The following is a 461,373-nucleotide window of genomic DNA, read 5'->3' on the forward strand; positions in this document are numbered from 1 at the left end:
AGCAGCCTAGTCGCATCCAGTTCTTTTACTGCCTCGGCAGCACTTCTGAAATTACAGCCAAAGCTGGATTCATTTCCCATGGACCACATAATAATGCATGGATGATTCCTGTCCCGCTTTACCATGCGCACGCTTCTGTCCACATAAGCCTCCTTCCAGGACGGGTCATTTGTAATCCAGTCATACCTCTCTACCCATTCAAATCCATGACATTCTAAATCTGCTTCATCAATTACATAGAGCCCATATTCATCGCATAAATCATATAGAAATCCATTGGCTGGATAGTGGGAACAGCGCAGTGCATTGATATTATGCTGTTTCATAAGAAGGATATCTGCTTCCATCTGTTCCTGTGTGACACAGCGCCCTTCTTTGGGATGGAAATCATGATGATTTACACCATTTAACAGAATCACCTGATTATTTACCATAAAGTTATTATCTTTTATTTCAACCTTGCGAAATCCAACACGCACCACGATATTTTGATTCCCCACAGATACTGTTAAATCATATAAATCTGGGGTTTCTGCCGTCCAAAGATCAGCACCGGAAATTAACTCCTTTACGTGTGCTTTGCCCTCTTTTGCCTGAAAGGTTCCGCTGGTAACTGCCTTTCCAGCCCTTTCTAATCTCCATGTACCATCACATGTTTCCTGCTTTGTGGTTATCTCTGCTCTTAAGATCCCATTTATATAAGAGCTGTCCAAATCTCCATCCACGGTACAATCAATAATACCGTCTTTCGGTTCATTGATTAATTCCACATCCCGATAAATACCGGAAAGCCACCACATATCCTGGTCTTCCAAATACGTTCCATCCGACCATTTATAGACCCGTACTGTAATGTCATTTTCCCCTTCCTGAATATAAGCAGTAATATCGAATTCACTTGGAAGACGGCTGACCTTGCTGTATCCTGCATGTGTTCCATTGATCCATACATCAAATGCACTGTCCACACCGTGAAATTTTAATATAGTATCATTCTGAACCCACTCCCTGTTGATGTGGACTGTTTTTTTATAAATTCCAGTGGGATTTTCTGAAGGTACAAAAGGCGGATTGATCGGAAACAAATATAATACATCCGTATAGTGCATCCGGTCATATCCTCTTAACTGCCACACAGAAGGCACATCAATCATATCCCAGTCTGTTTCTGTTCCTTTATTCATAAATCCTTCCGGGGACAATTCCGGCGCTTCCAAATAGAGGAATCTCCACTCTCCATTTAAATTAATTCTGGAAGCAGAATCTTTATAAAATTCTGTACGGGCTTCCCTTCTTCCAATATGTCCCAGGGCCTGGTCTTCCCATCTCTTTTTTGTTCGCCTTATCATCTTTGTTTCTCCTCTATGTGTTTGTGCCTACAAATATATAGCCGGGAAGAAAACAGTGCATCGATGCACATGAAATACTTAACCCGGCCGCTCTTTCTATTTAATAGAACCACTTGTCCCTTCTACAATATACTTTTGCGCAAAAATAAATATAATAATTGGCGGGATAATCATAATGATTGTAATACAAAGCATAGGAATAATCCGTGTGCTGTGAACTCCCTTAAAGGTTGCAAGACCTAAAGCAAGTGTATATTTACTTCTGTCGTGAAGGAAAATCAATGGTCCAAGATAATCATTCCACACCGTAATCATATTTAAGACGCCTACCAGAATGAGGGAAGGCTTTAAGATCGGCATGAAAATCTTCCAATAAATCTGAAATGCATTGGCACCGTCAATTCGCGCTGCCTCTTCAAAGTCCCTCGGAACCCCCATTAAGAATTGCCTCATTAAGAAAATATAGTAGGCAGAACCAAACCATGCCGGCACAACCAGCGGTTTTAATGTATTAATCCAGCCAAATAAATTAAATTCCATATATTGAGGAATCATGGTAACATCCCATGGAATCATCATAGTTGAAAGCAAAATCATAAATAACAGGCTTTTTCCTTTAAATTCAAACCTTGCAAAGCCATAGGCCACCAAGGAACAGGAAAGGATCTGCCCGGCAGTCGTCATAACCGTAATGATAATTGAATTTTTTAAGTATGTACCAAAGGGCTGTGATTCCCATGCATTTTTAAAGTTTTCAAACAGCCATTTGGAAGGGAATAGCCGGGGCGGATAGGCAATGGCTTCTGCTTCCGTCTTAAAGGCAGTAAAAAACATATAAATAAAAGGTGCAAGAAAGTAAACTGCAACAACAGTCAGAAGAGTATAGATAATTACTTTTGACTTCATGGACATTTTCATTATTTTTTACCTCCCCTTTTCTTCTTTCCATTCTTTGCTTCCGTTTCATAGAATACCCATGTAGAAGAAGACTTAAAGATTAAAGCCGTCAGAACTAATATAATAATAAACATCACCCATGCATTGGCGCTTGCATAACCCAGCTTATGGTGCTTAAACGCATTGTTATAGGTATAAAGCCCATAGAAATAGGTTGATTTTAACGGTCCGCCCCCGGTCAGCAGCATGACCAGCGTCACCTGCTGGAAAGAACTGATAACAGAAGTAATTAAATTGAACAAAATGGTAGGTGTAATAATCGGCAGCGTTATACTGAAAAACTGTCTTGCCGGACTGGCTCCGTCTAAAGATGATGCTTCATATAAATCAATTGATATGTTCTTAATATCTGTGTAAAAAATAAGCATCATCGTTCCTACACCAAAAGCACTGGCTAAAATAACTGCAAGCAGTGCCCAGGCAGGGTCTACCAGCCACCTGGGGCCTTTAATCCCCAGTAAGGATAATAAATAATTCAATACGCCATAGTCCCCATTTAAAATCCAGCCCCATATTATCGATACCGCAACACCGGAAATAACTGCCGGTATATAGAAAATCGTACGGTACATTTTTACGCCGTTTACCGGCTGTGTGATTAGCATAGCAAGGAACAGCGCAATCGCCATATTAAGCGGTACAAAAATCGCTGCATATTTCAAGCTGATTGTCAGGGACTTCCAGAACTGAGTATCTTTTGTAAACATCTCAGTATAATTGCCGAACCCCTTAAATACCGGATCAGACGTCAATGGCCAGTCAAAAAAGCTCATGCCCAGGGACAGAATAAGCGGTCCGATTGTAAATACTAAAAACCCAATAATCCACGGAGTAATGAAGAAATATGGAGTTGCATTCCTTATAAACTTTTTTTGCTTCATAGCGTTTCTCCCATTAAGCTGATTCTTTTTCGTAGCCCCTTAGAGGAATCTGGCTATCTGGCGGCGATTCAACAGACAGCCAGATTCTTCTTTCCTATTTTGTTTTACTGCTGTGCCGCACTGTTCAATACTTCCGGTACGCTCTGAAGAGAACTTGGATTAAATAATTCTTCAAAGGATAAGGACAGGTTTTCTGATAATTCAGACCACTCTTTCATGATAAAGCTTGCAGAAGTATAACCTTTGCTTTGTTCAAGCATTAAGTAGAATGGTGCATATTCCGGCTGATCCATAATCTTTTCAGATTCTACAACACTGCTAAGTACCGGTAATTCCAGTCCAATACGCGCTTTATTGGATTCCTCATTGGTCCAGAATTTCACAAATTCCCATGCCGCTTCTTTATTCTTGCTGTCTTTTGAAATGGAGATACCGGAAGAACTTAAAATACTGACAGAATCTTTTCCTGCACTGGCAAAAGCAGGAATCGCAACAACGCCGTAGTTTAAACCATCTTCTTTCAGGGAATTAATGGACCACGCACCATAAACATACATTGCTACTGCTCCGGAACGGAATTCATCGGTTCCGCTTTTTTCCGTTGCAACTGCATATCCGTCTTTCTCCATATCCTGGAACATCTGAAATACTTCCTCTGATTCTTTGGAATTAATATTTCCCTCCAGCTTACCCTCATTGTCACAATACGCTGCTCCATTGCTCCATAAGTACATCTCAAAATCATATGGATCCGGCTTCATCGGGAATGCAAAGCCTTTTGCAGAAGTTTTTTCAGATATGGTCTTTGCCGCTTGCTGCAGATCATCCCATGTCCAATCATTGGTCGGCTCAGGAATTCCTGCCTCCTGGAATAAATCCTTATTATAGAACAAGGTGTGTGTCGTAAATCCGATCGGAATACCATATATCTGTCCAGCCATGGAATTGTAATTCCATAAGGTATCATAGAAATTAGCTTTATATGCTTCCCCTTCTTTTTCAATGAAGCTATCCAGCGGTTCTAACCCCTGATAATACGCCGGGTAATTCCACATATACATCACATCGGGTGTATCCCCGGATCCCATGCCTGCGCTGATTTTTGTATCAAAATCTTTTCCATAGGCTTCCAGAGCTACTTCAATGTCTTCATGTGCCGCATTAAACTTATCCACCAGTTCCTGCTGGCGGTCTACATCTTCTGCCACATCCCAGGATGCAAAACGGATTTTAGTTTTTCCGCCTTTTGCTGTATCCTGATTCGTTTTACTCCCGCCGCATCCACTTAATACAGTTACGACTGTCAGAGATAACATACATAATGCTGCCAACTTTCTTTTCATAAAAATACCTCCTCTTTTTTCGATAAAATCATTATATAATTTACTAAGTAATTTTTCAATGTTTTTAGTTGAATCCTCGTATTTTCTTCTATTTTTAACATTTTTCTTATACATTATTTGTGCACAATTACCTATTTTTATAATTAACACTTACCGTTTTAATTTTTTAAAAATAATGGACCAGTAAAACTTTACCTTATTTTACTAATACTTATAGGCAAGGCTCTAAACTTTCTTCATATAGTTATGGTATGGGCAATGAATGTTCTGGGGCTTGTGATTATGTCCTAACGGAATGATACAACAGCCGAATAACGAGAATTACTTAATGGTACCAAATCCAAATTCGTGTGCTTTTTAGTATAAGAATTTATTGTGGATTTGGCATAGCAAAGTACTATTTGGATTTTTCCAGAAAAGATTTAGGTTAATGGGATTTGAAAAGAATTAACAGACCATACAGAATTGTACGAAAAGTGCAGTTAAGAATTTTTTGCAATGGTAAATTAGATAATGGCAGTTATAAACGAATGAATGCCGCTTTCACATAGAGATAAACTAAAAATATTTATAAAAGGCAAAGGCAGAAGCTATTTGGCATATCCTGCCGCTTCAAATGCCTTTGCCTTTCTGAATGTTCCTTAATACTTCTTTATTGGATATGAGCTAAAGAAAGTAACTTCTCATTATACAATCGATTTACTGGTTCTCCATTGCGCTGGCATCGATTTCCGTATAACCCTCCAGATCCGGTGCTGTGACCTCAACAGCCTGACCGGGATTGTTGTAGGTGGAATCCGTATCCATAACCATAGCTATCGTCTCACCCTGAGTATTCATTTCAAGGGACATCTTGATCTTTGAGTTTGTAAAATACCCTTCCTTATTGACCGTTGCTTCACCGCTTGCTTCTTTGATGGTGTAAGTTACGCCTTCCATATTGGTTCCTAGCTGTCCCATCATATCCTGTACATAGGCATCCATCTTTTCAGCATCAACCGTAAAGGTAAGGATCTGGTTATCTCCATCCTTCTTTGCCGTGATCTCCTTAAGATAAGAAGAATTTACGCTTGCACCCTCTGTGCTCTGCTTGACCTGTTTCATCATGGCATCTAAATCCATGGCGTATTTTACCTTCTGGCCCATGGAATCCATATAATAATATCCGTTCTCATAATACATGAGTATATCCAGATTCTGGCCCATAAGTGAAGTGGTCCCCTTCGCCTGATATCTCATGTTCTCGGTGTTAATGTCCGCCATCTTCATATCAAGATCCATTTTGATATCTGTGGTTTCCTCTCCCTGGGTCATCTGCATGTTAACCACTGAGGTCACATCCATGGATGTCAGCTCCGACGTTTTTTTCGAGGCCTCATCATAAATAACCTTTGGATCCTTTTCCCCCTTGCAGGCAGTCAATGACAGGGCCGTAGCAACAGCAAGAAAAAGCATTAAATATTTTTTCATATCTTCCTCCTTTAATTATGTGTTTTTATCACGCATTATAAGTATACTATACTGCACCGTTATTTCATATCTAAGTTTTTCTTAAATATCTCTTTATTGTTCCCAATTAAGCCAAAATATATAAAAACGCCGGTATTCCGGCCCGACTTTCTTAAAAGTCTGAACCAGAACACCGGCGTTTCCCGCCAACTTCCTATAATCTCTTTAAGAGTTCCTCCCTTTCCTTCTCATATCCAGGTTTTCCAAGGAGTGCGAACATATTCTTTTTATAGCTTTCCACTCCCGGCTGGTTAAACGGATTTACGCCCAAAATATATCCGCTGATGCCGCATGCATATTCAAAGAAGTAGAACAGCTGTCCCAGGCTGTACTCATCCTGTCCGGGAATCCTTACCATAAGATTTGGCACGTTTCCGTCGGTATGAGCCAGAATGGTTCCGTTCATAGCACTCTTATTTACAAAATCAACGCTCTTTCCTGCAAGATAGTTCATACCATCGGTATCAACTGCTTCTTCCTTGAGGAGGATTTCCGCGGATGATTCCTCAACATCCAGCACGGTTTCAAACATAATTCTGGCCCCATCCTGAATAAACTGTCCCATAGAGTGCAAGTCTGTGGTCAAATCCACTGCGGCCGGAAAGATCCCTCTTTGATCTTTTCCTTCACTTTCTCCAAATAACTGCTTCCACCACTCGGAAACATAATGAAGGCTTGGCTCATAGTTTGCCACGATCTCCACCGTTTTCCCTTTCCGAAGCAGGATATTGCGCACAGCCGCATACTGAAGGGCGCCGTTTGACTCATAGGGCGCTTCCAGGGCTTCCATCCTGGCCGCCTCCGCACCTTCCATTAATTTATCAATATCAGCGCCGGATACTGCAATCGGAAGAAGGCCGACTGCTGTAAGCACTGAGAAACGTCCCCCTACATCATCCGGAACCACGAAAGATTCATAGCCTTCCTCGTCAGCCAGATTCTTCAGAGCACCCCTTGCCTTATCCGTAGTGGCATAAATCCTTTTATTTGCCTCCTCACGGCCATATTTCTCAATCAGCATATCCTTAAATACCCGGAAAGCGATTGCCGGCTCTGTGGTGGTTCCTGATTTCGATATAATATTAACGGAGAAATCCTTTCCTTCCAGCACATCCTTTAAATCATGGATGTATTTGCTGCTGATGCTGTTTCCAACGAAATAAATCTCCGGAGTTTTACGTTTTCCTTTTGGCAATACATTGTAAAAGCTGTGGGATAAAAATTCTATGGCTGCCCTGGCTCCAAGATAGGAACCGCCGATACCGATGACCAGCAGAACATCCGAATCATTTTGAATTTTCTCTGCTGCCATCTTTATTCTCTGGAATTCTTCCTTGTCATAATCTACCGGAAGATCGATCCAACCTAAGAAATCACTGCCTGCACCAGACTTGTCCATCAGCACATTCTTTGCACACATTGCTGTGGCCTTCATATTCTCCATTTCCTCTGCTGATACAAATCCTGCTGCCCTGGAATAATCAAAAATTACATTTCCCATTGCTAATATTCTCCTTTTCCTTCTATTCTCGCAAAGGCAGCGAGCCGAAGCCAAGCTCTCCTGACCTTGGCAACTGCCTGCGGGGCCAAATAGCCCTTCGCTTGCTATGGGTTATTTGACTTCAGGTTTCTGATCCCCTGCTTAGGAAAATTATACCACAGAATAGTTCTGAATGCGACATGATTTTCTTCCCGCCTTCCAAACGTTCATGTTAAATATTCCTGGAGAATTTCACCGATCAGCTTTAACTCATCAGGACTCAGGTCCTTTAACCAGTCCTCCCCCTGCCTGCCGCCCCGTTCTCTTTCCCTGCTGGCGGCAATCTGTTCCAGGCTCCGTTTTAAGTAATCCACATCCCTCCTGGAGTTCTTAAGGTCTGGCTGCGCCTGGCTTTCCGTTCTTTCGGGCACCTGCTCCGGGGCTTCAGAAAACACATCCATGGACTGTTTCTGGGTTCGGCTCCTTAAAGGTTTTTCTAAGGTCCCATTTCTTTGCCTTGCGCTTCTCCTGTCTGCCTTCTTGTCCTGCTCCGGCTCGACTTCTACTCCTCCCTTTGGTGACTGGGAATAAATGGATCTTATATTTTCACGGGTTTCCATATGAGGCCCCGACATTGCCTGTGAATCCTCTCTTTCCATATCCAACCGGTAAATCAACGTATTCTCCAGATAATTGTCCAGAGCCGCAAACAACTGCTGCCGCTTCTCCACAATTCCTGCGCCGTGGTCTACCAGAATCGTAAGCAGTCCGGCCATGATACCTGCAGAGCCATACAAGACTATGTAATATGAATCGGCTCGGAACCAGTAGGATGCAAATGCCGCCGCACCTCCTGCCAGAAAGCACCAGAGTGTCATTTGGTTGGAAAATATATTCCAGCCGTGGAGTGTTACTCCCATATATTTAAAATCATACATCTGCCGTTCCAGATACGGCTTTACCTTTGGGATTCCCTGGTTTATCTGGTACGTGTTTTCCGTCTTCTGTTTAAATGCCCGAAGACTTTTGTTTTTAGTCAATGTAAGGTTATCTGATTCTTTGATCAATCTTTTGTAGAGGTTACGTGTCAGCCATCTGGTGACAATGCCGATGCCGCACAGGGCTGCCAGTACGAATAGCGCCTTGCCTGTCTGTAAAAATTCCAGCATAATTATAACTCCCCTTTCTTTCCGGTTTCGACCGGTGATAGGTTTATTATAATCACCCAATTTCGCTTTGGGAAGATGAGAGAGCCTAGAATCGTTCGTCAAATCCTGTCAGGATTCGATTCTTAACCTAATATGAATACCGTTCAGCTATGGCTAAAATAAGGTTCACAGAATGCTTAACCGCCTTCTCCTCAAACTCGCTATAGTCCATGTTTGCGCTGTCATCCGCCTTATCTGAAATGGCTCTGATGATGAGAAAAGGGATGTGGTTTAAGTACGCTGCCTGTGCGATCGCAGCCCCTTCCATTTCTGTACAATATCCCCCAAAGGTATCCCCTATCCACTGTTTTTTAACCTTATCAGAAATAAACTGGTCCCCTGAAACTACCCTTCCGACGAAAACTTCAATCTCAGGATTGACCTTCCTGCAGCACTCTTCAGCCAGATTCCGAAGCCTTTCATCTGCTTGAAAGGCAAATTCCTTCATCTGTGGAATCTGCCCTGCAGGGTATCCAAAGCCAGTAGCATCCATATCATGATGGACCGTATCTGTGGACAGCACCACATCTCCGATGTTGATTTCATTCTTTAAAGAGCCGGCGATTCCGGTATTGATGACCGCAGTCACATGGTAATGGTCGGCCAGAATCTGAGTACAGATCGCCGCGTTTACCTTGCCAATGCCAGAGCGAACCACTACCGCTTCCTTTCCTTTTAAGATTCCTCTATAAAAATCCATTGCAGCGATGGTCTCTACCGTAACATCCTCCATGGCTTTTTTTACTTCTGCCACCTCTACATCCATGGCCCCGATGATTCCTAACATAATTGTTCTCCTTTCCATTCATGCCCTGGTTTTCCGGACATAATAAGTACACTGCTACCTATTATAACAGTTTGTATTAAATTTGTCAGGAAAAACACATGGGAAATTCACTGGATTTCTTTGGACTTAGGGGCTGATCCTCCTATGAATCGCAGTTTGGGATGTCTGAATAACTGCGGCTTGCAAAGAGCTATTGACATCCTTGCCCGGATTTCCTATAATTTTATAATCTGCTATGATGAAATTTTACAAATTGGAGGAATTTAAGTTGAAATATAAAACACGCGGCGTTTGTTCGCAGGAAATCAATTTTGAAGTAGAAGATAACAAACTGGTTAAAGTTCAGTTTGTAGGGGGCTGCTCCGGCAACACCCAGGGCGTGTCCCGGCTGGTGGAAGGCATGGATGTAGACGAAGCAATCAAAAGGCTGGAAGGGATCCAGTGCGGCTTCAGACCCACCTCCTGCCCGGATCAGCTTGCACAGGCATTAAAAAATTATAAAGAAACTCTGTCCTAAGGCTAAAATTTTACACACGTATTTACAAGATAATTCTGTAATGCTAGAATATCATTAACGGAATTCCTGCTCTTATAAAGAAAATATGATGGGGGGATTACATGACAGAAGAAAGCAAGGGGCCAAAACCGCGGCGAATACAAAAAACAGATTTAAAGACACAGGTAGAAATAGAACTTCTGCATTTTATCAAACAGATGGACCTTTCGGTGAATAACAAGCTTCCGAGAGAGGAAGAGCTGTCCAGAATGCTTGGTGTCAGCCGCATCACGCTACGAAGTGTCCTGGACGACCTGTCTGCCAAGGGAATGATATTCCGAAGACATGGAAGAGGGACCTTTATTAATAACAGCTTTTTTGAAATGAAGGCCAGCTTTAATCCTGTCATGCATTTTGTGGACATGATAACCAACAGCGGCTATAAACCCAGAGTGGAAATGATTGACCACGGGATCATCAAAGCAGACAGGGATGTGGCCGGCCACCTTGAAATTACAGAAGGCAGTCTGGTCCTTATTTGTGATAAGATATTCTATGCTGATAAACAAATCTGCGCCGTCACAAGGGATTACATCCCATACTCCTATCTTAATGGAGTGGATATGAAAGAGCTTGACAGCTTTGTTAATTCTGTGTTTTACTTCATGTTTAAGGCCACCGGGAAGAAGCTGGAATGGGATAAAGTAGAACTGAATGCAGTATACAGCAAGGACGTGGAACTATTAAACGGACTTATGGAACGCTTTGGCATCCCACCAAAAGCATTTCTTCTTTTAAAGGGAATTAATTATGATGAAGATGGTACAGCCGCTGTATATGCCTGGGAGTATGTGGACACCACCATATTAAAATACAGTCAAATACGTAAGAGGCTTCTTCACTATGAGGAAATATAAGATATACAGCAGATACATAATAAACGCCCCGGAATGAAGGATTGGAAACACTCTTATTCCGGGTCACTTTATTTTTATTCTTAAGGCTGATATCCAGGGCCTTTCTTTTCATCCTGCGATTAAAAACTATTCGTGTATAACGTCATACTGCCATTCGATTGACGTAGTGGACTAAGTATGATATTCTTATTTTATGCCCCTATGGGTATAAGGAGGTGGAAGAATGCGCCAGTGTATGGATGCAGATAATCTACATCGTCGGTTAAATAAAATCATGGGTCAAATTAAGGCGATCGATAAAATGATCGATGAGGACATATCATGTGAGGATATACTTATTCAGGTCAATGCGGCCAAAGGTGCTTTGCATAAGGTTGGACAAGTAATTCTGGAAGGACATTTGAATCATTGTGTAAAAGAAGGAATCGAGCACGGGGATGCCGATAAAACAATAGCAGAATTTGCAAAGGCTATAGAGCACTTTTCCCGTATGAGCTAAAAAAATTTATATTTGACAATCAGCAACCGAAATTCGGTTGCTTTTTTATTGACAAGAGTATACCCATAGGGGTATACTCTTGTTGTGTGTACGTATACCCCCATAAGTATATAAGGAGTGATGTAGTTGTTAACATTTTTTAAAGATAGCGAAAGACGGACGATTCTGTTTCTCTGCCTTTCGGCTATTTCATTAACCGTCAGTTTCTTTGACATAGGATCTTTGCCTGTCAATGCGGCATGGGTTGCCATCTTGCTTTGCGGCATTCCCATCGTGAAGGGTGCAATTGGCGGGCTTGTTACAAAGTTTGATATTAAGGCAGATGTGTTGGTGTCCATTGCCCTCATTGCTTCAATTTTAATTGGTGAAATATTTGCGGCAGGCGAGGTTGCCTTTATTATGACAATCGGTGCATTTTTAGAAGAACGGACGGTTGCCAAGGCTCGGGCAGGAATTGAAAAACTGGTCCATTTAACACCTGCCACGGCAAGGATTATTTTAAGCGGCGAAGAAATCATCATCCCCGCCGAGCGGGTCAAGGTTGACGATACCATTCGCGTATTAGCAGGTGAAACAATCCCTGTGGACGGGATCATTATGAAAGGTCAAACTTCCGTTGACCAGTCCGTAATGACAGGGGAATCTCTCCCTGTGGACAAAGGCGAAGGCGATGAGGTAAAGAGCGGAACCGTCAATCAGTTTGGAACCTTCGACATGAAAGCGCAAAAGGTTGGGGAAGATAGCTCACTGCAGCGCATGATTCACCTTGTAGAGTCAGCGGACGCTGGAAAGGCCAGGATTGTTGGAATAGCTGACCGATGGGCTACATGGATTGTCGTTATCGCCCTTGCTGCTGCCGCAATTACGTGGTTTGTTACAGGGGAGATTATCCGCAGTGTTACCATTTTAGTTGTTTTTTGCCCTTGCGCGTTGGTGCTGGCCACCCCCACCGCAATCATGGCAGGTATTGGAAATGCTACAAAATACGGGATTCTTGTCAGTCAGGGAGATGCGCTGGAACGATTGGCTAAAGTTACACGTATCGCCTTTGACAAAACCGGTACGCTTACATATGGCAAACCATCTGTAGTAAAGGTTCAAAGCTGCTCTGATGGAATGAACGATGAACAATTATTTCAGCTTGCCGCGACTTCGGAGTTAAGGTCAGAGCATCCGCTGGGAAAGGCGATTGTTGCAAGTTATAAAGGAACCTACAGGAAGCTGCCGGCTGATCCAGATTCGTTTCAGCTTTTGGCAGGGCGCGGTGTTTCTGTCCTGATAGACGGACATCCGTTTTTTACCGGAAATGATGCTCTTGTCAGGGATAATGGCCTCACCGTTCCTGGAGGCTTGATCGAAAGTGCGGATTACCTTAAATCAGAGGGAAGCACCATCATCTATGTTATGGATCAAGAGAATGTGTTTGGTCTGATTGCACTCTCCGATACGATTCGTCCAGATGCTGCCGAGGTTGTAAAGGATATCGCAGCCACTGGTGTAAATACCGTTTTGCTTACAGGTGATTCACCGCAAGCCGCTGATCATATGGCAAGAATTGCGGGAATAAGTGACATACAATCCAATTGCCTGCCGGAAGATAAGCTGAACGCAATCAGACGATATGAGGAGAGCGGAGAGCCTGTCTGCATGGTTGGCGACGGTATCAATGATGCACCCGCGTTAAAGGCTGCCCAGGTCGGTATCGCAATGGGCAGCATTGGAAGCGATATTGCAATCGAAGCGGCAGATATTGCCCTTGTAGGAGATGATATACGGGAAATCCCGCACCTGCTGATGTTATCCAAGAAAACCATGCGCACCATCAACATAAACCTTGCTGCATCCATGATACTTAATTTTGCCGCAATCACACTGGCAATTACCGGAATACTAAGTCCCGTGGCAGGCGCTCTTGTTCATAATGTAGGTTCTGTTGCAGTTATTATCAATTCGTCATTACTTTTGAAATGGAGGGAAAAATAGTGAAAGAATTAATTTTATTTGCTCTTTTTTTAACTGTAGGTTTAGGTGTGCTGATTGCAGGAATCGTGTACATGCGTAAGGAAAAGCACGACCCTGAATCCGTTAAGTTATATCGTGTAATATCCATCATAGGAGCAGTCATAACGGCAGGCTCTGTATTATTTCGGTCAATTGTATAAATATAAAGCCATTGCTCAGGAAAAGTTGAAAAATATTGAAAAAACAGGATGCACCGATAACGGTACATCCTGTTTTACCTATCTCTATGCTGCCTACAGTATATTTATGGCTGCCACTTGGCGTAGCCATATATCATAATAAAAATGCTCACCACAAGAAGTACATTCCCAGAGAATATGTATAACGGATTCTCAGCCAGACAAGCCATAAATGATCCGATTCCCATAATGATCGTTCCCACCAGGGCGCTTAATTTATATCTGTCCATATAACTCCCTCCTTTTACGCTTCTTCTGCAAGATCGCCGGCTACCTGCTTATTGGTTACAGCCATCAATATCGTATAAATAATAGCTCCCAGGATTATTCCGTTCAGCGACGGAAGTCCGAAGGGAATGATGTATACAGCCCCGATACAAGCAGCCCAGGTGATCCAGGGAACCGGATTCCATTTACGGAAGGAAGCTTTGTCAAATTCCTCGTACTGTCCCTTGTGAACCAGAAAATAGTCAGCAAGGATAATACCGGATAATGGCGGAACAACTGTTCCAAGTATATTTAAGAAGCTGAACAGGAAGCCTACCTCATATGGCCTTGTAAGAGTTGCAATCGCAGACAGCGCCAAAAGAATTCCCAGCATTTTCTTTCTCTCCATCTTAAATGCATTAGACAGATTTAAGGAGGTTGAGTAAAGGTTTGCCGCATTGGTTGTAAAAATGTTGGTGGTCATAAGAATCAAACTTGGTATAACCAGCCCAAAGCCTAAGAGAATAACAGTCAAGTCACTATTCTGCATGGCAATGGCAGCAATCGCGCCGCAGATGATCATAAGGATGTTACCGCCTAAAAGGCCTGTAAGGGTGGCAGATATGGCTGTCTTTGTATCTTTGGCATAACGCATGATATCTGCAATACAGGTAGCTGTAGAAAGCACCCATGTGCCGATAACAGCTGTAATTCCTGAGAACAGAGGTATATTCGTACTTGGTACGTAGGAAAACAGAGCCTCTGCACCGCCCATAACACCCAGGGAACGGATGGCAGTGGCGATGGACAGGAATACGATTGCCGGGATCGCAATGTATCCTAAAATAGCTATTGCCTGTATGCCGAACATAGCGAAAATTCCCATGACAATGGCACTGGCTGCCATACAGAATCCTTCACCTACCCAGCCAAAATGGAATACCTGGGCTACAAAGTGTCCGTAAGTAGCTGCCTGAATGGTATACCAGCCAAAATTAACTACCGGTACAAAAATTGATGCAGCCTTGGAACCGCTGGAACCAAAACTATAACGGGTGAGCAGGGCAAAAGTAAGCCCTGTCTTGCAGGCAATAATACTGATTAATACAGCAATAATGCTTAAGAAAATATTTCCCCCCAACGTGGCAATGATAATCCCCTTAAAATTCAGTCCGGCAGCCAGACCCCCTCCTGCCATCATACTGGTGATGACAAAAACAAATCCTGTCCAGATAATTGTAAGGCTGAAATAACTTTTCCTCTCGCTTAAAGGCACGGCGCAGCGGGAATATTCAGTGTCAGCTTGTTGACTTTTATTTTTCTGTTCCATCTCGAAACCCTCCTGATGATCAATTAATTATTCCAATACCCTTTATGGACCTCCGCTATCTCTTCTACCAGTTCTGGAAATGGTCCAACTACTTCAATTTTCTTCTGACCCCTTGCAAATACTTCACGGCAAGGTAAGTCAAACGTAGGATTCTGAGGATCCGCGCCTGTATGCGCCAGCAGATCTTTCTCAGTCATACCGTACACTACCCGACCGATTCCGGCCCAGTAAATAGCCCCTGCACACATGGCACATGGCTCTGCTGTTGTATAAAGCGTGCAGTCCCCTAGAAAATCCTTGGAATATAATTGAGATGCTCTCTCAGCTACCTGTGTCTCAGCATGACCTGTGCATTTCCCCTCTGTAATCTCAACATTAGGCTGCTCCAGAAGAATGCTTCCATCCTTCCCTGCAAGAATCGCACCAAAAGGGGTGTTGCCTGCTTCCCTTGACTGGCGGGATATCTCCGCGCAGCGCTTTAAGTTTTTCACGTCAATTTCGTAGTCCATTTTATGCCTCCTGTCGTATAAGGTAATACCTTATATCTTGTTTATGATAGTAATTTAACATATATTGGGAGTGTTGTAAATAACAAAAACGCTAAATAATACAAAATTATGTTGTGCAAATTAACCGAATCTGTTCCTTATATATTCTCCTAAGAAATGTAAAAAACGTTGCAGAATGCCTTGACGATTTCGTCATTCCGCAACGTTTTACCTATTATTATTCTTCTCCAAACACGGCTTTATAATCGGCTTGGAATTTAGCAATCCCCTGAGTGGTAAGCGGGTGATTTACCATCTGTTCCAATACCTTGTATGGAACAGTTGCAATATCAGCACCAGCTTTGGCGCAATCTATTACATGAATTGGATTGCGGACGCTGGCAGCAATGATTTCGGTTGTTATCTGATGTCTTTTAAAAATCTCCGTTATTTCTTCAATGAGAATAATACCTTTCATGGAAATGTCATCAAGACGCCCTAAAAATGGCGAAACATAGGAAGCTCCTGCACGAGCGGCCAAAATAGCCTGTGCTGCCGAAAATACCAGTGTTACATTGGTCTTTATACCTTCTACATTTAATACCTTGACGGCTTTCAGTCCCTCTGTTGTCATCGGTATTTTAACAACCATATTGGGATGGATTGCTGCGATTTCCCTGCCTTCCAGTATCATCCCTTTCGCATCTACGGTAGTCGCTTTCACTTCTCCACTAATAGGCCCTTCCACCATCGCTGTGATTTCCATAATAACCTCATTAAAATCCCTTCCCTCTTTTGCAATCAGGGACGGATTGGTAGTCACTCCGCAGATGATTCCCATTTCATTGGCTTTCCTGATTTCTTCAGTATTGGCCGTATCAATATAAAATTTCATACTATGATTCTCCTTAACTTCCTAGGCCAGACTCCTTATCTTAACGATCTGCCCTTCATCCAGCTCTAAAATATCACTGTTATTCATAGATGTATTAGAATCTTCAATTAAAATCATTTTAGTATCCTTCTGGGTGATGGTATTATGCCACAAGGTTGCCGGAATGTTATATACCTTATCAGGCTGCATGTTGACGACACCAAATTCCAGACCTTCTTTTGATTCATTGGCATAAATAAGAGTGCATGCTCCCTCCACAAGTACAAAGAGCTCATCCGTATTGTTATGCCTCTCCAGGCAGTCAATTCCTGTGACATCATTGGCCGGTTTCCAGTTTTTAATGCCAACGGTCCATTTTTCATTCTCAAATACTCTCTGCATTCCTTCGCCCGCAAACTCGTAAACGGCGATATTCATGATTTTATCCTCCCATTAACCCAGTATATTTCTGCAGGCTTCCGCCACATGTCCGGCGGTGAGTCCATAAGCTTCAAAAAGTTCTTCCGGCTTTCCGGATTTACCAAACTTATCCTGTATTCCCAATGACGCAAATCTGGCGCCAATATGTCCGGCCAGAACCTCTGCTACCGCTGACCCAAGCCCGCCGATCACAGAATGTTCCTCTATGGTCACAATACCTCTGCAGGTTTCATTCATTTTTAAAATAATGTCTTTATCAATCGGTTTGATGGTATGCATATTTACGACCGCTGCATGAATGCCTTCCTTCTCAAGCTCTTCGGCTGCCTTTAATGCCTCAGGGATCATCAGACCGCAGGATATGATGCAGACATCATTCCCTTCTTTCATAACATTGGCCTTTCCCGGTATAAACGGCGTCTCCGCAGTTGTAATATCCTTGCAGACCGGTCTTGCCACCCGAATGTATACCGGACCGTTTATTTCAGCTGCAGCCATCACGGCTTTCTCCGTTTCTGCCGGATCACAGGGTACAAAGATTGTCATATGCGGCATTTCCCTCATAAGAGCAATGTCTTCAAAAGACTGGTGGCTTCCGCCGTCTTCTCCCACGGAAAGGCCGGAATGGGAAAAACCGAATTTCACATTTGCATTGGTATAACAGATGGAATTACGGATCTGCTCATAAGCCCGTCCTGCACCAAATAATGCGAAGGTACTGGCAAAGGGTATGTATCCGGTATTTGCAAAACTTGCAGCAGCACACATCATATTTGCTTCTGCAATTCCCATATTATAGAAACGCTCCGGATACTTTTCCTGAAACATACAGGTCTGGGTGGCATGTGCCAGATCTGCATCCAACACCACTACCTTTTCATTCTCCGCACCTAATTTTACAAGAGATTCTCCATAAGCAACTCTCAGTGACTTTCCCATTACTCTACCTCCTGCTCTTTCATTGCCTGGGCAAATTCCTCTGCATTCATTGGTCTTCCGTGCCAGCCAGACTGGTCTTCCATAAAGGAAACTCCTTTTCCCTTTATGGTATTACAGCAGATAAACTTCGGCTTCCCCCTTACCGGCGCTTTTAAGGCGGCTGTTATGGCAGAGATATCATGTCCATCCACTTCAAAGCAATCAAATCCAAAAGCTTCATACTTTTTCACAATGTCTCCCAGGCTCATGACTTCTGCATTGCAGCCGTCAATCTGCAGCTTGTTATAATCCAGCAGAAACGTGAGATTATCAAGCTTATAATGAGCCGCAGCCATGGCTGCCTCCCAAACAAGCCCTTCCTGACATTCTCCATCTCCAAGGACTGCATATACATGATAGGATTCGCCTCCATGTTTGGCAGCCAGAGCCAGGCCCATTGCCAGAGATGCCCCCTGGCCTAAAGAACCGGTGTTCATATCAATTCCCGGAGTCTTTGTACAATCGGGATGTCCCTGCAGGTGGCTGTCAATCTGTCTTAAGCCCGCCAAATCCTCCTTGGGAAAATACCCCAGATCCGCCAGTACCGCATACAATGCAGGGCATGCATGGCCTTTGCTCAATACCAGACGATCCCTGTCCGGCTTATCCGGATCCTTTGGATCCACATTCATCACTTCATAATATAGTGCCATCAGCATCTCAACACAGGATAAAGATCCTCCCGGATGCCCGGACTGACAGGCAAATAACATTTTAAGAATTTCAGCCCTCAGTTCTTTCGCTTTCTTATTGTACTGCATTTATTTTCCTCCTTATATATAACTCAGCCTTTTACAGCTCCTGCTGTTAACCCTTCCACTAACCTCTTCTGTGCAAAAAAGAACATGATGCATACCGGTATAATGGTTATGATGCCCCCTGCTGTCAGCAAATCCCACTGAACCCCTAATTGTCCGATCAGGCTTTTTAAGGCTACCGGGATAGTACGCGTCTCTGTATTGGTAAACATTACAGCAAATGTATATTCATTCCATGATGTCATAAAAATATAAACCCCTGTGGCTACCAGACAAGGTCCAAGTATGGGAAGAATGATCTTCACAAAAGCAACGCCCCGATTGCAGCCATCTACCAGGGCTGCTTCTTCAAGTGACATGGGAAGGTCATTTAAGAACCCTAACAGCAGCCATACGGAAAACGGGATGGTAAAGGTGGTATAAGATAATACAAGGGAAGCAGGCGTGAACAAGAGTCCCATCTTGCGCATAATGGAATACAGCGGAATCAGCAGCAATACCGTGGGAAACATATTGTTGCAGAGGAACGTACACATGAGTAGCTTTCTGCCGGCAAACTGGTATCTGGAAAAGGCGTAAGCCGCAAGTGTGGATGCAGTTAAGGATACAAGAGTTGTTGCTGCTGCCACCACAAAGCTGTTCTTTATAGCTGCCAGGAAATTAACCGTAGTGGTAAAAAGCTTCCGGTAGGATTCAAAGGTAATGGATTTAGGTAAGTAGGTAACAACCATACCGTACAACTCATCCTGGGGCTTCAAGGATGTGACAAGTGTCCAATAGAATGGGAACAAAATAAAGATAAGCATCGCAATCAGCGGCAGATACACACACAGAATCCGTTTTATATCAGGTTGTTTCTTCATCCTTTACTCCTCCCCTTTAAAGTTCATTTTTAAGTACGGGATTGCAGCAAACAAAAGCAGTACTGCCAGTAATAACGCCATTGCAGATGCATACCCCAGATTCAGTGCATTTCCCTTATTGAATATATAAACGCTGAGCGTCTGTGTCGAATAAGCCGGCCCGCCTTCCGTCATGTTAAAAATCACATCCACCGAATTAGCAACCCAGATGACACGAAGCAGCGCCGTAACAAAGATCGTATTCTTAATGGAGGGAATGGTTATATAAAATAGTTTCTGCCACGCCGCTGCTCCGTCTATGCTGGAAGCTTCATATATTTCCGAGGAGACGCCCTGCAGAGCTGCCAGTAGCATAAGTGCAAAAAACGGTATTCCCTGCCAGATGATGGTCACGATGATACTGGGAAATGCGGTCGACACCTGAGAGAGAAACGGAATTTTATCCGAAATAACATGAAGCTTTAAAAGCAGATCATTCAAAACTCCAAAGTTTCCGTCATAAATCCATCTCCACATCAACCCGATCAAGACTCCAGGCGTAACCCAGGGTATCATACTGACCGCTCTCACCATTCCCCTTCCGAAAAACTCCTGATTTAAGAGGAGGGCCAGAATGAATCCGAACAAAAACTGAAAACCAACTCCGCATACCACCCATAAAATAGTTCGAACAAGAGCTCCCCAGAACAGCGGGTCCTTAAAAGCGGAGGCATAATTGGTCAGCCCACGAAACGCAATCTCTTTCGGTCTTCGAAGATCATAGTTCTGAAAGCTCATAAGAATTGCATTCATTACCGGTATAAACACCACACACAGAATGATAATCACTGCTGGAGCCACTAGTACATACGGCCAAAAGGTCCGTTTTTTAACCATCGATAATTCTCCCTCCCAACCGGAAGGGGCCGCCTTTTTTGCAGCCCCCTCATTATTCGATTCCTTATTGATATAATCCGGCCTGCAACGTCTTCATGCACTCCTCAGCAGATATGCCTCCAGTCAGTGCCTGAGAAACCGTATTGGGCCACAGCGTGGAAATCCATTCTGTAGTCGTATCAAGAATCGGAATGATACCCGCAAACTTCTGTCCATCAATAGAGGCTTTCATAAAGCGGTTATTCTGGAAAAAGTCAGTCTCCTGGACACTCTTACTTACCGGAACATTTCCAGTTCCCTCACACCACATTTTCTGGCCTTCTCCTGCTGCCAGATAGGATACCCATTCAAAGGCTGCCTCTTTGTTTTCACAGGATTCAAATATAACCGTCTCTGTGTCTCCCATTGATGTCCATTGACCCTTACCTGCCGGGAACGCGAATGCCGATACATCATCTCCCAGCAGCTTTTCCATATCCTTGCTGGATCCTGTATGATGAATGGTCATAGCCGTCAGCCCTGACTGGAAATTGGCAATAATCTCACTGAATCCGTCACTGGTTGCTGTGGGAGGCACATAGCCTTTATTATAAATATCAATGAAATCCTGCATGCCCTGTACCGCCTCAGGTGTTGTTAAGTCCTCAAAGCTGCCTCCCCGTCCATATACAAAGCTGCCCCATGGCTCCTGGCCGCCTTTTGCACCTCTCATGCCAAAGCCATATACGTCGGTCTTACCATCCCCATTGGTATCCATGGTGCACTTTTCTATAGCCTGTAAGAATTCTTCATAGGTCTTTGGTACCTCTATCCCTGCCTGTTTAAAGATGGAGGGCCTGTAATATACATACAGAACCTGAATATTCCATGGCATTACATAGATTCGCTCCATGTCTCCGGCCTTTTTCATAATTTCATAAATGTTATCATCAATTTCAGCTTTTTTGTCCCACACATCAATCATTGGTGTTAAGTCAGCCAGCAGATCGTTGTTTACAAATAACGGCGTGGAGGTAAGCTTCCATGTGGCGCAGTCAATATCTCCGCCTCCCATCTTAGCGTTAAACAGATTCTCTGAATATGCGCCTCCATCCCATGGGCTTTCTTCTCCCAAGACGGTAATTCCCTTACCGTTTTCCTCATTAAACTTCTTGATAATATCCTGCATGAGCTGGGAATAATCCGTATTATCGGCCCAATAGCGAAATTTTATGGTACATGGTTTTATCTCCCCGGAAGGAGCCTGTCCTTCCTTTGCCGATGTGGTCTGTGTACCTGCTGCCGTGGTTTGTTCACTTGTTGTTGTGGTCTCCGTACCTGCCGCCGTGGCCTCTTTACTGCCTGAAGAACAGCCTGCCATCGCTCCCCCGGCCATAAGAACTGCCAGAACCACTGCCATTGTTTTCTTTCCAATCAATCCTTTTTTCATTTTTTCCCTTCCCTTTCCCTTACATCATTTAGTGTTTCCCATACATGCCGTTCGGCAAGAAATTTGGCTTCCATATAATTGCCGTCAGCAATTGCTTTATAAATACCTTTATGGCTTCGTTTTGCCCTTTTGAAGCTCTCCAGGTCATTATGGGTTTCTACGTGGCTCCGCCGGATGGATTCATTGATTATGGGGACCACCCGAATAAGCACTTCATTATGGGTGCATTCTGCTACAGCCGTATGGAACTGAACATCCATCTCTGCCGTAGCGGTGCTGTTGATCTGAATCTGGTCCATCTCCGCTACCAGTCTCTCAAGATTCTTAATATCCTGAGGTGTAGCCCTTTGTACCGCAAGTCCCGCAATCTGAGGTTCAATTAACATCCGGGTTTCAAACAGATTCTGAATAAGATACTTCTGATCCGTAAAATGCAGCCCAAGGGGATCCTCCCCGATCCCTGTTCCAGCACTGACAAAGGTTCCGCTCCCCTGGCGGATGACAACAACATTTTCAGCCCTTAAATACTTCATGGCTTCTCTCAATGTAGAACGGCTAACCCCAAAAAACTCTGACAGTTCCTTCTCCGTAGGCAACCGGTCTCCTGGCTTCATCTCCCTTTGGATAATCATGGTTTTTACCTTTTGAGCTGTAGCCATGGGGAGAACATCTATATTCTGCATCTTATCTATACTCCTTCTCATACCTCCGCCTTTCCATAAATCAATTTGTATAAATTGCACACAAATACATCATTACGCTTTATCCATTTGGTTATTATTAGCTTTCATCTGTCCTAATGTTAGCATAACATATGATGTATGTAAATAGAATTTTTATATATATTTGAATTATTATCATAAAATCACAATTTGTCATCTATTGTTTTGTACATTTATTACAAATACTCAGTACAATTCATCATACCTTTCATATGTTTAACATACCAATTGGTATGTTGTTTCTGATTTCGTACATAAACAACATAAAGTAAAACTGCCAAAAGTCTTATACTTAGACGTCTATTTATAATATAATTCTTTCATGATAATAGGGATTACATGACCGAGAAAAACAAGGATCCTAATCTACGGTGTATAAAATAAAATCTAAAAACACCAGAGGAAACAGAACTGCTGTTTTTTATAAACAAATGGTTCTATCGGTGAATCACAGCGTCGGAGAGGACATCAAAAAAGTCCCGGAATGAAGGCTCTTAAAGCTTTCATTCCGGGACTCTTTGCTTTTCTTCCTATGATAGGGATTCCATAGTTACATATCTTTTTTTGATCCATTCTTTATCTTACACGAAATAATTTATAAGCATACCAGCAATTGTATAATTCATCTGCATTATCCATAGCGCTTCCTTAATTGATTGGAATTATACACAGCTTTCCTGTAATTCATACTGTCTCTCCACCATAATAAGGAAACTAATTCTTCCCTGCATCCATCAGCTTACAATATGTAACACCTACGATTGTAGAAATTAATGTTGCCAACAAAGCCGGCCCCACCACAGCCATTGGATTGGGACTGCCGTACTGGCTTCTGTAGGCGATCATATTAACCGGAATTAACTGCAGGGATGAAATGTTAATGATAAGAAACGTACACATTTCATTATTTGCAGTACCTTCCGGAAATGCCTTTGCCACATACTTCCCGGTAACTTCTCCCTTTCTCCGCTTCTCTTCCAGTTCCTTTAAGGACTCCATGGCCTTAAGTCCTGCCGGGGTAGCCGCCCACCCAAGCCCCAGGATATTAGCGATGATATTCGTAGAGATGTATTCAAGCGACGGATGTTCAACCGGTATCCGTGGAAAAAGGAAACGAAGTATGGGACTCATTTTCTGTGACATCCGTTCAATCAGACCGGATTTCCGCCCGACCTCCATAATTCCGCTCCAGAAAGACATGATTCCCAGCATGGTGATGCACAACATAACAGCATCTTTTGCAGAGGTTAAAGCCCCATCTGTCACACCATTTAAATTCCCGTGGAATGCCCCCCAAAGGACTCCAACCAGCATCATAAAGGCCCATAAATAATTAAGCATTGCTTTTTCCTCTTTTTAACTTCTTTCAATTCTTTCTTAATCCATCTTATTCCCGCCAAAATAGCCTTATGTGTTTTCCCTGTTACAAATTCAGAGCAAAATACCGCAAAGCAACTGACAGTTCGTTGCTCTGCGGTATATGCAGGTCCTATATTTACATTTTCCGGTTTTAAACACTCCCGGATCTTTCCTTAATCCAATTACGCATGATCCCTGTCATTTGTAAGATTCAGCTTGTCCAGAACAAAGAACATCAGGCCCATCAGCATACCTACTACACATGCAAGTACCATACCTGATAACTGAATGCTTCCAAACTTTACGGCAACTCCGGAAAGTCCTGTTACAAAGATAACGGAGGTCATGGCCATATTTCTGGATCTTCCGTAATCTACCTGTGCATCAACCAGAATACGAATGCCTGAGGCTCCGATCATTCCATACAGTAAGAAGGAAATTCCGCCGATTACCGGCCCTGGAATTGTATTGATTAATGTCGTCATCTTTCCGATAAAAGAACAGGCAACAGAAAGTACTGCCGCTCCCCCGATTACATAAACGCTGTATACCTTTGTCATAGCCATAACACCGATATTTTCCCCATATGTGGTGGTGGGTACAGAACCAACAAGACCGGAAAGTGTGGTTGATATATAATCTCCCAGCAGAGAGCGATGTAGCCCGGGATCCTTTATCAAATCTCTATTTACTATTTTACTGGTTACGATCTGATGGCCGATATGTTCTGAAGTAACGACCAGTAGCACTGGCAGAATAATGACAATTGCTTCCCATTTAAACTTCGGTGCTGCAAAATTAGGCAAGGACAACCATGCTGCGGTGCCGACCTCACTAAAATCTACAACACCACATAAAAGTGCTGCCACATATCCTACAATAATTGCAACCAGAATCGGGATAACAGATAAGAATTTTCTGAATACCACAGAACCAAGTACCGCAGTCAGCAGAGTTACCAGAAATACAATGACATTCCTCATATCAATCATTTCATCCTTCAGGCCTGCATTGGCTGCTGCTGTTCCAGCAAGCTCAAGTCCAATCAGTGCCACAACCGGCCCCATAGCCGCCGGAGGAAGAACGATATCAATCCAGTCTGAACCGAATTTATAAATGATCAGTGCCAGAACACAACCGCAAAGCCCCACGGCAACAAACCCGCCCAGGGCATAATTATAGCCCCATTTGCTGATAACAATTCCTGCCGGTGCCAGGAATGCAAAACTGGAGCCAAGGTATGCCGGTGCTTTTCCCTTTGTTATGAAAATAAAAAATAATGTTCCCATTCCATTCATGAACAGTACAACTGCCGGGTTGATCCCAAATATAAAAGGAACCAGGACCGATGCCCCGAACATTGCGAACATATGCTGGATACTTAAAGGCACCAGCAACTTAAATGGCACTTTCTCTTCCACCTGAATGATTTTCTTGCTTTCCATACAGCTCTCCATTTCTCTCTTAGTCTTCTTAAAATTTTTTATCTTTCCCATTATAGCACTACCTCTATTTTCACGCAACCACTTAAAATTGGAGATTTTTTCTAATTTACAATAGACTTCAACTTATGAATGAGTCTTATCTGCCTGAACTCCGGAAAAAAGGCTGCGGCCCCCGGTTTCTTCAAACCGGCAGCTTTGCAGCCCCTTTTAATCAAATATCCCAGTCTTCAAAGTCAAGCAAGCTGAACCCTGGCTCATTGCTCTTATGAGAATCAATTCTCACCAACCAGATCTTTCATAACCTCTTCTACCGTTTCTATCCGTGTTGCAAGATGAGCCTTGCTGCCGCAAAAGACAAGCCCTTCTCCGGTCCGCCCTTCTGCGGAATTCACCAAAGCCTTCGTAATACAATAAGGAATGGTCTTCCTGTCGCATTTATCCAAACATTGATAGCAATGCTCCAGACGGAAAGGAGTATCTCCCACGGTCTTTAAAAAAGGATTCTTAATAGCCCTTCCCGGCATTCCCACCGGGCTTTTGGTAATAGCGATATCTTCTTTCTTTGCATGAAGATAGGCCTGCTTAAACGCTTCCGGTGCATCGCATTCCTCGGTGGTCACAAACCGGGTCGCCACCTGGACGCCGTCGGCTCCAAGGGAGAGCTGGTGCATAACATCCTCATGGGAATAAATGCCTCCCGCGGTCACGACCGGGATCACCTTATTATACTTATCTCCATATTCCTTGACCAACCGGATAATACCTTTTACTTCTTCTTCATATTCCGCCTGCTTATAGGTGCTGTCCACATCCTCTGTATCCACCCCAAGGTTCACCAGGTCCTCTCTGGAAAATCCCAGGTGTCCTCCTGCCAGTGGCCCTTCCACTACTACAAGGTCAGGCGCCTGATGGTATTTACGGTCCCACATCTTGCAAATAACCATAGCAGACTTTACCGTTGATACAATGGGCGCTATTTTGGTTTTTAACGCGACACCGGCTTCTTCCGCTGCCTCTGCCACATATTCCGGCAGGCTCACAGGAAGCCCGGCTCCGGATATGATAAGATCCGCTCCCGCCTTTACCGCTTTTTTCACATAGCTGGCATAACTTTTCGTGGCAACCATAATGTTAAACCCAATGATGCCCTCCGGCGCGATTTCTCTTGCCTTTTTCATTTCCTGTCCAATGGCCCGCAAATTTGCTTCCAATGGATTCGCCTTAAAATCCGGCTCCCGAAAACCAATCTGAGCCGTAGAAATGATTCCGATCCCTCCGGCCTTTGCCACTGCTCCGGCTAAAGAAGAAAGACTGATTCCTACTCCCATACCGCCCTGGATCACCGGATGGTTTGCTACCAGTTCTCCTATTATCAAAGGTTTTAATGTTCCCATTACATTCTCCTAAATCTTTCATATCTTTGATCTGCAAGTTCTTCCTTTGTCATGGTAAGTGAAATGGCAAAAAATTCTTCCATGGCCTTATCCATTTCTTCTGCAATTCGGTCAAGATTATCTGCGCAAGCCGGTTCTTCTTCTGAGATCACCCGTTCTATGAGACCTAACTCCATTAAATCCCTGGCCGTAATCTTCATGACCCTGGCCGCATCATTTGCCTTTTTGCTGTCTTTATATAAAATCGAAGCAAATCCCTCGGGAGAGAGGATAGAATAAATGGAATTCTCCATCATCCAGACTTCATTTCCAACCGCCATGGCGAGAGCACCGCCGCTGCCGCCCTCTCCTATTACGATGGAAAGAACCGGCACGGTTAAATCTGCCATTTCAAATAAATTTCTGGCGATGGCCTCTCCCTGCCCCCGTTCCTCGGCCTCCAGGCCGCAGAAGGCTCCCGGCGTATCCACAAAGCAGATGACCGGACGGCCAAAGGCTTCCGCCTGTTTCATCAGACGCAGAGCCTTCCGGTATCCATCGGGTGATGGCATTCCAAAATTACGCCTGATGTTATCCTTTGTATTCTTCCCCTTTTCCTGTCCGATGACCGTAACAGGTATTCCATGAAAGGAAGCGATCCCGCCAATAATTGCCCCGTCATCTTTATAATAACGATCCCCGGCAAACTCCATGAAATCATCAAACAGTGCATGAATGTAATCCGATGCCACCGGCCGGTCCGAGCTTCTGGATAGCAATACGGTATCCCAGGCGCTCCTTTTATTCCTTTTCAACCGGAGAACCTTCTTTTTTCCACCATTTGATTCCGCTTTTGTACGGTTATCCACAGGAAGGCTCTGACCATGATGGGAATTGTGGAGCCTTAAAATATTTGACAAGGTTTCCTTCATCTCTTCCCTGGGTACGATCTTATCAATGAAGCCATGTTCAAGCAAAAATTCCGCTCTCTGAAATCCTTCCGGCAGTTTCTGTCCTATGGTCTGTTCAATTACCCGGGGACCTGCAAATCCGATCAGAGCGAACGGCTCTGCCAGAATGATGTCGCCCAGCATGGCAAAACTGGCCGTCACCCCGCCTGTGGTAGGGTCTGTAAGAACACTGACATAAAGTTGGCCTGCCTTGTGATGGCGCTTTAAAGCTGCCGAAGTCTTTGCCATCTGCATGAGTGAAACGATCCCCTCCTGCATTCTGGCTCCGCCTGAACATGCAAATATGATCACCGGAAGCTTCTCCTTCGTCGCCCGCTCTACGGCTCTTGCAATCTTCTCCCCCATCACATGGCCCATACTGCTCATGATGAAACGGGCATCGCAGACTCCGATCACTGCCTTTTGGCCGTTCATTTCACAGCAGCCGGTGACAATGGCTTCGGAAAGCCCGGTTTTTTCCCTGGCTGCCGCGACCTTCTTATCATAGCCCGGAAAATCAAGGGGATTTTTAAACTCCATCTCCTTATCCCATTCTTCGAAGGTCCCCTCATCCGCTACCATTTCAATCCTCTGGTAAGCATGAAGGCGGAAATATCCTTTGCATTTTGGGCAGATGAAATGATTGCTTCTCACATCCTCCACATATATGGGCTGGCAGCATTTATTACACTTCCTCCACAGCCCTTCCGGAATGCCCGGTTCCTCTGCTTTTTCAGGAGCCTTGTATTTGCTGTCTATTAATGTATAGGTTTTCTTAAACATGCTTTTTAACATAAGATTGCTCCTTTACCTGCCTACCGGACATAATCCGGAAAATATTTGGGGATAAAATCCGTATCCACATCTCCATCCCGGTAAGCTTCATGACTCAGGATATCAAACTGAAAATCAACATTTGTCTCAATCCCCTCGATGATCAGTTCTCCCAGAGCGCTTCTCATCTTTAAGATGGCTTCCTCCCGGTCTTTGCCGTGGACGATCATCTTCATTAACATGGAATCATAATTGGCCGGAACCTTATATTCATTGTAAATGTGTGTGTCTATGCGTACTCCATTGCCTCCGGGCACATGCACATTTTTTATAAGGCCCGGACAGGGCATGAAGTTTTTCGCTGGATTTTCTGCATTGACTCTGCATTCAATGGCATGACCTGTAATGGCCACATCCTCCTGCCTTACACTTAATGGCTCACCTGCTGCGATTCGGATCTGTTCCTTGATTAAATCCAGGCCGGTTACCATTTCCGTCACCGGATGCTCCACCTGGATTCGGGTGTTCATTTCCATAAAATAAAAATTCTTATGTTTATCCAAAAGGAACTCAATGGTTCCTGCATTCTCATAGTGAACAGCCTTGGCCGCGCGGACCGCAATCTCTCCCATGCGGTTCCTTAATTCCTCAGAGATAGCTGCTGACGGGGATTCTTCAAGCACCTTTTGATGGCGTCTTTGAATGGAACAGTCGCGTTCCCCCAGATGCACTACATTTCCAAACTTATCCGCCATAATCTGAAATTCTATGTGCCTTGGCTTCTCAATATATTTTTCAATATACATGGTATCATCGGAAAATCCCTTTACGGACTCCATCTGGGCATTCTTAAAATTAGCCTCAAAATCCTCCAGGCTTCTGGATATCCTCATACCTTTCCCCCCGCCGCCTGAGGAAGCTTTAATCATAACAGGAAAACCGATCCTTTCCGCCATAGCCTTCGCCTCTTTTACCTGACGGACCGCTTCCTTTCCGCCTGGGATCACAGGGACTCCTGCTTCTATCATGGTCTTTCTGGCCTCGGATTTATTCCCCATCTTCCCTATTACTGCTGCAGAAGGGCCGATAAAGGTAATGTTACACTTTTCACAAAGTTCTGCAAATCTAGCATTTTCCGATAGAAAGCCAAAACCCGGATGAATGGCATCCGCTTTCATGGCTACCGTGGCCGTGAGGATCCTCTCCATGTTTAAATAGCTCTGGGTCGAGGGGGCCGGGCCAATGCAGATCGCCTCGTCGGCTAATAAGGTATGAAGACTCTCCCTGTCCGCCTCTGAATAAACAGCAACCGTTTTAATTCCCATTTCCCTGCAGGCCCTGATGATACGTACCGCGATCTCTCCGCGGTTGGCAATTAAAATCTTATCAAACATGAGCCCCACCTATCCAATCATAAATGTCAGTTCCGCACTGGCGGCCAACTTCCCGTCTACGGTTGCGGTGGCCTTTCCCACACCCACAGGACCTTTGCGCTTAATGATCTCACATTCCAGCTTAAGCCTATCTCCCGGAATGACCTTGTGTTTGAATTTTGCCTTGTCAATACCACCAAAATATCCGATTTTCCCTTTATTTTCTTCCATGCTTAACATTGCAACTGAACCTACCTGTGCCAGGGCCTCTATGATCAGGACTCCTGGCATTACCGGCTCTGCCGGAAAATGTCCCTGAAAAAAAGGTTCATTATAAGACACGCATTTATATCCAACCGCTCTCACTCCAGGCTCAAACTCCTCGATGCAGTCCACCAGTAAAAATGGATGTCTGTGAGGAATGATCTCCTGAATCTCCTTAATACCTAACATCATACGCCCTCCTGCTTTTAAAAGAGAGGCCCAGCCTCTGGGCCTCTCTTAGATTTCACAACTGCCTACCGGATACGGAACAGAGGCTGACCGTACTCCACCACATCTTCGTTACCTATTAAAATGGCTTCCACCACGCCATCGAATTCGCACTCAATCTCATTCATCAGCTTCATGGCTTCGATGATTCCTAAGACCTGCCCCTTCTTTACCGGATCTCCCACCTTTACAAATGGCTCACTTTCAGGAGACGACGCATTATAAAAGGTTCCCACCAAAGGAGAGGACACAAGCTTATCCGAACAGATATCATTTCCTTCCGCCTCCACAGGTTTCCCGGCTGAAGTGACTGGCGGAACCGACTGCTGGGCGAAAACACCTGCTGCCGCTTCTGTTTGGACAACAGGACTTCCGGATATTGTCACGATTTCTCTTTCTTTTTCTTTCTTAATGGAAAGCGTTAAGTCTCCCTCTTCCATTCTAAAGCTGGTTAGGTCATTTTCTTTCACAGCCTGCATCAGCCTGATCATATCATTAATCTCCATAGACTGCCTCCTATTGTTCAAACTTCTTCACAAGAATGCTGGCATTATGTCCGCCGAATCCAAGGGAATTACTGATGGCATATGTCACATCACAGGCAACACCTTCCCCTTTGGTATAATCCAGGTCACAGCCTTCTCCCTCTTCTAAAAGGCCGGCAGTTGCATGAACAAAGCCATCCCGGATGGATTTTACACAGGCAATGAATTCGATCCCTCCTGCAGCACCTAAGAGATGGCCCACCATGGACTTGGTGGAGCTGATCTTTACATCTTTTGCATGGTCGCCTAAGGCAGTCTTAATGGCCAAGGTCTCAAACAGGTCATTGTGGTGAGTGCTGGTACCATGGGCATTCACATAATCAATTTTCTCAGGAGCAATTCCCGCGTCCTTAATAGCCTCGGTCATGGCTCTTGCCGCACCGCTTCCATCCTCAGCAGGAGATGTGATGTGGTATGCGTCACAGGTTGAACCGTAACCAACCACTTCACCGTAAATGACCGCATTTCTTGAGAGCGCGTGCTCAAGCTCTTCTAAAATAACAACGCCTGCTCCTTCTCCCATGACAAAGCCGCTTCTGTCTTTATCAAATGGGATGGATGCACGAAGGGGATCATCAGCAGTCGTAAGTGCCGTAAGTGCCGTGAATCCTGCCACGCCGATCGGGGTGATGCTGGCTTCAGCTCCTCCCGCCACCATGACATCCGCCTCTCCGTACTGAATGGAACGGAAAGCTTCCCCAATGGAATGGGTTCCGGTGGCACAGGCAGTTACCACATTGATGCACTTTCCTTTTAATCCGAACTGGATTCCCACATTTCCGGCCGCCATATTGGATATCATTAAGGGAACCAGAAGAGGATTTACCCTGCCCGGTCCTCTTTCCAGAAGCTTTTTATTCTCCCTCTCCAGGGCTTGTAAGCTTCCGATTCCTGAACCAACGCTTACGCCCACCCGGTAAGGGTCTTCCTTTTCCATGTCAATGCCTGATGTCTCCAGGGCTTCCTTTGATGCTGCCACGGCAAACTGGGCAAAACGTTCCATACGTTTTGCTGCCTTTACATCCATATAATCCTTTGGATCAAAATCCTTTACCTCGGCAGCCAGTTTTGCTTTATAATCCGTTGTATCAAACTGGGTGATCGGCCCGATCCCCACCTTATTTTCCTTTAAGCCATTCCAAAAGCTCTCTACATCTTTCCCGATGGGGGTAATGGCGCCCATACCGGTTACTACCACTCTTCTCTTCATACCATCTCTCCTCACTTACATAGCCATGCCGCCATCCACACTGATCACCTGACCAGTGATGTACCCAGCTTCCTCTGATGCCAAAAATGCTGCCACACCGGCAATATCTTCTACTGCTCCAAAACGTTTCATCGGGATCTGTTCTAAGGATGCTGCCTTTACGGATTCCGGCAGAACCTCTGTCATAGCCGTATGGATAAATCCGGGGGCTATTGCATTTACTGTAATCCCTCTGCTTGCAGCCTCTCTGGCAAAAGACTTGGTGATACCGATAACACCAGCCTTAGCTGCACAGTAATTTGCCTGCCCGGCATTGCCTAACACGCCGGAAACAGAAGAAATATTTATGATCCTTCCGCTCTTTTGCTTGATCATCTGGCGGGCAACATGCTTCATGCAGTTGAATACACCCTTTAAATTGGTATTGATCACCGCATCAAAATCTTCCTCAGACATCTTCATCAGCAGATTATCCCGTGTGATCCCTGCATTGTTCACAAGAATATCCAGCTTTCCGTATTTCTTTATTACACCTTCTAATAATACGCCCACGCTTTCATATTCCGCTACATTACACTGAACAGCTTCTGCCTTACCGCCCTTTTCTTCGATCTCCTTCACTACTTCCATGGCCTGGGAATCAGAACCATTATAATTAATAATCACGGTTGCTCCCTGGTCTGCCAGCTTTACGGCAATTGCCCTTCCGATTCCTTTGGCGGCTCCGGTCACCACTGCTATCTTACCATCTAACATGTTCTTTTCCTCCTACATCCTTAAAAGGGAGTTCGATTCACCTTTAGGAAAAATTGATCAGTTTCTCCATATCTTCCAGCTTCTCTATATTAAAGACTCTTGCGTCCTTCGTAATCTTCTTAATGAATCCGGCCAATGTCTTACCCGGCCCGATTTCGATAAAGGTATCCACACCGTCTGCCACCATGGTTTCCACACTCTGCTGCCACCGCACGGAAGAATACACCTGCTCTTTAAGCAAAGGCTTTACCATATCACTGGCTGTTACATACTGGGCTGTCACATTCGCCACGTAGGGAATCTGAGGGGTTTTTAATTCCACGCCCTTAAGCACCTCTCCCAATTTCTCCCCCGCACCGGTGAGCATGGAGGAATGGAAAGGTCCGCTTACATTTAACATCAGCGCCCGTTTTGCACCTGCTGCCAGAAGCTTTTCATTTGCCGCTTCCACAGCCTCTTTTTTACCTGATATCACAATCTGCCCCGGACAGTTGTAATTTGCGATCTGGACTCCCTCCATATCGCTTAATACTTCTTCAATCTTTAAGGCATCCAATGCCAGAATAGCTGCCATGGCTCCGATCCCATTAGGAACCGCTTCCTGCATGAGGATTCCCCTCTGCCTGACTGTCCGAATGGCATCAGCATCGCTCATGACACCTGCAGCCGCAAGCGCACAGTATTCTCCCAGGCTTAAACCGGCAGATACCTGCGGTCTTATGCCCTTTTCTGCTTCCAGCACCCGCATCATGGCAATGCTGGTGGTTACCATGGCTGCCTGAGTATATTCCGTAATATCCAGCCGGTCATTCTTTTCAAAGCAAAGCTCCGGTAGGTCAAAACCAAGCAGGCTGGAAGCCATATCATATGTTTCTTTTCCAATCTTTGTCTGCTCATAAAAATCCTGGCCCATACCACAGTACTGCGCACCCTGGCCTGGGAAAATAAATGCAATCTTGCTCATGATAATAAACTCCTTTTTAACAGCCAAGCAATCGTTCTGCCTGTTCCATCATCTCATCAATCATTTCTTTGCAGGTCTGTTCCCTGGAAATCATACCTGCAATCTGTCCGGCCATAACTGTGCCGTTTGTGATATCCCCCTCCTGAACCGCTTTTCTAAGAGTTCCAAGAGTCATATATTCCAATTCTTCAAAGGATTTGCCTTCCTGCTCCAGTCTTGCATACTCCCTGGTCATCTGGTTTCTCAAAGACCTTACGGGATGGCCATGGCTGCGTCCGGTTACTGCCGAATCAATATCCTTAGCCTTAATAATCCGCTGCTTGTAGTTTTCATGGACAATGGATTCCTCTGCAACTACAAACCTGGTTCCGATCTGGACAGCCTCTGCTCCCAGCATGAATGCTGCAGCGATTCCCCGTCCGTCTCCGATGCCGCCGGCAGCGATCACTGGTATGGATACTGCATCCACTATCTGGGGAACTAGCGTCATGGTCGTCTGTTCACCGATATGGCCGCCGGATTCACATCCTTCTGCCACTACTGCATCTGCGCCGTATTTCTCCATTCTCTTTGCCAGTGCCACGGAAGCCACCACCGGAATCACCTTAATTCCTGCTGCCTTCCACATATCCATATATTTTTCCGGGTTTCCGGCTCCGGTGGTCACCACCTTAATGCCTTCTTCCACCACTACTTTTGCCACATCCTCTGCATGAGGGCTTAACAGCATGACATTGACGCCAATGGTTTTTCCTGTCAGCTCCTTTGCCTTGCGGATCTCCGCACGTACCACCTCGCCAGGAGCATTTGCCCCGCCGATGAGGCCTAAACCTCCGGCTTCCGATACGGCCGCCGCCAGATGATGCTCAGCCACCCAGGCCATACCGCCCTGGATAATCGGATGTTCCACTCCCAAAAGTTCGGTAATTCTGGTTTTCATTACGCTTCCACGCCCTTCGCTTTTAAATAGTCCATAACCTGCTGAACCGTAGTCAGTTTCTCTAAATCCTCAGATGGAATCTCTACAGAATACTCATCCTCAAGAGCCATAACAAGCTCAAACAAATCCAGAGAATCTGCTCCTAAGTCTTCTTTGAAGGAGGATTCAGCGGTAATTTTACTTGCCTCCACGTTTAACTGCTCTGCGATAATTTCCTGCATTTTCTCTAACATCATTCAATCTCCTCTTTCATTTTCATTTTCATTTTTATTATTTTTATTCTATTACTTTGAGTTTCAAAGTATTAGTTGAAATCATTACCACTCCAAAAGAGTGGCTCCCCAGGTTAATCCTGCTCCAAAGCCGGCGAGTACGAGTTTATCTCCCCGCTGTAACTTTCCTTCCCGGTTCATCTCATCCAAAAGGATTGGTATGGTCGCTCCTGATGTATTTCCAAACCGTTCCAGATTGGTAGGAAACTTTTCCATAGGTATCTTCAACCGCTTTGCGATGGATTCAAAAATCCGGTAATTTGCCTGATGCAGAATAAAATATTTAATTTCTTCCATGTCGGTTCCGCTTTCTTCCACTACCTGTTTGATGGACTCCGGCACGGTTTTGACTGCAAATTTGAACACTTCCTGGCCGTCCATGGTCATATATCCAAGCTCCGGCTTCTTTCCTGTGAGGAAGTTACCTGTGGTCCTTCCTCCGCATTCCAGAGCGTTTCCCCTGGTGCCATCCGCTCCCATGGTCATGTGAAGGATCCCCTTTTCTTCTGCCCGGACGACAGCCGCTCCGGCTCCATCCCCGAACAGAACGCAGGTGCTTCTGTCATTCCAGTCAATAAGCTTACTTAAGGTATCCGCCCCGATCACCAGCCCGGTCCGGTAGATTCCGGCCTTAAAAAATGCGTGAACCGTATTTAGGGCATAAACAAATCCGGAGCATGCCGCACTTAGATCAAAGGCAGCGGCCCTGCTAGCTCCGATTGCCGCCTGCACCTCACAGGCGCCGCTGGGGAAACAGCAGTCCGCAGAAGAAGTGGCTAAAATGATGATATCCAGTTCATCTGCCGATACACCGGCATTGATAAGCGCCTCTTTTGCAGCCTGTATGGCCAGATCCGAGGTACCCGACTCCGCCGATGCAATCCGCCTTTCCTTAATTCCGGTCCTGGTTCTTATCCACTCATCACTGGTATCCACAACCCCTGCCAGATCATCATTGGTTACCACTTGCTCCGGGACAGCTGAACCTGTTCCTATTATTCTTGTTGTCATAAATTCCCCCATCCATGTCTCCCACCTCTCATTTCCTTTTCACTGTCCATGATTCCTGAACAGGTTTCACCCGCTTTACCGGATGCAAAGGTTTGCCTGCAAGACGTTTAGAGCTAGCGGGATCCATTCCGCGTTGGATTGTTTTATATATCAAATATTTTGAATATCAAAGTAATTTTATAAAATGATACGCAGATTGTCAAGAGAAATTTTACAATTCATGGTTTAACAGGTACTGATAAACCTCTCTCTTGCTGATCCCCCTGTCCTTTGCCACCATGCGCATTGCTTCTTTCCGGTCTATCCCCTGACTTACGTAAAGCTCCATGTGTTCCTCCATGGACATCTCCCGGGAAGCCATGGATCTTTCCTCTATTTTCTCCCTGATGCTCTTTCCTTCTATGACGATGACACACTCGCCCTTTGGATCTTCCTCTTCATAAGCCATTAAGGCTTCTAAAAAGGTTGTCCGAAACGCTGTTTCAAATCGTTTCGTGAGCTCCCTGCAAATGGTGATCCTCCGATCTCCTAAAGCCTCGTAAAGCTCCTTTAAGGTTCTGACAAGCCGGTGAGGCGCTTCGTAAATGATCATGGTCCTGGTCTCTTCCTTAAGCTCCTCTAAAATCCACTGTTTCTCCTTCTTGTCAGTGGGCAAAAACGCTTCAAAGGAAAATCGTCTGGTACCAAGGCCTGAAAGAGTGAGAGCCGTAATACAGGCCGCCGGTCCGGGAAGAGAAGTCAGCTCAATCCCTGCCTCATAGCACTGCTTTACCAGTTCCTCCCCAGGATCTGAGATACCCGGCGTCCCAGCATCCGTGATTAAGGCAATCTGAACTCCTTGTTTCATCTGCTCCACCAGGTACCTGGCTTTTTCCACCTTATTATATTCATGGTAGCTTGTCATGGGTGTCTTTATATCAAAATGATTTAAAAGCTTGATGCTGTGGCGGGTATCTTCCGCCGCTATCAAATCCACTTCCTTTAACGTATTTAATACCCTCAGGGTAATATCATCAAGATTCCCTATGGGCGTTGCACACAAAAATAACTTTCCTTTATTCTCTTCCAATTTTCCTGCTCCCAGCCGTTTCCTCTTTTTCGTTATCAATACCCGTAAATGGTATAGATCTCATCCGTATACACACCTGGTTCTTTATATACAATAACAGGGGCCTCCACCTTGATCATGGATTTTCCTCCCCTCACAGCTTCAATGAGAACCATGTTGGCTTCCCTGTCCACATAGGGATGAACCATCTTCATCCGCTTTGGCTCCAATCCGCAGCCTTTTAAAGCCGTTATAATCTCAACCAGCCGGTGAGGCCGGTGTACCATATAAAACCTCCCGCCAGGACGCAAAAGCTTTGCCGCTTCTCTTGTTATATCATGAAGGGTGCATAACACCTCGTGACGGGCTATGGCCTTTGGCAGCTCCGGATTCTTAAGGCCGTGTGAATCGTTCATATACGGGGGATTAGAGGTCACTACGTCAAAGGAAGCCGCGCCAAATAAACGGCTGGCTTCCTTTATATCTCCCGTTACTATGGAAATTTTTTCTTCCAGATGATTTAAGGCCACGCTCCTACTGGCCATTTCCGCCATCTCTTCCTGAATCTCCAGCCCGGTATAATGAAGTCCCTGGTTTTTAGCCTCCAAAAGGAGGGGGATGATCCCGGTGCCTGTCCCTAAATCTACCGCCTTTTCCCCCTGCTTTACCAGCGCAAATCCGGAAAGAAGGACCGCATCCATACCAAAGCAGAACCCATCCCGGTTCTGTATGATCTGATATCCGTTTCTCTGCAGATCATCTATACGTTCATTTTCTTTTAAATCAATTGTCATCTAACTTAGACTTTCCTTCTTTCTTTTCAAGAGCCTCTAATGCTTTTAACTCCTCATCCGTTACCTGGGCCTTCTCCCGACGGCGTCTGGGTTTAAATTTCAGCTGATCCACCCGGTATTCCCGGATTTCTTTTTCATCCTTAATGGTAACAACCACCTTTACCAGCTGCCTTAAAACGCTTACGGAATGAACCTCACCCTTAAGTCCGTCATCCGTTGTCACAAAATCGCCTACGTTGGGAAGCTTGCTGTTAAGCTCTTCATAGGTTTCCTCTTCATTCTTTAAGCAGCACATCAGTCTTCCGCAGACACCGGATATCTTGGTGGGATTTAAGGATAGATTCTGCTCTTTTGCCATCTTAATGGATACAGGTATGAATTCTGAAAGGTAGGAATTGCAGCATAAGGTTCTTCCACAGATGCCGATCCCTCCCACGATCTTTGTCTCATCCCGGACCCCTACCTGTCGAAGCTCGATCCTGGTCTTAAAAACAGAAGCCAGATCCTTAACAAGCTCCCTGAAATCGATTCTTCCGTCCGCAGTAAAATAAAACAGCACCTTATTATTGTCAAAGGTATATTCCGCATCAATCAGCTTCATCTGAAGACCGTGCTTTCTGATCTTCTCTTTGCAGATCTTAAATGCTTCCTTTTCCTTTTCATGATTTCTTTTTTCCACTTCATCGTCAGCCTTGGTCGCCATGCGGATCACCGGCTTTAAGGGCTGAACTACTTTATCGTCTTCCACTTCCCGGCATCCAAGAACAACGTAACCATATTCTACTCCCCGGGCAGTTTCCACAATTACATGATCCCCGGTCCGTACCTCCAGGCTCATGGGATCAAAGTAATAAATTTTTCCTGCGTTTCGGAACCGAACACCTATTACCTTTATCATAAATTAATTCTCCTTCATAACAAGCAGCATGAGCTCCATAGCCAGTTCCATATTGACATTGGCATCCAAACGGATCCTGGCCTTGTCAATGGCCTTTAAAATCATCTCAATGCCATCATAAGCACTGGCAGCGCTCATCTCTTTCATTGTATTGTATTCTTCCCTGAAAACCAGAAGATTAATATCCTGAGTCACCTTATACATTAAGACATCCCGGTACCATAACTGCATAAAATCAAGGCAGTCATAAATATCCAGATTTTCATCCTTCATCTTCTTAATATAAAAAAGCAGCTCCACAATATCCATATCCTTGATGTGCTTCAACATATGGATCAATTCCTTATACATTACCTGAAACTCCTCAGAAGAAGCCAGATGAATCGCCCTTCCAAGATTCCCTCTGGCAAATGCTGCATAAATCTCCGCTTTGCTCTCTGCAATTCCCAAAGACCCAGTTAAATAGGATTTTACCACTTTATCCTGCAAAGGCTTAAGCTTTAACTGCACACATCTGGAAAGAATGGTGGGAAGAAATGCCTCCTGATTGGTCGTAAGCAGCATAATAACTGCATAAGAGGGAGGTTCTTCGATCGTCTTTAGCAGGGCGTTCTGGGCCTGGACCGTCATCTTTTCCGCTTCATCCACAATGTAAATCTTATAGTAACTGCTATAAGGGCGTATCATAATGGTGTCGTTTATCTGTTCCCTGATATCGTCAACGCCAATGCTTCCTGACTTCTCATGGGTCAGATATAGCAGATCCGGATGATTTTCGCTCATGACCTGCTTGCATGCATGGCACTGCATACATGGCTCACTCTTTCCCTTTTCACAGAGAAGGGTCATTGCAAATGCATTGGCCAGGGACTTACGCCCCATCCCCGCTTCCCCTGTCAAAATGTAAGCATGGGAAACATGATTTGATTCAATGGCTTTTTGCAAATGTTCTTTGATTCTCTCATGGCCGATGATATCCTTAAATCCTGGCATAGAGGCACCCCCTGTCACTGTTATCTAACCCGTCCTCCCTGTCTCTGAAAACGGAAAAACGAATTTAACTAATTATAACATAGAACGTTTATCACCACAAGAAAGAAGTATTGGCAAATCCTTTCTCATTTCCCGCGTTTCTGCACATTTTCAATCAATATTTTTCAGCACATAAACTTTTTAAGTTGAGATTATAAACCCAGTGAAGTATACTGAGAAGAGAAGGTATTTGTATCGGAATTAAAACAATAGGGGATGATTTCAATTTTAGGAATAATTATAGCAGACGACGAAAAGAAAATCTGCCGGCTTTTAGAATATTTGATCGACTGGGATGAAATAGGGGTAAAGCTTTTAGGGGTTGCTTATGATGGCATTTCTGCGTATCAATTGATTCAGGAAAAGAAACCTGACGTTCTGCTTACGGATATCAGAATGCCGGGTATGGATGGCCTCCAGCTGATTGAAGAGGCCAAGAAGCAGAATGCTTCTCTTAAATGCATTATCATAAGCGGCTATAAGGACTTTCAATATGCACAACAGGGAATCCGGTACGGAGTACGGGATTATTTGCTGAAGCCAATTAATCAGGAAGATCTGACCCGTACGCTAAAAAAACTGGTCAAAGAAACCTTGGAGCAGAAAAGCAGCCAGGAAGTCCAGATGCACTTAGAAGAAACCATAAGAAACTATTCCGGTGAGTTTAAACGTGTATTTTTAAAAATAGTATTGGAGCAAAAACCGGAGGAAAGACCTGAGTCCGTATTAAAAGAAGTCCGGAAAATCAATCCGTCCCGGGTTGCCAGCACGGGCGGCCGGTGTCTGGTTGTGAAGCCCGATATTGAGTATAAGGATTTTACAAAAGACGCCTATCAGCTTTTAATTGATAAAACGATTGAGATCCTGCAGGTCGAATTTGATTCTGAAGAAGGAGATTTAACGATTGAGGCATCCGAAGAAGGAATATTTTTAATACTGTTCCATGAACCTTCTGATAAGGAAGAACTGATCAAAGCCTTAAATCATGTTAAGGACCGGGTCATGGGACTTCAGGATCTATTTCCAAAGATATACTTTTCAGCAATCATCACGGAGCAGGTGGATACAGACGAAGAACTGATCAGGCAGATACAGTACAGCCGGATCGCCATGTACAACCGGCTCCTTACGGATGCCAATACGGTATCGAAATTAAATGCGCCTGCTGCCGGATCAGAAGAAAAGAGCTCCTTAACCGCAGAGATTACAAGGCTGTTAAAAGACCGACCGGAATCCTTTGAACCGGAAGAAATAAAAAACTGCTTAAATGATGCAAAACGAATCATGCAAACAGCAAAAAACATCTCCGGTATTGACATTAAAATGGAGCTGCTCCGGCTGGCCCACAATTATCTGGACTGGTTTGAACTTCTTGATGTATCTCTGGACAAAAGCGGAAAAGCTGCTTACTTCTCTGAAATGTATGAGCATTGCATCAGTCTTGACCAGGCTTTTGAGCTCCTGGAGGAAACCCTTACAAAAGCCTTGCTTGAAGTTCTGAGCCATTTAAAAAGCAGAGAGATAAAGCCGGTTGCTTATGCTAAGCATTATATAGAAAAAAACAAGGGCGTTCAAATAAAGCTGGAAGAGCTGGCAAAAAATGCCGGTTTCAGCTATACCTATTTTTCATACCTTTTTAAAAAAGAAACAGGAAAAACACTGACCGAATATATACAGATGGTAAGAATAGAGACTGCCAAAAAGCTTCTGGTAGAGAAAGAGCGGAACATAAGTGAAGTAGCGGAACTGGTTGGTTACAGTGATATCAAATTTTTTACCAAACAGTTTAAAAAGGCGCTGGGCGTCTCTCCCAATGAATACCGCAAAATGTTTCTGGAGCGCTGAAAAGTGGAGGAGATCATTTGAAAAAACAATGGTTAAAAAAACGGATTCTGATCTGGATAAGAGCCATGATTTCATGGAGCTGTCTTGCCCTGATCCTGTTATTTCTGATTCTGCTTAAACCGGAACTGACGGAATCCATTCTATATACAGTTATCGCATGGAGTATGCTGTTTTCCTTTTTCCTTATGCTTGCTATAGGTAAAGTCATGATTTTAGAACCCTTACGGACCATCCGGAAAAAAATAGAGCTTTTCAACGATGGAATCATTTTTACCGAAATATTTAAAAATCTGGAAGGAATCTCACCGGATACAGATGCCCTGCTTTTAAAGGTACACACCATCCTGGACAAGGATAAAATAATGGAAAATGCCAAACAGCAGGCAAGATACTTAGCCCTTCAAAATCAGATCAATCCTCATTTCCTCTATAATGTACTGGAATCCATACGTTCCGATGCGATTATGGCGGGAGTCCCGGAAATCGGAAAGATCACAGAAGCCCTTGCTGTATTCTTCCGCTATACAACTTCAAAAATGGAGAGTCTCAGCACCCTTCAGGAAGAGTTAAACAATGTAGAAAATTATTTTTTAATCCAGAAATACCGCTTTGATGATAAGCTGGAATTAAAAATCAAATTACCCCGGAATGATGAAGAAATATTAAAAACCCGGATCCCCAAGCTTACACTCCAGCCAATCGTGGAAAATGCCATTAAACACGGATTGGAGCCTAAGGTTTCAGGGGGAACCATTGTCATTGACATAGAGCATAGTGAAACCGTACTTTATCTTTCCGTGGTTGATGACGGGATCGGCATTGAAGAAACAAGGCTTGGCTGCCTCAATGAAAAGCTTTCCCGAATGGATGCCAATGACACTTCCGCCAATGAAGGAGGAAAGGGAGGAATTGCACTCATAAATGTAAATTCCAGAATCCGCCTTCTCATGGGTGACGAATATGGCATCCACATCTTAAGCACTCCTAGAATCGGAACCGAAGTATGTCTCACACTTCCTTATATGTTTGAGCAGACAGAAGGGATTGGATGATGAAAAAAGAAGTGATCCGTTATGAAAACATACACTGTTCCATGGATGGCCAGGCTTATTTAAATGGTCTCTTCTTTCGGGCATTTGAGGGGGAAATCTGCTGTGTCATCGTCAACAATACCATTGAAAAAGAATATTTCCTTCAGCTTCTATATGGAAACTTAAAACCGGGCTACGGCTGGTCCTATTATAAAGGGGAAAAAATAGTATCTTCCAAAATTCAGGAGCAGATGTTAAAGCAAACTGCATTTATCGGCCGCAACAAAGGAATCTTTTCTGAGCTGAGTGTCGCTGAGAACATTTTCGTGGCCAGCGGCAGGGTCCCCTTCTGGAGGCGGGTAAATCCTCTCTGCAGACACGCTCCGAAACTTCTTATGGATTGGGATATTTCCATTCCCCTGCTTGCGAAAGCCCACATGCTGGACCCCGGCATGCAGAAACAGGCCGAATTAATGCGCGCTTATGTCTCCGGATGTAGTCTGGCCGTTATAACGGATATTGAAATGATCATGACAGAAGAGCAGCTCAAAAATTTCTTTGCTCTGGTGACAAAGTTAAAAGAACGGGGGATGACGTTCCTCTACATTGTAAACAGCTCCACCAAATTATACAGATATGCTGATGAAATAACGATTATCAAAAACGGCAGAACCATCGGCCATATGAATCGGGAAGATTTCTCCAAATTTCAGACCTATATGAAATTGTTTGAAAAGACCAGAAAAAACACCTTAAAAAGAAATGACCTGTTACAAAAACAGATTGATAAAAAAACGGTTTTGGAATTCCAAAATGTAAAGCTGCCCGACCTTCCCGCATTAAACCTATCGTTAAATGCTGGAGAGGTCCTTAACATATTGGACCTGGATTCTGCAGAATGCAGAAATATCCTTCCAATTCTGCAGGGAGAATGTAGATTTGAAGCAGGTAAAATATTATTAAATGGAAAAGAATATTCCTTCCAATCCGTTCACCAGTCCATCCGGGATGGCATCGCCTTCATTGAAGCAAGGCCAATGGAAGAAATGCTGTTTGCCGATATGACCGTTCTGGACCAAATGACGTTCATGATACAGCAAAATAAAAAAAAGTTCTTTCTGAGAAAAAAATACAGAAAGATGACCCGGTACCTGTTGGATGGAATATTCAATGAAGAGGAATTGATGATGAAAACATACACGGTCAGTGATGAATGCAAACTAAAGCTTTTATATTACCGCTGGATTTTTGTACGGCCGCAGATCCTGGTATGCATAAAACCATTTTCTTCCGTTGATTTTCAAATGCGTCAGATCACCATCAATCTGTTAAAAGAAGTTTTGAAGTCAGGAATCTCTGTAATCATCATTACGAATCAGATTGCAGAAGCTTACACCATGGAAGGAAAGAATATTACCTTTCACAATGGGGCCATTGCAATGGATTAACTCTTTTCATTGAAAGTTTGTTGTATACTTTAACCATAAAAAAGTCTTATTTTTATTATTAATAAGGCTTTTTTTATTGTAAAAAGTCCATTTTCGAAAAATACACCCCCATTTAGCACAAAATATACCATTGTTTCATCCTCTTTTTACTGTTAAAATAACAAACACATATCATTCATTGAAACTATCAAAACGATTGAGAGTAGGAAGGGAGATTAAAATTAATGAAAAGAAAGATTTTATCCATGCTGTTAGTATCTGCCATACTTGCATCCGTGACTGGCTGCGGGGAACAAAAGACTGTTTCACAGCCAACTGCAACAGAAAAAACCGCCTCTGGGGATATCACCATTGGCGTTATTCTGAAAACACTTTCCAGTGAATACTGGGGTTATGTTGCGGCAGGTGTTCAAGCGGCCTCAAAAGATTTAGGGGTTAAGGTTGATCTGCAGGGTCCGGCCTCTGAAACAGCGTATGATGAACAGAACAATATGATCGAAACCATGCTCTCCGGCGGTGTAGATGCATTTGTCATCTCCCCCCTTCAATCAGACTCCGTAGCAAGCGTAATCGGAGATGTTAAAATTCCTGTTATAACCGTAGACACTGATGCGGAAATACCAGGAAAAGTCTCCTTCGTAGGAACCGGTAACGACAACGCAGCTTACCAGGGCGGTCTATTTGCAGCTAAAAAAGCCGGAAAAGGTGCAAAAGCTGCTATCATCGGCGGCGTTGAAGGCAATGCCACCAGCGATGCACGTCAGGCAGGATATACCAAAGCTTTAGAAGAGAATGGTGTAGAAGTTGTTTCCATACAGTATGCCCAGTCCAATCCGGATACCGCTGCAAATGTAATGGAAAATATTATAACTGCTCAGAACGGAGATATTCAGATCGTATGCTGCCATAACGATGATACAGCTGCAGGCGCATCCAATGCGGTAAAACAGCTTGGTTTAAAGGATGTAATTATCGTTGGCTTCGACGGCAACCAAAGCGGTGTTCAGAATATCATTGACGGCAACATCACTGCCACCTGCGCACAGGCTGCTTATACAATGGGCTATCAGGCGGTTGAAACAGCCCTTAAAGCCATAAAAGGAGAGACCGTTGAAACATTCGTAGATACGGGCTGTGAAGTCATTACAGCAGATAATGCAGAAGAATACTTAACAACACTGAAAGGCTACCTGAAATAATCCATTTGAATATGTACAGAAAGGTTTGTTGGCATTATGAGTAATTATTTGGTTGAGCTGAAAGGTGTAACAAAACGCTTCCCTGGTGTGGTAGCAATGCGAAACATGTCATTACAAATCAGACCTGGAGAGATCCACGGTCTGATCGGTGAAAACGGCGCCGGAAAATCCACTCTGATCAAGGTTCTGACCGGTGTACATATACCGGAAGAAGGCACCATTTATATAGAAGGAAACAAAGTTTCATTTAAGAATCCAAATGAAGCTGCAACTGCCGGTATTGCCTGTGTATATCAAGAATTAAATATTGTTAAACTCCTATCTGTCACAGACAATATTTTTATTAACAAAGCAATAAAAAAGAAAGGCAGCCCGTTTCTGGATTATGCCAAAATGCATGAAATAGCCCATGAAGTTATGCTTTCCCTGGGTCAGGACATAGCTGTAAAAAAAGAATGCGGTTCCTATGGTATGGGAATCCAGCAAATGGTGGAAATCGCAAAAGCAGTCCTGATCGATGCAAAACTCATCATCATGGATGAACCTACATCCAGCCTTGGGGAAAAGGAAGTGGAACAGTTAATGAAAACAGTTCGTTCCTTAAAGGAAAAAGGCATTGCAATTTTGTTCGTCTCCCATAAGCTGGAGGAGCTCTTTGAGCTTTGTGACCGCGTTACAGTCATGCGGGATGGAGAACACATCCTTACAAAAAATACGGAGGAATTGGATAATGATTCTCTGATCACAGCCATGGTAGGCAGAACATTGGATAATCAATACCCGAAAATTGAAGCGGAGACCGGTACGGAAGCCCTCCGTGTAGAGCATTTAAATTCCGCAGGTGTCTTAAGGGATGTAAGCTTTCATGCAAACCATGGAGAAATCCTCGGTTTTGCCGGTTTAGTAGGCGCCGGCAGAACCGAAACATTCCGGGCTGTATTCGGTGCTGATCCATATGACAGTGGAGATATTTATGTAAACGGGGATAAAGTGTCCATAAAGTCTCCAAAGGCCGGTATCCGCTGCGGGATGGCATTTTTAACAGAAGACCGCAAAGGGCAGGGACTTGTTCTTTCCCAATCAGTCCGAACAAACCTGATCTTAAGTAATATGAGACGCTGTACGAAAGGTCTGTTCTTTAATGAGAAACAGATTGATCAGCTGGCCGAAGAAAATATCAGCGACTTGAAAATAAAAACTCCCACTGCCGATGAGGTGGTGGGACAGCTGTCAGGCGGCAATCAGCAAAAAGTAGTCATCGGGAAATGGATCAATACAAACGCGGATATCTATATATTTGATGAACCGACCAGAGGAATTGACGTAGGTGCAAAGGTCGAAGTTTATAACATCATGAACCGTCTGGTCCGTGCGGGAAAATGTGTTATCATGATTTCTTCCGAATTACCAGAGATCATAGGAATGAGTGACCGGGTAATCGTCATGAGGGAAGGAAAAATCATGGGTGAACTTTCGAGAAAAACAGATGTACTGAATCAGGAAATAATCATGAAAGCGGCTTGGGGAGGCGAAATTCGATGAAGACAAAAAAAATGAAAGATATATTAGGAAAGGTGGCTCCTTTACTGGCCTTGGTTCTTTTATTCATTGTTTTAGCACTGGCAACTGATAAATTTTTTACACTCAACAATATGATGAATATTCTAAGACAAACGGCTGTTAACGGGCTGATCTCCGCAGCCATGCTGGTGGTACTGATTACGGCAGGCATCGACTTATCCGTTGGTGCAAATGCAATCCTGTGTGCATGTATGATGGGTATGCTGAAAACATCCTTCGGCATTACAAACTCTTTGGTATTAATCCTGGTCTGTATCATAACTGGAATTTCCGTTGGATTCTTAAACGGCATCCTGCTCACAAAAATGCATCTTCCCCATCCTTTCGTTTCAACCCTGGGTATGAAAAATGTATTGTGCGGACTGGCACTGCTGGTGGTCTCAACAAAGACAATCTCCGACTTTCCGGCTGCTGTTACATTTTTAGGTTCCAGCAACTTATTTAAAGTATCCGGCGGATTCTCCGGGATCCCCCTGTGCTTTATCATTTTAATATTAATCTATATCGTATATCATTTCTTTTTAAATAAAACTGCTCTTGGAAGAATGATTTACTGCGTAGGCGGTAATCCGGAAGCTGCCCGGCTTTCCGGAATCAATTCCGATAATATACTGATTTTTGTTTACAGCTTATCCGGATTTATGTGCTCCATTGCCGCTCTCGTTATAGTCGGACGCTCCGCTGTTGCCAATCCTTCTGCCGCCATATCACCATATGATACGGATGCCATTGCGGCTTGCATTATTGGCGGTGCCTCCTTTATGGGAGGAAAAGGAACCATCTGGGGAACTTTAATCGGAGCCCTGATGATTTCTACCATTCGAAATGGTTTAACACTCTTAAATACCTCCAGTTCCGTACAATATATTGTTATCGGCCTGGTTATCATTGCCGCTGTATTTATTGATGTAACAAGAACACGTATGGAAGCAAAGGCTAAACGGCTTGCAGCTAAATAAAAGTTTAACTAAAATAAGCATGAAAGGCGCTATGGGATTCCATATCTCTTTCATGCTTATTTTAACCTCATCAAGTAAGTCCCCCACTTCACCCCCGGAAAGGCATAAGTGGGGGACTTATTTGTGCCCCATAAACCGGGGAATGCCATCTCAGATGGGGTACAAGCCCCTTCTGACTAGCTGCGATAGGCAGCTATAAGGTTATGCCCGGTGAGGCGGGTTACGCTGTGAACAAGTAGCGAAACAGATTGCGAATATCCGCTTGACCCATTATATCTCTGCAGTCACAGCTTTTACAATCTCATCCAGGCACGATTCCAGCTCCTGGTTGCAGAATCTCTTATGAATTCCACATCTAAGGAGATTCTCTTCTTTAAAATCCTCTTCATCCGCCAGAAACCTTCTGCAAAGCTCCTTATATTTAGGTGTATTCTGACCCTTCTCCCGTTTAATCGCTCTCAAAAGCCGGTCTCCATCCTCAACCTCGATATAAATAGGAAATAACCTGTCCTCTCCAAAATAAGCCCTTGTTTTTTCATAAGATTCCAGGGTTCCGATCATCAAATATCCATTGTTCCCAACTAAATTAATCTGGCCGTCATCAACAGTAAAATAACTCCACGGACCATAAACAGTTTCATAAGTTCTCTCCTCAATGAGCCTGTGTTCTTTTCGGAATTCCTCCAGCTTATCTCTGGTAGTAAAATAATATTCCACCCCATCTTTTTCACCATCCCGAATCGGTCTGGTGGTATATAAAACAACTTTCTTTAATTGGGGAAGCTTCTTTAAAAGCCTTTTATAAACTGTATCTTTTCCGGAAGCACTTTTTCCCATTACATAGAATATTTTGCCCATATTATCTGCTCCATTTTTTATCCTATCTTTTATTTATCTTTTATTTATCTCTTTATTTAATTTCTTATTTCATTTTTTTATCTTATTTTATTTATCTTACATTTATTCCAGCTTCATCGACCACAAAAAGCTCTCTGGATTCCTCATCTTCCATCCCCTGCACCGCAAGGCCAAGCTCTTTATACTTCATAATCAGATCAATAGATTCCTTTTTTAAAACCTCTCCTGGTACAACGATGGGTATACCCGGGGGATACACATAAACAAATTCTGCTGATATCAAATCCTCTCCATCAGGAATTGCAATCCTGCGCCTTGGTTCATCCATAGCCTGAGCAATGGTCATCCGACTTTCCGGTACTCTCTCCAGCCCCTGATATAAGCGATTCTCATCTTCACAGCCGTTCTCCTCAGAAAGTCCGGAATCGATTTGAACCAGAGCTTTGTACAGCCGTTCAAGACCTTCCTGCGCATCAGCCAGAGTCGTAATGGCAGTCACATAGTCTGAACCGCACATCTCCATTTCCAGATGAAATTCCTTTCTCAGTCTGTCATCCAGCCAAGATCCCGATTTTCCTGTACCTCTTGTGGATACAATGATCTTTGAAAGGTCCATGTCATAGATTCCATTCAGCCCCTTCTCCTGAACCGTAAGAAGCCTTAAGTGTTTCATACCAGACAAAGTATTTCGGACTTCTCCTATTTTACCGGAAAAGAGCTTCATCTGCTCCTGCCCTTCGGCGGCCATATACCGTATACAACCCTCAATCCCTGCCATCAGCACGTAGGAGGGGCTGCTGGTCTGATACATATGCACATAGCGATCCAATCTCCCCATATCTACATACCCCTCCTTTACGTGCATAACAGCTGTCTGAGTAAAGGATGGAAGAGTCTTATGAAGGCTTTGAATCACCACATCCGCTCCAAGTTCTAAAGCTGAAACCGGAAATCCTCCATCTCTTCCAAAGGAAAAGTGTGCTCCATGGGCCTCATCCACAATGAGAGGCAGGCGGAATTTATGAACTACATCCGCTATGGCCTTAATATCAGATACAATCCCATCATAAGTTGGGGAGACAATAAACACCGCTTGAATCTTCCCATGACTCATCAACATTTCTTCAATTTTTTCCGGAATTAATCCACCTTGAATACCGAATTCAGGTATTATTTGTGGATAAATATATTCCACACTTAACTGATTGAGGAAAACTCCATAAAACGCTGACTTATGGCAGTTTCTGCTCATAAGAATAGTTCCACCCCTTGATACGGAACCACTAATAGCACTAAGTATCCCGCTGCTGCTTCCATTAACAAGATAATACGTTCTGTTACTACCGTAAACCCTGGAAGCCCATTCCATAGATTCCTTTAAAATTCCTTCCGGATGGTGCAGATTATCAAAACCATGGATCTCCGTTATATCTATGGAAAAAGGATTTGGAAAATCAGCTGCAAATAATCCATGATACTGCCTTTTATGTCCCGGCATATGAAAAGGATAAAAATCTGATTCTCCATATTCCATTAACTTCTTTAATAAATTCGGTGTATCATTCATAGTATGAACCGCCTTTCGTCTGCATAAACCACTGGGCTCATTCCCTGTTTTTTACATTTTTCTTCATAATTCAACTCTTTTAGTATAGCATCCTTATCCTCTCTTTACAATTTTTTCTCACAGCGCTATAATATAATTTTGGAAATGAAAAAGGAGATGGTTATATCATGAGATTAATCGAATTTAAGATGGAGCGTCCCGGTCTGGTTAAAGCCGGAGATGAAGTTCAGATCATAGAAAGGGAGGGAACCAGCAGCTATAGCTATATCATAGACCCTGCAGTGGCCATGTCCGGCTGTTACGTGGGACGAGACCGGATCAAATCTGATCACGGCATTGTAAAAGAAATAAAACACAATGACCGGGGATATTATGTGATTGTGGAATTTGATGAATAATCATAGCAAATAAAAAGCCCTGAAACATTTCTGTTTCAAGGCTTGTCATGAGACACCGGGGACTCGAACCCCGGACAACTTGATTAAAAGTCAAGTGCTCTACCACCTGAGCTAGTATCCCATATGCCCAAAGCCGGAATCGAACCAGCGACACGAGGATTTTCAGTCCTCTGCTCTACCAACTGAGCTATCTGGGCCTATGTACTTTCATTCGTACACGTTTTTGAAAAATTAGTCAAAAAAAATTGCGGGGGCAGGATTTGAACCTGCGACCTTCGGGTTATGAGCCCGACGAGCTTCCAGACTGCTCCACCCCGCGTTATTCAATTATAGTATATGCAGTGATTAAGATTTTAATCACTAAATGGATGGAGATGGATTCGAACCATCGAAGCGTGTCGCAACAGATTTACAGTCTGCCCCCTTTGGCCACTCGGGAACCCATCCATATTTTATTAAAGTGATGCAAGCCGATGATCGGACTCGAACCGATAACCTGCTGATTACAAATCAGCTGCTCTGCCAATTGAGCCACATCGGCACAAATCTTCTCATGCGTGTTGCTATGCATACTGAATGGGACCTATAGGGCTCGAACCTATGACCCTCTGCTTGTAAGGCAGATGCTCTCCCAGCTGAGCTAAGATCCCATATACAAAATTCAGTTATCAAACGACCCGGATGGGATTCGAACCCACGACCTCCGCCGTGACAGGGCGGCGCTCTAACCAGCTGAGCCACCAGGCCAAACCTTTTTGAAGGCTGTTGCATATACCCTCAAAACCACACATTGCTACATATCTATCTTCATCCGTTCTTTCCTCTTACCTAAACCAACCTGGTTAAGCCCTCGACCTATTAGTGACAGTCAGCTACACATGTTGCCATGCTTCCACCTCTGCCCTATCTACCTCGTCGTCTTCAAGGGGTCTTACTCTTGCGATGGGATATCTCATCTTGAGGGGGGCTTCACGCTTAGATGCCTTCAGCGTTTATCCCTTCCCGACTTGGCTACTCTGCCATGGCCTTGATAGCCAACAGATACACCAGAGGTCAGTCCATCCCGGTCCTCTCGTACTAAGGACAGCTCCTCTCAAATATCCTACGCCCACGCCGGATAGGGACCGAACTGTCTCACGACGTTCTGAACCCAGCTCGCGTACCGCTTTAATGGGCGAACAGCCCAACCCTTGGGACCTACTACAGCCCCAGGATGCGATGAGCCGACATCGAGGTGCCAAACCACTCCGTCGATGTGAACTCTTGGGAGTGATAAGCCTGTTATCCCCAGGGTAGCTTTTATCCGTTGAGCGATGGCAATCCCACTTTATACCACCGGATCACTAAGTCCTAGTTTCCTACCTGCTCCACCCGTCGGTGTCGCAGTCAAGCTCCCTTATGCCTTTGCACTCTTCGAATGGTTTCCGTCCATTCTGAGGGAACCTTTGAGCGCCTCCGATACCCTTTCGGAGGCGACCGCCCCAGTCAAACTCCCCGCCTGACATTGTCCCCCAGCCAGGTCATGGCTGCAGGTTAGAAATCCAATACCGCAAGGGTGGTATCCCAACATCGGCTCTGATAAGACTGGCGTCCTATCTTCACTGCCTCCCACCTATCCTGTACATGCAGTACCGAATCCCAGTATCAAGCTGGAGTAAAGCTCCATGGGGTCTTTCCGTCCTGGCGCAGGTAACCAGCATCTTCACTGGTACTTCAATTTCACCGGGTGCATTGTTGAGACAGCGCTCAAATCATTACGCCTTTCGTGCGGGTCGGAACTTACCCGACAAGGAATTTCGCTACCTTAGGACCGTTATAGTTACGGCCGCCGTTTACTGGGGCTTAAATTCAGAGCTTCGCGTTGCCGCTAACCCCTCCTCGTAACCTTCCAGCACCGGGCAGGCGTCAGCCCATATACCTCACCTTTCGGTTTTGCATAGACCTGTGTTTTTGCTAAACAGTTGCTTGAGCCTATTCTCTGCGGCCTGGTTTCCCAGGCACCCCTTATCCCGAAGTTACGGGGTCATTTTGCCGAGTTCCTTAACAATGCTTCTCCCGCCGGCCTTAGGATTCTCTCCTCATCCACCTGTGTCGGTTTACGGTACGGGCACATATCACACAATAGCGGCTTTTCTTGACAGCCCCTACGAAGACTTCCCTACTTGTGTTCGGTACGCGTCACACCTTCCTGTTGCTGGGTGGATTTGCCATTCCAGCCAGTCCAGTGCTTGCCCCGGTCTTTTCATTCCCGGGTTCTTCTTCGGTTCTGTGTCCCCACAGTTCTGATGATATGCGGTACAGGAATTTCAACCTGTTGTCCATCGACTACGTCTTTCGACCTCGCCTTAGGCCCCGACTTACCCAGAGCAGATCAGCTTTACTCTGGAAACCTTAGATATTCGGCCTGGAGGATTCTCACCTCCATCTCGCTACTCATTCCGGCATTCTCTCTTCTTAACACTCCACATCTCCTTACGGTAATGCTTCTGTGCGTTAAGAATGCTCCTCTACCAATGTATCTTACGATACATTCCACAGCTTCGGTGTCGTGTTTTAGCCCCGGACATTTTCGGCGCAGGACCTCTCGACTAGTGAGCTATTACGCACTCTTTGAATGTGTGGCTGCTTCTAAGCCAACATCCTAGTTGTCTGTGAAATCCCACATCCTTTTCCACTTAACACGCACTTTGGGACCTTAGCTGGTGGTCTGGGCTCTTTCCCTTTTGACTACCCAACTTATCTCGTGCAGTCTGACTCCCGTACATCATCTGGCCGGCATTCGGAGTTTGATATTCTTTGGTAAGCTTTGACGCCCCCTAGGAAATTCAGTGCTCTACCTCCGGCAGACTAATACGAGGCTAGCCCTAAAGCTATTTCGAGGAGAACCAGCTATCTCCGGGTTCGATTGGAATTTCTCCCCTACCCACACCTCATCGCCACCCTTTTCAACGGATGTGCGTTCGGTCCTCCATTTCCTTTTACGGAAACTTCAACCTGGACATGGGTAGATCACCCGGTTTCGGGTCTACCTTTACTGACTTAACGCCCTATTAAGACTTGGTTTCCCTTCGGCTCCGCACCTTAAGTGCTTAACCTTGCCAGTAACGGTAACTCGCCGGACCGTTCTACAAAAAGTACGCGGTTCCACCTTTAACGTGGTTCCACAGCTTGTAAACACAGGGTTTCAGGTTCTCTTTCACTCCCCTCCCGGGGTCCTTTTCACCTTTCCTTCACAGTACTATGCGCTATCGGTCACTAAGTAGTATTTAGCCTTGGGGGGTGGTCCCCCCGAATTCCCACAAGGTTTCTCGTGTCTCGTGGTACTTTGGATCCTGCTCGCTGACTATTGCTTTCCCATACAAGGCTTTCACTTTCTATGGCCGGTCTTTCCAGGACCGTTCTGGTAACAAATCGTCTCACTTATTGCAGTCCATAACCCCAGTATGCACGCATACTGGTTTAGGCTCCTTCCATTTCGCTCGCCGCTACTTTGGAAATCGAGTTTTCTTTCTTTTCCTCCGGGTACTTAGATGTTTCAGTTCCCCGGGTTCCCGACGTATGGCTATGGATTCACCATACGACAACTGAGGTTTGCTCAGCTGGGTTTCCCCATTCAGATATCTCCGGATCAAAGGATATTTGCTCCTCCCCGAAGCTTTTCGCAGCTTATCACGTCTTTCATCGGCTCTTAGTGCCAAGGCATCCACCCTGCGCTCTTATTAGCTTAACCAATTCGATGTTCACCTGCGGGTGCGGGCTACTAATCTAAGATACATAGCGTTGTATCTCTGGTCTTAGGTTTGTTATTTCACCGTACGTTACGGTTACTTTAACGAGTTTTGTTTGGTTACATCTTGCGATGTAACACCTCGGATGTCTTGATTATGTTTTTATACTTTGACATATAAAAACTAATCTAGATATATTTCAATATGTGGTTTTCAAGGTACATACAAGACGTCATCAGAAACATTAAATGCTTTCCTTTGGCATCATCTGACTGAAGTTTATCAGTCATTCGCTTGCTCGATGGACTCGAACCCACGAATCACTGGTAAAAACCAGCTATATAAAACAGCACTGCCCTGCTGAATCAGGTTAACACATTCTTTAACACAGGCTTCGCTTTTCCCTCCGCCCATTGGAACATGTCCGTTCTATATAAAACACTCATTTGAGTGATTTTTTTAAGTAATCTGGCACCCACCTGCTCTCCCATGCCGTCTCCAGCATAGTACCATCGGCCGCTTAAGTCTTAACCATCGTGTTCGGGATGGGAACGGGTGTCTCCCCTAAGCGCATCGGCACCAGAAATTTCGTGTCTTACTAGTAATGCGTGCACAACGGAATGGAAATGTGTGTTGAAAGCTTGCTTTCATAAGCACATTTGTATTCTGTTGTATAAGCGGCGCAGCCGCGACCGGGCGAACTTGTTCGCAAGGTTACACATTACGGAACTTTGAAACATAAGACTCAACAGTATATAAAACCCTTACTTCTTCTTCCTTAGAAAGGAGGTGATCCAGCCGCACCTTCCGATACGGCTACCTTGTTACGACTTCACCCCAGTTATCAGTCCCGCCTTCGGCAGCTCCCTCCTTACGGTTGGGTCACTGACTTCGGGCGTTACCAACTCCCATGGTGTGACGGGCGGTGTGTACAAGACCCGGGAACGTATTCACCGCGGCATTCTGATCCGCGATTACTAGCGATTCCAGCTTCATGTAGTCGAGTTGCAGACTACAATCCGAACTGAGACGTTATTTTTGGGGTTTGCTCCAGATCGCTCCTTTGCCTCCCTTTGTTTACGCCATTGTAGCACGTGTGTAGCCCAAATCATAAGGGGCATGATGATTTGACGTCATCCCCACCTTCCTCCAGGTTATCCCTGGCAGTCTCCCCAGAGTGCCCAACTTGACTTGCTGGCTACTAAGGATAAGGGTTGCGCTCGTTGCGGGACTTAACCCAACATCTCACGACACGAGCTGACGACAACCATGCACCACCTGTCTGGAATGCCCCGAAGGGAAGGGATCGTTACATCCCGGTCATTCCGATGTCAAGACTTGGTAAGGTTCTTCGCGTTGCTTCGAATTAAACCACATGCTCCACCGCTTGTGCGGGTCCCCGTCAATTCCTTTGAGTTTCATTCTTGCGAACGTACTCCCCAGGTGGAATACTTATTGCGTTAGCGGCGGCACCGAAGAGCTTTGCTCCCCAACACCTAGTATTCATCGTTTACGGCGTGGACTACCAGGGTATCTAATCCTGTTTGCTCCCCACGCTTTCGAGCCTCAACGTCAGTTACAGTCCAGTAAGCCGCCTTCGCCACTGGTGTTCCTCCTAATATCTACGCATTTCACCGCTACACTAGGAATTCCACTTACCTCTCCTGCACTCTAGCACCACAGTTTCCAAAGCAGTCCCGGGGTTGAGCCCCGGGCTTTCACTCCAGACTTGCAGTGCCGTCTACGCTCCCTTTACACCCAGTAAATCCGGATAACGCTTGCCCCCTACGTATTACCGCGGCTGCTGGCACGTAGTTAGCCGGGGCTTCTTAGTCAGGTACCGTCATTTTCTTCCCTGCTGATAGAGCTTTACATACCGAAATACTTCTTCACTCACGCGGCGTCGCTGGATCAGGGTTTCCCCCATTGTCCAATATTCCCCACTGCTGCCTCCCGTAGGAGTTTGGGCCGTGTCTCAGTCCCAATGTGGCCGGTCACCCTCTCAGGTCGGCTACTGATCGTCGGCTTGGTGGGCCGTTACCTCACCAACTACCTAATCAGACGCGGGTCCATCTCATACCACCGGAGTTTTTCACACCGTACCATGCGGCACTGTGTGCTTATGCGGTATTAGCAGTCGTTTCCAACTGTTATCCCCCTGTATGAGGCAGGTTACCCACGCGTTACTCACCCGTCCGCCGCTCAGTCAATTTCAATTCCGTCCGAAAACTTCCTTGAAATCGCTTCGCTCGACTTGCATGTGTTAAGCACGCCGCCAGCGTTCATCCTGAGCCAGGATCGAACTCTCAAATTAAATGGTGTTCAATCCGGGGTCAAAATCAACTAACTAGCTAATTTATTTCCCGTTTTACTTGTTGTTTGGTTCGTATACAATTGCTTGTATTCGTTCTGAAATTTTCTCATTCAAAGCCATCAAACATGGCTTGTTTTATTAGAATTTTCAGGGTTTTACATACTGTTCAATCTTCTGTTTTCAAGGTGCTTCGTGTTGTCCTGCTTTCTTAACAGCAACTCATTTATTCTATCACAGCGTTTCTGTTCTGTCAACACTTTTTTTATTTTTATTTTTTCACTGCTTTTCGACAGCTGGTATATAGTAACACATCTTTATTTCTATGTCAACTACTTTTTTCACTGCCTTGAAGTAAAAAATAATCACTTGGAAATGAGCGGAGAAAGAGGGATTTGAACCCTCGCGCCGGTTGCCCGACCTACACCCTTAGCAGGGGCGCCTCTTCGGCCTCTTGAGTATTTCTCCGTAGTTCATAATTTCCATATGATTGGTCTTTCAAGTAAAAACTTTTCCAGACGCATTGACAATTATACAAGATATAATTCGACTTGTCAACCTATTTTTTGATTTATTTCTTCCTGTATTTTGTCATGTACCATTTCCGCTATCTGGATGGTTTTCATCTTCTGATAATCTTCCGCATAAAGCGGCTTTAAGAAGCAAACCTGCACGGTTTGTTTTCTGGAAGAGTTCTCATCAAAGGGTTTGAAACAATCAATCAGTGCAACCGGCACGATGGGACATTTGGCATTTACGGCGCTTTTAAAAGTTCCTCCCTTAAATGCCAGCAGCTTATTTCCTTCACGGCTACGGGTTCCCTCTGGGAAGATTGCAAAGTTCTTTCCCATTTTTACCTTTTCCGCCATCTTAGTTATGATTTCCATAGAAGCCCTGATGTCCTGGCGGTCTATGGAAAAGCCATCTAATGCCTTGATTACCTGCTTTACTAAAATAAGTCTGGCGGCTTCTTTTTTTACAACTACACTAAAAGGTTGGGGGCAGGCTTCCATAAGAGCCAGTACATCAAACAATCCCTGATGGTTGGGAAACAGGATAAAACCATTTTCAGCGGGCAGATTCTCAACTCCCTGAACCTCAACCTTAATGCGCCCTGTTTTATTTACCGTTTTCACTACATGACGGAGATAATCATAGCGCTGCTCATCGGTATGAGTATCCTTCGGAAGGCCCATCTTCCATATACGGTAAAACCATACAGGAACACGAAAAAGATTTCTTACTACCATATAGAAGATACGATTCATATTTTTAATCCTCCCTGTATCTTTCTATGGCTGTTTCATATAAATTGTTTCCTTTGCTGTCTATGACAACTATCACTGGGAAGTCTTTGATTTCCAGACGCCTTATAGCCTCTGTTCCTAAATCTTCATAAGCAATTACTTCAGAGGAAAGGATGCATTTAGAAAGAAGAGCTCCGGCTCCTCCCACCGCTGCAAAATAAACGGACTCGTTTCTTACAATGGCCTCTATGACTTCTTTGCTTCTTTTCCCCTTTCCGATCATTCCTCCCATTCCCATATCCAGAAGAAGGGGCGTGTACTTATCCATGCGGCTGGCTGTGGTCGGTCCGGCGGAACCGATGGGGCGTCCTTCCCTGGCTGGGGATGGTCCCATATAATAAATCATATTTCCTTCTATATCAAAGGGAAGACTTCCCTTTTGGTCCAAAGCTTCTTTCATTCTTTTATGAGCGGCATCCCGTGCAGTATAAATGGTCCCAGTCAGATAAACGTAATCTCCTGCACTTAAGTTCTTTGCATCTTCCCTGCTGATCGGTACCTTTATGTGATGATCCATGGTCTCCTCCATTCTTTGCTCCAATCATTATATGACCCTGTGTGCATGTCTGTTTACATGACAACAGATGTTAACTGCCACAGGCAGCCCAGCTATGTGAGTCGGATAGGTTTCAATATTTACGGCCAGGGCGGTGATCCTTCCCCCCAGACCTCCAGGCCCGATTCCAAGCTTGTTGATTTTCTCAAGCATCTCAGATTCTAAGTCTTTTACATAGGGAATAGAGGATCGTTTCTCAATATCCCTGGTCAATGCCTGCTTGGCTAACTGGGCACATTTTTCAAACGTTCCGCCAATTCCTACTCCAACCACCATGGGAGGACATGCATTTGGTCCGGCTTCCTTAACTGCGTTTAATATGGAATCCTTGATCCCTTCCAATCCATCCGAGGGCTTTAACATGAATATGCGGCTCATGTTTTCACTTCCAAACCCTTTGGGAGCAACTGTTATATCTATCTGATCTCCGCTCACAACTTCATAATGGATGACTGCAGGGGTATTATCTTTTGTATTTATCCGCTCCACCGGCTCCACCACAGACTTTCTTAAATACCCTTCTATATACCCTTCTCTTACTCCCTGATTGATTGCATCGGTAAGGTTTCCGCCTTCTATATGTACGTCCTGTCCTATCCTTACAAATATAACTGCCATCCCAGTGTCCTGGCAAATGGGGATCATATCTTCTCCCGCTATCTTTAAGTTCTCCTTCAGCTGGCAGAGCACCTGTCTGCCGAGGGGTGAGGTTTCTTCATCCACTGCCTTAAGAAATACCTTCTCCATATCACTTGACAGCACATGGTTGGCTTCTATGCACATTTCTTTTACGTTATTCGTTATTTCTTCAATTTTAACCGTTCTGATCATACATTCCTCCAGATTTGCAGGCACCTTTGTTTTATTTCATCATAAATGATTCTTATTGCGAAATCAAGTTTAAACACAAAATAAGACAGGGAATGCTTTAATTATCATTCCCTGCCTTATTTAAAAGAAGTTTTACTGAAAGGTTCAGCCAACAGCTGATTTTCTTTCATAGAGAAAATCATGCTTTAGAATCATGACGATTCCTGATTAGTTTTTCCTGAATATCTTTTATAGTGATCTCTTCCATTCTTCTTCTGCAAAGTTCATTTAAATCCCCATAAATTTCATCCATGACTCCTGACATACCAGAAGCAATCATACAAGGGGTATCTACATTACCGGATTTCCAGGAAGAGGATACAAAGGTAACATCCAAAGCATCACAAATGCTTCTTAAATTTACTTCTGAGGAATCTTTGCCAAAATGATAGCCGCCCTCCAGCCCTTCCTTCGTTGTGATTATTCCGGCTTTTTTTAATTTTGCCATCACCTTTCTTACCCGGGCAGGATTGGTGCATACATTGGAAGCCAGTTCCTCACTGGAAATGGTGACCTTCCTCTGGTTTAAATAAACTACTCCATGAACCGCTACTGCAAACTCACTTGTCATACGAATCCCCTATTTCATAGATATAATTTTCTTAGCGAAGTCAAACATAGTGCCGACGATGCTTAGAAAATCAGCCGTTCGATGTACCACTTGGCGAATCGAACTTCCTTGATCTGTAATTGATATAGTTTCAGTTTATATTTTATCAATTTGGAGGATCATTGTCAAGCGTACTTCCTTACCTTCATGGAATTCAGCGGTCTTGGGATAATCCAATGTTTGCTATCAGATCTTTCAACTGCTCAATCGCCTGGTTTTCATCATCTCCAGTGGCTGTTATTGTTACCCGTTCTTTCTGTCTGACTGCTAATCTCATAATAGCAAGAGGATTTTTTAGATCGGCTTCCATCTCTTCTTTTTTTAATAAGATATGAGAGATAAACTTTTTAGCTGCTGCAGCCATATCTGCTGCCGGCCTGGCATGAATCCCCATAGCATCCTGAACTACAAATTCAAACTGCTTCACAAAGCACCTCCTGTTAAGCCAGATCCTCACCGCCCGATGCAATCACTTTTTTCATCCATGCATAACTGTCCTTTTTAATTCTTTTTCCTGTTCCATTTCCATAATCGTCATAATCTACATAAATAAAACCATAACGTTTGCTCATCTCACAGGAAGAGCAGGAAATAATATCGATCGGCCCCCATGCATAATAGCCTCTTAGATCTACCCCGTCGCGAATGGCTTCCTTCATCTGCTCAATATGGGCCCGGAGATAGTTCACTCTGTAAGAATCATGAATTTCTCCATTTTCCACTTCATCGTAGTATCCCACTCCATTTTCGGTTATATAAATAGGCTTTTGATATCTGTCATAAAATTCATTTAATAAGATCCTGAGTCCAATAGGATCGATGGTCCATCCCCACGGATTTGCCGGCAGCTGCTTATTCCTGTATGCCTCATTTCCATTCTCATAACTCTCCTTTGAACATATCTGAGTATAATAATAGGAAAATGAGAAAAAGTCAGCCGTATTTTTTAAATCCTCTTCATCACTGTCTTCAAATGTAAGCTTAATATTCCAATCCTCAAAGAAACGGTATGCATAGCCGGGATAATATCCCCGGAGCAATACATCAGCAAAAAAATACTCCATCTGATTGTGTTTCAATGTTGCCAACACATCCTCGGACTTGCATGTGGCAGCATACTCCGGCCCGCCGCACAGCATCATGCCGATCTGCATTTCAGGATGTTTTTCATGTGCATATTTTGTGGCCCTGGCACATGCCACCATCTCATGATGGACTGCCTGATATTTTGCAGAACGGAGATCATCAACCGTGTCTTCCGCGACTCCAAGGTGATTAAAGGACTCATGGCCGATCAAATTAATTTGATTGACAATAATCCAGTACTTTACCTTACCTGCATACCGGTCGAATACGGTTCTGCAATACTTTACGAAAAAATCAATGGTCTCTCTGGAATACCAGCCTTTATATGCAGTGGTTAAGTGAAGAGGCATCTCATAATGAGAAATGGTGATCATTGGCTCCATGCCATTTTTAATGATCTCATCAAATAACTTATCATAAAATTCAAGCCCCTTCTCATTTGGCTGACCATCATCTCCGTTTGGATATATTCTTGCCCAGTTAATGGAAGTTCTGAATGTTTTTAATCCCAGATCAGCCAGCATTTTTAAATCCTCAGGATAGGTATGGTAAAAATCAATGCCTCTCCTTTTGGGGAAATTTTTATCATTGCTTTGTAAGGCTTCTTCTATATACGATCTGGTTATTTCCCCATTGGAACGCTTTTCAATGGGAAGATCTTTTTGAAACTCGTTAATATCTGCCAGGCATAGGCCTTTGCCGTCCAGGTCAAAAGCACCTTCCAGCTGATTTGCCGCTACCGCACCTCCCCACATAAAGTTTGATGGGAAACCTTTTGGTACTTTATTCATGATGTTCTCCCTTCCTTCCCGATTTTATGAATTTATTCCTGATTTTCCAGGCGTTTCAAACGCTTTTCCCAGCTTTCAAAGATTTTGATCATTTGCTTTGCAATATTGATTTCACTGTATATGGTCATTAATGTATCCTGTGCATGGGCGAAAATCAATGAATACTCTGTTTTTTCTCCTCTTGTTTCTCCCTGAATGGCATCTGTCTGGATCCGGTGTGCCTCAGTAATCTTTTTCTGCGCGTCCTTCATTTTTTCATTGGCTAAAATAAAATCCTGATCGGCAATGGCTGTTAATGCTTCTTTGCACAGTAAACGTGCATCTCCCGCATTCATAATGATGCTCATTGCAGATTCTAGTGTTTTTTCATCCATGTTTAATCACCCTTCTTATTACTTATTTCTTTTCCTCAGCTTTTTTCTCTGCTTCTGTCTCCTGGTTGTCATAGATACGGAAAAAAGGATACCATATGACAGTTGAGATCAATGCACAGACAGCCATTAAAATAACACCTTTGATACTTCCTGTTGTCAGCCATGTGGAAATAGGAAATGGACAATACCACATATCAAACACCCTGGTAGGAATCGGTGCAAATGGAATTACTTTTGTAAAAATCCAGACTACCGTAGGAAGTATAATACCCATCAGCCACATGGGAATCATCATAATTGGATTCCATGCAATGCATCCGAATACGACCGGCTCGTTAATATTAAAAATTGCAGGTACGAAACAGGCACGTCCGAGTGCTCTCAATTTATTGCTCTTTGCAAATATGAGCATAATTACTAACGGCAATGTACAGCCGATTCCGCCGATCCATAAATAAGCAGAGTATACCGTGGGATCAGTGACCAGGTTTAGTGTCTCATGGGTAGCAGTTCCGGCCGCTGCCATGGTAACATTGGCGGTAATAGCCATGAGCATTGCCGGTTTGTAAACCGGGGTAAGAACCCAGCTTGAAATTCCCAGGGAATATAAAAAACAAACAAGCAAAAGAGATAGTACAAATCCCCAAGGAGTCTGCATAACATTGGAGATTGGCATAAATATTGAAAGTAAGATATTATAAAGATCAATCCCAAGCAGATCTACTAAAATCCATAGAGAACAAACGATGATTCCAGCCGGCAGCATTAAATCAAACCAGGCCCTAACAAAATCAGGTATAACGGAATCCTCTTTAAAAAATGAGAACTTTCCGAAGATCCCCATAATAAAACCTGTAAAAGCACCTGCAGTAATCGCTACAAACATACCTCCGGCTCCTAAAGATGCATGCTGGAACCCAGCTTGCCCATCCTTTATCACCTGAGGTGAAATAATAATTAAAAATGCTACTACACCGGAAAGCGCTGCAATAATTCTCTGTCTGCGCAAACGCTTTTTTTCCATTAAGTTAAATGGTATTAAAAATGCCACAAATAATGATAACAGCCCCATTGTCCAGCCAAACGGAGTCCAGAAATTTGGCCACCACTCCCAGCCAAAGACTTCTCCGGGGACTGTTAAAAAGCAGAATATTGATCCCAACAAAATAAATGGAAGCACCTGCATAATAGAATCTTTTAAAGTAGTAACCCATACATTATTATTAATTTTGTTCATCTTTGGTGCGAAACTATGCTCTAACCAATGAATTAACTGTTTCATCCTTCTCCTCCTCCTTATTCACTCAGCCCATTTCACTCAGCAAATGCTCCAACGCCATATCCCCATTTAATGTGGAATAATACTCCGGCTTCATTAAGATGACCTTAACAGTCTTTCCACCTGTATATTCCTCTATTTCATCCATGATATAAGCCAGGTGAGGTCCTACCATAAGGGCATCAATTTCATCAATATAGTTCTCGATTTCACTTTCTCCTCTGGCCTTAATATTAATCTCCATTTTTTTGGCCGCCGCTGCCTTTCTTATATTAGCTGCCATAAATCCGGAGCTTGCACCAGAACCGCAAACCAGTAATACATTTAACATAAATAAAATCCTCCTTTATCTGTATAATAAGATTTATGAGATCATGAAAACATCATTTTGCTCTCACAATGTATTTGATGTATTCATTATGACTTTTTTCAACTAATAATTCCACCAGACATTTGCACATGGAGCGTGCAAAACTTTGGTGGAAAAATCCTTTCCAGACTCTTATAATAGACAGAAGGAGGATTTTACTATGGGGCCAAAACTATTAAAATTGATTCGTATCTTGCTGATGCACACAAATGAAATGACTGCTTCTGCTTTAGCTGCTGAAATGGGGGTATCGGAGCGAAGTATAAAAAATTATATTTCAGAAATCAATGACAACCATCCTCAGACCATCCTCTCTTCCAGGAAGGGATATGCTATAAAAGCAGAGGCCGGAAGAAAAATATTAAATGACTCCGGCACTCACATCCCCCAGTCTTCCCAGGAAAGAATGGTTTATATTATCAACCTTCTGATCAAACAGGAAGCCGGCATTGACGCATACGACTTGTGTGATTCCATATATATCAGCTATTCCACACTAAAAAATGAACTGGGAGCTGTAAAAAAGAAGCTGAGCCAGTTTGATTTAAAGCTTTTGAATCAAAAGGACAATTTGTCCATTGATGGACTGGAAAAGAACAAACGCCGTTTGCTCAGTTCTATTCTATACGATGAGTCCAACATTAACTTTGTAAGTTTAAAAACAATTCAGCATGTTTTTCCTGATATTGAAATTGAATATATAAAAAATACATTGCTGAATATTTTTGATAAATATCAATATTTTGTTAACGACTATTCTCTGATCAATATTGTACTGCATATTACCATAGCCATTGACAGAATCAAAAATCACAATATCAATACTCAGGATGTTCAGGAACTGGCTCAGATACGGCATCATGAATATGAACTGGCAAGCCAGGTCACAAAAGAATTGGAAAATCATTTTCATATCACATATAGTGAGGCGGAAATATATGAACTTGCCCTGCTGCTGATTTCAAGAGCTACCACCATTGATTATAAAAGCATAACCACTGCAAATCTGGAGGACTTTATCGGCAAGGAATGCTTTGACCTGGTGGAGGAGATGATTCAGTCTGTGAATGCTTATTATTATATTGATCTATCGGAGCCTGAATTTCTGATTCGCTTTGCCATTCATATTAGAAATTTACTTCAAAGATCGAAGAACCAGCAGTTTTCAAAAAATCCTTTAACAGAAGAAATTAAAACATCCTGTCCTTTAATTTATGATGTATCCGTATATTTATCCGGAATCATCAAAGACCGCACGGGGATCATCATAAATGATGACGAAATTGCTTATATCACTTTTCACCTGGGGAGCACCCTGGAAGCACAAAAAAGTCTTAATAAAAAAGTAACTGCTATATTATACTGCCCTAACTATTATGATTTAAATATACGTCTGACAGATACCATCAATCAGCACTTTTCCTGTGAAATGCTGATAACCAACATCATAACGGATGATACGGCTTTAGAACAGGTTCCTAAATGCGATTTTATAATGTCTACGGTTCCTCTTCATAGCTTTTATGGGGTGGACATCGTTCATATCGGAATGTTTTTTACGGACAAGGATATTTCTGTGATCAGAAATAAAATTATATCCGTAAGAATCAATAAAAGGAAAGCGACCTTTAAAAATTATTTGGAGCTTCTGATTATCCCTGAATTCTTTGAAAGAAGAAATGACTTAAACACAGAGGGGGATGCAATCGAATATCTGGCCAGTAAAATGCATCGGTTAGGTTATGTTGATGAGACATTCCGGGAAGATATCTACACACGTGAAAAACTTTCATCTACTGCATTTCATGACTTTGCAATCCCTCATGCAATGAAAATGCATGCAGAAAAAACCGGGCTGAATATTTTGATATCAGATTCTCCTGTCTCATGGAACGGCAAGCCTGTTTACCTGATCATCATGATGTGTTTTAACAAGAATGACCGATATATTTTTAATGAAATCTTTGAGCCTCTCACCATGATGCTCACGGACAGGGAATTTATTAAGAAACTGATTCAGGTCAAAGACCATGAAACCTTCATCCAAATGCTGACTGATAACCTGGAAGTGACCTTCTAGTACAGAACTTTACAGCTGCATACAAAAAAAGTTGTCCTGGCTCTTTAAGCTGGACAACTTTTTTATGCAGTTTTAAATTATTTTTCCTTTATCCGGACAATGGCATTCTTTATTACTTTATCTTCCATCTCTAAAATGGTATAAAGATTCTTTTCATCCTCCAGCTCCAAAGGAAGCTGTGATTTCTTTGGTATAAAACCAAGTATTTCGATCAGATATCCTGACAAGGTATCACAGGAGCTTTCAATTTCTTCATGAAGCACATCATCCAAATCATACAGGGATATACTTCCTGCCGCTTTATATACATTAGGTTCCACTTCTATCAGCTCCGGTTCCCAATCATCATATTCATCAGGGATATCCCCTACAATTTCCTCAATCAAATCCTCCATGGTGATAAGACCGGAAACTCCTCCGTACTCATCCACCAGGATGGCCATTTTAGTTTTACTTTTTTTCATTTCCAGAAATAAATCATCTGTCTTTTTATTTTCCGGTATAAAATAAGGCTTCTGCATGATGGTTCGGATATCAATACCCGCCTGATCATACTTATTCATTTCTATGATAAAATCCTTCATGGATAAAATACCGATAATATTATCAATTTCTTCTTCATAAACTGGAATTCTGGAATGTCTGCTGTCCAGTATCTCATTAAGGACAAGTTCCATGGGATTTTTGATATCCACTGCCACCATATCCTGTCTGGGGGTCATGATTTCTCTGGCTCTTTTATCATCAAAGAGAAATATAGAAGTAATCATTTCCTCTTCGATTTTATTGAACACTCCGCTTTCCCGACCCAGTTGGAGCATAGATCGAATTTCTTCTTCTGAAATTTCTTCCTCCAGATTATCCGTTTTCATGCCAAGAAGCTTTAAGATTCCATTGGTTGACATAGAAAGCAGCCTTATGAACGGAGCCATGACTTTTGATACGAAGTAAATAGGACGTACAGCGAATAAGCTGAACCATTCCGCCTTTTGCAATGCAATCCGTTTCGGTACCAGTTCTCCGAATACCAGGTTAAAGTAAGACAGGATAATGGTTACTGTCACCATGGCAATACTACGGCTGTAGGGGATTCCCAAAGCCAGCATCTTTCCACCAAGTATCTGTGAAATTCCTGTTGCAGCGGATGCACTGGAAAAGAACCCGGCAAAGGTTATAGCTACCTGGATGGTTGAAAGAAAGCCGGTTGAATCTTCAGAAAGCTTTTGAATCAAAGCTGCCTTCTTATTTCCGCTGTCAGCCAGCATCCGGATCCTGTTTTTGTTGACTGATACAACAGCCATTTCCGCTCCCGCGAAGAATGCATTCATTAAGGTTAAAGCAATTAATAATAAAATCTGTGCGGCTATCTGCGCCGCGCCTGGGTCACTGTCCAAGCTGGTATTCCTCCTTTTTTTAGGACACATTTTGTCCATGCAGAATCTTCCTGCTAAATTTCAATAAGGAAAAGACTTTGAATGCAGTAAAATTATTATTTCTGCATTCAAAGTCTTTTACTGAATTATTGATGGTAAACATTATAATATAAAAAATTAAATATTACAATATCATTCGTGTTAAAATTTTATTCCTCTTCAGGAACCTCATCCGTTTCGGTGATTTCTTCCAGAATCACTTCATCCTGGATATCCAATTCTTCCAGGCCTTCTCCGTCGGACTTGCTTCCGTCATCCCGTACCTTGGCAATGCTGGCAACTTTGATATCAGAATCCTGATCAATGTTCATTAACTTCACTCCTGATGTATTTCTGCCTATCACAGAGATATCATTGACAGAAATACGGATCACGATACCTTCGGTTGTGATCAGAAGGAGATCATGGTCATCCTCAACCAGCTTGGCTCCTACGATATCACCAGTCTTCTCTGTGATCTTATAACACAGAACGCCCTTTCCGCCTCTTCTTTGAGGAGTAAATTCTTCAATAGGAGTACGCTTGCCCATACCGTTAGCAGATACGATCAAAAGCTTTGGACCCTGGGACTCCTTCTGCATGCCAACGACCTGGTCATCATTATTAAGCTTCATACCGATAACACCAATGGATACACGTCCTGTGATACGGACATCCTTTTCATGGAACCGGATGCACTGGCCCTTTTTTGTTACCAGGAAAATATCCTTTGTATCGTCGGTTGCTTTAACCTCAATCAGTTCATCATTTTCCCGAAGGACAATGGCCTGAAGGCCGTTCTTACGGACATTGGCGTATTCCCTCATAGGTGTTTTCTTTACCATTCCGTTTTTGGTTGCCATGAAGAGGAACTTGTCATCGTCGTATTCTTTCATGGGGATGATAGCTGTAATGCTTTCTCCTGGAAGCATCTGCAGAAGGTTCACAATTGCAGTTCCTCTGGATGTTCTGCTTCCTTCCGGAATCATATAGGTCTTTAACCGGTAAACACGGCCTGTATTAGTAAAGAACATCAGGTAATGATGGGTTGTTGTCATCATCAGGTCTTCGATGTAATCCTGGTCAATGGTCTGCATTCCCTTGATTCCCCTGCCGCCCCGGTTCTGGTTCTTGAAGTTGTCAATAGACATCCTCTTAATATATCCCAGTTTTGTCATGGCGACGATGGTGTTTTCATCGGGAATCAAGTCTTCCATGGACATATCGTATTCATCAAAGCCGATGGAGGTTCTTCTGTCATCTCCGAACTTTGCGGAAATGATGGATATTTCCTCCTTGATCACTGCTAAAAGCTTTTTCTCATCGGCAAGGATGGCCTTTAACTCTGCAATCCTTGCTTCCAGTTCCCTGAATTCATTCTCAAGCTTTTCTCTTTCCAGACCGGTAAGAGCTCTCAAACGCATATCCACAATTGCCTGAGACTGGACATCGCTTAAGCCGAAACGGCTCATGAGTTCTGCCTTGGCTGCCTGGACATTTGCCGAACCGCGGATAATCCTGATGACTTCTTCAATATTATCCAGGGCAATGAGCAAGCCTTGCAATATGTGGGCTCTTTCTTCTGCTTTATTTAAATCGTAACGGATTCTTCTGGTAACAACTTCCTTCTGATGATCCAGATAATAATTTAACATCTGAAGGATGTTTAACACTTTTGGTTCCAGAACACCGGAACTATTTTTAACAAGTGCAATCATGATCACACCAAAGGTATCCTGAAGCTGGGTATGTTTGATCAGCTGATTAAGTATTACATTGGCATTCGCATCCCGGCGGAGCTCAACACAGATCCTCATACCGGAACGGTCGGACTCATCCCGTAAGTCAGTAATGCCGTCTATCTTTTTATCCTTCACCAATTCTGCAATTTTTTCAATGAGGCGGGCTTTATTAACCATGTATGGAAGCTCGGTTACAATGATCCGGCTTTTTCCGTTTGCCATAGCCTCAATATCGCTGACAGCCCTGACACGGATTTTTCCTCTACCAGTGCGGTATGCTTCTTCAATTCCCCGTTTTCCGAGGATGGTTGCTCCGGTTGGAAAGTCAGGTCCTTTGATGATTTCCAGGATTTCTTCCATGGTGGTTTCTCTGTTTTCTTCCACCTGATTGTCAATAATATGAACGACCGCATTGATGACCTCTCTTAAGTTGTGAGGTGGGATGTTGGTAGCCATACCAACAGCAATGCCTGAGGTACCATTTACCAGAAGATTGGGATAACGGGCCGGAAGGACATCCGGTTCCCTCTCTGTCTCGTCAAAGTTGGGGCTGTAATCAACGGTATCTTTGTTGATATCCGCAAGCATCTCCATGGAAATCTTACTTAAGCGGGCTTCCGTATATCGCATGGCAGCCGCGCCGTCTCCATCCACGGAACCGAAGTTTCCATGACCATCCACCAACGGATATCTGGTAGACCACTCCTGTGCCAAATTCACCAGCGCTCCGTAAATGGAGCTGTCGCCATGAGGATGGTATTTACCCATGGTATCACCGACGATACGGGCACATTTACGGTGTGGTTTATCCGGACCGTTGTTGAGCTCGATCATGGAATACAGAACTCTACGCTGAACCGGTTTTAAACCGTCTCTTACATCAGGCAGGGCTCTGGAAACAATGACGCTCATGGCATAATCGATATACGATTTTTCCATGGTCTTTTTTAGGTCCACATTATGAACTTTATCAAAGATATTTGGTTCCATTTTATTTCCTCCAATTAAACATCAAGATTCTGTACATATTTGGCGTTGGCTTCGATAAATTCACGTCTTGGCTCTACCTGATCGCCCATTAAGGTGGTAAAGGTTAAATCCATTTCGGATGTGGTGTCCTCATTCATGATAACACGCAGAAGAACTCTTCGTTCCGGGTCCATGGTGGTTTCCCAAAGCTGTTCTGCGTCCATCTCTCCAAGACCTTTATAACGCTGGATCTTATTGTTGTTGTCACGACCGATTTCCTTTAAGATGGAATTAAGTTCATCATCGCTGTAGGCATACCATACCTTTTTATTTTTTTCCACCTTGTATAAAGGAGGCTGTGCCAGATATACATAGCCCTCCCGGATAAGCTCCGGCATGAAGCGGTATAAAAAGGTGAGCAACAAGGTGCTGATATGGGCACCATCCACGTCGGCATCGGTCATGATGATAATTTTATGATACCTTAATTTACTTAAGTCAAAGTCCTCATGGATTCCTGATCCAAAGGCGGTAATCATGGCCCTTATTTCCGCATTGGCATAAATCCTGTCAAGCCTTGCCTTCTCCACATTAAGGATTTTTCCTCGCAGGGGAAGGATGGCCTGAGTGTTTCTGGAACGGGCCGTTTTTGCAGAGCCTCCGGCACTGTCTCCCTCTACGATGTAGATCTCGCAATTTTCCGGATTTTTATCGGAACAGTCCGCAAGCTTTCCAGGAAGTGCCATCCCCTCAAGGGCGGTCTTTCTCCTGGTCAAATCCCTGGCCTTTCTGGCTGCGGCTCTTGCCCGCTGGGCAAGGATTGATTTGTCGCATATAGTTTTTGAAAGGCTTGGATTCTGTTCTAAATAATAGGTGAACTGTTCCCTTAAGAGGTTATCCACCGCTCCCCTTGCCTCACTGTTTCCTAATTTCTGCTTTGTCTGGCCCTCAAACTGAGGCTCCTCGATCTTAACGCTTATAATAGCTGTCAGACCTTCTCTGATATCCTCACCGGATAAGTTGGTTTCATTTTCCTTTAACAGCCTGTTCTTTCTGGCATAATCATTTAAGGTGGTAGTCAGGGCACTCTTAAAGCCTGCCAGATGGGTTCCGCCCTCTGGAGTATTGATGTTATTGACAAAGCTGTAGATATTCTCAGTGTAGGAATCATTGTGCTGCATGGCTACCTCAACATAGACGCCATCCTTTGTTCCTTCACAATAAAACACCTGATCATAGAGAGGGGTTTTTCCCTTGTTCAAATAGGTGATAAACTCCTTGATGCCCCCTTCATAATGGAACACGTGCTCCCGTTTATCTTCTCTCTCATCTTTCAGGATAATCTTTAAGTTTTTGGTTAAAAATGCGGTTTCACGGAGACGGATCTTTAAAGTATCATAATCATAGACCGTTTCCTCAAAAATATCATCATCGGGAAGGAAGGTAACCTTTGTTCCATGCTCATCCGGGCCGCAATCTCCTATGACCTTTAATGGATACATGGTCTTTCCCTTTTCATAACGCTGTTTATAGATCTTTCCATCCTGGCGGATTTCCACTTCAAGCCACTGGGAAAGAGCATTTACTACAGAAGCGCCCACGCCGTGAAGACCACCGGAAACCTTATATCCCCCGCCGCCGAATTTGCCGCCGGCATGTAGGATGGTAAAGGCCACCTCTACCGCCGGAATCCCGGCCTTTTTCTGGATACCTACGGGGATCCCTCGTCCGTCATCCACGACTGTAATGGAATTGTCAGGATGGACAATCACCTCTATGCTGTCGCAATATCCTGCCAGAGCCTCATCCACCGCATTGTCCACGATCTCGTAAACCAGATGATGAAGTCCCCTTGTGGATGTACTGCCGATATACATACCAGGTCTTTTTCTTACTGCTTCAAGACCCTCTAATATCTGGATTTGATCTGCACCATATTCTTGACTCATATTTGCACGCTTCCTCCTGAATTAATTTTCACTTCCTACGGTACCGCTTACCACCCTGAATATTTTATCAACGGGAAACCGGTTTCTTACAAATTCTTCCAGTCCCGTACAGGTGATCACGGTCTGTATATGATTGATTCCTGCAAGTAATTGATTTTGTCTGCTGCTGTCCAGCTCTGATAATACGTCATCCAGTAAAAGGATGGGATAATCATATACTGTTTTTTCTACCAGTTCTATTTCTGCAAGCTTTAAGGACAAAGCCGCTGTCCTCTGCTGTCCCTGGGAACCAAACCGGCGAATGTCGATTCCGTTGATGATGAAACTTAAATCATCCCGGTGGGGTCCGGTAAGCGTAGTTTTCTGCTTGATATCCTGCTGCCTGCTTCGCCTTATGACATCTTCAAACACATCCGCCTCTACATTTGGCTCATAAAGGATTCGCAGAGTTTCCTTTTCCCCGGAAAGCTTCCGGTGGATGGGTCCTATGATTCCATCCAGCTGTTCTATAAATGCTTTCCGGTAACCTATCATTTCCTTCCCATATTGGACCAGCTGCATGTCCCATATGTCCAGGGTTTCTTCATAATCAGGCCGGAAAGCCATATCTTTTAACAGTTTATTGCGCTGCGTCACGATCCGGTTATACTGCACAAGGGAATGGACGTAAAGCTTGTTTAGTTGACATAATTCCAAATCAACGAACCGGCGTCTTTCGGCAGGCCCGTTTTTTATGAGATTTAAGTCCTCTGGAGAAAAAAATACAACGTTGACGATTCCAAACAACTCACTGGCCTTCCTTATGGGAACGCCATTTACTGCCACGCCTTTGGCTTTATTCCTCTTCAAATGCATGTCAATCCGGTATGGAATATCTTTCTTTCTGATGTTTAGCTTGATATGCGACTCATCCCTGTCAAATTGTATGATTTCCTTATCCTTGCTCCCTCTGTGGGATTTTGTCGTAGCACAGACATAGATTGCTTCTAAGACATTTGTTTTCCCCTGGGCATTGTCCCCATAGAGTATATTGGTTCCATGACTGAAATCCATATGTAATTCATCATAGTTGCGGTAATTCTTAAGCTCTATCGATTCAATGATCATGGATGGTGTTATTTCCTCCTATTGTCCATTCCTTTTGGACATAAAGGTATGGGCATTACTCGATTTTAATGGTATTACCATCAAAAGTGACTACGTCTCCGGCTCTTAATTTCTTTCCTCTCTGGTATTCTACCTGGCCATTGACCTGCACAAGACCATCCTCAATGACAAATTTTGCATCAACCCCTGATCCAACCATACCGGCTGCCTTTAAGGCCTGTCCCAGCTTGATGTATTCATCCCTTAACTTGATTGTCTCCATAGATTCCTCTCTATTGCCCATTTTCGGGCATAAATGGTTGTTCCCATCTTTCCTTTGCCTATACGGACAGTTTAAACAGCTGCCGCATTGAAGTTGACAGGAAGGATCAGGTAAATATATTTGCCCTCTTCATCCCGGATAAAGCAGGGGGATTTGGGATTCAGCATGTAAATGGTTACTTCTTCGTCGTCAATAATTCTTAAGGCATCGATCAGGAACTTTGGATTAAAGCCGATCATGATGTCACTTCCTGTTTTATGAATCGGAACCTGGGCATTCATGGAGCCAAAGCTGGAATTCATCTTAAGCTGCATTTCCTGATCTTCGATATTCATGATCAGGGGCTTTTTATCATTTTCCCTTACCAGGATGGTTGCCCGGTCAAGACAGTCCAAAAGCTCTCTTTTATTAACAGCGGTCTTTGTCTCATAATCGCTTGATAGCATCTGATCAATCCGGAAATATTCTCCTTCAATTAAACGGGAAACAACGATGGTATCATCAAATTCGAATAAAATGTGGTTGGTACTGAAGAATATAAGCACTTCCTTTTCATTGTCTCCGCCAAGAATCTTGCTGACTTCATTTAGAGTCTTGCCAGGAACGATGACTTTTATATCATGATAAGTATCTTTTAATTCAATATTTCGGATAGATATCCTGTGACCATCCAGAGAAACCACCTTTAACTGGTTCCCGGATACCTGGAAAAGCTCTCCGGTCATCATTTTATTACTGTCATTGGGAGCAATGGAGAAAATAGTCTGGCGGATCACTTCCTTTAATGAGAACTGGGAAAGGCAGATATAATGATCCCGTTCAATATACGGAAGATAAGCAAATTCCTCCCCATCCCGTCCCTGGATATGGAATACGGAGTTTTCACAGGAAATAGTGGTGGTAAGCTTTTCATCACTTTCAATGGTAACAAGGGAATCTCCTGCAGAAGAGAGTTTTCTTACGATCTCTGAAAGCAGCTTTGCCTCAAGGGCGATTTTTCCTCTTTCCTGGATGGTTCCTTCTACCTTTGTTTCTATTCCCAGCTCCATGTCATTGGCGGTCAGTTTGATCTCTGATCCGCTGGCATCGATGAAGATGCATTCCAGGATGGACATGGTTGTTTTACTGGGAACTGCTTTCAGTACAATGTTAATGCCGTTTAGGATCGCATCCTGTTTAAATGTCAGTTTCATAATTGTTGATAACTCCTTTGCTCTAGAAATTGCAATAAATAGATGGATGATATAGTTAAATTCCGTCGTATTAGTAGTAGGGGCTGTGGGTTTGTGTATAAGCCTTGATAACCTATATAAAGGTTGATGTTTCCATGTTCATAACAGTGTGAATAACGTCCACAAAATCGAAGGAAAACTTTAAGGTTATCCACAAGTAGATGAGAAACGATTTAAGGCTCTTAATTGTCCACAGGGTATTAACACCTAATACACACCTTATTGTGGACTAATCTTCTTTTTAAGAATTTCAATGGTGTTATTTAAAGTATCGTTTTTGTTTATCTCTGCGGTAATTTTTTCTATCCCATGGATGATGGTGGTATGGTCCCTTCCTCCCAGGTATTTTCCAATCATCTGCAAGGGGGTTCCAACCATGTCACGGCAGAGGTACATAACGATCTGACGTGGATAAACGATTTCTTTGTTCCTTTTCTGGGAAGAGATATCAAGAGGAGTAATGCCGTAATGATCTGCAACAACCTGTATGACAAGTTCCGGTGTAACTTCCCGCTTGTCATTAGGGGATATAATGTCCTTTAATGCTTCTTCCGCCAGTTCTACGGTGATCTCCTTATTATCAAGGCGGGAGAGGGCCACGATTTTTGTCAGGGCGCCTTCCAGTTCCCGGATGTTGGATTTGATGTTGGTTGCTATGTATTTAATGACTTCATTGTCAATGTTATAGCCTTCCATTTCTTCCTTTTTCCTGAGGATGGCCATTCGGGTCTCATAATCAGGGGACTGTATGTCCACGGTTAAGCCCCATTCAAACCGGGAACGGAGCCGTTCCTCTAAGGTTTCGATTTCCTTAGGCGGTTTATCAGAGGAAATGATAATCTGCTTTTTAGCCTCGTATAAGGCGTTGAAGGTATGGAAGAATTCCTCCTGGGTACTTTCCTTACCAATGATAAACTGGATATCATCGATCAGCAGAACGTCATTGTTTCTGTATTTCTCACGGAATTCAGTAGGAGAGAAGTTGTTTTTATTACGGATCGCATCGATCAGCTCATTGGTGAATTTCTCACTGGTCACGTAGAGAACCTTTGCAGCCGGATTATTCTTTAAGATAAAATGGCCGATGGAATGCATTAAGTGAGTTTTTCCAAGACCCACGCCTCCATATATGAACAGAGGATTATAAATTTCACCTGGGGATTCTGCAACAGCCAAAGAGGCGGCATGAGCCAGGTTATTGTTGGCACCTACCACAAAGGTATCGAAGGTGTATTTCGGATTTAAATTTGCGGTAATGATTGCCGACTGGCTGACCAGATTTATGGTATTGGTAATAAGAGTGTTGCCAGCAGGGGCGGACGCGGCCTCTTTTGGAAGTTGATTTTCCACAACAAAATCAACGCTACACTCAAATCCAGTCACTTCTTCTATGGTGATCTTTAGAAGAAACCCGTATTTTTTGCGGATGTATCCCAAGAATTCCACATCCGGTACCGTGACGATGACTTTTTCGCCGTTTACAGAATAAACTTTTAGCGGAAGAAGCCAAGTTTTAAAAGACACGTCCGTAATTTCGTGTTCTTCTTTTAAATTAAATAAGATATCATCCCATTTTTCCTTTAACTTTTCTAACATTGTAAGTCTCCTACATTTATAAAAATGCAAATATGCGCATTTACCCAATCTACAGTTCATTCTATACTATTTTGAAACAATTTTCAATGATAATAGAAAAAAATTGTGGATAAGTGTGTGCAGAGGATGTGTATTGCATGTGAATGATGTGTTGATAATCATCCAGAGAGAGAGTTGTCCACAAAAAAGGGATATTTGGTAAGTTCTGTTATTCACATCCCGGGAACGTGGAAATTATATGGGCTGAAAGGACAGGCCTGTGAATAAAACAACAATTATCAAGATAATATCCAGAGAGTTTTCCACAAGTTATCCCCATAATGTTGATAAGTTTATGTAAATTAACAAAATGGACGAAAATTTCCTGACGTGGATTGACGGATAAAAGCTTTCTATAATATAATGCACATGTAACCAGATGCATTGTATCTTTATAAAAGAACAGTAGCACAGGAGGTAAAAAAATGAATATTGAGAACAAAACCCGTAGCCTGGTACTGGCAGCCGTATTTGTTGCCATTATCATCATCATGGCGTTTACGCCCTTTGGGTACATTCCCCTGGGATTTATGAACGCCACGATCATTCATGTTCCGGTCATAATTGGAGCCATTATTCTTGGACCAAAATATGGCGGATGTTTGGGAATGGTATTCGGACTGACCAGTCTGTGGAAAAATACCTACATGCCCAATCCCACTTCCTTTGTATTTTCTCCTTTTATTAAAGTAGGAGAGTACGGGGGGAATATAGGAAGCCTGATCATTTGTATGATTCCCAGGATTCTTGTAGGAATCGTAGCCTATTATGTGTTCCGGGCGGTATTAAAAGCTTTGGGTGAAAAAAGCGGAAAGAGGACCATCGCTTTGGCGGCCGCAGGAGTTGCAGGATCATTAACCAATACTTTATTGGTAATGAATCTGATTTACTTATTTTTCGGAAAAGAATATGGACAGGCGGCAAGGGGACTGACGGAAGGAATCTATTCCGTAATTATTGGAATTATATGCATCAACGGAATTCCGGAGGCCATTGTGGCGGGAATACTTACTGTGGCGGTCTCACAGGCATTATTTAAGGCTATGAAAGGATAAACACTAATAAAAAATGAGCCAACGCTCCATGTATTTTGTGGAGCATTGGCTTTTACTATTATATTGTGACTTATAAAAATGTTTTTATTTGTCTGATATCTGCATGTGTATTAAATTGTTTTAAATCCAATAGTTTCCCATTTATATCTGTAATGATCTTTAAGTCTTTTCCGGCTTCAAAAATTTTTTTACCGTCAACAAAGGCTTCTGACTGGAAGCCTGAATTTTTTATTTTAAATACATGTTTTCCCCATATCTGCTCATAGAGACTTTCGTGTCCTCCTGTTGTTCCCCAGTAAATCTTATCATGTTCCATATGAATCCCATACATACGGGCTGCATATTCCATGACGGAAAGCATGGCAGGGCCATAGGAATCTTGCATTCCTTCTAAGGATTCTAAAGAGGGTTTTCCGGTGAAAGGATCATACTGCTGTACAAAAATGCATGTTTCTCCGATTGCGCCAAACAGTTTTTCTCCCAGATATGGGATCAGATGATCATAGCCATAATTTTCAAGAGCACGGATCGCGCGCTGATACGTGAGCGCCTCCGATTGGCCGCTCCAGTCGTTGGTGGTGATATTTCGAAATAGAGGATCATTTACCGCAATGGATGGAAGCGGCATATAAGTCCAGAATTCTTCCGGATTCAGTAAGTGCCGTGTAATAAAATGGTCGGCCATGTGCTGGGTCAGGCTGTTCCAGTGCATGGCTCTTAAATTGTTATGGGTCATAATATTCATGACATTGTGATGCCGGTCCCGGTCAAAGCAGGCACCTTTTTCTTCATCCCACAGATAATTTTCTATTTTTTTCTGAACGGATAATGCTTTTTTTAACCAGAATTCAGCCTTATTTTCATTTCCCTGTATTCTGCAAATTTTAGAAAGAGTTTCCCTTGAGGAATATGAAAAGCTCATAATATCCATGGAGGCCATGGGAACGATCCGGCAGTTTTTAGGGGGAACTTCTTTACTCCAGGAATCCGGTGCATCCCCGTACCGGAGGGCATGATCTTCTCCGGTATCGTATTTACACCAGCTTTCCAGACAGCCATCCCCATCAGAATCTCTTACATTCCATAAATAAGTGTCAAATTGTTCTAATGTAATATAAAGAAGATTTAAATATTCCGGGTCTTTTCCTATTAAATAATACATGTTAAGAGCTGAAGAGGGAAAGCAGAATCCCTGAAATTTATTGAACTGGGGGGTGATTTTTCCATCTATAAAAGCAATGCTTCCAGGTAATCGGCCATCCTCCCGTTGATGTTCCATGAACAAAAGATGGTTATTCAGTCCGGCTTCCATATTCCTTTTTGCGTACATTTCTCCGCCCATGGGTTGGGTTTCCAGCCATATTTTTTCGTAGCCTCCGCCTTCGATCAGTACAAGCCTGGTATCGAAACGTTTCAAATTATTTAATGTTTTTTTTTCGGCGGAATCCATGAGCTTTTGCAAAAGTTCATAAGAAGTCTGAAATGATACACTTGTTTGTATATTCACATTTTGCCTCCAAAGGTCAGGTGTGAGGTGTTATTGAAACAGGAGAAGCCAAGCGGTTTCTCCTGTTGATTAAGTTTTATTATTTTATGATAAGCCTTTGTATAAGATCAAAAAGATCTGCAGCACCCTGGTCTACGGTTGTACTGCCATAGGCAACGTTCTGTCCAATGAGATGTAATTCATTTATGAATTCCTGATCATTTGGCAAATTTGGACCCTGAGGAATGGAACGGTCACTGATTGCGTCATAAATTGCATAGACAGCTGCATCAATTGGTGTGGACTTACCGGAGATTGCTTCACGCACAACAGGAGAGCAGGGAATCCCCCGGTTCGTGCCAAGAATCTCACCGGCTTCAGGGCTTGACACAAAGTAATTAATAAAAAGGGCCGCTGCTTCCGCATTCGGGCTGTTCTTGTTGATTCCAAGATACTGGCTCATCTGGATCGCGTATGCTTTTTCACCGCCTGCGGGAAGTGTGGTCGCTCCCAGTTGGTCAGTCATCGCCGCCTGATAGCCGGCTACCTGATTGCTCCATATCATTCCGATTGCAGCTTTTCCTGCGACCAGGGCAGAACTGTCAGCGCCTGTTTCAGCATAGGTTGCGGTTGTATCTGCATCTGGTATCAAGCCTTCTTCCCGTAAACCGGCCCATAGCTGAATCCACTTATTTGAAGTCTCCAATGTCATATAGCTTTTGCCGCCCTGGTCAGAGGTCCATAATGGAGTTCCTTCCTGTTGGCAGTAGTAGCTAAAGTAGTTGGCTTGATTGGTACTGTTATCAACAAAGGGGAACACGCCATCCGGAAGCTTAGATTTTAATTCCTTTCCGTAGGCAATCAGTTCATCCCAGGTTAAATTGTAATCGGGGACGGAAGCGCCAACGGATTCGATCAATGTTTTGTTATAGGCGAGAACAAGCGTATTGGTCCCAAGGCTGACAGCATAAAGATTTCCATCCTGGGTACCGGCATTAAGGGCTACCTGGTCAAACTGCCCTGCAGTATTGATCACAAGCTGTTTCCCGAGAAAGTCGTTAAGAGGAGTGAGATACTGTATGTAATCCGGATAATTGCCCCCGAACTGGATCAGATCAGGAGCATTATTACCCTGAAGCTGGGTATCAATGATCTGGAAGTGATCGGCAGTACCACCATTCGGTTCACCTGTAACTTTGATATCGGGATAGGCGGCCATGAACCGTTCTATCACCTGATTGGTGAGGGAAGCCCGTTCATCGTTGCCCCACCAGCTAAAGCGCAGTTCAGCCGCTCCACCGGTATATGGGGGAAGGCCGTTTGTATCTGCCGGTTCACTTACCGCCTTTTGTGATTCTGTGGCTGCCGCAGTGGCCGCCGCTTCTGTTGTTTGCTGAACGGCCTTGGAACTGCAACCCCATAAGGAAAGGACTGTGCAGGCGGCTAACAGCAGTTGAATCGATTTTTTCATAGGATTCTCCTTTTCATGTTATTTTTATTGGAACTGGCATCAACCCTTGATTCCGGATGTAGCGATGCCCTGAACAAAATATTTTTGAAGGGAAAAGAATAAAATAAAGCTCGGCAGCATGGCCAGAGTGGACATGGCCAGTGCACCGCCCCAGTTTGATACGGCTCCCGCATCGCCTACAAAGGTTCTTAAGGCACGGGATACTGTGTAGCTTTCCGGAGACGTAAGGTAAAGAAGGTGATTGAAAAAATCGTCCCATGTCCAGAGGAAAGTAAAGAGTGCGGTAGTAACCATTGCCGGTCCTGCAAGAGGTATAACGATCCTGAAGAAGATACCTATCTTTCCGCAGCCGTCAATGATGGCGGCTTCATCCAGATCTTTTGGCAGTCCTCTTATAAACTGAACCAGCAGAAATACAAAAAATGCGTCAGTTGCTAAAAATTTGGGAACCAGAAGCGGCAGGTAAGTTCCGACCCAGCCGAAGGTGTTAAAAAGGATATAGCGGGGAACCAATGTAACATGTGCCGGGAGCATAAGAGTTATCATCATAATACCGAACCAGAAGTTTTTTCCGAAAAATTTAAGCCTTCCGAAAGCATAAGCCGCCATCGTACATGAAATTAAGTTTGCAGCCACTGCTGTTATGCACAAAAGCATGGAGTTTAAGAAAAATTTACCGAAAGAAATGCCGGCATATCCCTTCCAGCCGCTGATATAATTATTAGTGGTAATTGCTTTGGGAATCAGACCCGTGTCACTGAATATCATATTGTTAGGCTTAAAAGAACTGACGACCATCCAGATGACCGGATAAAGCATGGTAATTCCCAGTGTTATGATAAAAATATGTGTCAGTATGATATGAAGTTGTCTTCTTGCTTTCATAATTATTCTCCGTTTCCGTAGGAGACCCAAAGTTTTGACGACCCAAATATGACTGCCGTAAATGAACCGATAATAATCAGAAGTACCCACGCCATTGCACAGGCGTAACCCATTTCATGGTAAGTCCATCCTTGAAGATATAAATGCAGTGTATAAAAAAGCGTTGAGTTTAAGACGCCTCCTTTGCCGCCGCCGATGATGTATGCCTGAGTAAATGTCTGGAATGCCGAAATCATTTGCATGACAAGATTAAAAAGTATGACCGGCGTAAGAGATGGGATTGTTATTGAAAAAAACTGCTGGACTTTGCTGGCACCATCTACACTGGCTGCCTCATAGTAATCCATAGGAATCTGTTTTAAACCGGCCAGAAAGATAATCATGGATGAACCGAACTGCCATACCGTAAGCAGCACCAGAGTTCCCAGTGCATATTTGGGATTGGTGATCCAGCCTGGCAGATTCGTAAATCCAATGGATGAGAGAAGTCCGTTTATCAAACCTTCCTTTTCAAACAGCTTTCTCCACAAAACAGCTATGGCCACTGAACCGCCCAGCAGGGTGGGAATGTAATATACGGCACGGTAAAAAGATACGAAACGCAGTTTCTGATTCATCAGTACAGCCACAAGCAATGCGAAAATCAGCTTTAAGGGAACCGATGTGAATACATAGGTAAATGTTACTGATAATGATTTTAAATAGTATGGGTCGACCCTCATAATTTTGCCTGAACCTGCCGTAAAATCAGTGATGCCGAATAATGAACCAAACATTCTTATGTAATTTCCGAAGTCGATCCACTGGGCCGAATCAGGCTTTGTGAAATCGTAATCCGTAAAACTCATACGGAGCGACATGAACATAGGATAAACGGTCAATCCCAGAATACCTATGAGCCAGGGAAGCAGGAACATATAAGGGATAAAATTGTCCTGCCAGATTTTTTTCATCTTTTTCAATCCATCTAACCTCCTTTTTATGAAAAGATGTTTAAATTATACAATAATTAAATGATTAATTAGTTTTGTATGTACATATTTTACTATTAATAAAGAAATATCTCAATATCTACAGGGCAAAGCGCCAATACATCAAAAAATCCTCCTAATTTTCACTAAATTGACTGGACTTAAGTGGTTTTCCTGGATTTTCTGTATTGAAGAGGGGACATTCCTACGTATTTTTTGAAAACGCGGTCAAAGTAAGAAAGTCTTTCATAGCCTAATTTTTTGGATATGTCTTCAATGGACAGGGAATCATCTAAGATTAAGTTTCTGGCATGGTCGATTTTCTGAAGGTTAATAAATTCATTTACGGTAAAATTGGTGACTTCTTTAAAAATACGGCTTAAATAGCTTTTATCAAGATAAAATATACCTGCCAGATCTTCCAGGCCATAGATCTCAGAATAATGCTCCATGATATAATACATAATTTCCTTTACCTTAACATACCGCATCATTTTACCGCCCAGGGTATGATATTCATCCTGTCTGGTGCCTGCACCGTTTAAAATCATTATGATGATGGAAAAAAGCAGCTCTTTCACTTTTGCGGAAGCATAAGGTTTTTCTGCCTTCAAAACATCTTCCATTTTACGGAGCTTTTTTTCAATCATCTCCTGTTGCCTGGAATTCATTTGGAGAACGCCATGGAAATCATTGAAAAATCCCCTTAAGTCTAATTCCATGGTGTTACCTGCAGAAATCAACCATGTTTCTTCAATTTCTATTAATATCCGCTCGTGGTATTTTCCGCCGATCACATTGGTAAAAGGAATTCTCTTTTTATCAATAAAGGATAAGGTACCTTTTGACATCTTGAAGCTTTTATTGTTTGTATAGAAAAAGCGCTCTCCATCCAGGATATAATAAATCTGATATTCATTTTTATAAAATCCAATGGTTTCATCCAGATCACAGTCCCTGGATACGTGGCTGATTCCGATTCCATCGCATTTTCCTGCAAAAATTACTTCTTTCATAGTTCCTCTTTTCTGCCCATGGTTAATAGACAAAGCTTGTTCCGCTTTTTAAGGTGTAAAGGTATGTTGTAGAGTATTACATTTTCCTAACCCAAAGGGTATCGCATGTTTCTTCCAGTTTGTAAAAAACAGGATGCTCCTTTAAATGTTCATTCGGGGTATGCAGGGTAAGATAAAGTTCATCGGATAAGTTCTTAAATATCATTCCGTGACCTCCGTCTTTTTCAAACAGGAGTCTGTCATCCTGGGTCCAATTTCCTGTAATATCACCATTGTCGGAATAAGCCAGAGCCTCTGTATATCCTTCCTTTCCAAAGCTGGACCAGAGAAGGATTAAGCGGCCGCTTTTTGTCCGGTAGAGGAACGGGCCATCCGTTACATAATTTGTACCTGGTCTTTTATTTTTTACAGGAAGCACCCAGCCCTTTGCTTCAGAAGCGTGAAAAAGCAATATGGGTTCGGATACCGCCTTCTTTAGATCCTGGCTTAGCTCTACAGCACAGATGGAACCATCCGAAATCTGGACCCATTCATGGACAAAAACCATAAAGGGTTTTCCTTGCGAGTTTACATAAAATGTTCCATCAATGCATTCCCAGTCTTTTGGTGTGATCTGTTTTTCACTGTGCGGGATAAATGGACCTAAGGGATGATCTGCTTTCAAAATTGCAGTTCCTCCAAGGGATTGACTGTCTTTAAAGGTTGCGAACATATAATAGGAACCATTATGTTTATGGACCTCAGGAGCCCAGCAATTTAAATCGGCCCAAAAGTCTTCCGGCTTATGGAATACTTCGTAAGGCCCATTCCAGTTTTCTAAGTCATCGCTGATGTAACAGTCAAATCCTGTGGCAGATGTCCAGCATGTTAAAGCCCTTGTCCCATACATGTAATATTTCCCCTCGTCTACCAGTATAAAGGGGTCCCTGATATTGATTTTTTCAAGATTCATTGGCTAACCGTCCTTTCTAAAGCGCATTTTCACCCATATCTATCCATATATCAAATAGAAATATATTCCAATTTTATTATACTGTATAAATAGATTGATTAGTAGATTGAAAACGGACGTAATCGGATTTTCCCGTTATATGGGCAGGAGTGTCTGATATGCATCAGATCCGGTATCTGGAATGCCGCAAAAAAACGCCGGGGCAGTGTCGGTTTTAAATGAAAAAATACATTTTTCCCTTGACTAACCATCTTTTGTTCTATATAATTGAAACGATGTTTAATTAAGATAGTCTCAATATGTTTCATCATATTGCCTATGATAAACTATTGTAACAAGAGGAGGTGTCCGTAGATTATGAAGATGACGTTTCAGCCAAAGAAGAGACAGAGATCCAAAGTTCATGGTTTCAGAGCCAGAATGAGCACTCCAGGCGGAAGAAAAGTTTTAGCTGCCAGAAGAGCAAAAGGAAGAGCAAAATTATCAGCTTAATGGACCAGGCCGCAAGTAATTGTGGCCTTTTCTTTTCTCAAATTCCTGGGAAACAGGAAAATACCTTTCAGGTATACCTTTTTGTCCAAAAAGCGTGGACAGGAGATAGGAAAAAGTTTCATGAAACATTTTAATTCAATTAAGAAAAGCCGGGATTTTCAAGAAGTTTATCAAACCGGAAGATCCCTTGCCAACAGACTTCTTGTAATGTATGTTAGAAAAACGGACAGGCCTGAGACCAGAATCGGCATATCCGTCAGCAGGAAGGTAGGAAACAGCGTTGTAAGGCATCGCATAACCAGATTAATCAGAGAGAGTTTCAGGCTTCATGAGGAAATGGTAGAGGCAGGATTAGACATCGTAGTCGTTGTAAGATCAGCGGCAAAGGAAGAAAATTACAAAACAATCGAAAGTGCATATCTGCACTTGTGCGGACTTCATAACATTTTAAAAAAAGAATCGAAGTGATCTTATGATTAAGAAAGTCATGATTTTGTTGATCAGAGGGTATCAGAAGTTTCTTTCTCCTCTGAAAATAAGAACTCACTGCATTTACACGCCTACGTGTTCTCAATACGCCATTGAGGCGCTTACAAAGTATGGTGTGTTAAAAGGTACATTTTTGGCTTGCAAGAGGATACTTCGGTGTAATCCATTTGCAAAAGGCGGTTATGATCCAGTTCCGTAACAGATGAGGAGGTAGTTCATTGGAATTCTTAGTATTGACTAAGGTAGGAGGCATCTTGGGGCCGTTTGCGACCGTTCTGGGTATTATCATGGATTGGCTGTTTAAGCTGACCAGTACGTTTGGAATCCAGAATATTGGTTTGTGTATTATTTTATTTACTCTTGTAACAAAACTTCTTATGTTTCCGCTGACCTTAAAGCAGCAGAAATCATCAAAACTAATGAGCGTTATGCAGCCGGAAATTTCGGCGATTCAAGCAAAATATAAAGGAAAAACCGACCAGGAATCCATGAGAAGGCAGAACGTGGAAGTTCAGGCGGTTTATGAAAAATATGGAACTTCCATGACGGGCGGCTGTGTGCAGCTTGTCATCCAGATGCCCATTCTTTTCGCCCTGTATCAGGTTATCTACCATATTCCTGCCTATGTACAGAGCGTTAAAACGGTATTTGAGAATGTAGTGACAGCTGTAAATTCCCTTGGGGTGGATCATGTAGGGCTGCTGACACAGTTTGCCACAGACAATAAAATCAATGTATCAAGAATCGGAAGCCTTACAACAAGCAATGGGATGGTGGATTTCTTATATCAGTTAAATCCCAGCCAATGGAATTCTTTGCAGGAATTATTTCCTACCATTAAGGATACCATTGCTGTCAATGCAGCCCAGATTTCCCATATGAATTCCTTCCTGGGAATCAATCTGTCATCTACACCATCCAGCTTACTGTTTCCGCCAGGAGGCGGCTTCCATTTCAGTCTTGCTATTCTCATTCCGATTTTGGCAGGTCTCAGCCAGTGGTTCAGTACCAAGCTGATGACAGTAAACCAGCCTCAAAATGGAAATGATGAGGGCAATGCCATGGCTCAGTCCATGAAGAGCATGAATACGGTCATGCCGCTTATGTCTGTGTTTTTCTGCTTCACCTTTGCATCCGGTATTGGTATTTACTGGATTGCCTCCAGTGTGTTCCAGATCATCCAGCAGGTTGCGGTAAACCGCCATTTAAACTCAATTGATATGGATGAAATGATTAAGAGGAATGTTGAGAAGGCTAATAAAAAGCGTGCAAAGAAGGGGCTTCCTCCTCAGCATGTTGCCCAGAATGCTACCGCCAATTTAAAAAATCTCCAGGCTGCCAATGAAAAAGTGGAAGCTGAGAGTAATGCTAAAGCTGAGAAGACCAGGGAGCAGGTTAAGGCTTCCAACGATTATTATAACAGCGGAGCTTCAAATCCGGGCAGCATTGCATCAAAGGCGAGGATGGTCGAGAAGTACAACGAAAAGCACAGTAAATAGGAGGGTGACCTATGGATATGATTACAGTTTCAGCAAAAACCGTTGATGAAGCGATTACAAAGGCATTAATCGAATTAGGAACAACCAGTGATAAGCTGGAGTACGAGATTGTTGATAAGGGCAGTAATGGTATTCTGGGATTTATCGGTTCAAAGCCGGCTGTCATCCGTGCAAAAAAGAAAGAAACCATGGAAGATAAGGCTATGACCTTTCTATCCGATATGTTCGGCGCTATGAATTTAGGTGTCCATATGGAAGCTTCTTATCTGGAAAAGGAAAAAGAACTTTCCATTAACATGTCGGGAGACGACATGGGAATTTTAATAGGCAAAAGAGGACAGACCCTGGATTCCCTGCAATATCTGGTTAGCCTTGTTATTAATAAGGAAAACGAAGATTACATCAGGGTGAAACTTGATACGGAAAATTACAGGGAGCGGAGAAAGGAAACTCTGGAGACTCTTGCAAAAAATATCGCTTATAAAGTGAAGCGGACAAGACGTTCGGTTTCTTTAGAACCGATGAATCCTTATGAAAGAAGGATTATCCATTCCGCACTTCAAAATGACAAGTTTGTTGTTACCAGAAGTGAGGGAGAGGAACCATTCAGACATGTTGTTATTTCCTTAAAGAAGGATTATTCCAAAAAAGAACGGAATCAGGAAAAAGAGAGATAGGTAAATAGACAAATAACTATGAGGGGTTGGGGCTGTCGGAAGGCACCTCACCCCTTTTCTTAAACTGGAAGTTATTTAGGTGATTGAATATGAAAATGAATACAATAGCGGCTATCGCCACAGCCATGTCCAGTTCCGGTATCGGGATTATCAGGATAAGCGGCGAAGAGTCATTTCAGATTATAGATCGGATTTTTAAAGGAAAAGGAAAAAACGAGAAGAAGCTTTCAGAGGAGCCGTCACATACCATCCATTACGGTTATATCTTTGATGGGGATGAGGTTATCGATGAAGTTCTGGTTCTGATTATGAGAGGGCCAAGAAGCTTTACGGCAGAGGATACGGTTGAGATAGACTGCCATGGAGGAGTTCTTGTAACGAAGAGAATATTAGAAACCGTGTTAAAGTACGGTGCCATACCTGCGGAGCCTGGGGAATTTACCAAGAGGGCATTTTTAAATGGCAGAGTGGATCTATCCCAGGCAGAGGCTGTAATTGATGTGATCAATGCGAAAAATAATTATGCTTTAAAGTCCTCTGTCAGCCAGTTGGAGGGGGCTGTTTCTAAGAAAATAAAGGATATGAGGGATAAAATTATTTATCATATTGCTTTTATAGAATCAGCGCTTGATGATCCGGAACACATTTCTCTGGATGGGTACCAGGAGCGTCTTTTGCAGGCAATCAGGCCATTAAAAGAGGAACTGAATCTTCTAATTAGGTCAGCCGATAATGGAAGGGTTCTGTCAGAAGGCATTGAGACTGTTATTTTAGGAAAGCCAAATGCAGGAAAGTCCTCTCTTTTAAATGTTTTGGTTGGAGAGGAGCGGGCAATTGTCACAGATATTGCAGGAACTACCAGGGATACATTAAAGGAGCAGATCAGGCTGGAGGACTTAAGCCTTAATATCATTGATACGGCAGGAATCCGGAATACGGAGGATGTGGTTGAAAAGATTGGTGTTGAGAAGGCTAGAAGTGCAGCCAAGGAAGCGGATCTGATCATTTATGTGGTGGATGGGTCCTGTCCTCTTGATGAAAATGATAAGGAGATTTTAGAGTTTATAGAAGACCGGAAGGCAGTGGTCCTTTTAAATAAGACGGATCTCATTCCTGTTGTTACAGAGGACATGCTTAAAAAGAGAACCGGACATCGGGTGATTCCCATTTCCGCAAAGGAACGTCTGGGGATCGGGAATCTGGAAGATGAGATAAAGGCAATGTTCTATCAGGGTGAGATTGATTTTAATGATCAGGTTTATATTACGAATGTAAGGCATAAGAATGCACTTTTGGAAGCGCATAAGAGTCTTTCTATGGTGGAGCGGAGCGTGGAAGAGGAAATGCCGGAGGATTTTTATTCCATTGATTTAATGGATGCTTATGAACAGTTGGGAACCATCCTGGGAGAGTCGGTGGGAGATGATCTGGTTCAGGAGATATTCCGTAAGTTCTGTATGGGTAAGTAAAAAATATGCAGGGAATGTCTATTATGGAAGCAGGCCTTGCGGGTATTCTATATAAATACAGAAGGTATGGTAATAGATACGAAAGGAGAATGAAATGCAGCATTTAGAAGAGGCTTATGATGTCGTCATAGTCGGCGCAGGCCATGCCGGCTGTGAGGCGGCCCTTGCCTGTGCAAGGCTGGGCCTTGAGACAATTATGTTTACAGTCAGCGTGGACAGCATAGCGCTGATGCCATGTAACCCTAATATCGGCGGAAGCTCCAAAGGCCATCTGGTAAGGGAGCTTGATGCTTTAGGCGGTGAAATGGGTAAAAATATTGATAAAACGTTTATACAATCCAAAATGCTAAATCAGTCAAAAGGACCGGCAGTCCATTCCTTAAGGGCTCAGGCAGACAAACAGGAGTACTCCAGATCCATGAGAATGACCCTGGAAAATACGGATCATTTGACCATAAGGCAGGCGGAGGTTTCTGAAATAATGGTAGAGGATGGAACCCTCACAGGTGTCAAGACCTTTTCCGGGGCAGTATACCGCTGTAAAGCGGCCATACTGGCTACGGGAACCTATTTAAAAGCAAGGTGCATCTATGGCGATGTAAGCGAGTATACAGGCCCTAACGGCCTTAAGGCAGCCAATCATCTGACGGATTCCCTAAAGGAGCATGGAATCGAGATGCTGCGTTTTAAGACGGGTACACCTGCCAGAGTGGATAAGAAAAGCATTGATTTTTCCAGGATGGAAGAGCAGCTGGGAGATGAGAAAGTAGTGCCCTTTTCCTTTTCTACTGATAAGGAAACGTTACAAAAGGAACAGATATCCTGCTGGCTTACTTACACCAATGAAAAGACCCATGAGATCATTCGGGAAAATTTAGACCGTTCTCCTTTGTATTCAGGCGCCATCGAAGGCACTGGACCAAGATATTGCCCATCCATAGAGGATAAGGTAGTAAAATTCCCGGATAAGGACCGCCATCAGGTCTTTGTAGAGCCGGAGGGTCTTTATACTAATGAAATGTACTTAGGCGGCATGTCTAGTTCTCTGCCTGAGGATGTTCAGTATGCCATGTACCGGACAGTTCCTGGGTTAGAGAAGGTGAAAATCGTCAGAAATGCCTATGCCATTGAATATGACTGCATCAATTCCATACAGCTTAAATCAACCTTGGAAACTCTGCCAATCAACGGATTGTATTGCGGCGGACAGTTTAACGGAAGTTCCGGATATGAGGAAGCGGCAGTCCAGGGATTTATGGCCGGTGTAAATGCAGCCATGAAAATACTGGGGAGAGAGCAGATCGTGCTGGATCGCTCCCAGGCTTATATCGGGGTTCTGATTGACGATCTTGTTACAAAGGAAAATCATGAGCCGTACCGTATGATGACTTCAAGGGCAGAATACAGGCTGTTGCTGCGTCAGGACAATGCAGATATCCGTCTAATGGGAATTGGCCATGACATTGGGTTAATCAGTGATGAACAGTATGAGAAGCTGCTTTTAAAGGAACGGATGATTGAGGAAGAAATCAGGCGTTTGGAAACCACTAATATAGGAGCATCCAAAGAAGTACAGGAATTCCTTGAGGAAAACGGAAGTACTCCTTTAAAGACCGGTACAACCCTGGCTGAGCTGGTGAGACGACCTGAACTTGATTATATTATGTTAACTAAAATAGATAAGAACAGGACTGCTCTTTCTGACGATGTGATAGAACAGGTCAATATTAATATTAAATACGATGGATATATCCGCAGACAGAGACAGCAGGTAATTCAGTATAAAAAGCTGGAGAATAAAAAGCTGGATGTGGAATTTGAATATTCCACGGTTAAGGGGCTTCGAAGAGAGGCCATCCAGAAACTGAATCTATATAAGCCCATGTCCATTGGACAGGCATCCAGAATATCCGGTGTGTCTCCGGCAGATATATCTGTTTTGCTTGTTTTTCTGGAACAGCTTCGTTATCAGAAGAGCCTGGAAAAGAAAGAATGAGGAATTTTATATGACAGAAGCATTTGAAGAAAGTCTCCGGAAAGAATTGAATTTATTATCTATTGAATTAAAAGAAAATCAAATAAATCAATTTTATGATTATTTTCAATTATTAGTAGAGTGGAATAAATTTATGAATTTAACTGCAATTACAGAAATGGATGAAGTGATTACAAAACATTTCGTGGATAGCTTATCCCTGATAAAAGCAGTAGAGGAGATTGAAACAAAAGATTATAGGATCATTGACGTGGGAACGGGAGCTGGATTTCCTGGAATACCCTTAAAGATCGCATTTCCTGAATTAAGGATAACATTAATGGATTCCTTGAATAAAAGGATAAATTTTTTAAATGAAGGGATCAGTCGTTTGGGTCTTGAAAAAATAGAAGCCATCCACGGGAGAGCGGAAGACCTGGGAAGAGATCCTCTTCATCGGGAGCAGTATGATCTCTGCGTTTCCAGAGCAGTTGCTAATCTTAGCACATTATCTGAATACTGCATGCCTTTTGCAAAGGTTGGAGGGTATTTTATTCCATATAAGTCCGGAAAGATAGAGGAAGAGCTGGGAGCGGCAAAGCATGCCATATTTTTATTAGGTGGAAGTGTAAAAGAAGTAAACACCTTTTTATTGCCAGGAACTGACGTGGAACGATCATTGGTTAAAATAGCCAAGAATAATGGCACCTCTAAGAAATATCCAAGAAAAGCAGGTTTACCATCAAAGGAACCGTTAAAATAAAATGTTTCACGTGAAACATCCAAGAGTATTATTTCTGCATAGATGCAGTGGATGTTTCACGTGAAACATTATTTTTATTCCATTAGTTATACAAAGAACATCTGAATGGCACGATATAGTTCAGATGGATTTTCTAATTGAGGAAGGTATTTGGAGTTACTAACCAGAGAACTTTCAATGGCAGGATTATATATCTGATATTCCCGAATCATCTCGTTGATATTTTCCATTTCATATCCCCCTATGATATAGATGCTATGATTGATTTTCTTTAAGGCATTAACAATGTTGCATTTAGTATAATTACATCTTACACTGGCATATAAGGATTTGGGAGAATCGCCCAGATGGGCTGATTCATAATAAGCATCAACCAGTGAGGTATTAACGGAATAAGGATTACAAAAATTATTGGAAAATTCCTCCATAATTGCCTGTTTGCTGGTAGCAATGTGATAGAGCAGTGTCCCTAATATAGGCAAGTCCAAAATAAATTTATAAACTCTTCCGTGCTTGTTTGGAATCTGGCTGCATGTCAGTAAGGAATCAGGATTAATCAACATGATCTGATTAAATAATTCCGGCGACTGATTACAGGCCATAACAGCAAGGGGTGAGGAGGAGCCGGATGCAATGACATTGGTACGATGTCCAATTTCTGATTTGATAAAGTCAGAGATCAACTGAACATAAAGATAATTGGTATAAGTCAGATCCGGTTTTTCAGAGCGTCCACATCCAAGAAGATCTAACGTATATACGGTATACTCTTCTTTTAAATGATTTACCATCTGATTCCATTCATATCCGCTGGAACAAGCCGTTAGATCATGAATGAGTAAGAGCGGCTTTCCTGTTCCAGTTTTAGTATAATGAATATTGCCAAAGCGCCATTTATAGCAAAGGGATTTTGAATCAGATAATATGTTTTTGGAGGTGGCGGAATATTTAATACATTTATTAATGACAGCAGTGGTGACAGCTGTACTGGCTGATAAAATAAGCAAGGTCAATAATTTGTTCTTTGTTTTCATACTTTACCTCCTGAAATAGGTTAATCTTTTCTTATTATAATATAATCAATATGGACTTACAACGTCTAACATATTAATTTATTCTTAAAACTTGGAAAAACATAACAAATATGTGCAATAAGACTGGTAAAATGTTTCACGTGAAACATTTTTTATAAATTATAGATTTTTTTTACAGGAAACCATAGGAAAAAAAAATAAAGTATGCTATACTCTACATTGAACTGTAATTTCCGAATGTTGTAACAGGAAAAGGTTGAAAAAGAACATCTTTCAACCTTTCATTTATGAATAACGCGCCCCGCTTTACCGGGCACAGTGCACCTTGCTTTAACGGGTGTTAACTGGATAAATAAGCACATCCGATCGGTTCATTAGGAGGCAAAATTAAAAATGGGAAGAATCATTGCGATAGCAAACCAGAAGGGCGGAGTTGGTAAAACGACTACCGCGATTAATTTATCTGCTTGTCTGGCGGAATCAAGACAGCGGGTATTGGCTGTGGATTTTGATCCACAGGGAAACGAGACCAGCGGACTGGGAATCGAAAAAAGTTCCATTGAGCGAACGGTATACGATCTACTGGTAGGAGAGTGTGAAATTGAAGAATGTTTGATTACCAATGTTCAGGAAAACTTGGATCTACTTCCTTCTAATGTGGATTTAGCGGGAGCGGAAATCGAATTATTGGAAATTGAGAACAAGGAAACACTCCTCAAAACATATCTTGAAAAAATCAAGAATCACTATGATTTTATTATCATAGATTGTCCTCCGTCATTGAATCTATTGACAATTAATGCCTTAACAGCTGCAAACACCGTATTGGTACCAATTCAATGTGAATATTACGCGTTAGAGGGCTTAAGCCAGGTACTGAAAACGGTAAATCTGGTAAAAAAGAAACTGAATCCTGCTCTTGAAATGGAAGGTGTGGTTTTTACCATGTATGATGCCAGGACAAATCTGTCTCTGGAGGTTGTTGAGAGCGTTAAAAATAATTTAAACCAGAATATCTATAAAACCATTATACCCAGAAATGTCAGATTGGCAGAGGCTCCCAGCCATGGAATGCCGATTAATTTATATGATTCCAGATCAGCGGGAGCGGAGAGCTACCGGTTGCTGGCGGCAGAAGTAATAAGCAGAGGAGAAGAGATATAATTATGGCAAAGAGAACGGGTTTAGGAAAAGGTCTTGGAGCAATTTTCGGAGATGAAGTAATGGAGTCTGCGGCAGAGGAACAGGAAAAGAAAAATCATCCAAAACCGGAGCAGACTAACACAAAAGCAGAAAAAGAGGAAGCGGAAATCGGAAAAGAGATGTTCCTTAAATTATCTTCCATTGAACCAAACCATAATCAGCCTAGAATGGAATTTCGGGAGGAATCCCTCATGGAATTGGCGGAATCCATGAAAGAGTATGGTGTTTTACAGCCGCTTTTAGTACAGAAAAAAGGGGATTTCTATGAAATCATCGCTGGTGAACGCAGATGGAGGGCAGCAAAACTGGCAGGTTTGAAAGAAGTACCTGTGGTAATACGGGAATATACGAAGCAGCAGTCAATGGAAATTGCATTGATTGAAAATGTTCAGAGAGAAGATCTAAATCCCATTGAGGAAGCTAAGGCTTATCAAAAGCTAATGCAGGAATTTGGATTAAAGCAGGAAGAGATCGCAGCGCGGGTGGCCAAAAACAGAGTAACAATAACCAACAGCATGCGTTTATTAAAGCTGGAGAAAAGAGTCCAGGATATGCTTATTCAAAACCAGATCACAGGTGGACATGCCAGGGCGCTTCTGGCTGTTGATGATCCAGAATTGCAATTTCAGATTGCAGGAAGAATCGTCGCTGAAAATCTCAGCGTCCGTGAGGTGGAAAAACTTGTTAAATCCATATCAAAGAAAAAGGAACCAAAAGAAAAAAAGGAAGAGGATGAGAGCATTTTCCTGATTTTCAGAGAACTGGAAGACCGGATGAAAACTGCTATGGGAACCAAGGTAAGCATCAATCGGAAAGACAGTAATAAAGGAAGAGTGGAAATAGAGTACTATTCTGAGGCAGAATTGGAAAGAATAGTAGAGTTGATAGAATCCATAAGATAACATCATGGAAGCGAGGACGAAAGAATGGACAACAGTATATTAAATCAGTTGCCGGTTGACCCTGCTTTTTTAATCATTGGATTAGCTGTAATTACCATGATATTACTGATCGTTGTAATCATATGTCTGGTTCAGATGAGAAAGCTGTATCGCAGATACGACTATTTTATGAGGGGGAAGGATGCAGAAACCCTGGAAGAGATAATTATGGAGCAGATGGAAGATATTGCGGAATTAAAAGCAGAAGACCGCGCAAATAAGGATTCTCTTCGAAATACCAATAAGAATTACAGAAGTGCTCTTCAGAAATTCGGACTTGTAAAATACAATGCGTTTAAAGGCATGGGCGGAAACTTAAGTTTTGCAATGGCAATCCTCGATTATACAAATTCCGGTTTTGTTTTGAATTCTGTTCATAGCCGGGAAGGGTGCTATGTTTACATCAAGGAAGTGGAAAGAGGAGAAACAGATGTTTTGCTTGGAAGCGAAGAAAAGGATGCTTTGGAGCAGGCATTGGGATATCATTCATAAAAAAACCAGGTACGGCAAAAGCTGTACCTGGTTTTTTGTAAATTTAGGTTTACAATAATTCTATAAAGGATTATTATCGGATGGATATAATATCTGTCTCATTTCCATATGGCGTTCCTCTGTAAGGGCTGCTCCGATGGCGGTACCGTATTCTGCCTGATCCGGTATAATGAAATGGACCTGGAACATTGTCTCAAGAGATTGAAAGATGCCTTTGCACTGAGGGAATTTTGCAAGATTCCCAGTCATGACAAAATTGTTGATGTTGCTGTTTAAGGAAGATAAAATAGCAGATTTTCCAATCACCTGAAGTACCATATTAATGATTCCTGCAGCGATATCCTCGTCTGATACAAGGTTGCGTACCTTGCCGAAATTAGAGGCTGTGGCAGAAAGAGGAAGGCCTGGAAGGGGCTTTTTTGAGATATCCTGTATCTGTAGGTCAATGTTGCTTATATTTCCCCTGCTTGCCAGCTCCATGATCTGAGTGATATCCTGGGTTTTTAGAAGAAGGCTTGAAAGGCCGAGGATGGTTCCGCCTCCAATTCCGATTCCTCCGGTATGGACAATTTTATCTCCGTTTACCTGGACAAGAGAGGTTCCTGTTCCCATGCTCACGACGATTAAGTCATTTAATCCCGTAAAGTATTGTCCTCCCAGACCGTTGCAGGTGAACTCGTCTACCTTATAAGTAGGAATTCCATATAAAGGCTGGTCTACGTATGCGCTGCCAACCCCTGTGATCATAATCTTTTCAATTTCATTCAACTGGATGTTGTTTTCATAGATGAATTTTCCAAGTGCTCCAAACAGAGATGCAATTGGGTTATCAGCTTTAACAAAAGTAGGAATTTTTAATTTATTATTTTGAAATCCTACAATTTTAGTGGTACTTCCTCCAAGATCAATTCCAATTGTAATTTTCATAATTTTTAAATCCTCTTATTCTTATATATAAAAAATATAATCGTACCTATAAAAAAGTTATACTTAAGGTAACATAATAATATTACGCCTCAGATAACCTTGCCGTTCAAGGCTTACTATATCATACATGATGCGCATTGCCAAGTTTTTAAATCCGTCCAAAGTCCTTATTTCATTCTTTTTTCTCAGAGTAAACCAGGAAATAAATGCTCAGAATATAACTTATCAGAAAACGCTTTTCAGATTTCTGATAAAAGGCAGTGTTTTACTGCCGTGCATCCGATTGTAAAAACTTTTTTGTTTTTACAATATAAAATATATGAGCTTGCAGTGCAGGGGAAGATAAAAGGACTACTTTATAGCTGTCCATCTATTATCAGGTGTGTTTTTTGTTTCCGACAGCATGTTTTATAAGAAAAAGAGCAGAGTGCTCAGGAGAGATATTATGTTAAAGTCAAAATAGAAGATTTGAATAAAAATTAGCTTGAACCTTGTATTTTTTTGTAAAATATAACATTGACAAAAAAATAACAATGGCATATAATGAAGTTACGATAGATCGTTAAAAAAATATCGATATAAAAATATCTATATAACAATTTAACCTATTTAAAAATTGGAGGAAAATCATGATGGCAAAGAAAGAAGAACAGGTAAGAATTCCTGATATCATTGATAGTGTAGATGCCCTGATTGCAAAGATGGAAGCCATGAGAGAGGCTCAGAGAGTATTTGCTTCCTTCACCCAGGAACAGGTGGATAAGATCTTTTATGAAGCAGCAAGCGCTGCCAATAAGTTAAGAATTCCTCTGGCAAAAATGGCTGTAGAAGAAACCGGCATGGGTGTTGTGGAAGATAAGGTCATTAAGAACAACTATGCTGCAGAATATATTTTTAACACATATAAGGACACCAAGACCTGCGGTGTGATCGAAGAAGATAAGGCATATGGCATTAAGAAAATAGCAGAGCCGATTGGTCTGGTTGCGGCAGTTATCCCTACCACAAACCCAACTTCAACTGCTATCTTTAAGACACTGATCAGCTTAAAGACCAGAAATGCTATCATGATTTCCCCTCATCCCCGTGCAAAGAATTCTACCATTGCGGCTGCAAAGGTGGTTCTTGATGCAGCTGTCAAAGCCGGCGCACCGGAAGGGATCATAGGATGGATCGACGTTCCTTCTCTGGAACTGACCAATGAGGTCATGAGAAGCGCAGATATCATTCTGGCAACCGGCGGCCCTGGAATGGTGAAGGCTGCATATTCATCCGGTAAACCAGCCCTTGGGGTCGGCGCAGGCAATACCCCTGTAATTATTGATGATACGGCAGATATTAAGATGGCAGTCAGCTCCATCATTCATTCCAAGACCTTTGATAATGGCATGATCTGTGCTTCCGAACAGTCTGTAACGGTACTTGAACCTATCTATGATGCAGTTAAAAAAGAGTTTGCAGCAAGAGGATGCTATTTCCTGAAGGAAGATGAACTGAATAAAGTTCGTAAGACCATTATTATCAACGGAGCTTTAAATGCCAAGATCGTAGGCCAGAAAGCCCACACCATTGCAAAGCTTGCAGGCGTGGAAGTTCCTGAATCCGCAAAAATCCTGATCGGTGAAGTTGAGAGCGTTAATATTGAAGAAGAATTTGCACATGAGAAGCTGTCACCGGTTCTGGCTATGTATAAGGCTAAAACCTTTGATGAAGCCATTGAGAAGGCAGAACAGCTGGTTGCTGACGGCGGTTACGGACATACCTCTTCTCTCTATATCAATGTAAATGAAAAAGAGAAAATGGATAAGCATGCAGCGGCTATGAAGACCTGCCGTATACTTGTGAATACCCCATCTTCTCACGGCGGTATCGGCGATATTTACAACTTCAAGCTTCAGCCATCCCTGACTCTGGGCTGTGGTTCCTGGGGCGGAAACTCTGTTTCTGAAAACGTTGGGGTAAAGCATTTGCTGAATATTAAGACCGTTGCTGAGAGGAGAGAGAACATGCTGTGGTTCAGAAATCCGGAAAAGGTTTACTTTAAAAAAGGTTGTATGCCTGTCGCGCTTAGCGAATTAAAGGATGTATATAACAAAAAGAGAGCATTCATAGTAACAGACTCCTTCCTTTACATGAACGGTTATACCAAACCGATTACAGATAAATTAGATGAAATGGGCATTGTTTATACCGTATTCTCTGATGTCCAGCCAGACCCGACCCTTGCAAATGCCCAGGCAGGAGCAGCGGCTATGAAGGCATTCCAGCCGGATACCATTATCGCCTTAGGTGGTGGTTCAGCCATGGACGCAGCTAAGATCATGTGGGTAATGTATGAGCATCCTGAGGTGGATTTCCAGGATATGGCCATGCGCTTTATGGATATCCGTAAGAGAGTCTATACATTCCCTAAGATGGGTGAAAAGGCTTACTTCGTAGCAATCCCAACTTCTTCCGGTACTGGTTCTGAGGTAACCTCTTTTGCGGTTATTACGGATCAGGAAACAGGGGTGAAATATCCGCTTGCAGACTATGAATTAATGCCGAATATGGCTATCGTTGATGCAGACAATATGATGAGCCAGCCTAAGGGCCTTACAAGTGCTTCTGGTATTGACGTTATGACTCATGCATTGGAGGCTTATGCTTCTATCATGGCTTCTGATTATACCGATGGTCTTGCACTTAAATCAATGAAAAATGTATTTAACTATCTGCCTATCGCATACAATGACGGAACCAATGTAGAGGCCAGATGTAAGATGGCAGATGCTTCCTGCATGGCCGGTATGGCATTTAATAACGCATTCTTAGGTGTTTGCCATTCCATGGCTCATAAATTAGGAGCTTATCATCACCTTCCACATGGTGTAGCAAATGCCTTACTGATCACCTTGGTTATGGAATTCAATGCTTGTGAAGTTCCAACGAAGATGGGAACCTTCCCACAGTATGAGTATCCTCATACCCTTGCTAGATATGCAGAGTGTGCACGTTTCTGTGGTATCGAAGGTAAGGATGATGCAGATCTGCTTAAGAAATTCATTGTTAAGATTGAAGAATTAAAGAAGGCAGTAGGAATTAAGGCAACCATTAAGGAATACGGAATAGATGAGAAGCACTTCCTGGAGACTCTGGATGAAATGGTTGAGAATGCATTTGACGACCAGTGTACAGGTGCAAACCCGAGATATCCTCTTATGAGTGAAATCAAGGAAATGTATTTAAAGGCTTACTATGGTAAATAAGTTTCAATAGGTGGCAAAAGGCCGTACCCGAATTTCGGGGCGGCCTTTTGATTTTTTATTTTATGACCTTTCCATTTTTGAAAAGAAGAATCATTTCATGGGTCAGGCTTAAATTAGTGAAATCATCAGGGATATCCTCAGGAGCCATCCAGTCGGCTGTGGATAATTCTGTTTCATCCAGGCGGACCTGTGGAGAACCATCCAGCTCAGCCCAGTATCCGACTAAAATGGAATCGCTGAATCCCCATGGCTGGTTTTTATAATAGCGGATATTTTTGACCCGGAGCCCTACTTCCTCCATCACTTCCCGGTTTACCGTTTCTTCCAGGGTTTCTCCGAATTCTGTATAACCTGCAATCAGGGCGTACCGGGTATATTCCCTTCCGGCATACTTAGTCAGCAGAAGCTTTCCGTTGTACGTGACAGCAACAATGACGGCTGGAGCAATCTTTGGGTAAACGGTATTGCCGCAGGAGGAACAGACCATGGATCTTTCTTTTTTACTTTTCATCATAGGAGAGCCACAGCAGCCGCAGAACCGGTTGGAGCCGTAAAACCGGTGCAGCTGTCCTGCGGAAATAGCCGCAAAGGACACCCACATAGGCTTTAGATCCCTTATGATGCCTGTTTCATAAAAGTTAAGTGAATCTGTTTCTGTCAGGGTAACTGCTGTTTCATCTATAAGAAAAAAATCCATATGGTCAATGGAAAAAAGATAGTCAGAGCAGGACATGGCATCCTTGCTCTGGCTTTTTAAATCTTCAAACTGAGGGATTCTTTTGGAAGTCCTGTGATTAAGAAGGAGACTGCCATCCTGGAAATAAAGAAAATAACTGTCCATGCCAGGTGTTTTTATATGAAATTCGTTATGGAAAACATGGGGGAAAATATCCTGAATCATCTGTGAGTAACACCGTTCAGTAAGCCGAATGGAAACTGAACTTCCTTTCTGAATATTTGTGTTGGGGCATTGTAACTATTTTAAGTTTCAAAAGGTTTCCTGTCAAGACATAAGGAAATGTTAACGCTGAAAAGCCGGCGCTTTTATAGGCGCCGGCCGGTCAGGAATCTTTTTCATTACCGTGATACAGCTTTTCGAATAGGAATTCCGGTGATAACAGCAATAACTGTAAGTATAATGTCCTTTGGAACAAATGCCACTATGGAATAGGAAAATACGGCTGATACCGACATATCTCCGGATAATGCAGCCCATTGAAGGCCTCCGATGGCTTCATCAATGAGAGTTCCAAGAATCGGAAGGAGAAATATAAGGATTGTGTTTAGAAGCTTGCTGCCGGTTTTCGGCCTGATGCCGCAGAGGAGTACCATAATAAGCCAGCCCCATTTGTATCCCCCCGTAAGATCCAGCAAGAATTGGATGCCTCCCCGGAAGTTTGAAAAGACCGGCAGGCCTACAGCGCCTAAGAGGATGTAAATCAGAGTTGCTAAAAAGCCTAGTTTCCATCCTAACACGGTTCCTATAAGTGCCACTCCAAAGATCTGGATGGTTATGGGAACACCTGTTGGCATAGGGATAGATAATTGGGATATTACGGCAAGAACAGCCGCGAACATCCCGGCCAGGACCAGTTCCTTTGTGGTTATCCGATTTGCGGATGAGCTCTTTGTTTGAAACGATTTTGCTGTATTCATAAGATCATGCTCCCTTATCTGGTATAAAATTCTATTGGCATGGTAACACATGCTGGATCAATTGTCAACCATTAATTAATTATAGGTTAACAATTAAAAACGGTTACAAGAATTTTTTTTCAAAACTAAGATAATATAACCAAATTGTAACCAACGGTCTATATACTGAATAAATAGAAAATACAGCTTTTGGCTTATCTATAGATTTTAACATGAAGATAGAAATAAATTAGGAGGATAAAGTATGAATGGTGCAGTGAAAAAAGTGCATCGCTTAAAAAGGGTAATTGCCTGGTTGCTGACAGCTGCGATTGTTTCCGGAAATATATCACAGCTTACAGTTACTACTGCATATGCCTCTGAGACTGCAGAGCGAAGAAGTGAATCTTTCTTCAATGCAGGGAAAGCATCTCCGTCGGAAGCAACTCTATCGGAAGCAACACCGTCTGAAGCGGCAAGGATTATTGACGTCCAAGTCACTCAGTCAGCCATTGAAAAGGTTCTTAAAAAGGATTTTGACAGAAGACCGGAATTAAAGGAAGATCTGATTCCTTTTGAAGGGGATCAAAAGGATCTGGTCATAGAAAAATTATATGAAGAACTTGAAGGAAAGACTCTGGTACTCCAGAAAAAGATTGGAAAAGCCATGTATCTTGTGGTGGTATCCGATACCCTGGAGGGAGAACCATTTTTCGAAGCCGATGAATCCGAGCGGATCAGGCAGGAACTATTCCTCAAGAATATTCAGATTATTGGTGTCAACGGTTATAAAGACCGGGATTGTGAATTCAGGCTGCGGATCATTGGCGATGATTTTATGATCACAGACGCCCAGATGGAAGAATTTGCAGTGATAGGGGAACGTTCAAAAACTTCCGAACAGCCATCCTCAACCGGGAAACAATCCGGAGGGAGTTCCCAGAGTACCGGGACCAAGGAAACAGCTGCTGTAACAGAGGAAGAGACCAAGGCTCAGGAGACGGATCCGGAAGAAACCGAGATCCAGGAAACCGAGGTTAAGGAAAACAGTGAGGCTGATAAGAATGTTTCGGAGACGGCTGAAGAAACACAAAGCAAGACAGAGGATGGGAAAGAGTCTAAAGCGGAAGAGCATTCCAGGGAAGCAACAGAAAAATCAGAGAATACAGTCAAGGAGGAGGATTCCAATTTTGAAGGATCCGGGGAAGATTTGTCTGTAAGCAGCCTGAGCATTAAAGGATTCTCCGTATCAAGGCATGATGTCCCTGTGCTTTTCAGTACTGAAAATACACCGGCAACAGCTTCTGAAGCAGATATTGATGATTCCGTCAATAATGATGCTGAACTTGTTTCTGTAGGGGATACGAAGATCCTGTCTGAAGAGGAACGGGCAGCCCTGATGGGAACAGATATGGCCACTTTAAATGGAGAGGAAAAGAAGATAAATTTATTATCATTTCTCAGCCAGCCATCCTTTGGTATGGTAGTTCACAGCTATGGAATGACCCTGCTTAATACCGAGGTGGACAGTGAAGGAAAGCTTAGTCCTTATGAAACGGCTCTGACTTATTATGGGCCAGATGCTGCGGATAAGAAGGAAGCGGTTGAAGTAAATCTCTCACAAAGCAAGACCGGTTCCATAAAGGCAGGAATTTTATATACCTATACAATCACCTATACCATGCAGGCAGCACCTCTGTATGAATATGCTGCAGGAGGAAAGCTTTCTCTGTTTGATTCCTATGAGAATGCAAAAATCCTATTTACGGTTCCTGACGGCATTGCTATAGAAGAGCAGCCCGGAAAAGTTAAGCTGGTATCTTCTGATGGTGAAGGAAAAGTTTATGAAATCAGCGTGGGAGATGAGCAGAATGTGATCCGTTCAGGCAAATCAGACAGTATAACCATGAATGCCTATATTGACGGAAACGGAAAAAGAGCGGTTGGTGAGGAATTTACACTGACTCAGGACAGCGTGGCTTTCTATGCTGACGTTAAGGTAGCGGATAAGACAGATAAGGAACATGTGACTTATCCGGGAAATATTGAAACAATTACTCATGCGGAGCAGCCGGGGGATACCACAATGACTCTCGTGTCCGATGATGCATGGCATATTAAAAAAAGTGTAAGCCCTGCGGATAACTCTTATACCGTGGTAAGAGACAACGCAGGAAACCCTGAATTTGTGGACATTACCTATTTGATTGAAGTAGGTATGTATGGAAGCTCAGGCGATATATCCAGAGATCCGGGCGGAACGATTTACCAGACTTATGGCCGCACCGGTTTTAAGGAGGACTCTTATAAGATTACAGACTCTCTTAAGATTCTCACGGAGCATGCGCCTGAGGCCATGAAGCCCATTTCCGTAACAGCAACATGGGGAGATGGTTCTGATGTCCATGTGATTAACAATGAGGATGGGTCGATTACCATTGATCGATTTAAAACCCAGGGACAAAATGAGGCTGATCATATTTATGTGTCGGATCAGGCACCTACCTACAGCTCCTATCTGGTAACAGCACGCTATCCTTATGTACCGTTTTTACTGAAATACAATGATGAGCGCGTAGGGAACAAGTCTGTATTTACCGTCAACAATAAGGCTCATCTGGAATATGTAAAGCTGGGAGAAGATCAGCAGGTGACAGAAGATTCTGATGTGAATGTTGCGGTCCATGAAGTCAATAAGCCTGCAGTTATCAAAATAAAGAAAGAAATTGATGAGGGCCTTGGCTATACCCAGAAATATGGATTGGCCATGGAAAAAGAATATCCCGGGCTGGCTGGTTTCGAGATCTATTTTCTGGATTCTGACAACAGCTTAACGCATTATGATAATTATACGGTGATAGACAGTCATAGTAAGAAAATTAACAATAATAACATTGCAGTCAATCCTTCAAACGAAGAAACGGAAAGCGGATACTACGCGACGGGGGACGATGGCTATATCCAGATCCAGGTGGATCCGGGAACCTATGTGATCAAAGAGAAGTCAAATCCTGTTGGAACACAATTCAGTTCTGCAAAGGTGGGAACAAATGCCGTTGTGAGTGGAGATGATATTAAGGTCACCTTAAAGGCTGATGAAAGAACAGAGATCACGGTAGTAAACGAAGTCATTGGAAAAGGAGCTATTGAGTTTTATAAGAAGGCCCGTACCTGGACCAGCGCAGATCTTAGTGAATCAAATTTAGCTGCTTTGTATGGAGCAGAATTCACTCTTTATCAAAAGAACGAAGATGGAAGTCTTTCAGCGGTTAAAAACGTAAAATCAGATAACAAGGGATATGCGTTGTTTAAGCCTGTTACGCCTGGCGATTACATTGTGAGAGAAAAAAGTGCCAATGGTTATATCCTTGACAATCATGATTATCAAGTGACCGTAGAGGCTGGTAAGACATCACCTGTAAAAACCGGGAATAACATCCTTATCAACACGTTAAATGAAGCAAAGGTAAATGTAACAAAGTGGATGCAGGATGACAAGGGTGATTATATAAAAGTACCTGGGGCCTACAGAGGAGACTTTAACAATAAGTTCTGGTTTGAGGAGAATGTGGGCGGAGCATGGAAAAAAGTGAGCATTGGTTCTAAAACTACATACTCTCTTGATAACGCAAGCCAGTTTACTGCGACTCTTCCAGTTTGCGATGGTAGCGGCCAAATAATTGAGTACCGCGTCGTAGAGGCAGTTCCCGAAGGGTATACCGACGGAAATGGAAACAAAGACGGTTTTTCACAGGAAACGAAGGAGAATAAGACTTACATTTATAAGACATTTTCTCTTGAAGCTTTAAAGATGACTCAGCTAGATTTAAAAAATAATAAGGGAGGTACCTTAAAGCTTCAAAAGGAAGCCTGGTCCATTAACAGCAATAGCCTGAATAAGAATGCTGCGAGAAGCGGATTTCAGTTTAACCTTTATTATAAAGTTGGGAATGACTTTACTGAAGTATTGCCCCAAAAGGTCTATACAACAGATGGCAATGGAGAAATTCTGGTAAAAGGCCTTGATGTTACAAAGGAATACTACTGGTCTGAGATTAACAGCAGCGGAAGGCTGGAACCAGAGGATTCTGCTAAGACGGTTATTTTAGAGAATCAGGTTTTCATCGGTCCTTATAAGGTGACCAGAGAAAGTGATACCACTGTAAAGGCCTATAACATTCCTCAGAAGATTCCTTACTGGCTTTACAAGGTTGATATCACAGATAATAAAAATCCAATAACAGCAAAATTTAAAATTACGAGAGATGCCGATAAGAAAGTGATTTTCAACGGTGCGGTATCCAATAAGGGGACATATGTTATTCTTGATCCCGGAACAGACTATATCATCGAAGAGACAGCAGCTCCTGTTAATTTTGTAAAAGGAAATGACATTAAGATAACAACTCCAAATGGGCCTGTTCTAAAAGCAGATCTGGAACGGTGGTTTTCCCAGGGAAACATGGAGACTCGCCGGACCTTTGAAAATAAGCCATATAAATCCATTTCCATCAAGAAGACACAATACGATGAAAACGGAACGGCAAATAAAAGTGCAGTAATACCATTTGATGTCTATGTAAAGAACGGCAGTGTCTTTACAATTGCAGGCAGTTTAAATTCCAGTGTTTCAACTCAGCTTGCTCCTGGATCGTATTACTTTAAAGAAGTTGTTCCAAGTGGTAATATCAATCCTTATTATTTGCTTTCTGACGCTGGGAAAGCACAAGGTACCCATCCAGGTGATCCTGGTTATGAGATTTCCGGAACCGATGTATATTATGGACCGGTCACCATAACCGCAGCATCTAAAAGCAACGAAAAGAATCTGGATCTCTATCTGGCAGAAACAAATAAGCCGTTAGAAAATTATAAGGATCATGGAAAAGTAACGGTCACCAAAAAAGATGCTCTGAAGGATATCACTGTGAACGGGGCAGTTTTTGGTATTTTTAAAGCGGAAGGGTTTGATGTAAATAATTGGGAAAATAGCATTCAGAATCCGATTCAGACGGCAACTACCAGCGGGAGCGGTCAGGCAACCTTTGACAGCACAAGTCTTAAGATCTTCGACACCGATGGGAGCAGGATTGCTTATGTTATTGCTGAAATAACACCGCCGGACAGATATCTGCCCTCCCATGAAATTTTAACGACTACTTTAATGGAAGGCAAAGTCATCACTACGGTCAATGGCGATACAAACGGTAGTCCGCTTGTTATTAAGAACGAACCCAAGCTGACCATCCGCACCCAGAAATATTGGAGAGATGGATGGAATTATCAATTCTATCCGGTGGATCATGTTCTTGGAAATGTAAAACTGGCCCTCTATAAAGTAAATGCAGACGGCATCACAGCAGACTACGTGAAAACAGAAACCACCAATACCTATGACGGGATTGCAACCTTCTATGATATTAACCGGAATGATACCTACTATGTGATTGAGGTTCGGGTTCCCACTAAGGAAGAGACCGGCTTTGGTTTTGATCTGAATATGAAGGATAAAACACCTTTGGCAGAAGGTAACAGCGAACCGCCAAAAACCCTTTCTGTTTCAGATTTAGAAGCAGGTACGTACAATGCAGTGAAATATACGGGTAAGGATCTTGCAGAAACAGCAGACTCTTTAATCCAGAATACCGATCCACTTTATAATTATAAGCCATGGGTTCAGTTTAATATATTAAAAACCTGTGATGGAAAGGCATTTGACGGAACTTCTCATTCAGCGGAAAATGTCAACGGAGCCCAATTTACCCTTTATAAGATGATGGGGGATGAGAAAGACCTGTCAGGAATCCGTTTAGAAGATTTGGCTGATGAAAGCCTGTTTGAGAAGGTAGACAGCTATGAGAGCGGCACCCGGATCAATCCGAAGACAGGAATCAGGGCAGACGGAGAATTTGATACCGCTATTTTGGAAACCGGTAAGGTATACTGGCTGGTCGAGGTTCAGGCAGCACCAGGATATCAGCTGCCGGGAGGACGGCAGATCGTAGCAGTATTTGCACCAAAAGACTCCGGTTATTCAGGATATAATGATATGCTTCTTCTATATGAGAATGGGCGGAATGAACAAATCGCTGTGGTGAAAAATCAGCATGGGGATGGGCCTGGAGGCCTTGATGCATACTATTTCCAGATTGCATTAAACAAATGGTTAAAGGAGGCCGGAAAGCCGAATGCGGAGCCAACTCTTTTAGGCGGAGCAAAATTCCAGATATGGCTTCTGGATCCGGTCAGTAAAGAAAAGCTGCTTCCTGTAGAAGTGGTTGAAACCGGTCTGGAATCTGACAGTGAGAACAAAACAGGCTATGCCCTTTCCAAGATGATCAGCATGGGGAAACTTAAAGCTGAGCTTGAAAGCAAGGGATATGATGAGGCCGGTATAGACAGGATTCTTAAACTTGAGGATGAAGAGGTAAAAGTTCTCTTTGGACTGGAAGAGGTATATGCGCCTTCCAAGATCCAGATGGACACGACTCTTCACTACCTGGAAGTGAAGATTCCGAAAAATAAGGATATCATTGATTCCCAGTATTTCTGGGAGAAGGGAAAATCTGAGGAATACCGACTGATAAACACAGTGCTGGATCAATATCCGGTAACTCTTGCAAAATACGGATACGTACCGGATACCAGTACCTTTGGCAAAACCGATGAGGAACTGAATGTTCAAAATATTGGAAAAACTCCATTAAGCGGCGTACAGTTTGAAATCTGGCAGTATCAGTGGGAAAACAATAGTTATGACTATGTAAAGATTGGAACTTATACCACGGAAAGCAATGGCCAGGTAAAGATACCCAATGGCTTAAAAGCAGGACGGTATAGGCTAAAAGAAACCCTGACCGTAGACCAGGAGAAGAACTATATTACCATGTATACCGGTGAGAACGATCTTTGGAGATACTTTACAGTCGGAAGCACTCCTTCCACAGTAAACGTTTATAACCCGGAGAAGCCGGAACTGGTAATTGAAAAGACCACCTGGGCAGGAAATCCTTTCATAGATCTTGGCGGAATCATCTTTACCATTCAAAAGCAAGGCAGCAGGGAGATGAATGCTGCTACCATAAAACTGGCGAATGGAAAATATGCTGCCAGCTTTCATAACCTGGACAGCGGTGTTTACACCATAAAGGCGGAGGCCTTAGGAAGTGAAGCGGCAAAAGCCGTGACCAGCGGATATTTTGAAAAGGCGACAGTGAATGTGGGATATGAGGCAAAAGCGAACGGAGAAAAGGTATCCCTGGTTCCGGTAGGAAACGGCGTGAAAGGAAAGCTTGCAACTGCTGTAATTAAGAACCCGCGTCTGTCTGATCTTGTCATTCATAAGACAGATGCAGAAACGAAGGCAAGTGGTTCTGGCATGGCAGGCGCTTCCTTTAAAGTAGAATACTTAAAGTTCCGTTCCGGCACGGATCTAATCGGAGGAGTTCTGCAGAATGTCACAGATGAAGGATATAAGAAACCAGATCAGGGCTTTGCAGTTAAGGGAACTCTGACTGATAACAAAGACGGTTCCTATACCATGAAGGCCTGTGAGCCTGGCTGGTACCGGATCACTGAACAGAAGGCTCCGGCAGGTTATACCATTGACGCACAACCAATGATTGTAGCCGTGGTGGGGGATATGTCAGGCGGATACGAAGGTACTCTTTCTGTGACCTTTGAAAACAGAAAGAAAGCGGAGTTGACTGTAATCAAGAAGCTGTTCTTTGGCGACGGGTTTAAGTATGACGAAAACATTGCTGGTAAGCTCCCGGCTGAAATCGTATTTGATATTTACACCTATTCCGATTATGCCTATAAAAAGGTGTTAGATGAAAACAGCAAACCGGTACAGGTAAAGATACAGGGTTTTGCGGCTCAGGATGGTTACTATACGGCAAAGGGAACAGTACTCCTTCCTCAGAAGCCGGCGGGCGGCGCCTATTATTTAAAGGAGCAGGAAAACTCTGACTGGGTGCTTTCGGCCTTAGGAGTGGAAGATAACGGGACCCTTCAGACAGATGGTTATATCAAGGTAGGAGGAGAGTCAGATTTTACCTCCCAGAGCCCGGTATCCATTACAGTGAACAACCAATATGCCAAGGCTAAGATACGCCTGACCAAGGTAGACGGAATGGATACGTCCAATCAATTAACGGGAGCAGCTTTTAAGCTTTATTCCGATCCGGAGCTGACAAAAGCGGTGGGAGATTTTACTGAGATAGGGCAGAGCGGAGTATATGAAATTGTATTTTCCACCAAGGTATACAGCCCGGGAACCTATTATATAAAAGAAGTGAATGCTCCTGCAGGCTATATTGCAATTGCAACGGCCATACCGGCGGAGGGCCTGGCAGCAGAAACAGGAAAAACAACAGAGATTACCGTGCAGAATCAGGGCGGTATTGATTTACAGATTACCAAATACAGCGGAAACGGTGGTTTGGAATCTCTTAAATCTGGAATCACCTTTGAGCTTTACAGAAAATCAGCCGGAGGTAACTGGACTTATGTTACAGAAGGAACCACTGATTCCCAGGGGAAATTTTCCTTCCGGGGGCTTGATCTTCCGGCAGAAAATTCCTACGGGGTTTATGAGGTGACAAAGAAGGAAAATGGCCTGGAAACATTCCGCATGGCTTCCTTTGAAGGGGATGGGGGAACCATCCTTCCCACGACCGCAGATGTAATAAAGAACGGTGAAATGAAAAACGGTCTTGATCTTTATGTTCTGACAGGAAACAATACCGTAACTTCAGGAGTATATGGCTTTAAAGCCCATAACCAGGAAGCGCTGCCTTTAAGACTCATTAAGAACGATGTAAATAAATCGGATAATCCTGGTGGTTCTGTTGCCGTTTTCATGAAAATAACAGAAAAGGAAACAGGAAAACAGGTTGGAGATATGGTTACCGTACCGTATGGAGAAACGGGAACTACGGTTTTACTCTTACCGGGAACCTATGTCATCGAAGAGACGGCAGTGACCCAGAACAGCCTGGGTTATGTGATTAATAAGGATAATACCAGAACCATTTACAGGAAAGAAATAGAAATTACAAAGGGTATTATTCCAGAAGCCTGTGAGTTTACAAATGTAAAACAGAAGACAGGAGTAACACTGGATAAAACATCTCTTACAACCACATTAAAGGATTTATGGTGGAATGAGGGCCAGACAGTGACCTATACCCTGACACCTCATGTGGTCAACAGCATACCTCTTGACCGGTTTGTAATAACAGATACGGGCTTAAAGATGCTGGATGCAGGAAAATCAGTGCTATCAGAGGCTGATTATACCAATGAAAAATATACGATCACCGGAGTTAAGCCGGGGAAAGCCACGGAGCAGAACCGCATCAAGGGCGCACAAACAGGTACCATTATGGCGGATGTAACCTTCTATGATTTTAACGGAAGCCAGGTAGGAGAAGTACAGAGCGTTTCGGTATCCGGTGACGGAGAGACCGCTCTGGTTAAACCGGTAAGCGGCAAAAAGGTAAAATCCTTCCAGATCAGCTACCGGGATGACACGTTAAAAAGCTCTACGGATAACCATTATATCATTGGAAATGATTTTGTACCGGGAAGCATAGAGGTTACGGTAAAGTTAAACCGCCAGGATGCAAAGCTGCCCGACGGAACCTATAAGAAAGAAATTAAATATATCCGCAACGTAGCCGATGTGGCTATGGATTTTAGAACGTGGGATGTCAACGGAACCCTGGCCCAGAATCAGGAAAAGAGCCAGGCAGAAAAGGAATGGGATATCCAGGTGATTCAGAGCCAGGCGCCGTCGATTTCGGTGAAAAAGAGTGTTGATCCCATTAAAGGAATACAGCCAAGTGATATCCTGACTTATACGCTTTATGTAAAGAATGATACCGCAAGCAATGATACTGACATTGTTCCAATGCAAAGGCCCATTCTCATTGATTATGTACCTCTTGGAGTTACCGTATCAGGGGAATCTGCCGGTGAAGACCATATGTTAAAGGCTGTGACCTTAAAGGAGGCTCCCGATGGGGTTACGATTGAAGATACGGTCAGAAAGGTTGATAAGGATACCGGGCGGGAGACTCTTTTTATCCAGCTCAGTGGGGCTTTAGCTAAAGGCGAATCTGTTACGGTAGAAGTAAAAGCACAGATTGCAAGCAGCGTTATTAATTATGGAAAGAACATTCTCAATGAGCTTTATGTTACCAGTGATGTTCTGCAGCCTGCATTTTCATTAAACCAGACAGGTGCCTCCTTTATGATCAAAACGGATTCTGGCAGCAAATGGCCCAGCCCAGACCTTCCAATGGAGGTGCAGCTGCCGGATGAAAAGTACCGCAGCTATGGATACGCATCGGATTCTGCGGAGAACACCATGAGCACCGGTACCGGGCTTGTTCTTCATAAGGAGGTCAAAGGAAATTTAGACACCAGATTCGTATCTGGTACAACGGTAGGAACGGTGGAAAAGAGTGCAGATGATACGGACCTTACCAATTCTGACGGAAGCATATTATATCGGCTCATGGTAAACAATGATTCAACCAGCAACTTTATTACCAAGCTGCAGTTCATGGATATTCTTCCGGTACCGGGAGATTACAGTACCGGCGGGTTTGACCGGAAAAGTGACTACCGGCTGAAGTATGTTGGTATCCAGTCCATTGCTATTGAAAACAGAATGGATCAAGATTCTGAACGGAAGGTTTCAGGCTTTAGCTATGAAGTGACTTACTCTGATAAAGTATTTAAAGATGCGGCTACTGCAAAAGCAGGGAAGGATTCCATGCTTAAGGACAACAGCGATGGATTCTGGAACAAAAATTCCAATGATCCATCAGCTATCCGCATTAAGATCACAGATCCTTTCTTCTATCTGGCTCCGGGAGAAAATCTGGTAGTGACCTATGAAACGGTTGTTCCTTATACGGACAAAAAGGAGTTGGATGACGTGGCTTACGGATATGCGGTCAATGACTTTGCAACCTCCTACAGCTACAAGCAAAACTTATCAGATACTTCAGAGATCAAGTTCATCCAAGCGCAGACCAGCAATGCGGTTCAGGTAGTTTTAATTCCGGGTAAAGTAAAGGTATCAGGACGGATATGGATTGACGATAACAATAATGGAATTCAGGATGAGAGCATTGAAAATGATCATCTTCTTACGGATCTGCTTCCGTTGCTTCAATCCAAGTATTTTGAGGTCAGTCTGCTGAAGTACGGCAAGAGCGGTGACAATGAAGATAATGGTACGGTAGGATTAAGTGATGCCAGATTCCTGTTTGACGGTTTGACCCCTGCAAAGCCCTTTGGCATCACGGGATCGGAATTCACCAAGGATCAGGAAAACAGCTGGTACAGCAATCAGTCTTTAATCGTATCAAAGCTAAAGGGTGACGATCCTGCTCACTACCAGATTTTTGTGAAAACCAAAGAAAAGCCCCAGGGATATGAAGACCTGGTGCTTAAGCTGGCGAAACCAACCATGCTTTCCACCGGGGAAAATCCGGAGGCCGGCAGATCAAGGCTTCCTGAGACTTTGGAAAAGGAAGGCAGTAATTACGAGGAGAGCCTTGACAGTAACTTTAAAGGCAGAAAGGGTTCTTATGCATCGGAAGACTTCTTCTTGTGGTCGACGGGAGATGTTTTTGATAAGACAAAGGATATTGGTTTTGTACCATTTAGAAAAATAATAATTAAAAAGACAAATGAAGCCGGAAATCCCGTGGAGGGTGCTCATTTCAGTGTTTATGGTCCGTTTACGAACGAGGAGCTGGCAGCGTTTAAGAAAAATGGGATTACGAATACGGAAGTACTTAGAGAACCGGTTGCCCAGGGCAGTACGGCTCTGGCCGGTTCGGAAGCAATTTGGAGTGCGGGTGAGCTTCTCTATTATCGGAATTATATCGTTGTAGAGGATCAGGCGGCTGCAGGATATGAAATTGCCAATGCAAAGACCGCTGATATGGTTCCTATGGATTCCTATCAGGTAAATGGGCAGAAGGCCTGGGAGCTTCTCAGCAAGGAATTTAAGACAGATGGAAACCCAATACCAAGCTTTATAACGGTTATGAACGGATATGTGTCCGGAAGTCTGGAATTTACAAAACTTGATGGATTAACGGAAAAAGAGCTAGGAGGAGCAGCATTTAAGATTGAGAAAAAGGATGTTGCGGTAGAGGATGCCTGGAAGGCATTTATAGAGGCTGTAAAGGCAGATCCGGAATCCATGGGAGTGACAAAGGTAACCGCAACAGACAGTGCGGTAGAATTTGAAGCGGTAACTGGTAAAGTAACACTCACCGGAATCCCATACGGAACCTACACCCTTTCTGAAATCCGGGTGCCTGATGGATATGATATTACAAAGAAGCAGGCTGATATCGAATTCCGGATTGAAACCAACGGGCAGAAGGCAGTGCTTTCAAATCTTCCGGGCAACCTAATTAAGAATACCAGAACCGAATACAGCTTAAGCCTTAAGAAGGCGGATAATGCGGGCAACGAAAAGGTAGCCGGAATAAAGTTCGCCATAACCGGTCCTGGAAAATATGAAAGCAGATCATGGAACCCGTTTAGCAAAGACAAATTTAAGTTAAATGATCCGTCTGAAAGCGGATATGAAGTAAAACAGACCGATGAAGACGGCCGTATCACCTGGAATCTCCCATATGGAGATTACAAAATAGAGGAGCTTGATGCAGAGGGCTATGAAACAGTAGCACCATTCTACGTAAGAATTGATGTAAATGGAACCGTTTCTCTGTTAAATGGGGAAGGACGAAGCGAGCTTACTTTAAGCAGCTCAGAACAGAACCAGATCAACCTGATTGTAAAGAATGTGATCAAAACCGGATCCCTTGACTTAGAGAAGATCGACGGGGAAACCAGGAAGGCCATCACGGGAGCACAGTTTGAGTTATGCGGTACCTCAGTGATTGACGGAGCATTTGCCGCTTACCAGAATGGTGTGACCGGTCTTGGAGTATCCCATGTATCAACAGGAAACGAGAACGGAAGGCTCTATATCAGGTTCCAGGTTGATGGAACCGAAGATTCGAAGAAAGGCCTTTTGACACAGATCCCATACGGCAGCTACACCTTAAAGGAGATCAATGCGCCGGAAGGATATTTATTCAGCGCCGGAAGTGAATGGGTGAAGGATATTACCATTGAAAGTGCCGAAGGTGTGAACCTGACAGGAAGCAATGGAATCGTCAATACGCCTCATGAACTGAACATTGAAAAACGGGATCAGATGACGGAAGAAATACTGCCTGGTGCAGTGTTTGTGCTGATGACCACAGACGGGAAGTATGTGGCTCTGGATGATAACAACTCTTATACCGGAATAATGGAAAGCCAGGCGGAAGGTACTGCATTTACTACCGGAAGCGATGGAAAGGTTACTGTAAAACGTCTCCCGGCAGGAAACTATATTTTGAAGGAAATCGAAGCGCCTGCATGCTACGGCGTAGCTGCTGACAAGGAGATTACCGTACTCCGGTCCGGCAATACAGAAACCGTAATGGTATATGATGTGAGGAATAAGGCCAAAATACGTATCAACAAGGCTGCATCCCACAACCATGAGATGAGACTTGACGGAGCGGTATTTGAGATTTACTCCGACAAAGACTTAACAGCACTTGCAGGCACCATGACAACTGGATATGATGGCATTGGGGAATCAGAGATGCTTCCTCTGGGAACTTATTATGTGAAGGAACTAAAAGCCCCTGCCGGTTATGAATTAAGCGACAGAGTATATGAAGTAACACTTAGCAGTGAAAAAGAGGCTTTCGCGGTCCAGGCAGACGGAAATGAATTCGTTACCGATGATTATGGTACCGGATCTCTGGTATTTGATAAGGTTGACAGTTTAACAGGTAAAGCGCTTGCTTTCGCCCGGTTCTCTCTCTCAAGGAAGGAGGTACAGGTAGACGGAGCCTTTGACCATTTTGCAGAAAACCTGAAAAATAAGAGCCAGGATGAGCTGGAATCAATGGGAATCTGTGACATCGAGACAGAAGGTGGAAAAATCCTCTTTACAGCGGTCAACGGCCATGTTGATATGAAGGGAATTCCATATGGAACGTATACGCTTAAGGAAGAAAAGGCGCCAAAAGGCTATTTGAGCTTTAATGGTAAGGCAGAATTTGATTTTACCATTACAGAGGACCAAAGGGAAGCCGACCTTGGAAACGGCAATGCGGTAGTCAATGAGCGGGCCCAGTTTGAGCTCCAGCTTAAGAAACTTGATAATCTCGGGAACAGAATCAGCGGAATCCAGTTTGAGATCTCAGGACCAGGACGGTATGAAGAAAATGGAGTTTTATCTATTTTTGGAGCCAGCCGGTTTAAGACTGACGCAGATGCTGACACCGGATTGTTTACGACCGGCGAGGACGGATTCATTTACCTGGGACTGAAGCACGGGGATTACCGGATTAGGGAAATCCATACCGACCGGTACGATTTCATTGAACCGTTCTATATCAGGATCGACGAGGAAGGCAAAGTAAGTATTTTAAAGGACAGCAGCAGTGCAGTGACGGTTTCAAATGAAACCCTTGTAACCATTGCTGTGACGAATAAGATCAGCACCGGAAATCTGGAAATGGAAAAGGTAGACGGTGAAAATACTGGAAAGAGGCTTGAGGGAGCAGAATTCGTGCTGTCGAATCTCTCAACCCTGGTTCCGGGAGCCTGGGACAGCTACCGCCATCAGGTAGCATCAGAGGGTGTTTCCTGGACAGCTGATCAGGTGATGGGAAATACCATAACCTTTGTGCTGAACGGAAAAGGGGTTATCACGAACCTGCCATACGGAACTTACCGCCTGGTCGAGAAGAAGGCACCGGATGGATACCTTCTGGGAACGACTCCATGGTCAGCAGAGTTTACAATCAATGACTCCAATAAAGAGATCCGGTATACCAAACCAGGACTGTTTGAAAAAACAAATGGAGCGATTGAGAATATGCCGTCAAAGATCACTGTAGTAAAAACCAATGCGGTCTATGCGGATGTGAAACTAAAAGGCGCCGAGTTTATCTTAAAGGCTTCTGACGGAAGATATGTAAAGCTGGATCAAGGATCCTTTGCCGGATATACGGATGATAAGGCGGCAGCAGGAAGGTTTATGACCGACAGCGACGGGCAGTTTGTGATAAAGAGGCTGCCAAAGGACACCTACACCTTCCTTGAAACGAAAGCTCCGGCCGGGTATTATATCAACAACAATATAGCGCCTGTGACATTCGATGGAATCAATAGCTTTACCATTACCATTCAGGATGAGAAGATCAAAGGCGGCGGAGGCTCATCAGAAGGTCCTTCCGGAAAGGATAACCCAGGTGGTCCGGGTAAAACGGTGACGATTGTGCCAGACCCAGTGCCTCTTGCAGACCTGCCCGGTGGAGGATCCGTGGATCTGTTCTTTGTTGACGATGGAAACGTACCCCTTGCCAATCTGCCTAAGACAGGTGACCGGCAGAATGCCGCCGGTAAGGTGATGGTGACCCTGTCCGGATTCATGATGGCTCTTTATGCAGCACTTAGCAAAAAGAAAAAAGAAAATTAAAAAAATAAAGGAAATCTGTTTATTGACTTTATTAAATGAACTTGTTATAATTTTTTAGAAGTTATAACAAGGCAAAGGGGCCGGAACTTAAAAAAGTTCTGGCCTCTTTTTGCCATTTTAAGTGATACTTCATATATGAGAAGTATGCATTAACCAATCAAAGGAGGAAAAAAATATGTCATATGTGGATGAAGTCTATGACAGGGTAGTGAGCCAGAACCCAGGAGAAACTGAGTTCCATCAGGCAGTCAATGAGGTGCTTGATTCCCTAAAGCTTGTCATCGATGCCAATGAAGAAAAATACCGTAAGATGGGTCTTTTAGAGCGCCTTGTGGAACCGGAGAGAATCATTTCGTTCCGTGTACCGTGGGTGGATGACAATGGTCAGGTACAGGTGAATAAAGGATATCGTGTCCAGTTTAACAGCGCCATCGGGCCATACAAAGGAGGCCTGCGTCTTCATCCTTCCGTCAACCAGGGAATCTTAAAATTCCTGGGTTTTGAGCAGGTATTCAAAAATTCCCTGACAGGACTTCCAATCGGCGGCGGTAAGGGAGGTTCCAATTTTGATCCAAAAGGAAAATCAGATAGAGAAGTTATGGCATTTTGCCAGAGCTTTATGACCGAGCTATCCAAATATATCGGAGCAGATCAGGATGTTCCTGCCGGTGACATCGGAGTGGGAGCAAGAGAAATAGGCTTTTTATATGGCCAGTATAAGCGGTTGACTGGCTTATATGAGGGAGTTCTTACGGGTAAGGGCCTGACCTATGGCGGTTCTCTTGCACGTACTCAGGCAACGGGATATGGACTTGTTTATATCCTTGATGAGATGCTGAAGCATAACGGCAAGGAGCTGGCCGGTAAGAACGTGGTTATTTCCGGTTCCGGTAATGTAGCGATCTATGCTACAGAAAAAGTTCAGCAGCTGGGCGGCAGGGTCATCGCATTAAGCGATTCCAACGGTTATATTTATGACAAGGATGGAATTGATCTTAACCTGGTTCAGGAAATCAAGGAAGTCCGCCGCGGACGGATCAAAGAATATGTGGATGTGCATCCATCGGCTGTCTATACGGAAGGAAAAGGAATATGGAGCATCCCATGTGACATTGCTCTTCCATGTGCAACACAGAATGAGTTAAACCTGGATGATGCAAAAGTGCTGGAAGCAAACGGCTGCTTTGCGGTTGCTGAGGGTGCCAACATGCCATCCACCAGAGAAGCAACGGAATACTTCTTAGAAAGCGGAATGCTCTTTATGCCGGGCAAGGCAGCAAACGCAGGCGGAGTAGCAACTTCCGCCCTTGAGATGAGCCAGAACAGCCAGAGGCTTTCCTGGACCTTTGATGAGGTGGATGAAAAGCTTCATAACATTATGATAAATATTTACGCTAAGGCAGCTTCCGCAGCAGAGCGTTACGGCGTAAAGGGAAATTATGTGGCAGGTGCAAACATCGCCGGCTTTGAAAAAGTTGTTGAAGCCATGACGGCACAGGGAATCGTTTAAGCAAAAAAGGGACCTGTTCCCCTAAAAAGGGAAGTGGTCCCAATTTTTAAAATAAGTAAATTATGCTGGCATTATCATCATTTTTGGTATATAATAATCGATAAGGCTTGAGGCGGAGTATACTTCGCCTTATTGTTTTCCAGGAATTATTAAAATGAAGGTAGGCATAGCGCAGCCCAAGTTTAGTAAATTAACCGTTCGGTGAACTGCATCGAATTGAAATTCCTTAAGATTATTAGAAAGCAGGTGATGATCCTATGCATAAATTCTTGAGAACCATTGGTTTCAGCCAATATCAGAAAGACAAAGAAATAGAAAAATTATTGGATAAGCTCTGTGAAGATTTGTCCGGCCTGAAACGGATTCAGATTGATGAGGAATCCAATCTCTGTGAACTTCGCAGGGAAGTGGCTCCAGGTATGGGGATTGCTATCTTTGGAGAAATGGACCGGGAAGGTAAATTTCAAAGAAGCTATTATTATCCATATTTGAAAAGCAATGATATGACATCAGAAGTATCCTGTTCCATCCAGCGTCACACGGAGCGGGAAACATACGCCGGCCTTTTGGATGAATTTAAGGTGGGGATATCCCTCATATTCTATATTGACAATTCCTTTGAGTGCAGGGAACGGTTCATTGATCATCATCCTATGGATACAAAGGATGTCTGTCTTTCCGGTCTTGCAGTAAGTGGGAAGGTCCTTCTTCCCATTCAGAAAACAGAGATTCAAAGGGAAAAGGCCAGAGTGGCGGCAATGGACCGTAATACTCTTTTAGAAGCGGCCAAGAACGGCGATGAAGACGCGATGGAGACTCTTACCATTGAAGATATTGATTTATATTCCCAGGCTTCCAGAAGGGTGATGAACGAGGATCTGTATTCCATCATTGATTCCTGTTTTATGCCCTGCGGTGTGGAATGTGATCAATACTCCATTATTGGAGAGATCATAAAGATAGATGAGAAGAAAAATCAGATCACCAAGGAAGAGGTTTATGATTTCACTTTGGAGTGCAGCGACCTTATTTTCCACGTGGGAATTGCGAAAAAAGATCTGGTGGGAACTCCAGAGATCGGGCGCAGGTTTAAGGGACAAATATGGATGCAGGGCATCGTTAATTTTACAGAGCCTGTAGAATAAGTTTAAATATGTCTTGACGAAAAGTGTGATTGTGAATATAATAGTAGTCGGACCGCACTCAGCGGGGGCGAGTGAATGCCTTCCAAGGGAATTCAGAGTGCTCACTTTAGGGGATTCGCCCCACAATAAATTTCATAAGTGTTTCTGTAGCTCAGCAGGATAGAGCGTCCGCCTCCTAAGCGGAAGGCCAGCGGTTCGAATCCGCTCAGGAACGCCAGAATTTTCGCCGAACGCCTGATTTTATTAGGTATTCGGCTTTTTTTAATGGAGTTTCCCGATTTGATAACATATAAATATACTTATTTAGAAAAATAACGCTGTAAACCTTTGTTACTAAGGGTTTACAGCGTTTTTTGCTGTTCCCATGAATTAATAATACTCCTATAAAAGATTATAAAATATTTAAGAATGTTGAGAAGTAATATGGGATAAGTAACCACTCTGTAACCAACGAGATTTATAATGGAAAAAACATACCAATCAGAGGCAGAGTCCTAATTGTAATTATTCTTTATAACCTTAATGCGCTGAATTAATTCTGCATAGGCAAACTCCAACTTACAGGGTATGATTTACTGTCAGGTTCATGGCAGCAGCGGTGAAAATAAATTTAATATGGAGTTTTTAATATGGCAACCCTGGTTTTACAGGCCAGGATAAGATAGATAAATAAATATTAGCTAGGGAGGAGACTTTTTATGAAAAAAGTGAGAGGTAAATTCAGGCGAAGCCTGGCAGGTTTCCTTGCTTTCTGTGTAACCGCTACATCATTTAATACGGTGTCATGGGCGGATGTAGGAAATGCGTTAGATACTAAAAATGTTACATTTATAATGTCCGGAGAGGATCTAAAGGATTCTGCTCAGGCGGCGGTTGATGAAGGAAATACACTGGGTTTTGATGATCTAGGCATTACTTCAGAAGAAGGCACATCAAAGGAATATAAGAAATTATTTGAAGGTGGTTCCGTATATGAATTCATGCCTTCTTATGATACGGATGAGGAAGAAACCGCTGACGGAGCGCTTTTGAGGATGTTTATCCAAGTGAAGGATCAAACGGAAGGATATCAGCTTACCGGAAATGAAAAAATAATCTTTCTGTACATAAATGATTCAGAAGGAACTATAAAATACCGTACTGATATTGATGGATATTTAACAGAAAAAGTTTCCGTTAAAGGAAATTCTTTTTTACTGGAAAAGGAAATAGCGGTACCAGGCGGGAATGGAAAGGGAGATAATCAGCCCCCCGGGAAAGGAGCTTCGGAAGAAGAAACGACTGCTCCAGAAGAAACACCGGATGATATACCGGATACAACAATTGCGCCGAGTGAAACCGAAGAGAACACAGAGTCTGCCGTTGTACCAGAGGAAGCAACTAAGGCTCCAGAAGAAACAGTGGATGAAACACCTGATGAAACGTCAGCTCCGGATGAAAGTAAAGTGAATACGGAGGTGTCCGCAGCGCCAGAAGAAGTGTCGGAGAGCAAGGAGCAGAATTCTGACCATGGCTCAGAGGTTAGTGAGTCTAAGGAACCTGCCGATGAAAATACGGATGCCGCAGCAGAACAGATCTCCATGTCCCGTCATTTGGTGCATGTATTGACAGCTCCTGTTGGAGATACTGTTTCTGATGAAACTGCTACACCGGGTAATGCCAGCGAAACAGTGGAGGAAGGGGAGAAAAACGAATCTGACTCTCAAAATAACACAAATAAAGCAACTAAGGGAGAAGAATACAGAAGTGTTATCGTGGATGACTCTTATTATGCTAAGGCTTATGTTGTAACCTTAAAGGACTTAACGGCAGTTCAAAAAGACGGTCTTACACTTATCGTTAATCATCACGCTTATTATAATGATGAGGAGAAGGTGGAAACCGAGACCTTAACAGGATTTGAGGCAGGAGAAGAGGTCTTTGCCAAAGATTATAGCTGGAATAAGGATACGTTAGAATATTTGGGAGGTCCCCAGGATCATATCATAATCGGGGAACAGGAAGAGAACAAGCTTGATCTTTATTATGAAGAAATTGTTCCGGATAAGGAAGAGGAAGATGTGGTGGTGCAGCCCAAATCCTATTCGGCTTTAAGAGCCAGATCCGCTTTCAGCCTTCTTAGCGAAGACAGTACAACACCTGGAATGGTATTTCCAACAAAAACTGCTCAATGGGTAGATGAAAACAATGGAATCGCAAAAATTGAATTTTCCATATTTGGAAATCCAATTCGCCAGGGCAGCGATGTTGTATTAGTAATAGACAGTTCCGGAAGTATGTCTGGTAAAAAGTGGACGTTGGCCGTAAATGCAGCCAAAGCATTTATCACGAATTTATATAAGCCGCAAGATGGTGTAGACTCAGATAACCGCTTGGCGATTGTTGATTTTGATTCCAGTGCGGCAAGGTATCCATCAGGATCCGGAGATTCTTTCATAAAGGCAGACGATACCATCAGGGTCAATCAATCGACGTATACTGCTGCTAAATATTTTACGAATTATGTCTTGGCTTCGAGAATGTCTGCTAAAGGCGGTACAAATTATGATGTAGCTTTTGAAAAAGCAGAAGAGGCAATTAATGGGCGCAGTGATTCATCAAGGCCTGCGTATGTTGTATTTATGAGTGATGGGGAACCAAGGGATAATGAGTGGAGCCCTTACCGTACAGGAGAAGCAGGAGCGGAAAGGCTGAGAAACGATGGTGTTACGATCTATTCTCTGGGACTTGATATTGGAAATTTAGCTTTTAACCGCTTTATCATGCCATTAGCCAGCGATCCGAAGAACACTTATGCTAAAAATATTAAAGATATTAACCAGCTTCCAGACGTATATAACAATATTGCAAGCTCCATTAAAATAGCAGGTACAAATGCTGTGATCACAGACGTAATCAATACAGACGCATTTGATATTGTCACAGATTACAATGGTGGTACATGGTATGATGCGTCTACAGGAACTGCAGCCAAATCAGCGGACGGCCGTACCGTTACATGGGATTTCGGAAATATTTCAGAAAATATGGAAACCTTGACGATTTATATCCGAGTGAAAAAAAACGTACAGGGCGGCACATCACCGTATACGAATAAGAATGCGGATGTGACTTATAAGGATCCCAATTATGTAATAAAAACGAAAAATATACCTAACCCCCGTTTACCAGTGGGAGATGTAGGAAATATCACAAGGAATTACTATCTGGTAAATAAAGATGGATATCCTATCAGCTCCACCGAAGCATCAGGCCAGATCGTTGACTTTAACAAACGGGTGGTATTAGGAACCGATTTATATGAAAGCGATTCGCTGCCTTTTGGAACCTACGCTGTTTCTGCTCCGGCAGAGATTCAATATGAAGACAGCAAATATCAGTACGTTGCCGCCAGTGCAGGTACTGGTAAGAATGGATCACCCAATCCGTCCGATGTCAGCTTAAACGCCCAGAATAAGGCCGTTAATCTATATTTTGGCTATCAGTTAATTTCAGATGTTACGGTAACATTTGACGGAAATGGAGGAACTCCTTCTGTCAGCACTGTTACAATTCCGAGGGATACAGCACTTGGAGATAAGCTTGCTAAGGCGACAAGGGATGATGACTATATTTTCATGGGTTGGAATACCTCTCCTGATGGAAAAGGAGACGCTCTGACGGAAAAAACGATCGTATCTGAGAATAAGACTGTTTATGCACAGTGGAAGGCTAAGACCACAGTGGTTATTACTGCGGATCAAGTGATTAAAACTTACAACGGCCTGCAGCAGTCTGTTGATGGGTCTTCCTTCACTACAAGCGGTCTTCCGGCAGGTTATACATTGACTGGTATTACGGCAGTGGGTTCGGGAAAGGATGTAAAGGACAGCGGTTATCCCATCATCCTTTCCGGCAGTCCCAAGATCCTGAATGATAGCGGAAATAATGTAACAAATCAGTTTAAGTTTACTACGGTTTCAGGCAAACTGACGATTGAACCGAAGACAGCAGCCATTGAAGTAAACGATGCCTCCAAGCCCTATGGAACCTCAGATCCCATATTCAACGGAACCGTATACGGTCTGATCGACCAAAATGATCTTGGCAGCGTCTTATATACGAGAAGTAATCCAGGGATTGAGGCAGTAGGAAGATATCCAAATGTCATTGTGCCGGCGTATATAGAGAATCACAATTATACCGTTACAGTGAAAAATGGATCCTTTGAGATCAAGACAGCATCGTTTGAAAATGCTTCCTTAACAGGAAATGGCGGTACCTGGGAATATGACGGAGTACCTCATGCGGCAGGAGCAACACTTGAGAATGCACCTGGTTATACTATTTTCTATCGGGTAGGAGCTGGACCGTGGACTACGACCGCTCCAAGTGTCACCAATGTATCAGAGGGAGTGAAAACCGTTCAAGTAAAGGCGGCAAGAACGGGATATGTAGACCTGTATGCAAGTGATATAGCGATCAAGATAACTCCGAAGGAAGCAGCCATAAAGGTAAAAAACAGCTACAAGCAATTTGACCAGCCGGATCCTGAATTTAAAGGTATGGTAAGCGGCCTTATTAATGACGCAGACTTAGGTACAGTCACTTATTCCAGAACCAATTCTGAAGAAGGGGTGGGTAAGTACCAAGAGGTTTTAAATGCAAACTATATCCCAAATGACAATTACACTGTAACTGTTATGAAAGGAGATTTTGAGATCAAGTTAGCGAAGGATCCGGATGTGGACTTAAAGATTAAGGGCGGAAGCTGGCCCTATGATGGAAAGGTTCACAAGGTATCGCTGGATGTATTCGATGGGATCTTTGCGAAACTTCAGAAATACAAGATTGAATACAGTATAGACAAAGGTGAGAATTGGTCCGAAGATATTCCAAGTGTAAAAAATGTAGATGATGGAACCATGACAGTAATTGCCAGAGGAACAAGGACTGGATATGAGGACTTAGTATCAAATGAAATAACCTTGAGCATCACTCCCAAAGAAGTCACCATTACCGTAGAAGATGCTTCCAAACCGTTTGATCAGCCGGATCCGGCGTTCACAGGAAATTCAAGCGGTCTTGTGACAGATGGTGACCTTGGAACTATCAGCTATGTGAGAACCAATAACGCAGAAGGAGTCGATGTATATCCGGGCGTTCTGAATGCAAAATACACAGAGAACTCCAACTATGAAGTAACTGTTATCCCGGGAACCTTTGAAATTAAAACAGCTTCCATGGAAGGGGCAAAAGTAAGTATTACAGGCGGTGAATGGCCCTATGACGGAAATTCACATACAATAACCGCTGACATAGAGAATGCGGACGGCTACGTAGTCTACTACCAGGCAGGTAATGAAGAGTGGACGACAATACCACCGAGCATATTAAACGTTCAGGAAGGAACCGTAATCGTATCTGTAAAGGCTGTAAAGCCCGGATATGAGACCCTTACTGCAGAGCCGGTAGAAATAAAGATTATTCCCAAGGCTGTGGCCATTACCATAACAGATGCCTGGAAGTATTATGGCAGCGCTGATCCGGTCTTTGGCGGAACTGGGCCGGAACTGGTAAATGCAGGAGATTTAGGGACGATCCGCTATGTGAGAATTAATCAGGCGGAAGATGTAGGGGAGTATGAGGAAGTTTTAGATGCCAGGTACCAGGAGAATCCCAATTATTCGGTTACTGTTACTAAGGGAAACTTTGAGATCAGGACTGCAGCCATGGAAGGTGCTGAACTGACAGGAGAAGGCGGCGAGTGGATCTATGATGGCACGGCCCATGAAGCAAAGGGTTTGTTAAAGAAGGCGGACGGTTATACCATTTACTACAAAACCCCAGACAGCGACTGGAGCATGACACCTTCAAGCGTGACCAACGTGTCCGAGGGAACGGTAACTGTTTCTGTTAAGGCAGTAAAGAGAGGCTATGTAGATCTGATTGCAGATGATGTGACTCTTAAGATCAATCCCAAGGAGGCTTCCATTAAGGTAGATAGTATCTGGAAATTCTATGGAGAGACAGATCCTGCGTTCACCGGAACACCAGACGGCCTTATAAATTCCGGAGATCTTGGAGAAATCATATACATGAGAACCGATAATGGGGAAGATGTAAAGAAATATCCGGGAGTTCTGGACGCAGCATTTACAAAGAATTCCAACTACACCGTAACTATAACAAAGGGTGATTTTGAAATTAAGACAGCATCGATTCCCAACGCTTCCGTAGTAGGAGCCGGCGGAGATTGGGTGTATGACGGAGCCCCTCATGCGGCTGAAGCAAAGCTTAACAATGCGGATGGTTATACCGTATATTACAAGGCTGGAAATGGTGACTGGAGTACCGCGCCACCAAGCGTGATGAATGTATCCGATGGACTGGTTACCGTATCCGTGAAAGCGGAAAGAACCGGTTATGAACCCCTGACATCAAAGGATATAACTCTTAAGATCAATGCAAAGCCAGTAACCATCACGGCAGATAATTCCTCCAAGAACTTTGGTGAAAAGGATCCTGTATTCACAGGAATGGTAGATGGTCTGATAAACCAGAACGATCTTGGAAATGTCATCTACATAAGAAGTAATGAGGGGGAAGAAAGCGTAGCATTTTATGGGAATGTAATTGTACCGGCTTATACTGCAAATAACAATTACATTGTAACTGAGAAGTATGGGAACTTTGAAATCAAGACAGCATCAATTCCTAACGCTTCCGTAGAAGGAATCGGAGGAGAGTGGGTGTATGACGGATCGTCTCATGCAGCAGGAGCAGAGCTTAAGAATGCACCTGACTATACTGTTTTCTATAAGCTGGGAGATGGTAAGTGGACAGAAACAGCACCACGCGTAGCCAATGTATCCGATGGTCCATTAGCCGTTTATATAAAGGCAGTCAGAACGGGATATGTGACTCTGGAAGCAGAACCAGTCATTATCAGGGTAACGCCAAAGGAAGCAACTATAAAGGTTGATAATAACTGGAAATACTTTGACTTGACGGATCCGGTTTTTGACGGTAAGGTAAGCGGTCTTGTGAACAGCACAGATTTGGGTATAGTCAGTTATATCAGAACCAATGATGATGAGGGAGTAGGTAAGTATCAAGCGGTTCTAAGTGCTCAATACACTTCAAATAGTAACTACAACGTAACTATTAATAAAGGCGATTTCGAGATCCGGTCAGCCAAGGATCCGGATGTGACTTTAAAAATCAAAGGCGGAAGCTGGCCCTATGATGGAAAGGCTCACAAGGCATCACTGGATGTATTCGATGGAATCCTGACGAAACTGCAGAAATACAAGATCGAATACAGTATAGACAAAGGTGAGAACTGGTCCGGGGATGCTCCAAGTGTAAAAAATGTAGATGATGGAACCCTGACAGTGGTTGCCAGAGGAACAAGGACTGGATATGAGGACTTAGTATCAAATGAAGTAACCCTAAGCATCACTCCCAAAGCAGTCACCATTACCGTAGATGATTCTTCTAAATCGTTTGACCAGCCGGACCCGGTGTTCACAGGAAATTTAAATGGTCTTGTGACAGAGGGAGACCTGGGAACAATCAGCTATGTGAGAACCAATGATGCAGAAGGAGTCGATGTATATCCGGGCGTTCTGAATGCAAAATACACAGAGAACGCCAACTATGAGGTAACCGTTATTCCGGGAACCTTTGAAATTAAAACAGCTTCCATGGAAGGTGCGAAAGTAAGTATTGCAGGCGGTGAATGGACTTATGACGGAAATTCACATGCAATAACTGCCGGTATAGAGAATGCGGACGGTTACGTAATCTACTACAAGGCAGGAAATAAAGGGTGGACGACAACACCTCCGGGCATAACCAATGTTAAGGAAGGCACTGTAACCGTATCTGTGAAGGCTGTAAAGCCCGGATATGAGACCCTTACTGCGGAGCCGGTAGAAATAAAGATTATTCCCAAAGCTGTGACCATTGCCGTAGCAGATGCCTGGAAATATTATGGCAGCGATGACCCGGCCTTTGGCGGACCCGGACCAGAACTTGTTAATGCAGGAGATTTGGGGACGATCAGCTATGTGAGAACAAATCATGCGGAAGATACAGGGAATTATGAGGAAGTTTTAGATGCCAGGTATGATATGAATCCCAATTATTCGGTTACTGTTACTAAGGGAAATTTTGAGATCAGGAAGGCAACCATGGAAGGTGCTGAACTGACGGCAGAAGGCGGCAAGTGGATTTATGACGGAACGGCCCATAAAGCAAACGGATTATTGGATCATGCAGATGGCTATACCATTTATTACAAAGTTGGTGAAGGTGACTGGAGCATCACACCACCAAGTGTGACCAACGTATCGGAAGGGCTAATGACAGTATCTGTAAAAGCAACGAGAAACGGTTATGAGGATCTGAACGCAGATGATGTAACACTTCAGATCATTCCCAAAGCAATTGCCATTCATGTGAATAGCAGCTCCAGGTTTTATGATCAGCCGGATCCAGTCTTTACTGGAACCGTAGATCCCCTTGTTAATGAAGGAGATTTGGGATCAATCAGCTATATCAGAACAAACAAGGAGAATGACGTGGCTGTATACACGGGAGTTCTGGATGCTGAGTTTACAGAAAATATGAACTATACCGTAACCGTTGTAAAGGGCAATTTTGAGATCAAGACCGCAACTATGGAAGGCGCAGGCCTTACAGCAGAAGGCGGAGAATGGACTTATGACGGAGTTTCCCATGAAGCAAAGGGCTTATTGAATCATGCAGATGGCTATACCATTTATTACAGGACCGGAGACGGTGAATGGAGTACCGCGCCGCCAAGGGTGACCAATGTATCAGATGGAACGGTGACAGTATCTGTGAAAGCAGTGAGAGTCGGTTACGAGGATTTGACCGCAGATGATGTGACGCTGAAAATAAATGCAAAAGATGCAGTTATCACAGCAAATCATACATTTAAGTACTATGATGATGCAGATCCTGAATTCTCTGGAACGGTGGATGGCCTGATCAGCCAGATGGATCTGGGAAATATCACTTATATAAGAAGCAATGGAGCTGAGGCGGTAGGAAGCTATCCGAATGTCATTGTACCGGTGTATACAGAGAATAGCAATTATATTGTAACTGCGAAGAATGGAAACTTTGAGATCAGAACAGCATCGCTTGAAAATGCTTCCTTAACAGGAACAGGCGGTACCTGGGAATATGACGGAGCTCCCCATGCGGCAGGGTCGACCCTAGAGAATGCACCTGGTTACACAACATTCTACAAGACTGGAGACGGCGAATGGACGGAAACCCCGCCAAGCGTAACCAATGTATCAGAAGGAGTTGTAACTGTCCAGATAAAGGCAACTCGGCCTGGATACGTGGATCTGGAAGCGAAAGCCGTAAGCATCAGGGTGGCAGCAAAGGATATAACCATCCGGGTAGACAATAAGAGCAAGGAGTACGGTACGGCAGATCCGGAGTTTACCGGCCAGGCTGACAGTCTGGTTACGGAAGGGGACTTAGGAACGATTCATTATCACAGGCTTGAGGCAGACCAAAAGAAAGAAGATGCCTCTGATCAGATAACATTAACAGCTTCTTATAACACAAATGAAAACTACAAGGTTACTGTTATTAACGGGGAATTGAAGATCCATGCTGCGAATAATAACGGAGTAAGTGTTGCCGGGCAGACAGTGACCTATGACGGCCACGCATACGGCTTAAATGATGCAGCAGCGCTAAAGGCTGGGTCGACCTTATTATACTCTCTGGACCAGGTAACGTTCAGCGAGAAAAAGCCGGCCTTTACAGATGCAGGAACTTACTTTGTATATGTAAAAGCCCAAAATCCAAACTATGCAGAAACAGATGTTGTGAAAGGTACGGTGACAATTAACAGGAGGCCGGTCACTATTGCTGCGGACAGTGCGGAAAAGAGGTATGATGGAACTGTTCTAAGTGCCAATACTGCTAAAATCACCCATGGACAGCTGGCAGAGGGCCAAAGCTTGAAGAGCGTTCTCTTGACAGGAGCTCAGAAATCGGTTGGCAGCAGTGACAATATCGCCAGCGATGCGGTGATTACATCCGGGGACCTTGATGTAACGGTGAACTATGAGATCACCTACGTTGCAGGCAGACTGACAGTGACCTATGTAAGCAGTGGCGGCGGTAACAGCGGAGGAGGCGGTAACAGCGGAGGATCCTCTCCGAATAAGAATCGTCCCTTTGTACCGGGAGGTCCGGGTGATAACCTTTTGACAATCACCCCTGATGCGGTACCATTATCAAATCTGCCGGTTGAGAATGACATAGAAACCAGCCTTCTGATAATTGATGACGGCAATATTCCGTTAGCAGGTCTGCCAAAGACAGGTGACAAAATGCATGTACAGGGACTTGTAGCATTATTGTCAGGATTCCTTCTGGCAGCTTATGCGGCATTAAGCAGCAGGAACAAGAGGGAGAACCGGTAAAAGAAAGACTTTAGCTATTAAGCAGCCGGTAAGTAAATTATAAACAAATACAGGGCAGAACTTTCCGATGAATCGGTTGGTTCTGCCCTGTTTTCATTTCGCTGAGTTTAATTCATTTGGTGTGCCCGAAGTATCCCGGATATTTAGATGAACTGCAGATAAAAATCAGATGGTTCATTTCAGCCTTGATACCAATTCGTCTAAAGACTGAAAAGTACTGTCAGCACTTTATAATATCCGTTTGAAGGTTAACTTGGAATAAAGGAGGAAGTAAGGTAAAAAAGCAAGAAATATCATGAGGATATGATAAAGCAGTTGATTAGTAATATGTCATAAATAATATGTTAATTGCTGTATAAAATTCATATAGACAGTTAGTTTCTAGTCTGATAATATTGATAGTACAAATATGTAATACAAGTATTCGGCGCTAAAATTGTACAGATGTTTGCATCTATGTTTCATTAAAGGGGGATAAGATTATTCTTACCATGAAAAAAGTAACTTTAAAAGTTAATTACAGTTTTTATGGGTGTTTAATTTATTTCGGAAGCTAAATAAAGGGAGGACTATATTATGTATGATATTAAGGAAATCTACAAGCCATCCAATTTACAAGAGACACTTGACATAATGGCAGGTAATCAGGATGGAATCATTATTTCCGGCGGAACGGATGTTTTAATCAGGCTGAAGGAACGTAAGCTTAAAGAATGCAGGCTTATCAGCATACATAATCTAAAAGAATTACAGGGGATATCATATAATGAATCATCTAATGATATTATAATTTACCCGGGAACCTGTTTTGAAGACATTCATGGCAACAATGTGATAGAGAAATATTGCTACTGTCTATGGCAGGCATCCGATGAAGTAGGAAGTCCGCAAATCCGGACCGTTGCGACGATAGGAGGCAATGTCTGTAATGGGGCTGTCAGCGCTGAGAGTGCGCCTTCCCTTCTGGTAATGAACGCCGAACTGGAATTAACTAATATAAAACATGATGACGTTCATAAAGGTTCGGAAAACGTTTTATCTCATTCCAGGCGGAATGTACCAATCAGGGAGTTTTTCACGGGGCCTGGAAAGACCGTATTAGAGAAGGGTAAAGAATTATTAACAGCAATTAATATCCCGGCGCCTCCCGATGGAAGCGGAAGCTATTATATAAAATTTGGAACCCGCAATGCGTTGGAAATATCTACTTTGGGCTGTGCAGTATTTGTGACTCTTAATGAATCCCAAAATGCCTTTGAAGACTTTCGGATTGCATTTGGTGTTGCAGCTCCGACTCCGATACGCTGTACGCAGATCGAGGGGAAGGTAAAGGGGCTTCCTTTATCCAGGGAAACTTTGAAATTCATTGGGAATGAAGTTCTAAAAGAAGTAAATCCCAGAGACAGTTGGAGAGCATCCAAACAACTTAGAATACAATTAATCAGGGAATTAAGCCAGCGCGCCACGGAAGGTGCTGTTAAGAATGCGGGAGGTGCTATCATTGATTAAGGTCATACATATGAAAGTTAATGGAAAACAGGTGGAGCTGGGAGTTGATGACAGGGAGTGTCTGACGGATACCCTTCGAAACCGTTTAGGACTTACGAGCGTTAAGAAAGGCTGCGAGGCCGGTGAGTGCGGTGCATGTACCGTGCTCATAGACGGAAAGGCCACCAACAGCTGTATTTATCTTACGGTGTGGGCAGAAGGACGGGACATTGTCACTGTGGAAGGAATCAAAGGGGAGAATGAGAACCTGCATCCGGTTCAGCAGGCTTTTGTAGATGAGGCTGCAATTCAATGCGGATTCTGCACACCAGGACTGATCCTGACGGCCGTTGAGATTGTGGGATCAGGAAAAAAATACACGCGGGATGAACTTCGTAAGCTTATTTCTGGTCATTTGTGCCGCTGTACAGGATATGAGAATATTCTTAATGCGGTTGAAAAAGTAGCCGGGCTGGAAAAGAAATAGAAAGTTAGGGATCGTGTTTATCTGTATTTTTATAAGATTCATGTATTTAAGGCCAGCTGCTGTCGGTAGTTGGCCTTATCCGTGTGCGCCAGGTATAGGAGGACCATTCTATCAGAAGAAAATTTATTCCTGTTAATTGATGTGGAATCGATCTCCCAAGTTGCAGATTACGGTTCGAAATGCTATACTATCAATGAATTATATGAAGGTCATAAGGAGGGGGAAGATGGAAAAACCAAAGCAGTTATCAGATCGTTATACACAGGAGATCCTCCATGAAATCCAGGCGGGGATTTACGCCCATGCGGACAGGCTGCCATCAGAGCCGGACATTGCGAAGCGGTTCGGGATAAGCCGAACCATGGTCAGAGACTGCCTGTCAATTCTTGAGAGAGAGGGATTTATAAGCCGTAAACACGGTGTTGGTACTATTATAAATCAACATGTTCTAAAAGTGAAAGTCCGGATAGATCTGGAGCAGGAGTTTCTTGATATGATCCGTGGAGCAGGATATGAGGCGGATACTGCGTTTGTTCATGTGAGTCATGAAGCAGCTGATGAACAGGTTGCTAAAAAACTTCGCATAAACAGCGGCGAGGGTGTGGTAGTAAGTAAGAGGCTGATAACAGCAGATGGCAAACCTGCGATCCACTGTTCCGATTACATAGCAGAGCGCAGCATAGCTGTGAGGGATTATGATATGAACCTGCTTAAGAAGCCGGTGTTTGAATTTATTAAGGAATACTGTGATACAGAAATTTACATGGATTTGTCTGAAGTCAGCGCGGTAGCAGCGGATGCTGAGATGACGGAATATTTTGGTGTGGAGATGGGAAGCCCATTATTATATATTGATGAAGTTGGTTATAACTTTGTTGGACAGCCAATTCTATACTCCAAAGAACACTATGCGGATGGAATTTTGAAGCATACCATATTAAGAAAGAAAATATAGGCTGTTTCATAATAATTCTTGTGAGAGTTCGACAAAATCGACTCTCTTTTTTTATGAGAAAATACATTGATTATCATTTATAAATTTGCTACTATTAAAGTACTACAAATAAGTAATACAAATAGGTATCATCAAAGAAGAGAAAGGGGTTTATTATGGAGAGGGGTAAACAAGCAGGGAGAGGGAGCTCATTCCTGGAGAGACAATTTCATTTGAAGGAGAATCAAACGAATGTGAAGACAGAGGTGATTGCGGGCCTGACCACATTTTTAACATGCACCTACATATTGGCGGTTAATCCGGCTATTCTTTCTTCCACGGGCATGGATTCTAAGGCGGTACTTTGGGCTACCGCGATCTCAGCAGCGATCGCCTGTTTCGCAATGGGTTTGCTTACTAATTTCCCATTTGCGTTGGCACCGGCCATGGGGTTAAATGCTTATTTTGCTTACACAGTCTGTGGAGCCCTTGGACTGTCCTGGCAGAATGCATTGGCTTGTGTGTTTGTTGAGGGTGTGACATTCAGTATTTTAAGCGTCATTGGTGTGCAGGATAAGATTGTAAACGGGATTCCGGAATGTTTAAAACAGGCGATATCAGCGGCAATTGGATTTTTTATTGCTTTTTCAGGTCTGCATAATGCAGGGATTATTATGTATGATCCGGATAATCTGTTACAGCTTGGTAATTTAAGAGACCCTGGGGTGATTCTGGCACTGATAGGGATTCTGTTGACTGCCGGACTGGTAATTAAGCGGGTGAAAGGAGCTATTCTTATCGGAATCCTTGGTATAACGTTTTTGGGACTTCTCTTTAAAAATCCAGACACGGGGGTTGCATATACGCAGTGGCAGGGATTAATTGCGATTGAAAATCCCGTTAAGGCATTAGCGCCTACCTTTGGTCAGCTGACCTTTAAAGGTTTGTTTGAAGGGGGTGTGGCTACAACCATTGGCGTACTGTTTGCAATATTCAGCTTTTTATTTGTAGATATGTTTGACAGTATCGGTGTCTTGGTTGGAGTAGGTATTAAGGCTGGTTTTGTTAATGAGAAAGGAGAACTGCCGGGAGCAGGCAAGGCTCTGTTCGTTTCAGCCGCAGGAGCTGCAGTAGGTGCAATATTCGGAACGCAGACTGTAACTGTATTCGGAGCTGAGAGTACGACCGGAATTGCAGAAGGCGGAAGAACCGGCCTGACTGCAATTGTTATAGGCGTGTTTTTCCTTCTGTCCCTGCTTTTCACACCGCTGTTCTTAATGATTCCGGGAATTGCTACGGCTCCGGCCCTTGTCATGGTTGGTATTTTCATGATTGAGCCATTGATGCATGTGGATCTTGGGGATACCAAGATTGCATTTCCGGTGTTCATCTGTGTTGCTTTTATGGCGTTTACTTTTAATATCGCATATGGTATCCTCTTTGGTTTGCTGGCGTATACAGGCGGACAGGTGTTTGCCGGAAACGCAAAGAAATTATCAGTACCAACCTGGATACTCTCGGCGGTCTTTATGCTATATCTCGTATTGGAGATTATATTCAGATAGCAGACATATGGAGGTGTAGATTATGGGAATCAAAAGTAATGTTATAAGGTTAGATGCAGTAGAAAAAGTTACTGGAGCTGCAAAATATACAGAGGATCTGATACCTGCCAACGCATTGGTGGGTAAGACCCTGCATAGTACGATTGCAAATGGGATCGTAGTATCCATTGATATTGAGGAGGCATTAAGGGTACCAGGAGTGGTGGATATAGTCACATGTTTTGATGTTCCGAATTATAAATATGCCACATGCGGACATCCGTTTTCGCTGGACCCATCCCATGCTGATGTAAAAAACAAGACTATATTGACCTGCAGAGTAAGGTATTATGGAGATGAGATCGCGGCAGTAGTTGCGGAGGATCATCTGGCTGCTCAAAAAGCACTGGAAAAAATAAAAGTGGAATACAAGGTCTTTGAGCCAGTGCTGACTCCGGAAGCGGCAGTGGAAAGTGATAAGGAGCTTCATAGCCAGTCTCCCAGGAATGAGCTGGCGCGAATGGACTTCCAGATTACACCAGAAGGTAAGGTGGATTTTTATAAAGGGACATTTTCCACAGATCCTTACATCGGAGGACATAAAGATTTAAAAGGAACCAAATTCTATGTGCCGCCCCAGCAGCATTGCCATATAGAAAATATCTGCTGCTTTGCCTATATGAGTGATAGAAAAATCGTTATCGTATCACCAAACCAGGCGACCCATACCATGCGTAGAAATGTTGCGGAGGCAGTTGGCCTGCCCATTGGGAATATACGAATCGTAAAGCCATATATGGGCGGGGGATTCGGAAATAAGCAGGATACATATTATGAACCACTGGCAGCGTTCCTGACCATGAGGCTGGGAGGCCGCTGTATATCCTTTGCGATGAGCAGGGAAGAAACCTTTGTAAATAGCCGGACTCGTCACGCCATGGATCTCTGGGCAGCAACTTCGGTTAATGAGGAGGGGAGAATCACAAAAAAAGGATTAAGAATTAACTCTTACAGCGGCGCTTATGGAAGTAATGGGCATGCAATTACTGCTTATGCGGTAACGAACTATTTCCAGCTGTATCCGGCTCTTGAAAAACAGGTAGGAGAATCAGCTACTGTGTACACAACCATGCCGTCGGCTGCAGCCATGCGGGGATATGGAATCCCTCAGGTGGATTTTGCCATGGAATGTCAGATGGATGATATTGCAATGGAACATGGCTGGGATCCTGTTGAGTTCAGGAGAAAGAACATGATGGGGAAGAGATTCTTAGATCCATTTGACCGCTTCCATTGTGCAAGCAATGGACTGGAAGAATGTATTGACAAGGGTTGTGAGATGATAAACTGGAAGGAACGGAGAAAGGCCTGCGATGAATTCAACAAGACATCTGCCGGCATAAAGAAAGGGGTGGGGATGGCCCTTTTCGCTTATAAAACAGGCGTATATCCGATTCAATTGGAAACAGCTTCCTGCAGAATTCTCTTAAATGAGGACGGAAGTGCCCAGGTCCAGATAAGTGCAACGGAGTTGGGGCAAGGGTCTGATACGGTATTTGCACAGATGGTTTCGGAAGTGACAACCATTCCAGAAAAAAGAGTTTTTGTAATGAGTAAACAGGATACGGATATATCTCCCCATGATGCAGGCGCCTATGCTTCAAGGCAATCATATGTATCTGGCAGCGCAGTAAAGCAGACGGCTGAAATATTGAAGCAGAAGATTTTAAATCGGGCAGCGCTGCTGTATGGAGAGGAGGAGAATAAGCTAAGCCTGACTTATGAGAATGTGGTGACAGACGCCGGTAAAATTCTGGGTTCCATCGCTGATGTCGCCTTAAAGATGCAGTATACCAATGATATGAAAATAGACAGTGAACATATCACAGCCGAATCCACATATACCATGCGGAACAACGCTTTTTCCTTCGGGGCAAGCTTTGTGGATTTGGAAGTGGATGTGTCCATCGGAAAAATCAAAATAAACCGTGTAGTGGCCGTTCATGACAGCGGGACAATTTTAAATCCACAGCTGGCCAGTGCACAGGTGCATGGAGGAGTTGCCATGGGGTTGGGCTATGCGTTGAGTGAGCAGATGCTTTTTGATGGGAAGACCGGAAAGATGCTCAATGACAACCTGTTAGATTATAAGATCCCTACATCCATGGATATCCCACCCATTGAAGTAGCGTTTGTTGAGACTTATGAGCCAACCGGACCATTTGGAAATAAGGCTCTGGGTGAGCCGCCTCTGATCCCCCAGGCTCCGGCGGTCCGGAACGCAGTTTTACATGCAACCGGAGTAGGAATTAACAGTCTGCCTTTGTCATCAGATAATTTAATAAAGGCTTTCTTAAAGGCTGGGCTGATAGAGAGTGCACTGCCCTGATTTTAAGAGATTCTACAATCCTGATCCTGGATGAGGCAACCTCTGCTTTGGATACAAAAACAGAAAAAGAAATACAGGCGGCTTTGAATGAGATTTCAAAGGAGCGTACGACCATTATGATTGCACACAGGCTTTCTACAACCCGTGAGGCTGATTTGATTGTAGTGCTTGAGGGGACCGGTATTGCAGAGATTGGCACCCATGACGAGCTGATTGCGAAGGGAGGAATCTTTGCACGTTTACATGGAGCTCAGACATCACAGGGAATGTTATAAAAAAACGGACCACGGAAGAATTTTCTGTGATCCGTTTTCCTATGGAAACGGCAGCAGGAGATAACCATTACTTCACGTCCCCTACCTCCATAAATTTAGCCGGAGAGCATCCAATATATTTCTTAAACACCTTAATAAAATACTTATATTCAGAAAATCCTACCATCTCTGCGATTTCATAAACCTTATACTGATCTGATTTCAGAAGCTCCACAGCTTTTTGCATCCGGTAACGGTTCAAAAAATCATTGAAGGTATAGCCGGTCTCGCTTTTGAATTTCGTATTTAGATAGGTACAGGAAAGATTATATTCTTCGCTTAAATCAGTTAAGGATAGGCGGGAAGAATAATGCTCTTCGATATACTTTACCATGGAGCTTACATATTTATTTTTAAAGGTGATGGTTTCAGAAATATCTGTTTCTAATATGCCCAGCTTTTTCTTTTCCAGATCGATTTGCCGGATGTATCCTTTCATCCGTGTATTCGCTTCCAGCTTCTCGGTTATTTTTAGAATCGCATCATAAAGTTCCGTAAAATCCACGGGTTTTAAAAGATATTCTGTGACACCAAGGCGGATCGCCTTTTTTGCAAATTCAAATTCACTGTACCCGGATACGATAATGGCTTCATAACCATATTCTTTAATGCTTTCTTCCAACATCTGCAGACCGTTCATGATGGGCATGTTGATATCTACAATTACGATGTCAGGCTCATTGTCTTTGATCTTTTGAATGCCATCGACTCCGTCTATGGCTTCGCCTACAACTACGCAGTTGATTTCCTGCCAATTTACCATGAACATCAGACCTTTTCTGATGATATCTTCATCCTCTACAAGTAAAACCTTATACATAATAATCCTCCATATCTGCCGGCATGGTAACTGTGACCCGTGTTCCGGAACCTGGCTGGCTTTCGATGGTCACACCGTATCCAGGACCATATAACAGACGGACAACACGATGGGAATTATAGAGACCAATATGCTCTTTATATCCGTCCTCCAATTCCAGTCCGGCCCGCAGACTGGCAAGGCGTTCACCATCAATCCCGCTTCCGTCATCCTCCACACACAGCTCCAGCAGGCCTTCATGCACTCGCCCGGTGATCGTAATGGAGATGGAGTGGGTATTTTTCATGCCGTGAACTAGGGAATTCTCCACAACCGGCTGTAGCAGCAGCTTGGGTATCCGGTACTCCAGCACCTCCTCCGGAATATCAATATGATATTTCAAGCGTCGGTTATAGCGCATCTTTTGTAACAGGAGATAATCATTGATATATTCAATATCCGTTCTGAGGGAAACTATGGTGCTGCCATAATAGATGCTGTAGCGCATGAGTCTGGCGAAAGACTGAACCATATCAGAGGCTTTTGCCGCATCAATCATAATTTCATACCGGAGAGTCTCCATAACATTAAAAATAAAATGAGGGTTAAATTGTTCTTCTAATTGCTTGATTTCCATGGTACGTTTTCGTTCGGACAGTTCACTGTTATATTTAAGCAGCTCTTCCCGCTGTATTACCATGTGGCGGTATGCATCATCCAGCTTCTGGAATTCATCAAATACTTTAGAACGGAGCTGATAGTCCATATTTCCTTTTCCCATCTGTTCAATGGATTTCTGGAGTTCATTGATGGCCAGAAGGTTTTTCTGGGTAATGTGTTCGGTTACCGGCAATGAAATAATGACCAGAAGAATGCCTACGATAAGCATGAATACGAAGCCGTATAGCAGGAGGTCTTTCTGATATTCGGTGGAAACCAGTGTATATAAGATCAGAGAACTTCCGGGAAGTGAGCTTTTTTGAATGTGATAATGTTTTCCATTGACCTTTACTACACTTCCTTCCTGCCAGTCCATCCGATATTTTCCGGAAGGGTATTTGTCTATGGGGTCAGTCTGCTGGCGGCTGATCGAAAAGATTAGATTGTCATATCGGTCCGTGATGATAACGTCATCAAGAGGGTATTCGCGGATGATTTCATAAAGGTAGGTATCCAGCAGGTCAAAAAACAGATAGCCGGTAAGTGATCCGTCCATTATCACAGCTTTGCCAAGAATTAAATCACCTGCCTGTTCATTGGAATAGTTTAACCGGCTTGGCAGAGTGAAGATCTTTTCCGGCTGTTCCTGCATCTGGCTGGTCATGCGGCGAAAGATATCACTTTCATGGAAAATCTCCTGGTTGCCGGCAAATAGATTGCTGCTGACGATGCTTCCGTTCTGGTCTAAGAGTATAAAAGATGAACGGATAGTCTGGGTGTTGGTGAAGTCATAAAGAAGCCGGTTATTTGCAGTGATGGCGGCAGGGTCTGTACTGTTTAGTGCGGTCAGCAGGACTGGATTTTGGGTTAGCTCGATAAGGCCTTGTTGATAGAGCAGGAGCTGTTGATCCAGGATGCCGGATAGCTGAATATGATTTCTTTTATTTGGACCGGAAATAATCCATTGTACATTGATTAACAGGAATAAAAGGACCAGTACGAATAGTAGGGAGATGATGGAAAGTGCGTATTTCATAAAGGATTTTTTGATATAGTCCTTGTACTGATTACTTTTCATGGGGGCCTCCGAATGTGGTTGGTTAATTGGTGAGGTGGTTTGGGGGGTGGGGTTATAGGTATTATAACATAAGTCCGCAGTGTAGCTCATAAAACCTGCGGTTTTATGAGCTAACGGGCATTCGCCCTATGAAATAAGTCATGAAAAGATTTTCGTTGTGCTAGCACATAAGAAAATCTTTTCATGACTTATTTCCCACTGCTCATTGCTTTCGCTAAATGCTTATATCATTGCTGCCCGTGAGTTTGAAGAACAATAGCAGCGATAGGATACTTGTAAGAGTTAAGATGGTAGAATAAGCAGCAGCATTGCCGAAGTTGCTTCGAATGACCTCTGCATAAATAGCCACGGTAAGCGTCTGGGTCTTGCTTGTATAGAGGATGATGGAAGAGCTCAGCTCACTGATCAAAGTGATCCAGCTCATAATAGCACCGGATAATACACCGGACATCATCATGGGAACTGTAATTTTTGCAAATGACTTTGTTTCTGAACAGCCCAGACTGATGGCAGCTTCCTCCACACTGGGACTGATCTGTCCGATGATGGCAGTACTGGAACGGATGGTGTAGGGCATACGCCGGATGGACAGTGAGATGACGATAATGAGGGCGGTGCCACTGAGGAGAAACGGTTTTGTGTTAAAAGCATATAAAAATGAGATGCCCAGTACAGAGCCTGGTATAATATAAGGGAACATAGTGACCGTATCAAGGATATTGGTTAAAATTGATTTTTTTCGTACAGTCAGATAGGAGATCAAAATTCCAAGCACCACGACGATAGCAATGGCGCACAGTCCGAATAAATAGGTGTTAAAAATGGCGCCGTTGTTATTCTTGGAAAACAGTGTGTTTCGGTAGTTATCAAGTGAGAAACCTCCGGTGTATACGCTTCCTCCTCCGGTAGCCAGGAAGGAAGTGAAGATAACGGTCAGCTGCGGAAGAATGGCGATAAGAACCACCAGGTATACAAACAAATGGGATAAAATATTTTTAAGACCAGTGCAATGTTCTGCTTCCATTGGTTTTAATGCGGTCATGGAATAGGTATAGCGGTTTCCCAGATAGCGCTGGAAGAAGAATAACAGCAGGGTGATGCCGATGATAATGACGCAGAGAGCAGCAGCAAAATGGTCATCGGTACTGACCTCGCCCATAAACTGGCTGTACATTAAGACCGGGAATGTCTTATAACCTTCACCGATCAGCATTGGAGTACCAAAGTCGGAGAAGACTCTCATAAATACCAGTAAGGAGCTGGCAAGCATGGTGGGCATGACCAGTGGAACGATTACTTGAACCACCCTCTGCATGGCACTGCAGCCCAGGCTTTCAGCGGCTTCATTTAAGGAGTTATCCAGGTTTTTAAGAGCACCTGAGATATACATATAAACCAGTGGAAAGGATTGAAGAGAGAAGACAAGTACAATTCCTGCAAATCCATAAATGCCGTTTAACTTTACATGAAACAGATCGTTTAAGATTTTGGTGATAAATCCATTGCGCCCCAGTAACTGGATCCATGCATAAGCTCCGATAAATGGAGGAGAAAGATAGGACATGACGATCAGGATATTTAAATACTTACTTCCTCTGATTCGTACACTTCGTAAAACATAAGCCATAACCAGACCCAGAACAGCTGCCAGCAGGGTGGAAACAATGGTGACTTTAAAACTGTTTACCAGGGTACTCCAGTAGTATTTTCTGGCGAAGAACTTACCGAAATATGCAAGACTGAAGGAACCATCCTCGGATAGTACGCTCTTATATAATATCAGAATTAAGGGGTAGACTACGAAGATGAGAAAAAGACCGAGAATCCCCAGTGCCATAGCTACCCAGATATTGAACTTCTTTTCGCCGGCATATCTCATACCTGATCCCTCCTAACCACAAGATTTTTATTACCGTCTTCGGTATAAACGTTGATCTTTTGAGGCTGTACAGCAAGACGGATGTCAGATCCATCCGGAATGATATCCCAGATATCGGAATTTTGGATGACTTCAATTTCCTGACCGTTTGCCAGGGTAACAAAATAATGAGTGGTAATGCCAAGAAATACACTGCTTTTTACTGTTCCAGGGATGCCGCCGCCGTCTGCCTGGTTGATGATGAATTCTTCAGGGCGAACGGATACCTTAATATTCTGACCGTCTTTTACTTCATGGCTTAACTGATCCATAGGAACGGTATAATCCTGAATCTGAATGGAAGTTTCACCGTTTTTCACCGATGTTATTCCGGACAGGATATTGGATAAGCCGATAAAGGTAGATACAAACAGGTTTGCAGGTCGCTGGTAAATGTTCTTTGGCGTATCGATCTGCTGGATGACACCGCCATTCATGACCGCGATACGGTCTGATACAGCAAGAGCCTCCTCCTGATCATGAGTTACATAAACGGTGGTGATGCCTATCTGCTGCTGAATCCGTTTAATGGCATTTCTCATCTCCACACGAAGTTTCGCATCCAGGTTTGACAGCGGCTCATCCATCAGAAGCACTTCGGGATGGATGACGATAGCCCGGGCTAAGGCAACCCGCTGCTGCTGGCCGCCTGACAGTTTGGCGGGCATACGATTTTTTAAATGATCGATTTTAACAATTTTTAAGATTTCATCCACCTGGACATCGATTTGTGATGCAGGTATTTTTCTGTTTTTCAATCCAAAAGCCACATTATCTTTGACTGACATATGGGGGAAAATGGCATAGTTCTGGAAGACCATACCCATGTTTCGTTTGTTGGTGGGGATGTCATTGATTATCTTCTGGTCTACCTTGATTTCACCCCCCTCGATGCTGTTAAAGCCGATGATCATTCGAAGCAGGGTTGTCTTGCCGCAGCCGGATGGTCCTAACAGGGTGAAGAACTCTCCTGGCTTAATATCCAGGGATAATCCATTGATAATGGTATCTTTTCCAAATCGCTTTACTGCGTTTTCTATACTGATTGCTACTCCCATAGTTCCTCTCTCCTAACGTACTCCGTATTTTTTTGTACAAAAAGACTGCCCCTGACTGAGTCTCAGGCAGTCTTTTGTTTGGATCAATGCAGTTTATTAATCCATGGATGTTTCCATGTGCTCACTGAACAGATTGGTGATCTCTAATTTGTGTTCTGCTACCCATCCTTCATCATAGTTATCAAATAATTTAATCTCGCTTTGAGGTTTCATATAATCAGCCAGAGTGGCATCTTTTCTCAGCGGTCTTACGGTCAGTGTGGAGCCGACTGCATTCTGAATCTTTTCAGACAGCATGTAATCCACAAATTTCTTTGCATTTTCCGGATGTTTGCAGTCTTTTAGAATCTGTACGGATTCTCCGGGGAAGATGGCTCCTTCTACCGGGAATACAACTTCTACTGCGGCACCTTCCTTAACATAGTTGGCAGCAGGATCTTCCCAGGTTAAGCCAACCACATATTCCCCTTCAGCCACGCCCTTATATACCTGGCTGGAGCTGTTGCACATCTTGCCGTCTAAGTTGGCGATAAACTTGTCTACATAGGCCCACGCTTCGTCTGAAAGGGGATCACCGTCTTTGCCCATACCGTAAAGCATAGCCAGTAATGACTGGAATGCAGAACTGGAGTTTACAGGATCGCCAAATGCAATTTTTCCTTTTAATTCAGGATTTAATAAATCCTCAAATCCATCGATCTTCATATCGCCTTTTAAGTCCTTGTTCACGATCATGACAGTTGGATCTGCAAAAGCAGGGGTAAAGTAACCGGTGGTATTTTTGAAAGCATCGATCATGTTGCCGTCTTCGGAAGATACATATTCCATGAACAGGTCTTTGGATGCGGATAACATGGTCTGGTCAGCGACCCAGAAGATATCGCCAAGCGGATTGGCTTTTTCTGACTGAGCTCTCTTTAACAGCTCTCCGGTTCCTGCGACGACCACCTCGACTTTAATTCCGGTGTCTTTTTCAAATTCAGGAATCACGGCATTGTTTAAGGATTCGCCGCGGGCGGTATAAACGACCAGAACAGGATCTTCCTCCCCTGCTGTCTGAGCTGCGGCTTCGGTTTTTCCGGTATCTGCCGACGTGTTATTATCTGCCGGTTTCCCGGAGCTGCAGCCGGTGGCTGCCAGTGCCATGGCTAATAGAACTGCTGAAATCTTTACTGTTTTCTTCATGTGATTCTCTCCTCCCTGTTGGTGTTTCACTGGTTTATCTGATAATTACATTTTAGCTGCGGGGGTTATAAATGTAAATCCGACAATATCACACAAAGGTGTAAAATACACAACTTATGTTTCATTGCCTATAATAATACAGGCTCGTTTTATGTGGGTCCTTAATCTGCTTGACTAGCTATATTATTTAGAGTAAGATATCTCCATAATTGACAAAATGCGACATATTTTTTAGAGCCAAAGAGTGTCATATGATGGTCTGCTAAATAACGCATTTACTAATCTTAAAGGAGATAAGAACGTGAGCATTAAAAAACTTATATACAACATAATGGCCTGCCTCGCTATTCTAAGCATTTTAAGTACTGGCCTGATGTTTCTGTTTTTGGATCAAAACCAGAGCAACGGAACGATTGTAAATTATTGCGGTGTTGTCAGAGGTGCAACACAGCGAATTATGAAGCTTCATTTGCTTGATCAGCCGGTGGAAGAGCAGATCGCAAAGGTAGAGAAAGCCATGGATGGAATCATCGCAGGCGACAAAGAGCTTGGGCTTCCAGTGCCAAGAGACAAAGAACTGGTTACACAGATGCAGGAGATCCGTACATATTGGAAAGAGCAGATTCTGCCCCTTTTAAATGATGGTCAGAATGATAAGCTGTTAGAAAACAGTGAGGAGCTTTTTAACAAAAGCAATGCAGCTGTTTCTCAGGCTGAAAAATACACCGCCCAGGGAATTACAAAGCTTAAGGCCATAAGCGCCATTACCTTGGTAATCAACCTGATTTCCATTTATTTTATTCTGATGATAATCCGCAGAAAGATCCTGATTCCGGTAAAAACCCTGGAAGATGGAATGGAGCGCCTGTCACAGGGAGATCTAAAGAGCGAGATCAATTATACATCAACAAATGAGCTGGGGATGCTGGCAAACAGCATGAGAACGTCCATTCATACACTGTCCGACTATATTTCCCGCATTGGAGATTCCATGAAGCAGATGGAACAGGGTAATTTTGATTTGCCCTCCCAGCAGTATATTGGAGATTTTACCAATATCGGGCACTCCATTGAAACCTTTACCGCACAGATATCAGAGACCCTGGACCAGCTGCACCAGACCTCCGAACAGGTATCTGCAGGTGCAGAGCATGTTGCGGCCAGTTCTCAGCTTCTGGCTGTGGGAGCTGCAGAGCAGAACGGCGCGATTGATGATCTGTCTCATGCCGTAGAAACCATTGTAACAAAAATAGACTATACCACGGAAAACGCCAGTGTTTTTAACACCAAAGCCCAAACAATGGGTGTGAGCCTTGATGAAAGTGAGCAGCAGATGCGGCACCTGCTAAAGGCAATGGAAGGGATCCAGAAAAATTCAGAGGAAATTATTAAGATTAACAAAACCATTGAGGACATTGCATTCCAAACCAATATCCTGGCTTTAAATGCAGCGGTAGAAGCAGCAAGAGCAGGTGAGGCAGGTAAGGGATTTGCCGTAGTGGCAGATGAAGTCAGGAATCTGGCGGCAAAGAGTTCACTGGCAGCAAAAAACACTTCGGAGCTTATAGACGTTTCTGTCAGGTCGGTTGAAACGGGTAAGGATTTAACGGACTCTATGGCCAGGATATTAAGCACTGTTTTAATGGATGCCAGAGAAATTGCAGCAGGTATCGGAGAGATCCAGTCAGCCTCTAAAGAGCAGAGTCTTTCTGTGTCCCACATCACCGACAGTGTGGATAAGATTTCCGCAGTGGTTCAATCCAATTCAGCAACCGCTCAGGAGAGTGCCGCTGCAAGCGAAGAGCTGTCTGCGCAGGCAAGGGTACTCAGCGGTCTGGCAAATCAGTTTACTTTAAAGAGAATGTGATAGATAATTAAAAAAGGCATCCTGCTGACCACCATCAGAACGCTTTTTTTATTGGGTTTCCTTCGGCCATTTTTTATTTGCAGTTTAAGGATATACACGATATAATTTCAATATAGAGGTGGTCGAATGTTTAAAATAGGCGAGTTTTCTAAATTAACGCAAGTATCAATCCGCATATTAAGGTATTACGACGAAACAGGTCTGCTAACGCCTGCAGCAACCGATAGGTTCACCAATTACAGCCCTTAATCATTGGGATGATGAATTTATTGCAAAGCAGCTTGAGAATAAGCGTCTGGAAATCGAGAATGTAATTAAAGCGGAACAGGAGAAGCTATCAAAAAGACGCATTGTTCCCGATTATTATGCAGAGGGGCAGCTGTGGAAAGAAATGTCGGCCTTTGCAGATAAAAATAACATTCCTGTTTCGAACGATACATTTACCATATATCATGATATGGATTACAGAGAGAAAGATGTAGATATGGAAATATGTGCGCCTGTGGCACGGATGGGGAAAAATACAAACGGGTTTGTGTTTCGTAATACGGAACCCGTTCAAAATATGGCTTGTACCATGGTATATGGTCCTTTTGAAAATATTGGGGGGGCATTTCTTGCTTTTGCAAGTTGGCTGCAGGAACATAACCAGTATAAAATGATCGGGCAAAGCAGGCAAATGGTTCACCGTGGTCCGTGGAATGAGGAATGCCCTGAATCATACTTGACTGAAATACAAATCCCGCTGGAAAGAATATAGAAAAAAGCGTCTTGCAAAATTATTTGCAGGACGCTTTTTTTCATATTGACCCTCACATGATGTGAGGGTTTACATTGGATTTACAGGTAAAATAAAAATAACGTGGAGGAACGTACAATGCAAAATTTTCATGTAAACCCTATTGGTAAAGTAATTGTCAACGAAGATGGAATGTTCATCGAGCTTGAACCGAAGTATATTCCCGCCTTGCAGGCGTTAGATGGGTTCAGCCATCTTAGTGTTATTTGGTGGTTTAGCGGCTTTGATAACGAACAAATGAGAAATACCATTGAAACCCCGCAGCCTTATAAAAAATCTCCTGCAGTAATGGGCATATTCGCTACAAGATCGCCGGTTCGCCCTAATCCGCTTGCTCTGTCAACAGTACAAGTTATTCATATAGACTATGAAACGGGCATTATTCAGATTGCGTATATTGATGCAAATGATGGCACGCCTGTACTTGATATAAAGCCATATACTCCGAGCCTGGATAGGGTGGAAACTCCTGGTGTACCGGAATGGTGCCGCCACTGGCCTATGAGTTTGGAAAAATCAGGAACCTTTCACTGGGAAGATGAGTTTAATTTTTAACCTACACTGCAGATAGCACTACACGCTTGACATGGGCTGAATTTAGTCTGGTCCAACGGCATTATAATCAAGTCCACAAAATTTCAGGACAAGGAACAGGCGGAAAAGGGGCTGGGAGCGGGGCATGAAAAAGCCGCAGGATGAAATATCCTGCGGCAGATCTCTGAAGCTGATACTAGGTTTAAGCGTTATTTCATTCCCTTGCACAACGCCCACTGAATTCCATCCAAAATCCAGAATAATGCGGCTCCTACCACCGACATAATGACAATGCCGCCGTACATCTGAATGTAGTTGATCCTGGACCATGCGTCCAGAATGTAGTAACCCATCCCCCAGCGGGTTCCATAAGCTTCTACAATTAAAAGGATGGCTAAGGAGGTTCCTGTTCCAATCCGAATGCTGGTAAACAGCTCCGGCAGTACCGCAGGCAGGGTGATATCCATTAAAATACTTCGTTTGCGGGCGCCTGCGCTTTTGGCCACATAATAAATTCCCTGATCAATATGCTCCGCGGCATCCCGGACGGCCACAATGATCTGGAAGACCGTGGTCAGGACGATGATGAGAATTTTAGAGCCATTGCCAAGCCCTAAAAGCAGCATACAGACCGGAAGCAGCGCTGTTTTGGGAACTGGGTAGGAAAAGTACACCAGAGGGTGTAGGATGCGGTTAGCGATGGCAGAGGAGGCCATGAAAATCCCAACAGGTACGCCGATGAGGAGGGCAAGGGAGAGGCCTGCCGCCACACGGCCTAAGCTGGCTCCTATATGAAGCCAAAGCCCCCCGTTTATTACCTGGCTGAACTTGCCATAGACTGTTAGTGGCCCAGGAAGCACAGAGGTGGACAAGAGGACGGCGAGAAGGAACCAGAACAGATTTACAAGTAAAAATCCTTTTATAAAGACCCATAATTTTTTTCTCATATCTCATCCGCCTTTATGATTTTCTCTGTGATCAACTGTTCAAGTTCCGCATATTCTGCATCTGAGGGACGTTTTACACCCTGCCAAGGATTTTCACTGAAAAGATTGAAGCCACCGCCCCGTTTCATAACTGCAATGTTATTGGCAAGGTAAAGGGCGTCTTCCACCCGATGGGTGACTATGACTGTAGTGGGCTTTTTTTCTTTCCAGACCCGCAGAAACAGTTCCCTTGCTGCCAGAGCTGCAGCAATATCAAGAGCAGCGAAAGGCTCGTCCATCAGGAGAAGTTCCGGATTAAGAAGAAAGGCTCTTGCAAGAGCCACACGCTGCGCCTGGCCGCCGCTTAATGTTCCGGGATATCGTTCTAATAGTCCGTTAATTCCCAGCTCTTTGCACAGGCTGGAAAGCTGCCTTTCCAGATCGTGGGTTTTTCCACGGATTTTGGCTGTAAACAGGCAGTTTTCCTTTACCGTTTTCCAGGGTAGCAGCCCGTAGTTTTGAGGGATCAGCCCGATAGAACACGTTTTAGGGTCAAGTCCGTTATCGTCAAGGGTGATGGAGCCCGTAAAGGGCAGTATACCTGCCAGGGCGTGAACCATGGTGGATTTTCCGCAGCCGGAGGGACCTGCGACAGCCAGGACCGTTCCGGTCTTTAGCTGCCAGGACACCTGGTCAATGACCTTATGCATCCCGCCTTTCCCATATGTTACAGAGATATCTTTTACTTTCAGCATCTGGCTCCCTCCGTTCTTCTAAGGTATCTAATTCAATTCTCCGATCAGTTGATCAGGCTTTAAATCCGGGCTGCATAATCCCTTCTTAGCGGCCCATTCCACAGCGGCCTGTAAGTCAGACACCTTTGGCAGTTCATTTTTCCGGTAGTCTGGCAGCTTAATATTTCCGGTGAGTTCTTCCGGATAGCCTGCCGCTTTGATGACCGTGGCTTCATACTCATTTAACGGCGTGGTATTCAGATAATCAACCGCCTCATCGTATGCATGATACATCTTTTTTATGGTATCGGATTTTTCGTCGATTGCTTTCTTTGTAAATGCTGATACGGCCGGATACAGACCGTCGGTATTGGCACTTCCCAGAACTACCGCTCCATCCTTGATCGCCAGGGTAGAGAATGGCTCCGGCAGAAGAACCAGATCGATCTTGCCATTTCGCAGCATTTCAAGCCTGTCAGGGATCCGCGGTACTACCTGCTTGTCCAAATATGTATCATCTAACCCGGCATTCGTTAAAATATAATCCAGGGAATACTCGATCAGCGTGTTTTCCGATATTGCAATGCTTTTTCCCGCTGCTTTTTCCAGGGAAGTGATTCCAGTATCCTTACCAGCCAGCAGTACATAATCCCCGTCAGTACATCCGGCTGCCTTTACTTCCAGCCCCGCATTCTGATACATGCACAGGCCGATGAAGTCCGTAAAGACCCCGTCTAATTCCCCTGCCTGAAGAGCTGCATCCCGGTCCTTTGCAGAAGAGAATACCTGCATATCCAGCTGGATTCCGTACTTTTTGTCAAGCCCCTGTTCCGTGATGATGGTAAGGGGGACAATATCGGAAGAATACATGACTCCCAAATGAACGGTGGTATCGACGGGGGTCTCTGTCTTGCTGGCGCATCCGCCCAGGATAACCGCCGCTGTACAGCCAAACAATGCCCCTAGAATACCCATACGGCCCAATAAATAATGTTTCTTAGCAAATCCTGATTTTTTCATAAATTCTCCTTTGGTTTATTCAATCGCTTTATTTCTTCTTATTCTTCTTCTTTCCATCTGGGGTACCGACGATTTTCCACCCCCAGGCAATCAAGTACCCGGCCGGTCATAAAATCCGTCATGTCGTCAAGGCATTTTGGCTTCTGGTAAAAGGCCGGCATAGCGGGAACGATAAATGCTCCGCACTCTGCCAGAGTCAGCATATTTTTCAAATGAATCTGGGACAGGGGCGTTTCCCTGGGCATCAACACCAGAGGCCGCCGCTGCTTTAACGCCACATCGGCCGCCCGGGTCATTAAATCAGGTGTAATTCCTGCCGCAATGTGGGCCAGCTTTGACATGGAGCATGGTGCGATAATCATTCCATCCGTCAGATGGGAACCGCTGGCCGCCGCGGAAAACAGATCGTTGTTATCTTCCAGGATAAGCTGACCTCTAAAACGGTTCTTAAAATCATCGATCCATTCTCCGGCTTCTCGTCCGGTTTCATAGGCCACGACCTTTTCCCCTGTTCCCGTCAGGAGGAGCCGTACTCTGGCTCCGCCTTCCAGCAGGGCTTCTACTGTACGAAGTCCGTAAATGCTGCCGCTAGCGCCTGTAATTCCAACTACATATTGTTTCATAGTCTGCTTCTTTCCCTTTCTATTGCATTATAAGTATACATCCAGAGTTCCGAAAACCAGAAGCACGATACTGGTGATCTGGCTGATGCTGTAGGACGCGATATTGACATTTTCCAGATGATCCGGTGATACCAGCCGGTGCTGAATCACCATAAGGACTGCGATGATCCCCAGGCCTGTTCCATAGAGAACACCAAACTGAGGATAGAGCAGTACACCGGCAATACACAGACAAAGCAGTGCAGCCACATGGAACAGGGTACTGATCCATAACCCGCCTCTCACGCCAAACTGCACAGGAATGGAATGGAGTCCGTTTGCCTTATCAAATTCATAATCCTGAGAGCCGTAGATAATATCGAATCCTGCAGTCCAGAGGCAGTTGGCAGCACCAAAGAAAAGCGGTATCAGGGAAAACTTCCCCGTTACCGCCAGCCAGGCCCCTACAGGAGCGCAGGCGCATGTGATACCCAGAACCAGATGGCATGTCCAGGTGAATCGTTTCGTGTAGGAGTAGATTGTCATCAGGAACAAAGCCAGAGGGGAAAGGAGAAGACATAGCAGGTTTAAACGGGAGGCGCTGAACACCATAACCAGAAAGCAGGCTGCCACCAGGACCAGGGTTTCCTTTATTCCGATCTGTCCCCTTGGAATCTGGCGGCTTGCTGTTCTGGGGTTTTTTGCATCGATTCTGGCATCCACCACCCGGTTTAGGGCATTGGCACCTGTTCTGGCGCTTAAAAAGGCAAGGGCAGCCCAGAATACGACTTTTGGATCCGGCCGGCCGCCGGAAACTGCAAGCAGGGCTACTGCGGCAAAGGCCAGGGAAAAGATGGTATGGCTGAACATGACCAGCTTCCCGTATTCATTCATTTTATTTACTATTTTTCCAATGATCGATCCCATAAGCACTCCATTTCGCTGATACCTTTTTTTGGATTTCATCCGTCATCACGATATCTTCCGGCCAGGGGCGGGAAAGTCCTTCCTCCAAACGCTTTCTTGTAGCATCGAAAGCCGCCCGCCTGCCATCCGTAAACATATCTCTGGTGACGTCAATATTGTTGAATACCCGCCACATGACTGTGGAATGATCCGACGGGTCCACATCCTCGTCCACAACTAAAATAAGGGAAGCCTTTTTTTCTTCCAGCATGGCAAGGGCTTTTTGCCTTCCGCCCCAGGGCTGATCCTTGCGGAAAGGAACGATTTCAAGTACTCCTTCGGTAAAGGCTTCTTTCCCTCTGCTGGTGGCATCTATGCCAAGCCGTCCGCCATACAAAGGATAATCGGAAGAGTGATCCAGAGCATCTAACGGTCCTTTGCTGACCACAAAATCCTCCTCCGGATGGGCATAGCGCAGTACTTCATGCCAGACAGCGTTCACATCGCTTGGATCTATGGTTTCATCGACCGCCACGATCATCTTTGCAGTTCTCATCTGTCCCATGCCCCATATGGCATTCATAACGGTTCTGGCAGCTCCCGGATAGGACGGCTTTACCGCGACCACTGCGCAGTTATGGAAGACTCCTTCAAATGGTAAATGGATATCCTGCAGTTCGGGAATCGCAGTTTTTAATACAGGAAGGAAGATTCGTTCTGTAGCCTTTGCCATATAGCAGTCTTCCATAGGAGGTTTGCCAACTACTGTGGCAGGATAGACAGGATGTTTTTTACGGGTAATCGTTGTAACATGAAATTTGGGATACCAGTCCGCCAGGGAATAATATCCGGTATGATCTCCGAAAGGTCCTTCCCAGACCAGTTCTTCCTGAGGATCTACATAGCCTTCCAGTACAAATTCTGCGTCCTCCGGCACATAGAGATCGTTGGTGATGCATTTCACCATTTTCACCGGCCTTTTTCTTAAGAATCCGGCCAGCATCATCTCATCCAGTTTCGGCGGAAGAGGTGCTGTGGAAGCATAAGTCACGGCCGGATCGCATCCAAGTGCAACGGATACGGGCATGGGACAGCCTTTCTTCCGGTATGCTTTGTAAATACCGGCTCCATCCTTGTGTTTCTGCCAGTGCATGGCCGTTGTCTTGGAATCCAGCACCTGCATCCGGTACATGCCTATGTTTTGAAGCTTTGTATCAGGATATTTTGTAAAGACAAGGGGAAGTGTAAAGAAACGCCCTCCGTCAAGAGGCCAGCAATGCAGAACCGGCAGCTTGCCTAAGTCTGGATCTCTCTCTATAACCTCCTGGCAGCTGGGCCTTCTGATATGAAAACGGCTCCTGAGAGGAAAGCAGCATAACAGGCGCAGGAGCTTTGGTGCAAAGGTGATCAGCTTTAGTAACGATGTATAATTCCCAAAATCCAGATAGGCTCCTATTTCCGCTGCGATATCATCTAAGCTATCCGCACCAAGAGAAAGGGCCATCCGCTTATCGGTGCCAAAGGCGTTCATCAGCACCGGATAGGGAGAGCCCTCCACATGTTCAAACAAAAGCGCTTTGCCACTGTTACTTTCTGACTTGCAGACCCTGTCTGTGATCTCTGTTATTTCCAGGAGAGGGGATACTTTCTCCGTCACCCGGATCAGTTCCCCTCTCTCTTCTAATTTATGAATAAAATCCTGTAGTCCTCGGTATGACATATGGCCTCCTAACGGTCATGGCTGCGATACGCTTCGTAGCCACTGCTGGTTTTGATGGTGCTATCCGGCAGAACCCACATTGCTTCTACACCCTTCATATCTTCAATCATAGCCAGTCCCTTTTCATAGGGCATATTAAATATGGCGGTAGACAGTGCATCTGCCCAGCCAGAATCCCTGCAAACAACGGAAACTGCCCGGAAGTATGCTGCAGGCATCAGTGTCTCAGGATCGATAATATGGTGATATCTCACCCCATCCACAATATAATACCTTTCATAATCACCGCTGCTGACGAGAGAAAAGCCGTCTAAATCCAAAGCATCAATGGCCTTTTTATCACTGTCGAGATCCGGATTTTGGATCTCCAGCTTCCAGGGCTTTTCGTCTCCCCGGATACCAATGGCACGGATATTGCCGCCTACACTGAGAAGAACATGGTCAATCCCCTTGGCCTCCAGAGATCTTGCTACCAGTTCCGTGGCGTAGCCTTTTGCAATGGCTCCCACGTCTAAGCGCATATCAGGATCCTCCAGATAAACGGTGGAGGCATCTTCATCTACGATGACCTTTGAAAAATCCGTATGTAGGGCTGCCTCTTTCAGTTTGTCCATTGGGGGAACCTGGGCGGTCTCCGGGTTATCTATGCCCTTAGAGCGATAATCGTGCCAGATGGACAGAACACTTCCCATGGCTACATTTACTTTGCCATCGGTTCTTGCATAGGCTTCTTCCGCAACCTTTAACATATCGATGATCTTCTGGTCGACTTTCACGGGACGTTTACCGGCATTATCATTGATGGTCTTAATATTGTTTATACCGTCATAATCATTGTAAATATCATATAGCTTATGGTACGTCTCCAGTTCATCATGAACGTCCGTGGCAATCTGGGTAAATTCCTCTTTGTTCTTTGCATAACCGACGATCTGGGTAACGGTATCGAAGAGTTTTAAGAATTCGGCGTGAAATCTTTGATCCTTTTTAGCTCCTATGGCGGCGGTATTAACCGCCGCCATAGTAAGCGCTGCCAGAGTTCCGGCAATTATTAAAAATTTTACTGCTTTTTTATTTTGCATTTGCTTCTGCCTTGGAGATGCCCGTCTGGAAATCACCAATACCAACGGTCACACTGGCTTTTAAGTCGGCATCAGTAGGAGCACCTTCTTTTTCATCAATTGCAAGACCTGTGATCTCACTGGCTGTTTTGCCAGTTGCATAAGCTGCGAAACTAGCAGCCTGCTCATTCCATTCTTTTCCGATTGCGGAAGCTTTTTTCATGCCATAAGCTTCACCTAACTGATTTTTGGTCTTGAAATCAGTAGCTTTTAAATCGCTGGTGATCTTACCGGCTGCGTCGAAGTTAACATTGACCTGAGAAGCATCAATCACACAGCTTGTAATCTTGCTGTCTGCGCCAAAGCTTGCAATAGTGTAGGTAGAATATGCCTGAGCCACGCCGTCAGCATCTGCGGCTGCATCTTTGGACTTGCTGATGCCTGTTACGATACCATAACCCAGCTTGTCGCCTGTCTGTGCGCCTGCGCTCTTAGCATTTGCAACAGCCTGCTCAACTACATTGATAAAGTCTCCGATATGAACAGTAATGGTAGCCTTTAAGTCTGCATCATCTGCAACACCATCTGCAGAAACGGCAATTCCTTTTACTTCATCGGCAGTTTTTCCGATTACATACTTAGCAAAGCCATCAGCCTGCTCGTTCCACTCTTTGCTGATACCGGAAGCTTTTTTCATACCATATTTTTCTCCCAGCTCATTCTTGGATTCCACAACGGTACCAAGATCTGTAAGAAGTTTTCCTTCTTTGGAGAAATTCACTTTGGTCTGAACGGAATCGATTTTACAGTCTACAATCTTACCGCTGCCATCTACTAATACAGCTGCGAACATGGTATCTACTTCTGCAAGACCATCTTTTTCGCCAGCATCTGTGGATTTGCCGATAGAAGAAATTGCGGCATAACCGGTAGAGAGAGCATCGCCTGCTGCTTCAGTCTTTGCAGCTTCTGTGGTGGCCTCAGCCTGTGTGGTAGGTGCTTCCGTTGTTGCTGCCTCTGTCGGTGCTGCAGTAGTTGGTGCTTGCTTTAAATTGGATGAACATCCTGCCAGGATAGTTGCTGCCGCCATAAGACCACAGCCTAAAGCTAATACACGTTTTTTCATAGATAAAACTCCTCCTTATGTTGCTTATATTATTATTTTTTAATACCATAATAAGATTTATCCACCACGGTCATGATCCTGACCATCTTGGCCTCGGATAAATTAAGAGTTCCGATGGTGCTTACTGCTTTTGTATAGTATCTGCCTGCCATTGCTTTTGTATAAGCGGTTCCGCCGGCTTCCAAAACTCTGTCATAGAGTTCCTTCGCGGAAACAAGGCCGTTTTTAACTTGATTTAAAAAGTTCTCATCCTGTTTCATGGCATGAATGAGAGGCAGGGTGACAACTCCTTCTTCATAATCGGACCGGACGTTTTTCTTAGCATCACTTTCGTCCATCTCATAATCAATGCAGTCATCCATGAGCTGAAAAATCATGCCCACATCGTTGCCGACCTTTCGGTACATGCGGAGTTTTCTCTCATCCGATGTGGACAGCATAGCGCCGCCGTGAAAGGATGCTTCAAAAAGCGCCGCCGTTTTTCCTTTGATGATGCTTAGATAGCGGTAAACGGATAGATCAAGGTTCCCATTGTTGATTTCCTGGCGTAATTCACCCATGCAGATCCTGCATAGATAATTGGACATATCCAGGGCTTCGTATTCGTTTCTTTTAGGAATGGAAACCGCCAGTTTAAGTGCCAGAGATAAGAGGTAATCTCCGCAAATGACCGCCGCTTTTTTACCAAATCTTTTCTGAAGCGTGTCGATCCCCCGTCTTGTATCAGCGTCATCGATTACATCATCATGGACCAGGGTGGCCAAATGCAGCAGTTCCACTGCAGAGGCCAGAGTGATGGCTTCTGCAGGAACTTTATCCTCTTCATCCATGGAACAGGCCATCAGCCCATAAGCACGGATGAACTTACCTGTGGACTTTGCCAGATGGGCTGTATAAGTCCTGATGACAGGAGGCGCTGAAGATAAATGCTTTTCCACAGCCGATGCCATTAATTGGAAAGCTTCTTCAAAACCATACCGCAGGCTGTCTGCATCCTCCAACAATTCTCTATTAGTCATTATATAAATACCACTTCCTTATAAAGGGAAGTTTTCTCCATTTTTTCTTAAGCCAGGGCATGAAATAATAATCAAGGCCAAGGGTTCTGCCGCCGCCGACTAATACTGCGATACCGGCGAAAATCATCCAGAACGTGTTCAAGTAAAGACCAGTCGTGCACACGAACATGAACTGTAGTACCAGGGAGGCTGCTGAGGAAAGGAAGTTGAATAATCCCGCCATTAAAGCAAGACCGATTAGGATCTCCGCGATCACGATACCGCGCTGCATAAACAGCTGAAGTCCGCCGTTAGGCAGGATCACAGTGTTCACAAACCAGTTCATAGGAGCAAAATCCAGTTTAAAGGCATAATCAGACAGAGTCGAATGAGAGATACCTTTGGAACTGACAAGAGTAGCGTCGATTAATCCTAAAATATGATAGGAGAAAACTGCTACACCGCTGGAAACTGCATCTGCAGCACCAGCAGCAGCACCAGTGGCACTGGCTACCGCATCTGCAGCTGCCGAAGTTGCACTGGAAACCGCATCGGCCGAAGGAGCAGCTCCTCCGATTCCATTGATCCCGTAGGGAGCCAAAATGTTATTGAAGAATTGATTGGCTCCTCCGAAGAATCCGCTCAGCATGGGCTGATCCATCCAGCCTTCAACAATCTTCATAACGCCTTCAAATACCCATACAGCACCAAGCCATACGCGCAGCGGCATCAGCAGGAAGCTTGGGGTCCTGTTGGAGAAATGGCCTCCCAGGAAGCTTCTGCGGTTGCGCACGGTAAAGAATTCGTGGCACACATAGCTCCAGACCTTATTCCAACCCAACACCTGAATAAAATATATAACATTGATAAAATGTTTGGAAAGCATGGCAAAGAAGGAACACAGGTTAAACATGAGATTGGGAAGACCTACCCGTGCCACTCCGTAGCGGCCGCCTACAGAAACCATAACGCCATGGAAGGACGGTTTATACTCCTCCATCGCTCCTGTACCAGCAATGGCACATACCAGATTATGGGCGGCTGTATGAGCGCTCTGCTCACAGTTTTCTACCATCTGGGGAACAGGTGCATTTTCTCCCTGAGGTACATACATCATGTTGTCGCCTACTACGTAAACTTCTTCATGGTCTTTGGCTCTTAAGAAAGAATCTACCTGGATTCTTCCACGCCCTACGGATTCAAGCGTCTTGGCCGCTTCTCCGGTAATATCTGCGCTTTCAATACCGGCCGTCCAGATTGTTGTACCGGATGGATAACGGTTTTTCCTGCCATCCTGATTCAGTTCGATGAAATCCTCGCCAATGGCGGTTACGCCGGTTTCCATCATTACTTTTACGCCCATCTTTGTCAGGCGCCTTTCTACCTTGCCGGACAGCTTTTCCGGAAGAATGGGCACTGCCCGCTTTAAAACATCTACGTTATACATGGAGACGAGAGACGGTTCTATTTCATACTCTTCACATAAGAAGGGCACATATTCCGCCAGCTCTCCAGCCATTTCCACACCGGTAAAACCGGCTCCTACGACGTAGAACGTTAAAAGGCGGCGTTTTTCTGCCTCATCCGGTTCACAGGCAGCTTTGCGGAATACATGGTGAATCCGTTCTTTTAATAATACAGCATCTTCATAAGACCAAAGCTTATAAGAATTCTTCTCTGCACCTTCCACACCAAAATAGGTGGGCTTAGAGCCTGCGGCCAGGATCAGATAGTCATAATCGTATTCGCCCTTGTTTCCCGTTAATTTCTTCTCTTCAATGGAAATCTGACTGATGGTGTCAGTAATGATTTCCACATTCCTTCCGGCAAATACTTTTTTCAGGCTGATGCGGATGCTGTCTTCCTCAACCCTTCCAGCGGCCACTTCATGAAGTTCTGTTAGCATGGTATGGAACGGATGCCTGTCTATGATGGAGATACTTACCTCATCCTCCATCTTCATCTTGCGGAATTTTTTTTCCAATTTTTTGGCAGTTAAAATACCGGCATAACCGGCACCTAACACTACTATTCTTTTCAAGTCTTCCCCTCCTTGTATGATAGCGGCACGCAAAATGCCACTTTGACATTATTATAACATATGGGAATGATTTTTACCATAATTTTATCGTAAATCGATCACTTTTTCCACTTTTTGTAACTTATTACATATATAGAGAATTGCCTGTCAAAAGAAGCCGGCCATCCGTTTCCAGGCATCCATGAAATGAGGGAATCGGGCCGGAAATGCAAGGTTTTCTATAATGATTTTGAACTAATTATTATTTTATAAACAAGACAGTTATGTTATAATAAAATCTCAGGATATTTACATTTAAGAGAAATAAGAGGTAAGAGATGAAATTTGTAAAAAATTTAACAGTAATACAAAAGAGAGAGCTGATCCTGATTGCCGCCATTCTGGTGATATCAGGACTGCTGTCCGGGTTATTTTATGTCAAAAACAGAAAGCCGGCGGAACAGGTGGTGGTCACTGTAGACGGAGAGACCGTGGCAACCCTGGATCTTCATAAAGATGCTGACATGGTTATTGATGGGTATGGCGGCACGGATCATCTGATTATTAAAGACGGCTATGCCAGCATTACGGAAGCTTCCTGCCCTGATAAGGTATGTGTCCGCACGGGCAAGATCCACAGAAGCGGGGAACTGATTGTATGTCTGCCTAACCGGGTGGTAATCACAATCGAAGGGGAAGAATAAGGAATCGCCGAATATATCTCATGTTTCTGGAGAATTATATCTAATATTGGAATAAAAAGTACCGTTATGTAAAAATATTTACAGGTTTTAAGGGCTATTTGATCCTGTGGATCAGGGAAGGAGCTGATATGGGCGAGGTTCAGACGACGATTCGCATAAGTGAGATTGAATTAAAAGGATTTAAGAATACCCAGTACGGCAGAATTATAATGCCGTCAGCAGGAAATAAGGATTATTTCTCAAAAGCAGCGGACATTCTCGGCATTTACGGGCAGAACGGTTCGGGGAAAACAGCGGTTATTGAAGCGATGGAGTTCGTTCAGACATTGCTTACGGGGCGGCCCCTGTCCAGGGAAGTGGTTCATTATATTTCCAAAGACATGGAAACCTGTACAATTACTGTTAAGTTTATAATCCAGACAGACCGTAAAAAAACCATGGCTGAATATTCTGTCCAGTTAAAAAGGATTTCCAAAAGCGAGTTTGAGATCGTACACGAAGCCCTCTGTTCCGCTGCATGGACCGGAGAAAAATTTGAAAGCAAAAAAACATTGATCGATTACGGACTGCATTCAGATGGGCCAACTTTTACGCCGAAATACCGGCTGGAAGATTTAATCCGTGAGAATGATGAAAATAAAGTAAATTTAAGCGTTGCAAAAAAAATTGCCCGGAAGGATCTGGTTTCTTTTATCTTCGGCCCGGAAGGCAGAGGGGTATTTTTATCCGCTTCTGAAGGAGCATCTGAGGATTACGCTTATATCATCCAATCACTTTATCAATATGCAGGCATGAACCTGTTCGTAATTTCCAATGCCCGTGCAGGAGCAATCAGTATGGATTTTATGATCCCGTTTGCGTTCCGGCTTGATCTTGGTGAGAGGATCGCAAAGGGTGATCTGCTTATAAGACTTGATGAACCATCCGTGATCAGTAAAGAACATTTTGAAATGGCCAGGAAGATCCTTCGTGAGATGAATGTGGTTCTTGACGCCATGATCCCCGGCCTTTCCATTGGAATTTTTGACTTTGGAGAGCAGCTTCTTGAACGGGGGGAAACAGGACACAGGGTTGAGTTAATTTCAAATCGGGGAGAAATTACAATTCCCCTGAAATATGAGTCGGAAGGAATCATTAAGATCATTTCCGTTCTAAATGCCCTCATGTGCGTTTATAACAACGCCTCCATGTGTTTGATTATTGATGAGCTGGATGCAGGCGTATATGAATATCTTTTAGGGGAACTTCTTTCTGTCTTTGAAAAAGGAGCAAAGGGGCAGCTGATCTTCACATCACATAACTTGCGGGCATTGGAAATGATCAATAAAAGCAGTATTGTATTTTCCACCACAAATCCTTCCAACCGGTATATCCGTCTGCAGAACATAAAGAGCAATCATAATTTGCGTGATATGTATCTGCGGAGTATCGTATTGGGCGGTCAAAAAGAAGCTATTTATGAAGAGACAGACAGTGTGGAAATTGGCCGTGCATTCAGGCGTGCCGGAAAGGCGGTAAGGGATGGCGGCCAAGACTAAAAAAGTAATCCTGTTTATCGTAGAAGGACCCACTGACGAGGAGACATTAAGTCCGGTTCTTAAAAAAGCATTTCAGAGAGAAGATGTCCGTTTCCATGTGGTTCATGGCGATATGACAAGCAACTGGTCGGTATCAGGCAACAATGCCGTTAAAACGGTTTATGAGCATATAGAGGTGGAAAGAAAGCGGTATGGCTTTGATAAAAAGGACATTCTTAAGGTAATTCATCTTGTTGACATTGACGGGGCGTTTATTCCGGCGGACAAGGTCATACAAAGCACAACGGGGACAATCCAATATTTTGATGACCGCATCGAATCAGCAGATCCTGAGGGAGTCATTGACCGGAATTCAAGAAAGTCCCAGGTGCTGTACCGGCTTTGTACGGCCGATGCCGTCGGTAAAATACCGTATTCTGTTTTTTATTTTTCCCGGAATCTTGAGCATGTGCTTCACAACAATAATGGGAATCTGACTGACGATGAAAAGATAAATTATGCAGATGCTTTTGCAGATAAGTATGGTTCCGATCAGAAAGGCTTTCAGGCTTTTATTTCATCGAATGATTTTGCTGTGCCGGGGGACTTTCGTGAGACATGGAACTTTATTATGCAGGGCCTCAATTCATTACACCGGCACTGTAATCTTCATCTGCTTCTTAAAGAAGGTTAACAGGAAGAATTGTTTGCGTACTGCATTGGGTATTTATTTGAAAATTGGAATGATGATTAAGGAGAGGGAATAACATAGAATAAACATATTATGCAGAGCGAGATCATGGGATACTATATAACCGTTGAAAAGAATGTAAACATTTACGTAGAGGATCTTAATCCGGATTGCGAAAATACCATTTTATTTCTTCATGGATGGCCGGGAAGCCATAAGCTTTTTGAATACCAGTTTGATGTGCTTCCTGCCATGGGCTTCCGCTGTATCGGCATTGATACAAGAGGATTCGGGGATTCTGACAAGCCGTTTTGCGGGTACGATTATGACCGGCTGGCCGATGATGTCAGAGTGGTCATAGATGTACTGAATCTTAGGAATATTACCCTGGCAGGACATTCCACCGGAGGGGCGATTGCCATAAGGTACATGGCAAGGCACAGGGGCTTTGGGGTAGCAAAACTTGCTTTATTCGCTGCCGCAGCGCCAAGCCTTGTGAAACGTCCGGACTTCCCCTATGGGCTTGATAAAGACGTAGTAACTCAAATCATTAACGGAACCTACGCCGACCGTCCCAACATGTTAAATAATTTTGGAGATATATTTTTCTTCCAGCATATTACTTATCCGTTCTCTCAATGGTTTTTCCAGCTTGGTCTGCAGGCAGCAGGCTGGGCGACGGCAGCTATTGCAAATACCTGGCTTGAAGAGGTATTGTTTTCAGATCTGGAGGCAATTGATGTTGAAACTCTGATCATTCATGGGATCCATGATCAGGTTGTCCCTTATGAGCTGGGTGAGATCCAGCATCAGTGCATTAAAAACTCCAGGCTGGAATCCTTTGAATTCAGCGGTCATGCGACCTTCTATGACCAAAAGGACGAATTCAATAAGGTCCTTTCCGAATTCGCCAGCGGGGATTGTTAGAAAAAGGATAAACAGTACCATTGCTATTGACATAAAAAAAGGGCGTTGATTTTAATAGATCAACGCCCTTTCATATGGCATTCTGGATTTCTGTTTTAATTAATACTTTTCAAAGGAAGATTCTGTCCTGGCCTCATATTCGTACTCTTTTGTGCTTTTTATCACTGTCTTTTGTTCAGTATCCAATTGGAATTTGTCTACTTCATCCCGCAGTGTATTAGCCTGGGCGCTCATTTCTTCGCTGGAGGCCGAATTTTCCTCAGCTGTTGCTGCATTTGCCTGTATGACTGCCGATACCTGCTCCAGTCCTATGCGGATCTCATCAATGGAAGAAGCCTGTTCAGAAGCCGATTGGTTGATCTTATTGACGATATCATTGATAAAGCCGGTGGTTTTATCAATATCATCAAGAATCTGGGCGGTTTTCTCAGTAATTTCAGTTCCTTCCTGTACCGCATTTACGGAATTCTGTATCAGTTCCGCTGTCTGCTTCGCGGCCTCCGCAGATTTTGCGGCAAGGTTACGAACTTCGTCAGCTACTACGGAGAAGCCCTTTCCTGCAGTTCCTGCCCTGGCGGCTTCAATGGCAGCATTGAGGGAGAGGATATTGGTCTGGAACGCAATGTCCTCAATAACCTTTGTTATGTTGGTTATCTGATCGGAGAAGATGGCGATATTATCCATTGCTTTTGTAAGCTGCTTCATATGTACACCGCCGTTTTTAACGTTATCGCTGGTTTGAACCACATATTCGGTTGCTTTTATAACATTTTTTGAATTTTCTGCAGCCTGTTCCGTGATGCTTGCAATGGAGGAGGAGAGTTCCTCTACGGAAGCGGCCTGTTCTGTGGAACCGGCTGCAAGCTGCTGTGCTCCTGCCGATACCTGTTCTGTACCTGTATTTACCTGCTGCGCAGCAACATCGATCATAATGAGGGTATGATTTAAAGAGGAAACGGTTTTTATAATTGCCTTTTTAATGGCTTCAAAGTCTCCCACATAGTCTAAATCCATGGAGAAACGCATATCTCCCTGAGACAGAAGATTCAGCTTTTCCGTAATGTCACGAATATAGGAGGTTATGGCAGCATTTGTATTTCTGATGTTTTCAGCCATGCTTCCCAGCTCATCTTTGCTTACATATGTAATCTGGGCCTGTAAATTTCCCTTTGATATTTCTTTGTAAACCAGTTCGATTTCTTTCACAGGATCCAAAATAGATTTTCTGATGATCATGGTAATGAAAAGGGTAAACAGCAGAGAAATCAACAGAGACAAGGAAAGGGAGAACCAGGCTAATTTCATGTAGGTCTGTGCTTCCAGCTTCTGGGAAGCAGCAAACTGCAGCTGGATCGTTGAAAAACCTGACAGGATTTCTCCGGCCTGATCAATAGCAGGAGAATAATTGTTTTTATAAGACTCATAGGCCTTGCTGCTGTTTCCTTTGGTGGAAGCTTGAAGCAGCCCTGAAATCTCTTCTCTGGCGGACTTGGTTTTTGATAACAAATCTTTTATCTGTGCGATATCGTTATCTCTTGCACTGGAAGACTGGTTGCCTGCAAATGCCTCCAATGCGCTGGAAACGCTTTCTTCCTGTTCCTGGGCCTTGGCAAGGCTATCCTGTACGGATTGGATATTATCGTCAAGAATTGCCTGAAGAAGATATTTTTGTGCCGAGGCCAGCCCGGATCTCATGGTCCATGTGCTGTTGGAGTTTGGTACGGTATAGCGGTAATAGCGTTCCACCTGGAAGCCAAGATTTTTCGTATTCCATGCGGATATTGAAGTGGATGCTATAATGATCAGCAGTATTATGCCAAAACCTAAAATCAGTTTTTTGCCGACAGATAAGTTTTTAATCAGAGAGCCTGCTTCTTTGCCGGAATCATCGGCATTTGTATTCTGTTTTTTCATCTTATCGTTCCTTTCCCGATTTTTTAACCGGAATATATAGATTGGAAATTGCGTCATATTATATATCGGAACTATAGAGCTAATCATAAGAATTCACTTGTTATTTTTTTAACTGTGAAGACTACTTTCACGATCTGATAAAGAATGAGGATTTCTGAAAAGGGACAGAAAAAAAGAAAGCCTCCGGCTTTTGTGCCGAAGGCTTTTTGAACATTATTTTGTAGATGAATTATAGTTTGCAATGGCTGCATTTACTTTTTCAGCCAGGAAACTTACCGCCTGTTCCGGAGTATATGTGCCGTCATAGGTCTTCTCCATTGCTTCGTTAAAGATCTTTCTGGACTCGGTTGCTACTCCGGATAATACACCTGCGGTGTATCCATTGACAGGGGTAGCCTTTAACTGGTTGATGGCAGTGGTGAAGTTGGGGTTCTGAGCTATGAAATCCTTCATGGCAGGAGTTTCATAAGCATCCGGGTTAACTGCGAAGTATCCGGTGGACATACTCCAGTTGGCCTGGGAATCCGGTGTGGTGGTAAATTCGATGAACTTCCAGGCAGCGTTCTTTTTCGCCTCATCCTTATTGTCCATCATCCACAGGGATGCACCTCCAATGATGACACCGCCATCGGCAGCAGATGCATCGACTTTTGGAAGAAATCCGGTACCGATCTCAAAATCGCTGCTTGCCGTAGCATTTTTAAGAATTGCCGTGGATTCAATGATCATGGCTGTCTGGCCCGAGAAGAATGCGGTCTGGGTATCCGCGGTGGTGCTGCCGTAGTTATCCGCATAACCGGAATCCATGAGCTTTTTCCATGTTTCAAAAATCTTAAGTCCAGCTCCGTTGTTTAAAAAATCCACTTCGGTTGCCGGCGCTTTCCGCCCGTTTTCATTGTTTGCATAAAATTTTCCCTGGCCGGCGATCTGCTGTTCAAAGAACCAGCCGTAGATGGCCTGGGCATAGCCCACGGGAGCTGCTTTGCTTTCAACGATTTTTTTGGAGAATTCCAATACCTCGTCAAATGTTTTGGGCGGGGTTTCAGGATCCAGACCAGCGGCCTTAAAAACGTCCTTGTTGTAATACAGCATTGGTGTGGAAACATTAAATGGCATGGACATCTGTTTTCCATTTACCGTATAGTAGCTGGTGATGATATTCATAACAGTAGAAGGATCAAAGTTTGTGGAGGCAAACATATCCTGTACCGGAATGGCATGACCGCTATCAGTCATAAACTTTGTTCCGATGTCGTACATCTGGCATACGTCCGGCATGCTGCCGCTCTGCATGGCTGCTTTCAGCTTGGTGATCAGGTCATCATAGTTACCCTGATATTCACTTTTTACCTCGATCTCACTCTGGGACTCATTAAAGGCTTTAACCAGAGCTTCGGTTGCCTCTCCGTTTACACCTCCCATAGCATGCCAGAGGGTTATGACTGTTTTTCCACCCTCTGCCGGAGCTTTTGCGTCAGCCGCCGCTTTTGTGGTAGCAGCCTCCGTGGAACCTGCCGCTGTGGTTCCCCCGGAAGTAGCACTTCCACCGCATGCAGCAAGAGTCATGGACATGACAGCAGCCATAATCGCCGCAAGCCACCTTTTTCTTCTTTTCATAGATATCCTCCTTTAAATGATATAGTTTTATCTCTATACAGTGCCCTTTGGGCATGCATGAAATACTTACCCTTTTACGGAACCTGAGGTGAGGCCTGAAATCAGCTGCTTCTGTCCCAGTATGAATGCCAGGATCGAAGGGACGAGGATGATCATGGATCCGGCCATGACCGGGCGGAAGTCTGTGGATTCCGCTCCCTGAAGCATTCCAAGACCAATCTGGACGGTTCGCATGTTTACCGAATCTGTAACGAGAAGCGGCCATAAATAGTGATTCCAGCTTTGAAGGAATGTGTAGATCCCCAAAGCGCCCATGGAAGGCTTTACAAGGGGAAGGGCAATGAAACAGAAGAAACGGAAGTTCCCGCAACCGTCAATATCCGCTGCCTCCTTTATCTCCATTGGAAGCTGCAGGAATGCCTGTCTCATGTTAAATACTGCAAATGCAGATGCCACGTTTGGAAGGATCAGGGCTGTATAGCTGTTCTTAAGCCCCAGATCGCAGATGATTAAATAATTTGCAATGATGATGGCCTGGCTTGGGATCATCATGGTTGCAAGCATCAATAAAAACAGGGCATTCCGACCCCGGAATTTCATCATGGAAAACGCATAGGCTGCCAAAGCCCCGGTAACGATCTGCCCAAAGGTAACGGTACAGGATACGATCAGGGAATTCTTGATGAAGGTAAAGAACGGGGCCAGCTGCAGGGCTTTTATGTAATTGTCCGGGATCAGCTGTTTGGGCCAAAAGCCCCCGGAAAACACTTCCTTCATGGTCATCATGCTGACGTTAAAACAGTAAACCACTGGTGAGATAATGATGACTGCAAAAAGGATATTTAATGCATAAAGTAGATATTTTACCAGTTTGTTTTTCATCAGTAGGTCACCTTCTTTTCCAGTCTGAATTGAATCAATGTCAAGGCCATCAGGATAATAAACAGGACGATGGATTCCGCACAGGCCATGCCGAACCGGCTGTTCATAAATGCCTCCTGGTAAATCTGGTACACAATGACATTGGTGCTTCCGGAAGGGCCTCCCTGTGTCATCAGTTTGACCTGAGCATAAGCCTGAAGGGCGTTGATGACGTTAATGATCAAAAGGAAAAACAGGGTAGGGGATATGCATGGGATGGTAATATGCCTGTGCTTGGCAAAAAATCCTGCTCCTTCAATGGCTGCGCACTCATAAAGATCCACAGGAACACTTTGTAAGGCGGCGGTCAGGAATATAAAATTTAATCCGACGTTCATCCATACGGTCACAAGGGTTACCGCACTTAAGGCGTATTTGGGATCCGTCAGCCATCCGATGTGGGTTCCCAGGACCTTGTTGATGATGCCAAGGCTGCTGTGAAATATAAACATGAAAACCACGGAAGCCGCTGCTGCAGAAATGGCCATAGGAAGGGCGTAAACCGTCCGGAACAGATTCTTCCCCTTAATATCCTCATTGCTTATGATTGCCAGGATAAATCCGATCACAATGGAGCAGGCCACGGTCATCACTGCATATTGAAAGGATACCAGAAGGCTGTTTTGAAAGGCCTGAGAGGTGAAGATCGTAAGATAATTCCCAAGGCCGACAAAGGAGGAGACTGCCCCAAGGGGAGTCGTCATGGCAAAACTAAGCCAAATGGTTTTGAGGAACGGCCAGAACAGGAAGGCCGAGAAGAAAAACATGGCGGGCAGCAAATACAGATAAGGCTCGATTGCCCGGAAAAACTGCTTCTTTTTCATGAAAAAATTATCCTCCTTTTCCTAAAAAGAAAAAAAGAATCAGCATTTCATTTCGCCTTAGAGATAATGGCGGAAATGTAACGTCTGATTTCTCTTGCTCTCTAGCAAATGTTTCATTGACGTTAGTTTATCATATAAGTTGTTATAATGCAATATATATTTGCCTTAATTAACCAGATAATTGGTAATATTTTGATATATTATTAACGAACAAGTGAAAATATGAATTAAATTTAATAAAAATTTGGAGTGATAGAGGTATAAAAATATACTTAGTACACAATTGGAGTATCTTGCCGGCTTGCTTTTTCAAAAACTGGGTAGATTATCCAGCTGCCGATTCGGTCTTCTGCCGTCAGAAATAGCCGCAAAACCTTACGAAACCCGAATGGCTATTCACAAACGTTCGGGGATGGGGTATAATAAGCCTATTGCACCGCAATCAGAAATGATATAGAAAGATGGGGATTGTTTATGAATGGTAAGAAAATTTTGTCTCTGGTGCTTGCTGTGTCAATGGCAACAGGGCTTAGCTGTATGACTTCCATGGCAGCAACCAGAAAGAAAATCACAACAGTAAACTTAACCGTGACAGCGGACATTATGCCGGGCGGTTCTGTTTTTGGACAGCAGGCTGAGATAACCACAAAAAACAGCAAGATCGATGTGGGAGAATGCGAATTTACTAACAGCGGATTTCAGTGGTCTGAACAGGATATACCAAGGCTGGAAGTAAAGCTGTATGCGCAGGAAGGATATTATTTTTCTGTTGCAGAATCCGGCTTCACAATTGATGGAGGAACCTACGTAAAGCAGACGAGGGAAGATTTCAGCCAGACCCTGACGGTGACCATAGATCTTCCGAAGGTCAGTGAGTTTACCCAGTCCATAGAAAGCGCAGCATGGGGTTCTAAAACTATGGCTGTGTGGAGTCCTGCCGCCGGTGCGGGAAGTTATGAAGTAAAGGTATTCCGTGACGGAAAGAACACGGGAGGAGTAAAGACCACCGTGGGGACGAGTCTGGATCTCGGGCTGTTAATGGGAAAGACTGGAAGCTACACGTTTAAAGTGCGTCCGGTCAACAAGCAGAATACTGAGAATAAAGGTGAATGGGTGGAGTCTCCTGTCAATTATGTTGATGGGGCGGAGGCGGAGCTAAACCGTACATCCTCCCAAAGCGGCGGCGGCTGGAAACAAGACGGGACCGGCTGGTGGTATGTGAATCCCGACGGAAGTTATCCGGTCGGCACCTGGAATAACATCGATGGACAGTGGTATTTCTTCAATGAGAATGGCTATATGGCTACAGGCTGGGTTGCATGGAACGGAAAACAGTATTACTGCGATCTCTCAGGAGGGCAGATGCTGGCAAACACCATAACACCTGATGGGGCTAATGTTGGAGCCGATGGAGCGAAACTTCCTTAGAATAAAAAATGGCGGGCTGCTTTTAGCGGTCCGCCTTTTTTACTGCCTGGAGACCGACCATTTGAAAAATACTTGTAGGATTAAAGATTCTATCATATAATAACAAGGCGGAGGCAGACAGAAATGACAGTGAAAAAGACAGGAAAATTTTATAAGCGGGTATTGATAGCGGCGGCAATCCTTCTGGCCCTTTGTGTGGCAGGATGCAGCCCAACTGCAAGCTCTTCCCCATTACCCCAGAGAGAAATAGGAAATGAGGCTGGGACGGATCTAAGGGTTCATTTTATTGATGTGGGCCAGGGAGACAGTACCTTAGTAGAAAAAGACGGTCATTATATGCTGATAGACGCAGGGGAACGGGATCAGGGCGAGACAGTCGCTTCTTATCTGGAGAAACAGGGAGTGAAGAAACTGGATTACGTGATCGGAACCCATCCCCATTCAGATCATATCGGCGGGCTGGAGACGGTCATACGGAAATTTGATGTTCAAAAGGTCTTTTTACCAGAGAAAGAACATACCACAAAGGTTTATGAACGCCTGCTTGATGCCATAGCGGAAAAAAATTTAAAAATAACCCTTCCAAAGCCTGGGGAAAGCTACTCCTTAGGAGATGCATCTTTCCAGATCATCGCTCCCAACAGGGACTATGGGGATAATTTAAATAACTGGTCCATAGGCCTTCGCCTTGTTTATGGAAAGAACAGCTTTGTCTTATGCGGAGATGCAGAAAAAGATGGGGAAAAGGATATGATAGCAAACGGCCTTCCGTTAAAGGCCGATGTGCTGAAGCTTTCCCATCATGGAAGCACCACCTCATCATCGGAAGGTTTTATGGATCTGGTGGATCCTGAATATGGAGTGATTTCCTGCGGAAAAAATAATGATTATGGCCATCCTCACAAGGAAATCCTGGATATGTTAAAAAAACGGAACATTAAGGTTTTACGGACAGACCAGCTTGGAACCATAGTGGCGGTGAGCGACGGATCAAAAGTCACCTTCCCTGGAACCACGGAAGGAACCGATGGAGACGGGACACAAAGCACGTCAGCAGACCAGGATTATGTAATAAATACCAATACCAATAAATTTCACCGGCCGGACTGCAAGTCAGCAGCTTCCATGAAGGAAGAGAACCGGAAATCCTATAATGGCTCCAGAGAGAATTTGATACAGATGGGATATGAGCCGTGCCAAAGCTGCAACCCTTAGCCTGGCACAGAAAGGGAAAAGGTTATGAAGTATACCATAGACAGAATCGGGGAAACGGTAATTATCTGTGAGGATGAGAACGGAGACATGTTAAAGGTTCAGGCCTCTGAACTGCCGGAAGGTGTAAGAGAGGGAGATATCCTTACAGAGACTGAAGGGACGTGGACACTTGAGAAAGAAGAGACGGAGAGGCGCAGGCAGAGGATTCGTGAAAAGCTGAGAGGGCTGACAGAATAAAGGATTAAAGAGAGCAAACTATGAAGAATTATATTGTACTGGATCTGGAATGGAACCAGAGCGCCGGAGGGAAGGAGGAGACGGTAGAACACCTTCCCTTTGAAATCATAGAGATCGGGGCAGTGAAGCTTAATGAGGCCCTGGAGGAAGTAGGGGAATTTAAGCGGCTGATAAGGCCTCGAATTTATCCCGAGCTTCATGAAAAGATATTAGAAGTGACCCACATGGATCAAAAGACCCTGATGGAAGAGGGATGCGACTTTGAGGAAGCTGTAAAAGAGTTTCTCATGTGGTGCGGGGAGGAAGCCATGTTTTGTACGTGGGGCTCCATGGACTTAACGGAGCTGCAGCGGAACATTGCTTTTTATGGAATTCTAAATCCATTTCCCAAGCCATTTCTCTACTATGATGTACAGAAACTCTACAGCCTGCTTTACGGGGACGGCAAGGATAGGCAATCCCTTGACATTGCAGTGTTAGAACTGCAGATCATGGAAGAGCGGCCATTTCACCGGGCCCTTGACGATGCCCATTATACCGGGCGGGTTATGAATCAAATGGATTTTAATAAGGTCCGGGAATACTTGTCCACGGATTATTACCGCTTGCCGGAAAATGAAGAGGAAGAGGTATATCTGGTGTTTCCCGGATATTCTAAATACATTTCAAGGCCCTTTGAGACGAAGCAGGATGCCATTGAGGATAAAACCGTTACCGATTTAATCTGCTGCAAGTGCAACCGGATGCTTAGAAAAAAGATCAGATGGTTTTCTGTGAACCAGAAGTTTTATACAGCTCTTGGTTTATGTCCTGAGCATGGAAATGTAAAAGGCAAGATCCGCATGAGGCGGAGCGATGACGGACGTGTCTACGTGGTTAAGACCATGAGGCTGGTGGGAGAGGAAGACGTCCGGGAGATTTACGAGAAAAAGGAAGAAACCAAAAAGAAACGGGTGCAAAAGACGAAGACCAGTAAGCAGAATAAAAAGAAGGGGGATTCCCCCCTTTCCTAGATTTCGCTTTCCTTCATTCGGTAGCCAACCCCGATTTCCGTAAAAATATATTTTGGTTCTGCCGGATTATTTTCTATTTTTCTGCGGATATGCGCCATATTGACGCGGAGGATCTGATTGTTGCTGTCTGCGTAAGGTCCCCAGATATGACTTATAATGTAGTCATAGGTCAGGACCTTGCCGGAGTTTTCCGCAAGAAGGGAAACCAGCTTATATTCGATCTGAGTCAAATGGATCTTATGTCCATCCAGTGTGACCAACCGCTTGGCAAAATCAATAAACAGTCCGTCGCTGCTGTAAGGGGCGGGAATGACAGAACCATCCACGGTGCTGACGGTAGGTCTCCCATGACGCAGGGCAGTGCGGATCCGGGCTAAAAGCTCGCTGGTTCCAAAGGGCTTGGTTATATAATCATCAGCACCGAAATCAAGAGCAGATACTTTTTCATGCTCCTGGGTCCTGGCGGAGATGACGATAATCGGAATCGAAGTCCAGCTTCGGACGCTTTTAATGATATCGATTCCGTCCAGGTCCGGAAGCCCTAAGTCCAAAAGGATCACATCAGGGCAAAGGGAATTGATCAAAGCCAGCCCATCCCGCCCGTTGTAGGCGGTATTTACTTTATAATCATGTCTTTCCAATGCACTTTCAATAAAGTTGCAGATATTCTTTTCGTCTTCAATCATGACGATTGTAAACTTACTCATAAGCACTCTCCCCTAATGGTAATGTAAATGTAAAAACTGCACCATGTTCTTCATTGGCGGCTGTGATGTTCCCGTCGTGGGCAGTAACAATGGCTTTGCAGATAGAAAGCCCGATTCCCATTCCTTTATGGGAATCATAGCTGCTGTTGGGCGATGAGGTGTAACCGTCAAATAAAGTCTTCAGCCGTTCCGGGGAAATTCCCACGCCCTGATCCCGGACCTGAAACCAGGCATATCCATCTTGTATGAAGACCGACAGGCTGATGGGATCCGTTGAATTGGAGTGATAGACAGCATTTTCCAGTAGATTTATGATAACCTGTTCAATCAAAGTAGCATCCATGGGAACCATGATGAACTCATCAGGAACAGTCACACGGACAATAGATTTTGGCAGTCTTTTGTGAAAGCGTTCAATGGCTTCGGAAGCTACCTCTTCCAGCGGCTCCGGGCGCTTTAGAACCTGAGCTCCGGTATCCCGGATCCTGGTTACGCTGAGAAGATTCTCCACCATATTTAAAAGCCAGTTGGCATCTTCCCGGATATTGGAGACCAGGCTGGTTTTTTCTGCCTCAGCCATAGTGTTTGTATTTTCCAGGTACGTGTTGCTGGCGCCGATGATTCCTGTGAGAGGAGTCCGGAGGTCATGGGAAATAGCCCGTAAAAGGTTTGCTCTCAAGGCCTCTTTTTCTGCTTCCATTAACAGCTTTTCCCGTTCGTTTAAAATACGGCTTTGTTCCTTTAAATTAGTCGTAGTTGCGCTTGTAATGGTTGAAATGATCAGCAGTGCAAGGAAGGTAACGGGATATCCTTCCATTATAAAATTAAACGCCATAAATGGGTAAGTAAACACATAGTTTACACAGATTACGCTAATAAAAGAAGCAATGACTCCTGGTATATAGCCGTTGGAATAACGGGAAATCACAACCACTGCCATCATATAGATGATTCCTACATTGTTAGTATATCCTCCCAGTATGTGCATCATGTAGGAAAGGATGGTGGCAAGCAGGAGGGAAATAAAGGTAATAATACAATTTTGAAGCCGATCTTTTTTGGATATTTGTTTTTGTTTCCTCATAGAAAACCCCTTGCTGTCTAAGGTCATCTGAAACGGCCTCCCCGCCGTCTTTTCCGTTTGGATGAATAGGAACTGCGCCTTTGCTCCAGAATACTGTTGAATTCATCGGCTGAAACACCGGAGTCCCGAAGGCGTTTCATGCGCTGTTCCCGCCTGATAAGGAAATCCTGCGCTTCCTTGTGTTTCCAATAAATGAAAAAGGCAGCTGCGCATCCTATTACAGTGATTGCTCCCACGCTTCCTAATATCAGCCAGGCGGTTAAAGGGATCTCAAAGGGTCTCAGAGCCTTTTCCCGGTAATCTTCCGTTTCTTTCTCCGAACGTTTTCCGGAAGGAGTTACGGAAGTCTGGGCAGCAGACGGGTCTAATGCTTCACCGGATCCGGAATACGTTTCGGCCTGGGGAGCGGTGGCGATTGAGGTTTCCGCTTCCTTGTTCTGGAATAATGCGTCATTCACCTCCAGGAAGGTACAGCCAACGACCCGGTCATTATATCGGTAATTTATTTTCGCAATGGAATTTGGAGGGTCACCTGATGAAATATCATAACTAAGTTCCGCCTTTGCATCGGAAAAATCAGCTGTTTTAGGCAGGATGATCCTGCTGTCAGGATCCAGAATCAGGGCCTCAGGTCTGGTGATTGACAAACCGCTGAAATTTAAATCGCTGGTAATGGAACTGTAGGTTTTTTCGTAATCTGCAGCTTTTAAGGACACAAAATTTGTAAAACCAAAGTCCAAGAGATTTTTAGTGTCTGTCCAATACTGGGGAGTAGATCCCTTTAAAATTATGGTAATCAGTTTCATCCCGTTTTTTTCCGCACAGGTTATCAGAGTATTTCCGGCCAGTGTGGTATAGCCTGTTTTTCCGCCGATGATACCCGGATAGTAGAAAGGAGTACTTTTTCGCATCATCTTATGACCAGGATAGATGGTAAGCCCTTCTTTATTAATGGAGTTAGGCGGAAGCTTATAAAAGGTTGAGGAGTCGATATCTTCAAAAATTGGATTGTTAAAGGCTGCTCTTGCGATGAGGGCCATGTCATAGGGGGAAGTATAATGTTCCGGGTTATTTAAACCGCTGGGATTGGAAAAATGAGTATTGGTACATCCAAGCTCCTTGGCACGTACGTTCATCATATCGGCAAAAGCTTCGGTACTTCCTGCCACATGCTCTGCAAGAGCGTTGGCTGATTCATTGGCTGATTTAAGCAGAAGGGCATAGAGGCAGTCCCTGACAGACAACTTGTCCCCCTCATTGATCCCGGCATTGCTGCTTCCTGATTCTACATTAAATACGGCATTATGGGAAAATGTTACGGTTTCATCAAGACTGCATGTTTCAATGACAAGAAGCGCAGTCATGACCTTGGTAATGCTGGCCGGAAAATATTGGTTGTGTATGTTCTGGCCCCACAGAACGGTTCCGGTGTCTGCATCCATCAGAATGGCTCCCTGTGCCTGAACAGACGGGCCGGAAGGCCAGTCCGCGGCCCCCAGAGAAGTCCCGGTAAAAGAGGAGACAAAAAAAGGAAGGCACAGAAAAAAAATACAAATCTTTTTTATATATTGAGTCATATTGAGTAATCTCTCCATAAGCTTTCGTTCGGTTTCAGACAATACTTCAATCTACAGTATAGGTTATTTGCTATAACAAGTAAAGGTTATTTGCTATTTTTCCCGCATTTATATACGAAAAAACCAGCTGATTATGCTTACATATCCAGCTGATTTACGGTCTTAAGCTGCAAGATGTTTTCTTTTAACCTTATCCATAAGAAAAAGACAGACAGCTAAGATAAGCAGGATAGAGAAAAGGTAGATAAAGCCGATGAGGATAACTGTGTCCCGAAAGAAGCCTTCCGGAACGATGTTAATAAGCATATCTGTGGAAGGATTCAGAACCCATAGGTCATTCTTAAAGAATATATGGTGGAACATGATAAAATATCTGGTAAAATCTGTGGAAATAATGAAAGCTATGATTGCGGACAGGATAAAAAAGATCCCGGTTCCTGCGCATACGGCCCTGGGAAAGGTTCGCGTAAAACTTGTCTTTAATAAAATAAGAACGATGAGGCATAAGACCATGACCATGAGGCAGCCTCTCCGTATGGAAAGGGCGCCTAGAAACAGTCCGCGGACATCCTCCATATGGGCAATTTCCCGGGCATTAAAAAATTCCCTTTCTACGCCTCCCATGGTGGTATCTACGTGAAGGTTGTCCCTATTTCCCCGCAGATAAGACATCATTTCACCGGTAACATCAAGGAGATCCTCCATTGTCATGGAGACTGCCTGAGTCACTTGATATTTGTTATATTCTTTTTCAAAGTATCCTGGAACCCAGTAAACGGCTGCCTCCACGGAGGTGAATAAAAGCACGATCATAAGGGAGAAAGAAAATATGATTCCAGCGGTATATTGGAGCAAACGGTTCATTGGATTCCTCCTTGGGAGAATTATTTTTTTGTTGCGGTAGGTAAGTCCCAGCAAAAACGGGTTGCCAGTAGGCGGATCAAAACGACGGAGCAGGCGCCGATCAGCATGGCAATATTGCCATCAATGCAGTTCAAAAGCCAGGCATAAATGATGGCGCCTGCAATGGATGCACAGGCATAAATATGCTTTCTAAGGACATAAGGAGTTTGTCCGGCCATAATGTCCCGCAGAATGCCGCCGCCGACTCCGGTGATGACGCCTAAAAAGATGATAAGAAAATGGTAATCTCCATAGCCGGAAAGCACTGCAGCATCGATTCCAACTACGGTAAAAGCACCAAGTCCGATGGCATCAAATATGTTCATCACCTTTTCATAGGCTTCTATGGAACGTCCATCCAGGATTTTCTGGTTCAGCCTTACTATAATAAATAAAAGCATAACCGTTATAAAGGCCAGCAATACATAGATTGGATCTTTAAAAAGGGCAGGAGGTACATTTCCTATGATAATATCCCTTAGCATTCCGCCTCCTACGGCAGTGGTAACACCTAAAACAATGACTCCAAGCAGATCCAGCTGTTTTTTAATGGCAACCATGGCACCAGATGATGCAAAGGCTATGGTTCCGATGACTTCTATAAAGAAAAACAGGGATAATTCTATTTTCATGAACAACCTCCGGTACATTCCTCAATAGGAAATTAAGGCAAGTATAAGATTTAGAAGGGTATTTGTCAATATATCATGCCTTTATATACTCCGGGCTCAGCACAACAAATAAATATATCTTGCTTTTTTTTATAAAATTTTATATTATATTGAAAAGTTGAAAATTTAACGATTAAATTCTGCAGGAGAAGAAAGGGGATGACGCTGGCTTAGAAAGAACAATGGGAAAAACGAAGTGGAACTAGACAACCTGATTTCAGAAAGAGGTGTGCCTGATGAACCAGAAAGAATTTATGAAAAATGTGGAAGAGTGGTCTGATATCTGTTTGAATGACGAAAGAATTGACCTGGAAGCCTACGACAGATATGAGGTAAAGCGGGGGCTTAGAGATAAAAGCGGCGATGGCGTTGTGGCAGGATTAACCAAGGTATCAAAGATTTTATCAAACAAGACCGTAGATGGAGAAAAAGTCCCATGTGAAGGCCAACTGTTTTACCGGGGATATAATATTCATGACCTGGTAAACGGCGTTGTCAGGGAAGGCCGTTTTGGTTTTGAGGAAATTGCCTACCTTCTTCTTTTTGGAGATCTTCCAGACAAAAGCCAGCTGGAGCGCTTTACAAAGACTCTTGGCTACAGCCGGACTCTGCCTACCAATTTTGTCAGAGATGTGGTCATGAAGGCGCCGAGCCAGGATATGATGTCCTGCCTTGCAAGAAGTATACTTACTCTGTCCTCTTATGATGATAAGGCCAGTGACATATCCGTTCCCAATGTACTCCGCCAGAGTCTGATGTTAATCAGCGTCATGCCAATGCTGGCAGTTTATGGATATCATACATTCAACCATTATGAGAGAGGGGGAAGCATGTATATCCACAGGCCGGATGAGAAGCTTTCCACGGCAGAAAATATTTTAAGGCTATTAAGGCCGGATATGAAGTATTCCAAGGTGGAAGCCCATGTTCTTGACCTGGCCCTTATCCTTCATATGGAGCATGGAGGAGGAAATAACTCCACCTTTACGACTCATGTGGTCACTTCTTCCGGTACGGACACATACAGCGTGGTTGCGGCTGCGCTTGCCTCATTAAAGGGCCCCAAGCATGGCGGCGCCAACATTAAGGTTGTGGAAATGATGGAGGATTTGCGGAAGGAAGTACGTGACTTAAAGGATGAAGAGGAAGTGGAGAAGTACTTGAGAAAGCTTCTTCATAAGGAAGCATTTGACCGGAAAGGTCTTATATATGGTATGGGACATGCGGTTTATTCCAAGTCTGATCCCCGTGCAGAAATTTTTAAAGGTTTTGTTAAGCAATTGTCAGAGGAAAAAGGGCGTCTGGATGATTTTAACCTCTACTCCATGATCGAGCGCCTGGCCCCTGAAGTCATTGCAGATGAAAGAAAGATCTATAAGGGCGTAAGCGCAAACGTGGACTTTTACAGCGGCTTTGTGTACAGCATGCTGGATATTCCCAATGAGTTGTTTACCCCGATCTTTGCCATTGCAAGGATTGTAGGCTGGAGTGCCCACCGGATCGAAGAGCTTATCAATATGGATAAGATCATCCGTCCGGCCTATATCAGTGTGATGCAGGAAGAAGAGTATATGCCCCTGGAAGACAGATAGGAAGCCAGGGAGATAAAACATGCTTTGCAGCGGTATGTTGGTGACCCGGCGGCATGATCCCATGTTTAAAAATAAAATTTACAGTGACAGTTTTAAGAATTCATAAAAGTATTTTATATTTCTTGTCCGCATTTCTATCCTGTGCTATACTGGACCACAAAATATCCGGCGCAGGTAAGGGAAAGGCTTTCCTTGACTTTATGGCCCGGGAGCAGGTACAAAATGATAAAAGTCATCGGGGTACAGAAAGGCGGTGCTTTATATGGAGCAAAAGGGATTGCTCACGAAGTTCGTTTCAGGCGGGGGATGAGCGGCCAAATTAGGGCCGGGAGCTCTTTCGAATATTATCGGCGATTTGCCGAAGCAGTCAGATCCGGCACTGATCGTCGGCTTTGATACGGCGGATGATGCCTGTGTCTATCAGATCAGTGAAGATATGGCGATCATACAGACGGCGGACTTTTTTCCGCCTATGGTGGATGATCCTTATTTATTCGGCAGAATTGCGGCTGCTAACGCCCTTTCAGATGTCTATGCTATGGGTGGGGTGCCCAAGTTAGCCTTAAACCTTCTTTGCGTAAACCCCTGTCTGGGAGATGAAGTGGTAAAAGAAATCCTGCGGGGAGGGGCGGATCAGGCCATAAAGGCAGGGTGTATCATAACCGGAGGCCATACCATTGAGGATAACGTTCCCAAATACGGGTTAAGCGTTACAGGATTCGTCCATCCGGGAAAGGTGCGAAAGAATGTAGGTGCAAATCCAGGAGATGTACTGATTCTGACCAAGCCTATCGGTTCAGGGATTCTCTTAACCGCCCTGAAAGCAGAATTTATAGAGCCGAGGGATTGTGAGTTCATGTTTGAGAGCATGGCCGCATTGAACCAGGAGGCAGGGGCCGCCATGGATGGTCTTTCCGTTCACGCATGCACCGATATCACAGGCTTTGGTCTTTTGGGTCACCTCTACGAAATGGCGGCAGGCAGTGAGGTCACCATATCCGTCTTTGCAGATAAACTTCCCTTGTTTCCGTTGGCAGAGGAAATGGCACGTACCGGTTTAGTGCCAGCCGGGGCTTACCGGAATTTTGATTATATCAAATCATTTGTTAAAATTATGCCAGATGTGGACCAGGTTTTGATTGATATTGCTTCTGATGCCCAAACCTCAGGAGGTCTGTGTATTTCCCTTCCGGAAGAAGAGGCCGACATCCTATTAAAAAGGCTTGAGGATGCCGGGGAGAAGGGTTATATCATAGGAAGGGCCAAAGATGAGGAAGATAAAAAGATCGAATTAATGAATATGCAAAAACACAAGTGATCCTAAGCTTGTGTTTTTTTTATGGTAAGAATTAATCTAAAAATGTTTTTGGTAATTTGATATTTTATGAGTTTTTACCTATAAATTTTTCAGATCTATAAAAAAATGAAATAAAGTGTATTGAAAATATAAAAAACACTTTATTGATATAAAAGAATAAAATGATATAATATAAAAGTAGATTGTAGACAATCTACAATCTAAATATTTATGGAAGCAGACAGGTAACTGGTGTGCCTACCGGTCTTCAAAACCGTGTTGCGGCTAATCGTCGTGGGTGGGTTCGATTCCCATATGCTTCCGCCAAAAATAATTTCCATTAACATAAATTGTGACCATATTGTTAAAAATTTATCAAACTTGGAATCTGGGTGAGGGGTGTATGGACAGCATAATTGTAGGAACTGCAGGGCATATTGACCATGGAAAAACAGCACTGGTAAAAGCCCTTACAGGCCATGATACAGACACGCTGGCGGAGGAAAAGAAAAGAGGAATTTCCATTAATCTTGGATTTACCGGCTTTATTCTTCCCAATGGGCGTACTCTTGGCATTGTTGATGTTCCGGGGCATGAAAGGTTTATTAAGAACATGCTGGCCGGAGCCACTGGCATTGACGCCGCTCTCATTATCATTGCGGCCAATGAGGGCATCATGCCTCAGACCAGGGAACATATGGACATTCTCAGCTATCTGGGAATACAAAAATATTTAATCGTGCTCACGAAAATTGACCTGGTGGATGAGGAATTTAAAGAACTGGTGATCGAAGATATCCAATCTTTTATAAAGGGGACCTTTTTAGAAGGGACAAAGATCGTTGAAGTGGATTCTGTCAGCAGGAAGGGTTTTAACGACTTGATAAGGGAGCTTGAGATCCTGACTTCCAATATCCGGGAGAGGAGCTTTACGAAGAAACCCCGGATGAACATTGACCGGGTTTTTTCTGTGAAAGGATACGGAACCGTAGTCACCGGAACACTGATGGAAGGGGTATTAAAGACTGAGGATGAGTTGGTGGTCTATCCTCAGGGGATTGCGGTCAGGGTAAGGAACCTTCAGGTTCATGAACATAACGTGGAATCTGCATATGCCGGGCAGCGGACGGCTATCAACTTATCCAATGTTGCAGTGGATGAAGTAAAAAGAGGAAATACAGTTGCAACAAAGGACAGCGTGTTCGTTACAGACAGGATTGATGTCAGGTTTTCCATTGTAAGGACAACAAAGCTTGAGATGGGAAGGTTTTATAAGTTAAAGCTCTATGTGGGAGCGGCGGAGGAAGTGGCCAGGTTTGTGCCAATCTCCCATAAAAAGGTAAAGGCAGGGGATGAAGGCTATGGCCAGATTCTTCTGGATCATGAAATAGCAGTTTTAAAGGGCGACCGTTTTGTGCTCAGAACCATTTCTCCGGTCACAACCATTGGAGGAGGGATCATCATAGATCCAAAAGCAGCGAAATATAAAAATAATCCTGAGGAACGGCTTCGGTCCCTACAGATGAAGGATTCTGCATCCTCTAAGGAGATTATAGAAGAATATATTAAAAACAACCCATTTTCCACTTTTGATCAGATTGCTGCCTTTTTAAATAAGGATATTAAGGAAGAGGAACTAAAGGAGCTGGAAACGGATGAAGCTATATTATTTATAGAAAAGCAGTACATACATGCAGAGTACCTCATGCATTACAGGTATATGGTGGAGGACATCCTAAGCGATTATCATAAGAAGAACCGGCTGCGAAAAGGGATTCCAAAGGCGGAACTGCTGGAAAAACTGGATTTATCCCATAAGAAGCAATGTGAAACCATGCTGAAGTATCTGGCCGGAAAGAACTTCGTGAGGCTTGACCAGAATCTGGTTTCCCGCTTTGATTTTAAACCTGCTCTTACAGAAGAGCAAAAGAAGGAAAAGGCTGAATTGGCTGAAAGGATTCTGGAAAGCGGCTATACGTTTCTGACGGCAGTAGAACTTACGGAAAACGTCAGGGAAAAGCAGCAGGTGCTTGAATTCATGCTGCAGGACGGTTTCATGGTCCTTCCCGGACAGTATATTTTGGCGGAAGACCAGTATAAAAAGGCCAAGGAAGCAGCGGAAAGGCTTTTCCGTGAAAATGGGGTGCTAAAGCTTCCTGATTTCAGGGATTCCATAGGTACCAGCCGAAAATTTGCCTTAATGCTTCTGGAACGGTTTGACCAGGAGAAGTTCACCAGACGCCAGGGAGATGACAGGATATTAAATACTAAAAAATAAATGGAGGTGCGTCTTGAAGATTTACGATGTTGTAATAATAGGTGGAGGGCCTGCCGGATTGTCCGCAGGACTTTACGCAGGAAGAGCCAGGTTAAATGCACTGCTGATCGAGAAGGAAAAGGATGGAGGACAGATCGTTATCACTTCAGAGATCGAGAATTATCCGGGATGCCTTCCTGAGGAATCAGGCAGTTCCCTGGTGCAGAGGATGACAAAGCAGGTGGAGAAGTTTGGGATTGACCGGACTGCGGACTGCATTCAGGAAGTGGATTTTTCCGGAGATATCAAGGTATTAAAAGGAAAAGATAAGGAATATCATGCCAAAGCCGTAATCATTGCCACAGGAGCCTTTCCAAAGCCCATCGGCTGTCCCGGTGAAAAGGAATTGATCGGAAAGGGGGTATCTTACTGTGCCACCTGTGATGGAAACTTTTTCGAGGATTTTGATATTTATGTGGTCGGCGGCGGAGATACAGCCGTTGAAGAGGCCCTTTACTTAACGAAATTTGGCCGGAAGGTGACTATAATCCACAGAAGAGATGAGCTTCGGGCCGCTAAATCCATTCAGGAAAAAGCATTTGAAAATCCTAAAATCGAATTTATGTGGGATTCCGTGGTAAAGGAAATAAACGGAGACGGAATGGTCCAGAGCATGTCCGTGGAAAACGTAAAGACAGGAGAAGTGACGGAGGTGTCTGCAGATGAGGCTGACGGTACCTTCGGGATCTTTGGATTTATCGGATACCTGCCCCAGTCAGAATGCTTTGAAGGCATCCTGGATATGGAATACGGCTATATCAGAACAAATGAGAACATGGAAACAAATATACCAGGGGTTTTTGCCGCCGGAGATATCAGGGTGAAGAGCTTAAGACAGGTTGTCACCGCATGTGCGGATGGGGCCATTGCAGCCGTTATGGCTGAGAAATACATAGAAAATTAAAGGAGGAGATTAAAATGTTGGTAGTGGATAAGGATACCTTTGGATCAGAAGTGCTGGAAGCGGAAGGAGTGGTATTTGTAGACTTTTTCGGAGATGGGTGCGAGCCATGCAAGGCTCTGCTTCCTCATGTTGAGAAGTTTGCTGAGGAATACAGTGATAAGATTAAATTCACAAAGCTAAATACTACAAAGGCCAGAAGGCTTGCCATATCCCAGAAGATTCTGGGGCTTCCGGTCATGGCAATCTATAGAAACGGTGAGAAGGTGGAAGAACTGGTAAAAGACGATGCAACGCCTGACAGAATAGAGGAAATGATAAAAAAGTATGCATTGACCTCACCGGTTTAAGATTTTTTTGTTAAATCATTTGGAACATAGCGTGGAACATATGATGTTTTCAGTCTGCAAAGCGGAGCCATCTGCCTTGGGGGCACACGTTATAATATATGAAAAAAGGAGGTAATAAAATGCTGAAAGACAAGAAAGTCATCATTATCGGTGACAGAGACGGCATTCCTGGCCCGGCAATTGAACAGTGTATCAAAACAGCTGGCGCGGATGTGGTATTTTCGTCAACAGAATGCTTTGTCTGAACGGCTGCGGGTGCTATGGACCTGGAGAATCAAAAGAGGGTAAAAACTTTGGCGGAGCAGTACGGCCCTGAAAACATTATTGTTGTTTTAGGAGCTGCAGAAGGTGAGGCCGCAGGCCTTGCTGCTGAAACTGTTACGGCAGGAGACCCTACTTATGCAGGACCATTGGCAGGAGTCCAGTTGGGACTAAAAGTATACCATGCTTGTGAGCCGGAAATCAAAGATGAAGTGGACAGCGATGTCTATGACGAGCAGATCAGTATGATGGAAATGGTATTGGATGTTGATGATATCCGAAAAGAAATGTCAACAATAAGGGACGAGCATTGTAAATATTAACATTCATCCCTTCACACATCAATTCTTGTGAAATGGTGACCCAGTTTTTCCGTTTGTATAAAAATGGTATATTGGCACCGCATTTTGCAGGAATTGATTTATTATTAGGACCTAATATGAGGTGCAGGGGTGAAAACATTTTTCAACCTTGAATTTGGAAATCAAAGGAACAGGGCTTCCTGTCAATTTGATTCAGTAGGAGGCAAAATATGTACAGCGTCTTAAAGGGGGCAAGCTACATCCTTGCCCATACGCCGGATATGGTAATTCATAATGGCACAACACAGACGACCCAGAGAACCATTGATCCGGATTCAGAGTATTTAAAAAATCTGGATAAGAGTCTGCGTTCTTATGAAGAGTGTAAGGCATATCTGCCGAACCAGACTTACATAGGAAATGTTATGCCTGAGGAGCTGGCCGGTTATGCGCAGCCATGGTATCAGCAGAAATCCGATTATGATCAGAGAGAAGGCAGGTTTGGAGAAATCATGCCGGAGGATGAATTCATCGGTCTGATCGCAATCTGCGATGTATTTGATCTTGTAAAACTGGAAGTTCAGTTTGCTGATACTGTGAAGAAAAAATTAGAATCTCACAACCTTATTGATCCATCGCTTTTAAAAGCCTTTGATAAGAGCTATGAATTATCAGAAATCAACCATTTGATCACAGACGAACACGGGGAGCCTTTGTATTACCAGGGAACCACTGTCGGCTGTATCAAAGCGGCCCATGATATTGACCATTCCCTTTCGGCCCACGTCATTTTTGAAAATCTCGTTTCAAAAGCTTCCTGCGTTCTATCGTTACTGCATTTGATGGATAAGAATGATATCAAAAAGGAAGAAATTGAATATGTGATCGAGTGTTCGGAAGAAGCATGCGGTGATATGAACCAGAGAGGCGGAGGAAACTTTGCAAAGGCAGCGTCTGAAATCGCAGGCTTAACCAATGCCACAGGCTCTGATGTAAGAGGATTTTGCGCAGGCCCTGCCCACGCCCTGATCCACGCAGCGGCTCTTGTAAAGGCAGGTACCTTTAAACATGTGATCGTTGCTGCCGGAGGATCTACCGCAAAGCTTGGGATGAATGGAAAGGATCACGTTAATAAGGGGATGCCCATTCTGGAAGACTGTGTGGCCGGCTTTGCCGTGCTGATCAGTGCCAACGACGGCATCAGCCCGGAGATCAATACGGATATTGTGGGCAGGCATACGGTGGGAACCGGATCCTCCCCACAGAACGTCATTTCTTCTTTGACGGCGTCAGCTCTTGAAAAAGCAGGGCTGATGCTGACGGATATTGATAAGTATTCCGTGGAAATGCAGAATCCGGATATTACCAAGCCTGCAGGAGCCGGCAATGTGCCGGAGGCAAATTATAAGATGATAGGAGCTCTTGCCGCCATGCGGAAAGAGATAGAAAAATCCCAGCTGGCAGATTTCGTATCAAAGCACGGAATGGTGGGCTGGGCGCCGACCCAGGGACATATTCCCTCAGCGGTTCCTTATCTTGGATTTGCCAGACAGGAGCTAATGGATAAAAAAATCACCAGAGCCATGTTTATTGGAAAGGGAAGCCTGTTCCTTGGAAGGATGACCAATCTCTTTGACGGAGTATCTTTTATCCTGCAGCAGAACAGCGGTGCAGGCCAGGAGGAAACGGTGTCAGAGGAAAGGATCAAAAAGCTGATCGCAGCAGCCTTAAAGGACTTTGCAAGGCATCTACAGGAAGACGAGGGGTGAGTGAATGTCAGAGGGTAAGATGAAACGTATAATCGCAGATACCTTTTTGGATATGGCTCACATGCTTGAGACAGGCCAGACCGGTAAAAGAACGCCTATTGCAGTTACCGCCATAGGCAGTGAGCACGGGGAAGAAGCCATTTACCAGGCAGCCTGTGCAGCGGCAAAAAAGGGGATATCTGTAAAAGTAATCGGAACCATGCCAATGGAAGCGGAAAACCTGGAGGTCATACCGGCTGCCTCGGAAGAAGATGGCCATAAAAAGATGGATGACATGCTTAAGAACCAGGAAGCTTATGCGGCAGTAACCATGCACTATCCTTTCCCAATCGGGGTATCTACAGTCGGCCGGGTGATTACTCCGGCCGCCGGCAAACAGATGTATATTGCATCCACAACAGGAACGTCATCTGTGAACCGGGTGGAAAGTATGGTAAAGAATGCCATATACGGAATTATTGCTGCAAAGGCCAGCGGGGTGGAAAACCCTGCCGTAGGTATTTTAAATGTGGATGGAGCACGACAGACTGAGATTGCTCTGCAAAAGCTTTTGAAAAATGGCTATGACATCCGGTTTGCCATTTCTCAAAGAGCTGATGGGGGCATTGTCATGAGGGGCAATGATTTACTGACAGGCTCTGCAGATGTAATGGTCATGGATTCTCTCACCGGAAATGTCCTAACAAAGGTGTTTTCCGCTTATACCACAGGAGGCAGCTACGAGTCGGTTGGTTTTGGATACGGTCCGGGAATCGGTGAAGGGTTTGACAAGCTGATTCTCATTGTATCAAGGGCATCAGGAACACCTCTGGTTACAGGGGCCATTGAATTTGCAAAGGAACTCCTTGACGGCAATTATCATAAGGTTATGGCTGAGGAGTTTGCAAAGGCAAAGAAGGCAGGCCTTACAGAGATTCTGGAGGAATTAAAGCCCGGTAAAGCTTCAGAGCCGGCTGAGGAAGTAAAAGCGCCTCCAAAGGAAGTTGTAACAGAGGAGATCCTTGGAATTGAGATCATGGATCTGGAAGCCGCGGTTACCTGTTTATGGGCTGCCGGTATTTATGCGGAGAGCGGAATGGGCTGTACAGGGCCCGTGGTTCTCATCACAGAACACAATCTTAAAAAGGCCAGGGAGATTCTTTCCGGCAATCAGTTTATCGGCTGACCCAGCCGGAGGACAGCTTGGAAGGTTTGAAAAATAATTTGAGAGGTTCGGAAAAATGACAGATAAAAACAGTCTCATGAGGCAGCTGCCTAAAGTGGATGAAATGATGCGTTCCATGGCTTTAGAAGGAATCACTGATGTTCCGGCGGTTTTAATAAAACTTGCCTGTCAAAAGGAAATTGAGCTGGAACGGCTAAAAATTTTATCCGAAGAATCCTGTCAGCTCTCAAAGGATGAGTTAATCAAACGGATCAAGGCTGAAATTGAAAGGCAGAATAAACCCCATCTACGAAGGGTGGTCAATGGGACCGGCATCGTGCTTCATACCAATCTGGGGAGAGCAAGGCTTTCCCAGACGGTTTCGGAAAGCATGAAGGAAATCAGCGGATCTTACTCCAACCTGGAGTATCATCTGGAAACAGGGGAAAGGGGCTCCAGGTACGACCATGTGGAGCAGCTTCTTACCTTTTTGACCGGCGCAGAGGCAGCCTTAGTTGTCAACAACAATGCGGCAGCCGTGTATCTGGTGCTGAATTCCATGGCAAAGGGAAAAGAGGTCATCGTTTCAAGGGGTGAGTTGGTGGAGATAGGCGGAGCATTCCGTGTTCCGGAAATCATGACAGCCAGCGGATGCAGTCTTATGGAGGTGGGAACCACCAATAAGACCCATGAAAGAGATTATGAAGATAACATCAGTGAAAATACCGGGGCATTATTAAAGGTTCACACCAGCAATTATAAGATCATCGGCTTCACAGAGGAGGTATCTCTGGAGCAGATGAAGGCGGTGGGGGAAAGGCACGGGCTTCCGGTGATATACGATCTGGGATCCGGGCTGCTTGCCGACTTAAAGGCGTATGGGATCGGTGATGAACCAACGGTCAAAGACTGTCTGGAAAAAAGGGCTGATATTGTATGCTTCAGCGGAGATAAGCTCCTTGGAGGACCTCAGGCGGGTATCATAGTAGGGAACGCCCGGTACATCAATCAGATGAAGAAAAATCATCTGCTACGGGCGCTGAGGATTGATAAGCTGACCTTGAACGCCCTGGAATTAACTCTCAGGCAGTATTTGTCCCAGGATACGGCGATAGAACAGATTCCTACCCTAAAAATGATCACAGAGCCTTTGGAACGTTTAAAAGAAAAAGCAGAGCATTTATACCGCCTGCTGGTGAAACAGCCGGGGGTAAAGGCTGAGGTGCTGGAAACGGAAGGGCAGATCGGCGGAGGAACCATGCCGGGGGTTAATCTTGCATCTTATGCAGTTGGGATAAGTGTGGAACAGGTATCCGCAGATATGCTGGAAAGCATGCTTCGAAATAACTCCGTTCCTATCATAGCAAGGATCTGGAAAAACAAGGTACTCCTTGATGTAAGGACCATGAGTGAAGAAGACCTTTTCGTGGCTGCGGATTTTTTTAACCGCTTAACTTAAACGGTTTTTAACTATTAATTTGAAAGGAGATATGGAATGAAGCTGGAATTGGGAAATTTTTATGTGAAAGATATTTGCTTCGGCGATCAGACTTCTTTAAAAGACGGACTTCTTACCGTGAATAAAGAAGAAGCTCTTGCAGTAATTAAAGAAGATGAGCATATCACGGAAGCAGAACTCTATATTGTATCGCCTGGGGATCATGTCAGGCTTGTTCCTGTAAAAGAGGCTATTGAGCCCCGCTACCGTGTAGGGGGAGGCCCGGTGTTCCCGGGAGTGACCGGAGAACTAATGCAGGCCGGAAATGGAACCACCCATGCGCTGAAGGATATGAGCGTTCTGGTAGTAGGAAAACATTACGGCGGTTTCCAGGATGGGTTGATTGATATGAGCGGAGAAGGTGCCAAATACACCTACTTCTCACAGTTAAAGAATCTGGTTCTGGTTGCTGATTCAGATGAGGTTTTTGAGCAGAAGGAACAGCAGAAGAAGAACAGGGCCTTAAGATGGGCAGGCATGCGCCTTGCCGAATACATCGGTGCCGCAACAAAGGATTTAACACCGGATGAGGTGGAGACCTTTGAGCTGGAACCAGTTACAAAAAGAAGCGAGGAAGTAAATAAGCTTCCAAGCGTGGTACTGGTGCTTCAGCCCCAGTCCCAGATGGAAGAAGGCGGCTATAATGACTTAAATTATGGCTGGGATACCAACCGGATGCTTCCAACCTTCATGCATCCCAATGAGGTACTGGATGGAGCGATGATCAGCGGATCCTTTATGCCATGCTCTTCCAAGTGGGCAACCTATGATTTCCAGAACTTTCCCATGATCCGCAGTCTTTATAAGGAGCATGGAAAGACCATTAATTTCATTGGAGTGATCATGTCCAATTTAAATGTTGCCCTGGATCAGAAGGAAAGAGCTGCTCTATTCGTGGCGCAGATGGCTAAGAGCCTGGGCGCGGATTCTGCCATTGTTGCAGAAGAAGGATACGGCAACCCGGATGCGGACTTTACGGCATGTATCGTTGCACTGGAGAATGCAGGCGTTAAGACCGTAGGACTTACAAACGAGTGCACGGGAAGAGACGGTGCCAGCCAGCCGCTGGTTTCCTTAGATGAAAAAGAGGATGCCATCGTTTCCTGCGGAAACGTATCTACACTCATCAGACTTCCAAAGATGGAAACGGTTCTTGGAGAGTTAGAGGCTCTGGCAAGGGACGGAATGTCCGGAGGCTGGTCCAATGATGAGATTTTAGGGGCTTCTGTAAAAGAAGATGGTTCAATTATTATGGAAAACAACGCCATGTTCTGCGGAGACCAGGTAGTAGGCTGGTCAACCAAGAGGATGGTAGAATTCTAGAAGGAGGGACGAAATGAAAGGTATTTTATACTTAAATCAGTTTTTTGGGCAGATCGGCGGAGAAGAACTGGCTGATTTCAAACCGGAAATCAGAGAAGGCCTTGTTGGTCCGGCCATGGCATTGCAGCAGGAATTACGCGATGAAGTAGAAATAACACATACCATCATCTGCGGCGATAACTATATGGGTTCCAATACAGAGGAAGCCGTAGATATCATCCTTTCCATGCTGAAGGGAAAAGAGATGGATGTATTTTTTGCAGGACCGGCTTTCCGTGCAGGACGTTACGGATCAGCCTGCGGCCACATTTGCAACGCTGTTAAAAAGGAGTTCGGAGTGCCCGTTCTCACCTCTATGAACGATGAAAACCCTGGGGTTGAAATGTTCAGAAAGGACATGTATGTTTTTAAAGGCGGAGCCAGCGCCGCAGCCATGAAAAAGGATGTAAAGGCCATGGCAAAGTTTGCCCTTAAGCTGATAAAGGGAGAGAAATTACTGCCGGCAGCAGAGGAAGGTTATTTTGGAAGGGGAGTCAGGGATCAGATCTGGCTGGATCCTCCGGTAACGGCAGCTGACCGTGTTATTGACATGCTCCTTAAGAAGGTTCATGAAGAACCATATGAGACAGAGCTTGCCATTCCAAAGTCTGACCGGGTGGCAATTGCTCCGGCCATCACTCCGGAAGAGCTTAGCAAGCTGGAGGTTGCCCTCATTACTTCTGGAGGAATCGTTCCGGTAGGAAATCCGGACCGCATTCAGTCAGCCTCAGCAACCAAGTGGGGTAAATATGACATCTCTGAAAAGGATGACCTTGTGAAGGGTGAGTATATGACCATTCACGCTGGTTTTGATCCGGCAGCAGCCAACAATGACTCTGACGTAATCGTTCCCTTGGATGCCATGAGACGGTATCAGAAAGAAGGAAAGATTGGCGGAGTATACAAATACTTTTTCTCCACTGTTGGTACTGGAACGACCCAGGCCGAAGCTGCGAGAATGGGAAAAGAAATCGCAAGAGAATTGAAAAAGGATGGAATCAGAGCTGCAATTCTGACCTCCACATGAGGGACCTGTACACGTTGCGGTGCAACGATGACAAGAGAAATTGAAAGAGAAGGCATCACCATCGTTCAGATGGCGAACCTGATTCCTGTAGCTAAAACAGTTGGAGTGAACAGACTTGTTCCCACCATATCCATTCCATATCCGCTTGGAGATCCTGCAACACCGAAGGAAGAGCAGTTCAAGCTTCGTTATCACAGAGTGGGAGTTGCTCTGGATGCGTTAACAACAGATATAAAAGAACCTTATCTCTTTAAAGTTAAAATTTAAATTTCATTATAACAGAACCTGAAGGCCGGCGTGCAAAAAATACCTTCCCCTAAATGCCGCAGGCCGTCAGCGTAAAACATGATTGAACGTTATTCTGAAAGAAGAATTTTTACATGACAGGATAATAATTTATCCTGTCATGTAAAAATCGGATTGCAAAAAAACAGCAAACGATTATATTTTAAAGAGGAGGGTATTACATGAAGAAGAATCAGGTTTTTTACATATCGTTTCTTATTACCATGGCAATTGTTGCATTTGGTCTGGTAGCTCCAGAGCCATTTGCAAAGGCCACAACAGCGGCAAATGATTTTCTTGTCAACAATTTTGGCTGGTTTTACTTGATTTCCATGTTTGTATTTGTTGCATTTTCTTTGATCATTGCATTCAGCAAATACGGGAATATTAAACTGGGGCCGGATGATTGCGTTCCGGAATTCAGCAACCGGTCATGGTTTGCCATGCTTTTTGGGGCAGGAATGGGGATTGGGTTGGTTTTTTGGGGCGTTGCGGAACCACTGAATCACTTTATAACATTTGGAGCAACAGAAGAAGCTGCAAACTTTGCAATGAAAAAGTCCTTTATGCACTGGGGATTTCATCCCTGGGCAGCCTATGCGATCATCGGTATGGCACTGGGATATTTCCAGTTCAGGAAAAATGCTCCCGGCCTGATCAGCAGCATCTTTCTTCCCATACTCGGTGAAAAGGGAGTCAGAGGACCGGTTGGAAAGCTGATCGATATTTGTGCGGTTTTTGCTACGGTAGCTGGAATTGCCACTTCCCTTGGACAGGGAACCATGCAGATCAACTCCGGACTGAATTTCCTGTTCCATGTTCCAACAACACGTTTGGTCCAGATCGTTATCATCATTGTTTTGATGGTCATCTATACCTGGACGGCTGTAAGCGGAATTGATAAAGGTATTAAGCTGTTGTCTGACATTAATCTTGTACTTGCAATTGCAATTCTGGGCGGTGCTTTTCTTGTCGGCCCCAAGCTTCTGACTTTAAATGTTTTTACAAATTCCATCGGCAGTTATGTGAATGACTTTGTAAAGGACAGCTTTGCCATAAATCCTTTTGGGGATAAATCATGGCTGGGTTCATGGACTATTTTCTACTGGGCATGGTGGATCGCATGGGGCCCCTTTGTAGGTACGTTTATTGCCAGAATTTCTAAGGGCAGGACCATCCGGGAATTTGTTTTCGGAGTAATACTGGCTCCATCCTTAGTATCCTTTATCTGGTTCTCCGTTTTCGGAAGCCTTGGTTTAAATCTGGATAAAGGCATTATTTCTGAGGCAATTGAAACAACGGAAACCGCATTGTTTGTAGTATTCCGCCATTATCCACTTGGAAGCATTTTCTCCATCATAGCAATTTGCCTTTTGGGAACGTTTTTTATCACATCGGCAAACTCAGGGATCTTTGTTTTATCCATGTTTTCTTCCAATGGCGACATGGAGCCGGCCAACAGTAAAAAGATATTCTGGGGAGTGATCCAGGCTCTGCTGGCGTTGGTACTGTTAATGACGGGAGGCCTTGGAGCGCTTCAGACCTGCTCTATTGTGGCAGCGTTCCCTCTGGCTATCATCATGCTCTTATGCTGCGTGTGCCTGATCAAGGAACTGATGAAGGAAAAGCCCAAAGCGCCTAAAAAAGAATAAAAGTTTACTGTTTGTTCATTGATAAATCAAACGGATAAGATTGTATAACCGGCTGATTCACAAACTCAAGGCATAATAATGATTTTTTCAACCATACAGCTGAAAGCGCCTGCATTTTTGTTTATGATAAAACAGCAGGCGCTGTCTGGCTATGTTCATAAGAAAGTAGAGATCATATGGAATTTAAACAGTTAGAAGCATTTGTACAGATTTCCAAGCTTCAAAGTTTTTCAAAAGCCTCCGAATCCCTATTCTTAACTCAGCCTGCACTGAGCAGTCAGATCAATGCGCTGGAAAAAGACATTGGAACCCAGTTGTTTGTCCGTTCCACAAAGAGGGTATTTCCCACCAAGGCAGGGATTGATTTTTACGAGTATGCACAGAAAATGCTGGCTTTAAGGGATCAATCTCTGTATGAAATGGGCAAGTATTCCAAGGAATGTACGGGAGAGGTCAACATTCTGGCTTCCAGTGTTCCCGCCCAGTATATTTTGCCTCAGCTGATCGCTGATTTTAATAAGGAATACCCCAATATTGTCTTTCGTCTATACCAGAAGGACAGCGGCGGAGTATTTGAAGAGCTGATTAAATATCAGTATGATATCGGGTTTGTAGGTACGGAAAGCGAGAATTGCCGTTATACTCTGACCACTTTGTGCAAGGATCAGCTGGTTTTGATACTTCCTAGGGATATGAAGTATGAGGGCAGCCGGGAGGCGTCAGAAGTCATAAGGTTTATCTCGGATAAAAATTTCATAATGAGAGAACAGGGTTCAGGTACCAGAGCGGAAATGGAATTGTTCTTAACCAGGTACGGCCTTTCGGAAAAAGAATTAAAAGCGGTTGCCTACTTTGGCAATACTCAGGGAATTGTGGAAGCTGTTTCTCAGGGAATGGGTATTTCCTTTGTTTCAAAGGCGGCAGCAAAGATTTATACCCGGCTGGATCTGATCAATGTGGTGGAAATTGATTCAGAGCTGTTAAGCAGAAACATCTTTTATGTACAGAAAAAGGACATGATATTAACGCCTGCCCAAGAATTATTTATAACCTATGCAAAGAATTGTTATCAGAATATTTAATTGTTTATATGATTTGTCTTCCATCTATAGTATAATATTCTGTTAGATAGAGTTTATATTGAAAGGTGGATATTATGGTCATTGATTCTTACGATAAATTAAGCCATATGATTACATATTCAAAGGCAAATCTAAGTGAAATTGTAGTTTCCTATGTAAAAAATAAGATCCTGACAGGAGAACTGAAAAGCGGAGACCGGTTAGTGGAAACAGATATGTCGGAAGAGCTGCAAATCAGCAGAGCTCCGATAAGAGAAGCTTTAAGAGAGCTTAATATGCGGGGGATCCTTACTTTTTCTCCCAAAAAGGGCAGTCAGATCCTTGAAATGGGTTATGAAGATATTATAGAGGTTTTCTCCATCCGGATTCCCCTGGAAATGCAGACCCTTACCATTATTTTTGAAAAATCTCTGCTGAAGGAACAGGATCTGGATTATCTGGAGGCTTTAAATGAAAACATGATTAAGCCGGAACGTGACAGTGACATTGAAGATAAGGAGAAGACCTTTGTTTTAAATACAAGCGATATGGCTTTTCATAAATTTTTCTGGGAAAAATCAGGGAGCTTCCGAAGGGCTGAAATCCTGGAAAATCAGTATTTTCAACTGCTGATAGCCATGAATCAGGACCTCTCCACCTTGGGTTCCATGAAAGAGAAGTTTGCCGAGCATAAAGCAATTATTGAAGCATGCCGTACCGGATCTCTTGAAAAAACCTTATCCGCATTTCAGGCTCATATGGATTCTTATTTAAAGGCGGTTACAAAGCTTTAAAAGCGAAAGAAAACGGCTTGTACTCTTAATGATCACTTGATCGGAAGGAGGAATAACTATGACTGAAAAAATAAAAGTGTGGACAAAGCAGCATGAAAATATACGAAATGACCTGGATCAAAATGGAAGATATCTTGTAAAAAAGGAGTATATCGTCAATAAGATGGAAGAGCATGCGGGGATATATCTGGATACTTACAACTGGCTGTATCATTCCGCCTCTAAGTTCATGGAAATACCAAAGGATGCAAAATACCCTATATGGGTATCTGTTACAGAAGAATCAAAGATAAATAACAGCGATGGAAATGTGCTTCTGGAAATTCTGGTGGATGCAGAGAAACTGTTCATCATGGACCTGGAAAAGTGGGGGTATATCGTGAATTATATGTATATTCCAAAGGATCCGGAGGATGCCAGGGAGCATGAGGAACTATTGAAACGATATGGCATCGATGATAGCACGGCATACATGTCCCCCTTTTATCCCAGTGTGAAAAATAAGATCAGGAAAAGCTGGGAAAGGCTTTTTGATGCGGAAATCCAACTGAGCCCTGCCAGGGTAGGAATCATCTGGGAGGTGAAAAAGGAATGGATCGTAAAGATGGATTCATAGAGCTTTATACCGTTCAATTAAATGAGATTGCAGACTCTGTAAAAGACGGTCACTGCCATTATGTAAAGATGAAATACATTGAGGATAAATATAGAGAAGTAAAGGGTGTTTTTTTAAATGCCTACCGTTGGTATGTCCGCCAGGCGGCCGTTATCGTAGATAAGCCGGAACAGGCGGAATCAGCGGTATGGTCGTTTGTCAATGAAAAATATACAGACTGGCATCCGGGTTATACGGTGATGAAGCTTAAGGTGCCGGTGGAGGAGGCCGTATTTTTCCGGATGTCCGACTGGAATAAGGTGTTGAACCTAAGATACGTTGGCAGGACAAAGGACGAGGAAGATCAATATTTTGAGAAGCTTGAGAAATACGGAATAAAGTATGAAGGGGATGTTTATGAAACTCCTTTTTACCCCCAGTTAAAGGGAGAACTGGCTGCAAGCTGGACCAATCTGTTTCGGTTTGACCGTGAGGTCAAAAGTGAAGGCCTCCTGGTATTTGAAGATATGCAGGCCGGGCTTTGGTGTATAAAGAAAGAGTGGGTGGCCGGCGAACGCAGGTAACCGGGAATAAAGAGTGTTTTTGGTAATGAATTTCCCCAAATATGCAAAGTCCATGCCTGTAAAAAACTGTTGAATTACTTCAATCATTGATTGACGATACCTTGTTTACATTCTGAGCTGTTCCGTTTGATAACGGACAGCTTTGTTTTTTGTACCCAAAACAAAAACAGAGCAGATCCGGAGAAGTATTATGGAAAATGTGATTGAAAATTATGGATAGATTGTTTAATATATAATATATCAGGTTGCAGGTTATAGACTGTAGAAACGCGGGGTGAATCAATGAAGTCACAGATTACGATGAAGGACATGGCCAGGCACTTTGGGGTATCGCTTAACACGATACATAAGGCAATTGCCGGGAAGCCGGGAGTCAGTGAGGCTACCAGGAAAAAAATAATGGATTACGCTGATGCCAATGGATATAAATTAAATGCCATGGCTTCTTTTCTTAAGCGGAAAAATATTAAAATCGCAGTTTGCCTTCCCGAACTGGATGAGGACAGCAAGTATTTTTACAGTTATATCTGGCAGGGTTATAGGAAGTATATGGCGGAGTGGGGGGACTTGAATATTCAGGTTCTTGAGATTCCATATAAAAAAGGAAATCTTATGGAAACACTCAGACAGCTGGAAAAAGAGTGTGAGGGCAGCGACAAGCTGGATGGTCTGCTGACCGCACCTCCCAGAGATGAGGCAGGAATTCATGTGATCAGGCAATTCACTGATAAGGGCGTATGTGTTGTGTTCGTTACAGGCGATAACGATGAATGCGGCAGGCTGGGTACCGTAGTCGGAGATTATTATGCGGCAGGTCAGATTATGGCAGAGCAGATATGCAATATTCTGAAAGAAAAAAGCCGCATTCTTCTGATGGCAGGAGATCAGTATAAGGATTCTCACTATCTGGTTGCAAAGGGATTTCACGAGTATATCAGGCAGACCCGGGTGGAATATGCCATAGAGGATTTGTTTGGCTATTACGAATCGGACAGGCTGGACGAAAGTATTATGCAGACCCTGACAAAGAATCCACCGGATGCGGTATGCTGCGTATTCGCCAGAGGAAGTGCAGTTTTATACAAGGCTCTTAAATCCAGCGGCTTGGCAGGAAAGCTTCCGGTAATTGCAAATGATGTGTTTGATGAAAATGTGGCGGCTTTAAAAGACGGTACGTTCACGAATCTGGTTTTTAAGGATCCCTATAAACAGGCGTACTTGGCAATGAAGATGCTCTGCGAGTATCTGCTTAAGGATATGGAACCAAAAGACAGGGTTCGAAAGGTGGAAATCGTCCTTATTTTTAAAAGCAATGTGAATTATTATTGGAAGAATATAGAGGATATGCAGTATTTAAGATTATAGAAATAAATGGAAGATGGTTATCCGGGGGCGCCTGGAAGCCATCTTCTTTTTCTGTTAAGAGTTTTCAGTATTCCGTTCCTGAAATGTCTCGCCCGGTATGCCCTCAAGGGCTTTTGACAATGTGATGAGCGAGTGATTGATGTGCCTGTTTACCGCCATGGCAATCTGCTCGTCGTTTTCTGTCATCAATGCTTCAATGATCTGTTGATGCTGGGGAAGGTTATCTTCACGGCAGGAGCAGTGATGGATTGCAGCAAATACGGCCAGGCGGTAGGTCTCGATCATAATATTCTCATAAAAAGCAATGAGTGATTCATTCTTCGTTCTTTCGATGAAGTACATATGAAATTGAATGTCTTTTTTATAAAACTCCATGTCATTTAATTGTGAGCTGTTTTGCATCTGGTTCTGGAGCTCTAAAATTGTGTTTTTGGAATAAGTTCCTTTGAACTGTGTGATAATGGCAGGTTCCACAATTTTCCGAATCTGATATATCTCATTAATATATTCCTGGGTAAAGGAGCGGACCTGCATACCCTTTCTGGGGTATATCATAATCAGATTCTGGCTTTTTAAAGCCACAAGCGCTTCTCGAATGGGGGTTCTTCCGAAAGACAGTTCCTCATTCAGCATTTTTTCGGAAATATCCTGTCCGGGAAGATACTGGCAGGAAAGGATTTTATCTAAAAGATAATTGTAAGCCAGTTGGGTCTGAGACAGGGTACGATGAGGGGATGCATCTTTGAAAATCATGATTGCCTCCTTAAGTTTGTATTTTTAGATATATCACGGTTAAACCGTGCTGACAGAGTTATTATATATCAGCTTAGAATTAAATTCAATCAGTTTTAATATTATATGAATATATATCGTTGACAGATATATCAGACAATGATAAAGTTGAATATAAATATATCAGAAACAATAAGGAGGAAAGCGACATGAAAATCAGGGAGATGAGGATTTATAAAGCCTTATCGGAAATCTCAAAACCCATTGCAGATGCAACCCATGATATATCAGAAATTGCATTTTATGTGGTGGAGATAGAAAGTACGGACGGGGTAACCGGTCAGGGATATTTGTTGTCGTTTCATTACTCACCCAATGGGATCGAAGGTGCACTGAAGGATATTAAAACGTTTATTGAGAGCAGGGATTACAGCATTTTTCAAACGCAGGATATTCAGAACGATTATGAAACGGAATCAGAGTATTTTGGTATCACGGGACTGCAGCGGTGGGCTCTGGCCGCGCTGAATATCGCCCTTTGGGATGCTTATGCCAGGACTTTAAAGCAGCCTATCTGGAAGCTGTTTGGCTGCCATACAAGAAAGATTCCGGTATACGGCAGCGGTGGCTGGATCTCTTATTCGGAGAAGGAACTGGTGGAAGAAGTGGTTGATTACAAAAGGAGAGGCTTCCAGGCGGTGAAGATTAAAGTCGGATCTCCGGAAATGAACCAGGATTTGGAGCGTCTGACAAAGGTAAGAGAAGCAGTGGGCGATGACTTAAAGATCATGATGGATGCCAATCAGGGAATGGATGTTCCATCGGCAGTAAAACTGGCAAATTCGGTAGAGAATCTGAACATCCACTGGTTTGAGGAACCTGTTGTTAATACAGACTTTGAAGGGTATGCCGCAATCCGTACAAAAACCAGGGTTTCCCTGGCAATGGGAGAGCGGGAATACAATACGGTTGCCCTGCGGGAACTGATCATGAGAAGGGCTCTGGATTTATGGCAGCCGGACATCATCAGACTGGGAGGTGTAGAGGAGTGGACCCGATCGGCAGCACTGGCAAACGCATTTCATATTCCGGTGCTGCCACATTACTACAAGGATTACGACGTACCTCTTCTGGCATCTGTAAGAAATCCTTACGGTGCGGAATCCTTTGACTGGATCGACGGGATCATAGACAATAAGATGGTCATCGACAATGGCTACGCCAGGCCGAGGGAAGGCGTGGGCTGGGGATTTAACTTTCTGCATCAGTATCTGGATGAAGTATAACGATCCTATGAGTAGCTGCAGAAAAAATTGGAAAAGTACATAAAAGGGTAACGTTTCACCAGCGCCGGTAATATGTTAAATCCTGTCTGAAATATGAAAAGTGCTGACAGGTATTTTGATCTAAGGGATGATTTTGGAATTTATTACACACAAAAAGCAGCTTAAAGAGCTGCTTTTTGTGTGAATAAGACAAAATGGGGAAATGTTTTCCTAAAAAAATATTGACAGTTGCGTATAAACGTGGTAGCATCAGAACATAAAGCAAGGGAAACGTTTCTTTAAAACTATATGCAGGAGGTTTTTTATGAGATCAAAGAAGTTATGTTCAGCTATGTTGGCAGCTACTATGGCAGCATCCATGCTGTGGGGGTGTGGGGCGCCTTCCACTGCCAGTAAGAAAACGGAGTCTGTGACTACAAAAGACACGGCGGCACAGCAATCACCTGAAAGCGGGGATCAGACATTGCGGGTTACTGTTCAGGCATGGATGATGGGCAAATATGATTTTGAACGAATTGCAAAAGAGTTTGAAGCCGAAAATCCTGGAGTCAAGGTAGTATACAATCAGGTAGATAACGTGGACGTTACAACCAGCATGTTGGAATGGTCCCAGGGAAAAACGACCTGTGATTTAGCCCTCGGCGGTGACCGCTCAGAGACAGTTCCCTATGCGGCCAACGATTACGTTGTAGAATTCACAGATGACAATTTTTTTAACGGAGATTTTACCAGAGATAAGTTTATAGATTCTTTCTTAGAAAGCGGAAATGCAGACGGCGTGCAGTACATGATTCCCCTGTTAGGCGAAGTTCTCGGCTGCGTTGTCAATATTCCGATGATGAAAGAGGCCGGATATGTAGATGCAGACGGGAAGATCCTTCCGGCAAAGTCCTGGGATGACATGTATGAATATGCAAAGAATTTGACAAAAGACGGTCAGACAGGCCTTGCCATTGACTGGGGTAATAATATGGCAGTAAAGGCCTATGACGCCTGTGTCATGGGAGTCAATGGAAATCTGTATGAGTCCGATGGAAAGACACTGAATTTCACAGCAGTACCGGTGAAGGGTATGCTTTCTGTATGGCAGAACCTGGTAAAGGACGGCTATACCACCACTGATGTATTTGCGGACGCAGAGGCCAACAGGACGAATTTCAAAGCCGGTCATGTTGCCATGCATATTGCTCCGGCTTCCCGCTGGATCGAGGCTGGTGAGATTTTAGGTTCAGATAATGTAGGCATCATGCCCATACCCGGAACAGATACCAATGGATCCATTTCCTATATTCATGGTGCGGTAATTCCAAAGGCTTCCGATAAACAGGAGCTTGCAATAAAGTTTATTAAGGATAAACTGCTTCAGGCGCAGTTCCAGATGGATTCCATGGGCGCTTATGGTAAGATGTCACCCATAAAGGCACACTATGAGAACTTAAAGAATCCATACTGGCCTGAAGTTATGGAGTTTACAGAAAAAGCATCGACTCCGCCTCTGTATAAGGATTACACAAAGCTGGATACCAATATGCAGATTGAGCTTCAGAAAATGTTGACCGGAGGCTCTACAGCAGATGAATTTTCTACTAATATGAGTAAGTTTATGACTACGATTGACTTAGAGTCAGGAATGAAGAAGTAATAAGAAACGGATGAAAGCCGGGTCAATTGCCTTTGTAGCCATTGTTCCGGCTTTCCGATTAAATATAAGTAGAGGAGTAAAATATGGGGCATAAAAAAAGTTTTGGCTTAAGATTAAAAAAGATGATACCCGGTTATGCGTTTGCGGCTCCCGGTATTTTGTTTGCAGCCATATATATGGGATATCCCCTCATACGGTCATTTTATTTGAGTTTCACAAAATATAATTTTGCATTTGATAAAAATCCGGTTTTCTGGGGGCTGTCTAATTTTACAAAGATGTTTTCAGATGCTTATTTTATGGATTCCCTTAGGAATACAGCAGTATTTTCTTCTTTATTTTTCCCCTCCCTTATGATTTTTTCTCTGATCATTGCTATGCTTTTAGACAAGGGAGTCAGAGGATCCGGTGTTTTCAGAACCTGCATCTTTCTCTCCATGGTAGTTCCCTTATCACTCACCGGTATTATCTTCCAGTGGATTTTAAATAACCAGTACGGACTTTTAAACACCGTACTAAGGGAGGTGTTTAAGCTGGATTTCCTGGCCCATAACTGGCTGGGAGAAGGGAAATGGGCCATGGTCTCCATTGTCGTAGTCAGTCTATGGAAAAACATGGGAATGCTTGTGATATTCTTTATTGCAGGTCTTGCCGCAATTCCGGGGGATATCATCGAATCAGCTAAGATCGATGGCGCCAATGCGTACCAGAGGATTTTTCTGATCATATTACCGAATTTAAAGGAAAGCTATGTCATCTGCGGATTATGGGCGATCATTCAGTCTGTAAAGGTGTTTGAGCAGCCTTTTGTTATGACCAACGGCGGTCCGGGCACGGCGACTCTGGTGCTTTACCAATATACCTGGATGAATGCGTTTAAATACTATGAAATGGGTTATGCTTCGGCAATTGCATATTTTATGGGAGTTATTATTCTGCTTCTGTCAGCCCTTAACATGTATCTAAACAGGGATAAGGATGTGGATGAAGTAAAAGGAAAAAGATCAAAGAAAAGAGAGGTGAAAGCATGAACGAAAAGAAGAGTGTAAGTAATATCGCTGTATTTGTTTTGTTATTCATCACCTCATTTGTTTTTATCATTCCGTTTTTATGGACATTTCTTACTTCAATAAAGCCGGATGAAGAAATTTATTCAGCCGCACTGACCCTGTTTCCTAAGGAATTTTATATAGGGCATTATACGGGAATATTCACGAAGCTGGGGAATTTCTTAAAATATTTTTCAAATTCTGTGATCGTATCCTTTTGGAGTGTTTTTCTGAATGTATTGCTGGCCTCGACCCTGGGATATTCCTTTTCCAAGTTTCAGTATTGGGGACGTGACTTTTTTCTGGGATTTGTATTGCTGATCATCACTCTTCCATATGTAATTTATCTGATCCCCATCTACATTATGCAGTCACGGTTTGATCTAATCGATACCAGACTGGGACTGATTCTTCCCTATACCGCTACGAACCTGCCCATGTCCGTATTTATCATGCGGGGACAGTTCAATGGTGTACCAAATGAGATGATGGAGGCCGCCAGAATTGACGGCGCGACCCATTGGCAAACTTTTTCCAGGGTCATGCTGCCGATTGTAAAGCCCGGAATTGCCACCGTGATTATCATGACATTTATTACTGTGTGGGGCGAGTTTACATATGCAAGGACTCTGTGCACAACAGCAAGATCCCAGACTCTGGCTGTTGGAATTACATTTTTAAGGGATGAGGCCGCTTCCTGGCAGTACGGTACATTAACGGCTACGATCATTCTGTCATTAATTCCTGTCCTGATCATATTTCTGTCCATGCAGAAATATTTCATCAAAGGTATTATGGCAGGAGCAGTGAAAGGATAAGGACAGCTTATGAAAATCATAAAATTTGAAACGTGGTGGCTCAAACGGGATAAATGCCTGTTTGATCAGAAGAGAAAAGGCAAAAGCAATATGGATTGGGACGTGGTCGTGCTAAAGCTGACCACGGACACCGGAACAGAGGGGATAGCAACAGCCCTTGCGGCCCGTTCCGGCCAGGTTACGGAAAGCTATCTCCATGATAATATTGCACCGGTTGTATTAGGACGATCCCCTTATGACAGGGAAAAGATATGGCATGAGCTGTGGAACATAGACCGTCACCTCACCTTTTTTCCGGTCTACCTTCCGGGGCCCGTGGATGTGGCCCTTTGGGATATTTGCGCAAAGGCTGCCGGATTGCCGTTGTACAAATATATCGGAGCATACAGAACCCAGCTTCCCGTTTATGCCAGCGGCCTGTTCCATGAGGATCCGGAGGAATATGTGAGGGAAGCACTGTACTACCAGTCCAAAGGGATCAACTGCTATAAGGCTCATCCATCGGGACCTTATGAACTGGATATGAAAATTCATGAGAACATTCGAAATGCCGTAGGGCCTGATATGAAGCTCATGAGTGATCCGGTGGCAGAGTATACTCTGGAAGAGGCAATCAAAGTGGGGCGGCATTTGGAGAAACTTAATTATGAGTGGCTGGAGGAGCCATTCCGGGATTTTGAACTGGATAAATATTCCCGTTTATGTGCTGCTCTTGATCTTCCTGTTGCAGCTACAGAGACGACCCGCGGCTGCCATTGGGGCGTGGCCCAGGTGATCAATCAGAAAGCAGCCGACATCGTCAGAGCTGATGTATCCTGGAAGTGCGGTATTACCGGGACACTGAAGATCGCTCACCTGGCGGAAAGCTTTGGTATGCAGTGCGAGATACATACAACAACGATGAATTATATGGATCTGGTGAACCTGCATGTTTCCTGTGCCATCCGAAACTGCAAATATTTTGAATACTTTGTTCCGGAGGAGGATTTCTCTTTCCCGATGAAAGGTCTGCTGCCCATTGATGAACAGGGTGTGATCAAAGTACCGGAAGGTCCTGGTGTAGGAGCAGAACTTGACTGGGAATTAATAGAGAAGCTTTCCGTTTCTCATCGGGCGGAGGTATTGGAAGCATGAATTTAACAGGAAAAACCGGAATCATAACAGGCGGATCCAGCGGAATCGGATTTGCAACAGCGAATGTGCTTGCTGAAGCAGGGGCGCTGGTTTATGCCGTCAGCAGAAGCGGAAAACCTAAAATCCAGGGAAAGAAAGGTCATCCCGGTGTCATTCATCTGGCAGCTGATGTCTGCGATTATGAGGCGCTTTCAGAGCTGGTAAATAGGATTGGAATGGAGCATGGAATTGATTTTTTGATCAACAATGCCGGTATTACCGTGAAATGCCGTGCGGAAAATTTTTTGGATTCCGACTTTGAGCGGATCCATCAGGTCAATGTAAACAGTGTATTTAAGCTGTCCTGTCTGTGTTTTCCCTATTTAACCAAATCTATCCACAAAGGCAGGATCGTAAATATTACCTCCATGGCTGCCCACCTGGGATTTTCGGAAGTAGTGCCATACTGTTCCAGCAAGGGAGCTGTGCTTTCCATGACAAGAGGGCTGGCAGTTGAATGGGCCGGTGACGGGATCAATGTTAATTCCATTGCCCCAGGCTGGTTTCCCTCGGAAATGAGCCGGAATGTCATGGATGAAGAACGGAAGTTAAAAATCTTATCCAGAATGCCGGTCCATCAGTTTGGTGATCCCAGAGACATCGGAGAGATGGCAAAATTTCTTGTGTCAGATAGCTCAGAGTACATTACGGGCCAGGATTTTGCAGTAGACGGGGGAGCTCTGGCGTTTGGATATTAAGCGGATAAAGGAGAGGCGAATATGAAATTATGGAATGATGAGAATGAGAAGTTTGCACTGATGAAAGAAAGATTATACACGCCTGTAGTGGGTGATATTCTAGACGGTATGGGATATTACCATCAGTTTCTTCCCCAGGATATCCGTCCCTTAAGGGATGATATGAAACTGGCAGGTAAAGCTATGCCCGTGCTTATGATCGATGTGTTCGGTCCCCAGAAAAAACCTTTCGGCTATTTAACAGAAGCCCTGGATCAGCTTGTGGAAAATGATATCTATCTGGCCACAGGGGGAAGCAAGCGCTGCGCCTACTGGGGAGAGCTTCTGACGGCAACCGCCCGCACCAGAAAAGCCGTGGGTGCGGTTGTAAACGGCTGGCACAGGGATACTCCCCAGGTGTTGGAACAGAACTGGCCGGTATTTTCAAACGGCTGCTATGCCCAGGATTCCAGTGTCCGGACCCAGGTGGTAGATTACCGCTGTGATATCGAAATTGGCCAGGTGACCATTCATGACGGAGATTTAGTGTTCGGTGACGTGGATGGTGTTTTGATCATTCCCAAAGATGTGGCGGATGAGGTCCTTGAAAAAGCGCTGGAAAAAGCGGCAGGGGAAAAGGTGGTAAGAAAAGCAATAGAAGGCGGCATGAGCGCAACCGCTGCCTTTGCAAAATTTGGGATTTTATAGAACCGGAGGTCACTATGGAAAAAGAACAGAAGGCATTCCAAATCGTGGATACGGATAATGTGGCAACGGCACTGGAGGGCATCCTTCCGGGAATCGTGAGCCTGTTGGGCGATACCTCTTTGGGTGAGATAACCGCAGTAACCGATGTGCCCAAAGGGCACAAAATATCTCTTAAGGATATGGAAGCCGGAGAAGATATAAAAAAATATGGGATTCGGATCGGCAAAGCCACTCAGGCCATTAAAGCCGGAGAATGGGTGCATCTCCATAATATCCACAGTGTATATGACGAGCGGTCCAGCCATTTGGATGTGTTTACCGGTGCACCTAAGGATACAAAGTATGAATAGGAGGGGTCAGATGTCAGGTGAAAAGCTGGAATGCAGCTGGCAGGGTTATGTGAGGAAAAACGGCACCATGGGAATCCGGAATAAGGTCCTGGTCATCTATACGGTAGAGTGCGCCTCCTTTGTAGCTAAGGAAATTGTACATAAGATCAATGACCCGGAAACAGAAGTGGTGGGATTTTCCGGTTGTACGGATAATGAATATGCAGTGCGCCTTTTGATTTCCTTGATCCGTCATCCCAATGTAGGTGCAGTACTTCCGGTAGGCTTAGGCTGTGAATACGTTCAGCCGGAATGGCTGGCGGATATTGCAAAAAAAGAGGGAAAGGAAGCCGCCTGGATGTTCATTCAGAATGAAGGCGGTACCAGAAAAACAATTGAAAAAGGGGTGCAGCTTGTTCGCGGGATGCAGGAGACCTTAAAGAAGACCAAACGGGCTCCCATGGGCTTAAAGGACTTAATCATAGGCGCGGAATGCGGCGGCTCTGATTATACCAGTGGTCTGGCTGGTAATGTAGTGGTAGGACGTTTCAATGACCGCCTTATTGAAGCAGGAGGAACCGCTGTTTTTGAGGAAATCGTGGAAGCCATAGGTTTAAAAGAGCTTTTACTGGAACGTGCGGCAGATAAAAAGGCTGCGGAGGAGATCTCTGACACTTATGATAAGGCTCTGGAATACTGCAAATCCGTAAGACAGTATTCTGTAAGTCCCGGAAACTTTGCCGGAGGGCTTTCCACCATTGAGGAAAAGAGCATGGGTGCTGTTGTAAAGAGCGGAAGCAAACCCATACAGGGCGTCCTAAAAGTAGGGAAGGTACCGCCTGATAAGGGGTTGTGGCTTTTAGACTCCACACCGGATCCCTACTGGATGCAGTTTGGGATCACGAATCCCAATGACAATGAAGGTCTGATGGATTTAATTGCATGTGGCTGTCATGTGGTATTTTTAGTTACAGGAAGGGGAAGCGTGGTAGGTTCAGCCATATCTCCCTGCGTCAAGGTGACGGGAAACTCGGCCACCTATTCGGCAATGCAGGAGGATATGGATTTTGATGCCGGTCCTGTTCTGGCAGGCAGATGTTCCCTGGAGGAGATGGCACAAAAACTGCTCGAAATGGTTGTAGATGTGGCAGCAGGAAAACAAAGCAAGAGTGAGGCACTGGGGCATAAGGAATATTTCATCCCTTATAAATACCAGAACACAGAAGTTGTAAAAAAATGCAAGGAGGCATGAGCCATGTTTGATACAGGTAAATATTTTTCTCTGAAAGGTCAGACCGCTGTTATAACAGGGGGCTCTACCGGACTGGGGCTTGCGATTACCAGATGTATGGTGGGCGCCGGAGCGAAGGTGGTTGTCTTAAGCTTTGAAAGCGGGGAACAGGGACAGAAAGCACTGGAAGAATTTGGGGGAAAGGCTGTTTTCTATCATTTTAATATCACGGATACAGACCATACCCAGGAGATGGTGGATCGTATTATTGCAGAACATGGGCCTGTATCCATTTTGGTGAATAATGCAGGAAACCATTGTAAGAAATTTATTGAGGAAATGACGGTAGAGGATTATGTGAGCGTGCTGAACGTTCACCTGGTAGGCGCATTTGCCCTGACAAAGGCATTATTCCCTCATATGAAAGAACAAAAAAAAGGCAGCATCCTCTTTCAGGCCAGTATGACCAGTTTTATCGGCCAGCCTCAGGTGGCAGGCTATGCGACAGCCAAGGCAGGTTATCTTGGTCTGGTACACACGCTGGCGGCAGAAGGCGGTTCTTACGGAGTCCGGGTAAACGCCATAGCTCCGGGCTGGATCGATACGCCCATGTATCACAAGGCAACGGATGAGGATGAAGTAAGACGCAATAAGATTCTTGGAAGGATTCCCATGAATAAAGTAGGTGACCCCTTGGATATCGGTATGGCTGCTGTATTCTTATCCAGTGATGCGGCAGGTTATATATCAGGCTCCTGCCTTCCTGTAGACGGCGGCGCTCTGATCGGATTCTAATGAGGCACACAAAGAAAGGGGTAGCACGGTGAACCATCTATTTTCGGAGGAATTGCTTTTAACAAATCGGACAGGAAGTTACTTCTATCATACCTATGCCAAACACCTGCCCATCATTGATTATCATTGCCATCTGGTTGCCAGGGAGATTTATGAAAATGAGGAATTTGAAGACCTGGGTGAAATGTGGCTTGCCCACGACCATTATAAATGGAGAGCCATGAGGACTTTTGGGATCGATGAATTTTACATCACCGGAGGAGCCGGTTATTACGAGAAATACTTAAAATTTGCAGAGATACTGCCGAGGCTGATCGGGAATCCTGTTTACATCTGGTGTGCATTGGAGCTGAAACGTTATTTTGACATAGAAGAGCCTTTGGGGCCGGATAATGCGGAAGAGATCTATAAGAAAACAAAGGAATTGATCAAAGGACGCCATATGACGCCAAGATGGTGTATGGAACGTTCAAAGGTAGAGATTGTCAGCACAACGGAAGATCCTGTGGATACTCTGGATTATCATATCCGGATGAAGCGGGATCCGGCCATTAAGACCAGGATCCTCACAGCTTTTCGGCCGGATCAGGCATTTTACTGCGAATGGTCCTCCTTCTCGAACTATATGGGAAAGCTTTCTCAGGCGGCAGAGCAGGAAATAACAAGTTTTTCTTCCATGATGAGTGCTCTGGAACAGCGCCTGTCTTTTTTCGCAGAATTTGGGACCAGAGTGAGCGATAACGGTATGGCGGATATTACATGGTGTGATTACACAATGGAAGAGGTGGAAGCGGCTTTTGATAAAGCGCTGCAGCAGAAAGAACTGTCAACGAAAGAAATAAACCAGTATCAGTCTGCATTTGTCATTGAGATGGCAAAGCTTTATAAAAAGTATGGATTTGTTATGCAGCTCCATATCGGGACCTACCTGGATGCCAATCAAAAAAAGGTGAAAGAAATCGGACAGTCCACTGGATTTGATTGTGTGGATGATACCACCTCTGTCCGGTCTGTGGGTGCGATTCTTAACCGATTGACGGAAATGGATGAGCTGCCAAAGACAATCCTTTATCCGCTTCATGCGTCACAGGTGGAGTCCTTTGCCATTCTGGCCGCTGGTTTTTGCGATGGTAAGGTAAAGGGAAAGGTGCAGTTGGGTGCTCCATGGTGGTTTAATGATCAGTCCTATGGGATTGAGCGCCAGTTCTATGCGGCGGGGAATCTTTATCCGGTCAGTTTATCAGTAGGTATGCTGACAGATTCCAGGAGCTTTTTAAGCTATCCCCGTCATGAGCTTTACAGGAGAGTTCTTTGCAGTTATTTAGGAGAGCTGGTGGAGCGAGGGGAATATTTCTCTGATGAAATATATATAAAAGAGATGATCGAATCAATATGTTATAAAAATGTAAGGGAATATTTTGGATGGTAGGGACAAGAGAGATTATTCTTTTCCCAAGTATTAGGCATTACGGGTAGTCAGCAATTATCGGGAATTTTACAGGTCAGAAGGCAGGCTTTTGACTGGATCCTGGATAAAGCTTTTTTCAAGTAAGATGAGCCTTAAGCTGTCATAGAAAAATGGACAGCATCCCCTATCCTGTGTTATACTTGCTGAAGAACCGAAGATCAAAATGCTTGAATGCAAGGAGGGCCGGGCATGGCAAAAAAGAATGTTCGGAATACCAGGGGGAAGATCGTGAATGCGGCCTGGAAGTTATTCTATGAACAAGGATATGAGGATACTACGGTAGAAGAAATCATTGAACTGTCCCAGACTTCCAAAGGATCTTTTTATCATTATTTTGATGGAAAGGATGCGCTGCTAAGCACCTTGAGCGTCCTGTTTGACGATAAATATGAAGAGCTGACCAATATCATTGAACCGGAATTACCGGCAATGGAAAAGCTGCTGCTCCTCAACCGCGAGCTGTTTGGTATGATTGAAAACAGTATTTCCATTGATCTGCTGGCAAGGCTTCTATCTACCCAGCTTGTTACCAACGGAGAGAAACACCTCCTGGACCATAACAGGACTTATTATAAGCTTCTTCGAAGGATTATTGCACAGGGACAGGAAAAGGGGGAGATAGGTACCCGTTTCAGTGTTAGTGAAATGGTCAAGCTTTATGCCCTGTGTGAGAGGTCCCTCATGTATGACTGGTGTTTATGCGGCGGAGAATATTCGCTCCGCCAGTACAGTGCATGTGTTCTGCCTTCATTTTTAAGCGGTTTTCTACCGGAATCATGACTGAAAATAAGACTTGTCTTAGATTTATTATAAGATACCGTATTGTATAAAATCCTTTTAAAATAAAGAATATTAATATATTTAATATAAAACGTCTAGTATATAGTCTATACTTCGTTCTGCGTTGCGTTCTATTTCCACCCATGCTATAATACCCCCATTATGGCTTATTATGTTTACATAAAAAGCTGTCTAAACATTTCGACAACAGGAGGGAAGTTATGAGCATAGGGCAGGCGGGGATTTTATTATCCATCATCATTTATCTGGTCAGTATGGTCTACATAGGATTTTATTACAGCAAAAAGGGGGGCGGTGATTCTGCGGATGAGTTCTACCTGGGAGGGAGGAAGCTGGGGCCGCTGGTTACTGCCATGAGTGCGGAAGCCTCCGATATGAGCAGCTGGCTGCTTATGGGACTTCCGGGAGTTGCTTATTTAACCGGAATCGCAGATGCAGGATGGACTGCCATTGGTCTGGCTGTGGGTACCTATTTAAACTGGCTGCTTGTCGCAAAACGCCTTCGTCGGTATTCGGTGGTGTGCAATTCCATTACCATTCCGGATTTTTTTTCAAGGCGTTACCGGGATGAGAAAAACATTTTGATGTGCATTTCTGCTGTCATTATTCTGATCTTTTTCATTCCTTATACCGCATCCGGATTCAAGGCAATAGGCACGCTGTTTAACAGCCTGTTTCAGATTGATTACCATGGAGCCATGATTGCAGGTGCGGCCGTAATTGTGGGCTATACAGTAATGGGCGGATTTATGGCCGTGTCGACCACAGATTTAATCCAAAGCATTGTCATGAGCATTGCACTGGTTATCATTGTTTTTTTCGGAATACTGGTATCTGGCGGCTGGAACAATGTTATGGATAATGCCCGGTCTCTCGAGGGCTATTTAAGCATGGTCCAGGTTCACAACTTGTCAAATGGCAGCGCCACTCCCTATGGGTTTCTTTCCATCATCTCCACCCTGGCCTGGGGACTTGGTTATTTTGGAATGCCCCATATCCTGCTGCGGTTTATGGCTATCAATGATGAAGATAAGCTTAGGACTTCCCGCCGGATTGCTACTGTATGGGTGGTTATCTCCATGTTTGTTGCGGTTCTCATTGGAATCATCGGATACAGTGTTTCAGTTGCCGGCCATATTCCCATGCTGTCAACCGGGTCTGAGGCAGAAACCATTATCATCAGGCTGGCAGATCTTTTAGGGAAAAGCGGATTTTTATTAGCCATTGTTGCCGGTGTGGTTCTGGCGGGAATCCTGGCATGTACCATGTCAACCGCAGATTCCCAGCTTCTGACTGCTGCTTCCGGTGTATCCCAGAATCTTATGCAGGACTTTTTAAAGATTAAGATGAGCACAAAAGCATCTATGATGGTAGCAAGGCTTACGGTTATTGGAGTCGCACTGGTGGGTATGATCCTGGCCTGGGATCCTGACAACTCGGTGTTCACCATAGTATCCTTTGCATGGGCGGGATTTGGTGCCTCCTTTGGGCCGGTGATGCTTTTTGCCCTGTTCTGGAAGCGGAGCAATTTATGGGGTGCCATAGCCGGTATGGTGTCAGGAGGTGTTATGGTGTTTATCTGGAAATATGCAGTACGTCCATTGGGCAGCATATGGAATATCTATGAGCTGCTTCCGGCCTTTACCACTGCATGTGCGGCTATAATCATCGTATCACTGGTAACATCTCAGCCTTCCAAAGAGATTTATCAGGAATTTGAGTCAGTGGGCAGTAAAATGAAATAAGGCTTTATATTGGCAATACCAGGAAAACACGTTTTTCCTGGTATTATTGTTCTCGGAATTTGATTTGATGAAATCAGATTGACAATAAAAAAGATTAGAAATATAATAATTAGAAATCTAACTATTCAAAGGATGACGAATCATGACATTTCACTATCTGCTGATGGCAAATCAGGCGATTTATCAGAGGAGGCTCATGGAAGTCCTGAAGGATACGGAATTGACCACGGGTCAGCCAAAGGTTCTGGATTATTTAAGAGACCATGATGGAGCAACCCAGAAAGAGATCGCAGCAGCATGTTATATTGAAGCCGCGACCATTACAAGCGTATTGAACGGGATGGAAGCAAAGGGTCTTATTGAAAGAAAACGTCTGAATGGAAACAGGCGTTCCTTTCATGTGTTTATGACAGGAAAGGGGCAAAAGCTGGAGCAAAGGGTACATGAAATCTTTCTAAAACTGGAAGAAGAGACTTTTGAAGGCATTTCACAAGAAAAAAGAGAAGAATTTCTGGAACTGTTTTCTAAAATACACAGAAACATGATACCATCAGAATGAATTGTTAAAGGAGACAAAAGATATGCCGCAGGGAGTCATAATTAATTGCATTGTTGTTTTTCTGGGAGGGATCCTGGGTGCCTTTTTAAAGAACCATTTTCCGCAAAAACTAGCCGAAGCTCTTCCCAATATATTCGGGCTGTCGGCGATCACCATGGGGATCTACCTGATCATCCGGCTGGAAAGCCTGACAGCGGTGGTTCTTGCTGTGATTATTGGATCGGTTATCGGTGAACTCCTGAGCCTGGAAGACCGTCTGCTGACCGGACTTCGGAGGCTGGAGGCCAGACTTCCGGTCCAGTTAAACGAGGATCAGCTTGATGTTCTCATCAGCCTGATTATTCTGTTCTGTTTCAGCGGGACGGGAATATTTGGAGCCATGAATTCCGGTATGACAGGGGATCATTCCATTCTTTATGCAAAGTCTGTCATGGATTTCTTTACGGCCATGATCTTCGGCACAACCGCCGGGTATCTGGTGGGATTTATTGCGGTTCCCCAGCTTATGATAGGGACCTTACTGTTTTACGGGGCCTCCTTTATCCTGCCCCTGGTGACAGATATCATGCTGGCAAATTTCAAGGCCTGCGGCGGGATCATCACCCTTGCCGTGGGGCTTAAGATTTCCAATATTAAGAAGACCAGGGTGCTTAACATTCTTCCGGCGCTGGTTCTGGTGTTTCCGTTTTCTCTGTTGCTGTAAGACTCTGGGAATGAAAGCGCAGCATAAAGGATTGTTTCTTTTCTTTACAACATTTCCGTGGTAAATTATAGGGTAGCAGGTAGACAACCGTAACAAACGGCGAAAAGGCAGGTACATATATGAAATGGAAAGATAGCTTTCACCCTTATGCGGCCACAACCATTATTTTCTGGTCACTGGCCTATGTGTTCACAAAGCTGGCGCTTGGGTACTTCTCCCCGTTTTCCCTTGGATTTCTTCGGTACGCGGTGGCGTCTCTGGCCCTGGCCACAGTAGCTTTCTTTACAAGGATGAAGCTGCCAGGTAAGAGAGATGTTTTATGGTTCATGGCTTCCGGAGCAGCCGGTTTTTTCCTTTACATGATTGCTTTTAACAAAGGGCAGGGAATGGTAACGGCTTCCACTGGCAGCGTTGTGATTGCCACAGTTCCGGTCATAACCGCGCTTCTTGCCCGTTTCATTTACGGGGAAAGGCTGCTGGGCTTCCAGTGGGCTGCCATTGGGATCCAGTTCATCGGCGTATTGGTCCTGACCCTGATGAATGGGATATTTTCTATTAACCCAGGCCTGTTCTGGCTGTTCCTGGCGGCTTTTCTGGTCAGCATTTACAACCTTTTGCAGAGAAAACTGACGAAAACTTATCCGGCGCTTCAGTCCAGTGCCTTCAGTATTTTCTTTGGAACCCTGTTTCTTGCCGTATTTCTTCCGACATCTGTCAATGAGGTGCTATACGCTCCCGGAATTCAGATATTCTATGTTGTGACTCTGGGCATAGGCTCCAGCGCTATCGCCTATGTATCCTGGTCAAAAGCGTTTGCAAAGGCAAAGCAAATGTCACAGGTCAGCAATTATATGTTTGTGACCCCTTTTTTAACGAGCATCTTTGGTTTTCTTATGGCAAATGAGGTCCCGGACAAGGCGACCCTGACCGGCGGGACCATCATTTTGTCAGGAATTCTTATTTATAACTTTGGAGGGAAAATTTATGAGTCTTTCTTTGCCCCAAAAAGGGGGGGACATTCCGTCATTGATAAAAAGCCTTCATCAGAATAACATGGCAGGTTTCCATGTCAGGGATAAAAAGGAGCTTCTGAGTCTTTTGAGGACGTTTATAGCAGATGGAACCACCGTAGGCTGCGGGGATTCGGTTACCCTTGAGCAGACGGGAGTATTTGATGATCTGAGAAAACGTGAGATTAACTTTCTGGATAAATTTGATCCGGCCCTTACCCGGGAAGAAAAACGTGAGATATACCTAAAAAACTTTTCTGCTGATACGTTTGTTACCGGAGCCAATGCCGTCACCATGGACGGAAAGATTTTTAACATTGACGGCAATGGGAGCCGGGTCGCCCCCATGCTGTATGGACCCAAGCAGGTTATTGTTGTTGTGGGGACGAATAAAATAACAGAAAATGCCCAGGCGGCAGTGAAAAGAGCCAGGCAGATTGCGGCTCCCCTGGATGCAAAGCGGCTTAATAAGGCAACTCCCTGTACGGCTCTTGACCGCTGTATTGACTGCAGACACAAGGAAAGGATCTGCAATGATTTTGTTTTGATTGCAGGACAATTTGTGAAGGAACGGATCAAGGTAATTATCGTAAATGAGGAATTGGGGTATTAAAAGGGAATCCCGGAATAATCATTTCAGTTTTCTGTTTATGAGGAGCTGGGTTATTGATAAACCCAGCTCCGTTATTTTGCTATTTACGAAGGGCGCAAATCTTTTTTTGTGTAAAGCTGGCCTGCCATAAAACAGCTGACCAAAATGATCACGAATGAAAGCAGGATATAGAAAGGGTTTAGTCCGTGTTCTGAGACCGACACCACATCAAAATAACTCACCGGTGTCAGAGCATTTAAGAAGTCCATGGTACCGGCATAATCCAGCACAAAACTGATTACGTAAAATGTCAGGACCGTAAGCATTGTAATAAGGCTTGCTGCTTTATAATTTTTCGCAAGGCCCGAAATGAAAAGCCCTATGGAAAAAAGCACAGTTTGCGTGATAAATATTCCTATCGTTGTGATCAAGTGCGTGCCCACGATGCTCCTGTCACCCAGGGGAAGAATGATACACAAATATGACATGATCCCCACCGTGAGGGAAAATATCCCAAGATTTGTTACTGCCGCTCCGATTTTCGCCCAAATGATAGCGGAACGCTTATAAGGCTTTGAGAACAGGAACTCGCTTGTGCCAAATTTTTCTTCCCTGGAAACGGCATATACCCCAGAAAATCCCGCATAAAAGAAGGCAAGTAAGTCGGTCCAGAATACCATGCACTGATAGGCCCCCAGGGGAGTGTCAATTCTCACTCCATTAAGCCCGAATAAAATCAATATGATTTTTGGGAAGCCATCTGCCAGCTCTGCGATTTCCCCCATTGCATCCTTTAGCACCACAAATTCTATTGCTGCAAATCCTGTAAGCATTACAATCAGCACCAGCCATATAATCAACAGTTTTCTCGTCAATTTCAGCTCTTTTAAATAAATCGTCTTCATGTTCAGCCTCCAAACACAACGTCTTTTTTTAGAAATATTCTGCAGCTGACAAACAGCAGCCCCCCGCTCAGGATCACATACCACACCACATAATTCCACTGGTAAAATCCGGCTTCAGCGATTCTGACGGGGTCAAAGAAGCCAAAGGGGGTGAGATAGCCCAGTACCGGTTCCTGGATCTTCTTTGACATGGAGCTTAAGCAAAAGAAGGCAAACATGATGCAGGAGGATACGAGAACAGGCGTCCGCACATTGGGGAAAAACGTCCCTGCAGCTGTTCCGAAAGTCACAAACATCAGCTCCAGAAGCACAAGGGATCCTCCTATGAGAAAAAAAGCCCTCCAATCAACGGAAATGCCTTTAACGGTCAGAAGAGCGAGTGCTGCTCCTGTGATATAGGCGGCTCCCACAATCAGGCTGTCTGTCGTACAGGCAAGAAGCTTGCTAAAGAAGACCCTGCGCCTGGAAAGGGGCTTTGTCAGCAGAAATTCTGCTGATTTGTTCAAATATTCCTTTGTGTGGGAAGAAAAGGCAATGCTCATTCCATGGATTGCCGCCGCTGTCATGGCAAAGCTGTTTAAAAAGCTGAACATGCCAAGGGGAGTCATGACAAAGGCGGCGCTGAGTCCTAAGGCTTCAAACATCGGATTGTTTTTAATGGCCTCAACCATCATGGCATCTGTCCCTGAGATAAAGCCAAGGTACGTGGGCAGCATGAGATAGATCAGCACGCCCATAGACAGAGACCAGATGATGATATTTTTCTTTAACTGTTTCAGTTCATACTTAAATACGGTCATCCCCATCACCTCACCTGTAATAGTGCATGAAAATTTCTTCCAGCGCCGGTTCCTCGATAAACAGGTCGTGGACCTTTAAGGCAGACAGCTTTGTCAGAATCTCTCCCATATTCCCCATAAACATGAATGAGGCAGTATGGCCTTCCTGATGATAATTGGTAACTCCAGTAAGGTCAAAATAGCCTGACGGTAGTTCCTCTGCCGTAACACTGATTTTTTTATGGCTGTTGGCCCGAAGTTCGCTGATTTTCTGTACGCCTATCATCTTTCCTTCTTTTAAAATGGCCACCCGGTCGCAGACTTTCTGTACCTCCGACAGAACGTGGGAAGAAAAGAAGATCGTCGCGCCACGTTCGTTTTCTTCTTTTAAAATTGTAAAAAACTCCTGCTGGATCAGCGGGTCTAAGCCGCTGGTGGGTTCATCTAATATAATGAGTCTGGGAGAGTGGAGCAGTGCGCACAGGATCCCTGCTTTCTTTTTGTTGCCCAGAGACAAGTCGGAAATTTTACGGGATAAGTCCAGACCCAGGCGCCTGGAAAGCTCTTTTATTCTTCCATCGTTCTTTATGCCGTACAAATCCGCTGCGTACGTTACCAGCTCCCGGACCGTCATATTGTCATAATAGGAGGATTCTCCGGGCAGATATCCCACATCCTTTGCGATTTCAGCAGCCTGTTTGATGCAGTCCCTGCCAAAGATCTCCGCGCTTCCGGAGGTGGGATGGATCAGTGCCAGAAGGGTGCGGATGGTAGTGGATTTACCGGCTCCATTTGGCCCGATAAAGCCGAAGATCTCTCCTTCTTCTACGGAGAAGCTTACATCTTCAATGCCTCTGTGATCCCCATAGCTTTTGGTAAGGTTTTTAATATGAATTGCGTTCACTGATGAGTCTCCTTTCTCATTCCAAAAACTCAATATACCCCATATTGCCGTTTACACGGATCCGGTCCCCATCCTTAATGTGCTTTGTGGCATCGGTCACGCCCACTACTGCAGGCAGGCCGTATTCCCTTGTGATGACTGCACCGTGGGTGGCCATTCCGCCAACCTCTGTGACAAGTCCGCTCACAGAGATAAAGGCAGGTGTCCAGCTTGGGTCGGTGAATTTAGTCACCAGGATGTCACCCTTTTCTATTCTGTCTGCTTCCTTAATGTCCAGGATGACCCTGGCCCGGCCCTCTGCCACGCCGCCTGATACGGCAAGCCCCGGCAGTGCCCCGCCTGGAACCTTTCGTTTGTATTCCCCTTCCACCACTTCTCCGTCAGAGAAGATGAGGCGGGGCGGTGTTAAAGAGGCGTACTTTTCATAATCCGCCCGCAGTCTATCAATTTTCCAATAATCAGGTTCCTGTTCTCCGGCAAATAAGGCGGCCAGCTCCGGTAGGCTTAAATAGAACACATCTTCTGCCTTTCTCAGCCTGCCTTCCCTCACAAGCTTTTCAGATTCCCGGATGATCGCCTGCCTGTATTCCCAGTACCGTTTCATCCAGTAATATTTCGGGGATTCCCGCAGTCCTAAGAAATTCCGGTAAAAGGAAAGCTGCTTTGCCAGCTTCTTTGCTTTCCCTGCTCCCCATTTCTTTTTGGCAGCCAGAACCATGGTTTTTACTGCTTCATCGCTTTCTTTCTTCCCCTGAAGGAGCTTTTGCTCCGCATGGCCTTCCGGGAGCCTTATGTCGGCCAGCACGGTGGGAAGGATCTTTTCCGGTGCCTCTGCAAACCGGGGCTTTGTGATGTCAATTTCCCCGGGGCAGCGCATTCCGAACCGTGAGAAAAATTCTTCAAAGGCCTTTGCAGCTCCCTCACCACCCTGCAGTTTCCTCAATTCGTCAACGGAAAAGGAATCCCCTGCTGTTTCAAGGTATTTTACAGCCTCCGGGTAATTTCTTGCAGTGTCTGCAATGCGGCTGACGTAAAATCCCATTTCTGAGGTGATATTCCCCTTTATGGATTTTGACACATCAACGCTTATATTGTCCCGTCCAAGGAGGAGCTTTCCTGCTTTATCAATGGACTTTGTGAGGTAGAAGGCGACCATAAGAGGCCCTAAACCATCCGGGTCAAACAGGCTTTTCATCAGATTATCCGTGTCGCTAACAATATAATCGATCACCGCTTTGCCGGTCAGACGGTCAAGTCCCTTTTTTGTCTTTTGGACTGCTGCCTCCATGCGGCGGTTGTAACCGTCAATGATGGCAGGATCGTTTTTCCGGTAGATTCTGAATCCGGCAGTGATGCATTTGCCCACATCCCTTGGAATGGCAAAGTCGCTTTTCTGGCCTTTTGGAATGGATTTTAAATATTCCTTTCTTCCCAGGACCTGATTGAATGCGTTGTTCATCAGCTCATCGGAATTGGACAGTTTTTGCCGTACCAGAGCTTTGCCGACGGGGCTGTTTAAGTTATGAGTGATCTCCATATAAGGCCGCCCGCCGATTTCCGTGATCTTCACGGTTTTTGACATCAATTTCCAAAGGGACATGCCGAGGGGCAGCATGGTATCGGTCATCATCTGTAAGTGTCCGACGGAGATATAACAGCGCTTAAAGCCGTCGGATGAGGAGGGGCAGGGGAAAAGGGTGGTGATTGCCCGGGACTGTACAATGTAGAACCTCTTCCCGTCAAAGCACCATTCTATGTCCTGGGGACTGCCGAATTCCTTTTCGATCTTTTTTCCCATGGCAGAAAGGGCGGTTACCTGGGTTTCGGTCAGACATGGCTCTGGGCCGCTTCTTTTCTTTACGATGCCGCTCTTGACAGTCCATGTAACCGGGATCTTGCGTCCGGACACCAGCTCTTCTCCAAGGCCTTCCACCGCTTCAATGGCAGTTGTAAAACGGTCTGAGGTTATGGGATCGGCGGTAAACATGACCCCTGCCGCCTTTGCATCTACCATTTTTTGAACGACTACGGCCATTTGAACTTCGCTTTCATCAAACCCGTTTTTTGCCCGGTAAGAAACTGCCCGCTGGTTATACAGGGATGCAAAGCAGCTGATCACCGCTTTTATTACGGCTTCAAAACCGGAGACGTTTAAATAAGTGTCCTGCTGGCCGGCAAAGGAAGCATCCGGCAGATCCTCGGCTGTGGCAGAGGAACGGACTGCAACGGAAAGGTTATCCCCCAGGCCGTCATAGGCGGATCGTATCAGTTCCCTGGCTTCGGAGGGCAGGGTCAGCCCGGAAACTGCGGATTTTGCATCGTCCCGGGCATGGTTTACAGCAGGAAGGATATATGCTTTAAAAAATTCTGTTGTAATAATAAAGCCTCCCGGCACGCTTTCCGGGAACCGCTGGATCAGCCTTGCAAGACTGGCGCCTTTTCCTCCTGATACCTTAAGGGAAGCGGCTTCTTTATCAAGGATTTTCAGTATATACATCACAGGTATTCCTCCTTATACAGATTGCTTTTCAGCATGTTCATGATTCTTTCCATTTCTTCTGTTATTTCCCCAAGGCTGCACCGCTCATCGGACATTTCGTGGGCATATCCTTCGGCCATTAGAAACATCAGGCGCATGACTTCATCAATATTCACGCCTTCCTTGAATTTAACAGCATCATCCTTTTTTAACACCAGGTCATAGGAAAAACGCTGGGATTCGGGCATGATTTTTTTTGTTATATCCGTAACTGCATCATCGGTTTCATCAAACATGCTGATAATAAATTTCAATATATTAGGGTACCTTTCCAGTATGCCCATTTTCATTCTGGAAGCCGTAATAATGCGTTCAAACAGATCATCATATGAATTGATTTCACTGCGTTTATAAGCGTCAAGCATAACAGTTCTCACATATTCCGACAGGTACAGGTACAGATCTCTTTTTGTGCCGAAATAATGGAACAGCATTGGCTTGGACACGCCGCTGTTTTGGGCAATATCACCCATGGAGGCCTTTTTGTATCCATGCTTTCCAAAACACTTTAATGCCGCCTCAATAATGGGTTGCTGCCTTTCTTCTGAGAGTTCTTTAAATTTTTCCATTGTTCCCACCTTCTGAATTAGTTTTGACCGAATCGGTTCATGGCTTGATTATAGCACCATAAACCGATTCGGTCAATATAAGTAAATTTATCTTTTTTTGAATTTTTTGCAACAGCATCCATATGGTGGATGTATAAATAACAGTTCTCTTACGGATAAGTGGGCTTCCCTTCGCTCAGCATATGGCTCTTTAAATATTCGGAAGGTGAGATTCCCGTACTTTTTAAGAAAACTTTGGTAAAATACCTGGTGCTGAAATATCCCACTCGTTCAGCCGTATCCCGTACCGTGGCAGTATGTCCCCCTGATATAAGTTCCATTGCCTTTTTTATTCGGACCCCGGTCAAGTGGTCAACAAACTTTTCACCGGTTTTCATCTTATAGATTTTGCTTAAGTAGTTGGGTGATATATCAATCATATCTGCAATGGTATTGATCCCGATCTGGTCCATATAATGCTCCTCAATATAAACGTTGATTCTATCAATTAAGTCAATGCTCTGGTTTTGGGAAGTCATCTGCTTAAAAAAGTCTACGAGCCGGCTGACGGAGTCAATACCGGCGGCTGTTCCGGATTCCATGGTAAGAATGCGGTTTAAGGAATCATCACAAAGTTCAAAGACCTCTTTTTCATGAGGAAAAAGGGAAAGTGTGTGGAGTAGATTCTGAAAACCTATCATATCATCAGTCTGGCGGGCGATCAAAAGCTTCTCCATCAAATCTGAAAAAGGGAGAAGAGGGGAAAACGCCAGACGTTCTTTCTCTGATAAAACCGACCCAAGGCCAACGCAAAAGCGCAGGCTCTCCATCTTTTGAACTGCTTTAAACTGTGCAAACAGCTGAGAAAGATCACCGGCTGAAATGTGAAATCCGGTTGCAACACATCCGCTGGTCTGATGAAACCGGATCAGATCTTTCTTAAACTCCTTAGGGGGAATCGCTGTACTGGTAAGATAACAGATTTCCCCTGTAGGAAGAAATGTCAATGTAAACCTGGCACCGTGGCGGGAGGAGATGGAAGAGAGCAAGGCATTTAGCTCATCCAAATCGTTTTTAAAGGTTTCCTTATGGTAATGGTCAACATAAAACAGAACAGCCGTGTAAGGGGGGAGAACATAACTTGGAGTCTGTAAAAACCGGATGGATGTGTAGAGGTCGAGAATTTTTTCAAATTCCAGTTCATAATCCTTTTTCAGTAAAAGCTCCCGCTCTCCAAAAAGAGAAGCTGCTTTTTCCATGGTAGCCCGGACCTCGTCAAGACTGGCCGGTTTTAAAAGATAGTCAATGGCCCCCAGTCTTAAAGCTTCCTGTGCATAGGAAAACTCGGCATATCCGGTCAGCATGACCACAGGGATCTGCTGCTCATGAAACCGGGAAAGTGCCTGCAGTCCGGTGAGCATTGGCATATGGATATCCAGGAATATCAGGTCCGGCGTCTCCTTTTCCAGCTGTTCTAAAAGCTTTTCTCCGTTTTCCACTTCAAAAAACCGGTGTACGTTGGGATAAAGCTCCTCAATCATGCTTTTTAATCCCAGCCGGATCAGGCGTTCATCATCAGCTAAATAAATTTTCATAAAGAAATTCCTCCTTCCAAAGGTATTTTGATTGTCATGGAAGTAATGTCTCCAGCCAGATTTATTTCAAAGGATGCACGGGGATGAAAGATTTTTACCCGGTTTTCCACATTTCTTATACCAACCTTTCCATCGGAGTATACTTCCTTAATATGAATGGGAATTCCGTTATTTTTTTCTTCCAGGATCAGGGTATGGTCCTCAATGGAGGCGGAGATAGAGATAATAATGGAAATACCGTCCCCGTCCATTCCATGCTTTAAGGCATTCTCCACAAGAGGCTGTATGAGGAGCCTTGGAATGGAAATGTTCTTCGCCTCTTCTTCCATGGAGCTTATAAAGGTCAGCCGTTCATCATAGCGTATTTTAAGGAGATTGCAGTATTGGATGCAGAATTCAAATTCTTCTTCAACCGTGGTCAGCTTTGCATCGCTGCAGGTATAGCGGAATATTCGGGTGAGCTGGATAATGCTGTCCTCCAGCTCTTTTTTCATCCCGATCCGGTTCATGGTGAGAAAGCAGTTTAAGGTATTGTAGAGAAAATGGGGGTTGATCTGGCTTTGAAGAGCCCGGTATTCTGCCTCCTGCCGGTCAATCTCATATTTATAGGACCGGTCAATGTAAAGCTCCAGCTTCTGGATCATCTCATTTAGATTCTCCGCAATCAGGGACAATTCTTCCGTGTTAAAGGAATCGTTCTGCAAAAGGTCTGTGTCAGGGACAGATGCCTCCAAATCTCCCCGTGCCACCTTTTTCATGGTATTTAAAATGGAATTTAAAGCAAGGGCAGTCTTTTTTGAGTTGGAGCGGAAAATGGAGAATGCAGCCAGAATGGAGGAAAGGCTTAAAACAGCAGCCAGGCTCCACACAATGGATACCTGCTTAAAAATATCCTTTTGGGAAGAGACAAAAATAAGCTGCCAGGGCATTCCTGAAATATCACTTTTATACAGAAGGTACGTATCAGAGTCTGTCTGGATTTTATGTTTCGGGGAAGAAAGCGTTTCAAGGACACATTTTTCCACCTTTCCAACCTGGTAAACAGGAGTTCCGTCCTGACCTGCAATCACAAAGCCTGAATTTTCGCTTAAGCTTACACTGCTGAAAATATCCTTAATGATTTTGTCGGAGGCATCGATCCGTATGACGCCCAGCTTCCGTTTGGTGTACACGTTGCGGACCGTATGAAGGGCGGAGATGACCGTTGTCTCAGCACGGATATAAGGGGGAGGTTCTGAAACCATAAAATAATAAGGGTCCGCTGAATGTAAAACCTGCTGATACCAGGGCTCCAGCTGGTAAGGGTAGTCTGTGGTATTGATAAGATCACTGGTTTTTGTTGCAGTGACGATGATATGGTTGTCCGGGTTTACAGGCATGAAAGATACTGCCAGAATATCCTCCCTGGCGGTATTTAAAATACGCTGCATGGAAGTGGTATAATTTTGCCGGTGGCGCTCGATCCGGTAATCTGAGGAACCGTCCTTTGTATATTTTCCATTTTCAACAGCTGCAAAAAAGTTCAGAATATCATCATAAATATAAGGGGTAAGAGCCAGCCTTTTTAAGTCGGATACATAGGTGCTTAAATTGGTTGAAATAGAGTAAAGGGAGGTTGAAAAGTACTTTTCATTGTCCCTGTATATCCTTTTTTGAAAGTAAAAGGCAAGTATGGTGGCCATGATGATGATAGGCATAACAATACTGATGAGAAACAGGGCCAAAAACCGGTTTTGAAAGCTTTGGCGTTTTTTCATGTTGAGTCACCTCCTGGGCCTATATTGTATCCATATTATCAATGATTTTCAATCCCCCATGGGGAAAATGATGGAAATGAGCCTGAAAGTGTAGATTTGAGTATCTTACGGATTCCAAAGGACTATGATAAACTAAGGATACAAAATAGCCGGCTAAAAACTAATAGGAATGTAAGGGAGAATATTTATGAAGAAGTTAGCACTTGCCGCGATGGCAGGTTTCATTGCAGTCAGCATGTCAGGCTGCTCCAAGGCACCTGAAGAGCCTGCGGAGACAACCACGACCACAGCTGCACAAGCAGTAAAAGAGACAGAATCAAAAGGGAATGCAGTAGCTTCCACAGGTGTTACCATTGAATTTTTATATAACTTAAATGGTGAGTCTGTCAGCGATGCCATTCAGGATGTTTGCAAGCAGTTTACAGAGGAAACAGGAATCGGTGTGGAGGCGGTCATGCCTGGGAGTAATTTTTCTGATATCATGAAGACCAGAATGGCTTCCAACCAGCTTCCTGATGTGTGGACAACCCATGGCTGGGCAGTTGCAAGATATGCAGAATACTTATCTCCTTTGAATGATTTTGAATTTGCATCTCACATTGCCCCAAGCATTAAGGAGCAGATCACTAACGGAGAAGGAAACCTTTATACCTTACCCATTGACATGGATTTAACCGGAATGATCTACAATGAAAATGTTCTGGAAGAAGCCGGTGTGAATGTGGATGACATCAAAACCTGGGCTGATTTTGAGGCAGCCTGTGAGAAGATCAAGGCAGCAGGACTTACCCCAATTCAGCTTGGCGGAAAAGACAGCTACACCATGGGAAATATGATGGATTTCGTGGCACCAACTTTGATCACAAACGAGGATGAGGCCAATCAGTCTGCCCTTTTAGACGGCAGCTTTGATTGGAGCAAGTGGAATACGGTTGTAAATCAGATTGATTCCTGGAGACAGAAGGGATATTTCAATACAGATGCAGTTACAGCAGATTTCATGACTGGCATTAAGGCTCTTGCGGCCGATAAGGCAGCTTTCATGTTCACCGCTGCCAGCGGAATCACAGAAACCTACGTTCAGAACCAGGATACAAAAATGGGCTTTATGCCTCTTCCTGCAAGAGAAGAGGGGTTAAAACAGTCCCTGATGACAGGGGAGCACTTTGCAGTGGGCATGTCAAAGACCACAAAGCATCCGGAGGAAGTAAAACAGTTTATGGAATTCCTTGCCCGGGAAGACATTTGTTCTTACCTTGCAACCAAATGCGGTATGCCTTCCGGACTTGACAATGTGGTAAGTGATACGGGAAGACTGGCTCCTTACTATGATAAATATGCAAATGACAGTTCCATTTTAAATATTCCGTATTTTGACAGAAAATATCTGCCAAGCGGTATGTGGAACGACCTCTGCGTAACAGGTGCAGCCATTGTTTCGGGACAGGCAGATTCCCTTACCGTCGCAGTGGATCAGATGAAGACAAGCTATGAGGAAAAGAAAGCACAGGAGTAAACATGAAGATTCAAAAAAAATCAGCAATCAATCTTTTTTATATTCCGGCAGTGACACTGTTTCTGGTTTTTGTAATTTATCCTTTTGCCCAGGGTATCCGGCTTTCCTTTACCAACTGGAATGGATATTCCCAGACCATGAAATATGTTGGATTTAAAAATTATGCCAGATTGTTTCAGGATGCAAATGTAAAGACAGCACTGGTCAATACACTTATTTACGGTGTTATGAGTACCGTGATCCAAAACATACTGGGTCTTGGCTACGCTTTATTTTTAAATACAAAATTTAAGGGACGTTCCCTTGTCAGAACGATTATCTATATGCCGGTTATGATTGCTCCGCTGATTATGGGTTATATCATGTATTTCTTCTTTCAGTATGACGGAGGTGCGGTCAATGACATTCTGACCGCCCTCCACATGGAGCCGGTGGATTTACTGGTCCATTCAGGAACAGCCATCTGGATCATCGTTTTAGTGAATTCCCTGCAGTTTGTGGGAGTGGCCATGGTCATTTACCTGGCAGGCCTTCAGAATGTTCCCAACATGTATTATGAGGCAGCCATGATCGACGGAGCTACCTTCTGGGAACGTTTTAAGCACATTACCATTCCCCTGCTGATGCCGGCCATTTCTTCCTCTACTATTTTAAACCTGATTGGAGGATTAAAGCTTTTTGACCTGGTTATGGCGCTTACAAGCGGCGGGCCGGGATTCAGCACCCACTCCCTGTCCACTCTGGTTACCAACCAGTATTTTTCCGCTCAGTCCGCAGGATATGCTTCTGCAATCGGCATTTTTTCATTTCTGCTGATTATGATCATCAGCAATGTGGTCATGGGGTATTTTGACAAGAAGGAGGTGGATGCGTAATGAAAGGATCAAGAGTTTCCAATGCCTGGAAGTACATACTGGCTCTCATCATCATTGCAGTCCACTTTGTACCCATTTATATGGTGGTCGCCATTGCGTTTAAATCCCCTTATGACCATTCCTCCAGGTGGGCCTTTCCGGGATACCTTTACTTAAAAAACATTTACACCGCACTGGAACGGGGAGGGATGCTACTGGCCCTTAAAAATACGGTGATCATCAGCGGCATGGCAATTCTGTTCATTGTGGTTGTGGGAGCTATGGCGGCTTATCCTCTTGCAAGAAATAAGAGCAGGCTTAATAATCTGGTGAAAGGGTTTATTATGGGTGTCATGATGATTCCACCCTTAAGTATTTTGGTTCCTCTGTATTCTTTTATGGCAAAAATTCAGGGTATTAATTCCTACTGGGGCATGATCGTTACCCTGATCACCTTCCAGCTTCCCACCAGCATCTTTTTGTTTTCCAGCTTTATTACCAGCATTCCGGTTGCCCTTGAGGAAGCGGCGGCAATCGACGGCTGCGGACCGTTCCAGACATTTTTCAGGATCATTATGCCTCAGCTGAAGCCGGTAACAGCTTCTGTTATCATCATCACCGGTGTGAACTGCTGGAATAATTACCAGTTTGCCTTATACTTACTCCAGTCCCCCAGGATTAAGACTATCACACTGGCCATTGCAGGCTTCTTTTCCGCAGACTCGGCCAATGTCAATGGAGCGGCGGCGGCTGCCTTTATTGGAATCCTTCCCATGGTTGCAGTATTCCTGTTTTTACAGAAATACTTTATCCAGGGCATGGTGGACAGCGCGATCAAGTAATTGGATATTAACTAAATATGGTTCAGATAAGAAAAGCGGGAATCGGATGAGACTTCCGCTTTTTTTCTAAAATTTATTGAAAGATTGAGGTTCATGATGAGTGTACGATATATTGATGATAAGAAGGTATTCTTATTAAATACAAAGAATACAAGCTACCAGTTCCGGGTGGCGGAATATGGATTTTTAGAGCATCTGTACTATGGAAAAAGGATATCTGATGCAGCGGATTATCTTCCGGTGAGAATCCGCCATGGGTTTGAAGCCAATCCCTATGAGTCGGAAAAGGACAGGACCCTCTGCCTTGATGTGCTGGAGCAGGAATATCCGGGGTTTGGAGTTTCAGACTTCCGTGTTTCTGCAGTCAGCGTGATTAACGGGGATGGCTCCAACTGCATTGATTTAAGGTATGTATCACATAAGGTATCAGATGGAAAATACCGCTTACAAGAGATGCCATCCTTACGGGATAATGGCGGCACTTGGCAGACTCTGGAGGTTTTGATGAGGGACCCTTATACCCAGGTGGAGGTGACTCTTGTTTACGGCATTCTTGAAGAGTATGACATCATTACTAGATGTGCCAGGATTCAAAATGCGGGAGATAAGACCATGTTTGTAAATACAGCTCATTCCACCTGTATTTCTTTCCCTACGGATCAGATGGATATCATCAGTTTCTATGGAAGCTGGGGCCATGAGCGGTGCGCTGAGAGAACTTCTGTGAGACACGGGAAGATCACAGTGGACAGCGCCAGAGGCATCTCCAGCCATTATCAGAACCCTTCGGCCATCCTCTGCAGCCCTGAAGCAACAGAGGCTGGGGGGGATTGCTACGGAGTTGCCCTGGTTTACAGCGGTAACTTTGCAATCACCACAGAGGTCAACGATTTTAAACAGACCAGACTGGTGGCAGGCATCAACCCGGAAACTTTCTACTGGGAGTTATCAAAAGGCAGTGTATTTGAAACACCGGAAGCAGTCATGACCTATAGTTCCCAGGGCCTGTCCAAAATGAGCCACAATTTCCACCGGACAGTGAAGCATCATCTGATTCCCGGTCAGTTTGTCAATGAGAGGTGTCCGGTTCTCATCAACAACTGGGAGGCAACCATGATTGATTTTGACGAAGAAATGCTGGTGAATATTGCCGGAAAGGCTAAGGAACTGGGCGTTGAAATGTTTGTCATGGATGACGGCTGGTTTGGAAGAAGGACCGATGAATACAGGGGCCTTGGGGACTGGCAGTGCAACTTAAGTAAGCTGCCAAGCGGAATACCTGGATTCTCTGCAAGAATTCATAATATGGGGTTAAAGTTCGGCATCTGGATCGAACCGGAAATGGTCAATGAGGATTCCAGGCTTTATGAGGAGCATCCCGACTGGTGTATCATGATTCCGGGAAGAAAACCTACCCGCCAGAGATATCAGCTGATCCTTGATTTCAGCAGGGATGAAGTGGTGGAGGCTATCTTTCATCAACTTTATGAGGAATTTAAGGATGCACAGATTGATTACATCAAGTGGGATATGAACCGGAGCATGACGGACCGTTATTCTGGGGCTCTTCCGGCCCACAGGCAGGGAGAGGTTTGCCATAAGTATGTGCTGGGTCTTTATAAGCTGATGGATAAGATGACAAAGGCGTTTCCAAACGTGCGGTTTGAAGGCTGCAGCGGAGGCGGAGGAAGGTTTGATATGGGGGTTCTTTACTACATGCCCCAGATCTGGTGCTCCGATGATACGGATGCGGTAGAAAGGATTCATATTCAGTACGGAACTTCCATGATTTATCCGCCTTTTGCTATGGGCTCCCATGTTTCGGAGTGCCCCAACCAGCAGACCGGAAGAACGGTTTCCATTGACACACGAGCGGCTCTTGCCTATTTTGGGACCTTTGGGTATGAGCTTGATCTAAATGAAATATCAGAGGAAGAACAGGAAGCGGTCCGCAGGCAGGTAAAATACTATCAGGAACACGGACTTGTGTCCGCCCATGGAGACTATTACCGGCTGACCAACCCGGAAAAAGAGCGGGAGTATGGGGCGTTTATGTCGGTCTCCAAAGATAAGAAAGAGGCGGTCGTAGGATATGTGCAGAGGGTTTCCGGGGCGAATAAGGGAATTATCTACTTAAAGCTACGGGGGCTTGAGGAACAGACTGTATATGAGATTCTGGAGCTTGGTATTAAGCTTTCCGGAGCAGCACTGATGTACGCGGGACTGCCTATGCCGGTTATTAAGGCGGACAATGAAGCCAGGGTGTTCACCTTGCTGGCACGGTAAGGAAATTTCTGACTGGTTTTACCTACTTATAGAGAGATATGGAAAGATAGGATCGGAGACAGGGAACGCATTAGATGTTGTTCCTCTCTTCGATCCTATTTACATTAATTCTTGTAATAATAATTTAATTTTTCCGGTATTGCGGGATTTTGAATGATATACAGGTTCCCATATTTTTTTTACTAAGTATTTTTAATTGAGAAGTGTTTCCATATTGCATTACCAGGCGGCTGTTAACATTGGTCAGGCCGATGTTTTCCTGACTGGGAAGATTGATTTTTTCCTTGAGGGCAGCCACTTCTTCTTTGCTCATGCCAACACCTGTATCTATTACGGTAATGGTAAGCCATAGATTTTTCTCAGCTATTTTGAGTTTGATAAAGCCTGAACCTGGAAGGGGCTTGATGCCATGATACAGGCTGTTTTCAATAAGTGGCTGCAGGATAAGCCTCATGATGGGGTATGATTCCACTGCCTTGTCATAATCGTAGTACAGGATGTATTTATCCTCATATCGGTATCTCTGGATACTGTCATATTTCTTCAGATATTCAACCTCATCTCTGATGGTTACCATGGAGGTGGTATTTTGAAGCGAATATTTGAGAATATCGGAGAGTGCTTCAATGATGTTGTTCAGAGACGTAGGTTCACCGGTAAATTCAATGGCCTTAAAATCCAGTGTCTGCAAAGTGTTAAAGAGAAAATGTGGATTGATTTGAAGCTGTAGAGCAGCCATTTCCGCCAGCTTTTGTTCCTGCTTCTTTAATGTCAGCTGATTTTTTAGGAACGTCTGATGAACAAATAGCCGGACGATATTATTCAAAATAATATCATATTCATCCTTGATAAAGCTTGGCTTCTCCTGATTGTAGGTACCGCGTTCTGCATCGGAGAATACAGTAACAAAGTAATCGATCTGCTGAAAGTTTTTCTTGGTAATGGTATAAGCAATCCAGACCATTGTGCAAATCACCACTGCCAGAACCATAAGTAATTGGAAAAGCAGCGTGTACAGCGCCAGATAGTAATTAGACTTGCTGGTGCATGCGGCGATATAGGTACCGCAATCGGCCGGTATGATTCTGACATAATAGTTCTGGTGGTTAAAAGATATCCAGTCCTGGTAGGGCTGGTCAGAAGAAGCCATTACCATAGATACGATGGCCTCCCTGTCGTGGTCGCCTAGTTCCGGCATGTTCCCGTTTCCTTGTAAAAGAAAATTGCCCTGTGAGTCAATGATAAAAAACTGATCCAGATTAGAGCCAGAATTGAGAAGCTGCTTTAACTGCTCTTCATAGATATTGACCAGGATGACGCCCTGGAACATGCTGAGCTTTCTGTAATAAGTCAGAACAGGGGTAGGCCGGCTGTAGGAATATAAGGTCATATTCCGTTTCTCAATCCACTCGCTTTTGTCTGAGGTTTTATAGGATTCCATCCAGTTTAAGTCAGAAAATTGTGACAACTGGGCAATACCTCCGGTATAAGAGGTAAGGATGGAATCATATCCATCCAGATAATAATATACCGAGGAGATATAAGAAGCATTACTGGTCAGAGAAGCAAAATTGGAGAAAATACTGTTAGTGAGGATCACATCCATGTAACCAAGCTGCTTATGAGATATAAAATTGCGCAGCGAAATGGACATCCTGGGATTTCGGACCAGCATATCATATTGAGTAGCAGCGCTGTCAAGAACAAGGGAATAGCTGTCTCTGACGGCCTGGGCTGACTTGATGGCTTCGGCTTCTATATCCTTTTGCTTTCCATACACAATGGCAGCGAGAAAAATCATAAAAACGGTAATGATGGGAAGCGTGATGATGCCTGTATAATATAAGAATCGTTTAATAAAATTTCGTTTTCTCATGTCATTCTCCGTGAGGGGGGCAGTGATTCTGCCGGTACTGCGATGGCGTCATATGGAAATACTGATGAAAAGCCCTTGAGAAATTCTTTGGATTGTCATACCCCACCCGGTAGGCGATCTCATATTGTTTATAACCAATATCTTTCAGCATTCTGGCTGCATTATCCATACGAGTCTTAAGCAGATAATTGGAAAAGCTTATATTGGAGTGCTCCTTCATGACCTTCGATAAATAATTGGGGCTTAATTCCACAAGTCTGGCTGCTTGTTCCAGCGTGGCATTCTGGTAATTCGTATCCAGATAATTCTTAACCATGCTGATAAGCTTTTCATAATAGCTCAAATTCTCTTCTTCCGGTGCAGGAGAACGATGATTTTCAATATTGAGATTTTCCCTGATTTTTGTAAGGCAATCAACCAGATCTTCGTATTTGACTGGCTTTAAAAGATAGTCAATGGCACCGCTGCGCAGAGCCCGTCTGACATAGTCGAAATCCTGGTATCCACTGAAAAAAATAATCCGGACCTTCCTCTTTGAAGAAAGTTTTTCTGACAGTTCCAGTCCATCCATAATAGGCATCCGGATGTCGGAAAGAATCAGATCGACATGATTTCCCAGTATGAATTCATAGGCTTCCTTGCCATTGGCGAAGCAGCCGGCTACTTCAAAGCCCAGTTGGTTCCAGGGAAACAGGTTTAAGAGGCCGCTGCGGATCTTGGCTTCATCATCAATGATGATCACTTGATACATTATGAACACTCCCTTCACTAAAGATCTAATTTTATTATAAAGAAAAAAAATAAAAAAGCATCTTTTATTTTTAAGGAATTGGTCGGATCGTTGAAAATGAAGAAATTTAGTTCATAATGATACTCTGTCCGGAAAATTAGTAGAAAATGATACGATTCTATCGTGTAAGTTTCTTACTATTTTATAAAACTTCAGTTACAATAATCATAGTTAATGATTCAGTTAAAAGCAAACGGAGGTAAAGATTATGAAAAAAGTAACGAAACTGACATGCCTGCTTCTAACAGGAATAATGGCAGCAACCGCCTTGACAGGCTGCACGAATAAACCGGCAGCCACGTCTTCCGGAGTGGAGACAGAAAACGCAGCGGATCAGACAACGGCAGGAAAATCATCTGCAGAACAGATAACACTCCGCTTCATGTGGTGGGGCGGTGACGCCAGAAATGAGGCGACATTGGCAGTGATTGAACAATATCAGAAGCTTCATCCGGAAATAAAGATTGAGGCAGAGATGAATTCCGACCAGGGTTATATTGATAAGGTATCCACCATGCTGGCCAACGGAACCGCACCGGATATCATGCAGCAGAACGTGGACTCTCTCCCTGACTTTATATCCAGGGGCGATTTCTTCGTAAACTTTAATGATTACCCTGATTTATTTGATACCTCAGGTTTTGAAAAGTCATTCATCGGCCAGTTCGGAACCTTTGACGGCAAGCTTCTGGCCATCCCCACCGGGATGTCCTGTCTAGCCACCGTGGCCAATGAAGATGCAGCTAAAACCTGCGGAATTGATTTAAGCAGGCAGATTACCTGGGAATCAATGCTGGAAGACGGGAAAAAGCTTCATGAACAGAACCCTGAGTATTTTTATATGAATACGGATACCAGAATTTTGTGTGAATATGTGTTAAGACCATATCTTCGTCAGCTGACAGGACAGCCCTTTATTATTGATGGCGAAAAGAAGATGAGCTTTACAAGAGAACAGCTGGTAGAAGTGCTTCAATATATTAAAGACTGCTATGAGGTCGGTGTTTTCGAGCCTGCAGAAGACAGTGCAACCTTTAAGGGGCAGATTCATACCAATCCTATGTGGATGGACGGGAAATTTGTATTTGCTTATGGTCCTTCTTCCAGTATCAATCTGCTGATGGATGCCATTCCAGATAACAAATGTACGGTGGTGCAGATGCCCTTATCTGCAGATAGGGTTAATGACGGATTCTTTGCAGATACACCCCAGTACATGACAGTAAACAAGAACTCCAAGCATGCGGAGGAAGCAGTGAGATTTCTGGATTATTTCTACAACAATCCGGAAGCTCAGGCGACATTAAAAGACGTCAGAAGTGTACCGCCGACCTCTACAGCAAGAAACCTTTGTGCAGATAAGAAACTGTTAAATCCAGTTGTTGTAAGTGCAGTAGATCTGGCAGCAGGGTTAAATGGCAAGAGTGACAAGGGGTATACTACCAGTGCGGAAGTTTATGCCATTCAGGAAGATATGATTGAAAGTGTTGCTTATGGACAGAGTACACCGGAAGATGCTGCCGATAATGCGATTGATTTGATCAATGATTACTTAAGCGGTTTAAAATAAGAGTACGTAATGGGCTGCCGGAAATGAACTTTCATTTTGCGGCAGCCCTTTTAAAAGGCGGGAGGAATAAATAAATGGTTAATGGTAAGGTCAAAACAAAGCCCAAAAGCGGCCAATGGACCAAGAGAAACAAGATTGGTTTTATGTATGTATGCATCTGGATTTTTGGATTCCTGTTATTTCAGATGTACCCCTTTATTAGTTCTCTGATCTATTCCTTTACGGATTATGATATCTTTGATAAGCCTGCCTTCATAGGTTTAGATAACTATATCAAGCTATTTACAAAGGATAAGGAGTTTTGGAATTCCCTGACAGTTACCTTAAAATATACCTTTATTACAGTTCCTGGAAAGGTAATTCTGGCTTTGATTATCGCCATGATCCTAAACAGGGAATTGAAAGGGATCAACTTTATGAGAACTGTGTATTATATTCCTTCTCTATTAAGCGGTTCTGTAGCTGTGGCGATCTTGTGGAAGGTGCTTTTCATGAACGACGGCTTTATCAACAGTCTGTTGGGTGTCGTACATATACCGCCTGTAAAATGGATGGGAAATCCCAGTATGGCGGTGGTTACCATCTGTATGCTGGAGATCTGGCAGTTTGGCTCTTCCATGGTACTGTTTTTATCTGCCTTAAAGCAGGTGCCGAGGGAGCTTTATGAAGCGGCCAGGATAGATGGAGCCACAAAGATCAGGATCTTTTTTAAGATAACGTTACCGATGATTACCTCCATCGCATTTTTCAATATTATTATGCAGCTCATTACAGCTCTACAGAATTTTACATCAGCCTTTGTAGTGACAAATGGCGGGCCTAATAAGGCCACCTACGTGTTGGGCATGAAACTATATACGGATGCATTTAAGTATTTTAAGATGGGTTATGCCTGTGCCACATCCTGGATTTTGTTTATCATCATTATGATTATGACCCTGATCCTGTTTGTGACATCAAAAAAATGGGTCTATTACGATAATTAGGGAGGAGAGACCGAATGAAACACAAAAAAATTAACAATGGAATTACATATGTACTTCTGGGAATATTTGGTATTGTAATGCTGTTTCCGGTAATCTGGATGTTTTTCGCTTGCTTTAAATCCAATAATGAAATATTCGGAAGCCTGGCTCTGCTTCCAGAGAGCTGGAGCCCGGAGGCCTTTATTAAGGGCTGGAAAACAACGGGTACCTATACCTATGCAAAATATTTTATCAACACCTTCGCCTTGGTTATCCCTACCACCCTGCTGACTCTGGTGTCATGTTCACTGGTGGCCTATGGCTTTGCAAGATTTGATTTCCCTGGAAACCAGTTTCTTTTCATGATACTGATAGCTACTCTGATGCTTCCCAATGCAGTAATCATTATACCGAGATATGCACTGTTTAATAAGCTTGGCTGGCTGGATTCCTACATGACATTTTTTGCCCCAGCGGCCGTAGGCTGCTATCCATTCTTTGTCTTTATGATGGTACAGTTCTTAAGGGGGCTTCCCAGAGACTTAGATGAATCCGCTTATATTGATGGCTGCGGACCGTTTCAGTGTTTTATCAGAATTTTGCTGCCTCTTTTAAAACCTGCACTCTTTTCTGCAGGGCTGTTCCAGTTTTTGTGGACCTGGAATGATTTCTTTAATACTAATATCTATATTAATACTGTGGCTAAATTCCCGTTATCTCTGGCGCTGAGAGTCAGTATTGATGTAACTTCTAATATCAAATGGAATCAGGTTATGTCTATGGCTTTGGTCTCAGTAATACCACTGATCATATTATTTTTTGCAGCGCAGAAATATTTCGTGGAAGGGATTGCCACAACGGGTATGAAGGGGTAGTGATAGTAAATAGTTGAACGTAACAATGGAGGAATCATGAAGACTTATAGAAATCCAGTATTATATGCGGATTATTCCGACCCGGATGTGATCCAAGTCGGCAGCGATTATTATATGGTAGCATCCTCATTTTCCTATGTTCCGGGAGTTCCGCTTCTTCACTCTAAAGATTTGGTACACTGGGAGATCATTAATTACTGTGTAAAAGCGCTTCCTTTTGAAAAATATAAGGAACCGTCCCATGGTTCAGGAACGTGGGCTCCCTCCATCCGTTTTCATGAAGGAATATTTATCGTATTTATTCCATTGGTGGATGAGGGTATCCTGGTTGCCAGAAGCGATAATCCTTATGGTGAATTTCAATTAAATATGCTTTGTGAGAGAAAGGGCTGGATAGACCCCTGTCCGTATTGGGATGAGGCTGGGAAAGCCTATATGGTGTTTGCGTATGCAGGCAGCAGGGCTGGAATCAAACATCGTCTGATGCTGGTAGAGATTAATGCGGACTGCAGGTATCTGATAGGAGAACCTCAGATGATTTTTGACGGGGAACAGATAGCGCCAACAACAGAGGGACCGAAGCTGTATAAAAAGAATGGATATTATTACATATTAATGCCCTCAGGAGGTGTGGAAAACGGCTGGCAGTCATGTCTGAGATCCAGGGATATTTGGGGCCCCTATGAATACAGGATTGTCATGCGGCAGGGTAATTCTAAAGTTAATGGCCCTCATCAAGGTGCCTGGATTACATCTCCTGATGGGAAGGATTGGTTTATTCATTTCCAGGATGTAAATGAGCTGGGAAGAATTTTACATCTGGAGCCCATGTGTTTTCTTAAAGATTGGCCATTTATCGGCCAGGACAAAGATGGTGATGGAATTGGAGAACCGGTGGAAGAGTGGCGAATGCCTGTGGAGAACATGCCTGAATATAAAGTCCTTCAATCAGATGAGTTCGAGTCTGAGGTACTTGGGCTCCAATGGCAGTGGCAGGCAAACCCCAATCCCAATAATTATTCTCTTAGTGCCAATCCGGGCTGCCTGAGGCTGTATTGCCGGAAACATCCTACAAGAGATAATCTTTTGTGGTATGCGCCGAATGCGCTAACTCAGATACCACAGAGCAAGTCTTTTACTATGACGGCTGAGCTTGTATTGCACGGAGAAAAGACAGGTGATTTCGGGGGAATCGGCATGATAGGGCACATCTATTCCTACATGGGATTATATCAGACGGAGGCTGGAACAGAACTAAGATGCTACAAAGGAATTGTTATGGACAAGATGTTCAAAGGAAAAGCTGACGAGGAATGCGTTCTTAAACTCAAAGGAAATGGAAATAGAATATGGTTGAAGCTTCGTGTATTGGAGAATAAAACATATCGCTTCTCCTTTTCCTGGGATGGAGAAGAATTTCTGGAGACAGATCCTTCATTTAAGCTTTGCCGGGCTACCTGGACGGGAGCCAAGCCCTGTCTGTGGGCGTGCGCGCGGGAGAATGCAGAGTCGGAAGGTTCCTGCGATTATAAATATATAAGTATCCGAAATGGAGAAACTTAAGCGAACATATAAGTTTTCAGAGGGCAGTGTTAGTATGGCTAAAGAAGAAATGAAGCACTAAGAAGTATACTTCAAGCCTCTTAGTGCTTCATTTTTGCAGATGAGCTGCTGTCTCTTTTACTTTACGTCTATAACTTCCTTCGCCATACTAATTAAATCATCACAGCTCAAATCATCAAAGGAACTGAGCGAATATTCCATACCATTTTCACTCCAGTTTACATAACGAAATATCTTACGCTCTTCTTTGTCGCTTCCGTAGCTGATCATCAGTTTGCCATCTTCCTCCAGCTTTGAATCTTCCGCAGATGGATTTGCATCTGGCGGTAAAAACAGATAGTTATCTTCGAAGGCTTTTAAAGTGATATCCTGATAAACGTCCTGCTTTATCACAGCAGAAGATCCTTGAGGAATCAAATCCTGATGTTCATGGATGTCAAGTGCTACACGATTATTTTTCCCATAACCTGCATAAAGTTCCAGAAAGGAGATCAGTGAATTCTGGTTCTCATCCCTTCCTTCTATCTTAGTTATAGAGCCTTCGTTAAAGGAAATGCCATTTGAAAAAGTATCTACCAGCTTTGGAGCGGTTCCCATCTGGTTTTCAGCTAATTGGACCAGTTCAACTTTTGAATGGACCATATCATCTCGGGATACAGAGCTAAACAGACCTGTAATTTTACCGCCTGCAATTGCCGTGACAGTTCCCATTACTGTTATTGTACACACTGCGGCCAACGCTGCCACCATTCTTTTTTTATTAAATTTCATAATTCCATTCCTCATTTCTATTTTTTTATGAATTTCTCTAAGACAACGATTCTCTGCCTGCACATCCGGCTTTATCTGATCCAACCCGGTCTTTATGATTTGTTTTAATCTGTCATCCCTAAAGTTATCCATGGCAAATACCCCTTTCCATTTCTGTTTTTTCAGTGCCGTCAGCTTTTAATAAATCCTTCAGCAGTTTTCGTGCTTTATGCAGACGGGATTTTACCGTCCCTTCCATGGTTCCTGTAATGTGGGCAATCTCTCTGGTGCTCAATTCATTATAATAGTACAGAAGAATCACAGTACGGTATTTTATATCCAGATGGATGAGTGCTGCCTGGATTTCTTTTGCTGTCTCTGCCTCTAAAACAGATTCCAACGGTCCATCTGCTTTCTTATCTTCCCGGATGTGTTCCGCACTCTTTTTTTCCTCCTCATTCTCTAAAATACCTTCATAAGAGATTTCAGCCCTCCCTTTTTTCTTCCGTTCAAGCCGCCAGGCTGTCCTGACCAGAATTTGATACAGCCACGACTCAAAGCGTTCCGCTTGTTTCAGTTTTGACTTATGAAGAAAGCATTTAACAAAGGTCTCCTGTAAAATGTCCTCACTGTCACCTTGGTTGCCGGTAATAAAATACGCCATACGGTATAGCTTTCCGGAATAGGAACGGTATAGTTCGTCAAATGCTGCTTCGTTGCCATCTATCATGCTTTCCACCAAAGCCTTTTTTTCTTCCATCATAACCTGTTTCCTTTCCTTTTTTCGATGCATCTGATTATAAGAGTCATCGAAGTGCCAATTGGTTCATTTTTAATCGTATAATTTTAATAAATATGAAAAAAAGATCGGAGACGGGGCTCCGATCCTTATGGCTTATATAACTTTCTGATTTCAGATGCATACCGCTGCCGTTGTAACTAGCCGCTAAATTCCATTCTTATTCCTCTTAATAACCTTAAGCCTGGTGAACTCTTCCCTGTCCTTTTCTTCCAGTGAATTGGTAATATTCCTAGTCAGTGTCTCATACCTGGGAATCGTAATATTCTTTAAGGCGTTGGCCCGTTTCTGGGTCCTTTTGATGCTGTTTGCCAGACGGTACGCAGAATTCTCTACCATGGAAAGCTTTACTGTCAGCTTCTTCACCTTTTCAAACTGGTAACGGGCTTCGTCCAGAGATTCCCTGGTGTTGTAATAGGCATAAGTCAGGTTTAAAGGCATTTCATCATGCTCTACCAGGGGGATTTCCGTTCCCATAATACTCCTGGTCTTAATTCGTACTAAATTGTCCACAGGGACTGCCATGGCAATGTCCTGCACATAGTTGATCCCCAGTTCAATGTTTGCCTTTTGAAGGGCCTTATAGGCGGAAGTAAAGGTGACATCGATTTCAGACTGAATTCCTTTTGCTTCGTCGATCAGGCTCATCAGTTCCTTAATGAGAATGTTCCGTTTTTTATCCATCAACTCATAGCCCTGTCTGGCTAAGGCCAGAGAGCTTTTCGCAAGGATTAAATTTCCCTTGGTGGGAAATGTATTGGGATTCATGGATATCCCTCCTATTCTGACCGTTCGTCAATGGTGGTTGACTTGTAATACTGGTCTAAGACCTTGGTGTCGATGCGGTCCAGCTCGGCCCTTGGAAGAAGGCCTAAAAGCTCCCAGCCGATGCTAAGGGTTTCGATGATGTTCCGGTTGGCATGATTTCCCTGCCCCACAAACCGGTTTTCAAATTCCTTGCCGAAGACCAGATACATTTTATCAATAGGAGATAGTTCATCTTCTCCGATGACCGATGCCAGAGCTCTGGCGTCTCCTACCTTGGCATAACAGGAGAATAGCTGGTTTGCCAGGCCCTGATGGTCAGCTCTTGTAAAGCCTTCTCCTATTCCGTCTTTCATCAGACGGCTTAAGGAAGGAAGGACGTTAATAGGCGGATAAACGGACTGGCCGTATAAGCTGCGGTCCAGAACGATCTGTCCTTCTGTAATATATCCCGTAAGGTCTGGGATGGGATGGGTGATGTCATCATTCGGCATGGTCAGTATGGGAATCTGGGTCACGGAGCCATGCCTCTCCTTTACGATGCCGGCCCGTTCATAAAGGGATGCCAGCTCGCTGTATAAATAGCCGGGATAGCCTTTTCTGGAAGGGATCTCCCCCTTTGAGGAGGAAACCTCTCGGAGAGCCTCCGCATAGGCCGTCATATCGGTTAAAATAACAAGTATGTGCATTCCCTTTTCAAAAGCCAGGTATTCCGCCAGTGTAAGCGCCACCTTCGGAGTGATCAGGCGTTCCACCACAGGGTCGTTTGCCAGGTTGATGAACATGGCCACGTGGTCGGAAACGCCGCTTTCCTCAAAGGTACGGCGGAAGAAGTCCGCCACATCATATTTCACACCCATGGCAGCGAACACCACAGCAAATTTTTCGCTGGAAAGAGCGTCATCTCCCAGAGAGGCCTGCTGTACGATCTGGGCTGCCAGTTCGTCATGAGGAAGGCCGTTTCCGGAGAAGATGGGGAGCTTTTGGCCCCGGATCAGAGTCATCAGCCCGTCGATGGCTGAAATTCCCGTACGGATATAATCTCTAGGGTATTCCCTGGTAACAGGATTTAAGGGTTTTCCATTAATGTCCAGACAGATATCGGAGTTGATGTCTCCAAGCCCGTCAATAGGCTCTCCGATACCATTAAAGGTGCGTCCCAGCATGTCTTCGGATACAGCAAGCTCCATGGGGTGTCCGGTGAGGCGGGTGTGAACATTTCTTAAGGCAAGCCCATCGGTTCCTTCAAACACCTGGATGATCGCCTTATCCTCGTAAACCTCAATGATACGTCCCAGCTTCTTTGTCTTTTTTTCTACGGTCATTTCCACAATTTCGTCGAAAGCAGCATTCTGGACGCCTTCTAAAACAACTAATGGACCGTTGATTGCACTAAGTCCTAAATATTCGATTGCCATAGCCTGCCTCCTCCCTATGCATTGCGTTCGATGACGGAATCATAGAAGGCATCTACCTGCTTTTTGTAGTCATCAAACATGTCAAGTCTGTCGTTAGGTACATCATATTTAATGGAAATGATCTTGTCAAAGATCGGATCCTCTTTTAATACGGACATAGGCATTCCCATGGAAACAAGGGAACGGGATTTCTTATATAAATAAAGGATTAGATCCATCATTTTAAACTGTTTTTCCATTGGGACACAGGTATCGTCCTTATGGAATGCGTTCTGCTGTAAAAATCCGATCCTGATCACCTTTGAGATTTCCAGTATGAGCTTCTGGTCATCGGGAAGCATGTCTCCGCCGATCAGCTTTACGATCTCCATCAGGCTGCTTTCCTGAGTCAGCAGGAAGACCAGACGGTTTCTGTAGTCTACGAATTTCTTATCCACTTTTTCCACGTACCAGGGTGCCAGATCAGTCAGATATTCAGAATAACTGCTGAGCCAGTGAATGGCCGGGAAATGTCGTTCGTTTGCCAGGTTTCGGTCCAGGCCCCAGAAGCAGCGGACAAAACGCTTGGTGTTCTGGGTTACCGGCTCAGAGAAGTCACCTCCCTGAGGGGATACGGCTCCGATAATGGTGACTGAGCCTTCGGTTCCGTTCATGTTCTGAATCATCCCGGCTCTTTCATAAAAGGCTGATAGACGGGAGGCCAAATAAGCCGGGAAACCTTCTTCCGCAGGCATCTCTTCCAGACGCCCGGACAACTCTCTTAAGGCCTCGGCCCATCGGGAGGTGGAGTCCGCCATGATCGCCACATGATATCCCATATCCCGGTAGTATTCCGCCAGGGTAAGGCCGGAGTAGAGGCTGGCTTCACGGGCGGCTACTGGCATGTTTGAAGTATTGGCAATCAGTGTGGTCCGGTCCATCAGAGGATTTCCGGAACGGGGGTCAACGAGCTCAGAGAACTCCTCAAGCACCTGGGTCATCTCGTTGCCACGTTCCCCGCAGCCAATATAGATGATAATATCCGCATCAGACCATTTGGCGATCTGGTGCTGGGTCATGGTTTTTCCTGTACCAAAACCGCCGGGGATACATGCGGTACCTCCCTTAGCAAGAGGAAACAGGGTATCAATGATCCTTTGCCCGGTGATAAGAGGCTTTCCGGCCGGGTATCTCTTTAATATGGGTCTTGGCACGCGGATGGGCCACTTCTGGGTCATGGTAATCTTCTTTTCGGACCCGTCTAAAAGCTGTAGGGTCAGCAGTGGATCAGATATGGTATAGGAACCATCCTCCACCACGTCAAGGATATATCCTTCCATATCAGGGGGTATCATAACCTTATGGACGATGGCCGGTGTTTCAGGAACCTCGGCAATGATGGTTCCCGGTAACAGATGATCACCCTTTTTTACTGTTATGTGGGTCTTCCAGAGCTTCTCGCCGTCAAGGGAATCCACATGAATCCCCCGGTCAATATATGCCCCTCCAGTCTTTGCGATCTCGCTTAAAGGGCGCTCAATTCCGTCAAAGATGTTATTTAATATGCCTGGGGCCAGTGTGACGGATACGGGAAAGCCGGAGGAGGTAACCGTTGCTCCCGGCTTTAAGCCGCTGGTTTCCTCATATACCTGAACAATGGTGCGGCGGTCTGTAAGGCCGATGACCTCACCGACTAAGTGGTCCTCGCCCACATAGACCATTTCATTCATTCGGAATCCGGAATCACCCTTTAAATAAATGACAGGGCCGTTAATGCCGGAAATGGTGCCTGTATTAGTCATTAGCCGTACCTCCCATCAGATCCTTTATATCAAAGCGAAAGTCGTGTTTTGCCTCCGCCAGCTTGGTTTGAAATGAATTGTCGATTAATATATGCCTGGAAGGGATAACAGCCCGGGTTCCTCCCAGAAAGGAGTATTCGCTCACCTGGATGTCAGAGCCGCCTGAAATTGCCAGTTCATTGATCTTATCTTCATCTGCAGGATCGATGTAAATGGTGATGAATTCCTTTCCTGCCAGGGCTTTTGCTTCACGTATCTGTTTTTCCAAGAGCTTTGTATATTCGAGAGATTCCATAAATGTGGCAAGCTTATCCCGAAGCTCCGAAAACAGCTTATCTTTCAGCTCATCCTGTTTTTTTCCAAAGATCCGTTTCATGCCGATCTGCTCCAAGGAAAGCTTTTTGTTGATTTCCCGTTCGATCCGTTCGCTCTCCAAAGCTACCTGGTGTGCGGCCCTTCGCTTTGCATCTTCCTGATGCTCTAAAAAGGTCTGCTCCAAGGCAGCTGTATATTCATCAAGCATCTTTGCACTGCGGGTTCTGGCATCTTCCATGCAAAATCCCAGGAAATGCTGTAATTTTTCCTCAGTCGTCAAGATGACCACCTCTTTCTTATAGTTTTAATCCGATGGCTTCATTAACATAATCTGTGATAAAGTTCGGCTTGCGGCCGGTACCATGGCGGTCAGGGATTTCTATGATCAATGGAAGCTTGCGGTTTAACTTCACATCATTGATGATGTCCGGAAACTCTTTTCCGAACTTTTCCGTCAGGAGAATGATCCCGATCTCCTTATCGGCCAGGACTTTATCCAGTTCACGTTTCAGTTCAGCCTTTTCATGAACGACAGCGCCCTCAACTCCGGCTAATCTCATGCCGGTCCAGGTGTCCACGTTGTCGCTGATCAAATACATTTTCATGGATTAGAGCTTACCTAAGATCATGAAAGAAATGATCAAGCCATACAGACACACGCCTTCGGCAAGCCCTACGAAGATCAGTGATTTACCAAGTATGGAGCCATCCTCGCTGATGGCACCGAGAGCGGCGCTGGCAGCAGCGGAAACGGCTATACCGCCGCCGATGCAGGCAAGACCTGTGGAAAGGGCTGCTGCTAAATAACCCATTCCGGCAATGCTGCCTGAGCTGGCTGCGGCACTTTCTGCAGCGGCAGCCTGACCGTTAAACATCAATACACTGGATACGATTAAGGTACCAAAAAATAAAAGGGTGTTGATACCAAGAGCGGTCTTATACCGGCCTTTTGTTTTTGCGCCCATGGCAAAGGCTCCGAAGGGCAGGGCGATACTTAAGGTTAATGCAATTGCTAATGTAATTTTTACTAAGGTTGACATAATATTACCTCCGTTTTGGTTTTTATATTTTCTTCCCGTATGGTTTAAATGCACGGCCGGTTCCGCGATAGAAACGGCTGAATAATTCGTAATATTCCAGACGCAGAACCTGGATCCCAACGATCAGGCCTTCCATGCCGCAGACGAATAAGTTGCCAAGAATAACAACCAGCCAGTTAGGGTTTCCTGCTTCCGCACCGGACAGCATAAGGACCACTTCCATCATGGCCGCGTGGCTGACAGCAAAGGCCCCTACACGGACAAAGGAAAGGGTGTTGGAAAAATAGCTTAAAAGCACTTCAAACAGCTCAAAGAAACCTTGAACCACAAACATGCCCTTTTCCTTTGGCATGATCTGTGCTTTCTTTTCCACCAGGTTGGTGAGAGGTTCCTTAAAGAACATGACGATCAACGGTATGCCAAACATAATAACAAGGAGTATGGCGGCCGGAATAGGATTATTAGTCATGTATAGGACAATGGTGAGCACCAGGCTTGCATAGAAGACAAGTCCTGCCGCACCGTTTGTGTCAAACAGAGTCTTTTCCGGGTCATGAAAGCGGATGCTGTTTATGATGTTAAGGACCATGGTCAACAAAATAATTCCCATACCAAGGGAAACCGCTACGATAAATACGGTATTCAGTCTCCCTATAAAGGGCAGGTTAGTCATGTGCTCCAGAGGACGGAGCCACACGGCCTGTATGATATTTTCAAATCCAAAAACACTGCCGAACAGGAATCCAAATATGGTTGAAAAAACACCGCAGCAGGATATAATCGCCGCCAGATTTATCTTTTTCAGTTGGTAGAGGAGTAGTCCTCCAAGCAGAAGGCATATTCCCTGTCCCACATCGCCGAACATAAAGCCAAAGAGGAAGGAATAGGTGATGCCGATCAATATGGTGGGATCGATCTCATTGTATGCCGGAAGGCCGTACATCTGTATGAACATCTCAAAGGGCTTAAAAAGCCTCGGATTTTGAAGCTTGGTGGGAGGTTTGCTCAAAATCTTGTTATGGTCATCCTCCACGATACAGAAAGTTTTTTCATCGTTAGAGATCTCTTTCTGAAATGCGGCCGCATCCCGGTTGCTCATCCAGCCGCAAAGGATATAAAAGGTGTTGACTTTCTGTTTGGTACATGCGGCTAATTTTCTCACGTTAAAATTAGTAGAAAACACCTCAAGCTTATCCAGTGCCGTCAATAACTCCTCCTGCCTGGATTCCAGCAAATCAGTCATCTGTTTTCGTATGCCGTTGATATCAGACTGGAGAGCGCTAATCTTATCTTCCAGAAAATGAATGGCGTCTAAAGGCGTGCCTTCGTATACGTCTGGTAAAAAGTAACGCTCAAAACGCATGGAGGCATAAATAGCATCAATCTGGTTAGAGATGCTTTCCGGCACAAAATAAACCAGCCATACATAATCGTCATCCTCTCGGCATTTATAGAGGACGGTATCAATGGTGTCATATACGTAACTCACAAATTTGTTGTAATACTCATGAGAAATACGCCCAAAACGGAATTTAATGTACTTAAATTGAAGGATGGAGCTTAACTCATAGTTTAGTCCGGTAAATGGAAGGATTCGTTCCAGGGATTGCCGGAAAGAATTTTGTTCGGATATAAGGGCCTCTTCCTTAGCTGTGAGCTCCTTTATCTGGTCCCCGATCTCGGTGACAATTCTGGCTGCCCGCTGGATTGGAATCTTCTTCCGGCTGCTTGGCTGAATACCCGGTGGGAGTAATTCCGCCAGCTCCATGGCACGCTGGTAAGCGTCTTTGTATGGATTTGTTTCAATATAAGGCCTTAAGTCTTTCACCGTTTTTAATTCCGACAGGGCATTTTCTAAATGTATTTCATATTTAGATAAATAAGTGTCGATGACCCGGTCAATATCTTCCTTGGGTCCGGTGATACTTAAGAATTTCATCTTTTCTATCACGAAAAAGCAACCCCCTTTACATTTTTACTACATAGGAGATGATTTCATCCGGGCTTACGCGGTAACGGATGCTCTCTATGAGGGTGATAATCTTTTGAATTTCTTCCTCCTTAAAATAAAGATAGGAATTCAGTGTGGCAATGGAATACGGATTCTGACGACTGGAGGAACGGTATATTTTATCCAGTATTTCCTGAGTTAAGTATTCCAAATCCGGCATTTCTGCGGCGTCCCAATCTGATTTCCTTCCATAAAAGGTAGTTCTGAGTGCTGAAAAGAACTCTTCCAGAGTGGCTGCTTCTGCCATCTTCGTAATCTGTTCCTTATTCAAATGGTAATTGATAGGAATGAGAAGGGAATAAATGTCAGCAGGCTGCAGATGATAAAATTTTTTGGTTCGGTAAATCCATTGGATATTAAGCAGATCCAGCTTACTGCCAAAGCAGTGTGTAAGAAGGTCCTGTTCTTTTCTGGTAAGATACTTGCCCATAACTTTCCACATGGTCTTAAAATAAAGAAGATCTAAGTGAACCTCATAGTCAAACAAGGTGGGCTGGTCCCTGTCGTCTAAGTGGGACAGTAGGTCATAATATACCGAACCTTCCAGGTTGGCGATGAATTCCCGTAAGTCTGCTGAGGATGACAGTTTCATCAAGTCCAGCTTAGAATGCTTCTCAAAAAAGTCCTGGAATACAGAGAGGTCGATATCCAGCCTGTTCCGCCCCATGGAATTGCGGAAACACTTCTTCAGGATATCAATTTCAAAGTGCATAAAATACAGGTCCAGGAACTTGCGCTGAGTTAAAGTGGCGAACCGGTAGAGCTTGGCAAAATCCTGATACAAAGATAAGATCAACCGCTGTTCAATGGCTCCCCGATGGAGTACGACTCCCTCCAGGTTTGCAAATAGCCCTTCATAGGCCGGAAGACGTCTTAAATATTCCTCAGCATCAGAAACGGTTTCAAGGGCTGCCATCTCGCGGAACTGACTGTCGGTGATCAGATGGCTCTCCATGGCTCTTACCTTGGTTGTAATGCCGCTGTAGGATAGTAAGTCTCCCATTGGATCACTCCTTTATCATAGTATAGAATAGTTTCTCCACATATTGAGTATGATGATCTTCATAACGTTGTTCCATGGCTTTAAGGACCTTTTCGGAATCGCTTCGCTGTTTTTCCAGACGGTTGTTCATATTGATTTCCATGCCAGCCTGCAGTTCTTCTATCTTTTTACTGGTTTCTTCTTCCAGCTGTGCATCAAATGCAGCGGTCTGTTCTTCCATATCTTCGGCAAACGCTTTTTTGCGCTCATTGGCATCATTCATAATAGAAGCCGCCGCCGATTCAATCTCGGATATTTTCTCGATTACAGTATCCATACCGAGCCCTCCTTTTTGTAATAATTTCTTTAAAAAATATAGTACTTGATTAATAATGATACTACAATTTTAAAAAAATACCATAGTCTGTAAGTAAAAAAAACCAATATTAATAAAGTTTTAACATAAATATAGATTACGACAATGGGGCTGTAGCTATGCATGGGCAATAGAAAAAAGCGAAGATCAGAGAAAAATTTTCCCTGGTTTCTTCGCTATTTTTTAACGTTTTCTTTACGGGGTTGCGGCTGTTGTTGCTGTATTCTCAGCAGCAGAAGTAGACTCCCCTGTGCCCGTTCCTGTCTCACTTTCCGATTCGGTCAGGAATTCGGTGGCAACATAAGCCTCTGTTCCTTCAAACATAATAACTGTCCATTTGTCGTCATAAGTCTTGACGTATTCCACCACCGTACCGGAAGCAAGGCTTCCAAGCTTCGCACCATCGGTAGAAGGCTCAGAGCGGACATTAAGCTTGCTTTTGGTGGTATAAATTTTAGGCGCTTCTGTCTCTGGTTCCGTAGGTTCTGCAGAAGTTTCAGCACTTGTCATGGCTTCGGTAGTTACTTCAACAGTCGTTTCGGCCGTTGTGGGGTCTTTTTTTGAGTTCTTTCCTGGGATCAGCTTTACGATGATCAGGACAAGTACAAGAAGAACCAGAAAGATGAGGGCCGGTTTCAGCAGTTCGTATGGATCAAACCCTTTCTTCTTGGAACGCCTTCTGCTTCTGCTGTATGAAGCGGGCCTCTGACCGCCTCTGGAAGCATTCTTCTGAGCCGGTCTTTGTCCGGGCCTTGCCCCGTCCGGTCTTGTCCCGGTGCGCCCAGCGCCGCCTGTATGTTCCTGGGTTCTTAAAGGCGCAGTTCTTGCGCCGCTGCTTCTTTGATTTCCTGTTCCCTGAAATTCATTTCTTGGAGCGCTGCTTCGAGAAGGATTATTCCGGGGATTGGATGACATGGTTCTAACGTCTGCAGGACGTTTATTAATGGGGGGTCCCCCCTGGCTTCCTCTATTATGAGAGTTTGCAAAGGTATTGACTTCCTGAGACAGAAGCTGGAAGGCCTCGTTGGCATCATAGGGACTGTCATCCCCTTCGTGAACTGCCTTGTTTCCCAGCACGCGGATCCTGTGATAGTGGTCCTTGGCAGCCTGAGAAATAAAGCGTCCTTCAAATAGCTGGTCTATGCTGTCCGCCAGATCGCCTTCCACAATCAGAGCCCTTTCTCCAAGATAATTTACCATATATTCCAGGGTTTGCCGGGCTTTGATCATAGCCATGTTATACTGCTTCTGGCTCATGAGCCTTTCCGTTTCCCTTTGACCCTGCTGGATTCTTAGCAAGAAACTGTTGTCTGTAGTTCCCATATATTTCCTCCTTTGCAAAAGCGGTTGTATTCCAATATACAGATATTATACTAGATTAATGCAAATTGTGCACCTGTTATTTTGTCGTTTTTTGATTTGTAAGAGAAAAGTAAAAAACTTATTGAGAATCATTATAAATAAAGAAATAAATAATATTAAAAATTTTCTGTGATACTATTTTGATACTAAATCCTGCAATTTGCTTGCGGCCTCAAATACTTGTTAGGGTATAAATACTAGAGTTCAGGACGGGGCGTAACAGTATCCGGGATTGGCGGAATAGGAGGCCCAAAGGAATTTGTAAGATATTATTAATAGTATACTCTTATTTTGGAACATATAATTATACTGGCAGGTACAAACTGCTGGCAATCGTGTATAGGATGGTAGGCCTCGATTCTACATAGAATGGAGGTGTTGCTCATGAAGTATTTTGACTTTAAGGACTTAATGTCTTTTGGCATGTTCTTTCTGGCACTGCTGACATTCGTCTTAATGACGTGTCGCTAAATACAAAAAGCCTTCCCTGTACTTTGGCCGGTTGGGAAGGTTTTTGCTTTTCTAATTAGCCAACCACCCTGTGGCGATTGCCTTTTTTATTATATTATACTTACAGTTAAATTATTACAAGTACAATTATAGATAAAGGCAAATATGAAATTTTATATTGCAGTTACTATTTTTTATCAATATGGGTGTAGGGATTTGGTATTCTTTTATCCTACAGCCATTTTTCATTATTAACGGAAAGATTAGAACTGTGAGTGTCAAGATTATACCATAAAAAATAAAAATAAGATTATTTATTGTATATAGTTACTGAAATTTGATAAAAAAGTGAAAATGAACTATTTTATTACCAATTTCATCCGATATAGCTTATGAATAACATAGGGGAAGGCAGAGGTATGAAGCGTTCAGGATTAGTAAAGGCAGCAATAGGAATTTTAGCATTTTTGGTTATAGCTTTTTTGACCGTATTTTTTTTTGTCTCCAGTGCATTAAAGGATTTTAAAGTCCAGGTGATGGATTTTGACCAGGAGTTAAACCTAAGAAAACCGGTACAAGTAAAAACAGAACCGACCATTTTGTTTCTTGGTAACAGCATGACATATTTTAACGATCTTCCGACGGTATTTTTGAATTTAAGCCAGAGCGGAGGATTCGCCGCAGAGGTATATGAATTGACAGAAGGTTCGTATCGTCTTGAATATTTTGCGGATGAAACGGATGAGGTTGGGGTACAGGCGTGTGATACACTGAAAAATTATGATTGGGATTATGTGGTTTTGCAGGAGCAAAGCGGTATTTCCACAATGGGAGCAGAAGAGCATATGTATCCTGCCGCGAGGACGCTTGACAGTATGATCCGGGAAGCAAATGGCGAATCGGTGTTTCTTATGACATGGGCTTATAAAGAGGGATTTTCTTTACCGTTATTAGGTTTTGAATTCAATAATACAAGAGAAGAAATGCAGACTCAAATGGCTCAAAACTATATGAACATTGCCAATGAACTGGAGGCGCTGCTGGCACCGGCCGGTATTGCATTTATGCGGTGTTCCTTCGATTATCCGGAAATTGAACTCTGGGATGAAGACGGGAATCACCCGTCTATGGCAGGAACTTATCTGGCTGCATGTGTTTTATATCAGGTGTTATATGATCAGTCTCCTGGTGAACTTAGCTATACAGCTGATCTGGATAGGCAGACGGCTTCGAAGCTGCAGCTGGTTGCTGCGGGGATCCGATAACGGGATCCGGGTTTCTGTTCTGTATAAATATTAATAGGTCTTGGAGGACTAAGTATGAAAAAGAAATGGAATGTAATGATTGACGGCAAAGAGCATGAGATTGCTTTTAAACCTGGCGTCTTTCGAGGAAAAAAGGTCGTGGATGGTGTTTCTACGCCTATTAAAAGTACAAGCCTGTTTATCCGGGTATTTGATGAACCGATTGAGTTGGAGGGAAAAACACTTCATCTTACGGCAATCGGTTCCAAAGTGGATTTGGCTGTGGATGATGTTTACTTAAATTCAAAAAAACCATACGTTCCACTTAATGAAATCCCCCGCTGGGCATATGGATTCACAGCTGCTATTATCATAATCGGCTGGATTCTATGTGGTCTTTTCGGAATATTAGTTGGTACCATGGGAGGCGTGTTTGTTATTAAAAGATCGATTTCTCCTAAGCATAAGAGCCCGATGCCTTCCTGCTTAGGTGTATCAGTGCTGTGCGTTGTCATACAATTTTTATTCCTGTTCATGAGAATTGCGGTAGCTTTATAGGCATTCTTAAAACATAATTTAAAATAGAACGAATACAAAAAATTAACTATCAGCCTTGAGTTGATAGTTTTTTCTTTTCTTAAAGCCAGGATAAATTGAGAAAGTCATCAAAGGCGCACCGCGAACAATATCCCCATTAAGGAGAGGAGCCGGCAAGATTGGAGGAATCCTGCCGGCTGTATGAAAAAAGTTTATCTAAAAGGATATTACCTGTAACAAGTATTAATATAACGTTGGGATATGTAGAAAAGTTGTGGAAGATGTGAACAGTTTGTGAAAGAGGCTGCGCTCTTCACAAGGGACAATCCTGGTGAAACTGAATCCAAATGAAAATGGGGCACTGCAATATCCGGGGATGCCAGTGTAAGAAAAGAAGATAATTTTCCAAACTTACAAACCGCAAACTTGCGTTCCCCGCACCATATATGATACAATCGATCAGTTGATGCATGTTTTCATTAAGATGAATTTATTTGGAGGAATTTTAATATGAGGTTACGTCATATACCAGGCTCGGAGGAGGAAATCGCGGGCAGCCCCTATGTTGTTCAGAATCCTTTTGAGAAAAAGGGCTGTTGGAAGGAAGTGTTTGGAAATGAAAATCCCATAGAGATAGAAGTTGGAATGGGAAAGGGCCGTTTTATCATGGAACTGGCTGCTATTCATCCGGAAATCAATTATGTTGGTATTGAGAGGTATCCCAGTGTTCTGTTGAGAGGCTTACAGAAAAGGGCTCAGATGGAACTTGATAATATATTCTTTATGTGTGTGGATGCAAAAAACCTGGCCGATATATTTGCTCCGGGGGAGGTTCAGAAGGTCTACTTAAACTTTTCCGATCCCTGGCCAAAGGACCGTCATGCAAAGCGCAGACTCACATCAGAAGATTTTATGGCTGTTTATGAACAGATTTTAAAGCTTGATGGTTCAGTAGAATTTAAAACTGACAACAGGGGGCTATTTGATTATTCCCTGGAATCAATCCCGAGAGCTGGGTGGCAGGTTAAGGAATTCACCTATGACCTTCACAACAATCAGATGGGAGAGGGAAATGTAATGACAGAGTATGAAGAAAAGTTTTCCTCTCAGGGGAACCCTATTTATAAATTGATCGCTGGAAGAAAATAATTAAAAACTGGCATCCGGATTTATAACCGTGATGCCGGTTTTGCATATAATAAAGCAAAAGCAGATGCGGGAGCAGCAGTTATGGGAATGAAAGACAAGGTTACAAGCAAGCTTCTTCAGGCGACCAGTGACAAAACGGAATTAAATAAGAAAATGCTGTCTTGGAACAAATCTTTTGTAGAAGTGAACAAAACATTAGGCGGAAATGCACAAAAAAATAAGAATAATAAATAAATTCGAAAAAGTTGTAAATTATTTGTAAAAAAGGTGTTGACTTTTGTAGGATACAGTTATATAATTACACACGTGCTCAAGACGAGAGCACAGTGAAAGAAAAACAAAAGACATGCGCCTTTAGCTCAGTTGGTAGAGCAGTAGACTCTTAATCTATTTGTCCGGGGTTCGAGCCCCCGAAGGCGCACTAAAAAGTTCCGGTTTTGCAGACAGAGAGCTGCGGGGTTGGGGCTTTTACTTTGTCCGGATTTATGCGGGTCCACAAGGTGGCGGTTAATTTTCTAGGAGTAGGAAAGAAGCTTGAAGCCGATCTCTTTTCGAATCAGTGTTTAATGTTAATAACCGTCCTGCTATGGAGCTTCTGGGCTTTGGTGTGGTTGCCACAATAGCCAGTGCAATTTGCAGCCGTCCTGTAATAGAATATCTGGAATAAGTGGAAAGTGTTGACCGTGCTGGCGGAGTAAAAATATATAAATAATGCCGCTTCATAATAAATGTTGATTATTTATTAGTCATGAATCATTTATTATGAAGCGGCCTTTTATTATTAAAATTTAAATCAGAATATAGTTGTTTAAAATCTGGGCTTGGTTGGAGGCCAACGCTAAGTGGCTGTCATGGTTTCAAGCTTTACTAAAAACTGAACATTACGTTACATATTGACACTAAGGCAAAAAAGGAATACAATCAATCCAATTATGAATTTAATTCGTATATATAAACTTTCGGAGGTATGAAATGAATCGAACCGTAGAACGTACATTTATGATTTTGCAGTTGATCGCTGACAGGAAAAGGGGGATAACCTTACAGGAGATTACCAATGAAATGGGGATGGCTAAGAGTAGTGTTTTTGTCATTGTACAGTCATTATTGGAACTGAACTATATTACAACACTCCGTGATAATGATAAGAAATACTGTTTAGGGATAGAGACTTTTTCCTTGGGTATGAAATATGTAGATGATATGAGTCTGATAAAAGAATGTACCGTAAATCTTCAGCCCATATCTGAAAAGTATAACAAAACAGCTTTTGTTGCAGTACTAAATGGAACCAAGATCGTATATGTGCATAAATATGTGGCTCAGAATGCAAGATTGGCTTCATGCGCCATTGGAACCAGAAAGGATGCCTATGCAACTTCTCTGGGAAAGGCAATTCTAGCATTTTTACCGAAAGAGGAACAGAGTGCAATTTTGGATAAGATAGATTTTAAGCCATTAACAGACTATACCATTACTTCCAAAGAACAGCTGCTGGAAGAACTAAGAAGAACAAAGGAGCGGGGGTATTCTTTGGATCAAAGGGAATTAGAGGACATAACCAGCTGCTGCGGAGCACCTGTTTTTGACTATACTGGAAGAGTGGTAGCAGCTGTTTCTTTGTCGGATATCTATGATGAAACGCTTGATGATGAGCAGGTTGCAAAAGAGCTTAGAGAAGTAGCACTTCATATATCAAGAAATTTAGGATATCATCCCAATCCATGATGACTTAACCTTATTATTGATGATTAAATATTATGCGAGAATCAAACCCTTTATTTCCGATGATGTAATACGGCACAAAGGGCATTCTCGCATTTTTTATAGTACGCTTTTTGAAAACCAAATTTATGATAATCAAATCATTAATATAAAGTGCACATTTATGTTGACAAGAATTAAAATGAAATGTATAATATGCTCATATTTAAAACTTAGTTCTTATATATGAACTTTTACGGTTAAAGATCTCTACGAAGAGATCTCATTTTATAAATAATAATGTGAACGAGGTTCTTAATTATGAACAAGACAAGCGAGGTATTTTTGTTTCCATATTTGGATTTGTTATTTTTCTCCATACTTGCCGCTGTTTCAGAAATTATGAGTTATAAGATGTTGGAATTTTGGAACAGCAGTTTCTATTTCAGCTTTTCCGTGGTTCTTTGCCTCATATCCATGATTCGCTGGGGAGCAGCCGGAGTTGCAGTGGCCATGATCGGAGGAATTCCCGGTATTCTGTTCTCTTCAATGCCCCTCTGGTCCGGAATTTTATTTTATAGCCTGTCAAATGCATTTATTGGGATTCCTATGATGGTTTACGGAAGCAGGAACAGAGACACCATTGCTGACGGACATGTTTTTTTACTCCTTTATATTTTCCTTTCTCATTGCTGTCTGTCTGCAGGAAAGGGAATTGCCATATTTTTACTAACCGGAGAAACAACAGGAGCTAAGGATTATTTTGGGGCAACATTTTTTACCTTGATAATCAATATCATTGTGTGCAGTGTGCTGCAAATGCGGAAAGGGCTGATTTGCGATATGAGATATTATTTTACCGACATGGAAGGAGAAGGGTATGGAAACGGAAGAGATTAAAATGCGTGAGCCCCAGACAAATAAGATATGGAGAGCTGTGAGGAAGGACTGGCGTTTATATGTACTCCTGCTTCCCCTGGTGATCTGGTTTGCTATGTGGGCTTATAAGCCAATGGGAGGGCTTCTGATTGCATTTAAACGGTTTGATCCTCAATTTGGGGTCTGGGGTAGCGAATTTAAAGGAATAGACAATTTTATCAACCTTGTTTCCGGAGTCAATAAGGTTGAGTTTTGGCAGGCATTCAGAAATACATTTATTATCAGTGCTTACAGCCTGATATTTGGATTCCCTGTTCCGATAATACTGGCCTTATTATTTGCTGAAATAGGAAATGATACGGTGAGGAAGCTGACTCAGACCGCAACCTATCTGCCTCATTTCCTTTCTGAGGTTACAATCACAGGAATTGCCCTCATGCTGGTATACAGCGGTGTCCGCTCAACCGGAATTATTGCCTCTCTGCTCCAGCAAATAGGATTGATTGACCCGGGTGTTTCAATCATGCAGAAATCAAATTATTTCAGGCCTCTTTATATTATGGTAGGAATCTGGAAAGAAAGCGGATATAATTCCATTGTTTATTTTGCAGCTATTATGGGGATTTCCCCTACATTGTATGAGGCTTTAAAAGTGGATGGGGGCAATAAATTTCAGGAAATCCGCTTTATCACATTTCCGGGTATGGCTCCGACTCTGATCATCATGATTATCATGAGGATAGGAAGTATGCTGACCATTGGCTATGAAAGAGTTTTGCTTTTATACAATGCCAATATTTATGTGACAGCAGATGTGCTCTCCACCTTTGAACAAAGAATTGGTATTCTGTCAGGCAACTATGGAATCGGAGCTGCAGTCAGCCTGTTCAATTCCTTGATTGCGTTTGCACTGGTGATCGGTGCCAATACAATCAGCAAAAATATATCAGAAACATCCCTGTGGTAGATTAGAAAGGCGGAAATGATGGAGCGCTTAAACAGAAGTGAAAAGATATTTAAGGTGTTTTCCTATACGATGATTATCATCTTTGCATTGCTTGCCCTGTATCCGGTTTTGTACGCATTCAGCGTTTCAATCAGCGGAAAGGTAGCATATGAAAGCGGTCAGATTGTACTCCTGCCAAAGGAAGTGACATTTCAGGCCTATGATATGGTGCTGCACAACAAGGGCTTTTGGATTGCGTATACCAATACCCTGTTTTATACCGTGCTTGGTACTGCCTGGAGTATGGCGATTTCCATTACAGGTGCTTATGCATTGCAGAAAACAAAGCTGATGTTCAGACGGCAATGGAACTTTCTGCTGGTATTTACCATGTGGTTCAGTGCCGGGATGATTCCCCTGTATTTAAATTATAAGACAATGCACGTAGATAACCGGTGGGGAATGATTATAGCCTTCGGTGTCCAGGCATATAACATTATTCTTCTCAGAAATTATTTCAGCAGCATTCCAAAAGAAATAGAAGAAGCTGCAATCATGGATGGAGCCAATGAGTTTCAGATGCTTGGAAAAGTTTACATACCAATGTCCACTGCCAGCATTGCGACAGTAACCTTATTTTATGCCATTTCGAGATGGAATGGTTATTACTGGTCAAGGATGCTGCTGGCAAACCCCTATGAGCAGCCGCTGCAGGTATATCTGCGGCAGTTGATTGAAAATTATCAGAAACTATATGATGAGTCTCCGGTTAATCTTGCATATTCCGCAGACAGTCTGGCTTATGCCATTATTATATGTTCGATCATCCCGGTGTTAGTTATTTACCCGTATATTCAGAAGTACTTTTCAAAAGGTGTGAATATGGGGGGAGTAAAAGGATAAATGTTTTATTCGCCATAAAGGCAGAAGGAGGATTTTATGAGGAACAAAGTAGCAGGGGGTATCCTGTGTGCCGCGATACTTGCATCGGCATTGACCGGATGCGGTACTTCCGTTGTGGATCAGGCATCAACAAGGGCAGCAGCAGAAACGCAACAGGAAACCAGTGAGGCAGCAGGTGATAAAACCAATTTAACAGAAACGGTGGAGCTGAAGTTTAATGTTGCCAATGGAAATAAGTCAAGAACCATGACTTATAATCAGGAGTCTCCATTGACCCTGCCGGATGGTACGGTAGTAACAGCCGGTATGCTTAAACCAATGTGGTCTTATATGGAAAAGGAATTAAACAGCAAGTTTACCGATGTGACGGTACAGGATGTGAAGGCCAGCGATATGATTCAGACAGAATCTACATCAAACTTTTCCGGAGCCAATATCTTTGGAGGCGAATCAATTGCGGAACGGCTTATGTTTTATGGAACCGAAGGAAAATTTGTAAATCTGACCGAAATGATGAAAACCGGCTATATGCCTAATTTCAAAGAATATTTATCAAAAAATCCTGACGTTAAGACTGCGATTACCGCTTATGACGGAAATATTTATCATGTGCCTTATATTGCGGAACTGAATCAGATCGCAAGGACCTTTGTTATCCGGGAATCATGGGTCACCGGGCTGTTGGATGCAGAAGGCGCATCCTATGATAAGAATCCCTTTGATGTGCATTATAACGGATTTTATGTGGAAAATAACCGCAGAACAGGGGAAAACGGGGGCACGGTTACTCCCAAAGAAGGAATCGATATTGTAAAGAAAACCGACCAGGATATTATTGAGATTCAGAATGCACTGGAAGTAAAAAATGGGGAAACCTTAACCAGGGCGTTGATTCAGTATATTAAAGACAACTACGATTACAGCAGTCCATCGGAATTATTCCTTGGGGAAAAGGCTGCCTATGACATTGATGAGATGATTGCGCTGATGCGCTGCATCAAAGCCAATCCGGCCCTGCTGACCAATGGGAAAGCTGATGTTGTATGGCCTCTTTTTGTGAGACAGTCCAACTACCGTGAGGATTTGCTTCGCTTATCTACATATTTTGACGGTGTGAAGGTCCATGGAGCAGACTCCTATACCGCAAGGTGGTATATTGATGAGAACGGGCATATCCAGTATTCCTATTCAGAAGAGGGCGTGTACAATGTCTTACAGTATTTATCCATGATGGAAGCGGAAGGACTGATCTATTCCGACGCTTATGATCTGACTGAAAAGACCAATTACCGCTCCACCTTATGGGGAACGGATGACGGAGAAGCCCCTTCCTTTGGTTTTATGACTTACGATTGGATTGCTTCGTCTACTTCTGACTCCTTAAATCCTGATACGGTTGTGATCCTGCCTCCGGTTGCCAAGGTGAATGGTGCATGGCAGTATTATCTGGATAACGGAAGAGCCATTAAGCCGGATGGCTGGGCAATTTCTGTAGCAGGTTCTACGGATGATCAGATCCACAGAGCATGTGCAGTTATGGATTACCTTTTTACAGAGGAAGGAAGCAGATTGCAGAATTATGGCTTACCTATGAATCTGGAGGAAGGAAAAGATTATGCAGGACCGGATGGATTAAAATATCCCTTATTCACCAGCTGGGTATATGAAACCTCAGGCAAAGTGGCAAAAGGAGATCTGTCTACGTTCTTAAGAGACTGGCTGGGCTGTCTGATCCCCATTGGATATCAGAAAGAAATCGGTTTTGAGTATCAGTATACTTCCGAGCGGGGATTTGAAGGCTGGGCGCTGCTGCAAAACTCCACGACCAACTTTGCAACTTATGCAGGAAAAGGAGTAAGCGGGGATAATCCAAATTATTATAAAATGGTTCCGCCGGTCTTTTCCCTGACTTCCAGACAGAAAGAAACGATTTCAGATACCACATCCCTTGATACAGAAGATATTGTAGAATTCATGTTTAATATCATCCGCTATCAGGCAAAAGGCAATGCGCCTCAGGGTGCGGTAGTAGCAAAAAGCTATGAAGAGTATGCGGCAGAATTTAAGAAACGGGGACTTGATATTTATGAAGAAACTTATCAGGCCGCCTATGATGTTATGAAATTGGATAAACAGTAGTTAAACCGGGGGAGGAGACTTTCTCCTCCCTTATAAAAAGGTGGGAGCTGATGATGCAGAAGTATTTTAAAACTCAAAGATTAGCAGCAGGAATATATACCGGGATCGTTATGATTGTATTCATCTATACTCTTTGCTTCATGACGGAGTATAAAGATTTGTTCGGGTTGAAATTAACACAGAATGATCAGATTTCTTTTTTCCATGATTACATCCTGCAGATATTTAATAAACAGATTTTTACCTTTGCGGTATTTGGAGTTCTGGTGATTTTACTGTCCTTTTTGCTGGAGATCTTCGGTAAAATACCGGATAAATTTGCTTTAATCATAATGGAGCTGTCACTTCTTCTTTGCTGCGCATGTTCCGCCTATGCCTTGTTTAATCTTCAGGCCATAGAAAGCTATTATGCCGGCCTGGATTTCCAGTATTTGCGGTTAGAAAGTGCAAGTGATTATAAGCCTCATTTTGCCACGTTCCGAATTGGATTGGGAATCTACATTTCCTATATTCTCTGCTGTGCTTTTTATATCGTTGCCATTGGCAGAAGCCATTTTAAATTCCAGAAGAATCAGAAAAAGAGGAGCACAAGGAATGGATAATCGGTTGCTTGAAAAAGAAAAAAAGGCATACGTGTCATTATATAAAAAGGATGTGCTGCCATATTCACTGATACTATGTGCCATATTGGCTGAACTCACTTATGATATCATGGTTTTGGATGTGATGCCTGTAAGTTACCTGATGGGAGTTACGGTAATGATTAATATTGTGATATTGTTTGTACTTTTTACCTGTGCCGTTAAGGTCAATATCTATCATAAAAATTGGGCTGCCATTGCTGTTTTTCTTGGTATCTACATGCTGGTAAGAATGTCTGTGCTGGTTCCCCTTGTGTTAAAGCCCTATGCCAGGCACATGGAGATCATGGCTGCAAATCTTTTGGGAGGACTCATGCTTCTTACGGCCGGCTTCATCAGTTTGAAGCATACCAACAGAAGACAGAGGCTTCAGGAACAGTTAAAGCAGACAGATGCCAGCTAGGATGAGGTGAAAAATATGGGAAAACTCCTGTTTAAAAATATAAGTAAAGCATATGCAAATGGATTTTGTGCGGTCAATAACTTCAATTTAGAGATTCAGGATGGAGAATTTATTGTTCTTGTGGGACCGTCAGGCTGTGGAAAGTCAACCATCCTGCGCATGATTGCCGGGCTGGAAAAGATATCTGACGGAGATCTGATTCTGGATGATAAGGTAATCAATAAATGTCCGCCGGTAGAACGGGATATTGCTGTGGTATTCCAGGATTATGCGCTATATGGCAATATGACGGTTTATGACAACGTTGGGATGAGCATGCGTGTCAGACATGAAAAAGACACGGTTATTTATGATAAGGTGCAGGAAGCTTCCGGTATATTAGGAATCGGAAGCCTGTTAAAACGTTTGCCGGGACAATTATCCGGGGGACAGAAACAGAGAGTGGCTCTGGCCAGATCCGTAGTAAGAAAGCCAAAGGTATTTCTTATGGATGAGCCGTTGTCGAACCTGGATGCAAAGCTGAGAACCAGTACAAGGGCTGAAATTGTAAAGCTCCAGAGGGAATTAAAGGTTACGACTGTTTATGTTACTCATGATCAGACAGAGGCCATGACAATGGCAGACCGTATGGTGGTATTAAAGGACGGAATAATCCAGCAGGCAGGAACCCCAAATGAAATTTATTATGAACCCTGCAATTTATTTGTAGCAGGTTTTATTGGAGCGCCTCAGATGAATTTTATAGAAGGAAGGGTGGAGGGCAGCCGGTTTGTGTTTGGCTCTCATACACTTTTCCTGCCCCAGAAAATCGCGGATCCCTTAAAACAATATTCTGACAGGGAACTCATATTGGGAATCAGGCCGGAGCAGTTTTCCATTTCCAATGGGAAAGATATGAATGTAATTGCAGGAGAACTGGAAAACAAAGAGTTTTTAGGTAATTGTTATATTTTATATGTGAGGTTCGGAGAATCGGTCTTGGCATGCCAGATCGAAAGCATGGAGGACAGCTTTGACGGGCAGGTCAATATCCACTTTGGAATGGAACATATCTATTTTTTTGATAAGGAGACAACAGAATTGCTGATGCATGCAAAGGCGGGGGAGAATGATGAGTAAACAGTTAACCGGAATAGCGAAAGCGATGATTATAATTTCATCTGTGGTGCATCTGATCTTTACCAATATTCATGTAAAGGCTCTTCTGCTCCTGGAACATGAGATGTGCGGTTTTGTGATGTTCCTGTTTGTTCTGATGGGACTGGTGGCTTTATTTGAGACGACCCGGATAAAGAAAAAAGAAGCAGCAGAACGGATTTTCACCGCATTGATTTGTTTTGTAACAGCAGGATTAGGATCATATCTGGTCATGATTTATCGGGATGCGATTTCAGTGCAGCGTTCTCTTGATGTGGGTGTGGTATATCGTGCGGTAGTTTTCAGTATGGCAATCATTTTGGCTTATGTTATTTCCGGCCTCCTGCTGATTGCTGATTTAATTAAGAACAGGTGATGGGATCATGACAGGCAGAGAAAGAAAATATGGAAAAAAGAAGATTTCAGACAATGTGAAAGCAGGAGTTTTCAGGTGGTGGATCGCAGGTATGTGCTACTTTTTTATTGGATTCGGCACCCAGTCCGGAATTTTTGCCGATCCACTGGATATGATTTTTTTCCTTGGGCTGGGATTGGGGCTTGCAACCTTGTTACTTTATAATCCGGTTGCTTACCGGATGTTTGATATAGTAAGAAAAGGGAAAATTTACAATCAAAACTATTTTGAACGGAGCGGGTGGCAAAATGCAGTTTTAAAGCTGGTTGAAATCCTAAAAAATATGATTCTTGTGTTTTTGATTTATATGACGTACCAAAGCGTAAATCTGCTGCTGGAGAGACTGCTTCACCTTCCGGAAGGAACGGTCACCATCCCGGGAGAACCCATTGGCTTTGCTGTGATTTACACCATCTATTATTACCTGCTGACCGGATTGATGGATAGCGTGGCCGAAATGAAGAAGGAGGAGAAGTAGAGGCATGAGCAATCTTGTATTTATTGGTGATATAGGGCCTTACAAAGAACAGATCAGAGGCGTGAGAAAAAAGCAGTATCAAAGGCTGCTTCAGCAGGCCGACCGGTATGAGTCGTATCAACTGCCTGCACACCATCCTAAAGAGAGCACCACATATATGGGGGTTGCAATTATGAACCTTGCTCTTGCCTATTGCCTGAGCGGGGAGGAGAAGTATCTTTTCCAGGCTAAGCGGTTCATTGGGGCGGTTTTGTCCTATGAGCAATGGGGGAATGCCCATTTGGTGAATGTGGATTTATCAGCTTCTTGGATATTATTTGGGTTATCCCTGGGATACGACTGGCTCAAACCATTTTTAGGGCAAGAAGAAAAAGAGAAAATTCTGGCTAAGATCAGACATCACGCAGATATTATGTACCAGTATAAATTGGACACATACGGCCAAGGCTGGTCAACCAGCTATTATCAGAACCACAACTGGATCAATATGACAGGTCTGGCAGCGGCAGGTTATACGCTTTCAGAGACTTATGACAAGGCCAGCCAATATACAGAGGAAGCAAAAAAGAATTTTGGCAGAGTGTTTTCTCTCCTTGCAGATGACGGTTCCAATTATGAAGGTGTTCCCTACTGGAGATACGGAGGAATGTGGCTGTTTGTATATGCCCATCTGCTTAAAATACAGGAGGGTATGGATTACTTTCAGACAAGCAATTATCTGAAGAATACTTTTTATTACCGCATATATCAATCCTGCGGCGATTTTGAACAGCAGATGAATTTTGGAGACAGTCATGACCGACACAGCGGACATGCCCCCTGTGTCTATTATAAGGTGGCTGCCGAGTATGGGGATGGCTTTGCTCAGACTTTTGCTAATCTTGTTCTTAATGAATTCCTCATGGCTGAAGCGGAAAAGAGTAAAATCAAACCGGGCATCTTACCGGAGGCCGTATTTGAATTTCTATGGTATGATCCGCAAGTGTCAGAGAAGCCCCTTTCTCTTCTTCCAAAAGTCCGGTACTTTGAAGACTTGGGTTTGCTGTCAATGAGAGAAGACTGGAGCAGAAGAAGCAAGGTTCTGACAATAAAATGCGGCTGTCCCGGAGGCAGAAAACAGTGGATGAATGGCTGGGACTTATACCGCAGGGAAGGCTTGGATTGTCTTTCCCTTTCCCACCATCATTCAGATAATCTTTCTTATATTTTTGTAAGGGGAAGTGAATATCTGACCTGTGAAGACGGATATAACCGTAATCTTATGCCGGATAACCACAATGTAATTCTGGTAGACAATCAATATACGGATGCGGAAAATGTAAATGACATTTATATGAGCAGTGCCTGGAAAAGGCTGGAAAAAGATCCCTTTTATCCCATTGAAGAAAAATACCGGGGAGAAGTGGTTTACTTAGAGCTTGATGATTCCTTGGCTATTTACAAAGGCGAAACCTCCGGAATATATCCGGAAGCCCTTGGCATGAAAGAAGTAAGCCGGCTGTTATTTACCGATCAGTTATTCTTTTTCCTGTTCGTTAACGTGTGTGTGTCTGACAGGGATCATATTTACCGTATTATTTCAAATACGGATATGCCGGCACAAAAGCAGAACGATCATACCTACTATTATCCAATGGAGACCGGAGGTATTACATATACTGTTTTTTCAGATCAGGAAATCTGTTCGGATCAGTACACCCAGGAAGTTGTCAGTGTTATGACAACCCAGGAGCCGGATAAGCTTTGCAGAACTTTCATCAATACTTTGTCATTTCAATCAGCAGCTCCCACAAGAAAACAAACGTTGATCGAATGCTTTACCTTTGATGGAATGAATACGGAGATTATCTTTAATGGTGAGAACCTTCATGTCAGACATGGAGACAAAGACTATCAGTTGATTTTTGGAGATGAAATGACTGTAAATATCATAGAGGTCATCAGCAATAGCGGAGAAAGAAAAAGTTACCGGGTTCCGTAAAACAGGGAAAAAGTGAGGTATGGGAATGAAGTATGTAAATGACCGATTTTATGAACGGATGAATGGAGAGGACAGGAACCGGGAGCTGATAAAGGAAATGAAAAGAGAGGTAGATGAGTTTCTTCCTTATTTTTCTGACTCTCCTGACCGGTTAAGCCGTTGGGGGCACTACTATTTTTGTGACGAAGACGGAGGACGGCTGATTTTTGATATAAACTCCCCTGACAGGCATCGGTGCGAAGTGTGCAAAAAGGTGTATAAAAGTGAAATTTTAGATGGCGTTTGGGTTTATTTCTACCGGAATAAAGCGGTGATCATGGCGCTGGTATCTGCATTTGTTTATAAAGCCACAAAGGAAAAAAAGTATTTTGATTATTCTGTGTCAGTAATGGAATATTACGCCCGTCATTATAAGGAGTTTCTGATGCATAACAAAGAAAATCTGACCGCAGATTCCTATGACGCAATGCCCTGGGGATGCGGAAGAATGATGCCCCAGGGGCTGAATGAATCCATTGTTGCTATACGTTTTGTCCAGGCCATCGAGATATTAAGAGATGAATTAAGTCCTGATTTTCTTGATCTGGTGTATCACAATATGTTCCGGGAAATGTATTTTCTGCTGGCACCCCAGGCCACCAGAATTCATAATATCAGCTGTTGGAATCTATCCGCTATCGGTGTCATGGGGCTGGCTTTCCAGGATCAGGAGATGATTGATTTTGCATTCAACAGTGAGTTCAATGTAAGAAAACAGCTTGAAACAGGAGTGACGAAAGACTTTTTCTGGTATGAAGGATCCATTCATTATAACTTCTTTTTGCTGGAAGGCATTACGTATCTGTTTCTGTTCAGTAAGGTTTATGGTTATGATTTTGGAAAAACCGGGATTGAAATTTTGCAGAATATGTTTGTACAGGCATATAATTATGCATTTGACAATCAATTTCTGCCCAATCCTAACGATGGCTGGCCCAATCTGAATTTACGCACATTCAGTTATATCTACCATACGGCTGCCAGGGCTATGGGAGAGGACAGCCCGATCGGCAATCTCGTGAAGAACATTGAAGTGTCCGATTCTGTTCGTACGCCCCTGCCTTTATCAGAGCCATATTATTGCAAAAACAGTGTTTGTCTGGAAGAACTTTTGTTTAATATTGACTTTGATTATGAGAAATTTACTCCGATTAAGCAGCATTCAAACAACTTTCCTGAATCCAATTTTGCAATATTGAGAAATGACAAATGGAACGGGTTTATGAAATATGGATTAAATGGAAAGTCACACGCCCATCCGGACATCATGAATGTGGAACTGATGTATGGGAATCACAGAATATCCAGGGACTTGTCAAATGCAGGGTACCGGGCCCGCCTGTGCAATGAATGGCACAGGAAAACCCTGTCTCATAATACGGTCTGCTGGAATGGAACGGACATAACCTCTGTGAGTCCAGGAGAATGCCTGTATTTTGATAAAAATAAAGTGACTGCAGCGGCAAGAAATGTCTATGATGGTATTCACTATACCAGGACGATACAGATCTTAGGTAATACCTTTACGGATAATTTCCGGGTGGAAAGAGGTATGAGTGGGATATTTGACTACGTGTTCCATTTGGAATCTGCTCTTAGCTTGGAATATGATCTGGATCTGGAAGATGGGAACCTGGGATTTGAAAAAAATGGCTATCAGCATATCCTTGAAACCAAACGGGTAAATACAAAAGAAAATCATGTCGTGTTGCGGGCCGGGGCAGAAGATGTAATGTGGAATATATGGATCGACCTGACAGGGAATCACCAGTTATACCTCTTAAAAACATTGGATAATCCGGTGAATCAAAGGAGAAATACAATTTTACTTAGGAATACAGGAACATCTCCCCATTATCATTTAAAAATAATGGCGGAGGAAAACAATAAAAAAAGCTGAGAAAAGGAGATCAAAAATGAGAGCAATAATCACAGGAGGAACAAGTGGAATTGGCTTAAGCGCTGCCATAGAGCTGGGGAAGGCTGGTTATGACATTATAGTTACAGGAATTAGTCGAGAGGATGGGAAATCGGCACTGGAAACTCTGAAAAGCCAGGGGATAAACAGTGAGTTTATTTATGCAGATTCTATGAATGAGGAAGACGTCAATCGCTGCTTTGAAAAAATATCCCAGACTTATGATTCCCTTGATGTGTTAGTGAACAATGTAGGAGGTCTTGGCGGAAGGCAGCGTTTTGAAGAGATGGAGACTTCCTTTATGAGAAAAGTAATGGCACTTAACTTTGACAGCGCATTTTTTGCAAGCCGTGCAGCCATTCCTTTGCTGAAAAAGGGCAATCATCCATCCATCATTAACTATAGTACTATTGCAGTTACCTCCGGCGGAGGCCCGGGCGCGGGAATCTATGCTGCAAGTAAGGCAGCAATTGAAGGACTGACACGGGCACTGGCAAAAGACCTTGCGGATTATGGAATCCGTGTAAATGCCGTTTCCCCTGGCACCATTGATACGGCATTCCATTCTGCAACAAAACGTGAGATCCTGGAGTCATGGAAGGATGGGATTCTTATGAAACGGCTTGGAGAACCATCGGAGGTAGCGACAGTAATCGGATTCCTTGTTTCTGAGAAGGCCTCCTTTATTACAGGAGAGATTATACAGATCAATGGCGGCCAGGTGTTTATCTGATGATATAGAGAGGGAGTGGCATAATGGTTTTAAAATATGAAGATATAATTCCCGGGAATCCGGAGCCGGGAATCACCAGGCGTATTCTTGCAAGAGGCGGAAGCCTGATGGGGGTAGAGGCCTCCTTTATAAAGGGAGCAGTGGGAAGTGTACATAAGCATCCTCATGAGCAGGTCAGCTATATAGTATCCGGTTCCTTCCAGTATGAAGCAGATGGTGTAAAGTATATTCTGAAGGCCGGCGACAGCTATTATGTAGAACCGGATTCACTGCATGGCGCAACTGCATTGGAAGATTCTGTGATCCTGGATATTTTTACACCCCAGCGGGAGGACTTTATTGGGGAGGTATAAGAAGGAAAGGATTTAGTTATAAAATTTTATACATAATGACAGGCTGCCAAAATGATAAATTGGCAGCCTGTCATTATTGTATTCCAACCATTATTTTCAATTAAATTAGTAAACTTGAAAAATTATGTCATAATTCTTGTGATTGTAGACAGGATGATAATAATCTATTTGGATAAAGAAAGGCGTTATTATGTATACAAAACAAGATCTAAAGCAGAATTTGAAAGTGATGGGTATTATGCCCAATGACACTTTACTCCTGCACTCATCCATGAAGGCAATCGGAGAGGTTGAAGGCGGGGCAGATACCGTACTTGATGCTTTTATGGAATATATGTCTGACGGTCTGCTTATACTGCCCACTCATACATGGGCTGCCATGTCAGAATACCACAATGTATATGATCCGCGAATAGAGCCGGCTTGCGTAGGAATTTTACCCAATCTTTTTATGAGACGGAAAGGAGTACTTCGATCCTTGCATCCAACCCATAGTGTAGCCGTGTACGGAAAGGATAGTAAGGCATTTATTGAGGGAGAAGAAAACCGAACAACGCCCTGTCCTCCAGGTGGCTGCTATGATCGTTTAAAAGATAGAAATGGTAAAATCCTGCTTCTTGGGGTTGGTCACGAGCGAAATACTTTTATACATTGCGTGGAAGAACATTTAGATGTACCGGAGCGCCTGACCAAGGTACCCACTTATTTTAAGATAGTCATACCAGGCAATCAGATGAAGCCCTCCTTTATGCGCTGTCATGACAATCCTGTTACGGATCATATTTCTGATAATTACTCAAAACTGGAGCAGGCTTTCTACGACAGAAATGCAGCAGTTAAGACCTGTTTTGGCGATGCCGCCTGCATTCTGTGCGATGCTAATGCAGTATATGAAGTGACAAAAGATGTGTTGTCCCACCAGATTAATTGTATCATAGAATTAGAAACAATTCCTAAGGAGTGGTGGCTGAACGTATAAGATACCACCCAATTCTATCGTTTTATAAATCTAAAAAAAGAACATGAATCTGAAAATCGTTTATTCCATTTATCGGATTATTCCATTATAATTATAGTAACTATAAAATAATCTATTACGGAAGAGGTGGAACCAGATGTCAAAGGAACAGTATTTTAAAAACCGGAATAATTATATTAGCGGCGAGGAAAAGGCATGGATCACAGATTACTGCAAAAGGAATTGGCCGGAGGAAGTGAACCATATCCTTCGCATTGCTGATGATGCAATGGAGCATACGTTTTTGTTTGATTTGCGGTGGGATATGGAGCGAACCTATGAGCCGGTTCATTTTGACCAGGAAGTAGTTTGGGACTACATGCCGGGAGATGACCCGGAATTTATCTTTCAGTTCAACCGCCACCAGTTCTTTATATGTTTGGGACAGGCATATGCCATGACTGGTGATGAAAAGTATGCGAAAACTTTTGCAGAGCTGTTAGGTTCCTGGATAAAAAACAATCCTCTTACAGAAGAGACCAAGCAAACCACATGGAGGAGCATTGAAGCCGGTATAAGGGCTGAAACCTGGGTAAAGGCCATGGGCTATTTTAAGGACAGCCCCTCTGTAGATGACAAGCTTGTGAAAGCATATATGGACTGTCTCACCGTTCATGCAGAATACCTTATGACTACCTACAAACATTTCCAGATCAAGAGCAACTGGGGAGTTATTGAAAACCGGGGCCTTATGGAGATCGCACTGGCCCTTCCTATCAGCGACCGGACAAGAGAATATCTGGATGCAGCACTTATACGCCTTAGTGAAGAGATAGAGGTGCAGATCGCCGATGACGGAGTACACTGGGAGCAATCCCCTATGTATCATAATGAGGTGTTTCACTGTTATCTGGAAGTGATGCGGTTGGCTAAGCGCTACGGAATTAAGCTTTCGAGGAAAAGGACCGAGAAAGTACGGCAGATGGCCTATGCAAATGTTGCATGGAAAAAGCCTAACCATTGCCAGCCCATGCAGGGAGACAGTGATGAAACCGATATCAGGGACTTACTGACTCAAAGTGCCTGGCTGTTTTCAGATCCGATGCTGAAATACTGTGCTTATGACAAAATGGACTATGACGGAGCATGGGACTTTTTAAAAGAGGGAATCGAGGGCTACGGAAAGCTGATTGCAAAGGAACCTGATTTTTTAGATAAGGTTATGGAAAGCACCGGAAATCTTTATGTCCGCTCCGGCTGGGATGAAAATGCAGATTATTTCCACTTCCGCTGTGGATTCCTGGGAGGAGGCCACGGCCATTCCGACAAGCTGCATGTGGATCTTGTGATCAACGGAGAGGATATCCTTATGGACACTGGGCGTTACCATTATGTGCCTGGCGAAGCAAGAACCTGGTTTAAAAGCGCTCTGGGCCACAACGTTCCCCTGATTGACGGCCGTGATTATTTAAAATGCCGGGATGCCTGGGGAGTGGATCAGATGTCTGCAGCATATTTTGGCGGTTATAAGAAAAAGGATGGGTATCGTTATATCCAGGGAAGCCACGGCGGATATTTGAATGGAGAAGAGGGTAATGTGTGGATCACCAGAAAAGTGCTGGCGATTGATACGGATCTTTATCTGATCGCAGACGAGTTTTTCTCCAGGGAAAAGCACACATACCAGCAGCTCTATCATTTTAACAATCAGGGGAAGGTTACCCGGTCCGGTTGCACTGTGCGTTATTCCGGCATCGGGACAGACGGGGAATTGACAGTTCTTACGCAGGGGTGTGGGATGAAACTGTCAGATGGCCGGATATCCAGAAATTATAACCAGATGGAAACAGGAAAGCAGCTTTTGGCCGGTAAAGAAGCAGATGGTTTTTCTTCTATTATTACTGTTGTATCAGGAGGGGAAAAGAAGAACTACAAATCCCCGGAACTTTCCCTTCTTCCTGTATTTGGTGCGGATCCATCAGTTCCCTTAGATCCTTCTGATGCGGAGGCGGTATCTATTGGCTGGAAAGGTAAGAACTATGTGGTTATTTTGGCACACCGTGATATCGGAGATTCCACTGACCTGCTTTCGGCGGGAGGCGTGAAGGGACTAGGAACGGTGATTGTTTTTGATACGGAAAAGCTGAAAGTGGGAGGCACGGTACTTCACTGGTAGAGAACACAAAAGGAATATATGAGAGAAAGCAGCGTTTATCCGAATAGGAAAAACGCTGCTTTTTTGCAATGTTCATAGCTGAAAATGATGGTATACTTATCTTAAATGGTAATCCGCGCCTCAATCCAGTGAAGGACATCATTGATGACTTCGTCCCTGCAGTATTCATTAAAGATCTCGTGGAACAATCCTCCGTAGATCTTCATCTGCTTATCTTTTGATGGGGCGGCTGCGAAGTATTGATAAGTATCCTGAACGCTTACCAATCCATCTTTTTCCCCATGAAGCATGAGGATGGGATACTCAAACCTTCCTACTGCTTCTTCAAACCAGGCAATTCCCTGGCATAGGGCGTAGCATAAGCCGGTGGTAAAAGTTTTTGAGTTATAGGGATCCTTGCCATACCAGTCAACGACCTCAGCTACGGAGCATACGCCTGCTCCCAGTTCATTAGGTAGCTTCGTGTGGGGATCCAGGCCTCCTGGAACACTGCTTATCAGCCTCATATTATCCTTTGTCAATGCGCCGCTTGTGATGATGCCCCGTAGCTTCTTGTCCGGATATTTTGCGCCGTATAAGGAAACAGTGAAGCCTCCCATGCTGTGACCGATTAAAAAAACCGGGATATCCGGATGCTCCATGATTGCCATGTCCACCACAACATTTGTGTCATCAAGCAATTCATTAAAGTCTTCATAGTGGGTCCGTTCCCCCTCAGAACGTCCGTGACCCCTGTGATCGAAACGGTAGGTTGCGATCCCGGCTTTGTGAAGCAGCTCAGCAACGTAATCATATCTTCCCTGATGTTCACATAACCCGTGGACGATGACGGCTGCTCCCCGGGCTGCCTCTGGAACTTCCCTATTTAAAAACAGTCTGGTCCCGTCAAATGAAGAAATCATTTCTCCCATTGAAATACCTCCTTTGATACATTGGTTTTGCATTTCCCTTATTATACCAAAACTATATCTATTTTAATAGGAAGAAAGCCATAAAAAGCAGGAAAAAAATTTTACAGGATATTTGTAGGATTTGATAGCCATATAAGAAGGAAGGGTTGGGAGCATATCCTTTTTCCCTATCTATTCTTATCTAATTATATTAGTGTTAGGTACTAATGACGGTTAAATAAAAAAAAGCAAAAAAAACATGGTCAAATTTTACAAATTATTAGAAAAAAATTCTACATAAAACCTAGAAAAATACGCTAAAAATAAAAAACTTTAGGATTTGGACATAATTTAAGTTAAAAAATTAATAATAATTTTAGAATTTTAAGCGAAAAATTGTCTCAAATGTTCAAACAATTAACTGCATTAATAAGATGTTAGGAAATTTGCAAAAAGTTGACAATTTCCGCAGATGAAAGTATGATACACGATAGACCTCTGCTATATTGTATATTTAGGAGTACAATCAGTAAATCTGGTAATATATAAAGGGGAAGACAGTTTAAGAAAGGAAGTGAGCATTACGGAGGATTTGGCAGAGAAGTTATTAGAGGAACTGAACTGCGAAACGGTTTTTACCATTCCGATATTCGGAGGCATTCCCATTGCTGAATCAGTAGTGGTGACATGGATTATCATGGCAGCACTGACACTCCTTTCCATCATTCTGGTGAGAAATCTTAAGGTTGAGAATCCTGGAAAGAAGCAGCTGGCGCTAGAAATGGCAATCGGTGGAATTTACAATTTCTTTGAAGATCTAGTGGGGGAAGAAGGGAAGAGATACATTCCTTATCTCATATCAGTGGGAATTTATCTCGGAGTGGCTAATTTGATTGGTTTGGCAGGTTTCAAGCCGCCTACCAAGGATTTAAACACCACTGCAGCGCTTGCTGTCATGAGCATACTTCTGATAGAATATTCAGGCCTTCACAAAAAAGGGGTAAAAGGTTTTATAAAAGGCTTTGCAGAGCCATCACCGATTATAGCCCCTATTAACATCCTGGAATTATTTATTAAACCGCTTTCTTTGTGTATGCGGCTTTTTGGTAATATCCTGGCGTCATTTGTAGTTATGGAATTGCTTAAGCAGTTTGCAGCACTCCTTGTACCAATTCCGTTCAGTTTTTATTTTGATATTTTTGACGGATTGATTCAGGCGTATGTATTTGTATTTTTGACTGCCCTTTTCATTAAGGAATCGGTGGAATAAACAATAGTAAATTAAAAGGAGAGATTATTATGTTAATAGCAATTGGAGCAGGAATCGCAGTATTCACAGGTATTGGAGCAGGAATCGGAATTGGAATAGCAACCTCAAAAGCAGTGGATTCCATTGCAAGACAGCCTGAGGCAGAAAGCAAGATCAGCAAAGCCCTTCTGTTAGGTTGTGCGCTTGCTGAGGCAACTGCCATCTATGGTTTCGTTATAGCCCTTCTCATCATTTTATTCCTTAAATAATTAACTAGGTCAGGATTAAGATGGAAAAATTAAAAAGAAAGGCAGGCGGTACAGATGCTTAGACTGGATATGAACTTTGTGTGGACTATCGTGAATCTCATCGTCCTGTATCTTTTGCTTAGGCATTTCCTCATAGGGCCGGTTTTGGATGTGATGAATAAACGGCGGGGAATGATTGAGCAGAGCATTTCAGATGCCAGGAATAAGGAAGTTTTAGCAGCGGATCTTAAAAAGCAGTATGAAGAAAAGCTGGCTGCCTCCTCGGATGAGGGTTCAAAGCTTATTGAAGAAGCAAAAAACCAGGCAAAGGCTCAGTACGACCGGATCTTAAAGGATGCGGAGGAAGATGCAGGCCGTTTGATGGCCGGGGCCAGGAAACAAGCTGAGGCTGATCAGGAAAAGGCATTGCGTGAGGCCAAGGCGCAGATTGCGGGCATAGTAATCGCAGCAGCGGCCAAGGTGGTTAATCAGGAGGTAAGCGCCAGGGCAAATCAGGCGCTTTACGATTCATTTATAGCAGAAGCAGGTGATTTTCATGATGCAGGCAGCAATTAATTACGGGCAGGTGCTTTATGAGCTCTCTGTTCCTGAAACAGCCATTGAGGAAACGGCTCTGGCACTAAAGACTGTGCCGGAGCTTAAGCGTGCCCTTAACAGCCCTGTGGTAGCAAGGAGCAGCAAGCACCGGATTATTGACCGCGTATTTCCTGCTGAGATCAGAACCTTTTTAAAGGTTTTGGTGGATCGCCGGGATGTAGATCTTGCAGATGATATTTTTCATGCATGGCGTGCCTGTGTTTGCAGACAGGAAGGAATCCTGGAGGCTTCCCTTTTCTACGTGACGGAACCGGAGGAAGAACAGCTTCGCGAGATCAAAGCAATGCTGTGTAAAAAATATGATAAACATGATGTAAGGCTTCGCCTGATTCAGGATGCAGGTTTGATCGGTGGATTCATCATCCGCGTAGGAGATGTAGAAACTGACTGGAGCTTAAGGGGACGCCTTAGAGAATTGGAACAAAAAATAATGCGGAGGTGAAAAACGTGGCTTCCATCAATTCAGATGAAATAATTTCTATATTGAGAAGTGAAATTGAAGATTATGACGCTCATGCCAGGGACCAGGAAGTTGGAACTGTTATAAGCGTTGGCGACGGTATCGCAACGGTTTATGGAATTGACCGTGCGATGTACGGCGAAATCGTTATTTTTGATAGTGGAATCAAGGGAATGGTACAGGACATCAGAAAAGAAGACATCGGATGTATCCTGTTCGGTTCCGACCGGGACGTCAGGGAAGGTTCCAAGGTAACAAGAACGAAAAAGCGTGCCGGAATCCCGGTAGGCGAGAAGTTTGTGGGAAGAGTTGTCAATGCCCTTGGTGCTCCCATTGACGGAAAGGGAGAGATCATCTCTGACGATTACCGTCCTATTGAACATGAAGCACCTGGCATTATAGACCGTAAGAGCGTGTCTGTTCCAATGGAAACCGGTATTCTTGCCATTGACTCCATGTTCCCCATTGGACGGGGACAAAGAGAGCTGATCATTGGCGACCGTCAGACCGGTAAGACTTCCATCGCCATTGATGCTATCTTAAACCAGAAGGGAAAGGGCGTGATCTGCGTTTATGTAGCGGTGGGGCAGAAGGCATCTACCGTTGCAAAGCTGGTGAATACCCTGTCACATTACGGCGCTATGGATTACACCATTGTGGTATCTTCTTCGGCCAGTGAACCCGCACCTTTACAGTATATCGCACCTTATTCCGGTACTGCTCTTGCAGAGTATTTCATGTACCAGGGGAAAGATGTGCTGATCGTTTATGATGATCTGTCAAAGCATGCGGTAGCATACCGTTCCTTATCCCTGCTATTAGAGCGTTCTCCCGGACGTGAAGCTTATCCAGGCGACGTATTTTATCTTCACTCCAGGCTTTTGGAGCGTTCCAGCCGGTTAAGTGAGGAAGCAGGAGGCGGTTCCATTACCGCACTGCCTATCATTGAAACCCAGGCCGGTGATGTATCGGCTTATATTCCTACCAATGTTATTTCTATTACAGATGGTCAGATATTCTTAGAAAGCGACCTCTTCTTCTCCGGTATGAGACCGGCAGTAAACGTAGGTCTTTCCGTATCCCGAGTTGGCGGAGCGGCTCAGACCAAGGCGATGAAAAAGGCTGCGGGAAGCATTCGTATCGACCTGGCACAGTGCCGGGAGATGGAAGTGTTCACCCAGTTCAGCTCAGATCTAGATCCGGCTACTAAGGAGCAGATCCAATATGGTAAGGGACTTACGGAGCTGTTAAAACAGCCTTTATGCCATCCTTTGAGCCTTCATGCCCAGGTGATCAGTCTGATTGTAGCCAATAACCGTCTGCTTTTAGATGTGGAAACTACAAAGATAAAAGAGTTTCAGAGAGAATTGCTGGCATTCTTTGATGAGCGCTATCCGGAAATCGGAAAGGAAATTGAAGAAAGCAGAGCGCTGTCTGACGAGCTGAAGCAGAAGATTGTTGATGTGACAGCCGAATTTAAACAGAAACGGGTGTAGGATATGGCAAATGCGAGAGAGATACAAAGCAGGATGAACAGCATCAAAAGTACCATGAAGATAACCAATGCGATGTATACCATTTCCTCGTCAAAGCTGAAAAGAGCAAGGAAAGCCCTGACTGATACGGAGCCTTACTTTTATGCACTGCAAAGGACCATTGCCAGAATCATAAGGCACACGCCCGAAATTGACGACCCGTATCTGGATACCAGGCCGCATATTAAGAAAGAAGACCGTAAGATCGGATACATTGTGGTAACGGCTGACAAGGGGCTGGCCGGTTCTTATAATCATAACATTTTTAAACTGGCTCAGGAGCAGATTGACAAGGGCGGAAATCCCATGCTGTTCGTAGTTGGTGATCTGGGACAGCAGTATTTTATGAAAAAGGGAATACCGGTGGAACAGGATTTCCGGTATACCGTTCAAAAGCCAAATATGAGCCGGGCCAGAATCATTGAGGAAAAGATCGTGGATTACTTCCTGACAGGAAAGCTTGATGAGGTATATATGATCTACACCAGAATGGTGAATGCCATGAAAATGGAGGCTGAGATCGAACAGCTTCTTCCCATTCCTAAGCACCGGTTAAGCCAGAGCGTACCAATTAATGTACATTTGGAAGAGATCACCATGAAACCATCTCCACAGGCTGTGATCGATGCCATCGTGCCCAATTACATTGCAGGCTTTATCTATGGAGGTTTGGTGGAGTCTTATTCCAGCGAGCAGAATTCCAGAATGATGGCCATGCAGGCTGCAACAAAGAGTGCTCAGGAGATGCTTGACGAGCTGGCGATAACCTATAACAGAGTCCGCCAGGCGGCCATCACCCAGGAGATCACCGAGGTAATAAGCGGTGCAAAGGCTCAAAAGAAAAAAAGGAAGAAAGCATAGTATCATCGGATGTTCCGGTTAACTTTAGAGAGGAGGAGTCCTCACGACTGTGAGTAACAGAATATGAATATAGGAAAGATCGTTCAGGTCCTTGGACCTGTAGTAGACGTTGAGTTTTTTGAAGGCAGCGAACTTCCCCGCATTAAGGATGCCCTTGAGGTGAATAATGAAGGGAAACGCTGCGTAATGGAAGTTGCACAGCATATGGGAAACAGTACAGTCCGCTGTATCATGCTGGCTTCCAGTGAAGGACTGTATAAAGGCATGGAGGTAACCGCTACCGGGGAAGGCATTAAGGTTCCGGTAGGTGAGCAGACTCTGGGACGCCTTTTTAATGTACTTGGAGAGACTATTGATAACGGCGGTTCCTTAAATGGCGGTCCGGAGTGGGTCATTCACAGAGATCCCCCAGCCTTTGAAGAGCAAAGCCCTGTGGCAGAGATCCTTGAAACGGGAATCAAAGTCATTGATCTTCTGGCTCCTTATGCAAAAGGCGGGAAGATCGGTCTGTTCGGCGGCGCCGGTGTTGGAAAGACGGTTCTGATCCAGGAGCTGATCCATAACATTGCCACGGAGCACGGCGGATATTCTATTTTTACCGGTGTTGGAGAGCGTTCCCGTGAGGGAAATGACCTTTGGACCGAAATGGGAGAGTCCGGGGTTATTTCAAAGACTGCCCTGGTATTCGGTCAGATGAATGAACCGCCGGGTGCACGTATGCGTGTGGCTGAAACCGGACTTACCATGGCGGAATACTTCCGTGACGAAGAGCATAAGAATGTGCTTTTATTTATTGATAATATTTTCCGATTCACCCAGGCGGGGTCTGAGGTTTCTGCCCTTCTTGGACGTATGCCGTCAGCGGTTGGTTACCAGCCTACTCTGGCTACGGAAATGGGCGAGCTTCAGGAGAGAATTACTTCCACGAAAAATGGTTCCGTTACTTCTGTACAGGCAGTGTATGTGCCAGCCGATGACTTGACGGATCCGGCACCTGCAACTACTTTTGCCCATTTGGATGCTACCACTGTATTATCCAGAAAGATCGTAGAACAAGGTATTTATCCGGCGGTTGATCCCCTTGCCTCAAACTCCCGTATCCTTGAACCGGATGTGGTTGGGGAAGAGCATTATGAGGTAGCCCGTAAGGTACAGGAATTGCTTCAGAAATATAAGGAACTTCAGGATATTATCGCTATCTTAGGTATGGAAGAATTGGGAGATGACGATAAGATCACGGTTTACCGGGCAAGAAAGATCCAGAAATTCTTATCTCAGCCTTTCTCTGTGGCTGAGAACTTTACAGGCGTCGCAGGTAAATATGTTCCCCTTAAGGAAACTGTCCGGGGCTTCAAGGCAATTGTGAATGGAGATATGGATCAGTATCCTGAGGCTGCATTCTTCAATGTGGGAACTATTGATGAGGTAATTGAAAAGGCCAGGACATTAGAGGCTTAGCTTGGAGGTGCTGCCTGTGAGTAAAAATACATTTTTCCTTCAGGTTCTTGCCAGTGATAAGGTGTTTTATAAAGGTTCGTGCCAGGAGCTTGTGATTCCTCTTTCAGATGGAGAAAAGGCGATCCTTCCTCATCATGAGGATATGGTCATAGCAGTATCCATAGGAGAAATGCGTTTGTTGGATGAAAACGGCCAGTGGATCCATGCGGTTGTTGGAAATGGTTTCATCCAGATTATAAACAATCGTGTGACACTTCTTGTGGACACAGCCGAGCATCCGGAAGATATTGATGAACGCCGAGCAGAAGAAGCAATGGAGAGAGCGGCCGAGCAGTTAAGGCAGAGTAAGAGCCTTCAGGAGCATTCTCATTTTGAGGCTTCTATGGCCAGGTCGCTGGCCAGGCTGCGTACAAAACACAAATTTGAGCTTTGACAGGGAATGATGATAAAAAAAGAAGGATACCCAGGAGGTAGAAATCTGCCTCCCGGGTATCCTTTTTACTTATCCTAAAGCCACATCTAAAATCATCATGATCAGAAATCCTACCATAACGCCAAGGGTTCCAACATTGGAATGTTCACCCAAATGCGCCTCGGGAATCAGTTCTTCCACCACCACGTACATCATGGCGCCGGCCGCAAAGGACAGAAGCCAGGGCATGAGAGGCTGGATACTGCCTGCCACGAGAACGGTAAGGATTCCGAATACAGGCTCTACGATGCCGGACATGCTTCCCCGTAAAAATGCCTTTCCCGTGGAAAGACCCTCCTGCCTTAAAGGCAGAGAGATGGCAGCTCCCTCCGGGAAGTTCTGGATGCCGATGCCGATAGCAAGTGCCATGGCAGCAGTATAAAGAGCCGGATCACTCCCATGCTGTGCAGCCAGGGCAAAAGCCAGTCCAACGGCCATACCCTCTGGAATGTTATGAAGCGTCACAGCCATAACAAGCAGGGTGGTCCGTTTCCAGGTAGAAGAGATTCCTTCCGCCTCGTTCGTTTTATCATTGTTCAAATCTGGATGAAGGTGAGGAAGAAGGGTGTCTAACAATATGAGAAATAGTACTCCCAAGACAAATCCTCCTGCAGCGGGTATCCAGCCCGCAGTTCCGCTTGCCTCGGCCTCCTCGATGGCTGGAATGAGAAGCGACCACACGGAGGCCGCAATCATGACACCGGCAGCAAAGCCCAGGAAGATCCTCTGGACAGACTGGTTTACATCCTTTCGGAAGAAGAATACAACCGAAGCCCCCAGGGTGGTCATGAGAAATGTAAAGCCGGTACCGCCGGCAGCCCATAGAACAGGCGTCATAATAAGCCCTCCTTTATCTCTTTAAAGTCAGGGGTTCTGACTGTGTTTTCACTTCTTTAACTATACCATAACCTCAGTTTTGACGCAATGAGATAAATTCCCTTTCCATTTCCGACAGTTTTATGCTAAAATAGACCTAATTTTACATAGTAAATACCCTTCGGGTATCCCTTTATGCCTAAAGAGCATAGGCAACAAATAGGAAACACCCTTCGGGTATCCCTTTATGCCTAAAGAGCATAGGCAACAAATAGGAAAGGAATTTGATTTATGAACATAAAAATAAGATGGAAAAGGCGTTCTGCCTACTCTGTATTTTTGGCAGCAGCAGCTGTTTCTTTATTAGCAGGCTGCAATAAAACAGAAGCAGTCAAAGGACCTGGAAAGGATGCAACGCCATCCATTGCCATAGTAACGGAACAAAAAAATGAACTGCAGCCTATTGATGCACTTACTCCAGGGGGAGATTTAATGCCAAGACTTCTTATGGTGCCGGAACAAAAAGAAAATCCTATCCCGGAGTATTTGCGGAACGGAGTAGAGCATCCGGTGGTGGCCAGCCTTCAGGAGCGTTTGATGAATTTAGGCTTTATGGACAACGATGAGCCCACCCAGTATTTTGGTAATGTGACTGAGGCTGCAATTAAGACGTTCCAGCGACAAAATGGCCTGGCTCAGGATGGAATCGTAGGGCCGGAGACGTTAAATTCCATTATGTCACCATCTGCCAAATATTATGCTGTGTCAAAGGGTGTGGAGGGTGACGACATATCACGGATCCAGAGCCGCCTTTATGAGCTGGGGTATCTTGCCAGTGCGGGTCAGGTATCCGGCAGCTTTGGGGATGAAACAGAGGCCGCGGTCGAGAAGCTACAGGAGGTAAACGGCTTAAACATCGATGGAAAAGTAGGACGTCAGACCATAAACCTGCTTTACAGTGAAGAGATTAAGCCCAACTTTCTGTCTTATGGAGAAAAAAGCTATTTGGTTTTATCCAGTCAGCAGCGCCTTAAGGAGTTGGGGTATTTAACAACCACTCCGGATGGGGCATACGGAAATGATACGGTGATAGCGGTGAAACAGTTCCAGTCCCGGAATGACCTGGTTGTGGATGGATATTTAGGGCCGTCCACCCGGATCACCTTAATGAGCGCTGGGGCGCAGCCTAATGGCCTGACCCTGGGTGAACAGGGGGAATCGGTTACCAGGATCCAGCAGCTGTTAAATAAATACGGGTATCTGGCTTCCGCTAATGTGACAGGATATTACGGTGAAGTGACGGAAAAGGCGGTTAAGGCATTCCAGAACAACAATGGACTGAAAGCGGATGGTTCTGTAGGACAGCTTACCATGAGTAAGCTTACGGGAAGCGGTATAAAATCCGCAGGCTCTTCCGGTTCCGCAGGTGGTTCCTCAGGAGGAACCGTTAAGGGAGGCTCCGGCGTAAGCGGACTGCTTTCTATTGCAAGATCAAAGCTTGGACGCCCCTATGTATGGGGGGCCAAGGGTTCGGAATCCTTTGACTGCTCTGGATTTGTCTACTGGTCTCTCAACCAGGCTGGCGTCAGACAGAGCTATCTGACCTCTTCCGGTTGGAGAAACGTAGGTAAATATACAAAGATCACCAGCTTTGGAAACCTGCAGGCAGGCGATATTGTGGTGGTAAGCGGCCACGTGGGAATCGTAGCCGGAGGCGGAAAAGTTATCGATGCTTCTTCCAGTAACGGACGGGTAGTGGAGCGTTCCTTAAGCTCCTGGTGGAAACGCAACTTTATCTGTGGCTGGCGTATATTTGGATAGGAATGGTTCAGAATAATGAGTATGAAAACGCAGAAAAAAGCAATTAATATGGTTACAGATTCACCGGGAAGGGCCCTTTTGCTCTTTGCCCTTCCCTTGATTCTTGGAAATTTATTTCAGCAGTTTTATAATATTATAGACTCTGTCGTGGTCGGACGGTTTGTGGGGGAGGAGGCCCTGGCATCAGTAGGTGCTTCCTATTCCATCACAAATGTGTTTATCGCCATTGCGGTAGGAGGCGGAATCGGAAGCTCGGTGGTGGTGTCCCAGTTTTTAGGGGCAAAGCAGACTGGAAATATGAAAACCGCCATATCCACCACTCTTATAAACTTTTTATCCATAGGAGTGATACTGGGCGGTCTCGGGCTTCTTTTCAATCACCGGATTTTAAGCTTCATGAACACCCCGGAGAATGTATTTTATGATGCCTCGGTGTATCTTGGGATTTATTTTATCGGGCTGCCCTTCTTATTCATGTATAACGTACAGGCTTCTGTATTTCAGGCCCTGGGAGATTCTAAGACTCCCTTATATCTGCTGGTATTTTCTTCTCTATTAAACGTTATACTGGATCTTTTGCTTGTGACCCAGTTTTATATGGGGGTAGCCGGTGTGGCGATAGCCACCTTGATCGCTCAGGGATTTTCAGCGGTCCTTTCCTTTCTCGTTTTGATAAAACGGTTAAAGGGGTATGAGACAACAGAACCATTTCGGCTTTATGACTGGAATATGATGCTTCATATGATGCGGGTTGCCATTCCCTCCACCCTTCAGCAGTCCATCGTCCATATCGGAATGCTCCTCGTGCAGTCTGTGGTCAATGGTTTTGGCTCTGCGGTCATGGCGGGCTTTGCGGCGGGAACCAGGATCGAATCGATCTGTATTGTTCCCATGCTTGCTCTTGGAAATGCCATGTCTACCTATACGGCTCAGAACATAGGTGCTGGAAAGACAGACCGGGTAAAAACAGGCTACCGTTACTGCTTTCTCATGGCAGGGGTTTTTGCGGTTTTTATCTGTGTCATTATGGAGACCTGGGGAGACTTGTTTATTCGAAGCTTTTTAAACGAAGGCAGTGCAGAAACAGCGTTTCAGACAGGCATGGATTATGTCCGGTTCATTTCCTTTTTCTATATCTTCATTGGCTGTAAGTCGATCACAGACGGACTTTTGCGTGGCGCAGGAGATGTGGTGATATTTACTGTTGCCAATCTGGTAAATCTGGCGATCCGGGTGTCGATAGCGGCAATGTTCGCTCCCGTTATTGGCGTCCAGGCCGTTTGGTTTGCGGTTCCAATGGGCTGGACGGCCAATTATATTATATCATTCTTCCGTTATCTGTCGGGAAAGTGGGAGAAGATACGGCTCATTTCTTGACGGGGAAGGCTACGCCTGCTTTAAATAGATCTCCGTCAATGTAAAGCCTTAATTCCCCGCCCTGAAGCTCGGCCAGGCTTTTTGCGATAGAGATTCCCAGCCCGCTTCCTTCCGTGGTCCGGGCAACATCTCCCCGGACAAAGCGTTCAGTCAGTTCATCCGCACGGATGTTTAACGGGTTTTGAGATATATTCTTCATGGTGAAAACTGCCATATTCTCTTCCAGAGTAACGTCTACGTATACCCGGCTGTGTTCCATGGCATACTTAAACGCATTGTTATAAAGGTTCTCAAGCACTCTCCACAAATACCTGCCGTCCGCCTCGATCAGGATGGAATCGGCCGGCAGGGTGGAAACCAGTTCCAGATTCCGGAGAGCAAATTTTTCTTCAAATTCTCCGTTAGTCTGGTGAATAAGTTCTACAAAATCAATGCTGGTGATGTCAAGCTTTAAATTTCCTGAGCTCGCCTTTGAGGCCTCTACCAGATCTTCTGTCAAAGTCTTTAATCGCTGGGATTTCTGTTCCAGGACTTCTAAATAGCCCTGAATCTTCGGGTCTTGAATCTTTTCCCTTTTTATTAGGTCCACATAATTTATGATGGATGTCAGGGGCGTCTTAATGTCATGAGATACATTGGTGATTAAGTCTGCTTTTAAGCGTTCACTTCGTACCTTTTCCTGGAGTGCCGTTTCAAGTCCTGTGCTGATGTGATTGATGTGCTCAGCCAGTTCCCGCTCTTTTCCGTTAAATTTCAAGGTATTGATCTTATAAGTGGTATCTCCTCTGGATATATTTAAGAGGGCCTCATTAATTTGATCGGTCTCCCATGCATTTTTGTACATCTGATGGAATATCCAAAAATCAAGGCAGAAAAACAGCAGAGCAACTGCCCCCATAAGAATCCGGGATTCTAGGCTGTTATAGGTAAATAAAAGGAAGGCAAAAGCCATTGTCATGGCAACGTTAAAGACCAGGAATAAGGTATAAGAAAGCATAATCCGCGTAGTAAAGCGCCGGTTTTTAAAGTACAGGGACAAATTTTTAAATCCCCCGTGCATAAGACTTCCGGTCCAGAGATTTCCTGCCTTATAACGTTTTAACAAACTTAATGCAGCTGACAGTCCGGCTGCATAATAAATGAGGACCCGAAGGGCCAGCTCTCCGTAATCCCAATGATCAACGGCAAAGAAAAGGTGAATAATTTTATTTGCAAGCCGGTTTGCAAGAAACAGGGCAAGGATGGCAGCCACAGAATACAGAAGGAGACAGCTCTCTGCAGGGAGCCGGTCAATCCGTTCTAAGGGACCGCTCTGTTTCCTGTCTGACTGCCCAATCATGCTTACCAGGGCATACAGGGTCGCGATACAACCCAGGATTCCCAGGCACAGGCTGATCATTCCGGTGATGAATAACAAACGCATCTGGTCATAGGAAGCAGCGGCTTTGGCGTAAGCATCGCTATAAGGATAGGTAGTATCCACAGCTATTGTCATATGATAATTGCCGTTGTTATAGGGATTCATCTTTTCCAGCTGGGAAGAAATATTTTGGGGGACAGTGGTTAAGTTGGAATCCACATAAAGCGCTTCTCCTGTTACGTAAAGGTATCTTCCCATTGACTTAAAATCATTGATGGATTTACCGGTAACGTTGCTGTATAGCTTATAATCTTCAGGTGTGTTCTGATAGAGGACTTCAAACTTTAAGTTGCTTGGATTTTGAATAAAACGGTAAAAAAATGAATAGTAGTTGCCCAGGTGGGTAAGCACCTCATAGGCCAGCTGGTCCATGGTAAGAAATGCTTCTCCGGGCTCCGTGATTTTAAAATCCGGTTCATAGGCCCGGTAATCTACCCGTACATACGAGTCTGAGCTATCTGCAGCCGGCTGCCCTCCGCTCACCTTAAATTGCTCATTCAGATAATAGCCCAGGGATTTGGCCCTCCGTATCATCTCGTCCACCGTATATTCCGTTGTGGTCCCCGGACCTTCTATGACCCGGACAATGGGCTTTGAATAGTCAAGCTTTCCGTTGGTTTCAAATACTTCCTTATATTTTACATAATTAAAAATATCATCAATATCAGATTTAAGCTGACGGGTGAATTCAGGCGTGTCCTCATAAGTCTCATGGTTGATCCAGTGGATTCCCTCCCCGTAATGGGAATTGCTGTACATGATGGAGACGCCTACGACAACGAGAAGGGAGAAGAGCAAATGCATGAGGACTGCAAAATCTTTTCTTTTTTTCATAAACGCTCCTATTGTTTCTCTATCTTATAGCCTACGCCCCATACCACTTTTAAGTAGCGAGGTTCTCTTGGGTTGATTTCGATCTTTTCCCGGATGTGCCGGATGTGTACAGCCACGGTATTATCTGCGCCGATTGCTTCTTCATTCCAGATCTGCTCATAGATTTCGTCAATGGAAAATACTTTTCCCGCATTCTTTACTAAAAGCAGCAGGATGTTGTACTCAATGGGAGTCAGCTTGATCAGTTCTCCCTCTACGGCAACCTCCTTGTTATCGTCGTTAATGGCCAGGCCTCCGCATTTATACACTTGTCCGGCTGGCTGTTGGTTCATGTTACCAAGCTGGGTATAACGGCGCAGCTGCGATTTTACCCTGGCTACCAGCTCCAGCGGATTAAAGGGCTTGGTAATATAATCATCTGCTCCGATGTTTAATCCCAGGATTTTATCGGTATCCTCGGATTTGGCAGAGAGGATGATGATGGGGATGCTGCTTGTCTCACGGACCTTTAACGTGGTCCGGATTCCGTCAAGACCCGGCATCATTACATCCAGTATCATTAAATCCACTTCGTGTTCTTCCAGAAGCTTTAGGGCATCATAGCCATCATAGGCTTTAATCACATGAAACCCTTCTCCTGTTAAATATATATCAATAGCTTCCACAATTTGTTTGTCATCATCACATACTAAAATATTCTGCATACGAAAACCTCCTTTTTCAATATTATACAACGAAGGCAGTAAAAAAGCACATTACATTTTTATGAATCTCGGAATCCCTTTATTTATGCGTGTTTGAAGGCTACTATCTTTTCATTTGACTGCATCTTGACTGCATTATAATATGACTCAAGTTTATCCACTTTTACATCCGTGTATCCAAAATGAGTGTAAGTGTCCAGGGTGGTTTTTATATCATCGTGTCCTAAGAGATATTGGGCCTGCTTAATATCTACGCCAGCTTTGTAAAGATCGCTTGCGTAGGTATGCCGGAAGATGTGCGCGGTAATATCACTTGGCAACGGTGTTTTTGATACGGCTTGCAGTTTCTGAAGGATTTTATTCCATCGTCCATTAAAGGAGCCTAGGCCTATATAGCTGCCAGTTTTTGATTTGAATAGAATTCCGGATTGCCCAGTTGTGTACTCAAGTAAGACTGGAAGTAGGAGGCTCGGTATAGGGATATACCGTTTTCCAGCGGTTGTCTTAGTGTACTCCTGTAAACAGCAACTAGTTTTTTTACTGGTAACCAATGTTTTTGATACCTCAATACGTCTCTTTTTAAAATCAATGTCGGACACATTTAATGCTAGTGCCTCACATTTTCTCATGCCAGTGTATAGAAGGAGGTTGATAAAGCAGCGTTCAAAGTCATTTAATTCCGCATTATCAATAAGCTGCCGTTCTGATGATGTTAAGGCTCGCTTCTTTGTCCTCCTTGCATTTTTAATGTCCTTCATGCCTGCTGTGATGTCTACTGCTAGTATTTCCTTATATACTGCATATCGTACTATTGCCCGGATTCTGCCTAAGCACGTATTATAACGTATGGGTTTACCGGATTTGATCATCGAACTTCGAAAGCTCTCAATGTGGCTCTGTTTTAAGTCTTTTACTTTGATATCTCCGATAAAAGAATTAATGGTTCTTAGCTCGCTGCGAGTAACGGTTATGGATTGATCTGTAACACTCCCTATCTTTTCATTCGTAAGCCATAACTCCGAAAGCTCTCGGAAGGTCATATTTATTTCCTGCAGAATAATCCCCTTATCTTTTAAACTCATGAAATCCCTATAATTTTTGTCCAGTTCTTTTTGCGTTTTTCCGTAAATGGTTTTACGGATCGGCTTACCGTTCCTTAGTCCTATTGTCACCTGTTTGGAGTATCGTCCATCCTTTCTTTTCTTCTTTTTCTCAGCCATAATATCATTTCCTTTCGTGAGTTGTGATGTCACAACTTATTTTTGGGTACAAAAATACGCCCCTTGCCAGGACGTTTCGAAAATGATATAATTCTACTGATGAGATAGAGTATATCTTTCCGGAAGTCCGGTAAGAGAAAATCTATGTAAAGCCGTTCCGATAGCAGTCGGAGCGGTTTTTTTTCGCATTAGGGCGTTGGGTATATAACGTTCCCTGTATTATCAACTATCTTAAAATCATATTTACGCCGATCTATAGGAACGAGGCTTAATGCTTGGTATACATCTGAAAGAACTCCCACATTTATAGCTGCTTCAACAAATTTCATTCCGCCTTCAGCTGAATTTGAATAGAGCGTAATGCTTTTAAGATCTTTAGTGTACTCATAATGAGTAAAAATTCCCTCGTATTTTTCATTGCTTATGAGTTTTTCTAGGTTTTCATCTATTCCGGTCTTTTTTAAGGCATCAACTGTAGATTTTCTTTCTGATTCCAGCATCATAACTGAATAATGTTTGTCATCATAAACAGAGGCGTTGAAATCGGAATCTTTCTCATTTAGTTTAATAACAAAATCATCAATTGTTTGATTATAAGACAACATTGCCAGATAGACAATTTCTGTCATTTTGGCGGACTGTGTAGCCTTTACCTCTTTTTCCTCTAGCATATCTGAAGAAGCTGAGGTGGGAGCTGCTGTTTTCGTTTTTTTAGCTGATACATTGTTCCCGCAAGCAGTGGTAGCAAGCGCTGTGGAAAATACTAGAAGCAAAAATATTTTTTTCATCATACTCGACCCCTTTTTCATTGTAATCATAAAAAGCCATAGGCTATTTTAATCTTATTTTGCTAAACTCAACTTTAATTAGTCATTTTGCATATATTGAATGGTTCAAAAAAAATTATGTATTCTTCCTTTTGCATGCCGAGGCCATATTTGGAATGATAACAATCTATTGCATCTTGGAGAAAAGACTCAGTTACGCAAAGATGTTCGGCAATCTCATATCGATTACAGCAACCAGCTTCCTTAGCAGAAATTATTTTTTCTATTGTCACCATTTTATTATAGGCCCAAAGCCTTGCAAAATTTTCCTGTTTCTGATTGGCGGTGCTTTCCATATTTAAAATTATACCAGAAGATGTATGATGGTGCCCTAATTCTTCAGCAAGTATACATGCTTTTTCTACACACGTTTCAATGCGATTACTAATTGCTATAGACCCATCACAGTATAAGCCTTTAATATTTTCACTCTTAAAAGGAACATAGTCGATGTGTAAACCAACGTCTGCCGCTTCCTGTTCTTCTTTTTCTAAGTCATTCATTACTCTGTTGCCCCCACATAATTCTATTTATTTCGTCTGCTTTTCACAAACTCAACGTAATTCATAATTTCTTCCATTTCCTCTTCTGACAGATCACCCCCGTCAAAATGAGCAGCTAAAGTTTCAGGAGCGCGATTATACTCTTGTCCTGTTGTTAGAAAATCCATTGATACATCGAAACGTTCTGCAATCTTCTGTAACTTATCTACTGACGGCGCAGACTTGTCCCATTTTGAAATGGTACCACTGCCGAAACCAAGCTCACTTTCAAGGTTTGGAATACTAATCCCATTAATCTTGCAAAGTTCACGAATACGTTCTTTTAGTGACATTTTATGCCTCCTTAAATTACATGAAAATTTTCCGGAAAAACCATTGACAAACTGAAAATATTCATGTAATATAAAGACATGACATGAAAATATTCAATTAAATGCCCTTTCCACTCAATGAATGCCAATTAAGAAGTTATGTAGCATGAAAAAAATCAGTTTATCTATAAAGATGATAGAATATTTTCGCCTATATGTCAATAGTTTTAGATGAAAATTTTCAATTAAGGAGGTGTTTTTGTGTTTTTCGACAAGATAAGAGCTCTCGCAGAGGAAAAAGGAATTTCAATTTACAAATTAGAAAAGGATGCAGAACTTTCAAAAGGTAGCATTTGTAAGTGGAATGAGAACATTCCGTCTGTAGATAAGATTCAAAGGGTTGCAAAATTATTGGGTGTAACCGTAGACAGCTTACTAGAAGACTCCCAGGATACATAACAGTACATTGAAAAGGAGGAGGTGAGAGAATGTCAGAAGCTGAAAAGAAGTGGAATGCCATGGAAAAAAGAATTGCTGACCTTGAAAGGAAAGTTCAAAGTCAGCAAGAAGCATTTAATTATTACCTGGATTATGAAAAGCAGAGCCAGGTTGAGCTTAAAGAGATTCTAAAAAATTTGTAAATCAGTTTTGGACTCGTTGATGACATCGATACAAACATGATGCAGTAAATTACCAAAGTCGGTGGGTTTAATCGTATTTTTACGAGTAGTTACAATAAACCCGTCATCAAGGTTTTCTTGATAAAACTTAAAAATTAATTGGTAATTAGGGGTGGCCTTGATTTCTTCATATATGCTCTCTATATGCATCTTAAAAGCCCAGATCGGAGTAGGCGGTATCCTTGTAAGGATTATGAGAGGAGGGAGAACAATGTCGGACAAACAATTTCTAACAATCAAGGACTGCGTGGAACGTCATGGCATAAGCCATAACACGATAGAGTCCCTGTTCAAACGTAAAGGATCTCCTGCCATCCGTGTTGGCCGCAGATGGCAGGTTGATGTAAACAAGTGGGATCAGTATCTGCTTAAATTAGCAGAAGAAAGTAAGGGGTGAAGGCAATGCAAAAGTACTTTGATAACTTAGATGATTACACTGACCACAGCAGACACCCCGTAATGGACAAGGTTATATGCTATATGAAGATGGCACTTATTTTTCTGGCAAGCTTGGCCTTGCTGTTTGCGGTATGCGGCTCGTTGGAAGTGATGTGAGAGGGGGCAAGCCATGGTGAATCAAGAACAGGACAACCAACTTTTGCAGGCAGTAAAAGAGCTCATTGAAAAGTGTATTCCAATGAGTGACATAGACTATGAGGCCTTTATAGCGGACTGGATTAGTAAGTTCGATGGACAGATCGACCCGTTTATGTCGAAGTTTTATGATGAGATGGTCAAGATAATCGATATATGCCGGAAGGATAAAAAAGAGACCCCAGCTGCGGGAACAGCCAGGGAATCCAAGTAACTGGTAATTAATTTACACCCTTATTATACATAGGGCTCAGGAGGAAATCAAGATGGAAGATGGAACTATTATGGTTAATGTATCTTTAGCCAGATATGAGAATGGAATACGTGCGATGGCGCGAATAGAAGCCTTAAAAGCCTTTGCTATCAAAAGCGATTACAATATTTCACGGGAGGACATTGCTAGCATTTTGGGATTTGAGCTTCCCGTAGAGGTAGAAAAAGATGAGTAAGAAATATCGTAAGCTCTGGATTCTTCTCAGGGAGAAACTGACTGATTATGAAAACAACGAGAAGGATCTGGAGGATAAGGAAGTCTATCATTTTGTACTGACTGAGATGAACAAAATGGAAGCTGCGGAATTTTTGGAGGATTAAGATGTTTAAGACAGAAAAGGATTTTATAGGCTATCAAGGAATTTGCTCACAAAAGGGAATCAATATAGAAAAGGATCGGGCTTTTGATTATGTTACGGAACAAATTAATACAGATCCATCTCTAAAAGAAGAATTCCAGAAAGCAATGGTAGACTGGTTCTTTTCGGGAGATTTCATAAAAGTGTATAGAGAAGAGGAGGAAATGTAATGTCAAAAGTAATCTGTATTGCCGGCGAGTCTGGTTCTGGGAAGACAACTTCCATGAGGAATTTAGATCCCAAATCTACATATTACATAGATGCGGACAAGAAAGGATTGTCCTGGAAAGGCTGGAGAGGTCAGTATAACGAGGAGAATAAGAACTACTTAAAATGTGATGATGCTAATGTGGTTCGGATGTATATTAAAAAGCTGGCACAGGATTGTCCTCGAATAAAGACCATTGTAATTGATACGATCAATGGCCTTATGGTGGCAGATGAAATGCGCCGGAGTAAGGAAAAAGGATTTGACAAGTGGGTAGATCTGGCTGCATGTGTCTGGGATCTGGTCTGCGAATGCTATGACTACCGAGATGATCTTATTATTATTTTTTCGGCCCATACACAAACGGACCATGACGAAAATGGATATATGTTCACCAGGATTAAGACTTCCGGGAAGAAGCTGGACAAGATTGTTCTTGAAAGTAAGTTTACTACAGTGCTTCTTTCCAAATGTGTTGATGGGAAATATCTGTTTGAAACTCAGGCCAAGAACAGCACGGCAAAAACTCCCTTAGGAGCATTTGAAACCTTTGAAATAGAAAATGACATTGTACAAGTTATTCAAGCATTGGAGGAATATTAAATGAGACAATTAAATGGTTTTGCACAGGCACAGGCTTATTCGGAAACGGACCGTCTCCCGATTGGTGGATATTTATTGAAAATTTTAGATGTGAAGTATCAGACAAATGACTGGGGGGATATTATTCTGCTTTCATTTGATGTGGTAGAAGGGGATCAGAAGGATTTCTTCTCTAACAATTACAAGGCTCAAACTGGTGAGGATAAAAAGTGGAAAGGAAATTACCGGTTGCGGGTTCCTAAAGATGATGGAAGCGATCAAGATGAATGGGCGATGCGCCGGTTCAAGACGGTGATTAAAAACTTTGAGGAATCCAATTCAGGCTATCACTGGAATTGGGACGAGCAGACATTAAAGGGTAAGCAGATTGGAGCTTTATTCAATAACAAAGAGTATGAGTTTGAAGGTCGCCGAGGTTTCTTCACCAACTGCCATAGCCTTGTGATGGCAGAGAAAATCCGTTCTGGAAAGTTTGAAGTACCAGACGATACTTTGTTAAAGAAGGGGAATGGACAAGTTCAGTCAGGACAATATACAAATTCTATCGGAGATGGCTTTATGAACATTCCAGACGGTGTAGAAGATGAAGGGCTACCCTTTAACTAAGGTGATTACATGGCGTATACAAACTTTGAAATTGACCGCTGCGTTGAATCTTTGGTTTTACTGGTGGATACAAGAGAACAACCAACGAAGCGCCTTAAAGACCGCCTGGAGGCTACGGGGCTGCCTTATGAACGCCAGAAGCTTGATGTGGGGGATTATTCATGCAAATGTACACTTCCTGGTGGGGAGTCTTTCGATCTCTCTGCCAGAGTGGTTATTGAGCGGAAAATGAACCTGGATGAACTCTGTATGTGTTTTGGGAAGGAACGGCCCCGGTTTGAACGGGAATTTGAGCGGGCGGCAGAAGCCGGGACAAAAGTTTATCTGCTGGTAGAGGGAGACAACTGGGAAAAGGCTTATAACGGGAAATATCGCAGTCTCCTAAAGCCGCAGGCGTTGGTTGCCAGTATTGATGCTTTTCGGGCAAGGTATGGAATGCAGCTGGATTTTTGCAAGCCTGAGACAACTGGAAAGCTGATCAGGGATATCCTGCATCGAGAGCTTAAGGAATATTTGCAGAGGTGTGATTAAATTGATGGTAGAAGAGATTAAGTCTACATACAGCATGAGGGATATTGTTTCCCAGTACGGCTTTCAATTGAATAGGAGGGGGTTCATTTCCTGCCCCTTCCATGAGGGGGACCGACAGGCTTCTCTTAAGGTTTACGACCGGGATTTTCACTGTCATGCCTGCGGAGCTAACGGGGATATATTTACTTTTGTTCAAATGATGGACAGTATTGGATTTAAAGAGGCGTTTCAAGTCCTTGGAGGAACCTATGAAAAACCGACTTTTGCCTCTAGGTTAACCGTTTATAAGTCCCAGAAGCGCCGGGACATGTTGAGGAAAGAGCAGGAGAGGCACGATAAAAAGAAATGGCTTAACTGTATGCTCATAGGTGTTTTCCGGGCATATATGGACCGTTCAGAGCCTTTGAGCGATGTCTGGTGTGATAGTTACAATGCCTTGCAATATCAGCTTTATGTGCAGGCAGAATTAAATGATAAAGAAGCGAGGTGGTAGCATGGTGCCGTTGAATGAGCTCACGGCAGAAACAATATTATCCAGTGCAATTTTGGCAGAAGTTTTTGACCAGGAAGACGAGCTGTACCGATCGGAGCTCCTTGCTTCCCTCGGTGTAAGAGCTGCGGAGCTAAAAGTAAAAACAGAATTCAGGGATATGGTGGCCGCATTTAAACGGGTTGAAAAGGAAATGAAGCGCCAGGAACGGGAAAAGAGCAGGATGCCCAGCTACCTTGATAATTGGACAAATTTTTCAGGCCCCTATGACAATATGCAGTGCAAGGAATGGCTTGCCACAGAAAACGGGATCTGCCTTAGAAACCCGTCTACGGGATATACAGATATACTGGCCTGCTATCATCCGATTCTTCCGATCGAGCGTTTGAAGAACCTGGAAACAGGAGAAGAGCAGATCAAACTGGCCTATAAACGGAATGGCCGGTGGGAGGAGATCATCGTTCCCAAGACTATGGTCACATCTGCAAATAAGATTGTGTCCCTGTCAGGCCGTGGGATTGCCGTTACCAGCGAGAATGCAAAGTATTTGGTGAGATATCTTGCTGATGTGGAAAATGCCAATGAGGAGCATATAGCTGTTCAGTATTCAACGTCAAAGCTGGGCTGGATCCGTGGAGGATTCCTACCTTACGATACAGAAATTGTTTTTGATGGAGACGCACGCTTCCGGCAGATTTATGAAAGCATTGGACAGGATGGAAGCCGGACGAAGTGGTTTGACCATGTGTCAGCCCTGCGTAAGGCAGGAAGAATAGAGGTCAAGTTCATGCTGGCTGCAGCGTTTTCCAGCGTACTTGTTCAGCCACTTGGAGGGCTTCCATATTTTGTTGATCTCTGGGGAGAAACGGAAGGCGGTAAAACCGTATCCCTGATGTTGGCAGCATCGGTCTGGGCTGATCCGGACGAGAGTGATTACATAAAGGATTATAAGGGCACAGAGGTCGGCTTAGAGGCCATCTGCGATCTGTTAAATAACCTTCCCTTGATTCTGGACGATTCCAGCAAAAAGAACCGGAAAATTGAAGATAACTTTGAGGGACTGGTGTATGATTTGTGTTCTGGAAAGGGAAAAACCCGTTCTAACAAGGACCTGGGACTGAATCGAGAAAACCACTGGAAGAACTGTATCCTAACTAACGGAGAGCGGCCTTTAAGCTCTTATGTGACCCAGGGCGGAGCAATTAACCGTATTCTTGAAATAGAGTGCGGGGAACGTGTTTTTGAAAGCCCTGGCAATACTGCAGAACTGGTTAAGCGGAATTACGGACATGCCGGCCGAGAATTTGTTGAGGTCATAAAAGAACTTGGTATTGAGAAGATCAGGGAAATTCAGCAAGAATTTGCAAAGCGGCTGGCCGATGATGAGAAGATGCAGAAGCAGAGCCTTTCCCTCTCCATTGTCCTTACGGCGGATAAGATCGCCACGGATTACCTGTTCAAAGACGGAGAGTATATCAGTTTGGAGGAAGCTAAAGAGGTCCTGGTGGACCGTAATGAACTTTCAGACAATGAACGCTGCTATCAATTTATCATGGACAAGGTAGCTATGAATCCGGCTCGGTTTAATGAGGACAACGAGAATATGGAGAAGTGGGGCGTAATCGAAAATGGATATGCGATTATTCATACCACTGCATTTACCGCGTTGTGCAGAGATGGCGGTTTCTCAAAAGCTTCATTCCTTTCTTGGGCGAGCCGCAAAGACTTTTTGCAAACAGATGGAATAAAGAGCAGAAAAGTGCTGGACAAAGTAAAAAGTTTCAATGGTAATAAGGTCCGGTGCGTCTTTCTCAAGCTCAACAATGATGTGGATAAGGACGGCTTTGTCCAAATTCATGGTAATGTTCAGGAAGAGCTCCCGTTTAAGTAGTAAAGTAACATATCGTGTGTCACCGCAAAAAGCTAGTATTTATCAGGGTTTGAGGGCTTTTTTACGGCATGGTAACACAGTAACAAACAAATAACACTACCTATATATGAGATATAAAATAAAAATATGTGTGATGAATTTAACAATGTTTTTAATAAAAAGTCTCGCGCGTATGGAACTATAAAAATCTGTGTTACTGTGTTACTTAACCCATAAAACCTTTATTTTATGCGGATTTGAGTGGTAACAAGCAAAAGGTTACTGCTATGTTACGGAGGTTACTCTATGATAGAAGAAACAAATATGAATGAATACCGGTCCCTGCTGGATCGTCTTAAGAGGAATAGAGAAAATGTACCCCTGGAGCTTCTTACAACGAAGTACCAGAAATCATACAATCAGCTAAAGGAAAAACTTAGGTCCATGACAAAAGAAATCCTTCAAGACATAGTGCTTAGTAATTTGCAGATTGAGCGGAATCATGCAAATGAGAAATACATGGAGATCAATACGGCAATCAGGGAATCCGGAATATTGGTAAAGGTGAGCCATGCAGTTTTCCTCCAACAGAATGCGGATCAGGTACTTGAATATGCTAATCAGCTGCGGGAGGTTGTTCACCGAATTGTGAAAGAGTGTGAAGAAGCCATTTAGATGATTATAAGCTCAGATGATAGTAATGTCGTAGACGACAATATGAGCGAAATTTGAGCTATCAGCGTGCGCCAGAGAGCGTGAGAAAGGAATATAACAATGGAAAAGTTTTACATAGTTACACCTAGAGATCCATAAAGAGTACTTGGATTACAAGACCATGTCAGAAAATGTAAATGATGCGTTTGTGGAGTTTGCAAAGGAGCAGGGTTTTGAAACTCATGAGTATTATCAGTTGGTACAGTACTTACATATTTGTCCGACAGATGGTGACACGGATAAGTTTGGAAAATATTTTAAGAAAGACGCCCCGGGCCTGTTTAAGAAAAATTCTCAGCTCGCGAAAGCCTGGGTTAATAAATGCCAGGCATTAGGGCTGAAATCGCCGTACAAACCCAATTTGGGATTTGAATTCAGAGTTTTCGGACGGACAAGCAGCAGATTGTTTATGATAAACGATGTTTTGTATGCAAGCCTTAGCGCAGATTGTGATTTTAAAAACCTTGCTGGACTTAATGAGATAAAGGCAAGTGAATTTTTTAAAGTCATTGAGGAGTATGAGGAGTCTTTAAAAAAGTAAAACCCATATTTAACTGAATAAGAAAGGAGGCGGAGCTATCCGGATAAAAGCTGCAGCGGCTCCTTTCAAAAAAATGGAAATTAAAGGATTGACCACGGAAGAGTGGAAGGCAGAAAAGAAGAAAAAGAAGGCACAGTTTACAGCAATGCAGAATCTGCCCTATGAGGTCAAGATAAAACGGGCAGAGCAGAGGGCCTATGAATTTATATCAGAGTTAGACGAGAGAAGACTGAACGCCCATGTGAGCGTTGGTGGTCTTGACAGTTTAGTTTTGTATCTATGGCTTAAGAGCATTGGAATTGATGTACCTGCCGTGTCAGTATCATCTTTGGAGGATCGGAGCATTCAACGGGTACATAAAGCCTTGGGAATCATAAGCATAGCACCTGGAAAGAGTAAGGTTGCTGTTTTGAATGAAGTGGGTTTTCCGGTCATCTCAAAAAAGATAGCTGGACGCATTGATACACTGCAGCACCCTACGGTGAAGAATAAAACGGTCCGCCATGCAATTATTACCGGGGAATGTGGAGCTCAAGGGCATTATGCGAAGAACAGCCGAATGAAGCTGCCACAGAAATGGCTTAACAAGTTTGGTGGATATGAAAATGAGAATGAAGGTGTAAATTACCAGATGCCGGACTTCCTTGTGTCAAACAAGTGTTGCTTGTTCATGAAGGAACAACCTTGCGACAAATGGGCCAAAGAGCATAACAGCCGTCCTTTCCTCGGACTTATGGCAAGCGAGGGAGGCCAGAGAGAAGAGGCTCTTATAGATCATGGGTGCAACTACTTTGGTAAGACAGTAATCCGCAGTGCGCCGTTTGCTCCCTTCATGCGGAATGACATTCTTACGTTAGCACTTGAAATGGATAAGTGGTACAAAGAACACCTTGAAATATTTGCAGCAGCATTCCATGAACAGCCATACGGTAAAAATAAAGACGGAAGTCTCAAAGAATACGAGCCACTGGATACCATCATTCCAGAGATATACGGAACGATAGATCGGGACGATAATGGAATGCTTTATACAACGGATGCACAGCGTACCGGATGCAGCATGTGTGGATTCGGAATCCACATGGAGAAGCGTCCACATAGATTTGATAAGCTGCGAGATCGAAATGAAAAAGAATGGGAATTCTGGATGTACAAATGCTGTGTTGACAAAGATACCGGAGAAAGATTTGGTTGGGGTAAGGTATTGGATTACATAGGCGTAGAATGGGAAAACAAATGGAACGAAGTTCCGAAGGATAAGGAGCAGATACCAGGGCAAATGAACATTGCTGATTATCCGGGATTAGTGCCTGAATCAATGATCAGCTAAACGAAGATTTTCAGGATTATTGTTCTTTGACAATTGAATATTGATAGTTGGTAGCAAATGCGGTATGATAAATCATATAATTCATACAAAGGGGGAAAGCGGAATGCTACAGATTGGAGCTTTGCTGATGTTGATTTCAGGACTGTGGGATATATTTGGTGCTTCAAAGAGGATTGACAAGAGCAAGCTTGGGGTGGGAGAGACCGTGGAAATTGCCGCAGAGAAAATCAAGAGTAGGGGAAGGCGTTTTATTTTGCTGGCAATAATAGCATCTATAGTTAGCTTATTCATGCCGCAGATTGTAATGTTAATTCTTTATTTCGTCAATTTGTTCTAGAATTTTTTTATAGATAAAATAGATTACCAACTATCAATATTCGATAGTTGGTTTTTTATTGTCCAAAAGGAGGAGATTGATTGAGAAAATCACCAAAAGAGCGCCGGAATCAGTATGTGCAAGCGCAGAGGATTACTATGGTAGAGGCAGCTATTGCAGTTAAAGCCCCGCCTGTCATGACCTTCTCTGCAACGATGCCGGCATTTACATATACAAGCTTATGTTCAGATCGGGGGCTACGGGAACCGCCGGCGAAAAGAAAGAAGGTAGAGTGTGAAACTAGATAATAATAAAAAGATCGTTGTTCAGGTTTATCCCAGTAGGAAGTTCGGAATAGTGATCGGCAGCAACGATGGCCTGATCGGGATCCTGCAGGACAACGGTGAGTACATAGATGTGCCTCAGGAGAGGTTGAGGATTATTTCAGAGGAGGTGGAGAAGGATGGAAAATACAAGGGCAATATCAAATAACAAGAAATGTCTGTGTTGTGAAAAATTATATCCTTCTGACACAGATCAGAAAAGGTGTACTTGTGAGCGGGCAGGGTGGTTGTTCGCAGTTGGGACTTGGCACCAGCCGAAGATCAAGGGCAAGCATTGACAGCAGGGAGGTGACGAAGATAGATAAAGAAATTTTGATTGAATATTCCGATGCACTGGCTCGGATGAAGCTTCTACGGGAGCAACTGCAGAAAAAGCAGGAACACCTAGACAGGCTTAGGGAGCGGGGGTATGTGGTAGCGGATACAGTGACCATGGGGAAGAGAGGAAAGAAGCCCCTGGGAACAGCAGTGATCATCGGGTACCCGTTTCCTGAATCCCAGAGAGCTTCCAGGGCCTATGAAAGGTGTTACGCCATCTTGATGGATGAGGAGGAGGAGCTTCTGGAGTTGATCGGAGAGGTGGAGGAGTACATAGCTGGGATCGATAAGGTGGAGATCAGAAACATTATGACCTTGTACTATGTGGAGAATATGAATTGGGTGCAGGTGGCCCATAGAATGAATGACTTGTACAAGGATCAGATCTTTAAGGGAAAGATGAGATGTTACACGGATGATAGCTGTCGTTGCAAACATGATAGGTTTCTGGAAAAAGATTGAAAACGACGGCTACGACGGTTTTTTAGTGATATTATTTAAACTAGGAAACCTGAAAAAACAGAGGAGGAAAATAATTATGGAAAATAGATTTTGTTTACAGATGGTGAGTTGTGGTGAGGGTTGCTGTGGTAACGGTGGTTCAGAAAACGTATATTCTACAGAAGAGACCGTATGTGGTAAATGGATTGACGGTAAGCCGATTTACCGGAAGGTGATTTCCGGGACACTTGCTGCAAACAGTGGAAACTCAATTGCATTTGCAAATGTGCCTGAACTTAATATAGATCGGGTAATCAATTTGTACGGAAACATGGTTGAGAAACAAAATGTGCAAATTACATTACAGACATCCTATAATCGTACAAATGGATTGTTTGCTGCAATAAATATGGTTTACAATAATACTACTAAAAACATTGATTATCATTTTTTAAACAATGAAGGTACTTACTCTGGTTGTACAGCCTACGTGGTCATCGAATACACAAAACAGTAATGCCCCCTATGGCTGCCTGCTGTAAGCATGATGGCTACAATCTTCTGGAATTAGCATTTATATGTATTTTTGAAAAAAAGGCTATTAAAAAAACATAAGCGAGGTAAATTATATGTGCGAAGATAAAAAGAGTTGTATTACAATTAACTGTGGGTGTTGTAGTAATAGCAATGGTAATGGTAATAGCAATGGTAATGGCAATGGCAATGATAGCACACCAGTTGGAACCGTAATTTCGTATATGGGAACAAGTGCTCCCGAGCATTACTTCATATGCGACGGAACTATTTATAATATTGCTGATTACAAAGATTTTTCACAATTCATTAGAGATCAATTTGGTTCTTATGATTTTTTTGGAGGTGACGGAACTACAACCTTTGCCATACCCGATTTAAGAAACGAATTTTTAAGAGGTTATCATGGAGATAAAACAGAAAAACTTTCAGGTGATATAGGTATACATCAGAAAGCAACAAATCATTTAGGCCTAATGGCATACGGAGGCTCCACCCGATTACTTCAAAGTAGGTCAGTTGATTCGAATACTACAGAAACACAGACCGAAGTAGATAGTTATCGTTTAGGAGTCAACTGGAGAAACTATGGTCAAAGTGCTATAGGAAATGATGTTGGAGGTGTAGGTACATATACGTCTCGCCCAACCAACACAGCAGTTCTTTATTGTATTAAATACGAATAAAGCATTACTGATAGTGTACCAAGCAAGACATTACAGTAATGGCTTAGCTTTGACGGCTGCCAGGTGTAACAGCTTGGCAGCTGATTGATACAGTTCTTTGTTTCCTGGTTTCTGTATCTGTATAAAAGCTAAACAAAAACTAGAGCAATACTTATTCTCCTTTTTGAAAACGCTTGTCGAAATTTGGCCGATGGGTGTTTTCTTTTGGTAAAATATGGTGTATAATAAAAGAAAATGATATAGGGGGAATAAGAGTCATGGAGAAGGAATATTCGCCAGAGGGTTATCTATATAAAGATGCATATATGGGAAATATGGAGTCTTATCAGAAAAAGATTAATTACTTAGCAAACACTGTGCAGCCAGAAGAGTGGGGGTATTCTGAAGCTGAGGGAAATTATAAAGAGAATTTCATTTTAAAAAATTATATTTTATATACATACGATCAAGTAAAAGAAGAAGGAAAGATAGAGATTTCCTCTGATGGCAATAACATGTGCTTCAACACAGGTCTGCAAACTCTGAATGGAAACGATATTTTTGCTTTTTTTGCAACTTGCACAAGTAAGGTTGCTAAGCCTGATCAGAAGTGGTATTTTATAGGTTTTTGCCAAGGTGTAGAAAGTAGGATGAAATGTTTTTCAAAGCTCCCTGATGTAGCGGATTATTTTACCAATCCCTCTGATTTTATTTTTGATCGTAAATTGGAATTAATATTGGACTATGATCATATAATAGATGATAATTACGAAAGATTTGTAGATATAGGCTATACCGATAAACATTTGATAAAAGCATTACTTATGAATGCGACAGCAACAATAAAAGAAAAGTTAAAAAGAAATTACAAATTGGCCATTCCTCAATATTTTACTGATAAGGGTACTGGTGAATCTAAAATTCAATTATTACTACCTTTATTTTTAAAAGGAAACAATAATATTGCTGATTTAGCGCTGGTGGTGGATAAAACAAATCACAATTATATTGGAAAGACGGTTTTGACGATTGGATGGGCATATGTAAACTCAAGACGCATTGTTAAGCCAGATGCTGATTGGCTTAAAATTTAGGCTTGCAAATTACTACAATATGTAGTATATTTGATACAGACGTTTAATTAGATTATAAAAAGTAGAGATTTTATTAGTGTTCTATCATAGTTTTATAAGTATAATAGTTTTATTGTAGACTCTTATAAGATTTAAAAGAGGCGCCCGTGCGGTGCCTCTTTTTTCATGAGGCGGTCAACACCGTCTCTTTTTTTGATAACAATACATCACTGAGAAAGCACCTGTATTGGTTATGCCTTGATAGGTGTTTCCTTTTGGGAAATTTGGGCGTATGATAGAAGAAAAGCAAAGGATAGAAACGTATGTATGTATTAGGTTTTCTTTGTTACTTTGCACCTATAGCGGTAATTATCATTATTTTAGCGATAATCAATAGTTAAGAGGCGGTCAATCCCGTCTCTTTTTTAATATCCAAAACAAACGAATGAGAAAAAGCAACAAAATAAAAACTTTCTTGTGGATAGTTATTGACATACGGTGCACCGTATGATATGATATATACATAAGGAGGTGAGATACAGATGAGAGGCAGAAGCCGAAAGAAAAAGCCCGATAGCAAACTCAAGACTTGGCTGGTCGGAGTGCTAACGGACTTAATAGTAGGAATAATCCTTCTATTCATTTCAAAGCTACTCAAGTAGCGGAGAGGGGCGAAAGCCCTTCTCTATAACTTATTATAACACACTCATCTGTATAAAATCAATATGTCGGATAATTTGAGATTTTTAGGTATCTTCTTCATCGCCTTGGCATGTGCGAGACTAGCAATAGGCTTGTATTGTATGTGGAGGGATAGCCGTGGAAGAAAAGAAGATTAGGTCACAGGACAAATGGAACGCAAAAGCTGGTCTGATCAGTAAATCCTATAAACTGAAACGGGAATTGACAGAACAGTTCGCAGAGGCCTGTGAGAAGGCAGGAGTTAGCCAGGCAGGACAGATTACCAAAATGATGAAAGAGTTTATTGCTGAACAGAATAAGTAGTACAGAGAAGCATTCGGGAAACCGGGTGCTTTTTCTATTGCATGAAAATGTTTTGATATCTAAAACGACGAAAGGAGTGAGACTGATGGCATTGACAGCCAAACAGAAAATATTTGCAGATGAATACCTGATTGATCTTAATGCCACCAGGGCTTACAAGGTGGCGTATCCCAGGGTCAAGAAGGATGAAACGGCTAGAGCAAACAGCAGCCGAATGCTAACAAATGCTAACGTTGCCGTTTATGTTGAAAAGCGCATGAAAGACCGGGAGAAGCGTACTGAGATCACACAGGACATGGTTTTAAAGGAGTTAGCAAAGATCGGTTTTGCAGATGTCACTGACTTTGTGACGATTGAAAGCAAAGGGAGCTATAAAGCAGTACAGGTAAAGTCCACAGGTGAAATGCCCGAGGATAAGCTGGGGGCCATTGCCGGCATTAAAGAAGGGGCTAATGGGATAGAGATCAAGCTGAATGATAAGGGCAAGGCCCTAGAACTGATCGGCAGGCACTTGGGTATGTTTAAGGATAAGCTCGAAGTATCTGGAGAGGTTAAGACTACAAATCCTTATGCGGGCCTAACCACGGACGAATTAAAGAAGCTGATACGCGATGGATAGAGAGACAGTAATAAGAGGTGCAAAGATAGAACTTGCTAGGCGTGAGTTCTTTTTTTATTGCAATCTGAAAGCACCGGATTTCTACAAAGAGGATCGTAAGTACTTAGTAGAGCTTTGTAATGACTTCCAGGACTTTATACAGTCTGACGATGAAGTGATGATTGTAAATGAGCCACCAAGGCACGGTAAAAGCCGAACGGCGGGTCTATTGGTGGAATGGGTACTTGGAAATGACCAGTCACAGAAGATTATGACCGGATCATACAATGAAACACTTTCCACAATGTTCTCCAAAAACGTCCGTAATGATATCCAGGAAGTAAAAGCTGATCAGAGTAAGATTGTCTTTTCAGACGTATTTCCAGGAGTGTGCATCAAGCAGGGCGATGGAGCTATGAACCTTTGGAGTCTTGAAGGAGGATACAATAACTATCTGGCCACTTCACCCACTGGAACGGCCACAGGCTTTGGAGCGTCCCTTCTGATCATAGATGACCTAATCAAAAATGCAGAGGAAGCGAACAATGAGTTAACAAAAGAAAAACATTGGTCATGGTTCACTGATACCATGCTGTCCCGTCTAGAAGAGGGCGGTAAGATTATCATCATCATGACCAGATGGGCCAGCGACGATTTGGCAGGCCGGGCATTGGAGCATTTTAAGGAGGCAGGCGCTAAGGTTCGGCACATCTGCATGAAGGCCTTGTTGAATCCTGAAACACACGAGATGCTTTGCCCCGAGGTATTATCTTATAAATCCTATCAAGCCAAAATAAAGGCAATGGGAGCGGACATTGCCTCTGCAAACTATCAGCAGGAGCCAATTGACCTGAAAGGAAAACTGTATACCAGCTTTAAAACCTATAGTGGAGAGTTACCGGAGTTTAAAGAGATCCGGAATTACACCGATACGGCTGATACCGGCGAAGATTATCTTTGCAGTATTGATTATGGAGTTACCTTTGCAAACGAAGCTTATGTCCTAGATGTTCTTTATACCAAAGAGCCTATGGAAGTAACGGAGCCGGCAACTGCAAAAATGCTTTATGAAGATGGAGTGGATGTTTCCAAGATAGAGTCAAATAACGGCGGCCGCAGTTTTGCCCGTAATGTGGAACGAATCCTTCAGGAGAAATTTGATAGTAATCATACAACGATCAAATGGTTCCATCAAAGTAAGAATAAGCAGGCCAGGATATACTCGAATTCCTCATGGGTTATGCAGCACATTTATTACCCAAAGGATTGGAAAAACCGCTGGCCGGAATATTACAATGCTATGAACCGGTACCAGAGAGAAGGCCAGAATAAGCATGATGATGCCCCTGATGCCACAACGGGCATTGCAGAAAACTGTGGTAAGAAATCAGGAATATCTATCTTTAAATAAGGCAGGTGAGAAAAATGAATGATGAAAAGCCCAATATTGATGTAGTGAAAGAACTAATTAAGAACCGGGCCAGCTGGCACCGGCAGCATGTGAAGCGCTGTCAGGAGGCAGATCGGTATTACAGGAACGAAAACGATATATTGAAGCGTGGAGTGAGGGGACAAGATTCCGGGCCACTCCGAAGTGCTGATAATCGAATTCCTCGTAACTTTCACGGCCTCCTGGTGAATCAAAAGGCGGCCTATATGTTTGCTGCACCTCCGTTGTTTGATATTGGTAAAGAGGAAGTGAACAAGCGGATTGCAGACGTATTGGGAGATTATTATCCAAAGATATGTAAGGATCTATGTGTTAACGCCTCTAATCACGAATGTGCCTGGATCCACTACTGGAAAGATGAAGGTGGAAACTTCTGCTATGGTGTTGTGGATTCGGAACAGATCATTCCCATTTACTGTAGTGATTTGGATCGGGCGTTGATTGCCGTGTTAAGGACTTACAAAGATATTGATTTTGCATCAGGCAAGGAAATCACTATCTGGGAATACTGGGATAATGAAAGATGCTACAGCTATTACCGTACAAGCAGCGCCATTTCCACTGCCGGGCTTTCGGAATATAATGTTTTCCCGGGTCTTTCAGAAGATGAAGCTACTGAAAAGGGAAATATCTTTAATCATGGTTGGGGAGAGGTTCCCTTTGTTTCTTTTTACAACAACAACATATCCACCAATGACCTGGTGAACATCAAACCGCTGGTAGATGCCTATGACAAGGTATTCACCGGCTTTTTAAATGACCTGGAGGACATCCAAGAAGTTATTTTTATTCTTACCAATTACGGCGGCGAGGATAAAAAGGAGTTCATTGACGATCTTAAAAAGTATAAGATGATCAAGCTTGATGATGATGGGGACGATGGAAGTAAAACAGGTGTGGAGACTCTGACGATCAGTATCCCGATTGAAGCTAGGGAGAAGTTTCTGGAAATGACCAGGAAGGCGATTTTTGAGCAGGGACAGGGCGTGGATCCGGACCCGCAGAAGTTCGGTAATGCATCGGGGGAAGCACTGAAGTACTTATACTCTCTCTTGGAGCTGAAAGCCGGTCTTATGGAGACTGAGTTCAAACTGGGATTTGGACGGCTAGTTCGGGCTATCTGTAAGTACCTTGTTGCTGAATGTGGTCAGATCATACAGACCTGGACCCGGTCCGCAATAAGGAGTGATTCTGAGCTTGCTGATATATGTGAGAAGAGCGTAGGCGTGGTATCCAATAAGACAATCCTTAAAAACCATCCGTTTGTAGAAAATGCTGATGAGGAAGAGAAGCAGCTGGAGAAAGAAAAAATGAAGGCCGCAGAGGAAACTGACGAATACCGAAGGGCATTTCAGAAGCAGGCAGAGGGAGACCAAGGCGGTGAAATAGATGGCGAAGAAGAATAGTTCTTACTGGAAAGAACGAATGGCAGCACTGGAAGATGAGCAGTACAGCCTAAGTGTGGCATACTACCGGGATCTGGAAAAGCAGTTTGATGAAGCCTCTAAGCTATTACAGATGGATATTGAACGCTGGTATAATCGACTGGCGGACAATAACGGAGTAAGCTATGCCAAAGCCAAGAAAATGCTTAAGGCCAGTGAACTGGATGAATTTAAATGGACCGTTCAGCAATACATAAAAGCCGGGAAAGAGAATGCTGTTGATCAGCGCTGGTTAAAAGAATTAGAAAATGCTTCTGCCAGATACCATATTTCTAGGCTTGAGGCTATGAAATTGCAGATCAGGCAGCACGCTGAACTTCTATCTACAACTTATGAGGGTGGCACGATTGGGTTTCTCCATAATGCATATACAGAAAATTATTACCATACCGCCTTTGAAATAGCCAAGGGAACAGGAGTGGGGAGTAATCTGACACGCTTGGACCCTAAGATAATAGACACGGTCATTCGTAAGCCATGGGCGCAGGACGGATCCAGCTTCTCAGATCGTATATGGACTAACAAAGAGAAGCTGGTTACTAAGTTGCATACAGAGCTTTCTCAGAGCATAATCCGGGGATCTGATCCGAAGAAGGCGATTCGGAACCTAACACAGGTGATGGATGTAAGTCGAAGTCAGGCGGGACGCTTAATCATGACGGAATCCGCTGCCATAGCTTCCACGGCCCAGAAGGATTGCTTTAAAGAGCTAGGAGTAGAGCAGTATGAGATCTTGGCCACGCTGGACACCCATACCTCAGATATATGCCGGGATATGGATGAAAAAGTCTTTGATATGAAGGATTATGAAGTAGGAGTTACAGCGCCTCCTTTTCACCCTCATTGCAGGACAACAACAGTTCCCCATTTCGATGATGAGTTTTCAACCGTTGAGATGAGAGCTGCCAGAGATCCAGTTACAGGTAAGTCTATGGAAGTACCGGCCAGCATGACTTATAAGCAATGGCATGAAGAGTTTGTGGAGAATGATCCTCAGGCGGCCTTACTGGAGAAGATGCAGAAGAATGAGGTGGCAGATAGAAATCAGTTTAAGGATTATAAGGCGGTTTTCGGAAAAGATATCCCTCAATCATTTGCAGAATTTCAGAATATGAAGTATACTAGAATTGAGGAATGGGAAAGGGTAAAATCAGAAAAACAAAGTCGTATCAATCAGATGGACTTCTCCCAGATGGGCGGATTAAAAGCAAGGCTTGGAAATAAAGAGGTTCGCTTATGGTATAAGTTACAGGATGAGAAAATACCAGATATGGTTAATAAAACGCAGCCTTTAAAAGAACAGGCTGCACAAGCATTTAGTCTTAGAAATGAACATAGAACTCAGGCAAGGGAACTCATGAAAGATAAAAAAGCCCGTGAGGAGTTGGATAAAGCCCATAAGAATCCTTCGTTTGAACAGATAATGGAGCATAAAAAGAAAAAGTATGGCCTGACAGATGAAGAAGCCTACCAGGATATCATTCGTAGTAGCGCTACAACAAATAAAAAGTATGACCGTATTGCAGGAGTAGAAGGGGAGGAGGAAAAGAGATGAGGACTTACCAGATGAATGGAAAGCCGGAAATTTTGGAATTTACAAACTATGAGAGAATGGATGAAGAAAAGCTCTTTTCTAACGTATACGAAAGATTGAAGGAGAATTCGGATATTAGCATAGGCGAAAAGCAGACCGGACCTTCTGAAGACTTCTATGAATGCACCTTTTCAGGATCGCCTTTCATACTGTTTTTTGATATTGATTATGGTCCAAGTGTATATGCGGAAAGCCCAGAAGTTATGCAAGAATTGATACATTATTTTGAGTTACCAACAAATATCTAGAAGGTGAAAAACAAATAAGTGTGACATATTATCACATCAAGGATTTAAATCTATTGGGAAAAGAAGAAGATTACGTTCCGTATTTGTATAAGCCGGGCGAAGGTTGGATTGCGGATAATGATAATGTCTTGATGGATCGGTTTATGGGATATGATGATTCAGAGCCAGCCGATTCGCCATACAAGATTGGGAACACAAGCATTATGGATCTTGTGGAAGAAATAAGGGAAAAGGAAGTGGAGAAGTTCATAGAAAATTTGTAGATACCACCAGTTAGAAATGACCGGTGGTATTTTTATATTCAAAAGTTGTGATATCGCAACAGGAAGGAGAACGGAATGAAATATCGAAAGAAACCTGTGGTAATTGAGGCTTTTAAGTGGACAGGAGGACCCGATCAGGAAGAGGATCCGGTATGGATTGTGGAAGCCATCAAAAAAGGAGAGGTATTGTTTAGGAATATCGGAGGCCCTGATGTCCAGTGCTGCATTAACACATTGGAAGGGACAATTCCGCTTCTGTTGGTGACTACATCATCAAGGGCGTAAAAGGAGAGCTTTATCCTTGCAAGCCTGATATCTTCGAAGCTACTTATGAACCAGTAGAATAATAGGAGGTGATTCGATTATCCCCCTCAGGGTGGCGGGGTGAAGCTACCTATTGAATGATACAGTTATCAAACGCGCAGGACTTCCTGGGCGTTATTTTATTGCAAGGAAAGGATGAGATCATGAAAAAAGAAGAATTCATTGCACTTGGAATCAGTGAGGAGCAGGCAACAAAGGCGGCAGAAGCTTCTAAAAAGGAGCTGGAGTCCTATGTTCCGAAGGCGGATTATGATGCCGCTAATCAAGCAAAAGGACAACTAGAAAATGACATCAAGGACCGGGATAAACAGCTGGAGACCTTGAAAAAGAACAGTGGGGACAATGCAGGGCTACAAAAGCAGATTGAAACCCTACAGGCAGAAAACAAGGCAGCTAAGGAAAAAAACGAAGCAGACATGAAAGAACTGAAGCTTTCCACAGCTATTAAGGTAGCTCTCGCCGGTTCTGCCCATGATGTTGATATTGTCACCGGACTTGTGGATAAGACAAAACTGATACTGGCTGACGATGGCAAGGTATCCGGCCTGGAGGAGCAGATCAAGACCATAAAGGAATCCAAAACATTTTTGTTTAAAGAATCCGATCCGGGCAAAGGAGGTACTGGAAAAGAATCAGGTGCAGGAGGCTACAAACCCAGAGCTGGCAGTACTAACGAAAATGGTTTCGGGAAGGGAATTGCAGAGACCTTAAATAAGACTGCTGAGGCTGCAGAAAATCCTTATGCCAAGGCATGGGGCTAATAAAAAATGAAAGTGAGGAAATAAAATGTTTTTATCAAAGAAAACCTTTGGGAATACCCCAGAATTTTTGAAAAGTGAAAGGTACCAAAACGTCAGCTGCACGGTAAGCGATGTCGGTGTTACAGCTGATGAGCATGGAAAGAAGTTAGTATCAGCGGGTACACTTCTGGACAAAGACGGAAAAGCGGTAAAGATTACAAGGAGCGGTTCCGCAGGGGCTTATATCTATACGCTGGCATCTGTCCCTGCTGGTATCCTGTTTGAGACCACTGAGGTTACACACGGCCCGCAGCCGGGTGCGCTAATGATTGATGGGTCTGTCAACACTGAGCGTCTACAGGGAGATTATGCCGTGGAAGCTGTGCCACAACTGATAACAAAAATGCAATTTATCAAGTTTTTTGTTGATGGCGAATTACAGATTAAGGAGGGCTAAGACATGCCAAGAGTAGAAGAATTATTAACACCCAGGGATCTGATTGATTACACAAAGGAACGTACCCAGGAAGCCTATATGGGGGAATATTTATTCCCGGAAGACAAAAAGGAGGCGCTGGAAATTGACATGGTAAAGGGCGCTAGCAACTTACCTGTATCCGCAAAGGTCCATGCTTTTGATACTGAGGCCGAGATCGGATCCAGAGAAGGCATCGAGGTATTCACTCAGGATCTGGCTCTGATCAAAAAGAAAATCAAGATTCCAGAGAAAACAATCATCGCTTTGGAAAGTCCTAGAAATGACCGGGAAGAGGAGGATATGATTAAGAATATTTTCCGTGATGTAGATAATCTGGTTGCTTCTGTCCGTACTCGTGTAGAGTGTATGAGAATGGAGGCCCTTTCCACTGGTAAGATCGTAATTAATGAAAATGGGGTCAAAGCCTCCATTGATTACGGAATGCCGGCAGAGCATAAGTCAAGTAAGACTTGGCTTTCCGGAAGTCCCACGATCCTGGAAGACATGGAAGAGATGGTGGAAACCATAGTGGATGATACCGGATTCACTCCTGTTAGAGCGTTGACTTCCAAGAAGAACCTAAGCGCCATCTTGCGTGATGAAAGGATCCGGGCAGCTGTGTTTGGTGTAAACAGTTCCAAGCTTTTGACCGTGGCAGAGCTTAACGCATTTCTTGCCCAGCAAAAGCTTCCTCAGATTGCTATTTACGATAAAAAGTACCGTATTCAGGATACAAAAGGAAAATACAGTGCAAAACGTTTCCTTCCTGAAAATGCTTTTGTCATGATGCCCGAGGGTAAGATGGGAGATACCTTCTACGGAGTGACTGCAGAGGAGTTAGAACTTAGAAGAAATTCTGATGTTGAAATTTCCGAGGTTGGGAAGATTATTGTCTGCCAGTACAATACCATTGATCCGGTGGCCAAGTGGATCAAGGCCGTGGCTACGGCGCTGCCTTCCTTCCCTTATGCCGATCAGGTATTTGTTGCTACCATTTCATAAGGAGGATTCTATGGAACTGGGAAGATTAAAAGAATTACTGGGGATATCGAAGGAAGATGTCTCCCAGGATCCCCAGCTTACATTTATCATGGAGGACGTGGAAGAAACGGTAAGGAACTACTGCCATATCAAAAACGTACCAGTAGGGCTTGTAAATACCTGCTACCGCATGGCGATAGATTTATACAGGCATGAAGGGCTGGGAGAAGGAGAGGCGCCGATTACAGTCAGTTCTATATCGGAAGGGGATACCAAAACCAGCTTTTCCAGTGCGACCGGTACCTTACAGGGAAGTATCTTAAAAAGCTACAAGGCGCAGCTGAATCGATATCGAAAGACCGGGTGATAAAAATGATTGCTGATGCAATGAAACAAGCCAGGAAGATACACCGAAAGGCTATTGAATCTACTTATGACGGGACCTGTAATATCTATGAAAAGCAGCCATATAAGGATCCGGACACAAAAGTGACCAGCCAGAAGATGATGAAGGTGGTGGAAGATCGGTCCTGCCACCTCTCTTTTTCAAATATCTCACCCGCGGATGAGACGGAGAGCATTTCTAGGCTCCGACAGGTGATCAAGCTATTTCTGGCACCAGAGATTGTGGTGAAGCCTGGAAGCAAAATAGAAGTTACTCAGGTTGGTCGTACCGAATTCTATTCTGGAAGTGGCAAGCCGGCTGTTTATTGCAGCCATCAGGAGATTGTACTGGAGCTGTGGAAGGAGAAAGCATAATGTCTGGAGGAAAGTTTGATTTTAAAGAGATTAGACAGCTTCAAAATCAGATTGAGCAGCTAGATAAGGATAGGGATAAATTCTGTGAGGACTGCGCTAAGTATTTGGCGGCACGTTTGCTGGCGAAAGTTAAGAAGAGAACTCCTGTAGGCCAATATGATAAGCCTGTAACATTTACTACTCCAGCGGGAAAAAAGGTTCATTTCACAACGAAAAGCGGTAAAGAGGTTGATTTTGTTACGAAAAACCCTAAAACTGTTACATTCACGCCGAAAACTGGCAAGCAGGGCGGTGTACTGCGTGCCGGATGGACAGTTGGTGAAGTGGTGAAAACCGATGAAGGCTATTCTATTGAAATTGTCAATCCTACGGAATATGCCTCCTACGTGGAGTACGGGCATAGAACTGCCAATCATAAAGGCTGGGTTCCGGGACAGTTCATGTTGACTATATCAGAACGGGAGCTGGAAGAACAGGCTCCCAAGATGATCGAGAAAAAGATATCCGATTTCTTAAAGGGGGCGTTTCATGTATAACGACATCATGGACGCGGTAACCAGAAAGCTTGATACACTCTTTCCGGAAATCACCGTCTATACCAGTGGGGTGGAACAGGGATTAATTGAACCCTGTTTTTTTGTTGGCTTTTTGGAACCATCGGAAAAGCCACTTCTTGGCCATCGGTATTTCCGCAGCACAGGAATGTATGTCCAATATATGCCAGGAGAGATGGAGCAGCCTGTCAGGGAGTTGAACCGGGTGCTTGATATATTGATGGAATCCATGGAATATCTTTCTCTGGCTGACGGCTCTCTGACGCGGGGAACAAGACGAAGCGGAGTATCAAGAGATGGAGTGCTGTCCTTCTTTGTAAATTACGACCGGTTCGGGCTACGGTCTGGAAAAATGGAAGAGTCTATGGAGGATTTCACAGTAAAATGAAAGGAGTAAGGTTATGGCAGGAAAAACGAATAAAAAGGCAGAGCCGAAAGTGACTGTTCGCTATACCAAAGAACAGTTAGCTAATTCGAAGCGGTACCGTGGAAAGAAGGATTTGATCAACGCCCTTTTAGAACCAGGAAAGGCCTACACGATGCCAGAAGCAGAGGCGCTGTTTGAAAAGTTCATGAAAGGAAAGGTGAGTGTATGTTAGGCGGAGGAAATTTTACAGCACAAAATAAGGTTCTCCCAGGTGCCTATATCAATTTTGTCAATGCTGCTTCTGCTGGGGCTGCTATGGGAGAGCGAGGAGTAGCAGCTATTCCCATGGTGCTTGACTGGGGACCGGAAAAGACAGTATTTGAGGTAACGGCAGAGGACTTTCAAGGAAAGAGCCGGGAGATCTTCGGATATTCTTATGATGATGCAGCCATGATTCCGGTCAGGGAGCTGTTTAAAAATCTGACTAAGGGAATCTTTTACCGGCTGAACGCCGGCGCAAAGGCGGCAAATGATTACGGAACCGCTGTTTACGGGGGTGTCAGGGGGAATAGTCTAAAAACTGTGATAGCCAAGAACATTGATGATGAAACAAAGTTTGATGTAAAAACTTTCTTTGCTGGAAAAGAAGTTGACGCTCAGACAGTAGCAGGTGCAAGTAGCTTAAAGGATAATACCTACATAACCTTTAAGAAAACTGCGACACTTGCGGAAACGGTTGGAATACCATTTACCGGAGGTACCAGCGGAGAAGCGGTAACCGGTGAGGAATATGCCGTTTTTCTTGCCAAAATGGAGAATTATTCTTTCCAGGTCCTCTGCTGTCCATCGGTTGATGAGAATGTAAAGGCGCTCTTTGCGGCATTCACAAAGCGGATGAGAGACGAGAATGGGGTCAAGTTTCAGACCGTTTTATACCGGTACACAAAAGCCGATTATGAGGGAGTCATTTCCGTGGAGAACGAAGCGGAGGAGCTGGAGTCGGGATTGGTTTACTGGACTACCGGGGCAGAGGCCTCTTGTGCTATCAATAAGACCACGGAAAATAAGACTTATGACGGAGAATATTCTATCAAGGCTGATTACACTCAGATTCAGCTCAAAGAGGGTATTCAGGCAGGAAGGTTTTTATTCCATAAGGTCGGGAGTGAAATCCGGGTGCTGATGGATATCAATACCCTTGTGACCTACACAGAAGAGAAAGGTGAGGATTTTTCCAGTAACCAGACAATCCGGGTTCTGGATCAGATCGGAAACGACATAGCCTCCCTGTTCAATACCCGTTATCTTGGAAAGATTCCTAATGACGCCGCAGGACGGATAAGCCTCTGGAACGACATTGTTACTTATGGAAAACAGCTTACAACGCTCCGGGCCATTGAAGCAGTGAAGGCGGAGGCAATCACGGTTGATAAGGGTTCTAGTAAGCGGTCTGTCGTGGTGAGTTTCCCGGTAGAACCGATTAACTGTATGAGCCAGCTGTATATGACCGTAGTGGTTTCGTAGGAAGGAGTGAAGGATTATGAACCAGAATACTATGAATGCCTGGGACGCCATCAGCGCCGCTCAGGCAGAATGTTATGTCACAATCGGTAATAACCGGTACAATTTTATGCAGGCTCTTAACCTGGAGGCAAAGATCGAAAAGACAAAAACAGAAGTCCCTATTTTAGGACGAACCATGAAGGGAAATAAAACTGTTGGCTCTAAGGGAAGTGGCTCTGCAACATTTCATTACAATACCAGCATATTCAGGGAACTTTTATATCAGTTCCAGGAAACCGGCAAGGATAAATATTTTGATATCCAGATAACCAATGAAGACCCAACTTCTAGCGTGGGACGTCAGACTGTCATTTTAAAAGACTGTAATCTTGATGGTGGGACCATTGCTAAGTTCGATGCAGATGCGGATTATCTAGAAGATGAATTTGATTTCACTTTTGAAAGCTGGGAAATGCCGGAGAAGTTCAGCAACCTTGTAGGAATGCAGTAGGGGAAAGAGAGGATAAGAAAATATGGGAGATTTAAGTTGTTTTTTAAGCCAGAACGCTATAACCGTAGAAAATGTGAAGGTTGTGGTGTCAAAGAGATTTATGAATAAAGATAGGAAACCGGTGGAATGGGAGGTCAAGTGCATCACTCCGGAGAAGGATGAGATGATTAAAAAGGAATGCACAAAGCGGAAGCCGATCCCCGGAAAAAAAGGAGCCTACATGCCGGAAACAGACTATGATCAGTATGTGGGGAGGCTTGCAGTAGCTTGCACGGTATTTCCTGATCTAAATAACAAGGAGCTTCAGGATTCCTATCAGGTAATGGGAGCAGAGGCTCTGCTTAAAAAAATGCTTACGCCGGGAGAATATCGGGAGTACTTGTCTAAGGTCCAGGAGGTAAACGGTTTTGATATCGAACTGGAAGACCTGGTAGATGAAGCAAAAAACTAATTGAAGGGGGCGATATGGAAGCAAATATCGCTTACTATTGCCTCCACAAACTTCATAAGTGGCCTCATGAGTTCCTGGAGCTTCCCCGTTATGAAAAGGCCGTTGTCATAGCTGCGGTGCAGATGAAACTAAAAAACGATAAAAAAGAGGCTGCCAAGGCCAGGAGGAAAAGGTAGAACTTGGAAGGGTAATATGATATAATCATGACATTACATATTAGGGGGAAATAATCATGGTTAAAAAGGTTATTTATTTTACTTTTGGCATTCCTATTACATTAATTGCACTTTTAGGGATGTCTGGTAGCCAAGGGGATAAGAATTATGCACCCCCATTAACTATATTTCTGGTGCTTTTAGCGCTAGGTGTGTTACTGATCTATCTGGGTATAAAAACTAAAACAGGAAAAAAGAAAAAGCAGGAACTAGAGAGCAGTATAAAAAATAGTCAACAGAGCGGTAAAAAGCAATATCAGATGAACCATATAAAGGCGGAACATGTATCTGGACTCCCACTGGCAGTAAATGCGGACTGTCTTATAGGTTTTGAACAGGATAGATTTTCTTTTGTAGGAGGCGGAAATGAATTCAGTTTAAGCTTTGATAAAATCACAAGCTTTGATGTAAAAACGGACGTAGAGATACAAAATCAAACCGTTTCAAGCGTAGGTGGTGCTGTAGGTGGTGCATTGTTATTTGGCCCTCTAGGTGCAATTGTAGGCGGAAGAGCAAAGACAAAGAAAACAAGAACGCTCAGTTACTATATAATATTTACTTACACGAAAGAAGATCGGGTGGAGTATATAAGCTTTGAAATTGCTTCTGCCGTATTAAATAAAGCAAGAGACTTTAAAAAGATATTTGATTCAAAATACCGTAAGGAAAGTTCTGTTAAAATCGAACTTTAAAGATTAAAGCATCCGGAGAAATCCAGGTGCTTTTTAAATGTCCTATTTTGGAAAGGAAAGAGATGGCAGGATTACAAACTTCTATTCAGTTACAGGACCGGATGTCAGCAGTATTAAATAACATCACTTCATCCATGTCCATAATGCTCTCAACATTTGAACAGGCGCAGGCTGCGACCGATGCGGGGCTTAATGCTGCTTCCATGGATGCTGCAAAGCAGGGAATCGCAGAAGCATCCGCTGAAATGGCCAGGTATCGGGAAGAGGTGGAAAGAGTCGCAGCCACTCCATCTCCTGCCCCTCAGGAACCGGCCTGGAAAAGCACGGCGGCATCGGCTGTTTTTATGAACTCTGGTGCTGATCGTTTTCAGGCGGAGTACCAAGCCGCCGATCAGATGGCAAGGCAGCTATATGAAAGCCAGAAGGCCATATCCGCACAGGCCAGGAGCATGAGAGTGACGCCGCCCGGAATGTTAAATGACGTGGTGGCCACCGAAAACCGGATGCAGGCATTGTCACAGCGAATCCAGCAGCTTAACAGCATACCGGTAAATTTAAGGACGGATCAAACAAACAATGAACTGGAATCCCTTCGAGGAAAGCTTAGCCAGGCGGTATCCGTTCAGGAAGCACTGAACCAGGCTATGGGGCGGATGGATATCAGTGCAGCCAATGCAGCCTATCAGCAGCTTAATTCCGTGATGGATTCTGCGGAGCGGAATATCCGGGATAATTTAAACGTACAAAACCAGTTTAATAATTCTATCAGAGATGGAACCAGCGCAGCTTCTGGGTTATGGTCGAAGTTAAAAGGAGTAGCTGCTGGTGCAGGAATTGCTTTCAGTGCGCAGAAGGTTATAACTTTGTCCGACAGCGTAACTCAGACGACGGCAAGACTGAATCTGATGAATGATGGCCTTCAGAGTACGGAACAGCTAAACCAGATGATATTTGCCTCCGCGCAGAGAGCTAGAGCGCCATATATGGACACGGCCAGCGCCATTGCTAAAATGGGGCTGAACGCAGGAAATGCTTTTAGCAGCAATAAAGATTTGATTGCGTTTATGGAGCAGGTAAATAAGCAGTTTGTAATCGGCGGAGCAACCGCACAGGAGCAATCCAATGCCATGGTACAGTTATCTCAGGCAATGGCCGCCGGCGCTCTGAGAGGCGAGGAGTTAAATTCGATCCTTGATGCCGCTCCAGGAATTGCCAGGACCATAGAAAAGAATATGGGCTGGGCAGAAGGTTCCATTAAAAAGTATGCTGAAAAAGGCGCGGTCTCAGCGCAGGTTGTAAAGGCATCGCTTCTTAATATGGCAGATGAAACGAATGCAAAGTTCAATTCTATGCCGATGACATTTAGCCAAGTAATGACGAGCATTCAAACCACGCTGCTGCAAACATTTTACCCTGTGATACAGGCGATAGGGCAAGGCGCTACTTTTATTAACAATAACTGGTCTTCTATTGCGCCCATCTTTTATGGTCTTGCCACGGGTATACTTGTAGCAGCGGCAGCGTGGGGAGTGTACAAAGCTGTCACTTGGTTATCGGTAGCTGCAAACCAAGCGTTACTAGCCAGTATGCTTTCAAATCCTTTTTTATGGATTGCTATTGTAATTGGTATTATCGTGGCGGCCATTTACAAATGGGTACAATCCGTAGGTGGTATCAGAGTTGCGTGGTTGATCTGTGTCAATGCTGTGTTAACCCAGGCGGATAAGTTAAAATTAGGTTTTATGATGGCATGGATGAATATCCAAAATGGTATTGACAATATGCTTTATGGCTTTGAAGCGTTTAAGGTAGGAGTTCAAAACGCTATTGGTAATATGAAAATAAAGGTGCTTAATACATTACAATCATTGGTAAATGGTGCTATTGATCGAATTAATAAATTAATAAATGTTGCCAATAGTGTAGGAGGCCTATCGATTCAATTAATTGATCATGTGGAATTTGCGGCCGATGCTGCAATAGAAGAGCAGATAAAGCAGAGGCAAAGAGCTGCAGACTTGGCGGCTCAAAAGGATGCAAATGCGGCGGCAAAAGCTGGCCGGAAGAATGATTATGATAGAGCGGTAAGGGCGGCCGATGATGCAAGGATGCAAAGACAAGCAGGAATTGAGGGGGCTAAGGCCGATGCTGCTAGACGTGCGGCAGAAGATGACGGTGCTGCCGGGGCAATTGCCGGAAACACGGAAAAGACCGCAGGAAACACGGCACGCATGGCGGATACCATGGACGCTTTAGACGAAGAAATCAAATATATGCGCGATGCGGCAGAGCAGGAGGTCATCAACCGGTTTACTCTGGCAGAACTTAAGATTGACATGACCAATAACAATACCCTAAAAACAGAGACTGACTTTGATCGGATGAATGGTATGTTAAACGACCTAACGGATGAGATTCTGTCGACAGCAGCAGAGGGAGGACATTTATAATGGCTTATGAAGTTTATATTGATGATATGCTCCTCCCTCTGCCTCCGGAGAAGATACCTATTAAATATTCTGGCCAAAACAAAACGGCCACGTTGATCAATGGGGAAGAGATCAATATGATTCGACCCCCGGGACTTGCAGAGATTAGCCTTGATGTGGTAATTCCTCAGATGGACTATCCTTTTGCGGTATGGGATGGAAGTTTTGAAAATGCGGAAGATTTTCTGGAGAGGCTAAAAGAACTTAAAGAAGATGGGACTACCTTTGAATTTATTGTTATCCGGGATGGGCCGGGGAATAACAGCTTTTTTGATACCAATATGGATGTAACTTTGGAAAATTACAAGGTATCTGATGATGCAAAGGAAGGATTAGACCTCATAGTTTCCCTTTCCTTGAAAGAGTATAAAAGCTATGGAACTAAAATCATGAACTTTGTGATCGTAGAAGAGCAGACGGTTCCAGTGGCTCCGGAACCAGAACTGGTGCGCCAGGGAACACCACCTGCAGCAAAGACCTATACCGTTACGAAAGGTGACTGCCTCTGGGCAATCGCAAAGAAACAGTTGGGAAACGGAAGCCGTTGGCAGGAGATATTTAATCTCAATAAAGACAAAATCAGTAATCCCAATGTGATTTATCCCGGTCAGGTACTTACTATGCCGTAGAGGAGGCGTGACGATTTGGAAGTACATTTATATATACAGAACGGCCAGACAGTTTTTGAGCCGGTAGTCCAAGGGAGCACCACCTGGGAGATGCAGCGTAAGGGTCAGCCGGGGAAATGCTCTTTCACAATCATTCCGGACGATAGACTAAAGATTGAGGAAGGAAATGCAATACGTTTTGATGTTGCTGGAAAGACAGTCTTCTTTGGATTTATCTTTGAAAGGAGCTGGAACAGTGACGGACAAATGAAAGTTACAGCTTATGACCAGCTCCGGTATTTAAAGAATACAGATAGCTATAATTATTCCAATCTGTCTACCGGGGAAGTGATTCTTATGATTGCCCGGGATTATAAATTACAGACTGGCACGCTAATTGAAACCGGTCATAAGTTGTCCAGGAACAGGCAGGATAAAACCCTGTTTGATATTATTTTGGACTCTCTGGATTTGACCTTGATCCATACCGGAAAGATGTTTGTGCTATATGACGATGCCGGGAAGCTGGTACTAAACGACGTGGAGAATATGAAGCTGAACATTATGATTGATGGCAGTACAGCCCAGGACTATGATTATAAAATCAGTATTGACAGTGATACCTATAACCAGATCAAGGTCTATTATGACAACAACGAAACAAAGAAACGGGATATCTACATGGTAAAAGATACCGGAACAATCAACAAATGGGGGATCCTTCAAAAGGATGAATCCATTGAGAAAGGCGTAAACGGTCAGGCCGTGGCTGAGAGATATTTAAGCCTTTACAATCGTCCTTCCAGAAGCTTAAGCATCAAAGGGACCTTTGGAGATATAAGAGTAAGAGCTGGCTGCCTGATTCCGGTATTTTTAGATATAAAAGAAATGGAGCTGAAAAACTATTTGCTGGTAGAATCTGTTACCCATAAGATTGATGAGGGGATTCACACCATGGATTTAACACTGAGAGGAGTTGGGATTAATGGCTGATGTAGCTTGGGTAGAGAATATGAAAAGGATCGTCCTAAAAGCCATGGAGGAGGGTGATCCCTGCGATATTATTCCCGGGACCGTGATTAAGGTTTCTCCCTTATCCGTACAGATCAATCAGAAAACCACCATTTCCGGCGATCAGATTCTCGTGCCAGAGCATTTAACAGATCATGCGGAACTGATGTCCATACCGGGAATAGGAGAAGTTTCAGTCACGGTGAAAGGTGGCTTACAGTCTGGCCAAAGAGTTCTTATGTTACAAAAGCGAGGCGGGCAGCAGTATGCAGTTATCGACCGGTGGTAGAAAGGAGTGCGCGACATGCTCCCTGAATCAGGAAGTATTTTAAAACAGGATTTTGAAATCGTCCAGCAACCGTCTAAAACTTTTAAGGTTGACATAGAGAATCAACGGGTTATTGGAATGGTAGATGATTTGGAAGCAATTCGACAGGCCGTATACTGTATGCTTCATACTGAGCGGTTTGAATGGTTGATCTACAGTTGGAATTATGGGACGGAGCTGGATCGGTTATTTGGTCAGTCCATGGGTCTTGTGAAGTCTAAATTAAAAAAGCGGATTAAAGAGGCATTGATGCAGGATGACAGGATCCTAAGCGTTGATGCTTTTTCTTTTGAAGTATCTGGCCGGAAACTCCTTGTAAAGTTCACCATTCATACTTCCATAGGAGATATCAATGCTGAGAAAGAGGTGAGTGTTTAGGTATGTATGAGGATGTAACTTATGAAGTTATTTTAAAGAGGCTTCTTAACCGGGTCCCAGCCGAACTTGATAGAAGGGAAGGTTCCATTATCTATACGGCCATTGCCCCAGCTGCGGCGGAGCTTACCATCATGTATATTGAATTGGATACGGTATTGAAGGAAGCTTATGCGGATACTGCGGACCGTGAATATCTGATCCGTCTGGGGAAAGAGAGGAGGATCACTCCGAAAGCGGCCACTTATGCAGAATTGAAAGGCGAGTTTAATATGGATATCCCTATCGGCAGTCGATTTTCTCTGGATATGCTCAACTATACAGTAGTGGAAAGAATAGGAGAAGGTATATACAGATTACGGTGTGAAGTTGCGGGTACGGCCCCAAATAGTAAGTTGGGTTCTCTTGTGCCTGTTGACTATATTAGTGGATTGACTAGGGCAGAGTTAACTAAACTGATGTTGCCCGGGGAGGATGAGGAAACGGATAAGAGTTTGAGAGAACGGATCCTTACAAAGCTCCAAAAGCCATCTACCGGAGGAAATCGGTATGATTATTACAACTGGGCCATGGAATGTGAAGGAGTAGGAGCCGCAAAGGTATTTCCCCTCTCAAATGGCCCCGGAACCGTAAAGGTAGTAATTGCGGATTCTAACCGGGCTGCAGCTGGCACCGATCTGGTAAATCTGGTCACGGCTCACATTGAAGGGGTTCGCCCGATAGGAGCCAATGTGTCAGTGGTGTCGGCACGAGAAAAAGAAATTAATGTATCAGCAGGAATCAAACTGAAAAATGGACTTAATCTTGGTACAGTTCAGAATCTATTTGAAGAAGCTCTTACAGAGTATCTGCAGGAGAATGCCTTTGACGTTTCTTACATCAGTCTGGCAAAGATTGGGAATCTTCTACTTAATACGGCAGGTGTAGAGGATTTTTCGAATCTTCTGATCAACGGGGTAGCCAGAAATCAGGAGCTGCAGGATGAGGAAATCGCCGTACCTGGCACTATTACCTTGGAGGTGATATAGGTGGAGATCAGTAGATTTTATGAGAAGCTGAATAAAATTGATGGAAATATTTATGTGGTTGAGGAAAAAGTGGAGCTGACAGGAGGAGTGTATGATGCCCCGCTGCAGCATGATAACATTAATACCTCTACCCTTTCTGTGTACACTGGGCCCAAATTGACCGGGGAGAGGATCCAGACCTATGTACTTTCTACGCCAAGCCTCACTCCATGGAATCGAACTATACGGGTCTATGCCGATGTATCTACAGTCTATATCAGTTATGAAGCCGAGGGGGATACCGTGGAGGCTGAGGATGTAAACCGGCTCCAGGAGGAAATGATCCGGACACAGGAAGCAATCAATGGAGAAATAAGCCGGGCCGGGGAGGCGGAACAGAATATTGCTGCAGATCTGGTGGAAGAGGTTGCCAGGGCGAAATCCGCAGAGCAGACCCTTTCCGAAAACTTGACCGCAGAAATTACCCGGGCAAAAACTGCCGAAAAGGCCAATGCTGATAATCTTGCCACGGAGACAACAAGATCCAAGGCTGCCGAAAACATTCTTACGGAGAGCGTGACAACAGAAAAGACTAGGGCTCTGGCTGCTGAGGAATCCATAAAGGGTACCATTCAGAGCAACAAGCCCAACTGGGATGACAAATATACCAGGAATGAGGTGGACAATAAATTTGCTGCTCTGGAGAATGCCATTGACTGGAAAGAGACAGTCAATACCTATGCAGATCTTGCAGTAACCTATCCAAATCCGCAGGACGGGTGGACAGTCAATGTTAAGGATACAGATTATACTTACCGTTACAACGGCACAGAATGGGTGGTTATATCGGCCAATGCAATCCCGAAAGCAACCCAGAGCGTGGATGGACTTCTCTCAAAAGAGGATAAAACGCTCTATGATGATGCTAACAATAAAAAGCATACTCACGCAAACAAAACGACCATTGATAAGGTCACGGAAACGCTACTGACCCGCTGGAATGAGTCCTATGACAAAAGGCATGAACATGGGAACAAGGGTGTACTGGATACGATTACCCAGACACTAATGGATAACTGGAACGCAGCATTTGCACATATTTCTGATGCGGTGAGGCATGTCACAGATACTGAGCGAACCAATTGGAATGATGCCAACAGCAAGAAGCATACCCATTCTAACAAATCTGTTCTTGACGGGATAACTTCTACATTGGTTGCAAATTGGAACGCGGCTTTTACTCATATTTCTGACGCTGTTAAGCACATAACAGCCGAAGAGCGTACAGCCTGGAATCGGGTCTCTGACAAGGTGGATACGGAACCTGGAAAGGGGCTTTCTACAAATGACTATACGAGCCCTGAAAAGAATAAGCTGGACGGTATCGCCCCTGGCGCTGAGGTGAACGTACAAGCAGATTGGAATGTAACGGATACGACCTTAGACGCCTTTATTAAAAATAAGCCAACATCCCTGCCAGCTTCCGATGTATCGGCTTGGGCGAAAGCATCTACTAAACCAGGTTATGCTTGGAGTGAGATCTCCGGAAAGCCGACCAGTTTCGCCCCTGCAGCACATACCCATACCAAGTCACAGATATCCGACATGTCTACTAAGGTGTCAGAGTTTGAAAATGATGCGGGATATGTAACGGCTGCTGAGGTGGGGCCGGGCTATACACATCCGAACAGCGGCGTGTCGGCGGGAACTTATAAATCAGTGACGGTAAATGCTCAGGGCCATGTGACAGCAGGGACCAATCCCACCACACTGGCCGGATACGGGATCACGGACGCAGCTGCCAAAAATCACAACCATGACAGCGCATACTTGAAAAAGACCGGTCTGACTTGGGACGACCTGAAAGGGGTGTAAGCCATGTATGGAAAAAATCAATATGGCCTGATTCAGTACGCCCAGGAGAAAAACGCCGATGAGGGACAAAAAGACTATTATGTGGACCTTGCGCGATATGCACCTCCCTTCCTGGCGGAGGTCCAGGAGTTGAAAGCCATTTATGAAACGGAAGGATACGCAATGGGACTTTTGGAGCATGAGCTTTCTGATCTGCTGGATCAGTGCTTCATCTCAACAGCGACCTGGGGGCTGACACGGTGGGAGCAGGTTTATGGGCTGGTGACTAATATGGCCCTTTCCTATGAGCAGCGACGAGAAATCCTCATGGCAAAGCTCCGAGGGCAGGGCACTACAACCCCTCAGATGATACGGGAGACAGCGGAGATGTTTTCGGGCGGAGAGATCGAAGTCATCGAGGATAATCCCAACTATCACTTTATCGTGCGGTTTATCGGAATCAAGGGTATTCCTCGTAATATGAATGCTTTCATTGCTATGTTAGAGGATATCAAGCCCGCCCATTTTTCCTATTCTTTTGAATATCGGTATACCATATGGAATGAGTTAACAAATCAAAGCTGGAACAGCGTGGCGGGCATCACCTGGGACGGCATACGAACTTTGAAGGAGGCATGATCGAAATATGAAGTATACAAAGAATCTAAATATGAAGATCCCGGAGGGTGTGGATCCGATTGATATATCAGATATTACAGGGAATTTTGAGACCCTGGATGATGAAATGTCTAAAAAGGCAAATTCCACAGGAGGAGATATTTCCAGTACTACAATTAAAACCTTGGATCCGGTAGTTGAGAAGTTTCCTGTCCCGGTCGCGGGAGAATCCGCAAAAGTTTTTTTAGGAAAAGTTAAAAAGTTTATAGAGGACTCCAACGCTGGACGGAAAGTACAGGAGGTCACTCTCACCGCCGCAGGCTGGAGCAGCTCAGCCCCCTACACCCAGACGGTCAATGTGGCTGGCATAACCGAGAATGATAGACCTACATTGAGTTTATACTTTCCAGATGGCATTACCGCAGCGAATGTTGACTTGCAGGAGAAAGCGTATGCCTGTGTAAACCGGGCGGTTTCTGGTGCAGGGAAAATAACAGTCTATTGCTATAACAAGAAACCAACAACGGACTTTCAGATTCAAGTGAAGGGAGTGTAAGAATGGCAGAATGTTTTATTTTAAAAGGCAGCGGTGACGGTGCCGATCTGGCTGTCATAACAGCCGTTGCTCCGGATGTGCTGGAAGGAAAAGTGACTGTGGATAGGGAGGGGAATCCCTTACCCGGAACTATGCCGAATAGAGGTACTGGATATCATGGTGTGGGTTCAGGATTGAACACACAAGGACTATATTATTATATTGGGCCTGGATACTACTATGAAAATCCTACAAATAATCCATGGGTGTACATGACCCGCGCGGAGGTTGCGGCAACCCTTGGTATAGAGCCATGGAAAATGCGTGGCGATGTAAATATATGTGGAGTTCAAGGCGGCATACCTATCCAAAATCCCGATGTTTCCGGTACTGACCGTGTTAGGGCAACTGGCATGAGTAATTGGGCGGGAACCATTAACTTGCAGGTTAGAAATTGGCATTTCTTAAATGGTGTCAACTGGATTCAGCAAGACATTCCGAATTATCAGCCGTGGAATATAAAAAATGGAGTTGATATCGGCGGCGTTATTGGTACATTCCCGGATTATTCTTATTTAGCCAACGGGCAAACGTCTTTTTAAACGGCACATTTTCAGGTGTACTGAGTGGAGGTGTGCGAGAAGTTGTTTTGGGTAGCGGCAGTCAGTACGGTTTTACAGTTAATGGTTATGGAATTACATTAAACAGTAGGCGGTATCAGGGTAGCTCCTCTGATTACATGTCATCTGCAAGGATCGCGAATAATATTAGTATAAATTTATCCACTTTCCGAACTCTCCGAATCACATATGTATGTAGTTATGCTTATGAAACTAGTAGTAATGGGGATTACATGCAATATGGTCTTTATATTTCAGCTCATAAGACAAACTCAAGCAAAACGACGATTAAAGATCTCCCCATCGCAGGAGGTTGGTGTTCGGAAATGGCTGTAACTAGTAATTTTGATATATCCGATATTAATGAACAGGCTTTCCTTTATATTTATTTTAAGAGCCTCCAAAGAGCAAATGTCGGTACTGCTCGTATAATTAGTATAGAATTTTTAAATTAAAAAATAAGTTTGTATATAAGGAGAAACGATTATGAAGTGTTTTGTAATATATGATGAAACAGGAAGGATTTATGCTGCTGAATACGGAGAGAAACCCACTCTCCCAACTGAACTCAATTTTATTCAGACCGAAATCGAAGACGGTTCGCTAATAACAAGTGTTGATGTTTCCGATCGGGAGAATCCCAAGTTGTTATATAATGCCCCAAAGGAGAGCGCTTTGGAAAAAGAGCTTACGGAGATAAAAGAATCAAATGATAAATTAAAGGCTCAAATAGCGTACCTGTCCATGATGTCTGGTTTTGATGTAGAGGAGGTATAAAGCCATGAGTAAGTTTGAAAAGGTGAAAGGATTTTATGAAGCATGTCTATGGTCCGTTGGAATGGTATGGAATGCCGTAGGACGCTGGATCACTGAAAAAGAATACCTGGATATCACCGGGAAAGAGTTTGAGAAAGAGAAAGAATGAGGTATGGTCCTTTGTTAGAAATCATAAAGTATATAGACAGACAGTGGGTGGAATGGTTATTTTTATTTATTTCCGCTTTATTGGGCTGGGGGTATCGAAGGCTTTCTAAGAGACAAGCAGTGGAAAGCGTAAAAAATAAAGCACTCCATGACGGAATGCAAGCGCTGCTTAGAGATAGAATTATCGGAGTATACAATCATTACCAAGATAAGAGATTTTGTCCTATTTATGCCAAAGAGAATGTAAAGCGGATGTACGATGCTTATCATGACCTGGGCGGGAATGATGTAGCAACGAGACTCAAAGACAATTTATTATCCATGCCGGAGGAACCGGAAGAAAGAGAGGGTTAATTTATGGAACAGATTACGAATTATGTCAAACCGGAACTGCTCATAGTGGCAGTAGTTCTGTACTTTTTAGGACAGGCAATTAAAAAGAGCCAGACCATCAAGGGTAAGTATATCCCCCTTATCAATGGGGCTGTGGGCATTGTGTTGTGCGGTATATACGTGTTGGGCACAAGTAGCTGCCAGACTGGGCAGGAAATTGCTATGGCGATATTTACGGCCATTACGCAGGGTGTTCTGGTTGCAGGATTGAGTACATATGTAGATCAGATTATTAAGCAGTCTAGAAAAACTGAATAATTGTTGTGATATCACAACTTTTAGGCCTGGGATAATCCTGGGCCTTTTCGATTGGAGGAACTATGCAAATCAATAAATTACTTACACCTTATAATTACAATGCTGGTACCGCGGACCGCATTAAATACATCGTGATCCATTATGTGGGGGCCTTAGGAGGAGCGGAAGCGAACAGTAAATACTATGCTTCCCAATACATTGGGGCCAGCGCTCACTATTATGTCGGGTTTGACGGGGAAGTTTGGCAGTCCGTTGAGGAAAAGAACATTGCATGGCATTGTGGGGCAAAATCGTACGTTCACCCGGAATGTCGGAATGCAAATAGCCTGGGAATTGAAATGTGCGTAAGAAATAGCAGTGGAAATCTGGCAGACACAAGCCGGGATTGGTATTTTGAGGACGCTACAGTACAGAAGACCATAGAGCTGACTAAGGAACTGATGGCGAAATATAACATACCTGCGGACCGAGTGATCCGCCATCATGATGTAACGGGGAAGATTTGTCCAAATCCCTATGTATGGAATCACACCAAGCATACCTGGGACGGCTTTAAGGCTGCTCTTGTAGCTCCTGCCGAATATACGTTAGGTTGGAACCATGATACGAATGGCTGGTGGTACGCAAATTCTAAGACTTCTTATTATAAGTCTTGCTGGCAGATCATCAATGGCCATAAGTACTATTTCAACCCGAATGGATACGCAGTCACTGATTGGCAGGTTATTGATGGACAGGATTTCTATTTTGAACCAAGAGCTGGACATATGTTTGAATGTGCATTGTATTTGACTGATGAGGCCGGTGCGCAGTATATAGGGAGGTTTTAGGTGTGATACATGATAGAACATAAAAGTATATTGGCTAATAACAATTAATCGAAGCAAGAAGTAATAGAATTTTAGATGTTTACTTTTTCATATTTTGGTGTATGATGGAAGAAAATACAAGGGGGAAGAGCCATGACTTATGAGGAAGAACTATCCATATTAAATGCTATTCTAGAATTTAAAATTCCTGAGATAGCGGAGGACACACATTTTTGGATGATAAGAACAAAAAGGGGTTATTTTTATAACGAATTTATAGGAAAAAAATTTGTGGCTTTAGCATGGAATAATATAACAGAGGAAACGGATTTTTCTGATGAAAGTAAAGAAGGCCTAAAGGATTCAATAGTATTAAATTATCCAGAAATAAAAAGACCTAGCACTGTTATTAATAAATGTAATAGTTTTATAAATGAGGTAAAAGAAAATGATATATTAGTTATTCCGAGCGAAAAAAGTAAATTTATCACTTTTGCTATCGCTGGAGAGTATTTTGAAGATGAGTCAAAAACAGTTGGTGTAGAAAAAACGGTAATAAATCGTATAGATCATAAGGATGTAGAGATAAATGATGTGTCATGCCCTTATAGAAAGCGACGTCGTATCATCCCAGTAAGAACTGTTAAGAGTGAAGAGATCAACTATAGCTTATATAGGGCTATCTCTAATTATCATGGAATAAGTAATCTCGATAATTATTCTCGTTACATATTAAGCATGCTTTATAATGTCTATTCATATCAGAATAATATAAATATAATTTTCAATGTCAGAAAGAAAGGGCCGATAGGACCTCGGCTTTTATCTGGAGTTTTATATGGAGCTACAAATTATTTATGCGATATAGGTATTAATGAAGCTAAAATATCGGCACAGGTGAATATTAATTCTCCAGGCCCTATAGATTTCTCTATTGTAGATATATATAATTGGTTCAGTACAAATTATTTACCTATTTTGGGGTTGTTTGTAGTAGCTGGTGGAGGGAGCTTTTTAACATTTAAACTTCCGGGTGTGCCACAAATAATAAAAGATATTTTAACTGTACCAAATGAAATTAGAAAATCAAAAAGTGAAGCAGAAAAACTTGAACTAGAGGTGATGCAAAAAAAATTAGAGTTAGTTGAAAAAATTAAGTCTGCCGGAATAAATCCAGCAGACCTATCGAAGTCACTTAATGATATTATATGCAATGCCGCAGCGCTTGACGTTCAACCTATAGAAACCGTAGATATTAATCCTAATGATGTCGCTGAGCCTTCTGAAGAAGATGAACAAGAAGACGAGTGAAGTAAATCGAAATAACTGAAATTAATATTAGGATAACATATGCTATTCCAGTAGATTTTAAAATCATATCGTATAATACGGATAATGATAGTAATTTTATTTGAATTGACAAAAAGGCCAAGAAGCTGATGACATGAAGAAAACTAATATATGTTCTATTTAAAAGTAAAATCGTTTTTCTCATGGTAGCACCTCCTTCTATCACATTATAATAATACATTTTGTAACAATAGTCTATTGACAAAATATACAAATGTACATAATGCACAAGAAAATAGTATAGAAAAGATAAATAAATACTGCATGTAGTATAGTCTGTTCTTAAAAATGCTATATATAGGGACACTCATGTGGTGACTCTTTTCTATTACTTAAATAGTGATTGTGAGGCAAGAATTCATGGAATTAAAACATGATTGCTATTACCTGGATCGGGCTGGGAAGATGATAACGGATCCGGTAACACTCACAGATCAGGACGTGGCACTACTGTATCCGGGATTGACAAATCAGTAAATTAAAAGGCGGGTATCCGGTATTCGGGGCCCGCCTTTTAATAGAATTAATATCATTTTCTGACTGCATTTTGACTGCAGGACCCCTGGTTTTGACTGCATTTAGGTGGTTGTAGCTGGTAATGTAAAAAGTCCCAAGAATCTTTATTTTAAGCGAAAAATCCCGGTTTTAAAGCGTTTGCTCATTTTCTAATAAAAAAAGCACATTACATTTTTCTAAAGAAGCCTGAAAAGATGTCTGTTTCTGTCATGTTACGGATTTTTTCATCATATGCTTTACCAATTCTGGTAAAAGGATGCTGCTATGAGAATATATGTGGTAGAGCGGGGAGACAGTGTGGACACCATTGCCGAATCCCAGGGCATTCCGGTACAAAACCTTATATTTGATAACCAGATTGGTTATCCATACCGCCTGGCTGTAGGCCAGGCACTTTATATTAGGGATGAAAACCCTTCGGAAGAAAGGGTGCCTCTTTATGTGTTCGGTTATGCATACCCGATCATCACTCCGGATAATCTGGAAAATACTCTTCCATTTCTGACGGATCTTTATGTTTTCTCTTATGGATTTACTATGGAGGGAGAGCTGGTTCCGCCCATGAGCCCGGATGACTGGATGATAGAAAGGGCGTGGCAGCTTGGAGTGCGCCCGATTTTGACTCTTACTCCTCTCGGCCCTGACGGGCATTTTAACAACAATCTGGTATCTGAGGTTGTACATAATATGGAGGTCCAGCAGCGGCTGATCTGGAATCTGGGCCTTAAGATGCTGGAAAAGGGGTTCGGAGGCCTGGATTTTGATTTTGAGTACATTATGGCGGAGGACCGAGTGGCTTATGCGGACTTTGTAAGACTGACTACCCAGATCATGAACCGGTTCGGTTATCAGGTCACGGTTGCCCTGGCACCTAAGACATCGGCCACACAGGCAGGGCTTTTGTATGAGGGAGTAGATTACGCGCTTTTGGGTGAGGCGGCTAACCGGGTGTTTCTTATGACTTATGAGTGGGGATATACGTATGGGCCGACAGAGTATAGGTAATTGTAAATCCTTGGGAAACCCAGTGTTTCAGCGGTCTTGCGGGATCCTTGGGTAAAACTGCAATGTGAAATTCGCCGTGTTTCCGGCGCCTTTTTTATTTCTTTCTGCCTTTAAGTAATCTACATGATCCAAAACATTTCTTAGCATGCTGTTCCGGACTAAAATGTCATCCACTTCCCAATACACTTCCACCAGATGCTTTATGGCCGGAATGAAATCCCTCCGGGCCTGTTCCTTTGCTGCAATCCGGTTCCGTTCTTCTTGAATAAGCTTTAACTCATCCTGTAACTCTTTTTTCTGATCTTCCAAATTTTTGCGGCGCTCCTGAAAAATATCAAGAGAGTATATTCCCTGCTCTAAAAGGTCGAAGGTTTTATTTAACTGCGTTACTGTCTGGATGTATTTCTCTTTGATGTTATGGAGGGAGTTTTCTAAGACGGCCAGTGTGGTCCCGCTTTCCTTTACTGTTTCCTCCGGCCAGTCTAATTCGTATTCCGGAATCCATTCCTTTAAGCCTTCGATGATCTGTTCTTCAATCAGGGAAAGAGGGGATGAGATATTGCTGCACTTACTGTTTGGACAGCGAAGGATGGCGTAACGAAGCCTGGTATTGCTGGGCTGCCTGGTCATTAAGGTACCGCATTTGAAACAATATACCAGCCCGGAAAGGGGGTTTCGCAAGGTAGTACTGGAGTTGATCGGGAGAGGTTTACCGGCTTTGATCTTCTGCACCAGGTCATACGTTTCTTCCGGTATAATTGCTGTGAAGCGCCCACGGACTTTTTTGCAGTCAGCATCCTTGGGCCTGGTTTCTATGATTTTTCCACCTAACATTTGCTTTTGCACTTTGCGCCACTGCCACCGTTGATATCCGCAGTAGGTGGGGTTACTTAATATGTCTAAGATGGAAGATGCCGACCATGGCTTTTCACTTCGAGAAGGTATTTGCAGCTCGTTCAGCCGATCCCTGATCTGGTAGGAACCAAAAGGAGCCTGGCTGCCATCTTCTTTCCGCTCGCCGGCTATATAAAGTTCATAAATGTATTCAACGATATTTGCCTCTTTAGGAACGATTTCCAGGGTATATCCCTTGTCTCCTTTATGTTTCACTTTTTTATATCCATAAGGAGCTGTTCCCGCTATGTACCAGCCGTCCCGAAAGGCTGCGATACGACCTCTTTGAATTCTCCGGTTGATCGTTTTGTATTCTCTACGGCTCATGAAGAGGTTGAACTCAAAATACTCTTCGTCAAATTCGTCTGAAGGATCATAAGTTTTTAAAGGCGTGACGATCTTAGTGTTGCTGAATTTAAAAGCTTCCGCCACGGTCCCCTGGTCCTTGGTGTCACCCCTGGCAAGTCGCTCGACTTCCATGACAAGAACACCCTCCCACATGCCTTGCATGACCTCTAATAACACTTGCTGCATTTTGGGGCGGGCAGAAATGGTCTCTCCAGAAACCAGCTCTTTATAAATGGCGCCGACATCAAGCCCCATTTTTATAGCTAGTTCGGTCAGCAATTGTTCATGGCGGGCGAGTGTCTCGCCTTCGCCACGGGCTTCCGCTTCTTTGTCAGCCCGGCTTTTTCGTAAATACATGAGATATGACATAGGATCCTCCCTTCTGGTTCTGCTTTATTTTATGGATATGCTGTGCTCTTAATACTAATTCGTAGCATAAATGATACTCCTTTGTCAGATTATTTGAGCCGGAATGCAGCAGGCATTATACATGTAAAGATTATAGGACAAAAAAAGTAAAGGTGTACAAACCATGCAACATAGAATCAGTTAGAAGGGGTGGTGATATGGCAAAAGTGAAGGAAGTAAAAAGAGGAAACACGACTTTTATTTTTCATGACGATTACTGCAAAGCTACAACAACTGAAGAGGCTAAAGCTATTTCTAAGCAAATTGCAAAAATAGTCTTTCCGGCACTGAGGGCCGCTTATTTACATAAGGACGGAACCGGCTGAGGCCGGAACTGGTGGACAAGGGGTCTAACCCTCATATTTTTTTTCTTCTGTCATATTATTTAACGAGTATGTCACTTTGTTCATTGCTGGGACATCCAAATCTTAGGCAGCCAACCTCATTCTGTCTATTTATAATTACTATATTCAGTGATAACGAGGAGACTTAACTATGAAAAAAATTTTGGATAACAATTATTTTGATTTAATTATGACAAATCCAGTGATATTGTTTCCCAGTGATGATTACATTACTTATATAAACAACCGGCATTCCTTACTGCACATACCGACAGAAGATGTAGACATTTGTGATTTGTCAAATTTCCCCGCACATACCTTTCCGTCATTATATACCCTCAATTCTACCGTCAGTCTTGAACGAAGTGGTATTGGAGAGATACAGCGGATTCCGTCCTTAGCCCTGTTCGGACAGGGCGTAGTTGTAGTGGTCATTGATACCGGTGTTGATTACCAGCATCCCGCTTTCCGAAACAGCGATGGTTCAACCCGTATCCTTACCATATGGGATCAGACTCAGCAAGAGGGTACTCCTCCCGATACGTTTACCTTTGGTACGGAATATAGCCGGGAGACAATCAATAACGCGTTAAATTCTGAAGACCCTTTGTCCATTGTACCATCCACAGATACCAACGGGCACGGAACGGCCATTGCAAGTGTTATTGCCGGTACTCCCAATGTACTGGAAGCCTTTAGCGGAGTAGTCCCGCAATCTGATCTGGTGATTGTAAAACTGAAGGAAGCAAAACAGAATCTAAAGAACTTTTATTTTGTACCCGAAGATGCTTTATGTTTTCAAGAATCTGATCTTATGCTTGGTTTTCGTTATTCCCTTACCATTCAGGAAAGGTTCAACCGCCCTGTAGTCACCTGCTTCGCCGTTGGAAGTAACCAGGGAGGTCATGATGGGAATGGCGCCCTAAGCGGTTACTTAAATGACCTGGTATTGCAGACCGGTATCGGCATATCCGTTTCCGCCGGTAACGAGGGAAACGGCCGCAGGCATTATTATAACTTCACCCCGCTGGAACCTTTTTACAATGACTTCGAATTAAGAATAGGGGAAGAAGATAAAACATTTGCTATGGAAATCTGGTCACATTCTCTAGGAAGGGTATCCATTGACATATCCTCGCCAAACAGAGAATCAACACAACAGATTTTTCCTTCGATCGGCGGTTGCAGAATATTCAACTTTGTGTTTTCCCCTACTACCCTTTATGTCAATAATTATGTATTTGAAGAGGAAACCGGAGATCAGATGATCCTGGTACGTTTTCAGAACACGATTCCCGGCATCTGGCGTATACGGATCAGAAGCGTTGAAAATGAGCCCTTGACCTTTCATTCATGGCTTCCTTCGAACGGTCTCATATCTGACCAGACCTATTTTCTTAATTACTCACCGGATACCACTATCACTTCACCTGGAAACGGCATTCGCCAGCTGACTGTGACTGCCTATAATCAGATGAATAACTCAATTCTTGGTGAATCAAGCAGGGGTTATACAAGAACGGGCTTTATCAAACCGGATATTGCAGCTCCAGGTTACCAGCTTACTTGTGCAGTCCCTGGAGGCGGGTATGGTTCTGTGACCGGAACTGGAGCCGCCGCTGCCCATACAGCCGGCATTATTTCCATGGTCTTTGAATGGACCATTGTGAGGGGAAATTATAGCACAATGAATGGAATTTCTGTTGACCGGCTGATGGTAAGAGGGGCGACCCGGTCCAGCTCATACACATATCCGAATAACATATGGGGATACGGCCAGGTGAATGTGGTCAATTTATTCAGGCTGCTTACTAACTTTTGACCTCATCAAGTAGCGAAGCAGATTGTGAATATCCGATTGACTAGAATAGGGTCTGTAATTGTTTAGTTCCTCCTTTTCACTTAACGAATGGAGATTATTTAAGCGGGTATCCGGTATTCCGGGCCCGCCTTTATTAAGTTCTTTACAAACTGCCTACATGGACATTTATAACTTTTGGATGTAATATTGAGTATTAATTATAAGCCACATTCGGGTATCGAATCTCATAATAGTCCAAATAGAGATACCTTGAAGATTATATTCCTCAACAAGTCCGGCCCTTGCATCAAAGCTTCTTGCATCTTTAAACCATACTACATGCAGAATCCCATCCCTATCAGTATAGTAAAAGTAAGATGACTGTGCTACTTCATTAAATTGTATTGGTATATCGTTTTCCGCTGCAATTTGTACCGCACTATTATTTGATATTACAACAGCTTCTGTAGCACCGGGAACATATGGAAGTGTCCAATTATAACCCAGAGCAGTGATTCCAAGAAAAATTTTCTCGGGTGGAATGATACTGACCACATAATCTAACAATTCTCTTAAGATATTAACCGGAAATATTGCGTTTGGGTAGCTGTAAGACCTTGCCCAGTCATAAGAAGAAAATATAATACCATCTGCAAATTCAGATAATTTTGAATAGTCTAATTTTTCAAAATTGACGCCGGGGATATCTACATTTGTAGCTGGAGTTATGGTAACAAGCATCTTATAACCTTCTGAATGAAATATCGCAGAGGCTCTTTTCAAATATCCTGCAATGCTGTCTATGTTGTCATTGGTTATGTTTTCGGCATATATATTTATACCATAAAAACCTTTCGTTCTTAGTATGTAAAGCGCGTTTTCAATAAAGCGATCCTGCACAGTAGGGTTATTTATAATATTATAGGTCACTTCACGGCTGATGATTCCCTCTTCCGTCATAGTGGAAATAAACATCATGGGTGCAACATCATATGCTTTAGCTAGCTGAATAATTTCAGTATCGTCGGCACTTGAGATAATTTCGCCTTCACTTGTAGTCCTATAATTGAATATAGTCAGGTAAGTTAAAAAAGGAAGTGTTTTTATTAAGACAGATCTATCTATATATGAAAAAGTATAACCAATGGTTGCAATTGTTCTTTTTCTATTCGTCTGATAGCTTATAACTATAGTTTCACCGGGGTACAAAAATTCCATGTCGGTAAGATAGGGATTATTTCTTAATAATTCCATTGGCGAAGTACCATGCTGCATTGCAATACTCTCCAAAGAATCACCGGCCTGAACAGTATGAAGTGTTTCAGGCTGAACAATCACAATTGTTTGGCCTATTGCTAAATTTTCAGGGTTTGTAATTCCGTTTTCCAATATTAATCTGTCAACAGGGATTTTGTAATATTCTGATATTGAATTTATGGTTTCACCGGGTTGTACAACATGTAGGTTCATGAATTCCCTCAATTGATTTTATTAATCTATTATATGCTGATCTTACATGTTCATAACATCCTTGTGCAGATAATAATGTAACTCAATCGTTTGCACAATAACTGGTTTAGACTGTTGATGTAATTACTTATGAGCTATCGGTCCATATACTTTCGGCCCCCCCATGGCAGTTGCCCCTATCAACATGGTCAGGAGAGTAGTGGAGTATGCTGTAACAGCCATACCAACGGAGAAGATCAGCCTGGGAATTCCAAATTACGGATACGACTGGCCCCTGCCCTATGAGAGAGGAGTGACGAGGGCAAGGACCATAAATAACCTGGAAGCGATCCAGATTGCCATTGATCATGGTGTGGAGATCCAGTTTGACGAAGTTGCCATGTCCCCGTATTTCCGTTATTGGCAATATGGAATTCAGCATGAGGTATGGTTTGAGGATGTGAGAAGTTATAAGGCCAAGTTTGATTTAATCAAAGAATTTGGCTTAACCGGTGCCGGGTATTGGCAGCTCATGCAGTTTTTCAGGGCAAACTGGCTATTGCTGGAGCAGATGTTCATTATTAAAAAGTATGGAGAGTAATTTCACCTTTCTCCAGAAAAACTCCGTTGCATTTCTTCCGTTTTTCTGTTATATTGGTGTGTTAAACAGTTAGTGGAGAGGATTTCAGGATGTTTTTATATCAGATGAAAGATGAACATGTACAGATTCTGGGTTGTCGGGGATATGACGGTTCCATACGGATCCCGGAGAAAATCGGAGGCCGGCCGGTGACAGAGCTGGCTGCCTATGCATTCTCCGATGGTTGGGGGAAAAATGAAATGCTTTCATTGGCGGGAAAAGAGATACGCCTGTGTGATGAAGAGGGCAACCCAATTGAAATAGAAGATAAAGATATTCCGCCGGAGATAAGCTGCGAAGGGCTGATCGATATATATCTGCCGGTGACGATTAGGAAAATAGGAAATTATGCATTCTATAACTGTTATGAGTTAAGCCGCGTGGAGTGCTCGAGCTCCATCATTGATGTAGGATCCGGACTTTTTACCGGCTGCACAGGGGTCCGGTTTTTAGATATCCATATGATCGATGGAGAACGTTCCTGCATGAAGGAACTGCTTGCGGAACTGCGGCAGGAACTTTATGTAAACTACTATGGCAGCAAGGGGAGTGCGAGGCTGGTTTTTCCCGAAATGTTTGAGGAGTCTGTGGAGCATACGCCAGCCAGAATCATCCTCCGGGAAATGCATGGCTGCGGCCATATGTACCGTTACTGCTTTGATCAGACGGAGTTTCAGTTTCATAAATACGATGCCCTGTTCCCTCACATCCTGGTGCAGGAGCCGGAACGGGTGACCGCAGCCCTGGTTCTGGGAAGGCTTTATACTCCTGTGGAACTTCTTGTAAAGGATAGGGAGGTATACGAGGCTTACCTGATGGAACATTTTAAAGGAGCAGCGAGACTGGCGCTTGAGGAAAAGGACCCGGCCCTTTTCCTTTGGCTTGCCGGGCAGTACGGCCATAAGCAGGAGGACTTTGACGGGCTGGTCGACATGGCGGGAAATGCTGAAAAGCCTGAAATTTTAAGCGTTCTAATGAATCTTCGCCGCCAGCGCTTTAAGGCAGGGAAACGGAAGTTTTCTTTGATATAATTTCATTTATGTATGCAAATTGAACAGCTTTATATAGAATAGAACAGAAAGAGGGTGGAACCATGATCGATCCGGTGAAACAAAGGCAGCTTGATGAACTGGCAGAGGTGGAACTTGGCCATGAGATCCTGACGAATGCCCGCAATGAACTTTATTTAAGCTTCCGGTATCTGGATGTCGCCTTAAACAGCCTTGGGTTTGCGGCTGACTGGACAGGTCAGGGCGTAGGAACGGATGGGTTTGTTATTTATTATCAGCCGGAGCAATTGTTTTCCATATATAAGAGAAGCAGGACCCTGGTGAACCGGATCTATCTGCATATGCTTTTTCACTGCCTGTTCTGCCATTTGAATGGGAAAGGGGATCGAGAAAAGGAATACTGGGATCTGGCCTGTGATATCACCATAGAATCTATTTTGGATGGATTCTATGTGAAACCTGTTTACCGGCACCAGACTCCTTACCGCAGGGAGGTATACGGCCGGCTGGCAGAAAAACGAAAGGTATTTACCGCGGAGGGAATTTATAAAGAGCTTCAGGATATGAGTCTGACCCCGGAACAATATGGGCGGATGGCAGCAGAATTCTACGTGGACAACCATGACCGGTGGGAAGAGGATGCTCCGCCGGGAGTTCAGATGGAGCGGCAGAATAAATGGCAGAATATCAGGGAAACCATGCAGACGGAAATGGAGTCATTTGGAGAAAAGAATGAGGATTCATCAAGAAACCTTTTGGAACAGGTGAAGGTTGAAAACCGGGAAAAATATAATTACAAGCAGTTTTTAAGAAAGTTTGCGGTGTTAAGGGAGGAAGCAGAGATCGATCCGGATTCCTTTGACCCCGTGTTTTATACTTACGGCATGTCTCTTTACCGAAATATGCCTCTGATTGAGCCTCTGGAAACAAAGGAGGTTTTTAAAATTGAGGATTTTGTGATCGTGATCGATACATCCATGTCAGTATCCGGGGATCTGGTACGGCATTTTCTTCAGGAAACCTATGGTGTCCTAGGGGAATCAGAAAGCTATTTCCGGAAGATCAATATCCATATCATTCAGTGTGATGAGGAAATCCGCTCTGATGTAACCATCACAAGCAGGGAGGAGATGGAAGATTATATGGAGCATTTCACATTATCCGGATTTGGCGGAACGGATTTCCGGCCGGCTTTCGAGTATGTGGCTGGTCTTTTAAACAAAGGGGTATTTAAGAAGCTCCGGGGCCTTTTGTATTTTACAGACGGAAAAGGGATATATCCGGTGAAAATGCCGTCCTATGATACGGCATTTGTCTTTATGGAAGACCAGTATGAGGACATTTCCGTACCAGGCTGGGCCATGAAAGTGATCCTGACAGAAGAGGATCTGGAAGTAACTTGACAGGAGATTTTATTATGAATATTAAACGAGCAAAAGAAGAAATTAAGAATACCATAGAAGCTTATCTGCTAAAGGATGTATATGGTGCTTACGAGATACCGGCGGTTCATCAAAGACCGGTATTTCTCATGGGACCTCCGGGAGTGGGAAAGACCCAGATCATGGAGCAGGTAGCAAGAGAATGCGGGATTGGTCTGGTGGCTTATACCATCACCCATCATACCCGCCAGAGTGCGGTGGGACTTCCCTTTATAAATGAAAAGGAATTCGGCGGGAGCACTTACCGTGTAACAGAATATACCATGAGCGAGATCGTGGCCTCAATTTACAATAAGATCGAGAGCTCCGGCCTTAAGGAGGGGATCCTTTTTATTGATGAGATCAACTGTGTGTCCGAAACCCTTGCGCCGACCATGCTCCAGTTTCTCCAGTATAAAACGTTCGGAAACCACAAGATTCCCGAAGGCTGGGTTATCGTGACGGCCGGAAACCCGCCGGAATATAACAAGTCGGTCAGGGACTTTGATGTGGTGACTTTAGACCGTATCAAGCTTATCCATGTGGAACCGGACTTTGAGGTATGGAAGGCTTATGCCTATGAGCAGGCCCTGCATCCAGCGGTTATTTCCTATCTGAATGCTAGGACCGAATACTTCTGCCGGATCGAAACAACGGTTGACGGAAAATTCTTCGCCACCCCCAGGGGCTGGGAGGATTTATCAAAATTTATTGAAATTTATGAGCGCCTGGGCAAAAAAGTGGACCGGGATGTGGTGGGTGAGTATATTCAGTTTCCTAGGATTTCCAAGGATTTTACCAACTACCTGGATCTATACTATAAGTACAGGGATGATTACCAGATCGATGAGATCTTATCAGGCATTATCAGGGAGAGCCTGTGCGACAGGCTGAAACGGGCATCTTTTGATGAGAAGCTAAGTGTCATCGGCCTGATGCTATCAAGATTAGGTCAGAGCTTCCGCTCTGTGTCTGATCAGGGGGATAGAACCGGCCTTCTAATGGAAGAACTTAAAAAAATAAGTCAGGAATCCGAAAAAGATCAGGATACCTCCATGGTGGCCCGTCTTGCCGAATTAAGGGACCAGTGGAATGGTGATTGGGACAGGAGAAGAAAAGCCGGCCTTTTAAGCAGGAGAGAAGATTATTTACGCCGGGATGTAGAGGCCCTGCTTCTTCAATATGAGGAAACCCTCCGAATGGAGGGGACCGGGGATGAGGCTGCCTGGGACCGGATACGGGAGATGTTTGAGGAAGAAAACGCCAGATATGAAGCGCTTTTGGAAGAGGGTGGAAAATCACTGGAGCATGCATTTGATTTTATGGAAGCCGCATTCGGTGACGGACAGGAAATGGTGGTATTTATAACGGAATTGAATACCGGGTATCACAGCGTTAAATTTTTAAAAGAATACGACTGTGAACGGTATTATCAATATAATGAACGGCTTTTATTCAAGGACAGGGAAAGTGATATAAAAGCCAGGATTGATAGTTTAGGAAAATAATGTATAAAAACCAAAAAACTACTCCATAATAAAGAAAGAAAAGGAGGTAGTGCCATGGGAAATAAAGCATTGAGTTACACTGCTCTGACTATAGCTATTATTGGCGCGGTCAACTGGGGGCTGGTAGGTTTTTTTAACTTCAACCTGGTATCATTTATTTTCGGCAGCATGACATGGATTACGAGAATCGTGTATGCTCTAGTAGGAATTTGTGGGTTGTACCTGATTACTTTTTATGGCCGTTCCGAGGCTGGAACAGAAGATAACAGATAATTTAAAGGGCATTACAGCATGAGCGGATCACTTACCATGCGGTAATGCCCTCGCTCGTTAATATAATAACATAAGAAAGGTGCTGTAAAATGATTATAACGAATCATTTTACAGCACCTTTATCTTATGCGTTCCTTTCTGAGAAACAGCTTACGTGAATTCCTTGCTTGCCTGCCCAAAATATGGCCTTATATGAGTTGTAAGCGAAATAGAATTATGATAGAATTCATATAAATATCACATATCATGATAACCCAAAGTCAAACCAGCATTCATTTACAGGAGGAACTTATGTTTTTTATATGCGGCATGAGCCAGGGAAAGAAAATACTCGATTATACAAAAACAGTGATCTGCGGCCTGTGTGGAGGATATGGCAGATACCAGGTTTTTATGACTTACAGTTATTTCAGTATTTTTTTCATCCCCATCATAAAATGGGACAGACGTTATTATGTTCAAATGTCCTGCTGTAATACCCTTTACGAACTGGACTCCGAAAAAGGAAAAAGACTGAATCATAAGGAGTCTGTAGACATTAGTGAGCAGGATCTGACCCTGGTGCAGTCCGGCCACAGGAGTTCAGACTGGAACCGGAAGCAATGTTCTCACTGCGGGTACGAAACTACAGAGGATTTTGAATATTGTCCTAAATGTGGACAGAGGTTTTAATACCGTATCACCGTATGTCTGGTAGGAGACAGAAGCGTAGGTCACCGAATGGTTTCTTAAATGATGATATCATCAAGGGCTCTTTTTGGAACGTAATGCACTTGATTCTCATCCCGGTAATAGCGAATATCCCCGTCCTCTTTTACTGGGACAAGGACTACTTCTTCCTTGGGCTTTCCAAGAGCAAGGACTAAATCTATGGAGTACCGTGATGGATCAATGGAGAGAGCTTCTGCCAGATCACTTCTCCGTACATTTCCCAATATGCATCCACCGTATCCTTTTTCCACAGCCCCAAGCATGATGGTCTGTGCAGCAATTCCATCATCATACAGCTTATTTTTTCCAAGAGACAGATCGCATAGAATGATGATGTAGGCAGATGGGCGTTCCCCCTTTTCAGGACCACCCCAGTCCGGCAGAGCGCCGGCCCAGCTCAGAGTATCAAATACCTTGGCATTTTCTTCCGGGGTGCTGCACAGCCGGAACTTCAGCGCCTGGGAATTGGCTGTTGAGGCGGTGAGCCTGGCTAAATCCACCAGCTCTCTTAAATCTTTCGTTGAAACCGCTTCACTCTCATAAAACCGGCGGAAGGTACGGCATTTTAAAACCAGTTCTTTTAACATAGAATATTCCTCCTTTATTGTCTGTATTTTATCCGTTTTCTTATTTTAAAATTATATCAGGTATTAGTCCGTCCTGCAATGGCATGGGGAAGGAAGGGAGAGATTACGATGAAAACCAGAGCAGAATTGATTACTTATTGCTTAACCTATCCTGATGTTTATGAAGATTACCCTTTTCGTGACCACCAGTGGGCCGTTATCCGGCACAGAAAAAACAAAAAGGTGTTTGCCTGGATCTATGAACGGGATGGGATAGTCTGTATCAATTTAAAATGTGATCCGGAGTGGGTGGAGTTTTGGAGAAATGCATTCACCGGCGTACTTCCTGGATATCATTTAAATAAAAAGTATTGGAACACGGTCCTTCTTGACGGGACCGTACCGAAGGAAGATATCTGTCGAATGATAGGGGAAAGTTTTGATCTGACCACTTGATTTTCCAGTTTTACCGGAAAAATAGTAGTTAAAATTAACAAAAAAATATTGAACAATGAATTATTATTGTTATATTTTCGGAGTGGACAAAATTAAAACTAGTAAAATAAAATAAATTCAAGAGCAAAATTTCATAATTTATTATGAGGTCATCCGGCTCCAGTTGTAATTAGTTTTTAGATTTTGCCTGTTTTTGGCTGGGAAAAATAGCGAGTTGGAATCATTGACTTTATTTTCTCAAGGTGCTAAACTGAGACTCGGTTTCAAGTACATAGGACAACATGGAACCAAGACAGATTTATGTAACAATAAACCTATGTATCGCAAGGAGGAGAATAATTATGAAATTAACAGCAAAAAAACTGGTACTTACAGGCGTAGCCGTATTAACAATGGCATCTATCTCTGCATGTGGAAGCACAAAGACTGCAGAAACAACAGCAGCTACTGAAGCTACTGTAGAAGCTACAACAGAAGCAGTTACCACAGAGAACGAGACTACAGAAGTTGTAGAAGAATCCGAAACAGAAGATGTTACTTTAGATGAGGCTTCTGATGAAGAGAGCAAGGAAGATGCAGCAGCAGATGAAGCAGAAACAGAGTCTGCAGAAGCAGAAGCTGAATCTACAAAAGCAGCAAACTAATCGGCAGAATTACTGATTCGATCAGGAATGCTAAAATTCCGGAGCGGGGACAATTGTCCCCGCTCTTTTTGCGTTCCGCTGCTATGCAGAGTGATGGCAGTTGTGATATAATTTTTCCAAATAACCTTAAAAAGGAGGTCTTTTCCAATGAAAATCACCTATATCCATCACAGTGCATTTCTGGCGGAGCTTGAGACAGTAACCCTGCTGTTTGATTACACAGAGGGTTCTCTGCCCAAAATCAATGATGAGAAACCTCTGCTTGTTTTTGCAAGCCACCGCCACGGGGATCATTATTCTGAAAAAATTCTGGAGCTTATTAAGAAGCATGAGAAGACCAGATACATCCTATCGGATGATATCCCAAAGGAACGTCTGCTCCAATCGCTTCTTAATGAGATGGTCTTTATGAAGCCCGGGGAAAAGATCTGCTTTTCTAATTCAGAAGGAAATCTCACAGGCCCCGTCACTGCAGAAGAAAGGGCAGATGCAGAGATTCTGACCCTCCGTTCCACCGATGAAGGCGTTGCGTTTCTTGTGAAAGCGGAAGGAAAGGTCATCTACCATGCCGGAGATCTAAACAACTGGAGATGGGAAGGGGAGCCGGACAGCTGGAATGACCAGATGGCAAAGCAGTATTCCGGGGAAGTGGATAAGCTGTCAGATATGCACATAGATGCAGCTTTTCTCCCTTTGGATCCAAGACAGGAGAAGGCCTTTTTTCTCGGCTTTGACGAATTCATGAGAAAGACCCGGGTAAGCCACGCATTTCCTATGCACTTCTGGGGAGATTTTTCTGTGATCGGCAGGTTAAAGGATATGGATAATTCCTCGCCTTACCGGGACCGGATCGTGGAGATCCATGAAGACGGGCAATGTTTTGATATCGGGTAGGAGATAAGTTTTTATGGAAAACGAGAAGGAACAGCCAGGGGATCTGACCCCTGAGGAGCAGAGAGAGGTTTTAGAGGCCGCCATGCAGGCAGGGCATATTCTATTGGAAAACGGGGCGGAGATCTTCCGGGTGGAGGAGACTATGGACCGGATCTGCTGTCACTATGGAATACGGTCCGGGAATTCCTTTGTTTTAAGCAATGGGATTTTCACGACCTCAGGCAATGAGAGAGAGGAAATATTTGCAAAGGTCCAGCATATTCCGGTAAGCGGAACCCATTTAGACCGGGTAGCGGCGGTAAACCAGCTATCCAGGGAAATTGAGACAGGCTTATTAAGCCCTGGAGATGTGAGGCACCGGCTGGATCAGATCCGGGTAATGCCGGGAAAACCAAGAACCATGCAGATCCTTGCCTCCGGCGTTGGAAGTGCCTGCTTCTGTTATTTGTTTGGAGGAACCCTAAGAGACAGTTTATCGGCCTTTGGCTCCGGGATTCTTCTCTATGTATATGTGATTTTTCTAAGCAGCCCCCATCTCTCAAAGATCGTTGGAAACATCGGGGGAGGAGCCCTGGTCACTTTTTTGTGTACAGTTCTTTATCTGCTTCATTTTGGAGAGAATTTAAATTTTATGATCATAGGTTCCATTATGCCCTTGATTCCTGGAGTTGCCTTTACCAATGCCATCCGGGATATTGCAGACGGAGACTATATCTCGGGTTCCGTCCGTATGATTGATGCTCTGCTGGTATTTTTCTGCATCGCTATGGGGGTTGGGATGGTTTTCAGCCTGTTCCACCGGCTGACGGGAGGTGTGCTTCTATGAGTTTGTTTATGGAAGCCGCCGCTGCGGTTGTTGGTACGGTTGCATTTTCCCTTTTGTTTGGGGTACCCGCCAGGTTTTATCCATACTGCGGGCTGATCGGAGGAGCAGGCTGGCTGGTCTATGGGGGGCTCATGAATAGGCTGACGGCTCCGTCGGCTGCTTTGGCGGCTACTATTGTGGTGATTTTTCTTTCCAGAACGTTTGCTGTAAGAAAACGGTGTCCAGTGACTATATTTTTAATATCCGGTATTTTTCCCCTGGTGCCTGGGGCGGGAATATACTGGACGGCTTATTATATTGTGACGGATGAACTGGCGCTGGCAGTTCGGACCGGTTTTCTTGCATGTAAGGTGGCGGTTGCCATTGTACTTGGCATTGTATTTGTTTTTGAGCTGCCCCAGAAATTTTTTACATTTGCTGCAAAGAAACAGGAGGAAGTGGACGATAGATAAAAGAGAAAGGTAGGAATAGAAGATGATATGGATTAAAAATGCGCATGTAGTAGACCCTGGAAATCAGGTGGAAGGAACTATGGATATCTGCATTGCAGATGGGAAAATTGCCGGTATGGGAGAACAGCTTAAGATGGATGCCCTTCCCGTTTCAAAGGAAGATGTAGTAATCGATGCTTCCGGTTTTATCGTTGCTCCTGGGTTTGTTGATGTCCATGTTCATTTCCGGGATCCTGGTCTTACTTATAAAGAGGATATACAGACCGGAGCAAGAGCGGCTGCAAAAGGTGGGTTTACAGCTGTTGTTTGTATGGCAAATACAAAGCCTCCCGTGGATAATGTGGAAACCCTTCAGTATGTGATGAGGGAAGGGAAGAAAACTGGCATCCACGTGCTGCAGGCGGCAGCTGTATCGAAGGGACTTCTTGGCAGAGAACTGACGGATATGGAGGAATTAAAAAACCAGGGGGCAGTGGGATTCACCGATGACGGGATTCCCCTCCTTGATGAGAAGCTGGTAAAGGAAGCGATGGAGCGTGCGGTAAAGCTTAACGTTCCATTGAGCTTTCACGAGGAAGACCCTGCTTTTATCACAAACAATGGCATCAACCATGGGAAAGTATCCGATCAGCTTGGAATCTTTGGTTCCCCGGCTTTGGCGGAGGATTGCCTGGTTGCCAGGGACTGTATGATTGCCCTTCACACCGGCGCGGCGGTAGATATCCAGCATATCAGTTCCGCTGCCTCCGTTAAGATGGTAAAGCTTGCAAAGGAGCTGGGGGCTAAAGTGTATGCGGAGGTGACGCCCCATCATTTCACTCTGACAGAGGAAGCGGTATTAAAGCATGGGACCCTGGCAAAAATGAATCCGCCCCTTCGGACGGAAGAGGATCGTAAGGCTATAATCCAGGGGCTAAAGGATGAAAGTATTGATATCATTGCCACGGATCACGCTCCCCACAGTGCCGAGGAAAAGTCAAAGGAACTGACCGAGGCCCCAAGCGGGATCATCGGGCTTGAAACCGCGCTGGGGCTTGGTGTGACAAACTTAGTCCGGCCCGGACATCTGACCATGATGGAGCTGATGGAAAAGATGAGCTTAAATCCTTCGAAGCTGTACCGGCTGGATTTTGGCTGCATAAAGGAGGAATGTACTGCGGATCTGGTGATTTTTGACCCCAATGAGGAATGGACAGTAGGAGAATATGCCTCCAAGTCTTCCAATTCCCCCTTTACAGGAGAACGATTGTTTGGAAAAGTGAAATATACCATCTGCGGCGGGCGGATCGTTTATCAGGATGAAAAAGACTGATTGATGTGAAAGGAAGCAAGAGGGAGTGAAAACATGGAGATAAAGGCACAGGATCTGCCGCCTGCTGCGGCTTCCAAAGGCGAACCTGGGGCCGTGGACATTCAGCGGGCTGTAGAGGAAGCAGATATAAAGGGAAGGATCGAGGCCAGTGAGCGGTTTATGGAAGAACTGAGCCGGAGCGTAGAGGAACACCGAGAGAAAAGGAGTGAGGAAGGCGGGGAAGACAGGAGGGAAACGAGATCTGCCCGGGATACTGCCGCCCTGTCAGATGAAAGCGCCTATTATAAGCTAAGCACTGAAGAGCTTTCTGATCTTGATAAAATGTGGGGAAAGGAAGAGGCTGATTTGGCATGGGAGGATATCCTGTCGTGGAGTCCGTCTGCCTTAAAGCCCTTCTCTGACGAACTGGAGTATCTTACATTGATTTATAAGGAACTGCTGCAGGCAATCCTTGAGAATACCACAGCAGGAGTACAGGAGGATCAGCTTGCTGCACTGGAAACCGTATTATCGGATATCCTTATGAAGGTGCTTGAGTCGCGCATGGGGGAACTGAAAATCCTCTTTGGGAGTTTCGGGTCCCCAAGCTCCATGGCTTCCTTAAAGGCTGCGCTTTACCGCAGCGTTACAGGAAATACTCTAAGCAGCGGAGAACTGCAAAGGGTTTTTGAGGAGCAGGAAAATGCCGGAGATACCGTTAAGTTAAATCCGGGCAGCATTAGAATCCCGGTAAATGAATCTGGAAATGAAGCAGAGCAAGGAATGATCTATCAGCCTGCCGGGGAGGGACGGATAAAGAATGATCCCCGGTATGCCTGGCGGATGCGAAAGGAAGTTCCGCTGTCCGTCCTGGAAGGGAGCGGCTTCCCGGGGAGTAAGACATATGGTGCCAAGGCCTCCATTTCCTCCATGGAGAGCAATATGGTTTATTCTCCTTCGGACCTTGAATTGGGAGAGGCTTTTGCCGGGTATATAAACCACAGGGGAAATTTATTAAGGAGCTCCGGGCTTTCAGGAGGAAGTGAGGAACTATATGGGTTTCTGGCTGCGCTGATGGCGGTTAAATCCCAAACCTTTGGAGCTTATTCCGGGATCAATAAAGGACTTGCGGCTGATCTGCGGGAGGCGGTTGACCGAATGATCGATTACTGCATACAGGAAGCATTTAAGAAGTCTGAGGCTGCCATGAAAAGGCTGGGTGGCAGGAATATCCCCTTTCAGCCCAGAGCTGCTTATAAAATCTATTATTATATGATGAACCTTTATCAGACCACCAAAGACCTGCGGGAGACCGTAAATAAGGGGATAAAACATGCCTATCAGCAGTTTTTAAGGGATAAGGAATATTCGGAAGGCAAGGATGATTCCGGATCCTTTTTTACAAAGGACAAAAAGGATCCAAGAGAGGACTGGAAAGAGGGGAAGAAAATAGTAGAACGGGACTGGAAAGAATTTCTGTCCTTTATGGGAAGAGAGGATTTAGGCGGGATTCCGTTAGGAGTCCTGGAATTAAGTCCCTGGGGAATGCTTGCGGAGCCCGAGCTGTCTTCCAGAGGAAGGGGAGGCAGCATAAGTCCCGTCTTTCTGGCGGGAGCTTCGATTGCAATTCTCATCCTGATTTTATTTATGTTCTTTTTTTAAAACTGATTTTATAATTGCAAATTTCTTCTTTACAGAAACACTTTAGTGTGCTACCATGGTAACACATGAAAAGCAAGAGGAGGATGCAATTATGAAAAAAGGAATAATAATAGCAGCAGTGTTAGGAGCGGCAGTCCTGCTTGGCGGCTGTTCCGGGCAAAAGAGCGAAGTTACGGCTTCTGCGTCTTCCGAAACCACTGCAGCAACAGCAAAAGAGACTGGAAAAGAAACAGAATCAGGCGCTGATACATTTACTGTTGGATTTGACCAGGATTTCCCGCCGATGGGTTTTGTCGGAGACAACGGAGAATATACCGGTTTTGACTTAGAGCTGGCGCAGGAGGTGGCAAACCGACTTGGCAGGAAGTTTGTTCCCCAGCCCATCGCCTGGGATGCCAAGGACATGGAGCTGGAAGCAGGAAATATTGACTGCATCTGGAATGGCTTTACCATTACAGGCCGTGAAGACGGCTATACCTGGACAAAGCCTTATATGGAAAACAGTCAGGTGTTTGTAGTGGGAAAGGACTCCGGCATTAAGACCTTAGGTGACTTATCAGGAAAGATCATTGAGGTTCAGGCGGATTCCTCCGCGGAAAAGGCACTGCAGACGGATGGAAAGCTGGCCGAAACCTTTGGAACCCTTCAGACGACGCCGGATTACAACACCGCATTTATGGACCTGGAGATGGGAGCCGTGGATGCCATTGCAATGGATGTGATTGTGGCAGGTTACCAGATCGAGCAGAGGAAGGCGGATTTTATTATACTGGATGAGGCCCTTGCTGCCGAAGAATACGGGGTTGGATTTAAGAAAGGGAATGATGCTTTAAGAGATCAGGTCCAGGAACAGTTAGAAGCCATGGCAGCTGACGGAACCCTTAAAAAGATATCAGAAAAATGGTTTGGCAAGGATGTAACCACAGTTAAATAATCAAATACTCCGTAAAATTCCAGGAAGTATTTGACCCTTACAGTATTTGCCAGATGCAGAATGCAAGCATTCCTGCACCTGGCTCATTGCTTGCAGAAATAAAGACTTTATAATGGGTTCCGGTCCCCCCAGCCATGGGCCGGACCCTATTTTTTAGAACATGGAGGAGAAATCATGGCTTTAACGAAGATATTCTTACAATTGGCAGGGGGAATGTGGGTCAGCATCCAGATATTTGTAGTGACGCTGGTCTTTTCTCTGCCCCTGGGACTTTTAGTATCCTTTGGAAGGATGTCTAAAAACCCTGTCATACAGGCCATTGTTAAATTCTATATTTCAGTCATGAGAGGAACTCCATTGATGCTGCAGCTGATGGTAGTGTATTTTGGTCCATACTACTTATTCGGCATAAAGGTTGGGAACGGGTACCGCCTTTGGGCCGCATTTATTGGTTTTGTTATCAACTACGCAGCGTATTTTGCGGAAATATACCGGAGCGGGATCCAATCCATGCCGGTGGGACAGTATGAAGCGGCAAAGCTTCTGGGATATACAAAGACCCAGACCTTTTTCCGTATTATATTTCCACAGGTGGTGAAACGGATTCTGCCGTCTGTGACCAATGAGGTCATTACCCTGGTTAAGGATACCTCCCTGGCTTTTTCCATCAGCGTTTTAGAGATGTTTGCAGTTGCTAAGGCTCTGGCCTCGTCCCAGACCAGCCTAATTCCTTTTGTGGCAGCAGGCCTGTTTTATTATATCTTTAACCTTATCGTGGCAATTGGGATGGAATACATAGAAAAGCGGATGAACTATTATCAATAGGAGGAAGAAAAGATGTACTTACTGGAAATGAACCATGTAAAAAAAGCGTTTGATGGCCAGGGTGTGCTTCGGGATATTTCCCTGTCGGTAAAGGAAGGCGAGATCGTTTCCATCATCGGTCCATCCGGTTCGGGAAAATCCACCCTGCTTCGGTGCGCTACCATGCTGGAAGAGATGGATGGGGGAGAACTTAATTATCTGGGAGAAAAGGCTGCATGGAACGGGCCCGACGGAAAGGCCATCTATGCCAAAGGGGAAAGACGAAAGGAAATCCAGAAGAATTACGGACTGGTATTCCAGAACTTTCACTTATTTCCCCATATGACGGTTTTAAAAAACATTACCGATGCGCCGGTTCATGTGCAGAAACGGGATAAGGAAGAGGTTTTTTCTGAGGCCATGAAGCTTCTTAAAAAAATGGGACTAGAGGATAAGGCTGAAGCATATCCCTGCCAGCTTTCCGGAGGTCAGTGCCAACGGGTAGCCATAGCAAGGGCGCTTGCCCTAAATCCCAGGATCCTGTTTTTTGATGAACCGACTTCCGCTCTGGATCCGGAGCTTACAGGAGAGGTATTAAAGGTCATTAAATCCCTTGCAGACATGCACATTACCATGGTCATAGTAACTCATGAGATGGCCTTTGCCAGGGATATCTCAGACAGGATCATCTTTATGGCTGACGGCGTGATCGTAGAAGAGGGAACCCCGGAAGAGGTATTTTCTTCCAGCAATGTGCGGACCCAGAACTTCCTTGGAAGGTATGGAGAGGGTTGAAATTACCAATTTTAGGCAATTCGTAAAATTAATTAAGGAAAAAGATAAAGATTTTTCACAATCGGATGATATACTAAATGTGGAATCATAGGTGATTTAGGAAAGAAAGAAGAGGATGCTTATGAAGAAAACATGGATTATGGCAGTAGCCGTCTGTGCGGCAGTTTTATTTACAGCCTGTGGAAAATCTACAAAGAATACAGAAAGTGTAGCAAATACGGTAACGGAAAGTACGGCCCCCAGTTCTGAGAGTACGGGAGATGTAAGCCAGGAAGCGCCGGGCAACGGGGCAGAATTTAAGATACTGGCAGGTACGGTCAAAAAGGTTGGGGACAACTTGGAAAGCATGACCGTGGAGAACGACGGCAAGGAAATGTCCTTTGACTTAAGCGGTACAGTGGTAGAGACTTCCTATGCGCTGGAGCCGGAAGTGTCAGTTTCCGTTATCTATAAAGGGGAAATTTCCGGTTCGGATGCCTCTAATGCCAAGCCTGTCCTGGTGTTGGACGGGCAGGAGAACATGAAGGTGCAGGAAGTGACCGGAAGCGTTATGGACCAGGCCATGAGCACCTTTACCATTAAGACGGAATCCGGCGAAGAGATAGGATTTATCAAGGATAACTGCGAAGGTCTGGACACTGATGTGCTTGGAACCGCCACTGATGACAGCAATGGAAGCGGGGCCATAGTAAAGGTGACCTATGTGACCGTTGACTATGACGCAGGAAGCAAATCCAACTTCCCCTTAAGGGTGGAAGCCGCAAAGTAAAATGATTAAAATCCCGAATATGCAGGCATAATTTAATCCATGGAGACAAGCATTTCATAAGCCGAAGGCGTAATGAACTTCTTTTTCCAAGATAAAAAGCTTGCAAATTCGGGATTTTCATGTACAATAATAGAGATGACAGAAGAAGGGGCCAATGGACCCCTATTTTGATGATTTTGGCTAGCGAACGATAACCAGATTGCAGAAAGGGAATTTAAGATGATCAGTGCACATAACGTAACATTAAGACTCGGGAAAAAAGCATTGTTTGAAGAAGTGAACATTAAGTTTACTGAAGGCAACTGCTACGGGATGATTGGCGCCAATGGCGCGGGAAAGTCCACTTTCCTTAAAATATTATCCGGTGAATTGGAGCCGACAAACGGCGACATCGTCATAACGCCGGGACAGAGACTTTCCTTCTTAAAACAGGACCACTTTAAATATGACGGCTTCCAGGTGCTTGACACCGTTATTATGGGAAATGCCAGGCTTTATGAGATCATGAAAGAAAAAGATGCCATCTACATGAAAGAAGATTTCACCGATGAAGACGGTATCAAAGCAGCGGACTTAGAAGGTGAATTCGCTACCATGAACGGCTGGGAGGCAGAATCCGATGCGGCAAACCTCTTAAACGGTCTGGGAATCGATACAGATCTTCACTACAAATATATGAGTGAATTAAACGGTGCTGAAAAGGTTAAGGTGCTTCTTGCCCAGGCTCTGTTCGGAAACCCGGACATCCTGCTTCTTGACGAGCCTACCAACCATTTGGATCTGGATGCCATTGCATGGCTTGAGGAATTCCTTATTAACTTTGAAAATACGGTTATCGTGGTTTCCCATGACCGTTACTTCTTAAATAAAGTCTGCACCCATATTGCAGACATTGATTACAGTAAAATCCAGCTTTATGCAGGTAACTACGACTTCTGGTATGAGTCCAGCCAGCTGATGGTAAAGCAGATGAAGGAAGCCAACCGGAAAAAGGAAGAAAAGATCAAGGAGCTGCAGGAATTTATCCAGCGTTTCTCCGCCAATGCTTCCAAATCCAAGCAGGCAACTTCCAGAAAGCGTGCGTTGGAGAAAATCGAGCTGGATGACATCAAACCCTCCAGCCGTAAATATCCATACATTGATTTCCGCCCGGCCCGTGAAATTGGCAATGAGGTTATAAGTGTTAATAATTTATCAAAGACCATTGACGGAGTAAAGGTTTTAGACAATATCTCCTTTACCTTAACCCGTGAGGATAAGGTGGCTCTGGTGGGACCCAATGAGATGGCAAAGACCATTCTCTTCAAGATTCTTTCAGGGGAAATGGAGCCTGATGAGGGCGATTACAAATGGGGCCTTACCACCAGCCAGTGCTATTTCCCGAAGGACAATACAGCGGAGTTTGCTAACGATGATACCATCGTTGACTGGCTGACCCAGTATTCTCCGGAAAAGGAAGCCACTTATGTGCGGGGATTCCTTGGCCGTATGCTGTTTGCCGGAGAAGATGGCGTAAAAAAGGTACGGGTATTGTCCGGTGGAGAAAAGGTGCGCTGCATGCTTTCCAAGCTGATGATTTCCGGAGCTAACGTACTGATGCTCGACGAGCCTACGGACCACTTGGATATGGAGTCTATCACGGCACTTAATAATGGTCTGGTAAAATTCCAGGGAGTTCTGATTTTCTCCTCCCGTGACCATCAGATCGTTGAGACAACGGCTAACCGTATTATGGAAATCGTAAATGGACAGCTGATCGATAAAATCACCACCTATGATGAGTATCTGGCAAGTGATGAGATGGCTCGTAAGAGACAGGTATTTACTTTGACTGAGGAGCAGGTAGAAGAGAATAAATAGACCATGTTTCAATGAGGTAGCAGTCTGGCACTTAAGATGTCAGACTGCATCTTTTTATTTAGAGGAACAGAAGGAATCTCAGGAAACAATAATATTTTTTATGTAAGAGGTTTCGGAAATATCAGAAAAATAGTATGATAGAAAAAAGGCGGATAAATTAACCGCAGCGAAAGGATTTGAAATGACCATGGTTACGATGGAAGAGGTTGCTAAGGCTGCACATGTGTCGCGTGCTACTGTATCAAGAGTTTTATCGAATCATCCATCAATCAAGATGGAAACTCGAAGCAATGTCATGTATTGGGTAAAGAAACTGGGATATGAGCCGAATCAGGTGGCACAGAGCCTGGCGGGAAACAGGACCAATATCATCGGCGTATTATTTTCTGATTTATCTAATCCTCTGTATGCTTCTTTAATGACAGCAATCGTACATGAAGCTGAGAAATACGGATATAATGTTATTTTAGGTGATGCCCAGAGGGAAAGGGCAAGGGAAACCAATATTATTAATGGATTTAAACGACGCAAAGTAGATGGAATAATCGTAAGGCCCATAGGAACGCCCAATAAAAAATTATACAGCGGAATTAATATACCTATGGTAAGCCTTTTTAAACAGACGGAAAAGAAAAATATCATAATCAGCTCAGAAGAGGGAGGCATTCAGGTAGCAAGGCATTTCCTGGAATTAGGACATAAAAATATCGGTTATATAGGACCTTTAAAATCCCTGGCCGGAAACAATAAGTTAGAGGGGTTTCGGTCTGAGCTTGATAAAAGCGGACTGAAATTAAAAGCTGTTCTTGAATGCAACCAGCATGAAACAGTAGAAAACCAGAGAGCCTATGAAATCATCAGTCAGTATTTTAAGACCCATGATCCAGGTAAAATCTCAGCATGGTTTGCCCATAGTGATATTGCGGCAAGTGATGTAATCAAATCTCTGGCTGAACATGGACTGCAGGTACCGAAAGATGCGATTGTCTGTGGCTATAATAATACCCTTTTAGCCAAAAAGATGATCCCCACACTATCTTCGGTGGCATCACCAATAGAAGAAATTGCAGGGAAAGCGGTCAGCATGGTTCTTAATGGCATAGACGGAAATACGGAGGAGGAACTGATTAATTTATCCCCCAGACTGGTAATACGTGAATCCACCTCCAGAGGTTTATTCAAATAGCACAAAAAAATAATGTAAAATACGTCATCATATATAAATTGCATGTGCCGTCTTGACAGTTTGCCTCTTATGTTATATTCTTTATACATGCAAATGAACGCGCGTACATTGTTGCAGAGAATAGGAGGATAAGATGAGTAAAGAGAGACAGACAGCAGAACAGATCCTGCTTCATATCGGTGGTCAGGAAAATATTTTAAACGTAGAACATTGTGCCACAAGATTAAGACTTGTTTTGAAAGATGAAACAAAATTCAATAAGAAAGAAATTGAAGCAATTGACGGTGTAAAAGGAAGTTTTCTGGCATCAGGGCAGCATCAGATTATTTTGGGAACGGGGTTTGTTAATAAGGTATTTGCAGAGGTAATAGATATTACAAAGATGGACAATGGTAAAATGATACCAAAGTCTGAGGCTGCAGCGGTTCACATGAACGTATTCCAGAAGGCTTCCAGGCTGCTTGGAGATGTATTTCTGCCCATTATACCTATTTTAGTAGCGACAGGCCTTTTTATGGGCCTTCGCAGCCTCATTACCAATCTGGGGGTAGAATTGGACCCTACTTTCCTGGCTTTATCCCAGGTGCTGATTGATACTGCATTTGCTTTCCTTCCGGCACTGGTTACTTATTCTGTTATGAAAAGATCTGGAGCTTCGCCTGCACTTGGGATTGTAATAGGTCTCATGCTGGTGGCACCTCAGCTTCCCAATGCCAATCAGGTGGCCAGCGGGAAAATTGATCCGATTTATTTAAGCTTACTTGGTCTGAACATACCAATTTTAGGTTATCAGGGATCCGTGCTTCCCGCATTAATGCTGGGTGTAATTTCAGCTAAGATCGAAAAGTGGCTTAGAAAGGTTGTGCCGGATGTTCTGGATCTGATCATCACACCATTTGTTACGTTGTTTTCCAGTATGGTGATAGGTCTGGTTGTAATAGGACCTATTATGCATATTGTTGAAAAAGGACTGGTAGAGGCAATTTCTTTTTTGATGAACATACCCCTGGGTATCGGCGGATTTGTCGTTGGAGCGCTGCAGCAGGCGGTGGTGATCACTGGGCTTCATCATACGTTTAAGGCTCTTGAGGTTGAACTTCTGGCAAACACGGGCTCCAATCCGTTCAATGCTCTGGTGTGCGGCGCTATTGTGGCACAGGGAGCAGCAGGGATTGCGGCTGCTTTAAAAACAAGGAATAAGAAACAAAAATCACTGTATCTCACTTCGGTTCTGCCTGCGTTTTTAGGAATCACCGAGCCGTTGATATTCGGCGGAAATTTACCCAGGCTTACCCCGTTTATATGCGGATGCATTGGAGGAGGTTTTGCCGGTATGTTCTCTTCTTTCGTGGGGCTTGCCGGAACTGGCATGTCTATTACAGCATTACCAGGTATTCTGCTTTATTTAAATGGACAGCTTGGAAAATATTTAATTGCATGTGCCATAGGATTTGTAGTGGCCTTTGTTTTGACCTATATATTCTATAAGACAGAAGAATAATTAATGATTAATAAGGAGTATCATGGAACGATTATATAATAACATAACGCTGCCGGATCTCTGGCCGCCCCATAACAGGGAGGAAACGCTGGATAAGCCCTTAAGAGTTCCATATCTGCAGGAAAAGCCGGAGTATGTTGATATATCGGTTGGCAGGCAATTATTTATAGATGACTTTCTGATCAGCGAAACGGACCTGATCAGGGAATTTGGTAAGCCTGAAATACCGGATCAGCCTGTTTTATGGCCTCAAACCACCATGGAGCTGAACGATGGTTATTGTACATGTGCCTGCCCTTTTAATGGCGGAGTGTTTTATGATGCTCAAAGCCGGAAATTTAAAATGTGGTATCATGCAGGATGGTTCGATGGAAGTGCTTATGCGGAAAGTGATGATGGATTTAAGTGGAAGCGGTTAAGTGAGATTTCTCCTTCAGGGAATTCTGACCGGATACTGGAACACATTCCGGGTTATTTGAGGGATGGAGATGCCGTATGGGTGGATGAGTATGCCAAGACCCCGGATGAGAAATATAAGATGCTGGTATTTTATCGGTGTTTTTCTGAGGATTTTAAATATTATCATCTTAAGCCAAAACATGCGCATGATGATCCCACATCTGTTCCGCCTGAGGAAATAACGGTATTATATAAGTCAGCAGACGGGATACACTGGACAGAAGTATGCAAAACAAGCCCTTCAGGGGATAATACAACATTTTTTTATAATCCGTTTCGTAAAAAGTGGATTTACAGCATGAGGACTTTTTCGGAACTGGACAGTAGAGTGAGAGTACGCAGTTATTATGAAACGGATGACTTTTATAAGGGCAGTCAGTGGCGAAGCAAAGATTTAAGCTTTTGGGCCAGAACCGATATTTATGATAAACCCGACAGGGATCTGGGATATTATACACAGCTGTATAATTTGGATGCAGTGGCGTATGAAAGCGTAATGCTCGGCATTTATTCCGTATTTATGGGACCTCCCAATTTTGTATGTGAAAAGACAGGATTGCCGAAAATCAATGACTTAAAGCTAGCATTCAGCAGAGATGGCTTTCATTTTGACAGACCTACGTATGAGGATTTTATAAGTTCCTCTAGACAGGAAGGAAGCTGGGACTACGGATATCTCCATCCTGCAAACGGTATCTGCACGGTGGTGGGGGACGAGTTATATTTTTACTATTCTGCTTTTTCTGGAGATTCTCCGAATTTCGGCAGTCATAAATATTCCGGAGGAGCAGTAGGCGTTGCCAGACTAAGGCGGGATGGGTTCGCTGCAATGAAAGCGGAAGATACAGAAGGTACTTTAACGACAGAGTTATTAAAATATCAGGGAGAGTACCTGTTTGTAAATGCACAATGCACCGAAGGCTGGATGGCTGCCGAAATTCTGGATCCGGATGGAAATGTAATACCGGGATACTCCAGGCAGGATTGCTGTCTGATGAAGGAAGATAAGACGAAATTCCAAATAAAGTGGCGGGATAAACAAACTTTAAAAGACGTTGCTCCGGATAAAGTAAAAATCCGGTTTATCCTGTACAATGCTGCAATATTTGCTTTCTGGATTACAGACAGTAAAGAAGGAAAAAGCCACGGTTATCTTGGGGCAGGCTCTCCGGGGCTTACGTCCGGGAACAAAGATGACTGAAAGACATGAATAAAAGTGATCCGGGTGCCGGCAAAGCAGGGGATTCATCCTGCTGGACGGGAAGCCTCCGAACGGATGGTTATAATACCATCTGTCCGGGGGTTTTTTCTCTTTACAGAGAGTCCGTAATTGCACAAAGTTCTCCTATGTCGTATAATCTTTTTGAAAGGAGGTGAGAACAATTGATACCATCGATTATTATGCCTATGCTTCCCATATGAGAGGCTGGAATCCTCAGTTTAAGGCGGTGACAGCAGTAGCTTCCCTGCTCTTTTGCATCGGGGCGAATGACAGGAAGGTGTCGGTGATGGTGCTTTTCATTATGTCTGCTATTACCATATTGGCAGGCGGCGTTCCCTGGAAAAATTATCTGGCCCTTCTTAAGATCCCTCTTGCATTTCTCCTTTTGGGCACAGCAGCCATTGTCATCGACATATCATCGGTACCCCATGGACGGGCGCTTGTTTCTGTTTCTGGAGTTTCCCTGTATCTGACAGAAGGCGGGCCGGAGCTTGCTATAGGTCTGATCTTAAAGGCGCTTGCCGCTTTAAGTACCATGTATATGCTAATGCTTTCCACTCCGGCAAGCGAGATCATCTGTGTGTTCCGAAGGCTTCATGTCCCCAAAATAATTCTGGAACTGATGAACATGATTTACCGGTTTATCTTCGTAATGATGGATACCCAGTGCTTCATGAAGCAGGCGGCCGAGTCAAGGCTGGGGTACTGCGATTTCAAGACTTCCTGCCGCTCCTTTGGAAGCACGGCCGGAAATCTGTTCGTGGTTTCCTTAAAAAAGGCCAATACCTATTATGATGCACTGACTGCCCGCTGCTATGACGGAGAGCTTTTGTTTCTGGAAGAGGAAAAAGGGGTAAAAGGGTGGCAGCTTTGGGCGGCAGCGGGTTATTTTATGGTCCTGTTATGGGTGCGTCTGCTGGCTTAACCGGCTTGTGGGACAGAAACAACAGAAGAAGGAGGTGAGGGATGATGGAGCAAATACTTTTGCAGGCAGAAAACCTGTGCTATTCCTATGGACAGGGCAAGCAGGTTTTAAAGGATATCAATATAACCGTGAGAAAGGGAGAGAAAATCGTGATTCTTGGTTCTAACGGTGCAGGTAAATCCACCTGCTTTCTCAATTTAAACGGCGTATACCGTCCGGATTCCGGAAGGATTCTTTACCGCGGGGAGGTGATAGGAAAAAAGGATTTAAATGAGCTGAGAAAAAATGTAGGGATCGTCTTTCAGGATGCGGACAATCAGATCATCGCTTCTACAGTGTTTGCAGAGGTATCCTTTGGCCCGATGAATTTAAAGCTTCCGAGAGAGGAAGTGAAGAAACGGGTGGAGGAGGCCCTGGAATACATGAATTTAGGGTCGATGAGGGACCGGCCGCCCCACTATTTAAGCGGGGGGGAGAAAAAGCGTGTCAGCATAGCCGATATCATAGCCATGGAATCCGAGGTGGTCATATTTGACGAGCCTACTGCCTCTCTGGATCCGGTCAATGTGGAAATGTTAGAAGGTGTTCTGGATAAGATGAATGAGATGGGGAAAACTCTTTTGATTTCAACCCATGATGTGGATTTTGCCTACCGTTTTGCAGACCGGGCGGTGATATTTGCCGGGGGGCGCATCATAGCAGACGGTCCGGTGAGGGAAGTGTTTGAGGATGATGAAGTATTAAATCAGGCCAATTTAAAAAGGCCGGTTCTTTTAGAGGTTTATAACAGCCTGGTGAGGCACCGCATTTTAGAAGAAGGCGGGGACTCTCCCAGAGATGCCGGAGAACTGGAAATGCTCTTACAAACACAAAGAAATTGACAGAAACGTATGAAACAGCTACAATACTACATATCATATGAAAGGTGCCTGTGAAAATTCTCCGCAGGATAATAGGGAAAAGGGTGCAAATCCCATACGGTCCCGCCGCTGTAAGTGGGGAGCAGGGCTCAATAAATCACTGGGAAACCGGGAAGAGGAGCTGCTGTGAAGATACACGAGTCAGAAGACCTGCCTTTCATAAGGAAGTTCGATTCGCCTTTGGCTCATCGAACGGCTAATTTACTAATTCAGGCTACGCCTTCATTAAGTAAATTATGCCTGCGATGCATCTGGTTACGAGCGATGACCAGATGCCGGGAAGTCTTTTTGTTGTATAAAGATTTACCCTGTGAGCGCCGGTCTGATGAGTGGGAATCATCGGAATCAGGTGCTTATTTTATTGGAACACCCTTCGGGTATACCTTTACCTCCGATAAAGCGGGATGGGCCTTACCCAAAAAGCTGGGTGGAAAACGGAAAGGAGAATGAAAATGAGTAAGAAAGAAAAAAGAGTCATGAAACTTGTCATTGCATTTGCCCTGGCCTTTGGAATTGTTCCAAGCGCCTATGGAATGCACATTATGGAGGGGTATCTTCCAGTGGGATACTGTATCGCCTGGGGGGCCATTTGCGTACCGTTTCTGGCAGCGGGATTCTTCTCCATCAGGAAGAGGCTTCAGGAGAACAGGAAAACCATCACCATACTGGCTATGTCGGGAGCTTTTATTTTTGTCATATCATCCTTAAAGATCCCGTCCGTAACCGGAAGCTGTTCCCATATGACAGGAACCGGCCTTGGAGCACTTTTATTCGGGCCGTCCGCAGTCAGTATTCTGGGAATGATCGTGCTGATATTCCAGGCCATATTACTGGCCCACGGCGGACTTACGACGCTGGGAGCCAATACCTTTTCCATGGCAATTGCAGGACCGTTCGTCTCTTTTGGAATTTATAAATTATTAAAAATGCTGAAGGTAAATAAACTGGTCAGTATTTTCCTGGCAGCAATGATCGGTGACCTGTTTACATATTGTGCAACTGCCATTCAGCTTGCACTTGCTTATCCATCGGAAGCAGGCGGCGTATTTGCTTCTACCGTTAAGTTTTTAGGGGTATTTGCACCAACCCAGCTTCCCCTAGCAATTATTGAGGGAATCCTCACCACAGTGATCATCATCACACTTGAAACGTATGCACTTCCGGAACTGAAGGCAATTGGATTTTCAAAGGAGGTTCAGTAATATGACCAGTAAAAACAAAACGATCGTAGCAACTCTCCTGATTTTAGCTTTCCTGATTGCAGCGGTTCCCCTCTTTGCCTTAAAGGGAGCCGAATTCGGCGGTTCTGATGATGCAGGAAGCCAGATGATATCGGAGATCCAGGGAACGGAATATGAGCCATGGTTTACACCGGTCATGGAAACCTTCATCGATGGAGAGCTTCCCGGAGAAGTGGAAAGCCTGCTCTTTTGTATCCAGACCGGTATCGGTGTTGGCGTTCTGGCCTTTTTTATGGGACGGTTCGTGGAACGGAAGAAATGGCAGGAAAAAGGGAAATAATGAGATAGGATAAGAATTTAATAGGATAAAAGCTGATAGAGGGTGTCTTAGAGGAAAAAACCTTTAAGACACCCTCAAATTACAATGCTATATATGCATTTCATTTACATGAATAATCGCGCCTAATATATTAGAATCATTATTATAACTGCATTTATCAATTCTAGTTGTTATAAATTCCTCGCCCTTAAAATAGCTCTTACAAGTGCTCTGAAACTTTTCTCTGACAGCTTTGATAAACCAGGCTTCTTCTGAAACTCCTCCGCCGATACATATGATTTCCGGATTATAAAATACAGCAATTGTCAGCAATTGAATGGATATATTATTAATCCATTCATCAACTGCTTCTTTAGCAGTTATATCTCCATGTAAATATTTATCACATACTTCGTTTCCATAGATAACCTTATCTTCTGAAGTTAACTTACTGTTATATATTTTAATCAAAGCTGTCATAGAGCAATAATCCCCTTGACAGTCAAGAGCCCCAGTTTTAAAATTCATGAATGGCAAGTGGTGAAATTCTCCCGCATAGCCATCCTTACCATATATAACACCTTTCTCATCACATAAACACCCGCCGGTGCCTGTTCCGATGATTAAAAATGCAGAAGAGCGGCTCCCTTTTGCATTTCCTATTTTAAATTCACAAAGGCCGGCGGATTTGGCATCATTGATTGTTGCCACCTTCTTATTTGTCCTTTTTCCTATTTCACAATTAACATTGCTATCCTTCATGATACATACATTTGCAGCAGCATAAGATTTTACATTGGAATTTTCATCAATGAGCCCTGGAGCGCTTACTCCTATATTTTTTATTGAGTTAAGGTCTCTTATATTTGAACATATGTAATCATAAAATTCATGTATGCTGTCAAACTTCTGGGTTTTAGCTTTCCAACGGTCAACAATATGGTACGTTTCATCTGCTAATGCATATTTAATAAATGTTCCGCCTATATCAATCCCTAAACAATATTCCATATCCCTCTCCTTAGCCCACTGATTATTCTTTTATTCTGTGAAACGAATACTATGAAAACACTTTCCCCTTCATTATTATTAGAATATCTCAAAAGAAGTGGATTCGTCAACGGGAAAATGATATACTATTTCTATCTTTTATAAGAGGTGAAAAACAATGAAAAAAATGATTTCTTGGAATGTAAACGGCCTTCGCGCCTGCGTGGAAAAGGGCTTTTTGGATTATTTTAACGAAGTAGACGCGGATGTATTTTGTATCCAGGAGAGCAAACTCCAGGAGGGACAGATCGAACTTGATCTTCCCGGTTATCATCAGTACTGGAATTATGCGGAAAAGAAAGGCTATTCAGGGACTGCCATATTTACGAAGGAGATGCCTTTGTCAGTGGCTTATGGAATCGGTATAGAGGAGCATGACAGGGAAGGCCGTGTGATCGCAGCTGAATATCCGGAATACTATGTAGTTACCTGCTATACCCCTAATTCCCAGAATGAGCTGGCTCGTCTTCCTTACCGGATGACATGGGAGGAGGCCTTCTTCGCCTATTTAAAAAAGCTGGAGGAGAAAAAGCCGGTGGTTTTCTGCGGAGACCTCAATGTAGCTCATAAGGAAATCGATTTAAAAAATCCTAAGACCAACCGGAAAAATGCAGGCTTTACCGATGAAGAAAGGGAGAAGTTTACCCTCCTTTTGAAAAATGGTTTTATTGACACATACCGTTATTTCTATCCGGAGCTGGAAGGTGTATACTCCTGGTGGTCTTACCGGTTTAGCGCCAGGCAGAAAAATGCAGGCTGGCGCATTGACTATTTCTGCGTTTCTGAAGGCTTAGAGGACAGGCTTATAAGCGCGGACATCCATACCGAGGTCTTAGGCTCCGACCACTGCCCTGTGGAGCTTGTGATCCGTTAGAGAGTATCAGACAGGAGAGAACGATTAGGAATGAATTTACTGACAATTGAACATTTAACAAAATCATATACGGAACGTCTGCTTTTTGATGATACCAGCTTCAGCATCAATGAAGGGGATAAGATCGGGTTGATCGGTATTAACGGAACCGGAAAATCCACTTTGCTGCGGATCGTGGCAGGTCTTGAGGAGCCGGATCAGGGGACTGTGGTAAAGGGGCGGAATTTAGATATCCGTTTTCTGTCTCAGAATCCAGTCTTCCATGAAGGTGATACCATTTTAGAGAGCATTGTCCGGGATAATGAAGGGCATGAGCATGTCTGGGATTTGGAAAGCCAGGCAAAGGCCATGCTGACCAGACTGGGATTTACGGACTTTGATTCCAAGGTGGAGACCTTATCAGGAGGACAGAGAAAACGGGTGGCATTAGTCAGCGTCCTTCTTGGAAATACCGATTTACTGGTCCTTGACGAGCCTACCAACCATTTAGACAGCAGCATGGCGGACTGGCTGGAGGACTATTTAAAGCGCTTTAGAGGGGCGCTTTTAATGGTGACCCATGACCGGTATTTTCTGGACAGCGTTACCAACCGGATTGTGGAGCTGGATAAGGGAAAGCTTTACAACTATCAGGAGAACTATGAAGGGTATTTAAAGCTTAAGGCAGAGCGTATGGACATGGAGGCGGCCACAGAGCGGAAACGCCAATCCATCCTTAAAGTGGAGCTGGAATGGATGCAGCGTGGCGCCAGAGCACGTTCTACCAAACAGAAGGCCCATATCCAGCGCTATGAGAATCTTCGTGACCAGGAGGGGATTAAGATTGATCAGACGGTGGAACTGGATTCCGTTTCAAGCCGTCTGGGGCGTACCACAGTGGAGCTTAATGAGATCAACAAAGCCTTTGGGGAAAAAGTTCTGATGAAGGACTTTACTTATGTGTTCTTAAAAAATGACCGCATCGGCATCATTGGGCCTAATGGAAGCGGCAAGTCCACGTTGATGAAGATCATAGCAGGGTGGCTGGAGCCTGATGCTGGGGCGGTCACCATAGGCCAGACTGTGAAAATGGGATATTTTTCTCAGGAAAGCGAAGACATGGATGACAGCGTTAAGGTCATTGATTACATCCGGAATGTGGCGGAGTATGTAAAGACAAAGGATGGAAGCATAAGCGCCTCTCAGATGCTGGAACGCTTTCTGTTTCCCTCAAGCGTTCAGTACACCACCGTCAGTAAACTGTCCGGCGGGGAGAAAAGAAGGCTTTATCTGCTCCGAATCCTTATGGAAGCGCCGAATGTGCTTTTGCTTGACGAGCCGACCAATGATCTGGATATCCAGACTCTGACGATCTTAGAGGATTATCTTGACAGTTTTCAGGGGATTGTAGTGGCAGTTTCCCATGACCGGTATTTTCTTGACCGGGTCGTGCGCCGGATCTTTGCCTTTGAGGGCCAGGGCCAGGTGACTCAGTATGAGGGAGGCTTTACCGATTATCAGGCGGCATTTCAGGAGAAATATCCGGAAGGTCTTCCGGGTCAGGGAGAGGAAGCTGCAAAAAGTTCGGAGGCCACGGAAAAAAAGAGCAAGGAAAAGCCAAGAGGAGAGCGGAAGCTTAAATTTTCCTTTAAGGAACAAAGGGAATGGGAAACCATAGAGGAGGATTTGGCGGCTCTGGAAGAAAAGATCGAAGCCCTGGACAGGCAGATGGGAGAAGCTGCAAGCGATTACACCAAGCTGAATAGGCTGATGGAGGATAAGACAGAGCAGGAAAGGCTGCTGGAAGAGAAGATGGAGCGTTGGATGTATCTAAACGAACTGGCAGAACAGATTGAGAACCAATAAGAAGCACGATAAAAGTCAGCAGAAACCATTCCGGGATCGGACCAAGAGACGGAGGAGATAAGCGATATGGAACAGTATAAGATTGCAAAGCATGAGATGGGAACCTATTCTATGGGGCTCTCAAGGGTATCCGGCGGAATCCGTCTGAGTGTGGCTGCACAAGGTGAAGAATGCAGGGTCCTTATCTATAGGACCGGAGATGAAACACCGGTGCAGACTCTTTCCTTTCCTGCAGAGTCCAGAAAAGGTGATGTATGGAACATAACCATTTTGGGTGAGGATTTTAATAATCTGGAATACTGCTTTGAAATTGACGGAAAACTGTTTTCAGATCCTTATGGCACGAGATTTACCGGACGGGAGGTATGGGGAGATCTTGAACAAGCTTCCACTATTTTAAGAACTCCCATCGAGTTTTCTGATTTTGATTGGGAAGAGGATAAGCTTCTTCAGATTCCGTATGAAGACAGTATCATATACCGGCTTCATAACCGGGGTTTTACTAAGCACGCCTCTTCCAAAGTAAAGAACAGAGGGACCTTTGATGCCATACGGGAAAAGATCCCTTATTTGAAGGAACTGGGCATTACTGCGGTGGAGCTGATGCCGGTGAATGAATTTTCCGAGGTTATCATGCCGGAGCCTGTGTATGGGAACCCTTTTGGTGTGGATAAACCGGTTGGAAAATTGAATTATTGGGGATATGCGTCAGGCTGGTATTTTGCACCTAAGGCCTCCTACGCCTCTATAAAGGCCCCGGCTTTGGAGTTTAAAGGCCTTGTGAAGGCTCTTCATAAGGAGGGACTTGAGTTGATCGTGGAGCTTTTCTTTACCGGAAAGGAACCGCCCTCCTTTGTACTTGATGTGGTTCGGTACTGGGCGGATGAATTTCATGTGGACGGGATTCATCTGGTGGGAACCCCACCCCTTTACCTTCTTGAACGGGATCCCTATCTGAGCCGGATCAAGCTGTTTGCGGTTTCCTGGGACAAGGTCTTTGAAGGAAAGGTTAAGCACTTAGGAGAGTATAACGATGGCTTTCTGGTGGATATGCGCCGGGTATTAAAGGGTGACGAGGAACAGATGAAAAACCTTGCATTCCGCACCAGGAGTAATCCGGGAGGATACGGCGTCATTAATTATATGGCCAATACCAACGGATTTACTATGATGGATATGGTATCTTACGATACCAAGCATAATGAGGAAAATGGGGAGAAAAACCAGGATGGCAATCCCTATAATTATTCCTGGAACTGCGGGGTCGAAGGGCCAACGAAACGGAAAAAGGTAGTGGAACTTCGGAAAAAGCAACTGCGCAACGCATTCCTTCTTTTGTTTTTGAGCCAGGGAACGCCCCTTATTATGGCTGGAGATGAATTCGGCAATTCCCAGTCAGGCAATAATAATGCATATTGCCAGGATAATGAAGTGTCGTGGCTGAACTGGAATCTGGTTAAGACCAATCAGGATATTCTGGAGTTTGTAAAGGCAGTGATCGCATTCCGGAAGGCTCATCCGGTGTTCCATATGCCGAAGGAGCCGAGGATCATGGATTATCTGGCATGCGGATTTCCGGATGTTTCCTATCATGGAATAAAGGCATGGTGCCCGGAGTTTGATAATTTCCGGCGTCAGCTCGGAATCTTTTACTGTGGGGAATATGGAAGAAAACCGGATGGGACTGCTGATGACAACTTCTATGTGGCTTATAACATGCACTGGGAACCACACGAGTTTGATCTTCCTAATCTGCCGAAGAAGGAGCAATGGCATGTGGTCTTTCATACGGATAAAGGGGAAGAAAACGGCATGTACCCGGAAGGCAGGGAGCCAGCGGCAGAAGGGAAACGGTTTCTGGTTCCGCCAAGGTCCATCGTGGTTTTTATAGGAAATTAAGGGCAATCAATCGATTGCCCTTATTTTTTTATGTATTTTTCATGAGCACATTTTTGTTTGTTTTAAAAAGACAAATTTAGGTATCAATTAACATAGAAAATAAAGCTTAATTATAATAATTAATAAAAGTCAGTGATATATTGCATAAAAGAGGTGGGGCAATGCAAGTTATTGAAAAGCGCGCGTTCAATTTATTGCAGCATTTGCTGAATGACAGAAATTTTTCCGTTAGCAAGGCCATGGATTTATTAGGCTGTTCCAAAAGGCAGATTGAATACGATGTGAGTAAGATCAATGAGCTTCTGAAAGAAAATGAGATTGAACGAATCAGATTGTCAAGAGGGAGATTTCTGATTAATAAGGATACAATTGACAAAGTAACGAGGTTAAACCTGCCCCATCAGAAATTCATTGTTAATGGGGAAAATAAAGTCTGGATGATCTGTATTCAGATTTTTTGTACAAGAGAACCTTTGGGGTTGAATCATTTTATTACGAAGCTGCAATCAAGTAAGAATACGGTATTAGGTGATTTAAAGAAAATCGCAAAGATAGGCAGTCAGTATAAGGTAGAATTAAAATATTCAAGAAAATTGGGTTATTACTTTGAAGGTGAGCCCATTAAAATCCGATCTCTGGTATTGCTGTCAATTATTAACTTGAAAGACAACTTTTTATGTAGAGAACTGATCTCGCTGGCAGTGTCGGACAATTCTTATGAAGCTGTATTTGAAGAAACAAAAGACAAGGTAGAGTCCTTGATTAAGGAATTTAATTTGCCGATCATGAAGGAATATCTGATCCTGGTGATCTATTTTATCAGTTTAATGCCCTATCACGGTCAGTCAATTTCATACGTATCCCCCATGATTCATGAACCCATGTGGAACCACCTCCCCCTTTATGCAGCTGTAACAGCTTTTTATGAGTCACTGTCGTTTCATTTGTCCAAGGAAGAGATTGACTATTTGTTTGTACTTTTGTTAAGCATGTCGTTAGGAGATAACATGTATTTCCAGCTTTACGATTGGAGATGTGCCAAGGCCTGATTAACCGTTTTGAAGTTATCACGGGAACTGTGGTGCAGAAGAAGGCGGGCATATCAGAAAACATGCTGATGCATTTACGTTTGGCCTATTTTCGGCTGAAGTATGGGATACCGGTAGTGAACCCGGCATTGATGCAGGTTAAAAAAGAGTACGGAGAGGTATTTGACATATGCAGATTGGTGCTGGAGCCCTTTGGGGATTATTTGGACTGCTTGATTCCCGATGATGAGATTGCCTATATTGCCTTGCATTTCATGACGGTAATGGATTTGCCGGATCAGGATAAGATCAGAAAAAGAGCGATTATCGTATGCCAGAACGGACTTGCAAGCTCTGTTATGATGAAAAACCAATTAATAAAAATATTTCCTGAAATAAACGTTGTGACTACCTGCAATGCAGAAGAGTTCAAAGGGATTCCGCTTGAAACTTATGACATGGTTTTTTCCACTACCGAGGGGATCGATGTACCTGAAGAGAAGTATTTGTTCGTGTCCTCCCCCATTTTAACGGTGGAAGAAAAATTCATAATAAGTGAGGCGGTATATTCTTCGGTATTTGGAATCAGATCAGAAGCTAATGTAACAGTTCCTTCCATCTTGGAAATCGTAGAGAAATACGCAATGATTCATGATCAAAAAGGATTAAGCAGCGACTTAAAGAACCTCTTGCAGAAGAAGTATAAAAAAGAAAGCAACAGAGAAGGAGGATTACCTGTGATAAAAGACCTTCTTACGAAGGAAACCATACAATTTGCTTCCCATGTGAACAATTGGGAGGAAGCAATCTGGCTGGGGGCAAGGCCTTTATTGGAGAATGGTTCCATAACAAAAGATTATATCAATGCAATGATAGATAATGTAAGGGGCTTTGGTCCCTATATCGTAATATGTCCCTATGTTGCGATCCCTCATGCACAGAATCAATCAGGGGTCAATAAACTGGGAATGAGTTTTTTGAAGCTGGAAGAAGAGGTTTGCGTGCTGGATAATCCCCAAAAGCCGGTTAAGGTATTCATTACCATTGCGGCGATCGATAATTACACACATTTAAGAGCGCTTGCCCAATTATCTAATATTTTAACTAACGAAGAGACCAGGAAACAATTCGTAGCTTGTAACTCAGTGGAGGATGTCATCAAAGTGCTAGATATTGATGAAGAATAATAAAATGAGGTAAATATCATATGAAGATATTGGCAGTTTGCGGTTCAGGGCTTGGAAGCAGTTTTATGATGGAAATGAATATAAAAAGTGTGTTAAAGGAGATTGGGGCAGCAGGAATTGAGGTGGATCACAGTGATTTAGGGGGTGCGACACCGGGAACGGCAGATATCTTTATTGCAGGAAGAGATATCGCGATGGCAATGACCCATTTAAAAGGAGTCGTAGAGCTTGATAACCTGCTTGATAAAAAAGAATTGAAGGAAAAATTGGAAGAGTCCTTAAGGAAACTGAATGTAATCTGATTGCGCAAAGAGAGGAGAAGACAATGGCTGTTTTAAATATAATACAGGAAATTCTTTCGACCCCTGCAGTATTAGTGGCATTAATTGCTTTGATAGGTCTATTGCTGCAAAAGAAACCCGCGGCAGATACTATCAGAGGTACCATAAAGTCATTTCTTGGTTTTATCGTGTTATCGGCAGGTGCAGATGTGATCGTCACATCTCTGGCTCCGTTAGGAGGCATGTTTCAGGAGGCGTTTCATACGGCAGGAGTTGTGCCTAATAACGAGGCCATTATTGCGGTGGCATTAAAAGAGTATGGCCAGGTTACTGCCCTGATCATGTTTTTCGGAATGTTCGCCAATATCTTAATTGCCCGTATTACCAGATTTAAATATGTTTTTCTCACAGGACACCATACTCTTTATATGGCCTGTATGATTGGTGTTATCTTAATTACCATCGGCATGTCTACCGCTGCGACAGTCGTGGTGGGAGCGGTTGCTCTTGGAATTGTAATGGTGCTGTTCCCTGCCCTGGCACAGCCAACGATGAAAAAGATAACGAAATCCGATGAAGTGGCTTTCGGACATTTCAGCACCATCGGATATTGGTCTTCTGCAATGATCGGTAAATTAGTAGGGAAAAATTCTAAGTCCACGGAAGAGATAGAATTCCCTAAATCACTTGCATTTTTAAGAGACAGTTCCGTATCTATTTCCCTGACTATGGTCATCTTTTATCTGATTCTTGCACTCTTTTGCGGACCGGATTATGTAAAGAACAACTGGTCAGACGGAACGAATTATATAATGTTTTCCATTACTAAAGGAATTCAGTTTGCGGCAGGAGTATTTATCATTTTACAGGGAGTGCGCCTGATCCTTGCAGAAATTGTGCCTGCATTCAAGGGTATTTCGGAAAGGCTGATTCCCAATGCGAAACCGGCGTTAGACTGCCCGATTGTGTATACCTTTGCGCCTAATGCTGTATTAATTGGTTTCTTTTCCAGTTTTGTAGGCGGGATCGCAGGTATGGTAATGCTTATTCTTACCGGAGGAATCATCATATTGCCGGGAGTTGTGCCTCACTTCTTCTGTGGTGCTACGGCGGGAGTTTTCGGCAATGCCAACGGAGGGGTAAAAGGAGCTGTATTTGGGTCCTTTATAAACGGTTTAATGCTGACCTTTGCCCCCCTTCTCTTAATGCCATTGCTTGGTGATCTGGGTTACCAGGGAACAACCTTCTCTGATCTGGATTTTATAGCCTCCGGATTCTTGATCGGTAAAGCCGGGCAATTAGGGCCTATAGCTGCTACCATATTCGTATTTGGGGTATTGGCAGTCATGGTCGCTGTTTCAATTAAGAAACCTGGGAGAAAAGAATCAGAATCATGATACATAAAGAGGAGGGCTGTAATGCCTGATGGTATGTTCAGGCATTACAGCTCTTCTTTCTCCGGAAGACAGGATTTTCTGTCAGAGATTAAAGAAAGAGGGATTGGAATGGAGTATAAGGAGCTGCAATTAATAGCCAATGATATCCGCAAGGGAATCATTGAGGCCGTATATCATGCGGGCTGCGGACATCCGGGAGGGTCTTTATCCGCAGCAGAAGTACTGACATATCTGTTTTTTAAAGAGTTGAATATTGATGAAAAAGACCCGGGAAAGGAAGACCGGGACCGGTTTATCTTATCAAAGGGTCATATAACGCCAGGGTACTATGCAGTTCTGGCTAACCGTGGATTCTTTCCTGTGGATGAATTATCGGCTTTTCGGAAAATAGGTTCCAGGTTACAGGGGCATCCCGATATGAAGAAAACGCCTGGCGTGGATATGTCCAGCGGCTCTTTGGGACAGGGTATCTCCGTTGCTGCCGGGATGGCTTTGTCAGGAAAGCTGTCTTTAAAAAACTACCGCGTCTACGCGCTGGCAGGTGACGGGGAAATACAGGAAGGGCAGGTATGGGAAGCTGCCATGTTTGCAGCCCACAGGAAATTAGACAATCTGGTCGTGATTGTAGATAATAATAAACTCCAGATAGACGGAACCGTTGAGGAGATCTGCTCTCCATATCCCATTGACAAGAAGTTTGAGGCTTTTGGGTTTCATGCCGTGACAGTTGATGGCCATAATTTTGGGGAACTGGAAGAAGCCTTTTTGGCAGCAAAGCAGGTAAAAGGGAAACCAACGGTCATTATTACGAAGACAATAAAGGGAAAAGGCATCTCATTTATGGAAGATAATTTGTCCTGGCATAGCGGCGTACTGAATGAAGTACAGTATCAGCTTGCTATGGACGAATTGGAAAGGGAAAGGAAGTTGTTATGTCAGGGATCATAAAGAAGGCGACCAGAGACAGTTATGGGGAAGCATTAGTGGAATTAGGCAATATCCATGAAGATTTACTTGTATTGGATGCTGACCTGGCTTCTGCAACGAAGACCGTTTATTTTAAAAATGCATTTCCTGACAGACATATCGACTGCGGGATAGCAGAGTGCAATATGATGGGGGTTGCTGCAGGCTTGTCTTTAACAGGTAAAGTTCCCTTTGCCAGCTCCTTTGCCATGTTTACGGCAGGCCGTGGGTTTGAACAGATACGCAATTCCATTGGATACCCCGGTTTAAATGTAAAAATCGGAGCCACTCACGGAGGGATTTCTGTAGGAGAGGATGGAGCCACGCATCAATGCAATGAGGACTTTGCTCTCATGAGGACCATACCGGGAATGGTTGTCATATGTCCTTCGGATGACATTGAAACAAAAGAGGCGGTAAAGGCAGCATATAACCATAAAGGGCCTGTTTATTTAAGATTTGGAAGAGTCCCTGTTCCTTCTGTTAATCAGAGGGAAGACTATCATTTTGAGATTGGCAAAGGGGTCGTATTAAAAGAGGGCAGGGATATCACTGTGATTGCAAATGGAATCCTGGTTAATGAAGTTCTGGAGGCAGAGAAGGTATTATCGGAAAAGGGGCTCCAGGCACAGATAATAAATATCCATACCATTAAGCCTCTCGATAAGGATTTAGTAATCCAGTCAGCAAAAAAGACAGGAAAAATAGCAGTAGTAGAGGAACATTCCATTATCGGGGGATTAGGAAGCGCGGTGTGTGATGCCCTGTCTGAACATTATCCGGTCCCCGTTTTAAAAATAGGCGTGAATGACGTCTATGGAAGATCCGGCTCTGCAAGAGAACTGCTAAGAGAGCATGAACTGGATTCAGAAAGCCTGGCAAATCGCATTCTTAATTTTTATAATGAGTAATAATTCGCTTTTAAATATTTAAAGAAGACACACCATGGAGGAAGATTGCCTTGGTGTGTTTTCTTATGCAGTTTTTTCAGGGAAGGCTGTATGGAATCGCTGGACTGAGGGGAACCGTATAATCTTGACAATTTCTTGACATGGTACCTTTTCATTTTAACACCGTCTTGATTTTTTCTCTGATATGATTGTGAGCACAGGGAGAAGAAAAATAAATGAATCAGGAGAGGAAATCATGGGAGCTATATTGATGCTCGTGAGCATTATCGGTGTTTTATTGTTAATTTATTTATTTTACATTTTATTTCGAGGTGATCAGTTATGAGCCATATTATTTTGCAGGATATATTTTATATTGCTGTTTTAATCGGATTGTCCGTTCCTTTGGGCATTTATATATACAAGGTTATGACAGGGCAAAGGGTATTTTTAACACCTGCCCTCGCCCCTGTGGAAAAGGAGATTTATAAGCTTATGGGCATTGCCGCCGAGGATGAGATGAACGCAGGAAAGTATGCGCTTTCCGTTTTTTTATTCAGCGGGGCAGGCTTTGTTTTTCTTTTCAGTTTAATAATGCTGCAGGGATTTTTGCCATTTAATCCGGAGGGTTTGAAGGGAACCAGCTGGCATCTGGCCTTTAACACAGCCGCCAGCTTTGTTTCCAACACCAACTGGCAGTCCTATTCAGGCGAATCCACCCTGTCCTATTTCACCCAGTTTTCAGGTCTTGTGGTCCAGAACTTCGTGTCGGCTGCAACGGGGATTGCCGTCCTCTTTGCCCTAATCAGAGGCTTTGTCCTGAAACAGAAAAAAACCATTGGTAATTTCTGGGCAGATTTAATAAGGTCCACGCTTTATATCCTGATCCCGATTTCTTTTCTCGTGGCTTTGCTGCTTGTTTCCCAGGGGGTGGTACAGACGTTTGGTTCCTACAAAGAAGTTGCCATGCTGGAAAATGGAGCCTTGCAGACAATACCCTTAGGTCCTGCGGCAAGCCAGATCGCGATCAAGCAGCTTGGAACAAACGGAGGCGGCTTCTTTGGTATGAACTCTGCGTTTCCTCTTGAGAATCCAACTGCCTTCTCGAACCTGATACAGGTTCTATCTATTCTGCTGATTCCTGCGGCGCTTTGCGTAAGCTTTGGAAGGGCAGTAAAAGACGGCAGGCAGGGGCGGTCAATTTATATTACCATGATGATTTTCTTTGTCGCAGCTCTTGCTGCCATAACTGCCAGCGAGCAGTTTGCGGCACCTGTGTTTGAACATGCAGCGGCCGCCGGCAGCATGGAAGGCAAGGAGGTAATTCACGGTGTCGGCGCTTCCTCCTTATGGGCAGTGGTGACCACGGCCGCATCAAATGGCTCCGTGAATGCGATGCACGACAGCCTTACTCCTCTTGGAGGAATGGTTTCCATGTTCCTTATGCAGCTGGGTGAAATTGTATTCGGCGGCGTGGGAAGCGGACTTTATGGAATGCTTGCATTTGTACTTCTTACCGTTTTCATTGCGGGCCTTATGGTTGGCCGGACTCCGGAGTACCTGTGGAAAAAGGTAGAACCCTTTGATATGAAGATGGTTTGCTTAATTGTCCTTGTTCCCCCGCTTCTGACGCTTATAGGAACTTCCGCAGCCGTCTCTATGCCTGGTGCCAGGTCATGGCTGACCAATTCAGGAGCTCATGGATTTTCAGAGATTTTGTATGCCTTTTCTTCCATGGCGAATAACAACGGCAGTTCCTTTGGAGGGTTCTACGGGAATACCCCGTTTACCAATATTTTAGGCGGGATCATTATGCTGATGGTTCGGTTCATTCCCATGACAGCCGTTATTTTCCTTGCCGGCAATATGGCAAGGAAGAAAGCGGTAGCCGTCAGTGAGGGCACATTGTCCACTAGCAACGGCATATTTATAGGACTTTTGACCGGAGTTATCCTTATCATCGGTGCGCTGAGCTTTTTGCCGGCGCTGGCCCTTGGTCCCATAGCCGATTTCTTTACAATGCAGTGACAGAAGGTGATTAGAATGGAAAAAAATAGTGTTGATAAAAGCATCTTTTATGATGCGCTGAGACAGTCCTTTGTAAAGCTGTCTCCCAGGGTGCAGGTGAAGAATCCTGTCATGCTGGTCGTTTATATAGGAGCAGTCCTAACTGGCGTTTTATATTTTCTTTCCTTTGCAGGGCTTAAGGATGAAAATTCGGGTTATACCTTAACCATATCCCTGATTTTATGGTTTACCGTCCTGTTTGCAAACTTTGCAGAAGCGATTGCAGAAGGGCGGGGGCGGGCACAGGCAGACAGCCTGCGAAGTGCCAAAAAGGATGTAAAGGCAAGAAAACTGAAAACAACATCCAATATTGACGATTATACCGAGGTTCTTTCCAATACCCTGAAAAAAGGAGATATTGTATATGTCAGGGAAGGGGAGCAGATTCCAATGGATGGGGAAGTGATCGATGGGGCTGCCTCCGTGGACGAAAGTGCCATTACCGGTGAATCTGCGCCGGTCATCCGGGAATCCGGCGGAGACCGAAGTGCTGTAACAGGGGGAACCACCCTGGTGTCTGACTGGCTGATCATCGAAGTAACGGCGGAAGCTGGAGAAAGCTTTCTCGATAAAATGATATCCATGGTGGAAGGTGCGTCCAGGAAGAAAACGCCTAATGAGGTGGCTTTGCAGATTTTGCTCATAACCCTTACCATTATCTTTCTTGTGGTAACGGCAGCCTTGCGGCCCTTTACCGGCTTTGCAAGCCTCCAGGCAGGAACGGGTTCTGCCATCTCCATTACCAATGTCATAGCCCTTTTGGTGTGTCTTGCGCCTACTACCATTGGTGCGCTTCTATCCTCCATCGGCATCGCTGGCATGAGCCGCTTAAATCAGGCCAATGTTCTGGCAATGAGCGGGCGGGCCATTGAAGCTGCCGGGGATGTGGATGTACTGCTGCTTGATAAGACCGGGACCATTACCTTGGGAAACCGCCAGGCAAGCGAATTTCTGCCGGTGGCTGGTGTCACAGAGCAGGAGCTTGCCGATGCGGCCCAGCTATCCTCTTTAGCAGACCAGACGGCGGAAGGAAGAAGCATTGTGGTTCTGGCAAAGGAACGGTTTGGGATACGGGGCAGGGAGCTTTCGGCTCTGGGTGCAAGCTTTGTGGAATTTACAGCAAAAACAAGGATGAGCGGAATCGACTATCAAGGAAATGAGATCCGGAAAGGTGCAGCTGATACCATCAAAGACTATGTGCTGGAAAAAGGCGGCAATTACCCGGAGGAATGTGAAAAGCTTGTAAAGCGTGTCGCTGAGGCAGGTGGTACTCCACTTGTGGTGGCAAAAAACAATCAGGTGATGGGTGTGGTCTATTTAAAAGACATCGTCAAAAACGGCGTTAAAGAACGTTTTGAAGATCTGCGCAAAATGGGAATTAAGACCATTATGATCACCGGTGACAATCCCATGACGGCGGCGGCTATCGCTGCAGAGGCGGGTGTTGATGACTTTCTTGCGGAGGCTACGCCGGAAGCAAAACTGGCCCTCATCCGTGATTACCAGGCCAAAGGCCATCTGGTTGCCATGACCGGAGACGGCACAAATGATGCTCCTGCCCTGGCGCAGGCAGATGTTGCGGTGGCCATGAATTCAGGAACCCAGGCTGCCAAAGAGGCAGGAAACATGGTGGATTTAGATTCCAGTCCTACCAAGCTCATTGATATTGTCCGGATCGGCAAGCAGCTTTTGATGACCAGAGGCTCATTGACAACCTTTAGTGTGGCAAACGATGTGGCAAAGTATTTTGCTATCATTCCTGTACTGTTTTTCGGCATTTACCCCCAGCTGGAAGCCTTGAATTTTATGAGTCTGACCAGTGCCAAAAGTGCCATGCTTTCAGCGATCATTTATAATGCACTGATCATTATTGCACTGATTCCCCTGGCTCTTAAAGGGGTAAAATACCGGGAGCTGCCGGCTGAAAAGCTGCTGACAAGGAATTTGCTGGTCTATGGCCTGGGCGGAATCTGCGCGCCTTTTTTCGCAATCAAGCTGATCGATATGATTCTGACCGTGTGCGGTCTTGCGTGAGGTAAAGAGAAATTATGAAAATCATGAAATTATTCAGAACCGCTGTTGTGTGCTTTTGCATAATGACCATATTATGCGGTATCATTTATACGGCTGCAGTTACGGGGGCTGCCCAGCTGCTGTTTTCGGATCAGGCAAACGGCAGCATGATCGTTGTCACCCAAATGGATGGAACACAAAAGGAATATGGATCCCAGCTGCTGGCCCAGGAGTTTACAAAGCCCCAATATCTTATTGGAAGGCCCTCCGGCGTGTCAAACCTCTCCCCTGTCAGCAAAGAGCAGCAGACCCTTGTTTTGGAACGCATAAACTGGTGGCATTCCTTTGACCCCGGCAATCAGAAAGATATTCCCATGGATCTGGTTACGGCATCAGGAAGCGGTGTTGATCCCCACATTTCCCCTGAAGCGGCAGAATACCAGGTGGCAAGGATTGCAGCCGCCAGGAATTTGACAGAGGATGAAGTGAGAGGCATTATTAAGACCTGTACAAAGGGGCGCTTTCTTGGATTTATCGGAGAGCCGGGTGTCAATGTTTTAAAGGTGAATTTGGCTCTTGATGGTTTGCTGCAGATAAAAAAAGTGGTATGATATCTAAAAAGTAAGGTGGTGGTATTCGGATGGAATCCTTTGATTACAGACCTGACCCTGACGCGATTTTAGAGGATATTCAAACGCACCGGGACCAAAGGCCGGGCAGGTTAAAAATATTTTTTGGATATGCTGCCGGTGTAGGAAAAACCTTTGCAATGCTTGACGACGCCCAGGAACGCCTAAAAAGCGGGATCGACGTTTTAGTCGGCTATATCGAACCTCATACCCGTCCTGAGACCATGCAGAAACTGCATGGTCTGCCGGTGCTTCCGCCTAAAACTGTATCATACCGCAATATAGAGCTAAAGGAATTTGATTTAGATAAGGCTCTGGAACTTAAGCCGGAATTGATTCTAGTGGATGAGCTGGCCCATACCAATGCAGAGGGCGGGAGAAATAAAAAGCGTTATCAGGACATTGAAGAGCTTCTGGGAGCAGGGATTGACGTATATACAACCGTGAATGTCCAGCACATGGAAAGCCTAAATGATGTGATCGAGAACATCACAAAGGTAAGGGTCCGGGAAACTGTGCCGGATTATATCTTTGACCGGGCGGAAAAAATCGAATTGGTGGATATTGAACCGGACGAACTGCTTCGCCGCCTGGAGGGAGGAAAGATTTATCGCACTGACCGGGCGGAAACGGCCATGCAGAATTTTTTCATACAGGATAATCTGAGGCTTTTGCGGGAGATCGCTCTGCGCTGCGCAGCAGATAAGATCAGCTTGGAAAATCAGAGTGAGCGGAGCTTATCCGATAAAATGGCCAATACCAAGCTGCTCGTCTGCATCGGCGCCTCCCCTTCTTCAGCAAAATGCATCCGGTGGACGGCTCGGGCGGCGGAGGCATTTCATGCGAGCTGGGCCGCATTATACGTGGAGAGCACGGAAAGTGAGGACCTTAGCGCTGAGCAGCAGAAGACCATCCGGTCGAACCTGGACCTGGCGGAGAAGCTAGGCGCTGAGCTTGTCAACCTGACTGGACATGATATTGCAGCCACTGTGTCAGAATATGCCAAGCTATCCGGTATCACAAACATCGTGGTGGGTAAAAGCAGGAATAAAAAAACACTTAAAAATCTGTTCGACATGGATTTTGAAGATAAACTAATCTCTCTTCTGCCTAATATAGAAATCCATATCATACCTGGTAGCGTTGCCAAACGCAAATATAAAGAGCCAAGAAAAAAAGCGAAACATGACAGTTTTCATTTTTCCTGGACGGACACTGTGAAAGCACTCTCTATTTTAGTTGGCGCCACCTTGTTGTCCCTTTGGCTTCACAGGCTAAATATTATGAACCAGAATATCATTATGGTTTATATTTTCTCCGTTTTACTGGTTTCCCGAATGACGGAAGGATATTGGCACGGAGTGATTGCTTCTGCGGTCAGCGTACTGACCTTTAATTTCTTTTTTACAGAGCCTTATTACACTTTTAACGCAATCCAATCCGGCTATCCCCTGACCTTTGTTATCATGCTCCTAGTCGCTTTAATTACAAGCACATTGACTGTGCGCATGAAAGCGGAAGCCAGGCTGGCGGTGAAAAGAGAACACCGTACTGAAATCCTGTATGAGATCAATAAAAAACTGCTTGCCACAAGGGGCCTTGACCGGATCGTGGCTCTTACAAACGACTATGTGGTCAAGCTGTTTGAACGTTCTATCATTTTTTTTACTACGGATCCTGAACATGGAGAGAATGGCGAAGTCGGGCAAGCGGCAGATGATATCGGATCCGCTGTCTTAAACTCCGCTGATGAAAAGGCGGTTGCACACTGGGTATTCTTAAACCAGAAGCGGGCTGGAGCAGGAACCGATACCTTAATGGGGGCGGCAGCGTTTTATATGCCGGTGATCTCTCAGGGGAAGGTTCTTGCCGTCTGGGGAATTTCCTGCGGAAAAGGAAGCCTTGACCATAATACCCGCCTGTTTTTGCGCATGATCGCTTCCCAGGTGGCAATGGCCTTGGAGCGGCAGCACCTTTCCGATGAACAGCGGAACATTATGGTGGATTCGGAAAAGGAAAAGATGCGCAGTACCCTTTTGCGGGCAATATCCCATGATCTGCGTACGCCTCTTGCAGGTATCTTAGGTGCCAGCTCCGTGATTCGGGAAAACAGGAAGATGCTAGATGAAAGTACCCAGGACAGCCTGATCGCCAACATACAGGAGGAATCACAGTGGCTCATACGGATGGTGGAAAATCTGCTTTCCGTGACACGGATCAATGAAGATGCCTCCAATCTTAAGAAGAGCCCGGAAGCGGCGGAGGAGGTCGTAGGGGAGGCCGTCAGCCGTATCAAACGAAGATTCCCCCAGAGCAAAATCCTTGTTTATGTTCCGGAGGAATTTTTAGAGGTCCCAATGGATGGAACCTTAATTGTGCAGGTGCTGATAAACCTTCTTGAGAATGCTATAAAATATTCTCCGGCTGATTCTCCCATTGAAGTCCGTTTGGAGAGGGAAGGAACATGGGCCAGATTCGAAGTACTGGACAGAGGGAGGGGAATTCTAAGTGAAGATCTTCCCCATCTGTTCACAGGTTATAAGCCAAACGAATGCAGGAGTGCCGATTCCTCAAGAGGAATGGGAATCGGCCTGTCCATCTGCAAAACCATTGTCAATGCGCATCAGGGAAGCTTAAGGGCGGAAAACAGAAAGGACGGAGGAACTGTATTTTGCTTCACTCTGCCCTTGAAAGGAAGTGAGTAAATATGGATATAAAACCGATGGTGCTGATCATTGAAGACGAAGATGCGATTTGCAATTTTATATCAGCCATCCTGACCTCAAATTGTTATCAGGTGGTTAAAGCCAAATCAGGAAGGGAGGGGCTTTCCCTGTTTACCTCCCGAGTTCCCGATATTATTCTTCTGGATCTTGGACTGCCGGATATTGATGGAGTAGAGATCCTTAAAACCATACGTCAATGGTCAAAGACTCCTGTGATTGTGGTTTCCGCCCGTGGTCATGAACGTGAGAAGGTGGCTGCCCTAGATTTTGGAGCTGATGATTACATTGTAAAACCGTTTGGAACCTCAGAACTCCTTGCGCGGATCCGGACGGCTATGCGGCACAGCCCTCAAACAGCCGCCGCAGAAGCTCTGGGGGATGAAACGTTTATCACTGGGAAGCTTGAAATCGATTATAACAAACGGGTCGTATACAAAGATGGAGAAAAAATCCACTTAACGCCTATTGAATATAAGCTGTTGGTTTTACTGTCCAAGAATGCAGGCAAGGTGCTTACCCATGATTTCATCATACGGGAAATATGGGGGGTTTATACCGATGAAAGCCATACCCTTCGCGTCAACATGGCGAATATAAGGCGTAAAATAGAGGAGAATCCAGGAGTACCTCAATATATTCTTACGGAAATGGGTGTTGGGTATCGGATGGTGGAGGAATTAGAGGAAGGGTAATTTTACATTTGTTATATTTGGCATCATATTTATATAGACTCACACAATAGGCGGCTGTCGAGCGAGTTACTCGTGTCAGTCATACCAGCGGTTTTGGGATTGCTGAAAGAGAAAATGAAGCAAAGAGAAGACTGAAGAGAAGAACGAATATAATCATGGAATAAGGCGCCCTGTCTAACAAGAAATTTTATCAGACAGGGTGTCTTTGTCATAATAAAGTGTAGCTTACAGGGAAAAACGGCTCTTAATCTTCAGGATAAATAAGCTGGTCGTCATCAATTCCGTACAGCACAGAATCAAGGAATTTTCCAGCCAGGTATTTTGCCATTCCCAGATTCATGTCCAGGTAATTGCCGCAGTCTCTTGCAGCTGCTCCTGGCACCTCGCCTTCAAAATCCCGGATGAATTCGTACATTTCCGTGATCAATGGAACAATGTCTCTGGACCTGTAATCACCGGACAGCAGAAGGTAAAAGCCGGTACGGCAGCCCATAGGACCAAAGTACAGGATCCGGGCAGCAAAGAATTCATGGTTACGCAGGAAAGTGGCTCCCAGATGTTCCATGGTGTGGATTTCCGCTGTATTCATAACAGGCTCAAAATTGGGGCGGGTCATGCGGATATCAAAGGTGGTAATGACAGAGTCCCCGGCCTGATCCCTGCGGGAGACATAGATGCCTGGAAGAAGTTTTAAATGGTCGATGGTAAAGCTTGTTATTTTTTCCATGGTTATCATGTCCTTTCTTAACATGGCTGCTTACGATTTGCGGGATGCTTATCCCATGGTAAAATTATAATAAATAAAACGATCCCATGCAATAGGAAACAAATGATGTTTATTATCTTTTGGAATGTTGTGGGAAATAGACAGAAATTACCCGGATATATCTGGATTATTTTCTATATTGACAGGATTTCTTCATGCTGATAAAATGATAATATGGTAATACCTTATGAAAGCGAGAGAGAATATGGAACTTCACCCAATGATAAAACCCAATTTAAGCAGCTCAGTTAAGAACTATCTTTATAAGTATATTCGAAGTTTGGATTTAGAGGGAAATACGAAGCTGCCGCCGGAGAATGAACTGTCTTCGAATCTTGGAGTCAGCAGGGTAACAGTGCGCCGGGCATTGGATGAACTGGAGAAGGAGGGGATAGTCCTAAGAATTCATGGAAGAGGAACATTTGTCAATCCGGAAGCTTTAAATATCCAAGTGAATCTTATGCCGGGAGAAGAGTTCTCGAGGCTGATTGAATCCTGTGGTTATAAAGCAACCGTTGAAGTTGCGGATGTCAGGAAATTGAAAGCCGACGGTAAGGTTGTACGGATTCTTCAACTGGATGATGGGGAAGAAATCTATGAAGTTGAAAAGATTTATTTAGCGAATGGACATCCAGCCATTATAAGCATCGACCGTTTTGCATGCAGTTTGGCAGGAGATGACTTGCAGCGAGAGGCTGCCGAAGGGACATCTACCTTTGAGATTTTAAGAAAATCTGGCGGATGCTTTATTGTTAGAGATAAGATCCGGATAGAAACCATGAACCGCATGGAGATGGAGCAGGAAACTGTTTGCGGACGGAAGATGGAGTGTGACAGTGTTCTGGTATTTCATGGGATAAATTACAATCAAGATAACAGACCGGTTATTTATGATACTGAGTTTTATGATACGAAATACATAAAGTTCAGTCTTCTAAGAGTAAAGAATGTATATGAGGATGAGATTTAGTGAAAGAATAAAGTGCTGTAAAGGTACTTTATTTTTTAAAGAATGATAAGGTAATACCATATTATCATACTAACATATAAAGAGAGGACAAAATTATGGGGGATAAGCTGAATCAATTTTTTCATCTTTCAGAGAGAGGGACGAATATTAAAACAGAGATATTGGCGGGAACCACAACATTTTTAACCTGTGTCTACATTGTGGCAGTAAATCCTGGAATCTTATCGGCCGCAGGAATGGATACAAAAGCAGTTTTCTGGGCAACCGCTGTGGCATCGGCCATTGCCTGTATCTGGATTGGAGTCTGGGCGAATCTGCCGTTTGCACTTGCACCTGCCATGGGACTGAATGCCTATTTTACATATTATGTATGCAACACGCTTGGGCTTCCATGGCAGAATGCATTGGCCTGCGTAGCTATATCTGGAATTTCGTTTATGTTTTTAAGTATATTTAAGGTACAGCAGAAAATTGTGGATGCCATGCCGGACTGCATCAAGCATTCCGTGGGTTCGGGGATTGGCTTTTTCATCGCATTTACTGGGCTCATGCAATCGGGAATCGTTACATCTTCACCGGATACGCTGCTGACGCTGGGAGATTTAGCCAATCCTGGAGCCCTTCTTGCACTCTTTGGGATTTTCCTTACGGCAGTCCTGGTGATCAAGAGGGTCAGAGGAGCGATATTGATTGGGATCCTGGTTGTGACTGCCCTTGGCATTCTGGTAAAGGATCCAGTGACAGGTATTGCATATACAGTGATTCCGGACCGCATCATTTCCTTTGATAATCCGGTGGCGGCTATGGCGCCTACATTTGGTAAGCTGACGTTAAAGGGGTTGTTTTCAGGAACACCGGAAATGGTGCTGGGAGTAATTTTCGCTATTGTCAGTTTCCTGTTTGTGGATCTGTTTGATAGTATCGGTGTTCTTCTTGGTGTTTCATCAAAGGCCGGCCTGATGGATGAGAAGGGGAATATCCCGTGCGCCGGTAAGGCGTTGTTTGTAAGTGCCGGCGGAGCGGCTGTCGGGGCACTGTTAGGAACGAATACGGTGACGATTTATGGAGCAGAAAGTGCAACTGGGATTAACGAAGGCGGTAGAACCGGTCTTACCGCTTGTGTGACAGGAGTACTGTTCTTGTTCACACTGTTTTTATCGCCGTTGTTTCTTATGATTCCATCGATTGCTACTGCACCAGCCCTGGTTATGGTAGGGATATTTATGATAGAGCCGTTAAGAAAACTTCCGCTTGATGATGTTTCCGTCGCACTTCCGGTATTTCTCACAGTGGCCTTCATGCCATTTTCCTATAATATTGCATATGGAATCCTGTTTGGATTAATCGGATATACCATAGGGCAGGTTGCCGCAGGAAAGGCAAAGGAAATGACAAAGACAGTATGGGTGCTGACGGTTATCTTTATTGTGTATCTGGTACTGGAGATTATTTTATAGGAGGGAAATGAATATGAGAACATTTGAGGAAATTAAGAATACAATTGAGACAGGTTTGGGAATGCATCCCTGCGATTTAAAGCTGGAACATGTAAAGCTGGTAAATGTATTTTCCGGTGAAGTGTATCCCACCAATATATATATTAAAAACAAGAGAATTGTTTCCATCGACCCTGACGCAGTCTTAGAAGCGGAACGTGTACTGGATTGTAAAGGGCAGTATGCGCTGCCGGGGTTGATTGACGCCCATATGCACTTTGAATCCACCATGCTTTCCCCGGAAGCGCTGGCTTCCGTAGTGGTTCCCCAGGGAACGACCACACTATGTGCAGATCTGATGGAAATTGCAAATGTAGCAGGTGAGCAGGGGCTAAGGGCAATGCTCCAGTCTATGAACCGTCTTCCTTACAGAATGCTGATTGAGGTCTCTTCCCGGGTTCCGACTGCGCCGGGACTTGAGACGACGGGAGCAGTTCTTGGAGCAAAGGAAGTGGCAGATATCATGGATTGGGATGAAAGCGTCAGCCTGGGAGAACTGGACCCATCAAAAATTCTCTTTGTAAAGGATGAGTATCTCCATAAGATAGCGGATACACTTTCACGAAGGAAGCTGGTAAACGGACATGCCATAGGACGTCTGGGGCAGGAACTGAATGTATATGCTTCTTCGGGAATATCCGACGACCATGAATGTGTCAATACCAATGAAATGATGGGACGCCTGAAAGTAGGAATGAAGGTGTTTATCCGGGAAGGAAGCAGCGAGCGGAACGTGGACGAACTGGTAAAGGGAATTGTAGACAACGAGCTGGATACTTCAAATATCATGTTCTGCACTGATGATAAGCATGCCCGGGAGATACAGGTGGAAGGACATATTAACTATAATGTTTCTAGAGCTGTAGAACTGGGGCTGGACCCCATGGAAGCGATTCAGATGGCAACGGTAAACACGGCGAAGCATTTTCGAATGGAAGACGAAATCGGAAGCATTACTCCCGGACGATTGGCGGACATACTGCTTGTGGAAGACTGGCGTATTGTAAAACCTACCATGGTTATATTTGAGGGAAAGGTTGTTGCGGCAGACGGTGAACTTCTGGACGAATGCAGGGTGAGCGATTATCCCGAGTGGATTAAGAATACGGTAATCCTAAAAAATAAGATTACTTCAGATTCCTTCCGGGCAGCATCAAAAAAAACAGATGGAACAACGGATATTCATGTAATTGATATGATTCCAAGGCAGATCATCAACCATCATATCATAAAAGAGATGAAGGTGAAGAATGGTTCTGTTTTAACGGATGTGGATCAGGATATTCTTAAACTTGCAGTGGTAGAACGGTATGGAAAAAATGGCAATGTTGGCATTGGATTTGTCCGTGGATTCCAGCTGAAGAAAGGGGCACTGGCCTATTCCATGTCCCATGACCACCATAATATCGTTGTAGTTGGGACGAATGATGAAGACATGGCGGTGGCAGTGAATGAAGTTGCCAGACGGAATGGTGGGCTTGCAGTAGCATGTGATGGCAGGATATTAAACAGCATGGAGCTGCCGATTGGAGGCCTTATGAGTGAAAAACCAGCGGAAGAAGTGATGGCACAGCTGGATATTCTGAATGAGGATGCAAAAAACCTGGGCTGTGAGATGGAGGCCCCGTTTATGTCCTTAAGTTTTATTTCACTTCCGACGGTTCCCGATCTTGGGCTGACGGATCTTGGGCTGGTGGATGTACTTGAACATAAACTGATTGAACTGGAGTTAGAATAGAGAAGAGTTATTAATACCTTAAGGCTTCTGCATCTTTTTGCAGGGGCCTTATTGAGGCAGTAGATATCCGGTGTGCCCCCTGAAAAACCAAAAGTTTCCAGATAACGAAAATCCTTCACGCTATCCTATGAGGATTGACCGGAACCGGAATGCATTCATGTGTTTGTCGTGAAAAAATCAGTAAAGCTGTTGACAATAATCATTTATAATAATATAATGTAAAAAAGTTAGTGGTAACTAACTAAATATATTATTAATGAGGAGATGAAATGAAAAAAAACAACGTACTAAAAATAACTACCATTATGGCAGCGGCCGTTTTAATGATGACAGCCTGCTCAAGTCCAAGCACTACAAAAACTAATGAAACCATTGAGACCGCTGAAACGACACAAGCTGAAACCACTGCAGCTGCTAAGAGTGAGGAAGCTTTAACGGTTGAAATCAAAGATATTCATGGTCTGGTGACAGTTCCTGTAAATCCTCAAAAGGTAATTTCTTTGGATAACAGAACTTATGAAACGTTATCAGACTGGGGAATTGAATTAGTCGCTGCCCCAAAGGGTGTAATGCCGGCGGATTCCCCATATGTAACCGATGAGTCTGTTCTGGATATCGGAAATCACCGCGAACCGAATCTTGAGATTATAGCAGCTTCAGACCCTGACCTCGTAATCGTCGGTCAAAGATTTGCGTCCTATTATGAAGAAATAAAAAAGTTAGTGCCAAATGCAGTTGTTATTGATTTAAATTTTGATGTTTCTGAGGAAGCGGATACACCTGGAGAAAACTTAGTAAACGGGCTTAAGGATTCCACTGTTGCACTTGGTAAAATCTTTAATAAAAATAAAGAAGCTGAACAATTGACAGCTGATTTTGATCAGGCGATCGAAGCTGCTAAATCTGCATATAACGGAACGGATACCATTATGAGTGTTGTAGTTTCCGGTGGAAATATCGGTTTTTCAGCTCCTCATTCCGGACGAGTTTGGGGGCCGATGTATGAAGTGTTCGGCTGGGTTCCGGCATTAGATATAGACAATACGACTTCCGATCACCAAGGGGATGATATTTCTGTTGAAGCAATTGCACAAAGTAATCCAGATTGGATTTTCGTATTAGATCGTGATGCTGCGGTATCTTCTACTACGGATGCGGTTCCTGCTCAGGATGTTATCGATCAATCACCTGCTCTTAAAAACGTAACGGCTGTTACGGAAGGACATATCGTTTATGCACCGGCTGATACTTACACAAATGAATCCATACAAACCTATCTGGAGTTATTTGGAGACCTTGCTAAGGCATTGGCTGAATAGTATATAGGAGTATAGCATAGTGTTGAAAAATACAGCGAAAAAAATGATTGGGGCTGGGAATTCTCAGCCCCAACGTTATTATAACAATAAGATATGGACAAAACCTTTTATATCAGCGATTTTCGTTGTTATTATTTTAGGTATTATATCACTGTTTACCGGAGTTTATGATATACAGGGTCAAGTGGATGGAAGGGATATGTTTTTCATAACACGGGTACCTAGAACAGCTGCACTCATGCTTACCGGAGCTGCAATGTCAATGTCAGGACTGGTCATGCAGCTTATTACACAAAATCGTTTAGTTGAGCCTACTACAACAGGGACGATTGAATGGTCGGGTTTGGGACTTCTTATTGTCTATTTATTTTTTCCGGCGCCAACTTTAGTTTTAAGAATGACTGGGGCAATCTTGTTTTCGTTTATAGGAACTATGATTTTCTTTTTGTTTTTGAGAAGAGTGAAACTTCGTTCGTCTTTAATTGTACCGATTATTGGAATGATGCTTGGAGCAGTTATTTCTGCATTTTCTACTTTTGTAGGACTTACCTTCCAGATGACGCAAAATATTGAAAGCTGGTTTGTAGGTTCGTTTGCAGCCGTTCAAGCCGGAAGATACGAATATTTATGGCTGATTATTATAGTTACTGGCCTTATTTTTATTTGTGCGGATAAGCTGACGTTAGCCGGTCTGGGGGAAGATGTTGCTACAAGTCTTGGAGTAAATTATAATAAGATCATTATTTTGGGGACCGGCCTTATTTCTTTTGCAGTTGGAATTGTAACGGCTGTTATTGGAAATTTACCTTTCTTAGGTTTAATTGTGCCCAATATTGTTTCCATGTACAGAGGAGATAATCTTAGGAGTAATCTGCCTTGGGTATGTGTGTTGGGAATGGGTGTAATAACTCTTTGTGACATAATTTCACGAACAATTATAATGCCTTTTGAAGTACCTGTCTCTTTGATCCTCGGAACAGTAGGGTCAATTGTATTTATTGTTATCTTATTGAGGCAAAGGAGGCTAAGATGAACGGAATAGAATACAATACCAGCCTTCATCAGGAACGCAGATCAGCGAGAGCTTTTCGTTCTAAGAAAGAAGAAAAAAAATATTGGATTTTGTTGATAACATTGATTGTTTTGGGCGTTTTTGCTTCCTATGGACTATTGGTTTATAATAATCCGGTTCCAATTGATTCTCCTTCTTTTCTCCCTGTTGTCAGAAGAAGGATGTTCGCTCTTACGGCAATGATCATTGCTGCAGTTTGTCAGAGTTTATCGACAGTCACTTTCCAATCGATTACAAGTAACAGGATAATAACCCCTTCCCTTTTAGGCTTTGAAGCACTTTACTCAACCATTCATACCAGTACCATATTTTTCTTTGGTGCCAGTGCCTTTATAAATTTTAGCGGGATTGGATCCTTTGTATTTCAAGTTGTAGTTATGGTCTTGATGTGCCTGATCCTTTATGGCTGGCTGCTATCCGGAAGGTATGGAAATTTACAGCTTATGCTTTTAGTTGGCGTTATTATGGGAACCGGGCTGAAGTCCTTATCATCTTTTATGAGAAGGCTTCTTGCGCCGTCAGAGTTTGATATTTTACAGGCAAGATTATTTGGCTCTGTCAACAATGCGGATTCGGAATATTTTCCTCTTGCAATTCCGGTTGTTATAATTGTAGCACTACTTCTTCTTGCTTATTCTAAGAAGTTAAATGTTGTGTCACTTGGAAAAGATTGCTCTACTTCTTTGGGTGTCAAACATCAGGTCCATGTAATTTATGCTCTGATTTTAGTATCTGTATTAATGTCAATTTCTACGGCTTTGGTTGGGCCGCTTACTTTTTATGGATTTTTAGTTGCAACTTTAAGTTATCAGGCGGCGCCGACATATGACCACAGATATATTTTTCCAATGGCTCTTGCGATTGGATTCTTGATAATAACAGGAGCATACTTTTTCATGTACCATATATTCAGGGCTCAAGGTGTAGTTTCAGTTATTATCGAGATGTTTGGCGGAATAGCATTTTTAATCGTGATTTTAAGGAAAGGTACTCTATGATAATAATTGATAATGCCAGAAAATCGTATGATGAGGTAGAAATAGGACCTTTGGATATCAAAATACCAAAAGCAGGTCTCACTTCTTTGATCGGACCAAATGGTGCTGGAAAATCCACCACACTTTTGATGATAGGAAGACTTTTGGATATGGAAGAAGGCCATATTAAGGTGGCTGATATGGATGTTACTGAATCGAAATCAGAGGACTTAGCAAAAGTATTAACTATTTTGCGTCAGGAAAATCATTTTGTAACGAGGCTTACTGTCAGACAGCTGGCTGGATTTGGGCGTTTTCCTTATTCAAAAGGAAGATTAACAAAAGAGGATGAAGCCATTATTTCTAAATATATTGATTTTTTAGAGTTGACTGATTTAGAAAACAGATACTTGGATGAGCTTTCCGGCGGCCAAAGGCAAAGAGCATATGTGGCAATGGTTTTGTGCCAGGAGACGGAATATGTACTTTTAGACGAACCTTTGAACAATCTTGACGTTGCCCGTTCTGTTCAGATGATGGAGCATTTGAAGCATGCGGCCAATGAATTTGGACGAACAATTGTTGCTGTTATGCATGATATTAATTTTGCGGCCAAATATTCTGATCGAATCTGTGCGATGAAAAACGGACGAATTGCCGCTTTTGGAACGGTAGATCAGATTATGGATTCAAACGTTTTGACCGATATTTTTGAAACAAAAATTGAAATTATCAATGGACCCTATGGGCCAATAGCAATTTATTGAGTTAGTGCCTGCTATCCGGTCCAAGTGAACAGCAAGCTAAAATCATTCATGAAATTCACTACCTGTCTCATAACATAGTATAGGTTATCAGAAATGGACTTCAGATTTCTGATAGAAGGGCTGCCTTTCAGCCCGCCCATCTGATTATCGGAAGCAGTCCGATAACATGAGAAACAGGAAGGAGCGTCAGAATGGAAGAATGGTTTCGTTTATCAGAGGATGAGGCCCTTGCTAAGCTCGGCGCAGGCAGGAACGGCCTGGATTCCAGAGAGGTCCTGAAGCGCAGGCAGTTATATGGTCCAAATACACTAAAGAAGGCGGAACGCAAAAGCGCTTTCCAGGTGTTTTTGGACCAGTTTAAAGACCTGTTGGTCATCATCCTGATTATAGCAGCAGTGATTTCTATGATATCCGGTGACGTGGAAAGCACAGGAGTGATTTTTGCAGTGCTTCTGCTGAATGCGGTTTTAGGGACCGTGGAGCACCAGAAGGCAGAGAAGTCCTTAGACAGTCTTATGGCCCTATCGTCACCGGTAGCAAAGGTGATAAGAGAGGGAAAAAAGCAGGAAATTTTTTCAGGGGAGATCGTCCCTGGGGATCTTCTGCTCTTGGAAGCAGGGGATATGGTAGCGGCAGACGGCCGGATCCTGGAAAATTATTCTCTTTTGGTCAATGAAAGCTCCCTGACCGGAGAATCGATTAATGTGGAGAAGCAGACGGGAAGGATACGGGAGAAAAAGGTACCTTTGGCCGAGCAGACGAATATGGTGTTTTCCGGTTCCCTGGTGGCAGCAGGCAGGGCAAAAGTACTGATCACAGGTACCGGAATGGATACGGAAATCGGCAGGATCGCTTCCCTTATGAATGACACCGGGGAAAAAAAGACACCTCTTCAGGTAAGCTTAGACCAGTTCGGAAGCAGGCTGGCGGCAGCGATCCTGTTTATTTGTGCGGTGGTTTTCGGCCTTAGCATCTACCGGAGGATGCCGGTTTTAGATTCCCTGATGTTTGCCGTAGCCCTGGCGGTTGCAGCGATTCCGGAAGCGTTAAGTTCCATTGTCACCATCGTTCAGGCAATGGGCACACAGAAAATGGCAGGAGAGAATGCCATCATAAAGGATTTAAAGGCAGTGGAAAGCCTTGGCTGCGTTTCCGTCATCTGCTCCGATAAGACGGGAACATTGACACAAAACCGCATGACCGTACAGCAAATCTACGTAAACAGCCGGCTTTACCCTCCGGAACTCTTAAACAAAGAGGTTCCGGTACATAAGTATCTGTTGTATGATGCTGTTTTAAATAATGATTCCGCTTACATAGAAGGAAAGCTGTTGGGGGACCCGACGGAAGCCGCACTGGTACAGATGGCCGAAAGGGCGGGGATAAACGAGGAAGCAATGAAATCCTATTACCCCAGAGCAGGGGAGATCCCCTTTGATTCCCAGAGAAAGCTTATGAGCACCATGCACAGGGTCGAAGGAAAAAGGGTCCTGTTTACAAAGGGAGCGGTGGATGTGCTGCTTCCCAGGATCAGCTATATTTGGACAGGGGAAGGGATCCGCCACGTGAGGGAGGGGGACCGGCAGAACCTAATGGAGCAGAACATGGAATTTTCCAAACAGGGACTCAGGGTTTTGACCTTTGCCTGCCGGGAAATGAATGAAGATGAAAGGCTGACGGAAAAATCGGAGGCCGGCTATACCTTTCTTGGAATGGTTGCGATGATGGATCCGCCCCGTCCGGAAACAAGGAATGCGGTGTTAAACGCCAGAAGAGCAGGCATCCGCCCGGTTATGATTACAGGAGACCATAAGATCACTGCATCTGCCATAGCGGAGAAAATAGGCATTCTGGGAGATGATGATATGGCAGTCAGCGGACCGGAGCTTGATGATATGCCGGAGGAGGAATTGAGCCGTAAACTGGAGCACATCAGTGTCTATGCCAGGGTTTCGCCGGAGCATAAAATACGGATCGTCCGCTCCTGGCAGAAAAAAGGCCACATTGTAGCCATGACAGGAGATGGGGTCAATGACGCTCCGGCCTTAAAACAGGCGGACATCGGGGTTGCCATGGGAAAAATGGGGACAGAAGTGTCAAAGGATGCCTCTGCCATGATCCTGACAGATGATAACTTTGCAACCATTATTAAGGCGGTTGCCAATGGCCGTAATGTTTACCGAAACATCCGGAATGCCATTAAATTTCTTTTATCAGGAAATATGGCTGGGATACTATGTGTCTTGTATACATCCTTTCTGGCTCTTCCCCCTCCCTTTGCGCCGGTTCACTTACTGTTTATCAACCTTCTGACCGACTCTCTTCCGGCCATTGCCATAGGCATGGAAAAGGCGGAGGCGGACTTATTGGCCCAAAAGCCCAGGAATCCCAAAGAAGGAATCTTAACAAAGCGCTTTGTCCTTCAGGTGCTGCTTCAGGGGGCCCTCATAGCGGGTTGTACCATGACCTCCTACCATACAGGCATGGTGACCGGAAGCGAGGCTGCTGCCAGTACCATGGCATTTTCCACCCTGACCCTGGCGAGGCTGTTCCACGGCTTTAACTGCAGAAGCGGCCATTCCATCTTAAAGATAGGTTTTAAAAGCAATTTGTGGAGCATTATGGCCTTTGAGGCAGGAGCCATCCTTTTGGCTGCGGTTCTGTTCATACCAAGGCTTCATACCTTTTTTTACGTGGCAGATTTAACCGTAAGGCAGTTTATCACCATTTTCATATTTGCAATTATTCCTACGCTTGTAATCCAGGCATTTAAGACGATAAGAGAGAGTCTTCATTAGGAAAATAGCAGCCTGAAAACTTGACATAATTTTTGCTCCATGGTACTATTAAGTATACATAAATAGTTAGCCTAAGAGATGACAGAGCCAGGTGATGAGTGCGGGTAACCGTTCATTTCCAAGGCTCTTTCTTTATCCCTTGAGAAAATTTTAACAAGGAATAAAATCCGGGGCGTTTACTGGAAGGGGAAGGAACTATGGGAAGATACGTCATTGCCCTGGATCAGGGTACGACAAGTTCCAGATGTATCCTGTTCGATGAGCAGGGGAACATCTGCAGTGCAGCACAAAAGGAGTTTACTCAGATTTTTCCGGAGCCGGGCTGGGTGGAGCATGATCCTATGGAGATATGGTCCTCGCAGCTTTCCGTGACCATGGAGGCCATGGGAAAGATCGGGGCCCATTACAGCGATATAGCTGCAATCGGGATCACAAATCAGAGGGAGACGACGGTAGTCTGGGATAAGGAAACAGGGGAGCCGGTCTATCACGCAATCGTGTGGCAGTGCCGCAGGACTGCAGACAGGATTGAGAAACTAAAGCATGACGGCCTGGAGGGGCTCATTGTTGAAAGGACGGGACTGATCCCTGACGCTTACTTTTCAGGAAGCAAGATCGAATGGATCCTGGATCATGTTGAAGGGGTGCGAGAACGGGCAGAACGTGGGGAACTTCTGTTTGGAACCGTGGATACCTGGCTGATCTGGAACCTGACCAAGGGCTGCATCCATGTGACAGATTATACCAATGCATCGAGAACCATGCTTTTTGATATACACAGAAAGTGCTGGGATGAAGAGATTCTAAACTATTTCCGCATTCCCAGATGCATGCTGCCGGAGGTAAAGCCATCAAGCTGTATTTATGGCTACACATCTTCGGATGTCATGGGAGGAAAGATTCCCATTTCGGGAGCAGCAGGTGACCAGCAGGCAGCTTTGTTCGGTCAGTGCTGCTTTGAAGCGGGGGAAGTAAAGAATACCTATGGAACCGGTTGTTTCCTTCTTATGAACACAGGAGAGAGGGCGGTAAAGTCCGATCATGGTCTATTGACCACCATAGCTGCCAGTGACCAGGGAAACATCCAGTATGCCCTGGAAGGAAGCGTGTTTGTGGCAGGAGCTGCCGTACAGTGGTTAAGGGATGAGATGCGGATGGTCCGTTCTGCCTCCCAGACAGAGGAATACTGCAGCGCTGCGGAGGATACAGGGGGCGTTTATGTAGTACCGGCATTTGCAGGACTTGGGGCACCTTATTGGGATCAGTATGCAAGAGGGACCATTGTGGGAGTAACCAGAGGAACCAGCAAAGAGCAGTTTATCCGGGCAACGGTGGAATCCATGGCTTATCAGGTCTATGATCTCATTGAGGCCATGGAACAGGATTCGGATATTCATTTAAAGGAGTTAAAGGTGGACGGGGGCGCCTGCGCCAACAATTTCCTCATGCAGTTCCAGTCTGATCTGTTGAACACAGAGATCGTAAGACCGGAATGCATTGAGACGACCGCTCTTGGAGCCGCATACCTGGCCGGACTTGCGGTGGGCTATTGGAAGAGCCGGGAAGAAATCAAGGCAAACTGGAAGGTATCCAGGGCCTTTGACAGCCAGATGGAGGAAGAACGCCGGAAGAAGCTGGTAAAAGGCTGGAAGAGGGCGGTAAAATGCGCACTCTACTGGTCGGAAGAAGAGGAGTAAAACGTGGAGGGGTAAGATTTGGAGGGTACATATTTATTGTTTGGGGGAATTACCTTATCATACGTCATGATCCAGCTGGAATATATGCTGCGCATTATAACGGCTGGGCTATTAGGGTTTTTGATCGGCAGTGAGAGAAAAAACCGTAACAAATCAGCTGGAATCCGGACCCACGCCATCGTGGCGATCGGTTCAGCTCTCATGATGGTGGTATCAAAATATGGGTTTCCGGACATTCCAACCAGCGACGGAGCCAGAATCGCGGCCCAGGTGGTCAGCGGAATTGGATTTTTAGGTGCAGGGGTTATATTCGTGCGGAACAATCTGGTAAACGGACTGACGACGGCAGCCGGGATATGGGCTACCGCCGGAGTCGGGCTGGCTCTTGGGGCGGGTCAGTATATTGTGGGTATCTTGTCTGCGGTTCTCATCATCGTCATGCAGACCTTGACCCACCGGATCAGCTATTTTGCTCAGGTGGCTTCCTGCGGCTGCCTGAAGATGACCATAGCACAAAAATCAGGAGCGGTTAAAAACATGGAAGAATTTCTGGAAAAGGAAAAGGTTGAAATCGCTTCTGTGAAGATTAATAAAAATAAGAAAGATGAGATCAAACTGGAATTTGAAGTCATTTATCCGCCGGGGTTTGACAAGGGAGCCCTGCTTTCCAAACTGGCAGAAGAAAATTCAGTCATGGCAGTCAGCGAATAGAGGAGGGCAACCCTGGCAGAAAAATCTTGACAATCCGGTCAGGATTGTGCTAGCATTAAAATAATGAAATAGAAAAACCTTGAGACGAAAGAGTAAGGGAATTGGACGGAGTGATCCGTTTATTTACCTTACTCTTTTTTTGTATGAATTCCATTAAATAGGTGACCATTACGGATATGGAGGAAAAGAACATGAAGGAAATGAATTACGATGCAGCAATCATTGGCGGCGGCGTAATCGGCTGTGCAATTGCTAGAGAACTGGCCCGCTATGACCTTAGCATTTGTGTTATTGAGCGGGAGGAAGATGTTTGTTCCGGTACGTCAAAGTCGAACAGCGCCATTGTCCACGCAGGATACGATGCGGTACCTGGATCCTTAAAGGCGAGATTTAATGTAGAAGGCAATCATTTAATGGGAGAGCTTTCAGAGGAACTTGATTTCCAGGTGATCCGGAATGGCTCTCTGGTACTCTGCTTTTCAGAGGAAGATGTGCCCGCTCTTAAGGAACTTTATGAGAAGGGCATAAAAAACGGAGTCCCCGGCTTATCCATCCTTTCCGGCGATGAGGTGAGGGCCATGGAACCCAATGTGACAGAGACGGTAGTGAAAGCCTTGTATGCGCCTACTGGCGGGATCGTATGCCCCTTTGGTTTAACCATTGCACTGGCGGAGAATGCCTGTGACAACGGTGTAGAATTCTTATTTAACTCTGAGGTAAAAGAAATTGTAAAGACGGAAAAAGGCTATGACTTAAATACCGGAGAGGGAATCATCCATGCAGCCTATGTGATCAACGCAGCCGGTGTTTATGCCGACGTATTCCATAATATGGTAAGCGGGGAGAAGATCCACATCACGGCAAGAAAAGGAGATTACTGCCTGCTGGATAAGGAGGCAGGAACCCATGTGTCCCATACCATCTTCCAGCTTCCTGGCAGGATGGGAAAGGGGGTTCTGGTGACCCCTACGGTCCACGGCAACCTGTTAATCGGTCCTACGGCAATCAATGTGGAGGATAAGGAGGGCGTCGGAACAAGCGCAAAGGAACTTTCGGATATTATGGAGAAGTCTGCCTGGGGAGTAAAGAACATTCCGCTCCGCCAGATTATCACCTCCTTTTCTGGCCTTCGCGCTCATGAGGATGGGGATGACTTTATCCTGGGCGAGATTTCTGATGCCGACGGCTTCTTTGATGCGGCAGGTATTGAATCACCAGGTCTAACAAGCGCTCCTGCCATTGGTGTTTATATAGCAGATCTGGTTGCAGAAAAGGCAAAGGTTTCCCGAAAAGAGAATTTTAAGGCCACCCGAAAGGGAATCCTGGATCCTCAGAAGCTGTCTTTTGAGGAGCGGGCAGAGCTTATTAAGAAGAATCCTCAGTACGGCACCATCATCTGCCGCTGCGAAGGGGTCAGTGAGGGAGAGATCGTGGATGCCATTACCAGGACTCTTGGGGCGGTTTCCCTAGATGGGATCAAACGCCGTGTCCGTGCCGGCATGGGACGGTGCCAGGCCGGCTTCTGTGCCCCTAAAACAATGGAAATCCTGGCAAGGGAAACAGACAGGAAGTTGGAAGATATCTGCAAGAACAGGCCCGGCTCCAATATAGTGACCGGTCATAAATAAGGAGGACAGCAACATGGCAGAGCATGATATAGTGATAATCGGAGGCGGTCCGGCTGGTCTTGCTGCGGCAGTAGCGGCAAAAAAGGCGGGCATTACAGATATATTGATCCTGGAAAGAGAAGCTTGTCTTGGCGGTATCTTAAACCAGTGTATCCATAACGGTTTTGGCCTGCATACCTTTAAAGAAGAATTAACAGGCCCGGAATATGCGGCCCGTTACATAGAGATGGCGGAGTCGGAACATATACCGTATAAATTAAATACCATGGTTCTTGATATTAACAAAGATAAAGAAGTGACTGTCATCAACAGGGAAGATGGCCTGTCAATTATAAGAGCAAAAGCCATTATCCTGGCCATGGGCTGCAGGGAGCGCCCCAGAGGTGCCCTTAATATACCGGGCTACCGTCCGGCAGGTATCTATTCCGCAGGCACTGCCCAGAGATTAATGAACATCGAAGGCTTCAGCGTGGGGAAAGAAGTGGTGATCTTAGGCTCCGGTGACATCGGGCTCATCATGGCAAGGCGTATGACCCTGGAAGGAGCTAAGGTGAAGGTGGTGGCAGAGCTTATGCCCTATTCCGGCGGCTTAAAGAGAAATATCGTCCAGTGCCTGGATGACTATGGAATTCCCTTAAAGCTCAGCCATACGGTAATAAACATTGAGGGAAAGGAACGGTTAACAGGAATTACTCTTGCCCAGGTCGATGAAAACAGAAAACCGATTCCAGGTACAGAGGAATATTACAGCTGTGATACCCTTCTTCTTTCTGTAGGCCTGATTCCGGAGAATGAACTTTCCAAAGGGGCAGGCGTGAAGATGAACCAGGTGACGTTTGGACCCGAAGTAGGCGACCAGCTGGAAACCAGCAGCCCGGGTATCTTTGCCTGTGGTAATGTACTTCATGTTCATGACCTGGTTGATTATGTATCTGAGGAAGCCGCCTTGGCAGGAGCAAGCGCTGCCGCCTACGTAAAAGCAGACGGAGATAAGGAGGCGGCTCACGTAGTAGAGCTGAAAGCTGAGAACGGAGTCCGCTATACGGTGCCTCAGAAAATTGACGTAGAGAACATGAAAGATAAGGTTACCGTCCGTTTCCGCGTGGCAGATGTATACAAGGACCGCTTCATCAGTGTTTATTACGATGATGTAAGGGTTTCCCACAAAAAGAAAAAAGTCCTGGCTCCCGGTGAGATGGAGCAGATTGTATTAAAGAAAGACAGCTTTAAGGAATATCCGGAGCTTAAGAGAATTGTTGTCTGTACGGAGGTGGAATGATATGGAGGTAAGAGAACTGATCTGTATCCGATGTCCTTTAGGCTGCCCGTTGACGGTGCGCATAGAAGGGGACCAGGTGGGAGTAACAGGGAATTCTTGCGGCCGCGGAGAGGAATACGGGAAAAAAGAGGTTTTAAGCCCTACCAGAGTGGTGACATCCTCGGTCTATGTCCTGGGAGGTAACTTAGAAATGGTACCGGTTAAAACAAAGCAGGATATACCTAAGGATAAGATTTTTGCCTGCATGGAGGAAATCCGAAAGATGGAAGTTTCCGCACCTGTTTTCATTGGAGATGTAATCATTCCTGACTGTGCCGGAACCGGAGTTTCCATCGTTGCTACAAGGAATGTCGAAAAGGTGTATAATAAGTAAAATAATGTCTTAAAAAACCTCGTAATTACCGTAAGCGGTCTGAAGCCCTATTGGAAGCCTGCGGATTTACGAGGTTGTTTTGCATAAAACAGGGACAACCTATAGTAAATTTATCCAGGAAATGATATACTGGAAAGAGATTTCTTGAGAAGGATTAAAAGGAAAGAGGGGTTGATATGAAGGTATTTGCACACAGGGGTTACAGCGGAAGGTATCCGGAAAATACCATGCTGGCCTTTCAAAAGGCAGCAGAGACCGGCTGTGACGGGATCGAGTTGGATGTACAGCTTACAAAGGATGGAACTGTTGTGGTAATCCACGACGAAAGCATTGACCGGACCACGGAAGGAACCGGCTTTGTGAAGGATCTTACCTATGAGGAACTGAAAAAATTCAATGCAGATGCTGTCTGCGGAGGGATTCATGGATTTGTGCCTGTTCCGACCTTTGAAGAATACTGTATATGGGCAAAGGATCAGGAACTTGTTACAAATATCGAAATCAAGACAGGCGTATATTATTATGAAGGCCTGGAAGAAAGAACTCTGGAATTTGTACGTAAATACGGGCTCGAAAAAAAGGTCATCTTTTCTTCCTTTAACCATACTTCCATAATCCGCTTAAAGGAGCTGGCTCCCGGGATCCCGTGCGGCGCGCTGCTTGATCATCCGGGCCTTGGAAATGCGGGATACTATTGCGACCGGTATCATTTTGAATGCTACCACCCAGGGGTAAAGGGATTAACAAAAGAGGCTGTGGATAACTGCAGAAAATACGGAATTTTGGTAAATGTTTGGACGGTGAATGACATGTCCGTGTTGGAGCAGGCCTATGAATGGGGCTGTGACGGGGTCATAAGCAACTTTCCGGAGATCTGCAAGCGGTGGATCCAAAGCAAAGGACGATAGATAAAAGATGGCAGGAGTGAGGCGTCTGGTTTCCAGGGACCGCAGCTCCTTTTATCTTGTATGGAAAAAAGAACGCTAAAATAAGCTTTTCTTCCTTATAAAATTAAGAAAGGGCAAAAATTGCCTTGACGGTGGGGGAAAGGATTGATAAAGTAGAACGAGATCCATATATTGTGGGTGCGGATGCAATCTCCACCACAAAGGAAGAGCTATGGTTCATGTAAAAGGAGGATGTTATGAAATTAGTTACATACGAGGTTGACCGGAGAAAAGATATCGGGGTAGTGAGTAAGGACGAGATGTGGATCTTTCCTCTCAGGGCATTTGGTATGGAGTATAAGGAGATGCTGGAGGTCATCAAGGGACTTTCTCAGTCTGAGCTTGACCTTCTGGAACATGCCTCTGGCCTTGATCCTTACAACAGCAACGTCATCGGAGCTGCTATGATGAAAGAGGTCAGGCTGCTGGCGCCCATCCGGACACCGGAGCAGGATATCATCTGTCTGGGGCTTAATTACATGGAACATGCCGAGGAGTCTGCCCGCTTTAAAAAAGAGGATTTTGACGGAAAGCGCCCCAATGCTGTTTATTTTTCCAAGAGAGTGAATGAGGCAGTGGATCCATACGGGGAGATTTTAAGCCACAGTGATATGGTGGACAGCCTGGATTATGAGGCAGAATTAGGAGTCATCATTGGAAAGGATGCAAAAAATGTGGCGCCGGAACAGGTAAAGGACTATATTTTCGGTTATACAATCATCAATGATGTCAGCGCCCGGAACGTGCAGAATGCCCATAAGCAGTGGTATTTTGGAAAAAGCCTTGATGGGTTTACCCCCATGGGCCCCTGTATTCTGACTGCAGGCTCCATATCCTATCCGCCGGAGCTTGGCATTCAGTCCAAGGTAAATGGAGAACTGAGACAGGACAGCAATACCCGGCTCATGATATTTAATATAGACCACGTAGTCAGCGAGCTTTCTAAGGGGATGACCCTTAGGGCAGGTACGATCATTTCCACCGGAACGCCTAAGGGTGTTGGAATGGGATTTGAACCGCCGAAGTTTTTAGTGGCAGGTGATGAAGTGGAATGCCTGATCGAGGGGATCGGGGCCATAAAAAATAAGGTTGTGTAAAAGAAAATAAGGAATGCTGCTCATTTATTGGGCAGCATTTTTTATGTCACAGTAAGAAAGAAACTTCTGCTGAGGGAATCGCTATAAATGTCTGAGAAAAAAATACAGGTCTACAAACTGCAAATTGTTCAGATGCCATATGATTATATATTGCAAATATTAAAAATTTATATTGACAGATTTCGATAATGCGTTCTATAATTAATTAGACTGAACGTCAGTCTAATTAAATTCAGGAGTGATGTTATGCGAATTATAAAAGACGCTGATGTGCGTAAGAATGAAATACTGGATGCTGCCGCAGACCTTTTTAATAGTGATGGCTATGATGGAACGACCATCAGTGCCATTATAGAGAAAGCTGGAATTGCGCGGGGAACCATATACTATCATTTCAAATCAAAGGAAGATATTTTGGATGCACTTATCGATCGGCGCAATACGGAGTTTTTGGCTGCGGCCAGGCAGAACGCTGAGGATAAAAGTATTCCTGTGATAGAACGGCTTCTCAGAACTATTATTGCCATGAATGGTGATAAAGATGGCAATTCAGAACTCACCAGGCAGATGCACAAGCCGCAGAATGCTTTGATGCATCAGAAAACACATCAGGCAATGATGGAAGGCATCCCGCCTATTCTTATGGAAATTATTGAGGACGGTATCAGTGAGGGTTTATTCAATACCCCTTATCCCTATGAGAGTTTGGAAATGGTGGTGGCACATATCAATGCGGTTTTTGATGATTACGCGGAGAAACTTACAGGCGAAGAGCTTTTGGGAAGGGTTAAGGCGTTTATATTTAATCTGGAAAGATTGTTTGGTGCAGAACCGGGAAGATTTGACCGGGTGATAGAACTATTTCAAATGGAGGGAGGAAGCGCCTATGAATAATAACATGGGAAAGCCATTTTTTAAATTTATCATGCTGTGCTCCGGGAGCTTTGTCGCCGCCATAGGCAGCGGAATTACATCTTTCGGGCTTGGTGTATATGTATTTGAGCAGACCGGGCTTGCGTCCTCCAGTACATTGATTATCCTGCTGGCTTTTTTACCGGGGCTCCTGCTCACTCCTTTTGCTGGGGTGCTTGCGGATAAATACGACCGCAGGATTTTAATGATACTCGGCGACGGGCTTTCCGCTTTGGGGCTTATCTATATCCTGATTTGTATGATGAATGGCCAAACGCTGCTTTGGCAGATCGGAATAGGCGTCACCATCAGTTCGGTGTTTTCTTCACTTATAGAACCGGCGTTTAAAGCGACAATAACTGACCTGCTGACAGAAGATGAATACTCAAAGGCAAGCGGACTGGTACAACTATCCGGTTCCGCAAAGTTTTTGATCTCGCCTCTCATTGCAGGGTTTCTGTTACAGGTTTCAGATATAAAGCTGCTGCTTGTGATAGATATATGCACAATCTTTCTGACCGTGATGGTGACGTTTGTGGTACGCAGGGGGCTTGCTGCCAAAGCTTCCCAATATAAAGAATCCTTTTTCCATGAGTTTAGAACCGGACTGACTGCCCTCACCCAAAACCGGGGCGTGTTCACATTGGTTTTATCTGGAATCGGCATCTCTTTCTTTTTAGGCTGTATCCAGTCTCTTTATACGCCAATGATACTCGGATTTACTGACAGTTCGGTGCTGGGTGCTGCCACTACGATTTCCGCCATGGGCATGCTGGCAAGCAGCCTTATTCTTGGCACGGTTCCCATAAAAAAGGGCTTTACACAAATGCTTTTTGCCTCCCTCTTTTTGGCGGGTATCTTTATGGCAGGCTACGGGTTTAGAGAAAATATTATTTTAATCTGCATTTTTGGTTTTCTCTTTTTTTCAATGCTTCCATTTGCCAACACAAGCATTGATTATCTGATCCGTACCAATATCAGCAACGATGTGCAAGGCAGGGTTTGGGGACTGATCGGCATTATCTCCCAGCTTGGCTATGTGATTGCTTACAGCATATTAGGTCCGCTTGCCGACTATGTATTTATCCCTTTGCTGGTAGAGGATGGCGCGCTGGCCAATAGCATGGGAAAGGTAATCGGCGTGGGAAGCGGCAGAGGCATTGGATTATTGATTATGATAGCAGGTCTGTTGTTATCTGTGACCGCCATTCTTTTATACAATATTAAGTCCGTCAGGGGGCTGGAGCGGGGAGGCGGACTGTGTACAGAAAAATAATAATAAATGATGTAAAGAAAAGCAAACTGATTACAATCACCATTACAGCATTTATTCTGCTTGCGGCTATGCTTACCTCCCTTGCCGCCATATTGTCGGTGAATTTGTTCTCTGCTATTAACAACATGATGTTAAGAGCCGAAACTCCCCACTTTATGCAGATGCACTCCGGCGATATTGACTTGGATCGGCTTTCAGCTTTTGCAGATACGGAAAATAATGTAGAAGATTTTCAGGTGCTTTCCTTTCTCAACATTGAGGGAGCAGAGATTGTCATTGGTGAAGACTCCCTCGCCGGTTCCGTGCAGGATAACGGCCTTTCGGTGCAGAGCGAACGCTTTGATTTTCTGCTGGGCCTGGATGGCAATATCATTTACCCGGCCGAAGGAGAGATCTATGTACCCATATACTACATGAAGCAGGGGCTGGCAAGTATTGGCGACAGCATTACCATTCATGGCGTTTCTTTTACGGTAGCTGGTTTTCTGCGGGATTCTCAAATGAACGCCTCCATGATTTCCTCCAAACGGTTTCTTATCAATGAAAGTGATTTTGAAAAAATCAGGAAATTTGGAAAGCTGGAATATTTAATAGAGTTCCGCTTTAGGGACAGTTCCGCTGTTTCCTCCTTTGAATCCGGCTATATTGCCGCAGGACTTCCGGCAAACGGGCCTCCCGCCATCACCCATTCCCTGTTTAAGCTGGTAAATGCCCTTGATGACGGCATGATGATAGCGATGCTTATCCTTATCAGCGTCCTTGTAATCGTGATTAATTTCCTGTGCATACGTTTTACCCTGCTTGCCAAGGTGGAAGAAGATTACCGGGAAATTGGCGTATTAAAAGCTATCGGCCTGCAGGTTCGAAGCATCAAAAAACTCTATCTGGCGAAGTATGGTGCTATCGCTGGAATTGCCTGCATCGCTGGATTCATCTTGTCCCTGTTTGCAAAAGAGCCTTTGATGGAGAATATCCGCCTGTATATGGGCGGGAGCGGCAGTTCCGGCCTCGGCACGGCATTTGGAATGTTAGGCGCAGGGATTATCTTATTCGTGGTGGTGCTTTATGTGAACGGCGTTCTTTGCCGCTTCAAAAAGGTATCAGCGGCAGAGGCCATACGCTACGGCGCGCCCCAGAGTGGAACTAAAACTGCGAAAAGCTACCGGCTATCCGGCAGCAGGGGATTTCCGCCGAATATTTTTCTTGGCATAAAGGATGTGCTTTCCCGAAAAAAGCTTTACAGCACAATGCTTTTTGTACTTATTATTTCCTCATTTCTGATGATTGTGCCGCAGAATATTTATAATACCATTTCCCAAAGAAACTTTATGACCTATATGGGCATTGGTGAATGTGATATGCGAATCGATATCCAGCAGACGGACGGTATTGCGGGAAAAACAGCGGAAATAGCCGCTGTGATGGCGCGGGACACAGATATTAAAAAATACACGGTACTGACCAGTTATATGTTTGATATGCAAATGGAGGACAGAACCACTGAAAAGTTAAAGGTGGAGCTTGGAGACCAATCAGTGTTCCCCATTGAGTATTCGGCCGGCAGAGCTCCGCAGACCGAATCGGAAATCGCCATTTCATCATTAGTTGCGGACGATCTCGAAAAAGGGCTTAATGATATTATCGTGCTAATGATTGACGGTAAGGAAAAGCGGCTTGCCGTAAGGGGGATATATTCTGATATCACCAATGGCGGCAAGACGGCAAAGGCTGTTTTTAAAACCAGTCAGGGCAGTATCCTGTGGAGTATTATTCCGGTGAAATTGCAGGCTGATGCCGTCACAGATGAAAAGATAGGGGGATATAAGGAACAGTTTTCCTATGCCAAGGTATCCGATATAGATGAATACATCAGCCAGACCTTTGGAGGGATTACTGATGCGGTTAAAAAGGCTTCTTACGCCGCTATTGCTGCAGCCGCCACGCTCACTGTGCTGGTCACATTACTCTTTATGAAAATGCTGGTGACAAAGGATCGGTATCCGATTGCCGTTTTAAAATCCCTCGGCTTTAAAAAAGAAGATATTTGCCGGCAATATATGGTGAGGTCTGCCATCGTACTGGCAGCCGGCGTTTCAATTGGTACTGTCTTGGCAAACACTTTGGGAGAACTGGTGGGCGTGGGTCTGATTTCATCTTTCGGTGCATCCACGTTCCGCTTTGATATAAACCCGTTGTTTGCCTACCTGTTTTCTCCCGTTTTAATGGCGGTTTGTGTCTATCTTTCAACACGGTTTGGCATTTCGGATATTTCCGGCCTGAAGATATCGGAATATATAAAGGAGTAGCCTATGAAGAAAATTCTAAGCGGAAAAAATATTGTAAAAACCTATGGCATAGGACAGGAAGAGTCCAATGCACTCAATGGAGTGAACATAGAACTATTAACCGGAGAGTTCGTTGCAGTGATGGGGCCGTCCGGCTGCGGAAAGTCTACGCTGCTCTTTGCATTAAGCGGTACAGATACCATCAACAGCGGTTCTATCCAATTTGACGGTAAGGAACTTACCCGGCTAAATGAAAACGCATTGGCAGATATTCGCAGAACTAAGATGGGATTTGTATTCCAGCAGCCTGCCATGCTGAAAAATCTGAATATTCTGGATAATATCATTCTTTCCAGCGTACAGGAAAACAAAAAAAATACCGCCGGCATTATGAAAAAAGCCAGGACATTGATAGAAAAGACCGGCATAACCGGACTGGAAGAAAGGGATATTACCGAGGTTTCCGGCGGGCAGCTTCAACGCGCCTGTATCTGCCGCGCCCTTATGAACGAGCCGGAGATTTTATTTGCAGACGAACCTACCGGCGCACTCAACTCAAAATCATCGGAAGAAATTATGGAGCTGTTTTCAGATATCAACAAAAATGGCATGGCTGTTTTTCTTGTGACCCATGACGCAAAAGTCGCGTCCAGAGCTGACCGTGTGTTATTTATGAAAGACGGCGCTGTTAAGTCCGAGCTTTTTTTGAAAAAGTTTAACGGTCGAGACATGGAAGACAGAATGAATCAGGTTATTATGCGGATGAGGAATTTTGAAATATAGGTTATGGGAAATGGTCAGAAAATATCTATGACATTATGGTAGAATCCAGTGTTGGAACGATACGTAATGGGGAAAGGTTCATTGATGGGATTAAAAAAACAAACAATTTTAATAAATGTTTGCTTATATATAGACATTTGTTACAATATGATATATAATCACCATTATAAAAGTATCCTGGCATTTGACTATAGAATATTAAGAAAAGGAATGTATATGCATTGTTACGATGCATGGAATGGATATAATCATGAAAAATATGTTTGACAGAAAATCCCTGTGGCAGGCTGCACCCGATGAATTAATGAATGGATATTATGAAGATGATGATTCTGTATACTGTCTTATTTGCAATGAGTATTATACCAAAGGTGAGATTTATTCCCATGACGGTCATTTTTATGATGCATACAAAATGGCTAACATACATATCGAAGAAAAACATGGATCAATGCTGAACTATTTGATGAATATGAATCCTTCCTTTTTAGGCTTATCAAAGCTTCAGCACTCCATCCTTAAATTGATGACAGATGGCTTATCTGATAAAGAAATAGCTGCGCAAAAAGGTATTTCTTATTCCACTGTACGGAATTACCGATTTAAACTTCATGAACATGAAAAGCAATCTAAACTGTTTTTAGCAACAATGGAACTGTTTCATAAAAAGGAGGAAGCCATGAAATCGAAACGTGATGCAACAGAGTTTTATGATGCTCATAAAACTGCAACAATGATGGATGACCGATATGATGTCACCGTAGAAGAAAAGACGAAGATCTTGTCCAGATATTTTGACAAAAGCGGGGCGGTAAAGCAGTTTCCTTCAAAGGAAAAGGCTAAAATCGTGGTTCTCCGTGAAATAGCAGGTAAATTTTTACCAGGTGTCCATTACAGCGAAAATGAAATCAACAATGCATTGAAAGAGATATATCAAGATTTTCCATATATCAGACGGCTGTTAATCGAATACGGCTTCTTTTGCCGCACAGATTCTGGCTCTGAATATTGGCTTAAGGAATAATATCACCTGCCGTCTTACCATACGTCACTAAAATCCGGAAAAAAATCTGTATAAGGTTTTTTTCCGGATTCTATTTATACCCGGAATGTTTTCTTTTTGCAGCTCCCTCACCTTTACTCTCCCATAAAGCCGGTAAAATATTCCCGGCCGGACAGGACATGCCAATTGCTAATTATGCAGAAAATACTACCGGTTATGCAAAAAGCAGCCTTGAGAATCCATTATATGCTAAAGTGAAGTACATACCACGCAGCTTGTGGTAATTTTTATGGAGGAGGATGAAAGAAATGTTACAAATCAACATCGATGATGTATTAAAGATCGTCAACCTTTGTGTGCCGTACCTCATTGGATTGGCCATTGCAGTTGCAGCTGCAGTGGTGGTTATGGTGGTATGCAGGAACAAGAAAGCTGCAACCCGGTATTTAATCCGGCGCCAGGGGCTTATGGCCATTGTGCTCGCCGTGGTTATCGTAGTAAATATGATATGCTGGGGCCCAATGTCCAGCCTGATTTCCCTTGCTACCGGCAGCGGAACGATTTCAAAAGAAACCTCAGACAAAGCAACAGAGCTTTGTACCAGAATTGCGGAAGAGGGAATCGTTCTTTTGAAAAATGAGGAAAACTTACTTCCCTTAAAGGCTGATTCTAATTTAAACGTCTTTGGCTGGGCTTCCACCAATCCATGCTATGGAGGTACCGGTTCAGGCTCCCTCTCTGATGCATATGAAACCGTGTCTCTTCTTCAGGGGCTTGAAGACGAAGGATTTAAACTGAATGCCGGGCTTACTGATTTCTATACCGCATACCGGAGCGACCGTCCAAATGTGGGGATGTGGGAACAGGACTGGACACTTCCGGAGCCTTTAAAGGAATCCTACACCAGTGAGCTGATGGCAGATGCAAAGGCATTTTCTGATACGGCACTGATCGTGATTACCCGTGTAGGAGGGGAAGGAGCCGATCTCCCTACAGATGTCAGCGCAGTTACCTATACGGATAATTCAGCGGAATATAAGGATTTTGAGACTGGTGAGCATTATCTGCAATTAAGCAAGACGGAAAAGGACATGGTTGATCTGGTGTGCTCCAATTTCGATAATGTCGTTCTAGTATACAATGGTGCAAACGCTATGGAGCTTGGCTTTGTCAATGATTACAGCCAGATAAAGAGTGCTATCTGGTGTCCGGGAACCGGTCAGTCCGGCTTTAAGGCACTGGGCGAAATTGTTAGCGGTGCTGTTAACCCCTCAGGAAAAACAAGTGACACCTTTGCTGCGGACTTAACAGCAACCCCTCACTACAATAACTTTGGTAGCTTTATTTACGATAACATGAATGAATTCGCTGGCAAGGCATTTAAGGGAGAGGCCACCTATCCCAGCTTTATCAATTACGTGGAAGGCATTTATGTTGGTTACCGTTTCTATGAAACTGCCGCAGAGGAAGGACTGATCGATTACGGTAAAACAGTGCTTTATCCCTTTGGATACGGCATGTCCTATACCTCTTTCTCTCAGGAAATGGGGAACCTCACAGAAGCAGACGGCACGATTTCCTTTGACGTGACCGTTACCAATACCGGAGACAAAGCAGGAAAGGATGTAGTGGAGGTTTATTACAATCCACCCTATACAAACGGAGGAATTGAAAAGGCTTCTGCAAACCTGATTGCATTTGATAAGACAGACCTCCTGGAGCCGGGCCAGTCCCAGACCATCGCAGTCTCATTCCAGGCGGAAGATATGGCATCCTACGATGCAGCCGGGAAGGGAGCTTATGTCCTGGAAGCAGGGGATTATAAAATCTCAATCCGGACCGATTCCCATAATGTCATCAAGGAACAGATCTATACCAAAGCATCGGAAACCGTATATGATGAAGCCAATCCCCGCTCTACCGATAAGGCGGCTGCAGAAAACAGATTTGCTGATGCTAAAGGAGAACCGACTTATTTATCCCGTGCAGATGGATTTGCAAATTATAAAGAGGCTACGGCAAAGCCTGCAACCATGACTATGCCGGAAAAATATAAGGATACCTTTGTAAACAACAGCAATTACGATCCGGAAGCTCATAACTATGCTGAGGATATAAAGCCGGTAACCGGCGCAAAGAATGGACTGAGCCTTGCCGCCATGCGGGGGCTGGATTATGACGATCCGCAGTGGGAGAAGCTTCTTGACCAGCTGACCGTAGGGGAAATGGATACCATGGTCGCCATCGGAGGTTATCAGACGTCAGCAGCTAAGAGCGTGGATAAGGTAGGTACCGTGGACTGTGACGGACCGGCTTCCATTAACAACAACTTTACAGGAACCGGCTCCATCGGCTTTCCTTCCGCAGTGTTGATAGCAAGTACCTGGAACCGTGATATTGCAGAGGAATTCGGAGAAAGCATCGGTAAGATGGCAGATGAGATGAAGGTATCCGGCTGGTACGCACCGGCTATGAACACTCACCGTTCCGCCTTTGCAGGCAGAAACTTTGAGTATTATTCCGAAGACGGAATCCTGGCAGGCAAAATGGCGGCCAGTGCCATCATGGGTGCAGAACGTCATGGAGTATATGCTTATATGAAACATTTTGCCCTTAATGACCAGGAAACCAACCGAACCAATATGCTTTGTACCTGGACCGGCGAACAGGCCATCCGTGAAATTTATCTAAGACCATTTGAAATTGCAGTAAAAGAGGGCGGAGCAAAGGCAGTAATGTCCGCATTTAACTACATTGGAACCGAATATGCAGGTGCCTCCGATGCACTGCTTAACAAGGTGCTTCGGGATGAATGGGGCTTCCGTGGCTTCGTGCTGACAGATTATTTTGGCGGATACGGATATCAGAATGCTGATCAGGAGATTCGTAACGGCAACGACGCCATGCTGGTAGCCTATGATACGGAAACCAACCATTTAAAGGATACGACAAGCGCTACAAGTCTTCAGGCTATGCGTAAGGCAAGTAAAAATATTATGTACACGGTGGTGAACAGCCGTGCCTACGAAGGAAATAACGCAAAGGGCGGAATGCTTCCGTGGCAGATTGCAGCCATAGTGGCTGATGTGATTCTGGCAGCAGGATTTATAGCTTTGGAGGTAAGAATCATCAATGCCTATAAAAAGAAACGGGAATCATAAACAGCAGTTGCAGAGGGGGAGAACTCATCTAAGGTCCGGAGGAAAATGACATGAAACATACTGATATCATTGAAAAGATGACAATAGAAGAAAAGGCGGCCATTTTAAGCGGTAAGAATGTATGGCAGTCCCGGAACATTGACCGGCTGGGAATCCCTTCCATATTCTGCGCTGATGGCCCCCATGGAATCCGGAAGCAGGCAAGGGAAGGGGATCATCTGGGATTAAACGCTTCCCTTCCGGCCACCTGCTTTCCTACGGCAGCGTCCATCTCCAATAGCTGGGATATGGACCTTTGCCGTGAGATCGGGGAAGCTCTGGGAGAGGAAGCCTCGGCTCTGAACGTGAACGTCCTGTTGGGGCCTGGCCTTAATATTAAGAGAAGCCCCCTTTGCGGAAGAAATTTTGAATATTTCTCCGAAGATCCCTACTTGTCCGGAAAGCTGGCGGCAGCCTACATAAAAGGCATTCAGAGCCAGGGAGTGTATGCATGCCCCAAGCATTTTGCAGTCAACAGCCAGGAGCTTCGCCGCATGGCCATGAATTCCGTGGTGGATGAAAGGACCTTAAGAGAGATTTATCTGGAAGGCTTTGAAATTGCGGTGAAAGAGGGTGGGGCAAGATCCATTATGACCAGCTACAATGAGGTCAATGGTGTCTATGCCAATGAAAATGAACATCTTCTAAAGGATATCCTGCGGGGAGAGTGGGGATTTGACGGCATCGTCATCACCGACTGGGGCGGTTCCAATGACCATGTGAAGGGAGTAGCAGCAGGGTCTAACCTTGAAATGCCTTCACCCGGCCTTCATTCTGCCAGAGAGTTGATCGCTGCAGTAGAAAATGGAAGCCTTTCCATGGAAGCGCTGGAGGCTAATGTCGATGATTTGCTGGAGGCAGTGTTCGCCCTTACCGGGAACCGGGAAAACAAGCGGAAATCCTTTGATAAAGAAGAGCATCACAAGCTGGCGGAAAAGGCAGAAGAGGAGAGCATCGTACTCTTAAAGAACGAGGATGAACTTCTTCCGTTAAAGCCCGGCTGCAAGGTGGCATTAATCGGTGACTTTGCATTCACTCCCCGTTATCAAGGGGCAGGATCTTCCCTGGTAAACCCAATCCGGGTGGAGAATATGGAGGAGATGATAAAGGATTATCCCTTGAATGTGGCCGGCTGTGCCAGAGGCTATTCCCGTGGTGGAAAGACTGATGTCACCTTAAGAGATGAGGCCTTAAAGCTGGCTGCCCAGGCCGATGTGGTGCTATACTGCTTTGGACTTGATGAAATCAGTGAATCAGAGGGGATGGACCGAAGCCATATGGGAATCCCCCAGAACCAGATCAGTCTGCTCACTGCTTTATCAGAGGAAAACCCCAATGTAGTAGGAATTTTAAGTGCAGGTTCTGCCATAGAAATGCCATGGCATGAATGCTGCAAGTCCCTTCTCCACGGCTATTTAGGCGGAGAAGCCGGTCCGTCTGCCATGCTTCGCGTAATAACCGGTGAAGTGAACCCTTCCGGCCGGCTGAGCGAGACTTATCCGCTGCGGTATGAGGACACTCCGGCTTACCGGTATTTTCCTGGAGCAGAGCGCTGCTCCCAGTACCGGGAGGGCATTTATGTGGGCTACCGATATTATGATACCGGGAAGGTTAAGGTTCAGTATCCCTTTGGCTATGGGCTGTCCTATACCACATTTTCCTATAAAAACCTTGAGATATCGGAGAATGAAGTCCGTTTTACCCTGGCGAACACGGGAAAAGTTGATGGTAAGGAAGTTGTCCAGCTTTATGTGGGTGGACCTAAGGGCAGGATATTCCGGCCTGAAAAAGAGCTGAAGGGCTTTAAGAAAGTATTCTTAAAGGCAGGGGAAAGTAAAGTAATCACCATCCCCTTTGATGATAAGACCTTCCGGTACTGGAACAGGCTGACCAACCGCTTTGAGGTGGAGGGAGGCGTTTATTCCATCTTTATCGGTGCAAATGTAGCGGATATCAGGCTGCTTCAGACCGTGACCCGGGAAGGGACTACGGAAGATTGGCCTTATAAGGCAGAAACCCTTAAATCTTACTATACCGGCAGGATCAGCCAGGTGTCTGAGAAAGAATTTGAAACTCTTTTAGGGCATCCGGTTCCCGAAGGAAAATGGTCTGGAGATCTGAGCTTAAATGATGCACTATGCCAGATGTATTATGCCAAAAGTCCCTTGGCCAGACTGGTCTGGTGGATTCTGACAGGCTTAAAAAACAAGAGCGAAGAAAAGGGAAAGCCGGATTTAAATCTCTTATTCATTTATAACATGCCGTTCCGTGGAATCGCCAAGATGACCGGAGGAGCAGTCAGCATGGATATGGCGGAGGGGATGGTTTTGGCAGTAAACGGCCATTTTTTCCGCGGGATGAGACGTATCATCGGCGGGTATTTTGCCAATGCAAAAGCAAACAGAGCTTATGAAAAAAAGCTCTCCGGTAAATAGAGGGGAGGGAGCACATGCTGTCACGAATAAAAGCCGGCTGGATGACCTTTGCGGATAACCATCCGACCTTAGCACAATTTTTAATATTTTTTCTCGTGTCCAACGGAGTTACGGTATTACAGATGATTTTAATGCCGGTTTTCCGGAACATTTTCGGAATGACTTCCCTGGTGGATACAAACTTCCAGATATGGCATGTTGGCTCCAATCTGGACGGTACGCCCTATTATATATTTAATTACGGGGCGGGCGCACTTTCCGCCGGCGGGGGCGGAGGACTTGCGTATTTTCTGGCAGTGGAGATTACCATGGGAATCGCCCAGGTCATCAACTTTTTTCTTCAGAGAAATGTTACCTTTAAAGCCAATAACAGCGCAGCAAAGGCAGCGTTGTGGTATGTGATCGCCTATATCATTATCACCATCGGCGCAGCCGCTCTGCAGGGCCTTTATAAGGCTCCTGTCTATCATCTGTTCATGAATGGTTTAAACCTGGGCGGAGGTGGAGAGACCATTGCAGATGTAATCACTATGCTGATCAATTCAGCAATTTCATTCTGGGTGTTCTTCCCCATCTTTAAAGTTATTTTTAGAAACAATGACAAATAGGCGGAACCCGTATAAGAGTTGTAAATGCATAATAAAATCAGGCAGCCCGTATGAATTTTGTTCATACGGGCTGCCTGATTTATTAGGCCGTAATCTGCTGCGAGGTACCACCGCACATTACTTAATCTCGTTTTATGTCGTTAGGCAGGAGAGTTATGGTAAGCCGAAAGCACTGCCATGCTTATTAATGAACGGCCAATGTCTCTTCCTGGATCGGTATGAGAATCTGGAGGCGGAACCAGTTATCACTGGAAGAGATGGTCATAGAACCGCCATATTTTTCTACTGCAGCCTGAATGCTCTTTAAACCATACCCATGATACAGTTTATTACTTTTAGTGGTGGGAGGAAGGCCGCCGGTCACTATGGCCAGCTGGTTTTCCAGATAATTTTCACACTGGATCATTAAAAAGTGGTTTCGTTTGAATATGGAGAGATTGATCAGCCTTTTTTCCGGATCTCCATACTGGGAAACACATTCGATGGCATTATCCAGAGCATTTCCAAAGATGGAACAGATGTCTTTTACATGCAAAAAGGAAATCAGTTTTCCATCGGCCATACAGGTTAAGGTGATCTTGTTCTGAGCGCAGTAGGTACTTTTTGTAGTCAGTACCACATCTAATACCTGATTCCCTGTATTGGCCATAGCCTCTTGGGTAAGAATGGCTTTCTCCATTTCCGATAGGTATTGTTCCCGCTTTTCCGGATCTTTCTCTGCCCGGATGGCAATCATGTAATGCTTTAGATCATGGAATTCCCGTCTTAACAGTTCCATGTTGTCAATGGCCATGCGGTACTGGTCGTACTGACGCTGTAAGACTCCGTTCATTGCATGGTTTTCGCTGCGGACCTGCAGTTCTTTTCTCCTGTTCTGCTGGGCGAATAGCATCAGAAGCCCTCCGAAATCCACCAGGGTCCTTACATAGAGCAGAGAGCTGGTGGCACTGGAGAAGGGGGTATTGGGCATGACAAAGCTGATATTGCTGATCAGAAAGGCGCCCAATGCAATAAAAACAGCGCCAAGAAGCTCCTTCCGTTCCACTTCCATTCCCTCATCCTTTGGTATGTGTTCTTTTTCCAGAAAATAATACCCCGTATAGATGCAGCCATAGGAAATCCCCATGATCAAGACAGAAAGGGTCCTGCTTACCCGTCCGGAGCTTAGGGCCCACCATACATACAGCTGCCACTGGAAAGAAGCAGTAAACTCCGCCAGAACAAAAGCGCGGACGCAAAGGAATCCTGCGTCATAAGGGGAGATCCGGCAGGATGCATAGATGGAAAAATACATCATCAGGATGGCGGTGATCATACCGGGAAACCATAAGTACAGCGGGAGGATGCCGGCAATTAAGTGGAGCAGAAAAAACAAGCCAAGCATGCCCGCGAAAGAAGCGGTCAGTGCAGGTCCCTTAAGCCTTCTTCGTAGCATAAGGATGTAGCTGATGCAGGCGCACCATTCGGCCAGAGCGGTAAAGGGGCGGGGCGTATTCATGAGTTCGCCAAAGTTCATCGGTTTAACCTCCCATATATTCGGCCAGGCATTCCATAAATGATTTTTTCCGGCTCCGGCTAACAGGAATCCGATCGCCTGAAAACAGCAGCACCTCGATAGGCAGACAGCCGGTCACGTGTTTTAAATTAACCAGATAGGCATTGTGGCACTTGGTAAATCCAAAGGTTTTTAAAGCCTCTTCCAACCGTTTCATAGGGCCGGAAGCCACAAAGTTTCCTTTGTCCGTATGGATGAGAACATGGTGGAGCTGGCTTTCGATGTAATAGACGGAGTCCGTGCTCAGCCGCATGGTACCTTCGGGCCTGTCTATGCTGATATAGTGTACTGCCTGCCGTTTTAAGATTCTGCCTACTGCTTTATTTATGATTTGTGAAAAGGAAAGATAGGGAACTGGTTTTAATATATAACCCAGGGCGTCTACTGAATATCCCTCCACAGCAAACTGGGAGGAGGAGGTGATGAAAATAAAGATCACATCCTCATCAAGTTCCCTGATCTTTTGTGCAGTTTTCATGCCATTTAAATATTTCATCTGAATGTCCAGCAAGATGATATCATAGCTGGCAGAATAGTCCGATACAATATCAAGGCCGTCGGTAAAAGCCTGGATCTGAAAGCTGACGGAATTGTCTTTTTCGTACCGGGCGAGGTAGCTTCTCAGCGTTTCCACATATTCCATTTCATCTTCTACAATAGCGATTTTAATCATATCTTTGTCCTCAAACCGGTCATTCATTTTCTACTATAAAAGTATAGCATGAGCACCAAAAAAAATCCAAGGTATTTTACAGGAGCAGGTCCTTGGGAATTAAAGGAGGTGAAAAGGCCGTACATGTGATAAGATATTCTGAGATAAAGAATAATGTAGAAAAAATACGGAATCAGAAGAGTTAATCAATCTATGGAAAAGGAGTAAAGGGAGCATGAATGAACAGCTAAAGGACATGTGGCAGTATATTGAGGATCACAGCGGTGAAGCTTATGATCTGCTTTTAACCCTTGGAAAAATACCGGCGCCTTCAAATCATGAAGAACAACGAGCCAGGTTCTGCAGGGACTGGCTGGAAAAACAGGGAGCAAAGGGAGTGTATATCGATTCTGCATGGAATGTTATATATCCCATAGGCTGTACCGGAGATAACCCGGTGGTTGTGTTCGCAGCCCATACGGATGTGGTATTTCCGGATACAGAACCTCTTCCTATGGTCGTGGAAGAAGGAAAGATCAAGGCACCTGGGATCGGCGACGATACGGCGAACCTTTGTGCACTTCTCATGTGTGGAAAGTACCTCGCGCAAAAAAAGATCCTGCCCCAAAACGGCGGCATGCTTCTGGTAGCAAATGCCGGGGAAGAGGGACTTGGAAATCTGAAAGGGTCAAGGCAGATCATAAAGGATTTTGGACGCCGTTTGACAGCGTTTTATTCTCTTGACGGATATATGGATGGAATCGTAAATGATGCGGTAGGTTCCAAAAGATATAAGGTGGAGATATTAACGGAGGGAGGCCATTCCTTTGGAAAATTCGGAAACCGGAATGCCATAGCTTACCTGGCTTCTTTGATCAACACCCTTTATACCCTGAAGGTGCCGGAGACAAAGACGAAAACTACTTATAATGTGGGGATGATTTCAGGGGGAACTTCTGTTAATACCATTGCCCAGCAGGCTGAGATGCTATATGAGTTCCGTTCGGACAGCAGAGAAGATCTGGATTTTATGGACAGGCATTTTCATAGTGTAATCGAAAGCTACCGGGCTAAGATGATAGAGGTAAACACGACCTTGATGGGAGAGCGTCCATGTACAGGAGCCGTGGATGAGGAGCGTGAAAAGGAATTAGCTGAACATGTTTCTGAGGTCATTTATAAGCACACAGGGAGCAGGCCAAAGAAAGGCCCAGGCTCCACAGACTGCAACATACCCTTATCCATGGGCATCCCAAGCGTATGCTTTGGAGCTGTAAGGGGCGGCTTGGCCCATACGAGACAGGAATGGATCGAGACAGAAAGCTTAAAGGACGGCTACAGGATCGCCTTTGAAGTTATATTATCTTATTTTTAAGCGGGAAGGATTCGCCGGGGCCGGATGAAAAGAAATACGCCTTGATAGGGCTTTGATAAGCTGTTTCAAGGCGTACTTTCATGTTTCACCTGTTATTACTTTGTTCAAAAGCTGCTTCAAATCATCTGGCAGCAGCCATAACAGAAGGAATTAATAATTTTCCACTTTTCTTTCAAAATAAGCCTTAGGATGAGCACAGGTTGGACAGATCTCAGGAGCATCCGGTCCTTCATGGATATAACCGCAGTTGCGGCACTTCCAGCCAAGAGGAGCATCACCCTTAAAGGTTTTGTCGTTCTTTAAGCTGTCAAGCAGCTTTAAGTAACGTTTTTCATGAGCAGCTTCTACTTTTCCTACGAATTCAAATTTCAGAGCCAATTCATGAAAGCCTTCTGCCCTGGCATCCTCTGCCATTTTCTTATACATATCGGTCCACTCATAATTTTCACCGGCAGCAGCATCTGCTAAGTTTTCTTCCAAGGTACCAATGCCGTGCAATTCCTTGAACCACATCTTAGCATGCTCTTTTTCCTGATCAGCAGTTTCTAAGTACAGGGAAGCCATCTGCTCATAGCCTGCCTTTTTGGCAGCGGATGCATAATATGTATACTTGTTTCTTGCCATGGATTCGCCTGCAAAAGCATCTTTTAAGTTCTGTTCTGTTTTTGTTCCCGCATATTTGGACATCGTATGAACCCTCCTGATTTGAATTTTGTTTGATCTATACATTGCAATTGGGGAGCGGTAGTTTATTATGCCGCTCCCTAAAGGTGTATTAACCGAAGTATCTTTCTAATAAGCCCTTGAATGCTTTACCGTGACGAGCCTCATCTTTTGCCATTTCATGTACGGTGTCATGGATTGCATCTAAGTTTAATGCCTTTGCACGTTTTGCAAGATCGAATTTACCTGCAGTTGCACCATTCTCAGCAGCAACACGTAATTCCAGGTTCTTCTTTGTGCTGGAGGTTACGCATTCGCCTAATAATTCTGCAAATTTAGAAGCATGCTCAGCCTCCTCGAAAGCAGCCTTCTCATAGTATAAGCCGATCTCAGGGTAGCCCTCTCTGTGAGCAGCTCTTGACATTGCAAGATACATACCAACCTCTGAGCATTCGCCTTCAAAGTTAGCTCTTAAATCCATCATGATGTCTTCCGGAGAACCCTGTGCAACGCCGATTTCATGCTCGCAGGCCCAGGACATATCTCCATCCTGTAACTTGAACTTTTCAGAAGCAGCCTTGCATACTGGACAGAACTCCGGAGCTGTCTCCCCTTCGTGAACGTAACCGCATACAGTACAAACCCATTTCTTCATGATCTCATGTCTCCTTTTTATTTTTAATATTTATAGTTTGTTATTGATAGTAATCGATAACAGTAATTATTACTGATATTAATTTACCATAACTTTATCCTGATGTCAAGTGTTATCGAGAATTATTTTCAAAACAATTCTTGCAGGTTCCATAGAAGTAAATCGTGTGACTGTCCACCGTGCCGTCCGCATGCTCCTGAGCCATATGGTTGATGTTATCCATAGGGGCCAGTGGCAGGTCACTGACCTTTCCGCAATGCTTACATACGAAATGGTAGTGAGGCGAAGTGTCCGCATCAAAGCGGTCTGCGCCATCTCCGCATGTCAGCTTTTGGATTTCACCCAGCTCAACCAGAAGGTTTAAGTTGCGGTATACGGTTCCAAGGCTGATGTTGGGATATTCCTCACGGATCAATGTGTATAGAGCATCGGCAGTGGGATGGTCGTGCCTTGCCATTAGACAGGCTTTAATGGATTCCCGTTGACGGCTATACTTTAATGTTTTCATGGCCGCTCCTTTTCTAAAATAATAATTATATTAGTAATTGTTACTATTTAATAATAAAGGATTTCAGCCCTTTTGTCAATCCACAGTTATATTTTGGCTATAGGTTCTCCCGTGCGATCCGTATGAATTCTTCCGTAGCCTGGGATAAATATCTGCCTTTATAGCGGCCGAATGCCAGAACACCGTGACTGCGCCTGTAATTTAAAGAGAAAAAATGAAGTCCTGTCTTTTTCATACCGGCATTTGGACTACCGGACATGAACATTTTGGGGTAAAAGGTAATTCCCATTCCCTTGGCTGCAAGGGCAAGCACTGTTTCTATATTCTCTGTCTCCAAAAGAATGGAAGGAGTAAGCTGGGCATCTTCGAAAATTTCATCGGCAATGGTACGCACCCGGTTTCCCTTGTTGATGAGAAGGTAAGGGCAGTCCTTTAAAAGCTGCACGTCCGCATTTTCTTCCAGCACCTTTATCATCTCCTCCTGCTGTCCCGGAAAATACCGGTCCAGAATCTGGTCCGGAACCACAAGAAGGATTTCCTCTTCGCAAATAGGAACGGTTTCCACATGATCCACTTTAAAAGGAAGGAGGTCGATCATCAGATCGATGTTTCCGTGGATCAGGGCAGTGCTAAGCTCGGAAGAATTTCCCTCTACCAGATGGATCTCAATGTTTGGAAACTTTTCCTTATAAGCGGGAAGGATGGCAGGGAGAAGGAAGCGCCCCCTGGTATGGGAGATCCCGATGGAAAGCTGTCCCGTGGTAAAATCCTTAATATCGGCAAGCTCCCGATAGGTTTCGTCCTTTAGGTCCAGCATCTGCTTTGCCCGGACTTTTAAGGCCCGGCCTGCGTAGGTCAGGGTAAGCGGCATGGTACGGTTGAAAAGCTGGACATCAAACTCCTTTTCCAGATTGGAAATATGGCTGCTTAAGGATTGCTGGGAGATGTACAGCTGCTTGGCAGCACGGGTGATATTTAATTCCTCCGCAACCGCCAGAAAATATTCCAGGTTCAGGAAGTTGATCATAGATAAGCCTCCAGCTTCGGAATATAGGGAATGAGCTTATTAAGGGAAGTGTTTACAATAAGTTCTTCCGGGAATTTCAATTCTTCAATAAGTTCTAAGGCCCTCACATGGTTTCCCACATCTGCTTCCGTATGGGCGTCGCTGTCAATGATGATGGAAGCCTTATAACGCTTGCAAAGCTCCAGCATGGTCCGGTAATTTTCCGCGGCGTTCATTCTTGCGCTTAGGGGATGAAGGGAACTGGAATTAAGCTCCAAAAGGGTATGGTTTTCAGCAGCGGCGGAAACAAGGGTGTCATAATCCACCGGAAAACGGCTGTCATCAGGGTGGCCGATGATGTGGATCAGAGGATTTTCAATGGCTCCAAGATACGCCCTTGTATTTTCAGAGGAAGTTCCGCTTTTGTAGCAGGGTTCATGGAGGCTGGCAATGGAGTAATCCATTTTTTCCAGAAGACCTTTTCGCAAATCCACACGCCCTGTGTGATCCATAATATTAAGCTCAACGCCCATGAGTATATTGACTCCGTAGATTTTACGGGGGATTACTTTAAAATTTATAAAATAAAACTCGTGGCATGTTCCTGGCATTTTAGGTGCATGATCCGTAGAGCCCATAAGAGCAAGGCCTTTTTCAGAGGCAGATTTAGCCATTTCATATAAAGTGTTGTACGCATGTCCGCTGGCTACGGTGTGGGTATGCAGGTCCATTATGTCGTTCATGATTCTTGTCCTTTCTGTATCTGGCCTGGGGGCATCCCCAGTGGAAAATATTTCATATATATAAATATAACATATTTTTACTGAGAAAACTATAGAAATATCAGGCGGGATGTGATAAATATATAGGTAGATTTTATGCAGAACTGAGTGATTTATGAACGGAGGAGATATCAATGAGCGAAGAGATGAAGGAAACAGACGTAAGGGAAGAAGCAGTAGAGACTATGGCTGATTATGCCGCAGAACTGGAAGCATCCTTTAAAAGGGTAAAAGAAGGAGATGTTCTCACAGGGACCGTTATTAGTGTGGATGAGGACAAGGTCACATTGGATCTGAAATATTATGCGGAGGGGATCATTGACAAGGAGAATATAAGCAATGACCCGGAATTTAACCTGCTTAGGGAAATCCAGCCTGGGGACGAAATCACGGCAACAGTTATAAACGCCAATGACAGGGAAGGAAACGTGGTCCTTTCCAAAAAATTGGCGAGTGACCAGAAGGCCTGGGAAACCCTGGACGGTTTGTTAAAGGACCGAACCATTGTCAATGTAAAAATCGCTGAGATCGTAAAAGGCGGAGCTGTTGCTTACCTGGAGGGGATCCGGGGGTTTATACCGGCTTCCAAGCTGGCGGGGGAATATGTGGAGGACTTAGAGGAATATAATGGAAAGACCATTGAAGTCACAGTCATCACCGCAGACGAGGAAAACAATAAGCTTGTGCTTTCAGGCAAAGAGCCGGCCCTTATGAAGCAGAAGGAAGAAACCAACAAAAAGATCGCAAAGTGCGAGGTAGGGTCCATCATGGAGGGAACGGTGGACAACATAAAAGATTACGGTGCGTTTATTAACCTGGAAAATGGGCTTTCCGGCCTTCTTCATATCTCACAGATCAGCACCCAGAGGATCAAGCATCCAGGGGTCGTGTTAAAGGAGGGACAGACGGTAAAGGTGAAGATCATATCCATAGCGGATAACAAGATAAGCTTAAGCATGAAGGCCCTCCAGGAGGTAGAGGAAGCGAATGAAGAGGTCTTTGATTACAAGGAAGAAGGTTCTGCATTTACAGGGCTTTCGGCGCTCTTAAAGGGATTGAAATTTTAGAAAATCAGGAAAAAGAATATAAAATATCAGGTTTCTATGGTATACTATTCTTGAGGAGCAGGGGCTGCCGGGCGATGGGGCTGCCCCTGTCTCGCTGACTTGCGCGAATCATGAGCCGAAAAAATATGCCTGCATATTTATTTGGCAAATGCCGCTGAGGCTAAAAAAACCCGCAAAGCGTGTTTTTTTTAGTTGGAAATGCGGGTGCGAGAGAGAGGGGGGAATTGGAATGAACATTCCCAAATCATTTAATCAGGTCGATCAGTGGAAATCTGTAATGTTTTTGTATGACTCGGCATTAAAGGAAATCAGTACTAAAATCGAAATACTTAATAATGAGTTTGTGCATATCTATAATTACAATCCCATTGAACACATTAAGTCAAGGCTAAAGACCCCGGACAGCATTGTGAAAAAGCTGAAGCGGTATGGCTATGATGTGACAATCGACAACATGGTGGAGAAATTAAATGATATTGCAGGGATACGGATTATCTGTTCTTTTACATCGGATATTTACCAGATTGCGGAGATGATAACAAAGCAAAGCGATGTCACGGTTCTTTATGTGAAGGACTATATTAAGTATCCAAAGCCTAACGGTTATAAAAGCTATCATATGGTAATAACCATTCCCATCTATCTGACGGATGGTCCGGTGGACACCAAGGTGGAAATTCAAATCAGGACGATTGCCATGGATTTCTGGGCAAGCCTGGAGCATAAGATATATTATAAGTTTGAAGGCAATGCACCTGCGTACTTGCAGCAGGAGCTGAAGGCCTGCGCGGATGTGGTGAATATGCTGGATGGGAAGATGTTTTCCTTAAACCAGGCGATTCTGGAACTGAGTGAGGCTCAGCAGCGGGAGACAGCAGGAGAGGACATGATAGATGAGGACGAATTGACTTAAAAGATGCAGCCTTGACGATTCCGTTCGCTGAGGCTGCTTTTTACGCATACTCATCCGGCGAATGCCGCCGCAGCTTAGAAAATTCCCAAAGTATATTTCTAATTCTTTCCGCAAAAAGAAGGTTATGGCATGAGTACATTAACAAAAGACACCTGGAAGATCATAAAGTTCAATCAAAAAAATGCGTTTGTTTTTGAATTGCTGTTTCGGTTGGTTACCACGACCCTGTATCTGCTTCTCTTAAACAAAGGCCTTTTATTTGCGCTGCGCATGGCGGGATACAGCTATCTGACCGCCGGAAACATCGGCTATTTCCTGGCAAAGCCCTGGACGGTCCTTATGATTGCGGTGATGGTGGTTATCGGAATCCTGATTCTTATGCTGGAGACCGGCTGCCTTCTTACGCTGTATGAGGGGGCCTTCTACTCCCGGAAGCTTAAAATGGGGGAGATCTTAACCGGCGGCTTTTTTAAGCTGGCCCATGAGATCCGCAGAAAAAACTGGCGGCTGGGGCTTCTCATACTGGCGGATTACGGGCTTGTAAACCTGTATCTTATCTACCAGATGCTGACCCACGTAAAGCCTCTTAATTTTGTTATATCCGAGATTTTGAAAAAGCCTGCGGGAAAGGTGTCTGTGGCCCTTTTTGTGGTTTTGCTCCTGGCAGTCGTCATTCCCGGAATCTATACCATTCATGCCTGCATGGTGGAGCAGAAGAATTTCAGGGATGGGTATTTTAGAAGCCTATGGCTTTTAAGGCACCGGATATTAAAGGTTATAATTCTTTTAACCATTTATTACGCAGTGGCTGTAGTAGGACTCTGGCTTATCTATGCATTTTGTGTGCTGATTGCCGCCGTGGGAGTGACCTTGTTTACGGACAACAGTCTGGCCCTGGCCATCCTGCCGGCAGCATGCGGCCGGATCGAGATGGTGCTGATCTTTTTAACCAGTCTGTTCCTGGCTGTGGGAAACTGGGGTGCATTAAGCGTTCAGTATTTCGGATTTACCAGCAACTTTGCTAAAAGGAGTAAAAGCAGCGATTATTCCGGCAGCAAGTATGGAGAGAGGAAGCTGGCGGCCCTGTTCATGGCTGTGGCTGCGGCATTCAGCCTGTTTTCCCTATTTGGAGTTGTGCGGAATGGTTCTGCAATTACCACCGACTTGCTCAGCGTGATTCAGATCACCGCCCACCGGGGCAGCTCAAGAGCAGCCCCTGAAAATACCATGGCCGCCATGGCAAGGGCCGTTGATGACCTGGCAGACTTTGTGGAGATCGATGTCCAGGAGACAAAGGATGGCGTGGTGGTACTGGGGCATGATATCAGCTTAAAAAGAGTCTCAGGAATAAACCGTGCCATAAGCTCCTACACCTTTGAGGAATTACAGCAGCTGGATGTGGGTAAGTGGTTTTCTGCTGATTACGAGGGCGAACGGATCCCATCGTTAGAGGAGGTTATGGAATTCTGCAAGGGTCGGATCAATATAAATATTGAGATCAAGGATTTAGGAAGCGGCAGTGAGCTGCCGGATAAGGTCAGGGATCTGATTGAGAAATACCAGATGAAGGAACAGTGTGTTGTGACTTCTGTCCGCCTGTCCTATTTAAGCAGAATCAAGGAAATGGATCCTGATATCCGCACTGGTTATATTATATCAGCTGCCTATGGAGATTATTATTCCAGCGATTCTATCGACTTTATCAGCCTCCGTTCCAGCTTTGTGAGCGAAAGGCTGGTGGAAGCCGCCCATAAAAAAGGAAAGGCGGTTCATGCCTGGACGGTGAACAACAAAAGCGAAATGGAACGGATGAAGATGCTGGGAGTGGATAATATTATAACGGATTACCCGGTGCTTGCCAGAGAGATTGTATACCGGGAAGCGGCTACGGAAACCCTTATGGAATACTTAAGACTGGTATTAAAATAGACAGGAGAATGGATATGAAGATTGTTTTACAGCGGGTTGCCCATGCAAAGGTTACTGTTGATGGGCAGCAGATCGGCGCCATTGGAAAAGGCTTTCTGCTTCTTTTAGGAGTGTCCGATACGGATACGGAAGCCATCGCTGATAAAATGGCAGATAAAATATGCAAGTTACGGATTTTTCCCGATGAAAATGGGAAGACCAACCTTTCCCTGACAGATGTGGGAGGGGAAATCCTGGTGGTCAGCCAGTTTACCCTCTATGCGGACTGCAGGAAGGGCAACCGCCCAAGCTTTACAAAGGCAGGAGGACCGCAGCTTGCAAACAGCCTCTATGAATACGTGGTAGAGCGGTTAAAGACCTATGGAAACCAGGTAGAGCATGGAAGCTTCGGAGCCGATATGAAGGTAGAGCTTTTAAACGACGGACCGTTTACTCTGGTTCTTGACAGCGATGAAATCTGTTAATTAATTATCATTATAATATGGAGGAATCATAAAATGGAAAAAACTAAAGGACAACAATTACAGGAGGAACTGACATTTAAATTTCCGCATATCGCTAAGGATGCACCTTATCAGCGTGAAGAGGCGGAGATGTTCTGCGAGGGCTATAAAAGATTTCTGGACAACGGAAAGACCGAACGGGAATGCGTCAGAGAGGCCGTGGCAATGCTTGAGATGCAGGGATACCGTCCCTTTGAAGCCGGAAGAAGCTATAAGACTGGCGATAAGGTGTACTATGTGAACCGCGGCAAGGCCATCATTGCAACCACCTTTGGCAAAGCGGGAATGGAACAGGGGCTTCGCATCAATGGTGCCCACATCGATTCCCCAAGGCTGGATCTAAAGCCTAATCCTATTTTTGAAAAAAATGACCTGGCTTATTTTAAGACCCATTATTACGGCGGAATCAAGAAATACCAGTGGGGAACAGTTCCATTAGCCATCCACGGGGTGATCATTAAGAAAAACGGTGAGATTGTGGAATTAAACATCGGAGAAAAGGAAGGCGATCCCGTATTCTGCGTGACAGATCTGCTTCCTCATCTGGCAGGTGAGCAAAATGACAGGAAATTAAGAGATGGTTTAAAGGGCGAGGAACTGAATGTTCTCATTAGTTCCATTCCCTTTATTGACGAGGCGGAGCTTAAAGAGCCTGTAAAGCTTCTGGCCCTAAAGCTGCTAAACGATCGCTATGGAATTACAGAAGCGGACTTCTTCCGCGCTGAGATTGAGCTGGTACCTGCCCAGAAGGCCTGTGACGTAGGACTGGACCATAGCCTTATCGGTGCTTACGGACAGGATGACAGGGTATGTGCCTATACGGCCCTTATGGCTGAAATCGATGCCAACATGCCTGAATATACGTCGGTCACCGTTCTGGCAGATAAAGAGGAAGTCGGTTCCGAGGGAAATACCGGCTTAGATTCCGATTTTGTGCTTCACTACATTCAGGATCTGGCTGCCATGGCTCAGGTAGATGTAAGAAAGGTGCTCAGAAACTCCATTTGCTTATCCTCCGATGTCAATGCGGCCTATGATCCTACCTTTGGCCAGGTATATGAGGACCGCAATTCCTGCTTTTTAAATAAAGGCTGCGTCCTGACCAAGTACACCGGTGTCCGGGGTAAATCAGGTTCCAACGATGCCAGTGCGGAGCTTATGGCAAAGATCATCGCCATGATGGAGCAGGAAGGTATTTACTGGCAGATCGGAGAGCTTGGCGCAGTGGATCAGGGCGGCGGCGGCACCATTGCCAAATATGTGGCTCATATGAATGTGGATGTGGTGGATTTGGGAGTGCCCATTCTATCCATGCATTCTCCCTTTGAGCTTTCTTCCAAGCTTGATGTATACAATACATACAAGGCTTTCCGGGCATTTTACAAATAATACTTCCTTTCAGCGGGCAAGTCCCCTCACTTAATGCTTTTCACATTTGAAATAGGGGACTTACCTGATTCGGCTAAATATAACGGAATCTTGAAATTTTTGTTAATTTCGGGAAAAAGCTTTTTTTACCTTGCCCGATATGGTATAACTGACTGGAAGCACTTTTTTTATCAATTATTAAAAATAGAAAGAAAAAGGATCATATTATGAAAAAAATTTTTAAAGTTTGTATGTGCGGTTTGGTTGCCGCCGCTCTTATTTCCGGATGTTCTAAAAAGCCGGCAGAAAAGCCTGCAGAAACTGAGACGGAAGCAACGGGAAGCTCAGCACAGGAAACTCTGGCTGTCGAGGATTTAACGGGTGTGGATAATGGTACCGTCACCCTGGGAGATTACAAGGGAATTGAAGTGACCAAGGAACCAGTAGAAGTGACCGATGATGAAGTGAACCAGGCGGTTCAAAACGATTTATCCGTAAGTGCAAAGGATGTTGAGGTTGACCGGGCCGTTCAGAAGGACGATGTGGTTAATGTTGACTATGTAGGAACTAAGGATGGTGTAGCTTTTGAAGGCGGAACAGCTCAGGGCTATGACTTGACGATTGGCTCCGGCCAGTTTATCGAAGGATTTGAAGACGGCCTTGTAGGTGCGAAAAAGGGGGACAAGGTATCCTTAAACCTTACGTTCCCGGAAGGTTATCAGAATGCAGATCTGGCAGGAAAGGCTGTGGTATTTGATGTAACAGTCAATACTGTTAAAGAAAAACAGGTTCCTGAATTAAACGATGCTTTTGTTCAGGAAACGACATCCTTTAAGACAGTAGATGAATACAAGGAAGACAAGAAGCAGACTCTTTTGCAGAATAAGAACGATGAAGCAGATCAGAAGATGAAAAGTGATATTTACACTGCCATCTTAGATGGTTCTAAAGTGGAACCAAAGCAGGAAGCCGTTGATGCTAATTTCAATAACATGATTGCCAGATATACAAACCAGGCAGCCGCTTACGGTATGGACTTTAAGACCTTTGTAGGAGCATTTACCGGAATGGGTGAAGAGGACTTTAAGAATATCATAAAGACCCAGGCAGAGGCGACTGTAGAACAGAGACTGATCGTAAACGCCATAGCGGAAAAAGAGGGAATCACAATCACAGATGAAGATCGTAAGGAAGTTGCAGTGCAGATGGGATATGAAAGCGCTGAAAAGATGATCGAGACCGCAGGCCAGTTTGATGTAGATGATTATATTATAAACAATAAAGTAATGGATTTCCTTACAGAGAACGCAGTTATTAAATAAATGAATAATTTACGATTGGGGGAACCTTTATGCAGCTTTTAAAGGACAGAATACGGAAAGATGGAAAGATTAAGTCTGGTGATGTGCTGAAAGTAGACAGTTTTTTAAATCATCAGATGGATATCAAGCTGTTCGTAGAAATTGGAAAGGAATTTAAGAGACGCTTTGCCGATTATGAAGTCAATAAAATTTTAACCATTGAGGCTTCCGGCATTGGCATAGCCTGTATCGTGGCCCAGTACTTTGATGTACCTGTGGTATTTGCAAAGAAATCAAAGACTAAGAATATAGCAGGTGATGTATATACCACTCCGGTGGAATCCTTTACCCACGGAAGGACCTATGACATCATGGTTTCCAAAGAATTCCTGGGAGCCGGTGACAAGGTATTGCTGATTGATGATTTTTTAGCCAACGGAAAAGCCCTGGAAGGTCTGGCTGCAATCGTAAAGGATTCCGGTGCAAAGCTGGTTGGCGCAGGAATCGTGATTGAAAAGGGCTTCCAGCCCGGTGGAGACCGATTAAGAGCGGAAGGAATCCAGGTAGAGTCCCTGGCCATTGTGGAAAGCATGGATGAAACAACAGGGACCATATCCTTTAGGGGTGACCGATGAGTGAGAAAAGAAAGGCCTTGTTTTTCGATATTGACGGCACGCTTTTTTCCGAGGTAAACCGGAATGTGCCTGAAAGTGCTAAAGAGGCAATTGCACAGGCTCGAAAGAATGGTCATCTGGTATTTATCAATTCCGGGCGCACTGATTGCCTGATCGGTTCCATCAAAGAGCTGATCCAGGTGGATGGCTATTGCTGCGGCTGCGGAACCCGCATTATAGCGGAAGACCAGGTTCTTTTTTCAGCGGCGATCCCTCACGAGCGGGGGATTGAGATCAAGCGTATCATACAGGAATATGACCTGGATGGAGTTTTAGAAGGAACGGAAAGCTGTTACTTTAAAGAAGGAACCTCCCGCCTTCCACAGGTGGAGAGAATGAGGCAAATCGTAGAACGGGAGGGGAACTTATCGCCCTACGGCTGGGATGAGGACTGTTACGACTTTGATAAGTTCTGTGTTTTTGCAGACGAAAAAAGTGATTTAAAAGGTTTTTCCCGGGCCTTGGGACTGGACTTTGAGATCATTGACCGGGGCAGTGGATTTTATGAATGCGTTCCTTCCCAGTATTCCAAGGCAACAGCCATTGAACTGGTTTTAAAGCACTATGGAATCGCTCTGGAAGATACCTATGTGTTTGGTGACAGTACCAATGACTTATCTATGTTTGAATATGCGAAGAACTGCATTCTTATGGGGCATCACAGCGTGGAGCTGGAGCCTTATGCAACCTTTTATACCAAGAATGTGGAAGACGATGGAGTGGCCTATGCGATGAAGAAGCTGGGACTGGCTTGATCGAATATAGAGAAAAAACAGATGGGAGCATCAGCTGATGCTTCCATCTGTTTTTTATACATTTGCTTGGAACTCTTATTTTAATCTTTTTACTCTTATTTCATGGCTGCCAGAATGCTTCTGGCCACGCTTAATCCGTTGGCAGATGCCTGCTGAAGCCCTCTTGTTACAGAAGCACCGTCGCCGATGGCGCGCAGGCCCTCTACGCTGGTTTCAAAGTCCGTATTGACCACAACCTTATTGGAATAGAATTTTACCTCTACACCGTATAACAGGGTTTCCTCGCTGGCAATACCAGGAGTCACCTTGTCCAGTGCAAGAAGCATTTCTTTTATGTCAACCATGATGCGGTGAGGAAATACCAGGGATAAATCACCCGGAACCGCATCCTTTAAGGTGGGGATCAGATTATTGCGGCATAGGCGCTCCTCTGTGGTACGTCTGCCTCTTTGGAAATCGCCAAAGGTCTGTACCAGGATCTTGCCGTCACAGAGCATGTTGCTCAGCTGGGCGATCTGCTTGCCGTATTCAATGGGAGTCTTAAAGGGTTTTGTAAAGTTTTTGGATACCAGGATTGCAAAGTTGGTGTTATTAGTCTTGTATTCCTGGGATTTGTAGGCATGACCGTTGACAACTGCCAGCCCGTTTTCATAGTATTCTGTGGCTACCTCACCGGAAGGGTTGGTACAGAAGGTACGAACCTTGTCGTCAAAGGTTGGGGTATGGTAAACAAGCTTTGCTTCATAAAGATTCTTGTTTAAGAATTCCATGACCTCGTCCCGGACCTCTACCCGGACTCCGATATCTACAGTTCCCACCTTGGTTTCAATACCGTGGTTTTCACAGATGTGGCTAAACCAGTCAGAGCCTTCGCGGCCGATGGCGGACACGATTTCCGGTGCATAGCAGATCTCTTCCTTATCGGTGATGACGCCCGTCGCTTTATTATTTTCGATGATAATATCCTTTACCATTGTGTTGAATGCCATTTCAACTCCCTGCTCCAATAAATGCTCCTGGAGGCGGGTGTAGATCTTATAGCCTTCTTCCGTTCCCAAATGGCGGATGGGACATTCGATCAGCTTTAAGTTGGCTCCAATGGCCTTGCGGCGGATTTCCTGAATCTCTTTTTGCTTGTCAACGCCATAAACATTGGTGTCTGCGCCGAATTTCAAGTAAATGTTGTCTGATTCCTTAAGCAGCTCCACTGTTTTATCATATCCAAGTATTTCAGGGAGGTTTCCGCCAACATCGGGAGATAAGGATAATTTTCCATCGGAAAATGCTCCGGCTCCTGCAAAGCCTGTGGTGATGGAGCATGGCTTGCAGCCTACGCATGTTTTTGTCGTCCGCTTCGGACAGGTCCGGTTTTCGATCCGGCGGCCCTTTTCGATCATTAGAATCTTAAGGTCCGGCTTTTTCTCGATCAGCTCATAGGCGCAGAAAATACCTGAGGGGCCTGCACCAACGATGATGACGTCGTAATTGTTTGAAACATCCTTCATGAACATCACTCCTTTTTCCTTCTAACCCTTATAGTCAACTATTATGGTAGTTGGTAGAAACGCTCAACCGATTATGAACTTATATAAGCGCAACAGCTTTATTCTATCATAGTGGATACGGAAAAGACAAGAGATATCCATTCATCGGAGGAACTTTTTTATATGTATTTTGTTGATCTTAATTATCCACAGTGAAGGATTCCCTTGATTCCATATTTATATACCTGAAGGCAATAGTTCGTCCTTGCACCTGGCCTGAAGGTTGAGTATACTTATTCTTAGGTAAATTCTTTTCCGTGCATATTATGTTAATGGCACGGGGGTGAAAAATTTAAATTTTAACTTATGTAGGAGCAAATTAAATGCAACAAGCTAAAACATTTATTCGTAAAACCGCCTGGATATCAATATTTCCCCAGTTAACTGTAATGGGAACATTAATGTTTGTCTTTAGTTTATTTATTAGACCAATATACATAGATGTCATTCTTGGGTCAGCTACTTACCTGGTATTATCTATGGTATTGGAGCGAGGTATCGCACATAATCATAGAAAAGGAATTTTGCTAACAAAAATGGGAAATTATACTCAAGCAATTGAAGAATACAAAAAAAGCTATGATTTGTTTTGCAAGCATTCATGGATTGATAAGTATCGTTATATTACGTTATTATCTTCAAGTAGATACTCTTATACCGAGATGGCATTAGTCAACTTGGCTTTTTGTTATTTACATTGTGAAAACGTTGAGCTTGCGAAACAATACTATCAGAAGACACTTAAGCTCTTCCCAGATAATGAAATGGCTATAAACGCTTTAAATGCGATAAAATCCTTTGAAAGTAAAACTGACAATTTAACTACTTAACGACCGTTGTTCTGGAAGGAGTTAAAGCTGGATGCTTTTATAAAATAAAAAAGCTGTGTTAGCCTTTACATCTTAAGATCCAGCTGTTAAAATAAAAAAAGCAGCGTTAGACCCCCCGGTTTTGGGAAATCTAACGCTTTTCGGGCGTTTGAAACCCCTAAAAAGTCATGAATCGGAACCGTAATTAATATAGACAATAATAAGGAGAATCATCATGTATATCATCGCAGGATTAGGAAACCCCACCAGGGAATATGAAAAAACCAGACATAATGTAGGGTTTGAAGCTGTGGACGTTCTGGCGGACAAACTGGGGGCCAGTGTAACGGAAAAAAAGCACAGGGCATTTTATGGAACCGGAAGGATCGGATTTGAAAAGGTTATTTTATCAAAACCACAGACCTTTATGAACCTAAGCGGAGAGAGCATCCGGGCCATGGCGGATTTTTACAAGGTGGAGCCAGACCACATCATTATCATCTGCGATGACATCAACTTAACGGAAGGCCAGTTAAGAATCCGGTCAAAGGGAAGCGCCGGAGGCCATAACGGCTTAAAGAACATCATAAACCATCTGGGAACCCAGGAATTTTTAAGGATCCGTGTGGGAGTGGGTGAAAAGCCAAAGGAAATGGACCTGGCGGACTATGTTTTGGGCCGTTTCCCCAGAGAACAGGCAGCGATTATGGACCAGGCGTACAAGGATGCAGCAGAAGCAGCTATTATGGTGGTTACAGAGGGAGCGGAAGCAGCGATGAACCATTTTAACAGGAAGAAGTAAGGAGATTTCATGAGTGATCTATTTGAAAAACCATTGAGGGAATTAAAGGATTTTGAAGACCTTTCCGGTGATCTGTTAAAAAGAGCCGGACCTGTCATGGCCAGCGGCTGTATGGATTCCCAAAAGGTTCATCTGATGTATGAATCGGCAAAACAGGAAGGCTTAAGGCTGGTGGTTACTTATGATGACACCAGAGCCAGGGAGATCTATGAGGACCTGCGCTTCTTTGATCCTGATGTTTGGCTGTATCCGGCCAGGGATCTTCTGTTTTTCAGCGCGGACATCCACGGAAATTTACTGACCAAGCAGCGTATGACTGTGTTCCGTCATTTGATGGAGAAATCCTCCGGCTGGGTTGTCACGACCTTTGACGGGCTTATGGACCACCTTCTTCCGCTTGAGTATCTTAAGGAACAGGTGCTGTCTGTGGAAGGCGGTCAGACCATTGACGTAGAAAAATGGAAAAAACGTCTTACAGAGCTGGGATATGAGCGTATGGCCCAGGTAGATGGCATGGGACAGTTCTCCATCAGAGGCGGGATCATTGACGTATTCCCTTTGACCGAGGAGCTGCCGGTGCGTATTGAGCTGTGGGATGATGAGGTTGACTCCATCAGAACCTTTGATATTGAGAGCCAGAGATCCATTGAACAGTTAGAGAGCATACGGATCTATCCTGCCACGGAAATGGCTTTGACAGGGGGTCAGATCCAGGAGGGAATCGAATCCCTGGAAAAGGAATTAAAAAAATACGAGAAGGATTTAAGGGCACAGTCTAAAATCCAGGAGTCCGCCAGGATCCGTTCCATTGTATCCGAATTTTTGGAAGGGCTTAAGGAAGGGTTCCGGCAGCACGGGCTGGACGGCTATATCCATTACTTCTGCCGGGAGAGCGTGTCTTTTCTGGAGTATTTCCGCGGGGAAAATTCGGTACTTTTCCTGGATGAGCCGGAACGGTTGAAAGAAAAAGGAGAAACCGTTGAAATGGAGTTCAGGGAAAGCATGATACACCGCCTGGAAAACGGTTACCTCCTTCCGGGACAGACCGGTCTTCTATATACTGCAAAAGAGATGCTGGCCAGGGTCCAGACAAAGACGACAGTTTATTTGACCGGCCTTGAACAGAAGCTTTCCGGTTTTACAGTAAAAAACCGCTATAGCTTCCAGGTGAAGAATGTAAATACCTATCAGAATGGGTTTGAGCTTTTAATAAAGGATTTAACCAGATGGAAAAAGGAAGGATACCGGGTAATCCTTTTATCCGCTTCCAGGACCAGGGCCAGCCGTCTGGCAGGAGATCTAAGAGAGTATGATTTACGGGCCTACTGTCCTGATGATGGGGGAGAGGGTCAGGAGGTAAAGCCAGGGGAGATCCTGGTCACCTTTGGAAACCTCCACCGGGGCTTTGAATATTCCATGATAAAATTTATCGTCATAACGGAAGGCGATATGTTTGGCGTGGAAAAAAAGAAGCGGAAACGGAAAAAGACCTCCTATGAAGGAACCAAGATTCAAAACTTTTCGGATCTTTCCATCGGTGATTACGTGGTCCATGAGGAACATGGTCTTGGTATTTACCGGGGAATCGAAAAAATCGAGCAGGATGGAGTCATCAAGGATTATTTAAAGGTAGAATACGCCGACAACGGGAATTTATATCTTCCCGCGACAAGGCTAGACGGAATCCAGAAGTATGCCGGCGCCGAAGCGAAAAAACCAAAGCTGAACCGGCTGGGAGGGGATCAGTGGAACAAGACTAAGACCAGGGTAAAAGGCGCGGTAAAAGAGATTGCCAGGGAGCTGGTGCAGCTCTATGCGACCAGGCAGCAGACTCATGGATTTCAGTACGGAGAGGATACGGTCTGGCAGAAGGAATTTGAAGAGATGTTTCCATATGAGGAAACCGAGGATCAGTGGGATGCCATAGAGGCGACCAAGACGGATATGGAGAGCAGGAAAATCATGGACCGTCTGATCTGCGGGGACGTTGGATACGGAAAGACGGAAATCGCCCTCAGGGCCGCATTCAAGGCGGCACAGGAAGGAAAACAGGTCGTCTATCTGGTTCCGACGACCATCCTTGCCCAGCAGCACTATAATACCTTTGCCCAGCGTATGAAGGATTTCCCTGTCCGGGTGGATTTAATGTCCCGTTTCCGGACTCCGGGGCAGATGAAAAAGACCCTGGAGGATTTAAAACGGGGACTGGTGGATATTGTGATCGGAACACACAGGGTCCTGTCAAAGGATGTGCAGTTTAAGGATCTGGGCCTTCTTATTATTGATGAGGAACAGCGTTTCGGCGTGGCCCATAAAGAAAAGATCAAGCAGCTGAAGGAAAATGTCGATGTCCTGACCTTAACGGCCACTCCCATTCCAAGGACTCTGCACATGAGTCTGGTTGGAATCCGTGACATGAGCGTGCTGGAGGAACCTCCCGTAGACCGTATGCCCATCCAGACCTATGTCATGGAGCATAACGATGAAATGGTGCGGGAGGCCATTCACCGGGAGCTTTCCCGCGGAGGACAGGTTTATTATGTGTACAACCGGGTAAGCAACATCGACGAGGTAGCAAACCATATTGCCAGTCTGGTTCCAGAGGCGGCAGTAACCTTTGCCCATGGGCAGATGCACGAGCATGAACTGGAACGGATCATGTTTGATTTTGTTAACGGAGAAATCGATGTCCTGGTCTGCACGACCATCATTGAGACCGGACTTGACATTGCCAATGCCAACACCATGATCATCCAGGATGCAGACCGCATGGGCCTTTCACAGCTATACCAGCTCCGTGGGCGTGTAGGCCGTTCCAGCCGTACTTCTTATGCATTTCTAATGTATAAGCGGGATAAGCTGCTAAAGGAAGAGGCAGAAAAACGACTTCAGGCCATCCGTGAATTTACAGAACTGGGTTCCGGGATCAAGATCGCCATGCGGGATTTAGAGATCCGGGGGGCAGGCAATGTTCTGGGAGCGGAACAGCATGGACATATGGAGGCAGTAGGGTATGACCTTTACTGCAAGCTCTTGAATCAGGCGGTTTTAGAGCTTAAGGGACAGAGGAAGGAAGAAGAAAGTTATGAAACCGTGGTGGACTGTGACATTGATGCATACATCCCAACTTCCTATATTAAGAATGAATATCAGAAACTTGATATTTATAAGCGGATTTCCAGCATTGAGAACGAAGAAGAATATATGGATATGCAGGATGAGCTGATGGATCGTTTCGGTGACATTCCTAAGCCTGTTGATAACTTGCTTAAGGTGGCCGGCTTAAAGGCTCTGGCCCACAGCGCTTATGTGACAGAGGTTAATATCAACCGTCAGGAGGTCCGCCTGACCATGTATAAGAATGCAAGGCTTAAGGTAGAGGGGATTCCGAAGATCATTGATCAGTACCGCGGGGATTTAAAGTTCCAGATGGGAGAAGTACCAAGGCTTACGTATCTTGACAGAAAGAAAAATCAGTCCACTGATGCCATGATCAGCCAGGCTGAGGTGATATTAAAGCAAATGTTGGAATTGTCAGAAAAGAATGAAAAAATGTGAAAATTGACGTCTAAATTACTGTTCATCTGGTTGATTTTTGTCTTATTTATGATATAATAATAGTAGAAGAAGGGCTTTTGTCCCAGATGCTTTCTTTGTTCCCATTAATGTTTCGGAGAAAGGTGGTAGCTATGGACGTTTTAGGTATGTATCTTCTACAGAGAGTTTCAAATGAATTAACAATTCAAAAATATGGTTCTTTTGAAAACCATTTTGTAACCCCCGTTCCAGATAGCGCGGCTGCAAAAGCAGCCCATGAGGGATATCTTTCATCCTCAAAGCAAGTGATACGCCGTGTCAGACAGGGTGACTTCTAAACTGGGAAAACCCCGGCTTCTTCAAGCAATTTACTAAGTCTGATTAGAAAATCAGGGTTCGACTTTTTTTTAACAAGTCGGCCCTGATTTTAAATTTTGGGAAAAATGGCAGACTTAAGTATAATCTGTTGCTTTCGTAGCAAAATAATATCAGTGATATAAAAACGCACAAGATGGAGGAATTTTTATTATGAAAGCAACTGGAATTGTAAGACGAATTGACGACCTGGGACGTGTAGTTATACCGAAAGAAATCAGAAGGACGCTCCGGTTACGTGAAGGGACTCCGCTTGAAATATTTACAGACAGGGAAGGAGAAATCATTTTAAAGAAATATTCTCCGATGGTAGAACTTACTGCTTTTGCTTCCCAATATGCAGAAGCCATGGCTCAAACTACCGGACTTACCGTATGTATCAGCGACAGAGATCAGATCATTGCTGTGGCAGGAGGATCTAAGAAGGAACTAATGCAGAAGACCATCAGCAAGCAATTGGAGAACCTTATCAATGAACGCACGGTTGTAGTGGCCGGAAAAGATGACAAGGGCTTTATTCCTCTGTCAGGGGAAACTCTGGAAGGAATAACGGCTCAGGTGGTGGCTCCCATTATCTGTGAGGGCGATGCAATTGGAGCAGTAGCCTTATTGAGCAGAGAACCAAGAGCACGTTTTGGAGATATGGAAATAAAGCTGGCTACAACGGCCGCCGGATTTTTAGGCCGTCAGATGGAAGGCTAGTCTTTTCGTAAACCAACATACATGAATCAGGAGGTGAATAGAAATGAAGGTTTTTGTACCAGAGGAAGATGATTATAACGATGGCGATATCCCGGAAATTGATACGGAACCATACAAAGATGGTTTCTACGTTGAACCATTACCGGAATCAGAACGGCCAAGGCGGGATGGTCCCGGGGGAAATTAACCGGACGCTTATGCCATAATCCAGGAGAGGTAAGCCTTTTAGCATACCTCTCCGTCCGGATGGTTTGGACAGTAAATGAGGTAATAACAAAAAAAGAAACGGCATCTGCCGTTTCTTTTTTAGGCGGAAACCGGTTAATAGATGATCTGGTCTCCGTCTTTGATGCAATAATTTACCTTTACTCCCAGCTCTTCCATCCATTTCCTGGTTTCAAGCGTCTTCCAGTCCCCGCTGCCGATTCCGCCGCCGTTGTCGTTATTCCACAGCCAGAGCGGACAGGGCCAGAGGGCGATTTGAGGTTTAATGATGGCATATACATTCTGGTTAACTCCGTACTGGCCGTGGTGGGACATCTGAACGATATCGCTTTTTAAATCTTCTGCGCTTCGTTCTGCAGCCAGGTGTTCACCGGCTTCGGGTCCCATATCACCCAGCACCAGGATGCTTACATCATTTAGGAAAAATTTATAAGCAATGGAGCTATTATTTACGGAGGTGACATCCAGAAGATAAGGATTGTTTAAAACCTTTGCTTTTATCTGTCCCAGCTGGATCTCCTGATCCTTCTGTACAGTATGCAGCTTTTCGGCGGGGAGTGTTGCAAGGGCAGATATCAGACTGTTGACCATACTGTTCCGGGAAGGTTCAACCTTTTCATACCAGGATAAGTCCGCCAGGGAATAATAGACATTATCAATGGTGATCTGGCTGTCTGGATTATTCAGAATCTGAACAAGTGCCCCTATATGGTCTGAATGAGGATGGGTAATAAACCAGCCGGATACATGCCCTCCCTTAGAACGCAGCACTTCCGTCAAATGGGCGGCATCAATGTCCCAGCCGCCGTCAATGACCACAAGGGTTCCGTTTTTGTCCTGTAAGATCATGGAAAGCATTTGCCGGTTGTCGTAATCAGAAAGCAGGGATAAGCTGCCGCCGTTAAAAATTTTGCTTCCCGGTCCGATATTAAGGGCCGGTCCAAAGCCCATGCCCCGCATCGTAAGCTCTCCGGCTGAAACACTGGGTGTTAAGAGTTCAGTGGTAAATGCGGTAAATACAATGTTTAAAAATAAAATACAAGCTGCTATTTTTTTCCATATGTTGAAATTCTTCATGGTTACCTCCGTTTTCCTTTGTATATTTTATTTCATGAAGATTGGCCGTTAGATGAGCCAATGGCAAATCGAACTTCCTTAGATAATCTCTCTTATTATATAAGAACAGGCACTTTTTTAACAGGGGGGAGAAACAATTGTCAGAAAATCTTCAGAATTAAAAAAAGCCTGATCCCATGGACAGCCGTGTCATGATATAATAAAGGCAAAAGGAGGCCGAACATGTATACTTTTGAAGATTTAGTAAATATTACAAATAAACTGCGATCTGAAAAAGGCTGTTCCTGGGACAGGGAGCAGACCTATGAGAGTCTGAAAAAATGCCTTGAAGAAGAAAGCAGGGAGGTTCTTAATGCCATTGATCATGAGGATATGGAAAACCTTTGCGAAGAACTGGGAGATATCCTGTTTCTGGTAATGCTTTACAGCCAGATTGCAAAGGAGCAGGGAGACTTCTCCACTGATGATGTGGTAAATGGAATCTGTAAAAAAATGATACGCAGACACCCCCATGTTTTTGGAGGAGAAAATGCAGGTTTGCAGCTGGAGGGACAAGCGCTTTGGGATGCAATAAAAAAGCAGGAGAAAGCCCTTCAAAAGTGCGAAAAACCTTGACAAAAACGGGAGAAACAGCTATAAATGATATAGTAATCGTGTTATGCGAAAAATCGTAGCCTGGTGCTACATTCTAGGAGGAAGATATCAATGAACAAAGCAGAGTTAATCGCAGCAGTCGCAGAAAAAGCAGAGCTGTCCAAAAAGGATGCAGAGAAGGCAGTTAAAGCTTTAACAGATGTAATATCTGAAGAACTGGTTAAAGGCGAGAAGATCCAGTTAGTTGGTTTTGGTACATTTGAGGTATCTGAAAGAGCGGCAAGAGAGGGAAGAAATCCAAAGAGCGGCGAAGTTATGAACATCCCTGCTTCCAAGACACCAAAATTTAAAGCTGGAAAGGCTTTAAAGGATATGGTGAACGCTTAATCCATGAGACTGGATAAGTTTCTCAAGGTTTCTCGTCTGATCAAGAGAAGAACCGTAGCGAACGAAGCCTGTGATGCAGGCCGTGTGCTTGTAGGTGGAAAGCCTGCGAAAGCTTCCTTAAACATTAAGGAAGGCGACATCATAGAGATCCATTTTGGGACTAGCTCTGTAAAGGTTGAGGTTCTTGATGTAGCGGAAACGGTTAAAAAGGATGAAGCCAAAGAGCTATATCGTTATCTCTAGTTCACAGTTTCGATACGTACGATAAATTTCAGTAATATTGGAGCGTACCTCCTAATATACTTAAGACAGGTATATTAGGAGGTTTTTGTATGGAAGAAAAGGTGAATATCCGTCCTCACAGACTCACAATAGAAAACCGGGGTTCCGGTACGATGACAGGAATACGGGAAGTGGTGTCCTTTGATGAAAACCAGGTAGTTCTTGATACGGACATGGGACTTTTGACTTTAAAGGGAAAGGGGCTCCACGTCAGCCGCCTGACTCTTGAAAAAGGGGAAGTGGATTTAAACGGCAATATTGAAAGTCTTACCTATTCCTCCAATGAAGCTCTGCGCAGGTCAGGGGAATCCATGATTTCCAGGCTGTTTAAATAAAAAAGGAAGTTCGATTCGCCCGGCGGTTCATCGAACGGTTGATTTTCTAAGCCCAGCCGGCGCTTTGCTAAGAAAATTATGCCCAGAAGGAGTCATATGAGCGTTCATATCGTATACGAAGTAAAACTTCTGCTCTACAGCTTCTTAACAGGCGCAGGGCTTATGATAACATATGACCTGCTACGCATTTTCCGTATTTTTATTCCTCATTCCTATGTGTTTATAGGAATAGAGGACATGATATACTGGGTTTATGCGGCCTTAGTCACGTTTTCTCTGCTGTATGAACAGAATGACGGAGGATTAAGAGGGTACGCCGTTGCTGGAGTATTTATAGGAATGTTTTTATATGATAAAATAGTAAGCAAACATTTCATAAAGCTCTTGAAACATTTCCGAAAATATCTTAAAATAAAGGTGGACGGTTGTAACCGAAGAAAGAACCGGCATTAAAGGTGATTGGTGATCGTATGGACAAAATGGGAAAATCAAGACGAAAGAGAAAAGATAGGTGGGGCAATCGAATGACGATCATCGGCATTACCTTTGTCGTATTCAGCCTTGCTGTGATTGTTACCATTAAGGGAGTCACGTTAAAAGAAAAGGAGCGGGAATATGAGCTCCGTCTGGAGAATCTTCAGGCCCAGGTGGACAAGGAAGAGGAACGGTCTCAAAAATTAGAGGAATACCGGGTTTATGTCCAAACCAAACAATATATTGAAGAAGTCGCAAAGCAGAAGCTGGGTCTTGTTAATCCTGACGAGATTTTACTGAAGCCGTCGCGTAGGCAGTAGTGCTATCCCCCTATTTCCAGAGAGCCCGGACAATAATGGGGAAACACCCTTCGGGTATCCCTCTATGTCCAGAGAGCCTGGACAATAAAGGGGAAAGCTGTCGTACGATTTTAGAACATGAGTCAGCCGTTTTGACAAATATTTTCCTTCTGCCTGTATATAATGTGGTTTATGAGAAACTGTATTTTATTTTCTCATAAAAAGGTGCTGTTATTGCACCATCCATCCGATTATGAAAACATGTTTTCATAATATGGTTTAAAGCATGATACAGGCAGGAGGGATTTTTGTGTTCAGACGTAAGGCGGCACATCATGATATGGCTGATGTGAATGTATATACGGCAAAAAGATTAAACGACATGGCCAGTTCCTTGGGAGAACTTGCCAAAGCTTGTACAGATGACTTGTCAGCAGAACAGGGACTTACAAAGGAAGACGGCATTGCGGCCCTTGAAACGGCGGCGGCTATGGTATGCGCAGGCTGCAACAAATGCATTGTGTATTCCGGGAAAGAACAGGACAATCAATATTATCTGCAATATCTGGTTCGTGCATTTGAACAAAAAGGGAGTGTGGACTACGGGGACATGCCCCGTTTTTTTCTGGAAACCTGTAAAAGGAAGGATGACTACATGGTCCAGCTGAACCGGGGGCTTGGCAGAGCCACCATGAATCTGGCATGGAAGAACCGTTTTTTAGAAAGCCGCGACGCGGTGATCGTCCAATTTAAGGAACTGGCTGTGATTTTGGAGGAGTTTTCTCATCAGGTGGAACATTCTGTTGACATAACTCCAGATTGGGATGAAGAAATTAAGCGGGCTTTTCGACGCAACCATATTATTATTGAGAAGATGCTCATTTTAGAATACGAGAATCATCAGAGGGAAGCATTCCTCACTATGAGGACCTTGAACGGCCGTTGTGTGACGGTAAAGGAGGCTGCGGAGATCCTGGAAAATGCAATAGAGGAAGGGGAATGGACGGTTGCCCCTGACGGCAGGAACCTGGTGACCAAGCAGGCCGATACCATACGGTTTGTTGAAAAGGGAGAGTACCGGGTCATTTATGGTGTGGCCAAAGCAGTCAAAAGCGGAGAAGAGGTATCCGGAGACAATTATACCTTTGGACAAGTCCAGCCGGGACAGGTTATCATGAGCCTGTCAGACGGCATGGGGAGCGGCAGAGTGGCCGAAGAAGAAAGCAGGCAGGTCATTGAGCTGACTCAAAGGCTTCTTGAGGCCGGATTTTCCACCAGGGCGGCCCTTAAAATGGTCAATACGGTCCTGCTTCTCACCGGGATCGCCCAACATCCGGCCACCTTGGATTTATGCTGCATTGATTTAAAAACCGGGATCATGGAGGCCATGAAGCTGGGAGCGGCAGCCACCTATATTCTCAGTGAAAAGGGAGTAGAGCTTTTGGAAGCAGGTGAGGTCCCCATGGGAATCCTAAATCCGGTGGAGCCGGTTCTCCTGTCCAAAAAGCTATGGGATGATAACCGGATCATCATGGTGAGCGACGGCGTGTTAGACGCTCTTCCGGCAGACGAAAAGGAACTGATGCTGCAGGAATTCATTGCAGGAATGCCTGTAAAAAATCCTCAGGATATGGCTGACAGGATTCTCCTGTTTGCAAGATCCTTCAGCGATAAGGCTGCGGATGATATGACAGTTCTCACTGCCGGAATATGGAAAAGAAAATAATAATTGCAACAGACATGTTTTGTGGGTATATTTATAATATAGAGGGGAGAAAATCAACTAAGGAAGGTGGCTGAATGTACAGAACGATATTGGATTATATCAGACGGAACCGGCTGTTTTCTCCGGGGGACCGCGTCATTGTGGCGCTTTCCGGAGGAGCCGATTCGGTCTGTCTTCTTGTAGTCTTAAACGAGCTTAAGGAAGTGCTGGGGCTGGAATTAAAAGCGGTTCATGTCCATCACGGCTTAAGAGGGAAAGAGGCAGACAGGGACAGTGATTACGCTGGTAAGCTGTCAGAAACGCTGGGAGTGCCTTTTGCCTGTGTCCGGGTGGATGCAGCCCTTTATGCCAGGGAACATGGTATGTCAGTGGAAGAGGCAGGAAGGCATTTGCGTTACCAGATTTTTGAGAAGGAGCTCCTTGGCTTTTCAGGGACAAAAATAGCGGTGGCCCATCACAGGGATGATCAGGCAGAGACCATTCTTTATAACCTGTTCCGCGGGACCGGGTTAAAAGGGCTTGGAGGAATGCGCCCGGTACGGGACAAAATCGTCCGCCCGCTGCTGTCTGTTGGAAGGGAGGAAATTCTTGCATATCTGGCGGAAAAAGGGATATCTTATTGTGAGGACTCTACCAATGCCCAGACGGATTATGTGAGGAACCGCATTAGAAGCCGGATTTTGCCGGAGATCAGAGAACAGGTGAACAGGCGGGCAGGGGAAAACATTCTTCATGCAGGGGAGATGGCTGCTCAGGCAGATGCGTATCTGGAAAAGCAGGCAGAAGGAATATTAAAGGCCTGGGGAGTCAGGGAAACGGATGAGGCCGGAATAATAACGGCGCGGGGAGTTGATGCAAAAGCCCTTTTGGCGGAAGATGACATTATAAAGAACTATGTGATCCGGATCATGATCCGGACTGTCAATGAATCCATGAAGGATATTACCATGACTCACGTGGAAAGCGCAGCAGCGCTTCTTTTTGGTTCTTCCGGCAGGCAGGTGGATCTGCCATGCGGGCTTATTGCTGTGCGCATTTTTGATGATTTGTGGATAAAAAGGAAAAAACAGGAAGGATCGGTGGATAAGGGAAAAGCAGTTTTTCTTCCAGAACTGGATTTTAAGATTTTTCCCTACAAAAAAGGTCAGGAAATTCCCAAAAACGGGTATACGAAATGGTTTGATTATGATAAAATCAAATGTGCACTGTCTGTTAGGTATCGAAAAACCGGAGATTACATGACACTGGCCGGAGGCGGCAGAAAGACCGTCAAAGAATTTATGATTCATGAGAAGATACCGAGAGAGGAACGGGAAAAAATACCGCTGGTAGCGGATGGTTCCCATGTCCTCTGGGTCATCGGATACCGGATCAGTGAATATTATAAGATAACAGATGATACCCGTACAGTAATACAAATGCAGTTAGACGGAGGAAAAAACAATGGATGATAAGATACGTATATTGTTATCAGAGGAAGAAGTAGCGGCAAGGGTAAAAGAAATAGCAGAAGAGATCCGCAGAGATTATGAGGGAAAACCACTTCATTTGATTTGTATTTTAAAGGGTGGTGTTTTCTTTACCTGTGAGCTTGCAAAGAGGATTGATCTGCCTCTTACCATGGATTTCATGTCCGTATCCAGTTACGGCGCCGGAACGGTGTCCAGCGGAATCGTTAAGATCACCAAAGACCTTGATGATCCCATTGAAGGAAAGGATGTATTGATCGTGGAAGATATCATTGATTCCGGCAATACCCTGGCCTATCTGATTGAGGTATTAAAGCAGAGAAATCCAAACAGCATTGAGCTGTGTACCCTTCTTGATAAACCGGAGCGCCGGGTGAAGGATCAGGTCAAGGTGAAATATACCTGTTTTACCGTGCCGGATCAATTTATCGTTGGATATGGCCTTGACTACGATCAGATATACAGGAATTTACCATATATTGGAGTTATAGAACAGCAATAAGGAGGCAGCATGTTGAAACAACAGCAACCATTCAGAGGCTTGGGCTTTCTGCTCCTTCTGGTCATCATGCTTTTCTTTGCCAGTAGGCTGCCCCAAAAGAGCGGAATTATCACCAACCAGGAGCTGATGCAGGCAATTGATAATGGAACCATAGTCTCGGCAACCATCAGGCAGAACGACCCGCCCCCAACGGGAAGGATCGAGATGACCATGACTGACAACTCAACAAAACAGGCCAATGTGTCCAATGTCATTGAGATCCAGGATCGTCTGGACCGCAATGGGATTACCTATACGGTGGATGCGGTACAAAAGGAAAATTTATTCCTGACGATTACGCTACCGTTAATCTTAACGGCGGTAGTCTTGGTTTTTCTGTTCATGTTGATGAATGCCAGGGCAGGGGCAGGAAGCGCTAATGCCAAAATGATGAATTTTGGAAGAAGCCGGGCTCATCTTGCAAAGGACGCCAACAAGGTGAACTTCAGCAAGGTAGCAGGACTTGAAGAGGAAAAGGAGGAGCTGGAAGAAGTCGTTGATTTCCTAAAGAATCCTCAGAAGTATACCAGTGTAGGGGCCCGGATCCCCAAGGGAATCCTCCTTGTAGGACCACCCGGAACAGGAAAGACCCTCCTTGCCAAGGCAGTGGCAGGAGAAGCCGGAGTGCCGTTTTTCTCCATCTCCGGTTCCGATTTTGTGGAAATGTTTGTAGGTGTCGGCGCTTCCCGCGTGAGAGACCTGTTTGAAGAAGGGAAAAAGCATGCCCCCTGTATCATATTCATCGATGAGATCGATGCGGTAGCCCGCCGCAGAGGTACCGGTATGGGCGGCGGACACGACGAAAGAGAACAGACCTTAAACCAGCTTCTGGTGGAGATGGATGGCTTCGGGATTAATGAAGGAATCATCGTTATGGCTGCGACAAACCGTGTGGATATTCTGGACCCGGCAATACTGCGTCCCGGACGCTTTGACCGGAAGGTAGGGGTCGGAAGGCCTGACGTAAAAGGGAGAGAAGAAATCTTAAAGGTTCATTCCAAGGAAAAACCTTTAGGAGAAGATGTGGATTTAAAGAGAATCGCCCAGACGACAGCGGGATTCACCGGTGCGGATCTGGAGAACCTCATGAATGAAGCCGCTATCTATGCGGCCAAACACAGCAAAAAATTTATCAGCCAGGCTGATGTTGACAGAGCTTTTGTAAAGGTTGGAATCGGAGCCGAGAAAAAGAGCAAGGTTATAACCGAAAAGGAAAAGAGGATTACGGCTTACCACGAAGCAGGCCATGCGATTTTATTCCATCTGCTTCCGGATGAGGGACCGGTGCATACCATTTCCATCATTCCTACGGGAATCGGAGCTGCCGGATATACCATGCCATTACCGGAAAATGATCATATGTTCAATACCAGGGGTAAGATGCTCCAGGATATCATGGTGGATTTAGGGGGAAGGATCGCAGAGGAGCTCATTTTCGGCGATATCACCACCGGAGCTTCCCAGGATATCAAGCAGGCCACAGCTACGGCCCGGGCTATGGTGACCCAGTATGGAATGTCTGATAAAGTGGGTATGATCAATTATGGCAATGAGGGCGATGAAGTCTTTATCGGCCGTGATCTGGCCCATGCCAAGAGCTACGGCGGCCAGGTGGCCAATACCATTGATAATGAAGTAAAACGAATCATCGATGAGTGCTATGAAAAGGCAAAGGACATTATCTTAAAACATGAAGAGGTTCTCCACGCCTGCTGTAAGCTGCTCATGGAAAAAGAAAAGATTGGCCAGAAAGAATTTGAAAATTTGTTTTCTGCTGTAGCGGAAGGGTAAGTACCTTCTGCAGGCTTATGAAAGATAAAAGCGCAGAGTCCGGGAAAATATCTAAGTTTCCATCCCGGAATCTGCGCTTTTTTGTGTTTAGTGCGGGGCGAAAGGAAAAATGCATAAAAAATCAAAGGTAAAAAAATGATGTTTGTGCACACTTATTTTCTCAGTCGTGTTATAGTAATAATCGTAAACCCCCCCAATACATTATATAGTTTTTGCTACACCCCATAAGAAACGAAATACCTTCTCCGAAAAACGGTCAGCTGCCCCGCTGGCCGTTTTTTCTGCTTTTTACTTAAAAAGGCAGGGTTGTATATTTTGATTCAATCGGATAAAATAGAACGTATAGATGACGAGAAAGGAAATGTAAATCATATGTGCTTCCAGGCTGAGGCGTTAAATAGAGATGCGTTATTCACTGATGAGACAGAAAGTTTCCGATTCCCGGCAGAGCCCTGTGTGGGAGATGATGTGATACTGTTTTTCCGGACGGCAAAGGACAATGTGGACCAGGTCTGTTATATCCAGGAGGGGTTAAGCGGGGAGACGGCCATGGAAAAGGCAGAGTCTGACGGGCTGTTTGATTATTATAAACATAGATTGACGGCAGGACAGGAGAAAATCAGCTACAGCTTTAAAGTGATTAAGGGTAGTGAAGTCTGCTACTATAACCGGCTGGGTATTTCCGGGGATAATCCGGAAGGGTTTTGCTTTCGCATTGTCCCAGGTTTTTCCACTCCTGACTGGGCCAAAGGAGCCGTCATGTATCAGATTTACGTAGACCGGTTCTGCAACGGAGACGCGGCCAATGATGTGGTAGACGGGGAGTATGTATATATTGGCCGCCCGGTATCCAAGGTCCAGGATTGGGGGAAATTTCCCAACCAGATGGATGTGGGATATTTTTATGGCGGCGATTTACAGGGAGTATGGGATAAGCTGGATTATTTAAAGAGTCTTGGCGTAGATGTAATATATTTTAATCCCATTTTTGTATCACCATCCAATCATAAGTATGACTGCCAGGATTATGATTACATTGATCCTCATTACGGCTTGATCGTTAAGGATGGAGGGCAGACGGTAGCGTCTGATGCAGAGGATAACCGGCATGCTGTAAAATACATGATCCGAACGACAGATAAAGAGAATTTAGAAGCCAGTAATGAATTTTTTGCCCGGTTTGTGGAAGAGGTGCACAAACGAGGGATGAGGGTCATCCTGGATGGGGTATTTAATCATTGCGGTTCTTTTAATAAATGGCTGGATGGAGAACGGATCTATGAGATGTCCGGAACCTACGCGCCGGGAGCCTATGTGTCAAAGGACAGTCCATACCGGTCGTTTTTTAAATTTTACGATGAAGAAGCCTGGCCGTATAATGGTTCCTACGACGGCTGGTGGGGGCATGCAACCCTTCCAAAGCTTAATTATGAGGATTCCCGGACTTTGTATGAGTATATCCTGCAGATTGCAAAAAAGTGGGTTTCGCCACCCTACCATGTAGATGGATGGCGGCTTGATGTAGCGGCAGATTTGGGACATAGCAGCGAATACAACCATAAGTTCTGGAGAGATTTCCGTAAGGCGGTAAAGGAGGCCAATCCGGAGGCCATCGTATTGGCAGAGCATTATGGGGACCCGTCCAGCTGGCTTCAGGGGGACCAGTGGGATACGGTCATGAACTATGATGCCTTCATGGAGCCGGTAACCTGGTTTTTGACAGGCATGGAAAAGCACAGCGACGAAAGAAACCCCAGTCTGTTTGGGGATGGGGAAAGTTTCTTTAAGTCCATGAACTACCATATGAGCCGCATGATGACAGGTTCCGTTCAGGTAGCCATGAATGAGCTGTCAAATCATGACCATTCCCGTTTTATGACCAGAACCAACGGCCGGGTGGGGCGGACTTCCACTGTAGGTCCGGAAGCTGCCTCTCAGGGCATCAACAATGGGATTTTCAGGGAAGCGGTCATGATCCAGATGACCTGGCCTGGCGCTCCAACGATTTATTACGGAGACGAGGCCGGTGTCTGCGGCTGGACGGATCCGGATAACCGGAGAACCTATCCCTGGGGCAGAGAGGATTTGGAACTGATCGAGTTTCACCGGTATATGACCGGGCTTCATCACAGCATACCGGCTTTGCGTCTTGGGTCCTTGAAGCAGCTTTTGGCCGGGAGTCACCTTATCTCCTACGGGCGTTTCTTAAAGGACAGCATTTGCGCCGTGGCGGTCAACAATCTTCCGGAAGAACGGCAGGTCGGGATCCCTGTATGGCAGTTGGGAATGGAGGATGGGGAAATCATGTCCCGGTACATGCTGACCTATGAAAACGGATATAATGTAGGTAAAATTCCTTATGAGGTAAAGGACGGCCAGGTGCTTGTCTCTATGCCGGGAACGAGCTCTGTTTTGCTGGTAGCTGAACGGGATTAGAAATTTTATTTTTCTAAAAAAAACCTTGATTTTTTAATGCCCCTGTGATAAAATAACACTCGCTTGCTTATTAAAAGAGCATGGGTGGGTTCCCGAGCGGCCAAAGGGGGCAGACTGTAAATCTGTTGTCGACGACTTCGAAGGTTCGAATCCTTCTCCACCCAGTCCGTACCGTTGTAAAGAATAAAACGGTATATGAGAATGCCGGCGTGGCGGAACAGGCAGACGCACAGGACTTAAAATCCTGCGGGACTTACCTCCCGTACCGGTTCGATTCCGGTCGCCGGCATGATGAAAAAACCTTGTACTCTGATATGGAGTACAAGGTTTTTTGTTGTCTGACATAAGAGAAAAGCTCATTTAACATTAAGCCCTATCATTCATCTTTTGACCACTCCCCGCGATTTTCAAAAACTCCTCCATTGCCCGGGTGAAACGTCTACCCGTCTTCCAATAGAAATATAGATTCCGATGGCAAATTTCACTTTCGATCTTATAATAAACAACATTTGGATGAGAAAGAACCTGTGCTATCAGTGTGTCACTGATAAAGGATATTCCCATTCCCGAACATGTTATATTGTAAGAGGTAAGCTGCTGGTCAAGTTCAAATACAATATTTGGAGTAATGCCATGCTCCTGAAGAATTTCCATCGCACGTTTCCTTGTATCGTTCTCTGGCTTCAGCATTATAAATGGTTCCTTTTCAAATAGCTTCAGCGGTACAGGCTTAATTATTTCTTCCAAAAAGGAGCCGTCAGGAATCAGCTGCACCGGAACCTGGTACTGCTCTGCTTTTCGGTTTATTTCAAAGGTTTTCGGTACAGCCAGAAGCAAATGTTCTTTTTTGTAAATACTGTTATCAAATATCCCTCTGTCCAGAGAACAATTATCAATCATCAAATCAATTCTGCCGTTCTGAAGATACAATGCCAACTCCGCTGTGCTCTCTTCAATCAACTCAACTTTAACCATCGGAAAGCGTTTTGTAAATTCGCCCATTAAAGGGGGCAGTACCCATGAAGAAAAAAGGCTGCTTCCTCCTAAAATCAGCTCTCCTATTTTTAAATCTCCCCAGTCATTTACAAAATTGTAAAACTCACTTTCAATAAAGAGCATTTCTTCCACGGATTTAATATATTTTTTTCCGCATTCTGTTAGGGTCAAAGGCTTTGTACTTCTGTCGAATATCGGATATCCAATTTTAAGCTCGATCCTTTTTATTGTAGCGCTCAGCGAAGGCTGTGAAATAAACAGCTTTTTTGCGGCTTTTGAAAAACTCTGCTCTTTGTAAACCATATATACATAATCCATCCCCTTAAACACTGTAAACCTCCTCCGTTTCATACTATAACTTTAGAATTATACTAATTATAAAAATATACGTATTTGATTATATTATAAATAGATTTTATAATAAATACAATACAAAACGGTATTTTGCCGATAACGGAGGATTGGTCATTGGATAGCATAAATAACATAGATTACAGAATTGAAAAGGATTCCATAGGAATGAAAGATGTGCCGGGGAATGTGTATTATGGCGTACAATCGATGCGTGCGGCAGAAAACTTTCATATTACCGGTCTTAACATTCACCCTGAAATTATTAACAGTCTGGCTTACATAAAGAAAGCGGCAGCCATAACGAACCTTGAGATAGGACTTCTGGACAGAACAACTGCAGAAGCGATTATTCAGGCATGTGATGAGATCCTGGCTGGACAATTCCGCAAAGACTTCATTGTTGATCCGATTCAGGGCGGGGCAGGAACTTCACTGAATATGAATGCCAACGAAGTGATAGCAAACCGTGCGATTGAGCTTCTTGGCGGACAAAAAGGCGATTATTCCATTGTAAATCCCAATGATCATGTAAACTGTGGACAGTCCACGAATGATGTCGTTCCTAGTGCCGGAAAAATGACTTCTTTAAGGCTTCTTAAAAAACTGAAAATAGAACTTCTCCGGCTGCATCAGGCATTTTGTGAAAAAGCTGACGAATTTGACCATGTCCTGAAGATGGGGCGCACCCAGATGCAGGATGCAGTCCCCATTCGATTGGGTCAGGAATTTAAAGCTTATTCAACAGCAATTATGCGTGACCTCCGCCGCATGGACAAAGCCATGGAAGAAATGTGTACTTTGAATATGGGTGGAACAGCCATAGGGACAGGAATCAATGCTGATGTAAATTATCTGAAACGTATAGTACCTAATTTAGCAAAGGTATCAAATATGGAATTAGTGCAGGCTGCAGATCTGATAGATGCGACACAAAATCTCGACTCTTTTGTTGCTGTATCAGGTGCCGTCAAGGCTTGCGCCGTCACATTGTCTAAAATAGCCAATGACCTTCGCCTGATGTCTTCCGGACCAAGAACAGGCTTTCATGAAATCAACCTTCCTGCTAAGCAAAATGGCTCCTCCATCATGCCTGGAAAAGTAAATCCCGTGATTCCTGAAGTAGTAAACCAGGTCGCCTTTAATATTATTGGAAATGATGTAACAATCACCATGGCAGTAGAAGCCGGACAATTAGAATTAAATGCATTTGAACCTATCATTTTTTATTGTATGTTCCAGTCCATTGACACTCTTGCCTATGCCGTACAGACATTTGTAGATAACTGTGTATCTGGCATTACGGCTAACGAAGCAAGATGCCGTTTCCTGGTAGATAACAGTGTCGGGATCATTACGGCGATTTGCCCCCATGTAGGGTACCAAAAAGCGGCAGATATTGCTAAGAAAGCCATGTTAAGCGGCAAACCCGTAAGAACTCTGATTCTGCAGGAAAAATTAATAGGTGAAGAAGAACTGGACCATATACTGGATCCGGTGCATATGACAGAACCAGGGATATCCGGGAAAAATTTATTATTAAAGAGAAAACTGGAAGCGTGACCGCCGTACCTATAAGGGGTGTGGATTCACAACGATATAACGCCTGACGAAACCTTGAGTTCGTCAGGCGTTTTGACTGTGTTAACTGAATCAGAATACACTGCCCTTACCTACTTGCGAATCCGCTCCGTAGTCACCAAGATGCAGCTCAACAATTTTTTTTACAATATACAGTCCAATATTTTTCCCTCCTGAATTGCCAATGTTTGGCAGCTGAACATTTGCTGAATTTGCGCTGGATAATTTTCGGTGTATACATGGCTGCGAAGGCCATGTCATAAAGATAATTGGACTAAGCAAAAAACCAAAAGTTTAAGGTTTTGCTTAGTCCAGGTTGTTTTGTATTTTATTTTTTACGCAGCAAATAATCCTTCGGAGAATAACCAAACATTTTTTTAAAACGTTTGCTGTAATAAAAAGCATCTGTATACCCTACCAGCTCCGCAATGTCCGATATTTTATATTGATTGGATTCCAATAATTTCTTAGAAGCTTCCATACGTATCATGGTGATATACTGAAGCAGGGATTCATTATTTACTTTTTTAAAAACACTGCCCAAATAGGAAGGATTTAATTGAAATAAGTTTGCAAGCCGGGTTACGGTTAATTCCGGATCGGAATAATGTTCATCAATATATAAAATGATTTTTTTGCTTAAGGAGAGGTCGGAAGGGATGGTCTCATTTTCAGTCATGCATAAACGCCCATATGCAAGAATGGTGCTTTTAACCTGGTTCAGCCGATATTCTTCATCTATGATCTGGGAGGCAGATTCAGCCGGATTGTGGCTGAATTCTACCTGGCCGCCATAATGGATATGATAAGTAGTAAAAAATTCCGTAACGATTAAATATAGAAATTTTACATCATGTGCTTCTTCTACCGGGGAAAACAGGCTTTGGATATAAGCATCCAGCCCCTTTGGATCCTTGCTGTTTAAATAATATAGAATCGTTTGTCTTACCTTCGATAAATCAGCGGATCTACTTTCCCAGGTAAGTTCTTCAGTCAGGATAAGCTTCGATTCAGGATTAAAATACCTGTGGCTGAGGGCGTAAAGATTTTTTTTATAATCAGGCAGCCAGGATTCTGCCAATGGGATACAGTCTCCCAGAGCTAAAAATATGTAGGAGGGGCATTTTGGCATTTCGTTTTCCAGAGCTTCTTTTAACAGCTGCCGTTCCTCTTTCCTATGAAGGAAAAATTGTATGGTATAGGCATAATCCAGCTCCTTAAAATATTCGCAGTCTAGTCCATGACGACGGATCTCAGCTACCAGTTCTGTTATAAAATCTTCATTTTCTTCATAGATAAAAGCGCCTAAATAAAGGGTGAAATCATAGTCTGCCACCTCGGGATATCTGGCAGTTAATTGTTCGATGCTTTGACAGCCATTCAGTACATTGGATAGGAAAGTGCATTTTTCAAAGTGATAAAACTTTTGAATTTGTTTCTGTTGTTTTTTTAACAATTCTATTTTCTCTTTGGTATCCCTTAAAACAGCGGTTAAGGTAGAAGCGTCTACAGGCTTTAGCAGATAATCCATGACTCCGAACCGCATGGCGGAACGTGCATATTCAAAGTCATTATAGCCAGATAACAGAATAATCTTGGTGGAAGGGTAATTCCTGTATACCGATTCCGCCACTTCAATTCCATTCATACGGGGCATTTTAATATCCAGAAGGATAAGGTCAACCGGATGCTGCCTTAATAATTCAAGAACTTCTATACCGTTTTCGGCTTCCCCTATAAAATGAATGGCCAATTCTTCCCGTGGAATGATTTTGATAATTCGTTGTCTGATAAAGTACTCGTCATCTGCAATTATAATATTAAGTGGCATCAGTGGATACCTCCTTTTTTCCAATGGTTATGGTAGAGATACAGCCGCCCTTAGGATGATTGGCAATGGCAAGACCATATTCGCTGCCGTAATAGAGTTGGATTCTCTGGTGAATATTTTTGATACCAAAATGAGTATTACCTGTAGTCCATATACGTTCATAATCCTCTTCCCGGATTCCGATTCCGTTATCCCGGATGGTGAATAAAATGGAATCGGGAGTTTCCGTTACAAGAATATCTAATTGACCTTTTCCATTCAGTTCTTTGATTCCGTGATAGATACTGTTTTCCACGATGGGCTGCAATAAAAGCTTGAGGCAGGGATAGTCTGATATACTGGAATCATAGGTGATATGAAAGTCAAACCGGTTATAGTATCTCACTTTCATGATTCTTAGATAGGCTTCGGTAATCGCCAGTTCCTCCTTAACCGTAATGTGGGTGTGACCGTTGCTTAGGCCATGACGGTAAAACGCAGAAAGATTCATGACCAGGTCGATGAGAGTCTCCTTTTCGTCTATTTCTGCAAGGGAACAGATATTGTCCAGAGTATTATATAAAAAATGAGGGTTTACCTGCTGCTGTAGCAGGTCCAGGGCTACTTTATTCTTCATTTTTTCTGAATTCAGTAAATCATTCTTTAACTTTTTCTGCGCTATAATCATGCTGTTGAATTCCTCGAAAAGAAGACCGATATCACTATCGCTATAGGATTCATTGAATGGAACCCATTCTCCCTCCTTTACCCTCTGGGTATGAGAGATCAGCTGGTAGATCGGAGAAGTAATTGTGCGGGATACTTTACGGGAGACATTAAGACAGGCAATAATACAGAGCAGGGCCATAATAATGGATATTCCCAAGGTGGAAAAGGTTGGCTGTAAAAAATAGAGCAGATTGATTTCGTTGACGAGATACCAGTTCAGCTCATGAAAATATTCAGAAAAAATAATCGTGCTCATAGTCAGCTTGTAATTGCTCTTGTTGTTGTTAAGTTTATTAATATTCTCATAGCGCCTCATTAATGGAATGGAACCATCTGAGCTTTGTACATTGCCATCTGAGTCTACAATAAAAAGCCTGCTGAAGTTGCTTGCATTATCCTTATAGATAGCCGAAATTGTACTTTCAGGAATGGCGATTTCCACATATCCAAGCATAGTACCTGTGGCGCTGCTGTAAAACGGCAGCATGAGAGACAGGACATGTATTTCCGTGTCACGATCCTTATTGGAGTACTTTATCTCTGGTATCCAGATTTTCCGGTCTGATGCGGAAGCATTCCGAAGATTTAAAGGGTAGGGATATATTTCCGTGGTAGCAATCAGCGCATGTTCCGGTGAGTAGATGCTGACAGAATGAATAAAGGGAGTGGACTGGATGATATGATTGATCTCGGTTTTCAGATTCATCTGGTCGATGGCATTAAACTCCTTGTTATTGTTGTTAAATTTAGATACAATGGCCTGTACGCTCTTATCCGTTATAATAGTTTTGGAATAATTATGAACAGATGCGAGATAATAATCCAGCTGGCTGGAAATGTAATCCAGCTGCCGGACAGCAGAATTAGTCTCTAATGCCAGAGTATGTTTATAAAATACGACAGAAGTACTGATCAATAATATTATGATGAATAACAGCAGCGTTTGAAACATAGACCGGAAAAATCTCGAATTAATAGAAGTTATTTTTTGAGCCTTCATATGGATTCCCTTCTGTATGCAATGCGTGATTTGATTTCATGGAAGACTTAAATATAACAGTAATATTAGTACATTTTATTGACTGTGTCCATATTGAATTTGTGAACTTGAACTATTGAACGATTAATTTGGTAAAGTCATATGTAAAATATACATAAAAACTATAAAATGACCATTCATTGTATGGTGATATTTTTCTATAATGGGATTGTGAAGAGGGATGGAAATCTGAAATAAAAAAGGAGGAAATAAATTTATGAAAATAAAAAAAGTAATGGCTCTGGCATTAACAGGCGTACTGAGTTTTTCTATGCTGACAGCCTGCGGGTCGAAAACAGACAGCGCAAACAAGGAATCAGGTGATGAAAAGGTTACGATCAGGCTTTTAACAAGAATGGCAGGTACTTCAACTCAGGTAGGTATTTATAACGATATCATTAATGAATTTAAAAGTAAACACCCAGAAGTAACCATCATTGATGACTCCCAGGGTGATGAATCGGCATTTAATAATATCCTGACGACTGATATTGCTTCAGGAACCATGGCTAACATCTTCCGAATCCAGGGTGTTGCAAATCTTTCCGACTATATCGATAACGGCTTATTATTAAATCTACAGCCATATCTTGATGCAGACAAAGAATGGAGCGGTGGATTTACGGAAGGTTCCCTTTCCTATTATCAGGTACCGGGGCATGAAGGCACCTATGCAATTCCAATGGAATCTGGCCTGATTGGCGTTTATTATAATGAAATGCTTTTTAAGAAAGCAGGAATTGAAAAATTCCCGGAGACCTGGGAACAGCTGTTAGACGCGATTGCAAAGTTAAAAGAAAACGGAATTATCCCAATCGCAATGGGAGCCCAGTCCACTTATATGGCGGGTCATTTACATGACCAGATCTTCTATAAATGGATGGGAACAGAAGCTGCTAAATTATTGGGAAACAGAGAGATGAAGTGGACGGATGAGGGTGTTGTCCAGACATTACAGTTTGAAAAAGACTTAATCGATGCAGGAGCCTTTGATCCAAGTGCGGCAGGTATCACAGATAATATTGCATTAACTCAATTTCAGCAGGGGGAAGCTGCAATGGTGATTACCGGACCTTGGAACATCAGCACATTTACAGATAAATCCGCCACGCCTGTGTCAGATAATGTTAAGGTTGCAAAGTTCCCTTATTTTGAAGAAAAACCTGAATTTAAAAATCAGGATATGCAGATCCTGAGTCCTTACATGGTAAGCGGTAAATTAGAAGGAAAAGAGTTAGACTTAACGATTGAATTATTAAAAATGTTAACCGGTAAAGAGGCAGCTAAGAGATTTGCAGAAGAAGCGGCTTTCTTAATTCCAAGAACCGATCTGGACTTGGATAAGTCAAAATGTACCGACTTATTTATCCAGAATGTAGAGATTGGAGGAACGTCTGAAGGAATCGGTGTCGACGTTTTCGACTTTGATCCTTTGACTTCCATGCAGGATAGAACAAGAAATTCAATTGTAAGCTTATTTACAGGGGCCTCTGCCCAGGATGCGGCAGCAGTAATCCAGGCTGAGATTGATAACGCAAAATAAATGATCTGGAATTTCACAATTCATTTCTAAATATATGTAGATACTTCTGACTATATTTGATATTGAATTATGAAATTCCTTTTCATTATAAGGAGGAATTTCATTGATAACATTAAAAAACAGGAAAGTGAAAATGTACATAGCACTGTTTTTACTGCCGGCATTGACCGTATATCTTTTATTTCAAATTGTACCTTTAATTCTGGCGTTTTACTTTTCGCTGGTTGAGTGGAATGGTATCTCGGGTGCAGCTCTCAAATTTGTTGGACTTAAAAATTATATCGATGCGTTCCATAACGCGGACTTTTTACTTTCCATTAAAAATATGGTAAAAATGGTATTCTTCAGCGTATTATTCCATACACCCATTGCTTTATTAACGGCGGTTGCAATTAATACCAAGTGTAAAGGATACCGTGCATTTAAGGCTCTCTTTTTTGTACCTACGGTTTTTCCGTTAACTTCCGTCGGCTTGATGTGGTACTTTGTGTTCATGCCCACCGGTTCCCTCAATGCCTTGCTAAAGAACATTGGTCTGGCAGACCGGGTGGTCCCCTGGCTGGTGGATCCTGCAACCGCTATGAATACCATTGTATTTGTTAATATATGGGCCGGCATCGGCTACTATATGGTCATTCTCCTTGCGGGACTTACTACCATTTCTGATGAGCTATATGAGGCAGCCTCTATCGACGGAGCGACTGCCGTTCATAAGTTCTTTGAGATTACGGTTCCTATGTTAAAATCTACAATTTCCATGTGCATTTTGATGGATATTATCGGTTCTGTAAAAGTTTTTGACCTGGTATTTGCCATGACCGGCGGAGGGCCAAACGGCCTGACGAATCTTCCTACAACATTAATGTACAATGAGGCATTCAAATACAGCCATTATGGACTTGGAAGCGCTATAGGCATTATTATTCTGATTGCCTGCCTGGCAGGAACATTAGGAAGTAATTTAATCATGTCCCGTAAACACGAGTAAGGAAGGAGAGCTATGAAAAAAACAGAATCAAAGAGCAAACCTGGTAAAGTCATTATGTACTTATATCTGCTGGTAATGACAGTAGTATTTGCCATGCCGATGGTTTTTACCTTATTATCCTCTGTGAAAACAAAGCTTGAAATCTTTTCAGACCCATTTGCGCTGCCCAAGGTACCGCAGTTTGTCAATTATATCGTAGCCTGGAAAGAAGCCAATATGAGCCGGTATTTCATTAACAGTATCCTGCAGGCCGGTGCTACTGTCATTATTTTGGCAATCATGGCTTCCATGGCGGCATATGTTTTATCCAGGTTCGATTTTATGGGTAATAAGTTTTTGCTTTTATTCTTTACCGTGGGTATGATGGTTCCCATGCATACGGTATTGGTACCTGTTGCCTATATTATAGGTGCCTTAAACTTAAAAAACAATATACTGGCCCTGATTCTAATCTATGTATCATTTAGTCTTCCTTTTAGTATTCTTTTGATGACTAATTTTATGAAAGGCGTCAACCGTTCCCTGGAGGAAGCGGCAGTAATCGACGGTGCAACGTATTTCCAGGTATATAGGCTGGTGATACTGCCGCTTTGTGTTCCTGCATTATCTACTATTTCAATCTTTAATTTCTTATCGGCCTGGAATAATATTTTATTCCCGCTGTTGTTTATCAACGATAAAAAATTGAAGCCTATTTCCCTGGGGCTGCTGAATTTTAACGGTGAAAGAGGTAGTGATTACGGTCCATTAATGGCAGCTATTGTAATTACGGTAGCGTTGCCTCTGATTCTTTACCTGTTATTCCAGGAAAAAGTAGAGGGCGGACTGGCAGCAGGGGCCGTAAAAGAATAAACAATGTTGAGATCAGGAGGATAAGCAATGAACAATTTAAGATTCAGACAGGTTCATCTGGATTTTCACACCAGTGAATATATACCAGAGGTTGGAACCGATTTTAATGGGGAGGAATTTGCCAAAAGACTTGAAAAAGCCAACGTGGATTCCATTACCTGCTTTGCAAGATGTCATCATGGATGGCTGTATTATCCATCCAGAAAACATGCGGACCTCATTCATCCCGGACTTGCCAATCATAATCTGTTAATAGATCAGATAAAGGCCTGCCATGACAGGGGAATCAAAGTGCCGATTTATACCACGGTACAATGGGATGGCCGAATCATGCGGGAACATCCGGAATGGCTTTCCTTAGATGAGCAGGGAAATTATATCAATACCCAGAATGTGGAAGAGCCTCATTTTTATCATACAATTTGTTTAAACAGCGGTTATCGTAAATTCTTTATAGAGCATCTCCATGATATTATGGATGTGGTAGGAGTGGAGAACATTGACGGATTCTTTATGGATATATTATTTCAGGTAGATTGCTGCTGTGACCATTGTAAAAAGAAAATGGAGGATCTTCATCTGGACAGCAGGAAGAAAGCGGCAAGATTAAAGTATTCTCTGCAAATGTTAGAGGAATTTAAAACAGAAATTACAGCTGTTATTAAAGAGAGAATTCCTGAGGCCTCTGTTTTCTATAACAGTTCCCATGTGGGGCCGGCATCTAAGGATAATTTTAAGGAGTACAGCCATCTGGAATTGGAATCCTTGCCAAGCGGAGGATGGGGCTATGACCATTTTCCGGCAACCAGCAGATATGCACGAACCCTTGGAATGGATATGATAGGGATGACCGGAAAGTTCCATACTTACTGGGGGGATTTCCATTCCCTTAAGAATCAGGCGGCCCTTGAGCTGGAATGTTTTAATATGCTGGCTATGGGGGCTGGCTGTTCCATCGGAGACCAGCTTCATCCAAGCGGCAGGTTATCGGAAGGAGTTTATGACCTGATTGGGAAGGTATATAAAAGTGTCAGGGAAAAAGAACCTTACTGCAGGGCGGCAAAGCCGGCAGCGGAGATAGCAGTCCTTACACCGGAAGAATTCTATCCTGAGGGAGAATATAACCTGGGAATCTCTCCATCTTTAATTGGAGCAGTTAGAATGCTTCAGGAGCTTTCTTATCAGTTTGACGTTATAGACAGTAAGACGCCAATGGATTCCTATCAGTTAATTATTTTACCGGATTGTATTTATTACAATGAAGAGCTGGAAAACGTGATGAAGAACTATATTGCTAACGGGGGTAAAGTAATCGGTTCCTATGATTCCTGCCTTAACAAATACAGCAAAGATAATATATACGGTATAACATGGAAAGAAGAATCTCCGTATTACAGGGAATTTGTGATGCCAAATCAGATCATTGGAAAAGATCTATATAAAGAAGAGTACGTCATGTACTTAAGAGGGCATAACGTGGAGGCAAACGGCGGTGAGGTTTTAATGGATAAAATAGAACCTTATTTTGACCGTTCCGGAAAAACCTTCTGCTCTCACCAGCATGCACCTTCTTCCGGGAAGGTTGGATATCCGGAAGTGATCCGTAATGGAAATGTAATTTATTTCGCTCACCCCATCTTTAAACTATACCGGAAAAATGCCGCCAAATGGTACAAGCTAATGCTAGAGGATGCGGTTGCATTGTGCCTGGAACATAAATTAGTGAGTCATAACGGTCCCTCTACTATGATAACAGCCTTAAATTATCAGGAACAAGAAAAACGGGATATTCTCCATATCCTTCATTATATTACAGAAAAACGATCTGAGGATATTTTTACGGTAGAAGATGTCATCCCCCTGTATGGAGTGGAATTTAAAATATATACAGGTACTAAGCAGCCGGCAGCCGTTTACTTGGTTCCGGGAGAGACAGCCGTTCCTTTCGTAAAAGACGGACAATATATTTCCTTCGGTTTAGATAAAATTGAAGGACATTGTATGATAAGCATTCAATTTTAATTGCGGCTCCTATCTTTAATTCCAGCAAGTAGGATCACTGGATCGAATAAACCTGGTCCCATTTTACTATGAGGGTGAGATGATTCCAAGCTTCTTGTCAATTATCACCTAATAAAATGGAAGCCGCATCTGATATGTAAAAAGTTGTCTAAATAAATGTAAAACTTTAGTAAAATTCATATAGTTATCTGAAAATTAGCCGATATACCCATTAGGCCACTATAAATTAGGTTGGCAGAGGGGCAAACTGGATATCGGAGGATAACGTAATATGAAAAGGAAATACAAAGGAATAAAAAAAGAACTGGTAACATTCACCATTGGATGTATCGTCTGTATTGTACTTGTACTGTCAATAGGCTCCATTTATCAGTCCTATCATACGACCCGAAAGTCACTGGCCAAAAGCTTAAAGGAAACTTCGGAACTGGTTTCTGAAAAAATAACTCAGAAGCTGGAAGAGTATTCCATCATATCCGAGTCAATTGCCCTTTACATGAAGGGAAATGTGCAAAACGGTGGCAACATCAATATATTTTTACGGATCTCATGTTCCCAGTACGGCCTTAATAACATCAATATCATTTCGTCAGACGGAACCTCTGTTGTCAATGGGAAATCCTATGAGCAGGACAATGCATACCTGCAGGCAAAAAGCGGAACTCCTTTTTTATCCGATCCGATCCTTCGCAAAGATTCTGCCTCCTTTGAATATGCATACCCTTATGATGATCTGGTGGTCATCATTGAGTTTCCTTATTCAGTTTTCCAGGAGATGATTGCGGACACAAGGCTTGGTGACACCGGAAGTACTTATATTATAAACCGGGAAGGAACAAAAGTGGCCCACGAGGATTTTTCTCTTGTATTATCTCAGCAAAATGACGCTGAGTCTGCAAAAACCAGTCAAGCTGCCTATGGAGAGATTGCAAAGCTGGAAGCAGCAATGGTAAATGGCGAAACCGGCTTCGGATTCTACCATTGGAACGGAGAGAATCGGTTTGGTTCCTATGCCCCTGTGGTAAATACCAACGGCTGGTCGGTGAATGTGACTGCTTCAGAATCTGAATTTATGTCCGGTGTTGTAACTTCTATGTTAAATGCTGTTATTTTGGGTGCTGTCTCTCTGATCCTTGCGGTTTTCGTTATGCTTCGGATCACGGACCGGATAACAAAGCCCATTGGGCAGGTGGTAAATTCCATTGATCAGTTATCCGCTGGGGATTTGAGCATTGATCTGCATATGGAACGCCGCGATGAAATAGGGGGAATCGGGGAAAAGGTCAATGAAATGGCAGGAAAATACAGAGATATTATTCACGATATATCCCGGTTTTTACAGGAAATTTCTTATGGGAACCTGGCGGTTCAAAGTAATTGCGAGTATCCAGGGGAATTTAACGGAATACGAAGTTCCATGGAAATGATCGCATCCCGTTTAAATGATACTATATTAAATATCCGTTCCTCCGCCGAGGAGGTCAATTCCGGAGCCGGGCAGGTATCCGGTGCTTCCCAGGCGCTCGCATCCGGAGCCGCTGTGCAGGCGGCAACGGTGGAGGAATTAAATGCATCCATTGTAGATGTCACGGAAATGGCAGGTAAGAATTTGGATCATGTTCGGAAAGCTTCCGATTATGTAAAGGAATCCGGATCAAGGGTCAGCGCAGGGAACCGGCATATGCAGAGTCTTCATTCTGCTATGGAAGAGGTAAGCTTATCTTCTGAAAAAATATCGGGCATCACAAAAATGATTGAGGATATCGCATTTCAGACCAATATTCTGGCTTTAAACGCCGCTGTCGAAGCAGCCCGGGCCGGAAGCGCGGGCCAAGGGTTTGCGGTGGTTGCAGGAGAGGTCCGGAACTTATCAGCCAGATCTGCTGATGCGGCAAAACAAACTGCCAAGCTGATCGGAAATACGGTAAAAGCGGTTTCGGAAGGAAAAAGGCAGACAGCAGAGACTGCAGGGATCCTTAAGGAGGTCGCCGATAAATCCATTCTTGTAGAACAGGTAATGGAGGAAATCGAATCAGCCTCATTGGAACAGACCAAGGCTATGGAGCAGATCCTGGGAGGACTGTCCCAGGTATCTGCTGTGGTGCAGTCCAATGCAGCAGCAGCGGAGGAAAGTTCTGCCTCCAGTGAAGAACTGGAGGCTCAGGCCCAGGCTTTAAGACAGGAGGTTGCAAAGTTCCAACTGGCCCAGGAACCTGATTCTCACGAAGAAAATAAAAATTAAAAAAGCTGATTAACAATCCTAAATGCAAAGGGATAGTATGACTCGTTTCAGGAAACTATTAAGTTTTTTAAGAAACGGTATGAACGTTGATAAATGATTCAAATCGTTGTATACTATAAGGCAATAAATTGACGATACATTAGCATTTTCGATAAGGATGGTTTCAGCAGTGGACTATAATAAGGAATTGCATCTATTACATTTAATGCAGCAGGTTTATTCCGGCTTGATTTCTGTTTCCAATTTGTCAATATTGCCAATAAATTAGGGGCTACGAAGCAAAACGTTACGCAACTGATTGGAAGCCTTGAAAAGAAGGGCCTGGTTGCGATCGTCCCAAGCAAAAAGGATAGAAGGGCAGTTAATGTACATCTGACGGATTTAGGTCTTGAAACGTTGGTAAATTGCGGCAGCAATATGACGGTTGATTTTATGGCTGATGTTTTTAATGGATTTGGCGAGTAAGAGCTGGAAACATTGTGGAATTTACTCTTCAAATTGTATCACTTTGATGGTGCAGAGATGGATGGCTTTGAAGAGACGTTGAAGTTCCTAATACATTAAGCGATGAAGAAGTTCGGCTTGCCCTTGAATGATTCTCTCTAAGGCGGAGAAATCAGCCGTTGTCTTGATAAAAACCAGTTGAGTTGTATGCTTATGGTAAAAATTGAGGGCATAGGAATCGCCGCAGGATTATGAATCCTGCGGCGATATTGGAAACAGAGAATGCATCTTTCCTGGAGTGTACTTCAGGGAATTGTATTTCGTTACACCTCTGTTTTCCAAAATCCATGAAGATTACAGTAGGCGTAAGCGGTCTTTGGAGAATCACCATTCTCCAGAGTAAAGCAGGCCACCGGTTCGCAGTCAGGGCTTAAGCTTACTCTCATGACACTTCCTGCCGTTGTCTGTAAGCAGATCCAGGAAATGTTGTGTTCCTCGGTCATGGGATGGAACGTGCTGCCCACCTTTACGGTCACATGATTTCCTTCTGTCTCAATGACCGGAACATGTTTTTCCGTGGCACCGTCCGAAGTATTAGGTTCCAATATTTCAAAAGGCTTCAAGCTGTCCGGAAGCGCGGCATTGGGAGTACCGGAGATGGCTTCCAGAATGACGTTATGATTTTTGTCAGTTAAAAATACAGGTTCTTTTTTCATGGGGTTCCTCCAGTTGTTGATGATGATAGAAAACGGCTTCATTTCATATATCAGAATTCCCAGTTAATAGGCAAAACATTATGCCAACTTATTCCAGACAGATGCCATATTCGAAGTTCTTAAAAAGTTAAAGAGGTTGAAGCGGGCACAAGGAAGGCTTATAATGGTTTTACTAAGAAGAAACAGGAGTAAGAACTATGATACTCAGTGTCAGCAGGCGGACTGATATTCCACAATTTTATTCGGATTGGTTTTTTAACAGGCTGAAGGAAGGGTACCTTTATGTAAAAAATCCCATGAACAGCCATCAGATCAGCCGGATCGACCTATCTCCGGAGCAGGTGGAGCTTATGGTATTCTGGACGAAAAATCCGGAGCCTATGATGGAACGAATCCGGGAGCTTCAAAGCATCCCTTTCTATATCCAGTTTACATTGACAGGATATGGAAATGATATTGAGCCTGGACTGCCGGATAAAAGGCATTTGGTTGATATTTTCCGGGAAACGGCAGAAAAAGTGGGAAAAGACCGTATGGTCTGGCGATATGATCCCATATTCCTTAACTGCCGTTACAGGGAGGAATACCATTTGCGGGCCTTTGAAGAAATAGCCAGAGGCGTCTGCGGGTCTGCGGAAAAAGTTGTGATCAGTTTTCTGGACAAGTATGGAAAAACAGAACGCAACATGAAGGGAATCCCGGTAGAAGAATTGGATGAAGAAGGGATGAAAAGGCTGGGCAAAGAACTTTCGGCGATTGCAGGTACTTACGGGCTCAGGATTGAAGCGTGTGCGGAAAAAGCTGATTTAAGTTCTGTTGGGATTTCGCGAGGAAGCTGCATTGACCCAGCTATGGCAGAATACTTAATAGGCGGTCCGGTATGCAGGAAGAAGGATAAAAATCAAAGAATAGAATGTGGCTGCATGGAAAGCGTCGAGGTGGGAACTTATGACACCTGCCTGGCCGGGTGTAAGTATTGCTATGCCAATGACAGTGCGGAGGCAGTGAAAAGGAGACGCACATTGTACGATGAACATAGCCCGCTGCTGTGCGGAAGGGTGGAAGAAGGAGACAGGATTTCGGAGCGGAAAGGAAGGTCTGTCCGGAAGGACCCGACACTACCTTTCCTGTGAATCATTATCATCATTAAAACTACAGGTTTCAAAAGGATTACTATTATTGGAGGTTTCCCAAATGTATGAATTAAATCAGGTCAGCACAAATAGTTATTATGTTCAAAGCCCGGCAAAGATTGGCATTGTGAAGCTTAACGATACGGACGTATGCCTTATTGACAGCGGAAGCGACAAGGATGCTGGGCGGAAGGTACGGCAGATACTGGACGCCAATGGCTGGCGGCTGACAGCAATTTATAATACCCATTCAAATGTCGATCATATCGGAGGCAATAAGTATTTACAGAATCAAACCGGATGCAAGGTTTATGCTCCTGGTATTGAATGCGACTTTACGAACCATACCATCCTTGAACCG

General features: G+C 44.0%; 411 protein-coding genes, 13 tRNA genes, 3 rRNA genes, 4 pseudogenes and 2 riboswitches (2 of these 433 cut by a window edge). Of the genes and pseudogenes, 284 read left to right on the top strand and 147 right to left on the bottom strand.

Annotated elements, in window-relative coordinates; genetic code table 11:
* From H171_RS19060 to H171_RS19095, 8 genes are all read right to left on the bottom strand, one after another.
* Nucleotides 1-1,349 carry the beginning of a glycoside hydrolase family 2 TIM barrel-domain containing protein gene (locus H171_RS19060; RefSeq protein WP_100306540.1) on the bottom strand. 1,642 nt of this gene lie to the left of the window's left edge, so only the first 1,349 of its 2,991 coding nucleotides appear in the window; its start codon is at nucleotides 1,347-1,349; its stop codon lies beyond the left edge, outside the window.
* 96 nt (nucleotides 1,350-1,445) lie between these two features.
* Complete coding sequence (locus H171_RS19065) at nucleotides 1,446-2,267, bottom strand: carbohydrate ABC transporter permease (RefSeq protein WP_100306541.1); 822 nt, start codon at nucleotides 2,265-2,267, stop codon at nucleotides 1,446-1,448.
* Nucleotides 2,267-3,187: a carbohydrate ABC transporter permease gene (locus H171_RS19070; RefSeq protein ID WP_100306542.1), complete on the bottom strand. Its 921-nt coding sequence runs from the start codon at nucleotides 3,185-3,187 to the stop codon at nucleotides 2,267-2,269. Before H171_RS19070 ends, H171_RS19065 begins: the two co-directional genes overlap by 1 nt.
* 104 nt (nucleotides 3,188-3,291) lie before the next feature.
* Nucleotides 3,292-4,530 carry an ABC transporter substrate-binding protein gene (locus tag H171_RS19075; protein ID WP_100306543.1) on the bottom strand — a complete coding sequence of 413 codons (1,239 nt, stop codon included), beginning with the start codon at nucleotides 4,528-4,530 and terminating at the stop codon, nucleotides 3,292-3,294.
* Between the two features lie 699 nt (nucleotides 4,531-5,229).
* Nucleotides 5,230-6,000 (bottom strand): DUF6612 family protein, encoded by a 771-nt coding sequence (locus H171_RS19080; protein ID WP_100306544.1) that lies wholly within the window; start codon nucleotides 5,998-6,000, stop codon nucleotides 5,230-5,232.
* A 193-nt stretch (nucleotides 6,001-6,193) separates the two neighbouring features.
* Complete coding sequence (locus H171_RS19085; protein WP_100306545.1) at nucleotides 6,194-7,540, bottom strand: glucose-6-phosphate isomerase; 1,347 nt, start codon at nucleotides 7,538-7,540, stop codon at nucleotides 6,194-6,196.
* Nucleotides 7,541-7,746: 206 nt separating this feature from the next.
* On the bottom strand, nucleotides 7,747-8,688 hold the full coding sequence (locus tag H171_RS19090; protein ID WP_100306546.1) for a hypothetical protein: 942 nt from the start codon (nucleotides 8,686-8,688) through the stop codon (nucleotides 7,747-7,749).
* A 127-nt stretch (nucleotides 8,689-8,815) separates the two neighbouring features.
* Nucleotides 8,816-9,514: a 5'-methylthioadenosine/adenosylhomocysteine nucleosidase gene (locus tag H171_RS19095; protein ID WP_100043337.1), complete on the bottom strand. Its 699-nt coding sequence runs from the start codon at nucleotides 9,512-9,514 to the stop codon at nucleotides 8,816-8,818.
* A 268-nt stretch (nucleotides 9,515-9,782) separates the two neighbouring features.
* Here H171_RS19095 and H171_RS19100 point away from each other — a divergent pair, with 268 nt between their 5' ends.
* The 5 genes from H171_RS19100 to H171_RS19120 all read left to right on the top strand — a co-directional run bounded on the left by H171_RS19100 (nucleotide 9,783) and on the right by H171_RS19120 (nucleotide 13,588).
* Nucleotides 9,783-10,031 carry a TIGR03905 family TSCPD domain-containing protein gene (locus H171_RS19100; RefSeq protein ID WP_100306547.1) on the top strand — a complete coding sequence of 83 codons (249 nt, stop codon included), beginning with the start codon at nucleotides 9,783-9,785 and terminating at the stop codon, nucleotides 10,029-10,031.
* Between the two features lie 101 nt (nucleotides 10,032-10,132).
* On the top strand, nucleotides 10,133-10,927 hold the full coding sequence (locus H171_RS19105; protein ID WP_100306548.1) for a GntR family transcriptional regulator: 795 nt from the start codon (nucleotides 10,133-10,135) through the stop codon (nucleotides 10,925-10,927).
* Nucleotides 10,928-11,150: 223 nt separating this feature from the next.
* Nucleotides 11,151-11,426: a metal-sensing transcriptional repressor gene (locus H171_RS19110; protein WP_100306549.1), complete on the top strand. Its 276-nt coding sequence runs from the start codon at nucleotides 11,151-11,153 to the stop codon at nucleotides 11,424-11,426.
* Nucleotides 11,427-11,552: 126 nt separating this feature from the next.
* Nucleotides 11,553-13,409, top strand: coding sequence for a heavy metal translocating P-type ATPase (locus H171_RS19115; protein WP_100306550.1), 1,857 nt, complete (start codon nucleotides 11,553-11,555; stop codon nucleotides 13,407-13,409).
* Nucleotides 13,409-13,588, top strand: coding sequence for a hypothetical protein (locus tag H171_RS19120; protein WP_100306551.1), 180 nt, complete (start codon nucleotides 13,409-13,411; stop codon nucleotides 13,586-13,588). Before H171_RS19115 ends, H171_RS19120 begins: the two co-directional genes overlap by 1 nt.
* A gap of 104 nt (nucleotides 13,589-13,692) precedes the next feature.
* Here the strand turns inward: H171_RS19120 and H171_RS24355 are convergent, their stop codons facing one another.
* The 28 genes from H171_RS24355 to holB form a co-directional block, all read right to left on the bottom strand.
* Entirely contained in the window at nucleotides 13,693-13,857 is a 165-nt protein-coding gene (locus H171_RS24355; protein WP_166433636.1) for a hypothetical protein, read from the bottom strand.
* Between the two features lie 14 nt (nucleotides 13,858-13,871).
* Entirely contained in the window at nucleotides 13,872-15,164 is a 1,293-nt protein-coding gene (locus H171_RS19125) for a cytosine permease (RefSeq protein WP_100306552.1), read from the bottom strand.
* A gap of 23 nt (nucleotides 15,165-15,187) precedes the next feature.
* Nucleotides 15,188-15,673 (bottom strand): nucleoside deaminase, encoded by a 486-nt coding sequence (locus tag H171_RS19130; RefSeq protein WP_100306553.1) that lies wholly within the window; start codon nucleotides 15,671-15,673, stop codon nucleotides 15,188-15,190.
* A gap of 217 nt (nucleotides 15,674-15,890) precedes the next feature.
* Nucleotides 15,891-16,547: a fructose-6-phosphate aldolase gene (gene fsa / locus H171_RS19135; protein WP_100306554.1), complete on the bottom strand. Its 657-nt coding sequence runs from the start codon at nucleotides 16,545-16,547 to the stop codon at nucleotides 15,891-15,893.
* Nucleotides 16,548-16,568: 21 nt separating this feature from the next.
* A complete protein-coding gene (locus H171_RS19140) occupies nucleotides 16,569-16,964 on the bottom strand; it encodes a cupin domain-containing protein (protein WP_100306555.1) in 396 nt (131 codons plus the stop codon).
* A 15-nt stretch (nucleotides 16,965-16,979) separates the two neighbouring features.
* On the bottom strand, nucleotides 16,980-17,906 hold the full coding sequence (locus tag H171_RS19145; RefSeq protein WP_100306556.1) for a transketolase family protein: 927 nt from the start codon (nucleotides 17,904-17,906) through the stop codon (nucleotides 16,980-16,982).
* The gene (locus H171_RS19150) at nucleotides 17,906-18,706 is read right to left on the bottom strand and encodes a transketolase (protein WP_100306557.1); all 801 of its coding nucleotides are present in this window, start codon (nucleotides 18,704-18,706) and stop codon (nucleotides 17,906-17,908) included. Before H171_RS19150 ends, H171_RS19145 begins: the two co-directional genes overlap by 1 nt.
* Nucleotides 18,707-18,729: 23 nt before the next feature.
* Nucleotides 18,730-19,566, bottom strand: a complete 837-nt coding sequence (locus tag H171_RS19155) for a carbohydrate ABC transporter permease (RefSeq protein ID WP_100306558.1) — start codon at nucleotides 19,564-19,566, stop codon at nucleotides 18,730-18,732.
* Between the two features lie 3 nt (nucleotides 19,567-19,569).
* Nucleotides 19,570-20,442: a carbohydrate ABC transporter permease gene (locus H171_RS19160; protein ID WP_100306559.1), complete on the bottom strand. Its 873-nt coding sequence runs from the start codon at nucleotides 20,440-20,442 to the stop codon at nucleotides 19,570-19,572.
* A 64-nt stretch (nucleotides 20,443-20,506) separates the two neighbouring features.
* Entirely contained in the window at nucleotides 20,507-21,871 is a 1,365-nt protein-coding gene (locus tag H171_RS19165; RefSeq protein ID WP_100306560.1) for an ABC transporter substrate-binding protein, read from the bottom strand.
* On the bottom strand, nucleotides 21,868-22,554 hold the full coding sequence (locus H171_RS19170; protein WP_242977013.1) for a FadR/GntR family transcriptional regulator: 687 nt from the start codon (nucleotides 22,552-22,554) through the stop codon (nucleotides 21,868-21,870). The genes H171_RS19165 and H171_RS19170 overlap by 4 nt, the downstream gene beginning before the upstream one ends.
* Before the next feature lie 753 nt (nucleotides 22,555-23,307).
* Nucleotides 23,308-23,934, bottom strand: a complete 627-nt coding sequence (locus H171_RS19175) for a nucleoside recognition domain-containing protein (RefSeq protein WP_100306562.1) — start codon at nucleotides 23,932-23,934, stop codon at nucleotides 23,308-23,310.
* Nucleotides 23,935-24,134: 200 nt separating this feature from the next.
* A complete protein-coding gene (gene uraA, locus H171_RS19180; protein WP_100307588.1) occupies nucleotides 24,135-25,397 on the bottom strand; it encodes a uracil permease in 1,263 nt (420 codons plus the stop codon).
* Between the two features lie 272 nt (nucleotides 25,398-25,669).
* Complete coding sequence (locus H171_RS19185) at nucleotides 25,670-26,791, bottom strand: NAD(P)H-dependent flavin oxidoreductase (RefSeq protein WP_100306563.1); 1,122 nt, start codon at nucleotides 26,789-26,791, stop codon at nucleotides 25,670-25,672.
* Nucleotides 26,791-28,515 (bottom strand): acetyl-CoA carboxylase carboxyltransferase subunit alpha, encoded by a 1,725-nt coding sequence (locus tag H171_RS19190; protein ID WP_100306564.1) that lies wholly within the window; start codon nucleotides 28,513-28,515, stop codon nucleotides 26,791-26,793. The genes H171_RS19185 and H171_RS19190 overlap by 1 nt, the downstream gene beginning before the upstream one ends.
* A gap of 20 nt (nucleotides 28,516-28,535) precedes the next feature.
* Nucleotides 28,536-29,888, bottom strand: coding sequence for an acetyl-CoA carboxylase biotin carboxylase subunit (locus H171_RS19195; RefSeq protein WP_100306565.1), 1,353 nt, complete (start codon nucleotides 29,886-29,888; stop codon nucleotides 28,536-28,538).
* Between the two features lie 9 nt (nucleotides 29,889-29,897).
* Nucleotides 29,898-30,323: a 3-hydroxyacyl-ACP dehydratase FabZ gene (gene fabZ / locus H171_RS19200; RefSeq protein ID WP_186802567.1), complete on the bottom strand. Its 426-nt coding sequence runs from the start codon at nucleotides 30,321-30,323 to the stop codon at nucleotides 29,898-29,900.
* Between the two features lie 62 nt (nucleotides 30,324-30,385).
* Nucleotides 30,386-30,865: an acetyl-CoA carboxylase biotin carboxyl carrier protein gene (gene accB / locus H171_RS19205; RefSeq protein ID WP_100306567.1), complete on the bottom strand. Its 480-nt coding sequence runs from the start codon at nucleotides 30,863-30,865 to the stop codon at nucleotides 30,386-30,388.
* A 10-nt stretch (nucleotides 30,866-30,875) separates the two neighbouring features.
* Nucleotides 30,876-32,114: a beta-ketoacyl-ACP synthase II gene (fabF, locus tag H171_RS19210; RefSeq protein ID WP_100306568.1), complete on the bottom strand. Its 1,239-nt coding sequence runs from the start codon at nucleotides 32,112-32,114 to the stop codon at nucleotides 30,876-30,878.
* Between the two features lie 15 nt (nucleotides 32,115-32,129).
* Complete coding sequence (fabG, locus tag H171_RS19215) at nucleotides 32,130-32,870, bottom strand: 3-oxoacyl-[acyl-carrier-protein] reductase (RefSeq protein WP_092241454.1); 741 nt, start codon at nucleotides 32,868-32,870, stop codon at nucleotides 32,130-32,132.
* A gap of 43 nt (nucleotides 32,871-32,913) precedes the next feature.
* A complete protein-coding gene (gene fabD, locus H171_RS19220; RefSeq protein ID WP_100306569.1) occupies nucleotides 32,914-33,834 on the bottom strand; it encodes an ACP S-malonyltransferase in 921 nt (306 codons plus the stop codon).
* A 16-nt stretch (nucleotides 33,835-33,850) separates the two neighbouring features.
* Nucleotides 33,851-34,774: an enoyl-[acyl-carrier-protein] reductase FabK gene (gene fabK, locus H171_RS19225; protein WP_100306570.1), complete on the bottom strand. Its 924-nt coding sequence runs from the start codon at nucleotides 34,772-34,774 to the stop codon at nucleotides 33,851-33,853.
* On the bottom strand, nucleotides 34,774-35,007 hold the full coding sequence (acpP, locus tag H171_RS19230; protein WP_025230682.1) for an acyl carrier protein: 234 nt from the start codon (nucleotides 35,005-35,007) through the stop codon (nucleotides 34,774-34,776). Before acpP ends, fabK begins: the two co-directional genes overlap by 1 nt.
* A gap of 84 nt (nucleotides 35,008-35,091) precedes the next feature.
* Complete coding sequence (locus tag H171_RS19235; RefSeq protein WP_100307589.1) at nucleotides 35,092-36,057, bottom strand: beta-ketoacyl-ACP synthase III; 966 nt, start codon at nucleotides 36,055-36,057, stop codon at nucleotides 35,092-35,094.
* A gap of 211 nt (nucleotides 36,058-36,268) precedes the next feature.
* Complete coding sequence (gene rsmI / locus H171_RS19240; RefSeq protein ID WP_100307590.1) at nucleotides 36,269-37,126, bottom strand: 16S rRNA (cytidine(1402)-2'-O)-methyltransferase; 858 nt, start codon at nucleotides 37,124-37,126, stop codon at nucleotides 36,269-36,271.
* Between the two features lie 35 nt (nucleotides 37,127-37,161).
* Nucleotides 37,162-37,899: a tRNA1(Val) (adenine(37)-N6)-methyltransferase gene (locus H171_RS19245; protein ID WP_100306571.1), complete on the bottom strand. Its 738-nt coding sequence runs from the start codon at nucleotides 37,897-37,899 to the stop codon at nucleotides 37,162-37,164.
* Nucleotides 37,889-38,797 carry a PSP1 domain-containing protein gene (locus H171_RS19250; RefSeq protein ID WP_100306572.1) on the bottom strand — a complete coding sequence of 303 codons (909 nt, stop codon included), beginning with the start codon at nucleotides 38,795-38,797 and terminating at the stop codon, nucleotides 37,889-37,891. Before H171_RS19250 ends, H171_RS19245 begins: the two co-directional genes overlap by 11 nt.
* A 3-nt stretch (nucleotides 38,798-38,800) precedes the next feature.
* Nucleotides 38,801-39,790 (bottom strand): DNA polymerase III subunit delta', encoded by a 990-nt coding sequence (holB, locus tag H171_RS19255; protein ID WP_100306573.1) that lies wholly within the window; start codon nucleotides 39,788-39,790, stop codon nucleotides 38,801-38,803.
* A 255-nt stretch (nucleotides 39,791-40,045) separates the two neighbouring features.
* Between holB and H171_RS19260 the strand changes: the two genes are divergently transcribed.
* The 6 genes from H171_RS19260 (at nucleotide 40,046) to H171_RS19285 (ending at nucleotide 47,892) form a co-directional block, all read left to right on the top strand.
* Complete coding sequence (locus H171_RS19260; protein ID WP_100306574.1) at nucleotides 40,046-41,674, top strand: response regulator; 1,629 nt, start codon at nucleotides 40,046-40,048, stop codon at nucleotides 41,672-41,674.
* Nucleotides 41,675-41,691: 17 nt separating this feature from the next.
* Nucleotides 41,692-42,726 carry a sensor histidine kinase gene (locus H171_RS19265; RefSeq protein WP_100306575.1) on the top strand — a complete coding sequence of 345 codons (1,035 nt, stop codon included), beginning with the start codon at nucleotides 41,692-41,694 and terminating at the stop codon, nucleotides 42,724-42,726.
* Nucleotides 42,723-44,153, top strand: coding sequence for a sugar ABC transporter ATP-binding protein (locus H171_RS19270; RefSeq protein ID WP_100306576.1), 1,431 nt, complete (start codon nucleotides 42,723-42,725; stop codon nucleotides 44,151-44,153). Before H171_RS19265 ends, H171_RS19270 begins: the two co-directional genes overlap by 4 nt.
* Nucleotides 44,154-44,377: 224 nt before the next feature.
* Entirely contained in the window at nucleotides 44,378-45,352 is a 975-nt protein-coding gene (locus H171_RS19275) for a sugar ABC transporter substrate-binding protein (protein ID WP_100306577.1), read from the top strand.
* A gap of 36 nt (nucleotides 45,353-45,388) precedes the next feature.
* The gene (locus H171_RS19280; RefSeq protein ID WP_100306578.1) at nucleotides 45,389-46,894 is read left to right on the top strand and encodes a sugar ABC transporter ATP-binding protein; all 1,506 of its coding nucleotides are present in this window, start codon (nucleotides 45,389-45,391) and stop codon (nucleotides 46,892-46,894) included.
* Nucleotides 46,891-47,892, top strand: coding sequence for an ABC transporter permease (locus H171_RS19285; protein WP_100306579.1), 1,002 nt, complete (start codon nucleotides 46,891-46,893; stop codon nucleotides 47,890-47,892). The genes H171_RS19280 and H171_RS19285 overlap by 4 nt, the downstream gene beginning before the upstream one ends.
* 270 nt (nucleotides 47,893-48,162) lie before the next feature.
* Here the strand turns inward: H171_RS19285 and H171_RS19290 are convergent, their stop codons facing one another.
* Both H171_RS19290 and H171_RS19295 read right to left on the bottom strand, forming a co-directional pair.
* Nucleotides 48,163-48,750, bottom strand: coding sequence for a guanylate kinase (locus tag H171_RS19290; RefSeq protein WP_100306580.1), 588 nt, complete (start codon nucleotides 48,748-48,750; stop codon nucleotides 48,163-48,165).
* A 91-nt stretch (nucleotides 48,751-48,841) separates the two neighbouring features.
* Nucleotides 48,842-50,317, bottom strand: coding sequence for an aminotransferase class I/II-fold pyridoxal phosphate-dependent enzyme (locus H171_RS19295; protein ID WP_100306581.1), 1,476 nt, complete (start codon nucleotides 50,315-50,317; stop codon nucleotides 48,842-48,844).
* A gap of 167 nt (nucleotides 50,318-50,484) precedes the next feature.
* Here H171_RS19295 and H171_RS19300 point away from each other — a divergent pair, with 167 nt between their 5' ends.
* Nucleotides 50,485-50,715: a hypothetical protein gene (locus tag H171_RS19300; RefSeq protein ID WP_025230668.1), complete on the top strand. Its 231-nt coding sequence runs from the start codon at nucleotides 50,485-50,487 to the stop codon at nucleotides 50,713-50,715.
* Between the two features lie 48 nt (nucleotides 50,716-50,763).
* Here the strand turns inward: H171_RS19300 and H171_RS19305 are convergent.
* The 20 genes from H171_RS19305 to H171_RS19400 form a co-directional block, all read right to left on the bottom strand.
* Nucleotides 50,764-50,836: transfer RNA gene (locus H171_RS19305), tRNA-Lys, on the bottom strand.
* 3 nt (nucleotides 50,837-50,839) lie between these two features.
* Nucleotides 50,840-50,912, bottom strand: a tRNA-Phe gene (locus H171_RS19310).
* A 48-nt stretch (nucleotides 50,913-50,960) separates the two neighbouring features.
* Nucleotides 50,961-51,034 (bottom strand) — tRNA-Met (locus H171_RS19315).
* Between the two features lie 46 nt (nucleotides 51,035-51,080).
* Nucleotides 51,081-51,162: transfer RNA gene (locus H171_RS19320), tRNA-Tyr, on the bottom strand.
* A gap of 21 nt (nucleotides 51,163-51,183) precedes the next feature.
* Nucleotides 51,184-51,256 (bottom strand) — tRNA-Thr (locus H171_RS19325).
* Nucleotides 51,257-51,292: 36 nt separating this feature from the next.
* Nucleotides 51,293-51,365, bottom strand: a tRNA-Val gene (locus H171_RS19330).
* A gap of 23 nt (nucleotides 51,366-51,388) precedes the next feature.
* Nucleotides 51,389-51,462, bottom strand: a tRNA-Asp gene (locus tag H171_RS19335).
* Nucleotides 51,463-51,553: 91 nt separating this feature from the next.
* Nucleotides 51,554-54,445, bottom strand: a 23S ribosomal RNA gene (locus tag H171_RS19340).
* Nucleotides 54,446-54,909: 464 nt separating this feature from the next.
* Nucleotides 54,910-55,027 (bottom strand): 5S ribosomal RNA (gene rrf / locus H171_RS19345).
* 198 nt (nucleotides 55,028-55,225) lie between these two features.
* Nucleotides 55,226-56,757 (bottom strand): 16S ribosomal RNA (locus H171_RS19350).
* Together the 16S, 23S and 5S rRNA genes with 8 tRNA genes alongside form the textbook arrangement of a ribosomal RNA operon.
* Nucleotides 56,758-57,134: 377 nt before the next feature.
* Nucleotides 57,135-57,222, bottom strand: a tRNA-Ser gene (locus H171_RS19355).
* Between the two features lie 86 nt (nucleotides 57,223-57,308).
* Complete coding sequence (locus H171_RS19360) at nucleotides 57,309-58,022, bottom strand: lysophospholipid acyltransferase family protein (protein WP_100306582.1); 714 nt, start codon at nucleotides 58,020-58,022, stop codon at nucleotides 57,309-57,311.
* Nucleotides 58,023-58,026: 4 nt separating this feature from the next.
* Nucleotides 58,027-58,578, bottom strand: coding sequence for a Fe-S-containing hydro-lyase (locus tag H171_RS19365; protein WP_100307591.1), 552 nt, complete (start codon nucleotides 58,576-58,578; stop codon nucleotides 58,027-58,029).
* A 27-nt stretch (nucleotides 58,579-58,605) separates the two neighbouring features.
* Complete coding sequence (locus tag H171_RS19370; RefSeq protein ID WP_100306583.1) at nucleotides 58,606-59,448, bottom strand: fumarate hydratase; 843 nt, start codon at nucleotides 59,446-59,448, stop codon at nucleotides 58,606-58,608.
* Nucleotides 59,449-59,626: 178 nt separating this feature from the next.
* The gene (locus H171_RS19375) at nucleotides 59,627-60,058 is read right to left on the bottom strand and encodes an RrF2 family transcriptional regulator (protein ID WP_100306584.1); all 432 of its coding nucleotides are present in this window, start codon (nucleotides 60,056-60,058) and stop codon (nucleotides 59,627-59,629) included.
* 193 nt (nucleotides 60,059-60,251) lie between these two features.
* Nucleotides 60,252-60,524 (bottom strand): HPr family phosphocarrier protein, encoded by a 273-nt coding sequence (locus H171_RS19380; protein WP_100306585.1) that lies wholly within the window; start codon nucleotides 60,522-60,524, stop codon nucleotides 60,252-60,254.
* A 13-nt stretch (nucleotides 60,525-60,537) separates the two neighbouring features.
* Nucleotides 60,538-61,974 carry a glycoside hydrolase family 1 protein gene (locus H171_RS19385; RefSeq protein WP_100306586.1) on the bottom strand — a complete coding sequence of 479 codons (1,437 nt, stop codon included), beginning with the start codon at nucleotides 61,972-61,974 and terminating at the stop codon, nucleotides 60,538-60,540.
* Nucleotides 61,975-62,006: 32 nt separating this feature from the next.
* The gene (locus H171_RS19390; RefSeq protein ID WP_038285086.1) at nucleotides 62,007-62,348 is read right to left on the bottom strand and encodes a PTS lactose/cellobiose transporter subunit IIA; all 342 of its coding nucleotides are present in this window, start codon (nucleotides 62,346-62,348) and stop codon (nucleotides 62,007-62,009) included.
* Nucleotides 62,349-62,370: 22 nt separating this feature from the next.
* On the bottom strand, nucleotides 62,371-63,630 hold the full coding sequence (locus tag H171_RS19395; RefSeq protein ID WP_100306587.1) for a PTS sugar transporter subunit IIC: 1,260 nt from the start codon (nucleotides 63,628-63,630) through the stop codon (nucleotides 62,371-62,373).
* A gap of 22 nt (nucleotides 63,631-63,652) precedes the next feature.
* Nucleotides 63,653-63,958, bottom strand: a complete 306-nt coding sequence (locus H171_RS19400; RefSeq protein ID WP_100306588.1) for a PTS sugar transporter subunit IIB — start codon at nucleotides 63,956-63,958, stop codon at nucleotides 63,653-63,655.
* Nucleotides 63,959-64,157: 199 nt separating this feature from the next.
* Between H171_RS19400 and H171_RS19405 the strand changes: the two genes are divergently transcribed.
* Nucleotides 64,158-66,077 (top strand): BglG family transcription antiterminator, encoded by a 1,920-nt coding sequence (locus H171_RS19405; RefSeq protein WP_100306589.1) that lies wholly within the window; start codon nucleotides 64,158-64,160, stop codon nucleotides 66,075-66,077.
* A gap of 77 nt (nucleotides 66,078-66,154) precedes the next feature.
* Here H171_RS19405 and H171_RS19410 read toward each other — a convergent pair whose 3' ends face one another.
* The 7 genes from H171_RS19410 to dnaA all read right to left on the bottom strand — a co-directional run bounded on the left by H171_RS19410 (nucleotide 66,155) and on the right by dnaA (nucleotide 76,346).
* Nucleotides 66,155-67,471: a hemolysin family protein gene (locus H171_RS19410; protein ID WP_186802664.1), complete on the bottom strand. Its 1,317-nt coding sequence runs from the start codon at nucleotides 67,469-67,471 to the stop codon at nucleotides 66,155-66,157.
* Between the two features lie 188 nt (nucleotides 67,472-67,659).
* The gene (gene gyrA, locus H171_RS19415) at nucleotides 67,660-70,221 is read right to left on the bottom strand and encodes a DNA gyrase subunit A (protein ID WP_100306590.1); all 2,562 of its coding nucleotides are present in this window, start codon (nucleotides 70,219-70,221) and stop codon (nucleotides 67,660-67,662) included.
* A 14-nt stretch (nucleotides 70,222-70,235) separates the two neighbouring features.
* The gene (gene gyrB / locus H171_RS19420) at nucleotides 70,236-72,149 is read right to left on the bottom strand and encodes a DNA topoisomerase (ATP-hydrolyzing) subunit B (RefSeq protein WP_100306591.1); all 1,914 of its coding nucleotides are present in this window, start codon (nucleotides 72,147-72,149) and stop codon (nucleotides 70,236-70,238) included.
* 21 nt (nucleotides 72,150-72,170) lie between these two features.
* On the bottom strand, nucleotides 72,171-73,256 hold the full coding sequence (recF, locus tag H171_RS19425) for a DNA replication/repair protein RecF (RefSeq protein WP_100306592.1): 1,086 nt from the start codon (nucleotides 73,254-73,256) through the stop codon (nucleotides 72,171-72,173).
* Between the two features lie 55 nt (nucleotides 73,257-73,311).
* Nucleotides 73,312-73,518, bottom strand: a complete 207-nt coding sequence (locus tag H171_RS19430) for an RNA-binding S4 domain-containing protein (RefSeq protein WP_100306593.1) — start codon at nucleotides 73,516-73,518, stop codon at nucleotides 73,312-73,314.
* Between the two features lie 71 nt (nucleotides 73,519-73,589).
* Nucleotides 73,590-74,711 carry a DNA polymerase III subunit beta gene (gene dnaN, locus H171_RS19435; RefSeq protein WP_100306594.1) on the bottom strand — a complete coding sequence of 374 codons (1,122 nt, stop codon included), beginning with the start codon at nucleotides 74,709-74,711 and terminating at the stop codon, nucleotides 73,590-73,592.
* Nucleotides 74,712-74,969: 258 nt separating this feature from the next.
* Nucleotides 74,970-76,346: a chromosomal replication initiator protein DnaA gene (gene dnaA / locus H171_RS19440; protein WP_100306595.1), complete on the bottom strand. Its 1,377-nt coding sequence runs from the start codon at nucleotides 76,344-76,346 to the stop codon at nucleotides 74,970-74,972.
* A 464-nt stretch (nucleotides 76,347-76,810) separates the two neighbouring features.
* Between dnaA and H171_RS19445 the strand changes: the two genes are divergently transcribed.
* The gene (locus tag H171_RS19445; protein ID WP_100306596.1) at nucleotides 76,811-77,440 is read left to right on the top strand and encodes an ECF transporter S component; all 630 of its coding nucleotides are present in this window, start codon (nucleotides 76,811-76,813) and stop codon (nucleotides 77,438-77,440) included.
* Nucleotides 77,441-77,510: 70 nt separating this feature from the next.
* On the opposite strand, the gene H171_RS19450 is transcribed toward H171_RS19445, so the two are convergent.
* The 6 genes from H171_RS19450 to H171_RS19475 form a co-directional block, all read right to left on the bottom strand.
* Nucleotides 77,511-78,947, bottom strand: coding sequence for an MGH1-like glycoside hydrolase domain-containing protein (locus tag H171_RS19450; protein WP_100306597.1), 1,437 nt, complete (start codon nucleotides 78,945-78,947; stop codon nucleotides 77,511-77,513).
* Between the two features lie 79 nt (nucleotides 78,948-79,026).
* Nucleotides 79,027-80,397: an ABC transporter substrate-binding protein gene (locus H171_RS19455; protein ID WP_100306598.1), complete on the bottom strand. Its 1,371-nt coding sequence runs from the start codon at nucleotides 80,395-80,397 to the stop codon at nucleotides 79,027-79,029.
* Between the two features lie 39 nt (nucleotides 80,398-80,436).
* Entirely contained in the window at nucleotides 80,437-81,282 is an 846-nt protein-coding gene (locus tag H171_RS19460) for a carbohydrate ABC transporter permease (RefSeq protein ID WP_100306599.1), read from the bottom strand.
* A gap of 2 nt (nucleotides 81,283-81,284) precedes the next feature.
* Nucleotides 81,285-82,235, bottom strand: a complete 951-nt coding sequence (locus H171_RS19465) for a carbohydrate ABC transporter permease (protein WP_207655241.1) — start codon at nucleotides 82,233-82,235, stop codon at nucleotides 81,285-81,287.
* Between the two features lie 179 nt (nucleotides 82,236-82,414).
* Nucleotides 82,415-83,269 (bottom strand): helix-turn-helix domain-containing protein, encoded by an 855-nt coding sequence (locus H171_RS19470; protein WP_100306600.1) that lies wholly within the window; start codon nucleotides 83,267-83,269, stop codon nucleotides 82,415-82,417.
* Between the two features lie 76 nt (nucleotides 83,270-83,345).
* Nucleotides 83,346-84,221 (bottom strand): glycoside hydrolase family 43 protein, encoded by an 876-nt coding sequence (locus H171_RS19475; RefSeq protein ID WP_100306601.1) that lies wholly within the window; start codon nucleotides 84,219-84,221, stop codon nucleotides 83,346-83,348.
* A 357-nt stretch (nucleotides 84,222-84,578) separates the two neighbouring features.
* On the opposite strand from H171_RS19475, the gene rpmH reads away from it, so the two are divergent.
* From rpmH to rsmG, 8 genes are all read left to right on the top strand, one after another.
* Nucleotides 84,579-84,713: a 50S ribosomal protein L34 gene (rpmH, locus tag H171_RS19480; protein ID WP_013274848.1), complete on the top strand. Its 135-nt coding sequence runs from the start codon at nucleotides 84,579-84,581 to the stop codon at nucleotides 84,711-84,713.
* Nucleotides 84,714-84,833: 120 nt separating this feature from the next.
* Nucleotides 84,834-85,181: a ribonuclease P protein component gene (rnpA, locus tag H171_RS19485; protein WP_100306602.1), complete on the top strand. Its 348-nt coding sequence runs from the start codon at nucleotides 84,834-84,836 to the stop codon at nucleotides 85,179-85,181.
* 4 nt (nucleotides 85,182-85,185) lie between these two features.
* Nucleotides 85,186-85,401, top strand: coding sequence for a membrane protein insertion efficiency factor YidD (gene yidD, locus H171_RS19490; protein ID WP_100306603.1), 216 nt, complete (start codon nucleotides 85,186-85,188; stop codon nucleotides 85,399-85,401).
* 19 nt (nucleotides 85,402-85,420) lie between these two features.
* The gene (locus H171_RS19495; RefSeq protein WP_100306604.1) at nucleotides 85,421-86,701 is read left to right on the top strand and encodes a YidC/Oxa1 family membrane protein insertase; all 1,281 of its coding nucleotides are present in this window, start codon (nucleotides 85,421-85,423) and stop codon (nucleotides 86,699-86,701) included.
* An 11-nt stretch (nucleotides 86,702-86,712) separates the two neighbouring features.
* Nucleotides 86,713-87,378, top strand: coding sequence for an RNA-binding cell elongation regulator Jag/EloR (gene jag, locus H171_RS19500; RefSeq protein ID WP_100306605.1), 666 nt, complete (start codon nucleotides 86,713-86,715; stop codon nucleotides 87,376-87,378).
* A gap of 89 nt (nucleotides 87,379-87,467) precedes the next feature.
* Nucleotides 87,468-88,847, top strand: coding sequence for a tRNA uridine-5-carboxymethylaminomethyl(34) synthesis GTPase MnmE (gene mnmE, locus H171_RS19505; RefSeq protein WP_100306606.1), 1,380 nt, complete (start codon nucleotides 87,468-87,470; stop codon nucleotides 88,845-88,847).
* Nucleotides 88,848-88,941: 94 nt separating this feature from the next.
* On the top strand, nucleotides 88,942-90,843 hold the full coding sequence (mnmG, locus tag H171_RS19510) for a tRNA uridine-5-carboxymethylaminomethyl(34) synthesis enzyme MnmG (RefSeq protein WP_100306607.1): 1,902 nt from the start codon (nucleotides 88,942-88,944) through the stop codon (nucleotides 90,841-90,843).
* A 10-nt stretch (nucleotides 90,844-90,853) separates the two neighbouring features.
* Entirely contained in the window at nucleotides 90,854-91,585 is a 732-nt protein-coding gene (gene rsmG, locus H171_RS19515; protein WP_100306608.1) for a 16S rRNA (guanine(527)-N(7))-methyltransferase RsmG, read from the top strand.
* 86 nt (nucleotides 91,586-91,671) lie between these two features.
* Here the strand turns inward: rsmG and H171_RS19520 are convergent, their stop codons facing one another.
* Nucleotides 91,672-92,619, bottom strand: a complete 948-nt coding sequence (locus H171_RS19520) for an alpha/beta fold hydrolase (RefSeq protein ID WP_100306609.1) — start codon at nucleotides 92,617-92,619, stop codon at nucleotides 91,672-91,674.
* 393 nt (nucleotides 92,620-93,012) lie between these two features.
* On the opposite strand from H171_RS19520, the gene H171_RS19525 reads away from it, so the two are divergent.
* The 3 genes from H171_RS19525 to H171_RS19535 are packed head-to-tail and all read left to right on the top strand — an operon-like array spanning nucleotide 93,013 to nucleotide 95,255.
* On the top strand, nucleotides 93,013-93,783 hold the full coding sequence (locus H171_RS19525) for a ParA family protein (protein WP_025230638.1): 771 nt from the start codon (nucleotides 93,013-93,015) through the stop codon (nucleotides 93,781-93,783).
* Between the two features lie 2 nt (nucleotides 93,784-93,785).
* Nucleotides 93,786-94,724, top strand: coding sequence for a ParB/RepB/Spo0J family partition protein (locus tag H171_RS19530; RefSeq protein WP_100306610.1), 939 nt, complete (start codon nucleotides 93,786-93,788; stop codon nucleotides 94,722-94,724).
* Nucleotides 94,725-94,748: 24 nt separating this feature from the next.
* Complete coding sequence (locus tag H171_RS19535) at nucleotides 94,749-95,255, top strand: DUF4446 family protein (RefSeq protein ID WP_100306611.1); 507 nt, start codon at nucleotides 94,749-94,751, stop codon at nucleotides 95,253-95,255.
* Nucleotides 95,256-95,315: 60 nt separating this feature from the next.
* Here the strand turns inward: H171_RS19535 and coaW are convergent, their stop codons facing one another.
* Nucleotides 95,316-96,182, bottom strand: a complete 867-nt coding sequence (gene coaW / locus H171_RS19540) for a type II pantothenate kinase (RefSeq protein WP_100306612.1) — start codon at nucleotides 96,180-96,182, stop codon at nucleotides 95,316-95,318.
* 632 nt (nucleotides 96,183-96,814) lie between these two features.
* Between coaW and adhE the strand changes: the two genes are divergently transcribed.
* Nucleotides 96,815-99,430, top strand: a complete 2,616-nt coding sequence (gene adhE / locus H171_RS19545; protein WP_100307594.1) for a bifunctional acetaldehyde-CoA/alcohol dehydrogenase — start codon at nucleotides 96,815-96,817, stop codon at nucleotides 99,428-99,430.
* 55 nt (nucleotides 99,431-99,485) lie between these two features.
* Here adhE and nudC read toward each other — a convergent pair whose 3' ends face one another.
* Nucleotides 99,486-100,331, bottom strand: coding sequence for an NAD(+) diphosphatase (gene nudC, locus H171_RS19550; protein WP_100306613.1), 846 nt, complete (start codon nucleotides 100,329-100,331; stop codon nucleotides 99,486-99,488).
* Nucleotides 100,332-100,507: 176 nt separating this feature from the next.
* Nucleotides 100,508-101,086, bottom strand: coding sequence for a biotin transporter BioY (locus tag H171_RS19555; protein WP_100306614.1), 579 nt, complete (start codon nucleotides 101,084-101,086; stop codon nucleotides 100,508-100,510).
* A gap of 244 nt (nucleotides 101,087-101,330) precedes the next feature.
* Between H171_RS19555 and H171_RS19560 the strand changes: the two genes are divergently transcribed.
* The 11 genes from H171_RS19560 to H171_RS19610 all read left to right on the top strand — a co-directional run bounded on the left by H171_RS19560 (nucleotide 101,331) and on the right by H171_RS19610 (nucleotide 136,889).
* Entirely contained in the window at nucleotides 101,331-116,654 is a 15,324-nt protein-coding gene (locus H171_RS19560) for a doubled motif LPXTG anchor domain-containing protein (protein ID WP_100306615.1), read from the top strand.
* A gap of 175 nt (nucleotides 116,655-116,829) precedes the next feature.
* The gene (gdhA, locus tag H171_RS19565; RefSeq protein WP_100306616.1) at nucleotides 116,830-118,164 is read left to right on the top strand and encodes an NADP-specific glutamate dehydrogenase; all 1,335 of its coding nucleotides are present in this window, start codon (nucleotides 116,830-116,832) and stop codon (nucleotides 118,162-118,164) included.
* Nucleotides 118,165-118,421: 257 nt separating this feature from the next.
* A complete protein-coding gene (locus tag H171_RS19570) occupies nucleotides 118,422-119,309 on the top strand; it encodes a DUF3881 family protein (RefSeq protein ID WP_100306617.1) in 888 nt (295 codons plus the stop codon).
* 140 nt (nucleotides 119,310-119,449) lie between these two features.
* A tRNA-Arg gene (locus tag H171_RS19575) sits at nucleotides 119,450-119,526 on the top strand.
* 481 nt (nucleotides 119,527-120,007) lie between these two features.
* Nucleotides 120,008-129,772 carry a doubled motif LPXTG anchor domain-containing protein gene (locus tag H171_RS19580; protein WP_100306618.1) on the top strand — a complete coding sequence of 3,255 codons (9,765 nt, stop codon included), beginning with the start codon at nucleotides 120,008-120,010 and terminating at the stop codon, nucleotides 129,770-129,772.
* Between the two features lie 576 nt (nucleotides 129,773-130,348).
* Nucleotides 130,349-131,281: a xanthine dehydrogenase subunit XdhB gene (gene xdhB / locus H171_RS19585; protein WP_100306619.1), complete on the top strand. Its 933-nt coding sequence runs from the start codon at nucleotides 130,349-130,351 to the stop codon at nucleotides 131,279-131,281.
* On the top strand, nucleotides 131,274-131,747 hold the full coding sequence (gene xdhC, locus H171_RS19590) for a xanthine dehydrogenase subunit XdhC (RefSeq protein WP_100306620.1): 474 nt from the start codon (nucleotides 131,274-131,276) through the stop codon (nucleotides 131,745-131,747). The genes xdhB and xdhC overlap by 8 nt, the downstream gene beginning before the upstream one ends.
* Before the next feature lie 226 nt (nucleotides 131,748-131,973).
* The gene (locus tag H171_RS19595; RefSeq protein ID WP_242977015.1) at nucleotides 131,974-132,702 is read left to right on the top strand and encodes a GntR family transcriptional regulator; all 729 of its coding nucleotides are present in this window, start codon (nucleotides 131,974-131,976) and stop codon (nucleotides 132,700-132,702) included.
* A 212-nt stretch (nucleotides 132,703-132,914) separates the two neighbouring features.
* On the top strand, nucleotides 132,915-134,246 hold the full coding sequence (locus tag H171_RS19600) for an NCS2 family permease (protein ID WP_242977017.1): 1,332 nt from the start codon (nucleotides 132,915-132,917) through the stop codon (nucleotides 134,244-134,246).
* Nucleotides 134,247-134,268: 22 nt separating this feature from the next.
* Nucleotides 134,269-136,614: a xanthine dehydrogenase subunit XdhA gene (gene xdhA / locus H171_RS19605; RefSeq protein ID WP_100306622.1), complete on the top strand. Its 2,346-nt coding sequence runs from the start codon at nucleotides 134,269-134,271 to the stop codon at nucleotides 136,612-136,614.
* A gap of 47 nt (nucleotides 136,615-136,661) precedes the next feature.
* Nucleotides 136,662-136,889: a hypothetical protein gene (locus tag H171_RS19610; RefSeq protein ID WP_278283159.1), complete on the top strand. Its 228-nt coding sequence runs from the start codon at nucleotides 136,662-136,664 to the stop codon at nucleotides 136,887-136,889.
* A 67-nt stretch (nucleotides 136,890-136,956) separates the two neighbouring features.
* Here H171_RS19610 and H171_RS19615 read toward each other — a convergent pair whose 3' ends face one another.
* The 5 genes from H171_RS19615 to H171_RS19635 form a co-directional block, all read right to left on the bottom strand.
* Complete coding sequence (locus H171_RS19615; protein ID WP_100306623.1) at nucleotides 136,957-137,748, bottom strand: response regulator transcription factor; 792 nt, start codon at nucleotides 137,746-137,748, stop codon at nucleotides 136,957-136,959.
* On the bottom strand, nucleotides 137,741-139,465 hold the full coding sequence (locus tag H171_RS19620; RefSeq protein ID WP_100306624.1) for a sensor histidine kinase: 1,725 nt from the start codon (nucleotides 139,463-139,465) through the stop codon (nucleotides 137,741-137,743). The genes H171_RS19615 and H171_RS19620 overlap by 8 nt, the downstream gene beginning before the upstream one ends.
* A 214-nt stretch (nucleotides 139,466-139,679) precedes the next feature.
* A complete protein-coding gene (locus tag H171_RS19625) occupies nucleotides 139,680-141,344 on the bottom strand; it encodes an ABC transporter permease (protein ID WP_100306625.1) in 1,665 nt (554 codons plus the stop codon).
* Nucleotides 141,341-142,441 (bottom strand): ABC transporter ATP-binding protein, encoded by a 1,101-nt coding sequence (locus H171_RS19630; RefSeq protein ID WP_100306626.1) that lies wholly within the window; start codon nucleotides 142,439-142,441, stop codon nucleotides 141,341-141,343. Before H171_RS19630 ends, H171_RS19625 begins: the two co-directional genes overlap by 4 nt.
* A 96-nt stretch (nucleotides 142,442-142,537) precedes the next feature.
* Nucleotides 142,538-143,626 (bottom strand): extracellular solute-binding protein, encoded by a 1,089-nt coding sequence (locus tag H171_RS19635; RefSeq protein WP_100306627.1) that lies wholly within the window; start codon nucleotides 143,624-143,626, stop codon nucleotides 142,538-142,540.
* Between the two features lie 301 nt (nucleotides 143,627-143,927).
* On the opposite strand from H171_RS19635, the gene H171_RS19640 reads away from it, so the two are divergent.
* The 3 genes and pseudogenes from H171_RS19640 to H171_RS19650 all read left to right on the top strand — a co-directional run bounded on the left by H171_RS19640 (nucleotide 143,928) and on the right by H171_RS19650 (nucleotide 146,847).
* On the top strand, nucleotides 143,928-145,493 hold the full coding sequence (locus tag H171_RS19640; RefSeq protein WP_100306628.1) for a methyl-accepting chemotaxis protein: 1,566 nt from the start codon (nucleotides 143,928-143,930) through the stop codon (nucleotides 145,491-145,493).
* Nucleotides 145,494-145,619: 126 nt separating this feature from the next.
* Nucleotides 145,620-146,253: pseudogene (locus tag H171_RS24920) on the top strand (MerR family transcriptional regulator).
* A gap of 117 nt (nucleotides 146,254-146,370) precedes the next feature.
* Nucleotides 146,371-146,847, top strand: a complete 477-nt coding sequence (locus tag H171_RS19650; protein WP_100306629.1) for an SAM-dependent methyltransferase — start codon at nucleotides 146,371-146,373, stop codon at nucleotides 146,845-146,847.
* Nucleotides 146,848-147,035: 188 nt separating this feature from the next.
* On the opposite strand, the gene H171_RS19655 is transcribed toward H171_RS19650, so the two are convergent.
* Genes H171_RS19655 through H171_RS19700 form a run of 10 tightly spaced genes read right to left on the bottom strand, consistent with a single transcriptional unit; the run spans nucleotide 147,036 to nucleotide 157,960 of the window.
* On the bottom strand, nucleotides 147,036-147,773 hold the full coding sequence (locus tag H171_RS19655; protein WP_100306630.1) for an ABC transporter permease: 738 nt from the start codon (nucleotides 147,771-147,773) through the stop codon (nucleotides 147,036-147,038).
* Nucleotides 147,770-148,507 (bottom strand): ATP-binding cassette domain-containing protein, encoded by a 738-nt coding sequence (locus H171_RS19660; protein ID WP_100306631.1) that lies wholly within the window; start codon nucleotides 148,505-148,507, stop codon nucleotides 147,770-147,772. The genes H171_RS19655 and H171_RS19660 overlap by 4 nt, the downstream gene beginning before the upstream one ends.
* A gap of 27 nt (nucleotides 148,508-148,534) precedes the next feature.
* The gene (locus tag H171_RS19665) at nucleotides 148,535-149,506 is read right to left on the bottom strand and encodes an ABC transporter substrate-binding protein (protein ID WP_100306632.1); all 972 of its coding nucleotides are present in this window, start codon (nucleotides 149,504-149,506) and stop codon (nucleotides 148,535-148,537) included.
* A 38-nt stretch (nucleotides 149,507-149,544) separates the two neighbouring features.
* A complete protein-coding gene (locus H171_RS19670; protein ID WP_100306633.1) occupies nucleotides 149,545-150,129 on the bottom strand; it encodes a UbiX family flavin prenyltransferase in 585 nt (194 codons plus the stop codon).
* A gap of 27 nt (nucleotides 150,130-150,156) precedes the next feature.
* Nucleotides 150,157-151,035, bottom strand: a complete 879-nt coding sequence (locus H171_RS19675) for a 4-hydroxybenzoate octaprenyltransferase (RefSeq protein WP_100306634.1) — start codon at nucleotides 151,033-151,035, stop codon at nucleotides 150,157-150,159.
* Nucleotides 151,004-152,734, bottom strand: a complete 1,731-nt coding sequence (locus tag H171_RS19680) for a menaquinone biosynthesis decarboxylase (RefSeq protein ID WP_100306635.1) — start codon at nucleotides 152,732-152,734, stop codon at nucleotides 151,004-151,006. Before H171_RS19680 ends, H171_RS19675 begins: the two co-directional genes overlap by 32 nt.
* A gap of 8 nt (nucleotides 152,735-152,742) precedes the next feature.
* Entirely contained in the window at nucleotides 152,743-153,816 is a 1,074-nt protein-coding gene (locus tag H171_RS19685) for an FAD:protein FMN transferase (RefSeq protein ID WP_100306636.1), read from the bottom strand.
* Nucleotides 153,806-154,921, bottom strand: coding sequence for a hypothetical protein (locus H171_RS19690; protein WP_100306637.1), 1,116 nt, complete (start codon nucleotides 154,919-154,921; stop codon nucleotides 153,806-153,808). The genes H171_RS19685 and H171_RS19690 overlap by 11 nt, the downstream gene beginning before the upstream one ends.
* Before the next feature lie 32 nt (nucleotides 154,922-154,953).
* Entirely contained in the window at nucleotides 154,954-155,940 is a 987-nt protein-coding gene (locus tag H171_RS19695; RefSeq protein WP_100306638.1) for a polyprenyl synthetase family protein, read from the bottom strand.
* Entirely contained in the window at nucleotides 155,933-157,960 is a 2,028-nt protein-coding gene (locus H171_RS19700) for an NAD(P)/FAD-dependent oxidoreductase (RefSeq protein WP_100306639.1), read from the bottom strand. Before H171_RS19700 ends, H171_RS19695 begins: the two co-directional genes overlap by 8 nt.
* A gap of 317 nt (nucleotides 157,961-158,277) precedes the next feature.
* On the opposite strand from H171_RS19700, the gene H171_RS19705 reads away from it, so the two are divergent.
* The 4 genes from H171_RS19705 to H171_RS19720 all read left to right on the top strand — a co-directional run bounded on the left by H171_RS19705 (nucleotide 158,278) and on the right by H171_RS19720 (nucleotide 161,778).
* Nucleotides 158,278-158,643 (top strand): NusG domain II-containing protein, encoded by a 366-nt coding sequence (locus H171_RS19705; protein WP_100306640.1) that lies wholly within the window; start codon nucleotides 158,278-158,280, stop codon nucleotides 158,641-158,643.
* A 128-nt stretch (nucleotides 158,644-158,771) separates the two neighbouring features.
* On the top strand, nucleotides 158,772-160,181 hold the full coding sequence (locus H171_RS19710; protein ID WP_100306641.1) for an AAA family ATPase: 1,410 nt from the start codon (nucleotides 158,772-158,774) through the stop codon (nucleotides 160,179-160,181).
* Nucleotides 160,165-160,854 carry a hypothetical protein gene (locus H171_RS19715; RefSeq protein ID WP_100306642.1) on the top strand — a complete coding sequence of 230 codons (690 nt, stop codon included), beginning with the start codon at nucleotides 160,165-160,167 and terminating at the stop codon, nucleotides 160,852-160,854. The genes H171_RS19710 and H171_RS19715 overlap by 17 nt, the downstream gene beginning before the upstream one ends.
* A gap of 105 nt (nucleotides 160,855-160,959) precedes the next feature.
* Entirely contained in the window at nucleotides 160,960-161,778 is an 819-nt protein-coding gene (locus tag H171_RS19720; protein ID WP_100307596.1) for an alpha/beta fold hydrolase, read from the top strand.
* 99 nt (nucleotides 161,779-161,877) lie between these two features.
* Here H171_RS19720 and H171_RS19725 read toward each other — a convergent pair whose 3' ends face one another.
* The 4 genes from H171_RS19725 to H171_RS19740 all read right to left on the bottom strand — a co-directional run bounded on the left by H171_RS19725 (nucleotide 161,878) and on the right by H171_RS19740 (nucleotide 167,054).
* A complete protein-coding gene (locus tag H171_RS19725; protein ID WP_100306643.1) occupies nucleotides 161,878-163,692 on the bottom strand; it encodes a methyl-accepting chemotaxis protein in 1,815 nt (604 codons plus the stop codon).
* A 213-nt stretch (nucleotides 163,693-163,905) separates the two neighbouring features.
* Nucleotides 163,906-165,309 (bottom strand): ABC transporter substrate-binding protein, encoded by a 1,404-nt coding sequence (locus tag H171_RS19730; protein WP_100306644.1) that lies wholly within the window; start codon nucleotides 165,307-165,309, stop codon nucleotides 163,906-163,908.
* A gap of 66 nt (nucleotides 165,310-165,375) precedes the next feature.
* Entirely contained in the window at nucleotides 165,376-166,191 is an 816-nt protein-coding gene (locus tag H171_RS19735; protein ID WP_100306645.1) for a carbohydrate ABC transporter permease, read from the bottom strand.
* Nucleotides 166,191-167,054 (bottom strand): carbohydrate ABC transporter permease, encoded by an 864-nt coding sequence (locus tag H171_RS19740; protein ID WP_100306646.1) that lies wholly within the window; start codon nucleotides 167,052-167,054, stop codon nucleotides 166,191-166,193. Before H171_RS19740 ends, H171_RS19735 begins: the two co-directional genes overlap by 1 nt.
* 474 nt (nucleotides 167,055-167,528) lie before the next feature.
* On the opposite strand from H171_RS19740, the gene H171_RS19745 reads away from it, so the two are divergent.
* The 4 genes from H171_RS19745 to H171_RS19760 all read left to right on the top strand — a co-directional run bounded on the left by H171_RS19745 (nucleotide 167,529) and on the right by H171_RS19760 (nucleotide 170,947).
* On the top strand, nucleotides 167,529-168,482 hold the full coding sequence (locus tag H171_RS19745) for a cell wall-binding protein (RefSeq protein WP_100306647.1): 954 nt from the start codon (nucleotides 167,529-167,531) through the stop codon (nucleotides 168,480-168,482).
* A gap of 123 nt (nucleotides 168,483-168,605) precedes the next feature.
* A complete protein-coding gene (locus H171_RS19750; RefSeq protein WP_100306648.1) occupies nucleotides 168,606-169,697 on the top strand; it encodes a ComEC/Rec2 family competence protein in 1,092 nt (363 codons plus the stop codon).
* Nucleotides 169,698-169,721: 24 nt separating this feature from the next.
* Nucleotides 169,722-169,934: a DUF3006 domain-containing protein gene (locus tag H171_RS19755; protein WP_100306649.1), complete on the top strand. Its 213-nt coding sequence runs from the start codon at nucleotides 169,722-169,724 to the stop codon at nucleotides 169,932-169,934.
* A gap of 20 nt (nucleotides 169,935-169,954) precedes the next feature.
* Entirely contained in the window at nucleotides 169,955-170,947 is a 993-nt protein-coding gene (locus H171_RS19760) for a 3'-5' exonuclease (RefSeq protein ID WP_100306650.1), read from the top strand.
* On the opposite strand, the gene H171_RS19765 is transcribed toward H171_RS19760, so the two are convergent.
* From H171_RS19765 to H171_RS19785, 5 genes are all read right to left on the bottom strand, one after another.
* Complete coding sequence (locus H171_RS19765) at nucleotides 170,944-171,654, bottom strand: response regulator (RefSeq protein WP_100306651.1); 711 nt, start codon at nucleotides 171,652-171,654, stop codon at nucleotides 170,944-170,946. The genes H171_RS19760 and H171_RS19765 overlap by 4 nt on opposite strands.
* Complete coding sequence (locus tag H171_RS19770) at nucleotides 171,647-172,738, bottom strand: sensor histidine kinase (RefSeq protein WP_100307597.1); 1,092 nt, start codon at nucleotides 172,736-172,738, stop codon at nucleotides 171,647-171,649. Before H171_RS19770 ends, H171_RS19765 begins: the two co-directional genes overlap by 8 nt.
* Nucleotides 172,739-172,761: 23 nt before the next feature.
* Nucleotides 172,762-174,315, bottom strand: a complete 1,554-nt coding sequence (locus tag H171_RS19775; RefSeq protein ID WP_100306652.1) for a D-alanyl-D-alanine carboxypeptidase family protein — start codon at nucleotides 174,313-174,315, stop codon at nucleotides 172,762-172,764.
* Nucleotides 174,316-174,477: 162 nt separating this feature from the next.
* Nucleotides 174,478-175,179 (bottom strand): TIGR01906 family membrane protein, encoded by a 702-nt coding sequence (locus H171_RS19780; RefSeq protein WP_100306653.1) that lies wholly within the window; start codon nucleotides 175,177-175,179, stop codon nucleotides 174,478-174,480.
* A gap of 20 nt (nucleotides 175,180-175,199) precedes the next feature.
* Nucleotides 175,200-175,850, bottom strand: a complete 651-nt coding sequence (locus H171_RS19785) for a trimeric intracellular cation channel family protein (RefSeq protein ID WP_100306654.1) — start codon at nucleotides 175,848-175,850, stop codon at nucleotides 175,200-175,202.
* A 272-nt stretch (nucleotides 175,851-176,122) separates the two neighbouring features.
* On the opposite strand from H171_RS19785, the gene H171_RS19790 reads away from it, so the two are divergent.
* The 18 genes and pseudogenes from H171_RS19790 to H171_RS19870 all read left to right on the top strand — a co-directional run bounded on the left by H171_RS19790 (nucleotide 176,123) and on the right by H171_RS19870 (nucleotide 196,045).
* On the top strand, nucleotides 176,123-177,481 hold the full coding sequence (locus tag H171_RS19790; protein ID WP_100307598.1) for a citrate/2-methylcitrate synthase: 1,359 nt from the start codon (nucleotides 176,123-176,125) through the stop codon (nucleotides 177,479-177,481).
* Between the two features lie 310 nt (nucleotides 177,482-177,791).
* Nucleotides 177,792-178,799 (top strand): annotated as a pseudogene (gene selD, locus H171_RS19795) (selenide, water dikinase SelD); the annotation flags it as partial.
* Between the two features lie 212 nt (nucleotides 178,800-179,011).
* Nucleotides 179,012-179,105, top strand: a tRNA-Sec gene (locus H171_RS24225).
* A 76-nt stretch (nucleotides 179,106-179,181) separates the two neighbouring features.
* On the top strand, nucleotides 179,182-181,056 hold the full coding sequence (gene selB, locus H171_RS19800) for a selenocysteine-specific translation elongation factor (protein WP_100306656.1): 1,875 nt from the start codon (nucleotides 179,182-179,184) through the stop codon (nucleotides 181,054-181,056).
* A gap of 13 nt (nucleotides 181,057-181,069) precedes the next feature.
* Nucleotides 181,070-181,999: a thioredoxin-disulfide reductase gene (gene trxB / locus H171_RS19805; RefSeq protein WP_100306657.1), complete on the top strand. Its 930-nt coding sequence runs from the start codon at nucleotides 181,070-181,072 to the stop codon at nucleotides 181,997-181,999.
* 14 nt (nucleotides 182,000-182,013) lie between these two features.
* Nucleotides 182,014-182,346 carry a thioredoxin TrxA gene (gene trxA / locus H171_RS19810; protein ID WP_100306658.1) on the top strand — a complete coding sequence of 111 codons (333 nt, stop codon included), beginning with the start codon at nucleotides 182,014-182,016 and terminating at the stop codon, nucleotides 182,344-182,346.
* 119 nt (nucleotides 182,347-182,465) lie between these two features.
* Nucleotides 182,466-182,930 (top strand): glycine/sarcosine/betaine reductase complex selenoprotein A, encoded by a 465-nt coding sequence (grdA, locus tag H171_RS19815; protein WP_100306659.1) that lies wholly within the window; start codon nucleotides 182,466-182,468, stop codon nucleotides 182,928-182,930.
* Between the two features lie 209 nt (nucleotides 182,931-183,139).
* On the top strand, nucleotides 183,140-184,678 hold the full coding sequence (grdC, locus tag H171_RS19820; protein WP_100306660.1) for a glycine/sarcosine/betaine reductase complex component C subunit beta: 1,539 nt from the start codon (nucleotides 183,140-183,142) through the stop codon (nucleotides 184,676-184,678).
* A 4-nt stretch (nucleotides 184,679-184,682) separates the two neighbouring features.
* Nucleotides 184,683-185,843, top strand: coding sequence for a glycine/sarcosine/betaine reductase complex component C subunit alpha (grdD, locus tag H171_RS19825; protein WP_100306661.1), 1,161 nt, complete (start codon nucleotides 184,683-184,685; stop codon nucleotides 185,841-185,843).
* A 55-nt stretch (nucleotides 185,844-185,898) separates the two neighbouring features.
* Nucleotides 185,899-187,281, top strand: coding sequence for an L-seryl-tRNA(Sec) selenium transferase (selA, locus tag H171_RS19830; RefSeq protein ID WP_100306662.1), 1,383 nt, complete (start codon nucleotides 185,899-185,901; stop codon nucleotides 187,279-187,281).
* Nucleotides 187,282-187,317: 36 nt separating this feature from the next.
* Complete coding sequence (locus tag H171_RS19835) at nucleotides 187,318-188,643, top strand: glycine/sarcosine/betaine reductase component B subunit (protein ID WP_100306663.1); 1,326 nt, start codon at nucleotides 187,318-187,320, stop codon at nucleotides 188,641-188,643.
* A 13-nt stretch (nucleotides 188,644-188,656) separates the two neighbouring features.
* Nucleotides 188,657-189,976: a betaine reductase selenoprotein B gene (grdH, locus tag H171_RS19840; RefSeq protein ID WP_100306664.1), complete on the top strand. Its 1,320-nt coding sequence runs from the start codon at nucleotides 188,657-188,659 to the stop codon at nucleotides 189,974-189,976.
* Between the two features lie 200 nt (nucleotides 189,977-190,176).
* Entirely contained in the window at nucleotides 190,177-191,646 is a 1,470-nt protein-coding gene (locus tag H171_RS19845) for a glycine betaine uptake BCCT transporter (RefSeq protein WP_100306665.1), read from the top strand.
* Between the two features lie 176 nt (nucleotides 191,647-191,822).
* The gene (locus H171_RS19850) at nucleotides 191,823-192,728 is read left to right on the top strand and encodes a selenium metabolism-associated LysR family transcriptional regulator (RefSeq protein WP_100306666.1); all 906 of its coding nucleotides are present in this window, start codon (nucleotides 191,823-191,825) and stop codon (nucleotides 192,726-192,728) included.
* 74 nt (nucleotides 192,729-192,802) lie between these two features.
* The gene (locus H171_RS19855) at nucleotides 192,803-193,501 is read left to right on the top strand and encodes a GntR family transcriptional regulator (protein WP_100306667.1); all 699 of its coding nucleotides are present in this window, start codon (nucleotides 192,803-192,805) and stop codon (nucleotides 193,499-193,501) included.
* Nucleotides 193,502-193,559: 58 nt separating this feature from the next.
* Nucleotides 193,560-194,117 carry a DUF3841 domain-containing protein gene (locus tag H171_RS19860; RefSeq protein ID WP_100306668.1) on the top strand — a complete coding sequence of 186 codons (558 nt, stop codon included), beginning with the start codon at nucleotides 193,560-193,562 and terminating at the stop codon, nucleotides 194,115-194,117.
* Nucleotides 194,093-194,680: a DUF3841 domain-containing protein gene (locus H171_RS19865; protein ID WP_100306669.1), complete on the top strand. Its 588-nt coding sequence runs from the start codon at nucleotides 194,093-194,095 to the stop codon at nucleotides 194,678-194,680. The genes H171_RS19860 and H171_RS19865 overlap by 25 nt, the downstream gene beginning before the upstream one ends.
* 282 nt (nucleotides 194,681-194,962) lie before the next feature.
* Entirely contained in the window at nucleotides 194,963-196,045 is a 1,083-nt protein-coding gene (locus tag H171_RS19870; RefSeq protein ID WP_100306670.1) for a substrate-binding domain-containing protein, read from the top strand.
* Between the two features lie 54 nt (nucleotides 196,046-196,099).
* Here the strand turns inward: H171_RS19870 and H171_RS19875 are convergent, their stop codons facing one another.
* Nucleotides 196,100-196,798 carry a GntR family transcriptional regulator gene (locus tag H171_RS19875; protein WP_100306671.1) on the bottom strand — a complete coding sequence of 233 codons (699 nt, stop codon included), beginning with the start codon at nucleotides 196,796-196,798 and terminating at the stop codon, nucleotides 196,100-196,102.
* A gap of 188 nt (nucleotides 196,799-196,986) precedes the next feature.
* Here H171_RS19875 and H171_RS19880 point away from each other — a divergent pair, with 188 nt between their 5' ends.
* From H171_RS19880 to H171_RS19960, 17 genes are all read left to right on the top strand, one after another.
* Nucleotides 196,987-198,063, top strand: a complete 1,077-nt coding sequence (locus tag H171_RS19880) for a mandelate racemase/muconate lactonizing enzyme family protein (protein ID WP_100306672.1) — start codon at nucleotides 196,987-196,989, stop codon at nucleotides 198,061-198,063.
* A 304-nt stretch (nucleotides 198,064-198,367) separates the two neighbouring features.
* Entirely contained in the window at nucleotides 198,368-199,705 is a 1,338-nt protein-coding gene (locus H171_RS19885; RefSeq protein ID WP_100306673.1) for an ABC transporter substrate-binding protein, read from the top strand.
* Between the two features lie 83 nt (nucleotides 199,706-199,788).
* Complete coding sequence (locus tag H171_RS19890; RefSeq protein ID WP_100306674.1) at nucleotides 199,789-200,736, top strand: carbohydrate ABC transporter permease; 948 nt, start codon at nucleotides 199,789-199,791, stop codon at nucleotides 200,734-200,736.
* Nucleotides 200,733-201,572 carry a carbohydrate ABC transporter permease gene (locus H171_RS19895; protein ID WP_100306675.1) on the top strand — a complete coding sequence of 280 codons (840 nt, stop codon included), beginning with the start codon at nucleotides 200,733-200,735 and terminating at the stop codon, nucleotides 201,570-201,572. Before H171_RS19890 ends, H171_RS19895 begins: the two co-directional genes overlap by 4 nt.
* Nucleotides 201,573-201,581: 9 nt before the next feature.
* Nucleotides 201,582-202,706 (top strand): enolase C-terminal domain-like protein, encoded by a 1,125-nt coding sequence (locus tag H171_RS19900; RefSeq protein WP_100306676.1) that lies wholly within the window; start codon nucleotides 201,582-201,584, stop codon nucleotides 202,704-202,706.
* Nucleotides 202,703-203,443, top strand: coding sequence for an SDR family NAD(P)-dependent oxidoreductase (locus tag H171_RS19905; protein ID WP_100306677.1), 741 nt, complete (start codon nucleotides 202,703-202,705; stop codon nucleotides 203,441-203,443). The genes H171_RS19900 and H171_RS19905 overlap by 4 nt, the downstream gene beginning before the upstream one ends.
* 21 nt (nucleotides 203,444-203,464) lie before the next feature.
* A complete protein-coding gene (locus H171_RS19910; RefSeq protein WP_100306678.1) occupies nucleotides 203,465-204,130 on the top strand; it encodes an RraA family protein in 666 nt (221 codons plus the stop codon).
* Nucleotides 204,131-204,144: 14 nt separating this feature from the next.
* On the top strand, nucleotides 204,145-204,480 hold the full coding sequence (locus tag H171_RS19915; RefSeq protein ID WP_100306679.1) for a UxaA family hydrolase: 336 nt from the start codon (nucleotides 204,145-204,147) through the stop codon (nucleotides 204,478-204,480).
* 10 nt (nucleotides 204,481-204,490) lie between these two features.
* Nucleotides 204,491-205,711, top strand: a complete 1,221-nt coding sequence (locus tag H171_RS19920; protein WP_100306680.1) for a UxaA family hydrolase — start codon at nucleotides 204,491-204,493, stop codon at nucleotides 205,709-205,711.
* A gap of 3 nt (nucleotides 205,712-205,714) precedes the next feature.
* Nucleotides 205,715-206,485 carry an SDR family NAD(P)-dependent oxidoreductase gene (locus H171_RS19925; protein WP_100306681.1) on the top strand — a complete coding sequence of 257 codons (771 nt, stop codon included), beginning with the start codon at nucleotides 205,715-205,717 and terminating at the stop codon, nucleotides 206,483-206,485.
* Between the two features lie 28 nt (nucleotides 206,486-206,513).
* Nucleotides 206,514-207,914: a glucuronate isomerase gene (gene uxaC / locus H171_RS19930; protein WP_100306682.1), complete on the top strand. Its 1,401-nt coding sequence runs from the start codon at nucleotides 206,514-206,516 to the stop codon at nucleotides 207,912-207,914.
* A gap of 228 nt (nucleotides 207,915-208,142) precedes the next feature.
* Entirely contained in the window at nucleotides 208,143-208,733 is a 591-nt protein-coding gene (locus H171_RS19935; RefSeq protein ID WP_100306683.1) for a TetR/AcrR family transcriptional regulator, read from the top strand.
* Nucleotides 208,734-208,954: 221 nt separating this feature from the next.
* On the top strand, nucleotides 208,955-210,499 hold the full coding sequence (locus H171_RS19940; protein WP_100306684.1) for a sodium/proline symporter: 1,545 nt from the start codon (nucleotides 208,955-208,957) through the stop codon (nucleotides 210,497-210,499).
* A gap of 142 nt (nucleotides 210,500-210,641) precedes the next feature.
* Nucleotides 210,642-211,058, top strand: a complete 417-nt coding sequence (locus H171_RS19945) for a MarR family winged helix-turn-helix transcriptional regulator (RefSeq protein ID WP_100306685.1) — start codon at nucleotides 210,642-210,644, stop codon at nucleotides 211,056-211,058.
* 22 nt (nucleotides 211,059-211,080) lie between these two features.
* Nucleotides 211,081-211,761: a DUF554 domain-containing protein gene (locus H171_RS19950; protein ID WP_100306686.1), complete on the top strand. Its 681-nt coding sequence runs from the start codon at nucleotides 211,081-211,083 to the stop codon at nucleotides 211,759-211,761.
* A gap of 119 nt (nucleotides 211,762-211,880) precedes the next feature.
* Nucleotides 211,881-212,813 (top strand): DMT family transporter, encoded by a 933-nt coding sequence (locus H171_RS19955; protein ID WP_100306687.1) that lies wholly within the window; start codon nucleotides 211,881-211,883, stop codon nucleotides 212,811-212,813.
* Nucleotides 212,746-213,384 carry a lactate utilization protein gene (locus H171_RS19960; RefSeq protein WP_100306688.1) on the top strand — a complete coding sequence of 213 codons (639 nt, stop codon included), beginning with the start codon at nucleotides 212,746-212,748 and terminating at the stop codon, nucleotides 213,382-213,384. Before H171_RS19955 ends, H171_RS19960 begins: the two co-directional genes overlap by 68 nt.
* Nucleotides 213,385-213,467: 83 nt before the next feature.
* Here H171_RS19960 and H171_RS19965 read toward each other — a convergent pair whose 3' ends face one another.
* The 7 genes from H171_RS19965 to H171_RS19995 all read right to left on the bottom strand — a co-directional run bounded on the left by H171_RS19965 (nucleotide 213,468) and on the right by H171_RS19995 (nucleotide 222,390).
* A complete protein-coding gene (locus H171_RS19965) occupies nucleotides 213,468-214,268 on the bottom strand; it encodes an ABC transporter permease subunit (RefSeq protein ID WP_100306689.1) in 801 nt (266 codons plus the stop codon).
* Nucleotides 214,269-214,270: 2 nt separating this feature from the next.
* Complete coding sequence (locus tag H171_RS19970) at nucleotides 214,271-215,068, bottom strand: ABC transporter permease subunit (protein WP_157803194.1); 798 nt, start codon at nucleotides 215,066-215,068, stop codon at nucleotides 214,271-214,273.
* Nucleotides 215,069-215,078: 10 nt separating this feature from the next.
* Nucleotides 215,079-215,951, bottom strand: a complete 873-nt coding sequence (locus H171_RS19975; RefSeq protein WP_100306691.1) for an ABC transporter ATP-binding protein — start codon at nucleotides 215,949-215,951, stop codon at nucleotides 215,079-215,081.
* Nucleotides 215,952-215,967: 16 nt separating this feature from the next.
* The gene (locus tag H171_RS19980; RefSeq protein WP_100306692.1) at nucleotides 215,968-218,448 is read right to left on the bottom strand and encodes a phosphoenolpyruvate synthase; all 2,481 of its coding nucleotides are present in this window, start codon (nucleotides 218,446-218,448) and stop codon (nucleotides 215,968-215,970) included.
* On the bottom strand, nucleotides 218,448-219,059 hold the full coding sequence (locus H171_RS19985; protein ID WP_100306693.1) for a TetR/AcrR family transcriptional regulator: 612 nt from the start codon (nucleotides 219,057-219,059) through the stop codon (nucleotides 218,448-218,450). Before H171_RS19985 ends, H171_RS19980 begins: the two co-directional genes overlap by 1 nt.
* A gap of 149 nt (nucleotides 219,060-219,208) precedes the next feature.
* On the bottom strand, nucleotides 219,209-220,633 hold the full coding sequence (locus H171_RS19990) for a response regulator transcription factor (protein ID WP_100306694.1): 1,425 nt from the start codon (nucleotides 220,631-220,633) through the stop codon (nucleotides 219,209-219,211).
* On the bottom strand, nucleotides 220,630-222,390 hold the full coding sequence (locus H171_RS19995) for a sensor histidine kinase (RefSeq protein WP_100306695.1): 1,761 nt from the start codon (nucleotides 222,388-222,390) through the stop codon (nucleotides 220,630-220,632). The genes H171_RS19990 and H171_RS19995 overlap by 4 nt, the downstream gene beginning before the upstream one ends.
* A 187-nt stretch (nucleotides 222,391-222,577) precedes the next feature.
* Between H171_RS19995 and H171_RS20000 the strand changes: the two genes are divergently transcribed.
* From H171_RS20000 to H171_RS20015, 4 genes are all read left to right on the top strand, one after another.
* The gene (locus H171_RS20000) at nucleotides 222,578-223,906 is read left to right on the top strand and encodes an ABC transporter substrate-binding protein (RefSeq protein WP_100306696.1); all 1,329 of its coding nucleotides are present in this window, start codon (nucleotides 222,578-222,580) and stop codon (nucleotides 223,904-223,906) included.
* Nucleotides 223,907-223,908: 2 nt separating this feature from the next.
* A complete protein-coding gene (locus tag H171_RS20005; RefSeq protein ID WP_100306697.1) occupies nucleotides 223,909-224,781 on the top strand; it encodes a carbohydrate ABC transporter permease in 873 nt (290 codons plus the stop codon).
* A complete protein-coding gene (locus tag H171_RS20010; RefSeq protein ID WP_100306698.1) occupies nucleotides 224,781-225,602 on the top strand; it encodes a carbohydrate ABC transporter permease in 822 nt (273 codons plus the stop codon). Before H171_RS20005 ends, H171_RS20010 begins: the two co-directional genes overlap by 1 nt.
* 93 nt (nucleotides 225,603-225,695) lie before the next feature.
* Nucleotides 225,696-227,888, top strand: coding sequence for an alpha-galactosidase (locus H171_RS20015; protein WP_242977019.1), 2,193 nt, complete (start codon nucleotides 225,696-225,698; stop codon nucleotides 227,886-227,888).
* 124 nt (nucleotides 227,889-228,012) lie between these two features.
* Here H171_RS20015 and H171_RS20020 read toward each other — a convergent pair whose 3' ends face one another.
* Nucleotides 228,013-229,764: a sensor histidine kinase gene (locus H171_RS20020; protein WP_100306700.1), complete on the bottom strand. Its 1,752-nt coding sequence runs from the start codon at nucleotides 229,762-229,764 to the stop codon at nucleotides 228,013-228,015.
* Nucleotide 229,765: 1 nt separating this feature from the next.
* The gene (locus H171_RS20025) at nucleotides 229,766-230,515 is read right to left on the bottom strand and encodes a response regulator transcription factor (protein ID WP_100306701.1); all 750 of its coding nucleotides are present in this window, start codon (nucleotides 230,513-230,515) and stop codon (nucleotides 229,766-229,768) included.
* Between the two features lie 247 nt (nucleotides 230,516-230,762).
* Between H171_RS20025 and H171_RS20030 the strand changes: the two genes are divergently transcribed.
* The 4 genes from H171_RS20030 to H171_RS20045 all read left to right on the top strand — a co-directional run bounded on the left by H171_RS20030 (nucleotide 230,763) and on the right by H171_RS20045 (nucleotide 235,527).
* The gene (locus H171_RS20030) at nucleotides 230,763-232,124 is read left to right on the top strand and encodes an ABC transporter substrate-binding protein (protein WP_100306702.1); all 1,362 of its coding nucleotides are present in this window, start codon (nucleotides 230,763-230,765) and stop codon (nucleotides 232,122-232,124) included.
* Nucleotides 232,125-232,198: 74 nt separating this feature from the next.
* Nucleotides 232,199-233,110, top strand: coding sequence for a carbohydrate ABC transporter permease (locus H171_RS20035; protein WP_100306703.1), 912 nt, complete (start codon nucleotides 232,199-232,201; stop codon nucleotides 233,108-233,110).
* A 14-nt stretch (nucleotides 233,111-233,124) separates the two neighbouring features.
* Nucleotides 233,125-233,964 carry a carbohydrate ABC transporter permease gene (locus H171_RS20040; protein WP_100306704.1) on the top strand — a complete coding sequence of 280 codons (840 nt, stop codon included), beginning with the start codon at nucleotides 233,125-233,127 and terminating at the stop codon, nucleotides 233,962-233,964.
* Between the two features lie 36 nt (nucleotides 233,965-234,000).
* Nucleotides 234,001-235,527 carry a glycoside hydrolase family 43 protein gene (locus H171_RS20045; RefSeq protein WP_100306705.1) on the top strand — a complete coding sequence of 509 codons (1,527 nt, stop codon included), beginning with the start codon at nucleotides 234,001-234,003 and terminating at the stop codon, nucleotides 235,525-235,527.
* 117 nt (nucleotides 235,528-235,644) lie between these two features.
* Here the strand turns inward: H171_RS20045 and H171_RS20050 are convergent, their stop codons facing one another.
* From H171_RS20050 to H171_RS20105, 12 genes are all read right to left on the bottom strand, one after another.
* Nucleotides 235,645-236,430 carry a hypothetical protein gene (locus H171_RS20050; protein WP_100306706.1) on the bottom strand — a complete coding sequence of 262 codons (786 nt, stop codon included), beginning with the start codon at nucleotides 236,428-236,430 and terminating at the stop codon, nucleotides 235,645-235,647.
* Nucleotides 236,423-237,040: an RNA polymerase sigma factor gene (locus tag H171_RS20055; RefSeq protein ID WP_100306707.1), complete on the bottom strand. Its 618-nt coding sequence runs from the start codon at nucleotides 237,038-237,040 to the stop codon at nucleotides 236,423-236,425. The genes H171_RS20050 and H171_RS20055 overlap by 8 nt, the downstream gene beginning before the upstream one ends.
* 183 nt (nucleotides 237,041-237,223) lie before the next feature.
* Entirely contained in the window at nucleotides 237,224-237,844 is a 621-nt protein-coding gene (locus H171_RS20060) for a V-type ATP synthase subunit D (protein WP_100306708.1), read from the bottom strand.
* Nucleotides 237,845-237,855: 11 nt separating this feature from the next.
* Nucleotides 237,856-239,259, bottom strand: coding sequence for a V-type ATP synthase subunit B (locus tag H171_RS20065; RefSeq protein ID WP_100306709.1), 1,404 nt, complete (start codon nucleotides 239,257-239,259; stop codon nucleotides 237,856-237,858).
* Nucleotides 239,260-239,273: 14 nt separating this feature from the next.
* Entirely contained in the window at nucleotides 239,274-241,040 is a 1,767-nt protein-coding gene (locus tag H171_RS20070; RefSeq protein ID WP_100306710.1) for a V-type ATP synthase subunit A, read from the bottom strand.
* Nucleotides 241,033-241,635 carry a V-type ATP synthase subunit E gene (locus H171_RS20075; RefSeq protein ID WP_100306711.1) on the bottom strand — a complete coding sequence of 201 codons (603 nt, stop codon included), beginning with the start codon at nucleotides 241,633-241,635 and terminating at the stop codon, nucleotides 241,033-241,035. The genes H171_RS20070 and H171_RS20075 overlap by 8 nt, the downstream gene beginning before the upstream one ends.
* Nucleotides 241,636-241,651: 16 nt before the next feature.
* Nucleotides 241,652-241,960: a V-type ATP synthase subunit F gene (locus tag H171_RS20080; RefSeq protein WP_025230563.1), complete on the bottom strand. Its 309-nt coding sequence runs from the start codon at nucleotides 241,958-241,960 to the stop codon at nucleotides 241,652-241,654.
* Between the two features lie 3 nt (nucleotides 241,961-241,963).
* On the bottom strand, nucleotides 241,964-242,395 hold the full coding sequence (locus H171_RS20085; RefSeq protein WP_100306712.1) for an ATP synthase subunit C: 432 nt from the start codon (nucleotides 242,393-242,395) through the stop codon (nucleotides 241,964-241,966).
* A gap of 22 nt (nucleotides 242,396-242,417) precedes the next feature.
* Entirely contained in the window at nucleotides 242,418-244,346 is a 1,929-nt protein-coding gene (locus H171_RS20090; protein WP_100306713.1) for a V-type ATP synthase subunit I, read from the bottom strand.
* A gap of 16 nt (nucleotides 244,347-244,362) precedes the next feature.
* Nucleotides 244,363-245,409 (bottom strand): V0D/AC39 family V-type ATPase subunit, encoded by a 1,047-nt coding sequence (locus H171_RS20095; RefSeq protein WP_100306714.1) that lies wholly within the window; start codon nucleotides 245,407-245,409, stop codon nucleotides 244,363-244,365.
* Nucleotides 245,410-245,413: 4 nt separating this feature from the next.
* On the bottom strand, nucleotides 245,414-245,725 hold the full coding sequence (locus H171_RS20100) for an ATPase (RefSeq protein ID WP_100306715.1): 312 nt from the start codon (nucleotides 245,723-245,725) through the stop codon (nucleotides 245,414-245,416).
* Nucleotides 245,726-245,959: 234 nt separating this feature from the next.
* On the bottom strand, nucleotides 245,960-247,087 hold the full coding sequence (locus H171_RS20105) for an SH3 domain-containing protein (RefSeq protein ID WP_100306716.1): 1,128 nt from the start codon (nucleotides 247,085-247,087) through the stop codon (nucleotides 245,960-245,962).
* A gap of 908 nt (nucleotides 247,088-247,995) precedes the next feature.
* On the opposite strand from H171_RS20105, the gene H171_RS20110 reads away from it, so the two are divergent.
* From H171_RS20110 to H171_RS20205, 21 genes are all read left to right on the top strand, one after another.
* Nucleotides 247,996-248,841 carry a DUF4886 domain-containing protein gene (locus H171_RS20110; RefSeq protein WP_100306717.1) on the top strand — a complete coding sequence of 282 codons (846 nt, stop codon included), beginning with the start codon at nucleotides 247,996-247,998 and terminating at the stop codon, nucleotides 248,839-248,841.
* A 54-nt stretch (nucleotides 248,842-248,895) separates the two neighbouring features.
* A complete protein-coding gene (locus H171_RS20115) occupies nucleotides 248,896-249,378 on the top strand; it encodes a hypothetical protein (protein ID WP_100306718.1) in 483 nt (160 codons plus the stop codon).
* A 489-nt stretch (nucleotides 249,379-249,867) separates the two neighbouring features.
* Nucleotides 249,868-250,506: a tRNA (guanosine(46)-N7)-methyltransferase TrmB gene (trmB, locus tag H171_RS20120; protein WP_100306719.1), complete on the top strand. Its 639-nt coding sequence runs from the start codon at nucleotides 249,868-249,870 to the stop codon at nucleotides 250,504-250,506.
* Between the two features lie 81 nt (nucleotides 250,507-250,587).
* Entirely contained in the window at nucleotides 250,588-250,740 is a 153-nt protein-coding gene (locus H171_RS24360; protein ID WP_166433213.1) for a hypothetical protein, read from the top strand.
* Nucleotides 250,741-250,854: 114 nt separating this feature from the next.
* Nucleotides 250,855-250,927, top strand: a tRNA-Lys gene (locus H171_RS20125).
* A 551-nt stretch (nucleotides 250,928-251,478) separates the two neighbouring features.
* Complete coding sequence (locus tag H171_RS20130) at nucleotides 251,479-252,234, top strand: IclR family transcriptional regulator (RefSeq protein WP_100306720.1); 756 nt, start codon at nucleotides 251,479-251,481, stop codon at nucleotides 252,232-252,234.
* A gap of 297 nt (nucleotides 252,235-252,531) precedes the next feature.
* Nucleotides 252,532-253,110, top strand: coding sequence for a hypothetical protein (locus tag H171_RS20135; RefSeq protein ID WP_100306721.1), 579 nt, complete (start codon nucleotides 252,532-252,534; stop codon nucleotides 253,108-253,110).
* Nucleotides 253,091-254,056 (top strand): ABC transporter permease, encoded by a 966-nt coding sequence (locus H171_RS20140; RefSeq protein WP_100306722.1) that lies wholly within the window; start codon nucleotides 253,091-253,093, stop codon nucleotides 254,054-254,056. Before H171_RS20135 ends, H171_RS20140 begins: the two co-directional genes overlap by 20 nt.
* Nucleotides 254,057-254,071: 15 nt before the next feature.
* Entirely contained in the window at nucleotides 254,072-254,938 is an 867-nt protein-coding gene (locus H171_RS20145) for a carbohydrate ABC transporter permease (RefSeq protein WP_242977020.1), read from the top strand.
* A gap of 36 nt (nucleotides 254,939-254,974) precedes the next feature.
* Complete coding sequence (locus H171_RS20150; protein WP_100306724.1) at nucleotides 254,975-257,077, top strand: type 2 periplasmic-binding domain-containing protein; 2,103 nt, start codon at nucleotides 254,975-254,977, stop codon at nucleotides 257,075-257,077.
* Between the two features lie 50 nt (nucleotides 257,078-257,127).
* Nucleotides 257,128-257,679, top strand: a complete 552-nt coding sequence (locus H171_RS20155) for a hypothetical protein (protein WP_100306725.1) — start codon at nucleotides 257,128-257,130, stop codon at nucleotides 257,677-257,679.
* Nucleotides 257,672-258,121, top strand: coding sequence for a hypothetical protein (locus H171_RS20160; RefSeq protein ID WP_100306726.1), 450 nt, complete (start codon nucleotides 257,672-257,674; stop codon nucleotides 258,119-258,121). Before H171_RS20155 ends, H171_RS20160 begins: the two co-directional genes overlap by 8 nt.
* Before the next feature lie 15 nt (nucleotides 258,122-258,136).
* The gene (locus H171_RS20165; protein ID WP_100306727.1) at nucleotides 258,137-259,240 is read left to right on the top strand and encodes an ABC transporter ATP-binding protein; all 1,104 of its coding nucleotides are present in this window, start codon (nucleotides 258,137-258,139) and stop codon (nucleotides 259,238-259,240) included.
* Nucleotides 259,230-259,634, top strand: coding sequence for a hypothetical protein (locus H171_RS20170; RefSeq protein WP_100306728.1), 405 nt, complete (start codon nucleotides 259,230-259,232; stop codon nucleotides 259,632-259,634). The genes H171_RS20165 and H171_RS20170 overlap by 11 nt, the downstream gene beginning before the upstream one ends.
* Before the next feature lie 7 nt (nucleotides 259,635-259,641).
* Nucleotides 259,642-260,151: a hypothetical protein gene (locus H171_RS20175; RefSeq protein ID WP_100306729.1), complete on the top strand. Its 510-nt coding sequence runs from the start codon at nucleotides 259,642-259,644 to the stop codon at nucleotides 260,149-260,151.
* A gap of 4 nt (nucleotides 260,152-260,155) precedes the next feature.
* On the top strand, nucleotides 260,156-262,132 hold the full coding sequence (locus H171_RS20180) for a DUF4962 domain-containing protein (RefSeq protein WP_100306730.1): 1,977 nt from the start codon (nucleotides 260,156-260,158) through the stop codon (nucleotides 262,130-262,132).
* A 25-nt stretch (nucleotides 262,133-262,157) separates the two neighbouring features.
* On the top strand, nucleotides 262,158-264,071 hold the full coding sequence (locus H171_RS20185) for a heparinase II/III domain-containing protein (protein ID WP_157803195.1): 1,914 nt from the start codon (nucleotides 262,158-262,160) through the stop codon (nucleotides 264,069-264,071).
* Nucleotides 264,072-264,087: 16 nt separating this feature from the next.
* Nucleotides 264,088-264,822: an SDR family NAD(P)-dependent oxidoreductase gene (locus H171_RS20190; protein WP_100306732.1), complete on the top strand. Its 735-nt coding sequence runs from the start codon at nucleotides 264,088-264,090 to the stop codon at nucleotides 264,820-264,822.
* 23 nt (nucleotides 264,823-264,845) lie between these two features.
* Nucleotides 264,846-265,175, top strand: a complete 330-nt coding sequence (locus H171_RS20195; RefSeq protein ID WP_100306733.1) for a cupin domain-containing protein — start codon at nucleotides 264,846-264,848, stop codon at nucleotides 265,173-265,175.
* Nucleotides 265,176-265,365: 190 nt separating this feature from the next.
* Nucleotides 265,366-266,154, top strand: coding sequence for an AAC(3) family N-acetyltransferase (locus H171_RS20200; RefSeq protein ID WP_100306734.1), 789 nt, complete (start codon nucleotides 265,366-265,368; stop codon nucleotides 266,152-266,154).
* A gap of 136 nt (nucleotides 266,155-266,290) precedes the next feature.
* The gene (locus H171_RS20205; RefSeq protein WP_100306735.1) at nucleotides 266,291-268,309 is read left to right on the top strand and encodes an alginate lyase family protein; all 2,019 of its coding nucleotides are present in this window, start codon (nucleotides 266,291-266,293) and stop codon (nucleotides 268,307-268,309) included.
* A 101-nt stretch (nucleotides 268,310-268,410) separates the two neighbouring features.
* Here H171_RS20205 and H171_RS20210 read toward each other — a convergent pair whose 3' ends face one another.
* Nucleotides 268,411-269,220, bottom strand: coding sequence for an alpha/beta hydrolase (locus H171_RS20210; RefSeq protein WP_100306736.1), 810 nt, complete (start codon nucleotides 269,218-269,220; stop codon nucleotides 268,411-268,413).
* Nucleotides 269,221-269,773: 553 nt separating this feature from the next.
* On the opposite strand from H171_RS20210, the gene H171_RS20215 reads away from it, so the two are divergent.
* The 8 genes from H171_RS20215 to atpC all read left to right on the top strand — a co-directional run bounded on the left by H171_RS20215 (nucleotide 269,774) and on the right by atpC (nucleotide 276,061).
* Nucleotides 269,774-270,469, top strand: coding sequence for a F0F1 ATP synthase subunit A (locus H171_RS20215; protein ID WP_025230541.1), 696 nt, complete (start codon nucleotides 269,774-269,776; stop codon nucleotides 270,467-270,469).
* Nucleotides 270,470-270,498: 29 nt separating this feature from the next.
* A complete protein-coding gene (gene atpE / locus H171_RS20220) occupies nucleotides 270,499-270,717 on the top strand; it encodes an ATP synthase F0 subunit C (RefSeq protein WP_025230540.1) in 219 nt (72 codons plus the stop codon).
* 54 nt (nucleotides 270,718-270,771) lie between these two features.
* On the top strand, nucleotides 270,772-271,272 hold the full coding sequence (gene atpF, locus H171_RS20225; RefSeq protein ID WP_100306737.1) for a F0F1 ATP synthase subunit B: 501 nt from the start codon (nucleotides 270,772-270,774) through the stop codon (nucleotides 271,270-271,272).
* Nucleotides 271,253-271,756 carry an ATP synthase F1 subunit delta gene (gene atpH / locus H171_RS20230; protein WP_100306738.1) on the top strand — a complete coding sequence of 168 codons (504 nt, stop codon included), beginning with the start codon at nucleotides 271,253-271,255 and terminating at the stop codon, nucleotides 271,754-271,756. The genes atpF and atpH overlap by 20 nt, the downstream gene beginning before the upstream one ends.
* Before the next feature lie 5 nt (nucleotides 271,757-271,761).
* Nucleotides 271,762-273,270 (top strand): F0F1 ATP synthase subunit alpha, encoded by a 1,509-nt coding sequence (gene atpA, locus H171_RS20235; protein WP_207655206.1) that lies wholly within the window; start codon nucleotides 271,762-271,764, stop codon nucleotides 273,268-273,270.
* A 3-nt stretch (nucleotides 273,271-273,273) separates the two neighbouring features.
* On the top strand, nucleotides 273,274-274,170 hold the full coding sequence (gene atpG / locus H171_RS20240; RefSeq protein ID WP_025230536.1) for an ATP synthase F1 subunit gamma: 897 nt from the start codon (nucleotides 273,274-273,276) through the stop codon (nucleotides 274,168-274,170).
* A gap of 63 nt (nucleotides 274,171-274,233) precedes the next feature.
* A complete protein-coding gene (atpD, locus tag H171_RS20245) occupies nucleotides 274,234-275,628 on the top strand; it encodes a F0F1 ATP synthase subunit beta (protein WP_025230535.1) in 1,395 nt (464 codons plus the stop codon).
* Nucleotides 275,629-275,644: 16 nt separating this feature from the next.
* Nucleotides 275,645-276,061 (top strand): ATP synthase F1 subunit epsilon, encoded by a 417-nt coding sequence (atpC, locus tag H171_RS20250; RefSeq protein WP_100307599.1) that lies wholly within the window; start codon nucleotides 275,645-275,647, stop codon nucleotides 276,059-276,061.
* Between the two features lie 69 nt (nucleotides 276,062-276,130).
* Here the strand turns inward: atpC and H171_RS20255 are convergent, their stop codons facing one another.
* On the bottom strand, nucleotides 276,131-276,937 hold the full coding sequence (locus H171_RS20255) for a ZIP family metal transporter (protein WP_207655207.1): 807 nt from the start codon (nucleotides 276,935-276,937) through the stop codon (nucleotides 276,131-276,133).
* Between the two features lie 270 nt (nucleotides 276,938-277,207).
* Here H171_RS20255 and H171_RS20260 point away from each other — a divergent pair, with 270 nt between their 5' ends.
* Both H171_RS20260 and H171_RS20265 read left to right on the top strand, forming a co-directional pair.
* Nucleotides 277,208-278,737: a C40 family peptidase gene (locus H171_RS20260; RefSeq protein WP_100306741.1), complete on the top strand. Its 1,530-nt coding sequence runs from the start codon at nucleotides 277,208-277,210 to the stop codon at nucleotides 278,735-278,737.
* A gap of 15 nt (nucleotides 278,738-278,752) precedes the next feature.
* Nucleotides 278,753-280,114, top strand: coding sequence for an MATE family efflux transporter (locus H171_RS20265; RefSeq protein WP_100306742.1), 1,362 nt, complete (start codon nucleotides 278,753-278,755; stop codon nucleotides 280,112-280,114).
* Here H171_RS20265 and H171_RS20270 read toward each other — a convergent pair.
* From H171_RS20270 to H171_RS20295, 6 genes are all read right to left on the bottom strand, one after another.
* Nucleotides 280,104-282,368: a sensor histidine kinase gene (locus tag H171_RS20270; protein WP_100306743.1), complete on the bottom strand. Its 2,265-nt coding sequence runs from the start codon at nucleotides 282,366-282,368 to the stop codon at nucleotides 280,104-280,106. The genes H171_RS20265 and H171_RS20270 overlap by 11 nt on opposite strands.
* A gap of 8 nt (nucleotides 282,369-282,376) precedes the next feature.
* Nucleotides 282,377-283,072: a response regulator transcription factor gene (locus H171_RS20275; protein WP_100306744.1), complete on the bottom strand. Its 696-nt coding sequence runs from the start codon at nucleotides 283,070-283,072 to the stop codon at nucleotides 282,377-282,379.
* Nucleotides 283,073-283,155: 83 nt separating this feature from the next.
* Nucleotides 283,156-284,292 (bottom strand): tyrosine-type recombinase/integrase, encoded by a 1,137-nt coding sequence (locus tag H171_RS20280; RefSeq protein WP_100306745.1) that lies wholly within the window; start codon nucleotides 284,290-284,292, stop codon nucleotides 283,156-283,158.
* A gap of 188 nt (nucleotides 284,293-284,480) precedes the next feature.
* Nucleotides 284,481-285,083 carry a hypothetical protein gene (locus H171_RS20285; protein ID WP_100306746.1) on the bottom strand — a complete coding sequence of 201 codons (603 nt, stop codon included), beginning with the start codon at nucleotides 285,081-285,083 and terminating at the stop codon, nucleotides 284,481-284,483.
* Nucleotides 285,084-285,154: 71 nt separating this feature from the next.
* Nucleotides 285,155-285,622, bottom strand: a complete 468-nt coding sequence (locus H171_RS20290; protein ID WP_100306747.1) for an ImmA/IrrE family metallo-endopeptidase — start codon at nucleotides 285,620-285,622, stop codon at nucleotides 285,155-285,157.
* Nucleotides 285,623-285,645: 23 nt separating this feature from the next.
* Entirely contained in the window at nucleotides 285,646-285,954 is a 309-nt protein-coding gene (locus H171_RS20295; RefSeq protein WP_100306748.1) for a helix-turn-helix domain-containing protein, read from the bottom strand.
* Between the two features lie 240 nt (nucleotides 285,955-286,194).
* Between H171_RS20295 and H171_RS20300 the strand changes: the two genes are divergently transcribed.
* The 61 genes and pseudogenes from H171_RS20300 to H171_RS20590 all read left to right on the top strand — a co-directional run.
* Complete coding sequence (locus H171_RS20300) at nucleotides 286,195-286,392, top strand: helix-turn-helix domain-containing protein (protein WP_100306749.1); 198 nt, start codon at nucleotides 286,195-286,197, stop codon at nucleotides 286,390-286,392.
* A gap of 29 nt (nucleotides 286,393-286,421) precedes the next feature.
* Entirely contained in the window at nucleotides 286,422-286,574 is a 153-nt protein-coding gene (locus H171_RS24230) for a hypothetical protein (RefSeq protein ID WP_157803196.1), read from the top strand.
* 250 nt (nucleotides 286,575-286,824) lie between these two features.
* On the top strand, nucleotides 286,825-287,010 hold the full coding sequence (locus tag H171_RS20310) for a MerR family transcriptional regulator (RefSeq protein WP_100306751.1): 186 nt from the start codon (nucleotides 286,825-286,827) through the stop codon (nucleotides 287,008-287,010).
* A 5-nt stretch (nucleotides 287,011-287,015) separates the two neighbouring features.
* Nucleotides 287,016-287,168 carry a hypothetical protein gene (locus H171_RS24235; RefSeq protein ID WP_157803197.1) on the top strand — a complete coding sequence of 51 codons (153 nt, stop codon included), beginning with the start codon at nucleotides 287,016-287,018 and terminating at the stop codon, nucleotides 287,166-287,168.
* Nucleotides 287,169-287,181: 13 nt separating this feature from the next.
* Nucleotides 287,182-287,421 carry a hypothetical protein gene (locus H171_RS20315; protein ID WP_100306752.1) on the top strand — a complete coding sequence of 80 codons (240 nt, stop codon included), beginning with the start codon at nucleotides 287,182-287,184 and terminating at the stop codon, nucleotides 287,419-287,421.
* A 52-nt stretch (nucleotides 287,422-287,473) separates the two neighbouring features.
* Nucleotides 287,474-287,656: a hypothetical protein gene (locus H171_RS20320; protein ID WP_100306753.1), complete on the top strand. Its 183-nt coding sequence runs from the start codon at nucleotides 287,474-287,476 to the stop codon at nucleotides 287,654-287,656.
* Nucleotides 287,649-287,801, top strand: a complete 153-nt coding sequence (locus tag H171_RS20325) for a trigger factor (protein ID WP_100306754.1) — start codon at nucleotides 287,649-287,651, stop codon at nucleotides 287,799-287,801. Before H171_RS20320 ends, H171_RS20325 begins: the two co-directional genes overlap by 8 nt.
* 1 nt (nucleotide 287,802) lies before the next feature.
* Complete coding sequence (locus H171_RS20330; RefSeq protein WP_100306755.1) at nucleotides 287,803-288,009, top strand: hypothetical protein; 207 nt, start codon at nucleotides 287,803-287,805, stop codon at nucleotides 288,007-288,009.
* Nucleotides 288,009-288,650, top strand: a complete 642-nt coding sequence (locus H171_RS20335) for an AAA family ATPase (protein WP_100306756.1) — start codon at nucleotides 288,009-288,011, stop codon at nucleotides 288,648-288,650. Before H171_RS20330 ends, H171_RS20335 begins: the two co-directional genes overlap by 1 nt.
* On the top strand, nucleotides 288,651-289,256 hold the full coding sequence (locus H171_RS20340; RefSeq protein WP_100306757.1) for a hypothetical protein: 606 nt from the start codon (nucleotides 288,651-288,653) through the stop codon (nucleotides 289,254-289,256).
* A gap of 9 nt (nucleotides 289,257-289,265) precedes the next feature.
* Entirely contained in the window at nucleotides 289,266-289,787 is a 522-nt protein-coding gene (locus tag H171_RS20345) for an ERCC4 domain-containing protein (RefSeq protein WP_242977022.1), read from the top strand.
* A complete protein-coding gene (locus H171_RS20350) occupies nucleotides 289,780-290,280 on the top strand; it encodes a CHC2 zinc finger domain-containing protein (protein WP_242977024.1) in 501 nt (166 codons plus the stop codon). The genes H171_RS20345 and H171_RS20350 overlap by 8 nt, the downstream gene beginning before the upstream one ends.
* Before the next feature lies 1 nt (nucleotide 290,281).
* Nucleotides 290,282-292,168: a DUF927 domain-containing protein gene (locus H171_RS20355; RefSeq protein ID WP_100306759.1), complete on the top strand. Its 1,887-nt coding sequence runs from the start codon at nucleotides 290,282-290,284 to the stop codon at nucleotides 292,166-292,168.
* A gap of 285 nt (nucleotides 292,169-292,453) precedes the next feature.
* A complete protein-coding gene (locus H171_RS20360) occupies nucleotides 292,454-292,822 on the top strand; it encodes a hypothetical protein (RefSeq protein ID WP_100306760.1) in 369 nt (122 codons plus the stop codon).
* Nucleotides 292,823-292,982: 160 nt separating this feature from the next.
* Nucleotides 292,983-293,402 (top strand): hypothetical protein, encoded by a 420-nt coding sequence (locus H171_RS20365; protein ID WP_242977026.1) that lies wholly within the window; start codon nucleotides 292,983-292,985, stop codon nucleotides 293,400-293,402.
* A 73-nt stretch (nucleotides 293,403-293,475) separates the two neighbouring features.
* Entirely contained in the window at nucleotides 293,476-294,732 is a 1,257-nt protein-coding gene (locus tag H171_RS20370) for a hypothetical protein (protein WP_100306761.1), read from the top strand.
* Nucleotides 294,733-294,835: 103 nt separating this feature from the next.
* Nucleotides 294,836-295,069 (top strand): hypothetical protein, encoded by a 234-nt coding sequence (locus H171_RS20375; RefSeq protein ID WP_100306762.1) that lies wholly within the window; start codon nucleotides 294,836-294,838, stop codon nucleotides 295,067-295,069.
* A gap of 80 nt (nucleotides 295,070-295,149) precedes the next feature.
* Nucleotides 295,150-295,356 (top strand): hypothetical protein, encoded by a 207-nt coding sequence (locus H171_RS20380; protein ID WP_100306763.1) that lies wholly within the window; start codon nucleotides 295,150-295,152, stop codon nucleotides 295,354-295,356.
* Complete coding sequence (locus tag H171_RS20385) at nucleotides 295,343-295,540, top strand: hypothetical protein (protein WP_100306764.1); 198 nt, start codon at nucleotides 295,343-295,345, stop codon at nucleotides 295,538-295,540. The genes H171_RS20380 and H171_RS20385 overlap by 14 nt, the downstream gene beginning before the upstream one ends.
* Before the next feature lie 17 nt (nucleotides 295,541-295,557).
* The gene (locus H171_RS20390) at nucleotides 295,558-296,172 is read left to right on the top strand and encodes a hypothetical protein (RefSeq protein ID WP_100306765.1); all 615 of its coding nucleotides are present in this window, start codon (nucleotides 295,558-295,560) and stop codon (nucleotides 296,170-296,172) included.
* A 76-nt stretch (nucleotides 296,173-296,248) separates the two neighbouring features.
* A complete protein-coding gene (locus H171_RS20395; RefSeq protein ID WP_100306766.1) occupies nucleotides 296,249-296,668 on the top strand; it encodes a hypothetical protein in 420 nt (139 codons plus the stop codon).
* Nucleotides 296,669-296,780: 112 nt separating this feature from the next.
* Complete coding sequence (locus tag H171_RS20400; RefSeq protein ID WP_100306767.1) at nucleotides 296,781-297,371, top strand: phage tail protein; 591 nt, start codon at nucleotides 296,781-296,783, stop codon at nucleotides 297,369-297,371.
* Between the two features lie 257 nt (nucleotides 297,372-297,628).
* Complete coding sequence (locus tag H171_RS20405; protein ID WP_100306768.1) at nucleotides 297,629-298,444, top strand: DUF3825 domain-containing protein; 816 nt, start codon at nucleotides 297,629-297,631, stop codon at nucleotides 298,442-298,444.
* A gap of 798 nt (nucleotides 298,445-299,242) precedes the next feature.
* Nucleotides 299,243-299,428 carry a hypothetical protein gene (locus H171_RS20410; RefSeq protein WP_092241713.1) on the top strand — a complete coding sequence of 62 codons (186 nt, stop codon included), beginning with the start codon at nucleotides 299,243-299,245 and terminating at the stop codon, nucleotides 299,426-299,428.
* 85 nt (nucleotides 299,429-299,513) lie between these two features.
* Nucleotides 299,514-300,047 carry a terminase small subunit gene (locus H171_RS20415; RefSeq protein WP_100306769.1) on the top strand — a complete coding sequence of 178 codons (534 nt, stop codon included), beginning with the start codon at nucleotides 299,514-299,516 and terminating at the stop codon, nucleotides 300,045-300,047.
* Nucleotides 300,040-301,437, top strand: coding sequence for a phage terminase large subunit (terL, locus tag H171_RS20420; protein ID WP_100306770.1), 1,398 nt, complete (start codon nucleotides 300,040-300,042; stop codon nucleotides 301,435-301,437). Before H171_RS20415 ends, terL begins: the two co-directional genes overlap by 8 nt.
* Before the next feature lie 14 nt (nucleotides 301,438-301,451).
* Nucleotides 301,452-302,882 (top strand): phage portal protein, encoded by a 1,431-nt coding sequence (locus H171_RS20425; protein ID WP_100306771.1) that lies wholly within the window; start codon nucleotides 301,452-301,454, stop codon nucleotides 302,880-302,882.
* Nucleotides 302,866-304,476 carry a minor capsid protein gene (locus tag H171_RS20430; RefSeq protein WP_166433637.1) on the top strand — a complete coding sequence of 537 codons (1,611 nt, stop codon included), beginning with the start codon at nucleotides 302,866-302,868 and terminating at the stop codon, nucleotides 304,474-304,476. The genes H171_RS20425 and H171_RS20430 overlap by 17 nt, the downstream gene beginning before the upstream one ends.
* Entirely contained in the window at nucleotides 304,473-304,763 is a 291-nt protein-coding gene (locus tag H171_RS20435) for a hypothetical protein (RefSeq protein ID WP_100306772.1), read from the top strand. Before H171_RS20430 ends, H171_RS20435 begins: the two co-directional genes overlap by 4 nt.
* 53 nt (nucleotides 304,764-304,816) lie before the next feature.
* Nucleotides 304,817-305,026 (top strand): hypothetical protein, encoded by a 210-nt coding sequence (locus H171_RS20440; RefSeq protein WP_157803198.1) that lies wholly within the window; start codon nucleotides 304,817-304,819, stop codon nucleotides 305,024-305,026.
* A 75-nt stretch (nucleotides 305,027-305,101) separates the two neighbouring features.
* Entirely contained in the window at nucleotides 305,102-305,311 is a 210-nt protein-coding gene (locus H171_RS20445; protein WP_330404267.1) for a hypothetical protein, read from the top strand.
* Nucleotides 305,312-305,493: 182 nt separating this feature from the next.
* The gene (locus H171_RS20450; RefSeq protein ID WP_100307602.1) at nucleotides 305,494-306,111 is read left to right on the top strand and encodes a phage scaffolding protein; all 618 of its coding nucleotides are present in this window, start codon (nucleotides 305,494-305,496) and stop codon (nucleotides 306,109-306,111) included.
* Nucleotides 306,112-306,136: 25 nt separating this feature from the next.
* Entirely contained in the window at nucleotides 306,137-306,547 is a 411-nt protein-coding gene (locus H171_RS20455; protein WP_100306774.1) for a hypothetical protein, read from the top strand.
* A 3-nt stretch (nucleotides 306,548-306,550) separates the two neighbouring features.
* A complete protein-coding gene (locus H171_RS20460; RefSeq protein WP_100306775.1) occupies nucleotides 306,551-307,570 on the top strand; it encodes a major capsid protein in 1,020 nt (339 codons plus the stop codon).
* A gap of 10 nt (nucleotides 307,571-307,580) precedes the next feature.
* Complete coding sequence (locus tag H171_RS20465; RefSeq protein WP_100306776.1) at nucleotides 307,581-307,916, top strand: phage head-tail connector protein; 336 nt, start codon at nucleotides 307,581-307,583, stop codon at nucleotides 307,914-307,916.
* A 5-nt stretch (nucleotides 307,917-307,921) separates the two neighbouring features.
* Nucleotides 307,922-308,308 (top strand): hypothetical protein, encoded by a 387-nt coding sequence (locus H171_RS20470; protein ID WP_207655208.1) that lies wholly within the window; start codon nucleotides 307,922-307,924, stop codon nucleotides 308,306-308,308.
* Nucleotides 308,308-308,844, top strand: a complete 537-nt coding sequence (locus tag H171_RS20475) for an HK97 gp10 family phage protein (RefSeq protein WP_207655209.1) — start codon at nucleotides 308,308-308,310, stop codon at nucleotides 308,842-308,844. Before H171_RS20470 ends, H171_RS20475 begins: the two co-directional genes overlap by 1 nt.
* The gene (locus H171_RS20480; RefSeq protein ID WP_100306777.1) at nucleotides 308,837-309,250 is read left to right on the top strand and encodes a phage tail terminator family protein; all 414 of its coding nucleotides are present in this window, start codon (nucleotides 308,837-308,839) and stop codon (nucleotides 309,248-309,250) included. Before H171_RS20475 ends, H171_RS20480 begins: the two co-directional genes overlap by 8 nt.
* Before the next feature lie 13 nt (nucleotides 309,251-309,263).
* Complete coding sequence (locus H171_RS20485) at nucleotides 309,264-309,461, top strand: hypothetical protein (protein ID WP_100306778.1); 198 nt, start codon at nucleotides 309,264-309,266, stop codon at nucleotides 309,459-309,461.
* On the top strand, nucleotides 309,455-310,753 hold the full coding sequence (locus H171_RS20490) for a phage tail sheath family protein (protein WP_100306779.1): 1,299 nt from the start codon (nucleotides 309,455-309,457) through the stop codon (nucleotides 310,751-310,753). Before H171_RS20485 ends, H171_RS20490 begins: the two co-directional genes overlap by 7 nt.
* A 16-nt stretch (nucleotides 310,754-310,769) precedes the next feature.
* A complete protein-coding gene (locus tag H171_RS20495) occupies nucleotides 310,770-311,243 on the top strand; it encodes a phage tail tube protein (RefSeq protein WP_100306780.1) in 474 nt (157 codons plus the stop codon).
* Between the two features lie 22 nt (nucleotides 311,244-311,265).
* Nucleotides 311,266-311,694 carry a phage tail assembly chaperone gene (locus H171_RS20500; RefSeq protein ID WP_100306781.1) on the top strand — a complete coding sequence of 143 codons (429 nt, stop codon included), beginning with the start codon at nucleotides 311,266-311,268 and terminating at the stop codon, nucleotides 311,692-311,694.
* Between the two features lie 14 nt (nucleotides 311,695-311,708).
* Complete coding sequence (locus H171_RS24365) at nucleotides 311,709-311,870, top strand: hypothetical protein (protein ID WP_166433638.1); 162 nt, start codon at nucleotides 311,709-311,711, stop codon at nucleotides 311,868-311,870.
* A 56-nt stretch (nucleotides 311,871-311,926) separates the two neighbouring features.
* Nucleotides 311,927-312,601, top strand: a complete 675-nt coding sequence (locus H171_RS20505) for a hypothetical protein (protein WP_100306782.1) — start codon at nucleotides 311,927-311,929, stop codon at nucleotides 312,599-312,601.
* A gap of 62 nt (nucleotides 312,602-312,663) precedes the next feature.
* On the top strand, nucleotides 312,664-315,051 hold the full coding sequence (locus H171_RS20510; RefSeq protein ID WP_157803199.1) for a tape measure protein: 2,388 nt from the start codon (nucleotides 312,664-312,666) through the stop codon (nucleotides 315,049-315,051).
* Nucleotides 315,051-315,719, top strand: a complete 669-nt coding sequence (locus tag H171_RS20515) for a LysM peptidoglycan-binding domain-containing protein (protein WP_100306784.1) — start codon at nucleotides 315,051-315,053, stop codon at nucleotides 315,717-315,719. The genes H171_RS20510 and H171_RS20515 overlap by 1 nt, the downstream gene beginning before the upstream one ends.
* A 15-nt stretch (nucleotides 315,720-315,734) precedes the next feature.
* Nucleotides 315,735-316,691 carry an XkdQ/YqbQ family protein gene (locus tag H171_RS20520; RefSeq protein WP_100306785.1) on the top strand — a complete coding sequence of 319 codons (957 nt, stop codon included), beginning with the start codon at nucleotides 315,735-315,737 and terminating at the stop codon, nucleotides 316,689-316,691.
* Entirely contained in the window at nucleotides 316,684-316,998 is a 315-nt protein-coding gene (locus H171_RS20525) for a DUF2577 domain-containing protein (RefSeq protein ID WP_100306786.1), read from the top strand. Before H171_RS20520 ends, H171_RS20525 begins: the two co-directional genes overlap by 8 nt.
* Before the next feature lie 15 nt (nucleotides 316,999-317,013).
* Nucleotides 317,014-317,415 carry a DUF2634 domain-containing protein gene (locus tag H171_RS20530; protein WP_100306787.1) on the top strand — a complete coding sequence of 134 codons (402 nt, stop codon included), beginning with the start codon at nucleotides 317,014-317,016 and terminating at the stop codon, nucleotides 317,413-317,415.
* A 2-nt stretch (nucleotides 317,416-317,417) separates the two neighbouring features.
* Nucleotides 317,418-318,440, top strand: coding sequence for a baseplate J/gp47 family protein (locus H171_RS20535; protein ID WP_100306788.1), 1,023 nt, complete (start codon nucleotides 317,418-317,420; stop codon nucleotides 318,438-318,440).
* A complete protein-coding gene (locus H171_RS20540) occupies nucleotides 318,441-320,294 on the top strand; it encodes a hypothetical protein (RefSeq protein ID WP_100306789.1) in 1,854 nt (617 codons plus the stop codon).
* 3 nt (nucleotides 320,295-320,297) lie between these two features.
* Entirely contained in the window at nucleotides 320,298-320,912 is a 615-nt protein-coding gene (locus H171_RS20545) for a YmfQ family protein (protein WP_100306790.1), read from the top strand.
* A 7-nt stretch (nucleotides 320,913-320,919) separates the two neighbouring features.
* The gene (locus tag H171_RS20550; protein WP_100306791.1) at nucleotides 320,920-321,447 is read left to right on the top strand and encodes a hypothetical protein; all 528 of its coding nucleotides are present in this window, start codon (nucleotides 320,920-320,922) and stop codon (nucleotides 321,445-321,447) included.
* Between the two features lie 2 nt (nucleotides 321,448-321,449).
* On the top strand, nucleotides 321,450-322,028 hold the full coding sequence (locus H171_RS20555; protein WP_100306792.1) for a hypothetical protein: 579 nt from the start codon (nucleotides 321,450-321,452) through the stop codon (nucleotides 322,026-322,028).
* Between the two features lie 504 nt (nucleotides 322,029-322,532).
* Complete coding sequence (locus H171_RS20560; RefSeq protein WP_100306793.1) at nucleotides 322,533-322,823, top strand: hypothetical protein; 291 nt, start codon at nucleotides 322,533-322,535, stop codon at nucleotides 322,821-322,823.
* Between the two features lie 4 nt (nucleotides 322,824-322,827).
* The gene (locus H171_RS20565; protein ID WP_100306794.1) at nucleotides 322,828-322,971 is read left to right on the top strand and encodes an XkdX family protein; all 144 of its coding nucleotides are present in this window, start codon (nucleotides 322,828-322,830) and stop codon (nucleotides 322,969-322,971) included.
* 11 nt (nucleotides 322,972-322,982) lie between these two features.
* Nucleotides 322,983-323,324 (top strand): hypothetical protein, encoded by a 342-nt coding sequence (locus tag H171_RS20570; RefSeq protein ID WP_100307605.1) that lies wholly within the window; start codon nucleotides 322,983-322,985, stop codon nucleotides 323,322-323,324.
* Nucleotides 323,325-323,327: 3 nt separating this feature from the next.
* Nucleotides 323,328-323,621, top strand: a complete 294-nt coding sequence (locus H171_RS20575; RefSeq protein ID WP_100306795.1) for a phage holin family protein — start codon at nucleotides 323,328-323,330, stop codon at nucleotides 323,619-323,621.
* Nucleotides 323,622-323,683: 62 nt separating this feature from the next.
* On the top strand, nucleotides 323,684-324,451 hold the full coding sequence (locus tag H171_RS20580; RefSeq protein WP_100306796.1) for an N-acetylmuramoyl-L-alanine amidase: 768 nt from the start codon (nucleotides 323,684-323,686) through the stop codon (nucleotides 324,449-324,451).
* 132 nt (nucleotides 324,452-324,583) lie between these two features.
* On the top strand, nucleotides 324,584-325,741 hold the full coding sequence (locus H171_RS20585; protein WP_100306797.1) for a hypothetical protein: 1,158 nt from the start codon (nucleotides 324,584-324,586) through the stop codon (nucleotides 325,739-325,741).
* Between the two features lie 819 nt (nucleotides 325,742-326,560).
* Nucleotides 326,561-327,286, top strand: a pseudogene (locus H171_RS20590) (LysM peptidoglycan-binding domain-containing protein); the annotation flags it as partial.
* Between the two features lie 42 nt (nucleotides 327,287-327,328).
* Here H171_RS20590 and H171_RS20595 read toward each other — a convergent pair.
* Nucleotides 327,329-328,912 (bottom strand): recombinase family protein, encoded by a 1,584-nt coding sequence (locus H171_RS20595; RefSeq protein WP_100306798.1) that lies wholly within the window; start codon nucleotides 328,910-328,912, stop codon nucleotides 327,329-327,331.
* 197 nt (nucleotides 328,913-329,109) lie between these two features.
* Between H171_RS20595 and H171_RS24240 the strand changes: the two genes are divergently transcribed.
* Nucleotides 329,110-329,277 (top strand): hypothetical protein, encoded by a 168-nt coding sequence (locus H171_RS24240; protein ID WP_157803200.1) that lies wholly within the window; start codon nucleotides 329,110-329,112, stop codon nucleotides 329,275-329,277.
* A gap of 169 nt (nucleotides 329,278-329,446) precedes the next feature.
* Complete coding sequence (locus H171_RS20600; protein ID WP_100306799.1) at nucleotides 329,447-331,117, top strand: S8 family peptidase; 1,671 nt, start codon at nucleotides 329,447-329,449, stop codon at nucleotides 331,115-331,117.
* Between the two features lie 165 nt (nucleotides 331,118-331,282).
* On the opposite strand, the gene H171_RS20605 is transcribed toward H171_RS20600, so the two are convergent.
* Nucleotides 331,283-332,566: a LysM peptidoglycan-binding domain-containing protein gene (locus H171_RS20605; protein WP_100306800.1), complete on the bottom strand. Its 1,284-nt coding sequence runs from the start codon at nucleotides 332,564-332,566 to the stop codon at nucleotides 331,283-331,285.
* 145 nt (nucleotides 332,567-332,711) lie between these two features.
* Between H171_RS20605 and H171_RS20610 the strand changes: the two are divergent.
* From H171_RS20610 to H171_RS20635, 6 genes and pseudogenes are all read left to right on the top strand, one after another.
* A pseudogene (locus tag H171_RS20610) lies at nucleotides 332,712-333,146 on the top strand (glycosyl hydrolase family 18 protein); the annotation flags it as partial.
* A gap of 104 nt (nucleotides 333,147-333,250) precedes the next feature.
* The gene (locus tag H171_RS20615) at nucleotides 333,251-334,216 is read left to right on the top strand and encodes a leucine-rich repeat protein (protein ID WP_242977030.1); all 966 of its coding nucleotides are present in this window, start codon (nucleotides 333,251-333,253) and stop codon (nucleotides 334,214-334,216) included.
* A gap of 62 nt (nucleotides 334,217-334,278) precedes the next feature.
* The gene (locus tag H171_RS20620) at nucleotides 334,279-335,598 is read left to right on the top strand and encodes a vWA domain-containing protein (RefSeq protein ID WP_100306802.1); all 1,320 of its coding nucleotides are present in this window, start codon (nucleotides 334,279-334,281) and stop codon (nucleotides 335,596-335,598) included.
* A 14-nt stretch (nucleotides 335,599-335,612) separates the two neighbouring features.
* Entirely contained in the window at nucleotides 335,613-337,124 is a 1,512-nt protein-coding gene (locus H171_RS20625) for an ATP-binding protein (RefSeq protein WP_100306803.1), read from the top strand.
* 54 nt (nucleotides 337,125-337,178) lie between these two features.
* The gene (locus tag H171_RS20630; protein ID WP_025230450.1) at nucleotides 337,179-337,397 is read left to right on the top strand and encodes a DUF378 domain-containing protein; all 219 of its coding nucleotides are present in this window, start codon (nucleotides 337,179-337,181) and stop codon (nucleotides 337,395-337,397) included.
* 291 nt (nucleotides 337,398-337,688) lie between these two features.
* Entirely contained in the window at nucleotides 337,689-338,069 is a 381-nt protein-coding gene (locus tag H171_RS20635; RefSeq protein WP_100306804.1) for a zinc ribbon domain-containing protein, read from the top strand.
* A gap of 56 nt (nucleotides 338,070-338,125) precedes the next feature.
* Here H171_RS20635 and H171_RS20640 read toward each other — a convergent pair whose 3' ends face one another.
* Nucleotides 338,126-338,695, bottom strand: coding sequence for a nitroreductase family protein (locus H171_RS20640; RefSeq protein WP_100306805.1), 570 nt, complete (start codon nucleotides 338,693-338,695; stop codon nucleotides 338,126-338,128).
* A gap of 108 nt (nucleotides 338,696-338,803) precedes the next feature.
* On the opposite strand from H171_RS20640, the gene H171_RS20645 reads away from it, so the two are divergent.
* From H171_RS20645 to H171_RS20735, 19 genes are all read left to right on the top strand, one after another.
* Complete coding sequence (locus tag H171_RS20645) at nucleotides 338,804-339,130, top strand: MmcQ/YjbR family DNA-binding protein (protein WP_100306806.1); 327 nt, start codon at nucleotides 338,804-338,806, stop codon at nucleotides 339,128-339,130.
* A gap of 341 nt (nucleotides 339,131-339,471) precedes the next feature.
* Nucleotides 339,472-339,774, top strand: coding sequence for a hypothetical protein (locus H171_RS20650; RefSeq protein WP_100306807.1), 303 nt, complete (start codon nucleotides 339,472-339,474; stop codon nucleotides 339,772-339,774).
* 147 nt (nucleotides 339,775-339,921) lie between these two features.
* Nucleotides 339,922-340,668 carry an MBL fold metallo-hydrolase gene (locus tag H171_RS20655; protein ID WP_100306808.1) on the top strand — a complete coding sequence of 249 codons (747 nt, stop codon included), beginning with the start codon at nucleotides 339,922-339,924 and terminating at the stop codon, nucleotides 340,666-340,668.
* Nucleotides 340,669-340,681: 13 nt separating this feature from the next.
* Nucleotides 340,682-341,494: a threonine/serine exporter family protein gene (locus tag H171_RS20660; RefSeq protein WP_100306809.1), complete on the top strand. Its 813-nt coding sequence runs from the start codon at nucleotides 340,682-340,684 to the stop codon at nucleotides 341,492-341,494.
* Nucleotides 341,491-341,946, top strand: a complete 456-nt coding sequence (locus H171_RS20665) for a threonine/serine exporter family protein (RefSeq protein ID WP_100306810.1) — start codon at nucleotides 341,491-341,493, stop codon at nucleotides 341,944-341,946. The genes H171_RS20660 and H171_RS20665 overlap by 4 nt, the downstream gene beginning before the upstream one ends.
* 22 nt (nucleotides 341,947-341,968) lie before the next feature.
* Nucleotides 341,969-343,258: a dihydroorotase gene (locus tag H171_RS20670; RefSeq protein WP_100306811.1), complete on the top strand. Its 1,290-nt coding sequence runs from the start codon at nucleotides 341,969-341,971 to the stop codon at nucleotides 343,256-343,258.
* 33 nt (nucleotides 343,259-343,291) lie between these two features.
* Entirely contained in the window at nucleotides 343,292-344,899 is a 1,608-nt protein-coding gene (locus H171_RS20675; protein ID WP_100306812.1) for a hypothetical protein, read from the top strand.
* A 91-nt stretch (nucleotides 344,900-344,990) separates the two neighbouring features.
* Nucleotides 344,991-345,833 carry an amino acid ABC transporter substrate-binding protein gene (locus H171_RS20680; RefSeq protein WP_100306813.1) on the top strand — a complete coding sequence of 281 codons (843 nt, stop codon included), beginning with the start codon at nucleotides 344,991-344,993 and terminating at the stop codon, nucleotides 345,831-345,833.
* Nucleotides 345,834-346,007: 174 nt separating this feature from the next.
* Nucleotides 346,008-346,658 (top strand): amino acid ABC transporter permease, encoded by a 651-nt coding sequence (locus H171_RS20685; RefSeq protein WP_100306814.1) that lies wholly within the window; start codon nucleotides 346,008-346,010, stop codon nucleotides 346,656-346,658.
* 12 nt (nucleotides 346,659-346,670) lie between these two features.
* Nucleotides 346,671-347,432 (top strand): amino acid ABC transporter ATP-binding protein, encoded by a 762-nt coding sequence (locus H171_RS20690; protein WP_100306815.1) that lies wholly within the window; start codon nucleotides 346,671-346,673, stop codon nucleotides 347,430-347,432.
* A gap of 121 nt (nucleotides 347,433-347,553) precedes the next feature.
* The gene (locus H171_RS20695) at nucleotides 347,554-348,201 is read left to right on the top strand and encodes a hypothetical protein (RefSeq protein WP_100306816.1); all 648 of its coding nucleotides are present in this window, start codon (nucleotides 347,554-347,556) and stop codon (nucleotides 348,199-348,201) included.
* Between the two features lie 219 nt (nucleotides 348,202-348,420).
* Nucleotides 348,421-350,061: an ABC-F family ATP-binding cassette domain-containing protein gene (locus tag H171_RS20700; RefSeq protein ID WP_100306817.1), complete on the top strand. Its 1,641-nt coding sequence runs from the start codon at nucleotides 348,421-348,423 to the stop codon at nucleotides 350,059-350,061.
* A 187-nt stretch (nucleotides 350,062-350,248) separates the two neighbouring features.
* Complete coding sequence (locus tag H171_RS20705; protein WP_166433639.1) at nucleotides 350,249-351,247, top strand: LacI family DNA-binding transcriptional regulator; 999 nt, start codon at nucleotides 350,249-350,251, stop codon at nucleotides 351,245-351,247.
* Nucleotides 351,248-351,380: 133 nt separating this feature from the next.
* A complete protein-coding gene (locus H171_RS20710) occupies nucleotides 351,381-352,748 on the top strand; it encodes a PTS transporter subunit EIIC (protein WP_100306819.1) in 1,368 nt (455 codons plus the stop codon).
* A 22-nt stretch (nucleotides 352,749-352,770) separates the two neighbouring features.
* Complete coding sequence (locus H171_RS20715; RefSeq protein ID WP_100306820.1) at nucleotides 352,771-354,408, top strand: hypothetical protein; 1,638 nt, start codon at nucleotides 352,771-352,773, stop codon at nucleotides 354,406-354,408.
* Nucleotides 354,409-354,580: 172 nt separating this feature from the next.
* Entirely contained in the window at nucleotides 354,581-355,354 is a 774-nt protein-coding gene (gene cbiQ / locus H171_RS20720) for a cobalt ECF transporter T component CbiQ (RefSeq protein WP_242977032.1), read from the top strand.
* Between the two features lie 44 nt (nucleotides 355,355-355,398).
* Nucleotides 355,399-356,235 (top strand): energy-coupling factor ABC transporter ATP-binding protein, encoded by an 837-nt coding sequence (locus tag H171_RS20725; RefSeq protein WP_100307607.1) that lies wholly within the window; start codon nucleotides 355,399-355,401, stop codon nucleotides 356,233-356,235.
* 25 nt (nucleotides 356,236-356,260) lie between these two features.
* Nucleotides 356,261-356,446: riboswitch (cobalamin riboswitch) on the top strand.
* A gap of 280 nt (nucleotides 356,447-356,726) precedes the next feature.
* Nucleotides 356,727-357,476, top strand: a complete 750-nt coding sequence (locus H171_RS20730; RefSeq protein ID WP_100306821.1) for an energy-coupling factor ABC transporter permease — start codon at nucleotides 356,727-356,729, stop codon at nucleotides 357,474-357,476.
* A 1-nt stretch (nucleotide 357,477) separates the two neighbouring features.
* The gene (locus H171_RS20735; protein WP_100306822.1) at nucleotides 357,478-357,795 is read left to right on the top strand and encodes an energy-coupling factor ABC transporter substrate-binding protein; all 318 of its coding nucleotides are present in this window, start codon (nucleotides 357,478-357,480) and stop codon (nucleotides 357,793-357,795) included.
* 87 nt (nucleotides 357,796-357,882) lie between these two features.
* Here H171_RS20735 and H171_RS20740 read toward each other — a convergent pair whose 3' ends face one another.
* Nucleotides 357,883-358,785, bottom strand: coding sequence for an ROK family protein (locus H171_RS20740; protein ID WP_100306823.1), 903 nt, complete (start codon nucleotides 358,783-358,785; stop codon nucleotides 357,883-357,885).
* A gap of 157 nt (nucleotides 358,786-358,942) precedes the next feature.
* On the opposite strand from H171_RS20740, the gene H171_RS20745 reads away from it, so the two are divergent.
* The 14 genes from H171_RS20745 (at nucleotide 358,943) to H171_RS20815 (ending at nucleotide 377,318) form a co-directional block, all read left to right on the top strand.
* On the top strand, nucleotides 358,943-359,698 hold the full coding sequence (locus tag H171_RS20745) for an exodeoxyribonuclease III (RefSeq protein ID WP_100306824.1): 756 nt from the start codon (nucleotides 358,943-358,945) through the stop codon (nucleotides 359,696-359,698).
* Between the two features lie 30 nt (nucleotides 359,699-359,728).
* Nucleotides 359,729-361,543: an ABC-F family ATP-binding cassette domain-containing protein gene (locus tag H171_RS20750; RefSeq protein ID WP_100306825.1), complete on the top strand. Its 1,815-nt coding sequence runs from the start codon at nucleotides 359,729-359,731 to the stop codon at nucleotides 361,541-361,543.
* Between the two features lie 66 nt (nucleotides 361,544-361,609).
* Entirely contained in the window at nucleotides 361,610-363,442 is a 1,833-nt protein-coding gene (locus H171_RS20755) for an alpha amylase C-terminal domain-containing protein (RefSeq protein WP_100306826.1), read from the top strand.
* A 161-nt stretch (nucleotides 363,443-363,603) separates the two neighbouring features.
* Entirely contained in the window at nucleotides 363,604-364,491 is an 888-nt protein-coding gene (locus H171_RS20760; protein ID WP_100306827.1) for a BglG family transcription antiterminator, read from the top strand.
* Nucleotides 364,476-365,657, top strand: a complete 1,182-nt coding sequence (locus H171_RS20765; protein ID WP_100306828.1) for a BglG family transcription antiterminator — start codon at nucleotides 364,476-364,478, stop codon at nucleotides 365,655-365,657. The genes H171_RS20760 and H171_RS20765 overlap by 16 nt, the downstream gene beginning before the upstream one ends.
* 20 nt (nucleotides 365,658-365,677) lie before the next feature.
* Nucleotides 365,678-365,959, top strand: coding sequence for a PTS sugar transporter subunit IIB (locus H171_RS20770; protein ID WP_100306829.1), 282 nt, complete (start codon nucleotides 365,678-365,680; stop codon nucleotides 365,957-365,959).
* 23 nt (nucleotides 365,960-365,982) lie between these two features.
* A complete protein-coding gene (locus H171_RS20775) occupies nucleotides 365,983-367,335 on the top strand; it encodes a PTS ascorbate transporter subunit IIC (RefSeq protein ID WP_100306830.1) in 1,353 nt (450 codons plus the stop codon).
* Nucleotides 367,336-367,443: 108 nt separating this feature from the next.
* Nucleotides 367,444-368,283: a transketolase gene (locus H171_RS20780; RefSeq protein WP_100307608.1), complete on the top strand. Its 840-nt coding sequence runs from the start codon at nucleotides 367,444-367,446 to the stop codon at nucleotides 368,281-368,283.
* Nucleotides 368,268-369,212 carry a transketolase family protein gene (locus H171_RS20785; protein WP_100306831.1) on the top strand — a complete coding sequence of 315 codons (945 nt, stop codon included), beginning with the start codon at nucleotides 368,268-368,270 and terminating at the stop codon, nucleotides 369,210-369,212. The genes H171_RS20780 and H171_RS20785 overlap by 16 nt, the downstream gene beginning before the upstream one ends.
* Before the next feature lie 321 nt (nucleotides 369,213-369,533).
* Nucleotides 369,534-371,219: a potassium-transporting ATPase subunit KdpA gene (kdpA, locus tag H171_RS20795; RefSeq protein ID WP_100306833.1), complete on the top strand. Its 1,686-nt coding sequence runs from the start codon at nucleotides 369,534-369,536 to the stop codon at nucleotides 371,217-371,219.
* A gap of 15 nt (nucleotides 371,220-371,234) precedes the next feature.
* Nucleotides 371,235-373,292 carry a potassium-transporting ATPase subunit KdpB gene (gene kdpB / locus H171_RS20800; protein ID WP_100306834.1) on the top strand — a complete coding sequence of 686 codons (2,058 nt, stop codon included), beginning with the start codon at nucleotides 371,235-371,237 and terminating at the stop codon, nucleotides 373,290-373,292.
* A 14-nt stretch (nucleotides 373,293-373,306) separates the two neighbouring features.
* A complete protein-coding gene (locus H171_RS20805; protein ID WP_100306835.1) occupies nucleotides 373,307-373,882 on the top strand; it encodes a potassium-transporting ATPase subunit C in 576 nt (191 codons plus the stop codon).
* Nucleotides 373,883-373,911: 29 nt separating this feature from the next.
* A complete protein-coding gene (locus H171_RS20810) occupies nucleotides 373,912-376,605 on the top strand; it encodes a sensor histidine kinase (protein WP_100306836.1) in 2,694 nt (897 codons plus the stop codon).
* Between the two features lie 2 nt (nucleotides 376,606-376,607).
* Entirely contained in the window at nucleotides 376,608-377,318 is a 711-nt protein-coding gene (locus tag H171_RS20815) for a response regulator (RefSeq protein WP_100306837.1), read from the top strand.
* Nucleotides 377,319-377,562: 244 nt separating this feature from the next.
* On the opposite strand, the gene H171_RS20820 is transcribed toward H171_RS20815, so the two are convergent.
* Entirely contained in the window at nucleotides 377,563-378,045 is a 483-nt protein-coding gene (locus H171_RS20820; protein ID WP_100306838.1) for an S-ribosylhomocysteine lyase, read from the bottom strand.
* A gap of 226 nt (nucleotides 378,046-378,271) precedes the next feature.
* Here H171_RS20820 and H171_RS20825 point away from each other — a divergent pair, with 226 nt between their 5' ends.
* The 23 genes from H171_RS20825 (at nucleotide 378,272) to H171_RS20935 (ending at nucleotide 409,455) form a co-directional block, all read left to right on the top strand.
* Nucleotides 378,272-379,054 carry a GntR family transcriptional regulator gene (locus H171_RS20825; protein WP_242977033.1) on the top strand — a complete coding sequence of 261 codons (783 nt, stop codon included), beginning with the start codon at nucleotides 378,272-378,274 and terminating at the stop codon, nucleotides 379,052-379,054.
* Nucleotides 379,055-379,149: 95 nt separating this feature from the next.
* Complete coding sequence (locus H171_RS20830) at nucleotides 379,150-380,511, top strand: NCS2 family permease (protein ID WP_100306840.1); 1,362 nt, start codon at nucleotides 379,150-379,152, stop codon at nucleotides 380,509-380,511.
* Between the two features lie 13 nt (nucleotides 380,512-380,524).
* Nucleotides 380,525-382,288 carry an adenine deaminase gene (gene ade / locus H171_RS20835; RefSeq protein WP_100306841.1) on the top strand — a complete coding sequence of 588 codons (1,764 nt, stop codon included), beginning with the start codon at nucleotides 380,525-380,527 and terminating at the stop codon, nucleotides 382,286-382,288.
* A 269-nt stretch (nucleotides 382,289-382,557) separates the two neighbouring features.
* Nucleotides 382,558-383,607 (top strand): siderophore ABC transporter substrate-binding protein, encoded by a 1,050-nt coding sequence (locus H171_RS20840; RefSeq protein WP_100306842.1) that lies wholly within the window; start codon nucleotides 382,558-382,560, stop codon nucleotides 383,605-383,607.
* A 19-nt stretch (nucleotides 383,608-383,626) separates the two neighbouring features.
* On the top strand, nucleotides 383,627-384,640 hold the full coding sequence (locus H171_RS20845; protein ID WP_157803201.1) for an ABC transporter permease: 1,014 nt from the start codon (nucleotides 383,627-383,629) through the stop codon (nucleotides 384,638-384,640).
* A complete protein-coding gene (locus H171_RS20850) occupies nucleotides 384,637-385,677 on the top strand; it encodes an iron chelate uptake ABC transporter family permease subunit (RefSeq protein WP_100306843.1) in 1,041 nt (346 codons plus the stop codon). Before H171_RS20845 ends, H171_RS20850 begins: the two co-directional genes overlap by 4 nt.
* A 50-nt stretch (nucleotides 385,678-385,727) precedes the next feature.
* A complete protein-coding gene (locus tag H171_RS20855; RefSeq protein ID WP_242977035.1) occupies nucleotides 385,728-386,423 on the top strand; it encodes an iron ABC transporter ATP-binding protein in 696 nt (231 codons plus the stop codon).
* Nucleotides 386,424-386,614: 191 nt separating this feature from the next.
* Nucleotides 386,615-389,221 (top strand): cation-translocating P-type ATPase, encoded by a 2,607-nt coding sequence (locus tag H171_RS20860; RefSeq protein WP_100306845.1) that lies wholly within the window; start codon nucleotides 386,615-386,617, stop codon nucleotides 389,219-389,221.
* 197 nt (nucleotides 389,222-389,418) lie between these two features.
* A complete protein-coding gene (glpK, locus tag H171_RS20865) occupies nucleotides 389,419-390,918 on the top strand; it encodes a glycerol kinase GlpK (protein ID WP_100306846.1) in 1,500 nt (499 codons plus the stop codon).
* Nucleotides 390,919-390,936: 18 nt separating this feature from the next.
* A complete protein-coding gene (locus H171_RS20870) occupies nucleotides 390,937-391,629 on the top strand; it encodes an MgtC/SapB family protein (protein WP_100306847.1) in 693 nt (230 codons plus the stop codon).
* A gap of 191 nt (nucleotides 391,630-391,820) precedes the next feature.
* Nucleotides 391,821-393,257 carry an NAD(P)/FAD-dependent oxidoreductase gene (locus H171_RS20875; protein WP_100306848.1) on the top strand — a complete coding sequence of 479 codons (1,437 nt, stop codon included), beginning with the start codon at nucleotides 391,821-391,823 and terminating at the stop codon, nucleotides 393,255-393,257.
* Between the two features lie 13 nt (nucleotides 393,258-393,270).
* On the top strand, nucleotides 393,271-394,536 hold the full coding sequence (locus H171_RS20880; protein ID WP_100306849.1) for an NAD(P)/FAD-dependent oxidoreductase: 1,266 nt from the start codon (nucleotides 393,271-393,273) through the stop codon (nucleotides 394,534-394,536).
* Between the two features lies 1 nt (nucleotide 394,537).
* The gene (locus H171_RS20885) at nucleotides 394,538-394,909 is read left to right on the top strand and encodes a DUF1667 domain-containing protein (RefSeq protein WP_100306850.1); all 372 of its coding nucleotides are present in this window, start codon (nucleotides 394,538-394,540) and stop codon (nucleotides 394,907-394,909) included.
* 176 nt (nucleotides 394,910-395,085) lie between these two features.
* Nucleotides 395,086-395,817 carry a glycerophosphodiester phosphodiesterase gene (locus tag H171_RS20890; RefSeq protein ID WP_100306851.1) on the top strand — a complete coding sequence of 244 codons (732 nt, stop codon included), beginning with the start codon at nucleotides 395,086-395,088 and terminating at the stop codon, nucleotides 395,815-395,817.
* Between the two features lie 236 nt (nucleotides 395,818-396,053).
* Nucleotides 396,054-396,953, top strand: coding sequence for a fumarylacetoacetate hydrolase family protein (locus H171_RS20895; protein WP_100306852.1), 900 nt, complete (start codon nucleotides 396,054-396,056; stop codon nucleotides 396,951-396,953).
* Between the two features lie 246 nt (nucleotides 396,954-397,199).
* Nucleotides 397,200-397,847 carry a TetR/AcrR family transcriptional regulator gene (locus H171_RS20900; RefSeq protein WP_100306853.1) on the top strand — a complete coding sequence of 216 codons (648 nt, stop codon included), beginning with the start codon at nucleotides 397,200-397,202 and terminating at the stop codon, nucleotides 397,845-397,847.
* Nucleotides 397,840-399,141 (top strand): MFS transporter, encoded by a 1,302-nt coding sequence (locus H171_RS20905; protein ID WP_242977036.1) that lies wholly within the window; start codon nucleotides 397,840-397,842, stop codon nucleotides 399,139-399,141. The genes H171_RS20900 and H171_RS20905 overlap by 8 nt, the downstream gene beginning before the upstream one ends.
* Complete coding sequence (locus H171_RS20910; RefSeq protein ID WP_100306854.1) at nucleotides 399,126-401,447, top strand: ABC transporter permease; 2,322 nt, start codon at nucleotides 399,126-399,128, stop codon at nucleotides 401,445-401,447. The genes H171_RS20905 and H171_RS20910 overlap by 16 nt, the downstream gene beginning before the upstream one ends.
* Before the next feature lie 3 nt (nucleotides 401,448-401,450).
* The gene (locus H171_RS20915; protein WP_100306855.1) at nucleotides 401,451-402,209 is read left to right on the top strand and encodes an ABC transporter ATP-binding protein; all 759 of its coding nucleotides are present in this window, start codon (nucleotides 401,451-401,453) and stop codon (nucleotides 402,207-402,209) included.
* A 250-nt stretch (nucleotides 402,210-402,459) separates the two neighbouring features.
* Nucleotides 402,460-403,233, top strand: a complete 774-nt coding sequence (locus H171_RS20920; protein WP_242977037.1) for a DUF2087 domain-containing protein — start codon at nucleotides 402,460-402,462, stop codon at nucleotides 403,231-403,233.
* A 287-nt stretch (nucleotides 403,234-403,520) separates the two neighbouring features.
* Nucleotides 403,521-406,373 carry a glycoside hydrolase family 3 N-terminal domain-containing protein gene (locus H171_RS20925; protein ID WP_100306856.1) on the top strand — a complete coding sequence of 951 codons (2,853 nt, stop codon included), beginning with the start codon at nucleotides 403,521-403,523 and terminating at the stop codon, nucleotides 406,371-406,373.
* Nucleotides 406,374-406,423: 50 nt separating this feature from the next.
* Nucleotides 406,424-408,847, top strand: a complete 2,424-nt coding sequence (locus tag H171_RS20930; RefSeq protein WP_100306857.1) for a glycoside hydrolase family 3 C-terminal domain-containing protein — start codon at nucleotides 406,424-406,426, stop codon at nucleotides 408,845-408,847.
* Between the two features lie 14 nt (nucleotides 408,848-408,861).
* Entirely contained in the window at nucleotides 408,862-409,455 is a 594-nt protein-coding gene (locus tag H171_RS20935) for a hypothetical protein (RefSeq protein ID WP_100306858.1), read from the top strand.
* 184 nt (nucleotides 409,456-409,639) lie between these two features.
* Here the strand turns inward: H171_RS20935 and H171_RS20940 are convergent, their stop codons facing one another.
* Nucleotides 409,640-410,971 (bottom strand): ATP-binding protein, encoded by a 1,332-nt coding sequence (locus tag H171_RS20940; RefSeq protein WP_100306859.1) that lies wholly within the window; start codon nucleotides 410,969-410,971, stop codon nucleotides 409,640-409,642.
* Between the two features lie 4 nt (nucleotides 410,972-410,975).
* Nucleotides 410,976-411,683 carry a LytR/AlgR family response regulator transcription factor gene (locus H171_RS20945; RefSeq protein WP_100306860.1) on the bottom strand — a complete coding sequence of 236 codons (708 nt, stop codon included), beginning with the start codon at nucleotides 411,681-411,683 and terminating at the stop codon, nucleotides 410,976-410,978.
* A gap of 214 nt (nucleotides 411,684-411,897) precedes the next feature.
* Between H171_RS20945 and H171_RS20950 the strand changes: the two genes are divergently transcribed.
* On the top strand, nucleotides 411,898-413,037 hold the full coding sequence (locus H171_RS20950) for a M20/M25/M40 family metallo-hydrolase (RefSeq protein ID WP_100306861.1): 1,140 nt from the start codon (nucleotides 411,898-411,900) through the stop codon (nucleotides 413,035-413,037).
* Nucleotides 413,038-413,187: 150 nt separating this feature from the next.
* Here the strand turns inward: H171_RS20950 and rbr are convergent, their stop codons facing one another.
* The 5 genes from rbr to H171_RS20975 form a co-directional block, all read right to left on the bottom strand.
* Nucleotides 413,188-413,724 carry a rubrerythrin gene (rbr, locus tag H171_RS20955; RefSeq protein WP_100306862.1) on the bottom strand — a complete coding sequence of 179 codons (537 nt, stop codon included), beginning with the start codon at nucleotides 413,722-413,724 and terminating at the stop codon, nucleotides 413,188-413,190.
* Nucleotides 413,725-413,812: 88 nt separating this feature from the next.
* On the bottom strand, nucleotides 413,813-414,355 hold the full coding sequence (locus tag H171_RS20960) for an NADH peroxidase (RefSeq protein WP_025230384.1): 543 nt from the start codon (nucleotides 414,353-414,355) through the stop codon (nucleotides 413,813-413,815).
* A 112-nt stretch (nucleotides 414,356-414,467) separates the two neighbouring features.
* A complete protein-coding gene (locus H171_RS20965; protein ID WP_100306863.1) occupies nucleotides 414,468-414,863 on the bottom strand; it encodes a Fur family transcriptional regulator in 396 nt (131 codons plus the stop codon).
* 97 nt (nucleotides 414,864-414,960) lie between these two features.
* Nucleotides 414,961-415,890 (bottom strand): LysR family transcriptional regulator, encoded by a 930-nt coding sequence (locus H171_RS20970; protein ID WP_100306864.1) that lies wholly within the window; start codon nucleotides 415,888-415,890, stop codon nucleotides 414,961-414,963.
* The gene (locus H171_RS20975) at nucleotides 415,887-416,612 is read right to left on the bottom strand and encodes a phosphatase (RefSeq protein ID WP_100306865.1); all 726 of its coding nucleotides are present in this window, start codon (nucleotides 416,610-416,612) and stop codon (nucleotides 415,887-415,889) included. Before H171_RS20975 ends, H171_RS20970 begins: the two co-directional genes overlap by 4 nt.
* A gap of 173 nt (nucleotides 416,613-416,785) precedes the next feature.
* Between H171_RS20975 and H171_RS20980 the strand changes: the two genes are divergently transcribed.
* The 8 genes from H171_RS20980 (at nucleotide 416,786) to H171_RS21015 (ending at nucleotide 425,161) form a co-directional block, all read left to right on the top strand.
* A complete protein-coding gene (locus H171_RS20980; protein WP_100306866.1) occupies nucleotides 416,786-417,718 on the top strand; it encodes a S1 RNA-binding domain-containing protein in 933 nt (310 codons plus the stop codon).
* A gap of 229 nt (nucleotides 417,719-417,947) precedes the next feature.
* Nucleotides 417,948-418,631 carry a GTP pyrophosphokinase gene (locus tag H171_RS20985; RefSeq protein WP_100306867.1) on the top strand — a complete coding sequence of 228 codons (684 nt, stop codon included), beginning with the start codon at nucleotides 417,948-417,950 and terminating at the stop codon, nucleotides 418,629-418,631.
* 129 nt (nucleotides 418,632-418,760) lie between these two features.
* Nucleotides 418,761-420,560 carry a glycerophosphodiester phosphodiesterase gene (locus tag H171_RS20990; RefSeq protein WP_100306868.1) on the top strand — a complete coding sequence of 600 codons (1,800 nt, stop codon included), beginning with the start codon at nucleotides 418,761-418,763 and terminating at the stop codon, nucleotides 420,558-420,560.
* A 14-nt stretch (nucleotides 420,561-420,574) separates the two neighbouring features.
* On the top strand, nucleotides 420,575-421,024 hold the full coding sequence (gene dtd, locus H171_RS20995) for a D-aminoacyl-tRNA deacylase (protein ID WP_025230377.1): 450 nt from the start codon (nucleotides 420,575-420,577) through the stop codon (nucleotides 421,022-421,024).
* A gap of 33 nt (nucleotides 421,025-421,057) precedes the next feature.
* Nucleotides 421,058-422,452: an aminopeptidase gene (locus H171_RS21000; RefSeq protein ID WP_100306869.1), complete on the top strand. Its 1,395-nt coding sequence runs from the start codon at nucleotides 421,058-421,060 to the stop codon at nucleotides 422,450-422,452.
* Nucleotides 422,453-422,658: 206 nt separating this feature from the next.
* Complete coding sequence (tig, locus tag H171_RS21005; RefSeq protein ID WP_100306870.1) at nucleotides 422,659-423,753, top strand: trigger factor; 1,095 nt, start codon at nucleotides 422,659-422,661, stop codon at nucleotides 423,751-423,753.
* 29 nt (nucleotides 423,754-423,782) lie between these two features.
* Nucleotides 423,783-424,367, top strand: a complete 585-nt coding sequence (locus tag H171_RS21010) for a xanthine phosphoribosyltransferase (RefSeq protein WP_100306871.1) — start codon at nucleotides 423,783-423,785, stop codon at nucleotides 424,365-424,367.
* A complete protein-coding gene (locus tag H171_RS21015; RefSeq protein ID WP_100306872.1) occupies nucleotides 424,364-425,161 on the top strand; it encodes an HAD family hydrolase in 798 nt (265 codons plus the stop codon). The genes H171_RS21010 and H171_RS21015 overlap by 4 nt, the downstream gene beginning before the upstream one ends.
* A 95-nt stretch (nucleotides 425,162-425,256) precedes the next feature.
* Here the strand turns inward: H171_RS21015 and H171_RS21020 are convergent, their stop codons facing one another.
* Entirely contained in the window at nucleotides 425,257-426,666 is a 1,410-nt protein-coding gene (locus H171_RS21020) for an NAD(P)/FAD-dependent oxidoreductase (protein ID WP_100306873.1), read from the bottom strand.
* Nucleotides 426,667-426,677: 11 nt separating this feature from the next.
* A riboswitch (purine riboswitch) is annotated at nucleotides 426,678-426,773 on the bottom strand.
* 255 nt (nucleotides 426,774-427,028) lie between these two features.
* Between H171_RS21020 and H171_RS21025 the strand changes: the two genes are divergently transcribed.
* From H171_RS21025 to H171_RS21050, 6 genes are all read left to right on the top strand, one after another.
* On the top strand, nucleotides 427,029-427,535 hold the full coding sequence (locus H171_RS21025; protein ID WP_100306874.1) for a tetratricopeptide repeat protein: 507 nt from the start codon (nucleotides 427,029-427,031) through the stop codon (nucleotides 427,533-427,535).
* Between the two features lie 214 nt (nucleotides 427,536-427,749).
* Nucleotides 427,750-428,316, top strand: a complete 567-nt coding sequence (pth, locus tag H171_RS21030; RefSeq protein WP_100306875.1) for an aminoacyl-tRNA hydrolase — start codon at nucleotides 427,750-427,752, stop codon at nucleotides 428,314-428,316.
* Nucleotides 428,317-428,325: 9 nt separating this feature from the next.
* Nucleotides 428,326-431,874: a transcription-repair coupling factor gene (gene mfd, locus H171_RS21035; RefSeq protein ID WP_100306876.1), complete on the top strand. Its 3,549-nt coding sequence runs from the start codon at nucleotides 428,326-428,328 to the stop codon at nucleotides 431,872-431,874.
* 131 nt (nucleotides 431,875-432,005) lie between these two features.
* The gene (locus H171_RS21040; protein WP_100306877.1) at nucleotides 432,006-432,191 is read left to right on the top strand and encodes a hypothetical protein; all 186 of its coding nucleotides are present in this window, start codon (nucleotides 432,006-432,008) and stop codon (nucleotides 432,189-432,191) included.
* Nucleotides 432,192-432,381: 190 nt separating this feature from the next.
* On the top strand, nucleotides 432,382-432,930 hold the full coding sequence (gene spoVT / locus H171_RS21045; protein ID WP_100306878.1) for a stage V sporulation protein T: 549 nt from the start codon (nucleotides 432,382-432,384) through the stop codon (nucleotides 432,928-432,930).
* A gap of 43 nt (nucleotides 432,931-432,973) precedes the next feature.
* On the top strand, nucleotides 432,974-433,117 hold the full coding sequence (locus H171_RS21050; RefSeq protein ID WP_100306879.1) for an AE-binding protein: 144 nt from the start codon (nucleotides 432,974-432,976) through the stop codon (nucleotides 433,115-433,117).
* Between the two features lie 134 nt (nucleotides 433,118-433,251).
* On the opposite strand, the gene H171_RS21055 is transcribed toward H171_RS21050, so the two are convergent.
* On the bottom strand, nucleotides 433,252-434,232 hold the full coding sequence (locus H171_RS21055) for a ComEC/Rec2 family competence protein (RefSeq protein ID WP_100306880.1): 981 nt from the start codon (nucleotides 434,230-434,232) through the stop codon (nucleotides 433,252-433,254).
* A 222-nt stretch (nucleotides 434,233-434,454) separates the two neighbouring features.
* On the opposite strand from H171_RS21055, the gene H171_RS21060 reads away from it, so the two are divergent.
* From H171_RS21060 to H171_RS21120, 13 genes are all read left to right on the top strand, one after another.
* Nucleotides 434,455-434,847 (top strand): MazG nucleotide pyrophosphohydrolase domain-containing protein, encoded by a 393-nt coding sequence (locus H171_RS21060; protein WP_100306881.1) that lies wholly within the window; start codon nucleotides 434,455-434,457, stop codon nucleotides 434,845-434,847.
* Between the two features lie 63 nt (nucleotides 434,848-434,910).
* Entirely contained in the window at nucleotides 434,911-435,213 is a 303-nt protein-coding gene (locus H171_RS21065; protein WP_268875600.1) for an HU family DNA-binding protein, read from the top strand.
* A 3-nt stretch (nucleotides 435,214-435,216) separates the two neighbouring features.
* Nucleotides 435,217-435,456: an RNA-binding S4 domain-containing protein gene (locus tag H171_RS21070; protein ID WP_100306882.1), complete on the top strand. Its 240-nt coding sequence runs from the start codon at nucleotides 435,217-435,219 to the stop codon at nucleotides 435,454-435,456.
* An 89-nt stretch (nucleotides 435,457-435,545) separates the two neighbouring features.
* Complete coding sequence (gene yabP / locus H171_RS21075; RefSeq protein ID WP_025230362.1) at nucleotides 435,546-435,830, top strand: sporulation protein YabP; 285 nt, start codon at nucleotides 435,546-435,548, stop codon at nucleotides 435,828-435,830.
* A gap of 96 nt (nucleotides 435,831-435,926) precedes the next feature.
* Nucleotides 435,927-436,283, top strand: a complete 357-nt coding sequence (gene yabQ, locus H171_RS21080; RefSeq protein WP_100306883.1) for a spore cortex biosynthesis protein YabQ — start codon at nucleotides 435,927-435,929, stop codon at nucleotides 436,281-436,283.
* A gap of 17 nt (nucleotides 436,284-436,300) precedes the next feature.
* On the top strand, nucleotides 436,301-436,624 hold the full coding sequence (locus tag H171_RS21085; RefSeq protein ID WP_025230360.1) for a septum formation initiator family protein: 324 nt from the start codon (nucleotides 436,301-436,303) through the stop codon (nucleotides 436,622-436,624).
* A 289-nt stretch (nucleotides 436,625-436,913) separates the two neighbouring features.
* The gene (locus H171_RS21090; RefSeq protein WP_330398887.1) at nucleotides 436,914-438,329 is read left to right on the top strand and encodes a SpoIIE family protein phosphatase; all 1,416 of its coding nucleotides are present in this window, start codon (nucleotides 436,914-436,916) and stop codon (nucleotides 438,327-438,329) included.
* Nucleotides 438,330-438,403: 74 nt separating this feature from the next.
* Nucleotides 438,404-439,780 carry a tRNA lysidine(34) synthetase TilS gene (gene tilS, locus H171_RS21095; RefSeq protein WP_100306885.1) on the top strand — a complete coding sequence of 459 codons (1,377 nt, stop codon included), beginning with the start codon at nucleotides 438,404-438,406 and terminating at the stop codon, nucleotides 439,778-439,780.
* Complete coding sequence (gene hpt, locus H171_RS21100; RefSeq protein WP_100306886.1) at nucleotides 439,773-440,300, top strand: hypoxanthine phosphoribosyltransferase; 528 nt, start codon at nucleotides 439,773-439,775, stop codon at nucleotides 440,298-440,300. The genes tilS and hpt overlap by 8 nt, the downstream gene beginning before the upstream one ends.
* 12 nt (nucleotides 440,301-440,312) lie before the next feature.
* Nucleotides 440,313-442,130 (top strand): ATP-dependent zinc metalloprotease FtsH, encoded by a 1,818-nt coding sequence (ftsH, locus tag H171_RS21105; RefSeq protein ID WP_100307612.1) that lies wholly within the window; start codon nucleotides 440,313-440,315, stop codon nucleotides 442,128-442,130.
* Nucleotides 442,131-442,502: 372 nt separating this feature from the next.
* Nucleotides 442,503-444,566, top strand: a complete 2,064-nt coding sequence (locus tag H171_RS21110) for a glycoside hydrolase family 13 protein (protein WP_100306887.1) — start codon at nucleotides 442,503-442,505, stop codon at nucleotides 444,564-444,566.
* Between the two features lie 82 nt (nucleotides 444,567-444,648).
* Nucleotides 444,649-444,730, top strand: a tRNA-Tyr gene (locus tag H171_RS21115).
* Nucleotides 444,731-444,769: 39 nt separating this feature from the next.
* Nucleotides 444,770-444,855: transfer RNA gene (locus H171_RS21120), tRNA-Leu, on the top strand.
* A 77-nt stretch (nucleotides 444,856-444,932) separates the two neighbouring features.
* Here the strand turns inward: H171_RS21120 and H171_RS21125 are convergent.
* Nucleotides 444,933-445,892, bottom strand: coding sequence for a LysR family transcriptional regulator (locus tag H171_RS21125; RefSeq protein WP_100306888.1), 960 nt, complete (start codon nucleotides 445,890-445,892; stop codon nucleotides 444,933-444,935).
* Nucleotides 445,893-446,039: 147 nt separating this feature from the next.
* Here H171_RS21125 and H171_RS21130 point away from each other — a divergent pair, with 147 nt between their 5' ends.
* Nucleotides 446,040-447,476 carry an aspartate ammonia-lyase gene (locus H171_RS21130; RefSeq protein ID WP_100307613.1) on the top strand — a complete coding sequence of 479 codons (1,437 nt, stop codon included), beginning with the start codon at nucleotides 446,040-446,042 and terminating at the stop codon, nucleotides 447,474-447,476.
* Between the two features lie 346 nt (nucleotides 447,477-447,822).
* Here the strand turns inward: H171_RS21130 and H171_RS21135 are convergent, their stop codons facing one another.
* Complete coding sequence (locus H171_RS21135; RefSeq protein ID WP_100306889.1) at nucleotides 447,823-449,325, bottom strand: response regulator transcription factor; 1,503 nt, start codon at nucleotides 449,323-449,325, stop codon at nucleotides 447,823-447,825.
* Nucleotides 449,315-451,033 (bottom strand): sensor histidine kinase, encoded by a 1,719-nt coding sequence (locus H171_RS21140; protein ID WP_100306890.1) that lies wholly within the window; start codon nucleotides 451,031-451,033, stop codon nucleotides 449,315-449,317. The genes H171_RS21135 and H171_RS21140 overlap by 11 nt, the downstream gene beginning before the upstream one ends.
* 256 nt (nucleotides 451,034-451,289) lie before the next feature.
* On the opposite strand from H171_RS21140, the gene H171_RS21145 reads away from it, so the two are divergent.
* The 6 genes from H171_RS21145 (at nucleotide 451,290) to H171_RS25065 (ending at nucleotide 459,184) form a co-directional block, all read left to right on the top strand.
* Complete coding sequence (locus H171_RS21145; protein ID WP_100306891.1) at nucleotides 451,290-452,615, top strand: ABC transporter substrate-binding protein; 1,326 nt, start codon at nucleotides 451,290-451,292, stop codon at nucleotides 452,613-452,615.
* A gap of 103 nt (nucleotides 452,616-452,718) precedes the next feature.
* A complete protein-coding gene (locus H171_RS21150; RefSeq protein WP_100306892.1) occupies nucleotides 452,719-453,603 on the top strand; it encodes a carbohydrate ABC transporter permease in 885 nt (294 codons plus the stop codon).
* A gap of 12 nt (nucleotides 453,604-453,615) precedes the next feature.
* Nucleotides 453,616-454,455 (top strand): carbohydrate ABC transporter permease, encoded by an 840-nt coding sequence (locus H171_RS21155; RefSeq protein ID WP_100306893.1) that lies wholly within the window; start codon nucleotides 453,616-453,618, stop codon nucleotides 454,453-454,455.
* Between the two features lie 27 nt (nucleotides 454,456-454,482).
* Nucleotides 454,483-456,477, top strand: coding sequence for an alpha-amylase family protein (locus H171_RS21160; protein ID WP_100306894.1), 1,995 nt, complete (start codon nucleotides 454,483-454,485; stop codon nucleotides 456,475-456,477).
* Nucleotides 456,478-456,748: 271 nt separating this feature from the next.
* Entirely contained in the window at nucleotides 456,749-458,719 is a 1,971-nt protein-coding gene (locus tag H171_RS21165) for a methyl-accepting chemotaxis protein (RefSeq protein ID WP_100306895.1), read from the top strand.
* Nucleotides 458,720-458,971: 252 nt separating this feature from the next.
* Nucleotides 458,972-459,184 (top strand): MarR family winged helix-turn-helix transcriptional regulator, encoded by a 213-nt coding sequence (locus tag H171_RS25065; RefSeq protein WP_408645670.1) that lies wholly within the window; start codon nucleotides 458,972-458,974, stop codon nucleotides 459,182-459,184.
* Between the two features lie 302 nt (nucleotides 459,185-459,486).
* On the opposite strand, the gene H171_RS21175 is transcribed toward H171_RS25065, so the two are convergent.
* A complete protein-coding gene (locus H171_RS21175; protein WP_100306896.1) occupies nucleotides 459,487-459,879 on the bottom strand; it encodes a desulfoferrodoxin family protein in 393 nt (130 codons plus the stop codon).
* A 197-nt stretch (nucleotides 459,880-460,076) separates the two neighbouring features.
* On the opposite strand from H171_RS21175, the gene H171_RS21180 reads away from it, so the two are divergent.
* Nucleotides 460,077-461,012, top strand: a complete 936-nt coding sequence (locus H171_RS21180) for a DUF1848 domain-containing protein (RefSeq protein WP_100306897.1) — start codon at nucleotides 460,077-460,079, stop codon at nucleotides 461,010-461,012.
* A gap of 61 nt (nucleotides 461,013-461,073) precedes the next feature.
* Nucleotides 461,074-461,373, top strand: the beginning of a protein-coding gene (locus tag H171_RS21185; protein WP_100306898.1) for an MBL fold metallo-hydrolase. 582 nt of this gene lie beyond the right edge of the window; the window shows 300 of its 882 coding nt (coding positions 1-300); it begins with the start codon at nucleotides 461,074-461,076; its stop codon lies off the right edge, out of view.

Source organism: [Clostridium] celerecrescens 18A (genome assembly GCF_002797975.1).
Taxonomy (GTDB): domain Bacteria; phylum Bacillota; class Clostridia; order Lachnospirales; family Lachnospiraceae; genus Lacrimispora; species Lacrimispora celerecrescens.

Bases quoted from the DNA above. Each gene is read 5' to 3' on its own strand.
- H171_RS19065 (WP_100306541.1), bottom strand. From the start codon at position 2,267: ATGAAAATGTCCATGAAGTCAAAAGTAATTATCTATACTCTTCTGACT.
- H171_RS19070 (WP_100306542.1), bottom strand. From the start codon at position 3,187: ATGAAGCAAAAAAAGTTTATAAGGAATGCAACTCCATATTTCTTCATT.
- H171_RS19075 (WP_100306543.1), bottom strand. From the start codon at position 4,530: ATGAAAAGAAAGTTGGCAGCATTATGTATGTTATCTCTGACAGTCGTA.
- H171_RS19080 (WP_100306544.1), bottom strand. From the start codon at position 6,000: ATGAAAAAATATTTAATGCTTTTTCTTGCTGTTGCTACGGCCCTGTCA.
- H171_RS19085 (WP_100306545.1), bottom strand. From the start codon at position 7,540: ATGGGAAATGTAATTTTTGATTATTCCAGGGCAGCAGGATTTGTATCA.
- H171_RS19090 (WP_100306546.1), bottom strand. From the start codon at position 8,688: ATGCTGGAATTTTTACAGACAGGCAAGGCGCTATTCGTACTGGCAGCC.
- H171_RS19095 (WP_100043337.1), bottom strand. From the start codon at position 9,514: ATGTTAGGAATCATCGGGGCCATGGATGTAGAGGTGGCAGAAGTAAAA.
- H171_RS19105 (WP_100306548.1), top strand. From the start codon at position 10,133: ATGACAGAAGAAAGCAAGGGGCCAAAACCGCGGCGAATACAAAAAACA.
- H171_RS19110 (WP_100306549.1), top strand. From the start codon at position 11,151: ATGCGCCAGTGTATGGATGCAGATAATCTACATCGTCGGTTAAATAAA.
- H171_RS24355 (WP_166433636.1), bottom strand. From the start codon at position 13,857: ATGGACAGATATAAATTAAGCGCCCTGGTGGGAACGATCATTATGGGA.
- H171_RS19125 (WP_100306552.1), bottom strand. From the start codon at position 15,164: ATGGAACAGAAAAATAAAAGTCAACAAGCTGACACTGAATATTCCCGC.
- H171_RS19130 (WP_100306553.1), bottom strand. From the start codon at position 15,673: ATGGACTACGAAATTGACGTGAAAAACTTAAAGCGCTGCGCGGAGATA.
- fsa (WP_100306554.1), bottom strand. From the start codon at position 16,547: ATGAAATTTTATATTGATACGGCCAATACTGAAGAAATCAGGAAAGCC.
- H171_RS19140 (WP_100306555.1), bottom strand. From the start codon at position 16,964: ATGAATATCGCCGTTTACGAGTTTGCGGGCGAAGGAATGCAGAGAGTA.
- H171_RS19145 (WP_100306556.1), bottom strand. From the start codon at position 17,906: ATGGGAAAGTCACTGAGAGTTGCTTATGGAGAATCTCTTGTAAAATTA.
- H171_RS19150 (WP_100306557.1), bottom strand. From the start codon at position 18,706: ATGCAGTACAATAAGAAAGCGAAAGAACTGAGGGCTGAAATTCTTAAA.
- H171_RS19155 (WP_100306558.1), bottom strand. From the start codon at position 19,566: ATGAAGAAACAACCTGATATAAAACGGATTCTGTGTGTGTATCTGCCG.
- H171_RS19160 (WP_100306559.1), bottom strand. From the start codon at position 20,442: ATGGTTAAAAAACGGACCTTTTGGCCGTATGTACTAGTGGCTCCAGCA.
- H171_RS19165 (WP_100306560.1), bottom strand. From the start codon at position 21,871: ATGAAAAAAGGATTGATTGGAAAGAAAACAATGGCAGTGGTTCTGGCA.
- H171_RS19170 (WP_242977013.1), bottom strand. From the start codon at position 22,554: ATGCAGAATATAGATGTTCTCCCCATGGCTACAGCTCAAAAGGTAAAA.
- H171_RS19175 (WP_100306562.1), bottom strand. From the start codon at position 23,934: ATGCTTAATTATTTATGGGCCTTTATGATGCTGGTTGGAGTCCTTTGG.
- uraA (WP_100307588.1), bottom strand. From the start codon at position 25,397: ATGGAAAGCAAGAAAATCATTCAGGTGGAAGAGAAAGTGCCATTTAAG.
- H171_RS19185 (WP_100306563.1), bottom strand. From the start codon at position 26,791: ATGGGAACATTAAAACCTTTGATAATAGGAGAACTGGTAGCAAACCAT.
- H171_RS19190 (WP_100306564.1), bottom strand. From the start codon at position 28,515: ATGTTAAAAAGCATGTTTAAGAAAACCTATACATTAATAGACAGCAAA.
- H171_RS19195 (WP_100306565.1), bottom strand. From the start codon at position 29,888: ATGTTTGATAAGATTTTAATTGCCAACCGCGGAGAGATCGCGGTACGT.
- fabZ (WP_186802567.1), bottom strand. From the start codon at position 30,323: ATGATGTTAGGTATTAAGGAGATTCAGGAGATCATTCCTCACAGACAT.
- accB (WP_100306567.1), bottom strand. From the start codon at position 30,865: ATGGAGATTAATGATATGATCAGGCTGATGCAGGCTGTGAAAGAAAAT.
- fabF (WP_100306568.1), bottom strand. From the start codon at position 32,114: ATGAAGAGAAGAGTGGTAGTAACCGGTATGGGCGCCATTACCCCCATC.
- fabG (WP_092241454.1), bottom strand. From the start codon at position 32,870: ATGTTAGATGGTAAGATAGCAGTGGTGACCGGAGCCGCCAAAGGAATC.
- fabD (WP_100306569.1), bottom strand. From the start codon at position 33,834: ATGAGCAAGATTGCATTTATTTTCCCAGGCCAGGGTGCGCAGTACTGT.
- fabK (WP_100306570.1), bottom strand. From the start codon at position 34,774: ATGAAAACCAGAATTACCGAACTTTTGGGAGTGGAACATCCGATTATC.
- acpP (WP_025230682.1), bottom strand. From the start codon at position 35,007: ATGTTAGAGAAAATGCAGGAAATTATCGCAGAGCAGTTAAACGTGGAG.
- H171_RS19235 (WP_100307589.1), bottom strand. From the start codon at position 36,057: ATGACAACAAGAATAATAGGAACAGGTTCAGCTGTCCCGGAGCAAGTG.
- H171_RS19245 (WP_100306571.1), bottom strand. From the start codon at position 37,899: ATGACAATTGATTTAAAAGAAAATGAACGTATAGATGATCTGCAGAGA.
- H171_RS19250 (WP_100306572.1), bottom strand. From the start codon at position 38,797: ATGATAAAGGTAATAGGTGTTCGGTTCCGAAACGCAGGAAAAATTTAT.
- holB (WP_100306573.1), bottom strand. From the start codon at position 39,790: ATGCCAGGATTTAAGGATATCATCGGCCATGAGAGAATCAAAGAACAT.
- H171_RS19260 (WP_100306574.1), top strand. From the start codon at position 40,046: ATGATTTCAATTTTAGGAATAATTATAGCAGACGACGAAAAGAAAATC.
- H171_RS19270 (WP_100306576.1), top strand. From the start codon at position 42,723: ATGATGAAAAAAGAAGTGATCCGTTATGAAAACATACACTGTTCCATG.
- H171_RS19275 (WP_100306577.1), top strand. From the start codon at position 44,378: ATGAAAAGAAAGATTTTATCCATGCTGTTAGTATCTGCCATACTTGCA.
- H171_RS19280 (WP_100306578.1), top strand. From the start codon at position 45,389: ATGAGTAATTATTTGGTTGAGCTGAAAGGTGTAACAAAACGCTTCCCT.
- H171_RS19285 (WP_100306579.1), top strand. From the start codon at position 46,891: ATGAAGACAAAAAAAATGAAAGATATATTAGGAAAGGTGGCTCCTTTA.
- H171_RS19290 (WP_100306580.1), bottom strand. From the start codon at position 48,750: ATGGGCAAAATATTCTATGTAATGGGAAAAAGTGCTTCCGGAAAAGAT.
- H171_RS19295 (WP_100306581.1), bottom strand. From the start codon at position 50,317: ATGAATGATACACCGAATTTATTAAAGAAGTTAATGGAATATGGAGAA.
- H171_RS19300 (WP_025230668.1), top strand. From the start codon at position 50,485: ATGAGATTAATCGAATTTAAGATGGAGCGTCCCGGTCTGGTTAAAGCC.
- H171_RS19360 (WP_100306582.1), bottom strand. From the start codon at position 58,022: ATGAATCGTATCTTCTATATGGTAGTAAGAAATCTTTTTCGTGTTCCT.
- H171_RS19365 (WP_100307591.1), bottom strand. From the start codon at position 58,578: ATGGATCATCACATAAAGGTACCGATCAGCAGGGAAGATGCAAAGAAC.
- H171_RS19370 (WP_100306583.1), bottom strand. From the start codon at position 59,448: ATGATCAGAACGGTTAAAATTGAAGAAATAACGAATAACGTAAAAGAA.
- H171_RS19375 (WP_100306584.1), bottom strand. From the start codon at position 60,058: ATGACAAGTGAGTTTGCAGTAGCGGTTCATGGAGTAGTTTATTTAAAC.
- H171_RS19385 (WP_100306586.1), bottom strand. From the start codon at position 61,974: ATGAATAAAGTACCAAAAGGTTTCCCATCAAACTTTATGTGGGGAGGT.
- H171_RS19390 (WP_038285086.1), bottom strand. From the start codon at position 62,348: ATGGATGAAAAAACACTAGAATCTGCAATGAGCATCATTATGAATGCG.
- H171_RS19395 (WP_100306587.1), bottom strand. From the start codon at position 63,630: ATGAAACAGTTAATTCATTGGTTAGAGCATAGTTTCGCACCAAAGATG.
- H171_RS19400 (WP_100306588.1), bottom strand. From the start codon at position 63,958: ATGTTAAATGTATTACTGGTTTGCGGTTCTGGTGCAAGCTCCGGATTT.
- H171_RS19405 (WP_100306589.1), top strand. From the start codon at position 64,158: ATGGGGCCAAAACTATTAAAATTGATTCGTATCTTGCTGATGCACACA.
- gyrA (WP_100306590.1), bottom strand. From the start codon at position 70,221: ATGGAACCAAATATCTTTGATAAAGTTCATAATGTGGACCTAAAAAAG.
- gyrB (WP_100306591.1), bottom strand. From the start codon at position 72,149: ATGAGTCAAGAATATGGTGCAGATCAAATCCAGATATTAGAGGGTCTT.
- recF (WP_100306592.1), bottom strand. From the start codon at position 73,256: ATGATCATTGAATCGATAGAGCTTAAGAATTACCGCAACTATGATGAA.
- H171_RS19430 (WP_100306593.1), bottom strand. From the start codon at position 73,518: ATGGAGACAATCAAGTTAAGGGATGAATACATCAAGCTGGGACAGGCC.
- dnaN (WP_100306594.1), bottom strand. From the start codon at position 74,711: ATGAAACTGACATTTAAACAGGATGCGATCCTAAACGGCATTAACATT.
- dnaA (WP_100306595.1), bottom strand. From the start codon at position 76,346: ATGTTAGAAAAGTTAAAGGAAAAATGGGATGATATCTTATTTAATTTA.
- H171_RS19445 (WP_100306596.1), top strand. From the start codon at position 76,811: ATGAATATTGAGAACAAAACCCGTAGCCTGGTACTGGCAGCCGTATTT.
- H171_RS19455 (WP_100306598.1), bottom strand. From the start codon at position 80,397: ATGAAAAAATCGATTCAACTGCTGTTAGCCGCCTGCACAGTCCTTTCC.
- H171_RS19460 (WP_100306599.1), bottom strand. From the start codon at position 81,282: ATGAAAGCAAGAAGACAACTTCATATCATACTGACACATATTTTTATC.
- H171_RS19465 (WP_207655241.1), bottom strand. From the start codon at position 82,235: ATGAAAAAAATCTGGCAGGACAATTTTATCCCTTATATGTTCCTGCTT.
- H171_RS19470 (WP_100306600.1), bottom strand. From the start codon at position 83,269: ATGAAAGAAGTAATTTTTGCAGGAAAATGCGATGGAATCGGAATCAGC.
- H171_RS19475 (WP_100306601.1), bottom strand. From the start codon at position 84,221: ATGAATCTTGAAAAAATCAATATCAGGGACCCCTTTATACTGGTAGAC.
- rpmH (WP_013274848.1), top strand. From the start codon at position 84,579: ATGAAGATGACGTTTCAGCCAAAGAAGAGACAGAGATCCAAAGTTCAT.
- rnpA (WP_100306602.1), top strand. From the start codon at position 84,834: ATGAAACATTTTAATTCAATTAAGAAAAGCCGGGATTTTCAAGAAGTT.
- yidD (WP_100306603.1), top strand. From the start codon at position 85,186: ATGATTAAGAAAGTCATGATTTTGTTGATCAGAGGGTATCAGAAGTTT.
- jag (WP_100306605.1), top strand. From the start codon at position 86,713: ATGGATATGATTACAGTTTCAGCAAAAACCGTTGATGAAGCGATTACA.
- mnmE (WP_100306606.1), top strand. From the start codon at position 87,468: ATGAAAATGAATACAATAGCGGCTATCGCCACAGCCATGTCCAGTTCC.
- mnmG (WP_100306607.1), top strand. From the start codon at position 88,942: ATGCAGCATTTAGAAGAGGCTTATGATGTCGTCATAGTCGGCGCAGGC.
- rsmG (WP_100306608.1), top strand. From the start codon at position 90,854: ATGACAGAAGCATTTGAAGAAAGTCTCCGGAAAGAATTGAATTTATTA.
- H171_RS19520 (WP_100306609.1), bottom strand. From the start codon at position 92,619: ATGAAAACAAAGAACAAATTATTGACCTTGCTTATTTTATCAGCCAGT.
- H171_RS19525 (WP_025230638.1), top strand. From the start codon at position 93,013: ATGGGAAGAATCATTGCGATAGCAAACCAGAAGGGCGGAGTTGGTAAA.
- H171_RS19530 (WP_100306610.1), top strand. From the start codon at position 93,786: ATGGCAAAGAGAACGGGTTTAGGAAAAGGTCTTGGAGCAATTTTCGGA.
- H171_RS19535 (WP_100306611.1), top strand. From the start codon at position 94,749: ATGGACAACAGTATATTAAATCAGTTGCCGGTTGACCCTGCTTTTTTA.
- coaW (WP_100306612.1), bottom strand. From the start codon at position 96,182: ATGAAAATTACAATTGGAATTGATCTTGGAGGAAGTACCACTAAAATT.
- adhE (WP_100307594.1), top strand. From the start codon at position 96,815: ATGGCAAAGAAAGAAGAACAGGTAAGAATTCCTGATATCATTGATAGT.
- nudC (WP_100306613.1), bottom strand. From the start codon at position 100,331: ATGATTCAGGATATTTTCCCCCATGTTTTCCATAACGAATTTCATATA.
- H171_RS19555 (WP_100306614.1), bottom strand. From the start codon at position 101,086: ATGAATACAGCAAAATCGTTTCAAACAAAGAGCTCATCCGCAAATCGG.
- H171_RS19560 (WP_100306615.1), top strand. From the start codon at position 101,331: ATGAATGGTGCAGTGAAAAAAGTGCATCGCTTAAAAAGGGTAATTGCC.
- gdhA (WP_100306616.1), top strand. From the start codon at position 116,830: ATGTCATATGTGGATGAAGTCTATGACAGGGTAGTGAGCCAGAACCCA.
- H171_RS19570 (WP_100306617.1), top strand. From the start codon at position 118,422: ATGCATAAATTCTTGAGAACCATTGGTTTCAGCCAATATCAGAAAGAC.
- H171_RS19580 (WP_100306618.1), top strand. From the start codon at position 120,008: ATGAAAAAAGTGAGAGGTAAATTCAGGCGAAGCCTGGCAGGTTTCCTT.
- xdhB (WP_100306619.1), top strand. From the start codon at position 130,349: ATGTATGATATTAAGGAAATCTACAAGCCATCCAATTTACAAGAGACA.
- H171_RS19595 (WP_242977015.1), top strand. From the start codon at position 131,974: ATGGAAAAACCAAAGCAGTTATCAGATCGTTATACACAGGAGATCCTC.
- xdhA (WP_100306622.1), top strand. From the start codon at position 134,269: ATGGGAATCAAAAGTAATGTTATAAGGTTAGATGCAGTAGAAAAAGTT.
- H171_RS19615 (WP_100306623.1), bottom strand. From the start codon at position 137,748: ATGTATAAGGTTTTACTTGTAGAGGATGAAGATATCATCAGAAAAGGT.
- H171_RS19620 (WP_100306624.1), bottom strand. From the start codon at position 139,465: ATGAAAAGTAATCAGTACAAGGACTATATCAAAAAATCCTTTATGAAA.
- H171_RS19625 (WP_100306625.1), bottom strand. From the start codon at position 141,344: ATGAGATATGCCGGCGAAAAGAAGTTCAATATCTGGGTAGCTATGGCA.
- H171_RS19630 (WP_100306626.1), bottom strand. From the start codon at position 142,441: ATGGGAGTAGCAATCAGTATAGAAAACGCAGTAAAGCGATTTGGAAAA.
- H171_RS19635 (WP_100306627.1), bottom strand. From the start codon at position 143,626: ATGAAGAAAACAGTAAAGATTTCAGCAGTTCTATTAGCCATGGCACTG.
- H171_RS19650 (WP_100306629.1), top strand. From the start codon at position 146,371: ATGCAAAATTTTCATGTAAACCCTATTGGTAAAGTAATTGTCAACGAA.
- H171_RS19655 (WP_100306630.1), bottom strand. From the start codon at position 147,773: ATGAGAAAAAAATTATGGGTCTTTATAAAAGGATTTTTACTTGTAAAT.
- H171_RS19660 (WP_100306631.1), bottom strand. From the start codon at position 148,507: ATGCTGAAAGTAAAAGATATCTCTGTAACATATGGGAAAGGCGGGATG.
- H171_RS19665 (WP_100306632.1), bottom strand. From the start codon at position 149,506: ATGAAAAAATCAGGATTTGCTAAGAAACATTATTTATTGGGCCGTATG.
- H171_RS19670 (WP_100306633.1), bottom strand. From the start codon at position 150,129: ATGAAACAATATGTAGTTGGAATTACAGGCGCTAGCGGCAGCATTTAC.
- H171_RS19675 (WP_100306634.1), bottom strand. From the start codon at position 151,035: ATGGGATCGATCATTGGAAAAATAGTAAATAAAATGAATGAATACGGG.
- H171_RS19680 (WP_100306635.1), bottom strand. From the start codon at position 152,734: ATGTCATACCGAGGACTACAGGATTTTATTCATAAATTAGAAGAGAGA.
- H171_RS19685 (WP_100306636.1), bottom strand. From the start codon at position 153,816: ATGCAAAATAAAAAAGCAGTAAAATTTTTAATAATTGCCGGAACTCTG.
- H171_RS19690 (WP_100306637.1), bottom strand. From the start codon at position 154,921: ATGAAAAAACGTGTATTAGCTTTAGGCTGTGGTCTTATGGCGGCAGCA.
- H171_RS19695 (WP_100306638.1), bottom strand. From the start codon at position 155,940: ATGACTAATAGAGAATTGTTGGAGGATGCAGACAGCCTGCGGTATGGT.
- H171_RS19705 (WP_100306640.1), top strand. From the start codon at position 158,278: ATGAAATTTGTAAAAAATTTAACAGTAATACAAAAGAGAGAGCTGATC.
- H171_RS19710 (WP_100306641.1), top strand. From the start codon at position 158,772: ATGGGCGAGGTTCAGACGACGATTCGCATAAGTGAGATTGAATTAAAA.
- H171_RS19715 (WP_100306642.1), top strand. From the start codon at position 160,165: ATGGCGGCCAAGACTAAAAAAGTAATCCTGTTTATCGTAGAAGGACCC.
- H171_RS19720 (WP_100307596.1), top strand. From the start codon at position 160,960: ATGGGATACTATATAACCGTTGAAAAGAATGTAAACATTTACGTAGAG.
- H171_RS19725 (WP_100306643.1), bottom strand. From the start codon at position 163,692: ATGAAAAAACAGAATACAAATGCCGATGATTCCGGCAAAGAAGCAGGC.
- H171_RS19730 (WP_100306644.1), bottom strand. From the start codon at position 165,309: ATGAAAAGAAGAAAAAGGTGGCTTGCGGCGATTATGGCTGCTGTCATG.
- H171_RS19735 (WP_100306645.1), bottom strand. From the start codon at position 166,191: ATGAAAAACAAACTGGTAAAATATCTACTTTATGCATTAAATATCCTT.
- H171_RS19740 (WP_100306646.1), bottom strand. From the start codon at position 167,054: ATGAAAAAGAAGCAGTTTTTCCGGGCAATCGAGCCTTATCTGTATTTG.
- H171_RS19745 (WP_100306647.1), top strand. From the start codon at position 167,529: ATGAATGGTAAGAAAATTTTGTCTCTGGTGCTTGCTGTGTCAATGGCA.
- H171_RS19750 (WP_100306648.1), top strand. From the start codon at position 168,606: ATGACAGTGAAAAAGACAGGAAAATTTTATAAGCGGGTATTGATAGCG.
- H171_RS19755 (WP_100306649.1), top strand. From the start codon at position 169,722: ATGAAGTATACCATAGACAGAATCGGGGAAACGGTAATTATCTGTGAG.
- H171_RS19760 (WP_100306650.1), top strand. From the start codon at position 169,955: ATGAAGAATTATATTGTACTGGATCTGGAATGGAACCAGAGCGCCGGA.
- H171_RS19765 (WP_100306651.1), bottom strand. From the start codon at position 171,654: ATGAGTAAGTTTACAATCGTCATGATTGAAGACGAAAAGAATATCTGC.
- H171_RS19770 (WP_100307597.1), bottom strand. From the start codon at position 172,738: ATGAGGAAACAAAAACAAATATCCAAAAAAGATCGGCTTCAAAATTGT.
- H171_RS19775 (WP_100306652.1), bottom strand. From the start codon at position 174,315: ATGACTCAATATATAAAAAAGATTTGTATTTTTTTTCTGTGCCTTCCT.
- H171_RS19780 (WP_100306653.1), bottom strand. From the start codon at position 175,179: ATGAACCGTTTGCTCCAATATACCGCTGGAATCATATTTTCTTTCTCC.
- H171_RS19785 (WP_100306654.1), bottom strand. From the start codon at position 175,850: ATGAAAATAGAATTATCCCTGTTTTTCTTTATAGAAGTCATCGGAACC.
- selB (WP_100306656.1), top strand. From the start codon at position 179,182: ATGGACAGCATAATTGTAGGAACTGCAGGGCATATTGACCATGGAAAA.
- trxA (WP_100306658.1), top strand. From the start codon at position 182,014: ATGTTGGTAGTGGATAAGGATACCTTTGGATCAGAAGTGCTGGAAGCG.
- grdC (WP_100306660.1), top strand. From the start codon at position 183,140: ATGTACAGCGTCTTAAAGGGGGCAAGCTACATCCTTGCCCATACGCCG.
- grdD (WP_100306661.1), top strand. From the start codon at position 184,683: ATGTCAGAGGGTAAGATGAAACGTATAATCGCAGATACCTTTTTGGAT.
- selA (WP_100306662.1), top strand. From the start codon at position 185,899: ATGACAGATAAAAACAGTCTCATGAGGCAGCTGCCTAAAGTGGATGAA.
- H171_RS19835 (WP_100306663.1), top strand. From the start codon at position 187,318: ATGAAGCTGGAATTGGGAAATTTTTATGTGAAAGATATTTGCTTCGGC.
- H171_RS19845 (WP_100306665.1), top strand. From the start codon at position 190,177: ATGAAGAAGAATCAGGTTTTTTACATATCGTTTCTTATTACCATGGCA.
- H171_RS19850 (WP_100306666.1), top strand. From the start codon at position 191,823: ATGGAATTTAAACAGTTAGAAGCATTTGTACAGATTTCCAAGCTTCAA.
- H171_RS19855 (WP_100306667.1), top strand. From the start codon at position 192,803: ATGGTCATTGATTCTTACGATAAATTAAGCCATATGATTACATATTCA.
- H171_RS19860 (WP_100306668.1), top strand. From the start codon at position 193,560: ATGACTGAAAAAATAAAAGTGTGGACAAAGCAGCATGAAAATATACGA.
- H171_RS19865 (WP_100306669.1), top strand. From the start codon at position 194,093: ATGGATCGTAAAGATGGATTCATAGAGCTTTATACCGTTCAATTAAAT.
- H171_RS19870 (WP_100306670.1), top strand. From the start codon at position 194,963: ATGAAGTCACAGATTACGATGAAGGACATGGCCAGGCACTTTGGGGTA.
- H171_RS19875 (WP_100306671.1), bottom strand. From the start codon at position 196,798: ATGATTTTCAAAGATGCATCCCCTCATCGTACCCTGTCTCAGACCCAA.
- H171_RS19880 (WP_100306672.1), top strand. From the start codon at position 196,987: ATGAAAATCAGGGAGATGAGGATTTATAAAGCCTTATCGGAAATCTCA.
- H171_RS19885 (WP_100306673.1), top strand. From the start codon at position 198,368: ATGAGATCAAAGAAGTTATGTTCAGCTATGTTGGCAGCTACTATGGCA.
- H171_RS19890 (WP_100306674.1), top strand. From the start codon at position 199,789: ATGGGGCATAAAAAAAGTTTTGGCTTAAGATTAAAAAAGATGATACCC.
- H171_RS19895 (WP_100306675.1), top strand. From the start codon at position 200,733: ATGAACGAAAAGAAGAGTGTAAGTAATATCGCTGTATTTGTTTTGTTA.
- H171_RS19900 (WP_100306676.1), top strand. From the start codon at position 201,582: ATGAAAATCATAAAATTTGAAACGTGGTGGCTCAAACGGGATAAATGC.
- H171_RS19905 (WP_100306677.1), top strand. From the start codon at position 202,703: ATGAATTTAACAGGAAAAACCGGAATCATAACAGGCGGATCCAGCGGA.
- H171_RS19910 (WP_100306678.1), top strand. From the start codon at position 203,465: ATGAAATTATGGAATGATGAGAATGAGAAGTTTGCACTGATGAAAGAA.
- H171_RS19915 (WP_100306679.1), top strand. From the start codon at position 204,145: ATGGAAAAAGAACAGAAGGCATTCCAAATCGTGGATACGGATAATGTG.
- H171_RS19920 (WP_100306680.1), top strand. From the start codon at position 204,491: ATGTCAGGTGAAAAGCTGGAATGCAGCTGGCAGGGTTATGTGAGGAAA.
- H171_RS19925 (WP_100306681.1), top strand. From the start codon at position 205,715: ATGTTTGATACAGGTAAATATTTTTCTCTGAAAGGTCAGACCGCTGTT.
- H171_RS19935 (WP_100306683.1), top strand. From the start codon at position 208,143: ATGGCAAAAAAGAATGTTCGGAATACCAGGGGGAAGATCGTGAATGCG.
- H171_RS19940 (WP_100306684.1), top strand. From the start codon at position 208,955: ATGAGCATAGGGCAGGCGGGGATTTTATTATCCATCATCATTTATCTG.
- H171_RS19945 (WP_100306685.1), top strand. From the start codon at position 210,642: ATGACATTTCACTATCTGCTGATGGCAAATCAGGCGATTTATCAGAGG.
- H171_RS19950 (WP_100306686.1), top strand. From the start codon at position 211,081: ATGCCGCAGGGAGTCATAATTAATTGCATTGTTGTTTTTCTGGGAGGG.
- H171_RS19955 (WP_100306687.1), top strand. From the start codon at position 211,881: ATGAAATGGAAAGATAGCTTTCACCCTTATGCGGCCACAACCATTATT.
- H171_RS19960 (WP_100306688.1), top strand. From the start codon at position 212,746: ATGAGTCTTTCTTTGCCCCAAAAAGGGGGGGACATTCCGTCATTGATA.
- H171_RS19965 (WP_100306689.1), bottom strand. From the start codon at position 214,268: ATGAAGACGATTTATTTAAAAGAGCTGAAATTGACGAGAAAACTGTTG.
- H171_RS19970 (WP_157803194.1), bottom strand. From the start codon at position 215,068: ATGACCGTATTTAAGTATGAACTGAAACAGTTAAAGAAAAATATCATC.
- H171_RS19980 (WP_100306692.1), bottom strand. From the start codon at position 218,448: ATGTATATACTGAAAATCCTTGATAAAGAAGCCGCTTCCCTTAAGGTA.
- H171_RS19985 (WP_100306693.1), bottom strand. From the start codon at position 219,059: ATGGAAAAATTTAAAGAACTCTCAGAAGAAAGGCAGCAACCCATTATT.
- H171_RS19990 (WP_100306694.1), bottom strand. From the start codon at position 220,633: ATGAAAATTTATTTAGCTGATGATGAACGCCTGATCCGGCTGGGATTA.
- H171_RS19995 (WP_100306695.1), bottom strand. From the start codon at position 222,390: ATGAAAAAACGCCAAAGCTTTCAAAACCGGTTTTTGGCCCTGTTTCTC.
- H171_RS20000 (WP_100306696.1), top strand. From the start codon at position 222,578: ATGAAGAAGTTAGCACTTGCCGCGATGGCAGGTTTCATTGCAGTCAGC.
- H171_RS20005 (WP_100306697.1), top strand. From the start codon at position 223,909: ATGAAGATTCAAAAAAAATCAGCAATCAATCTTTTTTATATTCCGGCA.
- H171_RS20010 (WP_100306698.1), top strand. From the start codon at position 224,781: ATGAAAGGATCAAGAGTTTCCAATGCCTGGAAGTACATACTGGCTCTC.
- H171_RS20015 (WP_242977019.1), top strand. From the start codon at position 225,696: ATGATGAGTGTACGATATATTGATGATAAGAAGGTATTCTTATTAAAT.
- H171_RS20020 (WP_100306700.1), bottom strand. From the start codon at position 229,764: ATGAGAAAACGAAATTTTATTAAACGATTCTTATATTATACAGGCATC.
- H171_RS20025 (WP_100306701.1), bottom strand. From the start codon at position 230,515: ATGTATCAAGTGATCATCATTGATGATGAAGCCAAGATCCGCAGCGGC.
- H171_RS20030 (WP_100306702.1), top strand. From the start codon at position 230,763: ATGAAAAAAGTAACGAAACTGACATGCCTGCTTCTAACAGGAATAATG.
- H171_RS20035 (WP_100306703.1), top strand. From the start codon at position 232,199: ATGGTTAATGGTAAGGTCAAAACAAAGCCCAAAAGCGGCCAATGGACC.
- H171_RS20040 (WP_100306704.1), top strand. From the start codon at position 233,125: ATGAAACACAAAAAAATTAACAATGGAATTACATATGTACTTCTGGGA.
- H171_RS20045 (WP_100306705.1), top strand. From the start codon at position 234,001: ATGAAGACTTATAGAAATCCAGTATTATATGCGGATTATTCCGACCCG.
- H171_RS20050 (WP_100306706.1), bottom strand. From the start codon at position 236,430: ATGGATAACTTTAGGGATGACAGATTAAAACAAATCATAAAGACCGGG.
- H171_RS20055 (WP_100306707.1), bottom strand. From the start codon at position 237,040: ATGATGGAAGAAAAAAAGGCTTTGGTGGAAAGCATGATAGATGGCAAC.
- H171_RS20060 (WP_100306708.1), bottom strand. From the start codon at position 237,844: ATGAATCCCAATACATTTCCCACCAAGGGAAATTTAATCCTTGCGAAA.
- H171_RS20065 (WP_100306709.1), bottom strand. From the start codon at position 239,259: ATGGCAATCGAATATTTAGGACTTAGTGCAATCAACGGTCCATTAGTT.
- H171_RS20070 (WP_100306710.1), bottom strand. From the start codon at position 241,040: ATGACTAATACAGGCACCATTTCCGGCATTAACGGCCCTGTCATTTAT.
- H171_RS20080 (WP_025230563.1), bottom strand. From the start codon at position 241,960: ATGAAAATGTATTTGATCAGCGACAACGTGGACACCTGGACCGGCATG.
- H171_RS20085 (WP_100306712.1), bottom strand. From the start codon at position 242,395: ATGTCAACCTTAGTAAAAATTACATTAGCAATTGCATTAACCTTAAGT.
- H171_RS20095 (WP_100306714.1), bottom strand. From the start codon at position 245,409: ATGGGAGACTTACTATCCTACAGCGGCATTACAACCAAGGTAAGAGCC.
- H171_RS20100 (WP_100306715.1), bottom strand. From the start codon at position 245,725: ATGGATACTGTAATCGAGAAAATATCCGAGATTGAATCGGCGGCGGCT.
- H171_RS20105 (WP_100306716.1), bottom strand. From the start codon at position 247,087: ATGGGAACTACAGACAACAGTTTCTTGCTAAGAATCCAGCAGGGTCAA.
- H171_RS20110 (WP_100306717.1), top strand. From the start codon at position 247,996: ATGAAGCGTTCAGGATTAGTAAAGGCAGCAATAGGAATTTTAGCATTT.
- H171_RS20115 (WP_100306718.1), top strand. From the start codon at position 248,896: ATGAAAAAGAAATGGAATGTAATGATTGACGGCAAAGAGCATGAGATT.
- trmB (WP_100306719.1), top strand. From the start codon at position 249,868: ATGAGGTTACGTCATATACCAGGCTCGGAGGAGGAAATCGCGGGCAGC.
- H171_RS24360 (WP_166433213.1), top strand. From the start codon at position 250,588: ATGGGAATGAAAGACAAGGTTACAAGCAAGCTTCTTCAGGCGACCAGT.
- H171_RS20130 (WP_100306720.1), top strand. From the start codon at position 251,479: ATGAATCGAACCGTAGAACGTACATTTATGATTTTGCAGTTGATCGCT.
- H171_RS20135 (WP_100306721.1), top strand. From the start codon at position 252,532: ATGAACAAGACAAGCGAGGTATTTTTGTTTCCATATTTGGATTTGTTA.
- H171_RS20140 (WP_100306722.1), top strand. From the start codon at position 253,091: ATGGAAACGGAAGAGATTAAAATGCGTGAGCCCCAGACAAATAAGATA.
- H171_RS20145 (WP_242977020.1), top strand. From the start codon at position 254,072: ATGATGGAGCGCTTAAACAGAAGTGAAAAGATATTTAAGGTGTTTTCC.
- H171_RS20150 (WP_100306724.1), top strand. From the start codon at position 254,975: ATGAGGAACAAAGTAGCAGGGGGTATCCTGTGTGCCGCGATACTTGCA.
- H171_RS20155 (WP_100306725.1), top strand. From the start codon at position 257,128: ATGATGCAGAAGTATTTTAAAACTCAAAGATTAGCAGCAGGAATATAT.
- H171_RS20160 (WP_100306726.1), top strand. From the start codon at position 257,672: ATGGATAATCGGTTGCTTGAAAAAGAAAAAAAGGCATACGTGTCATTA.
- H171_RS20165 (WP_100306727.1), top strand. From the start codon at position 258,137: ATGGGAAAACTCCTGTTTAAAAATATAAGTAAAGCATATGCAAATGGA.
- H171_RS20170 (WP_100306728.1), top strand. From the start codon at position 259,230: ATGATGAGTAAACAGTTAACCGGAATAGCGAAAGCGATGATTATAATT.
- H171_RS20175 (WP_100306729.1), top strand. From the start codon at position 259,642: ATGACAGGCAGAGAAAGAAAATATGGAAAAAAGAAGATTTCAGACAAT.
- H171_RS20180 (WP_100306730.1), top strand. From the start codon at position 260,156: ATGAGCAATCTTGTATTTATTGGTGATATAGGGCCTTACAAAGAACAG.
- H171_RS20185 (WP_157803195.1), top strand. From the start codon at position 262,158: ATGAAGTATGTAAATGACCGATTTTATGAACGGATGAATGGAGAGGAC.
- H171_RS20190 (WP_100306732.1), top strand. From the start codon at position 264,088: ATGAGAGCAATAATCACAGGAGGAACAAGTGGAATTGGCTTAAGCGCT.
- H171_RS20195 (WP_100306733.1), top strand. From the start codon at position 264,846: ATGGTTTTAAAATATGAAGATATAATTCCCGGGAATCCGGAGCCGGGA.
- H171_RS20200 (WP_100306734.1), top strand. From the start codon at position 265,366: ATGTATACAAAACAAGATCTAAAGCAGAATTTGAAAGTGATGGGTATT.
- H171_RS20205 (WP_100306735.1), top strand. From the start codon at position 266,291: ATGTCAAAGGAACAGTATTTTAAAAACCGGAATAATTATATTAGCGGC.
- H171_RS20210 (WP_100306736.1), bottom strand. From the start codon at position 269,220: ATGGGAGAAATGATTTCTTCATTTGACGGGACCAGACTGTTTTTAAAT.
- atpE (WP_025230540.1), top strand. From the start codon at position 270,499: ATGTTAATAGCAATTGGAGCAGGAATCGCAGTATTCACAGGTATTGGA.
- atpF (WP_100306737.1), top strand. From the start codon at position 270,772: ATGCTTAGACTGGATATGAACTTTGTGTGGACTATCGTGAATCTCATC.
- atpH (WP_100306738.1), top strand. From the start codon at position 271,253: ATGATGCAGGCAGCAATTAATTACGGGCAGGTGCTTTATGAGCTCTCT.
- atpG (WP_025230536.1), top strand. From the start codon at position 273,274: ATGGCAAATGCGAGAGAGATACAAAGCAGGATGAACAGCATCAAAAGT.
- atpD (WP_025230535.1), top strand. From the start codon at position 274,234: ATGAATATAGGAAAGATCGTTCAGGTCCTTGGACCTGTAGTAGACGTT.
- H171_RS20255 (WP_207655207.1), bottom strand. From the start codon at position 276,937: ATGACGCCTGTTCTATGGGCTGCCGGCGGTACCGGCTTTACATTTCTC.
- H171_RS20260 (WP_100306741.1), top strand. From the start codon at position 277,208: ATGAACATAAAAATAAGATGGAAAAGGCGTTCTGCCTACTCTGTATTT.
- H171_RS20265 (WP_100306742.1), top strand. From the start codon at position 278,753: ATGAGTATGAAAACGCAGAAAAAAGCAATTAATATGGTTACAGATTCA.
- H171_RS20270 (WP_100306743.1), bottom strand. From the start codon at position 282,368: ATGAAAAAAAGAAAAGATTTTGCAGTCCTCATGCATTTGCTCTTCTCC.
- H171_RS20275 (WP_100306744.1), bottom strand. From the start codon at position 283,072: ATGCAGAATATTTTAGTATGTGATGATGACAAACAAATTGTGGAAGCT.
- H171_RS20280 (WP_100306745.1), bottom strand. From the start codon at position 284,292: ATGGCTGAGAAAAAGAAGAAAAGAAAGGATGGACGATACTCCAAACAG.
- H171_RS20285 (WP_100306746.1), bottom strand. From the start codon at position 285,083: ATGATGAAAAAAATATTTTTGCTTCTAGTATTTTCCACAGCGCTTGCT.
- H171_RS20290 (WP_100306747.1), bottom strand. From the start codon at position 285,622: ATGAATGACTTAGAAAAAGAAGAACAGGAAGCGGCAGACGTTGGTTTA.
- H171_RS20295 (WP_100306748.1), bottom strand. From the start codon at position 285,954: ATGTCACTAAAAGAACGTATTCGTGAACTTTGCAAGATTAATGGGATT.
- H171_RS24230 (WP_157803196.1), top strand. From the start codon at position 286,422: ATGTCAGAAGCTGAAAAGAAGTGGAATGCCATGGAAAAAAGAATTGCT.
- H171_RS20310 (WP_100306751.1), top strand. From the start codon at position 286,825: ATGTCGGACAAACAATTTCTAACAATCAAGGACTGCGTGGAACGTCAT.
- H171_RS24235 (WP_157803197.1), top strand. From the start codon at position 287,016: ATGCAAAAGTACTTTGATAACTTAGATGATTACACTGACCACAGCAGA.
- H171_RS20315 (WP_100306752.1), top strand. From the start codon at position 287,182: ATGGTGAATCAAGAACAGGACAACCAACTTTTGCAGGCAGTAAAAGAG.
- H171_RS20320 (WP_100306753.1), top strand. From the start codon at position 287,474: ATGGAAGATGGAACTATTATGGTTAATGTATCTTTAGCCAGATATGAG.
- H171_RS20325 (WP_100306754.1), top strand. From the start codon at position 287,649: ATGAGTAAGAAATATCGTAAGCTCTGGATTCTTCTCAGGGAGAAACTG.
- H171_RS20330 (WP_100306755.1), top strand. From the start codon at position 287,803: ATGTTTAAGACAGAAAAGGATTTTATAGGCTATCAAGGAATTTGCTCA.
- H171_RS20335 (WP_100306756.1), top strand. From the start codon at position 288,009: ATGTCAAAAGTAATCTGTATTGCCGGCGAGTCTGGTTCTGGGAAGACA.
- H171_RS20340 (WP_100306757.1), top strand. From the start codon at position 288,651: ATGAGACAATTAAATGGTTTTGCACAGGCACAGGCTTATTCGGAAACG.
- H171_RS20345 (WP_242977022.1), top strand. From the start codon at position 289,266: ATGGCGTATACAAACTTTGAAATTGACCGCTGCGTTGAATCTTTGGTT.
- H171_RS20355 (WP_100306759.1), top strand. From the start codon at position 290,282: ATGGTGCCGTTGAATGAGCTCACGGCAGAAACAATATTATCCAGTGCA.
- H171_RS20360 (WP_100306760.1), top strand. From the start codon at position 292,454: ATGATAGAAGAAACAAATATGAATGAATACCGGTCCCTGCTGGATCGT.
- H171_RS20365 (WP_242977026.1), top strand. From the start codon at position 292,983: ATGTCAGAAAATGTAAATGATGCGTTTGTGGAGTTTGCAAAGGAGCAG.
- H171_RS20370 (WP_100306761.1), top strand. From the start codon at position 293,476: ATGGAAATTAAAGGATTGACCACGGAAGAGTGGAAGGCAGAAAAGAAG.
- H171_RS20375 (WP_100306762.1), top strand. From the start codon at position 294,836: ATGCTACAGATTGGAGCTTTGCTGATGTTGATTTCAGGACTGTGGGAT.
- H171_RS20395 (WP_100306766.1), top strand. From the start codon at position 296,249: ATGGAAAATAGATTTTGTTTACAGATGGTGAGTTGTGGTGAGGGTTGC.
- H171_RS20400 (WP_100306767.1), top strand. From the start codon at position 296,781: ATGTGCGAAGATAAAAAGAGTTGTATTACAATTAACTGTGGGTGTTGT.
- H171_RS20405 (WP_100306768.1), top strand. From the start codon at position 297,629: ATGGAGAAGGAATATTCGCCAGAGGGTTATCTATATAAAGATGCATAT.
- H171_RS20415 (WP_100306769.1), top strand. From the start codon at position 299,514: ATGGCATTGACAGCCAAACAGAAAATATTTGCAGATGAATACCTGATT.
- terL (WP_100306770.1), top strand. From the start codon at position 300,040: ATGGATAGAGAGACAGTAATAAGAGGTGCAAAGATAGAACTTGCTAGG.
- H171_RS20425 (WP_100306771.1), top strand. From the start codon at position 301,452: ATGAATGATGAAAAGCCCAATATTGATGTAGTGAAAGAACTAATTAAG.
- H171_RS20430 (WP_166433637.1), top strand. From the start codon at position 302,866: ATGGCGAAGAAGAATAGTTCTTACTGGAAAGAACGAATGGCAGCACTG.
- H171_RS20435 (WP_100306772.1), top strand. From the start codon at position 304,473: ATGAGGACTTACCAGATGAATGGAAAGCCGGAAATTTTGGAATTTACA.
- H171_RS20445 (WP_330404267.1), top strand. From the start codon at position 305,102: ATGAAATATCGAAAGAAACCTGTGGTAATTGAGGCTTTTAAGTGGACA.
- H171_RS20450 (WP_100307602.1), top strand. From the start codon at position 305,494: ATGAAAAAAGAAGAATTCATTGCACTTGGAATCAGTGAGGAGCAGGCA.
- H171_RS20455 (WP_100306774.1), top strand. From the start codon at position 306,137: ATGTTTTTATCAAAGAAAACCTTTGGGAATACCCCAGAATTTTTGAAA.
- H171_RS20460 (WP_100306775.1), top strand. From the start codon at position 306,551: ATGCCAAGAGTAGAAGAATTATTAACACCCAGGGATCTGATTGATTAC.
- H171_RS20465 (WP_100306776.1), top strand. From the start codon at position 307,581: ATGGAACTGGGAAGATTAAAAGAATTACTGGGGATATCGAAGGAAGAT.
- H171_RS20470 (WP_207655208.1), top strand. From the start codon at position 307,922: ATGATTGCTGATGCAATGAAACAAGCCAGGAAGATACACCGAAAGGCT.
- H171_RS20475 (WP_207655209.1), top strand. From the start codon at position 308,308: ATGTCTGGAGGAAAGTTTGATTTTAAAGAGATTAGACAGCTTCAAAAT.
- H171_RS20480 (WP_100306777.1), top strand. From the start codon at position 308,837: ATGTATAACGACATCATGGACGCGGTAACCAGAAAGCTTGATACACTC.
- H171_RS20485 (WP_100306778.1), top strand. From the start codon at position 309,264: ATGGCAGGAAAAACGAATAAAAAGGCAGAGCCGAAAGTGACTGTTCGC.
- H171_RS20490 (WP_100306779.1), top strand. From the start codon at position 309,455: ATGTTAGGCGGAGGAAATTTTACAGCACAAAATAAGGTTCTCCCAGGT.
- H171_RS20495 (WP_100306780.1), top strand. From the start codon at position 310,770: ATGAACCAGAATACTATGAATGCCTGGGACGCCATCAGCGCCGCTCAG.
- H171_RS20500 (WP_100306781.1), top strand. From the start codon at position 311,266: ATGGGAGATTTAAGTTGTTTTTTAAGCCAGAACGCTATAACCGTAGAA.
- H171_RS24365 (WP_166433638.1), top strand. From the start codon at position 311,709: ATGGAAGCAAATATCGCTTACTATTGCCTCCACAAACTTCATAAGTGG.
- H171_RS20505 (WP_100306782.1), top strand. From the start codon at position 311,927: ATGGTTAAAAAGGTTATTTATTTTACTTTTGGCATTCCTATTACATTA.
- H171_RS20510 (WP_157803199.1), top strand. From the start codon at position 312,664: ATGGCAGGATTACAAACTTCTATTCAGTTACAGGACCGGATGTCAGCA.
- H171_RS20515 (WP_100306784.1), top strand. From the start codon at position 315,051: ATGGCTTATGAAGTTTATATTGATGATATGCTCCTCCCTCTGCCTCCG.
- H171_RS20525 (WP_100306786.1), top strand. From the start codon at position 316,684: ATGGCTGATGTAGCTTGGGTAGAGAATATGAAAAGGATCGTCCTAAAA.
- H171_RS20530 (WP_100306787.1), top strand. From the start codon at position 317,014: ATGCTCCCTGAATCAGGAAGTATTTTAAAACAGGATTTTGAAATCGTC.
- H171_RS20535 (WP_100306788.1), top strand. From the start codon at position 317,418: ATGTATGAGGATGTAACTTATGAAGTTATTTTAAAGAGGCTTCTTAAC.
- H171_RS20545 (WP_100306790.1), top strand. From the start codon at position 320,298: ATGTATGGAAAAAATCAATATGGCCTGATTCAGTACGCCCAGGAGAAA.
- H171_RS20550 (WP_100306791.1), top strand. From the start codon at position 320,920: ATGAAGTATACAAAGAATCTAAATATGAAGATCCCGGAGGGTGTGGAT.
- H171_RS20555 (WP_100306792.1), top strand. From the start codon at position 321,450: ATGGCAGAATGTTTTATTTTAAAAGGCAGCGGTGACGGTGCCGATCTG.
- H171_RS20560 (WP_100306793.1), top strand. From the start codon at position 322,533: ATGAAGTGTTTTGTAATATATGATGAAACAGGAAGGATTTATGCTGCT.
- H171_RS20565 (WP_100306794.1), top strand. From the start codon at position 322,828: ATGAGTAAGTTTGAAAAGGTGAAAGGATTTTATGAAGCATGTCTATGG.
- H171_RS20575 (WP_100306795.1), top strand. From the start codon at position 323,328: ATGGAACAGATTACGAATTATGTCAAACCGGAACTGCTCATAGTGGCA.
- H171_RS20580 (WP_100306796.1), top strand. From the start codon at position 323,684: ATGCAAATCAATAAATTACTTACACCTTATAATTACAATGCTGGTACC.
- H171_RS20585 (WP_100306797.1), top strand. From the start codon at position 324,584: ATGACTTATGAGGAAGAACTATCCATATTAAATGCTATTCTAGAATTT.
- H171_RS20595 (WP_100306798.1), bottom strand. From the start codon at position 328,912: ATGTCATATCTCATGTATTTACGAAAAAGCCGGGCTGACAAAGAAGCG.
- H171_RS24240 (WP_157803200.1), top strand. From the start codon at position 329,110: ATGGCAAAAGTGAAGGAAGTAAAAAGAGGAAACACGACTTTTATTTTT.
- H171_RS20600 (WP_100306799.1), top strand. From the start codon at position 329,447: ATGAAAAAAATTTTGGATAACAATTATTTTGATTTAATTATGACAAAT.
- H171_RS20605 (WP_100306800.1), bottom strand. From the start codon at position 332,566: ATGAACCTACATGTTGTACAACCCGGTGAAACCATAAATTCAATATCA.
- H171_RS20615 (WP_242977030.1), top strand. From the start codon at position 333,251: ATGAAAGATGAACATGTACAGATTCTGGGTTGTCGGGGATATGACGGT.
- H171_RS20620 (WP_100306802.1), top strand. From the start codon at position 334,279: ATGATCGATCCGGTGAAACAAAGGCAGCTTGATGAACTGGCAGAGGTG.
- H171_RS20625 (WP_100306803.1), top strand. From the start codon at position 335,613: ATGAATATTAAACGAGCAAAAGAAGAAATTAAGAATACCATAGAAGCT.
- H171_RS20630 (WP_025230450.1), top strand. From the start codon at position 337,179: ATGGGAAATAAAGCATTGAGTTACACTGCTCTGACTATAGCTATTATT.
- H171_RS20635 (WP_100306804.1), top strand. From the start codon at position 337,689: ATGTTTTTTATATGCGGCATGAGCCAGGGAAAGAAAATACTCGATTAT.
- H171_RS20640 (WP_100306805.1), bottom strand. From the start codon at position 338,695: ATGTTAAAAGAACTGGTTTTAAAATGCCGTACCTTCCGCCGGTTTTAT.
- H171_RS20645 (WP_100306806.1), top strand. From the start codon at position 338,804: ATGAAAACCAGAGCAGAATTGATTACTTATTGCTTAACCTATCCTGAT.
- H171_RS20650 (WP_100306807.1), top strand. From the start codon at position 339,472: ATGAAATTAACAGCAAAAAAACTGGTACTTACAGGCGTAGCCGTATTA.
- H171_RS20655 (WP_100306808.1), top strand. From the start codon at position 339,922: ATGAAAATCACCTATATCCATCACAGTGCATTTCTGGCGGAGCTTGAG.
- H171_RS20660 (WP_100306809.1), top strand. From the start codon at position 340,682: ATGGAAAACGAGAAGGAACAGCCAGGGGATCTGACCCCTGAGGAGCAG.
- H171_RS20665 (WP_100306810.1), top strand. From the start codon at position 341,491: ATGAGTTTGTTTATGGAAGCCGCCGCTGCGGTTGTTGGTACGGTTGCA.
- H171_RS20670 (WP_100306811.1), top strand. From the start codon at position 341,969: ATGATATGGATTAAAAATGCGCATGTAGTAGACCCTGGAAATCAGGTG.
- H171_RS20675 (WP_100306812.1), top strand. From the start codon at position 343,292: ATGGAGATAAAGGCACAGGATCTGCCGCCTGCTGCGGCTTCCAAAGGC.
- H171_RS20680 (WP_100306813.1), top strand. From the start codon at position 344,991: ATGAAAAAAGGAATAATAATAGCAGCAGTGTTAGGAGCGGCAGTCCTG.
- H171_RS20685 (WP_100306814.1), top strand. From the start codon at position 346,008: ATGGCTTTAACGAAGATATTCTTACAATTGGCAGGGGGAATGTGGGTC.
- H171_RS20690 (WP_100306815.1), top strand. From the start codon at position 346,671: ATGTACTTACTGGAAATGAACCATGTAAAAAAAGCGTTTGATGGCCAG.
- H171_RS20695 (WP_100306816.1), top strand. From the start codon at position 347,554: ATGAAGAAAACATGGATTATGGCAGTAGCCGTCTGTGCGGCAGTTTTA.
- H171_RS20700 (WP_100306817.1), top strand. From the start codon at position 348,421: ATGATCAGTGCACATAACGTAACATTAAGACTCGGGAAAAAAGCATTG.
- H171_RS20705 (WP_166433639.1), top strand. From the start codon at position 350,249: ATGGTTACGATGGAAGAGGTTGCTAAGGCTGCACATGTGTCGCGTGCT.
- H171_RS20710 (WP_100306819.1), top strand. From the start codon at position 351,381: ATGAGTAAAGAGAGACAGACAGCAGAACAGATCCTGCTTCATATCGGT.
- H171_RS20715 (WP_100306820.1), top strand. From the start codon at position 352,771: ATGGAACGATTATATAATAACATAACGCTGCCGGATCTCTGGCCGCCC.
- H171_RS20725 (WP_100307607.1), top strand. From the start codon at position 355,399: ATGGAGCAAATACTTTTGCAGGCAGAAAACCTGTGCTATTCCTATGGA.
- H171_RS20730 (WP_100306821.1), top strand. From the start codon at position 356,727: ATGAGTAAGAAAGAAAAAAGAGTCATGAAACTTGTCATTGCATTTGCC.
- H171_RS20735 (WP_100306822.1), top strand. From the start codon at position 357,478: ATGACCAGTAAAAACAAAACGATCGTAGCAACTCTCCTGATTTTAGCT.
- H171_RS20740 (WP_100306823.1), bottom strand. From the start codon at position 358,785: ATGGAATATTGTTTAGGGATTGATATAGGCGGAACATTTATTAAATAT.
- H171_RS20745 (WP_100306824.1), top strand. From the start codon at position 358,943: ATGAAAAAAATGATTTCTTGGAATGTAAACGGCCTTCGCGCCTGCGTG.
- H171_RS20750 (WP_100306825.1), top strand. From the start codon at position 359,729: ATGAATTTACTGACAATTGAACATTTAACAAAATCATATACGGAACGT.
- H171_RS20755 (WP_100306826.1), top strand. From the start codon at position 361,610: ATGGAACAGTATAAGATTGCAAAGCATGAGATGGGAACCTATTCTATG.
- H171_RS20760 (WP_100306827.1), top strand. From the start codon at position 363,604: ATGCAAGTTATTGAAAAGCGCGCGTTCAATTTATTGCAGCATTTGCTG.
- H171_RS20765 (WP_100306828.1), top strand. From the start codon at position 364,476: ATGTGCCAAGGCCTGATTAACCGTTTTGAAGTTATCACGGGAACTGTG.
- H171_RS20770 (WP_100306829.1), top strand. From the start codon at position 365,678: ATGAAGATATTGGCAGTTTGCGGTTCAGGGCTTGGAAGCAGTTTTATG.
- H171_RS20775 (WP_100306830.1), top strand. From the start codon at position 365,983: ATGGCTGTTTTAAATATAATACAGGAAATTCTTTCGACCCCTGCAGTA.
- H171_RS20780 (WP_100307608.1), top strand. From the start codon at position 367,444: ATGGAGTATAAGGAGCTGCAATTAATAGCCAATGATATCCGCAAGGGA.
- H171_RS20785 (WP_100306831.1), top strand. From the start codon at position 368,268: ATGTCAGGGATCATAAAGAAGGCGACCAGAGACAGTTATGGGGAAGCA.
- kdpA (WP_100306833.1), top strand. From the start codon at position 369,534: ATGAGCCATATTATTTTGCAGGATATATTTTATATTGCTGTTTTAATC.
- kdpB (WP_100306834.1), top strand. From the start codon at position 371,235: ATGGAAAAAAATAGTGTTGATAAAAGCATCTTTTATGATGCGCTGAGA.
- H171_RS20805 (WP_100306835.1), top strand. From the start codon at position 373,307: ATGAAAATCATGAAATTATTCAGAACCGCTGTTGTGTGCTTTTGCATA.
- H171_RS20810 (WP_100306836.1), top strand. From the start codon at position 373,912: ATGGAATCCTTTGATTACAGACCTGACCCTGACGCGATTTTAGAGGAT.
- H171_RS20815 (WP_100306837.1), top strand. From the start codon at position 376,608: ATGGATATAAAACCGATGGTGCTGATCATTGAAGACGAAGATGCGATT.
- H171_RS20820 (WP_100306838.1), bottom strand. From the start codon at position 378,045: ATGGAAAAAATAACAAGCTTTACCATCGACCATTTAAAACTTCTTCCA.
- H171_RS20825 (WP_242977033.1), top strand. From the start codon at position 378,272: ATGAAAGCGAGAGAGAATATGGAACTTCACCCAATGATAAAACCCAAT.
- H171_RS20830 (WP_100306840.1), top strand. From the start codon at position 379,150: ATGGGGGATAAGCTGAATCAATTTTTTCATCTTTCAGAGAGAGGGACG.
- ade (WP_100306841.1), top strand. From the start codon at position 380,525: ATGAGAACATTTGAGGAAATTAAGAATACAATTGAGACAGGTTTGGGA.
- H171_RS20840 (WP_100306842.1), top strand. From the start codon at position 382,558: ATGAAAAAAAACAACGTACTAAAAATAACTACCATTATGGCAGCGGCC.
- H171_RS20850 (WP_100306843.1), top strand. From the start codon at position 384,637: ATGAACGGAATAGAATACAATACCAGCCTTCATCAGGAACGCAGATCA.
- H171_RS20860 (WP_100306845.1), top strand. From the start codon at position 386,615: ATGGAAGAATGGTTTCGTTTATCAGAGGATGAGGCCCTTGCTAAGCTC.
- glpK (WP_100306846.1), top strand. From the start codon at position 389,419: ATGGGAAGATACGTCATTGCCCTGGATCAGGGTACGACAAGTTCCAGA.
- H171_RS20875 (WP_100306848.1), top strand. From the start codon at position 391,821: ATGAAGGAAATGAATTACGATGCAGCAATCATTGGCGGCGGCGTAATC.
- H171_RS20880 (WP_100306849.1), top strand. From the start codon at position 393,271: ATGGCAGAGCATGATATAGTGATAATCGGAGGCGGTCCGGCTGGTCTT.
- H171_RS20885 (WP_100306850.1), top strand. From the start codon at position 394,538: ATGGAGGTAAGAGAACTGATCTGTATCCGATGTCCTTTAGGCTGCCCG.
- H171_RS20890 (WP_100306851.1), top strand. From the start codon at position 395,086: ATGAAGGTATTTGCACACAGGGGTTACAGCGGAAGGTATCCGGAAAAT.
- H171_RS20895 (WP_100306852.1), top strand. From the start codon at position 396,054: ATGAAATTAGTTACATACGAGGTTGACCGGAGAAAAGATATCGGGGTA.
- H171_RS20900 (WP_100306853.1), top strand. From the start codon at position 397,200: ATGCGAATTATAAAAGACGCTGATGTGCGTAAGAATGAAATACTGGAT.
- H171_RS20905 (WP_242977036.1), top strand. From the start codon at position 397,840: ATGAATAATAACATGGGAAAGCCATTTTTTAAATTTATCATGCTGTGC.
- H171_RS20915 (WP_100306855.1), top strand. From the start codon at position 401,451: ATGAAGAAAATTCTAAGCGGAAAAAATATTGTAAAAACCTATGGCATA.
- H171_RS20920 (WP_242977037.1), top strand. From the start codon at position 402,460: ATGAAAAATATGTTTGACAGAAAATCCCTGTGGCAGGCTGCACCCGAT.
- H171_RS20925 (WP_100306856.1), top strand. From the start codon at position 403,521: ATGTTACAAATCAACATCGATGATGTATTAAAGATCGTCAACCTTTGT.
- H171_RS20930 (WP_100306857.1), top strand. From the start codon at position 406,424: ATGAAACATACTGATATCATTGAAAAGATGACAATAGAAGAAAAGGCG.
- H171_RS20935 (WP_100306858.1), top strand. From the start codon at position 408,862: ATGCTGTCACGAATAAAAGCCGGCTGGATGACCTTTGCGGATAACCAT.
- H171_RS20940 (WP_100306859.1), bottom strand. From the start codon at position 410,971: ATGAACTTTGGCGAACTCATGAATACGCCCCGCCCCTTTACCGCTCTG.
- H171_RS20945 (WP_100306860.1), bottom strand. From the start codon at position 411,683: ATGATTAAAATCGCTATTGTAGAAGATGAAATGGAATATGTGGAAACG.
- H171_RS20950 (WP_100306861.1), top strand. From the start codon at position 411,898: ATGAATGAACAGCTAAAGGACATGTGGCAGTATATTGAGGATCACAGC.
- rbr (WP_100306862.1), bottom strand. From the start codon at position 413,724: ATGTCCAAATATGCGGGAACAAAAACAGAACAGAACTTAAAAGATGCT.
- H171_RS20960 (WP_025230384.1), bottom strand. From the start codon at position 414,355: ATGAAGAAATGGGTTTGTACTGTATGCGGTTACGTTCACGAAGGGGAG.
- H171_RS20965 (WP_100306863.1), bottom strand. From the start codon at position 414,863: ATGAAAACATTAAAGTATAGCCGTCAACGGGAATCCATTAAAGCCTGT.
- H171_RS20970 (WP_100306864.1), bottom strand. From the start codon at position 415,890: ATGATCAACTTCCTGAACCTGGAATATTTTCTGGCGGTTGCGGAGGAA.
- H171_RS20975 (WP_100306865.1), bottom strand. From the start codon at position 416,612: ATGAACGACATAATGGACCTGCATACCCACACCGTAGCCAGCGGACAT.
- H171_RS20980 (WP_100306866.1), top strand. From the start codon at position 416,786: ATGAGCGAAGAGATGAAGGAAACAGACGTAAGGGAAGAAGCAGTAGAG.
- H171_RS20985 (WP_100306867.1), top strand. From the start codon at position 417,948: ATGAACATTCCCAAATCATTTAATCAGGTCGATCAGTGGAAATCTGTA.
- H171_RS20990 (WP_100306868.1), top strand. From the start codon at position 418,761: ATGAGTACATTAACAAAAGACACCTGGAAGATCATAAAGTTCAATCAA.
- dtd (WP_025230377.1), top strand. From the start codon at position 420,575: ATGAAGATTGTTTTACAGCGGGTTGCCCATGCAAAGGTTACTGTTGAT.
- H171_RS21000 (WP_100306869.1), top strand. From the start codon at position 421,058: ATGGAAAAAACTAAAGGACAACAATTACAGGAGGAACTGACATTTAAA.
- tig (WP_100306870.1), top strand. From the start codon at position 422,659: ATGAAAAAAATTTTTAAAGTTTGTATGTGCGGTTTGGTTGCCGCCGCT.
- H171_RS21010 (WP_100306871.1), top strand. From the start codon at position 423,783: ATGCAGCTTTTAAAGGACAGAATACGGAAAGATGGAAAGATTAAGTCT.
- H171_RS21015 (WP_100306872.1), top strand. From the start codon at position 424,364: ATGAGTGAGAAAAGAAAGGCCTTGTTTTTCGATATTGACGGCACGCTT.
- H171_RS21020 (WP_100306873.1), bottom strand. From the start codon at position 426,666: ATGAAGGATGTTTCAAACAATTACGACGTCATCATCGTTGGTGCAGGC.
- H171_RS21025 (WP_100306874.1), top strand. From the start codon at position 427,029: ATGCAACAAGCTAAAACATTTATTCGTAAAACCGCCTGGATATCAATA.
- pth (WP_100306875.1), top strand. From the start codon at position 427,750: ATGTATATCATCGCAGGATTAGGAAACCCCACCAGGGAATATGAAAAA.
- mfd (WP_100306876.1), top strand. From the start codon at position 428,326: ATGAGTGATCTATTTGAAAAACCATTGAGGGAATTAAAGGATTTTGAA.
- H171_RS21040 (WP_100306877.1), top strand. From the start codon at position 432,006: ATGGACGTTTTAGGTATGTATCTTCTACAGAGAGTTTCAAATGAATTA.
- spoVT (WP_100306878.1), top strand. From the start codon at position 432,382: ATGAAAGCAACTGGAATTGTAAGACGAATTGACGACCTGGGACGTGTA.
- H171_RS21050 (WP_100306879.1), top strand. From the start codon at position 432,974: ATGAAGGTTTTTGTACCAGAGGAAGATGATTATAACGATGGCGATATC.
- H171_RS21055 (WP_100306880.1), bottom strand. From the start codon at position 434,232: ATGAAGAATTTCAACATATGGAAAAAAATAGCAGCTTGTATTTTATTT.
- H171_RS21060 (WP_100306881.1), top strand. From the start codon at position 434,455: ATGTATACTTTTGAAGATTTAGTAAATATTACAAATAAACTGCGATCT.
- H171_RS21070 (WP_100306882.1), top strand. From the start codon at position 435,217: ATGAGACTGGATAAGTTTCTCAAGGTTTCTCGTCTGATCAAGAGAAGA.
- yabP (WP_025230362.1), top strand. From the start codon at position 435,546: ATGGAAGAAAAGGTGAATATCCGTCCTCACAGACTCACAATAGAAAAC.
- yabQ (WP_100306883.1), top strand. From the start codon at position 435,927: ATGAGCGTTCATATCGTATACGAAGTAAAACTTCTGCTCTACAGCTTC.
- H171_RS21085 (WP_025230360.1), top strand. From the start codon at position 436,301: ATGGACAAAATGGGAAAATCAAGACGAAAGAGAAAAGATAGGTGGGGC.
- tilS (WP_100306885.1), top strand. From the start codon at position 438,404: ATGTACAGAACGATATTGGATTATATCAGACGGAACCGGCTGTTTTCT.
- hpt (WP_100306886.1), top strand. From the start codon at position 439,773: ATGGATGATAAGATACGTATATTGTTATCAGAGGAAGAAGTAGCGGCA.
- H171_RS21110 (WP_100306887.1), top strand. From the start codon at position 442,503: ATGTGCTTCCAGGCTGAGGCGTTAAATAGAGATGCGTTATTCACTGAT.
- H171_RS21135 (WP_100306889.1), bottom strand. From the start codon at position 449,325: ATGCCACTTAATATTATAATTGCAGATGACGAGTACTTTATCAGACAA.
- H171_RS21140 (WP_100306890.1), bottom strand. From the start codon at position 451,033: ATGAAGGCTCAAAAAATAACTTCTATTAATTCGAGATTTTTCCGGTCT.
- H171_RS21145 (WP_100306891.1), top strand. From the start codon at position 451,290: ATGAAAATAAAAAAAGTAATGGCTCTGGCATTAACAGGCGTACTGAGT.
- H171_RS21155 (WP_100306893.1), top strand. From the start codon at position 453,616: ATGAAAAAAACAGAATCAAAGAGCAAACCTGGTAAAGTCATTATGTAC.
- H171_RS21160 (WP_100306894.1), top strand. From the start codon at position 454,483: ATGAACAATTTAAGATTCAGACAGGTTCATCTGGATTTTCACACCAGT.
- H171_RS21165 (WP_100306895.1), top strand. From the start codon at position 456,749: ATGAAAAGGAAATACAAAGGAATAAAAAAAGAACTGGTAACATTCACC.
- H171_RS21175 (WP_100306896.1), bottom strand. From the start codon at position 459,879: ATGAAAAAAGAACCTGTATTTTTAACTGACAAAAATCATAACGTCATT.
- H171_RS21180 (WP_100306897.1), top strand. From the start codon at position 460,077: ATGATACTCAGTGTCAGCAGGCGGACTGATATTCCACAATTTTATTCG.